The following is a 342,623-nucleotide window of genomic DNA, read 5'->3' as shown; positions in this document are numbered from 1 at the left end:
TTCGGCTGGGCTCGCGCAGAGATCCAGATCGCATTTACCATCTTCGTCCTGGTTCAAACCTGGCTGGCACCGATCGAAGGCTTCTTCATCGATAAATTCGGTCCACGCGTCATGGTTGCCTTCGGTGCAATCGGCATCGGCTTCGCATGGGTTCTGAACTCGCAAGCAACGACCCTGATGGGCTTCTACGTTGGCGCAGCAGTTGGTGGTATCGGCGTTGGTTCGATCTACGCAACCTGTATCAACAACGCGTTGAAATGGTTCCCTGATCGTCGTGGTCTGGCTGTTGGCTTGACCGCTGGTGGTTACGGTATGGGTTCGGCTGCAACGATTCTCCCGATCGCTGCGATGATCAAATCCGACGGCTTCCAGGAAACGTTCTTCTTCTTCGGTCTGCTGCAAGGTGGTCTGGCATTTATCGCTGCATGGTTCCTGCGTTCGCCTAAAGCAAACGAAGTCAAATCGTCGGCCAAGCTGGAACAATCGCGTCGTGATTACACCCTGAAAGAAGCCCTGTCGACCAAGCTGTTCTGGCTCATGTTCACCATGTTCATCATGGTTGTGACCGGCGGTATGATGGCGGTGGCTCAGCTGGGCGTGATCGCACAAGATCTGGGCGTCAAAGAGTTTGAAGTTGATCTGTACTTCTTCACGATGGCTGCGCTGCCATTGGCACTGATGCTTGACCGTATCATGAACGGTATCTCCCGCCCACTGTTTGGCTGGGTATCGGACAACATCGGTCGTGAAAAAACCATGGTCATCGCGTTCACGCTGGAAGGCTTCGGCATTATCGCTCTCGGCTACTGGGGTCACAATCCTTGGGCATTCCTGATCCTGTCGGGCGTTGTGTTCCTGGCATGGGGTGAAGTCTACTCGCTGTTCTCGGCACTGGCAGGCGATGCCTTCGGTACCAAGCACATCGGCAAGATCTACGGCGTGCTGTACTGCGCCAAAGGTATCGGCGCGCTGTTCGTCCCAGTTGGTAACCTGATGATGGAAGCAACCGGCACCTGGTCGACCGTTCTGTACACCGTTGCATGCATGGACTTGACCGCAGCCGTTCTGGCAGTTGTTGCCCTGCGTCCAACGCTGGCCAAGCACGTTGCCTACTCGGCAGACCTGCTGAAGAAAGAACAAGCTGCTGCAGGTACTGCACCAGCGGGCGCAAACGCCTAAGACACATTGATGTAAGTTGTTCGTCGCATTCGGCGGGCTTCCTCGGAAGCCCGCTTTTTTATTTGTGCGATCGAATAGCAGGTAAAATCATTCTGTGTTGCGTCTGGTTGTACATCTCACCCTCATCGACTGAACACAGAAAGGTATGCATGATCAAAGCAATTCGTGAATTTTTCGCCGATCAGGAACGTGTTTCCAAACTACTAATGGGTATGGCGATCGCCCTCGGCTTGGGTAGCGTTGTCGTCTTGATTGGTGCGTTTGTCTTCCTCTGATTCATCCCTCTTCGATTGCCCTCGCTTGTCGCGCTGTTGTCTGTTCTTGGCCACATCCCATACCTGATTGAAGGTAATTCCCTACAAGATAATCAGGCCTTCCCTTCATTACCTCTCGGCAATCCAGCCTTTTAGAAGGCGCTTGCACTTCCTACAATGATCCAGATGGCACAACTAACGGTTGCGCCACCAATGTGCTCGTGTCACGCCACAAAACGGCATACACCGATCACTGACGATAAATCTTGAAGAAAGTGCCCTAACGTGACTCCGCAACGCTCTCCGGCAAAAGGCAAATCCAGGCATGGTTTTGTGCAGGGAGCAGTGTTTTCCCTGTTTCTGTGGCCGATCATTTTTCTAATCCTGGTGGCGACAGTCTGGATCGTTGCATTGGATGAAATATCCGACATCCGCAACAATGCGGAGCAGGATGCGATGGCACGCGCACAGTCGATCTCACGTGCCTATTCGGAACAGCTTACGCGTAGTGTGCAGCAAATCGATGCCGTTACCCTCAACGTCAAATACTTGTGGGAAAAACAGGGCATGGATCTTGATTTGCGCGAAGCGTTACGACGTGGTCTGTTGCCACCGCAGCTTTACATCACGATTGTAGATCGCAACGGCATGGGGGTAACCAGTTCTCTGGGAGGAGCGCCCATTGATGTATCGGATCGCGAGTACTTCCAATTCCATAAAGCCCATCAGACGATGACCTTGCGCGTCGCGCCAAAACTGGAAGTGGGACGGCGCTCCGGCAAGACGATCGTTCGGTTTACCCGAAGACTGGAGACAGCAAATGGCGCGTTCGATGGTGTCATCACGGTAGGCGTTGATCCGACTTTTCTCGCCTCTTTCAATGATGAAGGGGCGTTGAACCCGCATGACTTTATTTCGATTCGCCACGAGGATGGCGCACTGCTGGTCAGCGAAAAGGGAAACAACATTCGAGGCAGTCAGGTTCATATCAACCCGCCTGTGTTTGCAACCGATCATGGCGTGATGCTGATGGATGCAGACAAGTACAAGGATCAAGATGCGCGCATCCTCGCCTGGCACAAACTCATGGGCTATCCGTTGATTTCCTATGCTGGCCTGTCCGAATCGGACGTGCTGGCCAAACAAAAAGAAGTCATCAACAGCTATCGTCAGTTTGCCGAGTTATGCACCGTGCTTTTCCTTCTGATCGCCGCCATTGGTACTTGCCTGTCCATCCGGATGGCAGCGCGGAAACAACAAGCCGATGAGATCAGACAGACCTATCAACTCGCGGTCGATGAAGCGCGCGAAGGCTTCTTCACCATGCGCGCACTATATCGGGAAAATGGCACAGTCCAAGATTTCGTGATCGAAGACTGCAATACGCGCGGTGCCTCCATGGCCCGCTATTCAAAAAGCAGTTTGATCGGCAAACGTCTGTCCGAATTTTCACTACTGCAGGATCTCGAAACCGCTTTATCGGCTTTCCGCCACGCCATGGAAACCGGATTCTTTGAAGATGAATTTGAAGTCAGCGCCGCCTTGCCCGGCGCACCGCAGTGGGTGCATCGGCGCCTGATCCGTTCCGGCAAAGGTCTGGCGGTCACCTTGCGCGACATCAGTGAAACCAAAGAAAGTGAGCGTTTACTGATCAAATCCGCCAATACGGACGCTCTTACAGGTTTGCCAAATCGCTACTGGCTGGTCAATTCCCTGCCGACTTTGCTGCGTGTTGCCGGTCATCGTAACAAAGCCATGGCGGTGCTGTTCATCGACCTGGATGACTTTAAACAAGCCAATGATCGCTTTGGTCATGCCGTCGGTGACAAACTACTCAAGATGGCCGCGGAGCGGCTGAAGTCTGTCATCCGCGCAGGCGATGAGGTCGTACGTCTGGGCGGTGATGAATTTACCGTATTGCTCAGCACGATAGAAAGCACCGCAGAAGCGGAGCGAGTTGCCTCACGCATTACCGAAGCTTTTACGGAACCCTTCCGCATACTGGGCCACAGCATGAATGTCGGCAGCTCTATCGGCATCAGCCTCTTTCCCGAAGATGGCCTTGATGCCGACACCCTGATCCAGAAAGCCGACATCGCGATGTACGCCAGCAAGAGCGACCACAAAGGTATTTTCCGTTTCTATAACGACGAGTTGTATCAAAGTATCCGCAGCAAACTCGACGCCGAAGAGGAGCTGCGCTACGCAATCGCCAAGAAGCAATTCTTCATGGTCTATCAGCCACGCGTGGATACGCGCACTGGAGACATTCGCGGCTTTGAAGCGCTGGTCCGCTGGCAGCATCCCACCAGAGGCATCGTCCCGCCAGCACAATTTATTGAATTGGCAGAATCAACCGGTAGCATTGTGCCATTGGGTTCACTCGTGATGGATTGCGTATTCAGGCAGATCGCCGCCTGGCAAAACATGGGCGAGACACCCGTTCCGATTTCTCTCAATATCTCGCCGCGTCAACTGGATGCAGGTGGGGTAGATCAGCAGATCAAGGATTTGATGAAACGCCATAAGGTTTCCGCGGACCTGATCGAGATCGAACTGACCGAATCCGTCATGATGAGTGAGGTACCCGCCGTGATCGATCAGATCACCGCCATTCGCCAGATGGGTATCAAGCTGCATCTCGATGACTTTGGCACCGGCTACTCGTCCCTGTCACGCTTGCAGGAAATCGAGATGCAGGTCATCAAGATCGATCGTGCCTTCGTGTCACGTCTTGGCACCAGTAGTCAGGCCGACGTGTTGGTCAAAACCATCGTCCTGATGGCGAAAGAGCTGGACATGTCCATCATCGCAGAGGGCGTGGAAACCATCGCGCAACTGGAAACACTGCAGCATCTGGACTGCGACGAAGCACAAGGCTATCTGATTGCCAAGCCGGTAACTGCCCCGGAAGCACGCAAGCTACTGCAGCAGCGGCGCATTTTCATGCATGCGGAGAACGATGCACTGCCTGTCTGATCGTGCGTACAACAGTCTGATGACATCGCGGTAGAGCAGATGCGTTTTTTCAGCGAGAATCTGCGACATCATCCTGATTTCGTTGCTGATCGATGCAAAGTGCCCCTCCTTACCTGACTCGTGCGTGCCTGCTGCCCGGACTGCTATTGAGTGCGCTGCTCCTGCTCGGCGCCTGCAGCAGTCTTGATCCGGCAACGCGACAGGCGCAAGCAGACCATCTGGCCTCGCAACACGGCTGGACACGCACTTCGCTCACAACGCCCACTTTCACGCTTGCCGCTTATACGCCGCGCAGCAGTGCCCAAGTAAACACGCTGACCGTGTACATCGAAGGGGATGGACTGGCCTGGATCAATGTGTCCACGCCCTCCTTGGATCCAACGCCGCGTGATCCGCTGGCACTGAAGCTTGCCTTGCGGGATCAATCTGGGCAGGCTGTCTACCTCGCCCGTCCATGCCAGTTTGTGCAAGCCAATGAGCAGCGTCACTGCGAACCACGCTACTGGACCAGTCACCGCTTTGCACCTGAAGTCGTTGACGCCACCAGTATCGCCATTGATCAGCTCAAGCAAAAAAGCCGGGCGGCACAGATCAGGCTGGTCGGATACTCGGGTGGTGGCGCGATTGCCGCCCTGGTTGCGGCACAGCGCAATGACGTCATTGCACTCATCACTGTGGCAGGCAATCTGGATCACGCGACGTGGACCAGCATGCATCGCATCACACCACTGCATGGTTCGCTGAATGCAATCAATGTCACGGCACGACTACAGCCTATTCCGCAACATCACTACGTAGGTGAAAAAGACGAAATCATCAGCAGCGCGATCGCGCGCGTTTACCTCAACCGGTTTTCAGCGCCGCGACCTCAGCTCACTGTCGTCCCTGGCTTTGATCATCACTGCTGTTGGGAATCGATCTGGCCCTCTCTCGTCGAAAAGAATTTCGATTTGCCTAACGTCACCAAATAACATGCTGCTGCCATAATGCACGATCATTCCATTCAGGTTGATCGGCAAGTAAAGGCGAAGCGCCTATCCACGTCATGTGACGCATTCGCCGCTTTTTCATGTAGAGTTGGATGGCAAGAACTTTGTACCGGTCACATTAGTCTATGCATCATCACTTTCTACAGTCTGTCGACAAAACGATAGAATGGTCAGGCAGCTGTCGACCCGCAGGAAGCTAAACTTATCCACGCCCCTGTTTGATGGGCAGAACCAGTGAAAGCGCATCTGTGAACGTCTCTCTATGGCAAAAGGAAATGGCCCGACGCTTCCTCACCAAGGTGATGATCAAGGGTATCCTTACCACCGCGGCTTTCCCGCTTTTCTTCATTGCCTATTTCTGGGTGATGCACAATCCCGCGCCATTCGCCGAGCTGACAGTCATTCCTTTGCTGTTTGTAGATCACTGGATACCCGTTCAGCAATGGGCACTGGTTCCTTACGCGTCGCTCTGGTTTTACGTCTGCCTGCCTTCCTCGTTGATCTGGCAAAAACAGGAACTGATCGAGTATCTGCTGGGCGCCGTTTTTCTCTGTGTACTAGGTATCGGCATCTTCTGGCTCCTGCCCACATCGGTACCCGACTTTGGCATCGACTGGAGCATATACCCGGGACTCGCATTTCTTAAAATGGCCGATGGCGGCGCCAATGCATTACCGTCATTGCACGCAGCCTTCGCCATCTACACGGCAGCATTTTTGAATAAACAACTACGCTCATTCGACGTGCCTGCCGCATTACGGGTTGCCAATGTGCTATGGGCTGTATTGATCGTGTATTCGACCATCGCCACACGACAGCATGTGTTTCTTGATGCACTGGCTGGAACGGCACTAGGCGTTCTTGCCTACACCCCCGTCAGCAAGATCGCCGGCAGCATGAGCGCGCCTGCCACGCAAACCCTGATAGCCAACCCCTCTCACGCAAAATAAGCGGCATTCCGATGTCTTGCCTGTTCGGCACGTCTGCCTGATTCGGTTTTAAAACACCGCATTTAGGCTTACCATTACACTTATCTCAATACTTGCAAGCAGCCGCCTGAAGGCAAGCAACCATGCTACTTCCCGACCTCTATTCCGATATCAGCTGGATGAAGTTTCTGAATCTGGACGTTGCCATCGTCATGGCCGTATTGGCATCACTGGTGATTCTTTTCGTTTATCTGCAGTGTTCGGACGACGACAAGAAATGAATCAGCTTGTCGAAAACTCACACCACGATCAGTCTGGACGACGCAAAACAAAAAGGGATTACGAATTATCGTAATCCCTTTAATTTTTGGTAGGCCTCCCCAGAGTCGAACTGGGCACCAACGGATTATGAGTCCGCTGCTCTAACCAAGCATGAGCTAGAGGCCCTTAAACCTGTCTACGCTCAGTTACCTTCGAGGAAGCTCTTCAGTTTGTCCGAACGCGAAGGATGACGCAGTTTGCGCAGTGCCTTGGCTTCGATCTGACGAATACGCTCACGCGTCACGTCGAACTGCTTACCCACTTCTTCCAGCGTGTGGTCGGTCGACATTTCGATACCGAAACGCATACGCAACACCTTTGCTTCGCGTGGTGTCAGGGAATCGAGCACGTCCTTGACCACACCGCGCATCGAAGCATGCAATGCTGCATCGGATGGCGCCAGCGTGTTGTTGTCTTCGATGAAATCGCCCAGATGCGAATCGTCGTCGTCGCCGATCGGTGTTTCCATCGAAATCGGTTCTTTCGCGATCTTCATGATCTTGCGGATTTTATCTTCCGGCATTTCCATCTTGATCGCCAGCGTTGCTGGATCCGGCTCGGCACCGGTTTCCTGCAGGATCTGACGCGAGATGCGATTCATCTTGTTGATCGTCTCGATCATGTGCACCGGAATACGAATCGTGCGTGCCTGATCCGCGATCGAACGCGTAATTGCCTGACGAATCCACCACGTTGCATAGGTCGAGAATTTGAAACCGCGACGGTATTCAAACTTGTCGACTGCCTTCATCAGGCCAATGTTGCCTTCCTGGATCAGATCGAGGAATTGCAGACCACGGTTGGTGTATTTTTTGGCGATCGAAATCACGAGACGCAAGTTAGCCTCGGTCATTTCACGCTTGGCCTTGCGTGCCTTCATTTCACCGGCAGCCATCTTCTTGTTGATGGCGCGCAGATCAGGCAGCGGCAAGACAACACGCGCTTGCAGGTCGATCAGCTTTTGCTGAAGTTCCTTGATGGCCGGCACATTACGATTCAGCACGACACTGTATGCGTGGTTGCCCTCGACTTCACCATCAACCCAGGCCAGATTGGTTTCATTGCCCGGGAAGACTTTGATGAAATGATTGCGTGGCATACCACTGCGATTCACGGCGACGTCCAGAATCTGCTTTTCAATCTGGCGCACTTCGTCCACCTGACCGCGCAGCGTGTCGCACAGCTTCTCGACTACCTTCGCGGTAAAGCGGATGGTCAGCAATTCGTTGGAGATGGTTTCCTGCGCCTTGACGTAAGGCTTGGAGTTGTAACCTTCCTTCTCGAAGGCCTTGCGCATCTTGTCGAACTGTTGCGCAATGTTGGCAAATTTTTCCAGCGAATCACGCTTGAGCTGCTCCAGTTGCTCATTGGAGAAACCCGCCGCACCACCGCCCGAATTGGACTCTTCTTCTTCGTCCTCTTCCTCTTCCTCGTCCTCTTCTTCGTCGTCATCGGACGAAGAAGAAGCTGCAGGGGCAGCCGCAACAGGCGCTTCTTCTACCGCATTTGGGTCGACCAGGCCATCAACGATCTCGTCGATCTTGATCTCGTCGTTGGAGATGCGCTCTGCTGCTGCCATGATTTCTGCAATCGTGGTCGGGCAAGCGGAGATCGCCTGAATCATGTCGCGCAAGCCGTCCTCGATGCGTTTAGCGATATCGATTTCACCTTCACGCGTCAGCAGTTCTACCGAACCCATTTCACGCATGTACATGCGGACTGGATCGGTAGTACGGCCAAAGTCGGAATCGACCGTGGACAATGCAGCTTCGGCTGCCGCTTCCGCCTCATCATCGCTGGTTGCCGATGCCACACTGTCGGACAGCAGCAGCGTCTCGGCATCCGGTGCCTGTTCGTAGACAGCGATACCCATATCATTGAAGGTACCGATGATGCCTTCGATCGCCTCCGGATCGATGATGTTTTCAGGCAAGTGATCGTTGATCTCTGCATAGGTCAGGAAGCCGCGCTCCTTGCCCAGCTTGATCAGCGTCTTCAATTTCTGACGACGTGCTTCAAGCTCTTCTTCGCTCGCCTCGGTGTCGGACGAGAAGGCATCCTTGAGCAAGGCTTTTTCTTTTGCCTTGCGATCCTTGGCCTTTGCTTTGTCGACTGCCTTCATCTCAGCGCGTTCGACCGCGTTCAGTGCGGCGATTTCATCGCTCTCGGGCTGGAATTCTTTCGGCTTGCGACCACGACGACCAGGCACCTTGACCGTCGGCAGAATGTAGCCAGACGTATCGATGGCGGCCAGTGCTGCTGCGTCAGTGGTCTGGCTGACAGCTGGCGGGCTCATGTTGGCGCGTGTTTCTACCTTGCTTTCCACTTTGGAAGGCTTAGCGGACTTGACTTCAGATTTCTTGTTTGTCACAGGTACTTTCTTGGCTGCTGGCTTTGCAGCAACGCTGGCGGCAGTCTTGGTTGCGACAGTTTTGGCTGCGGGCGCAGCGCTCTTGCTCGCAACCTTGCCTGCCGGCGTGGCTGATTTTGTACTGGATGCAGCAGTCGCAGCCTTGCCTGTCGGCTTGGCGACCACTGCCTTCTTCTCAACTGGTTTGCTGGACTTTGCTGCGACCGCTTTGGTTTTCGCAGCCGCTGCCGGTGTTTTCGCGGGTTTCTTTATTGCATTTGCCATTGGATCACTGCCAAGGTTGTGCCCGTGAGACGAAACTGCACCGTTCAGCGAGCAGGTTTGCGCTGGTACTTCAGCCGATGGCCGCGCAAGTTCGTTGATTTTCTTTTCAATTCCCGCCTTTTCACAGATGTTGCCATTCTGCTAGGCGTTGAATCGAAAGCCTTTCATTATAACATATGGGGGCAACTTTCCCCTTTACACAAGAGGGGAATCAGCCTCTGCCGACGATTTCCGCCTGCGCCTGACGCTTTAGCTGGTCTTGCAACATCATCAATTCCCGATAGCGGTTTTTCGACACTTCATCGCTTAGTCCGCCCGATGCGACCTGCTCCATTTCCGCCTTGATGGATTGCAACCGAACTTGCCGTATTGCACCGCGCAATTCAAGACGCACGACATCGGCTTCCGACTCGGTGTCTGCCGCGATTTCTGCAATTATCGCGTCGTAATCACTGCTTACCTCACGCAGGGCTTCAGCGAGCACGGCGAAACGCGCGGCCTCACCCATTTCGCGACACATGGTAACAAGTTGCGCCAGCATGTCGGCATGATCGGGTGCCAGCTGCATCACGGCATCCAGCGAAGCAGGATCAAATTCATCAACCAGAAGCGGATGCGCCACCAGCAAACGCATGATCTGACGCTCCAGTCCCATCGGCGCTGCACGCTTTGCACGCGGCGGCGCAACACGTGTGCGCGCTACCGGTTGCGCCAGTTCAAACAACGCTTCAATCTCGGCTGGCGTGCTGTCTGTAATCTGCGCCAGGCCGCGCACAATCTGCAATCGCAGCGCCGATGCCGGCAAAGCCTGCAACAACGGTTTGGCATCGAACTGCGCCCGTGCACGCCCTTCAGGCGTATTCAAATCATTGTCGCCGACCGCTTCCTTGAGCAAGAACTGTGACAGCGGCATCGCATCCTGCACCTGCTTCTCAAAAGCATTCGCGCCTTGTTCACGGATGAAACTATCCGGATCATGCTCACTCGGCAAAAACAGAAACTTGATCGTCTTGTTATCACCTGCAAACGGCAGACTGGCTTCCAGTGCACGACGTGCCGCGCGACGGCCAGCGCCGTCGCCATCAAAACTGAAAATCACATGATCCGTCTGACGCAGCAGTTTTTGCACATGGATCGGTGTACATGCGGTTCCCAGCGTTGCCACTGCCTGCGGGAAGCCCAGCTGTGCGAGCGCCACCACATCCATGTAGCCTTCCGTCACCAGCACATAACCCGCATCACGGATCGCCTGACGTGCCTCGAACAGGCCATACAGTTCGCTTCCCTTTTGAAATAGCGGCGTCTCCGGCGAATTCAAGTATTTGGGCTCGCCCTTGTCGAGGACACGCCCACCAAATCCGATGACTTGCCCCTTGGTATTGCGAATCGGGAACATGATGCGATCACGGAAACGGTCATATCGTTTGCGTCCGCCCCGTGCACCTTCGTCCTCGTCCGAACGATCAATTACCAAACCCGATTCGACCAGGGCCTCGACGTCATAATCAGGAAAAACCGTGCGCAGCCCGTCCCAGCTATCCGGCGCAAAACCCATGCCGTAACGGGCAGCAACTTCACCGGTCAACCCGCGACCTTTCAGATAGTTTTTGGCGCGCTCATCCTGTCGTAACTGCTTGCGGTAGTAATCGCATGCCAGCGTCATTGCCTCGGACAACGCCAGCGTCTTAGCCTGCTGTTCTGCGCGCTGTGCCGGCGGCAAACGATCATCATTGTCGGGCACGGTCATACCAACACCTTGCGCGAGATCCTTGACCGCGTCGACAAACCCAACGCCTGAATACTCGATCAGAAAACTGATTGCCGTCCCGTGCGCACCACAACCGAAGCAGTGATAAAACTGCTTGGTCGGACTGACCGTAAAACTGGGGGATTTTTCGTTATGGAACGGGCACAACCCCATGTAGTTGGCGCCGCCCTTCTTCAACTGCACGTACTTGCCCACCACATCGACGATATCGACGCGGTTGAGCAGATCCTGGATAAACGACTGTGGAATCACGTCGCAACAGAAGAGATCGGCAAGCGCCGATCAAGCCTTGGTCAAAGCGGCTTTTACCAATCCGGAAACAGCGGTCATATCAGCCCGACCAGCCAGCTTGGCCTTCAAAATGCCCATTACCTTGCCCATGTCCTGCGGGCCAGCAGCACCGGTTGCTGCCACAGCAGCAGCCACTTCCGCCTGCACTTCCGCATCCGACAAGGCTGCCGGCATGTAGGCACTCAACACGGCCAGTTCGGCCTGTTCGATTTCAACCAGATCCTGACGACCACCGGCCTCGAATTGCGAGATGGAATCCTTGCGCTGCTTGATCATTTTTTCAATGATGGCTTGCACTTGCGCATCATCGAGTTCAACGCGCTCATCAACTTCCTTCTGCTTGATCGCTGCCGTGATCAGGCGAATTGCACTCAGCTTGCCAGAGTCCTTCGCGCGCATTGCGGCTTTCATGTCTTCGGTGATCTGTTCCTTGAGACCCATCTTCACACTCCGCTCATTTTATTTTTTGATCATTAAAATGCCAAAACCCGCTGCGGACCAACACCGGAGCGGGTTTGCTACCAATTTCCCTGACTGGCGCACCTGAAAGCGCGCACCGCCAGTACGGAAATCAGTACAGTTTTTTAGGCAACTGCTGGCTGCGGATACGCTTGTAGTGGCGTTTCACGGCAGCGGCCAGCTTGCGTTTGCGCTCGGCAGTTGGCTTTTCGTAGAATTCGCGCGCACGCAAATCGGTCAACAGACCGGTTTTTTCAATGGTGCGCTTGAAGCGACGCATAGCAACTTCGAACGGCTCGTTTTCTTTAACGCGAATAGTGGTCATGTGAACTAACTAAAGCAATGTTGGTAGAGAGTCGAAAAGTATAGCACTCTCAATCAACAAATGGAAGCCTCTTTATTTACCAAACGTTTCAGATACGTCACAACATTTCAAAATGACAACAGTGCTCTGCGCGCTCAGGCATCCCAGAATGTCGCTTCAATCTTGTTCCCATCCAAATCCCGCACGAAACAACCATAGTACGGCTCGCCATAATGCGGACGCGGGCCTGGCGCACCGTCACTCATGCCACCCGACGCCAGTGCAGCCTGGTGAAACGCATCGACCTCTGCTTTGCTATGGGCAATAAAGCCCAGATGAAAGCCGTTGCCCACCGATGCAACCTTGCCGTCATGCGGCACCTGCAACCAGAATTCGGGAAACTGCCGTCCATACGCAACTGCGCCCGGATGTTCCATGACGACCCTGATCGACAAGGTTGCCAGTACGACGTCATAAAACGCACGTGCGCGCTCAAACTGATTGGTGCCAATCGAAACATGCGAAATGATGCTGGGAGATAAATCACTCATATCAAGTCCTCGTAAATAGATTGAAGCAGGAATGAATAATGACCATGCGAAAGACGCTCTACGTTACACCGCTTGCCCTGCGGCCACACCGGACGCCCAGGCCCATTGGAAATTGTAGCCGCCCAGCCATCCTGTGACATCGATAGCCTCTCCGACAAAATGCAGGCCCGGCACCTTGTTGACCATCATGGTCTGCTGCGACAGCTCGCGCGTATCGACACCGCCGAGTGTGACTTCCGCCTTGCGGTAGCCTTCCGTTCCATCCGGCACGATCGCCCACTGGTTGAGTGAGGTGCCCAGTCGTCTCAATTCCTTGTCCGGCATATCGGCAATGCGTGCGTCTGCGACAAAGCCATTGATACGCAACCATTCGTCTGCAAGGCGTGACGGCAACCACTGCGCCAGCAAATTGCCGAGATTTTTCTTCAGCGTCGATTTGCCATCGATCAGCGTTTGCGCGATATCCATGTCCGGCACCAGATTGATCGTCAGTGGCGTCCCGGGTTGCCAGTAACTCGATATCTGCAGAATGGCCGGACCGGACAGGCCACGGTGCGTAAACAGCAAATCTTCCTTGAACCAGCCGCGGGTCTTCTTGGCACCCGTTTCCACCTCAACCGGCAAGGCAACACCGGCCAGCGCAACAAAAGGCTGCCATGCCTTGGCGTCGAATGTCAGTGGCACCAGCGCGGGCCGTGGCTCAACGATCTTTAACTCAAACTGCCTTGCCACGCGGTAAGCAAAATCCGTGGCGCCAATTTTGGGGATGGACAAACCGCCGGTGGCTACTACCACGCTACTCGCTTGTACCGTTCCCATATCCGTCTCCATCAGGAACTGATCACCCTGTTTGGCAAGCGATTGCACACCGCAAGGCATGCGCCATTCCACATTGCCAATCCCGCACTCTGCCTTGAGCATGGCGATGATGTCTTCCGCCGAGTTGTCACAAAACAGCTGGCCTTTGTGTTTCTCGTGATAGGCAATCCGATAACGCTTCATCAATGCCAGAAAATCCTGCGGCGTGAAACGCGACAAGGCACTTTTACAGAAGTGAGGATTTTGCGAAAGGAAGTTTTGCGGCGTCGTGTCTACATTGGTGAAGTTACAGCGACCACCGCCGGAGATACGGATTTTTTCTGCCAGTCGGGATGCATGATCAATCAACATGACCTTGCGGCCGCGCTGACCCGCCACCGCCGCACACATCATGCCGGCCGCGCCCGCGCCGATCACGACCACATCAACCTGTTTTGTCATGGCTTGCCAGAAAAATAATCAAGCCGTGATTGTACTGGTGCCCGACCAGTATGGGCAGCTCAATGTCGTCAGGCGCTGTGCCGTGCCTGCAGAGAAGATTGTTCCTGGCATGCATGTGCATCGAACTGATCGGCACAACGCACGACATCACCAATGACAATAATGGCAGGACTACCAATACCAGATGCTGCGAGATCGTGTGACAGATCCGCAAGACTCGTGATCAGTTGCGCCTGCTGCGCACCGGTTGCAGACTGGATCACGGCAACCGGTGTAGCACCATCCTTGCCGCCTGCAAGCAACGCCGATTGAATCTCTGCGCAACGTGCCACGCCCATGTAAATCACCAGCGTCAGATTGAGCTTGGCGAGCGCACTCCAATCCGGATTGGCTTCCGGTGTCTTGCCGTGCCCGGTGATGAAAACCGCACCCTGTGTCCAGTCACGATGCGTCAATGGAATCCCAATGGAAGCCGGCGCCGCCAGCCCGCTGCTGATGCCATTGACTACTTCCACGGTAATGCCGGCTGCCTGCAAGTGTTCACGCTCCTCACCGCCGCGACCAAAGATAAACGGATCGCCACCCTTCAGACGCACCACGCATTGATCAGCCTGTGCCTCGGACAACATCAGTCGTTCGATAAATTCCTGCGGCGTCTGTTTGCAGCCACCGCGTTTGCCAACCGGCACGACACGCGCATTCGGGCGCGCATGTTCGAGCACGGCAGGATTGACCAGATCATCGATCAAAATCACATCGCCAGCGGCAATCGCCTTGACTGCTTTCAAAGTCAACAACTCCGGATCACCCGGCCCCGCACCAACGAGAAAAACCTTACCTTGCTGCTTCATGATGTTCACCCGCACCTTTGCGTTTCAGTTCTTTCGCTACATGCAAACAATGTTCCACCTGCTCAAGGATAGAAACAGGAACAGGTTCTTCGCCGCGCAACGCAGCAGCAATCCATTGCGCAGTCGTTGCAGCATCGCGATCGGCAGGCAACGGCGGCATGTCATCTACCGGCTCCTGCTTCTGGACCAGAACGGTGCATTCGCCATCGTGTATCCAGGTAATCTGCTGCGCGCGCTTGGCGTTCGCCACTGTCTCACCTTCCGTGCCACGCATCAGAAAGACCTCGCCACGTTCCGGCGGCGCCGCCTTCGAGAAATAATCAGTCAGCATGGTCAGATATTCCGGATGCGTGTACGACGTCAAGCGCAAGGCCGGTTGCGCAAATGGCTGCATGATCTTGACCAGCGTATGTGTCGAGTTACGCAAACCCAGAATGCGACGCATGGCGAGCAGGCGATGCAGGCGTGGTGCCAGTGATTCGATCGGCATCAGTACTGGTGCCTGTCGCGCAAACTGTGCGTAAGCCTCATCCGCGGTATGCGATATCGGATAACCCAGTTCCTTGAGAATTTCAGCAGACGTCACACGCCCTGGATCGCTGGTTACACCATGAATGAAAACCGGCGCACCGGCACGAGCCAGCAGAATCGCCATCAACGGCAACAGATTTGGCAGTTGGCGCGCGCCGTTATAACTGGGCACGACAATCGGCGCATAGTCGCCCGCAGGCGCGATCAAGGGTGGAAAAGACGCCTCGGCTGCATCGATAAAGCCGGCGATCTCATCAACCGATTCGCCCTTAATGCGCATGGCAAGCATGATGCCGCCCATTTCCAGATCGGAAACACGGCCATCCAGCATGGCGCTGTAGAGCAGTTGTGCATCATCACGCGACAGACTACGCGCACCTTTGACGCCACGGCCGATTTCCTTGATGAAACGGGCGGTAGCGAGTGGTTCTTTGGTATTGGATTCAGACATGAGGCAAAGTATACCGAAGGCGTATCAGCGAAACATAAGTTCAGGCCGCTCTGGCGGTATCCTGATGCGCCAGAATGATTTTTTTCAGTTCGGGCACGCACGAACCGCAGTTGGTACCGCAGCGGAGCCTGTCTTGCAATTGCGTGAGGACGGCATTTTCATTTGCCGCACAGGCATCCAGAGCCTCACTGATTTCCGTTTCTGCAACATTGAAGCAATTGCACACAATGCGCCCGCGTGGCTTGAACGCTTGCGGCGGCTGCGCTGATGGCATCAAAAGCAAACGCCCCAAGGCAGCAACGGGCTGCTCAGCTTCCAGATAATCTTTCAACCAGCGCTCCGCTGCAGCATCACCGGCAAGCGCAACCGCTTTCAGCTTGCCGTCTTCAATCAGGATATGGCGCGCATTACCGCGCCGATGATCGTCGTATCGCAGCACTTGCTCACCATCGATACCGAATCGGCTTTCGATTTCCGCCATCAACTCCGCACTGGCAGCATAATCGTCCGCAGCCCGAAACAAAACGCCTACCTTGTCGCGGCCAAACAGCGTACAGGAAGCATAGGCAAACTCGCGCATGAACGGGCGCAAGGCAGACTGCAGCTGCAAGGCATGCGATGCATCCACCCAGCCAAAGACGACAAAGCGCCACGGCAGTTCCGCCTTCAGAACCTTGATCGCGGCATGCTTGAGTTCCGGCTGCTTCGAGCTGGGATCGAAAGCGGGTGACATCAATGCATTCACGCCATGTGTTCCCTCGCCCTCGTGACCACGCCCTGAAACGTACTCCTCCCCCCAATGCATGCCGATGAAGGTCTGGCCGGCACGCATGTCGTCACCAATCAGCAGGGGCAGAATCTGCGAGCCATGCTTGCTCGTTACATGTACCAGATCACCCTGCTTCAACATGCGGCGATCGGCATCGATTTGCGACATCACCAGACCGGGTTCGGACGCATGCGAAAACAACTGTGCCACCGTACCCGTACGACTCATGCCATGCCATTGGTCGCGCAAGCGTCCCGTGGTCAGATGAAAGGGGAAACGTGCATCGACCCGATCAGCGACCGGCTTGAACACCGTATTGACGAAACGCGCCTTGCCGCTCGCCGTCGGGAAGATGCCATCTTCATACAAGCGGGCCTTGCCAACGGACGCGCCTTGCGGAAACGGCCATTGCTGCGGCCCCTGCTTTTCGAGAATTGCGTACGACAAGCCCGTGATATCCAGATCGCGGTCTCGCGTGGATTCGCGATGTTCGTTCCAGATCGACTCCGTGCCTGTGTAAGAAAACAGGGTCTTCGTTTTTCCCATCAACACTTCAAGGCGACGTGCAAAGTCGATGGCAATTTCCCAATCGTGACGTGCTTCTGCCGGTTTTGCGACGGCAGGAAGAACACGCGTGATGCGACGCTCGGAGTTGGTTACCGTGCCCTCTTTCTCACTCCAGGTAGTTGCCGGTAGCAACACATCGGCATAGTCACAGGTCGCCGTTGTGCGATAGGCCTCCTGCACGATGACCAGCTCCGCTTTGCTCAAGGCTTCGCGGATCAGTGTCTGTTCCGGCATGGATTGCGCAGGATTGGTACAGACGATCCAGAGCAGCTTGATCTCGCCGGCACGCACGGCTTCGAACATTTCGACTGCACTCTTGCCCGGTTTGGCCGGTATCTCGTCAACACCCCACAATGCAGCGATCTCGGCACGATGCGTTGGATTATCCAGATCGCGATGTGCGGACAACATGGTCGCGAGGCCACCAACTTCGCGTCCGCCCATTGCATTGGGCTGGCCCGTCAATGAGAACGGACCTGCACCGGGTTTGCCAATCTGATGCGTAGCCAGATGCAGATTGATGAGCGCTGCATTTTTTGCTGTGCCAGACGACGACTGATTCAAGCCCTGACAGTACATCGACAATGATGCAGGCGATGAACCAAACCAGCGCGCCGCCTGCACCAGATCGCTCTCATTAATGCTGCAGGTTTGCGCCACGAACTTGGGCGTGTAATCACGCACCGTTGCCTTTAGTTCGGCATACCCTTCCGTATGCGCATCGATAAAGGCAGGATCGATCAAGTCTTCCCACAGGCAGATGTGCAACATGCCATTGAACAAGGCGACGTCAGTGCCTGGCAAGATAGGGAGAAACAGATCCGCCTCGCGTGCCGTATCCGTGCGACGCGGATCGGCGACGATGATTTTCAGATCAGGATTGTTCTTGCGTGCATCTTCAATACGACGATAAATGATCGGGTGGGCATACGCTGTATTGGAACCGACGATGAAAATGACTTGTGCCTGATCGATATCTTCATAACAGGCGGGTGGCGCATCCGCACCCAAGGTCTGCTTGTAGCCGGATACTGCGCTCGACATGCACAGACGTGAATTGGTATCCACATTGTTGGTACCGATCAGCCCCTTCGCCAGCTTGTTGAAGACATAGTAGTCCTCGGTCAGCAACTGGCCGGACAGATAAAACGCCACGCTATCCGGGCCATGCTGGCGTATCGTCGCAGCAAATTTATGCGTGAGATAGTCGAGCGTGGTGTCCCAGCTTTGCCGCTCGCGGGCATCGCCGCGTGCCAGTCGCATCTCGGGATGCAGTGCGCGTGCCTGCGATTGCAAGGTCGGGCTGGCCGTCAGATGCAGCGTACTGCCCTTGGTGCACAGCCTGCCGAAATTGGCAGGATGATCAGGATCACCGCGCACACCGACAACCTGCTCCCCATCGGTCTGGATCAGCACGCCACAACCCACGCCGCAATAGCAGCAGGTCGAGCGTGTTTCGTTGGGCAACAACCCGTTCACAGTAATCTCCGGCAAAACGCGGCTTCTCTGAATTGGAAAATCTTATGCAGCAGCAGCCTCGCCTGCACACGCCGTATTCGTCAGCGGTGCCGCAGGCATCGCCAGTTCATTCAGGTCGAGATGCACCAGACCGTGTTCCACCTTGACACGGAAGGATTGCGTGCAACCTTCGTCCGGTGCCACTGCGCAGCCACTTTGCAGCTCGATGCTCCAGTTGTGCAGGGGGCAGGCGACACGCTCACCGAACACGATACCTTGCGACAACGGACCGCCTTTGTGGGGACAACGGTCGAGCAAGGCAAACACCTTGTCTTCGGTATTGCGGAATACGGCGACATTCGGCTGATCCTTGCGCTGTATCACGCGCGAACCCAGCACAGGGATATCGTCGACACTGCAGATGACTTTCCATTCTTGCGACATGATGTGATTCCTTTGCTTCGATGATCAGATAGTCAATGCTGCAAACTGGCGAGTGTCGACGTGCGCCTTTTCAGACTCGTGCCAAGGATCAACCTGACCTTCGAGCGAGAACAACAGGCGTTCGTAGAGTGCCTTGCGGTTGGCTTCATCTTCAATGACTTTCTTCTTCGCATGCTCAAGGCCGACACGCGCAAGGTAATGCACGGTACGTTCGAGATACCAGCCTTCTTCGCGATACAGTTGCAGGAAGGCGCCGGTGTACTCCAGCACTTCTTCATGTGTTTTGACCTTGACGAAGAAATGCGCCACCTCGGTTTTGATCCCGCCGTTGCCACCGACATACAACTCCCAACCGGAATCAACGCCAATCACGCCCACGTCCTTGATACCGGATTCGGCACAGTTACGCGGGCAACCCGACACAGCCAGTTTGGTCTTATGCGGCGTGTACATCAGCGCAAGCTGACGTTCAAGCTCCTGCCCCATGCGCGTCGAATCCTGCGTGCCGAAACGACACCATTCAGAACCGACGCAGGTTTTCACCGTACGCAATCCCTTGGCATACCCAAGACCTGCCGGCATGCCGAGGTCGTGCCAGACCTCACGCAGGTCTTCTTTCTTCACACCCAGCAAATCGATGCGCTGACCGCCGGTCACCTTGACGGTCGGAATCTTGAACTTGTCGACCACATCCGCGATACGACGCAACTCCGATGCATTGGTCTCACCACCCCACATACGTGGAATGACCGAGAACGTACCGTCCTTCTGGATGTTGGCGTGCGCACGTTCATTGATGAAACGCGATTGCGGATCATCGATCGCTTCATGCGGCCAGGTCGAAATCAGGTAGTAGTTGATGGCAGGACGACAGCTTGAGCAACCGTTTGGCGTCTTCCAGTTCATCTTGGCTTGCGCATCGGCGACGGTCAGGATGTGCTGCTCGCGAATCGCGTCACGCATTTCCTGATGCGTGCAATCCGTGCAACTGCACATTGGTTTGGCCTTGGTCGATACCGAGTAATCGCCACCAGCGGTAGCCATGATGATCTGCTCGACCAGCCCCGTGCACGAACCGCATGATGCCGATGCCTTGGTGTGCTTGCGCACGTCCTCGATCGTGAACAATCCTTTTTCCTTGATCGCGGTGACGATGGTGCCCTTGCACACACCGTTGCAGCCGCAGACTTCGGCACTGTCCGGCATGGCGGCGGCCTTGTTGAAGCCTTCGTGACCGGTATCGCCCGGACGCATCATGTTCGCTTCACCAAACATGAGCGCATCGCGAATCTCGCTGATATCCTTGCCTTCGCGCAGCATGTTGAAGTACCAGCTGCCATCGACCGTATCGCCGTACAGGCAGGCCCCGACCAGCTTGTCGTCTTTCAACACCAGCTTCTTGTACACGCCACCGATCGGATCGGACAGCATGATTTCTTCCGTGCCTTCACCACCGAGGAAATCGCCTGCAGAGAACAGATCAATGCCCGTGACTTTGAGCTTGGTTGACGTCACCGAGCCCTGATAACGACCGATGCCATAGTTGGCCAGATGATTGGCGCAGACCTTTGCCATCTCGAACAATGGCGCAACCAGACCATACGCAACGCCGCGATGGTTGGCGCATTCGCCCACGGCATACACGCGCGGATCGTAGGTTTGCATCGTGTCGTTGACGACGATGCCGCGGTTGCAATAAATGCCGGTTTCTTCCGCCAGTTTGGTGTTCGGGCGAATACCCACAGCCATCACAACCAGTTGCGCAGGAATCTCGCTGCCGTCGCTGAATTTCAATGCCTTGACGCGACCATTGTCATCACCGATCAGCTCTTGCGAATTTTTACCGAGCAGGAACGACAAGCCGCGATCTTCCAGCGACTTCTGCAGCATCTTGCCCGCGGTCTTGTCGAGCTGACGTTCCATCAACGTCTCAGGCAGATGCACAACCGTCACTTCCATGCCGCGTAATTTCAAGCCATTTGCAGCCTCCAATCCGAGCAGACCGCCACCGATCACCACGGCATGCTTGTATTTGGTGGCCGCCTCGATCATGGCATTGGTGTCGTAGATATCGCGATAACCGATCACACCCTCGAGTTCCTTACCCGGAATCGGCAGGATGAACGGATTGGAACCGGTCGCCAACAACAAACGATCGTATTCCGCTACTGTGCCGTCATCGGCAATCACCTGACGACGAACACGATCAACCTTGACGATCTTTTTACCCAGATGCAGCGTGATATCATTTTCGCGATACCAGTCTTCATCGTTCAGCATGATGTCCTTGATCGTCTGCTCGCCGGCCAGCACAGGCGACAGCAGAATGCGGTTGTAATTGGCATAAGGCTCGGCACCAAAAACGGTGATGTCATACAGATCGGGCGCAATCTTGCGCAATTCTTCGAGCGTACGCACACCCGCCATCCCGTTGCCCACCATGACCAGTTTCATCTTTTTCATCGCTGCATCCCACATTGATGTTATTTGCCGATTTAAATAAGCAATTCAAATGCCAGTTTTAAATCGCAACTTTTTAAATACTTGCGTTGGAAATGCACCATTTAAAACGGCACACAACCTTTACCGCACTATCTACGGGCAATATCCGCTTTCTGACTCATCCACTGCAAACGCCGTGATCAGAAAGGCGGACATCACTTCCCTATGCCGCTTCCTTCGCAGGATGCGACTGGCGGTGATAGAGAAATTCCAGTACGGCCGAACGGTATTGCATGTATTGCGGATCTTGCGCCAGCGAGACACGTTCGCGCGGACGCGCGAGCTTGACCTCGCAAATTTCACCAATCGTTGCTGATGGGCCGTTCGTCAGCATGACGATGCGATCCGACAGCAGCACGGCTTCATCGACATCGTGTGTCACCATGATCACCGTGGAATTGGTCGCCGCAACGATCTTCAGCAATTCGTCCTGCAGATGCGCGCGGGTCAGCGCATCAAGCGCACCGAACGGTTCATCCATCAGCAGCACTTTCGGTTCCATCGACAATGCACGGGCAATACCGACACGCTGCTTCATGCCACCCGAGATTTCGTTGGGACGCTTTTGCTCAGCATGAGAAAGACCCACCATCGCCAGTGCATCTTTCGTACGTTTCTGCAGTTGCGCTTTGCTTTCGCTCGCGCCGAACACACGTTCGACCGCCAGATACACGTTCTCAAAGCAGGTCAGCCACGGCAGCAACGAGTGATTCTGGAACACGACAGCGCGCTCAGGCGACGGGCCGGCGATTTCGCGATTACCGCACAACAGGGTGCCGCCGGTTGCGGTCGTCAGACCCGCAATCAGATTCAACAAGGTCGATTTGCCGCAACCGGAGTGACCGATCAGCGTGATGAATTCGCCCTTGGCCACGGTCAGATTGATATCGCGCAGCGCGTTGAACACACCTTTCTTGGTGTGAAACGACATTTCACCGCCGTGAATATCAATATATTTGCTGTTGAAGTTTTCCATGATGATTCCTTTGCGTTTCTGTCCGTTCAGCTCTTGACGTCTTCGTAAGTAAAGGCCCTGGCAAGACCGACGAGGATCTGCTCGAGAATCAGACCCACCACGCCGATGACAACGATGGCAATGATGATGTGCGGCACATTCAGGTTGTTCCACTCGTCCCACACCCAGAAGCCGATACCCACGCCACCCGTCAGCATTTCTGCTGCGACGATCACCAGCCAGGCAGTACCGATCGCCAGACGTACGCCGGTCAGCATGTACGGCAATACCGACGGGAACAGAATCTTGGTGATGATTTTCCATTCCGACAGATTCAGTACGCGCGCCACGTTCATGTAGTCCTGCGGCACGCGCTGCACACCGACGGCGGTGTTGATGATCATTGGCCAGATCGAACAGATGAAAATCGCCCAGATTGCGGCAGGATCAGCCGCCTTGAATACCAAAAGACCAATCGGTAGCCAGGCCAGTGGCGATACCGGTTTCAGCAAGCTGATGATCGGATTGAACATGCCCGAGATGAAGCTGAACCGGCCAATCATGAAACCAAGTGGAATACCGACCAGCGCCGCCATGCCAAAACCAAGCCCGACACGTTTGAGCGATGCCAGCAGATTCCAGCCGATGCCCTGATCGTTCGGACCATTGTTGTAGAACGGATCGGCAAACAGTTCCACCGCCGCTTTCCATGTCATGAATGGCGATGGAATGCCACTGTTTTTGGCCGAGATGATTTCCCACACCACGACCAGAAAAAACAAGCCGAACAACGGTGGCAACACTTTCAGGCAGAATGGTTTAAGCACGGGTGGCCGCGCCGATTTCACGGGTGCCTGTGGTTTAACCGCAGCAGCCGCAACACCGTTTTGCGAGGTGCTGTCGGCAATTGCGGCGGTGACTGCAGGTGAATGAGCGGTGTTGGTTTCTGCGACTGCTGCGATATTCATGTGAACAACTCCTTAAGCCTTGATCTTGAACGACTCTGCGTATGCCTTCGGATTCTTGCCATCCCAGACCACGCCATCGATGAGCTTGGACGTGCGCATTTCGCTCTTCGGCAGCGGTACCTTGGCAGCCGTTGCCGCTTCCTTGTAAAGCGCAATGCGGTTGATCGATTTCGCGGTACCCAGATAATCCGGCTCGCCTTTTGCCAGGCCCCAACGCTTGTGCTGCGTCATGAACCACATGCCATCCGACAGATACGGGAAGTTGACTGCACCATCGTTGTAGAACTTCATGTGATCCGGATCATCCCAGGTCTTGCCCAGACCATTTTGATAGCGGCCGAGAATGCGTTCGTTGATGACATCAACCGAAGTATTCACATACGACTTGGCAGCAATCACCTCGGCCATCTTGGCCTTGTTCGACAGACCGGAATCGATCCAGCGGCCGGCTTCCAGAATGGCAGCCGTTACTGCGCGGGCGGTATTGGGATTCTTGGCAACCCAGTCAGACGTGGTGCCGAGCACTTTTTCGGGATGGTCTTTCCAGATATCTTGCGTGGTTGCTGCAGTGATACCGATACCGTCAACGATGGCACGGTGATTCCATGGCTCGCCAACGCAGAAACCATCCATATTGCCGACGCGCATATTGGCAACCATTTGTGGTGGCGGCACGGTGATGACCTTGGCATCCTTCATCGGATTGATGCCGTAGGTTGCGAGCCAGTAGTACAACCACATTGCGTGCGTGCCGGTCGGGAAGGTTTGCGCAAACGTGTACTCGCGCTTTTCCATCTGCATCAGCTTGGCCAGCGCCGGACCGTTGATGGCACCCGCATCCGCCAGCTTCTTCGACAAGGTGATGGCCTGACCGTTGTTGTTCAGGCTCATCAGGACGGCCATATCCTTCTTGGCACCACCGATACCTTCATGCACGCCATACACCAGACCATAGAGCACGTGCGCTGCGTCGAGCTCGCCATTGACCAGCTTGTCGCGCACACCTGCCCATGACGACTCCTTGGTCGGCACAATCTTGACGCCGTATTTCTTGTCAAAACCCATCACGGACGCCATGACGACGGAAGCGCAGTCAGTCAGCGGAATGAAGCCGATCTTGACTTCCTCCTTCTCTGGCTTGTCCGAACCCGCAGCCCATACACCTTGCGTTGCCAAGCCGCCAAAAGCACCGGCAGCGACCGCCGTTCCTGCCTTGATAATCGTGCGCCGTGTCATGTTGGTCTTCCTGTCATGCGTTGTCATGTTGTCCTCGAAGAGCTGTTTGGAATAAAAAAAGACGCCCGGACTGCAAAAGCAAACCTGCCTTTGCAGCACGGACGTCTTTGTCCTGACTGTACCGACCGCCATTGGTCGGCACATTCTGTTTTGTGGCACCGTCGTTGGCACCGACAACAAACTAGCAATTCATATGCCAGTTTAAGAACACCATGCGGACTATCGTCTTTTACCAGTGAGAATGCAAAAAGATGGCTTCATGATCAGTACTGTCTACCTCCTGCTGATCGCGCTGTTTTTGTGCGCCGCCTTGATTTAGTGCATCCGAAATGCACCATTTAATGATCAAGCGAGCAAGTCAGCGGCATCGATCAGGCGTTGCGCCAGTTCGGAAATTTTGAGATTTTTATCCATCGCCATCCGGCGTAACTTGCTGTACGCCTCGTCTTCCGAGATCTGATGACGGCTCATCAACAAACCCTTGGCGCGTTCGATGGTCTTGCGCTCTGCCAGCTTGGTTTTGGTGTCCGACAATTCATTACGCAATTTTTGATCGGCATTGAATCGCGCCATCGCCACATCCAGCACGGGCTTGACGCGTTCCGCATGCAGACCGGCAACAATATAGGCAGACACGCCGGCAGCCATCGCTGCTTCCATACTGGAAGGTGCCTGATCCTCCGTAAACAACACAATGGGACGACGTGCGTCCCGTGTTGCCATGACGACATGTTCAAGCACATCGCGCGCATCGGACTCCGCATCGATGATGATCATGTCCGGCTGCAATTGCATGACGCGATCCGGCAGGTGCAGATCGGCCGGCAGCACGGCCACGATGTTGTAGCCCGCTTCCAGCAGGCCGATACGCAAAGCGCGTGCACGCTCGTCCTGCTGAAGAGCAAGCTCGTCCAGATCGGCGTCAGGTGACAATAATGTGTTGATCACGACGATGCGCAAGGAGCGCATATCGATCTTGTCTTTTGATGTCATGCAAATCGAAAATGGACAGTCGGCAAGTGCCTGACCGGGAGAATACGCTACAATCCACGCAAGAATCGCACCAATATCGCATCACTACTTTCCCGCCTTCATGCTTGTTCTCGGAATCGAATCCTCCTGCGACGAAACAGGCCTTGCTCTGTACGACACACAACAAGGTTTGCGCGCGCACGCACTCTACTCGCAAGTCAAAATGCATGAAGAGTACGGCGGCGTCGTGCCTGAGCTTGCATCGCGCGATCATATCCGCCGTGCGATTCCCTTGCTGGAACAGGTCTTTGCGGAAAGCGGCGCAAGGCGTGAAGACATCGATGCCATCGCCTATACACAGGGACCCGGTTTGGCAGGTGCCTTATTAGTAGGCTCATCGATTGCATGCGGACTTGGCCTCGCGCTCGACAAACCCGTGCTCGGCGTACATCATCTGGAAGGTCACTTGCTGTCACCGCTGTTGGCCAGCGATCCGCCTGCGTTTCCGTTTATAGCCTTGCTGGTTTCCGGTGGACACACGCAGCTGATGCGTGTGGATGGTGTTGGCCGTTACACCATGCTCGGCGAAACGCTGGACGATGCGGCAGGCGAAGCCTTCGACAAATCCGCCAAGCTGCTTGGTCTGGGTTATCCGGGCGGCCCGGCAATATCACGACTCGCAGAATTTGGCGACCCGGATGCGTACAAGCTGCCGCGCCCGATGCTGCACTCCAAGAATCTGGATTTCAGTTTTTCCGGATTGAAAACTGCCGTCCTGACCGTGGTGAAGAATCATGGCGACGCCAATCTCTGCGAACAGGACAAGGCCAACATCGCACGCGGCTTTGTCGATGCCATCGTCGATGTACTGACCGCCAAGTGCATGAACGCGCTGAAAGAAACCGGCTTGAAACGTCTGGTTATCGCCGGCGGCGTCGGCGCCAATCGCCAGCTGCGCGAATCACTGAATGCCGCAGCCGCAAAGCGACGCTACAAGGTCTATTACCCTGAACTTGAATTCTGCACCGACAACGGCGCGATGATTGCCTTTGCTGGCGCGATGCGTTTGCAGATTGATCCGACAGCAGCCAAGAAAGATTACGCCTTTAACGTGCGCCCACGCTGGCCGCTCGACAGTCTGGCCGCACCATAAACAAAGCCCGCATAAGCGGGCTTTGTCGCAAAGCGGTCAAGACTACTTCTTCTTGCTGCCGATTCTGGTTTCCTTGCCAGCCAGCAGATTGGCGATGTTCTTTTGATGGCGGAACAGCAGCAGTATGCTCATGATTGCGATCGACAACGCAATTGCATCGATCTCAAACATCAGCACATAGAAGAACGGCGCAAATACCGCCGCGACCAGAGCAGACAGTGACGAGTAACGGAAGGCGTACGCCACGATCAACCAGGTTGCCAGCGTTGCCAAACCCAGACGCCAGTCAATCGCCAGCAAAATACCAAGCGCGGTTGCCACGCCTTTACCACCAATAAAACGGAAGAAAACTGGATACAAATGGCCAAGAAATACGGCAATCGCCACCAATGCGATGCCGGTCTCGTTGAGCCCCAGATCCGGGCCAAAAACCTTCGCCAGAAATACCGCCACAAAACCTTTGGCACCGTCCCCCAGCAAAGTCAGGATTGCCGCCTTCTTGTTGCCGGTGCGCAGCACATTGGTCGCACCCGGGTTTTTCGAGCCATAGCTACGAGGATCGTCGAGACGAAACAATTTGCTGACAACAACCGCAAACGAAATCGAACCGATCAGGTAGGCACCAAGGACAAACAACGCTGTATTCATTTCCATCTCTTCTGATTGCGCGGTCTGTCCATACTGGGTCGAACAGACCGCCTTGTTTCTTTATTTAGTCTTCCAGTGCGCATTGCACCGGCTTTGCACCCAGCACATCCGACAATACCAATGGCGCAATGCCGATCAGATAACCACGCCGCCCACCATTGATATAAATGTGCTCGAGCGACAGGATACTGTCTTCCACATAAACCGGCATGGCCTTGCGTGTGCCAAAAGGCGAGGTGCCACCGATCAAAAAGCCGGAATGACGATTTGCCACCTCCGGCTTGCACGGTTCAATCGATTTGCAACCGATCTGGCGCGCCAGATTTTTGGTCGATACCTTGCGGTCGCCATGCATCAGGATAACCAGCGGCTTGGCCGACTCATCCTGCATGATTAACGTCTTGATGACGATATGCTCGTCCACACCCAGTGCACGCGATGAACCATCCGTGCCGCCATGTTCCTCGTATTCGTAGGGATGCTCGGAAAACACGACCTTGTGACGACGCAGCCATTGTGTCGCTGGCGTTTCCGACACATGCTCTTTTCTTGCCATCGTGATACGCTCAAACCAAAAGGAGCACATTATGCAGCAAGAACTCCGCTTTGCGACTTTCAACGTATGCAATCTGGCACTGCCGGGCGTCAAGTACTACGACGACCAGCCCCCCTACTCGCCTGACGAGTACGAGACCAAGATCCGCTGGATTGCACAACAGCTGGATCGGCTGGATGCCGACGTCATCGGCCTGCAGGAAATTTTTTCGCAAGTCGCCATCAAGGATGTTCTTGCCCGCACCCGCCTGTACCGCGATGCGCATCATGTCGGTGTCGATCCCGACCCCGCCGCAGAAAAACTCACGCCCAGTGTCGCCCTCATTTCCCGCCTGCCAATTGCAGAAGGTGCGGGCGTGATCGGCAAACTGCCGCACCAGCTAGCCATTACATTGCCTGGCGTCCCTCACCCGGTCACCGACTTTACGCGCCCCATCCTGCACGCGGAGATCATCGTTTCGCCCAGCCTGTCGATCGATACCTATGTGTGCCATCTCAAATCCAAGCTGCCCGACTATCGCAATGATGGTAGCCGCTCCCTGCCCGATCCGGCAGGACTGGCGATGCTGCGCTCCCTGATTCGTCGCGGTACGGATGCGCTCGGCTTGCGCTACCTGCTGGCAGAACAAACGCACGCCACGCATCGCCCGATTGTCGTCATGGGTGACTTCAACGATGTTGCCGATGCGATTTCGACGCAAATGGTGATGGGGCTGGAAAAGTATCCGCAGGAAGATCAGGAGTTCGTCAACGATCGTCTCTTCGAAAGCTATCGCATTCAGTCACGCCGCGATCCCTTGCGCGATGTGGGCTACACCCATATTCATGAAGGCAACTTTGAAACCATCGATCACATTCTGGTATCCGCCGCGTTCAACCCCGCCCTGCCTGAAGCGATAGGAGAGGTGCTGGATGTGCGCTACCTAAACGATCACATGATCTTTCAAGAACCGCAGGCATCCGATCACGGCATCGTGCTGGTTCGCATCGGCCTGTACGACACCGATATTAGCGATCTGCCGCTGGCATAGGACGATGCAGTTGCACCATCCTGCATCAACCACATTGCACTCTGACAATCGCTGTAGGCTTGCTTCCGCACGCAATTATCTGCACCATGCACGCTCATCTCTCAATCGAGCAAAACCATGAAATACGACGACGCGAGCTGGCATTACGGCGGGGACTTTCCAGTCGACCAGCCAGCCGAACACGGCGGCACCCACATCGCCCTCTTCCTCCGATGGTGCCTCACCAAAGGCTGGGCGGGTGAATGGCTGCAGGAAGAATCACCAGATGACATTACGGACGTCATGAACGGCACGCAGTCCGCCACAGCCTTTTTATTTGCACATGACGGCAAGTTCGTGGACGACATGCTCAACGACGAAGGCAAGGCATTCGCCAATCAGTATTATGGTGAAGACGGCCTGTACCTTGAAGATTACTCAATCAATTTCGGTCACCTGATGTACGTTGCACCAGAGGATGCACACGATTTCGATCAGTTCTCGGCCATGATGGAACAACGCCTGAAGAGCGGCATCCTGACCAAGGCACAATTCAAAGCCACCAAGAAGTGGTGGAAGTTCTGGTAAGCAAACCCACGCAAACAATCACGATACAAACACCATGACACAAACCGTCATTCCCCAATTACGCATGACCAACGCCAAAGTCAGCGTGCCTTTCTATGTTGATGGTCTTGGCTTCAAGGTTGACTGGACACATCAGTTCGAGCCCGGTTTCCCGCTCTTCGTTCAGCTGACACGCGAAGGACAAACTATCTTCCTTACCGAACACAAAGGCGATGCGCAGGTTGGCGGTGCCGTGTATTTTCTGGTACCGGATGTGGATACCTGTCATCGACAATTCGAAGCGAAGAATACGCCAGTCAATCAGCCACCGATTGATACGCCGTGGCGAACGCGCGAAATGGTAGTGGTTGATCCGGATGGCAATCGGCTACGGTTTGCGACGGATCCTGATCGATAAAAGGAATGTTGGCTTTCGGCCGGAAGCCGTCATACTCGCTGTAAATAAAGGCATTGCGCCTGAAACGATCTAGCGTGTGGAAATCAGAATTTATTTGCTCGATTCTGGCTGCCATATGCATTTGATACATGACCGTTGTTGATGTAATAAATGGAATCTGCATTGGGCGACGAGAGCTAACACGAGATAGGCTTGTTTTTATATGAACAATGACACTGACGATAGACCAGAATACCTTGCGGCTTGTCACTGCGGCACCGTGCGATTCACGGTCAGGCTGACTGACGAATTAAAAACTGCACGCAGATGTAACTGCTCGTACTGTCGTATGCGAGGTGCAGTGACAGTGTCAGCCAATTTGGACGATATCGAGGTTGTGCAAGGTGCGGAGGCCCTCACTCTTTATCAGTTCCATACGGGCGAAGCCAAACATTATTTTTGTTCACGCTGTGGTATTTACACATTTCACAAACGCCGCTCTTCGCCAAACCAATACGGCGTCAACGTTGCCTGCATAGAGGGAATGTCTCCGTTCGACTTCCCGGAAGTACCCGTCTCCGAAGGTAGATTGCACCCCAAAGACAGCAATCAACGTGGTCCCGTTATTGCAGGCTGGATTCGTTATCAACCAAACTCAGAAGCCGACAAATGAGGCTTGCCCGATATAGTTGGTAGCGCTCCACGGTCATCAATCGAGGCGGATTGCTTTTCTTGGCAAGACGCATCACCTAAGCGGTGACATCTTTTCTAATGCAAAAAATCCAGATGGGAATTCCGTCGGCCTATCATCACGGCTTTCGCAACACGTCAGTCCAGATGATTGATGTCGAAATAGAAAACGTCTTCCATCGACCGCAAGCGAACATTCACAAGTAAAAAAGCGACCCTCAGGTCGCCTTTTTATCTGGGCTTGGTGGTGGATTAAAATGCCCACTTCGCGCGAACCGAAGCCGTGTGATTAAGATAATCCGAACGACCTTCTGCATCGTAACGGAAGCTGATTTCGGTACCGTTCATGGCCTGCATGCTGTAGCCGATGCCGCCACGTACCAGCCATGGCGAATGATCAATACCGGTTGTGACGAACGATTGTCCCGGCGCACCGGCATAGGCTGCGACGATGTTGCCTTGCTCATTGATGACGTCGTAACCAAGTCCCAGGTTGGCATCGATGCGAGAGACATTCGAGAAGCGATGCTGCAAGTAAGCATCCGCACCAATTACAAACGTATCGGTTTTATTCGAGCCCACATTCAGATTCAGTGCATCCGCCCCCGTCTCGTTATAGCTTTGTGATTTGAGCCACGTGTAGTCGGCACGCAATGCCGGAGTCAGCGTAGTCTTCTCGCTCAGCGCAAATGATTGTGCGATGGCCGCACCAATGTGTGCGCTATAAGTGCGGTAATCGGCACGTGCCGTGCGGTTCATGAAATCGATCTGGCGTGTGGACTTGTTGTCATTCACACCGATATCACCCTGGAACGAGAAGGTGCGATTGTCTCCGAGGTCTTTACTGCCGTAGGCAGCGATGACATGCGAACCGATGTTGGCGCGCTGAGCAGAACCGCTGAGGTCGGTATTGCCGTTGACCGAGGTCTTGGCGTAGCCATACGCTACACCGAAGCGCGCACCCGGAGCGACTTGTGCATCGGCGCCCAGCGCCAGACCCCACGTATCTGCCTTGAATCCGGCCGCACCGCTACGGCTATCCTGCTCCGCACGCGAGCCAAAGACCTTGCCCCACGCATTCTTGTTCAAGAGCGCATCGCCAGAAGCCAGTCCTGTTGTGCCGCTATTACCGCCATTACGGTTCTGCACCAGCTTCTGGAAGGTGGACAAGGTGCCCTCAATGGCAGCATTGCCCGAGATGACGGGAAGTGTTTGGGCAGCCGCACGCGCGATATCACGATTGTTTGATAACAGTCCGAGAGCAGCAATCACCGTGCCCATATCCCCAGTCGCGCCGTTATAGAGATTAATGTCCAGTACATCGGCCGCTCCCAATGCAAACCACTGACCTTGCTCGATCACCGCCTCACGGATGCCGGTGGCGCTGCTTGCCACGATGCGCAAGTCGACCGACTGGTCGTTTTGCACGGCAAGGAAATTGAATAAGGCAGAATTGTCGGTAACGGTAAATCCATTGGCATGCAAGGTACCCGCCGTGATGACGCCAGTGAGCACATCACCGACAGCCAAAGCAGGGGTGAGTGGCGACGCGACATCCACATCGATACTGGCACCTTCGTTGAAGGTGGCAACGCCAGTCACATCCAGTTGCCCGTAGCTGGATGGATTGACGGCACCAATGCCCAGTGTCTGGCCTGCAATCTGGTCGTAGGTGTCGAAGCGCAGCACACCAGCAGAAACGGTTGTGTTGCCGCCATAGGTATTGCCACCTGCAATGCTTAGTGTGGCACTGCCCATCTTGGTCAAGCCACCCATGCCACTCAATACACCTGTTGTTTGAATAGCAGTATTAAAACCTTGGGTATCGAAGAAGGCACCGTTACTGCCAATCGTAACGTCACCTGCTGAAAATCGATGAAAGAAATCACCAAAAGCGCTTACGCTGGTTGCTTGCACGATACCGCCATCCCAATTGAATGTCGCCGTGCCAGAACCTTTTTCAAAGTAGCCCGTTGCAAGAATACCGCGCGCGCCCGCTGTTCCATTGAGATTCAATGTGCCGTTGGCTGAAAGACTTGCCGCCATGTGGACATTCTCGGCTGATACCTTGCCACCGTCCTCTATGTTTAGCGTGCCAATCCCGCTATCGCCGACGTACAAGCGAAGTGAGTTAGTCCAGTTCGATCCTGCACCGGTAACGGTCGCTGAACTGACCCCGCCAATGGTAGCGCCTACATATCCATAAGTATTACTGACGCTGCCTCCTTGGCTAACATTGAGCGTACCGGAACCATAAAGACCAACATAGAGCGGGCCCGCATTTTCCCACGCCGAGTTGATACCGTTCACATTTACCGTGCCCGTAGCGTCTTCCGCATAGCCAACATAACCCGTCGTGTTTTTTACCTTGCCGCCATCTTCGATATTGAGTGTGCCGGTAGCCGTATCGTCAAAGCCGATGTAAAGTTCCAGCCCGTTTTCCCAGAGCGAATTGGCACCCGTTACTGTGGCAACAGCAGTCGCATTGGCCGCATGACCAACATACCCCCACACAGCATTTGTGACGACACCGCCATCTGCGATGGTGAGTGTGCCATCGGCATAATCACCAACATAGATACCCGCTCCATTTTCCAAACGAGAGCCGTGTCCAGTGACCGTTATAGCACCTGTATCCTCGTAACCGATAAAAGCCCAGTTACGATTCAGAACATGTGCGCCATTCTTGATTTCAATCGTGCCCTTGCCACGGTAACCGCTGTATAGAAAACCCGTATCCAGAATGGTGCCACCACCTGTCACCGTGATATGCCCCTCACTACCGACGTCATCACCAGCAGTCGTGTAGGAAACAGCGATGACATGTGCCTGATTCTCGATAATCAGTGAGCCAGTGCCGGCATCACCCGCAACGAGCGCGTGAGTGTCCAGTTTGGCTGCCGGGCCGCTCACGATCAGCGTTGCTGTCTTGTCGGTGTCGCCACCGGTGTAATCAATTTGTGTAAACGTATTACTGATTTCGCCATTGATGACCAGAGTATCTTCCTGCACCACGATGTCTTGCAGCACACCCGCACTGTTGCCGTTAAGCGTGAGGGTGCCTGCACCTTGTTTGGTCAGGATGCCTGTATCAGGCGTGGATGTCGTGAAGGTAGCGACGTTGATACCAACGTCACGACCATTGGTATCAAAGAACAAGCCATCACCGGCAAGTGTGATGGAGCCATTATCAAAATTGTAGAAATAATTTGCTTGATCAGCCGTTGCGCGTAATACGCCGCCATCGATCGTGACGTTGGCGGTACCCAGTGCTTTTATAAGTTGACCGGTTTGAAGTACACCTCGACCATCGGTGCTGTTACCGTTGAGATAAAGCGTGCTCACACTGTCTTCGTAGCGTGCCAGAATGGTGTCGGCTGCACTCACTGTTCCACCATCTTCAATAGTCAATATGCTCGCTCCGTAAATGCCAAGTCTTAGAGTTGAGGCGTTCCATGTAGAACCTGCGCCTGTCACAACGACAGTACCGCTACTGGCAGTGCTTGAATATCCAATAAAACCAGCGCCGCTTTCTACTCTGCCGCCATTTTCAATGGTCAGTGTTCCTGTGCCCGCATCACCGACAGAAATAACACCCGAGCTTTCCCAAACAGCTTGGGGGCCAGTCACGGTTACCGTGCCCTGGCTTCCACTTTGATTACCCAAAAATGCACTGCCGCTCGTTACTTGTCCGCCGTTTTCAATATTGAGCGTACCGGCCCCAGAATAACCGACATAAAGAATATCTCCGCCATGCCACGGCGATGGCTGACCAACTGATGGCACAGAGACCGTTTGCCCGCCATCAATCGTGAATATCTGCGCCATCGCCGATGCACCGACAGACATGCCAAGTACAAGCAAGGCGACAGACTTGCGGACCGAATTGCCGGTCTTTCCGGCATGGCGGGTGTTTTCCGAAGCGACTTGCCAGACCCCAGTCCGGCGATTGAAGATAGATTTGAATGAACGGTTCATCAGGTCCTCCCTGGACACATGTATCGATAACAAAGCTGGCTGGTACTGCCAAACTTCCTTTGCATCGATTTTTGCATCAAAGAAATTCCAACACCATAAGGTGAGGACGAATTGCATCCATGACGGACAAATTGCATGCACACGTTGTATTATTGTTTCGCGCTGCGCTTCATCTACCGTCAGAAGGTCTGTCAAATGGGCGAGCGTCAACTCATCTTTTTTACATGCCTAATACATCGTTGCCGCAAACTTCTTTTCAGATATCGACGCCAGAGCCTGTCGGTACGGCTGCGAATGAATGGCCCCATTTGGTTGCCCGTGAATTGCTCAAAGGCCCATTAAATGAAGCATTGGCATCCGTACTGCAGATGCTTGGAAGAATGGGGGCTGCCGACCGGGTGTACGTCATCGAATACGATGCGTCGTTAGCGCTTTTCCGCAACACACATGAATGGGTGCGCCGCGGTGTGTCTGCGCATGTGCAAGACCTGCAGAACGCGCCAGTCTCCTTATTGGGCAGTTTGCACACCGAAGCATTAGCTGGAAATGCTGTTGCATTCACGGACGTGTACGACATGCCATCTGATTGTGAGGCGCTTCAGGCTGAATTTATTCGGCAAGGGAACAAGAGCGTGTTATGTCTCCCGTTGATGCGCAATGGTCAATTACGTGGATTGTTCGGATTCGATGCGACCAAGCGTCAAACGCAATGGAGTAATGACGTGGTCAGCGCCATGTTTGCATGTGCCGAACTGCTGGCAATTGCGTTGCATAATCCTCGCAACATCATCAGAAACCGACAGGCCGACTATTTCCCTGAATTGATTTATCTGCGCAATGGCGGCGACTTACACGGTGTTCCTTTGACCAGCATCATTGCGATCCGCGCACGCCGTAATGTGAGTGAAGTGCTTCTTGCCGAACATGCATCATTCTTGCCGGATTCGCGCCCCATCAAAGATTGGGAATCTATTCTGTCAGGTAATGCATTCATGCGCATTCATCGGAGTGCCATTGTGCGCGTCAAGGCAGTTCGAGATTTGGTTCGTCGTCCAAGCAGTAACTGGCATATCCGCTTGCTTCACAGCGAAACAAGTTGGAACGTTTCGCGCGAGGCCGTAGAGCAATTAAAGCTTCGGATGATCGAATGAGATACATTGGCGCCCGTTTGGTCAGGAGTAGATGTCGTCTTTCGGCCAAAAGCGGACATGCAGATTATTCCGTTTCGTGACTCATGGCATTGGCTGCCAATGCGGCTCGTTGCTTCTCTTGTTCTGCATTACGTTCGCTGTATCGGTCAGTCAAGTAATCCGAGCGGTCGCGAACAAGCAGCGTGAACTTGTACAGCTCTTCCATCACATCGACCAATCTGTCGTAGTAACTGGAAGGCTTCATTCGTCCAGCCTCATCGAACTCTTCGAATGCCTTGGCAACTGAACTTTGGTTCGGGATAGTAACCATGCGCATCCAGCGGCCAAGCACACGCAACTGATTGACAGCGTTGAAGGATTGGCTGCCACCGCTCACTTGCATCACTGCCAGTGTTCGCCCTTGCGTAGGGCGGATGCTGCCGACCTCAAGGGGCAACCAATCAATCTGCGATTTGAAGACACCTGTCATTGCGCCATGACGTTCGGGACTGCACCAGACCTGACCTTCAGACCATGCAGACAGGTTGCGCAGTTCCTGCACTTTTGGATGGTCTGCTGGGCAGCTATCGACCATCGGCAGACCCGCCGGGTCGAAGACTCTTGTTTCGGCACCAAAGTGTTTGAGGATTCTCTCCGCTTCCAGCGTCAGCAACTTGCTATATGAACGCTCACGAAGCGAGCCATACAGCAGCAGAATGCGCGGCGGATGTGTGGATACGCCCGATGCATTTAACTGCGCATGTGTGGGGGTGTCGAGTTGAGACGATACGTTGGGTAGGTCTGGATTGCTGTTTGTCATGTCATGTCATTTCCCATTACTTGTCACACCTGCTTGGTACCAACTCTGAGACCGATTGACGATGCCGACGACGAGCAGCATGACTGGTACTTCAATCAACACACCGACCACGGTCGCGAGTGCCGCACCTGATTGGAAGCCGAAGAGACTAATTGCGGTCGCAACGGATAGCTCAAAGAAGTTCGATGCACCGATGAGACTAGATGGCCCTGCGACACAATGCGCCACACCCAGCTTGCGGTTTAGTATGTAAGCCAGTCCTGAATTCAGGAAGACCTGAATCAGGATGGGGATGGCAAGGATGCCGATAACCAGCGGTTGTTCGGTTATCGCTTCACCTTGGAAAGCAAACAGCAACACCAGCGTCAGCAACAGGGCCGCTATCGAGAACGGTCCCAACTGCTGGCTCACCTTAGTCAAGGCATCTGGTCCTTGCCTGAGCAGTGCCTTACGAAACAACTGCGCCAGAACAACCGGCAGGATGATGTACAGGCCGACCGACGTAATAAGGGTATCCCACGGCACCGTAATGGATGCCATGCCGAGTAACAACGCGACCAACGGTGCGAAAGCCACAATCATGATGGAGTCATTCAGCGCTACCTGCGACAGCGTGAAGTATGGGTCACCTTTGCATAGCTGACTCCATACAAACACCATCGCGGTACACGGCGCAGCGGCAAGCAAGATGAGTCCTGCAATGTAGCTATCAATCTGGTCTGCGGGCAGCCAACCAGCGAACACGTGCCGGATGAAGAGCCAACCCAACAAGGCCATCGAGAACGGTTTAACTAACCAGTTGACGACCAGCGTTACACCAATGCCACGCCAATGACTTTTCACCTGCGATAGCGCAGAGAAATCGATTTTGACCAGCATCGGAATAATCATTACCCAGATAAGAAGTCCGACAGGCAGATTGACCTGTGCGACTTCCATCTGCGCGACGAGTTGAAACACGGATGGGAAGAGCTTCCCAAGGATGACACCTGCAACGATGCACAAGCCAACCCACACCGTCAGGTATCGTTCGAAGCTTCCCATCATCCCATCCTTAGCCAACTACAGGCGTTGCGCCAATTTTCTGAATTTCCTGATGGATGGCGTGCTTCTCCAGCATGTTATGCGGCAGGCTGACAAACGCGTTCATGCGGGCCATGATTTGCTTGAAGATGCGCTCGAATGCAGCCCGTTTATCTTCATCGCTACCTTCTACGGCTGCCGGGTCTTCGAAGCCCCAATGTGCCGATGCGGGATGACCAGGCCATACTGGACAAACCTCACCAGCAGCGTTGTCGCAAACCGTGATGATGAAGTCCATATGCGGTGCGTCAGGGCCAGCGAACTCATCCCAGCTTTTGCTGCGGAGATTGTCAGATGAATAGCCTGCCTTCTCTAACTGTTCGATGGTGAACGGGTTGACGGTGCCTTTCGGGTCGCTTCCAGCGCTGTAACCTTTGAATTGACCATGACCCATGGTCGTCACAAGGGCTTCGGCCATGATGGAGCGTGCAGAGTTGCCGGTACAGAGAAACAAAACGTTGAACGGGTGATTCGACATGATTTTCCTTATGGGCGTGTAAAACAGCGTGCAAATGCACACTGGCGAATGGATAGTGCAGATTGAATGTGACCGGCGCTGATTACGCGCAACCGCCTTCCGTTGAACAGGCGAGCTTTGAGTCAGGCGAACATGGATTGCCACCGCAGCAGTTTTCGGTCAGGTATCCAAGCAGTCCATTCATTGCGCTGAAGTTCGCTGCATAGATGAGTGAGCGACCTTCACGAACCTGCGTAACCAAGTCAGCGTGCAAAAGCTCTTTGAGATGGAAGGACAGCAGGGACGGGGCAATGCCGACGCCTTCTGCAATCTGAGATGCAGATAGTCCAGTAGGGCCCGCCTGTACCAAGAGACGGAACACGCCAAGACGTGTTTCCTGCGCCAATGCGCCAAGTGCGGCAACAACCGATTTAGGGGTCATTTCAATAATCCTTGAAGTATTAATTCAAGATTAGTTGAAATATTGAATTGATGCAAGGACTATGTCTGCTTTGGGTCGAAAGCGGACATTCCAAACAAGGTGTTGGAATCGCCCATTGGTGTGTATACAGTCCATTTACACCTTCCAACATCGTGAGAACATCTGGACTGTTCCTCGACCTACCATAAAAAATGGCCCAGTTTTTCAACGGGCCATCTAACTGTTTGAATTCCTTCACGTTTTGTCGGTACATCAAGAGCTTAGAAAGCTCTTCATGCACTGTTTCCCTGCACAATTTCCAACTCTTCGTTGCTCGGATACAAAGATTTTCTTCCAAAGCATGGGATTACATGGCAAATTGGATTGCTCTGGTAACATCCTTGTAGTCCCCCCCATTTGCCTATTCACAATGACGCAACAATTTAACGACAATTCAAATTCAGCAGTCGACCTGAAATCGCTTTTGGTCAGAGAGAATGAGCAGGTGGAATGGAAAGAAAACGTGGCTGACACTGATGACGTCGTCGCCACGCTTAGTGCATTTGCTAACGATTGGTCTAACTTGGGTGGTGGTTATGTCATCTGTGGTGCACAAGAAGGCAAAGACAGCCACGGTTTCCCTGTCGTCACCGCCGTAGGTCTTACAGCAGCTCGACTTAAAGAAGTGGAAGGAAAAGTGATGGCTGGCTGTAGAGAGCGTGTTTCTCCAGCAATCACTCCCCTCGTTGAAGAGATAGTACTTCCAGATGAGTCTAAACGTGTACTGGTATTTATTATGCCTGCAACAAGTCACGTTCACACTTTCAGGCGAGCCAACGAAGGTAACAAGCACTATGTCAGAGTTAGTCGCGAAACTCGCGAGGCGCGTGATGGCATCTTGCGAGAACTTTTAGTCAGGAAAGGTGAAGCGGAGCCGTGGGATCGTCGCGTTTGCGCTACCGCTACAACGAATGATTTAGATCTTATCGCGCTACGTGACGCTCTTCAGCGTATGAACGTGTTTGATCCAAACCGTGGCATCGATGCTTATCTTTCTGATACGAATTCCCTAAGTCCATTTGTTCCACCGCTTTGCGGACGTGATCCGCTTACGGGGGTTCTAAGGCCCCGAAATTTTGCTGTTTTGCTTTTTGGTCGGCAGGTTCAGTTGCACATTCCCGGCGCTTATTCACTATTATCAATATATCCAGGGACAGATCGATCTGAACCACACGCCTCAAGGCACGAACTGTCTGGAACCTTGGTTGAACAAGCTAAACGGTCGATTGACCTATTGGGCGTAGAAAGTCATGTCGCCTATGATAAAAATGACAAGAAATCCCCTAATGCTCTGAAATACCCCCAACAAGCGTTGACAGAAGCCATAGTGAACGCGCTTGCACATCGTAACTATGAGTTAAACGAGCCCACTCGTACGACCGTCTTTTCTGATCGAGTCGAGATTGTTTCACCGGGGCCACTCCCATTAGGAATCAACGTTGAAATTTTTCGGTCGGGGAAAGCCACTTCCAAATGGCGAAATCAAAGTCTCGCTTGGTTTCTCAATCGACTGCAGCTCGCGCAAGCTGAAGGACAAGGGATTCCGACGATCATTCGCTCGATGAAAGTCGAGGGATGTCCGGCACCACGCTTCGACGTCGATGAAAGTCAAGTTATATGTTTACTTCCAGCTCATCCGAGACATGCACTTGCTCGAGAATATAAGTCCATTGAAGAAGCTATATCGTTAGGCGATTTTCCAAGAGCGAAGCAAAAAATCTTAGCTCTTTTGTCTGTGGATCCTATCAACCACCGTGCTCTCCATTTACTTGCGGAGGTTGCACCTGTTCTAGATGATATTGATTTAGTCAGGGATCACCTTAACAACCATCCAACGATCGAGTCGGAACTTCCCCCGAACACACTCACTCGTCTTGCTGATGCGTTAACTATGAATGAGCACAGGAATCGTGCCGACATGCAAATCGGTCGACGGCTATACCTTGCTGCGACCCGAGGATATGTCGAAGAGATGGAGGTTCGCAAGGTTGCGATCGGTTTGAGTCGGTCGGGAGATGATCTAGCTGCAGTCGAGTTTCTTGACAAGCAATTTTCTGTTCATGAAGAGTGGCGTAATAATCCATATTTCTTACAGGCTCGAGGCAACGCTTGTATTGGATTAGCCAAACAGTGCACTAATACTGCGCGGAACAGAAGCTTGCCTCCCCCGGCAAAAAAACGAGCTTGGGACGACTGTCGGCGCTATCTTTCGTCAGCAGAGAAAGATTTGCAAAATGCTTTGCTAAATGCCCCTGACCGTCAGCTGAAAGAATTCATCAACAAGAATTTGGAATTTGCAGCGAAGATGCGGCAAACTGCTGGAGATGGTAATCGCCACTCGCAACGACCATCTAAAGACCACACAGATAAAGGCACGAGATTCAAGCGAAACTAATTGATCAATAAAGACTGTAGAGCCCTACGGAATTATGTCGGGCTCTTTGTGCAGCAGCCTTCTATGCTCTTAAGCTGCCACAAGTTCAGTTCCTGATCTGCATCGTTTCCAAGTCCTTCTTCTGCACCAGTCCACGCCCGTTCTCATTGAACACAACAACGAATCCCATCGGATCATCCCCATGTATTTGCACGGGGATCGGTTGTGCTGCGATGTGGCAGTCAGGCGGCATCTGAACGTATGGATTGTTGACCCGCTCCATCACCTGTACCTTCTGCATTGATCGCATCTGCGAACACACAGTGCCGCCCTGCCTGATAACCGTCTGAAGCGTGATCTGCACAACTTTTTCCTTCTTGACCTGCGCTTGCTTCTCAGTCGATTGTGATTCGGAACATCCGGCAATCAGTAGCGTACTGATTACCAAAATCGGAAAGTGCGTTTTCATCATGGCTCCCGCTTGATCAGAATAACTTCTGTTTGTCCGCCCTGATCATGCAAAGCACATTCGACGCCATTCTTCTTCGCTTGAATCATCGTCTGGTTAGCTGATAACGACACCCATTCGGAACCGCACTCTGAAGACAAGCTTCTTTTCAGATTCGCAATGGATGCCATATCACCTCGGATCGGCTTCTTGTCTAACTGAATCTGGGCAATCGCTAGCTTCTCGTTATCGTGAAAGTGAACATTGACCTTCATAGCCTTATATCCCTTCCATGACGATTCGTACGACAAGCCGCCCTTGTCCATGAAATTTGCGAACTGGTCTTTCGTGCTTTTTCCGACATACAGCGCTTTTTCAAGCGTGTTATCGCCGAACGAAATCGAGAAGTTGAAAAAATTGGATAGCGGGTAGTACATGAGCGCGACAGCAAGAATCAAAAAGGCGACGACTTTCTGCCAAGGTTTATTTGTTGGTGCCGGTGCTGCTTCATTTTCAGTTGTCATTACTTTCCCCTGTAATCAAAGTTTATTAAGCACGCGGCAGAGGAATGCCAACCAAGGTGCATTTGGATTGGGCCCGTAGCCGAAGTTGTTATTCGGCCCTGCCAAACTTGCGATGAATATGTACAACCTGCTTGTTGAACGCGGGCTATTCATTAACCACGTCATATGCGGCATCGAGTTTTCTTCGATGGCTTGAATGATGTCTTCGTTGGACATTTCTACTCCCTGAAGGTACTTCGGACAAAAAGAAGGAGAGGCATTCGCCTCTCCCTGAGCAAATCCAGCTTTGTCAGATTTATTGACCGCATCAATGCTGGCAAACAGTCTTGGGCTTTTGTCCGATGACTGTCCGGCCATGATCAAAGAAGGTCAACTTTGTTGCGGTACATGTACCGTGGCTTTATGCGCATCATAACGGAATCATTTCCGGATGCCAAATCTTTCAAAAAATCGTCAGGATCCAGTGCTTGTGGCATTGGGGAATGCCATCAGATGTATTCGCTTGGAAAAGGAAATTTCCCAAGAAAACCTCGCGCTATTAGCGGAGGTGGATCGCAGTTATGTTGGTCGTGTTGAGAGAGGCGATAACAACATTGCCGTGCTGACGTTACATAGAATCGCTGGAGCGCTTGATCTCACACTAACGGAACTGATGGCACAAGCCGAGATTTAGGCTGTTACTTGCATTGAAGCGTGCGATGCGACGTATTCAGGACGTCACATGCTTTGATTGCCATCGGATTCACTTCCAGATTTGCACAAATCATTGTTGTTTCGACGGCTTCGATGTGTTGCCATGTACGCTCATGGTCGGAATGAGCACTGCGCCATTCTTTCCAACGTAATTGGTCTGCTTCAGACGCTCCGACTCGAAAATAGACCGCATGCAAGCAACTAAAAAGCCTGACAAGATGCGATCTCTGTCAGGCTTTTTTCTGGACCGGATAAGAATCCGGCTTCATCTATTTCATTTTTTCAGATCAAATCGATCCAGTTCCGTCACTTTCGTCCAAACCGCGACGAAGTCATCGATGAACTTGTCCTGCGCATCGGCACTTGCATAGACTTCCGCTTGCGCGCGCAAGATACTGTTTGAACCAAAGACCAGATCGACACGCGTGCCGGTCCACTTTGCTTTGCCGGTCTTGCGATCACGACCCTCGAACAGGTTATTATCATCCGATGATGCTTTCCATTCCGTACTCATATCAAGCAGATTGACGAAGAAGTCATTGGTCAATTGGCCCGGACGTTGTGTGAGCACACCATGCGTCGTACCGCCAACGTTGATATTGATCGCTCGCAGACCACCAATCAGCACGGTGAGTTCAGGCTGCGTCAGTGTCAGCAGTTGCGCCTTGTCGATCAGCAGTGCTTCGGCAGGCACGCTGTAACGGCCTTTGAGGTAATTACGGAAACCGTCTGCAACCGGTTCCAATACATCAAAAGATTCGACATCGGTCTGCTCTTGCGAAGCATCGACACGGCCCGCCGTAAATGGCACACTGACATTGCGGCCTGCTGCCTTGGCAGCCTGCTCGATACCGGCATTCCCTGCCAGCACAATCAGATCCGCGAGCGATACCTGCTTGCCACCCGTCGCATTGCGATTGAATTCGCTACGAATGCCTTCAAGCACCTCCAGCACCTTGGCAAGCTGCTCCGGTTGATTGACCGCCCAATCCTTTTGCGGCGCCAAACGAATACGCGCACCGTTGGCGCCGCCACGCTTGTCCGAACCACGGAAAGTCGATGCCGACGCCCATGCCGTCCCAACCAGTTCAGAAACCGTCAAGCTGGACGTAAGCACCTTAGCCTTCAATGCCGTGATATCCGCGGCATCGATCAACGGATGCGTGACTGGCGGCAGCGGGTCTTGCCAGATCAAATCTTCTTTCGGTACCTCCGGACCGAGATAACGCGCTTTCGGACCGAGATCGCGGTGCGTCAGCTTGAACCAGGCACGCGCAAAGGCTTCGGCAAACGCTTGTGGATTATTGAGGAAGCGGCGCGAGATTTTTTCGTAAGCCGGATCAAAGCGTAATGACAGATCGGTCGTGAGCATCGTTGGCTTGCGCTTTTTGGATTTGTCGTGCGCGTCGGGGATGATGGCTTCCGCGTCCTTGGCCACCCATTGGTGTGCGCCGGCTGGCGACTTCTCCAGTTCCCATTCGAACTTGAACAGATTCTCGAAGAAGTTGTTACTCCACTGCGCAGGCGTGGTGGTCCAGGTCACTTCCAGTCCACTGGTGATCGCATCGCCCGCTTTACCGCTGCCAAACTTGCTGGCCCAACCAAGACCTTGTTGTTCAAGATCGCCTGCTTCCGGATCAGCACCGACATTGTCCGCCGGGCCCGCACCGTGCGTCTTGCCAAAGGTGTGACCACCGGCGATCAAGGCAACCGTTTCCTCATCGTTCATTGCCATGCGACCAAAGGTATCGCGAATGTCATGTGCGGCCAGTACCGGATCGGGATTGCCATCCGGGCCTTCTGGATTGACATAGATCAAACCCATCTGCACAGCGGCCAAGGGGTTTTCCAGACGACGTGTATGCACATCGCCATCCGCGTCATCTTCAGAAACAAGAACCGACTCGTCACGCGGCTTCGGCACACCGTCGGAGCCATGTGCATAACGCACATCACCACCAAGCCAGGTTTTTTCCGAGCCCCAGTAGACGTCCTGATCCGGTTCCCACGTGTCTTCGCGTCCGCCAGCAAAACCAAACGTACGGAAACCCATGGTTTCGAGCGCGACATTGCCCGTGAGGATCAGCAGATCGGCCCATGAAATACGCTGACCATATTTTTGCTTGATAGGCCAGAGCAGGCGACGCGACTTGTCGATGTTGACGTTGTCCGGCCAGCTATTCAGTGGTGCAAAGCGCTGCTGACCGCGACCGGCACCGCCGCGACCGTCGCCCGTGCGATACGTACCGGCTGCATGCCAGGACATGCGGATGAATTGCGGACCGTAATGACCAAAGTCGGCTGGCCACCAATCCTGCGAATCCGTCATCAGTTTGCGCAGATCCGCCTTGAGAGCTTCGTAATCGAGTTTTTTGAATTCTTCGGCGTAGTTGAAACCGGTGCCGAGCGGATTGGATTTGGAGGAATGCTGATTCAGCAGATCAACGCGGAGCTGATTAGGCCACCAGTCGCGGCTCGTGGTACCACCGCCAGCGGCGAACTTGGCTTGGGCAGCTTCGGCACCATGGTTAAACGGGCACTTTCCAGTGGATGGCTGCTGCTGGCTGTCTTTGGATGCGCTCATATGTCTGTCCCTTTATTGATGGAAGTGAGTAGACCGATCATAACGATGGAAGATCGATAGACAAAATTGGATATTTTTAAAACATCAATTTACACAAACTATCACTCATGCTTCGCTGCGTCTTGTGCTTCTTCTTTTTATCCCTCGATTACCCCCGCGGATGATGTTGCTGATGCAATGACTTTAATCGTTCGCGCGCCACATGGGTATACACCTGCGTAGTCGAGATATCGGCGTGCCCAAGCAGCAATTGCACGACGCGCAGATCGGCACCATGATTCAGCAGATGTGTGGCAAATGCATGCCGTAGGGTATGCGGCGAGAGTGGCACCTGAATTTCCGCAGCTTTCGCGTGTTTCTTGATCAACGTCCAGAACATCTGCCGTGTCATCGGCCCGCCACGCGCAGTGACAAACAAGGCATCGGCAATCTGCCCTTCGAGAATCGCAGGCCGACTCTCCTTCAGGTAACGCTCGATCCAGACCCGAGCCTCTTCGCCAAACGGCACCAGCCGCGTCTTGCTACCTTTACCGGTGATCCGCAGCACACCTTCATTCATGCCGACCTCCACCGTCTTGAGCAAAACCAGCTCACTCACACGCAAACCACTGGCGTACATGAGTTCGAGCATGGTGCGATCCCGCAAACCCAAAGGTGTTGCCAGATCCGGTGCGGCAAGCAGCGCTTCAACATGCGCCTCGGATAAAACCTTGGGAATCCGCGGTGGCTGCTTGGCCGACCGCATGGTCACACAAGGATTACTCGTCATTTGTCGCTGCCGGATTGCCATCTGATAAAAGCGTTTGAACACGGCAAGCCGCCGGTTGGAAGAGGTCGCTTTAGTATCCGCATGCCGCGCAAAGAAATAGGCATTGAGGTCTTCTGCCTGTGCCTCCAGCAACATCTTGCCGCGCTGCTCGGCCAGCCAGCTTGCCAGCATCTTCAAATCACGCCGATATGCATCCAGCGTGTTTTTCGACAAGCCATCCTCAAGCCACAAGGCGTCGCAGAATTCATCAATCTGCGACAGACTCGCTGACAACGATGCACTCATACCGACAGCCCCATCAATAGCCCTGAACGCGCTCATGCGCCAGCAACCAGCGTTTGACACCGAGATGGAAGCCGGTTTCGTCATCCGAATGCGCAAAACCGCCGAGTCCGCCCGCTGCGGTCACACGATGGCAGGGAATAACGAGAGGAAACCAGTTGGCACCGCACGCCTGCCCCACCGCACGGGGTGCAGAACGAATACCGCGAGCGATATCGCCATATGTCAGCACCTCGCCGCGCGGAATGGCAGCAATCGCAGCCCATACCTTTTGCTGAAATGCCGTGCCGACGGTGGCCAGCGGCAATGTGAATCGAAAGTCGGGATCATCCAGATAGCGCGTGACCTGATGAGCAGCCTGTTCGGCAACAGCATCGGTCGCGGCTTTTTCATGAAAAGACGACGGCAGATAGACGAGTTCGTTGACTGCACCATCTGCAGTACGAATGCCGACTGCACCAAAGGATGTTTCAACGATGGCGGAAAAAAGACGGCCCTGATGAGCAGATTGCATGGAATGACCGTGCAGAAGAATAAAACGACAGCATAAAACAAAAAGGCGCATCGTCTCGATGCGCCTCAATATTGCTTGTCTGTACCGATTGCGTATAGCGAGCTATCGCAACTTATATTGGATACAGGTCTCCTCACTGTTCCGGCATCAATGCCGTGTTGCTCTACGCTCCCCCTTTGGCCTGCAATGCAAGCGGATTCGGTGGATCTGAAATCGATTATAGGAGTGCCGTAAGTTTAGAGCAAGAAATAATTCAAAACATTTCACTTGCCACGATCAGCAAAAAATAACGACAGTTACCATATATATGAGAGCTTTTAGTAAAAACATTTTCCTGAAAAGAAAAAAGCACGTCGAAAGACGTGCTTTTTAAACGATGACAATATCCGCTCAAACAGACATTGCAGGATGCATGCGTTTTGGCCTGATCAACCCTCTTCCTTGAAGGCTTCTTCACGTTTCTTGCGCAACGATGGCAGCAGAACGACCGCCAGTGCCAAGGCCGCCAATGCCAGCATCGTGGCGCTGATCGGGCGATCAATAAAGACCATTGGATCACTGCGCGAGAGCAACAGCGCACGACGCAGATATTCCTCCATCATCGGGCCGATGATGAAACCCAGCAGCATCGGTGCCGGTTCCGCCTGCAGCTTGGCGCAGATGTAGCCAAACAGGCCAAACAACGCCATCAGATAAACGTCAAAGTCGCTGTTATTCAAGCTGAACACGCCGATCGCACAGAACATCAGAATCGCCGGGAACAGATGATGGTAAGGCACCATGATCATGCGTACCCACAAGCCGATCATCGGCAGGTTCAGCACGATCAGGAAGAAGTTGCCGACCCACATCGATGCGATCAGACCCCAGAACAGGGTTGGCTGCTCGGTCATGACTGCAGGTCCTGGCTGAATGCCCTGAATGATCATCGCGCCGATCATCAGCGCCATCACCGGATTCGACGGAATACCGAGCGTCAGCATAGGAATAAAGGACGTTTGCGCCCCTGCATTGTTTGCCGACTCAGGCGCAGCAACACCTTCAATCGCGCCTTTGCCGAATTCCTTGGAATTCTTGGAGACTTTTTTCTCGATCGAGTACGCGGCAAACGATGCCAGCATCGCGCCACCGCCTGGCAGAATACCGAGCGCCGAACCAAGCACGGTGCCGCGGAATACCGGAGCGATGATGCGCTTGAAATCCTCCTTGGTCAGCATCAGGCCCGTCACTTTTTTCATGACCAGCGTGCGTGTTTCTTCGCTTTCCAGATTGCGGACAATCTCGCCGATACCGAACATGCCCATCGCCACGATGACGAAGTTGATACCATCTGCCAGTTCGGGCATATCGAAGGTATAACGTGCCGCACCCGTGTTGACGTCAGAACCTACCAGACCCAGCAACAAGCCCAGAATCACCATCCCGATTGCATTCAGCAACGAGCCGCTGGCCAGGACTACGGAAGCGACCAAACCCAACACCATCAATGAGAAGTATTCGGCCGGACCAAATTTCAGTGCCAGATCAGCCAGTGGCGGCGCAAACAGCGCCAGCAACAGTGTGGCAACCGTACCAGCGAAGAAGGAACCGATCGCCGCTGTTGCCAGCGCCTTGCCCGCGCGACCGTTACGCGCCATCTGATAACCATCGATTGCGGTCACAACAGAAGACGATTCACCCGGCAGATTGACCAGAATCGCCGTTGTCGAGCCGCCGTATTGTGCACCGTAATAAATACCGGCCAGCATGATCAGCGCCGAGATCGGTGGCAGACCGAACGTTGCCGGCAACAGCATCGCGATGGTCGCAATCGGGCCCAAGCCCGGCAGTACGCCAACGGCTGTACCGATAAAGACACCAAACAGGCAGTAGCCCAGATTGGCAAGTGTGAGCGCGGTATCGAAGCCCAGCAAAAGGTTATTGAACAGTTCCATTTATTATTCTCCTGACTGTCCGATCAACCGCCGAACCATGGGCCGACGATTGACAATGGCAATCCCAGCGCCTTGATGAATACGAGTACCGAAAAGGCCGTGACGCCAATCGCCACGGGAATACTGGTGCGCCAGTTGAATTTGGAACTGGCCAGCGCACTCACCAGCATCAGCGCCATGACGGCTGCGACCAGACCGCCGCCACGCACCAGAAAAGCAAACAACACCACACCCAACAAAACAAGAATGCACTCCTTCACCGCAAACCGGCCCATCGGATCGGTTTCTTCACGAAAGAACGAGCGGATGACGGCGATCAGACCAACGACCGCCAGCAATCCGCCGAGCACCGTCGGGAAATAGGCTGGGCCCATACGACCTGCCGTGCCCATGTTGTAGTCACGACCGATAATGATGGCGGCCAGACCGAAGAAGATAAAAATGACTCCGGTCCAGAAGTCCTTGTGATGTTTAATGAATGACGGCATGCCTGCTCCCGTTTAAATCTCAGTTACTGCTGCATTGTGCGACTGGTTATTGCCGCGGGAATGCGCGGCGGGCGGATGATACCTCATCCGCCCGACCCTCCTGCAAGGAATAATCAATCAGTCCGCGTAAACGCCAGCTTTCTTGATGATTGGTGCCCATTTGGCAATTTCTGCCTTCAGGTGCGCACGCAGTGCTTCCGGGGTTGCCTTATCCTGTGCAACAGGTTCGGTACCCAGATCGGCAAAGCGTTGGACGACTGTCGGATCTTTCAGAGCCACTTTCAGCGCCGACGACAACGCGTCAATCACTGGTTTCGGTGTGCCCTTCGGAGCATACAGTCCGTGCCAGACCGCGACTTCAAAGCCAGGCAAGCCGGCTTCGTTCATGGTTGGCAGATTTGGCAACGATGGGACGCGTGTTTTGGTCGTCACAGCGTAAGCCTTGACCTTGCCGCTTTTAATCTGGCTGGTCGTGTTGGTGGTCTGATCACACATAAAGTCGACCTGACCACCCAGAATGTCATTCATTGCCGGGCCGGTACCTTTATATGGCACGGTGGTCAGCTCGGTATCGATTGCCGTCATGAACAGCATGCCGCACAGGTGCGAAGCCGAACCCACGCCGGCGTTGGCATATGTCACGGTGGCTTTGTTGGCTTTCACGTAGGTCAGCAGATCTTTGAAATCCTTGGCCGGAAAGTTGCCACGGGCGATGAACGTCATTGGCACATCGGTGATCAGACCGACTGGCTCGAAATCATCAATCGCGTTGTAGCTCAGCTTGCGATACAGCGATGGCGCCGTCGACATGCCGATGTGATGCAGGAAAACGGTGTAACCGTCATTTGGCGACTTCGCCACGCGTGCAGCACCGATCGTGCCACCCGCGCCGCCGACGTTCTCCACGATGATGGTTTGCTTGAGCGTGTTACCCATCGACTGGGCCACCAGACGCGCCACCGTATCGGTTGGACCACCTGCAGCAAATGGCACGACCATCGTGATCGGCTTGTTCGGATAATTTTGGGCGGATGCGCCAAAGGCGCCGGCGAGCAGCGTCAGACCAGCCAGCGTCTTAAGGATTGTTTTACGCATTTGATGTCTCCTGATTTCATTATTTTTTGAAAGCATCGCGACGAGAGCACGTGGTGCCGATGTCTTGATACACTCCGACAGACATATCAGTTTGATATCCCTGTCACCCTACTCAAATCGCGCCTCATTGTATGAATCAAACCTTTCACGAGGCTTGCGTGATCCAAGACTAACGATTTTATTTGCGGCCTGCAACAAAGATCATGCGCATGCCTGTTGCGTCTGCGTCGAACATTTATTCAAACATTACGAAATGCGAACGTGTCGCGCGGCCGCGAAAAATGACATGCCAAAGGCAACTATTTGATCAGGTAGGAAAATGAAGGAGGCTGCTTGTATTCCCTTCCATCTGCGTCCTTCTATATAGAAGCAGAGTAAAGAGACAGCCTAAGGTACGACTGGACGCACGCGGCTGGTTTCGGTCATCACGGCAGAAACAATCGCTTTGCCGATGCGATTTTCCAGATCAGTGCGCACCGGCAGCAAGGCTTCGCGCCATGCACGCTCCTCGTTCTCACTCAAGGTGTGAAAATGCAGATGATTCTGTTTTTTCAAGGCAGCCAGTGCTTCGGCATTGGCTTGCTCGGCGAGGTCATTGCCGTATACCGTTGCCTCGCGCAAGGCGCGCTCAATGATGGTCCGCGATGTAGAAGGCAGACCTTCCCAGAATTTTTTGTTGACGACGACCGCGCTGCCCATGTAACCATGATTGGAAACCGTCAGGTTGGTCTGCACTTCATCCAGCTTGCGCGTGTAGATACTGAGCGGAATGCCTTCACCACCATCGATCAGCTTGGCTTTCATTGCCAGATGAATCTGTTTGGCATCAATGATTTGCGGCATGGCGCCTAACGCATCCATCTGCTTGTCCAGCACGCGCGATGGATAAATACGCATCTTCAGGCCGGCAAAGTCACGTGGCATCTGCACAGCACGATTAGCGGTCATGACCTTGAATCCGTTATCCCAATAGGCCAACCCGACCATGCCTTTGCTTTCCACTTTCTTCAGCAAGGCCTTGCCAATCGAGCCTTCAGTCACGCGCGCCACAGCCGCACGATCCTTGAACAGAAACGGCAGATCGAAGACTTCAAATTCGTGCAAGCCGAATTGCGACAGGCGTGACAAGGTCGGCGCCAGCATTTGAATCGCACCGAGCTGCAGGGCTTCCAGCTCGTCCGATTCCTTGTACAACAGATTGTTGGGATAAACGTCCACACGCATGCGTCTCTGGCTGGCATGCTCGACCAGTTCCTTGAAACGCAACGCGGCCTTGGCCTTGGGCGTGTCGCTTTCGGCAACCAGGCTGAACTTGATGACGGTAGTGGTTTGCGCAGAGACGATTGCACTGACCAGTGACAATAACAGGCCAAGCAAAAGCAGATGCAAGTTTCTTGCTTTTTTCATGCGCGATTCAGGAGTCTCGAATTATAGTTTTGTTGGTACTATGCGCAGTCGCCTGCACGGTCACAAGTGTGGATAACCGCAAACCTTCATGATGCTCTCAACCGGCGTATCGTGATGCCTGCATGAACCATACCGTGATGCACCTCGTCATGCAATGCCTGCATGCAATACGGCTCGCCACTGTGCACGATTCGCGCCGATGGTTTTCCCATCGTCTGCCCATTGCCTGCAATACATGTTCGATATGATGTCAAAACAGCTACGCTTCTCCAACTTCAGCCTTCCCAGCCGCAAACAGGCGTGGCGCTGGTTGTTGCCGCTTTTTCTGGGCCTGCTGTTCATCACCACCCTGATCTGGCTACCCATCCATGAAAAGGAACAGGAAACAGCAGAGCGTCAGGAGCAACTGGTCGCCGATTCCCTTTGGGTCGAACAAACCATCCGTTTTCAGTTGCAGCGTAACGAGGAAAGCCTGAGCCTGATGGCGGCCGAAGTCGCAGCAGGCTACCTGCGCGGGTCGCGCCTGCAGGACCGGATGGAAAATCTGATCCGCAACAATCACGAAATTCACCGCATCATCTATCTGGACGCCTACGGGAAACTGCTGACCTCCACAGACGAAACCATGATGTCGCTGGACGTACTGTCCACGCCATCCAGGGAAACCGATCAGCGTGCGCGCACAACCCGATCCGCGTTATACAGCCAGCCGGCGGCCGACAAGACGGGCCCCGTCATGCTCGATTATCACGTCCCGATTTTTGTCGAAGACCAGTATGCCGGCAGCATCATTGCCAGTTATCTCGCGTCCAGTATTCTGGATGACATGGTGCCGTGGTGGTTTGCGCAGGACAATGAGATCGCACTGACCGACATCAATGGCACCGTCATCCACAAACGCGCTTCCGGTGGTGCCGGACGCGGCATCTACACCCATCGCCGGGCCCTCAATCTGGCTGGCGTATCGCTGCAACTGGCAACCGACAGCATCAAGGGTGCTCCCAAACTGCTGCCGAGTCTGCTGGTTGACGCGATCATTCTGCTGTCGGTCGGCCTGATGTGGAGCCTGATTGCACTGTGGCGTGATATTGCCCGACGCAACGCGGCCGAATCGGCATTGCGCGAACAGGTCACCTTCCGGGTCGCGATGGAAAACTCCCTGATCACCGGCCTGCGGGCGCGCGATCTCGAAGGCCGGATCACGTATGTCAATCCGGCCTTCTGTGAGATGGTGGGCATGCCGGCAGAAGAAATTGTCGGCCGCAGCCCACCGATGCCCTACTGGGCACCGGAAGCCATGAACGAATATCAGCGTCGTTTTGCGCAGGTCGTCGCCGGCAACCTGCCGCCACAAGGCTTTGAAACCATCCTTCGCCATGCCGATGGCACACGCATTCCGGTACTGTTCTTCGAATCGCCCCTGGTCGATGACACCGGCAAGCAAACCGGATGGATGGGCTCGATTCTGGACATCTCGGACCGCAAACGCGTCGAAGACCTGAACCGTCAACAACAGGAAAAATTGCAAGCCAGTGCCCGTCTGGCGACCATGGGTGAGATTGCTTCCACACTTGCGCATGAACTGAATCAGCCCTTGGCAGCCATCTCAAGCTACACCACCGGCGCACTCAATATGCTGGATACCAAGCATCCGAAAAACCTGGATCTGGGCATGCTGCAGGAAGCTCTGGACAAGACCAACACCCAGGCCCAGCGGGCCGGCCAGATTATTCGAAGCGTGCACACCTTTGTCAAGAAGCGCGAGCCGACACGTGCACCGATCACCGTTGCGGAACTGATCGAAAGCGTGACACCACTGGTGGAATTGCAGGCGCAAAAGTATTTTGTCTCGATCGAAATCGATGTGCCGGAAGATCTGCCACCGGTCCTGGCGGACCGTGTCCTGCTGGAACAGGTGTTGCTGAACCTGACGCGTAACGCGATCGAATCCATGCAGTATGTCGCGCCGGCCAAACAGATCCTTCGCATCACGGCCGAACGCGATCAGGTGCGCACACACAATGTGGTGGTCTCGATCATCGATCATGGTCACGGAATTTCACCGGATGTGGCAGCACGCCTGTATTCGCCATTCTTCTCGACCAAGGCTGACGGCATGGGCATGGGACTATCCATTTGTCGCACCGCCATCGAGTTCCACGGCGGCTCGCTGACACATGAAGACAATCCGGGCGGCGGCACGATTTTCCGTTTTTCCTTGCCGGCATACGTACCAGCCGCACACAATCGCTGGATCGGATCAACGGTCAGAACGTCACAGACCGGCTAAAATAACGCTTCTATAACACGCTCTGCGTTTCCTTCGGGCACGATAACCGCGTTTTCGCTGCACGAAATACCGTGATCAAAGGTCCGGTATGGCTGACTGACAGGATTTTTACATGCTGCACATTATTGACGACGAAGAAGTAATCCGTGATTCGCTCATGTGGCTTGCCAAGTCACGTGGCATCACCGCCATTCCGCATGAAAGCGGCAAGGCTTTCCTCGCCATGCTGGACAACATGACACGTACCGGCATGCAAGGCCATGCACTGTTGCTCGATGTCCGCATGCCCGATCTGAGTGGCATCGCCCTGTTCGATCTGCTGGCGACACGCGGCCTGACACAAACCTTCCCTGTCATTTTCCTGACGGGCCACGGCGACGTGCCGATGGCAGTCGATGCGCTCAAACGCGGAGCCTTCGACTTCTTTGAAAAGCCGTTCAACGACAACAAGTTGATGGATCGTGTACAGGAAGCGTTGATTGCCTCGGAAGAAGCGATTGCCAGCGCCGCCATCCATACGCGTCTGGCTGCATTGTCGAGCCGCGAGCGTGAAGTGCTGGATCTGATCCTCGAAGGCAAGATGAACAAGGTCATCGCCGACAAGCTGGGCATCAGCATGCGCACAGTGGAAGTCCATCGTGCCCATATCTTCGACAAGATGAATGTCAAGACGGCGGTCGAACTGGCGCGTCTGCTCAAGTAAGTCGACACACGCTTCAAGTAAGTTAGCAGCAAGAGTTTACCGGCATCATACGGGCGACAGTATAAGAGGTACAGATTCAGGCCTTGCATCCGCTGCTGTTGTCCTTTTCCTTTTATTGACGACTTTTATTGGCTCGCGCTGATCTTCCATGCATATCGTCAACATCCTGCTGCCGGACTTCCTGCTGATTCTCTTCGGCGCGATACTGATTCGCGTCACCAAATGGGGCGCGCCTTTCTGGGAAGGCATGGAACGGATGATTTACTACATCCTGTTTCCTGCCCTGCTGTTTTATTCCACGGCACGTTCACCGATCGACTTTTCGAAAACCGGCACGTTTTTGCAGATTGCCATGGCGGCCTGCATCAGCGGCATTCTGCTTGGCTGGCTGGCGAAACCGTTATTCAAGGTCGGCCCAATGATTTTCGAATCGGGGGTCCAAACGGCGTTTCGTTTCAATTCTTATATCGCTCTGGCAATCGCCAGTCGTCTTGGTGGCGCTGAGGGTACCTCACTGATGGGTCTGATCATCGGCTTCGCCGTCCCCTTGTGCAATATGGGCGCGGTGCATGCGCTGGTCAAAGACAAGGGTGGCCTGCTGCTGGAATTGCTGAAGAACCCGCTGCTGATGGCCACCATGAGCGGCGTCCTGTTCAATATTGCGGGCTTTCAGTTACCGGAGCTGGCCTCCGCCTTCCTGTCCCGTCTGGGCAACGCATCGATCGCGCTTGGCCTGATCATGGTCGGAGCCGGGTTGCGCATGACCGGCCTGAACGAATCCAAAGGCATTACCGCATGGTTTCTCGCCGTCAAACTGATTGCTGTGCCCGCAATCACGTATGCACTGGGCATCTGGGCCAATCTGCCGCCGGCGCAACTGACGATGGTTGTCATGTTTGCCGCCTTGCCCACCGCTTCAAGCTGCTATGTGCTGGCCGTTCGTATGGGCGGCAACGGCCCCTTCACTGCCTTCCTCATTTCTGCAGGCACGCTGCTATCGATGGGAACCTTGCCTGTGTGGCTGGCGCTGTTACAGTAACGGCTGTTCCCGCATTAAGCTCATCCCATGCCCGACCATATCACCGCGCACCTGCACGAAGAAGCCGCCACGCTGGCGCTGGGTACGGCTCTTGCCCACGCCATCACGCCCGGCATGACGCTGTATCTGCATGGCGATCTGGGCGCCGGCAAAACGGCATTGACGCGCGCGATGCTACACGCACTGGGATATGACGGACGCGTAAAAAGTCCAACCTACACACTGGCAGAACCCTATACGATCGAGACGGCAAGCGGCTCGTTGCAGGTGGTGCATTTCGATTTGTATCGCATGAGCGGTCCCGAAGAATTTCTCGATGCAGGTTTTCGGGAACATTTCAACGCTGAAACCGTCTGCATCATCGAGTGGCCGGAAAAGGCCGATGGCGTTTTGCCCAATCCCGATCTGCGGATTTCCCTCTCTGTAGCCGGGCAGGGGCGTGATGTAGAATTGTTGGCGTTGTCCGATCAAGGTAATGCATGTCTGAACCGACTGAAATTCGCACCCAATCTGTAATTGCCAAAAGACGCCGCACGGTTCTCAAGGCCGGGGGCACGCTTCTCATCTCGCTTCTGACGCCACTGACCGCTCGGGCCGCACAGATTCTCGCTGTGCGCATGTGGCCTGCCGAAGACTACACACGCATCACGCTGGAAAACGACAGCGACCTCAAGACCCAGCATTTCACGCTCAAGAATCCGGAGCGGCTGGTCATCGATATTGAAGGCATCGACCTCAGCCCGACACTCAAGAGTCTGGTGGCCAAGGTTCAGCCCAACGATCCTTACGTCAGCCAGATTCGCGTGGGACAAAACAAGCCGCATGTTGTGCGCCTTGTGTTCGATCTCAAGGAAGAAGTCAATCCGCAGGTGTTTACGTTGGCACCGATCGCCGAGTACCAGCATCGCCTTGTCTTCGACTTGTATCCGGTCAATCCGCCTGATCCGATTGCCGCCCTGATCCGCGAAGGCAAATGGTCACTCGACGATCCGGTAGATAGCGGATTGTCGTCACCGACTCCGCCACTGGCAGAAAACACGCCGCCTTTTGCCGAACCCAAACCCGGTCCAAAGCCGAACACAGCGCCACAGGTCACGCGCATGCTGACGATTGCGCTCGATCCGGGTCATGGTGGCGAAGATCCGGGGGCGATCGGGCGTCGCGGCAGTTATGAAAAGAATATCGTTCTGTCTATTGCCAAGCGACTCAAGGCCAAGCTGGAACGTGAGCCGAATATGCGCGTGATGCTCACGCGTGACGGCGACTACTTTGTCCCGCTCGGCACGCGCGTCCAGAAAGCACGCCGAGTGAATGCCGACCTGTTTGTGTCGATCCACGCCGATGCCTTCGTCAAGCCGACTGCCAATGGCTCTTCCGTTTTTGCACTATCGGAAAAAGGTGCCAGTTCGACCGCGGCGCGCTGGCTGGCCAACAAGGAAAATGCGGCCGATCTGATCGGTGGCGCCAATCTGAAAAACGGCGCCGACAAACAATTGGCGAGCGTCCTGTTTGATCTGTCTACCACGGCACAGATCAACGACAGTCTCAAGCTCGGCAAGGCCGTGTTACAGGAAATTGGCGGCATCAATCGCCTGCACAAGAATGCGGTCGAGCAGGCAGGTTTTGCCGTGCTCAAGGCACCGGACATTCCAAGCATCCTGATCGAGACCGCGTTCATCTCCAATCCGGAAGAAGAAGCCAAACTCAATGACAATGCCTATCAGGACAAGATGGCAGAAGCGATCGCGCAAGGCATCAAGCGCTACTTCGCAAAAAACCCGCCGCTGGCCAAAGGCCGCATGATGTAAGACTGTGCAAACCTTGCGCAGTCTTTTAGGAGGGTTGCGAAGGCTTGCCAGACACGCGCTTGCACAGCTTCCACAACACGCCAAACAGAACCGGCACCGTTGCGGCAGCCACCCCAGTCAGGACGATGGTGCTGAGATGATCGCGAATGATCGGAATATTGCCGAACAAGTAGCCGGCCGTCACCAAACCCACGATCCAGAGAAACGCGCCGGCACAGTTAAATAACTGAAACTTGGCAAACGTCATTTTCGACACGCCCGCAACGAATGGCGCAAAGGTACGCACGATGGGCAGAAAGCGCGCCATCACCAGAAATTTCCCGCCATGATTTTCATAGAACGCATGCGTGCGCTGCAAGGCAGCCCGATCCAGCCAGCGATAGTCATGCGTATAGACCTTATCGCCGATTCGGGCACCGATCAGATAATTGACCGTATTGCCAAGAATTGCCGCCGCGCTCAGCAAAAACAGCAGCAAGCCGATATGCATGGCACCGGATGCACAAAAGGCACCGGCGATGAACAGCAAGGTATCGCCCGGCAGAAAAGGAAAAATAACCAGACCCGTTTCGCTGAAAATGATGGCAAACAACACCAGATAAATCAAAGGGCCGTACTGTGTGATGAACACACCGAGATACTTGTCGACATGCAAGATCATGTCGAAGAACTGCATGAAATCCATAATTCTCCTTGATTGCCCGCTCATGATACCTGAGCAGACCGTTTGCGATGGAATGCCCATGATTTTGCAATCCGCTGCCCTGCGCCAGGCAAGGCAATCCACCGGCATGCAACCGCTATAATGCCGGGATGCACGCAACCCAGCCTTCCTTCCGTCCGATCCAGCCGCTTTCCGATCAGCTCATTTCGCAAATTGCCGCAGGCGAAGTCGTCGAACGACCTTCCGCTGTCGTCAAGGAGTTGCTGGAAAACGCGCTCGATGCCGGGGCAACACAGATCACCGTCCGTCTTGAGCAAGGCGGCGTCAAACGCATTGCGATTACCGACAATGGACGCGGCATCACGCCGGATCAGATGCCACTGGCGCTGGCACGGCACGCGACCTCCAAGATTGCTTCGCTGACCGAACTGGAAAACGTGGCCACTCTCGGCTTTCGCGGCGAGGCACTCGCCTCCATCGCTTCAGTCGCACAACTGACACTGACCTCGCGTACCGCCGATGCCGAACATGCATGGGAAATCGTCGGCAACCATCAGTCGCAAGTCGTACCATCCGCCGGTGCCGTCGGCACCACGATCGATGTGCAGGACCTTTACTTCAACACGCCGGCACGTCGCAAGTTTCTGAAAACAGAACAAACCGAATTCGGTCATTGCGCCGAAGTCGTCCGTCGCATTGCGCTTTCTCGTCCCGACGTTGCATTCTCCCTTACGCATAACGGCAAAACCGTCGACCACTGGACCGTCAACGACATCGCCAAGCGCAGCGCCCAAGTGCTGGGCAATGAATTTTCCGGCGCGCGTCTGCCAATTGACGAGCAGGCAGGCCCGTTGCATCTGCATGGCTTTATCGGTTTGCCGACCGCCTCCAAGGCACGCGCCGATGCACAGTACTTTTATGTCAATGGCCGCTTCGTGCGCGACAAGTTGCTCACGCATGCAGTGCGCTCTGCCTATCAGGATGTGCTGCATGGTGATCGCTATCCGTCTTATGTGATCAGTCTCGATCTTGATCCCTCGCTGGTGGATGTCAATGTGCATCCGTCCAAGATCGAAGTGCGTTTCCGCGACAGTCGCGCCGTCCATCAGTTTGTCTTTCATGCCGTCCAGCGTGCGCTTGCGCAGACTTCTGCGACTGCGCATGGCGCAGCGCCGGCACCAACACCCGCACCATCATCTGTGCTGCCATGGCTGCGCGAGCAACAGCAAACCTCGTTTGGCATGCAGTTCAACTCGGGCAGCAGCAATCAGGGCGTTGCACAGAGCACGGAAAACTACGGCAACTTTTTTGCCGCTGCCACGGCATCCCCTGCAACGCCGTCCTATACGAACAGCGGCCTTGCCTCTGCCGCAGCAGCACCGCCGCAATCCATGCCAGAGGACGAGGAATATCCGCTCGGCTTTGCGATCGCCCAGTTACACGGCATCTTTGTTCTGGCACAGAACCGCAAGGGACTGGCACTGATCGACATGCATGCAGCGCATGAGCGCATCTTGTATGAGCAATTGAAGAACGCGCTGGACAGTGATGCCATGCAGGTGCAACCACTGCTGATTCCCGTCACGTTTTACGCCGATGAAGTCGATGTCGGCACGGCGAGCGAAAATCAGGAGATCCTGCGCTCGCTCGGGTTCGACATCACCGCCCTGTCGCCCACCACACTGGCCGTGCGTGCAGTGCCTGTTTTATTGAAGAACGCCGACGCACAATCGCTGGCACGCGACGTGTTGCGCGATGTACGCGAATTCGGCGGCTCGCGCGTCCTGCTTGAAAGACGCAATGAAATGCTGGGCACATTGGCCTGCCATACAGCAGTCCGCGCCAATCGCATCCTGACCATTCCGGAAATGAACGCCTTGTTGCGCCAGATGGAAGCCACCGAGCGCTCCGATCAGTGCAACCACGGCAGACCGACGTGGGTTCAGCTCAGCCTTTCCGATCTGGATAAATTGTTCCAGCGCGGTCAATGATGGCATCGCATTGCGTATGAACACCGCCGTCCGCAAACCACTGGCTGTCGCGATCATGGGACCAACCGCGTCCGGCAAGACTGCCGCTGCGCTCGACATTGCCGCGCACATTCCATCAGAAATCATCTCGGTGGATTCCGCCCTCGTCTATCGCGGCATGGATATCGGCACCGCCAAACCTACCAAGGAAGAACAGGCACAGGTGCCCCATCATCTGATCGACATTCTCGATCCGCTGGATGCCTATTCGGTCATGCAATTTCGTCAGGATGCGATTCGCCTCGTCGCCGAGATTCAGACGCGCGGCAAGTTGCCCTTGCTGGTCGGCGGCACCATGCTGTACTTCAAGGGTTTGCGGGATGGACTCGATGACTTACCGCAGGCAGATGCCGCTACCCGCGCGGCACTCGATCAAGATGAAGCAGCATTGGGCACGCCGGCGCTGCATGCACGTCTGGCCACGATTGATCCGGAAACCGCAGCACGCCTCAAACCCAATGACTCACAACGAATTCAGCGGGCACTGGAAATTTATCTGCTGACGGGTCAGCCAATGTCGTCCCTGCTGGCACGTGCACCGAAGGTGGCATTGCCTTTTGATTTGCTGCCCATCGCCTTGGAACCTTCCGATCGCGGCGTCTTGCATCGTCGCATCGCCCAGCGTTTTGATGCCATGTTACGTGATGGCGGGCTGATCGACGAGGTTGAGATGCTGCGCCGTCGTGGCGATTTACATCCTGGCTTGCCATCAATCCGCTGCGTCGGCTATCGGCAGACATGGGAATATCTAGATGGTCTGTACGACGTGGCCGAACTTCGCGAAAAAGGCATCGTCGCCACGCGCCAGCTCGCCAAACGGCAGATCACCTGGCTACGCTCCATGCCTGACCGGCAGATCATCGACTGCCTAAGACCTGATGCCCCACAAGCCGTGCGGCAACTGATCCAGACACGCCTGCCTGACGCGACATCGTGACGTCCTCTTGCACGGACGACAACAAAATACACATATTGACAGCCTTACCGAAAGCCGACATAATCTCTGGCTATCTGGTGATATAGCTCAGTTGGTTAGAGCACAGCACTCATAATGCTGGGGTCGGTGGTTCAAGTCCACCTATCACCACCAAGAATGTGTTCTCCGGAACAACCTGAAACCCGCCCTGCTTCTGCAAGGCGGGTTTTTTGTTTTTCAGTCCGGGCGCCTATTGCCGCACGTGATATTCATACATAGGGCATAGGCAAAAAAAGACCCTCACGTTTCGGTGAGGGCCAAACCACGAAAATCAAGGAATGACAGAGGGCAAAGTCACTATAACGCTGCCTTCAGTTCCCGACTACGAAGTAATTCGTGATTGCAAATGCAGTTCCTGCATAAGGTCTGGCCCATGAAAAAAGCCCGCACCGGATAAACGGTGCGGGCTTGATAGAAGCAAAAAATCAGAGCGGGATACGCCCTGCGCTCCTTATTCTTCCAGCAGGCTGCGCAGCATCCATGCGGTTTTTTCATGGATTTCCAGACGACGCGTCAGCAAATCGGCGGTCGGCTGGTCGTTTGCTTTATCAACCAGCGGGAAAATGTTACGACCGGTACGCGCCGTCGCCTCATGGGCAGCAACCAGATGCGCCACCATGTCCAGCGCTTTTGGCACGCCGGCAACTTCCTTTACGGTCGCCAGTTTGGCAAATTGTGCGTAAGTCCCCGGCGCCGGATAACCGAGTGCACGGATACGTTCGGCGATTTCGTCCAGCGCCGCCCATTGTTCGGTGTACTGGGTCATGAACATGGCGTGCAGGCTGGTAAACATCGGACCGGTCACATTCCAGTGGAAGTTATGGGTCATCAGGTACAGCGTGTAGCTGTCAGCCAGAAAGCCGGAGAGTCCTTCCGCAATTTTTGCGCGGTCTTTTTCAGAAATGCCGATATCGATCTTGGTTGGGTTGGTTTTCTTGGTTGCCATTTGTGATCCTTAGCAGGTTGAGAATAGATTATTGCGTTAGCTTGCCACAGTTGTAACAAATGCGCACAACGCTGTCTGTGAACAAGCACGCATAGGCGGCGTGATATCATTTCGCGTGTTCGTGCCTTGATCACTTTGTGCGGTTTTGCCGCTTTTTCAAGTCTTTTTAGCACCGCTCAGCTGCCTGCGCACGCCTTCCTCGTCTTTCCGCCCGAACGGATATCAACATGTCGATGCGTCATATTGTGATCAGTTGTGCACTGGCCGCAGCCATGCTGCCCGCACATGCTTTTGAACGGCCATTTCCGCCGATCACCAAGCGGGGCGAGATCATGATCGGCAAGCATCCACAGGTTGTCCTCGATGGCAAGGATCGTACACTGTCGCCGGGTGCCTGGATTCGCAACAAACAGAATCTGATCGAAATGCCGGTTGCGCTGTACGGCCGCAAGTTCACCGTGAATTACACAGAGAACATGGAAGGTAACATTGATCGCGTCTGGATTTTGAGCGACGAAGAGATCAAGAAACCCTTACCTAAAAGGGATGCGGCCAAATAACGGTTGTAGCGACCTCTCCGTTTCGGCGCATTCGATTTATTGCACTACATTGCACGTTACTCGCGCCTTCATTCGAATTTATTAGTCAGTCATTACATGCAGAAAAAGATATACATCAAGACCTTCGGTTGCCAGATGAACGAGTACGACTCGGACAAGATGGTCGACGTGCTGGGCGCGTCCGATGGTCTGATCAAGACGGATCGTCCGGAAGATGCGGACGTGATTTTGCTGAACACGTGCTCCGTACGCGAAAAGGCACAGGAGAAGGTTTTTTCCGATCTCGGCCGCTTGCGTGAACTCAAGCGTACCAATCCCGATCTGTTGATTGGCGTCGGCGGTTGCGTGGCCTCTCAGGAAGGGGATGCCATCGTCAAACGAGCACCGTATGTCGATCTGGTGTTCGGACCGCAGACTTTGCATCGCCTGCCGGATATGCTCAAGCAACGCCGCTCCACCGGCCGTTCGCAGGTCGATATCAGCTTTCCGGAAATCGAGAAATTCGATCACATGCCGCCCGCCAAGGTGGAAGGCGCGACCGCATTCGTCTCCATCATGGAAGGCTGCAGCAAGTATTGCAGCTACTGTGTCGTACCTTACACACGCGGCGAAGAAGTCTCGCGTCGCTTTGAAGACGTGCTGGCCGAAGTTGCCGGACTCGAAGCACAAGGCGTAAAGGAAATCACGCTGCTGGGTCAGAACGTCAATGCCTATCGCGGCAAGATGGAAGACGGCGAAATTGCCGACTTCGCCTTGCTGATTGAATACATCGCGGAGCTGCCCGGCATCGAACGCATCCGTTTCGTCACCAGCCATCCGAAGGAATTCACGCAACGCCTGATCGATACGTATGCCAAAGTGCCAAAGCTGGTCGATCATCTGTATCTGCCAGCCCAACACGGCTCGGATCGCATTCTTGCGGCGATGAAGCGTGGCTATACCTCGCTCGAATACAAATCCGTACTGCGCAAGTTGCGCGCGATCCGGCCGAACATCTCGATCTCATCCGATTTCATTGTCGGCTTCCCGGGTGAAACCGATGAAGACTTTGAAGCAATGATGAAGCTGATTACCGACATCGGCTACGACAACAGCTTCAGTTTCATCTTCAGCCCGCGTCCCGGCACGCCAGCGGCGAATCTGGAAGACGATACGCCACACGAAGTCAAACTCAAGCGTCTCCAGCGCCTGCAAGCGACCATCGATGCCAACACCCGTCGCTATAGCGATGAAATGGTGGGCACGATTCAGCGCGTGCTGGTTGAAAGCGCCGCCAAGAAAGAAGAAGGCGATCTGCAAGGCCGCACCGAGAACAATCGTGTCGTCAATTTCGCAGGTGGCCCGCATGGCGACCGACTGATCGGGCAAATGGTCGATCTCAACATCACGCAGTCGCATGGTTACACGCTACGCGGTGAGATCGTCGTCAAACAGTAAGTCTTTACCCACAAACACATTGAAAACAAAAACCGCCGTCCTGCCATCCTATTTCATCCCCGAGCCACTCGACAACAAACGGCTCGCGCATCTGTGCGGCCCGATGGACGAGAACCTGCGCCAGATTTCTGCCGCGCTGGATGTTACCGTCTTCCGCCGTGGTGAAAAATTCATCGTCAGTGGCAGCAACGCCGAACGCGCTGTCGCGATTCTCGAACAGTTCTACGCTCAAGCCGACCGCATCATTCCGCTTGAAGAAGTGCAGCTTGCACTGGTAGAACAGCGTGCCGAACTGGCAGAACCGGACCTGATCGTTGCGCCGCAATCCAAAGGCAGCAACAAAAAGAAAGCGGTCGAATCGGTCGTCGACGCACCCATCGTGCTCAAGACACGCAAGCACGATCTGCGTGGCCGTACACCGCATCAGATCCAGTATCTGAAAGCGATCACCGAACACGACATCACGTTTGGCGTCGGCCCGGCTGGTACGGGCAAGACCTATCTGGCTGTTGCCTGCGCCGTCGATGCGCTGGAGCGTGACGCGGTCAAACGCATCATCCTGACTCGTCCAGCGGTGGAAGCTGGCGAACGCCTCGGCTTTCTGCCCGGCGATCTGGCTCAGAAGATTGATCCCTATCTGCGCCCGCTGTACGACGCGTTGTACGATCTGCTGGGTTTCGACCGCACGCAAAAGATGTTCGAGAAGAACGCGATCGAAATCGCACCTCTGGCTTACATGCGCGGACGCACACTCAATCATGCTTTCGTGATTCTGGATGAAGCGCAAAACACCACGCCGGAGCAGATGAAGATGTTCCTGACCCGTATCGGTTTTGGCAGCAAGGCAGTGATCACGGGCGACATCACACAGATCGATCTGCAGCAACATCAAAAGAGCGGACTGGTGGAAGCCATTGACGTCTTGAGCGATGTACGCGGCTTGGCCTTTACACGCTTCTCGAGCGCGGACGTTGTCCGTCATCCGCTGGTTGCACGGATTGTCGATGCCTACGATCAAGCCAAGACACCTGCAACCAAAGTAGCGTCCAAGACTGCGACAAAGGCGACGACAAAACCTGCAGCCAAGGCTGCCGCAAAATCTGCCCCAAAGCGCACTGTGAGCAAACATGCAACAGACAAATAAACTCACACTGTCGGTTCAATACGCCGATGCCAGTTTGCAAGAAACTTTGACACGCCCTTTGCTACGGCGCTGGGCCAAGGCTGCCTTGTTTGCACCAGCACAAATTACCTTGCGATTTGTTGATGCAGAGGAAGGACGTGCGTTGAATCAGGCCTATCGCGGCAAGGATTACGCGACCAATGTCCTGACTTTTGCCTATACGGAAGATGAAGAAGACGATACGCAGGCAGACATTATCTTTTGCTCGGAAGTATTGGTGCGCGAAGCCAGTGAACAGAAAAAAACTTTGCTCGCGCATGCCGCACACCTTGTAATTCATGGCATGCTTCATGCTCAAGGTTATGACCACGAATCGGATGATGAAGCCGATGAGATGGAAGCCTTGGAAGTAGAAATTTTGGCAACACTAGGTTTCCCCAATCCGTATCAAACTCTTTGATGCCGAGGTCACCATGAACGCCTTGCTCTACGCATTGTGTGTTTTTGCACTTCCCCTGTGGGTTTTCTGGGGATTGCATATCGTGCTGGAATTCCGTGCCTATTTTCGCGGCCAGCCGCTCGAAAAAGAAGACGACGCATAAAGCCATCTTGTCAGGCTGCAAACAACGACTCGGCGCTTTTTGAGACCTCGGGTCGTTTTGTTGTATCCTGACTGTCCTTGAACTACCTTCCGCACCGGCATTTCGCCTTATGCAAGACAACTCACCTTCTGACAGACCCAGCGACGCCAAACCGCATCGCTCGTTATTTGAACGTCTGACGGCGCTGATGGCGCCAGAACCCGAAAGTCGTACCGAACTCCTCGCCATCCTGCAGGATGCCCATGAACGCAACCTGATCGACGCCGATGCGATGTCGATGATCGAAGGCGTATTCCAGGTTTCCGAACTGTCTGCGCGCGACATCATGGTCACGCGTGCGCAAATGGATGTGATCGACATCAGCAAACCCATCGAAGAATGGCTGCCGATGGTGCTGGAAACAGCCCATTCGCGCTTCCCTGCCGTCGATGGCGAACGCGATAACGTGGTCGGCATTCTGATGGCCAAGGATCTGCTGCGCTACTACGCAGAAGAATCCTTCGATGTGCGCCAGAAACTGCGCAAGGCGGTCTTTATTCCCGAGTCCAAGCGGCTGAATGTGCTGCTGACCGACTTTCGTTCCAAGCACAATCACATGGCGATCGTGGTCGATGAGTACGGTGGTGTAGCCGGACTGATCACGATTGAAGACGTGCTGGAACAGATCGTCGGCGACATCGAGGATGAATACGATTTCGACGAGGAAGAAGACAATATCCTCGCGATTGCGGCCGGCAAGGAAGGCCCGCGCTGGCGCGTCAAGGCACAGACCGAAATTGCCCAGTTCAACGAGGAGCTGGGAACCACACTGGTCAATCCGAACGTCGAAACCATTGGCGGTTTCATCACCGATCATCTGGCACGCGTGCCGCACAAGGATGAGGAAGTCGAAATCGAGCACCTGCGTTTTCGCATCGTTCGCGCCGATGCGCGTCACATCCACATGCTGCTGGTTGAGAAGCTGCCCGTTCCGGATGAAGAAATTGCTGAAAACTGAAGGTCCGGTTGAAGCCGGCCTTTCGCCGGCGTCAGCACCGTCACATCACCACTTCGCGATTTGATCAAACACCACCTGACCAACATGCCGCCCTTGACCGCGATCTTGCTGGCATTGATCGCTGGCATGAGCAACGTGTTTGCGTTTGCACCATTCGGCTGGTGGCCCTTGCAGATCGCCACGCTGGCGCTTCTGTTTTATCTGCTGACGCAGCACACCACATTCAAACAGTCATGTCTGACCGGATGGGCATTCGGCACCGGATGGCTGGTAAGCGGCGTGTACTGGCTTTATATCAGCATGCACGTGTATGGCGGCATGCCGTCTGCCATGGCGGCACTCGCGGTATTTCTGCTGGCCGCCTTTCTCGGACTGCTGGTTGCCGGTGCCGCAGGCCTAGCCAGCTGGATACGCACACGCTGGCAACTGTCGCTGCCACTGTATCTTTTACTGGTCTTGCCAGCCGTCTGGGTTTTGGCAGAGTGGACGCGCGGCTGGATCTTTACCGGCTTTCCATGGGTCGCTTCCGGGTATGCCCACACCGCCAGCCCGCTGGCCGGCTTTGCGCCGGTGATCGGCGTGTACGGCATCGGCTGGCTGGCGGCGTTGGTTGCTGCCTCCCTAGTGCTGCTTCCCCGCTGCAAAAAAATCATGGCATTGCCTGTGCTGCTCCTGATCGCCGGCTTGGGCCTGCAGTACATCGACTGGACTCAGCCACATGGGACTCCCATCTCGGTGCGCCTGCTGCAAGGTAATGTCCCGCAGGAAATCAAGTTTGATGCACATCAGGCCAACCTGACCTTGCGCCAGTACGAAGACATGATCCGTGCCATGCCGGCCGATCTGATCGCCACACCGGAAACCGCACTACCGTTATTGCTCCATCAATTGCCGGCCGATTATCTGCCACGTCTTGCCAGCTACGCGACTGCATCGAATAGCCATCTCGCCATCGGCGTACCAGTCAGCGATGATCCCGTGTCATATGCAAACAGCGTGATCGGAATCAGCCCGACGTCGACCGATACTACGCCCTCGCTGTACCGCTACGACAAGCATCATCTGGTGCCATTTGGCGAATTCATTCCATTCGGTTTCCGCTGGTTCGTAAACATGATGCACATCCCGCTTGGCGACTTCACGCGCGGCAGCAAGACACCGTTGCCGTTCGCGGTGAAAGACCAATGGGTTTTGCCCAACATTTGCTATGAAGATTTGTTTGGCGAGGAAATAGCCGATCAGTTGCGTGCCAGCCGCTCAAATGGCACACCTGAGGCCAGCATGCTGCTGAATCTCTCCAACATCGCCTGGTTTGGTGATTCCGTCGCCTTGCCGCAGCATCTACAGATTTCACAGATGCGCGCACTGGAAACCGGGCGCCCCATGCTGCGCGCCACCAATACCGGCGCCACCGCCATCATCGGTCCCAAAGGCAGTATCACTGCCGAGCTTGCCCCCTTCACGCTGGGTGTATTGACCGCTTCAGTCCAGGGCTATCGTGGCGCAACGCCCTACATTATTCTTGGTAATAGCCTGATTGTCGGGATTGCAGCGCTGCTCTTGCTGGGCGCGATACTCCTTGGTCGCCGGCGCCGACATTCCTGATCATTTCGTCAAGGGTGGGAAGACGTCAAAACTGCGCCTCCGCTTACTAGAGCTGCCTAAAACCCGTTAAAATCTAGGGTTTCGGCAACCCTGCCCGCTCGCCTTGTCACGGCGACAGCCAAAGTAACCAAGATGCTCACATTTCAACAAATCATTCTCAAGCTGCAGTCCTATTGGGATGCACAAGGCTGCGCCCTGCTGCAGCCCTACGATATGGAAGTCGGTGCTGGCACCTCTCATACCGCGACCTTCCTGCGCGCCATCGGACCTGAGCCGTGGAAAGCCGCCTATGTGCAGCCATCACGCCGCCCCAAAGATGGCCGCTATGGCGAGAACCCGAATCGTCTGCAGCACTATTACCAGTTTCAGGTGGTCCTGAAACCGGCACCAGCCAATATTCTTGAGCTGTACCTTGGGTCGCTGGAGGCACTCGGTTTCGATCTGCGCCAGAACGACATTCGCTTTGTTGAAGATGACTGGGAAAATCCAACGCTCGGCGCGTGGGGACTTGGCTGGGAAGTCTGGCTCAACGGCATGGAAGTCACGCAGTTCACCTACTTCCAGCAAGTCGGCGGTATCAACTGCAAGCCGATCACCGGCGAAATTACCTACGGCCTTGAACGCCTCGCGATGTATCTGCAAGGCGTCGACAATGTCTACGATCTGGTCTGGACTGAAAACAATGGCAAGAAGATCAGCTACGGCGATGTCTACAAACAGAATGAAGTCGAGCAATCGACCTACAACTTCGAACACAGCGATGTCGATTTCCTGTTCACCGCATTCGGCGCACACGAAAAGCAGGCGCTCAATCTGATGGACAACAAACTCGCCTTGCCGGCTTACGAACAAGTGTTGAAAGCGGCTCACACCTTCAACCTGCTGGATGCGCGTGGCGCGATCTCGGTCACGGAGCGCGCTGCCTACATTGGCCGCATTCGCAACCTTGCGCGCAGTGTGGCGCGCAGCTACCTCGACAGCCGTGCACGTCTCGGCTTCCCGATGGCCAACCCTGAACATGCCGCCGAAGTGCTGGCCCAGATCGAGAAGGAAGCGGCATGAGCAACAAGAATCTCCTGATCGAACTGTTCGTCGAAGAACTGCCACCAAAGGCACTGAAGAAAATCGGTGATGCCTTTGCTCAAGGATTGCTGGCATCCCTCAAGGCACAAGCCCTGCTCGGTGCAAACAGTACATTGACCGCATTCGCCTCGCCGCGTCGTCTTGGCATTCATCTCACTGATGTCAGTGAACAGGCTGACGACAAACAGATTGCACAAAAACTGATGCCGGTTACCGTTGGCCTGACTGCAGACGGCAACGCCACACCTGCACTGTTGAAAAAACTGGCTGCCTTGGGCGCGGATGCATCTGCCGTCGCATCGCTCAAACGCGAGTCGGATGGCAAAGCCGAAGTATTGTTTTTCAATAGCGTGGTGACGGGCGCAACCATTGCAGAAGGTGTGCAAAAGGCTCTTGAAGAAACGTTGGCAAAACTGCCAATCCCGAAAGTCATGACCTATCAGTTGGCCAATGGCTGGGAGTCGGTCAACTTCGTCCGTCCTGCACATGGCTTGATCGTCTTGCATGGCGCAGATGTGCTGAATGTTTCTGCACTCGGCCTGAAATCAGGCAGCACGACGCACGGCCACCGCTTTGAAGCGGGAATCGATCCGCTCTACATTCGTAATGCCGACAGCTACGAAAAACAATTGTCGAACGAAGGCGCAGTCATTCCCTCATTCGAAGCACGCCGTGCCGAAATCGCTCGTCAGTTGAAAGAAGCTGCAGCAAAGGCTGGCGACAATCTGCAACCGATTGAAGACGATGCATTGCTGGATGAAGTCACCGGTCTGGTGGAACGTCCAAACGTGTTGATCGGCCAGTTTGAAGAAGCCTTCCTTGACGTACCGCAGGAATGTCTGATTCTGACCATGAAGGCCAATCAGAAGTACTTCCCTTTGCTTGATGCACAAGGCAATCTGAGCAACAAGTTCCTGATCGTTTCCAATATCCGCCCAGCCGATGCCAGCTTGGTCATCGGCGGCAATGAACGGGTCGTGCGTCCTCGTCTTGCCGATGCCAAGTTCTTCTTCGATCAGGATCGCAAGAAGTCGCTGGAATCGCGGCTGTCCGGTCTCGACAAGGTCGTCTATCACAACAAGCTCGGCACGCAAGGCGAACGCGTACAACGCGTACAAAAAATCGCCGCTGCCATCGCCACAAAGCTTGGCGTGGACACACAGCAGGTCGATACTGCTGTCCGTCTTGCCAAGACCGATCTGCTGACCGATATGGTTGGCGAGTTCCCGGAACTGCAAGGCATCATGGGGCGTTACTACGCGCAACATGACGGCCTGCCGGCAGTCGTTGCCGATGCCATCGAGGATCATTACAAGCCACGTTTTGCAGGCGATGTCTTGCCACGCAATCCGGTCGGCACCGTTGCCGCGCTGGCAGACAAGCTGGAAACGCTGGTCGGTCTGTTCAGCATCGGACAGGTACCGTCAGGTGACAAGGATCCGTTTGCGTTGCGTCGTCATGCACTCGGCATCATCCGTATGCTGACCGAAGGCAGACTCGACATCGGCATTGATGAATTGATCGATGCTGCTGCAGCGCCATTCAATGGTTTGAGCCCCGAGCATCGCGCAGCCTTGTTGAGTTTCTTCTTTGATCGTCTGGCGAATGCCTTGCGCGATCAAGGTTACAGTGCGCAGGAAATCGATGCTGTGTTGGCATTGCAACCGCAACGTCTGGCGGATGTCACCAGTCGCCTCGCTGCCGTACGTGCCTTTGCTGCGCTGCCTGAAGCAGCCAGTCTTGCCGCCGCCAACAAACGCGTCAGCAATATCCTGAAGAAAATTGAAGGCGAGGTTGCGGCCAAAGTCGATCCGTCGCTGCTGAAGGAAGATGCAGAAATCGCACTCAACAGCACGCTGACCAGCGTCAAGCCAGCTGCCGATGCTGCTTTTGCGCGTGGCGACTACACAGCGTCGCTGCAAGCGCTGGCTGCATTGAAGACGCCGGTTGATGCTTTCTTTGATGGCGTGATGGTCAATGCAGACGATGTCGCTCTCCGCACAAATCGGCAGGGCTTGCTCGCAACGCTGCATGCCGCAATGAACCAGGTTGCGGACATTTCGCGTCTGGCGTCCTGATCCAGATCATTCAATCCTGCGACGAAAGGTGATGCGATGAAACTGATCATTCTTGACCGTGATGGCGTCATCAATCGGGATCAGGCAACGCCCATCAAGTCGCCGGATGAATGGGTGCCGATTCCCGGTTCGCTGGAAGCAATCGCACGCCTGAATCAGGCTGACTACCGTGTGGTCGTTGCAGCCAATCAGTCGGGTATCGCACGCGGCATGTTCGACATCATGACACTCAACGCCATTCATCAAAAGATGCATCAGGCAGCACAAGCCGTTGGTGCAGAAATTGATGCCGTGTTTTTTTGCCCGCACAGTGCCGACGAACATTGTGACTGCCGCAAGCCACAGCCCGGCATGCTGAAAGCAATTGCACAGCGTTTTGATATCAGTCTGAAAGGCGTGCCGCAGGTAGGCGATTCGCTACGCGATCTGCAGGCAGCCTTTGTTGTCGGATGCAAACCCTATCTGGTTAAAACCGGCAAAGGCGAACAAACCATTGCCAAAGGCGGACTCCCGCCAGGCACAGAAATTTTTGCCGATCTTGCGAGCGTGGTTGACCAGCTTCTTTCATCACCGTCTGCGCAAACCCGATGACGGCCTTATCCGCTTTTCTGGAGACTTGATGTCCCGCTTTGTTCTTTTTTTGCGCTCGCTCGTTTTTGCCATCGGCATGTTTCTGGCCACGGTCATCTGGGCATTCGTCTGCTTCATCAGTCTGCCCTTGCCTTACGAGAAGCGCTATTACATTACTTCGCGCTGGAACGTATTCATTGTCTGGCTGGGAAAAGTTGTCTGCGGCATGGACTATCGCGTCATCGGCAAGGAAAACTTGCCTGACAAACCCGTTATCCTTCTCGCCAAACACCAATCGGCATGGGAGACCATCTTTCTCTTTTACAGCCTGCCACGTCCGCTGGTGTATGTACTGAAGAAGGAGTTGCTCTACATTCCGCTGTTTGGCTGGGCGCTTGCTTTGTTGCGCATGATCCCGATTGATCGCAGCAATGGCAAAGATGCCTTTGCGATGGTCGCGCGCATTGGCAAACAACGTCTGGCAAATGGTCAATGGATCATCATGTTCCCGGAAGGTACACGCACACCCGTCGGCAGCCAGGGTCGCTACAAAGGCGGTGGCGCACGTCTGGCAGTAGAAACCAACACGCCCGTTGTGCCGATTGCATTGAATGCGGGCGAATGCTGGCCACGTAATTCTTTCATTAAAAAGCCGGGACTCATTACCGTATCGATCGGCAAACCGATTGACGTCGATGGGATGAATCCGGTCGATCTGATGACCAAGGTCGAAAATTGGATAGAATCGGAAATGCGCGTGATTTCGCCAGGCGTGTACACGAACGCACAAATCGATCCTTCCACTACGCATCAAACAACCTGAGTCCAGACCTTTGAAGCTGCTTCGCCATAACGCACCCGATCCGCAACAACTTGCGTTGCAGCTCGATTTTTTTGCGGGCGATTTTTCCGCACAGCCCAAAGTGGATCATCCGGCACCCACACCTTCTGCGCCGTTAATGCCGTCCACGGCGACCAGCGAACCATCACGGCCGGTGCCTGCAGGTAAACGTCGCATTCAGATCGGCGAACACGTATTGGATTACTCGCTGGTGCGATCCAAGCGTCGCTCCATCGGATTCATGATCGATGATGATGGTTTGCGAATCACGGCACCGAAGTGGGTCACGCTGACCGAGATCGATAACGCGATCCATGAGAAACAACGCTGGATTTTTAACAAGCTCAATGAACGTCGCGAACGCTCTGCACGCCGCCTGCAACCACAGATGGAATGGCGTGATGGCGGCAAACTGCCTTACTTTGGCGACGACATTACGCTGCGCCTGCGCGCCAACCTTGCGGTTGGTGTGCAATACGATAGCGAAACGCGAGAGCTGACGATCGGGTTACCGCAGGATGCTGCAGAACAGCAATTGAAGGATCGTGTACAGGGGTGGCTGCAACTGGAAGCCAAACGCATCTTTGCCGAACGCTTACCGCTTTACGCAGAAAAGCTCGGCGTCAGCTATCAGTCGTTTGCGCTGTCGTCGGCGACGACGCAATGGGGCTCTTGCACGGCAGACGGACGCATTCGCCTGAACTGGCGACTCATCCACTTCTCGTTGCCGCTGATTGATTATGTGATTGCGCACGAGTTGTCGCATTTGCGCGAAATGAATCACGGCCCGCAATTCTGGGCAACAGTGCAATCGGTGTTTCCCGAATTTGTCGCTGCCAGAAAGGCCCTGCGCGATCACGCGCCGGAAACACTGCCGATCTTCTAGGCCGACGTTTGGCCCTGTGAGCGATGCCGTTCTCATACGGCATCGCGTTACCCAGCCTCAAAACTGCTCGGCCGTTTCCCATTCCTTACGTTCGATGAGCTCAACCTTGTAGCCGTCCGGATCGGTTACAAACGCGATCACCGTCGTCCCACCCTTGACCGGACCAGCTTCGCGTGTGACGTTACCACCAGCCGCCTTGACCTCTGCACAAGCCTTGTATGCATCCGGCACGGCAATCGCGATATGACCGTAAGCCGATCCCATCTCGTATTTTTCTGTGCCCCAGTTATACGTCAGTTCCAGCTCGGCATGAGCCGGATTTTTTCCGTACCCGACAAATGCCAGCGTGTACTTGTATTCCGGATTTTCCGTCTTGCGCAGCAAGGTCATGCCAAGCACATTGGTGTAGAAATCGATTGAGCGTTGCAAATCGCCGACACGCAACATCGTGTGCAGGATGCGCATAATAGTTCTCCAGGAAGCAGGGTTATCTGAAGAAGAGATTGTAAGCTGTACGCGCTTTTTCTGCGCGCGACGAACCTGTGCCCAGGACTTATTCGCCCAGCAAGTTGGTCAAGGCGACATACTGCTCCATCGCGATTGCTTCTGGTCGCAGTTGTGGATCAATGCCTGCCGCAATCAACTGCTGCTCATTTGCCACACCAGCGAGACAATTGCGAATTACCTTGCGTCGTTGTGAGAACGCCTTTTGTACAACCTGTTCCAGCCTTGCGCCATCACAAGGCAGAGGCTGCGACAGAGGAATCATGCGCACGATCGCCGAATCCACGCGTGGCGGCGGATCAAATGCCTCCGGTGGCACGACAAACATCAGTTCCATGTGATAACGCCACTGCAGCATGACGGACAGACGACCGAATGCCTTGCTGCCAGGCGCTGCCACCATGCGTTCAACAACTTCCTTCTGCAGCATAAAGTGCTGATCCTGCACATGGGGCGCAAGCTCGGCCAAATGAAAGAGCAAGGGGCTGGAAATGTTGTAAGGCAGATTACCGACAACACGCAATTTGCGATCAGCCGGCACAGGAATGGCGCTGAAGTCAAACTGCAAGGCGTCTGCCGAATGCACAGTCAATCGGTCGGCACTGAAGTTTTTCTTCAGATACACCACCAGATCCCGATCCAGCTCAACGACATGCATTGCTGTAACGTTATCCACCAGCAAGCGCGTCATGGCTGCCAGGCCCGGACCAATCTCAACCATGGTGTCATGTGATTGTGGATTGATGGCCTGAATGATGTTGTGCAACACCGCATCATCCGTCAGGAAGTTCTGACCGAAACGCTTGCGAGGAGTGTGATTCATAGTGTGAGCAAGACAGCCTGATGCTGTCTTCTGGAAATTAGGAAAGTACCGGACGCGAGGCGCAAGCCATTTGTGCTGCAACACGAATCGCTTCCATCATGCTGCCATAATCTGCCTCCCCCAGCCCCTTGGCGGCAAGATCAAGCGCAGTGCCATGATCGACCGAGGTACGTATGATGGGCAGCCCCAAGGTGATGTTCACGCCCAGACCAAAACTTGCATATTTCAGAACAGGCAAACCCTGATCGTGATACATCGCCAGCACGCAATCGGCATGCGCCAAGTGACGTTGTTGAAACAAGGTATCCGCAGGGTAAGGGCCACGCACATCTTGTCCCTTGGCGAAGGCGGCTTTCAACACGGGCGTAATCACGTCAATTTCTTCACGCCCGAGATAGCCATCCTCACCTGCATGCGGATTGAGTCCCGTGACAAGAATGCGCGGTCTGGCAATGCCGAATTTTGTTTGCAGGTCCGCGTGCACAATATCCAGAATCGATGACAAACGCTCGAAGGTAATGGCACTGGACACGTCTTTGAGCGGCAAATGCGTTGTCGCCAACGCTACACGCAACGGTTGTGGTGTGGCATTCGTCGCCAGCATCATGACGACCTGTGGCGTTGCCGTACGTTCTGCCAGATATTCGGTATGACCGCTGAAGGCAACACCGGCATCGTTGATGGTGGATTTCTGCAACGGTGCGGTCACGATGGCATCGATCTGCTTTTGCGTCGCCGCATCGATCGCAACATCCAGCGTATGCAAAACCGCCAGACCGTTAAGTGGATCAAGTACACCCGCAACAGCCGGAACCGACAAAGGACAATCGACGACGAACAACTGATCTCTTGCGTTGCAATTGCTGTCATGGGACAGTGCATCTATCGATGCCAGAGTCACCAGCTTGATCGCCGGATTGATCGCCCGCGCAACTGTCGTCAGCATCGCCAGATCGCCAAGCAGGACGCTGCGCACATCGGCGCGCAACTCCCACGCGGCCCTGACCGATATTTCCGGTCCTATACCAGCAGGTTCTCCGCAGGTAATGGCGATCGTCGGACGCTGGCTCACACCAAGGCCTTACTGCTCGCCCACACGATACTCGACATACGCCTGATCACGCACCTGACGCAACCAATCCTGCGTCGCTTCCTCTACCTTTTGCTCGCGAATCGCCTGACGTGCCGCCATGCGCTGACGCTCTTTCGAAACGTCATCGACTTTACGCTCCTTGACCAGAATCAGGTGATAACCGAAAGGTGATTCCACCGGCTCACTAACCTGACCGACTGCGAGTTCATTCATCGCACGCTCGAATTCGGGCACGGTATCACCTGGATAAATCCATCCCAGATCACCTCCTTTGGAAGCGGAGAAATCATTCGAATACAAACGCGCCAATTCTTCAAATGTGGCGGCGTGATTATCCAGCCGCTGTTTGAGCTCGGCCAGCTTACGACGCGCATCCGCTGCCGTGACGACCTGATTGACCTTAATCAGGATATGGCTCGCATGCGTTTGTTGCACACTTGGCATTGCAGGCTGTTGTTGTGCCTCGTCCGCCCCACCACGCATCACGCTCTGAACGCGCTTGCCGACGAGTTTCAGGATATGAAAACCATTCCCGCTGCGAATCATCTGTGAAATCTGTCCTTGCTGGAGTCCAGCTGTGGCCTCGACAAACAACTGCGGCAGACGATCCTGAGACCGCCAGCCAAGCTCACCACCGCTTAGCCCGTCCGGCGAGTCGGAATATGCTGCGGCCAGCTTGGCAAAATCCCCACCCGCCTGCAACTGCGCCATGACGTCATCCGCACGACGTTTGCTTTCAATGAGCTGCTGTTGCGTCGGATTTTCCGGTACGCGAATCAGGATTTGCGCAATATTCAATTCCTGGGCCGCGGCGGCAGCCTTGGCACCGGCTTGGTGCTCCTCCAGAAAAACATCAATTTCGGCATCGGAAATCTGGATCTTGTTATCGACTTCCACCTCACGCAAACGCTGCATCGTGATCTCTCTGCGAATATCCTCGCGGAACGCTGCGTATGACATGCCATCCTGCTCAAGGCGGCGACGGAACTCCGCCATGCCCATATTGTTTTGCTCGGCGATACGCGCAACCGCACGATCCAGCATTGCGTCATCCACCTTGATGCCCCGCTCCTTGGCTTGTTGCAATTGGGCTTTTTCGACGATCATGCGCTCCAGCAGTTGACGCTGCAATTGCTGGATCGGCGGCATTTGCCCGCCTTGCGCTTTCAAGCGTTGCTCAACCATTTGCAAACGCTGCAGGAACTCGTAACGCGTGATCACATCACTGTTCACAACGACCAGAATTGCATCAGCCAAACGAGGTTGCACGCGCTCGCTTGCGGAAGTCGTGGCGCTCGTCTCCTGCGCATGTACGCTGACATTCAAACAGCAGGACAATCCAAATGCCGCAATCCATGCCAGCTTTTTGCGACTAGATACATTCTGGACTGCAGACGTTGAAACATTTTTTTTCATGATTACATGCCAGTGACATTGGAAGGTTGATTAATGAGCTGGTAACCCGGCACATTTCGACGAATTGCGGTCATTGGGTCCGAACCGAGCTTTGTCAGACCACTCAACTCAAGTTGGAAAAACAGACTGGTATTGGCTTGCCCGGTCCCAGTTGGCAAACGCTGTCCGACAATACGGAAAATCCAGCAATCTGCCTTGTACTCAAGCCCCAACAATCCTTCGGAAATTCGATTGGTCGAATTAACGACCTGTGTGTTATCCGATAGCGAATAATTAATACGTCCGACGCCGTACCAGCGATCTGCGATCGGCCATTGTCCTGAGACGTCAATCTGACTCAATTCGTTCGCCTTGTCGCGACGATATGTCAAATTCAAGACCTTTTTAGGTTCGGGACGCCAGCTCAAGCCATAGTTGGCACGACTAATTGTCTTTTGCGTTGCACTGTATTGCAAATGACCTTCCGTGCTCAGGGTATCGGACAGTTTCAATGCAGCCGAGGCCAAGAAATCAGATTTCTTATCGTTGCTCGGGGCACGATTCGGCAACGTCACTTGCGGTTCGTCAAAGTAAAAACGCTGGCCAAAAGCGACACGCAGTCGCTCGACACCGTTCTTTTCGATAAAGCGTGATGTCATGGCCAGCGTCAATTGATTCGCATCACTAATACGGTCACTGCCGATGAAGCGATTTTCGGAAAAAATCTGGGCAAAGCTCAAGTCTGCCTCGGCCGTATCGAAAATCGGAATCATGCTTTGATCGCGATATGGCGTTTTTACGTAGAACATCCGAGGCTCAAAAGTCTGCGTCATTGACTCCCCGAGGAAACTCGCTTCACGCTCAAAGATCAACCCTGTATCCAGCGAAACGGTTGGCAAGCTGCGGTTATAGCTGGCACTCAGATCCGTCATGGGATCGCGCACGCTGTACGACGTTGCATGCAAGGACACTTTCGGCGTAATGAAATATCCGGGTCGCACAATCGGGTACGACAAACTCGGGTTAATCACATAACGATCGCCACGCACCATGTCCGGATGATAAAAGCGTGTTGCCTCTGCATTGGCAGTCCAGTCGAAACCACCCACATCTTGTCTGGCACTGGCAAACGTCACTTGCGGCAATCGATCGTAAGGACGTGTAATTGGCGTCAACGCATAGATATCCTGCAAAACCTGATAGCCCGCTGCACGAGCCGTCAGACTCCAGTAATCACTTTGGTACCTGAAATTAATGTCCCGCAACAGGAGGCGATTGGTACTGGTCGCAAGATTACGCGAGAAATCCCGCGGATAATTGTCATCCGATGCCGCGTTGATATTCCAGCCAAAGCTCGCTTCCGGACTCAACCGCTGAGTATGGCGCGTCGAGATCGAATAACGATCTGTTTTCGTTTCCCGATCATTCGACAAATATTCGAAATGTGTCTCGCCGGCATAAGTACTTCCTAAATAACGTGCTTCACCACCTAGCTGAAGACCACGCTTCGAAATAATACGCGGCAAAAATGTGAAATCCCTATTGGGTGCAATATTGAAATAATAGGGCACCAAAATTTCCAAACCACCGCGAGTCGTCGTCCCAATACTCGGCGGCAGCACACCCGATTTGCGCTCTCCCGACAAAGGGAAAGACATATAGGGCGTTCCAATAATCGGCGTTCCTTTGAAGTAAACGACTGTTGCGCCAGCCGTCCCCACATCTCGCCCTTTGTCGAGATGCATGGTATTCGCGCTCAGATACCAATCCGGATCCGGACCTTCGCACGTGCTATATGTGCCTTGCGTGATCAATGCCCGATCATCAGACTCGAAATCAATACGGCTTGCCGCCCCCTGTCCACTATTAGCGCGCATATGGAATGTCGGGTTTTCCACATACCCCGTCCCCGCATCCATTTTGAAACGCAATTTGTCGCCGGTATAGCGATCGCCAAAACGCGTCATTTTCACATTACCGCTCGCCTCAATCTCATCCTCGGCAATCCAGTAAGTCGCCTTATCCGATGTCATGGTCGTTTCGCCGCGGATAATTTCCACGTCACGCTCCAGGACTACCTCCCGGTCCGGACGACCGGTCATTTGTTCGGCGCTGATATTGGTCGGTGCGTTGGCGTCACTGCTTAGTGAAGACGCCGGCCCTGTCGTCTGCGCAGAAGCAGCAAAAGGCAGCGCAGAAATTGCCGCTGCCATTGCTGTCATAACCATCATGGACCGTCGTTTTGGATGGAGAGGGGGAAGCCAGGTCATGAAAATAAGTGTTTGAGTACCATCGCTGGCGTCTTTTGGAATTTAATCCCTTATTATATGGGAACTCAACGCCCACAAACCGTATTCACCAGGTTCGCTTCATGTCATCCCAATCCCAGCCAGACAACTCTCCTGATTTGCGTCTGAACGCCATCAAATCCTGGATCGCCACGCTCAACGCACGAGAACTCCTGCCGGAATCCTTGCGCCCGGCGTCCTCGGACGCCAGTTTCCGCCGTTATTTCCGGATCGATGACGCAAACAGAGCCTCCTTTATCGTGATGGATGCACCGCCACCGCAAGAGGATGTACGCCCTTTCGTGCATGTCGCCAAGGTACTGGGCGATACCGGTGTGTCGGTACCGGCCATCTTGGAGCAGGACGTGGAAAACGGCTTCCTGCTGCTGTCTGACCTTGGCAATACGACTTATCTGCAATTGCTGACGCCAGACACGGCGCACAAACTGTACATGGATGCCATCGAGGCGCTGGTCTTGATGCAGGCACAAAGTCAGCCTGATGTCCTGCCGGAATACGATCGCGCCTTGCTGCTGCGCGAAATGATGCTCTTTCCGGACTGGTACATCAACAAACATCTGGGGCTTACGCTGAACGAGAAACAGCAAGCGACGCTGAACAGCATCTTTGATCTGCTGCTGGCAAACAATCTGGCGCAGCCACAAGTCTATGTGCATCGCGACTATCACTCGCGCAATCTGATGGTGCTGTCGCAAGGCAATCCTGGCATTCTGGATTTTCAAGATGCGGTGTTCGGCCCGATTACCTATGACCTCGCCTCTCTCTTGCGCGACGCTTATATTCAGTGGGATGAAGAGCTGGTGCTGGATTGGGTCATCCGCTACTGGGAACGCGCCCGCCGTGCCGGCCTGCCTGTCAACCCGGATATCGACAGCTTCTATCGTGATTTTGAATTCATGGGGTTGCAGCGTCATCTCAAGGTGCTGGGCATCTTTGCACGCCTCTATCATCGCGACGGCAAAGACGGATACCTCAAGGATCTACCGCTGGTCATGGAATACACGCGCAAAGTCGCCTATCGCTACAAGGAGCTGGCGCCGCTGGTCCGGTTGCTTGATGAACTTGAAAACAAGACGCCGGCAGTCGGTTACACCTTTTGACATCCTTCCTCACCTATAAACAGGGAATGGAACCCAACAAGATTTTACGAACATGAAAGCGATGATTTTCGCTGCCGGACGCGGTGAAAGAATGCGTCCGCTCACCGACACTTGCCCCAAGCCCTTGCTGAAAGTGCGCGGGCGTCCCTTGATCGTCTGGCATATCCTGAATCTGGTACGCGCCGGCATCACCGAGATCGTCATCAATCACGCCCATCTCGGACACATGATCGAAGAAGCGTTAGGAAACGGCGCACAGTTTGGTGCGCACATCACCTATTCCGCAGAGGGTACCGCACTGGAAACAGCCGGCGGTATCGCCAAGGCGCGCCACCTGCTCGGTGATGCACCGTTTCTCGCGATTGCAGGCGATATCTACTGCCCGCATTTTGACTTCAAGCAGACCATCGATGTTCTCGAGGACAATGACGTCTGGGGCAATCCGCACCCAGCAGATGCGCGTGACGTGGCGTGGCTTTATCTGGTCAAGAATCCTGCGCACAATGCCGCCGGTGATTTCGCACTGAATAGCTTTTTGATTGCCAACGAAGGCGAGCCCCGCCATACCTTTTCCGGCATTGGCGTTTATCGCCCCTCCATGTTTGATGCGATCGAATCCGGTCAGCCGGCCAAACTCGCCACCCTGCTGCGCGAATATGCTGCCCGCGGACAAGTCGGCGGCGAACTCTACCGGGGCGACTGGACCGATGTCGGCACAGTGGAACGACTCGAAGCACTCAATGCGCCATTCACAGGAGGGATCAAATGAGCCCATATGCAAATCGCCGCACGGCCCTGATCACACAAATGCATGCCAAGGGAGGCGGCATTGCCATCATCCCGACCGCGCCTGAAGTGATGCGCAATCGTGATGCAGATTATCCCTATCGACACGACAGCTATTTTTACTACCTGTCCGGATTTACCGAGCCTGAAGCAGTGATTGTGTTGATTGCCGGAGAAACCAATCGATCCATTCTTTTCTGCCGCGAGAAGAACATGGAGCGCGAGATATGGGATGGTTTCCGCTACGGCCCCGACGTCGCCCGCACCACATTCGGATTCGATGCTGCCTATCCCATCGATTCACTGGACACTGAATTGCCGCGCCTCATGGCCAACGCGCCTGCGCTCTATTACGCACTCGGCAGCGATCAGAAACTTGATGCACAAGTCCAGTGTTGGTTACAGTCCGTGCGCGCGCAGGCACGCGCCGGCATCACGCCGCCGAATGCTGCCTTCGACGTGCAAATCTTGATCGATGACATGCGTCTGAAAAAAGATGCGGTCGAGATCGACATCATGCAGCGGAGTGCCGATATTGCTGCAGCGGCACATCGGCGCGCCATGCGCATCGCGCGTCCGGGCCTGCGTGAATACCAGCTGGAAGCAGAAATCCTGCATGAATTCCGCAACAGCGGATCGCAGTTTCCTGCCTACGGTTCGATTGTTGCGACAGGCGCCAATGCCTGCGTACTGCACTATCGCGCAAGCGATGCCGAGCTCAAGGATGGTGATCTGGTATTGATCGATGCCGGTTGCGAACTCGACAGCTACGCCTCCGACATCACGCGTACGTTTCCTGCCAGCGGCAAATTTTCAGGCCCTCAAAAAGAGCTTTATGAAATCGTGCTCGCCTCGCAGTATGCCGCCATCGCTGAAACAAAGCCCGGCAAGCGCTTCATGGATGGCCACGATGCCGCCGTACGCGTGCTCGCACAAGGGATGCTCGACACTGGCCTGCTGGACAGCAATAAGGTCGGCACGCTTGACGACGTCATTACCAATCACAACTACAGTCAGTTCTACATGCATCGCACCGGGCACTGGCTTGGCATGGATGTACATGACGTTGGGGACTATCGCGATGCCGCACCGGCCGGTGCGGACCGACCATGGCGCACTTTGGAAGCCGGCATGGTTTTGACTGTGGAACCGGGCATCTATGTGCGGCCTGCGGAAGGCGTGCCGGAAAAATACTGGAATATCGGCATTCGTATCGAAGACAATGCCTTGATTACAGCCGAGGGCGTACACATCCTGAGCGAACAGGCACCGAAAACCGTCGCCGATATCGAAACACTGATGCGGCACTGACATGCAGACAGATTTCGATATTGCCATCTGCGGTGCCGGACCTGTGGGGTTGGGCCTGGCCGCCATGCTCATTCACCGTGGCATGCGCGCGCAAGGCATCGCTCTGATTGATGCCAAGACCGCCGAACAATCCGCCCGCGATCCGCGCTCCATCGCCTTGTCATGGGGCAGCCGTCAGTTGCTGGAGCAGTTGCATGCATGGCCTGCCAGCTTCACATCGATTGAGCAAATCCATGTTTCACGTCGCGGCCGTTTTGGCCGCACGCTGATCGACAAAAACAACTATGGCCTGCCGGCTCTTGGTTACGTCTTGCGTTACGGCGCCATTGTCAGCAAGTTGACCGCGTCCCTCGAGCATAGCGGCATCCATATCCTGCGTCCCGCAAGCATCGTCGACATCGCAGAACACAACGGTGCACACATTACGCTGCAGGATCGTCCTTCCATCACTGCCAACCTCGTGATTCAGGCCGAAGGGGGATTATTCGCCGATCAGCAACCAAAACAATTGCATCGCATGTACGAACAAACGGCCATCGTTGCGCATGTTCATGCCGATATGCCGATTGCCCATCGTGCTTTTGAGCGATTCTGCGACGAAGGCCCGCTCGCGCTGTTGCCGCAGGAAGATGGCTACGCGTTGGTATGGTGCGTTCACCCGGATACCGTCCGACGCTTGCTGGCGCTGGATGACAAGAAATTTCTGGCTGAATTATCCGACGCGTTTGGCGGCCGCTTGGGTAATTTCACCAACGTTTCCGCGCGCAACGCTTTTCCTTTGGGACTGAATGCGCAACCAAGTGACAAAAGCCGGGTCATTGCAATCGGCAATGCGTCACAGACGTTGCATCCGGTTGCCGGTCAGGGGTTGAATCTGGGATTACGCGATGCCAGTGTATTGGCCCGCTTGCTGACGAGCGGTCTTGCGACTGCCGAGGTCGTCGCCCAGTTTGCACAAAGTCGGAAAGATGATCGCAATCTGACAATCCACCTGACGGATATCATGGCCCGCGTTTTCACCAGCCGCCATCGGGATAGTCCGACACAAACCTTGCTTGGATTATCTTTGGGATTGGTCGATGGCTTCGCACCGGGCAAGAAAGTGCTGGCAGACCAGATGATGTTTGGGCATCGCACCTGAATATCGGACACATGCGCGTGCAATCCTCGGAAGCTCCTTCGTTCAGTTTTCCACAGGAATGAGGCCGAGGTTGCTCTTAGGCATGCAATTTGCATCATCGCTGTTATCTAGTCTCGGCGGTCTCGCCGAAAAAGCGAGTAAAATTGCAAAAAGCATCTTCCATTATTGAAACGTTGCAAATGCGCCATGTTTTTTTGCTATTTGTCGTGCTCTGCTTGCCGCTCCAATGGGTGTGGGCCGGCTCGACATCTTGCAAAACAAACGCCAACGTACCGGCAAACGCGATTGCACAAGGCTCAACCGTTTTCATCAGTAATGCATTGATCGATACCGTCATTGATCGGCTTTCCGCGAAAGAAACCGATACGCCTCAAAATCGTCTGCCTTACTCTCTGGTCGTTCAGGATATTCATCCAATTCTGGCAGAGCTGGCGCGCTGGGAAGCCGACGCTGACGACAAGTTCGGCATCCTTGCGCAAATTCAGGATCCCGTCTGGGACGACATGGCGGAAGACAATCTGTCCTGCCACGTCCGTGTTCCGGAAAGCAAACACTCCAAAACACAATTGCCCGACCCGCAGGAAGTCGATATCCCCTTTGCACTCGGCCTGAATGGCCCGATGCTGGCCGACACCCTGTTCATGGCCGCGCAACATCCCCCTCGCCCTGCGCCGGTATTCCGCGCGTATCGCCCGCCGTCGCTGACGGCTTAAGAATTTCTTCACCTTTCGGGGCCAATCGGCTGTCCGTGCGCCGTGCGAGCAATTCGCACGGCGAGAACTCGCTTTAACGAAAAACATGAAACCTATTACTTTACTTATCACGTCAGTATGGCTGGCTGGCATATGGTCGCATGCCTCTGCCGCGCAGCCCTACACGCTGGACCAACTCTTGTCTCTTGCCATGCAAGGGAACAAAAATGTGGAAGCCACCGCTGCCGGCGTCGAAGCAGCACGTGCCGGTGTAACTACCGCCGGCGCCTATCCGAATCCGGAAGTGGAATACACCGCTGGTCGTGTCCGCGCACGAGCCCCTGGCGGGGTACCAGGCGATGGAGAAACGGTGTCGATCACGCAGCGCCTGGATCTACCGAGCCAGCGCTATCTGCGTCAGGAAATGGCACGCAAAACGCTGAGTGCCACGACGGCCGGTCAAAGCCAGTTCATCAACGAGCTGGCCGGACAAGTCAAACGCGGCTTCTATGAAACCCTGCGTCGTGAAGCTGAACTGGAAGCGGCACTGGAAGATCTGTCACTCACGCAGCAGCTTTATGATCGCGCCCAGGTACGTGTCGATGTGGGCGATGCGCCAAAGTACGAAGCCATTCGGGTCTCGGCAGAATTGCTGAACGCACAGAAGAACAGCCAGAGTGCACTGCTACGCGTCAATCAAGCCAAGTCTTTCCTGCGTCAGCAAGTCGGCAATGTATTGCCGGCTACCTTCTCGATCGCCGGTCGCATGAACACCATCCCGACCATGCCTGCTTTGGAGACGCTGCGTCAGACCATGCTGAGCGGCAATCACGAATTGAATCAGTATCGTCTGGAGCTTCAGCGTGCCGACATGGCCGTGGACTATCAACGTTCGCTGCGCATGCCGACCATCGCTCTGAAGGCGACATCGGCTCGGGATCCCGAAGTTCGTGATACCCAGTTCGGCGTGGTCATGAGTCTGCCACTCTGGGATCGCAATCGCGGCCCGATCAATGAAGCAAGCGCCAACGCCATGCGCATTCGCAGCACGCTGGAGGCACGCGAGTTCGAAATGACACAACGCCTCGATTCGTCCTATCAACAATTCCAGATCGCAGCATCGCAAGTGGATGCACTACAGTCCGGCATCGTCCGTCAGGCTGAAAGTGCATTGCGTGTCGCCGAAGCGGCTTACCGCTACGGTGAGCGCGGCATCATCGACTACCTCGACGCTCAGCGCGTTCTGCGCACCGCGCGTAACGAGCTCATCGCTGCCCAATTTGATCTGCAAGTCGCCGCCATCGAAATCGAACGGCTATTGGCTAACTCTTCCACAGGTACCGCACCATGATTTCTCGACTCTCCACCTCCGCAGCGCTCATCGCACTTTGCTTCTCACTCGCTGCTTGCGGCGACAAGGCACCTGCGGAAAGTGCAGCACCCGCCGCACCAACCGACCCTAACATGGTGATCGCCGATGAAGCGGCGCGTACACGCATCAAAATTGCAACTGTCGGACTGGAACCCTTCAGTGATGTGCTGCGCGTTGCCGGCTTGATCGATTTTGATCGCGAACGCATGGCACGTATTGGCGCACCAGTCACTGGCCGAGTTGCCGACATTACCGCCATGCTTGGTCAAGCCGTCAAACCGGGTGATGTGCTGGCACGTCTGCACAGCACGGAACTCGGTAGCGCCCAGCTTGCGTATCTGAAAGCGCGTGCACAAGCTGAGCTGCAAATGGATAACAAGGAACGTGCACGACAGTTGTTCGCTGCCGATGTTATCGGTAAAGCAGAGTTGCAACGTCGTGAAAACGAAGCGGCCGTCGCCGCTGCCGAATCGCGTGCAGCATCCGATCAGCTCAAGGTTTTGGGCATGTCGCCTGCGGCAATTGCCAACATGGGCAAGAGTGGCGAGATCAGTTCCTTCTCGCCGGTCGTCTCCACACTGCGTGGCTCGGTTGTCGAGTTCAAGGTCTCGCCAGGCCAAGTTGTACAACCAGCCGATGCTTTATTTACCGTTGCCGATCTGTCTCAAGTCTGGGCAGTGGCAGAAGTCCCCGAGCAACAGGCTGATCTTGTCGCAACCGGCCAGACGGTGGATATTGAAGTTCCTGCACTCAACCATATGCGATTTTCCGGCAAGCTGATCTATGTCGGCCAAATCGTCAATCCTGAGACACGTACTGTACAAGTTCGTACTGCGATCGACAATAAAGATGGTCGACTAAAACCAGCGATGCTTGCGACCATGCTGATCGCAAGCCGCCCTACTGAACAGTTGGTGATTCCAGCCTCGGCAGTAGTACGTTTCGAGAATGAAGATCTGGTCTTCGTCGAAACCAAAGAAGGTCAGTACCGCGCCACCCAAGTGCAACTGGGCCAATCACATAACGGCACACGTACGGTCATCTCTGGACTCAAGGCAGGCGATCGCATCGTTTCCGAGGGTGCCTTCCATCTGAACAATCAGCGCGTCGGCATCGCTCAGGAGTAAATCATGCTAGAGAAGACTATCCGCACTGCTCTGCAGCAGCGGCTGATTGTTATCGTTCTGGCCGTCATTGCCCTTGTTGTGGGCCTCGACGCCATGCGTAAATTATCTGTCGATGCTTTTCCTGACGTAACCAACGTGCAGGTTCAAATCGCAACGGATGCTACCGGCCGCTCGCCTGAAGAAGTTGAGCGTTTCGTGACCGTTCCGATCGAAATCGCCATGACCGGTTTGCCCGGTCTAGAAGAAATGCGCTCATTGAACAAGCCTGGCCTGTCTCTGATCACCTTGGTTTTCACGGATGCCACCGATGTGTACTTTGCGCGGCAATTGGTAATGGAACGCTTGATCGAGATCGGTTCACGTATGCCCAGCGGCATCACGCCTGTGCTCGGTCCTGTTTCAACCGGTCTGGGCGAGGTCTATCAATACACGCTCGACAAACCAGATGATGGTGACCGCGAACTGACTCAGAAAGAGCTGACCGAACGTCGCATCGTGCAAGACTGGGTCGTTCGTCCACTGTTACGTTCGATCCCGCAAGTTGCCGAAATCAACTCGCAAGGTGGCTACGTCAAGCAATACCAGGTTCTGGTTAATCCGGATCGCATGACCTACTACGGTATATCGCTTGAAACCGTTTATCAGGGACTGGCACGCAACAACGCCAACTCCGGCGGCGGCATCTTGCCGCAATACGCTGAGCAATACCTGATCCGTGGTGTTGGTCTAATTGAAAATCTGGATGACATTGGCAATATCGTCCTCTCGGAATCGAATGGCACGCCAGTGTACGTCCGCGATGTCGCCAAGGTCAGCATGGGACATGAAGTCCGGTACGGCGCGCTCATCAAGAATGGTGTGACCGAATCCGTCGGCGGTATCGTGATGATGATGCGAGGAGGCAACGCCAAGGAAGTCGTCACCCGGATCAAGGACCGTGTTGCAGAAATCAACAGTCAGGGCATGCTGCCCGATGGCCTGCAAATCGTGCCTTACTATGACCGGAGTGAACTGGTCGACTCGGCATTGTGGACCGTTGCCAAGGTGCTTATGGAAGGTGTCGCCCTTGTGGTGATCATTCTGTTTATCTTCCTTGGCGATGTGCGGTCATCCGTGATTGTTGTTGCGACGCTGGTGCTCACACCACTTCTCACGTTCTTCTTCATGAACCAGCTGGGCATCTCGGCCAACCTGATGTCATTAGGCGGCCTTGCGGTAGCGATCGGTCTGATGGTCGATGGCTCGGTCGTGGTGGTGGAAAACGCCTTCGAACATCTTGGGCGACCGAACAAGTATGGCAAGCGCAAGATTCAGATCATTCTGAACGCCGTGATCGAAGTCGCGACACCAGTGGTATTTGGTATCGGCATCATCATTCTGGTGTTCCTCCCACTGATGACCTTGCAGGGTATGGAAGGCAAGATGTTTGCCCCCTTGGCGTACACCATCGCAATTGCCTTGGCCATTTCCTTGTTCCTGTCGATGACGCTGTCGCCCGTCCTGTCTTCGTACATGCTCAAAGGTGGCGCGGAACATGACACGCGTGTAATCGCGTTCATGAAAAAACATTATCTGCGTATGCTGAGTTGGGTATTGGCCAATGCGAAGAAAACGCTGATTCTTGCCGTTGGCGCTTTCGTTGCGTCGGTTGCACTGTTGCCGTTGCTGGGCACTGCCTTCATTCCGGAAATGAAAGAGGGCTCCATCGTGCCTGGTATCAACCGTGTGCCCAACATTTCACTCGAAGAATCGATCGCACTCGAGAAACAAGCCATGGCGATTGTCATGTCGGTTCCTGGTGTGAAGTCAGCCATTTCCGGGGTCGGTCGTGGTGAAAGCCCTGCGGATCCCCAGGCGCAGAATGAATCCACACCCATCGTCAGCCTGAAACCGAAGAGCGAATGGCCGGAGGGCTGGACGCAAAACACGATTGAAGCGGAAATTCAGAAACGCCTGCAAGTCATTCCAAGTGCGCAGGTCGTCATGGCCCAACCAATTTCGGATCGTGTTGACGAAATGGTGACGGGTGTTCGTTCCGACGTTGCGGTCAAAGTCTTCGGTGAAGATCTTGATCGACTGCTGCAGAAGGCACAGGAGATTGCACGTGTTGCCGGTAACGTACAAGGTGCACGTGATATCCGCGTTGATCGCGTCAGCGGTCAGCAATATCTGTCGATCAACATTGATCGTCAGGCCATCGCGCGTTACGGGCTGAACGTGTCTGATGTGCATGACGTGATCGAGGTGGCAATTGCCGGCAAGACGGCAACCGAAATCTACGAAGGTGAACGCCGCTTCTCTGCCGCGGTTCGTCTGCCGGAAGATTTCCGTGGCAACGTGCAGGCGATTCGCCAAATCCTGCTGACCACACCGCACGGTGTACGCGTCCCGCTCGACAGTCTGGCCAAGATCGAAGTACGTGACGGTCCTGCACAGATCAGTCGCGAAGGCGGCAAGCGTCGCGTCGTGGTTGCAATCAACGTCGAAAACCGTGACTTGGGTGGCTTCGTGGCAGAACTGCAGCAAGTCGTGCAATCCAAGGTACAACTGCCTTCCGGTTACTACCTTGAATGGGGCGGTCAGTTCCAGAACATGGAACGCGCTTTGGGCCATATGGCCATCATCGTGCCTGTCACGGTCGGTGCGATCTTCTTCCTGCTGTTCCTGCTGTTCAATTCGGTCCGCTACGCAACGCTGATCATCACCGTGCTGCCGTTCGCTTCGATTGGCGGCATCATCGGCTTGTTCGTAACGGGCGAATATCTGTCCGTGCCAGCGTCTGTGGGCTTCATCGCGCTGTGGGGTATTGCTGTGTTGAATGGCGTGGTGATGGTGTCTTACATTCGCAAGCTGCGTACAGACGGCATGGAACTGGCCGATGCGGTCGTGAAAGGTGCAACCATGCGTTTCCGCCCGGTCATGATGACGGCAACGGTAGCGATGCTTGGCTTGGTGCCCTTCCTGTTTGCGACCGGACCGGGTTCGGAAGTACAAAAGCCTCTGGCTGTCGTTGTGATCGGCGGTCTGATCACATGTACGGCCCTGACGTTACTGGTGCTGCCGGTTCTGTATCGCTGGTTTGACGACAATCCTGGCGAGGCCTGATCCAGGCTTCCTGACTTCCATGCCGTCTTGACGGACGGCATGGATCATCCAACCGTTCAAGCAAGGAGTCACAGATGAAAGAAATCAAGGCCATCATTCGCCCGGCACGTCTAGAAGACGTCAGCGAAGCGCTGCGAGTTATGCCGGGCTTTCCTGGCATGACCATCACTCAGGTGGAAGGCTGCAGCTCACCATTACGTCATCAGCCACAGGGTCATAAAGAAGAACTACTCGACTACTCGCCCAAAGTGCGTATCGAACTGATCGTTGACGACCAATATGCGCTATCGCTTTACGACACCATCAAGCAAATGAGTTCCACCAATCACGTTGGCGATGGGATTGTATGGATGACAGCAGTCGAGCGTTTCGATTACATCTGGCAGCCCGGCAACTGAATGTTTGCGCCCTCGTACCCAAAAAATAAAAAAGCCCGCTGACAGCGGGCATTTTTTTCAGCATCGCACATCAGTCAGTCCAGATGTGCAATTCTTTGATCAGACACCAACCTCAGCCTGCTGAAACGCGGCCCAGTTGACCGAAGCGGCTTTTTTAACGCCACCATCCGTCATGGTTTCAAAACAGCGCGCTTTCGCGGTCTGAATCGCATCAATCAGAAAATCAGGGTCGTATGCCGACAACAAATGCGACTGGTGCGACTTCATGTATGCCTTGATCCATTCACGCTCACAAGGCAAGCTTTGCAGTGCATGAAAGGTTTCATCATCCCAGTGCCAGCTCAATCCGAGTTCATAAAACGCAGCGTTATAAGCTGCCAGATGGCAAGTCACGGCAGGTCCGATTGGGCATTGTTCAGTTACGGTGATAGTCATAGCACTTCTCCTCGCGGGGGCATGTCGGCCAGAGTTGGCCTGCATGTTTGCCGACCTTGTATGCATCGTAATCGTCAAAAATGATTACGTATAGTTAAAGTATTTAATAAATACCATTACTTAATACTTATTGTATTACCCTACTATTCAAGCAAATCGCCGCTCGGCATGTGTGTTTATCCTCGCTAAAGCACTTTCTTGACAGCCGTCATAGGTGCGCAAAGGCAAATCAAGGTAGCCTTCGTTCTCGTTACTTACACAAGCAGCGCAACCTCTTTCCGTCATCTACCCTCCTTGTTCGAAAAAGCATGAAAGTCATTGTTCTGGGCGCCGGCATCATCGGTACTGCCTCTGCCTGGTTTCTTAACAAGGCAGGACACGACGTCACCGTTATTGATCGTCAGCCAGGCCCGGCACAAGAAACCAGCTTTGCCAATGGTTGTCAGATTTCGGTGTCGCATGCCACACCATGGGCGAACAAGACCGCGCCGCTGACGCTGTTGCGCTCACTCGGCAAGGAGGATGCACCGCTCCTTTATCGTTTTCGTCCTGAGTGGCTGCAATGGAAATGGGGGCTGCACTTCTTGCGCGAGTGCACGCCTGCTCGCACGGCTTACAACATCCGCCAGATTGTTGCGATTGCCGAGTACAGCCGTCAGACTTTGCAACAAGTGCGTGCAGAAACAGCTATTGACTATCACTGCCTCACGCGTGGCATTCTGCATTTCTATACGGATCAGAAGGAATTTGACAGCTCGCTCACATCGGCCGCCATCATGCGCGAACTGGGATGCCCGCGCGATCCATTGACAGTCGATGAAGCCATCAGGCTGGAGCCGGCTCTCCAGGCTATCCGCGATCAAATCGTGGGAGCAGACTTTACCGCGAGCGATGAGTCCGGAGACATCTACCAGTTCACCAGAGGTTTGGCACAACATGCGCAAGACCGTGGTGTCACCTTCCATTTTAATCACACGATCACACGGCTGCTCAGGGAAGGTACCGGCAGCTCCGCACGGGTCAGCGGCGTGGAAATCATCGATGCAGAAGGTCGACACCAGACTTTGTACGCCGATGCCTTTGTCGTGGCCATGGGCAGTTTTTCTGTCGATGTACTCAAGCCACTGGGGATTGATCTCCTGATTTATCCTGGCAAGGGATATTCAGCCACCTATCCCGTGATCAATCCATCCGCGGCACCGACGGTTTCACTGATTGACGATGGCTACAAACTGGTTGTGTCCCGTCTGGGCGACCAATTGCGCGTGGCCGGCACCTGCGAATTCAACGGTTATTCGCGCGCGTTGAATCCGGCACGTTGTGATGCGATCACCCGCCGCGCACGCGAGCTATTTCCGGAAGCATGTAACTTTGACGTCCCAGTTTACTGGGCAGGACTGCGGCCGCTCACGCCATCCAATATCCCCTACATTGGCAAAACCAGGTACACCAATCTGTATCTGAATACCGGGCACGGTTCGCTCGGATGGACGATGGGCTGCGGCTCCGGCCGGGCGATTGCCGACATCGTTTCCGGCAACGTGCCTGAAGTTGACTTCAACTTCACCAGTCCGCCCACTCAGCGCAGGCCATCAACGACATCCCTGATCATCGACAACGGCAATCAGCGTACATAACGTCCGTCTTTGCCGATCAGCGTCAGCTCGACATAGTCACTACCCGTGTGGTCACGCGCGTTGTAACTGATCAGTACGCCGCCGATGTCAACACGCTGCATGCTTTCCAGTGTCTTGATCAAGCTTTCGCGCGTCAGATTACGTCCAGCACGACGCAAACCCTCAACCAGTACTTTGGCTGACATATAACCTTCCATTGCCGCATAGGACAGGGGAACATTCGCTACCTTCGCAATGCTCTGAAATTCCTTGCCCAGGGCCGTCGTGGATGACGTAGGTGGTGGCGTAATCTGGGATACGACAATCCCTGCCGCATCCTTGCCCAGTTCAGCCACGAAGTCCTGCGATGCATTATTGGACAGCGTCATGATCTGCATGCGGCCGCCTTGTGCACGAATGGCCTTGATCACCTCGACCGTATTGACGCCGGAACTGACGATGATCAATGCGCTCGGATTTGCGTTGATCAGTTTTTTAGCCACATCGGCAACGTTTGGATTGGTACGAGGAAAAATGGCCACCAGACTCGGCGTCAGGTGATGTTGCGCCATGCCTTTGTTAAAACCAACCAGCCCATCATGTCCGAGCGGATCTTCCTTTTCATAGGTCAGTAAGGCGATGTCCTTCATCCCCAGCATCGTGAAGTGTTCAATCGCCTTGATCACCTCATCCTGATATTTGGCGCGTACATTGAACACGTAGCGATTCAATGGGACATGAACACTTTCCGCACCTGTGGCTGGGGCAATCAGAGGAATCTTGTGCTGCGATAACTCAGGCAGGATGGCAAGTGTCTGTGGTGTGCCACGACTCTGGAAAAGCGCAAACACCTTGTCTTTTTCAATCAATGTTCTTGCGTTACTTACTGCGATATCCGGCAAATAGCGATCATCCAGCGTGCGTAGTTCAATCTTGCGACCGTTCACACCACCGAGTTTGTTGATGTGCCCGAAATAAGCTTGCGCGCCGGCATTCATTTCTTTGACGGTGCCGGCAACCGGACCCGTGATGCCTATCGTTTGCCCAATCAGAATTGCATTGTCGGTGACACCCTCTTCTGCCATGCCGTGCTGACAGATTGTCAGTAGTATGGTCGCAAGCATGCCCTTCCATACGGAATGTCGCATTACTCCTCCTTGTTGATGGTTCTTTTATCGGCCACTGTGCAGCCACGCATCTTGATGTGCGTTGTTCTTCCTGCCACGCAAAACGCTGACGGAAGCAGAAGATTGCCTTATCGCAATCCTGTTAGGCAAGCTTTTTGTTGGCTCGCCAAGATGCCTGTTTAACCAGTCCCACGGACACACCGCATTCGGCCATAAAAAAAGCCCCTCGATCGAGGGGCTTTTTCGAACTGGTTATGTGATTACGAAATCACGCGATCTGCACGCAGATCATCGATTTCCGCTTTCGAATAACCAAGCTGCGCCAGCACTTCTTCATTGTGCTCACCCAGCAATGGCGAGCGAACGATATCGGTCGGGCTGTCCGACAGTTTGATTGGGTTACCAACGGTCAGATACTTGCCGCGAACAGGGTGATCCACTTCCACGATCGTACCGGTATCACGCAGTGCCTGCTCTTCTGCGATTTCCTTCATCGACAGAACCGGGCCGCAAGGAATATCGTACTTGTTGAGAATGTCCATTGCCTCGAATTTGGTCTTGGTTTTGGTCCATTCTTCAACGGTAGCGAAAATGTTCTTCAGGTGTGGCAGACGCGTCGCTGGCGTTGCGTACTCAGGATCAGTCAGCCATTCTTCCTTGCCGATCACCTTGCAGATCTGTTCCCAAACTGGGGCTTGGGTGATGAAGTAGATGTAGGCATTTGGATCGGTTTCCCAACCTTTGCACTTCAGGATCGAACCTGGCTGACCACCACCCGAAGCATTGCCTGCGCGTGGAACGGCATCGCCGAATTCGGTGCCAGGGTATTGTGGATATTCCTTCATGACGCCGGTGCGTTCCAGACGTTGCTGATCGCGCAGTTTGACACGGCACAGGTTCAACACGGCATCCTGCATTGCTGCGAGAACGCGCTGACCGCGACCGGTCGTTTGACGTTGGATCAATGCAGCCATGATGCCCAGTGCCAGATGCATGCCCGTACCGGTATCACCAATCTGCGCACCCGTAACCAATGGAGGACCATCGTCAAAACCCGTGGTCGATGCAGCACCGCCTGCGCATTGCGCGACGTTTTCGTAAACTTTGCAGTTTTCGTAAGGACCAGGACCGAAGCCTTTGACCGAAGCCATGATCATCTTTGGATTCAGTTCCTGAATGCGTTCCCACGAGAAGCCCATGCGATCCAGCGCGCCCGGTGCGAAGTTTTCGACCAGAACGTCGCATTCCTTGATCAACTTTTCCAGAACGGCTTTGCCTTTTGGATTTTTGGTATCGAGCGTGATCGAGCGCTTGTTGCTGTTCAACATCGTGAAGTACAGGCTGTCTGCCTCCGGGATGTCACGCAATTGACTACGCGTTACGTCGCCTTCACCTGCACGCTCTACTTTGATGACATCCGCGCCAAACCATGCAAGCAACTGGGTGCAAGCCGGGCCAGACTGAACGTGCGTGAAATCAAGAATGCGGTAACCGCTTAATGCCTTACTCATCACTACTCCTTTGTTTTTGCAAAAATACGCGAGCGAACATGAATCCGCTTCGCGCTGCGTTCAACTCAAATAAAAATTCGGTACAAAATTGTGCGCACGCGATCTGGAGCGCAGCCTGAAAGGCAAGGGCCAGATGTTACCACTGCAGTTACGGTATGCGCTTTATTTGCTTGCATGGTGGATTCATGCATTTACCGGTACGCGGCTGTCACCGAAACCGTCTGGCGGTCTGGAGCGCACGTCCAGCCATACTAATTGGGTGGCCGTATCATAGCCATCTGCCCCCTCTAGCATCATTGATCGCGGTCAATTTCCAAGGCATAAAACATTGTTGATCGATGTACAACAGCCTTTATTGCCATAGATGACGACATGAATAGAATCCCGTCTTTTCTCGACATCAACATCAAACTGATCCGGAAATAAAAAAAGCGCCCGAAGGCGCTTTTAAAGAAATCAGTTTAGTTTGATTAAACCGATTTGTTTGCGTGCAATTCAGCGATCTGCTCTTTGGTGTAACCCAGTTGAGTCAGAACTTCATCAGTGTGCTCGCCCAGCAGTGGGGAAGCAGTGATTTCCGGTTTCAGATCGGAGAATTTGATTGGGCTACCAACGGTCAGGTATTTTTCGCCACGATCTTTGTGCTCAACTTCAACGACCGAACCGCTTTCACGCAGGGATTTGTCTGCAGCGATTTCTTTCATCGACAGAACTGGTGCGCAAGGGATGTCGAATTTGCGGAAAATGTCGACAGCTTCGAACTTGGTTTTGTCTTTGATGAAGTCTTCGATGAACGCGAAGATGTCAAAAATCTTGTCTTGACGAGCTTGTGGCGTGTTGTACGCTGGATCGTCGATCCACTCTTCTTTACCCAGTGCTTTACAGATTGGCGCCCATGCGTGGCCTTGGATCGTGAAGTAGATGTAGGCGTTAGGATCGGTTTCCCAACCTTTACATTTCAGAACCCAGCCTGGCTGACCGCCACCACCTGCGTTACCACCGCGTGGAACGACATCGGTGAATTTACCGTGTGGGTATTGTGGGTACTCTTCCAGATAGCCGATTTTGTCCAGACGTTGTTGATCGCGCAGTTTGACGCGGCACAGGTTCAGAACAGCATCTTGCATCGAGACAGCAACTTTTTGACCTTTACCGGTTTTTTGACGGCCCATCAGAGCGGTCAAGATACCGATTGCCAGGTGCATACCGGTGTTGGAGTCACCCAGAGCAGCTGCGGAAACGGTTGGTGGACCATCCCAGAAACCGGTGGTCGACGCAGCACCGCCTGCACATTGTGCAACGTTCTCGTAGACTTTCAGGTCTTCGTAGTGGTGACCTTCCGAGAAACCTTTAACCGAAGCCATGATCATGCCTGGGTTCAGCTCTTGGATACGTGCCCACGAGAAACCCATACGATCCAGTGCGCCTGGGCCGAAGTTTTCAACCATGACGTCAGATTCTTTGATCAGCTTTTCCAGAACTTCCTTACCTTGTGGGGTTTTGGTGTCCAGCGTCAGCGAACGCTTGTTGCTGTTGAGCATCGTGAAGTACAGGGCATCTTTACCTGGGATATCGCGCAATTGCGAACGCGTTACGTCACCCGAACCTGGACGTTCAACCTTGATCACGTCAGCGCCGAACCATGCCAGCAGCTGCGTACATGCAGGACCTGCTTGCACGTGGGTGAAGTCAATGATCTTGATCCCTTCTAATGGCTTGCTCATATTGATAGCTTCCTTGTTAATTGTTTAACTTGCTTCCTGAAAAAACATTCAACAGCAATGCATTTTCAGAAAATGGAAATCCCACGAGGGCTTACGCGGAATGTGGACGGCTTTTTGTAGCCGACTTATTCATATTCAGACCAGATGCGGATCCTTGCGGAAATTTCAACACTGGAATGAGTATTTTTTACAGCCCAAGAGCCAAGACGGCTTTTGGGATAATGGCGCGTCCGGTCGCCCGGAACGCGCCAACTTTGTAACGATAAAACAAGTTACTTCGTTTGTACATGGCTTGCGCCATGCACAAAGATTACTTCTTGCCGATCGTCGAAACGATGTTCAGGTTACCAATACGGCCCGACTCAACACCAGCTGCTGGGTCGATGATCGCGTCGATGATGGTGGTTTTGCCCGACTTGATCGAAGCTTCCAGTGCTTTTGCCAGTTCTTCTGGGGTGTTGACGCGAACGCCTTCACCACCCAGAGCGATACTCAGTTGGTCGTAACGGGTGTTCGGGTTGAACAACATGCACGAGAACTGGTGATCTGGGCTGGCTTCGTCACCGCGGTAGATACCGCCGTTGTTCATGACGATAACGGTAACAGGCAGGTTGTAACGGGTCAGGGTTTCATATTCCATTGCGCTGAAGCCGAAAGCCGAGTCACCGCAAATTGCGACAACTGGTTTGCCGGTTTCAACAGCAGCTGCAGCAGCCGAACCCATACCGATACCCATAACACCCCAGGTACCCGTATCAACACGCTTACGTGGCTGGTATTGGTCGATGACCATACGTGCGTTGTCGAGTGCGTTTGCACCTTCGTTAACCAGGCAGATGTCTGGGTAGTTTTTCAGAACATCACGAATCGCGCCGAGCGAGTTGTGATAGTTCATCACTGGGGTAGGCGTTGACAATTTGCCTGCCAGTTTTGCACGGGTGGTGTTGTGCTTCTCAGCAACCGCTTTAGCCCAGGCAGCTTGATCATCCGACTTGTAGCCTTTCAGTTCAGCGCGCAGTGCGTTGATACACGATTGGACATCACCAACCAGCGGCGCAGCGATTTGAACGTTGCTGTCGATTTCATTTGCCTGAATATCAATCTGGATGAATTTCTTAGGAACACCCCAGGTTTTGCCTTTGCCGTGTGCCAGCAGCCAGTTCAGACGTGCACCAACCAGAACGACGACGTCGGACTCTTGCAGAACCATCGAACGTGCTGCAGCAGCACATTGTGGGTGCAGGTCGGAAACCAGGCCTTTAGCCATCGACATTGGGGTGAAAGGAATACCGGTTTCTTCAACGAATGCCAGGATGTCTGCGTCGCATTGAGCGTAAGCAGCGCCTTTACCGAACAAGATCAGTGGCTTTTTAGCGTTTTTGATCAGTTCTGCAGCACGTTGAACTGCGGAAGGCGCAGGGATTTGTGCTGGAGCTGGATCAACTGGTGCCCACAGCGATTTTTTGCCTTCTTCAGCCGACATAACGGTGCTGAACAGACGTGCTGGGATGTCCAGATAAACACCACCTGGGCGGCCCGACAATGCGGTACGCACAGCGCGGACAACTGCAACGCCGATGTCTTCAGGACGGTTGATACGGAACGATGCTTTGCAGTGTGGACGAGCGATGTTCAGCTGATCCATTTCTTCGTAGTCACCTTGTTGCAGATCAACGATTTCACGCTCGGACGAACCCGAGATCAGGATCATTGGGAAGCAGTTGGTGGTGGCGTTAGCCAATGCGGTCAAACCGTTCAGGAAGCCAGGTGCGGAAACAGTCACGCAAACGCCTGGTTTTTTGGTCAGGTAACCAGCAACAGATGCTGCGTAGCCAGCATTTTGTTCATTACGGAAGCTGTAGAACTTGTTACCACGTGCTTGCCACATACGGCCGATTTCGGTCACTGGGATACCGAGCAAACCGTAGATGTTGGTGATACCGTTCAATTCCAATGCGTCCATCAACAGATGGAAGCCGTCGGTCAACTCTACGCCTTCAGGTACTACTGCAGGTGCGTTACTCATAATGAAATCTCTTTCGATAAAGGTTGAGCAAAGTAGCTCAGTGCCATGTCCATACCGTTCTTTGACGGCAATCCTTACTTGCAAGGCGACTCTAAAAATCTGATCGGCAGATTTTTAGAGACACCCTTTCAACATGCGTTATTACGCATGCTGGTTCAAGTCGGCGTATCATATCGATCTGCTTGCGCTTCTATCATTGACCCCGGTCAATTTTCATCGCATGATATCTGCCCTTGCTTCAACTCCTTCTTGGCTCTGTTTCCTGACCGTAAATGCCCACTGTCGATAACCATCCTGACCGTAATGTCATACGGGTTCAACTCAAGCAAAATCATGTCTTAAAAGACATGAATGAGCAGGAATGGGCGGAGCTCGAACAGCATTTGCTGGTCGTGGATTGCCCGAAGGGTGATTTCCTGTTGCATCAGGGTGTGCACGAGATGGAGCAATACTTTATTCTCGATGGCATCCTGAAACGCGTCGTCACCAACCAGCAAGCCAAGGAAATGATCCTACGCTTTGCCGACGAACGCAGCATGGAAACCAGCTATGCAGCATGGCGCCTTAAAACGCCAACGCCTTACAGCATTATTTGCGTGACCAAGGCCCGCATTGTAAAACTGCCATTACAGCAATGGATCGCTTTCCTCGACAAGCATGAACATATCAAACAGGCATTCGAGCTAGATGTCATGCAATTGATGAGCGACATCATGGCGCATACGATTACATTGCACTTGCTTGATGCGCCGGGGCGCGTACAACGTTTTGTGCGTAAGCACCCTGCCTTGTTCGACCGCATCCCCAAAAAGGAATTGGCGTCTTACCTGAACCTTTCTCCTGAAACACTGAGCCGACTCAAGCACCAAGGCAAGATCTGATTGTAAAGGCTTTTGCCCTGCGCTGCAGGGCGGCGCCAGAAGCACAGTCTGTACTCCGCCCGCTCCTCAAAGAATCTCATCCAGCTCTCTACAAGGCAGTCTCTTCTTTTTAGGCACGATTTCACCGTTTTGCAATGAAAAGCGCCTCGCAGAGGATCACCCTGCAAGGCGCTTTGTTTTAAGGTCGTTTGCAAAAACGACCGCTTGCATGATTAATCCACTGGACGTTCGTCAGCGAACTCATCTTTCTTCGGTGGTTTTACCAAAGCAATCAGTTTCGAGATCAGTGGCCAGAACAGCATGAGCAGAGCCAGACCGGTGATGGTGCCAACCAGCGGGTTCGAGAACATGATCGATACGTCACCTTGCGATACCAGCATCGCTTGGCGGAACGAGTCTTCTGCCTTGTCGCCCAGAACCAGCGCCAGCACCATTGGCGCAAGCGGATAGTCGAGCTTCTTGAACAGATAGCCGATCACACCGAACACAATCATCAACCAGATATCAAACATCGCGTTGTGCACGGTGTAAGCACCGATTGCACAGATGACGATGATGACTGGTGCAATGATCGAGAACGGAATACGCAGGATCGAAGCAAACACTGGCACCGTGGTCAAGACGATTGCCAAGCCAACCAGGTTACCCAGATACATACTGGCGATCAGACCCCAGACGAAGTCTTTCTGCTCAACGAAGAGCAGAGGACCAGGCTGCAAGCCCCAGATCAACAGACCACCCAGCAGAACCGCAGCGGTTGGCGAACCTGGAATACCGAGCGCGAGCATCGGCAGCATAGCAGCAGTACCTGCAGCATGCGCTGCGGTTTCTGGTGCGACGATACCTTCGATCTCACCTTTACCGAAGTTCTTGCCGCTCTTAGACATTTTCTTGGCCAGACCATAAGCCATGAACGATGCCGGCGTTGCGCCACCAGGCGTCACACCCATCCACATGCCGACCACTGCACTGCGCAGCGACGTTGCCCAGTAAGCAGGCAGTCTCTTCCAGGTTTGCAGCACGACTTTTGGATCGATTTTTGCCGACTTGCCCTTGAATGCCAGACCTTCTTCCATCGACAACAGGATCTCACCGATACCGAACAGACCGATAACGGCGATCAGGAAGTCGAAGCCACGCATAAACTCTTCGAAGCCGAAGGTCAAGCGCAATTGGCCCGTCACCGTATCCATACCGACCGAAGCCAGCGCAAAGCCCAGCGCCATCGAACCCAGCACCTTGAACGGCGATCCTTTACCCATACCCACAAAGCTGCAGAAGGTCAGGAGGTACACCGCAAAGAACTCTGGCGGACCAAAGCGCAGCGCAAATTTTGCAACCAGCGGTGCCATAAACGTGATCATGATCACAGCCAGGAATGCGCCGACAAACGATGACGTGAATGCACTCGTCAACGATGCACCGGCCTCACCTTTTTGGGCCAGTGGATAACCGTCGAAGGTTGTCGCAACAGACCAAGGCTCACCTGGAATATTGAACAGAATCGACGTAATTGCACCGCCGAACAATGCGCCCCAGTAAATACACGTCAGCATGATGATTGCCGACGTTGGTGACATTGTGAACGTCAACGGCAACAGAATTGCCACGCCGTTCGCGCCCCCGAGACCCGGCAATACGCCGATCAATACGCCCAGAACAATGCCGACCACCATCAGCAGCAAGTTCATTGGCGTCAAAATCACGGCAAAGCCGTGAAATAATGCGCTAACTTCATCCATTTTAGTAACTCCTTTAATTCAAGCTTGTTCGATTTCCGTGATTGACCGAGTCAACGCATCAGTAACCGAGGAAGCTCAAGAGATTGACGGCGCCTTTGTAGAGGGGGACTTTGAACCACACCTCAAACATCATGAAGAACAGCGTATTTACACCCAGCGCTGCGACGATCGCTTTCCATGGCGCGAACTTGCCAAGGAAGATCATGAACAGTGCAATGTAAATAGCCGAAGCGACGTAGATACCAATGAGTTGAATCGCGCCAACGTAGATGGCTGCAGGGATCAAGACCTGCAAAATACGTTTCAGCTGTTCGCCATCGACGAAAATCTCAGTATTTTTTTCCTTGCCAAACAAGGCTTGAAAAAGCGTACCTGCTCCCGATATGCAGATCACGAGACCGATATAGAACGGGAAATAACCCGAGCCCGGGCCGTCACTTGTCCAGCCAGCGCCAAGCTCCCAGCTGCTGATGGCAACAATGATGCCGAGCAAGAGTAAAAGTCCGGCGACCGCTGCCTCCACGACGTAGTGGGCTACGCCTGTGCGAACGCCGCCATTGGATTCTGAATGCTGATCCATGGAGAATGCTCCTGAAAATTATTTATATGATTTGGGCAGACGAACGCTACCGACACTACCGGTTGCCCGGTAGCATCGTAGTCAGTTCAGTGTGAATCCCTGCTGGTTACTTCTTGGCCATGAAGCCGGCTTCCTGCATCAGAGTCGCGTGCTGCTTCTCTGCTGCCTCAAGCCATGTTTTGAAGTCGGCGCCGGTTTTGAAGGTCGTGTTGAACGCACCTTTTTCCATGTACTCTTTCCAGTCTGGCGTAGCACGCAGCTTGGTGAAGAGGTCGACATAGAACGCCAGTTGATCAGGCGTCACACCAGCTGGCATGAAGATACCGCGCAACATGGTGTAGTCGGTTGGGATGCCGGCTTCCTGGCAGGTTGGAATGTCGTTCCAGGACTGGGTCTCGGTCACTTTGGCCTTGTAAGGCATGCGTTCGTGATCAAATACGCATTGAGCACGCAGCTTGCCGGCACGCCATTGCGAAACAGCTTCGATTGGGTTGTTCACGGTCGATTGAACGTGCCCACCAACGAGCTGAACAGCCACTTCACCACCACCCTTGAATGGGATGTAAATGAACTTGGCGCCGGTTGCTTTTTCAAGCCCGACAGTAATGATCTGGTCTTCCTGCTTGGAACCCGTACCACCCATTTTGAATTTGTTCGGACCAGCAGCCTTTACTGCATCGATATACTCTTTTGCAGTTTTATAAGGCTGCTCAGCATTCGTCCACAGAACGAACTGATCCAGTGCCAGCATCGCGACTGGCGTCATGTCACGCCAGCTGAATGGGACACCGGTTGCCATCGGCGTGGTGAACAGATTGGACAGGGTAATGATGATCTTGTGTGGATCACCTTTTTCATTTTTGATGCCGAGGAAGCCCTCTGCACCAGCACCACCGGACTTATTTACGATGATGAGAGGCTCTTTCATCAGCTTGTGCTTGATGATCACGCCTTGAATGAAACGTGCCATTTGATCAGCGCCACCACCGGTACCGGCAGGAACGACAAATTCAACTGGTTTGGTTGGTTCCCAGGCAGCGAATGCTGGAGCGGTAGTCAGGGCGAGAGCGGCAATTGCACCTGCGGTTGCTTTGGCGACACCGCTTTTGAAAATCAATTTCTTGATCATTACTGTCTCCTTAGAATAATAATTTTTTTACTGCTTACTACCTGCCACTTTTATAGATGCCTTTTGGGCTCCTGCATCGTGCGGCGCCGATGCTGATTGAAACAATTCGCTTGTTGCGATCATTTCCAAACGGTGCGTCCTTTCGTTGAATCCTGCATCAATGTCACTAAACATTTTTGCCGAACCAACCACACCATTCGTTGCGGAGGCGACAGAATCACTACGATTTACAGACACGGCCTCCTTTAACCTTATCTGCAAATCCGATCAGGATTTTTGATGGCACGCCGTCATTTGCGGCACGTCCTATCAACATCCTTGATCAATCCTGCCCCCACCCAGATTCCATAGTTGCTTTGCGTCAGTGTGCCAGCTTTGAAAAGAAATTGGGAAACTTTTTACGCTTTTCTCACTCGCATGCTGCTTTGATTGTCCCGGATTCTCCGAGAAGATTTAAACAGCTTCCTTGACCGCGGTTAAGTTTTACGCATGTTTAACAATCTAATCACGAACTCACAATACGTATTAATACTTACTAGGTCGAAATTCGGAAATTTCTCTCCTTATTTTTTCCAATGAATGCGATAAATGCACCAAAAAAGAAAAAGCCTGCGATTTCGCAGGCTTTTTTTATGAAGCTGAATAGATCAGACCTTTTGCATCTTCACCAGACCGGACTCTTCGCCCATCGTCTTCGCCAGCAACTTAACCAGCGCAAACACGGTATCGATATGCGGCGTTGGCGTGTTGGTCAAACGACCCAATTCAGCGACCGAACCGACCAGCGCATCGATTTCCGGATCACGACCGGCCTCAACGTCTTGCAGCATCGATGTTTTGTGCTTGCCGACCTTCTCCGCACCTGCGATACGTTTTTCGAGTGGCACGCGGAATTCGATGCCGAGCTTGTTCGCAACGGTTTGCGCTTCGGTCATCATCGCCGCAGCCAGCTCACGGCTCAATGGGTATTGGCAGATGTCCACCAAGGTCGAGTGCGACAAGGCACTGATCGGGTTGAACGTCAGGTTGCCCCACAGCTTGAGCCACATTTCTGCACGGATGTTGTCCAGCACAGGCGCTTTGAAACCAGCATTCGTAAAGCACTCCGAAACGCGCGTTGCACGTTCGCTGATCGAACCATTGAGTTCACCGATCGGGAAGCGATCGCCTTCGATGTGCTTGATGACGCCTGGCGCGATCAGTTCGGATGCTGGATACACCACGCAACCCAGGACGCGATCAGCAGGGATCTTGGCCGTGATCTTGCCGGTTGGATCCACGCTCTTGACGCAGGTGCCAGCAAGGTCACCACCGTGTTTGTGGAAGTACCAGAATGGGATACCGTTCTGCATCGTGACGATGACGGTTTCAGGGCCGATCAGTTTTGGCAGATCATCAGCGATCGCTTCCAACTGGTGCGCCTTCATTGCCAACACGATGATGTCTTGATGACCGGCTTCGTCGTAGTTGTTGGTTGCCTTGACGTTGGATGCAACGTGCTCGGAACCATCGTGCATGATCAGCTTGGCGCCGTTCTTGCGAATGGCTTCCAGATTGGCACCACGCACGATGAAGGTCACATCTTCACCAGCCAATGCCAGTTTGACGCCGACGTAACCGCCGATTGCGCCTGCTCCGATAACAGCAATTTTCATAGCTTTCCTCAGCTTATTTATTTGAAATCGTTCGTGAGCTTGCCGATACCGGCAATCTCGACCTCGACGACGCTGTTCGGCTTCATGGAGCCGACACCGACGGAGGTACCGCAGAGGATGATGTCACCAGGGAACAATGTCAGTTCCTGCGAAATCATGCTGACCAGCTTTTGGGTCGAGAAGCGCATGTCGCTGATTGGGTAATCCTGACGGACATCACCGTTGAGAATGGTTTTGACGACCAGCGTGGTCGGATCCAGATCGGTTGCAATCGCAGGCCCGAACGGACAGAACGTGTCGAAACCTTTTGCACGCACCCACTGTGCGAACGATTCGTCGCGATTGAGGATGTTGGCGACGGTCACGTCGTTCGCTGCGGTGTAACCAAACACGTAATCGAGCGCATCGGCTTCCGATACGTTCTTGGCTTTTTTGCCGATAACGATACCGAGCTCACCTTCGAAGACGATCTTGTCGTCGGTTGGTGGTTTCTCGATCGTTTCACCTGGATTCAGATACGAATTTGGCGCCTTGATCAGATACAGCGGTTCAGCCGGATCTGCGAGATTCAATTTGGCTGCCAGAGCGTGGAAATTGTTCCACATGGCGATGACTTTGGTTGGCTCACATGGCATCAACAGCTTGACGTCACTGGCTTTGACAACCACATCGGTCTTGACCGGATTGGCAAACATATCGCCGCTATAGACTTGAATATTGTCGCCTTCGAGCGTGCCGAACTGTGTGTTGCCTGCGTGACTAAAACGAACCCAACGTTGTGACATTTTTTGCTTTCTTTAGATTTCGAAACTTGTACTGTCACTCACGGGACTGCGCGAATCTTGTCTCCATCGCAGCAACATCCCGACGTGCGCGTAACGCACCAATTGCATTTGCATGAGTAACTATCTCTGCAGAAAACACCGTGTATTTTCTGTAGGGATAACACTCCTCCATGCAGAGGAGTGTCAAAACTACTTGTTACAGAACCGACTTCAGCAGACGACCCATTTCAGCCGGGTTTTTCGTCACTTTGATGCCGCATGCTTCCATGACAGCCAGCTTCTCTTGCGCCGTACCCTTGCCGCCCGAGATGATGGCGCCAGCGTGGCCCATGCGCTTGCCCGGAGGCGCGGTGACGCCGGCGATGAAGCCGACCACCGGTTTCTTCATGTTGTCCTTGATCCAGCGTGCGCAGGTTTCTTCTGCTTCGCCGCCGATTTCGCCGACCATGATGACTGCATCGGTGTCAGGATCGTCGTTGAACATTTTCAGCACGTCGATGTGCTTCAGACCCGAGACCGGATCACCACCGATACCGACCACGGTCGATTGACCCAGACCGAACTCGGCCAGCTGGCCAGCGGCTTCATAGGTCAGCGTGCCCGAACGCGACACGACGCCAATGCGGCCTTTCTTGTGGATGTGGCCTGGCATGATGCCGATCTTGATTTCGTCAGGCGTAATCAGACCTGGGCAGTTCGGGCCCAGCAGCAGGGTCTTGGAGTTTTCCAGACGTTGCTTGGTGCGGATCATGTCGCGCACTGGGATACCTTCGGTGATACAGATCACCAGATCGACGCCAGCATCAACCGCTTCATCGATTGCTGCAGCAGCAAATGGAGGCGGAACATAGATGACGGAAACGGTTGCACCCGTTTCTGCTTTTGCTTCAGCAACCGACGCGTAGATCGGCACGCCTTCGAACGATTCGCCCGGCTTCTTTGGGTTCACGCCAGCAACGAAACAGTTTTTACCGTTCGCGTACTCGAGGCACATCTTGGTGTGGAACTGACCGGTCTTGCCGGTGATACCTTGGGTGATGACCTTGGTGTCTTTATTGATCAGGATAGACATTGATTATTTCCCCTGTGCTGCGTTGACGACTTTTTCTGCCGCTTCAGCCATGTTGTTAGCCGTGATGATTGGCAGACCGGATTCCGCCAGAATCTTTTTACCCAGTTCTTCGTTGGTACCTGCCATACGAACAACCAGTGGCACTTTCAGATCGACCTGTTTTGCTGCCGCGATCACACCGTTGGCGATCGTGTCGCAACGCATGATGCCGCCGAAAATGTTGACCAGAATCGCCTTGATGTCCGGGTTTTTCAACATGATCTTGAATGCTTCGGTCACTTTCTCGGTCGTGGCACCGCCACCAACGTCGAGGAAGTTGGCTGGTTCGCCGCCATACAGCTTGATGACGTCCATGGTTGCCATGGCCAGACCAGCACCGTTCACCAGGCAGCCGATGTTGCCGTCGAGCGAGATGTAGGTCAGATCGAATTTCGATGCTTCAATTTCTGCTGCATCCTCTTCGTCCAGATCGCGCATTTCCTGGATTTCAGGGTGGCGATACAGTGCGTTGGAGTCGAAGTTGAATTTCGCGTCGAGTGCAACGATACGGTCATCGCCGGTCACGATCAGTGGATTGATCTCTGCCAGCGATGCGTCGGATTCGTCAAACGCTTTGTACAGGCCTTGCATGAAGGCGCGTGCTTGGCCGATCGAACCTTCAGGCACACCGATCTTGCGAGCGATGTCGTCGGCTTCACTATCGAGCAGACCTTTGGTTGGATCGATGAATACCGTATGGATTTTCTCAGGAGTGTGTTCTGCGACGTGTTCGATATCCATGCCGCCTTCGCTCGACGCCATCAGCGCAACGCGTTGGCTACCGCGATCAACGACCATACCGACGTACAGTTCTTTCTTGATGTCTGCGCCTTCTTCGATCAGCAGGCGCTTGACCAGACGACCTTCTGGGCCGGTTTGGTGCGTAACCAGCGTCATGCCGAGGATGTCGTCAGCGTACTTGCGTACTTCGTCGAGCGACTTGGCAACCTTCACGCCACCGCCTTTGCCGCGACCACCAGCGTGAATCTGTGCCTTTACAACCCAGACCTTGCCGCCCAGTGTTTCAGCAGCTTTAACAGCCTCGTCTACGGAAAAACATGGAACGCCTTTTGGTGTCGTGACACCGTACTTGCGCAGTATTTCTTTTCCTTGATACTCGTGGATATTCATGATCGTCCTTATTGAAAACCAATTTTTTCTGGCAGCGATTCGCTACGAATATTTTTTTGCATTGAATCCACGCAAAAACCGTCAGTGCCTCTTCCGTGCCTCTTCAGCAAAAAGACTGCTATCTTAGCAATTCTTGACTCGAATTCAAACGGTGCCGCGATTGTCCGAGAAGCCCTAACCGAACGCCTTGACCTCGGTTAAGTTTTTTTCACGCATACATGCAAAAACTGCATGCGGCGGTGCAACAGGTCTTACAAATGAAGGAAAAGTGTCGGCTTCCTTATTGCGTCTTGGGCAACAAGAACAACTGACTCTCCTGACAGCACGAGGCCGATCGGCACATGCAGCTTGAGACAATTGCCTGACAACATCGCATCAGATCATGATGCGCAGCGATGTCGGACAATAATTAGACGCCGATTTGACCGCGTTGAAATTCAGCCCAGTTGACTGCCGGTTTGCGCAAGTCGGCAGTACTCATGGTCTGAAAGCAACGCGCCTTGGCGCTTTGGATGGCATCAATCAGAAAATCCGCTTCATACACTTTCAGCAAATGGGACTGATCATTTTCCAGATAATGACGCAAGCGTTGTGTGCTGCCCGTGTTATCGGAAAGATCGTGATCCGTATCTGCATCCCAGTGCCAGCGCAAACCCAACTCATAGAACGCAGCATTGAAGGCATTACGATGAAGGTCAGCAACATCGTGAGCAGCCTGCTGGGTATGCGCAAATTTGAACATGGCGACTTCCTAAAAGATTCCGTTCATCCGGATATGTTCCGGAACGAGGTGCATCTTATGAAAAAAAAATGATTACGCATAGTCAAAGTATTTAATAATAATGATTCATTAAAAGTTATAAATGGTGAAAATCCCATGAAGAACGCGACCCTCCGGCAATTGAAGGTCTTTGAAACGGTTGCTCGTCACTTGAGTTTTTCACGCGCAGCAGAAGAATTGCATCTGACGCAACCGGCCGTATCGACCCAGATCAAAAAACTGGAAGATCATGCGGGATTACCATTGTTTGAACAGCTGGGCAAAAAGATTTATCTGACGCCTGGGGGCGCCGAGTTACTGCATCACTGCCGCGGCATCATCCAGCAGTTTCAGGAAGCCGAAGATGCGATGACGCAATTCAAGGGCATCACAGGTGGCAAACTGAACGTCGCCGTGATCAGTGCAGGCGATTACTTTTTCCCGCGACTGCTGGTGGAATTTGCACGGAGCAATCAGGGTGTGACGTTGAACTTGTCCGTGCACAACCGAGACGGCCTGCTCAATCAGCTTGCCAACAATCTCACCGACATTGCCATTATGGTGCGTCCGCCAGTGGATTTCGATACCGATGTCGAGCCGTTTGCGCCTCATCCTTACGTGATCGTGGCCCCTCCCGACCACCATCTGGTATCGAAGAAGAATATTCCCCTCGACACATTGATGCGCGAACCCTTTGTTGTACGCGAGAAAGGGTCAGATACATGGAATTCGATGGAAGAAGGGTTTGGCGGTCGACTGGACGAACTCAATATCGCGATGGAAATCCGCAGTACCGAAACCATCAAGCAAGCCGTCATTGCCGGCATGGGCCTGGCCTTTCTTTCTGCGCACACCATCAGTCTGGAACTGCAAGCCGGCAGTCTTGCCGTACTGGACGTTGAGGGTTTCCCCGTCATGCTGAACTGGTATGTGGTCCATCGCAAGAACAAGCGCCTGCCACCAGTAGCCAAGGCATTCAAGAAGTTCTTGCTGGAGGAAGGCCCGTCGCTGATCGAAAAAATCGTGCGCTACAACCCGAAGCCAGGACGCCAGCTCAGCAACCTGCCCGTCAAGCGTGCCAAGAAGCGACAAGGCTTGTAAGAATGCCGCATGTAAAAAGCCGGGACAAACCCGGCTTTTTTATTTTCGAATCAAGACTCAAACAATCTTCAGTACGATCTTGCCAATGTGCGTGCTGCTTTCCATCAGTTCATGCGCTTTGGCCGCATCTTCCAGCACAAAAGTTTGATAGACAACCGGTTTGATTTTGCCTGACTCGATCAGTGGCCAGACATACTTTTGCAATTGCTGCGCAATCGCCGCCTTAAAACCAATCGGCCGCGGGCGCAACGTCGAACCAGTAATGGTCAGACGACGCAGCAGAATCTGTCCGAGGCTGATGTTTGCCTTGTTGCCACCCAGCAGCGCAATGAATACGAGACGACCATCATCAGCGAGACAGCGGATTTCACGATCGGTATATTCGCCACCGACCATATCCAGAATGACATCGACACCTTTGCCGCCAGTGGCTTCCTTGACGACCTGCGCAAAATCTTCCGTCTTGTAGTTGATGCCGCGCTCTGCCCCCAGCACTTCGCACGCCCGTGCCTTGTCGTCGCTGCCCGCGGTCGCAAACACGCGATGACCCAAGGCCGTTGCCATTTGGATTGCCGTCACACCAATGCCAGAGGTACCGCCTTGCACCAGCAAGGTTTCTTGTCCGCGCAAGTGGCAGCGATCAAAGACATTACTCCAGACCGTAAAGAAGGTTTCTGGCAGCGATGCCGCCTCCACCGCACTCAATCCTTTGGGAATCGGCAAACATTGCGGCGCCGGCACGGTGCAGTACTCGGCATAACCACCACCTTGCGCCAGCCCGCACACCATGTCGCCAAGCTTGAAACCACTGTCAGCGAGATCACCGCCGACCACTTCACCCGCGACTTCCAGTCCTGGCAAATCCGACGCACCTTTTGGGACAGGGTAGTTGCCGGTCCGCTGCAATACATCAGGACGATTGATACCGGCTGCATGCACCTTGATCAACAACTCGCCGGCCTTGGGCTCCGGCATTGGTCGCTCGCAAAGCTTCAACACATCCGGAGGGCCGGGCTGGGTAATTTCGATCGCGCGCATGAGAATCCTTTGTCATAAGAGGCTGAATCCGCAAAGCATATTCGATATTGCCGCGCTCTGCCAAACACGTCCCTTTCACAGGTGGAAAGAAACCATTGCCGTCATGCTTACACCACGCGCCCAGCCATCGGCGACGATGGCGATGCGGCAAACTTGCGTGGGATGCGGCCAGCCAGGAAGGCATTGCGACCTGCTTCAATACCGAGCTTCATCGCATGTGCCATGCGTACCGGATCTTTGGCGCCGGCAATCGCGGTGTTCATCAGCACGCCATCACAGCCAAGTTCCATCGCAATCGCGGCATCAGATGCAGTACCAACACCAGCATCAACAATGACAGGCACTTTCGATTGCTCGATGATCAGCGACAGATTCCATGGATTGAGAATGCCCATGCCGGAGCCGATCAGGGAGGCCAGAGGCATGATGGCGGCACAGCCGATGTCTTCGAGCATGCGGGCCTGAATGGGATCGTCGCTGCAGTAGACCATGACGTCGAAGCCATCCTTGACCAGTGTTTCGGCTGCTTTCAGGGTTTCCGGCATGTTCGGGAATAGGGTCTTTTCATCGCCCAAAACTTCAAGCTTGCAGAGTTTGTGGCCACCAAGCAATTCACGACCGAGTTGCAACGTGTAGACGGCATCGGCGGCAGTGTAGCAACCGGCAGAGTTGGGCAACAAGGTGAATTCGAAAGGTGGCAAGGCATCGAGCAGGCTCGGGGCGTTCGGGTTCTGGCCGATGTTGACACGACGGATGGCGACGGTGACGATTTCGGCACCGCTGGTCAGACTGGCTTCGCGGGTTTCGGTCAGGTCCTTGTATTTGCCACTGCCGACCAAGAGACGCGATTTGTAGGTCTTGCCGGCGACGGTGAGTTTAGTATCTTCAAACGAGGACATGGAATATCTCCAGAGAATGCGGCAGGCAAATTCCGCTGCCATGAATACAAAAGACATCGGTGCAGACGGCATGAACACGCCGCATGCACCGCTCAGCCTTCGATGGAATCAACCGCCACCAATGGCACGCACGATATCGACACGATCGGTAGATTCCAGAACATGTTCGTGCCAGCGATTGCTGCTCACGACTTCCCGATTCACGGCAACCGCCAATGCCTTGCCAGTCAGGGACAGCGCCGCAACCAGATCAGCCACGCTGGAACCGTGACTGATCTGGCGCGAGACACCGTTGAGTTCGATTTCCATCACTGCTTGCGATACAGCTCAGCACCGCTTTTGACGAACTCGACTGCCTTCACTTCCATGCCCTGCTTGAGCGCAGCGATTTCCGATATCCCCTGACTCGCCGCATAGTCACGCACTTCCTGCGTGATCTTCATCGAGCAGAAATGCGGACCACACATCGAGCAGAAATGGGCGACCTTGGCTGAATCCTTGGGCAAGGTTTCATCATGGAATTCGCGCGCCTTGTCCGGATCGAGACCAATGTTGAACTGGTCTTCCCAGCGAAATTCGAAGCGCGCTTTCGACAACGCGTTATCGCGAATCTGCGCACCCGGATGCCCCTTCGCCAAATCGGCCGCATGCGCTGCGATCTTGTAAGTGATGATGCCGTCCTTGACGTCGGTTTTGTTCGGCAGGCCCAGATGCTCTTTCGGCGTGACGTAGCACAGCATGGCCGTACCGTACCAGCCGATCTGGGCCGCACCGATGCCCGAGGTAATGTGGTCGTAGCCAGGCGCAATATCTGTGGTCAACGGACCCAGCGTATAGAACGGCGCCTCGTGGCAATGCTCGAGTTGCAAGTCCATGTTTTCCTTGATCAGATGCATCGGCACATGACCCGGCCCTTCGATCATGACTTGCACATCATGCTTCCATGCGATCTGTGTCAGTTCACCCAGCGTACGCAGTTCGCCGAGTTGTGCCTCGTCATTCGCATCGTAGATCGAACCCGGGCGCAAGCCATCGCCCAGCGAAAACGAGACGTCATAGGCCTTCATGATTTCGCAAATCTCTCCAAAGTGCTCGTAGAGGAAGGACTCACGGTGATGGGCAAGGCACCACTTCGCCATGATGGAGCCACCGCGCGAGACGATGCCTGTCATGCGCTGGGCCGTCAATGGCACGTACTGCAAACGCACGCCGGCATGGATCGTGAAGTAATCGACGCCCTGCTCCGCCTGCTCAATTAACGTGTCACGGAAAATTTCCCACGTCAGGTCTTCGGCCTTGCCATTGACCTTTTCGAGTGCCTGATAGATCGGCACGGTACCGATCGGTACTGGTGAATTGCGGATGATCCATTCGCGCGTTTCATGAATGTGCTTGCCAGTCGACAAATCCATCACGTTATCGCCGCCCCAGCGAATCGCCCACGTCATCTTCTCCACTTCTTCGCCGATCGAAGACGTGACAGCCGAATTACCGATGTTGGCGTTGATCTTCACGAGGAAGTTGCGGCCGATGATCATCGGCTCGACTTCAGGGTGGTTGATGTTTGCCGGGATGATGGCGCGCCCCATCGCGATTTCATTGCGCACGAATTCGGGTGTGATCTCCTTGGGAATCGCGGCACCGAATGATTGCCCCGGATGCTGACGTCCCATCATCTCGGCCAATCTCTCGCCTTTCGGCCCCGAGTTCTTGAGCGATTCCAGATACGCCTTGCGATTCATGTTTTCACGAATCGCGACAAACTGCATTTCAGGTGTGATGATGCCGCGACGCGCATAGTGCATCTGCGTCACGTTCTTGCCCGCAATCGCACGACGCGGCTTGCGGTGCAAGTTGAAACGCAGCTCGGCCAGCCTGGGATCATTGAGCCGTTCGATACCATAGGCCGATGTTGGTCCGGCAAGCTCTTCGGTATCTTCACGTTCGAGAATCCATGGCAGACGCGGTGTCGCCAGACCGGAGCGAATATCAATTTTCACGTCCGGATCAGTGTATGGACCAGACGTGTCATACACATAGATCGGTGGATTCTTTTCCGCACCAAAAGACGCAGGCGTGTCTGATTGCGTGATCTCGCGCATGGGCACGCGGATGTCAGGACGCGAACCTTCGATATAAATTTTGCGGGAATTGGGAAGCGGCTGGATGGCTGCTTCATCTACCGTGGCGGTAGCAGAGAGAAACTTCGGATTGGCATTCATTTTGGCTCCTTGGCTAACTACGGCTTGGAGCCAGCTAAGGAGTTTGGAAGTCATGCACGCGCATGCCGATCAGGCGCGCACAAAGACTTCTCAGCTTCCCTTCGCTGGCATTATCCAGATCAGGTTCAAGGGTTTTTCTCACCCGGCCGAATCAACAGCATTCGACCTAGGACCCCTAGCTATTTATTGCAACTTCGTTTTACTGCATTTACTGCCGTTGCCGTCTTTGCAGCAACAACACCAGTCTATGAACTGATGCCGATACCGACATTGACCGCGGTCAAACTTTGACGTCTGACATGAATGGACTGCCGCAGATTTCGTTGCTTGCGCCGATCGCTTGCATATCGGCAATCCATTGATGTCAGTTCTGGCGAATGCATCAATCACTCACCAGAACTGTCAGGCATTACTTGATCGTTGCGATGTGCAACAGGTTGGTCGTGCCGGATTCACCGAATGGCAGACCAGCGGAGATTGCGATGTAATCGCCTTTCTTGGCGAAACCTTCGCGCTCTGCTGCCGTCACGGCTTCGCTAACCATTTCGTCTACCGAGTGCACGTCTTTACCGACGATCGAGTGAATACCCCAGACCCATGCCAGACGGCGTGCGGTTTTCAGTTCTGGCGTGATGCTCAGGATCGATGTGGTTGGACGCACACGTGCTGCGCTCATGCTGGTGCTACCGGACTTGGTGTAGGTCACGGTACCGGCTGCCTTGATGGCAGCAGTGGTTTCACGCAAGGCATTGCAGATTGCATCTTCCGGCGTTGGACGTGGTGCAACTTGTTGTGCATCCAGCAGCGTGCGGTAAACCGGATCGCTTTCTACTTCCTTGATGATGCTGTCCATCATCTGCACTGCACGAACAGGGTTCTTGCCGCTGGCCGATTCAGCCGACAACATCACTGCATCCGCGCCTTCGTAGATGGCGTTGGCAACGTCCGATGCTTCTGCACGCGTTGGCATTGGCGATTCGGTCATCGATTCCAGCATGTGGGTTGCAACGATGGTTGGGCGACCATATTTGCGCGACACGCGAATGATTTCCTTTTGCGCGCGTGGCACTTGCGAGATCGGCAGTTCAACACCGAGGTCACCACGTGCAACCATGACGGAGTCCGATGCTTTGCAGATTGCATCGATATCCAGCATCGCAGCTGGTTTTTCGATTTTCGACTGGATCAAGGCGCGATCGCCGATGATCTTGCGTGCGTCTTCGATGTCGGAGACTTGTTGCACGAACGACAGTGCCACCCAGTCCACGCCCAACGACAGGGCGAATTCCAGATCGACCAGATCCTTCGGTGTCATTGCCGGAATTGGCAGGATCGCGTCAGGAACGTTGACACCTTTGCGGTTGGAAATCTTGCCGCCGGTGGTTACCCGGGTGACGATGCGGTCGCCCGAGTTGCTTTCGATCGAAACACGAATCTTGCCATCATCGAACAACAGGTTCTGACCAGCTTTAACCGCTTCGAACAGTTCCGGGTGTGGCAGGTAGACGCGGGTAGCGTCACCTGGCGTTTGATCGCGGTCGAGAACAAACTGTTCGCCAGCGGTCAAGACAGCCGAGTCACCAGTGAAGGTGCCCAGACGAATTTTTGGGCCTTGCAGATCGCAGAGGATGGACACTGGACGACCGTAGGTCTTCTCCAGACCACGCACGATTTCGTGACGCGCACGGTGATCTTCGTGCGAACCGTGGCTGAAGTTGAAGCGGAACATGTCCACGCCAGCTTCAAACAGTGCGCTGATGGTTTCAACATCAGTACTTGCTGGACCAAGGGTTGCAACGATTTTTGCTTTGCGATTACGTCTCATGACAGTCTTCTTTTTAAAAAATAAGGATAAAAAACAGCTTGCCCGATCCATCATCGGCACGGGCAATGTGATGCATCTTACAGAATCAGGATGGCGCGGAAGTCATTCACATTGGTGCGCGTCGGACCACTGACGATCAGGTCGTCAAGACCGCTGAAGAAACCATAGCCATCATTGTTTTCCAGCATGGCTTTGGCATTCAGACCTTTCTCCGCTGCGCGCGACCAGGAATCAGGAGTGTAGATAGCGCCGGCGTTATCTTCCGAACCATCGATACCATCCGTGTCACATGCCAGTGCATAAATACCTGCCGTGCCTTGCAACGATACAGCCAGGCTCAACAGGAATTCTGCATTGCGACCACCACGACCTTTGCCACGCACGGTGACCGTTGTTTCACCACCAGACAGAATCACGCATGGTTTGGCAAACGGCTGACCGTATTTGGCAACCTGCTTGGCCAGTGCAGCATGGACCATGCCAACATCGCGCGATTCACCTTCGAGATCATTCGACAGGATATAAGGGGTAATGCCGGCAGCGCGTGCTTTTTCCGCAGCCGCTTCCAGCGCATGCTGCGCAGTTGCCATGACGTGATGTTCATTACGCGCAAAGCGTGCATCGCCCGGCTTTGGTGTCTCACCTGCACCAGACTCGAGATGCTTGCGTACGTTGTCCGGCAGTTCGATGTTGTACTTTTTCAGAATCGCGAGTGACTCTTCGCACGTGGTTGGATCAGGCAAAGTCGGGCCGGATGCAATCACGCCTGGATCATCGCCTGGTACGTCGGAGATCAGCAGCGTGATCACCTTGGCGGGCGCACAGGCCAGTGCCAGGCGACCGCCTTTGATCGCCGACAGGTGCTTGCGCACGCAATTCATTTCAGAAATGGTGGCACCGCTCTTCAGCAGCGCCTTGTTCAATGCTTGCTTCTGTTCAAGCGTGATACCTTCGCCGGGCAGACTCAACAGTGCGGAACCACCTCCCGTGATCAGGCACAAGACCAGATCGTCCTCCGTCAGTCCTTTGACCAACTCAAGCATGCGACCGGCAGCAGCACGGCCTGCTTCATCCGGCACCGGATGGGCTGCTTCAACGATCTCGATTTGCTTGCAGTCGGCACCGTGGCCATAGCGCGTCACGATCAGGCCTTCGACTTTGCCCGGCCACGTATCTTCAACAACCTTTGCCATCGCCGCGGCACCCTTACCGGCGCCGATCACCAGCGTGCGGCCTTTGGCGGATTGCTTGGGCAGATAGGCGGGCATGCACTTGCGTGCGCTCACGGCCTCAACTGCGGTGTCATACAGGTCGTTCAAAAACTGGCGTGGATCAATCGACATGGGAACAAATACTTTTAATGGAATAACAAAACCGGAAAACAGAACCGGCATTGCCGAATTGCACAATGCCGGTTCGATAACGACGACCGAAGTCGCCGTAGAACCGCTCTAACGAAATTACGCCTTCGCGATTTCGTGGTTCGACATGATTTCGATCGCGCGGCACAGTGCCGAGTGATCCATGCCGGACAAGCCGTTTGCTGCGCAAGCGTTCATCAGTTCCTGGGTTGCTGCGGTGTTTGGCAGCGTCACGCCCATCGACTTGGCACCTTGCAATGCCAGGTTCAGATCCTTCTGGTGCAGTTCGATACGGAAGCCTGGGTTGAACGTACGTTTGACCATACGCTCGCCATGCACTTCCAGAATACGCGAGTTGGCAAAACCGCCCATCAGCGCTTGACGCACTTTGGCTGGATCTGCGCCTGCTTTCGATGCGAACAACAGCGCTTCGGAAACGGCCTGGATGTTCAGCGCAACGATGATCTGGTTCGCTACTTTGGTGGTTTGACCGTCACCGTTACCGCCGACCAGCGTGATGTTCTTGCCCATCAGTTCGAACAGTGGCTTGACGGTGTTGAATGCAGCTTCCGAACCACCGATCATGATGGTCAGCGATGCTGCCTTTGCACCGACTTCACCGCCGGATACTGGTGCGTCCAGGTATTCAGCGCCGAGTGCGTTGATTTTCTTCGCGAATTCTTTGGTTGCGATTGGCGAGATCGAGCTCATGTCGACCACGATCTTGCCTTTGCTGAGACCAGCGGCAACACCGTTTTCACCGAACAGAACCGCTTCGACGTGCGGGGTATCCGGCACCATGGTGATGATGATGTCAGCGTTCTTGGCAACTTCGGCACCCGATGCGCAGACTTTTGCGCCACCGTCGATCAGTTCCTGTGCTGGTGCTTTCTGATCGTGAACGTACAGTTCGTGGCCGCCTTTTTGCAGGTTAAGCGCCATTGGTGCGCCCATGATGCCCAAACCGATAAATCCGACTTTTGCCATGTTATTGACTCCTGAGGTGTTTTAATGGAACGCGTACTAAAACGGAATCCGTGATGATACGCGTATGGTGTAGTTCTTTTGTGACGAGAGCGTGAAAGTCCGATAAAAGGCATGGGCAGTCCGCAGACCGCCCATGATTTTCTTGCTTACACGCCGTGCGCAGCGCGCCAGCCCAAACCTTCAACCGTGCCGGCTTTCGGTTTGTATTCACAACCGATCCAGCCTTGGTATCCGATTTCGTCCAGATACTTGAAGAGGTAAGTGTAATTGATCTCACCCGTACCTGGTTCAAAACGGCCTGGATTATCTGCCAACTGCAGGTGTGGAATCACTTTCAGATTGTTCTTGATCGTGTTTGCCAGCTCACCTTCCATGCGTTGCATGTGATAGATGTCGTACTGGAAGAACAGATTGTCAGAACCAACTTTAGCGATGATGTCCAGCGTTTGCTTGGTGCCAGTCAAGAAGAAGCCTGGAATATCAAACGTGTTGATCGCTTCGATCAACAATGGAATACCCGCTTCTTTCAACTTCGCAGCCGCATATTTCAAGTTAGCAACCAAAGTGGCTTCTGCTTGTTCATGCGTCACGCCAGCAGGCACGATACCCGACAGGATGTTGACTTGTTTGGTACCGAGTACTTTGACGTACTCGATTGCCTTATCGACACCAGCCTTGAACTCTTCAACACGATCCGGATGGCAGGCGATACCACGCTCACCACCAGCCCAGTTACCGGCCGGCAGATTGTGCAGAACCATTTCCAGATTGTTTTCTTTCAATTTCGCCGCGACATCAGCCGCCGGGAAATCGTAAGGGAACAAGAATTCAACGCCTTTAAAGCCATTCTTTGCAGCTTGTTCAAAGCGGTCCATGAATGGAACCTCATTGAACAGCATCGTCAGATTAGCAGCCAGTTTCGTCATTGCATTACCCTTTCGCTGTCGCTACTTCGCCTTCAACGATGTCCAGGATTTCTTCGAATTCGTTGATCGCGTTGATTTCGGTACCCATCGAGATGTTGGTAACGCGCTCGAGAATGACCTCGACCACGACCGGCACCTTGAATTCCTTGATCCACTCTTGCGCCTTGCGCAGGGCAGGAGCGATTTCGTTTGGATCAAATACACGGATCGCTTTGCAACCCAGGCCTTCGGTCACCTTGACGTGGTCCACACCATACGATGCGTTCTCGGTCGAGTTGATGTTGTCGAATGCCAGCGAAACGCAGTAATCCATCGTGAACATACGTTGCGCCTGACGGATCAGACCCAGGTACGAGTTGTTCACCAACACGTGGATGTATGGCAGGTTGAACTGTGCACCAGCAGCCAATTCTTCAATCAGGAACTGGAAGTCATAATCACCGGTGATCGCAACGATTTCGCTTGCAGGGTCAGCAGCACGCACACCCAGTGCAGCAGGAACGGTCCAGCCCAATGGGCCTGCTTGGCCGCAGTTGATCCAGTTACGTTCTTTGTGCACTTGCAGGAATTGACCAGCGGCGATTTGCGACAGGCCGATGTTCGACACATAACGAGTGTTCTTGCCGAACACATTGTTCATCTCTTGATAAACACGTTGTGGCTTGATCGGGGTGTTGTCGAAATCAGTTTTACGCAGCATCGTGCGCTTGCGTTTTTGGCACTCTGCCAGCCACGCGTCACGGTTTTTCAGCTTGCCTGCAGCTTTCCATTCTTTCGCAACTTCAACCAGCAGGGTCAATGCAGCTTTTGCATCGGAAACGATACCCAGATCAGGACCGAACACGCGGCCGATCTGCGTTGGCTCGATGTCGATGTGAACGAATTTACGATCTTTGGTGAAAACGTCGATCGAACCGGTGAAACGGTTTGCCCAACGGTTACCGATACCGAATGCGAAATCCGAAGCCAGCATCGTGGCGTTGCCATAGCGATGCGAGGTTTGCAGACCAACCATACCGACCATCAACGGGTGATCGTCAGGAACGGTACCCCAGCCCATCAGGGTTGGCACGACTGGTACGTTGACCAGTTCAGCGAATTCTTGCATCAGTGCCGATGCGTCAGCGTTGATCACGCCACCGCCGGAAACCAACAATGGGCGCTCTGCTTCGTTCAACATCGCCATTGCACGCTCGATCTGCTTGCGGCTTGCTGCTGGCTTGTAGACTGGCAATGGCTCGTACAGATCCGGATCGAATTCGATTTCGGCAACTTGCACGTCGAATGGCAGATCGATCAGCACAGGACCAGGACGGCCCGAACGCATGATGTGGAATGCTTGCTGGAACACTTGTGGAACCAGGGCTGGTTCACGGACCATGACCGACCATTTGGTCACTGGCTTGGAGATCGATTCGATATCGACAGCCTGGAAGTCTTCCTTGTGAACGCGCGCACGTGGTGCCTGACCCGTGATGCACAGAATCGGGATCGAGTCAGCTTGCGCCGAGTACAGACCTGTAACCATGTCGGTACCGCCAGGACCCGAGGTCGCCAGTGCAACACCGATATTGCCTGCTTTGGCACGGGTGTAGCCTTCGGCCATGTGGGTTGCTGCTTCTACGTGACGAGCCAATACGTGAGCAATCGTGCCGTTCTTTTGCAATGCCGAATAAAACGGATTGATCGCTGCGCCCGGAACGCCGAACGCCTGATCAATACCCTCTTTCTGCAAGACCCAGGCTGCTGCCTGAGCTGCGGTCATCTTTGCCATCAAAACCTCCAGTGAATGAAATTTTTACTAATGCGAATTTTTTACAGGTACGTATACTAATTGCTATGCAATAATTTGAGAATAGAACATTTGTTTAACCAATTAAATACTTCAGGTATCGAATGGATAAGCTCAAACAGATCGAGGCTTTTACCACTGCCGTTGACCAAGGAAGCTTTGCGGCCGCCGCTTTGGCATTGCAAGTCACGCCTGTAATGGTCGGTCGGCGCATCGATACGCTGGAGAAACGCCTGGGCGTTCGCCTGCTCCATCGTTCGACCCGGCGCCTGGCCCTGACAGAGGAAGGCTCGGTCTACCTCGAACATTGCAAAAGACTGATCAGCGAGCTCGATCTTGCGGAAAGCGCCATTTCGGAAGGTCGCCATAAGGTGACCGGCCATTTGATCGTATCCGCACCCGCTTCTTTCGGCCGCCAGCATGTGGCGCCTTATGCCCCGGAATTTCTTTTGCAGCATCCGGATTTGAAAATGTCGTTCAACCTGACCGACCGGGTCGTCGATCTGGTACAGGAAGGCTATGACATGGGGATACGTATCGGCGGCAACATCGAGCCCAACTTCGTTGCCGTCAAACTGGCGTCCAACAAACGCGTCGTGTGTGGCACGCCGGAATATTTCCGGCAACACGGCAAGCCAAAGACGCTGGACGACCTCTCCAAGCATAATTGTCTTGCCTTCAACTTGCAAGGCGGTCAGCAACGTGGCTGGTACTTCCATCATCGCGGCAAGACCGTCTCCGTCCGCGTCGATGGCAGTCTGGACTGCAACGACGGTGAATTGCTGCACCGCTGGATGACGGAGGGCCTCGGTATTGCGTGGCGTTCAATGTGGGAAATTCAAAGCCAACTGGAAAATGGCACGCTGGAAACCGTGCTCGACGATTACGCGATTCCCGAGTACGACATCATGGCGGTTTATCCACAGCAACGAAACGTACCAGCCAAAGTCCGGCTTTTTATTGGTCATTTGCAAGCCATGTACGACCAACCGGGTTATTGGAGCCGTTAATACACAAACGAACAACCGATCAACTGCTTCAGCCAATAAAAAAGCCCGCGTAAGCGGGCTTTTTTGATCAGGCCAGAAAAACTTAGCCTTTGAGCGTTGCCAGGACTTCATCCAGCATCTTCTTCGCATCGCCGAACAACATGCGATTGTTTTCTTTGTAGAACAGTGGATTGTCGACACCAGCGTAGCCCGAAGCCATCGAACGCTTCATGACAATCGTGGTTTCTGCTTTCCAGACTTCCAGAACCGGCATGCCGGCAATCGGGCTGTCCGGATCATCCTGTGCATCCGGGTTCACGATATCGTTCGCGCCGATGACCATGACAACGTCGGTATCCGGAAAGTCTTCGTTGATTTCATCCATTTCCAGCACGATGTCGTACGGCACTTTTGCTTCGGCCAACAGCACGTTCATGTGACCAGGCATACGACCGGCAACCGGGTGAATCGCAAAACGCACGTTGACTTTCTTTTCACGCAGGAACTTGGTGATTTCATTCACGGTGTGCTGTGCTTGCGCAACAGCCATACCGTAACCTGGAACGATCACAACGCTTTTCGCTTCGCGCAGCAGTTCAGCCGTTTCTTGTGCCGTCACAGGCGTCGCTTCACCAACCTGTTCTTTCGCAGCGCCACCAGCCTTTGGTGCACCACCGCCGAAACCACCAGCGATCACGCTGAAGAAGTTACGGTTCATTGCCTTGCACATGATGTACGACAGAATCGCACCCGACGAACCAACCAGTGCGCCAGTCACGATCAGCAGATCGTTGCTCAGCATGAAGCCGGTTGCCGAAGCAGCCCAGCCCGAATAGCTGTTGAGCATCGACACCACGACCGGCATATCCGCACCACCGATGGCCATGACCATGTGAATACCGAACAGCAGCGCGATGATGGTCATGATGATCAGCGGGGTCATGCCTTCCGACACGGTTTCTGCCTGGATGAACTGGGCACCGAAGTAGATCACGATCACCAGCAAACCAAGATTGAGCCAGTGACGCGCTGGCAGCATCAGCGGTTTGCCGCCGATCTTGCCGTTCAGTTTGCCGAAAGCGATCAGCGAACCGGAGAAGGTCACCACACCAATCAGGATGCCGATATAGATTTCGACGTCATGAATGGTTTTTTCTGCGCCTTCGAAATGCAGCGACGGATCGACATAGCTGGCGAAACCGACCAGTGCTGCAGCCAGACCGACGAAGCTGTGCATCAATGCAACCAGCTCCGGCATTTCGGTCATTTTGACGACCTTGGCTGCGTACAGACCGATTGCGCCACCGACGACCAGCGCGATGATGATCCATGCGTAGCCGTCAGCGGTAACGCGTGGACCAAACACGGTCGCCAGCACGGCGATTGCCATACCGATCATGCCGTACAGGTTGCCACGGCGCGAGGTTTCCGGGTGCGACAAGCCGCCCAGACTGAGAATGAACAGAATTGTTGCTCCGATGTAGGAGACAGTAGCCAGATTTGCAGACATTGGGAGTCTCCTTCTTAATTCTTACGGAACATGTCGAGCATGCGACGGGTAACGGCAAAACCACCGAACATGTTGATGGCGGTCAGGACGATGCCAAGGGCAGCCATGACTTTGATCAGCATTTCAGGGCGCGTAATACCATCCGCCAGCGGAGGTGCAACCTGTACCAGCGCACCGATCACGATGATCGACGAGATGGCGTTGGTTACGCTCATGAGCGGGGTATGCAGTGCCGGCGTCACATTCCAAACGACCATGTAGCCGATGAAACAACCCAATACGAATACCGTCAGATGGCCGAGGAACGCGCTAGGCGCACCAAAGCCGATCAAACCGAACAACAAGGTTGCAAATGCGAACATGACGACCACACGTGTCGGCGACGATACGGTCGTGCTTGGACCATGGCCATGCGCTGGCGCAGGTGCGGCCGCAGCAGGCTTCGGTTGTGCAGGCGCAGCCGACAACTTCGGTGCTGGCGGCGGCCAGGTCACATTGCCCTGATCGATGACGGTCGTGCCACGCACGACTTCGTCTTCCATGTTCATCTTGATCGCAGCAGCACCTTCGCCGGCAGGATCAACGCTCTTGGTCTTGATCAGATCTTCCGAGAGACGGAACAGGTTGGTTGCATACAGCGTCGATGCCGTCTTGGCCAGACGCGTCGGCAGATCCTTGTAACCAATGATGGTGACGCCATGCACGGTCGTCACTTCGCCCGGAACGGTCAGTTCGCAGTTACCGCCCTGCTCCGCTGCCAGGTCGACGATGACCGAACCCGGCTTCATCGACTGGACCATTTCTGCCGTGATCAGCTTCGGTGCCGGTTTGCCTGGAATCAGCGCCGTCGTGATGATGATGTCAACTTCCTTGGCTTGCTGCGCAAAGGTTTCGCGCTGCGCCTTCTGGAATTCTTCCGACATCACCTTGGCGTAACCACCGGTCCCGGCACCGTCTTCTTCGTAGTCAACCGCGATGAACTCGCCGCCCATCGAAATGATCTGGTCGGCAACTTCCTTGCGCGTATCGTTGGCACGAACAATCGCGCCCAGATTGGCAGCGGTACCGATTGCAGCCAGACCGGCCACGCCCGCACCGATCACGAAGACCTTGGCCGGCGGTACTTTACCTGCAGCCGTGATCTGACCAGTGAAGAAGCGACCGAATGCATTGGCGGCTTCAATAACCGCACGGTAACCGGCGATGTTGGCTTGCGAAGACAAGGCATCCATCTTCTGCGCACGCGAGATACGTGGCACGGAATCCATGGCCAGCACGGTTGCTTTTTTAGCAGCCAGCTTTTCCATCAATTGCGGATTTTGCGCAGGCCAGATGTAGCTGACCAGCGTACCGCCGTCTTTCAGCAGGCCGACTTCTTCTTCGTTCGGACCACGCAGTTTGAAAACGATGTCAGCCTTGGACCAGACTTCAGCAGCACTGCCGAGAATTTCTGCACCGGCTTCGCGGTATTCATCGTCACTGATATTCGAGGCTGCGCCGGCACCGGTTTCCACAGCGATGGCATAACCTTGCTTGATGAGCTTTTGTACAACCTCAGGGACGGTTGCAACACGTGTTTCGCCGGGGAATGTTTCCCGCGGCACTCCTATCACTAAAGACATAACTTCTCTCTTAAGTTGTTTAAATTCTTTTTCTGACGCGACCGGCACATACATAAAAACCCGGTTCTAGCTGCTAGGAAGCGCGACCGGGTTTGTCTGGTGCTGCAACTGACTACTGCTGCTTCAGTCCCGTAATGCGATTATGTTCATCAACAAAAACAATCTTGGGCTCGTAGGTTTCAATTTCCTCGTCGCTCATCGGTCCATATGTACAGATGATGAGCAAATCACCCAGATGTGCGCGCCGCGCAGCCGCGCCATTCAGGGAAATCTCGCCGGTACCCTTTGCGCCCTTGATGGCGTAGGTGGAGAAACGCTCGCCATTGTTGACGTTGTACAGCTCAATTTTCTCGCCGACCTTGATATCGGCCGCGTTCAGCAGGTCTTCGTCAATACCGCACGAACCTTCATAATGCAGATCAGCCTGCGTCACCGTTGCGCGGTGAATCTTGGCTCTGAGCATGATGCGCTGCATAGTTATTCCGTTTTGCTAAAAATTCGCCAGAAGCCATTTGCAGGCATCTGAGCAATCAAATTCATGGTTAGCGGCACACGCTCTTCTATAGAGCGCAGCACTTCATTTCGCGACGTTGCCAAAATCGGTGTGCAAGTGCCCATTAAAACACGCATCACAATGTCGCAAATTGGCGATTTTGTAAGCTTCGTGTCAAGAACCGCCAAGAAATGAACCGGCAAGGATACGACCAAATCTCGGACAAGCAAAGGATTTAAGGCAATTTTTCGTAAAAAAACATGCGATTTCTTTTGAAAAACTTGCCACAAACCGCACAGGAACGGCAATTTTTGCTGGCGCAGGCTAGAATAGCGGGCTATTCCGAAAGCCAATATGTCTGATATCTGGAAACCATCCGTTACCGTCGCCGCCGTCATGGAACGTGAAGGCCGCTTTTTGCTGGTTGAAGAAGAAACCAGTGAAGGCGTGCGATTCAACCAGCCTGCCGGACATCTGGACCCGAGCGAATCGCTGGAGCAAGCCGTCTCGCGCGAAGCAATGGAAGAAACCGCGCACGAGTTCACGCCGACTGGCTTGATCGGCATTTACATGTCGCGTTACGTTTCCGCCCGAACCGGCAAGGACATTACCTATCTGAGCTTTACCTTCTGCGGTGAAGTGGGTGCCCAGCATGATCAACCGCTGGATGTGGGCATCCTGCGCGCGGTCTGGATGACCTACGACGAAATGATGGCTTGCCGGGACAAGCATCGCAGCCCATCCGTCATGCAACGTGTGGATGACTATCTGGCCGGCAAGCGCATGCCCCTGTCCTATCTGATTACGCACTCTTCCGTCTACGATGTTCCGCACGAGGCACTCAATGGCTAAGAAGCGTGTCGTCATCGGCATGTCCGGCGGTGTCGATTCGTCTGTTTCTGCCTGGCTGCTGAAGGAACAAGGTTATGAGGTCATCGGCCTGTTCATGAAGAACTGGGAAGACGATGACGATTCCGAGTATTGCTCGACGCGCCAGGACTGGATTGATGCAGCCAGCGTCGCCGATGTGGTCGGCGTGGACATCGAAGCGGTCAACTTCGCCGCCGAATACAAAGATCGCGTGTTCGCCGAGTTTCTGCGCGAGTACGAGGCCGGCCGTACGCCCAATCCCGATGTGCTGTGCAATGCAGAAATCAAATTCAAGGCGTTTCTGGATCATGCGGTCTCGCTGGGCGCCGATCTCATCGCGACCGGCCATTACGCACGCGTCCGTGAAGTAACCAGCGGTCCGGATGCCGGTCAGGTTCAATTGCTCAAGGCCGTCGATGCCAGCAAGGATCAAAGTTATTTCCTGCATCGCCTGAATCAAGCGCAACTGGCAAAAACACTGTTCCCGCTCGGTGAAATCAAAAAGACCGAGGTTCGCAAGATCGCCGAGCAACTCAAATTGCCGAATGCAACCAAGAAAGATTCGACCGGCATCTGCTTTATTGGCGAACGCCCGTTTCGCGAGTTTCTGAATCGCTACTTGTCCTATCAGCCGGGCCCGATGAAAACGCCGGACGGCACTGTCGTTGGCGAACACGTCGGTCTGAGCTTTTATACCCTGGGGCAGCGCAAGGGTATCGGCATTGGCGGCATGAAGACACACCGCAATGCAGATGGCACCAGTGATGCATGGTATGTCGCACGCAAGGATGTGGTCAACAACACGCTCTATGTTGTGCAGGGACACGATCATCCATGGCTGCTGTCGTCCGAACTGCATGCGGGTCAGATGAGCTGGATTGCCGGCACCCCACCGACGGATGAAGCGCTGTTTGCCAAGACTCGTTATCGCCAGGCAGATGTTGATTGCCGTCAGCACACCAGTGCAGACGGCTTTTCACTCGCATTTTCGACACCGCAGTGGGCTGTGACGCCAGGGCAGTCTGCCGTGCTGTATCAGGGCGATGTCTGCCTCGGCGGCGGGATTATCGACACCAGCAACGCCATTGCCTGATCCACAAAAATAAAGCCGTCTGATGACGGCTTTATTTTTTGATTGCAGCACTCATCGCCCGTCGCTGGCAATGCAGTTGCGTCCTTTTTGCTTGGCTGCATACAAGCGACGATCCACTGCGTCGATGAATGAAGAAATCGAATCCTGATGCGTCGGGATGATTGCACCGACACCCATGCTGATCGTCAGAATCTGGCTCACGGCAGACTGCGCATGCGCAATTTGCTCCTTGAAGATCAGATTGCGACAACGCTCTGCCACCTTGACTGCGGATGCCTCATCGGTCTCCGGCAATACCAGCATGAATTCTTCGCCGCCAAAGCGCGCAAAAAAGTCGCGAGACCGGGTCGCCGCCGATGCCAACGTCTTGGCAACACGTTGCAGACACTGATCGCCCTGAATATGTCCATAGCAATCGTTGTACTGTTTGAAGTAATCGATATCGATGATGATCAGTGCAAGCGGCCGGTTATTGCGACGTGCGTTGCTCCACTCCAGCTCCATCACCGAATCGAACATGCGCCGATTGGCAACACCCGTCAATCCGTCCTTGAACGATAAGGCCTCCAACTCCTTCTGCAGATCAATCAGCTTGGCTTCCGTCTTTTTGCGCTCGCTGATATCAAACATGAAGCCAATCAGCGCTTCGACCTCGCCCGCATCGTTGCGCACGACATGCACCACATCGCGAATCCAGACGTAATCACCATCTTTGGTCAGGGCGCGGTAATCCGCCTCATGATCCGCGCCTTCCTTGGATTGGGAAATACAGAAATTGACTACTTGTTCGCGATCTTCTTCATGAATTCGCTCGGCCCAATCCTGCACGCTGACCCAGCTCTCGACAGACCAGCCCAGCACCCTTTCAATCTGCGGACCGATGTAGGCAAACTGCATGGTTCGCCAGTCGAGCTTCCATGGAATCGCCTTGGTCGATTCCAGCAATGTTTTGTACACCGCACTATCCGCTTCTATCTTCATAGCCTTTTGCTCACCAATGAAATGATCGCGGCACTTGTGGCGTGCCGAACCAGATTGTGAACAAGCATACGCTGATCAGAACGAAGTTGTGGTGCGGCAATTTTTTTTAACGTTGTACACTGTCGCTTTCCAGCGTCACCCAGATGATGCGCAATTCAGGAGATGCGATGCGTTTTTTGCCCATACGCTATGTCGCGATGGCGATTGCTGTTGTACTTTTTGTTGCGTCCCTTGCCAGTGTCCTGCTATTTAACAGCGGCTGGTGGCTGCTTCTGGCTTCCGGCGCACTGACCTTGCTTGGCATCATGGACATGCGTCAGAAGAATCATGCCCTGCTACGCAATTATCCGATCCTCGCGCATTTCCGCTACTTGTTTGAATCGGTCCGTCCCGAAATTCGCCAGTATTTTCTGGAAGAAGATGCCGCCGCGCATCCGTTCTCGCGCAACCAGCGTTCGCTGGTCTATCAACGCGCAAAGCAGGATATCGATAAGCGTCCTTTCGGCACCCAGTACGATGTTTATCAAAGCGATTACGAATGGATCAACCACTCGATTCAACCGAGCAAGGTAGGGTCCCACGATTTCCGGATCACAATTGGTGGTGATCGCGCCCAACCGTATTCCGCAAGCGTATTCAACATCTCGGCCATGAGTTTTGGCTCACTGTCCGCCAACGCCATTCGCGCCTTGAACCAGGGTGCGCAAATTGGTCGCTTTATGCACGATACCGGCGAAGGCAGCATCAGTCGCTATCACCGCCCGGAACAATCAGGAGAGCCGGGCGGCGATCTGGTCTGGGAAATCGGTTCCGGCTACTTTGGTTGCCGCGATGAGAAAGGCAATTTTTCCCCAGAACAATTCACACGCAATGCCACGCTGTCGCAAGTGAAGATGATCGAGATCAAACTCTCGCAAGGCGCCAAGCCTGGCCATGGGGGTATGCTGCCCGGTGCCAAGGTGACCAAAGAGATTGCCGAAGCACGTGGCATTCCTGAAGGTATTGACTGCATTTCGCCCTCGTCCCATTCCGCTTTTGATAGCCCGATCGGTTTGCTGCAGTTTGTCGAACAATTGCGCACGCTGTCTGGCGGCAAGCCCACTGGCTTCAAGCTTGCCATCGGCCATCCGTGGGAATTTTTTGGCATCGTCAAAGCGATGATGGAAACCGGCATCACGCCGGACTTCATTGTGATTGATGGCGGCGAAGGAGGGACCGGCGCGGCGCCAGTTGAGTTTACCGACCACGTCGGCATGCCGCTGCAGGAAGCCTTGCTCCTTGTGCATAACACCCTCGTTGGCGCGAAATTGCGCGACAAGATCAAGCTAGGCGCCTCTGGCAAGATTGTCAGTGCTTTCGATATCGTGCGCACGATTGCGCTCGGTGCCGACTGGTGCAACTCCGCGCGCGGTTTTATGTTTGCACTGGGATGTATTCAGTCCCAAAGCTGCCACACCGACCGCTGCCCGACGGGCATCGCCACACAGGATACGCTGCGACAACGCGCGCTGGTCGTGCCCGACAAGGCACAACGCGTTGCCAATTTCCATCAGAACACGCTGAAAGCGCTGGCTGAGTTGATTGCCGCAGCAGGATTGACCCATCCCTCGGATTTGAAACCGCATCACCTTGTGCGTCGCGTGTCTGCCAATCAGGTCAAACTGGCCTCGGCGCTGTTGCCTTATCTGGAGCCCGGTCAGCTATTAAGTGAAGCCGAAGCAGGCTCCACCAGCACGCTGCCAGAAGTCTTTGCGCGCTACTGGCCGATCGCACAGGCCCATTCCTTTAACCCGCTGAACTGAACCCAACCCGCTCCAAAACGCGCCAGACTGGCGCGTTTTTTCTTTTGGACATCGCTTTGAGAGCCTTGACTGGCAAGGTGTTGCGCCAGATCCATGTTGTTCACACTTTCTTACTAAGTAGTGGCCACAAATCCGTAAAAATCCTTGCATTCCTCATTTAGTTGGACAATAATCTAAACAAGAATTGTTCTCATTTAATAAAGAGGATATAATGACGATCACGGCACAACGCAATATGCAGGAAAACCGGTTATCCGCACCCCGTGCACGCACGGCAGCAGACAAACCTATCGAGCGCATCAACAGTCGCGATTTGTTTCAGCAAATGCGCGAAGTGGAAATTGCCCATGAAGGTCGCATCTATCGCCTTCGCCTGACGCAATTGAACAAACTGATTTTGACGGCTTAAGAAATATCCGCGATTCCTGCAAGCCAGCCTGCACAACAATCATCTTGTTGCGCCAGCCAGCAGACCAACCTACAAGGAGAGTTTGATGGCAATCGAAAAGGCTTACCAGGCATTGCGCGAACCGAATAAGGCTTCGGCACAACCGGAGTTGCTGGTCTCGGCAGTCCTGCACCTGATGTCGCAGTACACAGCCAACAACCAGGAAAGTGCAGCATGTATCAAGCTGGCATCGGTTATTGAGCGCCATTTGAAAGCGCTGGCGGAGTTACCAGATCTGGCACCTGTTCTGCGAGCGACATGCCAGCAGCTTTCGGAACAGTGGGGGACGGTAGTGGAACGTGCAATGCCGCCACCGGAAAGGTTCAGCATTCTGACGCGCCTGGTAGCAGGCAGTCGAATGAACTGAATCGAGCAGAATGAATACAGGAATACCCGGATGCCGGCCTTAAGCCGGCATCGCACATAAAAAGAACTACCCTTTTTGGCTTTGTTAACCTACAACGTAGACGGCAAGAGGCATCGAATGATTGTTTGTGTTTGCAGCAATGTTTCGGACAGGAAAATTCGGCAGGCGGTTGATGGCGGACTGACACGGATGTCAGAATTACGCGATCAGCTGGAAGTCGGCACGTGTTGCGGGAAATGCAACTCCTGCGCAAAAAACATTTTGCGTGAATGTCTGGCCAATGCGCAACCAAACGCTGTGCAGCCGATCATGTTCCACACACAAGCAATGGCCGCATAAGCACTACTCTATGAATGCATTACCAATGTCGTTGTCAGCACCTTCGCAAAACCCACAACTCGCTCTGCAATTAAGAAGGTACCTTCCTCTCATAATTGTTATCGCCTTGCACGTCGGCTTGTTCTACGCGCTACGCGGCGGTCTTGTTCATCAAGTTGCACAAACCCTGCCGCGCGAAATCATTGCAAGCTTCGTCACACTGGAACCACCGCCAGAACCCAAACCGCAGCCTGCTCCGCCAAAGACCGTGCCTGTCGTGAAAAAACCGGTGGCGCAACCAAAGCCACGTCCGGTGATCAGCGAGAAGCCTGCAGAAAAAGCCATTACTGAAGAAGTCCCGCCAGAAGCGCCGCAACAGGAATCGAAAGAACCGCCGGCCGTCTTCACGCCGCCGGCCCCTGCTGCGCCAGCCGCGCCAGCATTGCCAAAGACGATCTCCGGTGTTTCCTACATTAATGCCCCGCGTCCGGTATATCCTCCACTGGACGCACGGATGGGCAATGAAGGTACCGTGACGCTACGCGTGCTGATCAATGAAAAAGGCAAGGCAGAACGTATCGAGATTCAGAAATCTTCCGGCTCGTTGCGGATGGATGACGCGGCTCGTGACGCCGTCATGCGTGCCCTGTTCAAACCTTATATCGAGGATGGCAGACCGACGCCTGCGTTTGCCATCGTACCGATCAATTTCACGTTAAATAGATAAAGAAGGAAAAATCATGGAAGCAGTTAATCCGTATGGTCTCGAGAGTTTGTGGGCTCAAGGCGACATCATCATCAAGACGGTCGCCGTGCTGTTGGTCGTGATGTCGATCGCCTCATGGTACGTCATCATCAGCAAAGCCATTCAGCTGTTCCAGTATCGTCGCGCAGCGCATGCTGCCGGTCACGAATTCTGGGATGCGACCAGCCTGGAAGAAGGCAAGGCAACCCTCGGCCATAACAACCCGTTTGCGGAAATCGCGGAAGCCGGCACCACGGCAATGCGTCACCACGAAGCACACAAAGGCCATCTGCACGATCAATTGTCGACCAGTGACTGGATCACGCTGTCGCTGCGTCAAGGCATCGATGAATCTGCGGCCAAGCTGCAAGCTGGCATGGCGGTGCTCGCATCGGTAGGCTCAACTGCACCGTTTGTCGGCCTGTTCGGTACCGTCTGGGGCATTTACCATGCACTCGTGGCAATCGGCACCTCCGGCCAAGCCAGTATTGATAAAGTTGCCGGTCCGGTTGGTGAAGCACTGATCATGACCGCCATCGGTCTGGCGGTCGCGATTCCTGCAACCTTCGGCTACAACGCGCTGGTTCGCGGCAACAAATCGCTAATCGCAAAAATGAACAAGTTCGGCTTTGATCTGCATGCCCTGTTCGTGACCGGCGCACGTGCCAATGATGCCGGTACGCCAAATGGTGCAGGAAAAAAGCTGGTGGCAGTCGGAGGTAAATAATGGCAATGGGCTCCCTGTCCGAAGAGGACGATTTCAACCCCGAGATCAACACCACGCCGCTGGTCGACGTGATGCTGGTGCTGCTGATCATCTTCATCATCACCATTCCTGTGATGAATCATGCGGTCAAACTGGATCTGCCACGCGCAGCCAGCCAGCCGAATGATGTCAAGCCGGAGACCATCAGCCTGTCGATTGATGCGGAAGGCACCGTATTCTGGAACGGTGACTCCATCAATGAAGCGGATCTGGCAGCACGCATCGCCGATGCCGCAAAAACGGAACCACAACCTGAACTGCACCTGCATGCCGCTCGTACAACACAGTATGAAAAGGTGGCGCAAGTCATGTCTGCAGCACAGGCTGGCGGTCTGACCAAGATGGGTTTTGTGACGGAAACGCCGAAGTAATCCCTTTCAGTCTGCCCGACAAAAACGCGCTCCGGCCATGTGCCTCGGCGCGTTTTTTATCGCACGTCAGTTCGACAAGGAAGGGGCGCCAGCCCGCATCCCTACTTACTTGAAGCAATCGAAACACGAACGATTCCTGCTAACAAAATGCAGTCAAAATGATACAAGATCGCCCTTCTTCAACTATCATGGGCGCCTGAATCCATGCATGGACTTTTCCTGCATCCAACGCTTTCACCAGAATAGAGGCTCCCATGAAAGGCGACACCAACGTCCTGAAGCTGCTCAACGCGCAGCTCACCAACGAACTCACCGCAATCAATCAGTACTTCCTGCATGCACGCATGTACAAGCATTGGGGCTTTGAAAAGATCGCGAAGAAAGAGTACGAAGAATCGATTGGCGAAATGAAACACGCCGACAAGCTGATCGATCGTATTCTGATGCTCGACGGTCTGCCTAATCTGCAAGCACTGCACAAGCTGATGATCGGCGAAACCACGCCGGAAATGCTGAACTGCGATCTGGGTCTGGAAAAAGCCGCGCAGAAAACCGTGAAAGAAGGCATCGCTGCCTGCGAAGCGGTAGGCGACTATGTTTCGCGCGAACTGTTTCAGTACATCCTGGACGACACCGAAGAGCATATCGACTGGCTCGAAACACAGCTCGACCTGATCGAAAAAATCGGCATCCAGAACTATCTGCAAGCGCAGATGATGGAAGGCGAATAATTTTTTTGATTGCCTGGCAGTTTACGCATGAAAATACGCGCCGTTATACACCCCTTGGATGCGTAACTTTCAATAGAGCAATGCTCCTCCGAGGGGCGCTTTGAGTCAGTAGCAGTTCCCTGACTGGCCGCACAAATTTCCAGCGTCCGAAACTTCCCTTTTCGACACAGGCCGTCGTCGAAAACATCCAGGGGATGCGGGTTAGTCACACCTCACCAGTACGATATTCCCTATGGTGATGAAGTTACCCAGCATAGTAGAGTAAGTCGCAAACCCAAATGGCTAGTGCGGTACACGCTAGTTACTCAAGCAACTGCCCACCTCCACTTCCTGTAAGTGTCGTTATAACCATGCCTACTTAGTTTTCTAGACTAACTAGCCGTGATGGATTTTTGCTCAAGGAATGGACCAAATCCACACAAGGTCGCATTTCCAAAAACTTCAAATGAAAATTATTGAAGTTTAATTTTTTGACGAAATCATGCTTCGTCAAAATTGTCATAATTCAGATCTGCAATTTGGCAAGATTTTCAAAAATCGGCCTCACTCGGTCCTGCCAGCGATTTTTGGTTATCCTGTGCCATTCAAAAATTATCGATAGGCAAGTCATATGTCAGCTTCACCAGCAGTCACATCAACACAACACAATCTTCGCCGATCGATTTCCAACACCCTCAAGGGCTCAGCCGGCAATTTGGTGGAGTGGTATGACGTTTACGTCTACTCCGTTTTTGCCACCTATTTTGAAACCCAATTTTTTTCCCCTGACGACAAAAATGCCACCCTGTACGTGTGGGCGATTTTTGCCATGACTTTCTTGATGCGACCATTAGGCGCTTGGTACTTTGGGCGATTTGCCGATCGCTATGGTCGCCGTCTGGCACTGACCGTCTCTGTGACAATGATGGCCGCGTGCTCCTTTATCATTGCGGTCACTCCCTCTGCTGCAACGATTGGTGCCACGGCAGCCGTCATTTTATTGTTGGCTCGTTTGGTTCAAGGTTTTGCGACCGGTGGCGAATACGGTACCAGTGCCACTTATATGTCTGAGGCAGCAATCCCCGGTCGGCGCGGATTTCTTTCATCATTCCATTACGTCACGCTGGTAGGCGGACATGTCTTGGCGCAAGCTGTGTTGCTGTTCATGTTGAGCTTTTTTGATAAAGGCGCAATTTCTGATTGGGGCTGGCGCGTGGCTTTTGGCTTGGGCGGGGTGGGCGCGATTGTGGTGTTCTGGTTGCGCCGAACCATGGATGAATCCCTTTCTCCTGAACAAATTGCCAAAGCACGGGAAGGCAAGGCCCAACAAACAGGTTCGCTGCGTGAGTTGTTCGTGAATCAATGGCGCCCCTTACTGCTGTGTTTCCTAGTAACCGCCGGCGGCACCATCGCTTTTTACACTTACTCTGTGACCGGTCCGAAGATGATTCAAAGTGCCTTCTCTGGCGGCGATGTCATGACCGGCACCATTATCAATTTGGCGGCATTGATTGTGCTGATGGTGATGCAACCAGTAGGGGGGTGGCTCTCTGATATCGTAGGCCGAAAATCGTTGTTGGTCTTCTTTGGTATTGGAGGCGTTCTCTATACCTGGTATTTGGTGCAGTACTTGCCACAACAGACGCATTGGGCATCTGCGTTTTTGGTATTGACGGTGGGCTTTGTGATTTTGACGGGCTATACCTCGATCAATGCAGTGGTGAAAGCCGAACTCTTCCCAACTCATATCCGTGCTTTAGGGGTCGGTTTGGGCTACGCTCTGGCCAATTCCGCTTTTGGCGGTACCGCCCCCTTGTTCTACCAGGCAGCGCTTAAGAGTGATCATGTCTCGACGTTTGTCATCTATGCGACCGTGATGATGTTTATCTCCCTGATTGTTTATGCCTTCTTCTTGCCTAAGCAAGGCGACAACTGGCTCGATAACGAACAAGGCATGACGAATAAAATGCGCTAATTTATCTCACAGCGCCTTATACCGAGAACAAAAAAGGACGCCTCGGCGTCCTTTTCTATTTTCCAGAAACCACTGCTTATTGCGGCAGCGTTTCCTTGAACGACTGACGTTCGCTCAGGCGCTCAAACAGCTTTTCAAGATTCGGGTGATCGGCACGCCATTTGATTTCAGGAAAACGGAAATCCAGCCAGCCCAATGCACAACCAACTGCAACATCAGCGAGGCTGTAGTGCGTGCCGCCACAGAAGGTCTTGTCTTTCAGGCCGTCCGCCATTGCCTGCAAGCCTCCCGTCACCTTGGCCATCTGGCGATCAACCCAGGCCTGGCTACGCTGCTCTTCCTTGCGCAAGGTTTTTTCCAGGCGGATCAGCAAACCCGCATCCTGCACACCGTCCGCCAGCGCTTCCCAGCATTTGATTTCAGCACGTTCACGGCCATTCGGCGGAATCAGTTTGCCGACCGGCGTCAGCGTGTCCAGATATTCGACAATGACACGTGAATCGAACATGGCGCCACCGTCTTCCATCACGAGGCAAGGCACTTTACCCAGCGGATTCGAATGCTGAATCGTGGTGTCCGCGGCCCAGACATTGTCGAGTACCAGCTCGTAGTCAAGGCGTTTCTCCTGCATCACGATGCGAACCTTGCGGACGAAAGGACTACCAAGGGAACCAATCAGTTTCATGATGTACCGCTTCAAAAATCGGAAGGCGATTATACCGCGCCGCCTCTGGAAAATGACCTCTTGCTCCGTACGGGGTCGTGCAGTTTTGCAACGGGAGCACCGTGGTGCGGTGGTAGAATAACGCCTTGCTTTTTACGCCCGCCAAACGCTTACCAGCACGCGCGGACGCCCTGTTCATTCACGCTATCGCGTTCAACGCTCAACATCATGTCGCTTTCCACCCTTTCCGCTCTGTCGCCACTGGATGGCCGCTACGCCAGCAAGACAGACAAGCTGCGCCCTATCCTGTCCGAATCCGGCTTCATGCATCACCGCGTCAAGGTCGAAATCGCCTGGCTGCAAGCCTTGTCGTCAGCCGGCTTTGCCGAAATCAAACCATTCTCGGCAGAAGCCAATGCGCGTCTGATCAAACTGACCACGGATTTCACGGAAGCCGATGCACAGCGCATCAAGGACATCGAGGCGGTCACCAATCACGACGTCAAAGCCGTTGAGTACTGGCTCAAAGAACAAGTCAAGGATGTGCCGGAACTGGTTGCCGCGACCGAATTCATTCACTTTGCCTGCACGTCGGAAGACATCAACAACACGTCGCACGGCATGATGATCAAGGCAGCACGCAATGATGTGTTGTTGCCCGCCTTGCAAACCATCATCGACAAACTCACGCAACTCGCGCATGAAAATGCCGATCTGCCAATGATGTCGCGCACGCACGGCCAACCTGCCAGCCCGACCACGCTCGGCAAGGAAATGGCGAACGTCGTTGCCCGCCTCAAGCGCGCGAGTGATCGCATTGCCAATGTGCAAATTCTCGGCAAGATGAACGGTGCCGTCGGCAACTTCAATGCGCATTTGTCCGCGTATCCAGAAACTGACTGGCAAGCCTTTTCCAAAGACGTGATCGAAAACCGTCTTGGCCTGACATTCAACCCGTACACCATCCAGATCGAGCCGCACGATTACATGGCAGAACTGTTCGATGCGATTGCACGCACCAACACCATCCTGCTGGATCTGAATCGCGACATCTGGGGTTACATCGCGCTTGGCTACTTCAAGCAAAAGACCAAGGCAGGCGAAATCGGTTCATCGACCATGCCACACAAAGTCAATCCAATCGATTTCGAGAACTCGGAAGGCAATCTGGGCATGGCCAATGCCGTGCTCAAGCACATGGCGGAAAAACTGCCTGTATCGCGCTGGCAGCGCGATCTGACCGACTCCACCGTGCTGCGCAATATCGGCGTTGGTTTCGGTTATGCCGTTCTCGCGTATGACAGCTGCCTGCGCGGCCTGAACAAGCTGGAAGTCAATCCGGAACGCATCGCCCAGGATCTGGACGATACCTGGGAAGTACTGGCCGAACCGGTACAAACCGTCATGCGTCGCTACGGCATCGAGAATCCGTACGAGCAGTTGAAAGAACTGACGCGTGGCAAAGGCATCTCGAAAGACGATATGCGCGCCTTCATCACCACCTTGGACATCCCTCAGGATGCCAAGGATCAGTTGCTGGCGATGACGCCGGCCAGCTATATCGGCTACGCCAGCAAGCTGGCACGCGACATCTAAGCCGCCCAGAACATAGAAAGCGTTCAGGCAACTTACTGCACGTTGCCTTGTCAGAAGCTGTGCAATGAACCAATACCAAGGTTTGCTGCACAGCTTCTTTTATTTTGCTATATTAGTTCTAGTTAGAACTTTTTGCGAATTCGACCATGCGCGCATCCACCACTCGCTACAGCCTGCCCGCCATCGCGCTGCACTGGCTGATCGCGCTTGCCATCATCGGCACCTTCTTTCTTGGCTGGACCATGGCCGACATTCCAGGCATCACACCAACCAAACTCAAATATTATTCGTGGCATAAATGGGCTGGCGTCACGATCTTCGGGCTGGCATGCCTGCGTCTGTTGTGGCGTCTGATCCATCAGCCACCTGCCTACGACCGCAACATGCCTCAATGGCAGCAGAACGCCGCACACGGCGCACATGCCCTGCTCTACTTTCTGATCTTTGCCATTCCGCTCACTGGCTATTTCTACAGCCTCGCGGCCGGCATTCCCGTCACTTATCTCGGCATCTGGCCAATGCCGGTCTGGATCGGTCCCGACCCTGAATTGCGCAACATACTCAAGTTGGCGCATTACTGGCTGAACATGCTGCTGCTTGGCGTGTTCGTGCTTCACGTGCTCGCCGTCGCCAAGCACCAGTTCATTGATCGGGATCGCACGCTGCAACGCATGCTTCCCTGATACACACTTTCAACCGTTATCGTTCCTCAATCGAAAGGATCACGCATGTTCACCCAATCACTTTCCGGCAAACCGACTCGCTGGCTTGTTATTGCTGCGGCAGCCATCGCGTTGCCAGCACTCGCTGCAACCGCACTCAAAACTGATGTAGCAAAAAGCAAAGTCACCATCACCTTCAAGCAAATGAATGTGCCGGTCGATGCGCAATTCAAGAAATTCAACGCAGCGATCAGCTATGACGCAGCCACGCCGGAAAACTCCAAAGCCAACGTTGATATCGACGTCACCAGCTTCGATCTGGGCGATCCGATGTACAACCAGGAAGTACAGAAGAAGGAATGGTTCAACACCGCACAATTTCCCAAAGCCACGTTTGCCTCCACCCAGATCAAGGCCGGCGCAGCAGGCAAACTGGATGTGACCGGCAAGCTCACCATCAAGGGCAAGAGCAGCGACGTCAGTTTTCCTCTCACCGTAAAAAAAGAAGGCACAGCACACGTGTTTGAAGGCACCTTGCCGATCAAGCGTCTGACATACGGCATCGGTGATGGCGAATGGAAAGACACCAGCATCGTGGCAGATGATGTGTCGATCAAGTTCCGTGTCGTCGCCGCACCGTAAATCCGAACAAGAATCTTCACCTGCAACACGCACTACACCAACTCAACCTAAAACCACATCAGGAGTGTTTACATGAAAAAGCAACTTGCCCTGTTCTGCCTGTTGGCAGCCTCTGTCACTGCAGCATCGGCACAAACCTATAACATCGAACCGGGCCACACCTACCCCAGCTTTGAAGCCGACCACATGGGCATTTCCTTCTGGCGCGGCAAGTTCAACAAAACCAGCGGTACCGTCACGCTGGATCGTGCCGCCAAGACCGGTACGCTGGATATCGCCATCGATGCGTCGTCCATCGATTTCGGCCATGAGAAAATGAATGAACATGCACGCAACAAAGATATGTTCAATGTCGAGCAGTTTCCAACCATTACCTACAAGAGCAAAACGATTAAATACAAAGGCGACGCACCGGCAGAAGTCGATGGCGAGCTGACCTTGCTGGGTGTAACCAAACCAGTCAAGCTGAACATCGACAAGTTCAAATGCATTCAGCATCCAATGCTCAAGCGTGAAGTCTGCGGTGCCAATGCAACCGCCACGTTCAATCGTAGCGATTTTGGTTTGAACTACGCGCTGAACTACGGCTTCTCGCCTGAAGTGAAACTGGCCATCCAGGTCGAAGCACTCAAGGCAGACTAAGTCGTTTTGCTTGCCTGATCACAAAAGGCCGACATACGATGTCGGCCTTTTCCATTCATCGCCGTGAAAGAATCTCATGGGTGAACGTTATCTTCGCAGTGTGCGTCTGCTCGCCGAATGCTATCAGGCGTTTGAGCGACATGCCGCCGCTAACATCCGCTGCCGTACCGGGCTAACGCCTGCGCAGTTCGACATCATTGCCACTCTCGGCAATACACCCGGCATGAGTTTCAAGGAGCTAGGTGAAAAAACACTGATTACCAAGGGCACGCTGACTGGCGTCGTGGATCGGCTGGAAGCAAGCGGTCTGGTTGTACGCACAATACAACAAGAGGATCGACGCAGCACCATCGTGCGCCTGACAGATGCCGGCGAGAAGGAATTCGAGCGCGTCTTTACGCCGCACATCGCCCATTGCAAACAGCCATTTGCAAATTACAGTGAAGCCGATTTTGATACGCTTGAATACGAACTAGGTAAGTTACATGCTCATCTGACCAACAATAAAACGTAATGCGCTCATCTTTGCTTGGCCGCATTTTCCACTGCATTTTGCCCTCACTTTTGACTTGCTTTTTCATTTAAGAAAATAAACTCAATAAAAACATAGGGTTGCAAGTTAAGAAATTGTTATATATTATCCAGCCTCATGGGTGTTTTTAGCATGGTGCTATAAACAGGTTTTGCGTCGGTCGGGCCGCCACGCGGAGAGTACGCATGCCTATACCCATAGCCATTGGCTTTCACGCCATCTATTTGTCTGATTCCATCTCGCGAGTCAGCAATTTTTCCTCCCAACGTGTAAATCGATTTTCCGCCGCTAACGCTGCTTTCTAGCAGCTTGTAGTCGTTCGCCTAGCCCAATCGTCGGCTGGCAGGCTCGCGCCCGAAAGAATCGAATCCATATGTTTTCTATTGCAATCATCGCAATAGAAGTTATTTGCATATCGCATCGGAAAGGAGGAAATCAACGCATCCCTTTATTTACGCAAAAGAAACAAGGGTAATCGGCATGTTCTTGCCACTTATCCAGCCTCATATGGAGACTAGAATTAATGACTGATACAACGATGAACATCTCAGGCATGTCTGCCGGAGACAAGAAAGAAACCATCCACATGAAAGCACCGGGCACGGGGCTGGTGGACACCTGGAAGGCGATGGGACCTGGTATTGCTGCGGCAATGACAGGCATTGGCGCCAGCCACATCATGCATGCGCCGACAGCGGGTGCCCGTTTTGGCTATGACCTGCTCTGGGTCATTCTTGCGGCCTACATCATCAAGTATTGTGCATTCGAATTTGCACATCGCTACACGATGGTCAAAGGCGAGACCATCATCAACGCCTATCACCGTAACGGTAACTGGCCGCTGTGGTTCATGATTTTCCAAGGATTTGCCAATACCGTTGGCATCGCCGGTCGTGCACTCGGTTGCGCAGCCATGCTGTGGGCAGCATTTCCATTCATGGCACTGGAAACATGGGCGGTGGTGATTCTGCTGGGTACGGTTGCGATTCTTTGGGCCGGTAGTTACAAGGCTGTCGAAGGCATCTGTAAACTGCTGATTCTGATTTTTGCCGGTTCATGCTTTATCGCGTTTGCGTTGCAAGCACCGCCACCGATGGAATATCTGTCGCGTCTGGCACCGACTCTGCCACCAATCGCCGCCATGATGCTGTTCGGCGCCATGTTCGGTTACTTCCCGACGACGCTTGAAGTTGCGCCGATGCAATCGAACTGGGCCGTCGACAAAAAAGCCGGCATGGTGAAGATCAATGAGCTGCGTGCGCAAGGACACAAGGTGGAAATGGATAAGGACTACATGAAAAACAGTCTGATCCTTTTCAAACGTGACATGAACATCTCGTACATCGTGTCGATGCTGTCCGGCATGATCTTCCTGATCGTCGGTGCCGCCATTCTCAATCCGCTCGGTCTGGTACCGAAAGGCAGCGAGATGGGTGCAACGATTGCGCGTATCTATACCGATACCTTCGGCCCTTGGATCTTCCCGGTCATTATTGCTGGCGGCGTAGCAGCACTGTTCTCGACCGTGTTCACGTACTTCGATGGCCAGGCCCGTATCACCGAAGAGTGCGCTGCACGCCTATTCAAGAAGCTCGATACACCGACGGCACGCAAACTCGTCTATCGTGGCATGCAGATCATCTGGATCATCGCAGGTATCGCGATTATCTACGGTCTGCCTGAACCGATCTTCGTCACGCAGTTGGCATCGGTGATGGCACTCGTCTTCTCTCCTGTCTTGTACTGGTTGACCGTCAAGGCACTGAAAGACAATTTCAAGACCGATTTTGAACGTGAGCTGCTGCCATCCAAGCTGATGTTTGCATGGGCATGGTTCGGTGTCATCGCACTGGTCGGCATTACAGGCTGGGTGTTGTACACGCAATTCATGATGTAATCACACCGCCATCTTGATGATGGTGGATTAATCCTTACCGCTTGCCGGGGACTGGTCCTCATGCTGATCCCCGGCTTTTTTATTCCTGGATTACACGGCATGGCGTAATTGCCACCGTTAAAAAAAAAGCCCTCACCATGAATGAAGAAATGAATCTCATCGCAGCCGTGTTATTTGGCATCGCACTTATTCACACATTCGCTGCCAAGTCGTTCGAGAAACTCGCACATCGCAGCAAACATCACTCCGGTCTCCTGCACCTGCTGGGTGAGATCGAGGTCGTCTTCGGCTTCTGGGCCTTTGTCCTGGTCTGCACAATGGCTTTTGTCGTTGGACCACAGAATGCAATCGAGTATGCAGAATCCCGTCATTACACGGAGCCGCTGTTTGTTTTCGTGATCATGATCATCGCGGCGTCGCGCCCTGTACTGGAAACAGTCAAGGGACTGGTTGCCGTACTCGCCCGCGCCATGCCGATGCGCACTGCTGTCGCACGCGTCTGGCTCTGCCTGTGTGTCGTTCCTCTGATTGGCTCTTTGATCACCGAGCCTGCAGCCATGACCCTCGCCGCACTGATGCTGGCGCCACTCGTCTTTCATGACGGTCTACGTGAATGGAAAAAATACGCTGCACTGGGCGTCTTGTTCGTCAACATCTCGATTGGTGGCACCCTTACGTCGTTTGCAGCGCCGCCCGTACTAATGGTCGCTGCCACCTGGAACTGGGACAGCGCTTTCATGGCTGCAACGTTTGGCTGGAAAGCGGCGATTGCCGTGTTCATCAATGCGACTGGCGTCACCATTCTTTTGGCTAAACATCTGGTCGACAAACCCTCCGAGGTGGAAAAAGCAGGCGGTGAACTGCCGATGCCTATTATTGTGGCAGTCGTGCATTTGCTGGCATTGGCCGGCGTTGTGTATTTCGCGCATCATCCGGTCATTTTCCTGGCGATCTTTCTGTTCTTTCTTGGTTTCACTAAAGCTTATGAACCGTATCAAAGCCCTCTCATCCTCAAGGAAGGATTGCTGGTCGGCTTTTTCCTTGCAGGCCTTGTCGTGCTCGGCGGCATGCAGCAATGGTGGTTACAGCCAATCGTTTCCGGACTTGAACCGACGGCTCTCTTCTTTGGCGCCCTGTTCTTGACTGCGATCACAGATAACGCCGCATTGACCTATCTCGGCTCACTGATCGAAGGCATGAGTGACGCTGCGAAGTACATGCTGATGGCTGGTGCTGTTGCGGGTGGTGGTCTGACAGTGATCGCCAATGCGCCAAATCCTGCCGGTGTCGCTTTGCTCCGTGGAGGCTTTAAGGATGGCGCGATCAGTATCCTGGGACTGGTTGTCGGCGCAATCATTCCTACTGCTGTTGCAGCAGCGCTTTTCCTGATGTTCATTCCTTGACGGCTGGTGCGCACTCCATTCCATGGAGTGCGCAAATTCAATCGATCTTGCCGTGTTGGAAATGCAATTGATCGCAAGAGAACGCTAGCCCAATTGCGCATCTCTCTTATCTATCTTTAAAAAGATGAAGGGCGAGTTTGATTGCCTCCTGCCTTTACCAAAGGCTCATCTATGCAGCGGCAATTCCACATGACAGAACTCATACTGAACTACCGACTAGAACTGGTCATAGCGATTTTTGTAGTGATTGCTGCCATCTGGCTTTGGCAGAGTATGCGATTCACATCGAGCCGTCATCGGTCGCAAGAACGGGCTGATACCAATAATCAGCTTTCGTATGATTACCTTGTATGGAAACTGGACGGTAACGTCGAGCTCGCCGACGAACTGATACGGATTGAGCGCGAAAAGAACGGCAGCTCACTCAAACAAGCGATCGATCAGGTCAATAAAGAGATCGCAAAGGACACAGAAAAAAACTAAGCCATACCAAGTTCAAGATTTCAGGATTAAAAATACACGCTCCAATAAAAAAGCCGGCATTGCCGGCTTTTTTCTTAAGTACGATCAGACTACTGCGCCATCGTTCTCTGTTTTTTCCTTGACCGGCACCATCAAGTCTTCACGTTTAACGCCTAGCCACATTGCAATCGCTGCAGCCACAAAGACAGAAGAATAAATACCGAAGCAGATACCAATCGTCAGTGCCAATGCAAAGTAATGCAGCGTCGGGCCGCCAAAGAAGAACATCGACAACACCATCAGCTGGGTCGAACCGTGCGTGATGATGGTACGCGAGATGGTGCGCGTGATCGCGTGGTTCATGACTTCGGCCACAGGCAGTTTGCCGTAGCGGCGATCACGGAAGGTTTCACGCACACGGTCAAACACGATGACCGATTCATTGACCGAGTAGCCAAGAACGGCAAGAACTGCCGCCAGCACTGTCAGCGAGAATTCCCATTCGAAGAACGCAAAGAAACCAAGAATGATCACCACGTCATGCAGGTTGGCAAAGATGGAAGCGACCGCAAATTTCCATTCAAAGCGGAAAGCCAGATAAATCATGATGCCGATGACCAGCATCCCCAGCGCCATCAGGCCATCGTGCGTCAGCTCTTCGCCCACTTGCGGGCCAACGAACTCCACGCGCTTGAGCTCGACGGTGTCGTCCTGCGCTTTCAAGGCGCCAATGACACGTTCACTGACTTGCTGCGTGCTGACACCTTCCTGCACAGGCAGACGAATCAGCACGTCCTGCGCCGTGCCAAAGCTTTGCACCTGCATATCGGTGTAACCCAGCGTGCCAAGCTCCTTACGCACCGCTTCCAGATCGGCCGGCTTCTTGTACTGCACTTCGAGCACGGTGCCGCCCGTGAATTCGATCGACAGATGCAAGCCTTTAGAGAATAGGAAAAATGCCGCCAGACAAAACGTCAAGACTGAAATGACGTTGAAAATCTTGGCATGGCGCAGAAAGGGAATGTCTTTATTGATCCGGAAAAATTCCATCACTAACCTCTTCAGCGATCGCCCCGTCCTTGGAGCGATCTGTTTATTTATTGATCAATACAATCGCAATGCAATCGATTCAGGATGATGCGTAACGCTTATTCGGTCGGCTTCCAGACCTGACCAATCGAAATGCTGGTGAGACGCTTCTTGCGGCCGTACCAGAGATTGACCACACCGCGCGATACAAACACCGACGAGAAAATCGACGTGATGATGCCCAACGCATGCACCACCGCAAAGCCGCGTACCGGACCGGAGCCGAAGATCAGCAGGGCCAGCGCCGCAATCAGCGTCGTGATGTTGGAATCCAGAATGGTTGCCCACGCACGATCAAAGCCGAGCGCAATCGCCTGCTGCGGCGTTTGCCCCGCTCGCAACTCTTCACGCACACGTTCGTTGATCAGAACGTTGGCGTCAATTGCCATGCCGAGTGTCAGCGCAATCGCGGCAATACCCGGCAAGGTCAATGTAGCCTGCAGCAAGGACAGAATCGCCACCAGCAGCATCACGTTGACCGCCAGTGCAAAGACACTGAACATGCCGAACACGCGGTAGTAGATGATCATGAAGATACCCATCGCGACGAAGCCCCACAGCACCGAGTGGAAACCCATCGAGATGTTTTCCGCACCCAGTTGCGGACCAATCGTACGTTCTTCGATGATTTCCATCGGTGCCGCCAGCGAACCGGCGCGCAGCAGCAGTGCCAGATCGGCCGCCGCTTCCGACGAACCCATGCCGGTAATCTGGAAGCGCGAACCCAGTTCGTCACGGATCGTCGCCACGGTCAGAACTTCGCCCTTGTTCTTTTCAAACAGTACGATCGCCATCGACTTGCCAACACGCGTACGTGTTGCGTCGCGCATGCGGCGACCACCGTCACCGTTCAGATCGATGCTGACAGAAGGCTGCTGGTTCTGATCAAAGCTGGCCGATGCGCTGGAAATGTATTCGCCCGTGATGACCGGATCTTTGTACAACACGACCGGTGCATTCTTGCCGACACGGAACAGCTCGGAGCCGAATGGAATGGCGGCGGTTTCTTCCGTGCCGCGCATGACGCTTTCATCGACCATGCGGACTTCCAGCGTGGCGGTCTTACCGATGATGTCCTTGGCCCGCGACACATCCTGCACACCAGGCAACTGAACGATGATGCGATCTGCGCCCTGACGCTGAATCACGGGCTCAGCCACACCCAGTTCGTTCACCCGCTTGGACAAGGTCGTGATGTTTTGCTGAACCGCATCTTCAATGGTCTGACGCAACACGGTCGGCTGCATCGAGCCCACCAGTTTCAGGTCACTGCCGGTGCCGCTGTCAGCCAGCGTCAGTTCGCGCAACTCGTCACCCAGCACTGCTTTTGCGCGCTCACGGGTTTCGTTGTCACGGAAGGAGATTTCAACCGTATCGCCCACACGTGCGATACCGGCGTGGCGCACATTTTTGTCGCGCAGGATGCTGCGCACGCTGGCCTGCAAGCCGGTCACGCGTTTGTTCATGACTGCCTTGGTATCAACCTGCATCAGGAAGTGCACACCACCGCGCAGATCGAGGCCGAGATACATCGGTGCCGCTTTCAGGCTTTGCAGCCATTGCGGCGTGTTCGGCAACAGGTTGAAGGCAACCAGATAAGTGGGATCGGTCGGGTCTGTATTCAGCTCACGCTCAAGCACACCCTTGGCCTTGAACTGAATGTCGGTCGAGGCAAAACGGGCGCGGACACTGCCCTGATTGCCAATCGTCTCGTACATGATGCCGGTATTGGGAATGCCATCCTTGGTCAGAATTTCTTCCACGCGGCCCATCAATGCGGTATCGACCTTGATGGTGGCCTTGGCACTGCTGATCTGGACAGCAGGCGACTCGCCGAAGAAATTGGGCACGGTATACAGCGCACCGACGACCAGCGTAAAAATGATCGTGATGTACTTCCAGAGAGGATAGCGATTCATAGTGATTCGTAATCAGGTAAAACGTCAGGACAAAATCAACCCCACGTCTGCACCTGCAGAGGTGGGGTTGATTTTCTTACAGCGACTTGATGGTGCCTTTTGGCAGCAGCGTCGTTACCGCACTTTTCTGGATGATGATTTCGGTACCATCCTGCACTTCGATCGACAGGTAGACGTCGGACACTTTGTTGACCTTGCCGAGGATACCGCCGGACGTCACGACTTCGTCGCCGCGGGTGACGGCTTCAACCATGGCTTTGTGTTCTTTCTGGCGTTTCATTTGTGGGCGAATCATCAGGAAATACAACACCACAAACATCAGGATGATCGGCACGAACTGCATCAAACCGCCCATCGCGCCACCTGGCGCAGCTGCATATGCGTTGGAAATAAACACGAGAAATGCTCCAGATTGTTGATTAAATGACCGGCTATTCTAGCATCGCAGGGCGTCCGGTCGATCCGCCCTGTTTTTCCCTGCGGAAAACTCAGGTGCTGCGCACCCTATCCGCGTGAAACTGGATGACAAACTGCTGGAAGGTCCCCGCATCAATGGCATCGCGCATCTGCTGCATCAGATCCAGGTAATAGTGCAGATTGTGGATCGTATTGAGACGCGCGCCGAGAATTTCGCCGGTGCGGTGCAAATGATGCAGATAGGCACGCGAGAAATTGCGGCAGGCATAACAACCACAGGTTTCGTCCAGCGGCGCCTTGTCTTCCTTGTAGCGCGCATTCTTGATCTTGATGTCACCAAAGCGCGTGAACAACCAGCCATTGCGCGCATTGCGGGTCGGCATCACGCAATCGAACATATCGATGCCGTTGGACACCCCGGCCACCAGATCTTCCGGCGTACCGACGCCCATCAGATAGTGCGGCTTGTCGGCAGGCAGACGTGGGCCGACGTGTTCCAGCACACGCATCATGTCTTCCTTCGGCTCGCCGACCGACAGACCGCCGATGGCCACGCCATGGAAATTCAATTCTTCCAGCCCGGCCAGTGATTCGTCGCGCAAGATTTCAAACATGCCGCCCTGCACGATGCCGAACAGGGCATTCGGATTTTCTTCGCGGTTGAACTCATCGAGCGAACGCTTGGCCCAGCGTAAGGACATGCGCATGGACTTGGCCGCCTCCTCCACTGTCGCCGGCCGGCCATCGATCTGATACGGCGTGCATTCGTCAAACTGCATCACGATGTCGGAATTGAGGATGCGCTGAATCTGCATCGACACTTCCGGCGACAGAAACAGCTTGTCGCCATTGATCGGCGAATTGAAATGCACGCCCTCTTCCGTGATCTTGCGCATCGCACCCAGCGAAAACACCTGAAAACCGCCGGAGTCGGTCAGAATCGGCTTATCCCAACCCATGAAATCATGCAGACCGCCAAACTTGGCCATGATGTCATTGCCCGGACGCAACCACAGATGGAAGGTATTGCCAAGAATGATCTGCGCATTGATTTCCTTCAGTTCCAGCGGCGACATCGCCTTGACCGACCCATACGTGCCGACCGGCATGAAAATCGGCGTTTCCACTGTGCCGTGATTGAGCGTCAGTTGGCCCCGACGTGCCTTGCCATCGGTTTTGAGTAATTTGTAGTTCAGCATTGCTTGGTCATCATCGTTTCGTCGTCAGGAACATCGCATCGCCGTAACTGAAGAAACGGTAACGCTGGGCAATCGCATGCGCGTACGCAGCACGGATGGTGTCATAGCCGGCCAGTGCCGATACCAGCATCAGCAGGGTCGATTTCGGCAAATGGAAATTGGTGATCAGACGCGACACCGTCTTGAAGGTATAGCCGGGTGTGATGAACAGGCGCGTATCGGCACTGCCAGCCTGCAACACACCGCTTTGCGACGCCGATTCCAGCGCACGCAGACTCGTGGTGCCCACTGCGATCACGTCACGACCGGCGGCTTGGGCTGCCTGCACCGCATCCACGGTTTCCTGCGCAATCGTGTACCACTCGCTGTGCATATTGTGCTCGGCCAGATTCTCACTCCGCACAGGCTGGAAGGTCCCTGCGCCGACATGCAGCGTCACATAAGCAAACCGGACGCCTTTTGCCTTCAGTTTTGCCAGCAACGCGTCATCGAAATGCAGGCCGGCGGTCGGTGCGGCAACCGCACCGGGATTCTTTGCGTAGACGGTTTGATAACGGGTCTCATCAAACGCATCCGCGTCGTGTTCGATATATGGCGGCAACGGCAAACGTCCATGTGCCTCGATCAGCTCAAACACATCATCAGGAAACTGCAATTCGTAAAACTCGCCCGCGCGCTGGCCGACGACGACATCGAAGGCATCAGCCAGCCGAATCTTCATGCCGGCCGTCGGCGATTTGGATGCACGGATTTGGGCATGCACATTACGCGCATCGATCACGCGCTCGACCATGACCTCCACCTTGCCGCCGGTTTCCTTGACGCCGAAGAAGCGTGCTTTGAGAACGCGCGTGTCGTTGAATACCAGCAAATCACCGGCCTGCAGCAGATCGACGATCTCTGCAAAGGCGCGGTCGTGTTGCTGCTCGCCATCGACATGCAGCAGGCGCGATGCACTACGCTCGGCCAGCGGCGTTTGTGCAATCAGTTCCGGCGGCAAATCGAAATCGAAATCGGAAAGGGAATACATGCTCGGGTAAGATGAAGAACGGTTGCGACAGACCTGCTATCGTTGCCATAATGTTCAGTCGCCTGTGTTTTGTTATCGATTCGTCACGATATCCATAACAGCAATACGCCTCGGCGACCGCACTTTGCAAAACCCGCTATTTTACGCTCTGTCGCCCGTTTTCGGCCCGATATGCCTGCTCCCAGAACAAAGTCTGTCTCTTCTTCGCGCCGCACCACTGAAATCGCCGCCCAACCGGCAGGCAAGACTGCGTCCGCAACCAGCAAAACCGCTGGCAACAGCACGGCCGCCAAGCTTGAAGACAAACTGATACGCCTCGGCCTGCGTACCGATATGGACAAGGTGCTGCATCTGCCGGCACGCTACGAAGACGAGACCCAACTTTGCCGCATCAGTGACGCCGGCATGCGTGCGGGTCATCCCGTGCAAGTGGAAGGGGTGGTCACCTCATGCGAAGTCGCATTCCGCCCGCGCCGCCAGCTGATCGTCACGATTGCGGATGACAGCGGCCCGCTGACGATGCGCTTTCTCAATTTTTACGGCAGTCAGGTCAAGCAACTGGCCGAAGGCAATCGGGTGCGTGCACGTGGCGAAGTACGGCATGGATTTTTTGGCGCAGAGATGGTGCATCCGTCGTACAAGATGGTCAATCAGGACGCACCGCTGCCTGATGCGCTCACGCCGGTTTATCCGGCGGGAGAAGGTTTGTCGCAAACCCTGCTGCGTAAAACAATCGCGACTGCCATGAGCCGCATCGTCTGGGACGACACGCTGCCCGAAGCAATGCGTACCTCGCTGGACTTGATGCCTTTCGAACCTGCCGTTCGCCTGCTGCACAATCCCCCACCTGACGTCGATGAAAGCGCCTTGATCGACCGCTCGCACGATGCATGGGTACGTGTGAAATTTGATGAGCTCTTGGCACAGCAGCTTTCGATGAAGCGCGCGCAGGACGCACGCCGTGAAAAAGGGGCACCGGCCCTGAAGAAAATCGGTGCATTGTCCAAAGCCTTTCTCGCACAACTGCCTTTCAAACTCACAGCGGCACAGCAACGCGTCTTGGCAGAAATCCGGGAAGATGTGCAGCAATCCTTCCCCATGCAACGCCTGTTGCAGGGGGATGTCGGCAGTGGCAAGACTGTGGTGTCGGCACTTGCTGCCGCACAAGCCATCGACAGCGGCTACCAGGCCGTGTTGATGGCCCCAACAGAAATTCTGGCCGACCAGCATTTCCGCAAGATTGCCGGATGGATGGAGCCGCTCGGCATTCGTGTCGTCTGGCTGACCGGCAGTCTGAAAAAGAAAGAGAAAGTTGACGCAAAAGCCCTGATCGAATCCGGCGAAGCACAATTGATCATCGGTACGCATGCCTTGATTCAGGAAGATGTGCAATTTTCCAAACTCGGGCTCGTGATCGTCGATGAGCAGCATCGCTTCGGCGTGGGCCAACGCCTGACGTTGCGCAACAAGGGTGCGGCTGCAGGCGCAAGCAAGAAACCGGTCGCCACCGTGCCCCATCAACTGATGATGTCGGCCACACCGATCCCGCGCACGCTGGCAATGACGTACTACGCCGATCTGGAAGTCTCGGTCATCGATGAACTGCCCCCCGGTCGCACACCGATCGTCACGCGTGTAATCGACCAGAATCGCCGTGACGAAGTGATCGAACGTGTGCATGCCGCTGCGCTGGAGGGACGACAAATCTACTGGGTCTGCCCGCTGATTGAAGAATCCGAAGCACTGCAACTGCAAACGGCAACGGACACGCATGCGACCCTGTCCGCCGCCTTGCCTGATCTGCGGGTTGGACTGGTGCACGGTCGCATGAAGCCGGCAGAAAAGCAGGCAGTGATGGATGGATTCTCACGTGGCGAGATTCATCTGCTGGTCGCCACCACCGTGATTGAAGTCGGTGTTGACGTGCCCAATGCCTCATTGATGGTAATCGAGCATGCGGAGCGTTTTGGCCTGTCGCAACTCCACCAGTTACGCGGCCGCGTCGGGCGCGGCTCTGCAGCCAGCGTTTGTCTGTTGCTGTATCAATCGCCACTCGGGCAGATTGCCAAGCAACGTCTCGCCATCATGCGCGAATCGACCGATGGTTTTGAAATAGCTCGTCGCGATCTCGAATTGCGCGGCCCCGGCGAGTTTCTGGGCGCACGGCAGTCCGGGCAGGCGATGCTGCGCTTTGCCGATCTGGAAACGGATCAATGGCTGGTCGAACGTGCACGCGATGCCGCACAACGCCTACTGCGCCACGACCCTGCAGCAGTCGATGCGCATCTGGCACGCTGGCTCGGCGCGCGCGAAGAATATCTGAAGGTATAGAATGGGTGCTTCCTGGCTGTCACTATTTTTATCAGCCTTTGACCGGCTTCTGATTTCTCTCAGTCTGGATTTCTCATGACGCTTACCGAACTCAAGTACATCGTTGCAGTGGCACGCGAAAAGCATTTTGGTCGCGCCGCAGAAGCCTGTTTCGTTGCGCAACCTACGCTGTCGGTCGCCATCAAGAAACTGGAAGATGAACTGGGCATCAGCATCTTTGAACGTGGTGGCAGCGAGATTTCGACCACGCCGCTTGGCGCGCAGATCGTCCTGCAGGCAGAGCGTGTGCTCGAACAAACCGCCGCCATCAAGGAACTCGCCAAGCAGAACAAGGACCCGCTGGTCGGCCCGTTCCGCCTCGGTATCATTTATACAATTGCGCCGTATTTATTGCCGCCCCTCGTCAAAACGCTGATTGATCGGGTGCCGCAAATGCCTCTGGTTCTGCAGGAGAATTTCACCGTGAAGCTGGTGGAGCTGCTGCGTCAGGGTGAGCTCGATGCCATCATCGTTGCCCTGCCCTTCAATGATCAGGGACTGGTCGTGCAGCCTGTGTATGACGAACCGTTCGTGGTCGCCGTACCCGAACATCACGAATGGGCGTCGCGTGACCACATCAACAGCGACGAATTGAAATCCGAAACCATGCTGCTGCTTGGCAACGGACATTGCTTCCGCGATCAGGTGCTCGAAGTCTGCCCGGAAGTATCGCGCTTTTCGACATCCGGTGACGGCATCGCGCGCACCTTTGAAGGCTCTTCGCTGGAAACCATCCGTCACATGGTTGCCTCGGGCATCGGCATTACCGTCCTGCCGCGCGGTTCGGTACCGGACATGCACACAAGCGAAGGCATGCTGCGTTACCTGCCCTTTACCGACCCGGCACCGTCACGCCGTGTCGTGATTGCATGGCGCAAAAGTTTTACGCGTGGTGCAGCGATCGAAGCCGTACGCCAGGCATTGCTGTCTTGCGACCTGAATGGCGTCACAATGCTGCCGGATGAACCGTCGTCCGAATCCTGACATCCGATTTTCCGAGCGACCAACGCACATCTTCATCAAACCGTGGCATGAATCGTCTTCACCTGTATTTCAAACTGATCCGTCTCGACAAACCGATTGGCATCGTTCTGCTGCTCTGGCCAACCTTGTGGGCATTGTGGATGGCCTCCGATGGCGTCCCTGATGCATCGCTATTGTTTATCTTTACGCTCGGCACCATCCTGATGCGCTCGGCCGGCTGCGCGATCAATGATTATGCTGATCGCGATTTCGACAGGCATGTAAAACGGACAGTCGATCGCCCGATCACAAGCGGCAAGATTCGTCCCCGCGAGGCACTGATCGTTGCCGCGGTATTGTCCATTACTGCGTTCCTGCTCATCCTGCCGCTGAATGCGCTGACCAAGCAGTTATCGGTTGCCGCCGTCATCATTGCCGGCACCTATCCTTACTTCAAACGTTTCTTTGCGATTCCGCAAGCGTATCTCGGGATTGCTTTCGGCTTTGGCATCCCGATGGGTTTTGCGGCAGTGCAGAACAGCGTGCCGCCGGAAGCATGGTGGCTGCTGCTTGCCAATATCTTCTGGGCCATCGCCTATGACACGGAATATGCAATGGTGGATCGTGACGATGATCTGAAAATCGGCATGAAGACGTCTGCCATCACCTTCGGTCGCTTTGATGTCGCGGCCGTGATGCTGTGCTATGCCGTCAGCTTTGCCATCATCCTGATCATTGGCTGGCAATTCGGACTACGCACATGGTTTGTGGCGGGGATGTTGATCGCCAGTGCCTGCGCGGTTTATCACTACTTTCTGATTCGTGATCGCGGACGCGAGGGCTGCTTCAAGGCATTCCGGCACAACAACTGGCTCGGTGCCGCCATCTTTGCGGGCGTCTTCCTCGACTATTTGTTGCGCACGTGACTTGCCTGAGGTGAGACAACGCACATTACGCATGTCAAAACCGTTTTCAGCCTGAACCAAGTCGTCGAATCAGAATCACTCAGTCTCCAACCTATGAGAAGGAGACTGTCATGCAACGTTTCTCTAACAAAGTCGTCATCGTGACTGGTGCCGGCTCGGGTATCGGCGAAGCGACCGCTCGCCGTTTTTCAGACGAAGGCGCTTCCGTTGTACTGGCTGGCCGCACCTTGTCCAAGCTGGAGAAAATCGCTGCCAGCCTGCCGGCCGAGCGCACGGCAGTCAAAGCCACCGATGTTTCCATCTACACCGAGGTCGAAGCGCTGATTGATTTTGCGATCGATCGTTTTGGCAAACTCGACATACTGGTCAGCGATGCCGGCACCTTTGCCGAAGGTAAGGCTGCCGATCTGAGCATCGAAGAATGGCAGCGCGTACAGGCGACCAACGTCAATGGCGTATTCTTTGGCGCCAAGGCTGCCATCCCGCATCTGGAGAAAACGCGTGGCTGCATCGTCAATGTCGCCTCGGTCTCCGGGCTTGGCGGTGATTGGGGCATGACCGCCTACAACGCCTCCAAAGGTGCGGTCGTCAATCTGACCCGTGTACTGGCAATGGACTACGCACCGCAAGGCATCCGCGTGAATGCCGTTTGCCCAAGCTTTACGCTGACGGACATGACTGCCGACATGCAGGACGATGAGGCATTACTGAAGAAATTTTACGAACGCATTCCACTGGGGCGTGGCGCACAGCCTTCGGAGATTGCCTCCGTCATCGCCTTTCTGGCCAGTGAGGATGCCGTGTTCGTTACCGGCGTCAATCTACCCGTCGACGGTGGATTGACAGCGTCCAACGGACAACCAAAAATGTGATTGCCAGCCGAATTTTTATGACGGAGTATGCTCTCTTCTTCATGGCGGATCATTGATCCGCCATCTTTCTTTATCACGAGGAATTCGCACGACATGGACAACCAAGCAATCAGACGTTATCTGCCCTGGCTGGTTGCGCTTGCCCTGTTCATGGAAAACCTCAACACCACCATCCTCAACACGGCAGTGCCTGCGATCGCGCACAGTCTCAACGTTACGCCACTGAGTCTGAAGGCGGTTGTCAGTAGCTATGTACTGAGCCTTGCGGTCGGCATTCCAGTCAGTGGCTGGATGGCGGATCGATTTGGCACACGACGCGTGTTTGGCTCCGCGGTAGCCATCTTTACCTTTTCCTGCCTGCTGTGCGCCATGGCGAGCAGCGTGCCGATGCTGGTTGCCGCACGCATCCTGCAAGGTATCGGTGCTGCCATGATGCTGCCGGTCGGGCGACTGGCCATCGTCCGCACTTTTCCGAAGTCCGAACTACTGGCTGCCATGAACTTCGTGATCATTCCGGCACTGATCGGTCCTCTGCTCGGCCCGACCATTGGTGGTCTGATCGTGCACTGGCTGCCCTGGCAATTCATCTTTCTGGTCAACGTACCCATCGGCATCATCGCGTTGTGGATGATCGTGCGCCACATGCCGGATTACCGATCCGAACATGCCTCTCGTCTGGATGTCATCGGACTGGTTTTGTTCGGCAGCGGTATCGCGTTGCTGTCGTGGATACTGGAAATTTTTGGCGAACACTATCTCGATGCCACGTCACTCGGCGTTCTCTTTGTACTGTCACTCAGTCTGCTGGCAGCGTATGCATGGCATGCACGTCATCATCTGACGCCTTTGCTGCAACTGGGCCTGTTCAGAATTCGTACTTTCCGTGTGGCGGTTGCCGGCGGATTCCTGACCCGCTTTGGACTGGGCGGCATGCCTTTCCTGCTACCGTTGCTGTATCAGATCGGCCTGGGCCTTCCCGCATGGCAGGCCGGCTTGCTGATGATGCCTTCTGCCGCTGCGGCCATGTTCATGAAAGTGATTTCGATCCGCGTGCTGCGCACGTTTGGCTATCGCAAGGTCCTGATCGTGAATACCGTCATGATCGGCCTGACCATCAGCCTGTACGCCACCGTCAATGACGGTACGGCGATTGGCTGGATCGTTGCCATCAGTCTGGCGCAGGGCTTCTTCAATTCGCTGCAATTCTCGAGCATGAATTCGATGGCTTATGCCGATGTTGCAGCCGAACAGGCCAGCATGGCCAGTACCATTGCCAGTTCCTTGCAACAGTTATCCGTCAGTTTCGGCTTGGCATTCGCATCGATTCTGGCAGGATGGTATCTGGGCGATTTGCCGCAATCGGATCGGGTAGCCATCACGGGCGCCTTGCATCATGCCTTCCTGACGCTGGGTGGCCTGACGATTCTATCGTCGTTATCGTTCTGGTCGCTGAAAAAACATGATGGCGACAATGTCAGTCGCGGTGCGGTCGACACATGAAAATGCCGCTGCCATTCATCACGAATGAGCAGCGGCACGCATGAGCAATCGGAAGGATCAGCTCAGATCATTTGCCATCTTCAGATGCGCTTCGATGACGGGCGTCAGCTTTTCACCCAAGGCTTTCAATTCCGGATTGCTGGAATTGCGCAGGTTCTCCACCAGCTGTTTTGTGTCCTTGTGTTCCTGCACACCCGCTTGCGACAGATACTGGCGATCAAATTCGTCCGCGCTCAGCTGGTTCATTTTCTTGAGTGCATTGGCATGACTGCGGCCCGCATCCTTCGGCATGCGAACATCATATTTTTCTGCCACCGCGGTGATTTCCTTTAAGGCATGCGAATGATCCTTGATCATTTGTTGCGCGAATTTCAGCACGTTCTCATTGCTGGATTTGGTCTTGGCCAGTTCGGCAGCAGCCACTTCTGCCATATTGGCTTGCGCTGCACGCGTGAGCATTTGGCGTTCGGTTGCATTGAGTGGCGCACCTTGGGCAGCGGCAGCAAGCTTTCCTGCCTGTGCAGCCGACACCTGATCTGCGATGGCACCAGTGCTCATGCCGCCCAAAGCGATTGCAGCAGCCAATCCTAAAACACGAGCGTGACGGAAATTGCGAATGGTTTGCATAGGAATCTCCTTTTTAATGATGACAAGACCGCCTCCAGCGGGCGGCAAGCAAACAATAAACAATCCTTAAAAATCCCTTCTATCGGACGTGTTCGCGAATCTTTGTAAGAAGAGTCCCACGCAACACCTTCCTCTACGTGTCACAAGCGTGAAATGTTGTGACACAGCGCGGTTATGCAGCGGCATGCAGATAGAATGTTTTCATGCTGAATTCGACCACTTTTTTCCCCGCTGATATCAAGACCGGCTGCGCTGGCTGCAGCGAGAGCGTCAAACTGCCGTTCAGCTTCAGTTATGCCTACCAGCCTATCGTCAACATTGCATCGCGCTCGGTCTACGCACACGAAGCATTGGTACGCGGGCCGAATGGCGAATCTGCGTACAGCGTGCTGGAACAGGTGACGGACGCAAACCGGTATCGCTTTGATCAGGCATGCCGTATCAAGGCCATCAAGACGGCTGCTGCATTGCAAATGCCATCGATGTTGTCGATCAATTTTTTACCGAATGCGATCTATCAGCCGGAGCTATGCATACGCTCGACTCTGGAAGCAGCACGCACGCATGACTTCCCTATCAATCGATTGATATTTGAAGCGGTGGAAGGTGAACGTGTTGAAGATGGCCTGCGGCTCACCGAGATTCTGCGTGAATATCAGCGTATCGGCTTTTTGACTGCAATCGATGATTTCGGCGCAGGATTTGCGGGACTGAATCTGCTAGCGAATTTTCAACCGGACATCGTCAAACTCGACATGGATCTGGTGCGACGGATTGATCAAAGTCCGGCGCGCCAAAGCATCGCGCGTGCGGTTATTCGCATGCTCGACGAAATGAAGATTGTCATGATCGCCGAAGGTGTGGAAACACAGGAAGAGGCGAAATGTCTGGCACAAATGGGTGTGCGCCTGATGCAAGGCTATCTATTCAGCAGACCTTTGTTCGAGGCCTGTGGCAATGCCGATGAGATCATGTGGCCGCACACGTGACCTCTCACCAGCAATCAATCTTTGCCAAACTCCTCACCTAACGCTTTTCCTCGGGCAGCTGCAGCTTTCATCGCTCTCACAATTGCTTCCTTGACGCCGCTGTCTTCCATACTGCTCAATGCGGCGTACGTGGTCCCCCCCTTGGACGTGACGCGTTCACGCAAGACGGACACAGGATCATCCGATTTTGCCGCCAGCTCTGCCGCGCCAACAAACGTCGATATGGCGAGTGCATTGCCTTGCTCTGCCGTCAAACCCATTTCCTGCGCGGCTTGCTGCATCGCTTCCAGGAAGTAAAAGACATAGGCAGGACCGCTGCCGGAAACGGCTGTGACCGGATCGATCAACGCTTCGTCATCCAGCCAGACGGTCTCGCCAACCGCACGCAGAATCGCATCTGCAGCGGTGCGCTGCTCGGCACTCACGCCCGTTGTCGCGACCATGCCTGTCACGCCCTTGCCAATCAGCGCGGGCGTATTCGGCATCGTGCGCACAATCGCGCCATGTCCGCCAAGCCAGCGTGACAGATCGCTGGCACGAATGCCGGCAGCAATCGACAACACCAGTTGCGTTCCGATATGCGGCAGGACTTGCGCAACCACGCCTTTCATCTGCTGCGGCTTGACTGCCAGCACGATGACATCGCTGTCGGCAATCGTCGCATCGATATCACCACTGATCGAGACACCGAACTGTTGCTGCAGGCGCTGGATGGAATCGACATGGATATCGATCACATGGATATTGGACGCGGCCGTCAGTTTGTCCGCAAGACCGCCGATCAAAGCCGCAGCCATGTTGCCGCCACCGATAAAGCTGATTTTCAAATTATTGTTTTGCATAGTCCCTTGCTCCAAAAATGGCTGAACCGATGCGTACGATGGTCGCACCTTCGGCGATCGCCGCATCAAGATCGCCCGACATGCCCATCGACAAGGTATCGATCGGCAACCCTTCTGCCTGCAAACGACTGAACAGATCGTGCATCTGTCGGAACGGCACGCGCTGCTGCTGAGGATCATCCGTTGCTTCCGGAATCGCCATCAGTCCACGCAGTCGCAACCGTGGCATGGCGGCGACGCGACGCGCAACCTCGGGCACGTCATCCGGCGACAACCCGCTTTTACTTGCTTCACCACTGATATTGACCTGCAGACACACATTCAACGGCGGCATATCGATCGGACGCTGATCTGACAGGCGTTGCGCGATCTTTTCGCGATCCACGGCATGCACCCAATCGAAGTGCGTTGCGATCGGTCGCGTCTTATTGCTTTGAATCGGACCGATGAAATGCCATTCCAGCTTCAAATCGGGTCGTTCGGTCTGCACGCTTGTCATTTTATCCAGCGCTTCCTGCAGATAGTTTTCACCAAATGCACGTTGCCCTGTCGATGCCGCGTCGATCACGGCATCAGCCCCAAAGGTTTTGGAAACCGCCAGCAGTGCAATACTATTGGCAGGGCGTTGCGCATTGTCTGCAGCCTCGCCGATACGGCGCTGCACGGCTTGCAAGTTCTGGCGTATTACAGACATAATCAAAGTTCTTCAGGGCAATATTTCGCCGGATTGTGCAGTTGGTTGCGGCTAGCGAAAACGACAAGTCGTCGTCATGTGCTTTTTGTATTCATCGCAGGCTCAGGAATTATAAATGGACATTTCCGAATTACTCGCGTTCTCGGTGAAGAACAAAGCCTCCGATCTGCACCTTTCGTCCGGCCTGCCTCCCATGATTCGCGTCAACGGCGACGTACGCCGTATCAATCTGCCGCCGATGGAGCACAAGGATGTGCACGGCATGATTTACGACATCATGAACGATGGCCAGCGCAAGGCATATGAAGAACGTCTGGAAGTGGATTTTTCATTTGCAATTCCCGGTCTTGCCCGTTTTCGTGTCAATGCCTTCAATCAGGATCGCGGTGCTGCCGCGGTGCTGCGTACCATTCCTTCCAAAATCCTGAGTCTGGAAGAGCTGAACGCGCCCAAGATCTTTGCCGAACTGGCACTCAAGCCGCGTGGTCTGGTACTGGTGACCGGTCCGACCGGTTCCGGCAAATCGACCACGCTGGCGGCCATGGTCAATCACGTCAATGAAAACGAATACGCACACATCCTGACGATCGAAGACCCGATCGAGTTTGTGCACGACTCCAAGAAATGCCTGATCAACCAACGGGAAGTCGGCCCGCATACGCACTCGTTCGAGAACGCCCTGCGCTCGGCGCTGCGTGAAGATCCGGACGTGGTGCTGGTTGGCGAATTGCGCGATCTGGAAACGATTCGTCTGGCACTGACTGCGGCAGAAACCGGTCACCTTGTATTCGGCACCCTGCACACCTCCTCGGCCGCCAAGACCATCGATCGTATCATCGACGTTTTCCCCGGTGACGAAAAGGAAATGGTGCGTGCAATGCTGTCCGAATCCTTGCAGGCCGTCATTTCGCAAACCTTGCTCAAGACGAAAGACGGTACCAGCCGCGTGGCGGCACACGAGATCATGTTGGGCACGCCGGCGATTCGCAACCTGATCCGTGAAGCCAAGATTGCGCAGATGTATTCGGCGATCCAGACCGGCTCCAATGTTGGCATGCAGACGCTGGATAGCAACCTGACTGATCTGGTACGTCGCAACATCATTTCCAGTGTGACGGCACGCGCGGCGGCCAAGACACCGGAAAACTTCCCGGGATGAGTGTGGGGTTTCGCAAAGCATCGCTTTGCGCCATACGAATCCGAGTAGCTTGCAAGCTGCGAGGTGGGGTAAAGCTGCATTCAACCTGCAACGTTGAGATGATTCAGAATCCGCTTGATTAGCATTTTCAAATTTAGATACAAAGAAACATCAAACCGCACCACCGTACGAATCGAGTAAAGAAGGAACAGCGCCATGGAACGCGAACAGGCAACCAAATTCATGTACGACCTGCTGCGTCTCATGCTCAGCAAAAACGGCTCCGATCTGTTCGTCACGGCAGACTTTCCGCCGGCGTTCAAGATCGACGGCAAGATGACACAGGTTTCCAACCAGCCACTGACAGCCGCACACACGACCGAACTGGCGCGCGCCATCATGAGCGACAAGCAGGCCGCCGAGTTTGAAGCCACCAAGGAATGCAATTTTGCGATCAGCCCGGGCGGCATTGGTCGCTTCCGGGTTTCCGCCTTTATTCAGCAAGGCAAGGTTGGCATGGTCTTGCGTACCATTACCACGGCGATTCCTGACATCGACAAGTTAGGCGTACCGGAAACGCTGAAGGAAATCGCCATGACCAAACGTGGTCTGGTGATCATGGTCGGTGCTACCGGTTCAGGAAAATCGACCACGCTGGCGGCCATGATCGGTCATCGCAACGAACACAGTTACGGTCACATCATCACGATCGAGGATCCGGTTGAATTCATCCATCCGCACAAGAATTGCGTGATCACGCAGCGCGAGATCGGTGTTGACACGGATGACTGGGGCGTGGCGCTGAAGAATACCTTGCGACAGGCCCCCGATGTGATTTTCATCGGCGAGATTCGCGACCGTGAAACCATGGACTACGCAATCGCCTTTGCCGAAACGGGTCATCTCTGCCTGGCAACCATGCATGCCAACAGTGCCAATCAGGCGCTGGACCGCATCGTCAACTTCTTCCCGGAAGAGCGGCGCCAGCAATTGTTGATGGATCTGTCGCTGAATCTCAAGAGCATGATCTCGCAACGTCTGATCCCGCTGAAAGACACCAAGGGACGCTGCGTCGCAGTGGAAATCATGCTGAACTCGCCACTGATCTCTGATCTGATCTTCAAGGGCGATGTCCACGAAATCAAGGAAATCATGAAGAAGTCGCGTGAGCTCGGCATGCAGACCTTCGATCAGGCCTTGTTCGATCTCTACGAAGGCGGCAAGATTTCGTATGAGGATGCCTTGCGCAATGCTGACTCCGTCAACGATCTGCGTCTGTCCATCAAGCTGCATGGCAAGGAAGCGCAGCAACGCGACATCAATCGCGGTACCGAACATCTGGGCATCGTATGAGCAAGCTCTACGACTTCACCGTCACGGCGCTGACCGGCGCACCGATTCCGCTTGCCCAGTATCGTGGCAAGGTCCTGTTGATCGTCAATACTGCCAGTGAATGTGGCTTTACGCCGCAGTACAGGCAGTTACAGGAATTGCAGGAACAGTTTCAGGATCGCGGCTTTTCGGTGCTGGGCTTTCCATGCAACCAGTTCGGCCGCCAGGAGCCCGGCGACGCCGACGCCATCGGCAGTTTTTGCGAACGCAATTACGGCGTCACTTTCCCGTTGTTTGCCAAGATCGATGTCAACGGCAACGATGCTGATCCGCTATTCAAGTATCTGAAGCACGCCGCACCTGGCCTCTTGGGCAGTGAAGGCATCAAGTGGAATTTCACCAAGTTTCTGGTGGATACGGAGGGCAATGTGGTGAAGCGCTATGCCCCCCAGACCAAACCGGTGGAGCTGACGCAGGATATCGCATCGCTGCTTTCCGCCTGATGGACGCATCCCATCCGGCACGTCACCCTTCTCAGAGCCAGCGTCGCGTCCTGCCTTTATACGCCACGTAGGCCTGACCAAATTTCTCAGTCAGCACGCGCTCTTCCGGCACAATCTGAAAACGCGTGACGTAAGCAACGAACGCACAAGGGCCAATCCAGACCATCGCCGACTCCAGGCGTATTGCATACGCGATCAAGAGCAGCAACAGGCTCAGATAAAGCGGATTGCGCGAAAAACGAAAGATGCCGTTTGTGACCAGACTACTGGCCTTGTCCGGCTGCAAGGGATTGATCGTCGTGCGTGCACGCCACATGCAGACAAAGGCAATCAGCGCGATCAATGCACTGATTTGTGCCAGCGTCACGCCGATCTCCATCCGCAGCAGCGAGGGATCCATGCGCACATCGCCCGCATGAGCGTACCACTTCATCAAAAGACCAATCACGATTGCCGTAACTGGCGCAGGAATTTTCGTATCAAGACGAGGCATGCTCTTGCGTATGGAAAGCAGGGTTGAAGATGCAGACCGATCAGGTCGCTACGGATTAAATCAATCTTTATGCCGAAAAACAGCGGTAGGATACAACGTCAGATGCCTTCCTCACAATCCACAATGTATGGCAGCAGCATTGTCTGGCTTCGCAATATAAAAAAGGGGCCGCTCGAAAAGCAGCCCCTTTTTATACGACACTATCAGGAATGTGCGTTATCAATGCGCTGCAATCAACGCATCATCGATCAGTTCGATCCAGTGTCGCACAGGCTTTGCCGTACCGGATTGCAGGTGCGTCAGACAACCGATATTGGCAGAAACGATGGTGTCGGCGCCGGTCGCTTCCAGATTGGCGATCTTGCGATCGCGTAGCTGATGCGAAAGCTCCGGTTGCAGAACCGAATAGGTGCCAGCCGAGCCGCAGCAGAGATGACTGTCCTTGCACAACTGGACGTCCACACCGGCTGCACGTAACACACCTTCCACCTTGCCGCGAATCTGTTGACCGTGTTGCAGCGTGCAGGGCGGATGCCAGGCAACACGCTTGTTGATTTTTCCTGCCAGTTGCGCAGCGAGCTCTTCCTCAAAATCCGGCAGGATTTCACTCAGGTCCTTGGTCATGCCCGAAATACGCAGGGCTTTTTCCGCGTAGTCCGGATCATGCGCGAGCAAATGCCCGTAGTCCTTGACCATGACACCACAACCGGATGCGGTCATCACGATTGCTTCTGCGCCCGCTTCGATCGCCGGCCACCATGCATCGATATTGCGACGGACATCATTCAGTGCGCCATCATGATCATTCAGATGATGACGAATCGCACCACAGCACCCCGCTTTTTGCGCGACCAGCAATTGCACTTGCAAGGCATCGAACACACGTGCAGTAGCCGCATTGATATTCGGTGCCATGGATGGCTGTACGCAACCATCAAGCAATAACATGGTGCGTGCGTGCTGACGTGTTGGCCAGATACCGGACGACCGGGGTGCTGGGACTTTCTCGCGCAATGCCGACGGCAACAATGGACGCACCAGCTGCCCAACCTTCATCGCGGGCGAAAAGATCGCCTTGCGCGGTAACAGTTCACGCAAAGCGGCGCGCTTGAGACGCTGTACCGGCGTGTAGGAAACACGATCGGATACGACCTTGCGACCGATATCGATCAGGCGACCATACTGCACACCGGAAGGACAGGTGGTTTCGCAATTGCGGCAGGTCAGACAGCGGTCCAGATGTTGCTGCGTCTTTGCGGTCGGCTCCTTACCTTCCAGCACCTGCTTGATCAGGTAGATGCGACCACGCGGTCCATCGAGCTCATCACCGAGCAACTGGTACGTCGGACAGGTTGCCGTACAAAACCCGCAATGGACACAACTGCGCAGGATGGCATCCGCCTCCTTGCCTTCGCGCGTGTCCCGGATAAAGTCAGCCAGATTTGTTTGCATTGCTATTTACCTGAAGATGAATCGGCAATCACAAGCCCGCATACATGCGGCCCGGATTGAAGATGCCGCTTGGGTCGAATGCCTGCTTGAGATTACGGTGAATGCGTTCTACTGCGGGAGCCAGCGGCTGGAAGATCTCGCCCGTACGATCGCCTCCGCGGAACAGAGTGGCATGGCCGCCCGCCGCGGTTGCCGCCGCACGAATCGCGGATGCCATCGATGCATCATGCGTACGGAACCAGCGCTGCGCGCCGCCCCATTCGATCAGTTGCTCACCTGGCAGCACGATCGGTGCAGCCGTTGATGGCACGGACAAACGCCACAGCAGCGGCGCCTGCGCGAAGAAGTCATTGCTTTGCTCACGCATCGCGATCCAGAATGGCTCGGCGTCGGATATCTCATCGCCGCCAATGATCTCGCGCGCTGCGGAAATTGCCGCCTGTGCACCAGACAAACGGACGACCAGTACGCCATCACACCAGGCGCTGGCCGAAATCGGCAGCGGCTGACCGCCCCACTCATTCAAACGACGCAAGGCATCCTGCTCGCTCAATGCCATACGCACAGTGGTTTCGGCATAAGGCTTGGGCAACACTTTGAGCGACACTTCAACCAGCAGGCCGAGCGTTCCCAGCGAACCGGCCATCATGCGCGACACATCGTAACCAGCCACGTTCTTCATGACCTGTCCGCCGAAATGCAGCAGCTCGCCCTTGCCATTGATCATGGCAACGCCCAGCAAGAAGTCACGCACGCTGCCCACTGCCTGACGACGCGGGCCGGCCAGACCGGCAGCAACCATCCCACCAGCAGTCGCGTTGGCACTGCAATGCGGCGGTTCGAAAGCGAGCATCTGATTCTGTTCGGCCAGTACCGCCTCGACTTCGGTCAAGGGCGTGCCGCTGCGAACCGTGATGACCAGCTCGGTCGGGTCATAGCTGACAACACCGCTATAGGCACGCGTATCCAGCACATCACCAACAGGTTCGCGGCCATACCAGTCCTTGCTACCGCCACCGCGTATGCACAATGCCTGCTTCCTGTCGGCGGCATCGAGAATCACGTCGCGGAACTGATCGAGTTGATTGTCCATGTTCGTCATCAAAAACGGGGCAGATCGGCAAACTTGAGCATGCCACGACGCACGTGCATCTTGCCGTACTCGGCGCAGCGCTGCAGGGTCGGAATTGCCTTGGTTGGGTTGAGCAGCATCGGCGGATCAAACGCCGCCTTGACAGCGAGAAAGGCGTCCATCTCGCTGCGCGAAAACTGAACGCACATCTGGTTGATCTTTTCGAGGCCGACACCGTGTTCGCCGGTGATGGAACCTCCAAACTCAACGCACATTTCCAGGATTTCGGCGCCAAACATTTCTGCGCGATGAAATTCACCTTCCTGATTGGCGTCGAACAGAATCAGCGGGTGCAGATTGCCATCTCCTGCGTGGAACACGTTGGCGCAACGCAGACCGTATTTTTCTTCCATGCGCTGAATGCCGAGCAAGACGTCGGCCAATGCACGGCGTGGAATCGTGCCATCAATGCAGTAGTAATCCGGCGAGATGCGACCGGCGGCCGGAAACGCATTCTTGCGACCGGACCAGAAGCGCAAGCGTTCTTCTTCACTATTCGATACGGCAATCGCGGTGGCACCGGATTTCTCAAGCACGGCAATCATGCGAGCGATTTCTTCCTCGACTTCTTCGGGGATGCCATCGGATTCGCACAAGAGAATCGCCTCCGCATCAATGTCGTAGCCCGCCTTGACGAAGGGCTCAACCATGCGCGACGAGGTCTTGTCCATCATCTCCAGCCCCGCGGGAATGATGCCCGCCGCGATCACGCCGGCCACGGCGTTACCACCTTTCACGACGTCATCAAACGATGCCAGAATCACACGTGCCTGACGCGGCTTGGGAATCAGGCGCACGGTCACTTCCGTCACCACACCCAGCATGCCTTCAGAACCGATAAACACCGGCAACAAGTCCAGACCCGGCGCATCGAGTGCAGTGCCGCCCAGCTCGATTACATCACCTTCAATCGTGACCATGCGCACACGCATGACGTTGTGAACGGTCAGACCATACTTGAGGCAATGCACACCACCCGAATTTTCCGCAACGTTGCCGCCAATCGAACAGGCAATCTGCGACGAAGGATCAGGTGCGTAATACAGACCATGCTGCGCAACGGCTTCGGAAATCGCCAGATTACGTACGCCCGGTTGCACCACTGCCGTACGCGCATAAGGATCGACATTGACGATACGACTCATGCGTGCGGTGGACAGCACCACACCATCGGCAATCGGCAAGGCGCCGCCGGACAAGCCGGTGCCGGCACCACGCGGCACGATGCGAACCTTCAGCGCATTGCATATTTTAAGAATCGCGACAACCTGCTCTTCCGAATCCGGCAACACGACCACCATCGGCAGTTGTGTGAACACGGAGAGTCCGTCGCATTCATAGGGGCGCGTGTCTTCGGCCTGAAACAAGACAGCACGCTCGGGCAATACAGCGCGCAACGCATTGACGACCATGCGTTGATGTTCTGCTGTATAGGCGGCCTCTGTCGACACGTGACAATCCTTTAATGACAAGAATGAAAATGAACGGCTCACACGTTTAGCGTGAGCAGAGGCGAAGTGTAACGAAATGACCGATGCATCGCGAGTCAGATGACTCGGTTTTCACTGAAAGCTTTGCCATTGCGGGATGAAAATAATTCAATTGCCCGCTATGGCACGCCACGACTGCGCGTGGAAACAAACACTGACGTATCAGGACAATACGTCAGCAGGACGGATCAAGACAAGCGTTGCGTATTGAAGCGCGCCATCATCCAGTTCAGCATGGCGTCGACTTCAGGCCGCTCGCGTACGCCGCGTTCATAGACAAGATAATACGCATGCTGCGGCGTTGTCAGTGCGACATCAAACAAAGGCACCAGATCGCCATTGCGGATCATGTCGCGCGCAAAATGACTGCGGGTCAAACCGACACCATAGCCATGACGCACGGCCTCAAGCAACAATCCAAGATCATCGATGCGCAAACCCATCGAAGGCTCGGGCCAATCCAGACCTGCTGCATTGAACCAGGGTTGCCATGGCTCCAATGCAGACCGCAGGAGCGTCGCATTTTTCAGATCGCCCGGCTTTTCCAGCCCCATCTGTTTTGCATATTCGGGGCTGGCGACAGGGAATACCGGCTCTTCAAACAATTTTTCCGTCACCAGATCCGGATAATTGCCGACACCAAAGCGCACTTCCACATCGGTTTCCGAAAGGCTCATGTCATACAGCGGCACCGACAGAAAGGTCTCGATCGTGATATCGGGATTGGCATCCGTGAATTCCGTAATGTTGGGCAGAAACAGGTAACGCGCAAACGTAGGCGGCACAGTAATCTTGACGCGCGGATGCGTTGGCGAGCTGCGATGCGGCAGCGGAAAATCGGCCAGCGAACGCAAGGCATCACGCACCACATCCAGATAACGGCGGCCAAACTCGGTCAAACTGACACTACGCCCATCACGCAGAAACAGCCGCTCGCCGACAAATTCCTCCAGCAGGCGAATACGATGCGAGAACGCCGACGGCGTGATGCACAACTCTTCAGCCGCAACGGCAAAGGAACCTAGACGGGCGGCCGCTTCAAAAGCGGAAAGAGCATGAACGGGAGGAAGGCGAATGGCCATGAATTATTTGATTACACAACGGGAAAGGTGAGATTCTACCGCTTCGTCTTGATCTACGTCATTTACAACACGTAATTTTCTCTGATCAATACCGAAGATTGATGTTTTCCCGTATCCTCGCGGCTTCCAACTCAAACAACACTGACAAATGGGCAACAGACTTTCAAAAATCACAACGCGCACGGGTGACGATGGCACAACCGGCCTCGGCGATGGCAGCCGCACCGGCAAGGATGCGCTGCGCGTGCATGCAATGGGCGATGTCGACGAACTCAACTCCCATCTGGGCCTGCTGCTCTGTGAAACACTGCCTGATGCGTTGCGCGAAGAACTCATCACCATCCAGCACGACCTGTTCGATCTGGGTGGCGAACTCTGCATTCCCGGCTATGCCCTGATCACCGAAACCCATGTCTCACGTCTTGATGCACTGCTCGCCAGGTACAACGCCGAATTACCTGCGCTGAAGGAGTTCATTCTGCCAGCAGGATCTCGCGCCGCCTCGCAGTCGCATGTTTGTCGCACGGTGTGCCGCCGAGCCGAACGTGCCGTCGTTGCGCTGGGCCGTGCCGAAACCATCAATGATGCGCCACGGCAGTATCTGAATCGCCTGTCGGATTTGTTGTTTGTACTGGCGCGGGTGTTGAATCGGTTTGCTGGCGGAGGAGATGTGTTGTGGGAAAGAGAGCGTGATCGAAATCACGCATGAATCCCCAGTGCCCTTACAGTTTCCAATTAGCCAAGGCGATTTGCCGGATGTGGCCCGCAAGGCTATCCGAAGAGCCAATATCACCCGCAGTCACCGAATCTCAATAAAAAATGCCGCTCCAAGGAGCGGCATTTTTTAACCAATCGGCAAGGGGTGCTCAGCCTACTCGCTTGTCCTTCTCAATCAGCGCATACGCCGAGTGATTGTGAATCGACTCAAAGTTCTCTGCTTCCAGCGTGTACGCAACGACAGCAGCTTCGTTGTTCAGCATCACCGCCACATCACGCACCAGATCCTCAACAAACTTCGGATTCTCATAGGCGCGCTCGGTCACATATTTTTCATCCGGACGCTTGAGCAAGCCCCACAGTTCGCACGACGCCTGTGCCTCGATCTTGGCGATCAAATCGTCAACCACAAAATCACCATCCATCACCGCCTGCACCGTGATGTGCGAACGTTGATTGTGCGCGCCGTAAGCCGAAATCTTTTTCGAGCACGGGCACAGGCTGGTGACCGGCACCAGCACCTTCAATGTGATTTCGGTCTTGCCATTGCGATGATCCGCAATCAAGCCGACTTCGTAATCCATCAGACTTTGTACGCCGGAAACCGGCGCGGTCTTGTTGATGAAGTACGGCAGCGTCACTTCGATACGACCTGCTTCGGCTTCGAGCAAGGCGAGCATCTTGCGCATCAATTCGCTGAAGACGGCGACATCAAATGGTTGTGCGTTATCTTCCAGCAGCGCGATGAAGCGCGACATGTGGGTGCCCTTCTCCTGCTCTGACAAATGCACATACATGTTCCAGGTGCCAACCGATGGCTGCACGCCGGACGCGGTCTTGACAGAAACCGGATAGCGAACGCCTTTGACGCCCACACGTTGAATCGGGATATGACGCGTATCTGGCGTGCTCTGCACGTCAGGGAGGGCATTGATGCCGGGGTCGCGAGTATTCATCACTAAACCTTAAAAGACGCGGCGTCTGTAGACGATCCGCCTGCTATGCGGCCACATGCGCCGCCGCAAAATAATTATTGTTTGTTATTGACCACCAAACGTGGCTCACCCTTGTCGAAACGCTGGCGAATCGAAGCCGCAATACCCTTGGCATCCAGCCCATTCATCGCCAGCAACTGCCCGGCGTCACCATGATCGATAAATTGGTCCGGCAAACCAAGAATCAATAGTGGCTTGACAATGCCTGCTGCCGCCATCGCTTCGGCTACCGCAGAACCGGCACCGCCCATGATGCAGCCTTCTTCTACGGTCACCAGTGCATCGTGTGTTGCTGCCAGCTGCTTGAGCAAGGCAACGTCCAGCGGCTTGACGAAACGCATGTTCGCCACCGTGGCATCGAGCTCTTCACCAGCCTGCAGGCTTGGCGCCACCATCGTGCCAAATGCCAGAATCGCAATGCTTTTACCTTCACGACGCACTTCGCCGGTACCCAGCGGAATCGTCTCGAGATCCTTACCGACCGCCGCACCGACACCACCGCCACGCGGATAACGAATGGAGGCAGGACCATTGTATTGGAAACCCGTGGACAGCATGCGGCGGCACTCGTTTTCGTCCGATGCTGCCATGATGACCATATTCGGAATGCAGCGCAGAAAGGCAATATCGTAGTTACCTGCATGGGTTGCGCCATCCGCACCAACCAGACCGGAACGATCCAGCGCAAACGTCACGTCCAGATTTTGCAGGGCAACGTCATGAATTAGTTGATCGTAACCGCGCTGCAGAAACGTCGAATAGATCGCGACCACCGGCTTCAAGCCCTCGCATGCCATCCCGCCTGCAAAGGTCACGGCATGCTGTTCGGCAATGCCGACATCGTGATAACGGTCAGGGAAGCGACGCTCGAACTCGACCATCCCCGAGCCTTCGCGCATTGCCGGTGTGATACCAACCAGACGCGAATCAGCCGCGGCCTGATCACAGAGCCAGTCACCAAATACGCTGGTGTACGTTACTTTCTTGGCCGCAGCCGGTTTGATGCCTTCTGCCGGATCGAACTTGCCAGGGCCGTGGTACAGCACCGGATCGGCTTCTGCCAATTTGTAGCCCTGTCCCTTGCGCGTCACCACGTGCAGGAACTGCGGTCCTTTGAGCTGCTTGATATTTTCCAGCGTTGGGATCAGCGAATCCAGATCATGCCCGTCGATCGGGCCGATGTAATTGAAACCGAATTCCTCGAACATCGTGGCAGGCACGATCATGCCTTTAGCGTGCTCCTCCAGCCGTTTCGCCAGCTCGCGCACCGGTGCAGGCAAAACCGTCTTGCCGACATTCTTCGCAGCAGCATAGAACTGGCCCGACATCAGACGCGCAAGATAGCGATTCAAGGCCCCGACCGGCGGAGAGATCGACATATCGTTGTCGTTCAAGACCACCAGCAGATTGCAGTCCTCGTGAATGCCCGCGTTGTTCATGGCCTCGAAAGCCATGCCCGCCGTCATCGCACCGTCGCCGATGACAGCGATCGCGTGACGATCCTCCCCTTTGACCTGCGCAGCCAGCGCCATGCCGAGCGCGGCAGAAATCGAAGTCGAGGAATGCGCGGTACCAAACGTGTCGTACGGACTTTCATCACGACGCGGAAAACCGGAAATACCTTTGAGCTGACGCAGGCTATGCATTTGGTCACGACGCCCGGTCAGAATCTTGTGCGGATAGGTTTGATGACCAACGTCCCAGATAATGCGATCTTCCGGCGTGTTGAACACGGTATGCAGTGCGATCGTCAGTTCGACCGTACCGAGGTTGGACGACAAATGTCCGCCCGTTTGCGCAACCGACTCCAGCACAAACGCGCGCAGCTCGTCCGCCAGCTGCTTGAGCTGCGGTCGCGACAGGGCGCGCATGTCGGCCGGGTCATTGATTGTTTGAAGCAAATCCATACTAAGCCTTCCGCTGCACGATCAGATCTGCGATTTCACGCAAGCGTCGTGCCTTATCCCCAAATTGTTCGAGCGCATTGTGCGCATCGGACCGCAATTGTTCAGCGAGTGTCTTAGACTGTTCGAGCCCCAGAATCGATACGTAGGTCGGCTTGTTGTCCGCCGCATCTTTGCCTGCTGTTTTTCCCAATGTTGCCGAATCGGCAGTGGCGTCGAGGATATCGTCCACCACCTGAAAAGCCAGGCCGATAGCGACAGCATACTTGTGTAGCGCCGCTAGTTCTTCCTGATTCAATACCTTGCCAGCCATGGCACCCAACAAGACAGCCGCACGCAACAGGGCACCGGTCTTCAGTTGATGCATCTGCTCAAGCTCCGGCAGTGTCAGCGACAGTCCCACGCTCGACAGATCAATCGCCTGTCCGCCACACATGCCCAGCGATCCTGATGCCTGCGCCAGCAGACGCACCATCGCCAATTGCTGCGCCGGTGCGCCATTGCCGTTGGCCAGCACATCAAACGCTTGTGATTGCAAGGCATCACCCACCAGCAACGCCGTCGCTTCGTCGTATTTCACATGCACAGTCGGCTTGCCGCGACGCAATGCATCGTCGTCCATGCACGGCATATCGTCATGCACCAGCGAATAGGCATGAATCATTTCGATCGCCGCACCCGCGCGTGCCAACTCTGCAGCATCGGCATCAAACAAGGCACCCGCGGCATGCACCAGCAGCGGCCGTACACGCTTGCCGCCATCCAGTACGGCGTAATGCATGGCTTCGTGCAGTCGGACAGGCTTTACAGTGACAGCCGGAAGATGTTGCAGCAAGGCCGACTCCATCTGCGACTGGACGTCCTTCATCCATGCATCAAAGGCAACGGAGGTCATCACTGCCGTCATTCGTCCGCCTCACCATCCGTCTGAAACGGCTTGAGCATGTCACCTTCCAGTACCTTGACCTGACTTTCGACTTTTTCAAGCTGCCCTGCACAATACTTCACAAGCTCAGAGCCGCGTTTGTATGCGGCAACCGATGCCTCCAGCGGCAGTTCGCCCGCTTCCATGCGCGCGACCAGCTGTTCGAGTTCTGCCATTGCTTCTTCAAACGAAGCCGGCACGGCACCTGCAGATAGTTTCTTGGACATAACGACCGAAAAAAGGTTTAGCCCGCTATTTTAGTGCAATCCATCTGCAGCGGTGCAGATCGGGCGCGGTAACGCCACACTTGATGAAAGATTCCTGGCCGCAACCACTTATCCAGTTTATCCCGCATTTTTCTCTTGAAATTCAAAGACCTGCCCGAACCTGTCTCTTTGCAAGCAAGGAAAATCCGAAATCTTTTCATTCTGGCAAATTTACGGGCACTTTCCGCTTGTTTGACGCACAAATCAATGCGTGGGCATGACTGACAGTGCGCCCCCGATGAAAAAGCTTGGGTTATAATCCTTGGTTCTGTCCAAAATTGCCTCATCATCTCGTTTGATTCAAGGTTTTTGCGGATTCTTTCTCTCTTAGGTTGGTGCAAATTAATTTGGGGGTAGGGGATGTCCGATCTGGCTAATCTCGCCAAACTCGTGCGCTCGAACGCACAGCTTCCGGTCAATGTGTATTTTGACGAAGCACTGCAAAAGCAGGAAATTCAACAATTGTTCCGCCAGGGCCCGCAATATGCAGGCCACAGCCTGATGGTGCCGAATGTCGGCGACTTCGCCACGCTTGCGTGGGAAAACGAAGGTCGCATGCTGGTTCGCAATGCCCAGGGAATCGAACTTCTTTCCAATGTCTGCCGTCATCGTCAGGCCAAGATGTTCAATGGTCGCGGCAATGCCAATACGCTGGTGTGTCCGCTGCATCGCTGGACCTATGACCTCAAGGGCGAATTGATTGGCGCGCCGCACTTTGGCGAAACACCTTGCCTGAATCTGTCCAAGACTCCGCTGCAAAACTGGAATGGCCTGCTGTTCGAACAGAATGGCGTCGATGTCGCCGGCATGCTCAAGAATCTGAGCGTGACCAAGGATCTCGACTTCAGTGGTTACATGCTTGATCACGTTGAAGTGCATGAATGCGACTACAACTGGAAGACCTTCATCGAGGTTTATCTGGAGGATTACCACGTCGAGCCCTTCCATCCGGGCCTCGGCAGTTTCGTCACCTGCGATGATCTCAAGTGGGAATTCGGCGAGCATTACAGCGTGCAGACCGTCGGCGTCAATCACGCGCTGGCCAAACACGGTACACCAAAGTACAAGAAATGGCAGGAGCAGATTCTGCAGTTCCGCAACGGCGAAACACCGCCCTATGGGGCGATCTGGCTGACGCTGTATCCGAACATCATGATCGAGTGGTATCCGCACGTACTGGTCGTTTCGACGCTGTGGCCGAACGGCCCGCAAAAGACCACCAACGTCGTCGAGTTCTACTATCCGGAAGAAATCGTCCTGTTCGAACGTGAATTTATCGATGCCGAACGCGCCGCTTACATGGAAACCTGCGACGAGGATGACGAGATCGCCCTGCGCATGGATGCCGGCCGCAAGATCCTGCTGGATCGTGGGGTCAATGAAGTGGGTCCGTATCAGTCGCCGATGGAAGATGGCATGCAGCACTTTCATGAGTGGTACCGACGCCAGATTGCCGTTTAAGGCATAATCAGGCAACGACTCAACATACCGGCCGGCTCCAATCGGCCGGTTTTGTTTTTGCCGAACAGCACAGGTCCTTGCTGTACAGCATAAAACGGCATCATCCATTTTTACGCGTCTTCCCCCCACTTCTTTCTGTCTGTTTCATCATGCAATCGCTCTGGATGTTGTTCGCCACCTTCATGTTTTCCATCATGGGCGTGTGCGTCAAACTCGCATCCGAAACCTACTCCGTCGCCGAGATCATCATGTATCGCGGCTTCATCGGCGTACTGTTCATCTATCTGCTGATCCTGTATCAGGGCGGTTCACTGAAAACGCCCCTGATCTGGGAGCACCTGTGGCGCTGCGTGGTTGGCGTCACCGCGCTTTGGCTCTGGTTCGTTGCGATTGGCCTGTTGCCGCTTGCCACCGCGATGACACTCAACTACATGGCACCGATCTGGATTTCCGGCATTCTGTTTCTTGCGGCATGGCGTAGCGGCAAGCGTCGTTTTGAATGGGGTCTGGTCACCGCAATCATGGCCAGCTTTGTTGGCGTCACGCTACTGCTGCGCCCTGCAATTCATCAGGATCAGTTGCTGGGTGGCCTGATCGGTGTTGGCTCCGGTTTTCTGTCTGCGCTGGCCTACTTGCAGGTGCGTCATCTTGGGCAACGCGGCGAGCCGGAATCACGTGTCGTATTCTATTTTTCGCTGACCGGCTTTCTTGCCGGCCTGGTGGGCACGCTATTTTTTACCGATGCCAACGGCATGCATGCGAGCTTGTTCCGCTCGCATTCCGTGCATGGCATCTCGCTGTTGCTCGGCATTGGTGTACTCGCGGCAATGGCACAGATTGCCATGACGCGCGCCTATCGACTTGGAAATACGCTGGTCACCGCCAATCTGCAATACACCGGCATCGTGTTTTCCAGTGTATGGGGCGTGTTGCTCTGGAGTGACATCCTTGGCCTGTTTGGCTGGAGCGGGATCGCCATCATCCTCGTCAGCGGCCTGGTGGCGACGTTTTACAATATCCGCAACACACGGCAGGAGAAATCGGCCCCACCGCCCGATCCGATCGCAACAGAACTCTAATTGCATGCAACACATGCACGAAAAGGAAATGCCATGACCTTCAGCACATTGGTTTCTGCACAAACCCTGTCGGACCATTTGTCCGACCCGAACTGGATTGTCATCGACTGTCGTCACGATCTTGCCAATCCGGAGGCCGGTCAGGCCGCCTACGCACAAGGCCACATTCCGGAAGCACGCTTTGCCCATCTGGATCGCGATCTGGCCGGACCTACCGTTGCAGCCGATGGCAGTTTCCGCGGCCGCCACCCACTACCAGACCGTACCGACTTTCTTGCCACGCTGCGTCAATGGGGCATCAACGAGCACACGCAAGTCGTGGTTTACGACGCCCACGGCGGCATGTTTGCAGCACGCTTGTGGTGGATGCTGCGCTGGGTCGGCCATCAGGCGGCAGCCTTACTGGATGGCGGATTGCAAGCATGGCAGTCACTTGATCTGCCGCTTTCCACCGACACGCCTGTCGTTGTCAAAATCGGCAACATTCAGGAACGGTCAGCCCTGACCAAACAACTCAGCGTGGAAGACGTGTTACGCAATCTGAAAGAACAAGGCAAGGCGCTGATCGATGCCCGTTCACCAGATCGTTTCCGCGGCGAGAACGAAACCATCGATCCGGTCGGCGGCCATATTCCTGGCGCCGGCAATCGCTTCTTCAAAGACAACCTGACTGCAGACGGCCGCTTTAAAACCAGCGAGCAATTGCTGCAGGAATGGCAGGCAATTATCGATGAGCCTAGCGAAGCCGTCATGCAATGCGGCTCCGGCGTGACCGCCTGCCACAACCTGCTCGCCCTGGAAATCGCCGGCCTGCATGGCGCAGCGTTGTACCCGGGATCATGGAGTGAATGGTGCTCCGATCCGAAACGTCCGGTCGCCTAATAGTTGCAAACTCACCCACCGGCAATGCCGCAGGCGAGCCGGATCGCATGACCCGCTTTGACGATGCCATTGAAGCGAAGGAAAAAATGGAAAAAGGAGTGAGCGTTGTCTGAGCGTAGCGAGTTTCGCTCACTTCCCATTTTTGTCTTTGCTTCAATGGGAACTCGAAGGGCAGCGTCAGTGCGGTCGCCTTTCTTTGCCTACTTTCTTTGGCGAAGCAAAGAAAGTAGGTAGCTGCCGGGCTACCCCGGCAAGGCCCCATGAAGAAACGACGGAATCAATAAAAAACCGCTTGGCACTATCCTGTGCACAAGCGGCTATTTTCCCAACTTGCATCGCAAACCACTTCAATGCGCGTGCGAATGCCCCGTCAAGAACAACACAATCCCCACACCCAGCGCGATCAGAATGACCTGTGGAATCGTTTCCTTGATCGAAGCACGACGCTGCATCTGCGGCATCAAATCACTGAGCGCAATATAGATAAAACCCGACGAGGCAAACACCAACACGTAAGGAATCCATTCTTTTGCATCGTCGAGCGTAAAGTATCCCAGCAAGCCACCCAGTACTGCCGTCATACCGGAAATGATGTTGTAGGCAAAGGCACGCGTACGCGTAAAACCCGCATTCAGCAACACGATAAAGTCGCCAATCTCCTGCGGAATCTCGTGCGCGATGATCGCCAGACCGGTCATGATGCCCAGATGCGGATCAGCCAGAAATGCTGCCGCGATCAGAATGCCGTCCGTGAAATTGTGCAGGCTGTCACCCACCAAGATCATCCAGCCAGCCGTACCTGCCTCGTGTTTGTCGTGACCGTGATGATGACCGTGACCATCATGCTCGTGATGGTGCGAGTGGCGCAGAATCGCGCATTTTTCCAACAGGAAGAAACCCAGCAAACCGCCGAGCAGGACCGCAAACAGCGTATGTGCATCGGCTTCGGATTCAAACGCTTCCGGCAAGGCATGCAGCAGTGACGTCGCCAGCAGAATCCCGACCGACAGGCTGACCATGCGATCGACGATCTTGGACAGCAGCGAGAACGAAAACAGCGCTGCCGCAGAAATGCTGAGCACGCCGGAAATGGCTGTCGTCAGCAGGATGGAAACGAGGGTGGAGTTAATTTGAATCTCGAGTATTGCAACCGGGTTGCAAATTAGAACACAACGCGCCTTTTCCAGCAATAAAAACCGCGACAGCCTTGCGGTCTGTCGCGGCGATGCGCCAATGGCGCAATGTTCATGCAATTCTGTCAGTACAGATCAGACGCCATTGGCCTTGAACCAAGTCAGGCAATGCTGCCAGCCTTCTTTTGCATCGGCTTCGACATAGCTTGGACGGTAATCGGCATGGAACGCGTGACCGGCATCCTTGAACAGGATGAACTCCGAACCACTCTTTCCACGCTTGAGTGCATCCTGCATTTCCACCACGGTCGTCACCGGAATGCCCGTATCCTTGCCGCCATACAAACCCAGCACCGGCGCTTTCAGTGAAGCCGCGATATCGACCGGATGCGTCGGTTGCAAGGCCGTCTTGCTCCCGACCAGGCGGCCATACCAAGCGACACCGGCCTTGACCTGCGGGTTGTGTGCCGCGTACAGCCACGTAATACGACCACCCCAGCAAAACCCGGTGATGCCCAGTCTTGCCGTGTTACCGCCATTCGCCTTGGCCCACGCCACGATCGCGTCCAGATCACTCATCACCTGCGCATCCGGCACCTTGGAAATCAGCTCCTTCTGCAACTCGGCAATCGACGGGTACTTGGTCGGATCGCCCTGACGCACAAACAGATCCGGCGCCAGTGCCAGATATCCCTGCCTCGCAAAACGACGTGTGACATCGGCAATGTATTCATGTACGCCGAAGATTTCGGAGATCACCAGAATCACTGGCAGATTTTTCTTGCCGGCTGGCTGCGCGCGATAGACCGGCACTTCCTGACCGTTGATCGTGACGTGTATCGTGCCCGCAGTCAGTCCGTCGGCATCAGTCTTAACAACACTTTGCGCACAGACCGGCAGCACGGCAGCGGCGAATCCTGTGCCCAGCGTCGTCTTCAGAAAACCGCGACGATTCACCTCATCCGATAACGCACTCTTGCCAACCAGACTGTCAAAATCTTCCTTCATGTTTTCCATGCGACCTCCGTAAGAATCAAAACAAGGATGAGAGAAAATGTTTCGTGAGCGGTTCTTTGACTAGTGGGCCTCGTCCCAGTTCTTGCCGATACCGACTTCGGCCAGCAAAGGCACTTTAAGTTGCGCCACCCCTGCCATCAGCGCAGGTAACTGTTCGCGCACCAGTACCAGTTCATTCTCTGGCACTTCCAGCACCAGTTCATCGTGCACCTGCATGATCATTTTCGATTGCAGCTTTTCCGTTTCCAGCCAGTTCTGTACAGCGATCATCGACAGCTTGATCAGATCGGCAGCGGTACCCTGCATCGGCGCATTGATCGCCGCACGTTCCGCCCCTTGTCGACGCGGGCCATTCGGTGAATTGATTTCCGGCAGCCATAGACGGCGACCAAAGACGGTCTGCACATAACCACGCGCCTTGGCTTCGAGTCGCGTTTCGTCCATATAACGCTTGACGCCGGCAAAACGTGCAAAGTAACGCTCGATGTAGTTCTGCGCCGCCGCACGCTCGATTCCCAGATTGCCTGCCAGACCAAACGCGCTCATGCCGTAGATCAGGCCGAAATTGATCACCTTGGCGTAGCGACGCTGCTCGCTTTCCACCGCGGCCGTTTCCACGCCAAAAATCTCTGCTGCCGTTGCACGGTGAATGTCTTCGCCTTCGGCAAACGCACGCAACATGTTCTCGTCTTCCGAGATGTGCGCCATGATGCGCAACTCGATTTGCGAATAGTCGGCCGACACGATCACGCTGCCTTCCGGCGCAACAAACGCTTCGCGAATGCGACGACCTTCCGCAGTACGGATCGGGATGTTCTGCAGATTCGGATCGTTGGATGCCAGACGGCCTGTGACTGCCACCGCCTGCGCATAGTTGGTGTGCACCCGGCCAGTACGGGCATTGATCATCTTCGGTAGCTTGTCGGTGTAGGTCGACTTCAGTTTCGACAAACCCCGATAGTCAAGCAACACCTTCGGCAACGGGTAATCTTCCGCCAGCTTTTGCAGCACTTCTTCATCGGTCGATGGCGCGCCGGATGGCGTTTTTTTCACGACCGGCAGTTGCAAACGCTCGAAGAAAATTTCACCAATCTGTTTGGGCGAATTGAGATTGAAAGGCTGGCCTGCCAGTTCGTAGGCATTCTTTTCGATCTCGAGCATGCGTTTGCCAAGCTCGTTCGATTGCGTGTTGAGACGATCCGGATCGATCAGGACGCCATTGCGCTCGATCTTCTGCAACACGACCGCCGTCGGCAATTCGATCTCGCGATAGATATGCGCCATGCCCGTATCTTCTTCCACCTGCGGCAGCATGCGCTGATGCAATTGCAAGGTGATGTCAGCATCTTCTGCTGCGTATTCGGTTGCCTTGTCGATTGCCACTTCATCAAAACCGATTTGCGATGCCCCCTTGCCGCAGACATCGGTATAGCTGATGGTTTTGCGATTAAGGTGACGCAGTGCCAGACTATCCATGTCATGACTGCGGTGCGACTCGAACACGTAAGACTCGAGCAGTGTGTCGTGTTCAATCCCGCGTAACGTAATGCCGTGATTCGCAAACACATGGCTGTCGTACTTGAGGTTTTGGCCGACCTTCGGTTTGCCTGCATCTTCCAGCCAGCCGCGCATTTTTTCGAGCACCAGTTCGCGCGACAACTGGGCTGGTGCATCCTGATAATGATGGGCAACCGGGATGTAGCATGCCACGCCCGGTTCGCAGCACAGCGAGATACCGACGAGCTGCGCCTGCATCGGCTCCAGCGATGTAGTTTCCGTATCGACCGATGTCAACGCAGCCGCATCGATCTTCGCAATCCAGCGCTCGAGGTCAGCCTCCGTCAACACCGTTTCGTATTGACGCGGCACATCGGCAGGCGGCGTATCAAACAAACCGCCCTGCGGCGCACCTGCCGGCGCTGTCTTTGCGCTCTGGTCGGAAGCAGGCAATTCGGCTTCCCCAGTCAGTTCGCGCAACCAGGTCTTGAAGCCCATCTTCTTGAAGAAGGCGATCATTGCCTCGCGGTCTTCCGGCTTTTGCGCCAGCGTATCGCAGATGGATTGCATGTGCGCCGACAAATCGCAATCCGTCTTGACCGTGATCAGCACCTTCGCCTTTGGCAGCCAGTCGAGCGCATTGCGCAGATTCTGGCCGACGACACCCTTGATTTCATCCGCGTGCTCTACGATGCCATCCAGTGTGCCGTACTGCGTGAGCATCTTGACGGCCGTCTTTGGCCCCACCTTGTCCACGCCCGGCACGTTGTCGACGGTATCGCCGATCAGTGTCAGGTAGTCGACGATCAATTCAGGCGGCACGCCAAATTTGGCAACCACGCCTTCAATGTCGAGCTTTTCATTACTCATGGTGTTGACGAGGGTGACCTGACGATTGACCAGTTGCGCCAGGTCCTTGTCGCCCGTCGATACCACCACGCTCATGCCCTGCTTTTCTGCCTCGACCGCAAGCGTACCGATCACATCGTCGGCCTCGATACCTTCGACCATCAGAATCGGCCAGCCCATGGCGCGCACGACTTCGTGAATCGGTTCGATCTGACGCGACAGGTCATCAGGCATGGATGCGCGTTGCGCCTTGTACTCCGGATACAGATCGTCACGGAAGGTTTTGCCCTTGGCGTCGAAGACGCATGCCATGCAGGCACTCGGATAATCCTTTCGCAGACGACGCAGCATGTTGATCATGCCGTAGATGGCACCGGTCGGCGCGCCATCGGCATTGCGCAGATCAGGCATGGCGTGGAAAGCACGGTACAGATAGCTCGAGCCATCAACGAGAAGCAGGGTTTTATCCATAGGGAAAGATTCTGAAGAGTGGAAGGCGACATCCGCGCAGCATTCTTTTGCCACTCGGACAGCAACATCGTTACCACGATGCCTATTTGCCACAAACGATGCACGATTATCGCAGAGTTTGGCGGCGCAATTTGTCCAGATCACGCCCGTCGTTTTGCCATTGAGCCGATTGCAGCGCACGTCCATGCGGCGTGACGACATCTTTCCGACAATGCGATTGCGTTCGCTTTCCCTCTTTGCAAGGAATTTTGGTCGGGCACAAGCCGAAATGCTGGGCTACAATGAAGTCATTGCCGTATTCCCATTACCATCAGGCTCGCTCACAAATCATGCGCACATCCAAACTCTGGTCTTTTCTGGCTCTTTCGGCTGCCGTCCTGACGACACCGGTCGTCGTCCATGCTCAAGCCACTTCGCCATCCGCCAATACGCCAGCGCCACCGCAAACCATGCGTCTGGAAGAAGGTGAAGCACCGGCCGTGACCATCAACCCGCCAAGCACGGAAAAGAGCATTACCGAGAAACGTGAGCTCGGCAAGGTCAAGGAAGTGAAGGTACAGACAGGTCGTACAACCTACTATGCCAAGCCAATCGAACCGGCAGGCGCCATGCGCGGCGATGGTCAGAGTGATAATACGCAACCGGTGCAGTTCAAGGTTGGCGAATTTGGCCCACCCAAGGACAAACCTGCCGCCGAAGAGCCACAAACGCTCTACCCGAAAAAATAATCACCGCCATGCCTAAAAATAACGCACGCAAGTGCGTTATTTTTTGAGAGCATGCCCCCTTACTCTTTTCTATCCGCATCATGGCAGTCTTTACTCCGGTCACGCTGGACGATCTTTCCCAGTGGATCTCGCAATTCGATCTCGGCAAGGCCCATGCCATCAAAGGCATTTCCTCGGGTATCGAAAACACCAATTTCTTCATCACGACAGACAGTGGTGAGTATGTGCTGACCGTCTTTGAAAAACTGACGTTCGAGCAGCTGCCGTTTTATCTGAATCTGATGCGCCATCTGGCCGAACGTGGCGTCAGCGTTCCGGCTCCCATCGCCAATCACGAAGGCAGCATCATCAATGCACTGCATGGCAAGCCGGCCTCCATCGTCACCAAACTGGTTGGCGAATCGCAGCTCGCGCCCGCACCCGTGCATTGCGCGGCTGTCGGCGCCATGCTGGCGCGCATGCATCTGGCGGGCAGCAACTTCCCGATGCGGCAAGGCAATCTGCGCGGCATTCAATGGTGGAACGAAACGGCACCGACCGTACTACCTTATCTCAGCGCAGAACAGCAAGAATTGCTGACGCAGGAAATTGCAACGCAAAACGCCTATGCAGCCTCGCCTGACTACGCCGCCTTGCAACAAGGACCGATCCATGCGGATCTGTTCCGCAACAACGTCATGTTTGATGGTGAACATCTGACAGGCTTCTTCGATTTCTATTTCGCTGGCTGCGATACCTGGCTGTTCGATGTTGCCGTCACCGTCAACGACTGGTGCATCGATCTGCAAACTGGTGAACTGGATGAGGCACGCGTGCGCGCCATGCTGGACGCCTATCACGCCGTTCGTCCGTTTACAGCCGCCGAACAGGCGGCCTGGCAAACCATGTTGCGTGCCGGTGCCTTGCGCTTCTGGCTGTCGCGTCTGTATGATTTCCATCTGCCGCGCGATGCCGAAATGCTGACCCCGCATGATCCGGGCCATTTCGAACGCATTCTGAAACTGCGCATCGCGCACCCTGCACCACCGCTCTTCGGGAATCACTGACATCATGGAAAAACCAAGTGCTGCCACCGGCTGGCTCTGGGTCAAGGAAGGACTGGCCATTTTTCGCAAACAGCCGATGGAATTGCTGACGCTGTTCTTCGCCTACATGTTTGTTGTTCTGCTGGTCAGCATCATTCCGGTCATTGGCCAGATCATTCCAATGATTCTGATCCCGATTTTCTCGATGGCCTTCATGCATGCGTGTGCGTATGTGGAGCGCGGACAAAAGGTGTATCCGAATCTGCTGCTGGCCGGTTTCCGCTCGCCGTTTGTACGCAATCTGGTCAAGCTTGGCACGCTGTATCTTGTCGCCTCCATCATCGCCGTTGTGGCCTCCAGCGTGGTGGACGGCGGCACTTTCCTGCAAGCCATCACGGGTCAGCTCGAACTGGATCAGGAAACCGTGCAAGGCTCCAACATGACGCTGGCAATGATCTTTGCCGCGCTGGTCTATACGCCGGCCGCCATGGCGTTCTGGTATGCCGCGCCGCTGATTGCATGGCAGGAAATGCCGGTCGGCAAAGCCGTGTTCTACAGTTTCTTCGCCGTCAAACGTGCGGGCATGGCTTTTCTGCTCTACGGTCTGGCGTGGGTGACCATCGGCATCATCCTGCCGGTGCTGGTCAGTACGCTGCTCGGTGCCATCGTCGGCTCGCCCGGCCTGTCGCTGCTCCTTCTGATCCCGGCATCGATGATCATCACGGTCGTGATGTACTGTTCGTTCTACCCGACCTACACGCACATGTTCGGTCCGCCACCAGAACGCTTGCCGTCGTAAATAAAAAAAGCCTGCATCGTTGCAGGCTTTTTTTATTGCGTGGCTTTCACCCGGCACGCCGGATCAAGCCGATAATTTGTCGAGCTTGGCAATGCTCAGGTCCAGCAGCTTCATGCCGTGGCGCCCAAAATTGATATGCGCACGTGCACTGCTGCCACTACCTTCGATATTGACGATGACACCCTCACCGAACTTGGCATGGGCCACGGATTCGCCAATCCGCCAACCCATTGCTTGCTTGCCCATATTTTGTGCAATCTTGTTGGTGCTTTCGCCAAACGCGTTGTCCCATTCTGCCTTGGGGCTGGCGAACCAGTGATGTTGCTGCACCTTGGGTGACAGCCACTTCAGCGATGATTCCGGCATCTCGTCAAAGAAGCGCGACTTCATGTTGTAGCGCGTCTGACCATGCAACATGCGCGTCTGCGAGAAGCTGATATACAAACGACGGCGTGCACGCGTGATCGCGACATACATCAGACGGCGTTCTTCCTCGACACCGCCCTCTTCCTTCTGCGAATTTTCGTGCGGGAACAAGCCTTCTTCAAGACCCGTGATGAAGACTGCATCGAACTCCAGCCCTTTGGCGGAATGCACCGTCATCAGTTGCAAGGCATCCTGCCCGGCTTGCGCCTGGTTGTCCCCGGCTTCCAGCGAGGCGTGCGAAAGAAACGCCGACAGCGGCGACATCACCGTCACCAACGGCACATCGGCATCGATGATTTCAATGCCGTCCCCAACTACCAACGGTGTGCCTGCGCTGGCTTCGCTTTGCGGGCCAAGCCCTGCGGGCGCATCGTGACCGAATCCTTCTTCCGACACAAACAGGGACGCCGCACTGACCAGCTGCTCCAGATTTTCGATGCGATCCGCACCTTCCTTCTCATTCTGGTAGTGCGCAATCAATCCGCTCGAGTTGATGACAACGTCCACCATTTCTTTCAAGGGCAACTGCAGTGTTTCAAAACGCATGCCTTCGACCAGTTTGATGAAAGCACCGAGCGACGTGCCAGCCTTGCCGGTCACATACGGCACTGCCGCATAGAGCGAAATGCCATACTGCTTTGCCGCATCCTGCAACTGCTCGAGCGAACGTGCGCCAATACCTCGCGTCGGAAAATTCACCACACGCAAAAAGGCCGAATCGTTATGCGGGTTGTCCATCAACTGCAGATACGCAATCGCATGCTTGATCTCGGCACGCTCAAAGAAACGCTGACCGCCATAGACGCGATAGGGAATGTTGGCAGAGAACAAGGCATGCTCGATCACGCGCGACTGGGCATTGGAACGATACAGAATCGCGATCTCGTTGCGCGCACTACCTTCCGCGATCAGGCTCTTGGCTTCCTCGATGATCCATTGCGCCTCCTGCAGATCACTGGTCGCTTCGTAAATACGCACCGGCTCACCATGGCCTGCATCGGTGTGCAGATTCTTGCCAAGGCGCTTGGTGTTGTTGGCGATCAATGTATTGGCAGTGTCGAGGATATGGCCGTGCGAGCGGTAGTTCTGCTCAAGCTTGATCAGATTCTCAACCTTGAACTCGCGCTCGAAAGCGCTCATGTTGCCAACGTTCGCCCCACGGAAGGCATAGATACTCTGGTCATCGTCGCCAACAGCAAACACCGCGCCCTGCGTGCCGGCCATCAGCTTGAGCCAGTTGTATTGCAGGTTGTTCGTATCCTGAAACTCGTCGACAAGGATGTGACGAAAGCGCGCCTGATAATGCTCGCGCAGCGGCTGATTGCGTAACAACAACTCATACGTGCGCAGCAACAGTTCGGCAAAATCGACCACGCCTTCGCGCTGGCACTGCTGGTCATACAGCGCGTAGAGCTCGACCATCTTGCGGTTGTAATCATCGAACGCTTCAACGTCGTGCGCACGCAAGCCGTTGTCCTTGGCACCGTTGATGAAGTACATCAGATTGCGCGGCGGATACTTCTCGTCATCGATGTTGTTGGCCTTGAGGAGGCGCTTGATCATCGACAACTGATCCTGCGTATCCAGAATCTGAAAAGCCTGTGGCAGTGCCGCGTCACGATAATGTGCGCGCAACAAGCGATTGCACAGGCCATGGAAGGTGCCGATCCACATGCCGCGCGTATTGATCGGCATCATCGCCGACAGACGCGTCATCATCTCCTTGGCTGCCTTGTTGGTAAACGTGACAGCCAGAATCCCGGCAGGCGACACTTGCCCTGTCTGGATCAACCACGCAATACGCGTCGTCAACACACGTGTCTTGCCCGAACCGGCACCGGCAAGAATCAGGGCAGGTTGCGCAGGCAGCGTGACGGCGGCAAGTTGTTCGGGATTGAGATTGTGGAGAAGATTTTGCATCCGTGGATTATAAGCCGCGCCGCTGCCTGCCGCCCGGCTGATGCCCCATACGCGACGTTGCAACAACGATCAGGACAGAAGAAAAGATGCAGCAGAGACGATGTGGCGCGATGAAACTTCATCGCGCCACAAAGGAAGAGAAGAATTATTTGGCGAACAGCGTACCGAACGCACGCGCTGCTGCTTGCGGATCACCAGCCAGATAGATGCTGCTGATCGCGGCAACCATGTCGGCACCATTGGCAACGAGTGGCGCGGAATTTTCGCGCGTCATGCCGCCGATTACCACGCTTGGCACCGTGCCTTGCTGCTTCCAGTCAGTCACGATAGTCGCTGGCGTCGTGACCGGATACTTCTTCACCTTGGAGGGATAGAAACCGCCGAAGGCCACATAGCTGGCACCGGCCGTTTGTGCTGCATGCGCCAGTTCCAGACTGCCGTAGCACGACGAACCCAGAATCTTGTCCGGGCCGATTTGCTTGCGCACTTCTGCAACGGCCGTATCGGTACCACCAACGTGCACGCCATCCGCATCCAGACTCAGGCACAACTCGATGTAGTCATTGATGATGAACGGCACCTTGTAGCTACGTGCTAGCGCCAGCAGGCATTCCGCCTGTTCCTGACGTTGCGCTGCATCGGCAGTCTTGTGACGGTATTGCAGCAGGCTGACGCCGCCTTTCAAAGCCAGTTCGGTAATTTCCAACAGCTTGCGGGTATCGTCCCAGTCAGGGGTGACCAGATACAAACCCTTCAATGAAGATGCGTACTTGTTACTCATGGTCTCTCTTCTCTCGTTTTTATAATGTGTTACACCACGCGACCAGCCATCGGCGACGATGGCGATGCGGCAAACTTGCGTGGGATGCGGCCAGCTAAGAAGGCATTGCGACCTGCTTCAATACCGAGCTTCATCGCGTGTGCCATGCGGACCGGGTCTTTGGCACCAGCAATCGCCGTGTTCATCAGCACGCCATCACAGCCAAGTTCCATTGCGATGGCAGCATCAGATGCAGTGCCAACACCGGCATCAACGATCACGGGCACTTTCGATTGTTCGATGATGAGCGACAGGTTCCATGGGTTGAGAATACCCATGCCTGAACCAATCAGCGATGCCAAGGGCATGATAGCGGCACAGCCGATGTCTTCCAGCATGCGTGCCTGGATGGGATCGTCACTGCAGTAGACCATGACGTCAAAGCCATCCTTGACCAGCGTTTCGGCTGCTTTCAGGGTTTCCGGCATGTTTGGGAACAAGGTCTTTTCATCACCGAGCACTTCGAGCTTGCAGAGTTTGTGTCCACCGAGCAATTCACGACCGAGTTGCAGGGTGTAGACCGCATCTGCTGCGGTGTAGCAACCAGCGGAATTTGGCAGCAAGGTGAATTCAGACGGTGGCAGTGCATCGAGCAGGCTCGGTGCATTGGGGTCTTGGCCGATGTTGACGCGACGGATGGCGACGGTCACGATTTCTGCACCGCTGGCCAGACTGGCTTCGCGGGTTTCGGTCAGGTCTTTGTATTTGCCACTGCCAACCAGCAAACGCGATTTGTAGGTCTTGCCGGCAACGGTGAGTTTAGTATCTTCAAACGAGGACATGTTGATTCCTGTGTTAGCGCAATAGCCACATGCAAGCTGCGCATGCGTCATGCGATGCCGCGCACGGCAAGGCGATTAAATAAATAAAAACCGGAATTGCAGATCGGACTGTGCCGTCAATAAAGACGCCGTGCGCCCTTAACCGCCACCAATCGCGCGTACAACATCGACACGATCGGCAGGCTGCAACTGACGTTGCTGCCACTGCGCACGCGGCACGATTTCACGGTTGATGGCAACGGCCACTGCCTTGCCTGCCAGCGACAGGGAGGCAATCAGACCTTCCACATTGAGATCGGCGGCCACCTGATGTGCTGCGCCGTTCAGTTCAATTTCGATCATTACTTCGTTCCAACGAAAACTGCAAGTCAGTCTCAATGACAAGCTTCAGTGACAGAAAGACATCGCCGCATGCGCCGGATCGGCCGGCAAAGACTCGGATTTTACCCGCTTTTCACTCCATAACGCCAATGCACGCCATGGATAACCCGCATCCGATTGCGGGCTTGGCGCGGTCATGAACGCAATAATCGGCACCACAGCACAGACGGTAGCGATCGATGGTTGATCTATAATGCTCGATTCGATTCAATTCTTTAATAATCATGGAATTAGCCAAGTCTTTCGACCCTGCCGACATTGAAACTTTCTGGCGGTCCGAATGGGAAAAACGCGGATATTTCACCGCGACAACCGACGCCGACAAGCCGGCCTTCAGCATCCAGTTGCCACCGCCAAACGTCACCGGCACGCTGCACATGGGTCACGCTTTCAATCAGACCATCATGGACGGCCTGACGCGTTACTACCGCATGCGCGGCTACAACACGGCGTGGATTCCGGGCACCGACCACGCTGGCATCGCTACGCAGATCGTAGTCGAACGGCAGCTCGACGCGCAGAAAGTCTCGCGCCATGACTTGGGCCGTGAAAAATTCCTCGAAAAAGTCTGGGAGTGGAAAGAAAAGTCCGGCTCCACCATTACCGGCCAGATGCGACGTATTGGTGCCTCCGCCGACTGGAGCCGTGAATACTTCACCATGGACGCACCACGCTCCAAGGTCGTGACCGAAGTCTTCGTGCGCTTGTTTGAGCAAGGCTTGATCTATCGCGGGAAGCGTCTCGTCAACTGGGACCCTGTGCTCGGTACCGCGGTCTCCGATCTGGAAGTCGTGTCGGAAGAAGAAGATGGCCACATGTGGAACATCCGCTATCCGCTGGCCGATGGCACCAAGTACCAATTCCCGATCGCCTTTGATGAAGAAGGCAAGGCTACCGAATGGGAAGAGCGCGACTTCATCGTCGTGGCCACTACGCGCCCGGAAACCATGTTGGGCGACGTGGCCGTTGCCGTCGATCCGACCGATGAACGCTACAAGGCGCTGGTCGGCAAGCAACTCGTGCTGCCATTGTGCGGCCGCACGATTCCACTGATCGCAGACGAATATGTCGACAAGAACTTTGGTACCGGCTGCGTCAAGATCACGCCGGCGCATGACTTCAACGATTATGCGGTTGGCCAGCGTCACAATCTCGACAAGATCAGCATCCTCACGCTCGATGCAAAGATCAACGACAACGCACCTACCGCTTATCAAGGCATGGATCGCTACGTTGCGCGCAAGCAGATCGTCGCAGACCTCGACGACCAAGGCTTGCTGGAATCGGTCAAACCACACAAGCTGATGGTGCCGCGTGGTGATCGTACCAACGTCGTCATCGAACCGATGCTGACCGATCAATGGTTTGTCGCCATGAGCAAGGGCGCACCGGAGGGCACCTTCCATCCGGGCAAATCGATTGCCGAAGTCGCGCTGGACAAAGTCGCCAGCGGCGAAATCAAGTTCATCCCGGAAAACTGGGCTACCACCTACAACCAGTGGCTCAACAACATCCAGGACTGGTGCATCTCGCGTCAACTGTGGTGGGGTCATCAAATTCCGGCGTGGTACGACGATCAGGGCAACTACTACGTCGCACGCAACGAAGAAGAAGCAAAGGCAAAAGCGGCTGCAGCCGGCAACACCGGCGCACTGAAGCGCGATGACGACGTGCTCGACACCTGGTTCTCGTCGGCGCTCGTCCCATTCTCGACACTTGGCTGGCCGGAAGAAACACCAGACTTCAAAACCTTCCTGCCATCGTCAGTTCTGGTCACCGGCTTTGACATCATCTTCTTCTGGGTCGCACGCATGGTCATGATGACCACGCACTTCACCGGCAAGGTCCCGTTCGAAACCGTTTACGTGCACGGCCTCGTGCGCGATTCGAGCGGCCAGAAGATGTCCAAGTCCAAGGGCAATACGCTCGATCCGATCGACCTGATCGACGGCATCAGTGTCGATGATCTGGCTGCCAAGCGTACCGCTGGTCTGATGAATCCAAAACAGGCTGCCAGCATCGAGAAAGCCACGCGCAAGGAATTTGCCGCTGGCATTTCTGCTTATGGCACTGACGCATTGCGCTTCACGATGGCCAGCTACGCATCACTCGGTCGCAACATCAACTTTGATCTGGGTCGCGCCGAAGGCTATCGCAACTTCTGCAACAAGCTGTGGAATGCCACACGCTTCGTGCTGATGAATTGCGAAGGCCACGACTGCGGCTTCAACAATCCAAACAACTGCGCGCCCGGCGATTGCGGTCCTGACGGTTACACGCACTTCTCGCAAGCCGACTACTGGATCGTCTCGCTGCTGCAACGCGTGGAAGCCGACGTTGCCAAGGGCTTTGCCGACTACCGCTTCGACAACATCGCCTCGTCCATCTATCAGTTCGTCTGGGATGAATACTGCGACTGGTATCTGGAAGTCGCCAAGGTGCAAATCCAGACCGGCACCGAAGCACAGCAACGCGCCACACGTCGCACGCTGCTGCGCGTACTGGAAACGATCCTGCGTCTGGCACATCCGATCATTCCGTTCATCACCGAGCAACTGTGGCAGACGGTTGCACCGATGACCGGTATCAAACTCGATGCAGCAGGCAGCACCATCATGCTGCAGAAGTATCCGGAATCGCAGCCAGGCAAGATCGATGAAGCGTCCGAACAATGGATGGCCGAATTGAAGGCGCTGACCGATGCCTGCCGTAACCTGCGCGGCGAGATGCAACTGTCACCGGCACAACGCGTGCCGCTGATCGTGGAAGCAAGCGATACGCAGCGTGCGCAAGACTTTGCGCCTTACCTGCAATCACTGGCTAAACTGTCTGAAGTACAGATCGTCAGCCAGTTACCGGAATCGCCAGCACCAGTCTCCATCGTCGGCACCACCAAACTGATGCTGAAGGTCGAGATCGATATCGCTGCAGAACGCGAACGCCTGACCAAGGAAATCACGCGCCTCGAAGGCGAGATCACCAAGGCCAACGCCAAGCTGTCGAACGAGAGTTTTGTGGCGCGCGCACCGGCGCAAGTGGTGGCGCAGGAGAAGGAACGCGTGGCGAATTTCTCGGCAACACTTGATAAATTACGAGAACAGTTCGCCAAGCTGTAATCGCCGTCGCAAAAAAAACGCAGACTGAAAAGTCTGCGTTTTTTATTTCTTCCTTCGCTTTCTATACGGCCGGCAAAGATCTCGGAAGTACAGAAGCCGGTCCGAAGAACGCCTACCAGGATCTAGCGACTATCCCGCTTAGCCTGAGATCTCTTTGCTTGAGAGCGTTGATGAGCACCAATTGCGAGACCCCGTGACTGCTGGGTCAATTGGGTAGACTCAACGGCTCGAGCGGATTTGCTGACGTTCTTTTTTTGGGCCTTGGCTTCGCCCACCTTGCCTTTGGAGGCCTTGGCAGCGCGCGTTGATGCGGCCGTCCCACTCTGTTTGGCAGCTACCAATTTTTTGGCCACGGCCTTCTTCAGCATTTTGGCAGCGGGGACCTTTGAAGATGCCGCCTTCTGTGCTTTTTCGAATTCACGGTCTTCCTGTTTTTCAATTTTCGCCAAACGAGCCTCGAAGCGGGCCACAGACTCGGCGAAAATTTCCTCTTTCTCTTGCGTGCGGCGGTTGGCATTTCCTCCAGTACCCGCTTTGGAACCGCTAGCGTTGCGAATAGCAAGGCGTTGGCGACGATAGAGATCACGATACTTGTCGCGTAATTTTCGACTACGTTCCAGCTTGGAACGCAACTCAGGTTTGCTTAACTTGCCAATTTCAGACGTGCGACCAGCATCAAAAAGTGCTAACTCAGCGACTGTCAAAAGCTTTTGTGCCTGTGTGCGTTGATATGCCATCCATGACCTCCTGTAATTGCTATGCAAGAGCGATCCAGCCTAGCAGAAAAAACATTTTGAATAAGATAGATACTTAACACTTAGCGCCATTGACACTGTCGCCAATCAGTCAAATACGCGTTCACATGTTCTGATCAATCCTTTACGCTGTACGAAAAAGCAGGCGCGATCATGCTTGTTTTTTCACCCGTCGATATGCGCCACCAACGGCAAATGATCCGAAGCCACTTTCGACAATGGCGTATCGTGCACCTCAATACGAGTCAGTCGATGACGCGGACTGATCCAGATGCGATCCAGTGCAAAGATCGGCCAGCGTGAGGGGAAAGTATTGAAGGCCGGTACCGCTTCAAAATGCGAGACCAGCCAGCGCAATGGACGCCCCCAGACAAACCATTCGTTGACGTCACCCATCAAAATGACCGGCATGCGGTTGGTATCGAACTCCTGCAATAGTCGCTTGATCTGATCGCGGCGTTCTGCCGGACGCAAACCCAGATGCACGGCGATGATGCGCAGCGGATGACCGTGACAGTCGAGATCGGCATCGAGTGCACCACGCGGCTCGCGACGACCGAACGAAAGGTCGATGGTGCGCGTGCACGTGATCGGATAGCGACTCAACACCAGATTGCCGTAACGACGATCGGCACGATCCTCGGTTGGGCCTTCGACCATGTGAAAGCCGGTTGCTTGCTTGAGAACAGCCGCCACACTTTCACGACGGCTGTCACCAAGTGGCACTTCCTGCAATGCAATGACATCGGCATTGATTTCCTTGAGCACGGCAGCGATACGCAAGGGATCGAAGCGTCCGTCGGTACCGACTGCGCTATGGATGTTGTAGGTTGCAACCGTCAATGGCCATGGATTGACGTCAACTGCGGGTGGTACCGGACATGCCTGTGTCTGAACCTCTGCCTGCTTTTCGCTCATCGTCCCCTGCTCCTCTGCTTCGCCATGCTGAAAGCGTGTTTGTTACAGGGATTGATTGCCGGATGGAACGAAGGTTCCGGCGTCTGCGCGTCGACGGTAAGGAACATGACTTATTCATCGCGACGGCAAACAAAAAAGCGACCAGAGGGTCGCCTTTGTTCTGAACTGCAGCAGATCGATAACCTAGATCAGCGACAAGGTCATGCCGGGCAAGGTTACACCGGAAAACGCGGTGGACCAGGTTTGACCAGCCTTGATTGGATGCGCATCGGTCAGGGTACCGGTGGCGATCAGTTCGCCAGCCTGCAGCGGCGCAAACTGCGGTTGCGTCTTCAACGTCTGATGCAACTGCCAGACAGCGTGCACGGGACTATCGAGCACATTGCTGCCGAAGCCGGCACTCTGCAGCGTGAATTCTGCACCTTCGCTATACGACAACGAGACGCTGGCGGCGGTCAGAATGTCGGCCAGATGGCGGCGCGTGGCGGACGACAGCACATGCGGCTCGCCGATAATCAGCGTGCCATGCAGGCCAAAGGCGGCAATCGCATCGGCGGCATCAAATTTCCAGTCCGGAAACGGACAGGCCACCAGTTCAAAGCCGTGCGCCATCCATTCGATGCAGTCGGCAATCTCTTCCAGCGTGGCATCGGGCGATGGCGCGGTGCCGAGCTTGAAGACAATTTCCGGCTCGATACGCGGTTGCACGGCACCGGCCAGGCTTTGCACACCGCTGTTATCTTCGGCAAAGCGCACGGTGTCGTCGTACATGTAGGACCACATCGGCGCGCTGATTGGTTCGCGCTCGCCGTAGTTGGCCCAGATGCGGCGATTGGTAAAGCCGATCTTGCGGCCGATTGGCGTCTCGCCCTGCGCAATGCGAATATCCATGATGCATTTGGCAATGTCGTAGGCGTCGGCAATCGACAGCTCGGTATCGCGGCTGATGCAGGGGATTTCCTGCGATTTGGCGCGGGCTTCGAGTAACTGGTGTGCATAGCGGTTGGCTTGTGTAGACATCAGCATAGGGAGCTCGCGCAAGGAAGTGAGGGGGAATCGCCGTCGTGCTTATTATTGGTTTTGCTGCAATACGCATATTTGCGACGCAACATTTTTACACAGGCTTGGAATCCTGCAAAGCCGCAAACGTTCGCCGAAATGACGTTGCAGTTGAAATATTTTCACCAGGAAAATGATGGCGATCGCCATCACACACCAGATTCAGCGTTTCTTTTTTGCAAGAAAGCGGTCGAGCTGATTGGCAAAGGCACGGGTATCGGCCTGACTGAAAGCGGCCGGACCACCCGTTTCAACGCCGCTGCTGCGTAATTCCTCCATGAAACTACGCATGCGCAGCATTTGTTGGATATTGTCTTTAGTATAAAACTCGCCGCGCGGATTGAGGGCGTGGCCGCCTTTTTCCAGCACATCGGCCGCCAGCGGAATATCACCGGTAATGACCAGATCGCCCGCTTGCGATAAGCGGACAATTTCATTATCGGCAACATCGAAACCGGCCGGCACCTGAATCGCATGGATAAAACGGGATGGCGGTGTGCGCAGCAGCTTGTTCGCGACCAGCGTAACGTGCAGGTGCAACCGATCCGCGACACGAAACAGTACGTCCTTGATGACCGACGGACAGGCATCGGCATCCACCCAGATCTGCATGCCGAATTCGTCTTGTTTTACCGAATCATTCAAGACAGGGAGTACTCACTGACCATTCCACAGATCGCCGTTTGGCTGCGATTGCGGTGCGGTGACGCCAAAGTGCGCATAGGCAACCGGCGTGGCAATCCGGCCACGTGGCGTGCGCTGCAGAAAGCCTTGCTGGATCAGATAGGGTTCGAGCACGTCTTCGATGGTGTCGCGCTCTTCACCGATTGCAGCCGCCAAATTGTCGAGACCGACCGGACCGCCGTTGAATTTGAACAGGATCGCTTCCAGCAGTTTGCGATCCATCAGATCGAAACCGACCGGATCGACATCCAGCATCACCAGCGCCGCATTGGCCATTTCCTTGGTGATGCGGCCGTTACCCTTGACCTCGGCATAGTCACGCACACGACGCAACAGACGGTTGGCAATACGCGGCGTGCCACGACTGCGGCGCGCGATTTCGAACGCACCTTCGTCATCAATGGTGGCATTGAGCAGGGATGAACTGCGGGTGACGATCTTGGCCAGTTCGAGCGGCGTGTAGAACTCCAGTCGCGCCACGATGCCAAAACGATCGCGCAGGGGATTGGTCAGCATGCCGGCGCGCGTAGTGGCGCCGACCAGCGTGAACGGCTGCAGATCCAGCCGCACCGAGCGTGCCGCCGGACCTTCACCGATCATGATGTCGATCTGGTAGTCCTCCAGCGCCGGATAGAGGATCTCTTCAACGACTGGCGACAGGCGATGAATCTCGTCGATGAACAAAACGTCATTGGCTTCGAGATTGGTCAGCAGCGCTGCCAGATCACCGGCACGCTCCAGCACCGGACCGGAGGTCTGGCGCAGGTTGACGCCCATCTCGCGCGCGATGATGTGTGCGAGCGTGGTCTTGCCCAAACCCGGCGGACCGAACAGCAATGTGTGATCGAGTGCTTCGCGACGCTGCCGCGCTGCGGCGATGAAAATCTCGAGCTGGCCACGCGCTTTTTCCTGCCCGACATATTCGTCGAGTTGTTTGGGGCGCAGCGCGCGTTCGATCGCCTCTTCATTGGAAGAAGCCGGTGTCGCGGCAATGATGCGTTGTTCGCTGAAGTCGTCGGTTTGGATGCTCATATTTGCATTGTAGCTTGGCAGCGGAGGATAAATCGAAACGATAACTGCGTTGCTTCACCTTGCCGTGCTTTCGCACCGTCTACGGCTTTGCGCCTTGCTCTCGGTCCGATTTCTCGTCCGCTTATCTTTTCAGATCGCGCCATCAGCCTTTCGACAAGGCTTTCAGGGCCAGCTTGATGCCATCCGACACGCTACTGCCTGCCGGCACCTGCTTCATCGCCAGCACGGCTTCCTTGTCGGAGTAACCGAGTGCGAGCAAGGCATTGAGCACATCCGACGAGGCATCGCTGGCAACCGCTCCGCCGGCACCGATATCGGCACCCAGCTTGCCCTTCAGTTCCAGCAGCAAGCGCTCAGCCGTCTTCTTGCCGATACCCGGCACCTTGGTCAGACGACCGGCCTCCTGCAAGGTGATGGCTTGCGACAGATCACCAACCGACATGCCGGACAAAATCGACAGCGCCGTGCGTGCACCGATGCCGCTGATCTTGATGAGTTCCTTAAACACATGACGCTCTTCGGTCGAACCGAAACCAAACAGAATTTGCGCATCTTCGCGCACGACAAAATGCGTCAACAAGACGACCTTTTCGCCCACGCCTGGCAAGTTGTAGAAAGTACTCATCGGCACATTTACTTCATAGCCAACACCATTGCAATCGACGATCAGTTGCGGGGGATTTTTTTCGAGAAGAATGCCGGAGAGACGACCAATCATCGTGACGACCTTGCGAATGAAAAACCAAACATGAAATCGCTTACCGCGATCACTGACCTTACCCGATCAAGCGACCACCGCGTACGCGCAAACCCTTTTTTGCCAGCTCTGGCGCCAATGTACTCAACGCCTTGAGCGAATCGCCGCTGTGTGCGTGGCAGATGGCCACACCCAATGCATCGGCCGCATCGGTACCGGGCATACCGGATAACTGAAGCAACCGCTGCACCATATCCTGTACCTGTGCTTTTTGCGCCTTGCCATGACCGACGACTGCCTGCTTGACTTGCAGCGCCGTGTATTCCGCCACCAGCAGATCGGCACCCACCAGCGCACAGATGGCGGCACCACGCGCCTGCCCCAGCAAGAGCGTCGATTGCGGATTGACGTTGACGAACACCTTTTCGATCGCCGCACAGTCGGGACGATAGGTCGCAATGATTTCTGACACGCTGCCGAGGATGGTCTTCAGCCGTTGCGGCAGATCGGCATCCGGCGTCTTGATGGTGCCGGATGCGATGTAGGCGAGTTTGTTACCCTGCTTTTCGATCACGCCAAATCCCGTCGTACGCAGACCGGGATCGATGCCGAGAATTTTCATGCGGGCGCGATCGTCAGGAACGAAATCAGTGACGGAAGTGACGCGTGCCGGTCAGCAGCATGACGATGCCATGCTCATCGGCAGCATCGATGACTTCCTGATCGCGCATCGAACCACCCGGATGAATGACCGAGGTTGCGCCGGCTTCGACGACGACATCCAGACCATCACGGAACGGGAAGAACGCATCCGACGCCACTGCGGTACCAACCAGCGAGAGACCCGCATTCTGCGCCTTGATCGACGCGATACGTGCGGAATCGATACGGCTCATCTGTCCCGCACCGACACCCATCGTCATGCCATTGGCGCAGAACACGATCGCGTTCGACTTGACGAACTTGGCGACGCGCCAGGCAAACATCAGATCCTGCAACTGCTGTGGCGAGGGTTGTTTCTTGCTGACGACCTTGAGTTCGGACAACAGCACATTTCTGGCGTCCGGCGATTGCACCAGCAGACCGCCGCCGACACGTTTGAAGTCATAGTTGTTGGTTGCCGTACCGAGCGGGATTTCCAGCAAACGCACATTCTGCTTGTTCGCAAAAACCTTCTTCGCCTGCTCACTGAAGGACGGTGCAATCAAGACCTCAACAAACTGCTTGGCAACCGCTTCCGCCGCGTTGCCGTCGAGTTCGCGGTTGAAGGCAATGATGCCGCCGAATGCCGAGGTCGGATCGGTTTGCAATGCCTTGCTGTATGCCTCGAACGGGCTGATGCCAACGGCCACACCGCACGGATTGGCATGCTTGATGATGACGCAGGCAGCTTCGTCAAACGTCTTGACGCATTCCCACGCGGCGTCGGCATCGGCAATGTTGTTGAACGACAGTTCCTTGCCCTGCAGTTGCGTGTAATTGGCAAGCGCGCCTTCCTGCGGATTGGCTTCGCGATAGAAGGCTGCAGACTGATGCGGGTTTTCACCGTAGCGCATTTCCTGCACTTTGTCGTAATGCAGGTTCAGCGTGGCTGGATATGCACTGCGCGTGGTATGCAGTTTGTCTGCGCCGAGCGAAGTGAAGTAGTTGGTGATGGCACCATCGTATTGCGCCGTGTGCGCAAACACTTTTTTTGCCAGCGTGAACTTGGTTTCGTAGGTGACGGTACCGTTATGCGTCTGCATTTCGGACAGCACTTGCGCATAGTCGCTCGGATCGCAGATCACCGTCACATCGCGATGATTCTTGGCAGATGAACGCAGCATGGCCGGGCCGCCGATGTCGATGTTTTCGATGGCGTCTTCCAGCGAGCATTCTTCACGTGCCACGGTTTGCTGAAACGGATACAGATTGACCACGACCATATCGATGGTTGGAATCGTATGTGTTTCCAGCGCCGATACATGGCTGGCAAAGTCGCGACGCGCCAGAATGCCCCCGTGAATTTTTGGATGCAGGGTTTTTACACGACCATCGAGCATCTCGGGAAAGCCGGTGTAATCGGCCACTTCCGTCACCTTGATGCCATTGTCGGCCAGCAGTTTGGCCGTGCCGCCGGTGGACAGGATGTTCACGCCCATGCCAGCGAGTGCGCGTGCAAAATCGAGAACGCCGGTCTTATCGGAAACGGAAATGAGAGCTTGTTTGATCATGATGATAAAAACTTGAAGAGGATGAATAACGCAAAGGTACGCAACCGTTAAAACGAATCAGCAACGAGCCCTTGCGTTATCCCTTTCTGCTTTCTTGCAGAAAGAGATCAGACTTTGTGCTTACAGCAGATCGTGCTGTTGCAGCTTTTTGCGCAAGGTGTTGCGATTGATGCCCAGCATGTCGGCAGCGTGCGACTGGTTGCCTTCGGCGCGTGCCATGACTGCTTCCAGAATAGGACGCTCTACCGTGAATACAACCATTTCATACACATTGGATGGCGTCTGCTCGCCCAGATCCCGGAAATACTTTTCCAGGCTTTTCTTGACGACGTCTTGGATGTTGTCTTTGCTCATGAGGATGTCATACGTGGGGCGTTGAACCACCGGGTTATTGTTGTCAGCAGCGCAAGTCGGGCGTCAACCCTCGTTCAGGCTGCCAGTTTTTCTTCGGCAGGACGGTATTGTACCCGTTCGCCATGCACCAACTGCGATTCGAAAAAGGCATCGACTGCCGCCAGTTGTGCCGCGCAATCCTCCAGACGATTCATGCTGCGACGGAATTCTTCCCCGCCCATCAGGTTCTGTACATACCAGCCGATATGCTTGCGCGCCGTGCGCACGCCAAGGTAATCGCCATAGAAAGCGTAATGCGCACGCAGATGTTCATCCATCAGCGCGCGCACTTCACTGATCAGTGGCGATGGCAGATGCGTACCGGTGCGCAGGTAGTGATCGATCTCGCGGAAGATCCATGGACGTCCTTGCGCGGCACGACCAACCATGATGGCATCGGCACCGGTTGCGTCGAGCACGAAACGGGCTTTCTCCGGCGTATCGATATCGCCATTCGCAACGACGGGAATCGACACGGCAGCCTTGACTGCCGCAATCGTCTCGTACTCGGCATCACCACTGTAGCCATCGGCACGCGTACGGCCGTGCAAGGTCAGCATTGCGATGCCACTGTCCTCGGCCATGCGTGCGATCTGCATGGCGTTCTTGTGCGCACGATCCCAGCCGGTACGAAACTTGAGCGTAACCGGCACATCGACGGCTGACACGACTGCCTGCAGAATTTCGGCGACCAGGCTTTCATGCTGCAGCAAGGCGGAACCGCACCATGCGTTGCAGACCTTCTTGACCGGGCAACCCATGTTGATGTCGATGATCTGCGCGCCACGTGCCACATTGAACTTCGCACATTCGGCCAGCATGGATGGATCGGCACCGGCGATCTGTACGGCCTTCGGTTCCATCTCGCCATCGTGATTGGTGCGACGCGACGATTTTTCCGTCGCCCACAACTTGGGATTGGATGCCGCCATTTCCGATACCGCATAACCCGCACCCAGTTGCTTGCACAACTGACGGAACGGACGATCGGTCACGCCAGCCATGGGCGCGACAAATACATTGTTCACAAGGGAATAGGGACCGAGATTCACGGTGCGGCAGTACAGTGGGGGAAACCGCTATTTTAGCCGCTTCAGGCTTGCGCGATCAGCAGAAAGACGACAAACCAACAAAGATTCCGCACGAAAAATTGCAGGAATGACACAGGAATCCTGGATATCCGGCAGTTGCCGGATCAAGTCTGGCTGATTCCCAGATTACCGTGAGGGAAAGACGGACCGGACCTTAATGCGCCTGATCGATTTCATCCAGCGCGCCCTGCGCCAGATGAGCGATATCCGCCCATTTCAGGATGACCACCTGATCATCTTCCCAGGTGACGTGATTCAGACTGGCGTTGAGCACTTCAAACGAGCGTGGCAGATTCAGCGCCATGCCGGTTGCACGGCGATACACGCAATCAAGCACACCACCATGCGTGACCAGCAACGCGCGCCGATGGCCACTTGCTGCAATACGTGCAACACACTCGAGCGAACGCGCATTGAATTCGGTCAGCGTTTCGCATTCGAACTCGCCCCGCGGATAACGCGCATCGACATCGCGTCGCTGCAACGCTGCGTAATGGTCCGGATAACGTTGCGCCAGTTCCGGATGCAGGAAACCTTCAAAGATGCCGAAGCAGCGCTCACGCAAACCCGCCTCTTTCTGAATCGGCTTGTCGCATGCAGTCGCAATCGCCTGCGCCGTCAGATACGCACGCTGCAGATCGCTCGAATAAATCGCATCAAACGATTCGCACTTCAAGCGCTGCGCAAGCGCACGCGCCTGTCGTTCGCCTTCGGCGTTGAGGGTGATGTCATGGTGGCCTTGCAAGCGCTTTTCGACATTCCAGTCGGTTTCGCCGTGGCGGATCAAAATCAGTTCAGTCACACTTTTCCTGTGGGTGTTGCGGCGACAGCTGGATTGAGCGAATACCAGCCTGTCAGTGAAGCTTCTGCCAGCACATGACCGGAGATGGCGGCCAGCACATCTGGTCCGGTGAAGTTGCCATCCACTGCGACATGCTCGATATCGAGCGCATACACGGTGAAGACATAGCGATGCGCAATCGCATCGTTCCATGGCGGGCACGGGCCATCGTAGCCGAAGTAGTTACCGGACATATCCTTGTCTTGCGCAAACCAGCCGGTGTAATCGTTGATGCCGTGGCGTGCATTGGCAATCGGCGAATCCGAAATGGCCGGGCCGCTTTTGCCACGCGGCGTGATGCCATTCGCAAAACTGCCGGCAGCGATATTGCGCAAGTCCGTCGGCAGATCGATCAAGGTCCAGTGATAGAAATCGACGCGCGGCAAGTCGACCGGCACGGTTTTGCCTTCCTGATTGACATCATCGCCGCGCGACGGCACGTCCGGATCATGCACGATGATGGCAAGCGATCTGGTGGCTGCCGGTACGTCACTCCATGCAAGATGCGGATTACGGTTGGCCGACATCGCCACATGATTGGTCGGATCAGCGACGCAAAACGCAAACTCGCCCGGAATCGCTTCACCATCTTTAAAGGAATCACTCCACAGCTTCATCTCATCCTCGTCTGGTTGGTCTGCCTACAATACCGATCATTTTAACGGCATCACGTTCGTGATCAAGCGCCCGCGCCTGACTGGGGTTTAACCTGCAGCCAGAAAGTCACCGGCCCATCATTGGTCAATGACACCTGCATGTCCGCACCAAACTGCCCTGTTGCCACATCGGCATGTTGCGTACGTGCCTGATCGGCAAGACTGGCAAACAATCCGCGCGCCACATCTGGTGCAGCGGCCGGCGTAAAAGAAGGCCGCGTGCCGGAGCGCGTATCGGCTGCCAGCGTGAACTGCGGCACCAGCAATACACCACCACCGATATCCGCCACACTCAGATTCATCTTCCCCACCGCATCGGGAAACACACGGTAGCTCAGCAACTTCTTGAGCAATGCATCCGCCTCGCGTTCGGTATCGCCACGCTCGGCACAAACCAGCACCATCAGGCCTCTGTTGATCGCGCCAATCGTTGTGCCATCTACAACGACGCTGGCATGCGTCACGCGCTGTAGCAAGGCGATCATGAGGATGACCGAACGCTGCCAACCATCGTCATCAGGACAATGTCACTCGTGCAAACTTGCGCTTGCCGACCTGCACCACCGATGTGCCCGCCTCAACCTTGAGCGCTTTATCGCTGATGACTGCACCATCGATACGCACACCGCCTTGCTCCACCATGCGCAGTGCTTCGGAGGTCGATGCACACAGATTGGCTTGCTTGAGCAATTGGCCAATCCCCAACGGCGCGCCAGACAAGGCGACTTCAGGAATGTCATCCGGAATACCGCCCTTGGAACGATTGACGAAATCTGCCAGCGCATCTTCTGCCGCCTGACGCGAATGAAAGCGCTCGACAATCTCCTGCCCCAGCAGGACCTTGATGTCACGCGGGTTGCGGCCTTCTTCGACTTCCTTGCGGAACTGCGCAATCTCGCCCAGCGAACGGAATGACAGCAGTTCGTAGTAGCGCCACATCATGACGTCGGAAATGCTCATCAACTTGGCAAACATGGTATTGCCCGGCTCCGTGATGCCGATGTAGTTACCCTTGGACTTGGACATCTTCTCGACGCCGTCCAGACCTTCCAGCAATGGCATCGTCAGAATGCATTGCTGCTCCTGACCATAACTCTTTTGCAATTCGCGACCAACCAGCAGATTGAATTTCTGATCGGTGCCGCCGAGCTCCAGATCGGATTTCAACGCGACCGAATCGTAGCCCTGCATCAGCGGATACAGGAACTCATGCAACGAAATCGGCGTGTTGGACTGGAAGCGCTTGGTGAAGTCTTCACGCTCCAGAATACGTGCAACGGTGTACTTGGCCGACAGTTCGATCATGCCGCGTGCACCCAGCGGATCGCACCATTCGGAGTTGTAGCGAATTTCGGTCTTGGCCGGATCCAGTACCAGGCTGGCCTGCTGGAAGTAGGTCTTGGCGTTTTCTTCAATTTGCTCGCGGGTCAGCGGCGGACGCGTGATGTTGCGGCCAGACGGGTCACCGATCATCGAGGTGAAATCACCGATCAGGAAGATGACCTGATGGCCCAGATCTTGCAGCTGACGCATTTTGTTCAAAACGACCGTGTGACCCAGATGCAGATCAGGTGCCGTCGGGTCCAGCCCAAGCTTGATGCGCAGCGGTTTGCCGGTCTGTTCGGCACGCGCCAGTTTCTGGGCAAATTCGGATTCAATTAGCAGTTCGTCAACACCGCGTTTCGTGACCGTCAGGGCCTCTTGGACAGCATCGGACAGAGGCAACACAGAAGCAGCCTGATTTGTAGGTGAAACGTTCATGTCGAAGAAAATTGTAAGAAAGGGATGTAGGAAAAGAAGAAATCGGTACAATGCCCGTTGAATTTTATTTCAGCGCCTTTTAACCTTGCCGTTCGCAAAACCGACAAAAGCAACAATAAAAGCACTTGAACAAGCGGCTGATTTTAACTTATTGCATGTTCACATTAAATAAATTCCTGAGCGCAAGCTCAGCCAGCAAAAATCTTCTTCTCGGTTCTTCGCGTAAAACACGCATCGTTTCCGCTTCTGCATTGCTTCTGGCCCTGTGCGCTTTTGGCGCCGCTGGTGTTGCCCCAATGGCACCGGATGCCGACGATCTGCCCGTGCGCGCGATCTCGCAAGAACTCGAACTTCCGCAACTGGCAGAGCAAATTGCCGCGCTGGAAGAGCAGCAACAAAAATTCATTACCGAGGAGCGCGTACGCTCGGGCGACACGCTGGGTACGTTGCTGCAGCGCCTTGGTATCGATGATGACGCTGCAGCAGCCTTCATCCGCAATGATCCTGTTGCCCGCAACATGATGCAACTGAAGGCAGGCAAACGCGTACAAGCCGAAGTGACGGCGGATGGCGAGCTGGAGCGCCTGACCACACTGGTTTCGCAAGGTCGTGATGAGCCGATCAGCAATCTGGTCATCAAACGCGAAGGCGATGGCTTCAAGTCGGTACAAACTGCAGGCAATCTGGAAAAGCGCATTGAAATGCGCTCGGGCATCATCCGCTCATCCCTGTTTGCTGCGACCGATCAGGCGCAAATTCCTGACAATGTTGCGCTCCAGATCGTTGACATGTTCTCGACCAATATCGATTTCGGCTCCGACCTGCGTCGCGGCGACCGCTTCAACGTCGTATACGAAACCTACTGGCAGAACGGCGAATACATCTCCTCCGGTCGCGTACTGGCGGGCGAATTCATGAACGGCCCTTCGGTCTACCAGTCGGTATGGTTTGAAGAGTCGTCGAAAAGCGGCGGCTATTACAGCTTTGATGGCAAGTCGCTGAAAAAGGCGTTCCTCAAATCGCCACTCGAATTCAGCCGTATTTCTTCCGGCTTTTCGATGCGAAAACATCCGATTTCCGGTCAGTGGAAAGCACACAAGGGCGTGGACTTCGCTGCGGCAACCGGCACACCGATTCGTGCGTCCGGCGATGGCGTGATCGACTTTGTCGGCACCCAGCGTGGTTACGGCAACGTGGTGACGATCAAGCACTGGAACAACTATTCGACGCTATACGCCCACATGAATGGCTTTGCCAAAGGCCTGCGCAAGGGCATGAAAGTCAGTCAGGGACAGTTGATCGGTTACGTCGGCTCGACCGGCTGGGCAACCGGCCCGCATCTGCATTACGAGTTCCGTGTCAACAACGAAGCACGTGATCCGATGTCGATCAATATTCCAAACGCGCAGCCACTGAACGTCGCGCAGATGAAGGAGTTCCGCAAAGTCGCGACCGCCATGCAGCATCGCTTCACGCTGTTGACACCGGAAAGCAGCAATACCCGTATCGCGTCACGTTAAGCAGCAGCATCGTACATGCTGCAATTGAACTGTAGCGAAAGCCGTTTGTCTGGCAAGGAGTGCTTTACAATCCTTGCATCTAGACAAACGGTTTTTTTATGTCCTCTTTCGATTCTGGCAACTCCCTCTACATCGGCCTGATGTCCGGCACCAGCCTGGATGGCGTCGACGGCACTTTGGCTTCTTTTGCCGACAAGACTGGCGCGCTGCAAGAGACGCTCGCGTCTGCCTATATCCCCTTTCCTGATTCCCTGCGCGCCGAATTACTCGCCTTGCAGACCAGCGGACCGGATGAAATTCACCGTGAATCGCTCGCGGCCAATCAGCTTGTCGAGTACTACGCTGCATGCGTGGCGACCTTGCTGCAACAGGCGGGCGTTGATGCCGATCGCATCGAATCAATTGGCGTACACGGACAAACCGTTCGTCATCGCCCCGATCTCGGCTACACACGACAGATCAACAATCCGGCCCTGCTTGCGGAAAAAACCGGCATTGACGTGATTGCGGATTTCCGTAGCCGCGACATTGCCGCAGGCGGCCAGGGCGCGCCACTGGTTCCGGCATTTCATCATGCGTTGTTTGCCAGCCAGGAAGAAGATCGCGTTGTCGTTAACATTGGTGGTATTGCCAATATCAGCATCCTGCCAAGCAAGCTGACCAAGCCGGTCATTGGCTTTGATACCGGCCCAGGCAATGTTTTGCTGGACGCATGGATCAGCCAGCACAATGGACAACCGTACGATGCAGGCGGGGAATGGGCCAAGACCGGTAAAGTGCATCCGGCGCTGCTGGCCGCGTTGCGTGAAGAGGCATTTCTGTCGGCACCACCGCCAAAAAGTACTGGCCGTGACTTGTTCAATCCTGCATGGCTGGCCGACAAACTAACGCAGTTTCCGGATGTGGCCAGCGCAGATGTCCAGGCGACATTGACCGTGTTTAGTGCAACATCGATCGCAGATGCGATCCGTCAGCATGCGCCGGATACGAAAGCGGTGTATGTGTGTGGTGGCGGGGCGCTGAACGCCTATCTGATGACGCTGATTCACTTTTCGCTGAAACTGCATCGCGCGGATATCGTGGTGAGTTCTACTGCAACGCTCGGCGTTGCGCCGAATCAGATTGAAGCCCTTGCGTTTGCCTGGCTGGCACAGCGCTTTGATACCAAAGAACCCGCCAACCTGCCTGCCGTAACGGGCGCAGAAGGTTTGCGCATACTCGGCGCTCTTTATCCAGCGTAATAGAAACGCCGTATAAAAATAAAAAAGCGCAGCCGAAGCTGCGCTTTTCTATTGCAGAAACAGAATTACGCGGAGAACGAAGAACCGCAACCGCACGTGGTCGTGGCGTTCGGATTTTTAATCACGAACTGCGCACCTTCCAGATCATCCTTGTAATCGATTTCTGCGCCAACCAGATACTGGTAGCTCATGGAGTCGATCAACAACTGGACGCCATTCTTGGTCATGGTAGTGTCGTCTTCGTTGGTGATTTCATCAAAGGTGAACCCATACTGGAAGCCCGAGCAACCACCGCCCTGCACGAACACGCGCAGTTTCAGATCCGGGTTACCTTCTTCTTCGATCAGCTCTGCCACTTTAGCTGCAGCGCTATCGCTGAAGTTGATCGGTGCTGGCATATCGGTAATTGCATTCATTTCAGACTCCTGCTGGAAAACGGTACGTCAATTATAGACCTTACGACGATTTCACGTGTTGTTTGCTGCCACAGCGGTTTTGGCCAAGGTAAGCAATGGCGTTTGGGCAACATCGTGCGTCAGTTTGCCGGAAACCACGGCACCGCCATGCATTTCCAGCGCTTTGTAATACACATCACCCGTTATGCGGGCTTTTGGCTGCAATTCAAGCAGTTCCGACGAATAGACGGGGCCAAAAATCTCGCCGTTGACCAACAAGTGCGCCACACGCACCTCGCCTTCCACGCGCGCATGTTCGGAAATGACCAGCATGCTGATTTCATTCTCTTCAGCAATCACATCACCCTTGACGCAGCCATCGATACGCAAACCACCCTTGAAGCGTACATCGCCGGTAACCGTGGTTGCACTGCCGATCAGGCTGTCGATGGTGCTTTTGGATTTCTTGCTGAACATGATGACTCCTTACAAGTTTTCAGACTGTTGCGCGCGCACTGCACCTCGCTCCAGCACCTTGATCAGTACCGACTTGACCACGGTATTGGCAGGCACATCCAGCACACCTTCCACACGCTGATAATGCCGGAATGACAAGCGATAATCGGCTGCCGCCTCGGCCTTGGGGAAAGTGATCATAGCACTTTTGCCGTTCTGGACGACATTGAGAATCAACTGATAATTCCCATTGAAATCCTGTACGGTCTTGCCGCCCTGCATGAGCAGCAGGCGATAACGCAGATGCGCAGGATCTTCCATTTCCGCCTTCATACGGCGAATAGAAATGCCCTGTGCGCCAGCCTCCGTTGGCAAGACACTTTCAAAAAAAGCCAGATCTTCCTTCAGCTTGATGTTCTGCGCTTCCAGCGATTTGATCTGCGCCACCAGTTGGGCCTGCAGCGATTTCTCGATGTTCAGCTGACTTTCTGCCGCATTGACCGTCGCGCGATACTCATCGCGCTCCTTGTTTACCTGCAACAGCTGCGTTTGCACCGAAGAGAACTGCTCCACGCTGGGCCCGCTCCCGAATCCGGTGAAACTGCGTCCCGCCTCGTATGCCCACATGGCAACAGCCGCCCCCAATCCTAGAACGATTGCCAGAAACACGGCTCGCAAGGGCCACGGCAACTGGCTCTTGATCGTCATCTTGGGCGCGGAAACAGACCAACGACGTAACCACAGCTTGCGCTGCAGTGATTTGAAAACCGGCTTAGGTGTGCTCACTGGCGATAACGATCAAGGCAGCACAGGCACGTGCAGCAAGCCGGTTGTCTCGCTTAATCCAAACATCAAATTCATGCATTGCACAGCCTGGCCTGATGCGCCCTTGACCAGATTGTCCTGTACGACCAGCACAATGACGGTATCACCCGCAGTCCCATTTTCCGTAGGACGATGCAGCGCAATGCGCAACATGTTGGAGGCACGCGTCGAACGTGTCTCCGGATGCGAGCCAAATGGCATGACATCAACAAACGGCTCATTGGCATACGCATCTTCAAACAGTTTTTGCAAAGCGGCGTTATCGATCTCCTTGGTCAGGCGCGCATACAAGGTTGAATGCATACCGCGGATCATCGGCGTCAGATGCGGCGTGAAAATCAGACCGACCTTCTCCTTGGTCAACAAGGACAGGCGTTCCAGTGTTTCCGGCGAGTGGCGATGACCAGACACACCATATGCCTTGAAGTTATCACCTGCCTCCGAAAACAAGGTTGCCACTTCCGCCTTGCGCCCCGCGCCAGACACGCCGGATTTGCAGTCGGCAATCAGATGCCCCGCGTCAATCACGCCTGCTTTCAGCAACGGCGCAAAACCAAGCTGCATGGTGGTGGGATAGCAACCCGGATTACCGACAATCTTGGCACTACGAATCGCGTCACGATTCAACTCGACCAAACCGTATGCAGCCTCCTTGAGCAGATCCGGGCAGCCATGCGGCATCTTGTACCACTTCTCGAACGAAGCAATGTCCTGCAAACGAAAATCTGCTGCAAGATCGATCACCTTGACGCCAGCAGCCAGCAATTCTGCTGCCTGGGCCATCGCGACACCGTGTGGCGTTGCAAAGAAGACGACATCACATTCCGTCAGTCTGGCTTTGTCGGGAGAAGAAAAGGCAATATCAACGCGACCGCGCAGTGACGGAAACATTTCCGATACCGGCATACCGTCTTCTTTACGGGAGGTAATCGCGGTGAGCTCCACATCAGAGTGCGTTGCCAGCAAACGCAGCAACTCTACGCCCGTATAACCCGTACCACCGACGATGCCAACTTTAATCATTTCTATTCCTAAGCCAAAAATGTGCCCATTATTTTAACAGGCGGAAGGAAAGTGCTCCCGAGAGCAAACGTGAGGCTGCAATGAAAAAAGCCGTCGGGCGCGAACCCGACGGCTTTTTCGAAACTGCTGAAAATGCCAGCAGTTTGGTGCGACTTAACGCTTGGAGAACTGCTTGGCGCGGCGGGCTTTGCGCAAACCGACCTTTTTACGTTCAACTTCACGTGCATCACGTGTCACGAAGCCGGCTTTCGACAGTTCCGATTTCAGTGCTGCGTCATAGTCGATCAGAGCGCGGGTGATACCGTGGCGAACGGCACCTGCCTGACCCGACTCACCACCACCGTGGACGTTGACCATGATGTCGAATGTTTCAACATTGTTGGTCAGTTCCAGTGGTTGACGGATAACCATCAGGCCGGTTTCGCGCGAGAAGTATTCAGCGGCTGGTTTGCCGTTGACGACGATCTGGCCGGAACCCGATTTGATGAACACGCGAGCAACTGCGCTCTTGCGACGGCCGGTGCCGTAATTGTAATTACCGATCATGGCCGTTCCTTAGATGTCGAGTGCTTTAGGTTGCTGAGCGGCGTGCGGGTGCGAACCTTCTGCATACACTTTCAGCTTCTTGATCATCGCGTAGCCGAGCGGGCCTTTTGGCAGCATGCCTTTGACCGCTTTCTCAAGCGCGCGACCTGGAAAACGCTGTTGCATTTTCAGGAAATTGGTTTCATAGATACCGCCTGGGTAACCGCTGTGGCGATAGTATGTTTTTTCAGTCGCTTTGGTACCGGTCACGCGCAGTTTGCCTGCATTGATCACGACGATGAAATCGCCGGTGTCGACGTGAGGAGTAAATTCTGGCTTGTGCTTGCCGCGCAGTCGGCGTGCCACTTCGCTGGCAACACGTCCGAGGACTTTGTCCGTCGCGTCAATCACGAACCAATCGCGCTGGACTTCATGTCCTTTAGCGGAAAAAGTTTTCATGATGACTTTCCAAATAAATGATTTGCTCAAATATGGCGGTTACGCAATACAGCACGTACACATCCTTGTTATCTCTTCCTGAGCAAACGGAAGAACCGCAAATTATAGTCTTTTCAAGGACTTGGCGTCAAACCTTGCCATGAAAAATCATTATGAGGCGTCGGATGGCGTCTCATCCTGACGACAAAACCACTTTTCAGACAAATGACTGAGCGATCTGCACGCAGGCAATCGCGCAGTTCCGCAAGTACAATGGGATCACTTTTTTCAAACCTGATGAGAATTTGATAATGGAATGTACCGTACGCTGGACCGGCCTAGCCGCCGGCATGACTTTTCTGGCTGAAACCGGCTCCGGCCATGTTGTAGCGATGGATGGCGCACCCGAAGGCGGCGGCCGCAATATGGCGCCGCGCCCGATGGAAGTCGTCTTGCTCGGCACAGGCGGCTGCACTGCTTATGACGTTGTTGTGATTTTGCGCAAAAGTGGGCAGGACGTGCGCGGCTGTGATGTCGCTTTGAAATCGGAACGCGCCGACACGGATCCTAAAGTCTTTACCAAGGTTCACTTTCACTTTACCGTTACCGGCCGCAACCTGAAACCCAATGTTGTCGAACGCGCCATCAAGCTGTCGCATGACAAATATTGCTCGGCTTCCATCATGATGGAAAAAACCGCGGAGATCACCCATTCCTACGAAATCGTGGACGACCTGACGACACAAGCACCGACGATCTGACTTTGGCAAGCGCACAAACAAAAAAGGGAGCACACGCTCCCTTTTTTGTTGCGGCAGCTTCCTTATATATAGTAGGCCGTCGTCGTCATGACTTTGGCCATTGCCCGCATGACCAACTGTGCCGGCGGCGGTACGTCCCTGGCCCCCAGTTCCTTCGCAGCACTGCCATGCTCGGCCTCATCCACACTCATTTGAGACACGATCGCCAGCGACTTCATATCCTCCGCCGGCAGACGGCCCATATGATCATTCAGATGCGCCTCAACCTGCCGCTCGGTTTCCACCACAAACCCGAGGCTGCGCGCATCACCCAGTGTCGCCGCGACGGCGCCCAGCACATACGCCCCGGAATACCAAAGCGGGTTCAGCAAGCTGGGGCGCGAGCCAAGTTCTTTCAATCGCTGCGCCGTCCATGCCAGATGATCTTCTTCCTCGCGCCCCGCATGTTCCAACTGCTTGCGCACATCTTCATTACGCGCAAACCGGGACTGCGCCTGATACAAAGCCTGCGCACAGACCTCACCGACATGATTGACGCGCATCAGACCCGCGCTATGACGGCGCGCAGTGCTATCCATTGACACTTCCTGAATGCCTGCCGCAGGCGTCGGACGTCCCGCCACAGCGACGCCACTCATGACGCGCAACGCGCCATCGATTTGTTGAATCAGCCGATCGGCAAATACCATAAGAACAACCTCGAAGACAAAAAGAGACAAATAACAAGGGCACACCAAGTCTTTTTCAGAATACTAACCGATATCAACCATTATTTTGACGGAGGCATTTAATCTCCTGCCGCCGCGACGTAACCAGATGCAGGCATATGCCCATTGTTTTTATCAAATCAATCATGAAAAAAGTCTTTGTTCTGACCGGATTGACCAGCCTGCTGATGACGCAGGTGTATGCCGCCACGCCAACCATGACGATTTATGGCACGTTCGATAACGAAGCCCCAAAAGGTCAAGCGCCCACACTGGAAATCAATCCATCCAATTCGTCAATCACGCTGTACGGCACAATTGACGCCGGCATCCGCAATGTGACAAACGCCTCTGCTGCAGGCAGCAAGCTCAGCATGAGTTCCAACGGCCAGTATTACAACAACCGCTTTGGCGTGCGCGGTGAAGAAGATATTGGCGGCGGCATGAACGCACACTATCACTTGGAGATGGGCTTCAACTCCGGCACTGGCGAACTAGACAATGCAGAGAACCGTTTCTTCAACCGCATCTCTGCCGTAGGCATTGCAGGACCACTCGGCTCAATCGACTTGGGCCGCCAACCCTCCGTCGCTTGCAAAGTCGTGCATGCTTACGATCCTTTCTCCTATCGCTATGTACAGTTGATCCCATTGGCTGGCGCAGTCTCGGGCAATGCCGATGCAGACAACCCTTTCGGCAAACTGGGCGGCACGCGCTTCAGCAACGCGGCGCAGCACATTGGTAAATTCGGCAATATCACCACCATGGCCGAATACTCTTTTGGCGAAGTCAGTGGCTCGTCCAGAGCAAACAGCGCCAAAGCCGTTGGTTTTGTTTATCGATCTGGCGCCTACGCATTTGGATCTGCTTTTACAAAACAACAACCCAATATCGCCACAGGCGGCGCAGTGGAATATGCGGATCAGGAGCAACTCACCTTCGGCGCATCATGGAAATCAGGCCCTTGGCGCTTTGCAGGTGGCCATATTGGTACCGATTCAGAGTCCACTCGGCTTGGCACCTTGCGCCAGGCGCACAACAACTGGTTTGGCGGCAGCTATGACTTTAATTCGACCGTCAGCATGACTGCCGCGCTCTACAAAACCAAATTAGGCGCCGTCAGCGGCGCAATAGCACGGCGGGATTTTTTAATCATCGGCGCGACCTATGCTCTATCCACTCGCACCAACCTTTACGCAAGCGCAGATCGCGCGAACATTGCGGGCTTTGCTTCACCCATTCCCGGCAAGCAAGCTAGACAAACCGGCATATCCCTAGGTATTAACCACATGTTTTAAAGGTTGCTCAGGCAAAAGTGAATTTAAGTCTCCAAGAAGACTTGATGGATTTACCAAGAAAATGTCTTAACAAATCAACACAATTCAATACAAATGCCCTCAGAAAACAAAGAGGCACTCCCAATCGCACCAAATTAGTGCAACTTCGCACCGGCCTGTTGCAAATAAACGTCAATCTGTCTCATTTCTTCCATTCACTTTTGATATTTGGTTGTCACCCAAGACTTAATTTGTTTCAATCAATCCGTCGCCTTGTCAAAGTTAGGCAAGGCAGGCAGCTCCGCAATGGACACTGTGCAGACCTGATAACAGGCGGCACTTCCTAAAACAACATTTGAGGAACATTTAAATGAAAAAATCGCTTTTGGCCTTGGCAGTTCTGGGCGCATTCGCAGGTGCTGCATCGGCACAATCGTCGGTTACCGTCTACGGTATCATGGACTTGGGTGTTCGTAGCACCGACAACGGCAACCCACTGGGCCGCACCAACGGCATCGAATCCGGCAATCAAAGCGCAAGCCGTATCGGTTTCAAAGGTGTTGAAGATCTGGGTGGCGGCATGGCCGCAACGTTCCAATTGGAAGCACAAATCGCTGCTGACGTTGGTGGCACTAGCAACACCGCAATTGGCTCCCAAAACCAAACATTCAATCGTCTGGCGACTGTTGGCCTGCAAGGCGCATTCGGTAAAGTCGATCTGGGCCGTCAAACTTCAGTTATTCAAGATGCGTATAACGCAATCGATCCATTCGGCGACGGTGGCATCGCTGGCATTACCGGCTTCTTCTTTAACGGCAACCAACTGAGCGGCGACGCTGGCCGTATCTCGAATTCGGCTAAGTATGTCACGCCTTCGTTCGGCGGCTTTACGGCTCGTGCAGCATACTCGTTCGGCGAATCGGCTGGCGACACCGGCGCAAACAGCAGCTACGGCTTGGGCGCAGCTTTTGTTAACGGCCCTCTGAACGTCCAGTTCGGTTACCATAACCGCGATACTTCCGCACAAACATTGACAACGACTCCGTTCGTTCAAACTGGTGAAGGCAAGTTCACGTTTGTTGGTGCTACCTACAACTTTGGTGCATTCAAACTGCATGGCGCATATGCTGACTCTAAAGTTCAAACCGGCACTATCGCACTCCCACTGTCGGCTTCTACTAAATACCGTAATGCAATGGTTGGCGTGAGTGTTCCTGTTGGTCCAGGCACCATCATGGGTACCTATGCAATCAACGACAATCGCTCGGCTGCTGACTCCGATGCACAACGCATCTCGCTGATGTACTCGTACGATCTGTCGAAGCGTACCAACCTGTACACCGGCTACGTTCGTACCTCGAACGATAATGGTTCGCGTATTAGCTTGGCTCCAGCAGCACCACTCGGCGAGAGCGCAAGCGTCTTCACCGTTGGCGTACGTCACAAGTTCTAATTTCTTGCAGGCCTAGCCTGCTTGAGTTAAACGACGAGAAAGGCACCTTCGGGTGCCTTTTTTATTTCCAGTGCACGCCCTACCGAGCGTCATGCGATACTTGCACATTCCTGTAAAAGCAACCCGATCTAGGCAGCTTCGAGATTGAATATTGGTAGAAATGATCCGTGCCCATGCGGTAGCGGCGATAAGTACAAAAAATGCTGTGGCAAGGTCATTCAGGTTCAGCCTATTAAACCTGCACGCGCCAGCAGCGTTACGCGCTCTTGCGGCGACTGCACGGCATGCTGCGATGGATGGCTTGCCTCGACGATCTATGGGCACAAGATGTATCCCGGCCAACGTTGTCACTTTGTGCGTGATGGTGGATGCAGTATTTATGAAACACGACCAGAATCACCATGCCGTCAATTCGAATGCGGATGGGTTGATGTCGATAGTCCGTTTCCAGAAGCATTCAAACCAACTCTGCTCGGCGTGATCATCGTGAAGACAACTTGGCGTGGTCAGCCTGCCTATCGGTTAGCACATGCAGGCCGCGACTTGAATCAGGCTGAACTGGAGTGGTTCATGCGCTTTGCACAACAAACCGGACGCCCTTTCTTTTATGAACAAAATGGCACAACAACTGGCTATGGTCCGCAAGCGTTTGTGGAAGATATGCAAATGAAGTTACGCAAGGGGCTGCCCTTGTTCGAGTCGCATGCAGCGAGCTCGTAAGCCGCATCCGATTGTCACTTTTATCTTTGACCAGCCATGCCGTCGTCACCACCAAAATCATCGTTGCGCCGTTGCCTGATCATCGAGGATGACACACACAATGCGCATCACATTGCCAAGGGCTTGAGCGATATCGGTTTTGCCACCACGGTATGCGCCGACAGCAATGAAGGCTTAACCCGCGCCATCCATCAGAACTGGGATGTCATTATTCTGGATCGAATGCTGCCAAACGACGTCGATGGCCTTTCGATTCTTTCTACCTTGCGCGCACACGGCAAACGAACACCCGTGCTCATCCTGAGCGCGCTGTCCGCCATTGATGAGCGCGTGCGAGGGCTCGAGGCCGGCTGCAACGATTACCTGACCAAACCCTTCGCTTTCCCCGAGTTGGCTGCTCGCGTCGAAGCGCTGGTACGCTGGACCCAACCGGCGGAAGTCACGCAGGAACTGCAACTCGCCGATCTGAAAATCAATCTGCTGACACGTAGCGTGGAGCGCGGTGGCAAACCGCTGCTCCTGCAGCCGCGCGAGTTCCGGTTGCTTGCTTACATGCTGACCCACGCCAATCAGGTGCTGACGCGCACCATGTTGCTGGAAGCCGTCTGGGACTATCAATTTGATCCCCAGACCAATGTAATCGATGCGCATATCAGTCGCCTGCGTAACAAGGTGGACAAAGGCTTTTCACCACCACTGATTCATACCAAACGCCATCTTGGTTATATTCTGTCGATACAACCAGAAACAGATAGCGATAAAACAGCTACCACCAAAGCCGGCATTCGCTGATCCGGATGAAACTGTCATTCCAGCCACGCAGTTCCGCAGCCTTTCGCATGGCGTTCAATTACAGCGTCCTGCTGGTGCTCTCCCTGCTGATTCTGTTCACAATCTTCTACATGCAGACGGTCAATGTTTTGCAGAACCGCATCGATCGTCAGATTATCTCCAGCACCAACCGCCTTCTGGAAGAATATGCACAGGATGGACAACCCGCACTGGTAAAACAGATCCGCAATCACTTCCGTGACGACATTTATTCGGATACCGAGATCTATTTGCTGGTCAACGCCGAAGGTGAAAAGATCATCGGCAACATTCCGGCAATCCCACCGTTATTGCAAACCAGAAAAGGACTGGCTGAAGCACGTGTTATCCGTAACGGCAGGGAAGCACGCGGCCGCATGGCAGTCGAAACACTCTCCGATGGCAGCCGCCTGCTAGTCGGCAGTGACATCAATCACCAGCTTGAGATTGAAGCGCTGTTCAACCGAGCAGGCTTAATTGCCGGGCTGCTGGGACTGATCATGTCCATCGGCGGCGCCTTTCTCTTTCATCGCGAACTCAAGTTACGTATTGCCGGCATCCAGAAACTGGTGACGCATGTCCGGCAAGGCGACCTGTCGCAGCGCCTGCCTGTCGCCGAGGAGAATGACGAATTCTCGCGTATGAACATGGATATCAACGACATGCTGGATCAGCAGCAGCGCCTGATGGATGGCGTGCGTCACGTCTCCAACACCATCGCTCACAATCTGCGTACACCATTGACACGCATTCTTTTGCGCTTGCGCAAGAGCGGACAAGAAGATCCACAAGCACGGGAAGAAACGCTCCGTTTTGCCACGCGTGAGATTGAAGAGCTCGGCATCATGTTCGACAAGATGCTGAACATTGCCGAAGTCGAATCCGGCACACGACGCCAGGCCTTTGCGCCCATCGCCTTGAATGACGTGGTGGCTGATGTGATGGAGCTTTATGAGCCTGTCGCGGAAGAAAAAGGCATAAGCTTGCACGTCCATTTTTCTGATACGCCGATGATTCTCGGCGACCGTGACTTGCTAGCCAGCGCAGTAGCCAACCTGATCGACAACGCCATCAAATATGCAGGCCAGAACGCCACAGTGGAAGTCAGCACCATGAGCGACCTACATGAATCGATCATCTCGGTACACGACAACGGTCCGGGCATACCTGACGATGATTTACCGCATATCGGCCGTCACTTCTATCGTGTTGATCGCACGCGCCCCGGTTACGGCCTCGGTGTAGCAAGCATCATGGCAATCGTACAACTGCATAGTGGACGAATTGTTTATCAAAATACATCACCGGGTCTGATGGTACAGATGTATTTCAAATCCCACACTTCGTGAAGATTAACGAACCGTAATCACACATACATTCGACCCTGATTATCATCCTTGAACAGACTGCGGATCATCACGATCACTAGGTGCGCTACGCCGTGACACTGCGTCGCCGCACCTGACAAGCAGCAATGATGATTTTCGGAGATGAAACATGCCTCACCCTGTATTTGCGCGCCCACTCGCATTGTTAGGCGCACTCTGCCTTACCGGTACCATTGCCGGTTGTAGTGAAAAGGCAGCAGCACCAGAAGCCAAACCCGCTCCCGTTCATTCTCAAGTTCCCGGTCGACTGAAGATTCAACCCGCCTCCATGAAGATGCTGGAGATCCAGACCGTCAGCGATACGCAGGACACGCAAACCGCGTGGGCTCCCGCGCACATCGCCTTTCGCGATGACCGCGTCACGGCCGTCAGCGCCTCGGTTCCCGCGCGCGTGCTTGAGATTCATGCCAACGTCGGCGACACCATCGAACAAGGTGCGGCACTTGTCACCATTGTCAGTCCGGACGCCTTGCGTATCCGCTACGAACTCGGCAAGGCCGAGGTTGCCTATGACGTCGCCTTTGCCGAAGCAAAGCGGCAACGCATGATGTTTGAAAAAAATGTCGGCACACAGGTAGATCGTCTGGCAGCAGAAGCACAATTGCGCGAAGCCGAACAAGAACTGCAACGCGCCAAACGCACCGCTTCGTTGATGGGCAAAGGCAATAACGATCGCATCGTCATCACTTCGCCACGCACTGGTGTCATCGCGGCGCGGAATGCAACCATCGGCGCCGCCGTGGAACCGGATGGAGAGCCCTTGTTTATCGTTGGCGATCCCAAGGCAGTCTGGATCGTTGCCGACGTCTTTGAAAGCGATCTAGCCGGCATGCGCGTCGGTACACGTGCACAGGTCGAGCTGTCCTCCATGTCCTATCTGGCAACCGGCACCGTGCAACGCATTGGCGCAGTACTCAGCACGGATACGCGTCGCGCACCTGTTTTCATCACACTCGATGGCGACAAACCCTTGCCGGAACTGCGTCCTGGCATGCTGGCACGTGTCGGTCTGGAAGTCCCGGCGCAGGCTGGCATGGTGATTCCTCTGAGCGCCGTACTGATCAAGGATGAACGACGCTCCATCGTTTACGTACAAGTTGGCGAGAACAGTTTCGAAGCACGCGATGTGATCCTCGGCGCACCGTCGCGCGGGTATATCTCGGTAATTTCTGGCCTGAAAACAGGCGATCGCATTGTCGTCAAGGGTGGCCTGCTGCTCGATGGCGCCGCTAACCAGCTTCTGTAGAGAACACCATGCTGCGCGCTCTCATTTCCTTTGTCGTCCACCGACGACTGGTGGCACTCGCCTTCACGGCTGCAGTCGGTGCCTACGGCATCTTTGCCTATCTCAATACCGCAATCGAAGCCTATCCTGACGTCACCAATGTGCAGGTCGGACTCATTTCACAGGCGCCAGGTCTGGCGCCGGAAGAAGTCGAGCGTCAGATCACGTTGCCACTCGAACGTGTTCTGAACGGCACACCGGGCCTGCAATCGTTGCGCTCGGAAAGCTATTTCGGTCTGTCGATGATCAACCTGGTGTTTGATGACAACACCAAGAGTTTCCGTGCACGTTCTGAAGTTACGCAGCGCTTGCCGCAAGCCGATCTGCCCGACGGTGTCGTGCCGGAGATGGCACCCGACTACACGCCCCTCGGAAAAATTTACTACTACCGTCTGAACAGTGATCACCACACACTGGCCGAACTGCGAACGCAGCAAGAGTGGACCGTCACACGTGTACTCAAGCAAGTACAAGGCGTTGCCGATGTGGTCAGCGTTGGCGGCTTCGTCAAGGAATTTCATATCGAGGTGAGTCCCGCCAAACTAGCCGGCCTGGGGCTGACGCTTGGTGATGTGGTCGATGCCTTATCAAAATCAAACAAGAATGTCGGTGGCGGTTTGTTGCGCCGCGGCGAGCAATCGCTAATCATTCGCGGCATCGGCTTACTCAAATCCCCTGCCGATATCTCGGCTGTCGTGATTCGTGAGAATCGCGGCTCACCCATCACGGTTGGTGATGTCGCACGCGTGATGCAGTCACATACGCCGCGTCAGGGCTCGGTCGGCATGGATGACGAAAACGACATCGTGCAAGGCATCGTGTTGCTCAAGCGTGATGAAAACCCATCCAAAGTACTCGCGCAAATTCACAAGAAGGTAGACGACCTGAATAGCGGTTTGCTGCCTGCCGGTATGCGTCTGGAACCAAGTTACGACCGTTCCGTACTGGTCGGTCACACGCTGGGGACAGTGCAACACAATCTGTTGTTCGGCGCCACATTGATTATCGGCATCCTCTGGCTGTTCCTGCGCAGCATGCGTGGCTCGCTCATTGTGGCAACCGTGATTCCGCTCTCGTTGCTGGTGGCGTTTATTGGCCTTTATCTGATCGGCATGCCGGCCAATCTGATCTCCATGGGTGCAATCGACTTCGGCATCATGGTTGACGGCGCGGTGGTACTCACCGAAAACATCATTCGCAATGCACGGCAGAGACAGCCACAGAATCGTTCTGATATGTACAACATCATCATCGATTCTGCCGTCGCAGTCGGTCGTCCCACCTTGTTTGCAATGGCAATCATTATCGCCGCATTGATTCCGGTGTTTTCGCTAGAGAGCGTGGAAGGCCGCATCTTCCGCCCCCTCGCCATGACATACAGCTTCGCGCTGCTTGGCGCACTGGTATTTGCGCTGGTGCTGGTACCGGCGTTGTGTGCGCTGTTGCTCAAGCCCAAGCACGTCAACATTCCAGAACCCAAGGTTTTCACCAAGATGCACCACGTGTATCACGACCGCCTGAGTCGGCTGTTGCAAACTGCGCGTGAACGCTGGATTGTGATTGGTGTATCTATCGGTGTCCTCGTGATTGCCCTTGGTTCCGCCAGGTTTCTCGGCACCGAATTTTTGCCCGAACTGGACGAAGGCGACGCGTATGTACTGGTACAAATGGCGCCTTCCATTTCGCTTGAGAAGGGGCAGGAAGTATTGGCAGATGTGCGCCGCCGCCTGCGTGCGTTTCCGGAAACCAATAGCGTCACCAGCGAGCAAGGTCGGCCTGAATCCGGTACCGATAACGAGACCTTGAATCTGGCCAAGGTTCTGGTTCGCCTCAAACCGCACAAGGAATGGCGTGCCGGCCTTACCAAACGCGACCTGATCGGCGAGATGCGTGCCTCACTGAGCGAAATTCCCGGTGTGGCATTCAACTTTGCCCAACCGATTCGCGACAGTGTGGAAGAAGCGACTTCCGGAGCGCGTGGTCACGTGGTTCTGAAACTCTACGGACCAGACATCCCGACACTACGCTCCATCCTGCAGCAGACCAAACTTGCACTGCAGCCGATCGAAGGCGTCGTTGATCTGGATCTTTATCGTGACGCCCCGGCACCGCAATTGCACATCGAATTTGATCGTCAGCAGCTTGCCCGTTTTGGCGTCTCGATGGAAGAAGCAGAAACCGCGGTCGAAGTTGCAATCGCCGGACGTGTCGTTACCACCTTGTGGGAAGGCGAATATGGTGTCCCCTTACGCGTACGTCTGCCTTATGCCGATCGCATGGATGAAGCACGTATCCGTGAGATCACCATTCCGACACCGAGCGGCAAGGCGGTGCCACTGTACGCCGTTGCCACGATCGGCTTCAAGATCGGCAATTCCTCGATTTTCCGCGAAGGCAATGCGCGTTACATGGCGCTCAAATTCAACGTTGATGGCCGCGATATCGGCTCCGTCGTCAAGGATTCGCTGGCCGCGTTCAAGCAAACCGTGAAGCTGCCTGAAGGCTACGTCGCGCAGTGGGGCGGCGAATGGGAAAATCAGCAACGTGCCGCATCCCGCTTGAAGATCGTGATTCCCCTCTCGCTGGTCATCGTGTTTGCCTTGCTGTTCAGCGCGCTGGGCAGTGCGCGTAGCGCCGGCATCATTTTGCTGACCGCACCGTTTGCCATGGTGGGCGGCATCGTTGCACTGCACCTGACGGGCATTGCGCTATCCATCAGCGCGGCGATCGGCTTCATTGCTCTGCTTGGTCAGGTGGCGCTGGTTGGCCTGCTGGTGCTCAGCGCGGTTGAGGACATGCGTCGCGGCGGCATGCCGATGCTACAGGCACTGATTGAAGGCATGGCAGAACGCATGCATTCGGTGCTGCTTGTGACGTTGCTTGGCCTGCTTGGTCTGTTGCCGATGGCACTGTCTACTGGCGTGGGCAGCGAAACGCAGCGTCCATTTGCCTCCGTCATTGTCGGCGGCATGGCGATCCTGCCGTTGGTTGCGCTCTTCATTCTGCCGATTTTTTATTACTTCTTTGGTCCACGGACCATGATGACGTGGGAGGAGCGTGATGCGCTGGCCACACAAAATTAAGATGCGTCATACCATGCGCGGCGTCACCATTCTGCTTGCTGCATGTGCTGTGGTGCCTGCCTGGTCACAAACCATGTCGGGCGAAATCCTGCCGCAACGCGTTGCGCTTGATGCCTTCCTGCAGATCGTGGAACGCAACAATCCTTCCCTGCAGGCAGACCGTCTGCAGATTGATGCGGCACAAGGCGATCTCCAAGCTGCTTCAGCCTTTCCAAATCCTGTTGTCAGTTACGGCAGAAAGCCAAACGAAAAGGAAGCGGTTGTTGAGCAGCCAATCCCGATCTTCGGCCAGCGCGGCTTGCGCATGGAAGGTGCTCGCCTAGGCGTGGATGCGACCAGTGCGCGTGTCACGTCAGCCAAGGCAATGTCCTTGCGCGATGCCGCACATGACTTTATTACCTTGCTCGTCGCACAGGAAAAGCTGATGCGCCGTGAAAAGGCGGAAAAGCAGATGGAACAGGCGCATCGCATCGTGGTCGGCCAGGTAGAAGCCGGCACACGCAGCCGTTACGATAAGGCGCGCATGGATATTGAGTTCGCCAATATCCGCATGCAGGCCGCGCAGGCACGTTCTGCGTTAAGCGATGCAACCGCCCGTGTCATCGAAGCGGTGGGTGCGCCGGGCTGGAATCCGATTGCGGTCGGCACACTGCAACCGACACTGACGCAAGCGACCTTTGATTCGCTATGGTTGCATGCAAAGGACAATCTGCCTGCCGTACGCGCAGCCATCGCCGAGCAGGCATTGGCGGACAAAATGATCGAAGTGGAAAAGCGCGAAGCATGGCCGACACCTGCCTTCGGTGTCGGTAAATTGCGTGATAGCGAAGGCCGTCATACCGTGATCGGCGTATCGGTCGAAATCCCCTTGTTTGATCGCCGTCAGGGACAGGTTGCCAAAGCACAGGCGCAGGCCAGAGAAGCATCGCTACGACGTGAAGCCGTGATCCGTAACGCGCAGAATGAACTGCGGCGCGCCACCGCGTTACTTTCGCAACGCATTGCACTGACACAACGCTTCCGCCACGACGCACTCGATCTTCTGCCAGACCTGAACCAGATGGCACAGGACTCATACAGTCTTGGCAAAGGCTCCATACTGGAATTGATCGATTCGATTCAATCGATCTCTGAAAAGGAAATCGTTTATCTCGATCTGACGGAAGAACTGCTACAGGCAGAGATCGATGTGCGGTTTGCTTCGGGCGATATGGTGCCAGGCACCATGACGGCCAACAGCACAAGATAATCTCTCGTCACAACAACCTGACCATTCAGCGTCTTTCGCTTCGCTTGGGGCGGAAGACGCTAACGTCCGCGTAGAAATCCTCGTTCTGCTCAGGCCACCAGCCGGGCACCCCCAGAACAGGGAGTGGAGAAAAATCCGCCGTCGATAATCCTCTCGCCAGCTGCGCTGCAACATACGCATCTATCTCGCCAGCGCTGGCCGAAGCCGGCAAGGCGACAAACCAGATATGACCGGTGATTGGCTTGCGTGGCGCCACCAGTTTCTCCATCAGCGCATGACCAAACAGCAAGGGGTGACAGTGCTGCTCAAAGTCGGCACGCGCTTTCACAAACAGTTGTTGCCATGCATGCGCTCGTAGCGCATCGATGAATATCGGCTTGTCTGTCACCAGCAGCACTGCATTTTCATCGAAGATGGTGGCAGCATCGCGGACACTGCCACGCGGCGCGTCCGGCCCGGCACGCGCAATCTCCTGCGCCTGCAAACGATTGAGCTGCACCTTGATCTTCGGATAATGCAACCAGACCAAAGCATTGAAGAAGTCATGCAGGTTATCGCGAGTCGGAATGTTGCCGGTATCGCTGATGAACTGTTCATAAGCCATACCCTGCGGTAACGCCTCTTGCGGCACACATTGCAGCATCAACCCACGATGATTACGCAAGGCCATGGCCTGCATGCGCGCGTTACAGGCGTGACGCCAGTTCGCGGATTGCGCCAACGCTTCGCCCGTGGGGCGCACGGAAGCCAGCCACGGACGTGACCAGTCGATCTGTGCAAGGCAGGATGATGTCATGCAGAGAAAAACGGATAAACCACGTTCACACGCAAACGATCAGACGAACTTCCATCCCATCGTCTCACCGGCCGCCAGCGGCACCAGTGTGTTATTACCCATCGGCAGCTCTGCCGGAATTTCCCACGTCTCGCGACGCAAGGTCACCGTTGCCGTGTTACGCGGCAGATTGTAAAAATCTGGCCCGTGGAAGCTGGCAAATCCTTCCAGCTTGTCCAGTGCATTGACGCGATCAAAGGCTTCTGCATACAGCTCCAGTGCATGCAGTGCGGTATAGCAGCCAGCGCAACCGCACGCGTGCTCCTTCATGCCTTTCGGATGCGGCGCCGAATCCGTGCCAAGGAAAAACTTGCTGCTGCCCGAGGTTGCTGCAGCAACCAGTGCCTGACGATGCACCTCGCGCTTGAGAACAGGCAGGCAGTAGTAATGCGGGCGAATGCCGCCTTTGAAAATCTCGTTGCGGTTGTACAGCAGATGCTGCGGTGTAATCGTGGCAGCCACATACTGATCCGCTGCCGCCACATACTCGGCAGCATCCTTGGTGGTGATGTGTTCGAACACGACTTTGAGTTCCGGCATGTCGCGACGCAACGGCTTCATCACACGCTCGATGAATTCCGCCTCGCGATCAAACAGATCAATGCCCGGATCGGTGACTTCGCCATGCACGAGGAAAGGCATGCCAACCTTCTGCATCATTTCCAGCGTCTTCATGCATTTGGACAGACTGCTGACACCTGCATCCGAATTGGTCGTCGCGCCGGCCGGATACAGCTTTACGGCATGGACAACACCGCTTTCCTTGGCGCGCACGATTTCTTCCGGTGGCGTGTTATCAGTCAGATACAGCGTCATCAACGGCTCGAACTGCATACCAGCCGGCAAGGCGGCAAGAATGCGCGCGCGATAGGCAACGGCTTGCTCGGTCGTCGTAACAGGTGGCTTGAGATTCGGCATCACGATCGCGCGCGCGAACTGGCGCGCTGTGTCCGGCAGTACCGCGGCAAGCGCTGCGCCATCGCGCAGATGCAGATGCCAGTCGTCGGGACGGGTGATCGTGAGTTGAGAAGGTTGCTTGCTTGCGGTATCGGATGCGGAATGTGTGGTCATGGCGAGGTCTTTCTTTGAACCCCGCCATTTTACCTGTTCGGACGACGAATTCCGACTCGATTGGCCGGATGCCAGTGGCGATGATCAATGCAGGATTTTGGCCAGGAAATCTTGCGCACGTTCGGAGCGCGCGCTGCCGAAAAATTCATCCTTGGTGCAATCTTCAATGATGGCCCCCTTGTCCATGAAAATGACACGATTGGCAACTTTTCGCGCAAATCCCATTTCATGGGTAACCACCATCATGGTCATGCCTTCCTGCGCGAGGCCGACCATGACATCCAACACTTCATTGATCATTTCAGGATCAAGTGCAGACGTTGGCTCATCAAACAGCATCGCCATCGGATCCATCGACAACGCGCGTGCAATCGCAACACGTTGTTGCTGACCGCCGGACAATTGCCCGGGAAACTTATCCTTGTGCGCCAGCAAACCCACACGATCCAGATACTTGAGGCCGCGCTCTGCCGCTTCTTCTTCACTCCGGCCAAGTACCTTGACCTGGCCCAGCGTCAGATTCTGGCGAATAGAAAGATGCGGGAACAGCTCAAAATTCTGAAACACCATGCCAATCCGCGAGCGCAGTTTTGACATATTCGTTTCCGGTGCACCGACGACGGTGCCATCCACCGTGATACGTCCTTTTTGAAATGGCTCCAGTCCGTTCACGGTCTTGATCAACGTCGATTTTCCCGAACCGGATGGACCGCACACGACCACCACATCCCCTTTGGCGACCTGCGTTGTGCAATCGGTCAGCACCTGAAAATTGCCGTACCACTTGCTGACGTTTTCCATTTCGATCATGACTTGCTCCTCCGGTTGCAATTAGGTCTGGCTAGCGAATGATGGCCGTGCGTTTCTGAATCTGCTTGACGATCATGGACAAACCCAGACTCATGAAAAAGTAGAAAACAGCGATGAACAGATACATCTCCACCACACGGCTGTCGCGCTGTGCAATCTTGACAGCTGCACCGACAAAATCTGTGACGTTGAGCAGCGACACCAGCGAGACGTCCTGAAACAGAATGATGGTTTGCGTGAGCAACAAGGGCAGCACGTTACGCCACGCCTGCGGCAAGACGATCAGGCGCATCGACTGTCCGTAATTCAAACCCAGCGCATAACCTGCATTCACCTGCCCTCTCGGCACGCTCTGAATACCAGCGCGCATGATTTCGCAGAAGTAAGCGGCTTCGAAAAGAATGAAGGTGATATAGGCAGAACGATCGGCACCAATTGCAATCGGCCACTCCGATCCTGTTATCCACTGCATCCCTAACGGAAACAGAAAATAGAACCAGAAGATCACCAGCAATAGCGGAATCGATCGCATCACATTGACGTAACCACCCGCCAGCATCGACAACGTACGGTTACTGGAAAGCCGCGCCAATGCCAGCAAGGTACCGAACAACACACCGCCAATCGTTGCCACCACCGTCAACTGAATCGTGTATTGCAACCCCAGCAGCAGCAAAGGCCAGCTATCGGCGATGACAGCAAAGTCAAAATCAAACATGGCGACCTCCCGCGGCCTGTCCCGGAATCGCCAATCGTCTTTCCACCAAAGCCATCAGGCGGTTGGCCAGCAAGGCGATAACCAGATACATCAGCGTGGCGGCAGCGAAGGCTTCGAAATAGCGGAATGTCGTTTCGCCCATTTCACGTGTACGGAAGAAGAGCTCAACCAAACCAATGGAATAGGCAACCGCCGTGTTCTTGATCAGATTCATCAGCTCGGAGGTCATCGGCGGAATAATCATGCGATACGCCATCGGCAACAACACATAGCGATACGTTTGCATCTGCGTCAGTCCCAACGCATAACCGGCGTTGCGCTGCCCACGCGGCAATGTCTCTATGCCGGAACGCACCTGCTCGGCAATCCGCGCTGCCGTAAAGAAGCCCAGACAGAGGACGGCAGTAACGAACTGATGCGTAATCGGATCGAGTTCGATGACGATATTCTTGACCGCTGGAATCACTCCGGGAACGACGAAGTACCAGACGAAGAACTGCACGAGCAAGGGAATGTTACGGAACAGTTCAACATAGGCACCGCCCAGCATCACCAGCCAGCGCTTGTCTGTGGTGCGTGCAATACCGATAAGCGAACCCAGCACAAACGCCATGATCCAGGCCAGCGCCGCCACGGCTAGTGTCCACCCCAGTCCTGAAAGCAGCATGACGCCCCAGGTCGGGTCACCCTCACCCATTGGCTGAAAGAAAATGCCTAGCTCCATGATGCGCGACCTCCCTCTCTGACCTGCCATGCAAATGCAATCGGAATACAACGCATATCAAACCCCTTCATCGTTCGGATGCTGAAACTGTTCACGCAATGCATCCGTCAAGGGAAAATGCAAATTGAGTCGACGTGGTGGAATCGGCTGTACAAACCATTTGTCATACAAGGCGTAGATTTCGCCAGAACGCATGACGTCGCCTACCGCCTTGTCGACCAGGGCCTTGAATTGCGGATCATCACGACGCAGCATCATGCTGTAAGGCTCCTGCCGCAAAGATTCCGGCAGAATCCTGTAAAGCTCAGGCTTCTTGGCATTGGCAATCTGCCCTGCCAGAAGAATGTCATCGATGACGAAAGCGGATGCGCGGTCCTCTGCCATCAGCAAGAAAGATTCCGCGTGATCCTTGCCGTAGATCTCCTTCAGGCGCATTTCCTTGCCACGTTGATGTGCACGCAGCAATGCCACCGATGTGGTGCCGGAGGTTGCCGCCACGGCGCGATTATCCAGCTGCGCCAAGGTCTCGATGCCGGATGATTTCTTAACGGCTGCACGGATATTCACAAGAAAATAGGTGGGGCCAAACGCAACCTGCTTTTGACGTACCTTGGAGTTGGTGGTGGAGCCGCACTCCAGATCGATGGTGCCATTCCGCAGCAGGGGAATACGATTGCTGGATGTTACTGGCAACATACGGATTTTCAGATCGGGGCGATTCAGAGTCAGTTTGACCTGATCCACAATCTTCATGCACAGATCAATCGCATAACCGATCGGTTCGGCACGATTGTCGAGATAGGAAAACGGAATGGAGGTTTCGCGATAACCGATGGCTAGCGTGCCGGTTGCGTTGATCTTCTTGAGCGTGCCGGTCAGCTCCGGCACCTGCGCCTGCGCGACTTGCATTGTGCCGGCACAGGCGATGGCGCCTGCCCACACGCCACACCACTTCATCCAGTTCATACACGCTCCTCGAGGAATGATGGCTACTGCTTTATTCTGAATATGTATCCTTGTGCAATTTCCAGGCCATGCAAGAAACAGAAACGTTTCTAGTGCAGGCTTTCTTCATAGAACGTGTTTTCCTGATTCGGTTCCGTGCACGCGCGATGGACGTGCCTCCTCTCGTCTAGCGTAACACAGAATTCCCGGTTTCAGCCACTGTGTCCAGCAAATCAGGCTCCGCCGCCAATGCTTCTTCCGCCACGCGTTGCTGGATCTGATGTCGCCACATACTGGCATATGTGCCATTCGCGGCAAGCAACTGCACATGCGTACCGCGCTCGATGATACGTCCGTGCTCCAGTACCAAAATCTGCGCCGCATCGACAATTGTAGAGAGCCGATGGGCAATCACCAAGGTGGTCCGGTCCCGCGCAATCTCCTTGAGTTGCGACTGGATCGCCTGCTCTGCATGCGTATCCAGCGCCGATGTGGCCTCATCAAAGATCAGGATGGCGGGCTGCTTGAGCAAGGTACGCGCAATCGCCACACGTTGCTTCTCGCCACCGGACAGTTTGAGGCCACGCTCGCCGACCATCGTGTCATAGCCATTGGGAAGCGACTCGATGAAATCGTGAATGTAAGCCGATTTTGCAGCGGCAACAATGTCGCTGCGCTGCGCACCGGGACGTCCGTAGGCAATGTTGTATTCGATCGTATCGTTAAACAGAACCGTATCCTGCGGCACGATACCAATCGCCTGACGCAAGGACTGCTGCGACACCGTGCGGATATCCTGGCCATCGATCATGATGCTGCCGGCATTGACATCGTAGAAACGAAACAACAGGCGCGACAATGTGGATTTACCTGAGCCACTGTGTCCGACCACGGCCGTCGTTGTTCCTGCCGCGATCGTGAAATCGACATCATGCAGAATCTGCCGATTGCTTTCGTAGCCAAAGTCCACGTGTGAGAATGCAATCTCTGCGCCACGCGTTTGCAGCGGCGTCGCATTCTCCGCATCGGCAATTTCCTTGTTCTGCTCGAGCAAGGAAAACAGTCTCTCCATATCCGCCATGCTCTGCTTGATTTCGCGATAAATCACACCCAGAAAATTGAGCGGAATATAAAGCTGGATCATGAAGGCATTCACCAGCACCAGATCGCCCAGCGTCATGCGACCATCAATCACCTGTTGTGTCGCACGCCACAGAATCAGCGTCACGGCAAGCGCGATGATGCTCGACTGGCCCGTATTCAACAGCGATAGCGATGACTGCGATTTGACAGCGGCTCGCTCGTAACGCTGCAAGCCTTCGTCGTAACGCCTGGCTTCGTACTCCTCGTTGCCAAAGTACTTGACCGTCTCGTAATTGATCAGCGAGTCAATCGCACGCGTACTGGCTTTGGAATCCAGATCATTCATGGTGCGACGAAAGTGCGTACGCCATTCCGTCACGACAATGGTAAAAATCACATAACTGATCAATGCGCCCAGCGTGATCAACGTAAACCAGATGTCGTAGTGCAAGGCCAGATACACCAGCACCAAGGTAATTTCCACCAAAGTCGGCAGAATACTGAACAAGGTATACGACACGAGAGACGATATGCCCCGCGTACCACGCTCGATGTCACGCGTCATGCCGCCGGTCTGGCGATTCAGATGGAAACGCATCGACAAGGCGTGCAAGTGCTGGAAAACCTTGAGTGCAATGGTGCGCACGGCCCGTTGCGTGACGCGCGCAAACAGATACTCCCGCAATTCCGTAAGCAGCGTCGTCGATAGCCGCAACACGCCATAGGCAATCAGTATCCCCACCGGCAAAACCAGCATTGCCTGCATGCTGCCAGTTGGCAGCGTCAGACTGTCAATCAGATTCTTGAGAACGAGCGGAACGCCGACATTCGCCATCTTGGCGGCAATCAGACACACCAGCGCCAGACCGATGCGCCATTTGTATGTCCAAAGATAGGGAAGAAGGGTGGCGAGTGCCGCCCAGTCATTGCGCCCCTCATGCGGAGGCAAACTGGGCTCGGTAGAAGAATTTCGGCGCATACGGCGAACTATTGGCGAATGGTTTATTCTGCGGAAGCCGAATTGTAGCGGCTCGTGATTTTTCCCACCGGAGACAGCATGCCAAGCGAACACCACACCAATCTTCCGCAAGGAAAAATTCCCCAGATGCGCGTCGTCGCCATGCCCAGCGATGCCAATATGCATGGCGATGTCTTTGGCGGATGGATCATGTCACAGGTCGATCTGGCTGGCGCCGTCTGTGCGACACGTCGCGCCAACGGCCGCGTTGTTACCGTTGCGGTCAATTCCTTCCTCTTCAAGCAACCGGTGTTTGTCGGCGATCTGCTATCGATCTACGCTGACATCGTAAAGGCAGGGAGAACCTCGATCACTGTCAATGTTGAATGCTATGCGGAACGCAGCCAGCTTGAAACCGATATCGTCAAAGTGACGGAAGCGACCCTCACTTATGTTGCAACAGACGACCAGCGCCGACCACGCCTCCTGCCGCATATCGACTCCGTCACGAACTGAGCACGCACGTCCATAGTCAGACTGGCGCACGCACCTCGTCACGCAATTCGCGACGCAGAATTTTTCCGACGTTGGTCTTGGGCAGTTCGGTACGGAATTCGATGCTCTTCGGTTTTTTGTAACCGGTGAATTGTTCGCGGCAGTATTGCAGCAGGACTTCTTCCGTTAGATCAGGATCACGCTTGACGACAAACAGTTTGACCGCTTCGCCGGTATGCGGATCGGGCACGCCGATGCAGGCACATTCGAGTACGCCTGGATGCGCTGCAATCACACCTTCGATCTCGCTTGGATAGACATTGAAGCCGGATACCAGAATCATGTCCTTCTTGCGATCAACAATCTTGATGTAGCCGCGCTCGTCCATGATGCCGATGTCGCCCGATTTGAAGAAACCATCACTTGTCATCGACATCGATGTTTCAACCGGATTGTTCCAATAACCAGCCATCACTTGCGGACCGCGAATCGCAATTTCACCAGGCAATCCGACCATCACGTCGATATCATTGTTATCGATGATACGCACGTCCGTCGATGGCACTGGCACACCGATCGTGCCGGAAAACTCAGTCAGATCGACGGGATTGGCAGTGACCACCGGCGATGTCTCCGACAAACCGTAACCTTCGATGATGGAGACGCCGGTTGCTTCGCGCCAGCGTTCACTGACGACCTTCTGCATCATCATGCCACCGCCATTGCATAGCAATAGCTCTGAAAAATCGACCGTCTTGAAATCGGGATGATTGAGCAAGCCGTTGTACAAGGTATTCACTGCGGGCAGCAGATGGAATTTGTATTTCTTGAGCTCCTTGATCAGACCCTTGATGTCACGCGGATTGGGAATCAGGATATTCATGCTGCCCAGACGCAAGCCCGTGATGCAACAGACCGTCAGGGCGAAGATGTGATATAGCGGCAAGGCACAAACAAAGTTGAGTGCCTTGTCAGCCGGTTGCTTGCGCAACACGGGCATGATCCACGCCTCATTCTGCAACACATTGGCGATGATGTTGCGATGAGTGAGCACCGCCCCCTTGGCCGTGCCTGTCGTTCCGCCCGTGTACTGAAGAAACGCAATGTCTTCGCGATGCAATTCCGGCTTCTGCAACGACATGCTGCTGCCTTGTTGCAGTATCTGCTTGAAGGAGGTCGCACGTGGCAGCGAAAAGGCTGGCACCATTTTTTTTACATGGCGCACAACCAGATTGACAATACTTCCCTTCAGTCCGCCCAGCATGTCACCCATACTGGTCACGACCACATGCTTGACCTGCGTGCTGTCGATGACCTGTGCCAGCGTCGCCGCAAAATTTTCCAGAATGATGATGGCTTCCGCACCGGAATCAATCAGCTGATGTTGCAGCTCACGCGGTTTGTACAAGGGATTGACGTTCACCACCACATAGCCGGCGCGCAGGACAGCTGCCAGTGCAATCGGATACTGCAGAATGTTGGGCATCATCAATGCCACGCGCGCGCCTTTAGGCAGGCCGCTGCTTTGCAACCATGCCGCGACGTATTCGGAATAGCGGTCGACCTCGCGATAGGTCAAAAACTTGTCCATGCATACGTAGGCGTTACGATCGGCATACTTGCTGAATGTCTCTTCCAGCAACTGCACCAGAGAATCGTATTGTCTATAGTCAATCTCCGCCGGCACACCCTGCGGATACGACTGCAACCATAACTTGTTCATCTCCACCACCTCGCATGCGTCTTATTATTGGCCGTGCAGCCCTGTATCAATCCTGACCTTGTGGGAAGATGCTATCGGTCGAATCTGTCAAACGCAAGTATTTTGCATGCATTCTTCCGCTCACCTCCCATGAATAAACGAAGGCGCTTGTCTGCTGCCCTTCCCGTTTTGACGTACCATAACGAGATACCTGCCATGCCCAATCGCAACCTCATGTACGGATCATTCGCCGCACATGCAGGTGATTGCAAGATAGACGGAAAATTCATGAATCTGATCGATCCCATCCTTGAGTTCCAGACCGAATTGCAAACGATCCGACGCACCATCCACGCGCATCCCGAACTGTGTTTTGAGGAGCACGATACAGCGGAGCTGGTAGCGAACAAACTGACGGAATGGGGCATTCCGATTGTCCGCGGTCTTGGCGTCACAGGCGTGGTCGGCATCCTCAAGAACGGCGGCAGTGGTCGCGCCATTGGACTGCGCGCCGATATGGATGCGTTGCCAATGCAGGAAATCAACACTTTTCCGCATACCTCAAAAAATGACGGGAAAATGCATGCCTGCGGGCACGATGGCCACACAGCCATGTTGCTGGGCGCAGCACACTATCTGGCACAGCATCGCAACTTTGATGGCACGATCTATCTGATCTTCCAGCCAGCGGAAGAAGGCGGCGGCGGAGCCAAGCGCATGATGGACGACGGCCTGTTCAAACAGTTCAACATGGATGCTGTTTTTGGCATGCATAACTGGCCTGGCATACCTGTTGGCCAGTTTGGCGTCACTGCGGGTGCAATGATGGCGTCCAGCAACGAGTTTGAAGTGATCGTGAACGGTAAAGGCTGTCACGCCGCACAGCCACATAAAGGCATTGATCCGGTGATGGTTGCCGTCCAGATCGCGCAAAGCTGGCAAACCATCATTACGCGCAATCGTAATCCGCTGGATGCTGCGGTTTTATCGATTACCCAGATTCATGGTGGGAGCGCGACGAATGTGATTCCCGATGATGCACGCCTTATCGGCACGGTACGGACATTCAATCTGCGTAGTCTTGATCTGATCGAAGAGCGCATGCGTCAGATTGCAGAGCATACGGCACAGGCATTCGATGCGACTGTCGAGTTTCATTTCAAACGCAACTATCCGCCGCTCATTAACCATGAAGCGGAAACCGCATTTGCCGCGCAGATCATGCAGGATGTCGTTGGCACCGAAAACGTCGATATTCACGTCGAACCAACGATGGGTGCGGAAGACTTTGCTTTCATGCTGCAGGAAAAGCCGGGCTGTTACGTTTTCATCGGTAATGGCGAAGGAGATCATCGAATGGCGGGGCATGGTCTTGGCCCATGCAATCTGCACAATCCAAGCTATGACTTCAATGATGATTTGCTGCCGATCGGCGCAACCTATTGGGTACGCCTTGCCGAAGCGTGGCTTGCCCGCAGGTAGTTGAAGCGCGCTGTACGTCAAATTACAGCGCGCTTTCCTCCTATTGCAGTACGGCGACCACTTGCTGGCCGTACTGAATCAGATAACCCCCATGCTCTGCCTGCCAGGCATCCGCGCTCGCACGATTGGCAAACCAGTTCTGCTGATAATCGGCATACATCCCCATATCAAGGCGATATCGATCCAGCATGCTGACCGGCTGCCGATCAATCTCCATCTTGCATCGCTCCCATGCCGGATAACCCAGCTCTCGTGCCAGCATGTGCAAGACGTGTTTGAGCTGGATCGAATCCCGCACGGCATACAGATCCTGCAATAACAGTTCTGGCGTGACTTTCTGGGTGATCAGACGTCGCAGCACGGGTAATGCGCGTGAAGCAGGCGCTTGCCGGATATCGCGCAAAAGCTGCCGCGCATACCGACGCAAGAAGGTGGTGTTCTCAGGAGCCTTGTTCAGTCCGTAGCGACTGCAATCAATGACGGGAGGTGTGGTTGACCACATGACGTTTCCTTTCAGATCATCGTCTCTCGCTACGACATCAAAAGTTTAACGTTGCGGTTCGTCCAGATGGATGAAACGTGAGTTGAAAACAACAGGTGCATCGGCTTTTGCGAGAACAGGCATCCTGTCATGCCTGCGTACATTGTAAGACAATCGTCGATCCACTTCAATCCGTCAGCCTTGTGCAGGTAACTGATCAGGGGCCGTACCCAGACGCAAGCCTTCATTTTCTTTTTCGAGTGCGAGCAGGACGGCACACTGATCAGCACGCGGCGCGACGGGCATCAAAGACTGGTAATGCCGTGTCACCAGCTCCGTTACCGGCAAACGCAATCCTGCATTACCGGCGGCAATCAGAACGTTTTCCAGATCCTTGTGCTGGCTCATGACTTGACCACCCGGCATGAAGTTGCGCTCAAGCATGCGTTGCCCATGCACTTCCAGAATACGGCTTTCTGCAAAACCGCCACGAATCGCCGTGCGGACTGCCGCCGGATCTGCACCACCCGCCTGCGCCAGCAACAAGGCTTCCGCCACGATATTCAATGTCCCGCCGACGATAAGCTGATTGCACAGTTTTGCAATCTGGCCGCAGCCTGCCGGGCCAACCAGTGTCGGTCGCCCCATGACACGCAATACGGCTTCCGCGTCAGCAAAATCGTCCGCACTACCACCTGCCATGATTGCCAATGTACCCGCCTGCGCACCGACTACCCCACCCGACACCGGTGCATCGATGAAACGCACACCTGATGCCGCCAGCAAGGCGTGCATGTCCTGCGCCTCTGACTGTCGCGTGGAGCTCATGTCGATCAACAGCGTACCTGTACGCAAGCCGGTTAGCGCCGCATTCACCACCTGGGCAACGACAGGGCCAGCCTCCAGCATGGTGATCACAATATCCGCCTGACGCACCGCCTCAGCGGGCTGATCGGCAACCTGTGCGCCAGACGCCAGCAGTTCTTCCGACTTGGCACGTGTGCGATTCCACACTGTGACGGCATATCCCGCCTGCAATAATCGGGTTGCCATGGGTTTTCCCATGAGACCGATACCGAGAAAGGCGATCGTTGGTTTGGCTTGAGGCACTGCAGACTGCGTCACTTCCGACTCCTTGAAGAGAATATAGAACGATATTTTGCCTGCATAATGGGCATTCCACTTTGAAAAGGCAAATCTGATGATGGAAAACTGCCAATCTGCGCTGGACGTACGCATGCAACTGGGCGAGTGCCCACTTTGGCATCCCAAAGAATCCGTACTGTACTGGGTTGATATCGATGGTTGTGCTGTGCATCGCTTTTCCCCCGCCGAAAACGCGCATACGCAATGGAAAATGCCGACCGAACCAGGTTGCATTGCACTACGTGCCGGCGGTGGCTTGCTGGTTGCGCTGCGCTCCGGACTTGCCTTTCTGGATACGTCCACCGGTGTCTTGACCATGCAGGCACCACCACCTTATGACCCCGCAACCACACGCTTCAACGATGGCAGAGTTGATGCTGCGGGACGATTCTGGGTCGGCGCGATCTACGAACCACGCGACCAGGCCAACGCGGCGTTATATCGCGTACAAGAAAATGTTCTTCACGACAGTGGCAAGCGTGCAACCGTGTCTAATGGACTTGCGTTCAGTCCCGACAATCGCACCATGTACCACAGCGATACAACCAGTCACCGCATCTTTGCGTACGACTATGATGTGCAAACCGGTACGATTTCCGATGAGCGCGTGTTCCATGCCTTTTCTAAGGAGCGTACCGATCAGTATGGCGGGCGCCCTGACGGCGGCGGCGTCGACAGTGAAGGTGCATACTGGGCTGCCATGTATGAGGGCGGCAGACTGGTCCGTTTCGCACCGGACGGGACGTTCCTGCAAGAGATTGCCTTGCCGGTTCGCTGTCCGACCATGATGGCGTTCGGCGGCGATGATTTGCGCACGCTCTACATCACGACGGTCAGTAAGAATCGTCCAGAATCAGAACTCGCGCAACATCCGCTGTCCGGCCACCTTCTGCAAGTGCGCGTTGACGTTCCCGGTTTGCCTGAGCATTTTTATCAAGACTAACTTTTCGTTATGAGCCAGTACGTTCTTGCGCTCGATCAAGGGACCACCAGCTCCCGCGCCATCCTTTTTGATCGCGCCGGTCGTCCATACGACGTAGCGCAACAGGATTTTCCACAGCTTTTCCCCCATCCGGGTTGGGTAGAACACGATGCGATAGCGATTTGGGAAAGCCAACTGGCCGTGGCGCGACAAGTGATGCGAAATGCCAATGTTTCGGCACAGGATATTGCCGCCATTGGCATTGCCAACCAGCGAGAAACAACTGTTTTATGGGACCGCAAGACCGGGGAGCCGATCGCCAACGCCATTGTTTGGCAAGACAGACGGACTGCATCCATCTGCGAGTCACTGCGTGACGCCGGCCTGGGCACACTGTTTCAGCAGAAAACCGGACTGGTACTCGATGCCTACTTCTCAGGCACCAAATTAAAGTGGCTGCTCGACCATGTACCGAACACCCGCGCTCGCGCAGAGCGCGGTGAGCTGGCCTTTGGCACGATTGATAGCTGGCTGATCTACAAACTGTGCGGTCGCCATCTGACCGATGTGAGCAATGCATCTCGCACATTGCTGTTTAACATTCATACGCTGCAATGGGATGACGAATTACTCTCCGCACTCACGATTCCACGGTCTCTCTTACCTGAAGTAACGCCCAGTAGCGGCATCGTTGCGCATTGCAATGCCGAATGGTTTGGCCGCACGCTTCCGATCGCAGGTTTGGCTGGCGATCAGCAAGCTGCCACCTTTGGCCAAGCCTGTTTTCAACCAGGCATGGCGAAGAACACTTACGGCACCGGCTGTTTCATGTTACTGAACACGGGTAACAGTCCGATTACATCCCATAATCAGCTTTTGACCACCGTCGGCTGGCAATGTACCTCGAACACCGCAGCGGTTGATTACATGCTGGAAGGTAGTGTTTTCATGGCAGGTGCCATTGTGCAGTGGCTGCGTGACGAATTAGGCCTCATTCAGCAATCAGCCGACATTGAAGCACTGGCCAGCAGTACATCCGATTCAAATGGCGTTTGGTTCGTACCTGCCTTCAATGGATTAGGCGCGCCATATTGGGATCCTTATGCAAGGGGTACGCTGCTGGGCATGACACGCGGTACCAGCAAGGCACACATTGCCCGCGCAGCGCTTGAGAGCATCGCTTATCAGTCCGCAGATCTCATGACAGCGATGCAAAAGGATGCCTCCGTTCCGTTGCTTGCGTTACGCGTGGATGGTGGCGCCTCACGCAATAATTTGCTCATGCAATTTCAGGCAGATATTCTTGGCTCGCCTGTTATCCGACCGGTCGTTACAGAAACCACGGCACTTGGTGCTGCGTACCTTGCCGGGCTGGGCGTGGGCTTCTGGCAAGACGCAGACGAAATTGCCGGCTTTTGGCAAGTAGATCGTTGCTTTGAACCCCGAATGTCAGTCGATGAGCGCTCGTCGCGGCTGTCCATTTGGCATCGCGCGGTGGAGCGCTCTCGCGGATGGGACAGCCCCAGCGAGTAACCCAGACAAACAAAAGGCTGCTCAAAGATAGCCTTTAATGGACAGAAAACTTATTCGACTGCGAGCCAAAGAAACGCCAGCCCTACCCCCACAGGAATTCCGAACCGCTCCAGTTTTCCTGCTTCGCCGCGTGCCACGATTTCAACCGGCTTTTCTGTCAGCGCCATCACCCTGTTGACGACGGATCCCTGAAAAAATCTCGTCAATGCATTTTTTCGTGTCGTGCCCATCACAATTTTGTCCGCTTCCATTTGGAGCGCGCCTTGGGCAATTTGCTCAGCCACATTGCCTTTATATACATGCAAGTCATATGGGACACCAGCAGCTGTCAGCATAGACATCGCGTCTTTCATTGCCTCCTCGGCGCGCTCCGCTTGCAATTGCCTGACGGCCTTAGCTGAGGCGAATCTCGTGATGTGCCTCGGCAAGCGCGGCTGAACATTAGTCAACGCCACCTTGATTGGCTCTGCGTGCAATACGCGTTGATGAATGACATGCTTTACCGCCGTCAGAGCACTTTTTGAGCCATCGACAGGAATGAGAATATTCAGCATGACGTCCTCCATTGTTGTGTTGGTGCAGCACACTGCACCAAATGGCGGGCTCCATTTCTTGCCCCCATGACTTCAACATAGGAGAAGGATTGCAGGGCGTCAATCTGTTTATCATCTTCAAGGCCATGAAAAAAGCCAAGCGTGCTTCGTCAACTGTCAAATGAGAAGCAGGTCTCGACAATCATCTGGCAAGGGCAATTCTGCAGAATTTTTCGTTTCGAAAAGCAGGAGTTACAAAAGCAAAACGGCTTGCACAAGGCAAGCCGTTTTTATTTGGTGCTGATGAGACGAATCGAACGTCCGACCTACTGATTACGAATCAGTTGCTCTACCGACTGAGCTACATCAGCAAGTCGAGCATTATAACCGCGAACCTTCTTATTTTTCAATTCGTGCCTAGCAATTATCTCCAAGACTTCTTCAGCAGGTACTTTTGCCGCTCTTGATATAGCTAATGCTGCAGCCGCGCTAGGCATGCTCTGGCTTTTTACGTATCTGTCGAGATTTGATTGCGGTATGCCCCAAACCATTGCCGCTCTATTTACCGTCATCCCATCCAGTGCTTTAGCTATCAGTTCGTCGTAGGTCATAGTAATTTCCAAATAGAAATAGTTACCCATATTGGGTATCTTCCGCATCAAGTTACCCAAATCGGGTAACCGTGATTTGGTTACTCATATTTGGTAGCCGAACAATATCACAACGCCGAAAAAGGTAAACCATGCCGCGTATTCACCCGCACCACTGCTCTGACTACCTCTGGTTCTATGCACGCCGTCTGTGTCACGACATGACACCGGCCCAGTTGGCTGAATCGGATGCGTTCTACGCCTCGGTATTGATGCAAGCCGGTGGACTCGGTGCAGCGTGGTAACCATGACCAACTTCCTTTGGTTCCTCGGCTCTCTGGCCGTCACCATCATCTCTGGCTGGATGACCTACGCATGATCCGCTACGAGATCCACACCGCAAACGGCTGCTACATCACTGGCAGCGATAGCGATTTCCTCGCAGTCATCCTTAAAGCAAAGAAGGCAAAGGCCCGCGCACTGGCAGATCTGCCTTTCTCGCGCTTTCGCGTTCGCATCGTCTATCCGAATGGATCGACGGTGACCAAAGCGGACATCAAGTCGGCGCTACAAGCCCTCGCCAACAAGGCCGTTTATCACGCCGTAGAGAGTCGTTTGCGGGTGAATGCTCGCGGCGCGGACCGCAGGAACGAGGACCGCACCGCGGGCGTTCAGCCCGCGCTGTTGTCCGTCGCAGTAGGTTCCGGTTTTTGTCAGGCGGGCGTGGTAGCACCGCCTGACAGTCCCGATTTTGGGAATCCCGTCGTTTTCAGCAAAGGCAAGTTCGCGGGTCGTTTTGCAGTCAAGTCGAGGTCATCCCATGGCGTATGACACGATCAAACTGAAGTCACCGCCACTGGATCGCCAGCTCGTGCAGAAGATCGAGCAGCAATGCATGTTGCGCTCTGGTCAGGACATGGCCACCGGCGAGATCCTGTACGAACTGTTCAGCGGCCAACTACTAGGGTCATGGGATTCGCGGATCTCGGTGGTGCCGAAGTACGAGGACTTCGTCATCAACAAAAGTGGTCGTCCTGTGCTGCAGCCATGCGAACCGTACTTGTTGATCGAGGCATCCGTGCACAAGGTGTTCTTCGGTCACAACGTGTACGGTGGCCCGACTGACTTCCAGCAGGTGTGTAGCGACTTCGTTGTGCTGCTGGAGGATCTGCTGCAGGTCGAGTTGCCACCGGCCAGAGGTTGGACAGTTCACCGCGTCGACGTGGCCTCCGTCTATCGCTTGTCGAAAGCAGCCTGCAAGGAATTCTTCGACGGCATTCAACTGATCAATTTTCCGCGACGTAAGCGCGGATCTGCGAAGTACGACATGGCGGCGTATTTCGCAGGCAAAACCACCACCGTCAAGTTCTATCACAAAGGCACTGAATTCCAGGTGCACGAGCGGGCAAGGCTCCGCAACTTCTTCGGCAATTTGTTCACGCACTTGTACGGCATCGATGACAAGGGCAACCGTGAACGTGTCGAGAAAAAAATCAACGCGCTCCAACGACTGGCCGATAGCAGGCTGCGCGTCGAGGTCGAGGTACATAGCGACAAATTTCAGTATGACTTTGAGAAAAATCCACGCGTCGATGAAGTGACAGACGCCTATCTGCAGCAGGTGTACGACAAGGAAATAGAGAAGCTGCTACGTGAAGGGAAACAAGGCATGGATACCGTTAGAGACAACAACGCAGTGATGCATCGATTGATCGGCATGTACGGCCATTTAGCAGGCATGCGGCTGCACGGATTCTGGATGCAGCTATCAGGCATGGGCGACGACAAGGCACGCACGTACTGCTCGAAAACCGTCTTTTATCGAAACAGAAAATTACTTGAAGAAGCAGGCGTCTCGTGGCGATGCACGGACGTGGTCATCGTCGCAAATGATGGCGCGCTGCCATATGACTTCTCACCAGTTCGCAGTGACAAGCGGTTGTGTTTTTTACCGGCACGCAATCGCACTGAGTATCAAGTTAGCCGGGAAATGATGCGCTTAGCCGCTTAAGGAGAATCACATGGCAGAACCAGCAGTCGCAACACCACTACAACCACGTCAAACCTTGCAACCAATGCAGGTAGCGATCAAGGGCCGTATCGAAGCATCGCGCATGTTCAACGGCAATCGCTACACACGCATCACGACACCGGCAGCCGATCAGTACTCGCGTCCGCAAACGGTCGAGATCCGCAGCAAGGGCAAGCTCGGTGAAAAAGGCGAAGAGGCCACCGTCATGGCAACGCTCGGCGGCTTCACACGTCGTCCGTATCAGACCAAGGACAACGACAGCGGCGAGATTGTCACGATCACGCCGGTAGATCTGACGTTAGACGCAATTGAATAAAAGGAGACTGCAATGAGTTTGTTTGATTGGATGTCGCGACGCATGGATGAAGCCGACAACGATAACGAACACTGCTGCGATGAATGCGGCATGTGTACGGATGACAAGTCCAGAACGATCTACATCGAGAGTCAGGACAAGACGTTGTGTCTCGAATGTGCATCGGACGCGCTCGGTTAAGTCATGACATCCGCAGACGCACAACTCATTGCCGCCGCAATCAATCGACTCTGTGACATCGCAGAGTTGATTTTCCGTATTCCTCCGGGAGAGCAGTTACTTGCCCTGTTCTCCGTCGGCTTCGTAACGCCTATGACGTTGTATCTCGTGTCGTATGGCGCTGGGTTGCTGGTGAATTTCTGGCGAGATTAATCTTTGAAGGGAGTTTCAAAATGGGTGATTACGCAGACATCGTCGCAGCAGTATCCGTAGCCGGTCTGGTCGCTGGCATCTTCGCAATGGCCGTGGTCAAGGTTGGCCCGAACGTCGCGAAGTGGGGCGCAAACAAGCTGGCTAACTTCTTCCGTTAATCAACGGTTGAATCAGTGCACCGCAAGACCGGCCGGCTTGCGGTTTTTTTTTCGCGTGAAGGGAGATAAAAATGATCTGGGCTATTTTGATGTTCTTCTCCGGTGCCTTCTGTGCACTGGCCGTTAAAGCAGGTTTCAGCAATGCGTAAGTTCCCTATCTGCTGGTGGTGCATCTTATTGGCAATGATCACCGTCACCGCATGCAATACGGCCTCCGCACAGGTAGTTACCTATTACACATGGCGCTATGGCGCTACTCCTAATTACACGCCCTCTGGTACCGTCTATCAATCGCCTGAGGCTGCTTGTGCTGCAGCTGGCGCCGCCACTGGTTTCACTTTTACTGTTGGTGCTGCGGCAGGAACTAATTACAACTGCAATACTTCTTCAGGTTGGTCTGGTTATAGAGCCTTACGACAGACAACGTGCAATGACCTCGGCATGCTTCAAAACGGCGTCTGCGTCGCAAAGCCACTGCCTCCGCAATGTACCGCTGGTGAGTTCACCAGATTCACCATGGTTACAGGTACTGGTCCCATCTCGGCAGCGACCAGCAGTCAAGGATGGGAATGGCCGTCTAGTGATGGCACATGTAACGTCGACTTTGACACTGTTGAAAAGTGCGGATCAACCACAAATGCAGACGGTGTCACAAAGACGTTTAGGTGTACGTTCACTGGCAAGAAAACCGGTACTGCCACTCCTACGTCTGAAAGCCCACCGCAATCTACAACAATGCCTTCCGACTCGAAGCCTGAGAAAGTCACGCCGTTCAATCCGCAGACCGGCCAAGGCTGTCCAGCTGGAACGACCGCAATCGGCGTTGATTCGTCTGGTACATCGATCTGTGCGGGATCTGGCACAAGTCCATCGACACCAACGCAGACCGAAGTCAGAGAGCCAACCGTCAACGTTACCAATCCAGACGGCAGCACCTCCAGCACGGACGTTATACGGCGAACCAATGCAGATGGCAGCGTGACCACCACAACGATCAACGTCAACATTTCGCCGACAGGTGTGAAGACCACGACGACATCAACCGTGACCGGTAATGCACCAGGTGGAGGGGCAGGAAAGAATGACAAAGCTAACGACGATCCAAAAGGGAACTCGCCGGTCGCAACGGGCGAACTCTATGCCAAAAAGGACAAGACATTCCAGACTGTTTTCGGTGCTTGGAAAACGAGTCTTGAGACGGCTCCTGTGGTCGCTGCTGGCAAGGCTTTTTTCACGGTGAACGTATCCGGTGGTGGATGCCCGTCATGGTCGGCTGACGTGCCTTATCTGAATACGACCATTTCCATGGGCGACATTTTCTGTGGCTCGACTGCAAACAGCATCTACGCTGTCATCAAGATCGGCCTGCTGATCGGTGCCGCGTACATGGCATTCAGGATGGCTTTCCTATGATCGAAGCATTTACAGGGTGGCTCCTTGAGCTGGTACTCAAGGTCATTAAATCGATATGGGATCTGCTGACCGATATCGCGATTGCGGTCACAGATCTTGTGTTGTCTGCACTGGCTGCTGTCATCCGTGCGATACCTGCACCGGAATTCCTGACGCAGTACGGCATCGGCAATCTCATCAATCAGTTTTCCAGCGACATTTTGTTTTTCGCATCGGCGTTCGGTCTGAATGACTGCTTTGCGGTGCTGGCCGCTGGCTTCGGCTTTCGCATGGTGCGGAAGATCGTCACACTCGGACAATGGTGATCTGAATGCTCTTATTCCACGGTGGATTGCCGCGTTCTGGCAAGTCGTATGAATCGGTGGTTGAACACCTGATACCGGCCATCAAGAAGGGCCGTAAAGTCTATGCGCGTATCGATGGTCTGAACTTCGAGAAGATCGCGTCACTGGCCGAGGTCACGCTCGATCGCTGTCAGGATCTCTTGCAGCATCTGACGGAAGAACAGACGCAGCACATCGAGCAGCAAAAGTTTGATATCGGCTCGCTCATCATCATCGATGAGGTGCAAAACTACTGGCCGGATAAGCGCCAGCCGCTGAGTGCTGAGATGACCAAGTTCGTATCGGAACACGGTCACCAAGGCCTGGACATTCTGCTCATGGGGCAGGAGTTCAAGGACATGCACAAGCTCTGGAAAAATCGTGTCAGTCAGAAAGTCGAGTTCCGCAAGCTCGATATGGTGGGTAAGGCGAAGGAGTATCGCTGGATCTTGTTTAAGGCCGTCTCGCCGCAAAAGTTCGTCGAGGTCACCAAGGGCACACGTCCATACGATGAAAAGTACTTTGGTACCTACAAGTCGTTTGAGGAAGGCGCAGAGGGCAACCAGCTCTATGACGACAAACGCGCAAACGTCTGGAACAGCAAGGCGTTCAAACTCTGGATTCCACTATTCGGTGCCGTGTTCCTGTTCGCCATTGGTTATCTGTGGTGGGCGTTCTATGGCGGTGGACTGGCCGAGCAAACGACGGCCAACTTGCCGCCACCGCCAGAGCAAAAGCAAGAGATCAAGGTGCCGGTAGTCGCTGGCCCGCCGCCTACAGTCGTGATCACGCAAGAGGTGTTACCGGCGAAGGAACCAGAGCCGCAGAAGCCCATTGACGTCATCGATGGTCTGTCGAAGAAGTACCGTCTGCGTGTCAGCGCGATCCTGCGTTCCAAGAACAGCGAATCCGCCATGTTCGAATGGTATGACGACGGCCTGAAATTGAAAGAGCGTCTATCGCTGTTCACACTGGTCAAGCTCGGTTACACGGTGTTCATCGATGAAGATATGCGCTATGCGACATTGACGAGCGCCGATGGCCGTCAGTACCTGGCTACGCAGTTTTCGACAGAAAACGAAGGCAGAGTACCGGACGCCAAAATTCGTGAGGTCGCAGGCTATCCAGATCGCCAAGGGTTCACACCACCCACGGAAGAGAATCGAAGCAGCAGCGCCGGTAACTTGGCCGATGGCTGGGGCGTTCTTGGCAAAGCACCTGAAGGTGTTAGACAGCCCGGATCTTGAAAGCCCAACCAACTGAGCATCACTATCGCAGCTAGGGCGATTTGAGCCCTAGCCGTGTCTCAAGGCATGCAGGAGCGTCTTGGCGGGCCGTCCCCGCCAGCGACGATGCCGCAGCGCTATGTCAGTATCCGCGCAATCTTCTTAGTTCGGCTTGAGCCGGATCTCGAGGGGCTAGCGCATCGCAAGATTGATTAGTGAATACAGTTTTTCCACCTTGTGTGCATCTGCTTATTTCTTGTGCATTTTGCTGCTGCGTTTTCAATTCAGTTTTGCTAGCTACATTTGCACTTGCGGTCGTGACCGTCACAGTGGTTGTGCTGCTGAATGAGCTAGAACTGGTTGTAGTAGTTGTTGTACTCAATGGCTTGGCTGTACTACCCATGACGAAGCCTGCTTGAGCAGAAGCTTGGACAGTAACCGCAGTCAAGACTGCAAATAGAAGTTGATTGGCAATCTGCATAATCGTTAACTTGGCAACAATGGAATGCGTCGATTATATTGCCGTTTTGAAATGAATTAGATTGATGCAGCAGCTAGATTTCTTCAATGCCGCGTCAACTAGCAGCAATCTCCCATATACATGGGATGACGCTGTAGCGCGGTGGACACAAGAGCAATCTCATAAGGCCAGTTTGAAAACTGACCTTATGCATTTTCGATGGCTTGAACCATTCCTTGCAGGTCGCCCGCTGCATTCAATCGATCGCGCAATGATCGAAAAGATCCGGCAGGCCAAGATTGATTCCGGTGCATCTAACGCAACAGTAAATCGCGTTCTTGCTGTACTCAGATCTGTCTTGCGTCGAGCATGTATCGATTGGGAGTGGCTAACCAAAGTCCCTTACTTCAGGTTGCTGAAAGAGCCCACACGACGCATTAGATTCTTGACCAAAGAAGAAGCGATAAAACTTCTACACGAACTCCCGCCACATCTTTCTGACATGGCGGCATTCACGTTAGCCACAGGATTACGACGTGCAAATGTCACCGGCCTGCGATGGGATCAGGTCAACCTCACATTGCGCCAAGCGTGGATCCATCCCGATCAAGCCAAGGCAAGAAAGCCTATTGCTGTACCGCTGAATAACGATGCATTTATGATCGTCGCTAAACAACACGGCAAGCACCGCACGCATGTTTTCAGTTATGAGGGAAAACCTATAACGCAAGCTAGCACTGCAGCTTGGTACAAAGCATTAAAGAGATGTGGTATTGAGGATTTTAGGTGGCATGATTTACGCCATACATGGGCAAGCTGGCATGCTCAGGCAGGAACGCCACTATTCGTGCTACAAGAATTAGGCGGATGGGAGAGTGCGGAGATGGTTCGCCGCTATGCACATTTATCAACAACGCACTTAGCTAACTATGCCCGCAACTCTACCCTATAGACGTTAATTCAGATAATCGTTTCCTGCTAGCGCACCGATTCTTGCCATCGCTGCACTTTCGTCTCCTCGAAAGCTAGGCGTTGCATCCAAGCGATTGAATGCTCGACGTAATGGGCGACCACTTATCTGAGGAGGCTTTTCCTTCTCAAGAAGAAGAGCTACTTTCACATTAGCTTTGGCTAAACGCGACTCCATCCAAAGCATCACAGACTCATCTACTTTGCTGTCACTCGTAGCAAAGTACAGTGCTACCGGCGGGCCTACTTTAGGTCGAATTACTGCATCTACTATGAAGTCAGGTAAGGTCTTAGATACCATGGAATGAAATTCCAAAGTTGCTTTACCTTCAAACTCTTTTTTCAAAGCTTCTTGTGCGTCTTCACTCCACGCATTTTTTACTGTCTCATGATTCAACATCTCGAGATCTCGCACACGTAACATCAGTGCTATGAAACGCATCGCCTCGTTAGGAATCTCTTCTTCTGTTACGTACTCTGAATTAATTTCGAAGCTATCGTCATCAAAGTGACAGTTATATTCTGAGAGCATGCGTTGAAATGCATCGGCACGAACACCGTTATCCAAGTTGACGCCGCTTGCTTCTAGCATAGGAACTATCAGTCCTGAATCCTCAAGACGATAAAGCGTTTGCTCAATTGGATGTCGGGTTATATAAAAACCTATCGTGTCGCCATCAGATGCACTGAAGCCGGTCCGTACAGCAAATCCTGCCGGCACTTTCCGTACCTCTAGCTCCCCACAAAATGCTTCACACAATTGTTCTTTATTCATGGGCCTTCCCCAAATAGGGATTCAGTACCTGATTCTGATGGCATATTCTGAAATGCTTTTTGCAATCCAAAATGTCTAATTGCCGGTTCCAGTGCATCGTATTCATGAACCCTGAATTCAGTATTTCGATGGTACTCTTTTGCATCTGGCAAGCGCACCATTTCTGTGTATCGCATGCGACCTACGTTTTCTGGCCTTCCAGGTTTACAGCATCCATGTATATGCCAGCCGGGATGAGTACCATGAAATTCCAAAACTCCGATTACCTCAGTGTCGCTGCCCCTTACATACCCTAGTGCAGCTAGATAGTTTTCTTTTGCGGAGTGAAATGCTATTAGCAATCTGCATTCTCGCCCAGCAGCTTCCAACCCCATAATTCTCCAATGCCATCCGCCACCCAGGCGTATTACTCTGGACTTGGAAAGGGGAAAACCGTTTCCTGTTTTTGGCATTTTTTTATCACTCCATTTTCCAACGGCAGTGATAACTTTTGGTAGGGAACGGAATTGTTTTAGACTCATGCCTATTCTCAGTGGTTTAGAGTTCGCTGCTACCGTGCTTTCTCGAAGAGTAGGCATTCTAAAGAAGGCTTGCTCATTAACTATCCCATATTCATGGTAAATATTTCCTTAGAGCACAAAAAAAAGCCGCTAAATCTAGCGGCTTTTCTATGGAATTTTTATTTCTTGTATTTTCAGATTCGCAGATGCTTACGAATCAGTTGCTCTACCGACTGAGCTACATCAGCGAAGCCGCATATTTTAGCAGCAAAATTAATTTTTGTAATGCATAGGAAAGGGACTTGTACGCAAATCGCGTTGATCTGCCGTGATTTCAATATCCTTCTGGTGCCTTGCTTTATCGAATCGCCACTAAACTAACACTCAACATCATCGTCTCTTACTTAGTCGCCAGAAGTGAATAATACAAACGTTCACTGCATCAATTCCTGGACGCTACCTACGACGCTGTGGCCCTTCCAATCCCAACAAGACACCAGACTAGAAGCTTAAAAGTCTAGAAGCCGCAAAGCAAAATCCAAATCCAAAGCAAAAACCCCCGACCAGATCACTGGACGGGGGTTTTCTAGATAAAAGCCTGACGATGACCTACTTTCACACTGGTTGCAGCACTATCATCGGCGCAAAGTCGTTTCACGGTCCTGTTCGGGATGGGAAGGGGTGGTACCAACTCGCTATGGTCATCAGGCATAACTTGTAAAGTTGCCTGCTAAGACACTGATCTGTCTTGAGCAAACAACCCAATCTGGAAGAAGTAAATTTTGGTAGTGACTGCCATCAATTGGCACACACATTCAGAACTATAACTGTCAATGTTATAGGGACAAGCCTTACGGGCAATTAGTATCAGTTAGCTTAATGCATTACTGCACTTCCACACCTGACCTATCAACGTCCTGGTCTCGAACGACCCTTCAAGGAGCTCAAGGCTCCGGGAAATCTCATCTTAAGGCAAGTTTCCCGCTTAGATGCTTTCAGCGGTTATCTCTTCCGAACTTAGCTACCCGGCAATGCCACTGGCGTGACAACCGGTACACCAGAGGTTCGTCCACTCCGGTCCTCTCGTACTAGGAGCAGCCCCCTTCAAATTTCCAACGCCCACGGCAGATAGGGACCAAACTGTCTCACGACGTTTTAAACCCAGCTCACGTACCACTTTAAATGGCGAACAGCCATACCCTTGGGACCGGCTACAGCCCCAGGATGTGATGAGCCGACATCGAGGTGCCAAACTCCCCCGTCGATATGAACTCTTGGGAGGAATCAGCCTGTTATCCCCAGAGTACCTTTTATCCGTTGAGCGATGGCCCTTCCATACAGAACCACCGGATCACTATGTCCTACTTTCGTACCTGCTCGACTTGTCAGTCTCGCAGTTAAGCACGCTTATGCCATTGCACTATTAGCACGATGTCCGACCGTACCTAGCGTACCTTCGAACTCCTCCGTTACACTTTGGGAGGAGACCGCCCCAGTCAAACTGCCTACCATGCACTGTCCCCGATCCGGATAACGGACCAAGGTTAGAACCTCAAACAAACCAGGGTGGTATTTCAAGGATGGCTCCACGAGAACTGGCGTCCCCGCTTCAAAGCCTCCCACCTATCCTACACAGATTGGTTCAAAGTCCAATGCAAAGCTACAGTAAAGGTTCATGGGGTCTTTCCGTCTAGCCGCGGGTAGATTGCATCATCACAAACACTTCAACTTCGCTGAGTCTCGGGAGGAGACAGTGTGGCCATCGTTACTCCATTCGTGCAGGTCGGAACTTACCCGACAAGGAATTTCGCTACCTTAGGACCGTTATAGTTACGGCCGCCGTTTACTGGGACTTCAATCAAGAGCTTGCACCCCATCATTTAATCTTCCAGCACCGGGCAGGAGTCACACCCTATACGTCCACTTTCGTGTTTGCAGAGTGCTGTGTTTTTATTAAACAGTCGCAGCCACCAATTTTTTGCAACCTCTTCGTCCTTCTAGCGCAGGCTAGTCAAACTACAAAGGCGTACCTTATCCCGAAGTTACGGTACCAATTTGCCGAGTTCCTTCTCCCGAGTTCTCTCAAGCGCCTTAGAATACTCATCTCGCCCACCTGTGTCGGTTTGCGGTACGGTCTCGTTAGACTGAAGCTTAGAGGCTTTTCTTGGAACCACTTCCGATTGCTTCGCGGCACAAGGCCACTCGTCGCACACCCTTGAATTACGCTGCCGGATTTGCCTAACAGCCTTCTTCGATGCACAAACCGGGACATCCAACACCCGGACAACCTTCCGCGATCCGTCCCCCCATCGCATCTAACGACGGTGCAGGAATATTAACCTGCTTCCCATCAGCTACGCATCTCTGCCTCGCCTTAGGGGCCGACTCACCCTGCTCCGATGAACGTTGAACAGGAAACCTTGGGCTTACGGCGTGGGGGCTTTTCACCCCCATTATCGCTACTCATGTCAGCATTCGCACTTCTGATACCTCCAGCATCCTTTACAAGACACCTTCGCAGGCTTACAGAACGCTCTCCTACCATATGTACAAAGTACATATCCGCAGCTTCGGTGACTGGCTTAGCCCCGTTACATCTTCCGCGCAGGACGACTCGATCAGTGAGCTATTACGCTTTCTTTAAAGGATGGCTGCTTCTAAGCCAACCTCCTGACTGTTTTAGCCTTCCCACTTCGTTTTCCACTTAGCCAATCTTTGGGACCTTAGCTGGCGGTCTGGGTTGTTTCCCTCTTGACGCCGGACGTTAGCACCCGACGTCTGTCTCCCAAGCTCGCACTCATCGGTATTCGGAGTTTGCAATGGTTTGGTAAGTCGCGATGACCCCCTAGCCATAACAGTGCTCTACCCCCGATGGTGATACTTGAGGCACTACCTAAATAGTTTTCGGAGAGAACCAGCTATTTCCAGATTTGTTTAGCCTTTCACCCCTACCCACAGCTCATCCCCTAATTTTTCAACATTAGTGGGTTCGGTCCTCCAGTGCGTGTTACCGCACCTTCAACCTGGCCATGAGTAGATCATCTGGTTTCGGGTCTACACCCAGCGACTGAACGCCCTATTCGGACTCGATTTCTCTACGGCTTCCCTATGCGGTTAACCTTGCCACTGAATGTAAGTCGCTGACCCATTATACAAAAGGTACGCAGTCACCCCACAAGGAGGCTCCTACTGTTTGTATGCACACGGTTTCAGGTTCTATTTCACTCCCCTCCCGGGGTTCTTTTCGCCTTTCCCTCACGGTACTGGTTCACTATCGGTCGATTACGAGTATTTAACCTTGGAGGATGGTCCCCCCATGTTCAGACAGGATTTCACGTGTCCCGCCCTACTTGTCGCAAGCTTAGTTCCACAATACTGATTTCATGTAAGGGGCTATCACCCTCTATGGCTGCACTTTCCAGAGCATTCCACTATCAATACTGCTAAATCTTGCAGGCTGTTCCCATTTCGCTCGCCACTACTTTGGGAATCTCGGTTGATTTCTTTTCCTGCAGCTACTTAGATGTTTCAGTTCGCCGCGTTCGCTTCACACACCTATGTATTCAGTGAGTGATGACCTAAAAGGCCGGGTTTCCCCATTCGGAAATCTGCGGATCAAAGCTTGTTTGCTAGCTCCCCGCAGCTTATCGCAAGCTACTACGTCCTTCGTCGCCTGTAATCGCCAAGGCATCCACCATGTGCACTTATTCACTTGTCCCTATAACGTTGACCTCTGTTGCCAGAGACGTCATAGAGATATTCTGAGTTAAGCGTTTGCCGTATTGCCAAAGTAAGTCTTCTAATTGCTAAGATCACTTCGATAATACATTTGATTGATACAATCACTACCCATCAGCGTCTCTCAACAATGCTTTCACATCATTGGTCGACACCAATAAATAATCTTTACTTCTTCCAAATTGTTAAAGAACAAAAACAGCCAATGATCGTTAAACGATCAAACCTAAATCCAATCAATGACTTGATCGACTTAGGTTTGACGTCTTGGTGGAGGTTGACGGGATCGAACCGACGACCCCCTGCTTGCAAAGCAGGTGCTCTCCCAGCTGAGCTAAACCCCCAAATCCGGTACAACATAATTCTTGGTGGGTCTGGTTGGGCTCGAACCAACGACCCCCGCGTTATCAACACGGTGCTCTAACCAACTGAGCTACAGACCCGTTCGGATCAGTACCAACCAGCATTGCACAGACTTCACTGCTTTGCCTGCACACTGCCGACATTCACTGTTCTTCTTTTGCTTAACAGCTCGATAAGTGTGGACGCTTAACTTTCATGCTGACTCTAGAAAGGAGGTGATCCAGCCGCACCTTCCGATACGGCTACCTTGTTACGACTTCACCCCAGTCACGAATCCCACCGTGGTGAGCGCCCTCCTTGCGGTTAGGCTACCCACTTCTGGTGAAACCCGCTCCCATGGTGTGACGGGCGGTGTGTACAAGACCCGGGAACGTATTCACCGCGACATGCTGATCCGCGATTACTAGCGATTCCAACTTCATGTAGTCGAGTTGCAGACTACAATCCGGACTACGATACACTTTCTGGGATTAGCTCCCCCTCGCGGGTTGGCGGCCCTCTGTATGTACCATTGTATGACGTGTGAAGCCCTACCCATAAGGGCCATGAGGACTTGACGTCATCCCCACCTTCCTCCGGTTTGTCACCGGCAGTCTCATTAGAGTGCTCAACTAAATGTAGCAACTAATGACAAGGGTTGCGCTCGTTGCGGGACTTAACCCAACATCTCACGACACGAGCTGACGACAGCCATGCAGCACCTGTGCGCAGGTTCTCTTTCGAGCACTCCCAAATCTCTTCAGGATTCCTGCCATGTCAAGGGTAGGTAAGGTTTTTCGCGTTGCATCGAATTAATCCACATCATCCACCGCTTGTGCGGGTCCCCGTCAATTCCTTTGAGTTTTAATCTTGCGACCGTACTCCCCAGGCGGTCTACTTCACGCGTTAGCTGCGTTACCAAGTCAATTAAGACCCGACAACTAGTAGACATCGTTTAGGGCGTGGACTACCAGGGTATCTAATCCTGTTTGCTCCCCACGCTTTCGTGCATGAGCGTCAGTGTTATCCCAGGGGGCTGCCTTCGCCATCGGTATTCCTCCACATCTCTACGCATTTCACTGCTACACGTGGAATTCTACCCCCCTCTGACACACTCTAGCCGTGCAGTCACAAATGCAATTCCCAGGTTAAGCCCGGGGATTTCACATCTGTCTTGCACAACCGCCTGCGCACGCTTTACGCCCAGTAATTCCGATTAACGCTCGCACCCTACGTATTACCGCGGCTGCTGGCACGTAGTTAGCCGGTGCTTATTCTTCAGGTACCGTCATTAGCAAAGGATATTAGCCTCTACCGTTTCTTCCCTGACAAAAGAGCTTTACAACCCGAAGGCCTTCTTCACTCACGCGGCATTGCTGGATCAGGGTTTCCCCCATTGTCCAAAATTCCCCACTGCTGCCTCCCGTAGGAGTCTGGACCGTGTCTCAGTTCCAGTGTGGCTGGTCGTCCTCTCAGACCAGCTACTGATCGTAGCCTTGGTGAGCCTTTACCTCACCAACTAGCTAATCAGATATCGGCCGCTCCAATAGCGCGAGGTCTTGCGATCCCCCGCTTTCATCCGTAGATCGTATGCGGTATTAATCCGGCTTTCGCCGGGCTATCCCCCACTACTGGGCACGTTCCGATATATTACTCACCCGTTCGCCACTCGCCACCAGGAGCAAGCTCCCGTGCTGCCGTTCGACTTGCATGTGTAAGGCATGCCGCCAGCGTTCAATCTGAGCCAGGATCAAACTCTTCAGTTCAATCTCTGTTTTATGTCGTTTCCGACATGGTCCATTTCTGAACCGGTCACTCACTCAAAATACTGACAGATAATTTCTTACCTATATTTTTTGTGAGCATTTAATATTTAAAGTTCTAACAGCTTGCGCTGCCGCACTTCCATTAAACGCCCACACTTATCGGCTGTTAATTTTTAAAGAACCTTGTCTGCTTCGCTTCAGCTTTCGCCGTTTGCGTCGCTGCGAATCGTTTTGTTCGTCAGCAGCAGAGAAACGAGATTATGTAGGAAGTTTCTGTCGTCGTCAACATCTTTTTTAAAAGATTTCGTTTTAAATTCGATTCAAAACGACGCTGACCTTACCACCAAAACCTCAACCACTTCTCCCCACAAAACCAGCCTCTTCCCTCTCAGAAATCACTTCGTTTTGCAGCCCGTCTTGCAACGGGAGGCGAACTATAGCAAACCTTTTCTGAACTTGGCAACACCCTCTCAACAAAATATACAAAATATTTTTAGGCACATCAAAAACAGGAACGTGCACCGCCAACCATGCACACACCATCCACACAGCTGTCCATTCAAATCAACACACCACATAGCTAAAAACAAAGAGCCCACTTACGCGGGCTCTTTGTTTTACTGCTTCTTATTCTATTTCGACTGGTGATACTCCGTGACACGTTCGACTTCATTCTTGGAGCCAAGGAACACCGCGACACGTTGATGCAGCTTAGTAGGCTGAATATCGAGAATACGTTGCTTGCCATCTGTCGCTGCGCCGCCGGCTTGCTCCACCAGGAACGCCATCGGATTGGCTTCGTACATCAAACGCAATTTGCCTGGCTTGTCCGGATCGCGCTGGTCTGCCGGATACATAAAGATGCCGCCACGCGTCAAAATACGATGCACATCAGCGACCATGGATGCAATCCAGCGCATATTGAAGTCTTTGCCACGCGTCCCCGTACTGCCTTCTTGCAGCTCACTAATATAGCGCTTGACCGGCGGAAACCAGTGGCGCGCATTGGATGCGTTGATTGCATATTCCTTGGTATCAGCCGGAATCTGCATATTCTTTTGCGTCATCACCCACGCACCCATTTCACGATCCAGCGTGAAGCTCTGCACACCATTCCCCGTCGTCAGCACCAACACGGTCTGCGGTCCGTAGACGGCATAGCCAGCCATGACCTGCTTGCTGCCGGGCTGCAGGAAATCTGCTTCGGTCGGATGCTTCATCCCCGCTGGCGCCTTCAGTACCGAAAAGATCGTGCCGATTGACACATTGACGTCGATATTGCTGGAGCCATCCAGCGGATCGAACAACAACAGATACTCGCCCATTGGATAACGATTCGGGATCGGATGAATTTCTTCCATTTCTTCCGATGCCATCGCTGCCAAATGGCCGCCCCATTCGTTGGCTTCCAGCAGAATTTCGTTGGAAATGATGTCGAGCTTCTTTTGTACTTCGCCCTGGACGTTTTCACTTTCCGCGCTACCCAGCACTTCGCCCAGCGCACCTTTACCGACGGCATGGCTGATGGTCTTGCAGGCACGACCAACCACTTCTGTCAGCAAGCGCAGTTCTTCCGGGATGTTGTTGTGCTGGCGCTGCTCTTCGATCAAATACTGCGTAAGGCTGATCCGTTTCATGACGTCCTTTATCTTTTTCAATACTGCTTTTACGTTTTACTCGGCCGCCAGCGATTTGCCGACAACCTCTTTGGTATCTTTTGACAGCTTGGCCGTCTGCGCCACGCGCTTCAACGCAGCCTGCATTTTCGACTGCAAGGAAGGCGCGTATTTACGCCAGCGATCCAGACTACGGGCCAGACGCGCCGCAACCTGAGGGTTGATCGCATCCAGCGCAATGACTTGCTCAGCCCAGAATGCATAACCACTGCCGTCCGATGCATGGAACTGTGACGGATTGCCATTACAGAAGCTGAAAATCAGGCTGCGCGCACGATTCGGATTTTTCAGCGAAAACGCCGGATGCTGCATCAATTTGCGCACTGCGGCGACATCCGTCGTCCGTGCCATTGCCTGCAAGCTGAACCATTTATCGACAACCAGCGGCTCGGCCTCAAAATCCTGATAAAACTGTGCCAACGCCGCTTCCTTGCCTGGTGCCGTGCTGTTGGCCAACGCTCCCAGTGCAGCGACACGATCGGTCATATTGTCGGCACCGTCGCATTGGGTCTGTGCCATCACGTGCGCAGCTGCATCATCCAGTTCCGAAATGTACGAAAGAGCCAGATTCTTCAAAGCGCGTTTGCCCGCCGACGCGGCATCCGGACTGTAATCACCCGGTGTCTGATTCGCCTTGTAGGCCTCGATAAAATCAGCACGCAATGCCTGTGCCAGCGATTGGCGCAAGAAACGGCGCGCCTGATGAATCGCTTGTGGATTAATCACATCCATCTGTTCAGCGATGACCGTCTCGGATGGCAAATTCAATGCAATTTCGCGGAAAGCAGGGTCCAATGCGGCATCGTTCAGGGTCAGACGAAGACTTTCGCTCAGGGCCGGGTCTGTAGTCAGTACGGCACCGGACTGTTGCGCAGTAGCAGTCAAGGCAAGCAAGCGGCGCGCGGCAAGACGCTGCCCTGCTTCCCAACGATTGAAAGCGTCGCTGTCATGCGCCATCAGAAAAGCGAGATCGGCATCACTGTAGTCGTACTCGAGATTGACTGGCGCAGAAAAGTCCCGCAGCAATGATGGCACCGGCTCCTCGGAGACGTCTTCGAAGACGAAAGTTTGCTGTTCTTCCATCAACTCCAGCACGACTGTCGATTGCACTTGCGGAAAACCACGCAGATGCAACTGCATATCGTTGCCGTTACTATCGAGCAGGCCGACCGCCACCGGAATATGGAACGGCAGTTTGTTCTTTTGTCCCGGCGTTGCAGGACACGATTGCTTGAGCGTAATCGCATAGGTCTTGTGCACGGCATCGTAAACAGTCGTTGCCACAACCCGCGGCGTGCCTGCCTGACTATACCAACGCTCAAACTGTGTCAGGTCACGGCCATTTGCATCGCTCATGGCGGCGCGGAAATCATCACATTCCACGGCCTGCCCATCATGGCGCTCAAAATACAAATCCATGCCTTTGCGAAAACCATCGCGACCAAGCAGCGTCTGGTACATGCGCACGACTTCCGCGCCTTTTTCGTAAATCGTGACGGTATAGAAATTACTGATCTCAACGAAGGAATCAGGACGCACAGGATGTGCCATCGGCCCCGCGTCCTCCGGGAATTGCGCCTGACGCAGCACACGCACATCGTCAATACGCTTGACGGCACGACCGCTGTCGGTACCAATCATGTCAGCGGAAAATTCCTGATCACGAAATACCGTCAGACCTTCTTTTAATGACAACTGAAACCAATCGCGGCACGTCACGCGATTGCCAGTCCAGTTATGGAAATACTCGTGACCCACCACGGCCTCGATATTGCCGTAGTCCACATCGGTCGCAATGCGCGGGTTGGCCAGCACAAACTTGGTATTGAAGATGTTCAATCCCTTGTTTTCCATTGCGCCCATATTGAAGTCGCCAACAGCAACAATCATGAAGCGATCAAGATCCAGCTCCAGGCCAAAACGCTCTTCATCCCAACGGATGCTGTTGATCAGCGAATCCATGGCATGCTGGGTCTTGTCCAGATTGCCTTCTTCAACCCATACCTGCAACAAAGCCTCACGGCCAGACTTCAACTTGATCGTTTCTTCCTGGCAGACCAGTTGCCCCGCTACCAGGGCAAACAAATACGAAGGCTTTTTGAACGGGTCTTCCCATAAGGCATAGTGGCGACCATCGCCAAGATCGCCCTGCTCGATCAAATTACCGTTGGATAACAGAACCGGATATTTCTTCTTGTCGCCACGCAGCATGACCTTGTAGGTCGCCATCACATCCGGACGATCCGGGAAATAAGTGATCTTGCGGAAGCCTTCTGCCTCGCATTGCGTAAAGAAATTACCGTTGGACACATATAAACCCATCAGGGATGTATTCCGATCGGGTTGCAGCAGCGTTTCTATATCCAGCGTGATTTGTTCGGCGGTGGTTGGAATGCGCAGGACGCCATCCTTCAACTGATATGCCTTGGTGCCCAAAACCTTGCCGTTGAGGCGAATCTGTACCAGTTGCAGCTCTTCACCGTACAGCGTCAGCACTTTGTCATTGCTGGTCTGATTGCGCTCCAAGGTCATGCGGGTCGCTACACGCGTCGCAGATGGTTCGAGGTCGAATCCCATTTCGACAGTGCGGACCCAGTAACTTGGTGGCGTGTAATCTTTGCGGTAAATGGTCGGCGGCGTATCTGTGCGCATAGGAATAGATTGGAAGACTTGCAAAATGCCATTTTACCAATCATGGCAACAGATTTGGTAACAGCCTGAACTCGGCAAAAATGGCGTAACCAGCACCAGACTGGATGACGACGGTATGACCACAAAGCAGGCTTTCGGTTCTAAGCCACATCGACAGAAGGGTCTATTGCTTGCGAGTTACAAAATGTAACGGCTCTTTTTATGAATACGTCTATGCTGTCAGCATGGATCAAGGAGAAAAATAATGCGTCGCACTGTTTTAATCATCGTTGCCTTGTCGAGCGTATTGCTAAGTGGCTGCGCCTCGTTCATCCGCAGTGATGTCATCGCTTTCCATGACTGGCCGGCAGAAATGCAAAACAAGGTCTATGTCTTCGATCGCCAGCCCGGACAGGAAAACAATCTCGAACATCAGAATTATGAGAATCTGGTTCGGGCCGAACTGACCCGCCTGGGCTTTGTCGAGGCGCAGAATCCACGCGCCGCCATTCTGAAGGTCGCACTCAACTACAAGATCGACTCACGCGATGTCCGGGTGGTGGAACCGGTCGCCGATCCTTACTGGCCGTACTACGGTGCTTATTACGGTCCGCGCTGGCGTGGCGGTTATTACGGCCCCTACTACGATCCGTTCTGGTATGGTCCTCCCCGCGTAACCTATCGCGAAGCACAATACGAAGTCTTCAAACGCGAGTTGAATGTGCAAATTACGCAGGTACGCGACGGTAAAAAACTATATGACGTCAGCGTCGACAGCGATGGCGGTAACGGTTCGCTCGCCTTTGCCATGCCCTATATGGTTAAAAGCGCATTTGAAGATTTCCCTGGACGTAGCGGTATTCCGCGACGGGTAAAGCTTGAAATCAAGGAATAGCACGAGTTGTGCAATAAAAAAGCGGCGACTACCAGTCGCCGCTTTTTTATTGCATCCGCTCTTTATTGCCCCTCACGTTATTACCTTGGCGCTCATGCTTCACGTGTAGTAAGCCAGCGATCCAAACGTCAGCGCAACCACGATCAGGACGCTCCCCGCCAGTACCAGCAGCAAACGGCCGAATTTGGGATTGCCGTCTGAACCGGATGGCTGCTCTTCCGGATGCTGCATGGGATTTTTGTCGTCATCATCCGTCATCATCACCTCACGGAATCAGAATCGACGACCCCGTCGTCAGGCGCGCCTCCAGATCACGATGGGCCTGCGCGGCATTCGACAATTCGTAGCGCTGATGAATATTGATCTTGAGCTTGCCTCCTTCAACCATGCCGAACAACTCTGCCGCCATGATCTCCAGTTCGTCCCGCTTGGCCGTGTAATGGAACAGCGAGGGACGCGTGATGAACAAAGACCCGCGCGAAACGAGTTCCTTCAATTCAAATGCAGGCACCGGACCAGAAGCCGCACCATAGCTGACCATCATGCCTAGCGGCGACAGGCAATCGAGCGAATCGAAGAAAGTTTCCTTCCCGACGGAATCGTAGACTACCGGCACACCTTTGCCTTCCGTGATTTCCTTCACACGCTCGACAAAATTCTCCTTGCGATAGTTGATGGCATGCGCGCAACCGTGCGCCTTGGCCAGTTCTGCTTTCTCGTCCGAACTAACCGTACCGATCATGGTGACACCCAATGCCCGTGCCCACTGACAGGCAATCAGACCGACGCCGCCTGCAGCCGCATGAAACAGAATGGTTTCGCCTCCCTGCAAGCGAAAGGTCCGTCGAAACAGATACTGCACCGTCAAACCCTGCAACATCATCGCAGCAGCCGTATCAAACTCAATCGAAGCCGGCAGTTTGACCAGTACATTGGCGGGCAACACACGGGCGGCAGCATAAGCGCCGGGCGGACCACCCGCATAAGCAACACGCTCACCAACATGGATATGCGTAACGTCAGGGCCAACTGCCTCGACCACACCGGCGCCTTCCATGCCCAGACCTGCGGGTAAGGACTGCGCGTACTGCCCGGTACGGTAATAGACATCGATGTAGTTCAAGCCGCAGGCCATCTGACGGATACGCGCCTCGCCGGGGCCGGGTATCGGTAATTCGACGTCCGTGTACTCCATGACATCCGGGCCGCCGTTTTCACTAATCCTGATTGCTTTTGTCATGCTGTCTCACTCCAAAAGTTGAAGGGCATCGTTTTTGTTATCGATAGGTAGAGCAGAAATCGTTGCAACCGTTCCCGTTCAGTAGGTACCGGGATAAGCACCGCCGTCCAGCAGGATATTCTGTCCTGTCATATAGCCGGCATGTGCACTGCACAAGAATGCACAAACGGCACCAAATTCCTGTCGCGTACCGAAGCGTTGTGCCGGAATCATCACACGGCGGCTTTCACGGATTTCTTCCGCCGAACGATTTCCACTTTGCGCGGCACCCGCAAAAATTGCCGCCAGCCGATCCGTATCAAATGCTCCCGGCAACAGATTATTGATCGTCACATTGTGCTTGACGGTTTTACGTGCGAGACCCGCGACAAAACCCGTCAAGCCAGCCCGCGCGCCGTTGGACAAGCCCAGTGCATCAATCGGCGCCTTGACCGAATTGGACGTGATGTTGACAATGCGCCCGAATTTGCGCGCCATCATGGCATCCACCGTGGCCTTGATCAGTTCGATCGGTGTCAGCATGTTGGCATCCAGTGCGGCAATCCAATCGTCTCGCGACCAGTCCCGAAAATCACCCGGTGGCGGCCCACCCGCATTGGTCACAAGAATATCCGGTTGCGGACAAGCTGCCAGCGCTGCCGCTCTCCCTTCGGCGGCCGTGATGTCAGCGGCAACGGTTGCCACCGACGAGCCAACCTTTGCACGCAACGCACTTGCCGCTTGCTCAAGGACGGCAGGATCGCGCGCCACAATCGTGACATGCACACCTTCGGCAAGCAGCGCTTCCGCGCAACCGAGGCCCAATCCCCGACTCGCACCACAAACCAGGGCCGATTTCCCCTGAATGCCAAGATCCATTTATGCCGCCTTTTTTCTGGAAAGAAGATAAACCCCACATAACACCAGCGCCGTGCCCGCCAATTGAATACCGGTTATCGGCTCATCCAGCAGCATTGCACCAAGGAATAAGGTCGACACCGGACCAATCATGCCAGCCTGCGAAGCGGTGGCTGCGCCAATACGCTGCACCGCAATCATGGTCAGAAAAACCGGTAGCACCGTGCAAAACACGGCATTCACCAACGACAACCAATACACATCCACTGGTTGAATCAACATGGAGGATGGCCGCAACACAAAAAACTGTGCGATGCAGGCAACACTGGAAACACACATCGCGTATGCAACCAGACGCAAGGAGCCAACGCGTTTGACCAGCTCTCCGGATGCCAGCAAATAAACAGCGTACGAAATCGCGCTGATCAACACCGCCATGCCGCCTAGCGCGACATTGTCGCCACCCAAACGGACATCGTGGACGAAAACCAGTACGGTTCCAAGATAAGAAATCGTCAGTGCAGACCACTCGATCATGGTGATCTTTCGCTTCATCAAGAACACGGATAACAACAGGACGAAGGACGGCGTGAGAAACAGGATCAGACGCTCCAGCCCTGCAGAGATGTATTGCAAGCCGAGAAAATCGAGAAAGCTCGACAGGTAATAACCGAGCAAACCCAGCACGATGATTTGGATTTTTTCCCTACCAGTCAGCGGTGTGGATTGGCGTGCCTGCCAGATGGCAATCACGGCAAAGAACGGCAGCGAAAACAACATGCGGAAAGCGATCAGGGTAACCGCATCAACCTGATAGCGATAAATCAGCTTGGCGACGATTGCCTTGGCCGAAAAAAGAATCGCACCGACAACGGCAATCGCCAGCCCGGCCAGCAACAACTTGCGCGCGGCAAGTGCGTCATCGTTGGAATATGAGGCATCGGGCATGCCACGATTGTAGCGACTATGTCAGCAGCGCGCCGACCGTCGCTACGTGCTGATCGTATCAAAACAGATGACCGAGCTTGACAGCCTTGGTCGTCAGATAACGATCATTGAAGGGATTACGCGTGATGATCAACGGCACACGCTCGGCGATTTTCATGCCGATCTGCTCCATCGCCGCGATCTTGCGTGGATTATTGGTCATCAAGCGCAGTGTCGATATCTGCAAATGCTGCAGCATCGGCAAACACAACTTGTAATTGCGTTGATCCGCCTTGAAGCCAAGTGCCTCGTTTGCCTCAACGGTGTCCGCACCGGCATCCTGCAACTGGTACGCGCGGATCTTGTTGACCAGGCCAATCCCCCGCCCTTCCTGACGCAGATAGAACAAGGCACCACGCCCTTCTTCCGCGATCATGCGCAAAGCCGCTTCCAGCTGCGGGCCGCAATCGCAACGCAAGCTGAACAAACCGTCGCCAGTCAGACATTCGGAATGAATGCGCGACAACACTGGTTTGCCGTCGGCGATATCGCCCAGCGTCAAGGCAACATGCTCCTTGCCGGTGGATGGTTCAACAAAGGCATGCAGACGGAACGTCGCCCATGGCGTCGGCAGATGGCACGACACCACGTAATCGAGATCGGAATCAGAAGGGGAATCGGATACAGCAACAGCATCCGCTGCGGTCAGGCTTGTATTCATGAACGATGTACTTCAATCAACGGAAAAAGCAGCAGAAACCGACCACCGGTTTCTGCTTGCATTTTTCCCGAAAGACGAAGGATATCAGGCTGGGAGCAATTCGTTGATTGTCTCGCTGGTTTGCGCCAGTGCTTTTTCCACACCAACCTCACCCATTGCCAGTCCTTCACTATGGACAAAGGTGATATCGGTGAGGCCGATAAAGCCCAGAACCGTACGCAGATACGTGCCCAGGAAGTCCATGCTTTGTGCAGGACCAGAGCTGTAAACACCGCCGGTCGCCGTAAAAATATAGACTTTTTTACCCGTCAGCAGGCCCACTGGGCCCGATTCGCCGTATTTAAAAGTCACACCGGCACGCGCCACATGGTCGATCCATGCTTTCAGACCGGAGGTGATCGAGAAGTTGTACATCGGCGCACCGATCACGATAACGTCCGCATCAAACAACTCCTGTACCAGCGATTCCGACAGTTTGGCGATTTCGGCCTGTTCTGCCGTACGTTGATCGGCTGGCGTGAAGAACGCACCCAGTGTTTGCTCAGTCAGATGTGGCAGCGGCTGCGCTGCGACATCGCGTTCCACAACGATGGTGCCGGGATTGCGCGCCTGCCATTTAGCGACAAATTCACCCGTCACTTTGCGGGAAATGGAATCGGTGCGACGTACGCTGCTGTTGATGAGGAGGATCTTGCTCATAATGTTCTCGCTTTCATTCGGTTGTTGCTCGGGCGTTTGTTGAACACGGTTTTGTTGTTGCCGTGTCGTTGAAAGCATCGTAGAACAGGTTTAATATCAATAAAACCCACTTTATTTAGCTAATTAGCATCGATTAAATCGATATGAGAGATCCCGGCTTACCTACACTGGACCAGTTGCGTGTTTTTGTCGCCGTCATCGACTGCGGCAGCTTTTCGCGCGCCGCAACCGAATTGCATCGCACGCAATCCGTTGTCAGTTACACGATTGCCAATCTGGAAGCCCAGTTGAATGTCGAACTGTTTGATCGCAGCAAACGCAAGCCGACGCTGACCGACGCCGGCAAAGCCTTGCTGGTGGATGCGCGCACCGTCGGCCTGAAAGTCGATGCCATGCGGGCGCGCGCCAAGATGATGTCGCTCGGACTGGAGGCGGAAGTCTCGATTGCCGTCGATGTGATGTTTCCCAATTGCTCGCTGGTCACCGCACTCAAGGCGTTCCAGGAACAATTCCCGACCGTGGCATTGCGTCTGCGGATCGAGGCGCTGGGTGCGGTCAAACACCTGGTCAGCGAGCGGATTTGCCAGATCGGCATTACCGGACCGATGCTGGATTTCCCCGACACCTATCACCACCAGCAACTTGGTCACGTCACGATGATTCCGGTGGCGTCACCCACACATCCACTGGCGCAACTGACCGGCAGCATCCCGACCGAGATTGCACGCGACTACACACAGCTCGTACTGACGGATCGCAGCCAATTGACGGCCGGACAGAATTTCGGCGTGGTTGCCTTGCGTGACTGGCGACTTGGCGATCTGGGTGCCAAGCACATGTTGTTATTGAATGGACTGGGATGGGGCTCGATGCCGGATCACATGATTGCGGATGATCTGGAAAACGGACGACTCGTCCGTTTGAAACTCGCCCATCTGGAAAGCGACAAATATGTGCTGCACATGATCAATCGTAGCGACGATGCGCCAGGGCCGGCTGGCAGATGGCTGATGCAATACTTTATCGATCATGCCGACAGCATTGCAGGCCCGCATCACCGACCGGGCAAGGTGCCCGACGCGGCAAAGCACGAATGACAGAAACCGAATCGCCCGATGCGTTGAAAGGAATCGTCAGCCAGCTTTATTTCTTTTTGAGAATCGAGCCGAGAATGCCGCGCACGATCTCGCGACCAACGGTTGACCCCATCGTGCGGACCGTGGATTTGACCATCGCTTCGACGATGGTATCGCTGCGGCGACCTGCGGTTTTCTTGCCGGTGGTATTTTTACCACCACCCAGGATACTGCCCAGCATGTCCCCAAAGCCGCCGCTCTCCTCCTGCTCGGCGGCCGTGATTTCCCCTGCTTCCTTGGCTTGCGCAGCGGTGCGGCCTTTCAGCTTCTCATAGGCCGATTCGCGATCCACAGCCTTTTCGTACACGCCAGCGACGACCGATTGTGCAATCAGGGCAGCACGCTCTGCATCCGTAATCGGACCGATCTGTGAGGCGGGCGGCAGGACAAATGCGCGCTCGACCACCGCCGGACGCCCCTTCTCATCGAGGAAGGAAACCAGCGCCTCGCCCACACCCAGATCGGTGATCGCCTGCGCGGTATCCAGTGCGGGATTAGGACGGAAGGTTTGCGCTGCGGCCTGCACCGCCTTCTGATCACGCGGCGTGTAGGCACGCAAGGCGTGCTGCACGCGATTGCCGAGCTGTCCAAGCACTGTATCGGGAATATCGAGCGGATTTTGCGTGACGAAATAAACACCCACGCCCTTGGACCGAATCAGACGTACGACCTGTTCGATCTTTTGCAGCAAAACCTTGGGTGCTTCGGCAAACAACAAATGCGCTTCATCGAAGAAGAAAACGAGTTTGGGTTTTTCCAGATCGCCGACTTCCGGCAATTTCTCGAACAATTCAGACAACATCCATAACAGGAAGGTCGAATACAAACGCGGCGCGTGCATGAGCTTGTCCGCCGTCAAAATGTTGACCACGCCCTTGCCGTTGCCGTCGGTCTGCAGCAAATCCTCAATATTGAGCATGGGTTCGCCGAAGAAGCGATCGCCGCCCTGCTCCTCAATACCGATCAGGCCGCGCTGGATCGCACCAATGCTCGCGGCCGAGATATTGCCGTATTCGGTCTTGAAATCGGCAGCATTGTCGCCCACGTGCTGCAACATCGCGCGCAGGTCCTTGCTGTCGAGCAGCAGCAAACCCTGATCGTCTGCAATCTTGAACACCAGTTGCAGCACGCCCTGCTGCGTATCGTTGAGATTGAGCATGCGGGCCAGCAACAGCGGCCCCAGATCGGAGACCGTGGCGCGGACCGGATGCCCTTTTTCACCATACACATCCCAGAATGTCACCGGTGCTCCGGCCCATGTCGGCTCGGCCAGTCCGAGCGACGCGAAGCGTTCCTTGACCTTGCCGGCGCTAACGCCCGGTTTGGCAATCCCGGACAAATCCCCTTTGACGTCGGCCATGAAGACCGGCACGCCAATATCGGACAAGGCTTGCGCCAGTGTCTGCAGCGTCACTGTCTTGCCGGTACCGGTGGCACCGGTAATACAGCCGTGACGATTGGCAAGCGCCGGCAGCAACGCAAGCTCCTGTTCATGGTTTTTGGCAATCAGCAGAGGATTCAACATGGTTTGGTCCGCAAAAGGAAGATGCGCAGTGAGGGATGATCCGGTCAAATCGGAGGGCAGGCGATATGTTAAAATCCGCGCCTCATTATAGCCAAGAGTGGCTTGTAAAAATCGTTGATAGTAAGGCATGCCAGCGCAAAACAGTAGGCGTGCAAGACAAGCTTATGCAACACCGTAGCCAGCGATTTTTAACCACCAAACTCATCGGGAAAGAAATTCGTCATGGCAGGACACAGCAAATGGGCCAATATTCAGCATCGCAAGGGTCGTCAGGATGAAAAGCGAGGCAAGATCTGGACCCGTCTGATCAAGGAAATCACCGTTGCAGCGCGTATGGGCGGTGGCGACCCGGAGGCTAATCCGCGCCTGCGTCTGGCGGTGGACAAGGCTGCTGATGCCAACATGCCGAAGGACAACGTTACCCGTGCCATCCAGCGCGGTACCGGAACGCTCGATGGTGTCGATTACGAAGAGATCCGCTATGAAGGTTATGGCATCGGGGGTGCTGCCATCATCGTCGATTGCATGACCGATAACCGTGTGCGCACCGTGGCCGAAGTTCGTCATGCGTTCTCCAAGTTCGGTGGCAACATGGGCACCGAAGGCTCGGTTGCCTTTTTGTTCCAGCATTGCGGCCAGTTTTTCTTTGCGCCTGGTACAGATGAAGACAAGCTGATGGAAGCAGCATTGGAAGCCGGTGCCGACGACGTCACCACGGACGAAGAAGGCGGGATTGAAGTCCTGTGTCCGCCGCACGATTTTTCCACCGTCAAGAGCGCACTCGAAGCCGCAGGCTTCAAAGCCGAACTGGCAGAAGTCGTGATGAAACCGGCAACCGAAACCGTATTTGAAGGCGATGACGCCATCAAGATGCAAAAACTGCTCGACGCGCTGGAAAATCTGGACGACGTGCAGGAAATTTATACCAACGCTGTCATTCAGAACTGATGAAACAAGGTAGCGAGGAAACATGGTTCGCTACCGCAACCCACCGGCCGCGTCGCATGCCGTTCGCAGCCCGCGACAACTTAATTAAGCGAAATATTCAATGAAAATCATGGTAGTCGGCTCAGGCGGCCGCGAACACGCTCTGGCTTGGAAACTGGCGCAATCCGAACGGATTCAGAAAGTCTATGTCGCACCGGGCAACGGTGGCACGGCGCTGGACACACGCCTGGAAAATGTCGCATTGACCGATCCGCAAGCCATCGCCGATTTTGCACAGAAAGAAAATATTGCGCTGACCGTCGTCGGCCCGGAAGTGCCGCTGGCGGCCGGCATCGTCAACATTTTCCGTAGCGCTGGCCTCAAGATCTTTGGCCCGACCAAAGAAGCCGCGCAACTTGAAAGCTCCAAGGATTTCGCCAAGGCCTTCATGAAGCGCCATGAAATCCCGACAGCGGAATATCAAACGTTCGCCGAACTCAAGCCTGCGCACGACTACATCGACCAAAAAGGCGCGCCGATCGTCATCAAGGCGGACGGGCTGGCTGCCGGCAAAGGTGTGGTCGTTGCGATGACACTGGAAGAAGCGCATGCCGCTGTCGACATGATGTTGTCCGACAACAAGCTCGGCGATGCTGGCGCACGTGTCGTCATCGAAGAATTCCTCGCTGGCGAAGAAGCCAGCTTCATCGTCATGGTCGATGGCAAGAACGTATTGCCACTCGCAACCAGTCAGGATCATAAACGCCTGCTCGACAATGACGAAGGACCCAATACCGGCGGCATGGGTGCCTACTCGCCTGCCCCCATCGTCACGCCCGCACTGCATGCGCGCGTGATGCGCGAAATCATTCTGCCAACCGTGCAGGGCATGGCAAAAGATGGCATCGTCTTCACCGGCTTCCTGTACGCAGGTCTGATGATCGATGACAAGGGCAACCCGAAGACACTGGAATTCAATTGCCGCATGGGTGATCCGGAAACACAACCGATCATGGCGCGCCTGAAAACCGATCTGGTCACGGTCATGGAACACGCCGTCAATGGCACGCTCGACACCATCGAGCTCGAATGGGATCGTCGTACCGCGCTCGGCGTCGTCATGGCAGCCGCAGGTTATCCGGATGCGCCACGCAAAGGCGATGTCATCACCGGTATCGCAGCAGAAACACCGGACAGTGTGACGTTCCATGCAGGCACCGTACTCAACGGTACACAACTGGCTGCAAACGGTGGTCGCGTCCTGTGCGTCGTTGGCTTGGGCGACAGCGTCAAGATGGCACAAAAGAAAGCGTACGACGCTGTGGATCAGATTCATTTTGACGGCGCACAATTCCGTCGCGACATCGGCTGGCGCGCGCTGAAACGCACTTGATGCTCTGCTTGTTCAATGCCGATCATTACCAGTCCGACCGGCATTGAACAACAAACCATATTGGATGACTACTCAGGCGCGCCCAGCATGACGCGCCTGTTGTTTTATGAAACACAAGACATTTACCCTGTCTGACTGAACGCAACCTATCGTGACCACACCACAAACCACCGCCGTCAAGCAGTACCTGCAGGATCTGCAGCAGCGCATCGTGACGGCGCTCGAACAGCTCGACGGCAAGGATTTTCTTGTCGATCAGTGGGAACGTGCGGAAGGCGGTGGCGGTACGTCGCGCATTATTGAAAATGGCAATGTGTTCGAGCGCGGCGGTGTCGGTTTCTCGCATGTGATGGGCAGCAATCTGCCGCCGTCGGCCGCTGCCAACCGTCCCGAACTCGCCGGTCGCAATTGGGAAGCCATGGGTGTGTCGCTAGTACTGCATCCGCACAACCCCTACGCGCCCACCGTACACATGAATGTGCGTTTCTTTATCGCGATCGCGGAAGGCAAGGAGCCAATCTGGTGGTTCGGCGGTGGCATGGACTTGACGCCCTATTACGGCTTTGAAGAAGACGCCCGGCATTTTCACCAGACCTGTCGCGATGCGCTGCAACCATTTGGTGATGATCTGCATGCGCGCTACAAGCAATGGTGCGACGACTATTTTTATCTCAAGCATCGCAAGGAACCGCGTGGTATTGGCGGTATCTTCTTTGATGATCTGAACGAACTGGGTTTCGAGCAATGCTTTGCCTTGCAGCGCAGTGTTGGCGATCATTTTCTCGATGCCTATCTGCCGATTGCCATGCGCCGCAAGGACACATCGTATGGTGAACGCGAACGCAATTTTCAGACTTATCGGCGCGGACGCTATGTGGAATTCAATCTAGTATTCGACCGCGGCACACTGTTCGGGCTGCAGTCCGGCGGCCGTACCGAATCGATCCTGATGTCGATGCCGCCGGTCGTCACCTGGCGCTATAACTGGGAGCCGGAAGCAGGCAGTGCCGAGGCACGGCTGTATTCAGACTTTCTCATCCATCGTGACTGGATCTGACGTGACCTCGGGGACAACGTCCGCTACCGAATGCATACTGCTGCTCGGCGGCAGTTTCGACCCTGTACACAACGCGCATGTTGCACTGGCCAATCATTTCATTGACCTGATCCGCCCAAACTCGCTTCGCGTCATTCCTGCGGGCAATCCATGGCAAAAGGGCAGCCTGCACGCATCGCCCGATGATCGGGTGGCCATGGTCGAACGTGCTTTTTCTGATTGCAAGGTACCCGTCCATATCGATCGCCAGGAAATTGTGCGCGACAACGCGACCTATACCATCGATACGCTGAAGGCCTTACGCGCAGAGCTCGGCCCTGCTGTTTCGCTGGCATTTCTGATCGGCGCAGATCAGTTGCAGCATCTCAACACCTGGCAAGGCTGGGACGAACTGTTTTCGTATGCGCATCTGTGCGCAGCATCGCGACCGGGTTTTGCTACCGATGCAACACATGTACCAGCAGAAGTAAGCGCAGCCTTTGCACAACGGGCAGGGACGCCCGACCAGATTCGGCAGACCGCCAGCGGTCTGTCTTTTGTGGCAACGGACTTGTCTGTCGACATTTCCGCCACAGCCATTCGCGCCGCATTGCACCGCGGCGACCACGCGATTCCTCAGCTACCGCCCAGGGTGCTAGACTATATCGAACAACATCATCTCTACAGAAGCTAATGGATATCAAAAAACTGCAAGCCCTCGTCATCGACGCACTGGAAGACGTCAAGGCACAAGACATTCAAGTGTTCAACACCGAGCACCTGACCAGTCTGTTCGACCGACTTGCCATTGCCTCGGGTACCTCGAACCGTCAGACCAAGGCACTTGCAGCCTCGGTACGCGACAAGGTGAAAGCCGCAGGCGGCGATATCGTCAGCATCGAAGGTGAAGACACGGGCGAATGGGTACTGGTCGATCTGGGCGACATGATTGTTCACATCATGCAACCTGCCATCCGTGCCTACTATCGCCTGGAAGAAATCTGGGGCGAGAAGGAAGTCAAATTCGGCGCTGCCAAACGTACGGCAAAGAAAACCGCCGCAAGCGACGAACCTGCACCGAAAAAAGCCAGCCGTCATCTGGCTGCAAGCCAGACCACGGTAGATGACGACGAACCGAAAAAACCTGCCCGCAAGACAGCCACGAAAACGGCCGCAAGCAAGATGGCAGCCAAGAAAGCACCAGCCAAGACCGCTGTCGGCAAAACCGTCAAAGTCGCTGTGAGCAAAACGGTCGAAGCATACAAAAAGGAAAAGGCACCTGCCAAGAAAGCAGTAGCCAAGAAAGTCGCAACCAAGGCACCGGCCAAAAAAGTCGTTGCCAAGCGCGCGCCCAAAAAATCTGCAGATTAATTCCGCATGCAGCTTGTCATCGCGGCGGTCGGGCACAAGATGCCCGCGTGGATCGAAAGCGGCTTTGGCGAATATGCCAAACGCATGCCGCATGATTGCCGCATCGTTCTCAAGGAAATCAAGCCGGTCGAACGTTCCGGCAGCAAGACCGCCGAAACCGCGATGGCGCTGGAACGCAGCAAGATCGAAGCGGCTCTGCCTAAAGGCACACGCATCATTGCACTGGATGAGCGTGGCAAGGATCTGACCAGCGTCCAGCTTTCGCAACTACTCACGCAATGGCAGCAGGATGGTCGTGATGTCGCGTTTGTCATCGGCGGCGCGGATGGTCTGGATCCCGAGTTCAAACGCAACGCCGATATGTTGGTACGCATTTCCAGCATGACCCTGCCGCATGGCATGGTGCGCGTGATGCTCGCAGAACAGTTGTATCGTGCCTGGTCCATCACCCAGAATCATCCTTACCATCGGGTCTGAACGAGCGTGAAGCCGTCCGCACAGAAAATCTATCTGGCATCCAAGAGTCCGCGGAGACGCGAACTGTTGCGACAGATCGGCATTGAATTCGAGCTGCTGATGTTGCGGGACCAGACACCACGCGGACCAGAAGTCAGCGAAGCCGTTCTGCCCAACGAACAGGCAGAGGACTATGTGGCGCGCGTCACGCTGGAAAAAGCGCTATTTGCCAAACAGACCATGGAATGGCGCAAGTTACCCTTGCGTCCGATTCTGGCCGCCGATACCACGGTAGTGCTCGATGGCCGTATTCTCGGCAAACCAGCGGATGAAGCCGAGGCAATTGCGATGATGCAATCCCTCTCAGGCCGCACCCATCAGGTGCTGACGCATGTTGTTGTGCTGCATGGCGACAAGACGTATCGCACCACGCAGCGCTCCGACGTTGCCTTTGCCGCTCTGCCCGACGCCTTGATACGCAACTATTGTGCAACCGCCGAACCTTACGACAAGGCGGGCGGCTATGGCATTCAGGGGCAGGCAGCATTATTCATCATGGACATTGCGGGCAGTTATTCAGGCATCATGGGACTGCCCTTGTACGAAACCGGACAATTATTGAAGCAGGCAGGCCTGCAAATCCTATGAGCGAAGTCATTCTGGTCAACGTTACCCCACAGGAAACCCGTGTTGCCCTCGTACTGCAAGGTGCCGTGCAGGAGCTGCATGTCGAACGTACGCTGTCACGCGGCATGGCAGGCAACATTTATCTCGGTAAAGTCGTGCGTGTGTTACCCGGCATGCAGTCTGCCTTCATCGACATCGGGCTGGAACGTGCGGCCTTCCTGCACGTCGCGGATATCTGGAGCGCACGCCCGCACGATGGCCCGCCGACGACCCAGTTGCCGATTGAACGCATGCTGCATGACGGTCAGTCGATCACTGTCCAAGTGATCAAGGATCCGATCGGGACCAAAGGTGCACGACTCTCGACACAGATTTCCATCGCCGGACGCATGCTGGTTTATCTGCCGCAGGAATCGCATATCGGCATCTCGCAGCGTATCGAAAACGAAGCCGAACGCGAACTGTTACGCGAAAAAGTGCAAAGCTTGCTGCAACCGGGTGAAAAAGGCGGCTTCATCATTCGTACCATGGCAGAAGATGCCTCGGATGAAGACCTGCAATCCGATATTGATTACCTGCGCAAGACGTGGTCCAACATCACGCAAATGGCCAAGACCAATCCCGCACCGAGCCTGCTGTATCAGGATCTGGATCTGGCACAACGTGTCTTGCGCGATTTCGTCAACGAAGACACTCCGCGCATTCAGGTTGACTCGCGCGAGAACTATCAGAAACTGGTTGCATTCGGCGAGTTGTACACACCATCGATCCTGCCCAAGCTCGCGCATTATCCGGGCGAACGCCCACTATTCGATCTGTATGGGGTGGAAGAAGAAATCCAGCGCGCGCTGGGGCGACGTGTCGACCTCAAGTCTGGTGGCTACCTGATCGTTGATCAGACCGAGGCCATGACCACGATTGACGTCAACACCGGCAGCTTCGTCAATGGTCGCAATTTCGACGATACGATTTTCAAAACCAATCTGGAAGCCTCGCATGCTATTGCACGTCAGCTGCGCCTGCGTAATCTGGGCGGCATCGTGATTCTCGATTTCATCGATATGGAAAACGAGGAGCATAAGGCGGCTGTTCTCAGTGAGCTTAAACGCGCACTGGCACGCGATCGCACCAAGGTTTCGGTATCAGGGTTTTCTGCGTTGGGCTTGGTTGAAATGACGCGCAAACGTACACGTGAGTCACTCGCGCATATCCTGTGCGAACCGTGTCCTGCCTGTCAGGGAAAAGGACAAGTCAAGACCGCACGCACGATCTGCTATGAAATCCTGCGTGAATTGACACGCGAAGCGAAACAGTTCAACCCGCGTGAGTTTCGTATTCTGGCTTCGCAAGTTGTCATCGACATGTTCCTGGAAGAGGAGTCGCAGCATCTCGCGATGCTCAGCGCCTTCCTCGGCAAACCGATTTCATTGCAGGTCGAGACGATTTATCATCAGGAACAGTATGACGTGATCCTGATGTAAGGCAAAGAATGGCGATCAGTGCCGAAAAATAAAAAGCGGAACCCATGGTTCCGCTTTTTTACTTGAGGATACGCTTACTCTTTCCAGTAATGCGCAATCCACGGCGCCTTGCGCACATAACGGAAGGCACGATTACGGCGTCCTTCCAGCGCATCCGGCGGATTCACCTCACCGTGGAAAATAACAATCTTGGTACCAGCTGGTACAAACGGCTCGCGCCAGTAATTGGTCGGCCATGGCGGAATGCAGTGGTACTTGTAGCTGCAACACCAGGACGCCGGCCAGTAAGCAAGCTTGCCTTGTTTATGCAGGACATCGGACAAGAACGCTTGCTCATTCCGGAAATTGGCACGCGCTTCGGCCTGCGTCGCACGAAACTGCTCCAGCACATCCGCATGCGCACCCAGCTTGAAACGATAAACAGACGAATTGCCTGTTACGCGCCATGGTCGCTTCCAGTCGTGAATGATCAGAAATTCACCCGGATGCTCGAAGAACGCATCGATCTGATCAGTGATGACGATATCGATATCGAGGAACAATGCCGTGCCTTTCAAGCCGTGCAAATCCGCCTCGAAGGTCGTTAGCTTTTTCCAGCCCCGCTCAGGCAAACCATCGGGTAAACGGAGATCCGGAATCGGTAGACAGACCACCTCCGAGCGTATGCCTGTACTATCGTCGGTCAGGCAGACAAACCGAAAGTCACCGCGCAGATAGCGGCGCACCATACCGTATAAACGGTTGATGTACTCTGGTCCGTACTTGGTGCCCCATTTCATACACAGAATCACGCGATCGTCATCACTTGCGTGCCGTGCTGTTGTTATTGTGTCTGACATTCCCTGCATCTCCACCGGATCATTACTACCCAATTCATCGTATTAAAGCCAAAACTACTCAGCCTGTATCTCGCTGTCATCCTTGGCAAACTGCAGTTGGTACAGATTGGCGTACACCTCGTTTTTCTTCAGCAGCTCGGCATGCGAACCAAGCTCCACGATCCGCCCGTCGTCTACGACGGCAATGCGGTCTGCGCGTTCGATCGTGGAAAGGCGATGCGCGATGACCAGCGTCGTGCGCCCTTCCATCAACTTATCCAGTGCAGCCTGCACGGCGCGTTCAGATTCGGAATCCAGTGCCGACGTGGCTTCATCCAGAATCAAGATCGGCGCATCTTTATAGATCGCACGCGCAATTGCCAGACGTTGACGCTGCCCACCTGACAAACGTGAACCGTTGTCACCGATGACGGTTTGCATGCCTTGCGGCAAACCGGCAACCACCTCCTCCAGATGTGCGGCTTTCAAGGCTGCCTGAATCCTGCTCGGATCGGGTTGCGCATCGCCATACGCGACGTTGGCGGCAACAGTGTCATCAAACAGCACCACATGTTGACTGACCATCGCAATCTGTTGACGCAAACTGGTCAATGCAATGTCATCAATCGAATCGCCATCGAGCCGAATCTCACCTGTTTCAACAGGATAAAATCCGGGCACAAGATTAACCAGTGTGGATTTGCCGCCACCGGACATGCCGACGAATGCTATCGTTTCACCCGGTAGCACTGTCAGGTTGATATCGTGCAGAACCTTGGTGGACTGGCCTGGATAAGCGAATGACAAGCCCACAAAATCAAGACGTCCGTCTGCACGCTTTGGCAACACCTTGCCTGTCGTACGTTCGGTCTTTGCATCAATCACCGCAAAGACGGCTTCGGCGGCTGTTAGGCCACGCTGCAAGGGGCCATTCACTTCCGCGATATTTTTCAGCGGCGTCAGCAACATCAGCATCGCGGTAATGAATGAAACAAAGCCGCCGACCGTCGTTTCATTGTTGCCGGACTGGATCAGCGCAATCACAATGACAACCGCAACGGCAGACGCTGCCATCACCTGGGTGACCGGCGTGGTCGCTGCCAGCGTACTTGCCATGCGCATGGTGTAACTACGCAATTTGTCTGCACGTGCCTCAAAACGATCAATCTCGTACTGGTGCCCACCGAAAATCTTGATGACCTGATTGGCGCGAGTCGTCTCTTCCATGACCTGCGTCATCTCCGCATTGACCGTCTGGTATTCACGCGTCAGTCGACGTACTCGCTTGCCCGTTGCGCGCACAACCACTGCAATCAAAGGCAGCAGTACCAGCGCCACCAGCGTCAGACGCCAATTCAACCAGAACAGAAAACTCAGCAAGACGATGACCGTCAACGAGTCACGAATCATCGACGTGAACACCTTGGTCACCATGTCCACGATCTGCTGTACTTCAAACATCATCGAATTGATGACCTTGCCAACGGAATGGTGTGCATAGAATCCCAGCGGGACATCCAGAATGCGGGCGAACATCTGACGTCGCAAGGTATTAAGAAGACGTGACGACACCCACGTCATCATGTAAGTCGTCGTGTAAGTCGACATGCCGCGCAAAACAAAAATGCCGACAATCGCGACCGGCACCAGCCACAGCGAGAAGGAAGGCTTGCCGCCAAATCCCTTGTCCAGCAAAACGCGCATGACGGCAGGGAACATGGGTTCCGTTAGCGCCGTCATGATCATGCCGCAAAAGGCAATGACAAGCCTGCCCTTGTAGGGACTCAACATGCCAAACAAACGGCGAAGATGCTCTGGAAATTTCATTCAGAAGTCTCGATAAGGATCTGCCAGCCGGCACCAGTTAGTCATAGGCAATCTGTACATTTTGTTCCGAATAAAGTTCGATCAGTTTTTGTTTGACGTTGTCGTCAGGATTGATGCGCCATTGATCAGAGAAGAGGAGATCGCTTTCTCCTTTGGCGTTCTGATATTTGATGATGACCGGTGCACCATCTACGCGCGCTGCAGACTGCAACGTTGCAATCAAAGCGGTGGTGTCGATCGATGCATTCAATGAGAGAGCAATGCCTTTTGCATATTGAATCCGCATCGCGGCAATATCCATGACCTTCTCGGCACTGATACGCAAACCGCCCGAGAATCGGTCCTCTGACACTTTGCCAAACACAGCCAGAAATTCATCTTCCTTGAACAGGTGCCGATTGGCGTCGAAGACTTCGTTGTAAACCGTGACATCGACTGTCGCACTACCATCATCAAGCGCGACGATGACAAGACGGCCACGCTGTGTCATCTGCGTACGCACACCCGCAATGACACCGGCAATCAGCTTTGGCTCGCGTGACGGTTCGAGATTGATCAGCTTGCCGCGTGCAAACCGACGCGCCTCTTCGGCATAGGAATCGTAAGGATGGCCTGAAAGATAAAAACCCAATGCGGCTTTTTCTTCCGCAAGGCGTTGCTTGTCACTCCACGGCGTTGCCTTGACATACTCCGGTGCCATTTCGAGATCACTGTCATCTCCACCAAACAGACTCACCTGATTCGCCGATGCGGCAGCCTGTTCGGCACATTCCAGCGCAAAACCGACAGAAGCAAGGAGAATGCCGCGATCCACCTTGAAGCAATCGAATGCACCTGCACGAATCAGGGATTCAATCGTGCGACGGTTGATCTGCTTCTTGTCCACGCGTTTGCAGAAATCGAACAGGTCTGTATAGGGCTGTCCCTGACGCGCAACAATGATGGCATCGATCGCACCTTTGCCCGAACCTTTGACGGCACCAAGACCATAACGTACCTGCATGGCTTTCTTGCCCGGTTCGCCCACCGGCGTGAATCGATAATCCGACAGGTTGATATCCGGTGGCAGCATGGTCAGGCCACAGATATCCATCGCGTCTTCGACAAGGATTTTGACCTTGTCGGTATCGTCCATTGCGAGCGACATATTGGCTGCCATGAACGCGGCCGGATGATGCGCCTTCAGGTATGCCGTGTGATACGACAACAGAGCATAAGCAGCGGCGTGCGACTTGTTGAAGCCGTAGCCGGCAAACTTTTCCATCAAGTCGAAAATCTCATCGGCCTTTTCAGCCGTCAGATCATTCTTGGCGGCACCTGCACGGAACAGCTCACGATGCTGCGCCATTTCCTCGGCTTTTTTCTTGCCCATCGCACGGCGCAGCAAGTCAGCGCCGCCGAGTGAATAGCCTCCAATGACCTGCGCCATCTGCATGACCTGCTCCTGATAGACCATGATGCCGTAGGTCTCGGACAGAATGCTTTCAGTACGCGGATCGGGATATTCGAATTTTTCACCGTGCTTGCGTCGGCAGAAGTCCGGGATCAGATCCATCGGGCCTGGGCGATACAACGCCACCAGCGCAATGATGTCTTCGAAGCGATCGGGACGTGCATCCTTGAGCATGCCTTGCATGCCACGGCTTTCAAGCTGGAATACGGCGACCGTCTTGGCCTTGGTCAGCAATTCGTAGGAGGCACGATCGTCGAGCGGCAACTTGGCCAAATCGAAATCGGCCATCGCCGGATCAAGATCCTTGATGTAACGCACGGCACGATCGAGAATCGTCAGCGTGGTCAAACCCAAGAAGTCGAACTTGACGAGGCCCACCGCTTCAACGTCGTCCTTGTCGTATTGCGAGACCACGCCCGAATCACCGCCCTGCGTATAGAGCGGACAAAAATCGGTAAGCTTGCCCGGCGCGATCAATACGCCACCGGCGTGCATGCCGATGTTACGTGCAATACCTTCGACCTGCTGCGCCAGATCAAGCAGTTGCTTGACCTCCTCCTCCTTCTCGATGCGTTCGGCGAGCATCGGCTCTTCCTTGATCGCATCTTCGATGGTGACGAGCTTGCCCGGCTTGAACGGAATCAGCTTGGAAATGCCATCGCAGAAGTTGTAGCCGAAATCGAGCACACGACCGACGTCGCGCACCGCGCCCTTGGCGGCCATGGTACCGAAGGTTGCAATCTGCGAAACGGCTTCCTTGCCGTAGGTGTCTTTCACGTATTGAATGACACGGTCCCGGCCCTCCTGACAGAAATCGATATCGAAGTCGGGCATCGAGACACGTTCCGGATTCAGGAAGCGCTCAAACAGCAAGTTGTACTGCAGCGGATCGAGATCGGTAATCAACAGGGAATACGCCACCAGCGATCCGGCCCCCGAGCCACGGCCAGGGCCGACCGGCACGCCGTTATTCTTTGCCCATTTGATGAAGTCGGCGACGATGAGGAAGTAGCCGGGAAACTTCATCTTGATGATGGTATCGGTCTCGAACTTCAGTCGCTCTTCATAGCGCGGTCGCTGCTTCTCGCGCTCGACAGGATCGGGATACAGATGTTCCAAACGACCTTGCAAACCGCGCGAGGCTTCCTGCACAAGGAATTCGTCGATCGACACGCCGTCTGGTGTCGGGAAATTGGGCAGTTGCGGTTTGCCAAGCTCGAGTACCAGATTGCAGCGTTTGGCAATCTCGACCGAATTGCGCAAGGCATTCGGCATATCGGCAAACAGTTCGGCCATTTCCGCCTGCGTGGTGAAGCGCTGACGCTCACTGAATCGTTTGGCGCGACGCGGATTGGCGAGAATTTCCCCTTCCGAAATACAGGTACGCGCTTCGTGCGCAGTAAATTCTTCATCCGTCAAAAACTGAATCGGATGGGTGGCAACCACAGGCAAGCCGAGGCGCGCTGCCAGTTGCGTCGCGTGACGCACATGCGCATCCATGTTCGGTTGACCTGCGCGCTGCACTTCGATATAGAAATGTCCCGGAAACAGCGCTGCCCACCGCTGCGCAGCACGCTCTGCCGCCGTCAGATTGCCATTGTCGATAGCAATGCCGACATCGCCGAAATGCGCGCCGGACAAAACGATCAAATGCCTGTCCGGCGACGACTGCGCAATTTCTTCCAACCATTCAGCACGAATTTCGGCGCGACCCCGGTGCAGGTTGGTCAACCATGCGCGTGACAGCAAATCGCATAGCTGCAAATAACCCGTCTTGTCCTTGACCAGTAAAAGAAGGCGCGAGGGCTTGTCACGATCATTGTCATTACTGATCCAGACATCGCAACCGACAATTGGCTTGACGCCTTTGCCACGTGCTTCCTTGTAGAACTTGACCATTCCGAACAGGTTGGCCAAATCACTGATCGCCAATGCGGGCTGACCATCCTTGGCTGCAGCCTTGATGACGTCGTCAATACGGACAAGACCGTCAACGATCGAATATTCAGAGTGAAGGCGGAGGTGAATAAATTGCGGAGAACTCATGGGCCGTATTCTACCGCGAGCGCCTGGGCATGCCGCACGCAATCCGACATTTCAGGGAAAGAGACGCGAAGTTTATAATGTCGCCTTGTTGATGCGCGATTTCGTGTTTTTTACCACTGCGCATCCCGTTTCCAGACTGACGCCTCATGCAACCGAACTCTGCCATCATCAATATTGCGGCCTACAAGTTCGTCACCTTTGACGATACGGAGGCAAAGCGCCCTGTTTTTCTCGATAAATGCAACGAATTGTCACTAAAAGGAACGATCCTGCTCAGTCCGGAAGGCATCAACCTGTTTCTGGCTGGCGTTCGCGACAATATCCATGCCTTTTTGACATGGTTGCGCAGCGATGCGCGTTTTGCCGATCTGGAAGTGAAGGAAAGCCTGTCCGACGATCAACCGTTCAACAAAATGCTGGTCAAGCTCAAGCGCGAAATCATCACGATGAAGCATCCGCTGATCAAGCCGGAACTTGGCCGCGCGCCGGCAGTGGAGGCGCACACGCTCAAGCGCTGGCTCGATCAGGGCCACGACGATGACGGCAAACCCGTGGTCATGATGGATACGCGCAACGATTTCGAAGTGGATGTCGGCACCTTCGACAACACCCTCGACTACCGCATCACCAAATTCAGTGAATTTCCGGAGGTCGTCGCCAGCCACAAGGACGAACTGGAAGGGAAAACCGTCGTTACGTTCTGTACCGGCGGCATCCGCTGTGAAAAAGCCGCGATTTACATGAAAGACGTCGGCTACGACAGTGTGTATCAGCTCGAAGGCGGCATTCTCAAATATTTCGAGGAAGTTGGCGGCGCGCACTACACGGGTGACTGCTTCGTCTTCGATCACCGTACGGCGCTCAATCCACAACTGGAACCCAGCGCGCAAACCGCTACCTGCCCGAACTGCAAGAATGCCGTCACGCCGCGCGAACAACTCGCGCCCGAATACATTGCAGGCCAAACCTGCCCGCACTGCCCTCAACATTAATCAGGTCCAACATGCCTCAGGCCCAAAACATGATCACCATCCCAGGCAATAATCCGATCCGTGTCGATAACGCACTGCCTTTCGTCCTGTTTGGCGGCATCAACGTGCTGGAATCACGCGATCTGGCAATGAAATCTTGCGAAGAGTATGTGCGTGTCACACAAAAACTGGGCATTCCGTATGTCTTCAAGGCTTCGTTCGACAAAGCCAATCGCTCGTCCATTCACTCCTACCGTGGTCCGGGTCTGGAAGAAGGTTTGCGCATTTTTGAAGACGTGAAGAAAACCTTCGGTGTCCCGGTGATTACGGACGTGCACGAGCCGCATCAGGCAGCACCAGTGGCAGAAGTCGTCGATGTGCTGCAATTGCCGGCCTTTCTCGCACGCCAGACCGATCTGGTCGTCGCGCTGGCCCAGACCGGACGCGTCATCAACATCAAGAAGCCGCAGTTCCTGAGCCCGTCGCAGATGGGCAATATCGTCGAGAAGTTCAAGGAAGCCGGTAACGAACAACTGATCCTGTGCGATCGTGGCAGCAACTTCGGCTACGACAACCTGGTCGTCGACATGCTGGGCTTTGGCGTCATGAAAAAGACGTGCCATAACCTGCCTGTGATCTTTGACGTCACGCATGCCCTGCAACAACGCGATCCGGGTGGCGCCGCATCGGGTGGTCGACGCGAACAGGTACTGGATCTGGCACGCGCCGGCATGGGCGTCGGTCTGGCGGGCCTGTTCCTAGAAGCGCACCCCGATCCGAAAATCGCCAAATGCGACGGCCCAAGCGCGCTGCCACTGGACAAGCTTGAACCATTCCTCACACAGCTCAAACAACTCGACGATCTGGTCAAATCGTTTGCGCCCTTGCAAATCGACTAATCATCTTCACCCATGAAAAAAAGCGCGCCACCTTTTGGATGGCGCGCTTTTTTATTTTCAACACACGCCTGATTAAGGCACCATGTCGAACACGAGAACTTCAGCATTCTCGCCTTTTGCGATGGCAATCGCATCGACTTCACGCAGTTTCAGTGCGTCGCCCGATTTCAGCGCCGTACCATTCACTTCTACGTTGCCACGAGCAACATGCACATACACCAGACGACCTGCAGCAATCGGCAGTGACGCAGTTTCGTCACCATCGAACAGGCCGACATACAGCTTGGCATCCTGATGGATCAGCACCGAACCATCTGCACCGTCCGGACTGGCGATCAGGCGCAGCTTGCCGCGTTTTTCGCCTTCGGAGAAATTTTTCTCTTCGTAGCTTGGCGGGATGCCCGTCACGTTTGGCTGAATCCAGATTTGCAGGAAATGCGTGGTCTGGTCTTTCGAGTGGTTGAACTCGGAATGCCGTACGCCGCTGCCCGCACTCATGCGCTGCACATCGCCCGGCCGGATCACACTGCCGGTTCCCATGCTGTCTTTGTGCGCCAGTTCGCCGTCCAGCACATAGCTGATGATTTCCATGTCGCGGTGGCCGTGCGTACCAAAGCCGGCACCAGCTTTGACGCGGTCTTCATTGATCACGCGCAGCGGACCGAAACCCATGTGTGCCGGATCGTAATAATCGGCAAACGAGAACGAGTGATGGGAGTCGAGCCATCCATGGTTTGCGTGGCCACGGTCTTCGCTTTTACGGAGCTGGATCATGATGAAGTCCTTTCTGTTGATATTTCGTTGAAATTGTTTGCTGCCATAGACTCCACTATAGACAAGCATTGCACGCAAAATAAGGGCATAATCTTGTGCAAATCATTCAAATTATTTGAATAATATTTCTCATCATGAATCTGACGCTGGAAGCGCTGCATATTCTCGACACCATCGACCGCAAGGGCAGCTTCGCGGCGGCGGCGGTTGCGCTGGATCGCGTGCCATCCGCGCTCACGTACACCGTACGCAAACTGGAAGACGATCTGGATGTGTTGCTGTTCGATCGTCGGGGTCACCGCGCCAAACTGACGGCGGCGGGGCTGGAGTTGCTGAATGAAGGCCGGCACCTGTTGCGTGCCGCTGACGAACTCGAACAACGCGTCAAGCGCACCGCCAGCGGCTGGGAAGTCGAATTGCGCATCGTGCTCGATGCCTTGATTCCGTTTGAAAAAATCCTGCCTCTCATCGACGAATGCGATCTGCAAGGCTCAGGTACGCAACTACGTCTTTCCACCGAAGTGCTCTCCGGCACATGGGAAACGCTGGTCAGCGGCAATGCCGATCTCGCCATCGGCCTTGCCTACGATGGTCCGGAGCTGGCACGCACTTCTGGCGGCTTTCGCAGCAAACCACTGGGCGAAGTCGACTGGGTGTTTGCTGTCGCGCCGAATCACCCCATGGCCGGCATGGACGAACCGCTTTCGGCCGCGATCGTTCGCCAACACCGCGCAATCGCCATCGGCGACAGCGGACGCATGCTGCCCCGCATCACCTCCGGCCTGCTCACCGGGCAATCGACACTCACCGTTCCCAGCGTGCGCGACAAGCTGGCTGCGCAACTCGCGGGACTCGGTTGCGGCTATCTGCCGCGTCACTGGGCACAGCCGTATCTTGATAGCGGCGCACTGATCGAAAAAAAGACAGAGGAACGCAAACCCGACGGTGCGCTGCAATACGCATGGCGCGCCGATGCACGCGGCAAATGCCTGAAATGGTTTGTGACCAAGCTGGCCGATCCGGATGTGCAACGCATGCTCTTGAACGAACCATGACGTATTCCGATTACATTGGCCGCTTCGCCCCCTCGCCCAGCGGTCCGCTACATGCCGGCTCACTGGTCGCCGCGCTCGCCAGCTATCTTGACGCGCGTGCCCACCATGGAAAATGGCTGGTGCGGATCGAAGACATCGACGAAACACGCACGGTGCCCGGTGCCGCAGACACCATCCTGCATGCGCTGCAGGTGTTCGGTATGGAGCGCGATGGCGAAATCATCGTGCAGAGCCAACGCAAGCCGCTGTACGAAGCCGCAGCCAGCCAGCTTGGCGCATTGCTCTACCCATGCGGCTGCACGCGCAAGGAAATTGCCGATTCACGTCTTGGGATTGCCGCCGATGGCGCGGCAATCTATCCGGGCACGTGCCGTCATGGTGTCGCCGCAGGAAAGCAGGCTCGCACCTTGCGTCTGCGGGTGCCGGGACAAGGCGAAGCCAACGAAACCATCACTTTTGATGACCGCTGGCTCGGTCCGCTGACGCAACATCTGGCGAGCGAGGTCGGTGACTTCGTCCTTAAACGTGCGGATAGCTTCTGGGCTTATCAACTCGCAGTCGTGGTCGATGATGCCGAACAAGGTGTCACCCACGTCGTACGCGGCACCGATTTGCTCGAATCCACGCAACGGCAGATCTATCTGCAACGCATGCTTGGTCTATCGACGCCGTCCTACATGCACGTGCCTGTCCTGCGCAATGAATTGGGAGAGAAACTTTCCAAGCAAACCGGTGCAAAGGCGCTCGATTTGCATGACCCGCTTGGCGAACTCGTCCGCGCAGCACATTTTTTGGGATTGCCCGTATCGCAATCCACGTGCCTTGCAGACTTCTGGGAACAGGCATTAGCGGCCTGGACGGAGCGATTTGGCATCGCTTTTACCGCCAAATTTTGACGGCAAGCGGCGAGATACCTCTAGATCAGCCCTCAATTTCATAAAAAGACAGGCATTTGAATTTCTGTTCCGCCCTTCAATTTTTGCATTCCTGTCCGATAGTAAGGGTAAGCATCAGAAACCAGATGCATACGGGCTTGACTAGGCATAGTCGCAGCAATTAGGCTTGTGTCATAAAAAAGCGGCACTATTACTAAACGCGATAGACGACATGTTCAACGCGCGCAGAAAGCGTGCCGACACAAGCCGGATTGAACACATGCTGACGATGAAACGACAGCGTGCTCCGATCAGCCCCAACCATCACCTGCCACAATCGGGTAAACAAAGCGTCGCATTACATGCCAACAGAGGGCTTGCCGGGAATGACTACATGAAGCATCCAAGCATCATCCCTCTTTTGGTACCGCAACTACCTGATCGTCGCGCGCTGTCTCCCTATCTGGATCAAATCGATCAGAATCGTCATTACTCCAATTTCGGTCCTTTGAATCAAAGTCTGGAAAACAGGCTCGCCAGTTCGTTTGAGGCGCACTGTTCGCATCCAATCCATGTGACGACCACAAGCAGCGCAACCATGGGGCTGGAGCTGACGCTGCACTGTCTGGGTCTGCCCCCCGGGAGCAAAGTCATCGTGCCGGCCCTGACTTTTGTGGCATCGTTTACCGCAATCATTCGCGCCGGCCATGTCCCGGTAATCGCCGACATCGATCCGGAAAGTTGGCTCCTGACACCGGAAACTGCCTCAGACGTGGCAGCACAAACCGGTGCCGCAGCCGTACTTGCCGTCGCTGCCTTCGGAAAACCACACGATACAAAACGCTGGAGTGCATTCCGCAAAAAGACCGGCATTGAAGTCGTCATTGATGCCGCCGGTGCCTTTGGCAGTCAATGGGTGGAAGCCGCCGATGTCCCGGTGATCTACAGCCTGCACGCAACAAAATCATTGGCCGCAGGCGAAGGCGGCATTGTCGTCAGTGGCAATCCAGCCATCAATGCGCGTGTACGCCAGCTCAGCAATTTCGGCATCAATCTTGATCCCGAAGCAGGTCTGCCAACCGGCCACCTCTCCTTTGTCGGGAGCAATGCCAAACTGTCCGAGTATCACGCGGCAGTCGCGCATGCCAGTCTGGATCAATGGCACCTGCATGCCGGGCAGCGGCAAAAGATTTATCGGACCTACCGAGAGACCCTCGATGCAGCCTGTGGCGACAAACTGCAGTGGCAAAGCGGCTCGGCACCTGCGGCGCCAACCATTTTTTGTGTGCGTATGGCAGAACCCGCGCGCAATCGAATGGAAAAGATCTGCCAGTCCCGGCACATTGCCACACGACGCTGGTATCAACCTTTATTACACAAGCACGCAGAACAGGTCACGCCAACCATCAAGATGCCGGTTCCTATTGCGGAATCCATTGCATCAGGCCTGATCGGTCTGCCGTTCTCACTCTTTCTCTCGTCGGACGAGATCACACGGATTGCCGAAGCTGCCCGCCAGGCAACCGCAACACATCGCAAACAACTCTCCCCTCATCTGGACCATCATGGATAACATCGAAACATTCATCGAAAAGTTTAACGAAGCCGTCGACTTTCAAGAACCAGTTGCCGTTACGGCAGAAACCAAACTGGAAGATCTGCCAGAATGGGATTCCCTGGCGGCGCTGGGCGTGATTGTCATGTTCGATCTGGAATATGGAAAAACCATCACCGGAGAAAACTTGCAAAAGGCATCGACGATTCAGGATCTTTACCAACTGCTGGGTTGATGCAGATATGGCTAATTCCACGCTGAAAAATGTACGCTTTGCCGGCATGGCCAGCTGCGTCCCTAAACAGATTGTTTCAAACCTGACGGACTGCAGACCACAAATTCGTGCAGACCGCGAACGTCTGGTTCGCAACATCGGTATCGAAACACGCCGCATGGCGCCTAAATGGCAGTGTTTCTCCGATTTGGCGTTTGATGCAACTGAAAAGCTACTGGAAAGCCTGCAATGGCAGCGTGAAGAAATTGATGCGTTGATTGTCGTCACGCAATCACCGGACTACCCGATCCCTGCAACCGCCATCATCATGCAAGACCGCCTTGGCCTGCCGCATACAACCATTGCATTCGACGTCAATCTAGGCTGCTCGGCATACCCATTCGGCATTCATTTACTCGGCTCGATGATTTCTGCTGGCGGCATCAAAAAAGGGCTGCTGCTCGTTGGGGATCGCAGCGCAACACTGGACGATCCAATTTTCTCGGATGCAGGTACGGCAACCGCTTTGGAATTCGATGAGAATGCGCCGCCAATGTATTTCGATCTGAACAGCGACGGCAGTGGCTATAAAGCCATCATGCTTCCAGTTGGCGGACAACGAGAGCCAGTTGATGTGCAACATCTGATCAAATATCGCGAAGATGAAAACGATCACTGGCATCGCGCCACGGATCTGGTACTCGACGGCCCTGCGGTGCTGAGTTTTTCTACGCAGCGTGTACCACCAGCAGTAGAAAAATTGTTGGCCTATTCAGGCGCAAGTAAAGATGAAGTCGATTACTTTGTCTTTCATCAGGCCAACCGCATGATCAACGAAACAATCCGTAAAAAACTTGGTATTCCGGTCGAGAAAGTCCCCTCTACGCTGCGCGACTTTGGCAATACCAGCGGCGCGTCACTGCCGATCACGATCACGGCAAGAATTAACAAGCAATTGGAATCCAGCAAGCATCGCGTGCTGCTTTCCGGCTTTGGAATCGGTCTTTCATGGGGCACGGCATTGATTGACATGAAGGATGCCAAATTTCCGGATTTGGTCGAGTCGTAATATGGAAACTCTCAATCCCGGAAATCCTTTCAGCCTGACTGGAAAACGTATTCTTGTCACTGGCGCATCATCGGGTATTGGTCGTCAAATCGCTATCTCATGTTCAGAAATGGGCGCGCAACTCATCATCACTGGAAGGAATGCCGAACGTCTTGCATCCACGTTCAGTGCGTTGGCAGGTAAAGACCACTCGCAAATCCCAGCAGATTTGAATCAGCCAGCAGACGTTGAGCATCTGATATCGAAAGCAGGCGCATTAAATGGATTAGTGCATGCAGCAGGAACATCAAAATTAGTCCCGTTTCACCTGATCAATCAAGCACATGTAGAGAATACATTCCGCGACAATACATTCGCGCCCGTTCTATTAACCCGTAACCTGATATCTCGGAAAAAGATCGCATCAGAGGCGTCAATCATATTTATTGCTGCCGTAGCTTCATATGCCGGTCCTGCAGCTAGCTCGGCCTACTCTGCCAGCAAATCAGCCCTTTTGGGCGCCACACGCTCCATGGCCAAAGATCTCGCCAAGCAAGGCATTCGGGTCAACTGCATTGCCCCAGGTTATGTTCAAACACCTATGCTTGAAAAACTAAACTTGGCCGGCGCAAACCAGAATACGCGCACTGAATGGACGCCTCTCGGCATGGGTGAACCAGAAGATATTGCGAATGCAACGATTTTCTATTTAAGTAATGCCAGCCAAGCCATCAATCAAAGCTACTTTACGATAGATGGCGGTATTTCTATCGGCATGAACTTATGAACATAGCTTCAGGTACATATTCGTCAGGCCCTGCCTTTTCCTTAATAGGAAAAAACATTGCGCTCGCAGGTGCCAGCACGATGAATGGCAAGCAAGCCAAACACGCTCTTAGTAAACAAGGTGCACGCGTCATCGTACTAGATGAGCCTGGCGTGGCAGATACGCTGGAACCGGCATCGTGCGATGGATTGCTGTACTGCGCTGCGCCAATTCTTGCCCCGGTTTACAAACTACAAGACGAAGACATTCAACATCTCGCGATGAAACGTCTGGTTGCGCCTGCAATACTTGCAAACAATCTATTACGCAATCAAATTCTTCGTAGCGGTGCCGCCATCGTTTTTGAGAAACACTGTATCGCTCATTTACGCACTGAACAAGGTGGCTATTACCTCAGCATGGAAAGTGGAATCGACACCTTGGCAGTTACCCTCGCCCTAGAGTACGCTTCGATGAAAATTCGCGTCAACACGGTAACCACGCGCGCATCGGGCTCAAGCAAAGATGCAGATGCCTTTGCCAATGCATCCATTTACCTACTTGCCCCTGCCAGCCGCTGGGTTACCGGAAGCAATATGGTACTCACTGGAGAGCCCACTCGATGAGTATTAAAAAAGTATGGATTATTGGTGCAGGTGGATGCGGACGCGAGACATTGATCTTGGCCCGAGGCATGCGCGAATCAGGCTGGCAATGGGTGATAGAAGGTTTTCTTGATAGCCGCCAGCATATGCTGGATGGTTATGGAGCAGACCTGCGCATAGAAGGTGACCCATCAAGCCACATACCAAAAGAGAATGAACTTTTTATTTGTGCGCAAGGCCACGTAGATGCACGTCGCCATTACGCAGAAATCATTGAGCGAAAAGGTGGTGTCTTTCTCAGTGTCATACCTCGCGATATGTACATCCCTCCAAGTACGCGTATTGGAAACGGCTGCGTTCTGTCGACAGGCGTCATTGTCGGTCCCGACATGAACATCGGCGACCATGTACACATTCAATCGCTAACGGTATTTGGTCACGATGTGCGCATTGGGCGTTATTGCCAAATAGGCGCAATGACTGTGATTGGTGGCGGCGTCTGTATTGGTGAAAACGTGACTGTGCATCCGCATGCAACCATCTTGCCAGGCATCAAAGTCGGTGATGGTGCAATCATCGGCGCAGGTGCTGTTGTGCTAAAGGACGTGCCTGCTGCATCAACCGTTTTTGGCAATCCGGCACGGATCATCTTCAGCAAACAACAAAATGAATTATGAGAGGCTAGAACCGTGCTATCCCGCATGCACCCTCGTTATTACTTAAGCGCAGACACTTTTGAACAAGAGCAGAAAAAAATATTTCGAAAAGTCTGGCTGTTTGCAGGACTGAAGACTTTACTGTCCCAGCACAATAATTTCATTACTCGCAAAATCGCCGGCATTCCGGTAGTAGTGCAAAATTTCAATGGCGAACTACGTGCTTTTGAAAATGTTTGCCTGCATCGCAGCGCGCCATTACAGTCTGCATTCACCGGCTGTCGCCCACTCGTCTGCCCTTACCATGCATGGAAATATGGCTCGGATGGAACGCCTGACAAAATTCCTCATTGCGAGAGTCTTTATCAGTTTGATGCGGATGAAAGAGCATCACTTAAATTGCGTGAATTTCCCCTGCGCATAGTAGGAAACATTTTGCTCATCAACATGGATGCCAATCCATTTCCGCTTGAAGAACAGTTTTCATCCGCATTCCTATCCTTGCTGGAAGACAGTTCAAATGCCTACGACACCGAAGTCATGGTGACGACCTGGCATTGCAAATTCAACTGGAAACTGATCTACGAAAACCTGCGAGATGCAAACCATGTCGCGTTCATTCATCCAAAGAGCTTGGCACCTGCCGCGAGTTTTAAACCGGTTGTCAATCATCAGGCAGCTGCAGAATCCTGCAACGCAATGAGTGATACCTCCCCCGAGGCAATGCGCAAAGAGATGCGTCGTTTCAGCTACGGCGGTCCCGAAGGAAAAATCGACGAACTCAAATCATTTGGCTGGCATGATTTCGTCAAACGCTGGCGTTTTTCTGAGGTACCCGGAAAAACTACGCAGAGTGTTGGTCACAATCAGGCAGTCGCTGAAGAATCACAAGACGATGCGTACTTTAACTGGCTGGCGTTTCCAAATCTGCACATAGCCAGCGGTGATGGCGGCCATTCGTTTGTCATTGAGCACCATATCCCTGTTTCACCAGAGCGTACCGATTTGGAGATATGGCGATTTACGGCCCGTAAGACACGCCGTTATCAATGGTCATCGCAGGTTCTCCTATCTGGCATGCACCACGGAAAACTCATCGTGGGAGAAGACGTTGATATTTTGGAGAAAGTGCAATCCGCGCTGCATTTAGAAGCCCCCATGCCGCACCAAGGTGCTTATGAATCCACCAATCGTCTGATCGAACGGTGGTACTCGACCATCATGGAGACAGAAGATGGAGTGTAAATGGGTCATTGGTGCCAGCGACTATCTGGATATTGTTTACGACGCTTGCTGTCAGGCTCGCCCAGATCTGACCATCGAGAAAGTCTTTATTCCTCAAAACTCAGATTACTCCTTCGATCTGGCTGCAATCCAGCATCTATCGCCTGGTGATGGTTTGGCATTTGTGGCATTTGATGAGCGGTTCGGTAATTTCAAACGTACCGAACTCATGAGAGCCGTTGCTGAACGCGGCATCTCTCTTGCCACTTTTATCAGTCCTCGATCACTTGTCGCCGCGAATGTACGGATAGGGCCCAATGTCTTTGTCGGTGATGGTGCCGTCATCGGGCATGGAACACAGATTGAATACAACACCGTCATTCATCCTGGTGCCCAGATTGGATCAGGCAGCAAAATCAAATCCTCCTGCTGGATTGAACAAGGTGTGCAGGTAGGATCAAATGTCGAAATCGGAACACATTGCACTATCCGCATGGGCGCAGTACTTAGAAATGGCATCACCATCGGTAGAACTTGTGAACTAGGTTGGCCACAACTGTATGCCTCGGATATCTCTAACAAAACGATTTATGACCTGCGTTACGATCAGCCTATCCATACATACGGAAACTGAGACTGATAACGTATGCATGACTACATCGCCATGCAAAAAAGAAGTTACTTGCGTTTACTTTTATTGAGCCAAGAATGAAGTGGAATTGCATCGCCTGCGTCGAAGACCTTATACGCCCAGAAAAACTATTGGGGTCATTCCCGCTCCCGCTATTTACATTAGTCAGTGAGCCGATACGCCAAGCGATTCAAAAAACTGTCTTGTTTGAACACGGCACCGGAATCCCTTCCGCAATCGTGCAACATGGTGCCAGCAAGTTTGACTGGGAAGAATTCAAACGATTGGCCTACGAAGAAGGACAATCCTCCTGGGAACATTTGAACTTCACCATCCCTGAATCTGCTCGGGTCTATTTACGCACATGCATTCCCCAAAATACTCTGCTGTTGGGCGTAGAGATGCCCGCATGGTTCAAGGCATGGAGCATCGAGTCAAATATCGATTACATCGATCTTCGAATTTCACCTGTACGTTTTGCCCGCGACTTTTACATTGCGATCGATACGAATAATCCTGAAATTTACGAACGCATTCAGAAACACGCTGTTCCCGAGGAGGAAATCCGTTTAGAAGCGACCGCAATGACAGCGTCGACGCTTGCGCAACAATGGGCGCTGGATCGTCAAGACAGATATCCTCTCGATTTGGATGACACGTTAATCTACGTCGGGCAAACATCATTCGATGCAGCCATCATTGGTGCACCAGGAAAACATTTGCGCTGCCAGGATTTTGCCAATGATCTGTTGAAGTTAGCATCAAAACCATGGCGCAAGATTCTGTACAAACCTCACCCTTTTGATGATGGCTTTTCAAGCGAAGAACGCAAAGCGCTGGAAGCCATCATGCAACGCCCGCTGTCGATCTGTCTAAACAATAGCTATCAAATCATAAGCAGTTCGGCTTGTACTGAACTGGTATCCATCTCATCTGGCGTATTGCAAGAAGCGGAATTTTTCGGAAAGACGACACACTGGCTGCACCAGCCTCTCGTACCGCTTGCATGGCCGCAAGATGCCTATCAAAACGGGCGATATCTGCAAGTACATTTCCAAACTATTCTGGCCCCATCTTTCTGGCACCAAATCCTGGCCCCGGATCAAACAGCGCCAAGAGTGCCGCAACTCCCTACGCTTACGCCGAGCTACGGACGTGAATTGCTCGATACATGGTGGGATTACTCCAAGTTCAAGCTATGGCAACGCAATTTTTGGATCGAAGCGTTTGAACGGTCTGGTGGCGGATTTCTTCGCCATCGCGTCGAAACACTGGAGCAAGGCTTGCTCCGAAATCGCAGTACCATTTTGGATTGTGATGAAGGAAACCACACCACGTGGCCATCCAGTGCTCAGGTTCAAGGAAAGATCACCATTCGGGGTAAAGGCAACCACATTACTATCGCAGAAGGTGTGAACTTTGACGGACTCGTCGACGTTACTGGCCACAATAATCAAATTCATATCGATCAAGATGTTCGTCTCGTGGGAAAGATTTACATCTGGGGATCCGGCAGCACATTACAAATCGGCCGCAATTCAACTTTCGCGCGCGTCGACATCAAATGCCACGAGGGAAAGAACATTACGATCGGTACCGATTGCATGTTCTCTTACGATATCGAGATGCGCACGACGGATGGGCATTCGCTTGTCGACATCGCAAACCGACAACGCATTAACCCACCAGAAGATATCGTCATCGGTGATCATGTATGGGTAGGAAAAGGGGTCACGATCCTCAAAGGAACGATCGTCGCAAGCAACAACATGATCGGCGCAAGCGCCCTTCTTAATCGCCCCTATAAAGAGGAACAAACCGTACTTGCAGGTAGCCCAGCCAAAGTAATCAAGCAAGCCATCACTTGGCAGCGCGAAGCAAAAGAAAAATTCACCACCGCTGAACTCGATGCGTGGAAGTTGTTACAAACATCGCCACCAGATTCGAGCAAAAAACCTGCATCCAATTGCATATCTCCATCATCTCTTGTGATCAGTGATGAAGACTGGTTCGCCTGTATTGCGACTATTCGGTCCAAGATCGAAGCTAACCCGCAGCAATTCGGACGAGGCGATCTCTATCAAGCACACGAAACCTGGGGGATTAAAGGTCAGCGCCCGACGTTACAACGCTTGTACGAATATGGACTTGAGAAATGGCTGCCTGCACATGCCAACGTCCTCGATATCGGTTGCAACATCGGGATGTTCGGACTCGCTCTTTCAGAAAAAATAAAAAGCTACTACGGCTTTGATCATAACCAACTGCTCATCGACATCGCACGGCAAATGGCAAATGTACGTGGCATAGATAACTGCCAGTTTGAATGCGAAAGCTTTCGCGACTTCACTTTGCGTAACAAAGAAAACAAGTTCAATGTTGTCTTCTCTTTTGCCGTGCATGTCTGGATCGGCATGTCGATCGCTGACTATGCAAAAGCAGTCTACGCGTTGTTAAAACCGGGCGGCATTCTGATTTGGGAAAGCAATCGTCTGGATACCAATGACAAGGATTTTTTTCAAAATGTGCGTCACTTCCTCAATGCAGGCTTCGTCATACAGTCTTGCGGAAAGCTGAAAGATGACAACATTATCGAACGAGGTTTTTATGTGCTCGCCAAGCAGGAACCGTCGCAATGATGCAAGCTCATCCATCAGCTTCTGACACGCAAACGCTTTCAGCATCCCAGCCTGGCGAATCCGCAATGCTGTTGCTGAAGCAAGGCAAAGAGAAAGAGGCAGAGGCCTATCTCCATCAGGCAGTCAGGCTGCAACCATCCAATGCCCAGTGGCATCTCGAACTGGCAAGATTGCAAAGACTGCATGACCGTGAGCGGGCAAAGAAAACATATGGCATTGCCCAATCGTTGGGAAGCATCAATGCAGAGTTTGAGGTGCGCGCCTTGTCAGAGGCACCTGGTGCCATCGAGTACCTTGATCCCAATGAGATATGGCAAACAGATAGACTGGATGTGGCGGTCAAACTGCTCTTTGCAAGAAGCCTGCTCAACCCTGCTGCGACAAAAGCCGACATTGCACATGCACTCTATCGTCGGCATATTCTTCATCGTACAAACGGTGTTGAACCAGAATCATCAAGCAAGACGTCTCAGGAAGACTACGAACTGTGCTTCCAAGGTCTGCTCGCCTCTATTCAAAAAAACGGTTTTCCAGACAAATTTGCGATCCCAATTGACTGCAATAACAGAATACTGAACGGCGCTCACCGCTTGGCAGCAGCGCTGGCACTGCAGTTGGATCGCGTACCAGTCGTGCGCATGCCACCCACTTGGCATGCGTTGGATTGGGGCATGGCTTGGTTTCTGCGGCATGATTTTTCACCGGAAGAAATCAATCTTCTCCTGGGACTATGGGCCGACGCTCATCCTGACCAGATTGGCTTGTTCGTAATCGAGCATTGGGGCTCCGGTGTGCCGGAAGATTGCATGCACGAATTGCACCGAGAATTTCCACTTCTCGCGTGGCGTGACCTGCATCCTACTGTCGCACTGACATCGCTCTCTCATCAAGAGACACCGCCAAGGGGCCCATGGCGATACGTGTTGGTCAACAAACGCGAAGAAGCCACCTTCCGCACCTTTGCCACATCACAGAATGAGAAGTACGCACATCGACTGCATTGCCGAGCACTATCCGGCGATGCCTCACTCACCTGGATCACCCAGTTGCTGGATGAGCCTACCGTCGCTTCTTGGCATCCAGAGAGCCCGTCGCGCGCGAGCAATGCCTCATCGATTGCATCCTGGATGCGCTATGGTGAACAAGCTAAAGCAACGGCACCACTCACCCAGCCGAACTTTTTAAAGTGGCGAAATCTTCAACTTCTTGAAGACATTCATACAGTCATTGATGTTGGCGTCGCCAATGGCACACCGGATCTCTTCAATCACATAAAGCCAAAACATGTGATTTTTATCGAGCCGGTACCATTATTTAAAGAACGTATTCAGGCGTTGCAGATGCAATTCCCCAGCAGTCAGTATTTCCCTGTCGGACTCTCAAGCCAGGATCAGGAATCAACAATCAACTACCGCAAAGACTGGCCCATTCTGACCTCTTTGCTGAAGAGCAGCCCGCTCAGAGACACCGGCAGCGAAGAAATCGAGCAGATGCCTGTGTCCTTGCGCAAACTGGATACGCTCTTTCCTGAATTTCAGAATATCGACGGCCCAATCCTGTTAAAAATCGACACGGAAGGATACGAGCTGGAAGTTTTAAAAGGCGCCGTTGCGTCTTTATCAAAAATAAAATATCTCGTCCTCGAAGTATCAGTCATTGAACGATTTGAAGAGTCTTATACTTGTCGAGAGCTGTTCGCGTTTTTGCAGGAACATAATTTCATTCTGCAAACCTGCCTTTCTGCCAGCGTCGACGCAGAAGGATTCTGCCGTGTCATCGATGCTGTATTTTGCAATACCTCATTGTCCTGATCATCACCGCACGATTCTGGATAATTCGCAACTTCTCAATCTTTTAAGGTATCGATTCAATTGAGCGTAGAGACTATTGTCAGCATCATCATTCCTGCCTATAAGTTTCAGTACATGGAACAGGCGCTTGATAGCGTATTGAATCAAACCTATCCTTCACTCGAACTGGTTATCTGTGATGACAGTGCGGATGGCCGCATTGCCGAACTTGTCGAGAAAAAAAGAGCGAGCACCAGCTTGCCGATTCTTTATATCAAGAACAGACATCAAATTGGTGAACTCACCAATACAGTCAAATGCATTCGACACGCGCAAGGCAAGTACATCAAGTTTTTGCATGACGACGATGTACTTGAACCAGAATGCATTGCCGAACTGGTCACCGCAATGGAGAACGAGCCGGACGTCGTACTCGCATCTTCCCGCAGACAACGCATTAATGAGGAAGGCGAGCCACTTCCCGACATTCTGGCGACTTCCTTCCCTTTTTCAGGCGATGTCCTCATCAACGGCAAGGAACTGATTTCCTTCCTTGGCGATCACACCATCAATTTCATTGGTGAGCCAAGTTGCATCATGGCACGCAGTGCTGATCTTAAAGAGATCGACATGCAGATGATGTCGCTCAACGGCAAGATGATCCATTGGGTTGGTGATCTGGCCTTGTACGCCAAGCTGCTACAACGCGGCAATCTAGCTTTCCTCTCCAAGCCATTAACCAAGTTCCGCGTATCCAACTCACAATTCAGTCAGGCAGGCCGTGACAAGGTTGGCATTGGCGATCAGGGGCACGCCGACTTTCGACAAGCGATACGCGATCTGGGATGGTATCGCACATCGGGAGACAACCGGTTTGTCAGCGTGGCCCCCATCACGCGTCTGAAAGCACGGACATTCAAGCCGATCAACCTGCTGGATGCGTTACGACGCGCCGTCGGCTTAGGCAGTGTGTCTTTATCTTCCTGGCTGGAGGCACGCAGACCGATTCCCGCCGAGCAGGCACTAATCAACCAACGCCTTGCCGAGCAGAATGGCGGCCCGCGTATTGCCGTCATGTTGCTCAATCAAGGTGATGCACCCGATGCATCGGATGCACTCAAGCGGTCGCTCGATCATCTTGAACGGGTCAACCTGTATCGCCACATTGAGATCGTGGTGTTCACCACACAGCCTCACACAGACTGCGATGAGAAGGTCACGGTCATCACGCTAGAAGACCATACGCATCCGGTGACTGCGATCAACGATTATCTGGCGAGATCGCAAGCAGACTGGCTCCTTGTCGCAGAAGCAGGCAGTGAATTTTTGCAAAGCGGGCTGCTGATGGTTGCGCTCGATCTGCCGATCCTGCCGGATAGCTGTCAGGCCGTTTATGCAGATGAACTCGTTCGTCTGAACGATGACGAACTAGGCGTGCTGCTGCGTCCGGATACCAATCTCGATCTGCTGCTCAGTTTTCCGGCAAGCATGTCACCGCATTGGCTTTTCCGTCGTACAGCCTTAGTGGAACAAGGTGGCTTTTCGTCGTCAAACGGTCGTGCATTTGAACTGGCGTATCAATTGCGCTTGATCGAGCAGTTTGGTTTGGGCTGCATTGCGCACGTCAGCGAGCCCCTGTTGATTGCCAATGCATCCAGCATGCAAGAACATGCGGATGAGCAGGTGGCCATTGCGCAGCATCTGAACAATCGTGGCTATCCGCAAGCAAGCATCCGTAGCCATTTTCCGCGCTGCTACGAAATTGATTACGGTCACACGCAACAGCCATTTGTCAGCATTTTGGTGATCGTAAAGGATCGCCTGCCGCAGGCACAGCGCTGTCTGGAGAGCCTGCTGGAAAACACCCAGTACACGAATTACGAAGTACTGCTGCTGGATCACGGCAATCAGGCTGCAGATATGCGTAACTGGCTGGCTGGTATTGAAGCGATTCAGGCGGCACAACTGCGTGTTCTGCGTTTTTCCGAAAGCGTTTCCGATGCGCGGCTACGTAATGAAGCAGCCCAGCAGGCGCGTGGTGATTTTCTGCTCTGGCTCGGCGATGGCGCTGCCGTACTGCATAAGGACTGGCTTCAACAACTGTTGAATCACGCCTTGCGGCCGGAAGTAGGCGCAGTCGGTGCCAAGCTGTTGTCTGCCGACGGCAAAATACGTCATGCCGGCCTGCTGCTCGGACTCAACAGCCCGGCGGGCAGTGCATTCGAGGGACTGGCGCATGATGACAACGGCTATATGCAGCGCTTGCGACTCGATCAGAACTATTCGGCTTTGAGCGCGGAATGTCTGCTTCTGCGCCGCACCTTGTTCATGGAAGCAGGCGGATTCGATGAAGAGCCGCTGCTCTCGCGCTGGACTGATGTCGATCTTTGCCTGAAGTTGCAACAAGCCGGCTTCCTCAATGTCTGGACGCCGCGTACGCGACTACTGATGGACATGCCACCTACCAGGCCGGTCGGCTCTGCCGAGGAAGATGCAATGTATGCGCGCTGGCTCCCCGTACTTGCGCGTGACCCGGCCTACAATCCCGGTTTTTCTCTGCAAGACAACGAAGGCTTCAAGCTGGCTGCACCACAGCTGGCGTGGCGCCCCTTGCAAGCCTGGCGCCCTTTGCCTGTCGTACTGGCCCACCATGCCGATCCGTATGGCTGTGGCCATTACCGCATCATCCAGCCCACACTTGCCATGTGCAATGCGGGCCTGATCGACGGCACACTTTCCAGCCAGATCCTGTCACCGACCACGCTGGAGCGGTTTGCGCCAGATGTCCTTGTAATGCAGCGCCCTACTTCGCCAGAACGCATCGAAGCGTTACGCAGAATGAAACAGTTTTCAAATGCGTTCAAAGTGTACGAACTGGACGACTATCTGCCCAATCTGTCGATGAAGAACATCAACAAGCAAAACATAGACAAAGATGTCTTGAAGCGCATAAGACAAGGCTTGGCCCATGTCGATCGCTTTGTCGTCTCTACCGATGCGTTGAAAGAAGCGTTTGCCGGTCTGCATGCCGACATCCGCGTAATCGAAAATCGTCTGCCTGCGGACTGGTGGGGCAATTTGCAAGGTAAGCGGCACACCTCGACCAAGCCACGTGTCGGCTGGGCGGGTGGCAACAGTCATAGCGGCGATCTGGAACTGATCGCCGATGTTGTCAGGGAACTGGCCAACGAAGTCGAGTGGGTGTTCTTCGGGATGTGTCCGGACAAACTACGTCCTTACATTCATGAACTGCATGCGGGCATACCGATCCAGCAGTATCCGCAAGCCCTAGCCGATCTCAACCTCGATCTGGCATTGGCACCGGTAGAAGATCATCTCTTTAATCAATGCAAAAGCAATTTGCGCTTGCTCGAATATGGCGCTTGCGGCTTCCCTGTCATCTGCAGCGATGTCCGCTGTTACCAATACGACGATCTGCCGGCAACACGTGTGAAGAATCGTTTCAGTGAATGGGTCAATGCGATCCGCATGCACCTTGCCGATCCGCAAGAGAACGCGCGACGCGGCGATGCCTTGCAGGCCATCGTGCGCAGAAACTGGATGCTGGCAGATGACAATCTGCTGGCGTGGCGCAAGGCCTGGCTGCCGGATTAAAAAGGGCGCTCATGGTGAGCGCCCTTTTGATTTCCGGATCATCTGCATCAGCGTTTCGGTGTGCCACCCAGCAACGCTGCCACTTTGTTTTTTTGCGGTTTGATCGACGACGACTTGCTGTCGACTGCTTGTGTCTCGCTCGCTGTCGTGCTCGATGGTTCATAAGGTTGCGTGAAAAATGGATCAACCTTTTCACGACGTGGTGGGGCATAAGCACCACGCGCGCCCGGCGTGTAGCTGTGACCGGCGTGTTCGCCGGCTGCTGCACGTTGCGGAGAAGCTCTTCCCTCATCGCGACGGGTACCGCGCTCCTGACGACGATCACCACCACGCGAGACGACCAGCCCGCTCAGCGCTTCCGGTTTCAACGATTGCTTGGTCAGCTTCTCGATATCGGCCAGCAAACGTGTTTCCTTGTCCGAGCAGAACGAAATGGCATCGCCTTTTGCGCCGGCACGACCCGTACGACCGATGCGGTGCACATAATCTTCGGCGTTGTAGGGCAAATCCACATTGATCACGCAAGGCAGTTCGGCAATATCGAGACCGCGTGCTGCGACATCGGTCGCGACCAAGACTTCAACCTCGCCGGACTTGAACTGATCCAGCGCCTGCATGCGTTCGCCTTGCGACTTGTCGCCGTGAATCGCTGCGGCCTTGACGCCGCCGTTGACCAGATGACGCGCCAGACGCGAGGCTCCGATCTTGGTATTGGAAAATACGATGACCTGCTTGAGACCGCGTTCGCGAATGATGTGCGACACCGCATCCGCCTTGGCCTCTTCCTCAACCTTGTAAATGATCTGCTTGACGTTATCGTTAGTTGCATTGCTGCGTGCCACTTCGATCGTCACCGGATTCTTGAGGAAGCTGCCCGCGAGTTTCTTGATTTCGGGCGAGAAAGTCGCCGAAAACATCAGGTTCTGGCGCTGCTTCGGCAGCAGGTTGATGATGCGCTGCAGATCAGGCAAGAAGCCCATGTCCAGCATACGATCCGCTTCATCCATCACCAGAATCTGTGTCTGCGCCAGATTGACGGTTTTTTGTTGCACGTGATCGAGCAAACGACCCGGTGTCGCGATAACGATTTCCACACCCGATCGCAAGGTGACAGTTTGCGGACCGATATCCACGCCACCAAACACCACGGCCGAACGCAACGGCGTGTGACGCGAATAAGCCTTGACGTTATCCGCCACCTGATCGGCCAGTTCGCGCGTCGGCGTCAGGATCAGCGCGCGCACCGGATGGCGCGCTGGCGACATGCTGGTATTGGCATGTGCCAGCAATAACTGAATGATCGGCAGCGAAAAACCTGCCGTTTTACCGGTACCGGTTTGTGCTGCTCCCATCACATCCTTGCCTTGCAAGACAACCGGAATGGCTTCCGCCTGAATCGGTGTCGGGTGTTCATAACCCTGCTCGTTCAAAGCGCGCAAAATCTCCGGTGCAAGACCAAAATCCTGAAAACGAACGGTGGCGGATGCAGTGACAGGCGAGGCAGCGGGAGTTGCGGTGGGCGATACGGACTGAATGTCAGACATGATATGCAGCAGGCTTGCTTGCAACGATAACCACTGCAAACGCAATGGTTAGGCAAAACCTGACTCTTTCGATAGTGGTGATGACGCGTCAAAGGTCGGGGACTGCGCTCATTCAGTTCTGGCAGGCAGTCCTGCCCTGAACAAATTCCCGCCCCAGACGGAAATTCCACATTATACGCCTGACGACAGAAAGACGTGATTTATCAAAGACTTGACGCCATTTCAACAATGTTCGGACGAGTGCATCGGATTGCCTGCTCGCGTACCATTTCGGCATCGATGATGGATTTCGCAATGCGCAATGTCTTGTTGCGTGCATCAACCGGATTGGGTTCGGCACGACTGACTGTTCCTGCACGCGCCTGTGCGCTATTTTCTCGCCAAAAATCAAAATGGCCACGCCAGTACGAGCCCGCCTGATCAGGCGTTTGACGCTCGACCGTAACCATCAATTTGAACCCGTTGTACTCGATCGGCATCGACATTGCGCTTTCCCGTGTCATCTCTTCCCTCTTGCCTGGTATTCACTTGTTCTTTGCGGAACACGAACCGCAAGCAGTATAAAAGTGACTGGGCCGAGCACCAAGGCAGGCATTGTTATCAGCTGATCAGTCCCAGTTATCAACCATCCGTGCATCGCACGATCGGAAAGCAAAAAGCCCATCCGAGGATGGGCTTTCATCAACAGCGAGTATTACTCGCAGAGGATTACTTCTTGGTGCTGTCCTTGACGCTTTCTTTCACGTCGCCGTAGGCCTTCTCGGTTTTACCTTCGACCTGCTTGGCCATACCTTTGGCTTGCTGTTCCTTGCTGCCGATCAGTTCGCCAGCTTTCTGTTGTGCTTTACCAGCGATATCTTTAGCAGTGCCTTTAACTTGTTCTTTATTCATGTCTATTCTCCTGCAAAAAGTAATGGCGATTCACGCCAGACGAGCGGGATTGCTCAACTTTCATGCGTACTTTGCCCAAAAAAAACAGGGGAATCCGTGCGCTAAATCACATACCTGCTTATATTGCCGTACGGCATTTTGACGCAATCGTTGGAGGATTCTTTTTGATGTGAACAACACCATGCAGGCCGATCTCTACCTCATTCTGTTAATGCGCGTACAGACCTTCCCCGCAGCGACTGGCAATCTGCAAAACGAACCTTATATAAAGATTCGCGATACCTCTGTTAAGCGGGCATTGATCGGAGAAACCATGAGCGACATGGTGGTGGCGAGAAAGGAAGGGCTTTATTGCGTCCCTGGTGATTTCTATATCGACCCATGGCGTCCTGTTGCGCGTGCCATCATCACGCACGGGCATTCTGACCACGCACGCGTCGGTCACACAAAGTATCTGGCAACCGAACAAAGCGCGGGTATTCTGCGCGCCCGTCTTGGCGATATCTCGCTCGACACCCTGCCTTATGGCGAAACGATCGAACATAATGGCGTCCGCATCTCGCTGCACCCGGCTGGTCATGTGCTCGGTTCCGCACAAGTACGCATGGAACACAAGGGCGAAATCTGGGTGGCCTCTGGCGATTACAAGGTCGAACCCGATGCCACCTGCGCCACCTTCGAGCCCGTCCGCTGTCATGCCTTCATCACCGAATCCACCTTCGGGCTGCCCATCTACCGCTGGCAACCGCAACAACGGATATTCGACGACATCAATCAATGGTGGCGGCGCAATGCAGACAACGGCCGTTGCAGCGTGGTGTTTTGCTATGCGTTTGGCAAGGCACAACGCATCCTGCACGGACTCGATACCAGCATCGGCCCAATCGTCTGCCACGGCGCCGTTGAGCCGTTGAATCGCGTATATCGCGAAGCGGGCGTAAAGCTGCCTGACGTCTATCTGGCAAGCGAGATCAAGGACAAGGCCTTTTACCGCAATGCCATCGTCATCGCCCCACCTTCTGCCGGCGGCTCCACCTGGATGCGCCGGTTCGGCGACTACAGCGATTCCTTCGCCAGCGGCTGGATGCAATTGCGCGGGGCGCGCCGAAGACGCGCCGTTGATCGCGGCTTTGTCCTGTCCGACCATGCCGACTGGCCGGGCCTGATGCAGGCGATTCGCGCCACCGAAGCGCAACGTGTGATGGTCACGCACGGTCAGGTCGCCGTGCTTGTACGATGGCTGCGCGAAAACGGTCTCGATGCAGGTTCGTTCGAAACCGAATACGGTGACGAAGACGGAGAGAAGGACCCCAGCGCTGCTGATCAAAGCGAGGCACCGACCCATGCGTGACTTCGCCCGTCTCTATGCCGGACTCGATGAAACGACGGGCACCAATCGCAAGCTCGAGGCGCTCAGGAATTACTTCCGCCACGCCGCAGCCGAGCACGCTGCATGGGCCGTCTATTTTCTTGCCGGCGGAAAGCCGCGGCAGGCCGTACCGACCAAGTTGTTACGCCAGTTCGCCATCGACTATGCGCAGATTGCCGAATGGCTGTTCGACGAGTCCTACCATGCCGTCGGTGATCTGGCGGAGACGATTGCGCACGTCCTGCCACCACCGCAGCAGAGCAGCGATGTGGGACTGGCCGAATGGATGACTGAACGCATTGCCCCCTTGCGCGGCGCCGATCCGGAAACCATACGAACCGCGTTGTACGGCTGGTGGAATGAAACAGACTGGCGCGAACGCTTCCTCCTCATCAAATTGATTGGCGGCGGTTTTCGGGTTGGCGTTTCCAAACTGCTCGTCACGCGCGCGCTGGCCGAAGTCGCCGAGCTTGATAGCAAGCTTGTGGCGCAACGTCTGATCGGCTGGACCGATGGTCGTACGCAACCGACTGCCGAACGCTACGCGCAACTGATCGCTCCGGTCACGCATGACGAACACCTGTTGCGTGGCGGCCAACCGTATCCGTTCTTTCTCGCTCATCAACTGAACGCTGAACCCCAGACACTGGGGGCAACAGATGAGTGGCTGGTCGAATGGAAGTACGACGGCATACGCGCACAACTCGTGCGCCGGCAACACCAAAGCTGGCTGTGGTCACGCGGAGAGGAACTGATCACCGATCGCTTTCCCGAACTGATTTCGATTGCCCTCCTCGAAGGAACGGTGATCGATGGCGAAATTCTGGTGTGGCGCGATGACATGCCTGCACCATTCGCCGACCTGCAAAAGCGTATCGGCCGCAAGACCGTCAGTACCAAGCTCTTGAACGATCTGCCGGCTGTCCTGGTGGCCTACGATCTGCTCGAACACGAAGGGCAGGACATGCGCAGCACGCCCCAGTCGTCACGCCGTGCCCTGCTCGAAAAAGTCGTGGCGCAAGCAGATCATCCCGCCTTACGTCTTTCGCCGCTGATCGTCGCCGCCGATTGGCGAGAGCTGGAGACCATACGTGCAACCTCGCGCTCGCGTCTCGTCGAAGGCATGATGCTCAAGCGCGCCGATGCGCACTACGGCGTCGGCCGCACGCGCGATGTCGGTGTCTGGTGGAAATGGAAAATCGATCCGCGCGCAGTCGATGCCGTACTCATCTATGCACAGGCGGGCCATGGTCGCCGTGCCTCGCTTTATACCGATTACACCTTCGCCGTTTGGGACACGGAAGCCGATGGCACACGCAAGCTGGTTCCGTTTGCCAAAGCCTACTCGGGCCTGACCGATGCCGAGATCGCCAAGGTCGATGCCGCCATTCGGCGCACGACGATCGAGAAGTTCGGCCCCGTGCGCAGCGTGAAGCCCACCATGGTGTTCGAAATCGGCTTCGAAGGCATTGCCGCTTCGACACGACACAAGGCCGGCCTTGCCGTACGTTTTCCGCGCATCCTGCGCATACGCGACGATAAGGAAGTCGAGCAGGCAGATACGCTGGATGTGCTAAAGGACATGCTGGCATGAATGCACGTACTTCGCGTCCGACTGTTACTCAGGCCGATGCTGTCGACATCACGTCACCAACAGCGCGCGACGCCACGCCGCTACAGCAGATCGATGCCTGGTTCGCGGCGCGGGACTGGAAAGTCTTTCCCTTCCAGCGCACGGTCTGGCGCGCGGCGCAAAAGGGAAAATCCGGCCTGCTGCATGCGACAACCGGCTCCGGCAAAACCTATGCAGTCTGGTTTGCGGCGTTGCTGCGTGTCTTGTCTCAAGGAGCCGGTCGTCAGCAAGGGGGCTTGCGCGTACTGTGGCTGACACCCATGCGTGCCTTGGCGGCCGATACGGTTCGGGCGCTGGAGGAGCCGCTCGCGGCCTTGCTCCCCGACTGGCAGGTTGGCATGCGAACCGGCGATACCAGCTCATCGGAACGCGCACGACAAGACAGGAAACTGCCGCCGGCACTCGTTACGACACCGGAAAGTCTGACGCTGCTTTTAAGCCGCACCGATGCGCGCGAGCAGTTCCGCCGGCTTGATGTCGTCATTGTCGACGAATGGCACGAACTCATGGGGAACAAGCGCGGCTCGCAGACCCAGCTGGCATTGGCACGCCTGCGTCGCTGGAACCCCGATCTCGTGATCTGGGGACTGTCTGCCACGCTCGGCAATCTGCAGCAATCGCAGGATGCGCTGCTAGGCGATGCTTCTGCAAATGGCGTCCTGGTCGAAGGCGCGAGCAAGAAACGCATCGTGGTCGATACCCTGATTCCCGATCATCCTTCGCGCTTTCCCTGGGGCGGACACCTGGGCCTGCAAATGCTGCCTGCTGTCATTGCCGAAATCGACAGGCATCAGACCACGCTGGCATTCACCAACACGCGCTCGCAAGCCGAGATCTGGTATCAAAATATGCTGGAAGCCAAACCGGAATGGGCCGGTCTCATCGCCCTGCACCATGGCTCGTTGGACAAGAGTGTGCGGGAATGGGTGGAACGAGGTCTCAAGAACGGCGAACTAAAAGCCGTGATTTGCACGTCCAGCCTTGATCTCGGCGTGGACTTTCTGCCGGTCGAACGTGTATTGCAGATCGGCAGTGCACGCGGTGTCGCTCGCCTGCTGCAACGTGCAGGTCGCAGTGGTCATGCACCGGGGCGCGTCTCACGCGTGACACTGGTGCCGACCAGCAGCCTCGAACTATTGGAGGCAGCGGGCGCACGGGATGCCGTCGCGCGTGGGCAGATCGAAGCCCGTGCCATCCCCAACAAACCGCTCGACGTCCTGGTACAGCATCTGGTGACGATCGCCCTCGGCGGCGGCTTTACCTCACAAGAACTGTATGACGAAGTCCGCACGACCTATGCCTATCGCAACCTGACGCTGGAGGAATGGCAATGGGCACTCGATTTCGTTGCGCGCGGCGGGCAAAGTCTGACCGTTTATCCAGAATACCGACGTGTCTTGCCGGACGAGCACGGTATCTTTCGCGTGCCGGACAACACGATTGCGCGTCGCCATCGCATGGGCATCGGCACCATCGTTTCCGATGCCAGCGTGCAGGTGAAATACTTATCTGGCGGCACGATCGGTTCGATTGAGGAATCGTTCATCTCGCGTCTGAAAGCCGGCGATCACTTCCTGTTCGGCGGACGCATTCTCGAATTCGTTCGCATGCACGAGATGGCTGCGTATGTACGCCGCGCTACCGGATCACGCGGCGCGATTCCACGCTGGCAAGGCGGGCGCATGCCGCTGTCTTCCGAGCTTGCCCACGCCGCACTCACCAGACTCGAACAGGCATCCCAAGGCATGTATGAAGGGGCCGAGATGCAGGCCATTGTGCCGCTGCTGGAACTGCAGCAGCAGTGGTCGGGGTTGCCAACCGCACACTCGCTGCTGGCGGAGATTACCCACAGCCGCGAGGGACAACATCTGTTCATGTATCCATTCGCCGGTCGTTCGGTCCATGTGGGTCTCGCTTCTCTGCTGGCATGGCGCTTCAGTCGCGAACAGGCCGGTACCTTTTCGATCTCGATCAACGACTACGGCTTCGAGTTGCTTTCGCCTGTTCCGGTCAATTGGCAAGCATTGCTAACCACGGCAGGCATCGCCAACCTGCTGAGCACCGATCACCTGCTTGAAGATGTGCTCGCCAGCCTGAATGCAAGCGAACTGGCGCAACGACGCTTTCGGGAAATCGCGCGTATCGCCGGTCTCATCTTTCAGGGATATCCGGGCCAACCAAAAAGCAATCGGCAGTTGCAGGCATCGTCCAGTTTGTTCTTCGAAGTCTTTCGCAAGCACGACGCCGGCAATCTCTTGCTGACACAGGCGCAACGCGAAGTACTGGAGCAGGAGCTCGAACTGACACGCTTGCGTGACACACTGGAAGAATTGCAACAACGCACGCTACAAGTCCACCAAACGAAACGTGCCACACCCTTCGCCTTTCCCTTGATGGTCGAACGCTTTCGCGAAAAACTCAGCACCGAAAAGCTGACCGACCGCGTTGCCCGCATGGTGCGTGAACTGGAGAAAGCAGCATCGACACGCTAACCATCACTGCTGCGGGCCATGCCTTGACGCTGCTACCGCAGCGTGCGCTCTGGTGGCCGAAACACGGCATGCTGATTCTTGCCGACATCCACTTCGGGAAAGCCGCCGCGTTTCGTGCGAAAGGTGTGCCTGTACCGCGTGGCACCACAAGCGAAAATCTGCAAAGTCTGGACAAACTGATTGCCCGCTATGCACCACGTACCGTGCTGTTTCTCGGCGATTTCTTGCATGCCGCGACGTCGCATGCAGCCGCCACCTTGGCTGCCTTACGGCAATGGCGCAGCCGGCACCCGGAATTGAAACTCATCCTCGTCCGCGGCAATCACGATCTGCGTGCAGGCGATCCGCCGGATGATCTGGAAGTTGACATTGTCGACGAGCCGTTGCTGATTGAGGGCTTTGCGTTTTGTCATCACCCGCAGACACTGGCCGGTAACTATGTCATTGCCGGACATCTGCATCCGGTTTTTCGCGTCCGCAGCGGCCGCGATTCTCTCCGCCTGCCCTGTTTCGTGTTTGGCGAACATGGCGCCATCCTGCCTTCCTTCGGTGCATTTACGGGCGGCTTCACCATGGATGCGCAGGCTGGTGAACAGATCTTCATCGTGGTGGAACAGAGTGTGATCCGCATTCCTCGATAAATGCGACGGATCAAAACAATGCATTTATTTCTCTGCTGCACCGTCGGTGTGCAGGCTGTCAGGCATGCGCCTTGCTAACCTTACGACTGTCTGACAAGTATTTTTTGACGGACGTACCGCGCACTTCAGAGCATGCTTCAGGGCAACGAAAACAATCACCAAGCCGGGATGGCGACCTTGCAGGTTTCCACATCACAACACGGCGTTTCACAGGGGAAAGATGCGTACATGACGATACTGAAATGTTACCTCGGTAACGTTTTCTTACAAATAGTCGCGGCAGTGTCTGATTCGACTTCAAGAAAGGCTTCGGTATCGTAGGGTACAGTAGATACAAACTAATCAAACTATACGGGCGCAAGCCATAAGCAGCGCACATAGACCTGGGAGAAGTTGATGTTACAACCGCGTGTTCTTCTCGTAACTTCCGAAGCCGTACCGCTCGTCAAAACCGGTGGTCTGGCTGATGTCATTGGCGCACTGGCTGCCAACCTTTCGACACTCAAGGTCGATGTCACGATCATGATGCCCGGTTATCCGGCGGCACTCGAACTCACCAAGCAACTCCAGATAATTTCCGATCTTCCCGCCTTGCCTGGCGGTGATGCCGAACTGATGCAAGGTGTCATGCCGGATAGTGGCGTCAAGGTATTGCTGATTCGCTCGCCATTGTTTGACAAACGCACGGCCAATCCCTACGTCGATCAGAACGGTCAGGAGCTGGATGACAATGCGGTTGCATTTGCCTCGCTCGCCCATGCCGCCGTGCGCGTCTGCGCCGGCAAGACAGATTATCCGGTACCGCATGTAGTCCATGCCAATGACTGGCACGCCGGTCTGGTGGCTGCCCTGATGAAGCTCGAGGGCGTTACCAATGTCGGAACCGCACTGACGATTCACAATCTGGCCTTCCAAGGCAACTTTGCGTTGGACAAGGCCGAAGAGATCGGCATTCCAGCCGACATGATCACCGAAGACGGCATGGAATTCTGGGGCAAGATGAGCTATCTGAAGGCGGGCATCGCCTGGTCTGACCAGATCACCACCGTCAGCAAGACCTACGCCGAAGAAATTCTGGGAGAACTCGGCTATGGCATGCAAGGCATTCTCAACAAACGCAAGGATGTCCTGAGCGCCATTCCTAATGGCGTGGATCTGGATCTCTGGAGCCCGAGCCACGACAAGCTGATCAAACGCAATTACAGCCTGGAAGACATGAGCGGCAAAGCGGCCTGCAAACGCGAGTTGCAGCGTCTGTTCAATCTGCCAATCCAGCAGTTCACGCCGTTGATGGCGGTGGGTAGCCGCATCACCCATCAAAAGATGGCCGATGTGATTCTGGCCGCCATGCCTGATCTGCTGGAACGTCATCCGCATCTGCAAATCGCAATCCTGGGTTGCGGCGAACCACAATACGAAGCGCAATTCAAGCAGTTCGCAGCAGACTATCCCGACCGCGTCGGCGTCAGCCTTGGCTATGATGAGCAACGCGCGCATGCCTTGCACGCCGGCGCCGACATCCTGCTGCACCCCACCCGTTTTGAGCCGTTCGGCCTGACGCCGATTTACGCCATGCTGTACGGTACGATTCCTGTCGCGTCACGTGTTGGCGGTCTGTGCGATACCGTAATCGATGCCGGCTCTGGCGACGTGTTGGCCGAAGGCGCAACCGGCATTCTGTTCAAAGGCGAGCAGCCAGAAAATCTGTGCGAAGCGGTCGCGCGCGCACTGGCGCTCTATGCCCGCCCAACGCAATGGGAAACCATGCAGCGGACGGCCATGGCGAGTGATTTCTCCTGGTCCAGTCCGGCCATGGCTTATATCCAGCTGTATGCCAAGATCGCACCGACCGCAGCACGCCCGCTTTTTTTGGAATTATTGAAGGAGCTGCTCAAGCCCAAAGCGAGTAAGCCCATGGTGAGTCCCTCCCCCCTCAAAATGACAGCGTGAAAATTACCGGCATGCGATTTGCATCGCATGCCGTGAGGTCGTTTGGACGTACAATCTTTACGTAGTGCGCCAAACGGCCTCGTCCCTTTCATCTTTCAAGTGAAACGGTTTGACCATGCCCAGCCAACCCGCTTCGGGCAACTGCCCGCCGCGCATCTATTGCATCGCTGCCTCGACCATCGCACATGACGACGACTGGCCGCAGCTTCTGACACACATACATCGTCTGGGCTTTGATACCCTGCTCCTGACGGACAGCGCCACACTGGCCTTGCCCTCGACCCAGACCTCCCCTATCGATACCCTGCAACGCCTGACCGAAGCATGTCGCGATCAAGGCCTGCAATTGTTTATCGATCTGGAACTGGACCGTTTTCCGACGGATCATCCACTGGTTGTCGAACAGGCCCATCACTTCTATCAGGAAGATGCCGTCACCGACACATTGCCCGACCCGCGCTTTCAATCCGGCTGGTGCGATACCGGACACGCGCGCCTGCGCCTCGATAGTGAGGGACTGGAACTGGCGCGACAGTACTGGCAAACCCAGCTGACGCAGTGGCTGCAGGCAGACCTTGCCGGCTTCCGTTGTCTATCGCTCGCTCGCATTGCGCCCTGGCTCTGGCGTGATCTGATCCATGCGGCAAAGGCAAGTGCACCGTCCGCATGTTTTATCGCATGGACGCCCGGCACACCCGGCGATCAGCTGCTGGCGTTGCGGGATTGCGGCTTTGATTTCACCGTAGCATCGGATGCCTGGTGGGATTACCGTGCTGACTGGCTGATCGAGGAACAGCATCGCTTGAGCGCTGTGGCGCCGGTACTTGCCGCTCCCGAAGATCCAGCGGGCCCACGCTTGCAACATCGCCTGCATCTGGATGATGCACGTCATGCCGAACACGCCTATCGCCGTGCACTGCTGATTGCAGGTGCGACCGCACACGGCATGCTGCTGAATGCCGGCTTTGAGTACGGCAACGGCACCGCTCTCGGCGAACTCTATCGCGATGAACAATGGCGTCAGCCGGTCGTTTTCGATTTGTCTGCCGATATCAAAGCCATCAATCAACAGTTCGCTACATCCCGCGACCCGATGCGCCACGTGCAGCAGATATCGGCACCGCATGCCGATCTGATTCTGTTGCAACGTACATCACAGGCGGAAAAGGTCGCGACGCTCACTGTCATCAACGCCGATCTGTTTCATCCACACACGCTGTCGAGTTTGCAACTGCATGAAAATCTGGCCGGCTGGACAGTGCCGGATGATGGACAACTGACGCTGTCGCCCGCCGAAGTGCGAACGATACCCTTGCAAACCCTTGCGCCGGTTGCACAGACACCTTCGGGCGGCAAGAATGCAGTCATCCGCGCAACAAGAAATGCGCGTGTTGCGATTGAACAGATTTCTCCCGTTGTCGATCATGGCCGCTTTGCCGCCAAACGCATTGCCGGTAGCGTGATCGAGGTCGAAGCCGATATCTTTGGCGATGGCCATGACAAACTGGCGGCATCCGTACTCTGGCGACCGGCAGACGACAAGCAATGGCAACGTGTCCCGATGCGGCTGATCGATAACGATCGCTGGCGTGCGGTTTTGCCCTTGCAGCGCATCGGTCGCCACTTCTTCATGGTCGAAGCATGGCGCGACAATTTCGCCACCTTCCGGGATGAACTGGAAAAAAAACATAATGCGGGTCTGAACGTCTCTCTGGAATTGCTGGAAGGTCGTCTGCTTGTCGAAAAAACGCTGGCAGAACAAGCAGAAGACAGTGATCAGGTCGCGGCACTCAAGAAACTGCTCAAGCAACTGCCCGCCAAGAGCAAGAAGAAACTCGACGAGCAGGAGCGCGCACAAGCCGTGGAACTGTTCCTGAATACCGATACGGCGACGTTGATGGCCGCTGCCGATCTGCGCGACTTCAGCACCTGCAGCGAGGAATTCCGCATTGATGTCGAACGTCGTGCAGCAGAATTTTCAAGCTGGTACGAACTGTTCCCACGCTCGCAAAGTGGTGATATCCATCGTCACGGCACGTTCGATGACGTGATTGCACGTATTCCGGCTGTGCGCGATATGGGATTCGATACCTTGTACTTTCCACCGATTCATCCGATCGGCAGCAAGAACAAGAAAGGCAAGAACAATACGCTGACGCCGGCACCGGATGATCCGGGCAGCCCTTACGCGATCGGCTCACCGGATGGCGGCCATGACGCCGTGCATCCGGAACTGGGCACGCTCGACGATTTCCGCCGCATGCTGCGTGTCGCACGCGCACACGGTCTGGAAATTGCGCTCGACTTTGCCATCCAGTGTTCGCCCGATCACCCCTGGTTGCAGGACCACCCGGAATGGTTTGCATGGCGCCCGGACGGTTCCATCCGTTATGCGGAAAACCCGCCGAAAAAATACGAAGACATCGTCAATGTCGATTTCTATGCCACCAGCGGCGACCATCCCGCGATTCCCGAACTGTGGATCGCCTTGCGTGATGTGGTGCTGATGTGGGTGCGTGAAGAGGTCCGTGTATTCCGTGTCGATAATCCGCACACCAAGCCACTGCCATTCTGGGAATGGATGATTGGCGATATTCGCAGCCGCTACCCGGATGTGATCTTCCTGTCGGAAGCCTTTACCCGACCAAAGCCGATGTACCGTCTTGCCAAGGTCGGCTTTTCGCAGTCCTATACCTACTTTACGTGGCGGCATACCAAGCAGGAATTCATCGATTACCTGTCCGAACTGACGGCAACCTCGCCGGCTGGCGGGCCGCGTGATTTCTTCCGGCCACATTTCTTCGTCAACACACCGGACATCAATCCTTATTTCCTGCAACGCTCGGGGCGCGCCGGTTTTGTGATCCGTGCAGCGCTCGCAGCGACATTGTCCGGTCTGTGGGGCGTCTACAGCGGATTCGAACTGTGTGAGGCGCAAGCTGTCACAGGGAAGGAAGAATATCTGGATTCGGAAAAATACGAGATTCGCGCATGGGACTGGCAACGCCCCGGCAACATCGTCCGGGAAGTCACGCAACTGAACCGGATACGTACCAGCAATCCGGCACTGCATACGCACCTGAATGTACGTTTCCACACAGCATCGGATGACCATATCCTGTATTTTTCAAAATCGACGCGCGGTACGTCTGCGGACCGGTTTGGCGACAACACCTTGTTGATCGCCATCAATCTGGATCCGTTTGCCGCGCATGAAAGCACGATTGACCTCCCGCTCTGGCAGTTTGGTCTGCACGACGATGCCGAAGTGGAAGTCGAGGAATTGATGAGCGAGAGCCGATTTACCTGGCGTGGCAGACAGCAGCATGTCCGTCTGGATCCGCAACAACTGCCATTTGCCATCTGGCGCCTGCGTCCGTCCGGCTAAGTGCCATCAACAAGCAACCATCTGGAGAAAAGGTAGCCCATGACCAATCCGTTGACCGCACAGATTGCAGAACAGGAACTCGCCCGGCCATCCGCCAGCTTTAGCGAGGACCCGCTGTGGTACAAGGATGCGGTCATCTATCAGGTGCATGTCAAATCCTTCTTCGACTCCAACAATGATGGCGTCGGCGATTTTCCCGGCCTGATCGACAAACTCGATTACATCGCCACCCTTGGCGTCAACACGATCTGGCTGCTGCCGTTCTACCCCTCACCGCGTCGTGACGATGGTTACGATATCGCTGCCTACATTGGCGTGCATGAAGATTACGGCACGATGGAAGATGCACGCCGCTTCATCGAGGAGGCGCATGCGCGCGGTCTGCGCGTGATTACCGAACTGGTCGTCAATCACACCTCGGACCAGCATCCATGGTTTCAGCGTGCGCGCAACGCGCCGAAAGGCTCGCCCGAGCGTGATTTCTACGTGTGGGCTGATTCGGATGAGGGCTATGACGGCACGCGCATCATCTTTCTCGATACTGAAAAATCCAACTGGACCTGGGATCCGGTGGCCAATCAGTATTTCTGGCATCGCTTTTACTCGCATCAGCCCGATCTGAATTTCGACAACCCTGCTGTTCTGGAAGCCGTGCTGGAAGTCATGAGCTACTGGCTCGATCTGGGCGTCGACGGCTTGCGTCTCGACGCGGTGCCTTATCTGATCGAACGCGAAGGCACCAGCAATGAAAATCTGCCGGAAACCCACGCGATTCTGAAGAAAATACGGGCCAAGCTGGATGCCAGCTTTCCCGACCGCATGCTGCTGGCCGAAGCCAATATGTGGCCGGAAGACGTACAGCAGTATTTCGGTGATGAGGATGAATGCCACATGGCCTTCCATTTTCCTTTGATGCCGCGCATGTACATGGCGCTGGCGCAGGAAGACCGTTTTCCGATTACCGATATTCTGCGCCAGACACCGGATATCCCGCCGAGCTGCCAATGGGCGATCTTCCTGCGTAATCACGATGAGCTGACGCTGGAGATGGTGACCGAACGTGAGCGTGATTATTTGTGGAATCACTATGCATCCGACAAACGGGCACGTATCAATCTCGGTATCCGTCGACGTTTGGCACCGCTGCTCGAACGTGATCGCCGCCGCGTGGAACTGCTCAACAGCTTTCTGCTCTCGATGCCCGGCACGCCCGTGCTGTATTACGGCGACGAGATCGGGATGGGTGACAACATTCATCTCGGTGATCGCGATGGCGTACGTACGCCCATGCAATGGACGCCCGATCGTAACGGCGGTTTTTCCCGCGCCAATCCTGCCAGCCTGGTGTTACCGGCGATTCAGGATCCGCTATACGGCTATCAGGCAGTCAATGTCGAAACGCAGCATGAAGACCCGTATTCGCCACTGAACTGGATGCGCCGTCTGTTGCAGGTGCGCAGCAAGCATCACGCGTTCGGTCGCGGCTCGCTCAAACTCATCTATCCGGACAATCGCCGCATCCTCGCCTATCTGCGCGAATACACGGATGCCGATGGCAATAGCGAAACCATTCTGTGCGTGGCCAATGTCTCGCATGCCTCGCAAGCTGTCGAAATCGATCTGTCGCAATTCGCCGGACGCATTCCGGTCGAGATGCTGGGTGGCGTGGCGTTCCCGCCGATTGGTCAGCTCACGTATCTGCTGACACTGCCGCCGTTCGGCTTTTACTGGTTTATGCTGGTCAACGACACCAGCATGCCGGCTTGGTACGTCAAACCATCCGAACCGCTGCCTGATTATCAGACCCTGGTCTTGCCAAACGGCGCGCCGGACCTGTTGCGCGGTGCCGCCCGCGAAACATTGGAAAAAGTCACGCTGCCGCAGTATCTGCAACTGCGTCGCTGGTATGCCGGCAAGCAGCAAAAACTGTCAGCAGTGCAGATCGCTCAGGCAACGTCCTTGCCGCTCAAACCCGGCATGCTGCCGATGATGCTGACCGAACTGATTACGCAAGATGCCAGTGGCGAGGAACGCTACTTCCTGCCACTCGGCGTGTTGGCGGAAGAAGAAGGCGGGTCCAGCCTGCCACAACAGCTGGCATTGGCCCGTGTCCGGCGTGAGCGTCACGTCGGCATGCTGACCGATGCATTCTCGCTCGACAATTTTGCCTTGCGTGTCTTTGACCTGATCAGTGAAGAAGCCAGCATCGCCACCAGCGATGGCACCATTCATTGCAGCAAGACCGCCGCATTGGCCGACATCGCGCTACCGGAAGAAATCAGTATTCGTCGCATGACGGTCGAACAATCGAACAGCTCGCTCTCGATTGCCGACATGGTCGTGCTGAAAGTGATCCGTCATCTGACGGCAGGCATTCATCCCGAACTGGAAATGGGCAAGGTCCTGACCGAGCGTGGATACAAGAATGCACCGCTGATGCTCGGCGACATGACGCGCATTGCTGCCGATGGCACACCACATACGCTGATCGTGCTGCAGCGCTTTATCCACAGTCAGGGCGACGCATGGCGCTGGACGCTGGATACGCTGGCCCGTACTGCACAGCAAACAGACGATACCGGCACCGGCACGCCAGCCATGGCTGACATGGCGGATCCGATCTTTGACCTGCTGCACTTTGCCGACAAGCTCGGTACGCGTCTGGCCGAATTGCACACGGTACTGGCGCAGGAATCGAGCGATCCTGCCTTTGCGCCGGAGCGTGCCAGCGAGGCCGACTGCCAGTACATGGCCAGACAGATTCACGCGCAACTCGACAAAGCATTCGCCGTCTTGCGTGACCATGAAAGCGAGAACAGCGAAATCCGCGACATGACAGCGCGCCTGCAATTGCTCAAGGGTGGACTGGAATCGCTGATCGACAAGCTGTCTGCCAGTGCCGTCGGCACCTTGCGCACCCGTATCCACGGCGATCTGCATCTGGGTCAGATTCTGGTTTCTTCCGGCGATGTCTATCTGGTCGACTTTGAAGGCGAACCCGCCCGCACGCTGGAGGAGCGTCGTGAAAAGAACAGCCCGTGGCGCGATGTCGCCGGTCTGATCCGTTCCTATGATTACGCGGCGTATTTCTCGGCCAATAGCGGTCCGGGCGATCTCAGCGATCAGGCTTTGGCAAATCGTCAGCGGCTGCTGGAACGCTATGTGCCCGAATCGCGTGAAACCTTCCTGCAGGCTTATCGCGCCGGCGCGCCGGACGACCAGGCTGCCGATGCCTTGCTCGACCTGTTTACGCTGGAAAAGGCCTTGTATGAAATCTGCTATGAGGCAACCAACCGTCCGGCATGGCTGATCGTGCCGTTACGAGGGTTGCGCGATCTGGCATCACGTCTGCTCGATCTGCCTCATTCACCCACATAATCCTTCCCATAAAAGGCTGAAGATGTCAGAAGTTTCCGCGTCACCTCCCGCCGCTGCCAATGATGTGCAGCGCGATGCCCTGTTGCAGGGTCGCCTTGGCGATCCGTTTGCCTTTCTCGGACCGCATGCCACGGGCAAGGACATCACGATCCGCACCTTTCAGCCAGGCGCTGCTGCTGTACATGTTCGCATGGGCGGGCAAACCATCACACTGAATCAGCACGCACACGATGGTTTATTCGCAGGTACTGTTACCGCCCCCAACAACCACGAACACCTGAGCCCCAGCGATTACACGCTGGATATCGTCTGGCCCGGCGCCAACGGCGACACTGTACAAAGCACCGAAGATGTCTATGCCTTCGGCCTGCTGCTCGGCGAACTCGACCTGCATCTGATTGCGGAGGGACGACACCGTGAACTCGGCCGCTGTCTTGGCGCCATTCCGATGACGGTTGATGGCGTTGAAGGGACACGCTTTGCCGTGTGGGCGCCTAACGCCCGTCGCGTCTCGGTCGTGGGCGATTTCAATTCTTGGGATGGTCGCCGTCACCCGATGCGGTCGCGCTCCCAGGCCGGCGTATGGGAATTGTTTATCCCGCGCCTTGGTGCCGGCGAGCGTTACAAGTATGAGTTGCTCGACATCAATGGCCAGTTGCTCCCGCTCAAGGCCGATCCGATTGCGCGTGCCACCGAACTACCGCCTGCGACCAGTTCTGTCGTGGCACCGGCAACTGCTTTCCGCTGGACCGACGCAGCATGGATGAAAGCGCGCGCTGATTTACGTCCCTGCTCCATGCCGATGTCGGTGTATGAAGTGCATGCCGCATCATGGCTACGCGTAGTCGAGGAAAACAACCGCAACCTCGACTGGCACGAGCTGGGCGATCGTCTGATTCCCTATGCGCTGGAAATGGGCTTTACCCACCTTGAATTTCTGCCGGTGATGGAGCATCCGTTTTCCGGCTCGTGGGGTTACCAGCCGCTGTCGCAATTTGCGCCCAGCGCACGCTTCAGCACACCGGCGGCCTTTGCCGGTTTTGTTGATCGTTGCCACAACGCCGGTCTGGGCGTGATTCTCGACTGGGTGCCGGCACACTTCCCATCCGATGCCCACGGCCTTGCGCACTTCGACGGAACCGCGCTTTATGAGCATGCCGATCCGCGCGAAGGCTTTCATCAGGACTGGAATACGCTGATCTACAACTTCGGCCGCAATGAAGTGCGTGGTTTTCTGATCGCTTCCGCGCTGGAATGGCTCGAGCATTTCCATATCGACGGCCTGCGTGTCGATGCGGTCGCCTCCATGCTGTACCGTGACTACAGCCGCAAGGCCGGTGAGTGGATTCCGAATATCTACGGCGGTCGTGAAAATCTGGAAGCGGTAGCCTTCCTCAAGGAGCTCAACGAGGCCGTGACCAGCCGCTGCCCGGGCGCGCTGATGATTGCCGAAGAATCGACTGCATGGCCCGGCGTGACGGCACCGGTCAATGAAAACGGACTGGGCTTTTCATTCAAGTGGAACATGGGCTGGATGCACGACACGCTGCGTTACATCGAGCACGATCCGGTCCATCGTCGCCATCACCATAACGACATGACATTCGGCATGGTGTATGCCTATTCCGAGCATTTCGTCCTGCCGATCTCACATGATGAAGTCGTGCACGGCAAGGGTTCGCTGCTCGGCAAGATGCCGGGCGATGACTGGCAAAAACTCGCCAATCTGCGCGCCTATCTCGGTTTCATGTGGACGCATCCGGGCAAGAAGCTGCTGTTCATGGGCAGCGAATTCGGCCAGCTCGGCGAATGGAATCACGATGCCTCCCCTGAATGGCATCTGCTCGACGATCCGCGTCATCGCGGCGTGCAACGTCTGGTACGCGATCTCAACCATTTCTATGTCGCACAACCGGCACTGCATGAAAGCGACTGCCAGCCATCCGGCTTCCGCTGGATCATCGGTGACGATGCAGACAACAGTGTCCTTGCCTATCTCCGCATGAGTCCGAACGCGCCCAGCGTACTGATTGTCTGCAACATGACGCCGGTACCACGCACCGACTATTGCATTGGTGTACCGGAAGCAGGTAACTGGGAAGAAGTCATTAACTCTGATGCGGCTGTTTATGGTGGCAGCAATATCGGTAATGCAGGCGGTGTTTCTACGATCAACCAACCGGCACATGGATACGCGCAGTCTCTAGTGCTGACCCTTCCCCCTCTCTCTACTGTCATTTTCAGAAAGAATCCATAAATAAAATGGCACACGACAAACAATCACGCACACGTATTCAGGCTGGTCGTCCTTATCCTTTAGGCGCAACCGTCGATAGTTTTGGTACCAATTTCGCTGTCTTTTCCGCACACGCCGAGAAGATTGAAATCTGTCTTTTCGACCCCAGCGGCCGTCGCGAAATTGCACGCCATGTTCTTCCCGAATGCACAGATGAAGTCTGGCATGGCTATCTGCCTGAGGTTCGCCCAGGACAGCTCTACGGATATCGTGCATACGGTCCCTACCAACCTGAGCACGGCCATCGGTTTAATCCGCACAAACTGCTGCTTGATCCGTACGCCCGCCTTATTCATGGTCAGGTGAAATGGAGCGATGCGCTGTACGGGTATCGCGTCGGCGCCACGCGCGGCGACTTGTCTTTTGACCGCCGTGATAGCGCGCAGTACATGCCGAAAGGGGTGGTGACGGATAACGGCTTCCATTGGGGCCACGATCAGTCGCCCGATATTTCTTGGGATCAAACCGTTTTCTATGAAGCCCATGTACGTGGCCTGTCGATGAATATCGACTCCATTCCGCAGCATGAACGCGGGACCTTTGCTGCACTCGCCGATCCTTATGTCATCGATCATCTGCTGAAAATCGGCGTGACCTCGCTTGAACTGCTGCCGGTCCATGCGATCCTGCAGGATCGTCGTCTGGTAGAAAAAAATCTGCGCAATTACTGGGGCTACAACACGCTGTCCTATTTCGCCCCTGAGCCATCCTACTTGTCCGATGGATCGCTGAATGAGATGAAACGCGCGATTCGCCAACTACATCTGGCGGGTATTGAAGTGATTCTCGACGTGGTCTACAACCATACCTGCGAAGAAAGCGAAATGGGCCCGACGCTGTCGTTCCGAGGACTCGACAACGCCAGCTATTACCGCCTGTTGCCGGACAATCCACGCCACAGCATCAATGACACCGGTTGCGGCAACACGGTCAACATGTCGCATCCGCGCGTAATCCAGATGGTGATGGATTCCCTGCGTTACTGGGTGCAGGAATATCACGTTGATGGCTTCCGCTTCGATCTTGGCGTCACGCTAGGTCGTGAGCCAAACGGATTTGACCCGGGTTGCGGCTTCTTTGATGCATTGCGCCAGGATCCCGTTCTGTCACGCGTCAAACTGATTTCCGAACCGTGGGACATCGGTCCCGGCGGTTACCAGATCGGTAACCATCCGGCCGGCTTTGCCGAGTGGAATGGTCGTTTTCGTGACGACGCGCGTCGCTTCTGGAAGGGCGACGCCGACATGCGTGGCTCGATTGCGGCACGTCTGCTCGGTTCTGCGGATCTGTTTGCCCATCATCGCCGTCGTCCATGGGCGTCCGTCAACTTCATCACCGCACATGACGGCTTTACGCTCAACGACCTGGTCAGCTACAACGAGAAGCACAATGAGGCCAATGGCGAAGACAATCGCGATGGTGCCAACGATAACGAAAGCTGGAACTGGGGCGCGGAAGGCCCGACCGACGATCAGGGCATCCAGTACACGCGTGAGAAATTGCGTCGTTCCATGCTGATGACGCTGTTCTTTTCCAATGGCACGCCGATGCTGTTGGGCGGCGACGAATTCGGCCGTACCCAGCATGGCAATAACAATGCCTATTGTCAGGACGATCCGCTGTCGTGGATGGACTGGTCGCTGGCCGAGAGCGATCCCGGAAAGTCACTGGTCGACTTTACACAACGCTGCATCGCCGCGCGACGCGCTCGTCCAACCCTGCATGCTTCACGCTTCTACACTGGTGATCTGGAAATTCTGCCCGGCCTGTACGACACCTCATGGTTCGACGAATACGGCCAACCGATGACTGAAGAAAGCTGGCGCTATGCGGAAGGCCGTCTGCTGACACTGCGCCGTGTCGCCCGCATCGAAGCCAAGCGTCACAACGAAAGCGAAGTAACGGCATCGCTGTTCCTGCTCAATGCCTTGTGGGAAGACCGCGAATTCGTGCTGCCTGAGCCCGTTCTGCAATGGAAAGTGCTCATTGATGCCGCCCAAAAAGACGGTGAACCGCCTTTGCATGTCATCGAGAACAATCGCATTGTCGTCAGCGCACACAGCGCCGTACTTCTGGTAGCCGACCATGTCGTCGTTTAACTATGCCTTTGGTGCACAAATCGGCAGTGCCGGTCGTGTGCTCTTTCGTCTGTGGGCGCCCAGTGCCGATCAGGTCAACCTGATACTGGGTGGTGATACGACCCATGCCATGACGGCACTGCCGGATGGCTGGTTTGCCTTGGAGGTCGCCTGCCAGCCCGGCAGCCGCTACCAGTACGAGATCGTGCGCAACGACGGCAGTACAATGCGCGTCGCCGATCCTGCCTCGCGCGCGCAGGATACGGATGTGCATGACGCCAGCGTGGTCGTCGATCTGCAAAGCTATCACTGGCAATACCCGCTATGGCGCGGGCGTCCCTGGCACGAAACCGTTCTCTACGAATTGCATGTTGGTGCGTGCGGCGGCTTTTCCGGTGTCACGCATCAGTTGCCGGCCCTTGCCGCGCTCGGCATTACGGCGATCGAACTGATGCCGATCAACGATTTTCCGGGCACCCGCAACTGGGGCTATGACGGTGTCCTGCCCTACGCGCCGGATACAAGCTACGGCACGCCGGAAGAATTGAAAGCGTTGATCGATACCGCTCACGGTCTGGGCATGATGGTATTTCTCGATGTGGTTTATAACCACTTCGGTCCGGATGGCAATTATCTGGGGGCTTACGCCAAGGATTTCTTCCGTGATGACATTCAGACGCCATGGGGACAGGCGATCGACTTCCGTCGTCCGCAGGTACGGAATTTCTTCACCGAAAATGCGTTGTACTGGCTGCGCGAATATCGCTTCGACGGCCTGCGTTTCGACGCCGTGCACATGATCAGCGAACAGGACTGGCTGGAAGAAATGGGCCAGCGTATCCGCGATGAAATGGGACACGAACGTCATATTCATCTGGTACTGGAGCATGATGACAATGCCGCCCATCTGCTTGGCAAGACAACCGAGGCGCCATTCGACGCACAGTGGAATGACGATGGTCACCATGTACTGCATACGCTGCTGACAGGGGAAAACGATCATTACTATCTTGATTACTGCCAACGGCCTGCAGAAAAACTGGCACGCTGCCTTGCCGAGGGTTTTGTCTATCAGGGTGAACCATCGCCGATCCGTGACAATGCGTTGCGGGGGGAATCGAGTGCGCATCTGCCACCGACTGCCTTCGTTCTGTTCATTCAAAACCACGACCAGATCGGCAATCGCGCCTTCGGCGATCGGCTGACGACGCTGGCGCGACCAGATGCCTTGCGCGCAGCCATGGCATTGCTGTTGTTGTCGCCACAGATTCCCTTGTTGTTCATGGGAGAACAATGGGGGTCGACCACGCCTTTTCTGTTCTTCACCAGTTATCAGGATGAAGGACTGGCGACTGCCGTGCGTGACGGACGCAGGCAGGAATTTGCCGGCTTTGCGGCGTTTGCCGATGAAGCGCAGCGAGAACGAATTCCGGATCCGAATGCGCCCGACACTTTTTCGGACTCCATTCCGCAGCAGGGACCTGACGCAGAACAGTGGCAAACCTGGGTACATACCTTGCTCGCATTACGCAAGCAACACGTGATGCCTCATCTGCATGACTGCCGCTCGCTCGGCGCTCAAGTACTGGGTGAGTCCGCTGTCGTCGCGCGCTGGCAGCTTGCGCACGGCAGAGTGCTGACGGTCGCGCTCAATCTGGCATCGATCCCCATCAAGGTAACGCCTGACAACATCGTGCATACAGGCGGCGCCGACCTGCTGTTTGAAACCACGAACGTCATGACGTCACTGCAAGGTGACATTCTTCCCGCTGATTCCTTCATTGCCCTGCTGGAGCCTGTCGCATGAATGCCCGATTAAACGAAGATCACATCGATCGTGACCGCAATGACGCACTGCTCAAACTGGCACAGGCCGCAGGCCTGTCCGTCGAATGGACCGATGCGTATGGCCAGCCGCAACAGGTGTCTGGTCAAACCCTGCGTACGGTGCTGACCGCGTTGCAGTTTGACTGCAGCAGTGATGCCGCTTGCGCAGCATCCATTCTCACCCTGCAGGAAGACGAGGAGCGTCTGGCCCTGCCACCATTGATTACCGCGCAGCAAGGACATGAGATCGTGTTCTCGCCGCTGGCGCGCATTCATGGCAAAGCATATCGCCTGGTACTCGAAGACGAGAGCGAACAAAGCGGACACATCAGCGGCGAGCATGATGCGCCCGCGCGTATGCCAGCCGTGCATGCAATGGGCTATCACCGCTTGTATATCGATGGTGAACACCCCCTCACACTGGCCGTTGCGCCCGTACGCTGCTTCAGCGTCAGCGATGCGGCACACGATCGCACTCCCCATCTGTGGGCCCTGGCGGCACAACTGTATTCGCTACGTCGCGCCGACAAGGATGCGCAGACCGGCGACGCCGGAATTGGTGATTTCACGGCATTGGAACAGCTCGCGCAATCGGCAGCACGCCACGGTGCATCCGGTATTGCAATCAGCCCTGTACACGCCATGTTCAGCGCCAATCCGTGGCATTACAGTCCGTACGGTCCCTCCAGTCGTCTGCTGTTCAACGTTCTGCACATCGACCCCGCCAGTGTCAGTGGCGAACAGGCCTTGAGCGAGGCCATCGCCGATCTTGAGAATGGTGAGGAACGCAAACACCTGCAAGCACTGGAATACGTCGATTGGCCGACCGCAACAAAGTGGCGACTGACCGTACTGCGTTACCTGTTCGATCACTACGACATCCATACAGATGGCTGGAAAGCGTTTGAACGTTTTCGCAATGAAAGCGGTACAGCACTCGAAGATCATGCACGCTTTGAGGCATTGCATGCCGACATGCGCAGCAAAGGCATCGAGGGAAGCTGGAAAGACTGGCCGGAAGATTTGCGTGATCCGCACAGCGATGCTGTGGCTCGGTTTGCCGAAACGCACGACAACGAAATCACCTTCCACGCCTTTCTGCAATGGCAGGCTGCACTCGGCTTGCAGCGTGCACAGCAACGTGCACGCGACAGCGGCATGGCAATTGGCCTGATTACCGATCTGGCCGTGGGCGCCGAAGGAGGCGGCAGCCAGGCCTGGAGCCGGCAATCGCAGATGCTCAACGGCCTGTCCGTCGGTGCACCACCCGACCTGCTGGGCCCGCAAGGACAAAGCTGGGGGCTGACCGCCTTCTCTCCACGCGCATTGCGCGAATATGGTTATCAGGCCTACATCGAAATGTTGCGCGCCGCCTTTGCCTATGCAGGTGGTGTACGCATCGATCACATTCTCGGTCTGGCCCGTATGTGGCTGGTACCACAAGGCCAGCCAGGTACCGAAGGCGTTTATCTGCGCTATCCGTTCGAAGAACTGATGCGCCTGATCGCACTGGAAAGCCATCGCCATCGTGCCATCGTGATCGGGGAAGATCTTGGCACGGTTCCGGCAGGTTTCGACAAGGCACTGGCGGATGCAGGTTTGATGGGCATTCGCGTTCTGTGGTTTGAACAGGAACACGGCATGTTCCGCTCCCCTGACCACTGGTCGTCGCAAGCCATTGCCACGACCGCCACGCACGATCTGCCGACCGTTGCTGGCTGGTGGCAAGGTCGTGATATCGAATGGCGTGAACAACTGTCACTGCTGGCACCCGGCGTGCAAGGATCGGATGAACACGCAGCACGCGGCTACGATCGCACACGCTTGTGCAATGCGTTGAAGTACCAGTATCCGGAACGCACTTTCGATTGCGACAGCCCGCATCCGCCACTGAACGATCTTCTTGAATTTGTGGCCAGCACCCCGGCACCGCTCGTCATCATTCCACTGGAAGATGTGCTGGGCCTGCTGGAACAGCCCAATGTGCCCAACACGATAGACGAACATCCAAACTGGCGGCGTCGCCTGCCGGAGACGACTGATCACATGCTCGATCGCGGTGACGTTGCACAGCGTCTGTCCATTCTGGAAAAAGCAAGGCAAGCAAAAGGAAACCATTAAATGCCGATCCCACGCGCCACTGCGCGATTGCAGCTACACAAGGATTTCACACTGGATGATGCGGTCAGTGTCGTCGATTATTACGCACGTCTTGGCATCAGCCATCTCTATCTGTCACCGATACTGACAGCACGCCCGGGCTCGACGCACGGTTACGACATTGTCGACCCGACCCGTATCAATCCCGAACTTGGCGGCGAAGCCGCATTACGCCGGCTGGTTGAGAAAGTGCGTGCAGCCGGCATGGGCATCGTGATCGACATCGTGCCCAATCACATGGGTGTCGGTGGTGCCGATAATCCGTGGTGGCTCAATGTGCTGGAATGGGGGCAACACAGCCGGTATGCACGCTGGTTCGATATCGACTGGCATTCACCCGATCCGACGCTGAACGGCAAGATTCTTTTGCCCTTTCTCGGCGACCAGTATGCGCAGGCATTGCGTTCAGGCGATCTGCGTCTGCAGTTTGATCAGGAGACCGGGCTGTTCCACTTTGCCTACTATGCCCACCGCTTTCCATTGTCGCCCGCCAGTACGATCCGCGTGCTGCGACATGGCGGTGCCGCATTGAAATGCGTTGCCAGCGATTTTCCCGAAGTGCATCCGGAAGAAGTCGATGCCTTTGACCTTCACAGCACGCGCGCTGGCATGCTGCGCGAGCTTGCCGCGACGGAAGAAGGTCGAGAAGGCATCGCACAGGCACTGGCCTCCGTCGATCCCGATCTCGCCGGCGGCCTCAAGCGTCTGCATCGTTTGCTGGAAAGACAGAACTACAAGCTCACGTGGTGGCGCAACGCTGCAGAAGAAATCAACTGGCGCCGCTTCTTTGAAGTCAGCGATCTGGCCGGCGTCCGTGTCGAGCTGGACGATGTCTTCGATGCGACACATGCACTGATTTTCAGATTGTATGCAGAAGGCCTGATCGATGGCGTGCGCGTCGATCACGTCGATGGGCTGGCCAATCCGACCGCCTACTGCAATGAACTGCGTCAGCGCCTTCTGGCGTTGGCCGAACAGCGTCCACCCTCGCAACGCGATACCCATCCCTACATCGTCGTCGAGAAAATTCTCACGCGCGGCGAACGACTGCATGAAGACTGGGCCATCGACGGCACCACGGGCTATGAATTCATGGATCAGGTCGGCGCATTGCTGCATAGCGAAAGCGGGCTGAATGCGCTCAACAAATTGTGGATCGAACTGACCGGCGACAACGACGCATTTGCAACGCATGTACTCAACGCACGCAGACAACTGCTGCGTGAAAATTTTGTTGGCGAATTTGCCGCGCTGACGCGTGCCGTTCACGCTGTCGCAAGGACCGAGCTCGATACGCGCGATATTTCGCAGGCGGCAATTCACCGCGTACTGACGGAAGTGCTGGTGGCGTTTCCGGTTTATCGCACCTATGGCACGCAAGATGGCCGCAATGAAGTTGATCGGCTGGTCATCGAGCGTACGCTTGCCGAGGCTCGTCGCAACCTTTCCCCTCCCGATCAGCCGCTGCTGGATACGCTCATTACGCTGTTCGACACCGACAGCATCGATCCCGATGCCAGCCCGGATGCCCTGCCGTTACGCCAGCTTGCCGTGCGCCGCTTTGAACAATTGACGCCACCACTCGCTGCCAAAGCCGTGGAGGACACGGGTTTTTATCGTTACGGTCGACTGCTGTCGCGTAACGAAGTCGGTGCCGATCCCGAATACTTCTCTTCATCCATCGCTGATTTCCACGCTTTCAATGCGGAACGTGCCGTGCACTTTCCCCACGCCATGCTCACCACCGCGACGCACGATCACAAACGCGGCGAAGACGTGCGTGCGCGACTGGCAGTACTCAGCGAAGCGGCTGACGAATGGGCCGAAACCGTGCGTCGCTGGAAACGCCTGCATACCGATTTCCGGATTCGTCTTGTTGCCGAAGCCGACACACCAGAAGTGGTTGCGCCCTCGCTGGATGACGAAATCATGCTCTACCAGATGATTCTCGGCGCGTGGCCGTTTGAACTGCGCGCCGATGATCAACAGGGCCTGCAAGCCTATGCCGAGCGCCTGGCTGCCTGGCAGGAAAAGGCATTGCGTGAAGCCAAGCGTTACTCGAGCTGGGCCATGCCGAATGGCGAGTATGAATCGGCCTGCCGAGAATTTTTAATGGCCTTGATGGATCGTGAGAAAAGTGCCGGTTTTGTCGACGAAATGGTGGCATGGGTGGAGCGTGTATCGACGGCCGGCATTGCCAACAGCCTGACGCAGACACTGCTGCGACTGACATCACCCGGCATGCCTGACTTGTATCAGGGGACAGAATTCTGGGATTTCAGTCTGGTCGATCCGGATAATCGCCGCCCTGTACATTACGACGCACGCGCACTGCTGCTGGCACAGGATGGTCCTGCCGTGGAACGGATTCCTCATCGTCGGGGCTGGCATCAGTGCCAGCTCAAGCAGCCATTGATCTATGCTGCCTTACATCTGCGCAAACGTTATCCCGCCCTGTTCGAAACGGGTGCCTATATACCGCTGACGGTGGAAGGTCCGCTTGCCGATCATGTGATCGCTTTCCTGCGACAGCACGATCAGCATCAGGTCCTGGTGGTTGCGTTGCGCATGAGTCTGCATCTGTTGAACGAGGATCTCTCGCTACGCCATACGGCAGGCGATGTGCCCGGTCATACGATGATCCAGTTGCCGCAGGCTTTTCATGGTGATCACGTCAACCTGCTGACGGGCAAACAGGTGGAGGTCAATCTGGAACAGATCGACATTGCCAATCTGCTTGGTGATTATCCGGTTGCACTGATCGCACCACGCGACGCGTAAAAATAAAAGCCCGCATCTGCGGGCTGTTTTCTACTGCATGGAAAAGCGTCTTGAAGCGGGACTGGTGTTACTGCTTGCCAGCCTTGTCACGCTTGTTGACGGCAGCAGGCAAATGATCCCGCTCCTGTTGCAATTGCCGGTTGCCGCGTCCCATTTCCACTCGTTTATCACTACGTGTGACAACGCTGTCTGGCGGGCCATACTGTCCATGTTGAATGGACTGATGACGCGATGCGGCATTCCCTTTGGCATGGTGCTGATCGGCCATGTCGTTTCTCCTGTATAGAGTGAACAAGATAGACGGCTGATTCACAGTGCGCACTGTTTTTACGCACTCATCATCTGCCGGACAGTCATGATGCATGGCTAGTGCGCCGCGCTATATCAGTCAATTCCCAAATCTGCGTAGGATTTCGACTCTTTTGCCTTCACTTGTCTGCTTGATCACGTCTCGACAAATCATGTCGCTGATTCTGATTGCGCGATTATGTGCGCCCTCTCACAGACCCCATGCGCGCTTACGCTTAAGTTATAGGCTCGATCACTGAAATGAGCATTTCCATCAAGCCCATGCAAGTATCAATTCTGATCGTCGAGCATTTTCCGGTTGTGCGCGCTGGCATACGCGAGTGGCTATCGGCTTTCCCCGATTTTTCGATCGTGGGCGAGACACCCTGCGCCGAAGAGGGTGTGCGCATGACGGCAGACTTGCATCCCGATCTGGTATTGCTCGACCTCGTGGCTTTGCGTCGCTTTGGCTATGAGCGTCTGTCGGCATTTCGCACCGACCAACCATTGTTGCCCATCATTATTCTCAATGGCCGGTCCGACAATATGCACGCACTGGAACTGATGGGTGGAAGCGCCAGCGGTTTCTTTCCTTCCGATGGCGATGCCGAACAACTGGTCACTGCGATCCGCACCGTATGCAGTGGTGAACGCTACGTCGCAGGCACAAGCACGCGTTTCAATGGCAGTTATACCACCCGCCATCAACGCCTGACTTCCCGTGAGCTGCAGGTTTTCCACAGCATGTGCCGGGGCGAACGACCGACAGAGACTGCCGATCGCCTGTCCCTGAGCCTGTCCACCGTCAATCGCTACCGCAAACTGGTCTTCAAAAAAATGGAGATCGACAACATGCCCGCGCTGATCCGCTACGCGGTCAACCAGGGAATTGAAGTCTTCCCGGAATAAGCTTCCAGCCTCCCATCATCGTGTTACCCGTGCCAAAATCGTCGGCATGCTTCATTCCGTCCGAAAAATAACTTATGCTCCCTATAAACTTTGCAGCATATCGGTAGTCAGTCTGTAGGAAGAATGACTTTTCCCGACAGGATCACCAGCATTCAGGGGAGCATCATGCAATACATCGGCGGAATCGATATTGGCGGAACGAAAATGGCGGTCGTCATTGCAGACAGTGACGGACCGCTGCTCCGCCTGACTGAACCGACTGCCAAGGAAGGCAGTTCACGCGCACCGGCAGATCAGGCCATTCGCATGCTGCGACAGGCCTGCGAGCAGGCTGGCGTGCCTTTTTCCGAGCTCAAGACGGTAGGCGTCAGCTCGTGCGGCCCATTCATCAAACAAAACGGGCTGATCGAGCTACGCACGCAGAATATCTGCGGTGGCATTGGTAATCGGGGCGATCTGCCCAACGACTGGCAAACCGTGCCACTGGAAGCCGTGTTGCGTGAGCAATTTACCAACGTACATATCGAAAACGATTGCGTTGCAGCACTGGCTGCCGAGAGGGCCTTTGGCGCGCTGCAAGGCAGCGATCACTGCGCGTATGTCACCTGGAGTACCGGCGTCGGATTTGGTCTGTGTGTGGACGGTGTCATGCTGCGCGGCAAGAACGGGAATGCCGGGCATGCCGGACACATGCTGCTGTCGGAACAGTCGCTCGCACAATGCGGTTGCGGCAATATCGGGGACGTAGAAGCACTGGCTTCAGGGCGCAATCTGGAAATCCAGCATGGTCGCTCGGCGGAGGAATTGTTTAATGCGGTCAAGGATGGCGACGTCAAGGCGCATGCTGCAGTGATCCATGCCGCACAATGGTTTGGGCGCGCCCTCTACAATGTGACTGCCACACTGGATCTGCAGGCCTTCGTTATCGGCGGCAGCATCTGGCACCATCATGGGGACTGGCTTGAACCCATCGTCAAGAATGAAATCTGCAGCCGCCTGCCGCCACTGACCGCAGGCGTGCAATTATTGCGTCCGGCACTGGATGCCTATGTTGCAGATATTGGCGCGCTGTATCTGGCAATGCCGCCTGCCTGGATCGGCAACTGGCGTGTTCATGCGCTCTGGCAGCGTATTGGCGATATCGAAACCGTCTGATTGCATATACCGGCCCAGCGCAAAACGGCAGATCAGAAGATCTGCCGTTTTTCATTGCCAACCGTTTGCCGCTTCTTTAACGGAACGCAATCTGCGCCGCCGGCTGCAGCAAAGCGACGCTGACTTTCTGTTTCTTTGCACGAGTAGGTGTCGCCATCGCCAGCGAATCACCCCGTTCCGTTTTGAACACCGAGATTGAACGCGTCAGATGCACCGTCTGTTCTTCCAGACTGGCAGCAGCGGCAGCGGCCTGCTCCACCAGTGCGGCGTTTTGCTGCGTCACCTCATCCATTTGCGAAATGGCGTGGTTGACCTGTGTAATGCCGTTGCTTTGCTCACGACTGGCCACCGCGATTTCGCTCATGATGTCATTCACCTGACGGACAGATTTGACGATTTCGCTCATGGTGACGGTAGCATCGTTCACCAAACGATTGCCGGCATCGACCTTGGTGACGGATTCATCGATCAGTTGCTTGATTTCCTTGGCAGCCGAGGCCGAACGTTGCGCAAGATTGCGTACCTCCGCCGCTACCACTGCAAAGCCGCGGCCCTGTTCACCGGCACGTGCCGCTTCGACGGCCGCGTTCAAGGCAAGGATGTTGGTCTGGAAGGCAATGCCATCGATCAGACCAATAATGTCCACAATCTTGTGTGCCGACGCACTAATGTCATTCATCGTCGCCCCCACCTGCGCGACGACTTCGCCGCCACGCGCTGCCACCTCGGATGCCGACAAGGCAAGCTGGTTGGCTTGCGTGGCGTTGTCGGCGTTCTGTTTTACGGTCGATGCAAATTCTTCCATGCTGGAAGCCGTTTCTTCCAGACTCGACGCCTGTGATTCCGTGCGTCCCGATAAATCCATGTTGCCGCTCGCAATTTCCTTTGTCGCAATCATGATGGAATCGACGTTGGTACGAACATCGCCCATCACTGAACGCAAATTGACATTCATCTGTTGCAAGGCACGTTGCAGCTGCCCCATGTCGTCCTGCCGACTGGTCTCGAAGACCACACTCAGGTCACCACCGGCCACCGCATTGGCGCTATCCGTTACGCTCTTCAACGGGCGAATCACGGCGACATGCAGGCTGTTCCAAATGAACAAGGCCAACACGACGCCGACTGCAGTCGCACCGCCATACCAGTATGACAACGTGGCCTGTTCGGTTTCACTGATGGCGACCAGACCCAGCGCAACAATCAGCGCAAGCAGGATGCTCATGCCAAGTCCAAGGCGCGCACCCAGGCCCAGGTTGCACAGCGCCGCGATGCGGCCGCCAACACCGGTCGATACAACCTCGCCGCGTCGGATTGTCAAACCGCGCGCCTGCCCGTTCCGAAATTTGTCATAGAGTTGCGTTGCGTCGGCAATCTGTTGCGTCGTTGCCTTGTTACGCACCGACATATAGCCAACCACCTGATCGCCCTCGCGCACCGGTGTGGCATTGGCATAAACCCAGTAGAAATCGCCATTTTTACGACGATTCTTGATCACGCCATTCCAGGGCAAACCCATTTTGAGGGTGTCCCACAGGTCATGGAAGGCTTCTTCCGGCATATCAGGATGACGTACCAGATTATGCGGCGCGCCCATCAGCTCTTCTTCGGAGAAGCCGCTGGCTTCCATGAAAGCCGGGTTGAAATAGGTGATCCGGCCCTTGGTGTCCGTCTTGGATACCAGTGAGGTGCCCTCCTTTAGAACATATTCGATATTGGTAATCGGCAGATTGGTGCGCATGCTTGTCTCTCCTTATCCTGTAATGGCGTCTGCGCGCCGATTGATCAGTCTGATGCAGTCAACCTAATCATGCGCTTACCTGATGCGCCAGGATTTGCGCAAAATCAAAACAGTGAAGATTTCCCCTCGGAGAGCGGCCCAATTCAGCAGCACCGAAAGCCGCCATTTCAAGGAGAAGATGGAAGGATGCGACGGTCGTTTGCGAATGCCTATCTCATAAATTAGGTATTTACGGGAAGCAATCACTGTTACTTCCTGAAGTGAGTACCTACCTATTTGCATAACCAGAGACAAACGCGCGGCGACTCCCGTCCTGGTCGTTGTACACATACCGTTGGACTTTTCCAATGTCGGCGCCGTAGATGTGGATGCTGATCGAAACCTGATCGTTGTAGTAATTGGAAACGCGATGGATATCGCCTGTTGCTGGTGACAGCACCTCGATATCACCTGGATGCAAAATCTCCGTTCCCAGACTGCGCATCGCCTGCCCTTGTTCCGGCACAGCGAAGCGCTCGCCCATCTCTGCGCCACGCAGCATGCCGATCAGCGCCCAGACTGTGTGGTCATGTACAGGCGTTGTTTGCCCTGGCCCCCAGACGAAACTCACAACCGAAAAACGCTCTGCCGGATCGAGATACAGCAAGTATTGCTGGTAGTACTGCGGATGCGGTACTGAGCAGGCATCCGGCAACCAGTCATCGACTGCGATCACGTCCCGCAACAGCACAGCGCCTTCCTCAAGCAGTGTCCGCTCATCCACACCGTCATCCAGCAAGTGACTGAATCCCGCCACCAGCTGCTCAAAACGCATCGAATTCATCACGATCTCCTCCGTTGGGATTGTAACCAGCACGATTTGATCACATTAAACAACAAAACACGATCTTGACATACCAAATATCGCTAACTAATATATTAGTCATACATAACATGCGACTCACGCAAAGGAGACACAATCATGATGAGCGAGCGCCAGCGGAAATTTCGCGAAGAATACAAGGCTGATATCAGCCCTCTTTACAACGGTCTGTTGCACATTGGTGTGATGTACTCGGTCGGCATTGCCGCGATCTGGTATTGCCTCACGCAACTGGACAATGCGCGCTGGGAGTGGCTGCTGGCCATCCCTGTCTTTATTGCCGGCAACTTTGTGGAATGGGCGATGCATCGCTTTGTCATGCATCGCCGCATTGATGTATTTGCCTTGCGCGCCATCTATGACCGCCATACGCGCCAGCATCATCAGTACTTTACGGACAATGAAGCAACAATCGACACCACGCGCGAATTCCGCATCGTCTTTTTCCCTTGGCGTGTGCTGATCACGCTGGGCGTTGGTGGCCTGACACTGGGTTATCTCGCTTCCGTCATCTTCAATCCGAATGCCGGTTACATCCTGTTCATCACGATGGTGGCGCAGTATCTGATTTACGAGACGTTTCACTACTGCTGCCACGTGCATGAAAACTGGTTCGTGCGCAACATGCCGTTCATCAATACGATCCGTCGTCACCATACGGCGCATCACAATCAGGGGATCATGATGAAGTACAACATGAACCTCACCTTCCCGATTGCCGACTGGGCCATGGGCACGACCGACCTGGATCGTGGCTTGCTGGGCCATCTGTTCAACGGCTATAGCGAAAAACATGTGAAGGAAGAGCTCAAGCCGATCATCAAGCGCTTCCGCATCGATGATTCGCGCGTCACGCTGGATGGTCCGCAACTGACCAAGGAAGAGAACGAAACCATCGATCGTGGTCTCGTGATGTAAAGCGGGCGGCTGCCGGACACAATCCGGCGGCCGTTTTTTTACATGTCCGCCATCAATGTGGCCTTGGCAAAGGTCTCGATGTTGTCCAGCAAAAGATCCAGTCCCAATCCTGCTGCCTCGACATCCCCTTTTGCAATGGCACCGGCGACGTTGGCATGCAGGCGGGCCATTTCCGGCAGATCGGCTGCCTGCTTGTAATGGAAGTACCAGAAGCGACGCGACAAGCCATGCATCAAGCGCATCGCCCCTTCTGCAAATTCATTACGTGCAGCAACCAGTGTCAGCTCATTGAACTCACGATCGGATCGCATGAAGACAACATCGTCATTGGTTTTGGAAGCATGCATGAACTCGTCGAACAGACGCGCAAAGATTTTGCGTTCATCAGGTGTGGCGCGCCGTGCCGCGCTCTTGCAGATCAGGCGTTCGACCTCGCGCCGGGTTTCCAGCAGCTTCAACTGTTTCTTGAGATCGATCTCGGGTACCAGCAAACCACGTTGTGGCAACACCAGCAGCAAATGTTCACGCGCCAGTCGCTGGATTGCTTCGCGAATGGGGGTGCGACCGATGTTCAGCATCTCGCTCAGCGTGAGCTCGGAGATCACGGAGCCTGGCGGAATCTTCAACGTGATGATGGCTTCTTCCAGCTGATCGTATGCGAGATCCGTCAGCTTTGGCTTTGGGCCGGCAATGCGATGCAGTTCGGTACTTGCAACTGACTTGGTTCTTTTGACGGCAACTGCCTTGCCGGTCGTTGTCTTGGTCGTTGTCTTGGTCGTGGTTTTTTTGACTGGTTTTTTGGTTGTGGCCATGAGCAGGAGTGAAGCGAAAAGATGTGAGACGGATTGTATAGGACAGGAATACGCAATGACACGTTATCGCATCAACAAAATAAATTCTAAAGATATATATCAAATATAAAACAATTATCAAAGGAAGAGACCACATGAAACATGATGTCATTCGAGCAGGCAATCCCGAACAGGATCTGACTATCGTTGCGCTGCACGGCATTCAAGGAACACGCAGCAGCTGGTTGCCGGTGGAAAGAAATCTGCATGACGACGCACGCTGGATCTTGCCCAACCTTCGCGGTCGCGCTGCGGCCTGGCGTGGTGCCAGCATCGATGATTACAGCCTCGATGCCTATGCAGCCGAAGTCTGCGCCATCATCGCGCAGTATGTCGATACACCCAATTTCGTTCTCGCCGGATGGAGCATGGGCGTGTCCGTCACATTGGCGACATGGGCACAGCTGAAGCAAGGCAATCTGCCCCTGCCCAAGGCATTGATTCTGATGTCAGGCAGCCCTGTGCTCCAGCAGGTCCGATGGTTCCGCCAAACCAATCACACCTCGTTAATCGAAGAGATCGCTGCGCGTGAAGAACGCTTGCGTTTACAGGTAGCCGCCGACCGCGATGCCGTTGCCTGGACCTGGCGAAGTATCAGCCAGACCGATCAACGCCACTTGCTGCCTCACATCCAGTTGCCAACGCTGATTGTTCACGGCAGCGATGACGAAGATTCACCATTCAGCCACGCACAAATGCTGGCTGCCGGTATTCGCGGTGCACGACTCGAATGCATTCCGCATGGCTATCACAGCATCCTCACGCAAGACGCTCCACAGGTTGCCAAAACCATGCGCGCCTTTCTGTCCACTCTTCCACAAACCGGAGCCCTGCATGCGACCCAATGATCTGATCCATTTCTGCCCACCTGCGCGTGTCATCCTTGGTTGCGGCAGCCGTAGCCAGTTACCGGCACTGCTAGCGCGACTTGGCTATCGCACGGGCGTACTGATCACCGATACGTTCTTCAGCCAGAAAACGCCATGGGTAAATGAGTACATCAAGGCAGCCGAAGCAGTCGGCATCCTTACCATCGTGTATGACGGCGGCAAACCCGACCCAACAACCACACTGTGCGATGACGCAACCAGTGAAATCCGCTTACAACTACAAGGCAGGCAACTGGATCATGTGATTGCCCTGGGTGGCGGCAGCAACATCGATCTGGCAAAGGCCTTGTGCGTCACGTTACCGGATGGCCAGCCGGTCAGGCAGTTCGTCGGTGCACTGGCACAGGCCCCCAGGGCACTGCCCTTGATTGCATTGCCAACCACGGCAGGCACAGGATCGGAAGCCACGCCTGGCGCCATCCTGATCGACCCGAGCAATGCCACCAAGGTGGCCGTGATGGACAACACGCTGCGCCCCGTCATTGCGCTGATCGATCCCGAATTCACCTACACCTGTCCGCCACGCGTCACGGCCGATGCCGGTATTGATGCACTGACACACGCGCTGGAGTCTTATCTGACCATGGACTCGTTCGCCTTTGATCGTGGTGGTCAGGTCGATCCCGGCTACAGCGGCCGCTCGTCGTTGACCATGCTGTTTGCACGCGAAGCCATCGATCTGTGCGCACGCTTTCTGCTACGGACCTATCACGACGGCAGCGATCAGGAAGCACGTATCGGCATGGCTTATGCCAGCCATTACGCTGCGCTGTCATACGGCGGTGCCGGACTCAATGCGGTACATGGCATTGCCTACGCAGTCGCCGGCATCACACACCAATCCCACGGCAGCACGAATGCCGTCCTGTTGCCTTATGTACTGGATGCACTGCGCGTCACACGCCGTAACGAATTGCTCACCATCGCGCGTCTGTTCGGCATTGAAGAAAACGATGAAGACAGCGCGACAAGACAAGTCCCCGTGGTGCTGCGCGCATTGGTCAAGTCACTTGGCATTCCAACCGATCTGAAATCGTTCGGTATCCAGCACGAACAACTTGGCACTGTCATTACCGATGCCCTTGCCGTGACACGTCTGGCAAAGGCATTTCCCTCTAACGACACCGCGGCCGACTATGCACACATCGTCGAAGCCGCCTGGCATGGAAGACTGGAGGCCGACTTCACAAAATGAATATCCATTGACGCAAAGTCTTATTGAATATCACTGAGATTTATATAATATATCAGTGCACCTGTAGAAAAATCACGATAAAACCGTCCCAAGGCGGTATCACAGGAGACAAAACATGACGACCAATACCGGAGCCCGGCTCCGTTCCAACGTCGCGGCCAGACTTGAACGTCTGCCGATGACACGCTACCAGCGCTCGCTCTTTGCCATCATTGCGACGGCCTGGTTTTTTGACTCGATGGATCTCGGCATCATGACGTTCGTGCTCGGCTCCATCAAAACCGAGTTTGGCCTTTCTACCGCACAGGCCGGCCTGCTCGCCAGTTCCAGCTTTCTTGGCATGTTCTTTGGTGCCGCCATCGCAGGCATGCTCGCCGACAAATTCGGCCGCAAACCTGTCTTCCAGTGGAGCATGATCTTCTGGGGCGTCGGCAGCCTGCTGTGCGGCTTTGCACAAAACGTCGAGCAACTGATGATGTTTCGCATCCTGCTCGGTTTTGGCATGGGGATGGAATTTCCGATCGGACTTTCCATGGTGTCCGAGATCGTTCCGGCAAAAAGCCGCGGTCGCTACGTCGCGATTCTGGAAGGCTTCTGGCCGCTCGGCTTCATCGCTGCCGGCATTCTGGCCTGGCTCACTCTGCCGCTGATCGGCTGGCGCGGCATCTTCATTGCGCTGTCTGTTCCTGCCGTGTTTGTCTTCATCGTACGTCGCTACGTACCTGAATCGCCACGCTGGCTGGAGGAAGTCGGACGAACACAAGACGCAGACCGCGTCACGACACAGATGGAACAACGCGTCATTGCATTAACTGGCGGCAAGCCGTTGCCAACACCGATGGTTTCCGCTGATACAGGCGAGAAAGTCAACAAACGCGCCCTGTTCGCCGAACTATGGCGCGGTGTCTACGCCAAACGTACCGTCATGTTATGGGCACTCTGGTTTTTTGCCCTGCTTGGCTATTACGGCCTGACGACATGGCTCGGTGCGCTGTTGCAACAAGCCGGTTATGAAGTCACCAAGTCGGTTACCTACACCATCTATATTTCGCTGGCCGGTATTCCGGGCTTCATCTTCTCTGCCTGGCTGCTCGAGGTATGGGGAAGAAAAGGCACATGTGTACTGATGCTGGTCGGCAGCGCCATTGCAGCGTATGTCTACGGACAGGTTGCCACCGCACAAGCGCCTGTTGCGCAACTGATCGGTGCCGGTCTGTGCATGCAGTTCTTCATGTTCGGTATGTGGTCGGTTCTGTATGCGTACACGCCGGAACTGTATCCGACCCGTTCGCGTGCCACTGGCGCCGGCTTTGCATCTTCTGTAGGCCGCTTTGGTTCGCTGCTCGGTCCGTTTGCTGTTGGCCTGATTCTGCCGATGACCGGTCATACCGGCGTGTTTACGCTGGGCGCCTTGTCGTTCGCCGCAGCCGCACTGATCGTGATCGTGATGGGTGTGGAAACCAAGGGCAAATCACTGGAAGAAGTCTCGTCCTGATTTTCTCTTACTCTCTTTGCGCTCAGGTCAATCTCCGGCGCAAGACAACCTAGTCCTGCGGTATTCAGCAAAGCCCGGTTTTCCGGGCTTTGTTCATTGCATCCGCCGCGCACTAACGCCAATCGCAGTATCATCTCGAACCAGGCGGTCACAAAATGACTGTCCAATAAAAACCAAGACACCATTCAAAAGGAATTTTCCTCAATTGCCTTACAGCTTCCCCGAAATGTTTGCAGAACTAAACCTCTTCGCCAAGACGGAGTTGGGGCGTATTCTGGTGACACTCATCACGATCATCGTTACGCTGCTGATCGTCAAATTTCTGCAAAAACGTGCACGCATGCAGGGCGCAACCGATGTTGCACGTCAGCGCCGCAATCTGGTACTTGCCAAGAATCTGGTTTTGCTAACGGCCGTCATCCTGATCTGCGCAACATGGGCTTCCAAAATTGCAGGCGCGGCTTTGTCGCTGGCCGCCGTAGCCGGCGCGATGCTGATCGTCAGCAAGGAATTCTTGCTGAACCTGCTGGGGACGGCCATGCTGGCCATTTCACGCCCGTACCGCATCGGTGATTTTGTAGAGCTCGAGAACATCTCCGGCCGCGTGCTGGATTCGGACCTGATTGCCACGACCTTGGCAGAAACGATGGAAGGCAATCAGTTGACTGGTCATACGGTGACGATTCCGCATTCGGTTCTGCTGAGCAAACCGGTGCGTAATCTGACCGCCACCGGACGCTTTACGATCAATATGCTGCCGGTCGCGGTCCAGCCCAATGAAAATCTGCAATTGCAGGAGCAAGCCTTGCTCAAAGCGGCATTCGACATTTGTGGCAGCTGGATCGAAGAAGCCAATCGCCACTTTGAGCGGCTGGAATCGCGCGAACTGGTCACGCTGCCTTCCGCCGAACCGCGCGTGCTGATCGAACTCAAGACGGTCAAGGAATACACGTTCTCGCTCCGCTACTGCTGTCGCCCCAACGAGCGCGTCAAAGTGGAACAGGCCATCATCCGGCAATATCTGCAAACCAGAAGTACTTTTGTCGCCGCCCCGGAGGAAGAGTAACGGTCTGCCAGCCTCTGCACTACTTAACACTGCGATGCAGCACATTGCATCGCAGTGTGCGGTCGCTAACAATTTGCCTTAGCGATTGTTGATATACTGACCACCCCGTATTCATTTTGGTCTGTATGAGACGATTCATCGTCATCTGTCTGATCCTGCTGTTCCCGTTACAGGTTTTTGCCGATTCAGCCGAAGACTATCCGCCCGCGTACGCATTGTCCGGCATGGATAGCCAGTCTGATGCATCCTGCTCTACAGCACCCCTGCAGCATCTGTTACCGTGCAATGCAGCAACCGGCAAACTCGTGCCTGCACACCTAGACTTTGCCGATATTCTTGTTCCTGCACCTGCCATTCCCCTACCGCTTCACGAGGGCAGCCGACTCTCTGTCGCACCGGACTCTTTCCTGAATGCTACGCCGGTCCGCCTTGGCAAGCCGCCGCCATCGATCTCGTCAGCTTCGCATGCTGCACACATCTTGCTTGATGTGGTGTCAGCGCGCGTCTGACCATAATCATGCATGACTGACTTTGCCCGCCACCTGCTGCGCGGGCGCTCTGATTATTTGACAAGGTATTGACACCATGGAATGGCTTTCCGACCCCGCAATCTGGCTGGGCTTCTTCACACTAGTACTGCTCGAGATCGTTCTCGGCATCGACAATCTGATTTTCATCGCGATCCTGGCAGACAAGCTGCCCCCGCACCAGCGCGACAAGGCGCGCATCATTGGTCTCTCGCTCGCGCTGCTGATGCGACTCGGCCTGCTGACCATTGTCTCCTGGCTGGTCACGCTGACGACGCCGCTGTTTCACATTGGCGCCTTCCCGTTTTCAGGGCGCGACATCATTCTCTTCCTCGGCGGAATCTTCCTGCTGTTCAAATCCACGACCGAACTGCATGAGCGTCTCGAAGGCAAACAACACGTTCACACCGAATCCAAGGTCTATGCAAGCTTTGGTGTTGTCGTCGCGCAGATCGTGGTGCTGGATGCGGTCTTCTCGCTGGACGCGGTGATCACTGCGGTGGGCATGGTCGAGGAGCTATACGTGATGATGGCCGCGGTCATCGTCTCCATCCTGATCATGATGTGGGCATCCAAGCCATTGACACGCTTCGTCAACGCACATCCGACGGTGGTCGTGCTGTGTCTGAGCTTCCTGCTGATGATTGGCCTGAGTCTGGTGTCGGAAAGTCTGGGCTACGAGATTCCGAAAGGCTATCTGTACGGCGCAATTGGCTTCTCGATCATGATCGAGTTTTTCAATCAGCTGGCACGTCGCAACTTCCTGAAAATGGAATCTGCGATTCCGCTGCGCGACCGCACTGCGGATGCTGTCCTGCGTCTGCTGGGCAGTCGCCAGCGTGCGCATGGCCCGGTCGAGGAAACGACGGAAGCGCCACAACAGCAAGTACACGCCTTCGGTATTGAAGAACGCAACATGGTAAGCGGCGTTCTCTCACTGGGCGAACGTTCGATTCGCTCGATCATGACGCCCCGTTCCGATATTTCCTGGGTCAATCTGGATGACGATCCGGACAAAATCATTTTGCAATTGCGTGAAACGCCGCACAGCCTGATGCCCGTCTGCCGTACCGAACTCGACAACATCGTCGGCCTGGCCCGCACCAAGGATCTAATCGGTGATCTGGCCGCAACCGGCATCGTCAATGAGCAAGGCAGCCTGAAGCAACCGATCATCCTGCCCTACTCGGCGGGCGTACTCAATGCCATGGCGATCCTGAAAAAATCGCCAGGTCAATTGGTCTTGGCAGTGGATGAATTTGGCAGCATCCATGGCCTGTTGACGCCGATCGATATTCTGGAAGCGATTGCCGGCGAATTTCCGGATGAAGACGAACGCCCTACCGTACAAGCCGAGGGCGACAATCGCTGGCGCGTCGATGGCTCGGCCGATCTGCATCATCTGGAACAAATACTGGAGACCCGCGCTCTCGTGACCGAAGGTGCGGATTACACATCGATCGCCGGATTGCTGCTTGACCGCTTTGCAAGTTTCCCGGAACCCGGCACCGCGCTGGAACTGGATGGCTGGCGCTATGAGGTGACCGAAGTGGATGGCCGACGCATCACCACAATCCTGATCAGCCGGATTGAGAATCAGCCGGATCTGGACTTTGAATCCTGACGCCTATTCTTGATGCGCAACGGCGGGATAACGTTTCATTATCGAAAGATGTTACCCAATCAGCCAGCTTCGGGAACATTTTGTGCGCAAGCATCCCTAACCAATATAACAACACCGTGTGTCCGTTGCAGACGGTGTTTTTCTGCATGAGGAATCGCCATGTCTAAATTCACACTCCTACTGGCTTCACTGATCTGGTTCGGCATCGCTCCGGCAAAAGCAAGTGATCTGACGATCACCTGCGATGTGCAACAAACCACGGAAGGACAAAAGAAAACCGAGTTCAAACGACGTTTCGAGATCGATTTTGAGCCGCGTTACTTCAAGACCTCCGTGGATAATGGCAAAGGCTGGCGAGGCAGGGAAGAAGGCTTCCCGGAAGACATCAACGCCACGCGTGTCGTTTTCATCGATGATGGCAAGGTCAGCCAATACTACGACCGCGCAACACACGAATATGTCTATCAGGATGTCACCGCAGGCATCGAAGCAAAGGGAAAATGTCGCGAAGAAGGCCAACCAAAGAAGTAAGCCTGGCTGTCAGTGCCTTCGTTTTTGAGTGCTCGGCAGATTTCCCTACTTTATGGGATAGCAATAAAAGCGGAGACAAACCATACTGACCCCGCTTCTTTTCTCTGACTCATTTGAGCACGGCCTTCTACCCGAAGGCCGTTTTTTTAGCGGCTCATCGACCTACATATGAAAATGGCACGACCATTCTTATATGTATGGTCACCTAATCTTTATTTTTCACCCTGCCAAAGCCCGAAATATTACAAAACAATCTAAAAGAATTGCCGCTTCAAAAATAAAACGTTAAAAATCGTGGCGACTTCTTTTAACTAGATTTTCATCTTTTCAAATGCCTTTTCTCACAGTGAAAACGGCATTTTCCCGCACTACAAAACGCAAGCGAAATTTAAAAAAATAAGGGAAAACAACTAAGCGTATAAGTAATAACACTTATACGTGTACGTGATAGTACGCATTGTTAGCATAGGGGGAAGTACTTAATCTCTCACGCAATCTTAACGAGAAAGAAAACGCGTTGTGGTCTGGCGTGAGCAATCGCGGCAATCCCAATTATTCAGGACTTGTTAAGGGTGTCGAGAATTTTTCGGCACGGTTTCTTCCATCGGCAGCCGCGTTTTTGCCTCGGCAGAGCGCGGCGATGTTCGGATTACTCGTCCGGATAGCAGTCTGTCTACCCAGACAGCGCAGAAACCAATGATCTGTTTTCGATCCCGACCGGACCGAAAACAGAGGGCGGAACGGCATTCGACCGGTCCAGTAGTCTTGGCCGCCTTTCAACATCTTGCGGACGTCTTCGCACCTTACTTGCAGATGAACCCAATTGCGTGTGTTTGCACGACACACCAGATTTATAACTTGAGGAAACACCATGAGAAACGCAGCTAAAGGAGGCCGCAATGTCTGAACTCTCCGCATCGGCAATCCGTCCTGATCAACCGATCAAAGAAAGCACCCGTTGGCTCCAACTGTTGGTTGGCGTCATTTGTATGGTTGCAACCGCGAACATCCAGTATGCATGGACCCTGTTCGTTCCTGAAATTCAAGGTACTTTCGGCTGGGCTCGCGCAGAGATCCAGATCGCATTTACCATCTTCGTCCTGGTTCAAACCTGGCTGGCACCGATCGAAGGCTTCTTCATCGATAAATTCGGTCC

302 protein-coding genes, 5 tRNA genes, 3 rRNA genes, 2 pseudogenes and 1 riboswitch are annotated in these 342,623 nt (G+C 54.5%); of the genes and pseudogenes, 158 read left to right on the top strand and 154 right to left on the bottom strand.

The window, feature by feature from the left end:
* The 6 genes from oxlT to IEV29_RS15065 all read left to right on the top strand — a co-directional run.
* A partial coding sequence (gene oxlT, locus IEV29_RS15085; protein WP_188382150.1) for an oxalate/formate MFS antiporter occupies window positions 1–1,179 on the top strand: 1,179 nt, incomplete at its 5' end.
* 149 nt (window positions 1,180–1,328) lie between these two features.
* Complete coding sequence (locus IEV29_RS16310) at window positions 1,329–1,454, top strand: hypothetical protein (RefSeq protein ID WP_268234314.1); 126 nt, start codon at window positions 1,329–1,331, stop codon at window positions 1,452–1,454.
* 366 nt (window positions 1,455–1,820) lie between these two features.
* Window positions 1,821–4,412, top strand: coding sequence for a bifunctional diguanylate cyclase/phosphodiesterase (locus tag IEV29_RS15080; RefSeq protein ID WP_229726435.1), 2,592 nt, complete (start codon window positions 1,821–1,823; stop codon window positions 4,410–4,412).
* Window positions 4,413–4,558: 146 nt separating this feature from the next.
* Entirely contained in the window at window positions 4,559–5,383 is an 825-nt protein-coding gene (locus IEV29_RS15075) for an alpha/beta hydrolase family protein (RefSeq protein ID WP_229726434.1), read from the top strand.
* A 266-nt stretch (window positions 5,384–5,649) separates the two neighbouring features.
* Window positions 5,650–6,351: a phosphatase PAP2 family protein gene (locus IEV29_RS15070; protein WP_229726433.1), complete on the top strand. Its 702-nt coding sequence runs from the start codon at window positions 5,650–5,652 to the stop codon at window positions 6,349–6,351.
* A gap of 122 nt (window positions 6,352–6,473) precedes the next feature.
* Entirely contained in the window at window positions 6,474–6,611 is a 138-nt protein-coding gene (locus IEV29_RS15065; protein ID WP_188382147.1) for a hypothetical protein, read from the top strand.
* Between the two features lie 87 nt (window positions 6,612–6,698).
* On the opposite strand, the gene IEV29_RS15060 is transcribed toward IEV29_RS15065, so the two are convergent.
* From IEV29_RS15060 to IEV29_RS14985, 16 genes are all read right to left on the bottom strand, one after another.
* A tRNA-Ile gene (locus tag IEV29_RS15060) sits at window positions 6,699–6,777 on the bottom strand.
* Between the two features lie 16 nt (window positions 6,778–6,793).
* Window positions 6,794–9,286: an RNA polymerase sigma factor RpoD gene (gene rpoD / locus IEV29_RS15055; protein WP_188382146.1), complete on the bottom strand. Its 2,493-nt coding sequence runs from the start codon at window positions 9,284–9,286 to the stop codon at window positions 6,794–6,796.
* A 211-nt stretch (window positions 9,287–9,497) separates the two neighbouring features.
* Window positions 9,498–11,306: a DNA primase gene (gene dnaG / locus IEV29_RS15050; RefSeq protein ID WP_188382145.1), complete on the bottom strand. Its 1,809-nt coding sequence runs from the start codon at window positions 11,304–11,306 to the stop codon at window positions 9,498–9,500.
* A gap of 30 nt (window positions 11,307–11,336) precedes the next feature.
* Complete coding sequence (locus IEV29_RS15045; protein ID WP_188382144.1) at window positions 11,337–11,786, bottom strand: GatB/YqeY domain-containing protein; 450 nt, start codon at window positions 11,784–11,786, stop codon at window positions 11,337–11,339.
* Between the two features lie 130 nt (window positions 11,787–11,916).
* On the bottom strand, window positions 11,917–12,129 hold the full coding sequence (gene rpsU / locus IEV29_RS15040; RefSeq protein ID WP_188382143.1) for a 30S ribosomal protein S21: 213 nt from the start codon (window positions 12,127–12,129) through the stop codon (window positions 11,917–11,919).
* A gap of 134 nt (window positions 12,130–12,263) precedes the next feature.
* Entirely contained in the window at window positions 12,264–12,659 is a 396-nt protein-coding gene (locus IEV29_RS15035; RefSeq protein WP_188382142.1) for a VOC family protein, read from the bottom strand.
* Between the two features lie 63 nt (window positions 12,660–12,722).
* A complete protein-coding gene (locus tag IEV29_RS15030; protein ID WP_188382141.1) occupies window positions 12,723–13,919 on the bottom strand; it encodes a BaiN/RdsA family NAD(P)/FAD-dependent oxidoreductase in 1,197 nt (398 codons plus the stop codon).
* Window positions 13,920–13,987: 68 nt separating this feature from the next.
* Window positions 13,988–14,770, bottom strand: coding sequence for a uroporphyrinogen-III C-methyltransferase (cobA, locus tag IEV29_RS15025; protein WP_188382140.1), 783 nt, complete (start codon window positions 14,768–14,770; stop codon window positions 13,988–13,990).
* Window positions 14,754–15,752 carry a DNA-binding protein YbiB gene (ybiB, locus tag IEV29_RS15020; protein WP_188382139.1) on the bottom strand — a complete coding sequence of 333 codons (999 nt, stop codon included), beginning with the start codon at window positions 15,750–15,752 and terminating at the stop codon, window positions 14,754–14,756. Before ybiB ends, cobA begins: the two co-directional genes overlap by 17 nt.
* A 40-nt stretch (window positions 15,753–15,792) precedes the next feature.
* The gene (locus IEV29_RS15015; protein ID WP_229726432.1) at window positions 15,793–18,567 is read right to left on the bottom strand and encodes a nitrate reductase; all 2,775 of its coding nucleotides are present in this window, start codon (window positions 18,565–18,567) and stop codon (window positions 15,793–15,795) included.
* 42 nt (window positions 18,568–18,609) lie between these two features.
* A complete protein-coding gene (nirD, locus tag IEV29_RS15010; RefSeq protein WP_188382138.1) occupies window positions 18,610–18,990 on the bottom strand; it encodes a nitrite reductase small subunit NirD in 381 nt (126 codons plus the stop codon).
* A 24-nt stretch (window positions 18,991–19,014) separates the two neighbouring features.
* A complete protein-coding gene (gene nirB, locus IEV29_RS15005) occupies window positions 19,015–21,453 on the bottom strand; it encodes a nitrite reductase large subunit NirB (RefSeq protein WP_188382137.1) in 2,439 nt (812 codons plus the stop codon).
* A 202-nt stretch (window positions 21,454–21,655) separates the two neighbouring features.
* Window positions 21,656–22,468: an ABC transporter ATP-binding protein gene (locus tag IEV29_RS15000; protein WP_188382136.1), complete on the bottom strand. Its 813-nt coding sequence runs from the start codon at window positions 22,466–22,468 to the stop codon at window positions 21,656–21,658.
* A gap of 26 nt (window positions 22,469–22,494) precedes the next feature.
* On the bottom strand, window positions 22,495–23,415 hold the full coding sequence (gene ntrB / locus IEV29_RS14995; protein WP_188382135.1) for a nitrate ABC transporter permease: 921 nt from the start codon (window positions 23,413–23,415) through the stop codon (window positions 22,495–22,497).
* A gap of 12 nt (window positions 23,416–23,427) precedes the next feature.
* Window positions 23,428–24,651 carry a CmpA/NrtA family ABC transporter substrate-binding protein gene (locus IEV29_RS14990; RefSeq protein ID WP_229726431.1) on the bottom strand — a complete coding sequence of 408 codons (1,224 nt, stop codon included), beginning with the start codon at window positions 24,649–24,651 and terminating at the stop codon, window positions 23,428–23,430.
* A gap of 345 nt (window positions 24,652–24,996) precedes the next feature.
* Window positions 24,997–25,620, bottom strand: coding sequence for an ANTAR domain-containing response regulator (locus IEV29_RS14985; protein WP_188382165.1), 624 nt, complete (start codon window positions 25,618–25,620; stop codon window positions 24,997–24,999).
* A 124-nt stretch (window positions 25,621–25,744) separates the two neighbouring features.
* On the opposite strand from IEV29_RS14985, the gene tsaD reads away from it, so the two are divergent.
* Entirely contained in the window at window positions 25,745–26,776 is a 1,032-nt protein-coding gene (gene tsaD, locus IEV29_RS14980; protein ID WP_188382133.1) for a tRNA (adenosine(37)-N6)-threonylcarbamoyltransferase complex transferase subunit TsaD, read from the top strand.
* Window positions 26,777–26,818: 42 nt separating this feature from the next.
* Here tsaD and plsY read toward each other — a convergent pair whose 3' ends face one another.
* Window positions 26,819–27,424, bottom strand: a complete 606-nt coding sequence (plsY, locus tag IEV29_RS14975) for a glycerol-3-phosphate 1-O-acyltransferase PlsY (RefSeq protein ID WP_188382132.1) — start codon at window positions 27,422–27,424, stop codon at window positions 26,819–26,821.
* A gap of 64 nt (window positions 27,425–27,488) precedes the next feature.
* Entirely contained in the window at window positions 27,489–27,980 is a 492-nt protein-coding gene (locus IEV29_RS14970; protein ID WP_188382131.1) for an aminoacyl-tRNA deacylase, read from the bottom strand.
* Window positions 27,981–28,011: 31 nt separating this feature from the next.
* Between IEV29_RS14970 and IEV29_RS14965 the strand changes: the two genes are divergently transcribed.
* The 4 genes from IEV29_RS14965 to IEV29_RS14950 all read left to right on the top strand — a co-directional run bounded on the left by IEV29_RS14965 (window position 28,012) and on the right by IEV29_RS14950 (window position 30,626).
* The gene (locus IEV29_RS14965) at window positions 28,012–29,010 is read left to right on the top strand and encodes an endonuclease/exonuclease/phosphatase family protein (protein ID WP_188382130.1); all 999 of its coding nucleotides are present in this window, start codon (window positions 28,012–28,014) and stop codon (window positions 29,008–29,010) included.
* 117 nt (window positions 29,011–29,127) lie between these two features.
* Window positions 29,128–29,577, top strand: a complete 450-nt coding sequence (locus IEV29_RS14960; protein ID WP_188382129.1) for a DUF7832 domain-containing protein — start codon at window positions 29,128–29,130, stop codon at window positions 29,575–29,577.
* 34 nt (window positions 29,578–29,611) lie between these two features.
* Window positions 29,612–29,974 carry a bleomycin resistance protein gene (locus IEV29_RS14955; RefSeq protein WP_188382128.1) on the top strand — a complete coding sequence of 121 codons (363 nt, stop codon included), beginning with the start codon at window positions 29,612–29,614 and terminating at the stop codon, window positions 29,972–29,974.
* Between the two features lie 202 nt (window positions 29,975–30,176).
* Window positions 30,177–30,626 (top strand): GFA family protein, encoded by a 450-nt coding sequence (locus IEV29_RS14950; RefSeq protein ID WP_188382127.1) that lies wholly within the window; start codon window positions 30,177–30,179, stop codon window positions 30,624–30,626.
* Between the two features lie 269 nt (window positions 30,627–30,895).
* On the opposite strand, the gene IEV29_RS14945 is transcribed toward IEV29_RS14950, so the two are convergent.
* Entirely contained in the window at window positions 30,896–34,621 is a 3,726-nt protein-coding gene (locus IEV29_RS14945; RefSeq protein WP_188382126.1) for an autotransporter domain-containing protein, read from the bottom strand.
* A gap of 119 nt (window positions 34,622–34,740) precedes the next feature.
* On the opposite strand from IEV29_RS14945, the gene IEV29_RS14940 reads away from it, so the two are divergent.
* Window positions 34,741–35,772 (top strand): LytTR family transcriptional regulator DNA-binding domain-containing protein, encoded by a 1,032-nt coding sequence (locus IEV29_RS14940; RefSeq protein WP_188382125.1) that lies wholly within the window; start codon window positions 34,741–34,743, stop codon window positions 35,770–35,772.
* A 64-nt stretch (window positions 35,773–35,836) separates the two neighbouring features.
* Here the strand turns inward: IEV29_RS14940 and arsH are convergent, their stop codons facing one another.
* The 4 genes from arsH to IEV29_RS14920 all read right to left on the bottom strand — a co-directional run bounded on the left by arsH (window position 35,837) and on the right by IEV29_RS14920 (window position 38,553).
* Window positions 35,837–36,571, bottom strand: a complete 735-nt coding sequence (gene arsH, locus IEV29_RS14935; protein ID WP_188382124.1) for an arsenical resistance protein ArsH — start codon at window positions 36,569–36,571, stop codon at window positions 35,837–35,839.
* Between the two features lie 6 nt (window positions 36,572–36,577).
* Window positions 36,578–37,618 carry an ACR3 family arsenite efflux transporter gene (arsB, locus tag IEV29_RS14930; protein ID WP_188382123.1) on the bottom strand — a complete coding sequence of 347 codons (1,041 nt, stop codon included), beginning with the start codon at window positions 37,616–37,618 and terminating at the stop codon, window positions 36,578–36,580.
* Window positions 37,619–37,625: 7 nt separating this feature from the next.
* The gene (locus tag IEV29_RS14925) at window positions 37,626–38,132 is read right to left on the bottom strand and encodes an arsenate reductase ArsC (protein ID WP_188382122.1); all 507 of its coding nucleotides are present in this window, start codon (window positions 38,130–38,132) and stop codon (window positions 37,626–37,628) included.
* An 82-nt stretch (window positions 38,133–38,214) separates the two neighbouring features.
* Window positions 38,215–38,553, bottom strand: a complete 339-nt coding sequence (locus IEV29_RS14920; RefSeq protein ID WP_188382121.1) for an ArsR/SmtB family transcription factor — start codon at window positions 38,551–38,553, stop codon at window positions 38,215–38,217.
* Window positions 38,554–38,962: 409 nt separating this feature from the next.
* Here IEV29_RS14920 and IEV29_RS14915 point away from each other — a divergent pair, with 409 nt between their 5' ends.
* Complete coding sequence (locus tag IEV29_RS14915; RefSeq protein WP_188382120.1) at window positions 38,963–40,987, top strand: ATP-binding protein; 2,025 nt, start codon at window positions 38,963–38,965, stop codon at window positions 40,985–40,987.
* 85 nt (window positions 40,988–41,072) lie between these two features.
* Here the strand turns inward: IEV29_RS14915 and IEV29_RS14910 are convergent, their stop codons facing one another.
* Genes IEV29_RS14910 through IEV29_RS14900 form a run of 3 tightly spaced genes read right to left on the bottom strand, consistent with a single transcriptional unit; the run spans window position 41,073 to window position 42,295 of the window.
* Window positions 41,073–41,435 (bottom strand): hypothetical protein, encoded by a 363-nt coding sequence (locus IEV29_RS14910; RefSeq protein WP_188382119.1) that lies wholly within the window; start codon window positions 41,433–41,435, stop codon window positions 41,073–41,075.
* Entirely contained in the window at window positions 41,435–41,938 is a 504-nt protein-coding gene (locus IEV29_RS14905; protein ID WP_188382118.1) for a hypothetical protein, read from the bottom strand. The genes IEV29_RS14910 and IEV29_RS14905 overlap by 1 nt, the downstream gene beginning before the upstream one ends.
* Before the next feature lie 15 nt (window positions 41,939–41,953).
* Window positions 41,954–42,295 (bottom strand): hypothetical protein, encoded by a 342-nt coding sequence (locus IEV29_RS14900; RefSeq protein WP_188382117.1) that lies wholly within the window; start codon window positions 42,293–42,295, stop codon window positions 41,954–41,956.
* A gap of 73 nt (window positions 42,296–42,368) precedes the next feature.
* On the opposite strand from IEV29_RS14900, the gene IEV29_RS14895 reads away from it, so the two are divergent.
* On the top strand, window positions 42,369–42,611 hold the full coding sequence (locus IEV29_RS14895) for a helix-turn-helix domain-containing protein (protein WP_188382116.1): 243 nt from the start codon (window positions 42,369–42,371) through the stop codon (window positions 42,609–42,611).
* Between the two features lie 4 nt (window positions 42,612–42,615).
* Here the strand turns inward: IEV29_RS14895 and IEV29_RS16365 are convergent, their stop codons facing one another.
* The 8 genes from IEV29_RS16365 to IEV29_RS14855 form a co-directional block, all read right to left on the bottom strand.
* Window positions 42,616–42,828, bottom strand: coding sequence for a DUF4880 domain-containing protein (locus IEV29_RS16365; RefSeq protein ID WP_188382115.1), 213 nt, complete (start codon window positions 42,826–42,828; stop codon window positions 42,616–42,618).
* 77 nt (window positions 42,829–42,905) lie between these two features.
* Window positions 42,906–45,215 carry a catalase/peroxidase HPI gene (katG, locus tag IEV29_RS14885; protein ID WP_188382114.1) on the bottom strand — a complete coding sequence of 770 codons (2,310 nt, stop codon included), beginning with the start codon at window positions 45,213–45,215 and terminating at the stop codon, window positions 42,906–42,908.
* Window positions 45,216–45,363: 148 nt separating this feature from the next.
* Window positions 45,364–46,269 carry a site-specific tyrosine recombinase XerD gene (gene xerD, locus IEV29_RS14880; protein WP_188382113.1) on the bottom strand — a complete coding sequence of 302 codons (906 nt, stop codon included), beginning with the start codon at window positions 46,267–46,269 and terminating at the stop codon, window positions 45,364–45,366.
* Between the two features lie 13 nt (window positions 46,270–46,282).
* Entirely contained in the window at window positions 46,283–46,780 is a 498-nt protein-coding gene (locus IEV29_RS14875) for a methylated-DNA--[protein]-cysteine S-methyltransferase (RefSeq protein WP_188382112.1), read from the bottom strand.
* 428 nt (window positions 46,781–47,208) lie between these two features.
* Complete coding sequence (locus IEV29_RS14870; RefSeq protein WP_188382111.1) at window positions 47,209–48,714, bottom strand: tripartite tricarboxylate transporter permease; 1,506 nt, start codon at window positions 48,712–48,714, stop codon at window positions 47,209–47,211.
* A 23-nt stretch (window positions 48,715–48,737) separates the two neighbouring features.
* Window positions 48,738–49,202: a tripartite tricarboxylate transporter TctB family protein gene (locus tag IEV29_RS14865; RefSeq protein ID WP_188382110.1), complete on the bottom strand. Its 465-nt coding sequence runs from the start codon at window positions 49,200–49,202 to the stop codon at window positions 48,738–48,740.
* 117 nt (window positions 49,203–49,319) lie between these two features.
* A complete protein-coding gene (locus IEV29_RS14860) occupies window positions 49,320–50,297 on the bottom strand; it encodes a tripartite tricarboxylate transporter substrate binding protein BugD (protein WP_188382109.1) in 978 nt (325 codons plus the stop codon).
* Window positions 50,298–50,684: 387 nt separating this feature from the next.
* Window positions 50,685–51,704, bottom strand: coding sequence for a DctP family TRAP transporter solute-binding subunit (locus IEV29_RS14855; protein ID WP_188382108.1), 1,020 nt, complete (start codon window positions 51,702–51,704; stop codon window positions 50,685–50,687).
* 244 nt (window positions 51,705–51,948) lie between these two features.
* Here IEV29_RS14855 and IEV29_RS14850 point away from each other — a divergent pair, with 244 nt between their 5' ends.
* From IEV29_RS14850 to IEV29_RS14830, 5 genes are all read left to right on the top strand, one after another.
* Window positions 51,949–53,994 carry a PAS domain S-box protein gene (locus tag IEV29_RS14850; protein ID WP_373868147.1) on the top strand — a complete coding sequence of 682 codons (2,046 nt, stop codon included), beginning with the start codon at window positions 51,949–51,951 and terminating at the stop codon, window positions 53,992–53,994.
* A 112-nt stretch (window positions 53,995–54,106) separates the two neighbouring features.
* Window positions 54,107–54,697, top strand: a complete 591-nt coding sequence (locus IEV29_RS14845) for a response regulator transcription factor (RefSeq protein WP_188382106.1) — start codon at window positions 54,107–54,109, stop codon at window positions 54,695–54,697.
* A 148-nt stretch (window positions 54,698–54,845) separates the two neighbouring features.
* Window positions 54,846–55,736: an AEC family transporter gene (locus IEV29_RS14840; RefSeq protein ID WP_188382105.1), complete on the top strand. Its 891-nt coding sequence runs from the start codon at window positions 54,846–54,848 to the stop codon at window positions 55,734–55,736.
* Between the two features lie 27 nt (window positions 55,737–55,763).
* Window positions 55,764–56,252, top strand: a complete 489-nt coding sequence (tsaE, locus tag IEV29_RS14835) for a tRNA (adenosine(37)-N6)-threonylcarbamoyltransferase complex ATPase subunit type 1 TsaE (RefSeq protein ID WP_188382104.1) — start codon at window positions 55,764–55,766, stop codon at window positions 56,250–56,252.
* Complete coding sequence (locus tag IEV29_RS14830; RefSeq protein WP_188382103.1) at window positions 56,216–57,544, top strand: N-acetylmuramoyl-L-alanine amidase; 1,329 nt, start codon at window positions 56,216–56,218, stop codon at window positions 57,542–57,544. Before tsaE ends, IEV29_RS14830 begins: the two co-directional genes overlap by 37 nt.
* Before the next feature lie 25 nt (window positions 57,545–57,569).
* On the opposite strand, the gene IEV29_RS14825 is transcribed toward IEV29_RS14830, so the two are convergent.
* Window positions 57,570–58,229, bottom strand: a complete 660-nt coding sequence (locus IEV29_RS14825) for a VTT domain-containing protein (RefSeq protein ID WP_188382102.1) — start codon at window positions 58,227–58,229, stop codon at window positions 57,570–57,572.
* A 128-nt stretch (window positions 58,230–58,357) separates the two neighbouring features.
* On the opposite strand from IEV29_RS14825, the gene mutL reads away from it, so the two are divergent.
* The 3 genes from mutL (at window position 58,358) to IEV29_RS14810 (ending at window position 61,328) form a co-directional block, all read left to right on the top strand.
* Window positions 58,358–60,199, top strand: coding sequence for a DNA mismatch repair endonuclease MutL (gene mutL, locus IEV29_RS14820; protein WP_188382101.1), 1,842 nt, complete (start codon window positions 58,358–58,360; stop codon window positions 60,197–60,199).
* A gap of 16 nt (window positions 60,200–60,215) precedes the next feature.
* Window positions 60,216–61,175: a tRNA (adenosine(37)-N6)-dimethylallyltransferase MiaA gene (miaA, locus tag IEV29_RS14815; RefSeq protein ID WP_188382100.1), complete on the top strand. Its 960-nt coding sequence runs from the start codon at window positions 60,216–60,218 to the stop codon at window positions 61,173–61,175.
* Between the two features lie 76 nt (window positions 61,176–61,251).
* Window positions 61,252–61,328, top strand: a tRNA-Met gene (locus IEV29_RS14810).
* A 337-nt stretch (window positions 61,329–61,665) separates the two neighbouring features.
* Here IEV29_RS14810 and IEV29_RS14805 read toward each other — a convergent pair.
* Entirely contained in the window at window positions 61,666–62,160 is a 495-nt protein-coding gene (locus tag IEV29_RS14805) for a Dps family protein (protein WP_188382099.1), read from the bottom strand.
* A 227-nt stretch (window positions 62,161–62,387) separates the two neighbouring features.
* Between IEV29_RS14805 and IEV29_RS14800 the strand changes: the two genes are divergently transcribed.
* The 12 genes from IEV29_RS14800 to IEV29_RS14750 all read left to right on the top strand — a co-directional run bounded on the left by IEV29_RS14800 (window position 62,388) and on the right by IEV29_RS14750 (window position 73,942).
* A complete protein-coding gene (locus tag IEV29_RS14800) occupies window positions 62,388–62,720 on the top strand; it encodes a hypothetical protein (RefSeq protein ID WP_229726428.1) in 333 nt (110 codons plus the stop codon).
* 96 nt (window positions 62,721–62,816) lie between these two features.
* Window positions 62,817–64,157: a tRNA (N6-isopentenyl adenosine(37)-C2)-methylthiotransferase MiaB gene (miaB, locus tag IEV29_RS14795; protein WP_188382098.1), complete on the top strand. Its 1,341-nt coding sequence runs from the start codon at window positions 62,817–62,819 to the stop codon at window positions 64,155–64,157.
* 19 nt (window positions 64,158–64,176) lie between these two features.
* On the top strand, window positions 64,177–65,301 hold the full coding sequence (locus tag IEV29_RS14790) for a PhoH family protein (RefSeq protein WP_188382097.1): 1,125 nt from the start codon (window positions 64,177–64,179) through the stop codon (window positions 65,299–65,301).
* Window positions 65,285–65,740, top strand: a complete 456-nt coding sequence (gene ybeY, locus IEV29_RS14785) for an rRNA maturation RNase YbeY (protein WP_188382096.1) — start codon at window positions 65,285–65,287, stop codon at window positions 65,738–65,740. Before IEV29_RS14790 ends, ybeY begins: the two co-directional genes overlap by 17 nt.
* A gap of 13 nt (window positions 65,741–65,753) precedes the next feature.
* A complete protein-coding gene (locus tag IEV29_RS16305; protein WP_268234313.1) occupies window positions 65,754–65,882 on the top strand; it encodes a hypothetical protein in 129 nt (42 codons plus the stop codon).
* A gap of 109 nt (window positions 65,883–65,991) precedes the next feature.
* The gene (locus IEV29_RS14780) at window positions 65,992–66,879 is read left to right on the top strand and encodes a CorC family transporter (RefSeq protein ID WP_188382095.1); all 888 of its coding nucleotides are present in this window, start codon (window positions 65,992–65,994) and stop codon (window positions 66,877–66,879) included.
* An 84-nt stretch (window positions 66,880–66,963) separates the two neighbouring features.
* Complete coding sequence (gene lnt, locus IEV29_RS14775) at window positions 66,964–68,484, top strand: apolipoprotein N-acyltransferase (protein WP_188382163.1); 1,521 nt, start codon at window positions 66,964–66,966, stop codon at window positions 68,482–68,484.
* Between the two features lie 132 nt (window positions 68,485–68,616).
* Complete coding sequence (glyQ, locus tag IEV29_RS14770) at window positions 68,617–69,546, top strand: glycine--tRNA ligase subunit alpha (RefSeq protein ID WP_188382094.1); 930 nt, start codon at window positions 68,617–68,619, stop codon at window positions 69,544–69,546.
* The gene (gene glyS, locus IEV29_RS14765; RefSeq protein WP_188382093.1) at window positions 69,543–71,645 is read left to right on the top strand and encodes a glycine--tRNA ligase subunit beta; all 2,103 of its coding nucleotides are present in this window, start codon (window positions 69,543–69,545) and stop codon (window positions 71,643–71,645) included. The genes glyQ and glyS overlap by 4 nt, the downstream gene beginning before the upstream one ends.
* 36 nt (window positions 71,646–71,681) lie before the next feature.
* Window positions 71,682–72,236, top strand: a complete 555-nt coding sequence (gene gmhB / locus IEV29_RS14760; RefSeq protein ID WP_188382092.1) for a D-glycero-beta-D-manno-heptose 1,7-bisphosphate 7-phosphatase — start codon at window positions 71,682–71,684, stop codon at window positions 72,234–72,236.
* Window positions 72,237–72,264: 28 nt separating this feature from the next.
* The gene (locus IEV29_RS14755; protein WP_188382091.1) at window positions 72,265–73,038 is read left to right on the top strand and encodes a lysophospholipid acyltransferase family protein; all 774 of its coding nucleotides are present in this window, start codon (window positions 72,265–72,267) and stop codon (window positions 73,036–73,038) included.
* A 10-nt stretch (window positions 73,039–73,048) separates the two neighbouring features.
* Window positions 73,049–73,942, top strand: coding sequence for a M48 family metallopeptidase (locus tag IEV29_RS14750; RefSeq protein ID WP_188382090.1), 894 nt, complete (start codon window positions 73,049–73,051; stop codon window positions 73,940–73,942).
* Between the two features lie 57 nt (window positions 73,943–73,999).
* Here the strand turns inward: IEV29_RS14750 and gloA are convergent, their stop codons facing one another.
* The 5 genes from gloA to IEV29_RS14725 all read right to left on the bottom strand — a co-directional run bounded on the left by gloA (window position 74,000) and on the right by IEV29_RS14725 (window position 79,988).
* Complete coding sequence (gloA, locus tag IEV29_RS14745; protein ID WP_188382089.1) at window positions 74,000–74,407, bottom strand: lactoylglutathione lyase; 408 nt, start codon at window positions 74,405–74,407, stop codon at window positions 74,000–74,002.
* 88 nt (window positions 74,408–74,495) lie between these two features.
* Window positions 74,496–75,269 (bottom strand): 16S rRNA (adenine(1518)-N(6)/adenine(1519)-N(6))-dimethyltransferase RsmA, encoded by a 774-nt coding sequence (gene rsmA / locus IEV29_RS14740; protein ID WP_188382088.1) that lies wholly within the window; start codon window positions 75,267–75,269, stop codon window positions 74,496–74,498.
* Between the two features lie 37 nt (window positions 75,270–75,306).
* Complete coding sequence (pdxA, locus tag IEV29_RS14735) at window positions 75,307–76,341, bottom strand: 4-hydroxythreonine-4-phosphate dehydrogenase PdxA (RefSeq protein WP_188382087.1); 1,035 nt, start codon at window positions 76,339–76,341, stop codon at window positions 75,307–75,309.
* Window positions 76,342–76,350: 9 nt separating this feature from the next.
* Window positions 76,351–77,778, bottom strand: coding sequence for a peptidylprolyl isomerase (locus tag IEV29_RS14730; protein ID WP_188382086.1), 1,428 nt, complete (start codon window positions 77,776–77,778; stop codon window positions 76,351–76,353).
* Between the two features lie 2 nt (window positions 77,779–77,780).
* Window positions 77,781–79,988, bottom strand: coding sequence for an LPS-assembly protein LptD (locus IEV29_RS14725; RefSeq protein ID WP_188382085.1), 2,208 nt, complete (start codon window positions 79,986–79,988; stop codon window positions 77,781–77,783).
* Between the two features lie 140 nt (window positions 79,989–80,128).
* Between IEV29_RS14725 and IEV29_RS14720 the strand changes: the two genes are divergently transcribed.
* The 9 genes from IEV29_RS14720 to IEV29_RS14680 all read left to right on the top strand — a co-directional run bounded on the left by IEV29_RS14720 (window position 80,129) and on the right by IEV29_RS14680 (window position 91,098).
* Window positions 80,129–81,166 (top strand): aminoglycoside phosphotransferase family protein, encoded by a 1,038-nt coding sequence (locus tag IEV29_RS14720; RefSeq protein ID WP_188382084.1) that lies wholly within the window; start codon window positions 80,129–80,131, stop codon window positions 81,164–81,166.
* A 52-nt stretch (window positions 81,167–81,218) separates the two neighbouring features.
* Complete coding sequence (murU, locus tag IEV29_RS14715; protein ID WP_188382083.1) at window positions 81,219–81,935, top strand: N-acetylmuramate alpha-1-phosphate uridylyltransferase MurU; 717 nt, start codon at window positions 81,219–81,221, stop codon at window positions 81,933–81,935.
* Window positions 81,932–83,263: an aminopeptidase P N-terminal domain-containing protein gene (locus IEV29_RS14710; RefSeq protein ID WP_188382082.1), complete on the top strand. Its 1,332-nt coding sequence runs from the start codon at window positions 81,932–81,934 to the stop codon at window positions 83,261–83,263. Before murU ends, IEV29_RS14710 begins: the two co-directional genes overlap by 4 nt.
* A 1-nt stretch (window position 83,264) precedes the next feature.
* Window positions 83,265–84,404: an FAD-dependent monooxygenase gene (locus IEV29_RS14705; protein ID WP_188382081.1), complete on the top strand. Its 1,140-nt coding sequence runs from the start codon at window positions 83,265–83,267 to the stop codon at window positions 84,402–84,404.
* A 179-nt stretch (window positions 84,405–84,583) separates the two neighbouring features.
* Entirely contained in the window at window positions 84,584–85,117 is a 534-nt protein-coding gene (locus tag IEV29_RS14700) for a hypothetical protein (protein ID WP_188382080.1), read from the top strand.
* A gap of 85 nt (window positions 85,118–85,202) precedes the next feature.
* Window positions 85,203–86,447, top strand: a complete 1,245-nt coding sequence (locus tag IEV29_RS14695) for a TolC family protein (RefSeq protein ID WP_188382079.1) — start codon at window positions 85,203–85,205, stop codon at window positions 86,445–86,447.
* Window positions 86,444–87,595 (top strand): efflux RND transporter periplasmic adaptor subunit, encoded by a 1,152-nt coding sequence (locus IEV29_RS14690; protein WP_188382078.1) that lies wholly within the window; start codon window positions 86,444–86,446, stop codon window positions 87,593–87,595. The genes IEV29_RS14695 and IEV29_RS14690 overlap by 4 nt, the downstream gene beginning before the upstream one ends.
* Window positions 87,596–87,598: 3 nt before the next feature.
* The gene (locus IEV29_RS14685) at window positions 87,599–90,700 is read left to right on the top strand and encodes an efflux RND transporter permease subunit (protein WP_188382077.1); all 3,102 of its coding nucleotides are present in this window, start codon (window positions 87,599–87,601) and stop codon (window positions 90,698–90,700) included.
* Between the two features lie 74 nt (window positions 90,701–90,774).
* Window positions 90,775–91,098: a P-II family nitrogen regulator gene (locus IEV29_RS14680; RefSeq protein WP_188382076.1), complete on the top strand. Its 324-nt coding sequence runs from the start codon at window positions 90,775–90,777 to the stop codon at window positions 91,096–91,098.
* A gap of 99 nt (window positions 91,099–91,197) precedes the next feature.
* Here IEV29_RS14680 and IEV29_RS14675 read toward each other — a convergent pair whose 3' ends face one another.
* On the bottom strand, window positions 91,198–91,533 hold the full coding sequence (locus IEV29_RS14675; RefSeq protein WP_188382075.1) for an HAD family hydrolase: 336 nt from the start codon (window positions 91,531–91,533) through the stop codon (window positions 91,198–91,200).
* Between the two features lie 308 nt (window positions 91,534–91,841).
* On the opposite strand from IEV29_RS14675, the gene IEV29_RS14670 reads away from it, so the two are divergent.
* Window positions 91,842–93,170 (top strand): D-amino acid dehydrogenase, encoded by a 1,329-nt coding sequence (locus tag IEV29_RS14670; protein WP_188382074.1) that lies wholly within the window; start codon window positions 91,842–91,844, stop codon window positions 93,168–93,170.
* On the opposite strand, the gene IEV29_RS14665 is transcribed toward IEV29_RS14670, so the two are convergent.
* From IEV29_RS14665 to oxc, 4 genes are all read right to left on the bottom strand, one after another.
* The gene (locus IEV29_RS14665) at window positions 93,158–94,297 is read right to left on the bottom strand and encodes an ABC transporter substrate-binding protein (protein ID WP_188382073.1); all 1,140 of its coding nucleotides are present in this window, start codon (window positions 94,295–94,297) and stop codon (window positions 93,158–93,160) included. The two genes, IEV29_RS14670 and IEV29_RS14665, sit on opposite strands and share 13 nt — an antisense overlap.
* Before the next feature lie 239 nt (window positions 94,298–94,536).
* The gene (gene frc / locus IEV29_RS14660) at window positions 94,537–95,787 is read right to left on the bottom strand and encodes a formyl-CoA transferase (RefSeq protein ID WP_188382072.1); all 1,251 of its coding nucleotides are present in this window, start codon (window positions 95,785–95,787) and stop codon (window positions 94,537–94,539) included.
* A gap of 470 nt (window positions 95,788–96,257) precedes the next feature.
* Window positions 96,258–97,511 carry a formyl-CoA transferase gene (gene frc / locus IEV29_RS14655; protein WP_188382071.1) on the bottom strand — a complete coding sequence of 418 codons (1,254 nt, stop codon included), beginning with the start codon at window positions 97,509–97,511 and terminating at the stop codon, window positions 96,258–96,260.
* A gap of 310 nt (window positions 97,512–97,821) precedes the next feature.
* Entirely contained in the window at window positions 97,822–99,537 is a 1,716-nt protein-coding gene (gene oxc / locus IEV29_RS14650) for an oxalyl-CoA decarboxylase (RefSeq protein ID WP_188382070.1), read from the bottom strand.
* 272 nt (window positions 99,538–99,809) lie between these two features.
* Here oxc and IEV29_RS14645 point away from each other — a divergent pair, with 272 nt between their 5' ends.
* Window positions 99,810–100,418 carry a Crp/Fnr family transcriptional regulator gene (locus IEV29_RS14645; RefSeq protein WP_188382069.1) on the top strand — a complete coding sequence of 203 codons (609 nt, stop codon included), beginning with the start codon at window positions 99,810–99,812 and terminating at the stop codon, window positions 100,416–100,418.
* Window positions 100,419–100,630: 212 nt separating this feature from the next.
* Here the strand turns inward: IEV29_RS14645 and IEV29_RS14640 are convergent, their stop codons facing one another.
* The 9 genes from IEV29_RS14640 to IEV29_RS14600 all read right to left on the bottom strand — a co-directional run bounded on the left by IEV29_RS14640 (window position 100,631) and on the right by IEV29_RS14600 (window position 109,293).
* Window positions 100,631–102,160: a tripartite tricarboxylate transporter permease gene (locus IEV29_RS14640; RefSeq protein WP_188382068.1), complete on the bottom strand. Its 1,530-nt coding sequence runs from the start codon at window positions 102,158–102,160 to the stop codon at window positions 100,631–100,633.
* Between the two features lie 58 nt (window positions 102,161–102,218).
* Window positions 102,219–102,740 (bottom strand): tripartite tricarboxylate transporter TctB family protein, encoded by a 522-nt coding sequence (locus IEV29_RS14635; protein ID WP_188382067.1) that lies wholly within the window; start codon window positions 102,738–102,740, stop codon window positions 102,219–102,221.
* 106 nt (window positions 102,741–102,846) lie between these two features.
* A complete protein-coding gene (locus tag IEV29_RS14630) occupies window positions 102,847–103,869 on the bottom strand; it encodes a Bug family tripartite tricarboxylate transporter substrate binding protein (RefSeq protein WP_188382066.1) in 1,023 nt (340 codons plus the stop codon).
* Window positions 103,870–103,896: 27 nt separating this feature from the next.
* On the bottom strand, window positions 103,897–104,106 hold the full coding sequence (locus tag IEV29_RS14625) for a hypothetical protein (protein WP_188382065.1): 210 nt from the start codon (window positions 104,104–104,106) through the stop codon (window positions 103,897–103,899).
* Window positions 104,107–104,516: 410 nt separating this feature from the next.
* Complete coding sequence (locus IEV29_RS14620; RefSeq protein WP_188382064.1) at window positions 104,517–105,524, bottom strand: 2-dehydropantoate 2-reductase; 1,008 nt, start codon at window positions 105,522–105,524, stop codon at window positions 104,517–104,519.
* A 17-nt stretch (window positions 105,525–105,541) separates the two neighbouring features.
* Entirely contained in the window at window positions 105,542–106,309 is a 768-nt protein-coding gene (locus tag IEV29_RS14615) for a fumarylacetoacetate hydrolase family protein (RefSeq protein WP_188382063.1), read from the bottom strand.
* 196 nt (window positions 106,310–106,505) lie between these two features.
* Window positions 106,506–107,381 (bottom strand): succinate--CoA ligase subunit alpha, encoded by an 876-nt coding sequence (sucD, locus tag IEV29_RS14610; protein WP_188382062.1) that lies wholly within the window; start codon window positions 107,379–107,381, stop codon window positions 106,506–106,508.
* Window positions 107,382–107,384: 3 nt separating this feature from the next.
* On the bottom strand, window positions 107,385–108,551 hold the full coding sequence (gene sucC, locus IEV29_RS14605) for an ADP-forming succinate--CoA ligase subunit beta (protein WP_188382061.1): 1,167 nt from the start codon (window positions 108,549–108,551) through the stop codon (window positions 107,385–107,387).
* A 409-nt stretch (window positions 108,552–108,960) separates the two neighbouring features.
* Complete coding sequence (locus tag IEV29_RS14600; protein WP_188382060.1) at window positions 108,961–109,293, bottom strand: HAD family hydrolase; 333 nt, start codon at window positions 109,291–109,293, stop codon at window positions 108,961–108,963.
* 135 nt (window positions 109,294–109,428) lie between these two features.
* Between IEV29_RS14600 and IEV29_RS14595 the strand changes: the two genes are divergently transcribed.
* On the top strand, window positions 109,429–110,412 hold the full coding sequence (locus tag IEV29_RS14595; RefSeq protein ID WP_188382059.1) for a LysR family transcriptional regulator: 984 nt from the start codon (window positions 109,429–109,431) through the stop codon (window positions 110,410–110,412).
* A gap of 57 nt (window positions 110,413–110,469) precedes the next feature.
* Here IEV29_RS14595 and IEV29_RS14590 read toward each other — a convergent pair whose 3' ends face one another.
* The 9 genes from IEV29_RS14590 to gcl form a co-directional block, all read right to left on the bottom strand.
* The gene (locus IEV29_RS14590; RefSeq protein ID WP_188382058.1) at window positions 110,470–111,450 is read right to left on the bottom strand and encodes an NAD(P)H-quinone oxidoreductase; all 981 of its coding nucleotides are present in this window, start codon (window positions 111,448–111,450) and stop codon (window positions 110,470–110,472) included.
* Between the two features lie 107 nt (window positions 111,451–111,557).
* The gene (locus tag IEV29_RS14585) at window positions 111,558–112,349 is read right to left on the bottom strand and encodes a thiazole synthase (protein WP_188382057.1); all 792 of its coding nucleotides are present in this window, start codon (window positions 112,347–112,349) and stop codon (window positions 111,558–111,560) included.
* Between the two features lie 108 nt (window positions 112,350–112,457).
* Window positions 112,458–112,658, bottom strand: a complete 201-nt coding sequence (gene thiS / locus IEV29_RS14580) for a sulfur carrier protein ThiS (protein WP_188382056.1) — start codon at window positions 112,656–112,658, stop codon at window positions 112,458–112,460.
* Entirely contained in the window at window positions 112,658–114,571 is a 1,914-nt protein-coding gene (gene thiC, locus IEV29_RS14575) for a phosphomethylpyrimidine synthase ThiC (RefSeq protein WP_188382055.1), read from the bottom strand. The genes thiS (IEV29_RS14580) and thiC overlap by 1 nt, the downstream gene beginning before the upstream one ends.
* Before the next feature lie 79 nt (window positions 114,572–114,650).
* Window positions 114,651–114,758: riboswitch (TPP riboswitch) on the bottom strand.
* 222 nt (window positions 114,759–114,980) lie between these two features.
* A complete protein-coding gene (gene pyk, locus IEV29_RS14570; protein WP_188382054.1) occupies window positions 114,981–116,396 on the bottom strand; it encodes a pyruvate kinase in 1,416 nt (471 codons plus the stop codon).
* A gap of 77 nt (window positions 116,397–116,473) precedes the next feature.
* Window positions 116,474–117,739: a glycerate kinase type-2 family protein gene (locus tag IEV29_RS14565; protein WP_188382053.1), complete on the bottom strand. Its 1,266-nt coding sequence runs from the start codon at window positions 117,737–117,739 to the stop codon at window positions 116,474–116,476.
* 117 nt (window positions 117,740–117,856) lie between these two features.
* Window positions 117,857–118,744 carry a 2-hydroxy-3-oxopropionate reductase gene (gene glxR / locus IEV29_RS14560; protein WP_188382052.1) on the bottom strand — a complete coding sequence of 296 codons (888 nt, stop codon included), beginning with the start codon at window positions 118,742–118,744 and terminating at the stop codon, window positions 117,857–117,859.
* Window positions 118,745–118,890: 146 nt separating this feature from the next.
* Entirely contained in the window at window positions 118,891–119,670 is a 780-nt protein-coding gene (gene hyi, locus IEV29_RS14555) for a hydroxypyruvate isomerase (RefSeq protein WP_188382051.1), read from the bottom strand.
* Between the two features lie 4 nt (window positions 119,671–119,674).
* Entirely contained in the window at window positions 119,675–121,444 is a 1,770-nt protein-coding gene (gene gcl, locus IEV29_RS14550; RefSeq protein WP_188382050.1) for a glyoxylate carboligase, read from the bottom strand.
* A 122-nt stretch (window positions 121,445–121,566) separates the two neighbouring features.
* Between gcl and IEV29_RS14545 the strand changes: the two genes are divergently transcribed.
* Window positions 121,567–122,472: a LysR family transcriptional regulator gene (locus IEV29_RS14545; RefSeq protein ID WP_188382049.1), complete on the top strand. Its 906-nt coding sequence runs from the start codon at window positions 121,567–121,569 to the stop codon at window positions 122,470–122,472.
* Between the two features lie 82 nt (window positions 122,473–122,554).
* On the opposite strand, the gene pntB is transcribed toward IEV29_RS14545, so the two are convergent.
* The 4 genes from pntB to IEV29_RS14525 form a co-directional block, all read right to left on the bottom strand.
* Entirely contained in the window at window positions 122,555–123,961 is a 1,407-nt protein-coding gene (gene pntB / locus IEV29_RS14540; protein WP_188382048.1) for a Re/Si-specific NAD(P)(+) transhydrogenase subunit beta, read from the bottom strand.
* Window positions 123,962–123,975: 14 nt separating this feature from the next.
* Complete coding sequence (locus tag IEV29_RS14535; protein WP_188382047.1) at window positions 123,976–125,583, bottom strand: Re/Si-specific NAD(P)(+) transhydrogenase subunit alpha; 1,608 nt, start codon at window positions 125,581–125,583, stop codon at window positions 123,976–123,978.
* Between the two features lie 112 nt (window positions 125,584–125,695).
* The gene (panD, locus tag IEV29_RS14530; RefSeq protein ID WP_188382046.1) at window positions 125,696–126,058 is read right to left on the bottom strand and encodes an aspartate 1-decarboxylase; all 363 of its coding nucleotides are present in this window, start codon (window positions 126,056–126,058) and stop codon (window positions 125,696–125,698) included.
* Between the two features lie 2 nt (window positions 126,059–126,060).
* Window positions 126,061–126,429: a hypothetical protein gene (locus tag IEV29_RS14525; protein ID WP_188382045.1), complete on the bottom strand. Its 369-nt coding sequence runs from the start codon at window positions 126,427–126,429 to the stop codon at window positions 126,061–126,063.
* 1 nt (window position 126,430) lies between these two features.
* On the opposite strand from IEV29_RS14525, the gene IEV29_RS14520 reads away from it, so the two are divergent.
* Together IEV29_RS14520 and mnmA are read left to right on the top strand one after the other, a co-directional pair.
* Window positions 126,431–126,928, top strand: a complete 498-nt coding sequence (locus IEV29_RS14520) for an NUDIX hydrolase (RefSeq protein WP_188382044.1) — start codon at window positions 126,431–126,433, stop codon at window positions 126,926–126,928.
* Window positions 126,921–128,039 (top strand): tRNA 2-thiouridine(34) synthase MnmA, encoded by a 1,119-nt coding sequence (gene mnmA / locus IEV29_RS14515; protein ID WP_188382043.1) that lies wholly within the window; start codon window positions 126,921–126,923, stop codon window positions 128,037–128,039. The genes IEV29_RS14520 and mnmA overlap by 8 nt, the downstream gene beginning before the upstream one ends.
* Window positions 128,040–128,090: 51 nt before the next feature.
* Here the strand turns inward: mnmA and IEV29_RS14510 are convergent, their stop codons facing one another.
* Window positions 128,091–129,020, bottom strand: coding sequence for a GGDEF domain-containing protein (locus IEV29_RS14510; RefSeq protein ID WP_188382042.1), 930 nt, complete (start codon window positions 129,018–129,020; stop codon window positions 128,091–128,093).
* A gap of 167 nt (window positions 129,021–129,187) precedes the next feature.
* Here IEV29_RS14510 and IEV29_RS14505 point away from each other — a divergent pair, with 167 nt between their 5' ends.
* The 9 genes from IEV29_RS14505 (at window position 129,188) to IEV29_RS14465 (ending at window position 136,522) form a co-directional block, all read left to right on the top strand.
* Window positions 129,188–130,822, top strand: coding sequence for an FMN-binding glutamate synthase family protein (locus tag IEV29_RS14505; RefSeq protein WP_188382041.1), 1,635 nt, complete (start codon window positions 129,188–129,190; stop codon window positions 130,820–130,822).
* A gap of 235 nt (window positions 130,823–131,057) precedes the next feature.
* Window positions 131,058–131,231, top strand: a complete 174-nt coding sequence (gene hemP / locus IEV29_RS14500; protein WP_229726438.1) for a hemin uptake protein HemP — start codon at window positions 131,058–131,060, stop codon at window positions 131,229–131,231.
* 85 nt (window positions 131,232–131,316) lie between these two features.
* Window positions 131,317–131,637: a hypothetical protein gene (locus tag IEV29_RS14495; RefSeq protein ID WP_188382039.1), complete on the top strand. Its 321-nt coding sequence runs from the start codon at window positions 131,317–131,319 to the stop codon at window positions 131,635–131,637.
* A gap of 117 nt (window positions 131,638–131,754) precedes the next feature.
* Window positions 131,755–131,976, top strand: a complete 222-nt coding sequence (locus IEV29_RS14490) for a (2Fe-2S)-binding protein (protein ID WP_188382038.1) — start codon at window positions 131,755–131,757, stop codon at window positions 131,974–131,976.
* A gap of 10 nt (window positions 131,977–131,986) precedes the next feature.
* The gene (locus tag IEV29_RS14485; RefSeq protein ID WP_188382037.1) at window positions 131,987–132,682 is read left to right on the top strand and encodes an energy transducer TonB; all 696 of its coding nucleotides are present in this window, start codon (window positions 131,987–131,989) and stop codon (window positions 132,680–132,682) included.
* Window positions 132,683–132,695: 13 nt separating this feature from the next.
* Window positions 132,696–133,427 carry a MotA/TolQ/ExbB proton channel family protein gene (locus tag IEV29_RS14480; protein WP_188382036.1) on the top strand — a complete coding sequence of 244 codons (732 nt, stop codon included), beginning with the start codon at window positions 132,696–132,698 and terminating at the stop codon, window positions 133,425–133,427.
* Window positions 133,427–133,837: an ExbD/TolR family protein gene (locus IEV29_RS14475; protein ID WP_188382035.1), complete on the top strand. Its 411-nt coding sequence runs from the start codon at window positions 133,427–133,429 to the stop codon at window positions 133,835–133,837. Before IEV29_RS14480 ends, IEV29_RS14475 begins: the two co-directional genes overlap by 1 nt.
* A gap of 254 nt (window positions 133,838–134,091) precedes the next feature.
* Window positions 134,092–134,568, top strand: a complete 477-nt coding sequence (gene bfr / locus IEV29_RS14470) for a bacterioferritin (protein ID WP_188382034.1) — start codon at window positions 134,092–134,094, stop codon at window positions 134,566–134,568.
* 610 nt (window positions 134,569–135,178) lie between these two features.
* Window positions 135,179–136,522, top strand: coding sequence for an MFS transporter (locus IEV29_RS14465; RefSeq protein ID WP_188382033.1), 1,344 nt, complete (start codon window positions 135,179–135,181; stop codon window positions 136,520–136,522).
* A gap of 76 nt (window positions 136,523–136,598) precedes the next feature.
* Here IEV29_RS14465 and IEV29_RS14460 read toward each other — a convergent pair whose 3' ends face one another.
* Window positions 136,599–137,207: a glutathione S-transferase N-terminal domain-containing protein gene (locus IEV29_RS14460; protein WP_188382032.1), complete on the bottom strand. Its 609-nt coding sequence runs from the start codon at window positions 137,205–137,207 to the stop codon at window positions 136,599–136,601.
* Window positions 137,208–137,414: 207 nt separating this feature from the next.
* Between IEV29_RS14460 and purB the strand changes: the two genes are divergently transcribed.
* The 8 genes from purB to IEV29_RS14420 all read left to right on the top strand — a co-directional run bounded on the left by purB (window position 137,415) and on the right by IEV29_RS14420 (window position 145,043).
* Window positions 137,415–138,782 carry an adenylosuccinate lyase gene (purB, locus tag IEV29_RS14455; RefSeq protein ID WP_188382031.1) on the top strand — a complete coding sequence of 456 codons (1,368 nt, stop codon included), beginning with the start codon at window positions 137,415–137,417 and terminating at the stop codon, window positions 138,780–138,782.
* A gap of 146 nt (window positions 138,783–138,928) precedes the next feature.
* The gene (locus tag IEV29_RS14450) at window positions 138,929–139,465 is read left to right on the top strand and encodes a cytochrome b (protein ID WP_188382030.1); all 537 of its coding nucleotides are present in this window, start codon (window positions 138,929–138,931) and stop codon (window positions 139,463–139,465) included.
* A 45-nt stretch (window positions 139,466–139,510) separates the two neighbouring features.
* The gene (locus IEV29_RS14445; protein WP_188382029.1) at window positions 139,511–140,086 is read left to right on the top strand and encodes a YceI family protein; all 576 of its coding nucleotides are present in this window, start codon (window positions 139,511–139,513) and stop codon (window positions 140,084–140,086) included.
* Between the two features lie 72 nt (window positions 140,087–140,158).
* Complete coding sequence (locus IEV29_RS14440) at window positions 140,159–140,728, top strand: YceI family protein (RefSeq protein ID WP_188382028.1); 570 nt, start codon at window positions 140,159–140,161, stop codon at window positions 140,726–140,728.
* A gap of 76 nt (window positions 140,729–140,804) precedes the next feature.
* Window positions 140,805–141,242: a MarR family winged helix-turn-helix transcriptional regulator gene (locus IEV29_RS14435; RefSeq protein ID WP_188382027.1), complete on the top strand. Its 438-nt coding sequence runs from the start codon at window positions 140,805–140,807 to the stop codon at window positions 141,240–141,242.
* Between the two features lie 541 nt (window positions 141,243–141,783).
* Entirely contained in the window at window positions 141,784–143,157 is a 1,374-nt protein-coding gene (locus tag IEV29_RS14430; protein WP_188382026.1) for an Nramp family divalent metal transporter, read from the top strand.
* Between the two features lie 149 nt (window positions 143,158–143,306).
* On the top strand, window positions 143,307–144,560 hold the full coding sequence (locus tag IEV29_RS14425; protein WP_229726427.1) for a putative Na+/H+ antiporter: 1,254 nt from the start codon (window positions 143,307–143,309) through the stop codon (window positions 144,558–144,560).
* 189 nt (window positions 144,561–144,749) lie between these two features.
* Window positions 144,750–145,043 (top strand): hypothetical protein, encoded by a 294-nt coding sequence (locus tag IEV29_RS14420; protein WP_188382024.1) that lies wholly within the window; start codon window positions 144,750–144,752, stop codon window positions 145,041–145,043.
* Between the two features lie 84 nt (window positions 145,044–145,127).
* Here IEV29_RS14420 and secF read toward each other — a convergent pair whose 3' ends face one another.
* The 5 genes from secF to queA form a co-directional block, all read right to left on the bottom strand.
* Window positions 145,128–146,072, bottom strand: a complete 945-nt coding sequence (gene secF, locus IEV29_RS14415) for a protein translocase subunit SecF (protein ID WP_188382023.1) — start codon at window positions 146,070–146,072, stop codon at window positions 145,128–145,130.
* A gap of 98 nt (window positions 146,073–146,170) precedes the next feature.
* The gene (gene secD, locus IEV29_RS14410; RefSeq protein ID WP_188382022.1) at window positions 146,171–148,030 is read right to left on the bottom strand and encodes a protein translocase subunit SecD; all 1,860 of its coding nucleotides are present in this window, start codon (window positions 148,028–148,030) and stop codon (window positions 146,171–146,173) included.
* 76 nt (window positions 148,031–148,106) lie between these two features.
* Complete coding sequence (gene yajC / locus IEV29_RS14405; protein ID WP_229726437.1) at window positions 148,107–148,385, bottom strand: preprotein translocase subunit YajC; 279 nt, start codon at window positions 148,383–148,385, stop codon at window positions 148,107–148,109.
* Between the two features lie 133 nt (window positions 148,386–148,518).
* On the bottom strand, window positions 148,519–149,646 hold the full coding sequence (gene tgt, locus IEV29_RS14400) for a tRNA guanosine(34) transglycosylase Tgt (protein WP_188382020.1): 1,128 nt from the start codon (window positions 149,644–149,646) through the stop codon (window positions 148,519–148,521).
* Window positions 149,647–149,656: 10 nt separating this feature from the next.
* The gene (gene queA / locus IEV29_RS14395) at window positions 149,657–150,676 is read right to left on the bottom strand and encodes a tRNA preQ1(34) S-adenosylmethionine ribosyltransferase-isomerase QueA (RefSeq protein WP_188382019.1); all 1,020 of its coding nucleotides are present in this window, start codon (window positions 150,674–150,676) and stop codon (window positions 149,657–149,659) included.
* Between the two features lie 171 nt (window positions 150,677–150,847).
* Between queA and recG the strand changes: the two genes are divergently transcribed.
* The 5 genes from recG (at window position 150,848) to IEV29_RS14370 (ending at window position 157,307) form a co-directional block, all read left to right on the top strand.
* Complete coding sequence (recG, locus tag IEV29_RS14390) at window positions 150,848–153,007, top strand: ATP-dependent DNA helicase RecG (RefSeq protein ID WP_188382018.1); 2,160 nt, start codon at window positions 150,848–150,850, stop codon at window positions 153,005–153,007.
* A gap of 75 nt (window positions 153,008–153,082) precedes the next feature.
* Entirely contained in the window at window positions 153,083–154,030 is a 948-nt protein-coding gene (locus IEV29_RS14385; RefSeq protein WP_188382017.1) for a hydrogen peroxide-inducible genes activator, read from the top strand.
* A 47-nt stretch (window positions 154,031–154,077) separates the two neighbouring features.
* On the top strand, window positions 154,078–154,935 hold the full coding sequence (gene ubiA / locus IEV29_RS14380) for a 4-hydroxybenzoate octaprenyltransferase (RefSeq protein ID WP_188382016.1): 858 nt from the start codon (window positions 154,078–154,080) through the stop codon (window positions 154,933–154,935).
* Window positions 154,936–155,045: 110 nt separating this feature from the next.
* A complete protein-coding gene (gene budC / locus IEV29_RS14375) occupies window positions 155,046–155,807 on the top strand; it encodes a meso-2,3-butanediol dehydrogenase (RefSeq protein WP_188382015.1) in 762 nt (253 codons plus the stop codon).
* Between the two features lie 93 nt (window positions 155,808–155,900).
* On the top strand, window positions 155,901–157,307 hold the full coding sequence (locus IEV29_RS14370) for a DHA2 family efflux MFS transporter permease subunit (RefSeq protein ID WP_188382014.1): 1,407 nt from the start codon (window positions 155,901–155,903) through the stop codon (window positions 157,305–157,307).
* A gap of 57 nt (window positions 157,308–157,364) precedes the next feature.
* On the opposite strand, the gene IEV29_RS14365 is transcribed toward IEV29_RS14370, so the two are convergent.
* Complete coding sequence (locus tag IEV29_RS14365) at window positions 157,365–157,934, bottom strand: DUF4142 domain-containing protein (RefSeq protein ID WP_188382013.1); 570 nt, start codon at window positions 157,932–157,934, stop codon at window positions 157,365–157,367.
* Window positions 157,935–158,137: 203 nt separating this feature from the next.
* Here IEV29_RS14365 and IEV29_RS14360 point away from each other — a divergent pair, with 203 nt between their 5' ends.
* Entirely contained in the window at window positions 158,138–158,923 is a 786-nt protein-coding gene (locus IEV29_RS14360; RefSeq protein WP_188382012.1) for an EAL domain-containing protein, read from the top strand.
* A gap of 14 nt (window positions 158,924–158,937) precedes the next feature.
* On the opposite strand, the gene proC is transcribed toward IEV29_RS14360, so the two are convergent.
* Together proC and IEV29_RS14350 are read right to left on the bottom strand one after the other, a co-directional pair.
* Complete coding sequence (gene proC, locus IEV29_RS14355; RefSeq protein WP_188382011.1) at window positions 158,938–159,765, bottom strand: pyrroline-5-carboxylate reductase; 828 nt, start codon at window positions 159,763–159,765, stop codon at window positions 158,938–158,940.
* Window positions 159,752–160,459, bottom strand: coding sequence for a YggS family pyridoxal phosphate-dependent enzyme (locus tag IEV29_RS14350; RefSeq protein WP_188382010.1), 708 nt, complete (start codon window positions 160,457–160,459; stop codon window positions 159,752–159,754). Before IEV29_RS14350 ends, proC begins: the two co-directional genes overlap by 14 nt.
* 115 nt (window positions 160,460–160,574) lie before the next feature.
* Between IEV29_RS14350 and IEV29_RS14345 the strand changes: the two genes are divergently transcribed.
* The 3 genes from IEV29_RS14345 to IEV29_RS14335 all read left to right on the top strand — a co-directional run bounded on the left by IEV29_RS14345 (window position 160,575) and on the right by IEV29_RS14335 (window position 163,432).
* On the top strand, window positions 160,575–161,618 hold the full coding sequence (locus IEV29_RS14345; protein WP_188382009.1) for a type IV pilus twitching motility protein PilT: 1,044 nt from the start codon (window positions 160,575–160,577) through the stop codon (window positions 161,616–161,618).
* Between the two features lie 195 nt (window positions 161,619–161,813).
* A complete protein-coding gene (locus IEV29_RS14340) occupies window positions 161,814–162,950 on the top strand; it encodes a PilT/PilU family type 4a pilus ATPase (RefSeq protein WP_188382008.1) in 1,137 nt (378 codons plus the stop codon).
* Complete coding sequence (locus IEV29_RS14335; protein WP_188382007.1) at window positions 162,947–163,432, top strand: glutathione peroxidase; 486 nt, start codon at window positions 162,947–162,949, stop codon at window positions 163,430–163,432. Before IEV29_RS14340 ends, IEV29_RS14335 begins: the two co-directional genes overlap by 4 nt.
* 31 nt (window positions 163,433–163,463) lie before the next feature.
* On the opposite strand, the gene IEV29_RS14330 is transcribed toward IEV29_RS14335, so the two are convergent.
* The 5 genes from IEV29_RS14330 to IEV29_RS14310 all read right to left on the bottom strand — a co-directional run bounded on the left by IEV29_RS14330 (window position 163,464) and on the right by IEV29_RS14310 (window position 169,081).
* Window positions 163,464–163,925: a methyltransferase family protein gene (locus IEV29_RS14330; RefSeq protein ID WP_188382006.1), complete on the bottom strand. Its 462-nt coding sequence runs from the start codon at window positions 163,923–163,925 to the stop codon at window positions 163,464–163,466.
* Between the two features lie 219 nt (window positions 163,926–164,144).
* Window positions 164,145–165,377: a glycolate oxidase subunit GlcF gene (glcF, locus tag IEV29_RS14325; RefSeq protein WP_188382005.1), complete on the bottom strand. Its 1,233-nt coding sequence runs from the start codon at window positions 165,375–165,377 to the stop codon at window positions 164,145–164,147.
* Window positions 165,378–165,405: 28 nt separating this feature from the next.
* A complete protein-coding gene (glcE, locus tag IEV29_RS14320) occupies window positions 165,406–166,470 on the bottom strand; it encodes a glycolate oxidase subunit GlcE (RefSeq protein WP_188382004.1) in 1,065 nt (354 codons plus the stop codon).
* An 8-nt stretch (window positions 166,471–166,478) separates the two neighbouring features.
* Entirely contained in the window at window positions 166,479–167,921 is a 1,443-nt protein-coding gene (locus tag IEV29_RS14315; RefSeq protein WP_188382162.1) for an FAD-linked oxidase C-terminal domain-containing protein, read from the bottom strand.
* A gap of 266 nt (window positions 167,922–168,187) precedes the next feature.
* Window positions 168,188–169,081, bottom strand: a complete 894-nt coding sequence (locus tag IEV29_RS14310) for a LysR substrate-binding domain-containing protein (protein ID WP_188382003.1) — start codon at window positions 169,079–169,081, stop codon at window positions 168,188–168,190.
* Window positions 169,082–169,229: 148 nt separating this feature from the next.
* Here IEV29_RS14310 and IEV29_RS14305 point away from each other — a divergent pair, with 148 nt between their 5' ends.
* Window positions 169,230–169,790, top strand: a complete 561-nt coding sequence (locus tag IEV29_RS14305; protein WP_188382002.1) for a cob(I)yrinic acid a,c-diamide adenosyltransferase — start codon at window positions 169,230–169,232, stop codon at window positions 169,788–169,790.
* Between the two features lie 157 nt (window positions 169,791–169,947).
* Here the strand turns inward: IEV29_RS14305 and folE2 are convergent, their stop codons facing one another.
* The 4 genes from folE2 to IEV29_RS14285 form a co-directional block, all read right to left on the bottom strand.
* Window positions 169,948–170,754, bottom strand: coding sequence for a GTP cyclohydrolase FolE2 (folE2, locus tag IEV29_RS14300; protein ID WP_188382001.1), 807 nt, complete (start codon window positions 170,752–170,754; stop codon window positions 169,948–169,950).
* A 74-nt stretch (window positions 170,755–170,828) separates the two neighbouring features.
* Window positions 170,829–172,700 (bottom strand): 1-deoxy-D-xylulose-5-phosphate synthase, encoded by a 1,872-nt coding sequence (gene dxs, locus IEV29_RS14295; RefSeq protein WP_188382000.1) that lies wholly within the window; start codon window positions 172,698–172,700, stop codon window positions 170,829–170,831.
* Between the two features lies 1 nt (window position 172,701).
* Window positions 172,702–173,604: a polyprenyl synthetase family protein gene (locus IEV29_RS14290; RefSeq protein WP_229726426.1), complete on the bottom strand. Its 903-nt coding sequence runs from the start codon at window positions 173,602–173,604 to the stop codon at window positions 172,702–172,704.
* Entirely contained in the window at window positions 173,601–173,849 is a 249-nt protein-coding gene (locus tag IEV29_RS14285; RefSeq protein WP_188381998.1) for an exodeoxyribonuclease VII small subunit, read from the bottom strand. The genes IEV29_RS14290 and IEV29_RS14285 overlap by 4 nt, the downstream gene beginning before the upstream one ends.
* A gap of 399 nt (window positions 173,850–174,248) precedes the next feature.
* Here IEV29_RS14285 and IEV29_RS14280 point away from each other — a divergent pair, with 399 nt between their 5' ends.
* From IEV29_RS14280 to IEV29_RS14270, 3 genes are all read left to right on the top strand, one after another.
* Entirely contained in the window at window positions 174,249–175,349 is a 1,101-nt protein-coding gene (locus IEV29_RS14280; RefSeq protein ID WP_188381997.1) for an aromatic ring-hydroxylating oxygenase subunit alpha, read from the top strand.
* A 149-nt stretch (window positions 175,350–175,498) separates the two neighbouring features.
* Window positions 175,499–176,428 carry a DMT family transporter gene (locus tag IEV29_RS14275; RefSeq protein WP_188381996.1) on the top strand — a complete coding sequence of 310 codons (930 nt, stop codon included), beginning with the start codon at window positions 175,499–175,501 and terminating at the stop codon, window positions 176,426–176,428.
* Between the two features lie 33 nt (window positions 176,429–176,461).
* Window positions 176,462–177,310 carry a sulfurtransferase gene (locus tag IEV29_RS14270; protein WP_188381995.1) on the top strand — a complete coding sequence of 283 codons (849 nt, stop codon included), beginning with the start codon at window positions 176,462–176,464 and terminating at the stop codon, window positions 177,308–177,310.
* A gap of 347 nt (window positions 177,311–177,657) precedes the next feature.
* Here IEV29_RS14270 and IEV29_RS14265 read toward each other — a convergent pair whose 3' ends face one another.
* The 3 genes from IEV29_RS14265 to polA all read right to left on the bottom strand — a co-directional run bounded on the left by IEV29_RS14265 (window position 177,658) and on the right by polA (window position 182,277).
* The gene (locus tag IEV29_RS14265) at window positions 177,658–178,392 is read right to left on the bottom strand and encodes a ZIP family metal transporter (protein WP_229726425.1); all 735 of its coding nucleotides are present in this window, start codon (window positions 178,390–178,392) and stop codon (window positions 177,658–177,660) included.
* A 186-nt stretch (window positions 178,393–178,578) separates the two neighbouring features.
* A complete protein-coding gene (locus IEV29_RS14260) occupies window positions 178,579–179,460 on the bottom strand; it encodes a dienelactone hydrolase family protein (RefSeq protein ID WP_188381994.1) in 882 nt (293 codons plus the stop codon).
* Between the two features lie 60 nt (window positions 179,461–179,520).
* On the bottom strand, window positions 179,521–182,277 hold the full coding sequence (gene polA, locus IEV29_RS14255) for a DNA polymerase I (RefSeq protein ID WP_188381993.1): 2,757 nt from the start codon (window positions 182,275–182,277) through the stop codon (window positions 179,521–179,523).
* Between the two features lie 329 nt (window positions 182,278–182,606).
* Between polA and IEV29_RS14250 the strand changes: the two genes are divergently transcribed.
* From IEV29_RS14250 to IEV29_RS14240, 3 genes are all read left to right on the top strand, one after another.
* Window positions 182,607–183,005 carry a DUF2782 domain-containing protein gene (locus IEV29_RS14250; protein WP_188381992.1) on the top strand — a complete coding sequence of 133 codons (399 nt, stop codon included), beginning with the start codon at window positions 182,607–182,609 and terminating at the stop codon, window positions 183,003–183,005.
* A gap of 80 nt (window positions 183,006–183,085) precedes the next feature.
* Window positions 183,086–184,051 carry a homoserine kinase gene (locus IEV29_RS14245; RefSeq protein ID WP_188381991.1) on the top strand — a complete coding sequence of 322 codons (966 nt, stop codon included), beginning with the start codon at window positions 183,086–183,088 and terminating at the stop codon, window positions 184,049–184,051.
* Between the two features lie 4 nt (window positions 184,052–184,055).
* Complete coding sequence (locus IEV29_RS14240; RefSeq protein WP_188381990.1) at window positions 184,056–184,829, top strand: BPSS1780 family membrane protein; 774 nt, start codon at window positions 184,056–184,058, stop codon at window positions 184,827–184,829.
* 63 nt (window positions 184,830–184,892) lie between these two features.
* On the opposite strand, the gene IEV29_RS14235 is transcribed toward IEV29_RS14240, so the two are convergent.
* The 4 genes from IEV29_RS14235 to thiS (IEV29_RS14220) form a co-directional block, all read right to left on the bottom strand.
* Window positions 184,893–187,175: a UvrD-helicase domain-containing protein gene (locus tag IEV29_RS14235; RefSeq protein ID WP_188381989.1), complete on the bottom strand. Its 2,283-nt coding sequence runs from the start codon at window positions 187,173–187,175 to the stop codon at window positions 184,893–184,895.
* Window positions 187,176–187,320: 145 nt separating this feature from the next.
* On the bottom strand, window positions 187,321–187,956 hold the full coding sequence (thiE, locus tag IEV29_RS14230) for a thiamine phosphate synthase (RefSeq protein WP_188381988.1): 636 nt from the start codon (window positions 187,954–187,956) through the stop codon (window positions 187,321–187,323).
* Window positions 187,957–187,985: 29 nt separating this feature from the next.
* Window positions 187,986–188,777: a thiazole synthase gene (locus IEV29_RS14225; protein ID WP_188381987.1), complete on the bottom strand. Its 792-nt coding sequence runs from the start codon at window positions 188,775–188,777 to the stop codon at window positions 187,986–187,988.
* A 138-nt stretch (window positions 188,778–188,915) separates the two neighbouring features.
* Window positions 188,916–189,119, bottom strand: a complete 204-nt coding sequence (gene thiS / locus IEV29_RS14220) for a sulfur carrier protein ThiS (protein WP_188381986.1) — start codon at window positions 189,117–189,119, stop codon at window positions 188,916–188,918.
* A gap of 263 nt (window positions 189,120–189,382) precedes the next feature.
* Between thiS (IEV29_RS14220) and IEV29_RS14215 the strand changes: the two genes are divergently transcribed.
* Window positions 189,383–192,274 (top strand): valine--tRNA ligase, encoded by a 2,892-nt coding sequence (locus IEV29_RS14215; RefSeq protein ID WP_188381985.1) that lies wholly within the window; start codon window positions 189,383–189,385, stop codon window positions 192,272–192,274.
* 122 nt (window positions 192,275–192,396) lie between these two features.
* On the opposite strand, the gene IEV29_RS14210 is transcribed toward IEV29_RS14215, so the two are convergent.
* The 14 genes from IEV29_RS14210 to tyrS all read right to left on the bottom strand — a co-directional run bounded on the left by IEV29_RS14210 (window position 192,397) and on the right by tyrS (window position 204,374).
* Window positions 192,397–193,011 (bottom strand): hypothetical protein, encoded by a 615-nt coding sequence (locus IEV29_RS14210; RefSeq protein ID WP_188381984.1) that lies wholly within the window; start codon window positions 193,009–193,011, stop codon window positions 192,397–192,399.
* Window positions 193,012–193,194: 183 nt separating this feature from the next.
* Window positions 193,195–193,947 (bottom strand): endonuclease/exonuclease/phosphatase family protein, encoded by a 753-nt coding sequence (locus IEV29_RS14205; protein WP_188381983.1) that lies wholly within the window; start codon window positions 193,945–193,947, stop codon window positions 193,195–193,197.
* A 183-nt stretch (window positions 193,948–194,130) separates the two neighbouring features.
* Window positions 194,131–194,973: a 2-keto-4-pentenoate hydratase gene (locus IEV29_RS14200; protein ID WP_188381982.1), complete on the bottom strand. Its 843-nt coding sequence runs from the start codon at window positions 194,971–194,973 to the stop codon at window positions 194,131–194,133.
* 195 nt (window positions 194,974–195,168) lie between these two features.
* The gene (locus IEV29_RS14195; protein WP_188382160.1) at window positions 195,169–195,618 is read right to left on the bottom strand and encodes a YaiI/YqxD family protein; all 450 of its coding nucleotides are present in this window, start codon (window positions 195,616–195,618) and stop codon (window positions 195,169–195,171) included.
* Between the two features lie 45 nt (window positions 195,619–195,663).
* On the bottom strand, window positions 195,664–196,722 hold the full coding sequence (ruvB, locus tag IEV29_RS14190) for a Holliday junction branch migration DNA helicase RuvB (protein ID WP_188381981.1): 1,059 nt from the start codon (window positions 196,720–196,722) through the stop codon (window positions 195,664–195,666).
* A gap of 142 nt (window positions 196,723–196,864) precedes the next feature.
* Complete coding sequence (ruvA, locus tag IEV29_RS14185) at window positions 196,865–197,440, bottom strand: Holliday junction branch migration protein RuvA (RefSeq protein WP_188381980.1); 576 nt, start codon at window positions 197,438–197,440, stop codon at window positions 196,865–196,867.
* Window positions 197,441–197,498: 58 nt separating this feature from the next.
* Entirely contained in the window at window positions 197,499–198,041 is a 543-nt protein-coding gene (gene ruvC, locus IEV29_RS14180; RefSeq protein ID WP_188381979.1) for a crossover junction endodeoxyribonuclease RuvC, read from the bottom strand.
* A 25-nt stretch (window positions 198,042–198,066) separates the two neighbouring features.
* On the bottom strand, window positions 198,067–199,632 hold the full coding sequence (gene purH, locus IEV29_RS14175) for a bifunctional phosphoribosylaminoimidazolecarboxamide formyltransferase/IMP cyclohydrolase (RefSeq protein WP_188381978.1): 1,566 nt from the start codon (window positions 199,630–199,632) through the stop codon (window positions 198,067–198,069).
* Window positions 199,633–199,752: 120 nt separating this feature from the next.
* Window positions 199,753–199,986, bottom strand: a complete 234-nt coding sequence (locus IEV29_RS14170; protein WP_188381977.1) for a Fis family transcriptional regulator — start codon at window positions 199,984–199,986, stop codon at window positions 199,753–199,755.
* A gap of 74 nt (window positions 199,987–200,060) precedes the next feature.
* Window positions 200,061–201,077, bottom strand: coding sequence for a tRNA dihydrouridine synthase DusB (gene dusB, locus IEV29_RS14165; RefSeq protein ID WP_188381976.1), 1,017 nt, complete (start codon window positions 201,075–201,077; stop codon window positions 200,061–200,063).
* Window positions 201,078–201,270: 193 nt separating this feature from the next.
* On the bottom strand, window positions 201,271–201,918 hold the full coding sequence (locus tag IEV29_RS14160; protein WP_188381975.1) for a histidine phosphatase family protein: 648 nt from the start codon (window positions 201,916–201,918) through the stop codon (window positions 201,271–201,273).
* Window positions 201,915–202,574 carry a YbhB/YbcL family Raf kinase inhibitor-like protein gene (locus IEV29_RS14155; protein WP_188381974.1) on the bottom strand — a complete coding sequence of 220 codons (660 nt, stop codon included), beginning with the start codon at window positions 202,572–202,574 and terminating at the stop codon, window positions 201,915–201,917. The genes IEV29_RS14160 and IEV29_RS14155 overlap by 4 nt, the downstream gene beginning before the upstream one ends.
* A 62-nt stretch (window positions 202,575–202,636) precedes the next feature.
* The gene (gene dtd / locus IEV29_RS14150; protein WP_188381973.1) at window positions 202,637–203,098 is read right to left on the bottom strand and encodes a D-aminoacyl-tRNA deacylase; all 462 of its coding nucleotides are present in this window, start codon (window positions 203,096–203,098) and stop codon (window positions 202,637–202,639) included.
* Between the two features lie 31 nt (window positions 203,099–203,129).
* Window positions 203,130–204,374 carry a tyrosine--tRNA ligase gene (tyrS, locus tag IEV29_RS14145; RefSeq protein ID WP_188381972.1) on the bottom strand — a complete coding sequence of 415 codons (1,245 nt, stop codon included), beginning with the start codon at window positions 204,372–204,374 and terminating at the stop codon, window positions 203,130–203,132.
* Between the two features lie 155 nt (window positions 204,375–204,529).
* On the opposite strand from tyrS, the gene IEV29_RS14140 reads away from it, so the two are divergent.
* Window positions 204,530–205,894 carry a M23 family metallopeptidase gene (locus IEV29_RS14140; protein WP_188381971.1) on the top strand — a complete coding sequence of 455 codons (1,365 nt, stop codon included), beginning with the start codon at window positions 204,530–204,532 and terminating at the stop codon, window positions 205,892–205,894.
* A gap of 98 nt (window positions 205,895–205,992) precedes the next feature.
* Window positions 205,993–207,135: an anhydro-N-acetylmuramic acid kinase gene (locus tag IEV29_RS14135; protein WP_188381970.1), complete on the top strand. Its 1,143-nt coding sequence runs from the start codon at window positions 205,993–205,995 to the stop codon at window positions 207,133–207,135.
* 65 nt (window positions 207,136–207,200) lie between these two features.
* Here the strand turns inward: IEV29_RS14135 and erpA are convergent, their stop codons facing one another.
* The 6 genes from erpA to rplM form a co-directional block, all read right to left on the bottom strand.
* The gene (gene erpA, locus IEV29_RS14130; RefSeq protein ID WP_188381969.1) at window positions 207,201–207,551 is read right to left on the bottom strand and encodes an iron-sulfur cluster insertion protein ErpA; all 351 of its coding nucleotides are present in this window, start codon (window positions 207,549–207,551) and stop codon (window positions 207,201–207,203) included.
* 51 nt (window positions 207,552–207,602) lie between these two features.
* Window positions 207,603–208,007 (bottom strand): bactofilin family protein, encoded by a 405-nt coding sequence (locus IEV29_RS14125; RefSeq protein WP_188381968.1) that lies wholly within the window; start codon window positions 208,005–208,007, stop codon window positions 207,603–207,605.
* Window positions 208,008–208,016: 9 nt separating this feature from the next.
* Entirely contained in the window at window positions 208,017–208,772 is a 756-nt protein-coding gene (locus IEV29_RS14120; protein ID WP_188381967.1) for a DUF6776 family protein, read from the bottom strand.
* A gap of 12 nt (window positions 208,773–208,784) precedes the next feature.
* The gene (gene argC / locus IEV29_RS14115; protein ID WP_188381966.1) at window positions 208,785–209,834 is read right to left on the bottom strand and encodes an N-acetyl-gamma-glutamyl-phosphate reductase; all 1,050 of its coding nucleotides are present in this window, start codon (window positions 209,832–209,834) and stop codon (window positions 208,785–208,787) included.
* Between the two features lie 153 nt (window positions 209,835–209,987).
* Window positions 209,988–210,380 (bottom strand): 30S ribosomal protein S9, encoded by a 393-nt coding sequence (gene rpsI / locus IEV29_RS14110; protein WP_188381965.1) that lies wholly within the window; start codon window positions 210,378–210,380, stop codon window positions 209,988–209,990.
* Between the two features lie 9 nt (window positions 210,381–210,389).
* The gene (rplM, locus tag IEV29_RS14105) at window positions 210,390–210,818 is read right to left on the bottom strand and encodes a 50S ribosomal protein L13 (RefSeq protein WP_188381964.1); all 429 of its coding nucleotides are present in this window, start codon (window positions 210,816–210,818) and stop codon (window positions 210,390–210,392) included.
* A 290-nt stretch (window positions 210,819–211,108) separates the two neighbouring features.
* Here rplM and IEV29_RS14100 point away from each other — a divergent pair, with 290 nt between their 5' ends.
* Window positions 211,109–211,558, top strand: a complete 450-nt coding sequence (locus IEV29_RS14100) for an OsmC family protein (RefSeq protein ID WP_188381963.1) — start codon at window positions 211,109–211,111, stop codon at window positions 211,556–211,558.
* A gap of 62 nt (window positions 211,559–211,620) precedes the next feature.
* Here IEV29_RS14100 and coq7 read toward each other — a convergent pair whose 3' ends face one another.
* Window positions 211,621–212,247 carry a 2-polyprenyl-3-methyl-6-methoxy-1,4-benzoquinone monooxygenase gene (coq7, locus tag IEV29_RS14095; RefSeq protein ID WP_188381962.1) on the bottom strand — a complete coding sequence of 209 codons (627 nt, stop codon included), beginning with the start codon at window positions 212,245–212,247 and terminating at the stop codon, window positions 211,621–211,623.
* Window positions 212,248–212,438: 191 nt separating this feature from the next.
* Between coq7 and IEV29_RS14090 the strand changes: the two genes are divergently transcribed.
* The 9 genes and pseudogenes from IEV29_RS14090 to IEV29_RS14050 all read left to right on the top strand — a co-directional run bounded on the left by IEV29_RS14090 (window position 212,439) and on the right by IEV29_RS14050 (window position 223,530).
* On the top strand, window positions 212,439–213,563 hold the full coding sequence (locus IEV29_RS14090; protein ID WP_229726424.1) for a porin: 1,125 nt from the start codon (window positions 212,439–212,441) through the stop codon (window positions 213,561–213,563).
* Window positions 213,564–213,912: 349 nt separating this feature from the next.
* The gene (locus IEV29_RS14085) at window positions 213,913–214,995 is read left to right on the top strand and encodes a porin (protein ID WP_188381961.1); all 1,083 of its coding nucleotides are present in this window, start codon (window positions 213,913–213,915) and stop codon (window positions 214,993–214,995) included.
* A gap of 144 nt (window positions 214,996–215,139) precedes the next feature.
* A pseudogene (locus IEV29_RS16360) lies at window positions 215,140–215,208 on the top strand (SEC-C metal-binding domain-containing protein); the annotation flags it as partial.
* Window positions 215,209–215,322: 114 nt separating this feature from the next.
* Complete coding sequence (locus IEV29_RS14075; RefSeq protein ID WP_188382168.1) at window positions 215,323–215,715, top strand: hypothetical protein; 393 nt, start codon at window positions 215,323–215,325, stop codon at window positions 215,713–215,715.
* Window positions 215,716–215,778: 63 nt separating this feature from the next.
* Window positions 215,779–216,507, top strand: a complete 729-nt coding sequence (locus tag IEV29_RS14070) for a response regulator transcription factor (RefSeq protein ID WP_308632734.1) — start codon at window positions 215,779–215,781, stop codon at window positions 216,505–216,507.
* Between the two features lie 5 nt (window positions 216,508–216,512).
* A complete protein-coding gene (locus IEV29_RS14065; RefSeq protein WP_229726423.1) occupies window positions 216,513–217,874 on the top strand; it encodes a HAMP domain-containing sensor histidine kinase in 1,362 nt (453 codons plus the stop codon).
* A 148-nt stretch (window positions 217,875–218,022) separates the two neighbouring features.
* Complete coding sequence (locus IEV29_RS14060; RefSeq protein ID WP_188381959.1) at window positions 218,023–219,159, top strand: efflux RND transporter periplasmic adaptor subunit; 1,137 nt, start codon at window positions 218,023–218,025, stop codon at window positions 219,157–219,159.
* Between the two features lie 8 nt (window positions 219,160–219,167).
* The gene (locus IEV29_RS14055; protein ID WP_188381958.1) at window positions 219,168–222,281 is read left to right on the top strand and encodes an efflux RND transporter permease subunit; all 3,114 of its coding nucleotides are present in this window, start codon (window positions 219,168–219,170) and stop codon (window positions 222,279–222,281) included.
* On the top strand, window positions 222,259–223,530 hold the full coding sequence (locus IEV29_RS14050; protein WP_188381957.1) for a TolC family protein: 1,272 nt from the start codon (window positions 222,259–222,261) through the stop codon (window positions 223,528–223,530). Before IEV29_RS14055 ends, IEV29_RS14050 begins: the two co-directional genes overlap by 23 nt.
* A gap of 25 nt (window positions 223,531–223,555) precedes the next feature.
* On the opposite strand, the gene IEV29_RS14045 is transcribed toward IEV29_RS14050, so the two are convergent.
* From IEV29_RS14045 to IEV29_RS14015, 7 genes are all read right to left on the bottom strand, one after another.
* Complete coding sequence (locus IEV29_RS14045) at window positions 223,556–224,326, bottom strand: DUF3025 domain-containing protein (protein WP_188381956.1); 771 nt, start codon at window positions 224,324–224,326, stop codon at window positions 223,556–223,558.
* 39 nt (window positions 224,327–224,365) lie between these two features.
* Window positions 224,366–225,436, bottom strand: coding sequence for a dihydroorotase (pyrC, locus tag IEV29_RS14040; RefSeq protein ID WP_188381955.1), 1,071 nt, complete (start codon window positions 225,434–225,436; stop codon window positions 224,366–224,368).
* Window positions 225,437–225,520: 84 nt separating this feature from the next.
* Window positions 225,521–226,246 (bottom strand): amino acid ABC transporter ATP-binding protein, encoded by a 726-nt coding sequence (locus tag IEV29_RS14035; protein WP_188381954.1) that lies wholly within the window; start codon window positions 226,244–226,246, stop codon window positions 225,521–225,523.
* 31 nt (window positions 226,247–226,277) lie between these two features.
* A complete protein-coding gene (locus IEV29_RS14030) occupies window positions 226,278–226,964 on the bottom strand; it encodes an amino acid ABC transporter permease (RefSeq protein ID WP_188381953.1) in 687 nt (228 codons plus the stop codon).
* Window positions 226,957–227,688 (bottom strand): amino acid ABC transporter permease, encoded by a 732-nt coding sequence (locus IEV29_RS14025; RefSeq protein ID WP_188381952.1) that lies wholly within the window; start codon window positions 227,686–227,688, stop codon window positions 226,957–226,959. The genes IEV29_RS14030 and IEV29_RS14025 overlap by 8 nt, the downstream gene beginning before the upstream one ends.
* Window positions 227,689–227,745: 57 nt before the next feature.
* Window positions 227,746–228,654, bottom strand: coding sequence for a transporter substrate-binding domain-containing protein (locus IEV29_RS14020; RefSeq protein ID WP_308632733.1), 909 nt, complete (start codon window positions 228,652–228,654; stop codon window positions 227,746–227,748).
* Between the two features lie 166 nt (window positions 228,655–228,820).
* Window positions 228,821–230,695 carry an ABCB family ABC transporter ATP-binding protein/permease gene (locus IEV29_RS14015; RefSeq protein ID WP_188381951.1) on the bottom strand — a complete coding sequence of 625 codons (1,875 nt, stop codon included), beginning with the start codon at window positions 230,693–230,695 and terminating at the stop codon, window positions 228,821–228,823.
* A gap of 78 nt (window positions 230,696–230,773) precedes the next feature.
* On the opposite strand from IEV29_RS14015, the gene IEV29_RS14010 reads away from it, so the two are divergent.
* Complete coding sequence (locus IEV29_RS14010; RefSeq protein WP_188381950.1) at window positions 230,774–231,190, top strand: acyl-CoA thioesterase; 417 nt, start codon at window positions 230,774–230,776, stop codon at window positions 231,188–231,190.
* A gap of 16 nt (window positions 231,191–231,206) precedes the next feature.
* Here the strand turns inward: IEV29_RS14010 and IEV29_RS14005 are convergent, their stop codons facing one another.
* Window positions 231,207–232,892 (bottom strand): long-chain-fatty-acid--CoA ligase, encoded by a 1,686-nt coding sequence (locus tag IEV29_RS14005; protein WP_188381949.1) that lies wholly within the window; start codon window positions 232,890–232,892, stop codon window positions 231,207–231,209.
* 267 nt (window positions 232,893–233,159) lie between these two features.
* Here IEV29_RS14005 and IEV29_RS14000 point away from each other — a divergent pair, with 267 nt between their 5' ends.
* The gene (locus IEV29_RS14000; protein ID WP_188381948.1) at window positions 233,160–234,353 is read left to right on the top strand and encodes a M20 aminoacylase family protein; all 1,194 of its coding nucleotides are present in this window, start codon (window positions 233,160–233,162) and stop codon (window positions 234,351–234,353) included.
* 40 nt (window positions 234,354–234,393) lie between these two features.
* Here the strand turns inward: IEV29_RS14000 and IEV29_RS13995 are convergent, their stop codons facing one another.
* Both IEV29_RS13995 and IEV29_RS13990 read right to left on the bottom strand, forming a co-directional pair.
* Window positions 234,394–234,855 (bottom strand): hypothetical protein, encoded by a 462-nt coding sequence (locus IEV29_RS13995; RefSeq protein WP_188381947.1) that lies wholly within the window; start codon window positions 234,853–234,855, stop codon window positions 234,394–234,396.
* Window positions 234,856–235,029: 174 nt separating this feature from the next.
* Complete coding sequence (locus IEV29_RS13990; protein ID WP_268234312.1) at window positions 235,030–235,959, bottom strand: NAD(P)-dependent oxidoreductase; 930 nt, start codon at window positions 235,957–235,959, stop codon at window positions 235,030–235,032.
* A gap of 76 nt (window positions 235,960–236,035) precedes the next feature.
* Here IEV29_RS13990 and IEV29_RS13985 point away from each other — a divergent pair, with 76 nt between their 5' ends.
* Both IEV29_RS13985 and glpK read left to right on the top strand, forming a co-directional pair.
* Window positions 236,036–236,923 (top strand): SMP-30/gluconolactonase/LRE family protein, encoded by an 888-nt coding sequence (locus tag IEV29_RS13985; protein ID WP_188381945.1) that lies wholly within the window; start codon window positions 236,036–236,038, stop codon window positions 236,921–236,923.
* A gap of 9 nt (window positions 236,924–236,932) precedes the next feature.
* Entirely contained in the window at window positions 236,933–238,435 is a 1,503-nt protein-coding gene (gene glpK / locus IEV29_RS13980) for a glycerol kinase GlpK (protein WP_188381944.1), read from the top strand.
* A 50-nt stretch (window positions 238,436–238,485) separates the two neighbouring features.
* Here the strand turns inward: glpK and IEV29_RS13975 are convergent, their stop codons facing one another.
* Both IEV29_RS13975 and IEV29_RS13970 read right to left on the bottom strand, forming a co-directional pair.
* On the bottom strand, window positions 238,486–238,989 hold the full coding sequence (locus IEV29_RS13975) for a universal stress protein (protein ID WP_188381943.1): 504 nt from the start codon (window positions 238,987–238,989) through the stop codon (window positions 238,486–238,488).
* A 274-nt stretch (window positions 238,990–239,263) separates the two neighbouring features.
* A tRNA-Thr gene (locus IEV29_RS13970) sits at window positions 239,264–239,339 on the bottom strand.
* Window positions 239,340–239,710: 371 nt separating this feature from the next.
* Between IEV29_RS13970 and IEV29_RS13965 the strand changes: the two genes are divergently transcribed.
* From IEV29_RS13965 to IEV29_RS13915, 11 genes are all read left to right on the top strand, one after another.
* Window positions 239,711–239,863, top strand: coding sequence for a hypothetical protein (locus IEV29_RS13965; RefSeq protein ID WP_188381942.1), 153 nt, complete (start codon window positions 239,711–239,713; stop codon window positions 239,861–239,863).
* Window positions 239,864–239,933: 70 nt separating this feature from the next.
* Window positions 239,934–240,389, top strand: coding sequence for a hypothetical protein (locus IEV29_RS13960; protein WP_188381941.1), 456 nt, complete (start codon window positions 239,934–239,936; stop codon window positions 240,387–240,389).
* Window positions 240,379–241,569, top strand: coding sequence for a phage/plasmid replication protein, II/X family (locus IEV29_RS13955; RefSeq protein ID WP_188381940.1), 1,191 nt, complete (start codon window positions 240,379–240,381; stop codon window positions 241,567–241,569). The genes IEV29_RS13960 and IEV29_RS13955 overlap by 11 nt, the downstream gene beginning before the upstream one ends.
* Before the next feature lie 10 nt (window positions 241,570–241,579).
* On the top strand, window positions 241,580–241,906 hold the full coding sequence (locus IEV29_RS13950) for a single-stranded DNA-binding protein (RefSeq protein WP_229726422.1): 327 nt from the start codon (window positions 241,580–241,582) through the stop codon (window positions 241,904–241,906).
* Window positions 241,907–241,918: 12 nt separating this feature from the next.
* A complete protein-coding gene (locus IEV29_RS13945) occupies window positions 241,919–242,086 on the top strand; it encodes a hypothetical protein (protein ID WP_188381939.1) in 168 nt (55 codons plus the stop codon).
* 3 nt (window positions 242,087–242,089) lie between these two features.
* The gene (locus IEV29_RS13940; RefSeq protein WP_188381938.1) at window positions 242,090–242,278 is read left to right on the top strand and encodes a hypothetical protein; all 189 of its coding nucleotides are present in this window, start codon (window positions 242,090–242,092) and stop codon (window positions 242,276–242,278) included.
* Between the two features lie 20 nt (window positions 242,279–242,298).
* Window positions 242,299–242,436, top strand: coding sequence for a hypothetical protein (locus IEV29_RS13935; RefSeq protein ID WP_188381937.1), 138 nt, complete (start codon window positions 242,299–242,301; stop codon window positions 242,434–242,436).
* 735 nt (window positions 242,437–243,171) lie between these two features.
* Window positions 243,172–243,849 carry a hypothetical protein gene (locus IEV29_RS13930; RefSeq protein WP_188381936.1) on the top strand — a complete coding sequence of 226 codons (678 nt, stop codon included), beginning with the start codon at window positions 243,172–243,174 and terminating at the stop codon, window positions 243,847–243,849.
* Window positions 243,846–244,154 (top strand): DUF2523 domain-containing protein, encoded by a 309-nt coding sequence (locus IEV29_RS13925; RefSeq protein WP_188381935.1) that lies wholly within the window; start codon window positions 243,846–243,848, stop codon window positions 244,152–244,154. Before IEV29_RS13930 ends, IEV29_RS13925 begins: the two co-directional genes overlap by 4 nt.
* 5 nt (window positions 244,155–244,159) lie before the next feature.
* Window positions 244,160–245,419 carry a zonular occludens toxin domain-containing protein gene (locus IEV29_RS13920; protein WP_188381934.1) on the top strand — a complete coding sequence of 420 codons (1,260 nt, stop codon included), beginning with the start codon at window positions 244,160–244,162 and terminating at the stop codon, window positions 245,417–245,419.
* A gap of 524 nt (window positions 245,420–245,943) precedes the next feature.
* On the top strand, window positions 245,944–246,810 hold the full coding sequence (locus IEV29_RS13915) for a tyrosine-type recombinase/integrase (RefSeq protein ID WP_188381933.1): 867 nt from the start codon (window positions 245,944–245,946) through the stop codon (window positions 246,808–246,810).
* Between the two features lie 3 nt (window positions 246,811–246,813).
* Here the strand turns inward: IEV29_RS13915 and IEV29_RS13910 are convergent, their stop codons facing one another.
* The 9 genes from IEV29_RS13910 to pepN form a co-directional block, all read right to left on the bottom strand.
* The gene (locus IEV29_RS13910; protein WP_188381932.1) at window positions 246,814–247,602 is read right to left on the bottom strand and encodes a DUF1828 domain-containing protein; all 789 of its coding nucleotides are present in this window, start codon (window positions 247,600–247,602) and stop codon (window positions 246,814–246,816) included.
* Window positions 247,599–248,123 (bottom strand): hypothetical protein, encoded by a 525-nt coding sequence (locus IEV29_RS13905; RefSeq protein ID WP_188381931.1) that lies wholly within the window; start codon window positions 248,121–248,123, stop codon window positions 247,599–247,601. The genes IEV29_RS13910 and IEV29_RS13905 overlap by 4 nt, the downstream gene beginning before the upstream one ends.
* A 575-nt stretch (window positions 248,124–248,698) precedes the next feature.
* A 5S ribosomal RNA gene (gene rrf, locus IEV29_RS13900) occupies window positions 248,699–248,811 on the bottom strand.
* Between the two features lie 131 nt (window positions 248,812–248,942).
* Window positions 248,943–251,820, bottom strand: a 23S ribosomal RNA gene (locus IEV29_RS13895).
* Between the two features lie 288 nt (window positions 251,821–252,108).
* A tRNA-Ala gene (locus IEV29_RS13890) sits at window positions 252,109–252,184 on the bottom strand.
* A 22-nt stretch (window positions 252,185–252,206) separates the two neighbouring features.
* Window positions 252,207–252,283, bottom strand: a tRNA-Ile gene (locus IEV29_RS13885).
* Between the two features lie 128 nt (window positions 252,284–252,411).
* Window positions 252,412–253,948: ribosomal RNA gene (locus IEV29_RS13880) — 16S ribosomal RNA — on the bottom strand.
* Together the 16S, 23S and 5S rRNA genes with 2 tRNA genes alongside form the textbook arrangement of a ribosomal RNA operon.
* 632 nt (window positions 253,949–254,580) lie before the next feature.
* Window positions 254,581–255,585, bottom strand: coding sequence for a class 1 fructose-bisphosphatase (locus IEV29_RS13875; protein ID WP_188381930.1), 1,005 nt, complete (start codon window positions 255,583–255,585; stop codon window positions 254,581–254,583).
* Window positions 255,586–255,621: 36 nt separating this feature from the next.
* A complete protein-coding gene (gene pepN, locus IEV29_RS13870) occupies window positions 255,622–258,276 on the bottom strand; it encodes an aminopeptidase N (RefSeq protein ID WP_188381929.1) in 2,655 nt (884 codons plus the stop codon).
* Window positions 258,277–258,520: 244 nt separating this feature from the next.
* Here pepN and IEV29_RS13865 point away from each other — a divergent pair, with 244 nt between their 5' ends.
* Window positions 258,521–259,150: a DUF4136 domain-containing protein gene (locus IEV29_RS13865; RefSeq protein WP_188381928.1), complete on the top strand. Its 630-nt coding sequence runs from the start codon at window positions 258,521–258,523 to the stop codon at window positions 259,148–259,150.
* A gap of 99 nt (window positions 259,151–259,249) precedes the next feature.
* On the opposite strand, the gene IEV29_RS13860 is transcribed toward IEV29_RS13865, so the two are convergent.
* The 6 genes from IEV29_RS13860 to IEV29_RS13835 form a co-directional block, all read right to left on the bottom strand.
* A complete protein-coding gene (locus IEV29_RS13860; RefSeq protein WP_188381927.1) occupies window positions 259,250–259,408 on the bottom strand; it encodes a hypothetical protein in 159 nt (52 codons plus the stop codon).
* 7 nt (window positions 259,409–259,415) lie between these two features.
* Complete coding sequence (locus IEV29_RS13855; protein ID WP_188381926.1) at window positions 259,416–260,390, bottom strand: quinone oxidoreductase family protein; 975 nt, start codon at window positions 260,388–260,390, stop codon at window positions 259,416–259,418.
* 78 nt (window positions 260,391–260,468) lie between these two features.
* Window positions 260,469–261,248, bottom strand: a complete 780-nt coding sequence (locus IEV29_RS13850; protein ID WP_188381925.1) for an SDR family oxidoreductase — start codon at window positions 261,246–261,248, stop codon at window positions 260,469–260,471.
* A complete protein-coding gene (locus IEV29_RS13845) occupies window positions 261,249–262,175 on the bottom strand; it encodes a DMT family transporter (RefSeq protein ID WP_188381924.1) in 927 nt (308 codons plus the stop codon).
* Window positions 262,176–262,233: 58 nt separating this feature from the next.
* Window positions 262,234–262,875, bottom strand: a complete 642-nt coding sequence (ribA, locus tag IEV29_RS13840; protein ID WP_188381923.1) for a GTP cyclohydrolase II — start codon at window positions 262,873–262,875, stop codon at window positions 262,234–262,236.
* A gap of 84 nt (window positions 262,876–262,959) precedes the next feature.
* Window positions 262,960–263,574 carry an FMN-dependent NADH-azoreductase gene (locus IEV29_RS13835; RefSeq protein WP_188381922.1) on the bottom strand — a complete coding sequence of 205 codons (615 nt, stop codon included), beginning with the start codon at window positions 263,572–263,574 and terminating at the stop codon, window positions 262,960–262,962.
* 143 nt (window positions 263,575–263,717) lie between these two features.
* Between IEV29_RS13835 and IEV29_RS13830 the strand changes: the two genes are divergently transcribed.
* Entirely contained in the window at window positions 263,718–264,671 is a 954-nt protein-coding gene (locus IEV29_RS13830) for a LysR family transcriptional regulator (protein WP_188381921.1), read from the top strand.
* 46 nt (window positions 264,672–264,717) lie between these two features.
* Here IEV29_RS13830 and IEV29_RS13825 read toward each other — a convergent pair whose 3' ends face one another.
* Window positions 264,718–266,235 (bottom strand): helicase HerA-like C-terminal domain-containing protein, encoded by a 1,518-nt coding sequence (locus IEV29_RS13825; RefSeq protein ID WP_188381920.1) that lies wholly within the window; start codon window positions 266,233–266,235, stop codon window positions 264,718–264,720.
* A gap of 222 nt (window positions 266,236–266,457) precedes the next feature.
* Between IEV29_RS13825 and IEV29_RS13820 the strand changes: the two genes are divergently transcribed.
* The 8 genes from IEV29_RS13820 to rng all read left to right on the top strand — a co-directional run bounded on the left by IEV29_RS13820 (window position 266,458) and on the right by rng (window position 273,526).
* On the top strand, window positions 266,458–267,183 hold the full coding sequence (locus IEV29_RS13820; RefSeq protein ID WP_188381919.1) for a YebC/PmpR family DNA-binding transcriptional regulator: 726 nt from the start codon (window positions 266,458–266,460) through the stop codon (window positions 267,181–267,183).
* A gap of 100 nt (window positions 267,184–267,283) precedes the next feature.
* Complete coding sequence (purD, locus tag IEV29_RS13815; RefSeq protein ID WP_188381918.1) at window positions 267,284–268,555, top strand: phosphoribosylamine--glycine ligase; 1,272 nt, start codon at window positions 267,284–267,286, stop codon at window positions 268,553–268,555.
* 151 nt (window positions 268,556–268,706) lie between these two features.
* Window positions 268,707–269,612, top strand: coding sequence for an oxygen-dependent coproporphyrinogen oxidase (gene hemF, locus IEV29_RS13810; RefSeq protein WP_188381917.1), 906 nt, complete (start codon window positions 268,707–268,709; stop codon window positions 269,610–269,612).
* The gene (locus tag IEV29_RS13805) at window positions 269,599–270,285 is read left to right on the top strand and encodes a nicotinate-nucleotide adenylyltransferase (RefSeq protein ID WP_229726421.1); all 687 of its coding nucleotides are present in this window, start codon (window positions 269,599–269,601) and stop codon (window positions 270,283–270,285) included. Before hemF ends, IEV29_RS13805 begins: the two co-directional genes overlap by 14 nt.
* A complete protein-coding gene (rsfS, locus tag IEV29_RS13800) occupies window positions 270,285–270,962 on the top strand; it encodes a ribosome silencing factor (protein WP_188381916.1) in 678 nt (225 codons plus the stop codon). Before IEV29_RS13805 ends, rsfS begins: the two co-directional genes overlap by 1 nt.
* A 6-nt stretch (window positions 270,963–270,968) precedes the next feature.
* Window positions 270,969–271,439: a 23S rRNA (pseudouridine(1915)-N(3))-methyltransferase RlmH gene (rlmH, locus tag IEV29_RS13795; RefSeq protein ID WP_188381915.1), complete on the top strand. Its 471-nt coding sequence runs from the start codon at window positions 270,969–270,971 to the stop codon at window positions 271,437–271,439.
* Between the two features lie 6 nt (window positions 271,440–271,445).
* Window positions 271,446–272,066 (top strand): Maf family protein, encoded by a 621-nt coding sequence (locus IEV29_RS13790; RefSeq protein WP_188381914.1) that lies wholly within the window; start codon window positions 271,446–271,448, stop codon window positions 272,064–272,066.
* Window positions 272,063–273,526 (top strand): ribonuclease G, encoded by a 1,464-nt coding sequence (rng, locus tag IEV29_RS13785; protein WP_188381913.1) that lies wholly within the window; start codon window positions 272,063–272,065, stop codon window positions 273,524–273,526. The genes IEV29_RS13790 and rng overlap by 4 nt, the downstream gene beginning before the upstream one ends.
* Before the next feature lie 74 nt (window positions 273,527–273,600).
* Here rng and IEV29_RS13780 read toward each other — a convergent pair whose 3' ends face one another.
* Genes IEV29_RS13780 through dnaE form a run of 3 tightly spaced genes read right to left on the bottom strand, consistent with a single transcriptional unit; the run spans window position 273,601 to window position 279,670 of the window.
* The gene (locus IEV29_RS13780; RefSeq protein ID WP_188381912.1) at window positions 273,601–274,365 is read right to left on the bottom strand and encodes a glycosyltransferase; all 765 of its coding nucleotides are present in this window, start codon (window positions 274,363–274,365) and stop codon (window positions 273,601–273,603) included.
* 54 nt (window positions 274,366–274,419) lie between these two features.
* On the bottom strand, window positions 274,420–276,171 hold the full coding sequence (gene msbA / locus IEV29_RS13775; protein ID WP_188381911.1) for a lipid A export permease/ATP-binding protein MsbA: 1,752 nt from the start codon (window positions 276,169–276,171) through the stop codon (window positions 274,420–274,422).
* A gap of 37 nt (window positions 276,172–276,208) precedes the next feature.
* A complete protein-coding gene (gene dnaE / locus IEV29_RS13770; RefSeq protein WP_188381910.1) occupies window positions 276,209–279,670 on the bottom strand; it encodes a DNA polymerase III subunit alpha in 3,462 nt (1,153 codons plus the stop codon).
* Between the two features lie 146 nt (window positions 279,671–279,816).
* Here dnaE and IEV29_RS13765 point away from each other — a divergent pair, with 146 nt between their 5' ends.
* Window positions 279,817–280,662 carry a sulfurtransferase gene (locus IEV29_RS13765; RefSeq protein ID WP_188381909.1) on the top strand — a complete coding sequence of 282 codons (846 nt, stop codon included), beginning with the start codon at window positions 279,817–279,819 and terminating at the stop codon, window positions 280,660–280,662.
* 29 nt (window positions 280,663–280,691) lie between these two features.
* On the top strand, window positions 280,692–281,540 hold the full coding sequence (gene kdsA / locus IEV29_RS13760) for a 3-deoxy-8-phosphooctulonate synthase (protein ID WP_188381908.1): 849 nt from the start codon (window positions 280,692–280,694) through the stop codon (window positions 281,538–281,540).
* Window positions 281,541–281,612: 72 nt separating this feature from the next.
* Here kdsA and IEV29_RS13755 read toward each other — a convergent pair whose 3' ends face one another.
* The gene (locus IEV29_RS13755; protein WP_188381907.1) at window positions 281,613–282,314 is read right to left on the bottom strand and encodes a pirin family protein; all 702 of its coding nucleotides are present in this window, start codon (window positions 282,312–282,314) and stop codon (window positions 281,613–281,615) included.
* Window positions 282,315–282,448: 134 nt separating this feature from the next.
* On the opposite strand from IEV29_RS13755, the gene IEV29_RS13750 reads away from it, so the two are divergent.
* From IEV29_RS13750 to IEV29_RS13690, 13 genes are all read left to right on the top strand, one after another.
* Window positions 282,449–283,369 carry a LysR family transcriptional regulator gene (locus IEV29_RS13750; protein ID WP_188381906.1) on the top strand — a complete coding sequence of 307 codons (921 nt, stop codon included), beginning with the start codon at window positions 282,449–282,451 and terminating at the stop codon, window positions 283,367–283,369.
* On the top strand, window positions 283,366–284,265 hold the full coding sequence (gluQRS, locus tag IEV29_RS13745; protein ID WP_188381905.1) for a tRNA glutamyl-Q(34) synthetase GluQRS: 900 nt from the start codon (window positions 283,366–283,368) through the stop codon (window positions 284,263–284,265). Before IEV29_RS13750 ends, gluQRS begins: the two co-directional genes overlap by 4 nt.
* Window positions 284,266–284,638: 373 nt before the next feature.
* Window positions 284,639–285,817, top strand: a complete 1,179-nt coding sequence (locus tag IEV29_RS13740) for a DegT/DnrJ/EryC1/StrS family aminotransferase (RefSeq protein WP_188381904.1) — start codon at window positions 284,639–284,641, stop codon at window positions 285,815–285,817.
* On the top strand, window positions 285,810–286,034 hold the full coding sequence (locus IEV29_RS13735; RefSeq protein ID WP_188381903.1) for an acyl carrier protein: 225 nt from the start codon (window positions 285,810–285,812) through the stop codon (window positions 286,032–286,034). The genes IEV29_RS13740 and IEV29_RS13735 overlap by 8 nt, the downstream gene beginning before the upstream one ends.
* A gap of 7 nt (window positions 286,035–286,041) precedes the next feature.
* Entirely contained in the window at window positions 286,042–287,082 is a 1,041-nt protein-coding gene (locus IEV29_RS13730) for a ketoacyl-ACP synthase III (protein ID WP_188381902.1), read from the top strand.
* A gap of 1 nt (window position 287,083) precedes the next feature.
* Window positions 287,084–287,848: an SDR family NAD(P)-dependent oxidoreductase gene (locus tag IEV29_RS13725; RefSeq protein WP_188381901.1), complete on the top strand. Its 765-nt coding sequence runs from the start codon at window positions 287,084–287,086 to the stop codon at window positions 287,846–287,848.
* Between the two features lie 80 nt (window positions 287,849–287,928).
* Window positions 287,929–288,453 carry an SDR family NAD(P)-dependent oxidoreductase gene (locus tag IEV29_RS13720; RefSeq protein WP_229726420.1) on the top strand — a complete coding sequence of 175 codons (525 nt, stop codon included), beginning with the start codon at window positions 287,929–287,931 and terminating at the stop codon, window positions 288,451–288,453.
* The gene (locus tag IEV29_RS13715) at window positions 288,450–289,109 is read left to right on the top strand and encodes a NeuD/PglB/VioB family sugar acetyltransferase (RefSeq protein ID WP_188381899.1); all 660 of its coding nucleotides are present in this window, start codon (window positions 288,450–288,452) and stop codon (window positions 289,107–289,109) included. Before IEV29_RS13720 ends, IEV29_RS13715 begins: the two co-directional genes overlap by 4 nt.
* Window positions 289,110–289,121: 12 nt before the next feature.
* Window positions 289,122–290,333, top strand: coding sequence for an aromatic ring-hydroxylating oxygenase subunit alpha (locus tag IEV29_RS13710; RefSeq protein WP_229726419.1), 1,212 nt, complete (start codon window positions 289,122–289,124; stop codon window positions 290,331–290,333).
* A complete protein-coding gene (locus IEV29_RS13705) occupies window positions 290,323–290,946 on the top strand; it encodes an LbetaH domain-containing protein (RefSeq protein WP_188381898.1) in 624 nt (207 codons plus the stop codon). Before IEV29_RS13710 ends, IEV29_RS13705 begins: the two co-directional genes overlap by 11 nt.
* A gap of 74 nt (window positions 290,947–291,020) precedes the next feature.
* The gene (locus IEV29_RS13700; RefSeq protein WP_188381897.1) at window positions 291,021–293,582 is read left to right on the top strand and encodes a methyltransferase domain-containing protein; all 2,562 of its coding nucleotides are present in this window, start codon (window positions 291,021–291,023) and stop codon (window positions 293,580–293,582) included.
* Window positions 293,579–295,393 carry an FkbM family methyltransferase gene (locus IEV29_RS13695; protein ID WP_188381896.1) on the top strand — a complete coding sequence of 605 codons (1,815 nt, stop codon included), beginning with the start codon at window positions 293,579–293,581 and terminating at the stop codon, window positions 295,391–295,393. Before IEV29_RS13700 ends, IEV29_RS13695 begins: the two co-directional genes overlap by 4 nt.
* Before the next feature lie 60 nt (window positions 295,394–295,453).
* Window positions 295,454–298,987 carry a glycosyltransferase gene (locus IEV29_RS13690; protein WP_229726418.1) on the top strand — a complete coding sequence of 1,178 codons (3,534 nt, stop codon included), beginning with the start codon at window positions 295,454–295,456 and terminating at the stop codon, window positions 298,985–298,987.
* Between the two features lie 47 nt (window positions 298,988–299,034).
* Here IEV29_RS13690 and IEV29_RS13685 read toward each other — a convergent pair whose 3' ends face one another.
* The 3 genes from IEV29_RS13685 to IEV29_RS13675 form a co-directional block, all read right to left on the bottom strand.
* Window positions 299,035–300,531: a DEAD/DEAH box helicase gene (locus tag IEV29_RS13685; protein ID WP_188381895.1), complete on the bottom strand. Its 1,497-nt coding sequence runs from the start codon at window positions 300,529–300,531 to the stop codon at window positions 299,035–299,037.
* 203 nt (window positions 300,532–300,734) lie between these two features.
* Window positions 300,735–301,034 carry a hypothetical protein gene (locus tag IEV29_RS13680; protein ID WP_188381894.1) on the bottom strand — a complete coding sequence of 100 codons (300 nt, stop codon included), beginning with the start codon at window positions 301,032–301,034 and terminating at the stop codon, window positions 300,735–300,737.
* A gap of 205 nt (window positions 301,035–301,239) precedes the next feature.
* The gene (locus tag IEV29_RS13675; RefSeq protein WP_188381893.1) at window positions 301,240–301,422 is read right to left on the bottom strand and encodes a CsbD family protein; all 183 of its coding nucleotides are present in this window, start codon (window positions 301,420–301,422) and stop codon (window positions 301,240–301,242) included.
* 313 nt (window positions 301,423–301,735) lie between these two features.
* Between IEV29_RS13675 and IEV29_RS13670 the strand changes: the two genes are divergently transcribed.
* The 12 genes from IEV29_RS13670 (at window position 301,736) to treY (ending at window position 327,415) form a co-directional block, all read left to right on the top strand.
* Window positions 301,736–302,773, top strand: coding sequence for a ligase-associated DNA damage response exonuclease (locus tag IEV29_RS13670; protein WP_188382152.1), 1,038 nt, complete (start codon window positions 301,736–301,738; stop codon window positions 302,771–302,773).
* Entirely contained in the window at window positions 302,766–304,385 is a 1,620-nt protein-coding gene (locus IEV29_RS13665; protein ID WP_188381892.1) for an ATP-dependent DNA ligase, read from the top strand. The genes IEV29_RS13670 and IEV29_RS13665 overlap by 8 nt, the downstream gene beginning before the upstream one ends.
* Window positions 304,382–306,916 carry a ligase-associated DNA damage response DEXH box helicase gene (locus IEV29_RS13660; RefSeq protein ID WP_188381891.1) on the top strand — a complete coding sequence of 845 codons (2,535 nt, stop codon included), beginning with the start codon at window positions 304,382–304,384 and terminating at the stop codon, window positions 306,914–306,916. Before IEV29_RS13665 ends, IEV29_RS13660 begins: the two co-directional genes overlap by 4 nt.
* On the top strand, window positions 306,904–307,557 hold the full coding sequence (gene pdeM, locus IEV29_RS13655) for a ligase-associated DNA damage response endonuclease PdeM (protein ID WP_188382151.1): 654 nt from the start codon (window positions 306,904–306,906) through the stop codon (window positions 307,555–307,557). Before IEV29_RS13660 ends, pdeM begins: the two co-directional genes overlap by 13 nt.
* A 396-nt stretch (window positions 307,558–307,953) precedes the next feature.
* A complete protein-coding gene (gene glgA, locus IEV29_RS13650) occupies window positions 307,954–309,507 on the top strand; it encodes a glycogen synthase GlgA (RefSeq protein WP_188381890.1) in 1,554 nt (517 codons plus the stop codon).
* Between the two features lie 115 nt (window positions 309,508–309,622).
* On the top strand, window positions 309,623–312,895 hold the full coding sequence (locus tag IEV29_RS13645; protein WP_188381889.1) for an alpha-1,4-glucan--maltose-1-phosphate maltosyltransferase: 3,273 nt from the start codon (window positions 309,623–309,625) through the stop codon (window positions 312,893–312,895).
* Between the two features lie 39 nt (window positions 312,896–312,934).
* Window positions 312,935–316,273 carry a maltose alpha-D-glucosyltransferase gene (gene treS / locus IEV29_RS13640; RefSeq protein WP_188381888.1) on the top strand — a complete coding sequence of 1,113 codons (3,339 nt, stop codon included), beginning with the start codon at window positions 312,935–312,937 and terminating at the stop codon, window positions 316,271–316,273.
* A gap of 22 nt (window positions 316,274–316,295) precedes the next feature.
* Entirely contained in the window at window positions 316,296–318,530 is a 2,235-nt protein-coding gene (gene glgB, locus IEV29_RS13635; RefSeq protein ID WP_188381887.1) for a 1,4-alpha-glucan branching protein GlgB, read from the top strand.
* 5 nt (window positions 318,531–318,535) lie between these two features.
* The gene (gene glgX, locus IEV29_RS13630; RefSeq protein WP_188381886.1) at window positions 318,536–320,668 is read left to right on the top strand and encodes a glycogen debranching protein GlgX; all 2,133 of its coding nucleotides are present in this window, start codon (window positions 318,536–318,538) and stop codon (window positions 320,666–320,668) included.
* Window positions 320,655–322,454, top strand: a complete 1,800-nt coding sequence (gene treZ, locus IEV29_RS13625) for a malto-oligosyltrehalose trehalohydrolase (protein ID WP_188381885.1) — start codon at window positions 320,655–320,657, stop codon at window positions 322,452–322,454. The genes glgX and treZ overlap by 14 nt, the downstream gene beginning before the upstream one ends.
* Window positions 322,451–324,595 (top strand): 4-alpha-glucanotransferase, encoded by a 2,145-nt coding sequence (malQ, locus tag IEV29_RS13620; protein ID WP_188381884.1) that lies wholly within the window; start codon window positions 322,451–322,453, stop codon window positions 324,593–324,595. Before treZ ends, malQ begins: the two co-directional genes overlap by 4 nt.
* Window positions 324,596–327,415: a malto-oligosyltrehalose synthase gene (gene treY, locus IEV29_RS13615; RefSeq protein WP_188381883.1), complete on the top strand. Its 2,820-nt coding sequence runs from the start codon at window positions 324,596–324,598 to the stop codon at window positions 327,413–327,415.
* 67 nt (window positions 327,416–327,482) lie between these two features.
* Here the strand turns inward: treY and IEV29_RS13610 are convergent, their stop codons facing one another.
* Entirely contained in the window at window positions 327,483–327,683 is a 201-nt protein-coding gene (locus IEV29_RS13610) for a hypothetical protein (RefSeq protein WP_188381882.1), read from the bottom strand.
* A 302-nt stretch (window positions 327,684–327,985) separates the two neighbouring features.
* Here IEV29_RS13610 and IEV29_RS13605 point away from each other — a divergent pair, with 302 nt between their 5' ends.
* Together IEV29_RS13605 and IEV29_RS13600 are read left to right on the top strand one after the other, a co-directional pair.
* Entirely contained in the window at window positions 327,986–328,612 is a 627-nt protein-coding gene (locus IEV29_RS13605; RefSeq protein ID WP_188381881.1) for a response regulator, read from the top strand.
* Between the two features lie 165 nt (window positions 328,613–328,777).
* Window positions 328,778–329,767 (top strand): ROK family protein, encoded by a 990-nt coding sequence (locus tag IEV29_RS13600; protein ID WP_188381880.1) that lies wholly within the window; start codon window positions 328,778–328,780, stop codon window positions 329,765–329,767.
* A gap of 76 nt (window positions 329,768–329,843) precedes the next feature.
* Here IEV29_RS13600 and IEV29_RS13595 read toward each other — a convergent pair whose 3' ends face one another.
* Window positions 329,844–331,508 carry a methyl-accepting chemotaxis protein gene (locus IEV29_RS13595; protein WP_188381879.1) on the bottom strand — a complete coding sequence of 555 codons (1,665 nt, stop codon included), beginning with the start codon at window positions 331,506–331,508 and terminating at the stop codon, window positions 329,844–329,846.
* 268 nt (window positions 331,509–331,776) lie between these two features.
* Window positions 331,777–332,331 (bottom strand): cysteine dioxygenase family protein, encoded by a 555-nt coding sequence (locus IEV29_RS13590; protein WP_188381878.1) that lies wholly within the window; start codon window positions 332,329–332,331, stop codon window positions 331,777–331,779.
* Between the two features lie 138 nt (window positions 332,332–332,469).
* Here IEV29_RS13590 and IEV29_RS13585 point away from each other — a divergent pair, with 138 nt between their 5' ends.
* The gene (locus tag IEV29_RS13585; RefSeq protein ID WP_188381877.1) at window positions 332,470–333,288 is read left to right on the top strand and encodes a sterol desaturase family protein; all 819 of its coding nucleotides are present in this window, start codon (window positions 332,470–332,472) and stop codon (window positions 333,286–333,288) included.
* Between the two features lie 38 nt (window positions 333,289–333,326).
* Here the strand turns inward: IEV29_RS13585 and IEV29_RS13580 are convergent, their stop codons facing one another.
* Window positions 333,327–334,100 (bottom strand): GntR family transcriptional regulator, encoded by a 774-nt coding sequence (locus tag IEV29_RS13580; protein ID WP_188381876.1) that lies wholly within the window; start codon window positions 334,098–334,100, stop codon window positions 333,327–333,329.
* A gap of 134 nt (window positions 334,101–334,234) precedes the next feature.
* On the opposite strand from IEV29_RS13580, the gene IEV29_RS13575 reads away from it, so the two are divergent.
* The 8 genes and pseudogenes from IEV29_RS13575 to IEV29_RS13540 all read left to right on the top strand — a co-directional run.
* Window positions 334,235–334,987, top strand: coding sequence for an alpha/beta fold hydrolase (locus IEV29_RS13575; RefSeq protein ID WP_188381875.1), 753 nt, complete (start codon window positions 334,235–334,237; stop codon window positions 334,985–334,987).
* The gene (locus tag IEV29_RS13570; protein WP_188381874.1) at window positions 334,974–336,224 is read left to right on the top strand and encodes an iron-containing alcohol dehydrogenase; all 1,251 of its coding nucleotides are present in this window, start codon (window positions 334,974–334,976) and stop codon (window positions 336,222–336,224) included. Before IEV29_RS13575 ends, IEV29_RS13570 begins: the two co-directional genes overlap by 14 nt.
* Before the next feature lie 115 nt (window positions 336,225–336,339).
* Entirely contained in the window at window positions 336,340–337,719 is a 1,380-nt protein-coding gene (locus IEV29_RS13565) for an MFS transporter (RefSeq protein WP_188381873.1), read from the top strand.
* A gap of 226 nt (window positions 337,720–337,945) precedes the next feature.
* Entirely contained in the window at window positions 337,946–338,785 is an 840-nt protein-coding gene (locus tag IEV29_RS13560; RefSeq protein ID WP_188381872.1) for a mechanosensitive ion channel domain-containing protein, read from the top strand.
* Window positions 338,786–338,910: 125 nt separating this feature from the next.
* On the top strand, window positions 338,911–339,294 hold the full coding sequence (locus IEV29_RS13555; protein WP_188381871.1) for a hypothetical protein: 384 nt from the start codon (window positions 338,911–338,913) through the stop codon (window positions 339,292–339,294).
* Between the two features lie 76 nt (window positions 339,295–339,370).
* Window positions 339,371–340,936, top strand: a complete 1,566-nt coding sequence (locus IEV29_RS13550) for a TerC family protein (RefSeq protein WP_188381870.1) — start codon at window positions 339,371–339,373, stop codon at window positions 340,934–340,936.
* A 159-nt stretch (window positions 340,937–341,095) separates the two neighbouring features.
* A complete protein-coding gene (locus tag IEV29_RS13545) occupies window positions 341,096–341,467 on the top strand; it encodes a hypothetical protein (RefSeq protein ID WP_188381869.1) in 372 nt (123 codons plus the stop codon).
* Between the two features lie 899 nt (window positions 341,468–342,366).
* Window positions 342,367–342,623, top strand: a pseudogene (locus tag IEV29_RS13540) (oxalate/formate MFS antiporter); the annotation flags it as partial.

This window comes from Oxalicibacterium faecigallinarum (genome assembly GCF_014635705.1).
GTDB classification, from domain to species: Bacteria; Pseudomonadota; Gammaproteobacteria; order Burkholderiales; family Burkholderiaceae_D; genus Oxalicibacterium; species Oxalicibacterium faecigallinarum.
The sequence above is the reverse complement of the archived record's forward strand: the minus strand, read 5'-3'. Positions and strand labels throughout refer to the sequence as shown.

Coding starts and splice junctions, on each gene's coding strand:
- IEV29_RS16310 (WP_268234314.1), top strand. CDS start 1,329: ATGATCAAAGCAATTCGTGAATTTTTCGCCGATCAGGAACGTGTTTCC.
- IEV29_RS15065 (WP_188382147.1), top strand. CDS start 6,474: ATGCTACTTCCCGACCTCTATTCCGATATCAGCTGGATGAAGTTTCTG.
- rpoD (WP_188382146.1), bottom strand. CDS start 9,286: ATGGCAAATGCAATAAAGAAACCCGCGAAAACACCGGCAGCGGCTGCG.
- IEV29_RS15045 (WP_188382144.1), bottom strand. CDS start 11,786: ATGGGTCTCAAGGAACAGATCACCGAAGACATGAAAGCCGCAATGCGC.
- rpsU (WP_188382143.1), bottom strand. CDS start 12,129: ATGACCACTATTCGCGTTAAAGAAAACGAGCCGTTCGAAGTTGCTATG.
- IEV29_RS15035 (WP_188382142.1), bottom strand. CDS start 12,659: ATGAGTGATTTATCTCCCAGCATCATTTCGCATGTTTCGATTGGCACC.
- IEV29_RS15030 (WP_188382141.1), bottom strand. CDS start 13,919: ATGACAAAACAGGTTGATGTGGTCGTGATCGGCGCGGGCGCGGCCGGC.
- cobA (WP_188382140.1), bottom strand. CDS start 14,770: ATGAAGCAGCAAGGTAAGGTTTTTCTCGTTGGTGCGGGGCCGGGTGAT.
- ybiB (WP_188382139.1), bottom strand. CDS start 15,752: ATGTCTGAATCCAATACCAAAGAACCACTCGCTACCGCCCGTTTCATC.
- nirD (WP_188382138.1), bottom strand. CDS start 18,990: ATGTCGCAAGAATGGAAAGTCATCTGCAGTGTCGACGATATCCCTGTG.
- nirB (WP_188382137.1), bottom strand. CDS start 21,453: ATGAAAAAGATGAAACTGGTCATGGTGGGCAACGGGATGGCGGGTGTG.
- IEV29_RS15000 (WP_188382136.1), bottom strand. CDS start 22,468: ATGGAAAACTTCAACAGCAAATATATTGATATTCACGGCGGTGAAATG.
- ntrB (WP_188382135.1), bottom strand. CDS start 23,415: ATGAATATCGCAGCAGTCGCAGAAACCAACACCGCTCATTCACCTGCA.
- IEV29_RS14990 (WP_229726431.1), bottom strand. CDS start 24,651: ATGACACGGCGCACGATTATCAAGGCAGGAACGGCGGTCGCTGCCGGT.
- IEV29_RS14985 (WP_188382165.1), bottom strand. CDS start 25,620: ATGCGCTCCTTGCGCATCGTCGTGATCAACACATTATTGTCACCTGAC.
- tsaD (WP_188382133.1), top strand. CDS start 25,745: ATGCTTGTTCTCGGAATCGAATCCTCCTGCGACGAAACAGGCCTTGCT.
- plsY (WP_188382132.1), bottom strand. CDS start 27,424: ATGAATACAGCGTTGTTTGTCCTTGGTGCCTACCTGATCGGTTCGATT.
- IEV29_RS14970 (WP_188382131.1), bottom strand. CDS start 27,980: ATGGCAAGAAAAGAGCATGTGTCGGAAACGCCAGCGACACAATGGCTG.
- IEV29_RS14965 (WP_188382130.1), top strand. CDS start 28,012: ATGCAGCAAGAACTCCGCTTTGCGACTTTCAACGTATGCAATCTGGCA.
- IEV29_RS14960 (WP_188382129.1), top strand. CDS start 29,128: ATGAAATACGACGACGCGAGCTGGCATTACGGCGGGGACTTTCCAGTC.
- IEV29_RS14955 (WP_188382128.1), top strand. CDS start 29,612: ATGACACAAACCGTCATTCCCCAATTACGCATGACCAACGCCAAAGTC.
- IEV29_RS14950 (WP_188382127.1), top strand. CDS start 30,177: ATGAACAATGACACTGACGATAGACCAGAATACCTTGCGGCTTGTCAC.
- IEV29_RS14945 (WP_188382126.1), bottom strand. CDS start 34,621: ATGAACCGTTCATTCAAATCTATCTTCAATCGCCGGACTGGGGTCTGG.
- IEV29_RS14940 (WP_188382125.1), top strand. CDS start 34,741: ATGACGGACAAATTGCATGCACACGTTGTATTATTGTTTCGCGCTGCG.
- arsH (WP_188382124.1), bottom strand. CDS start 36,571: ATGACAAACAGCAATCCAGACCTACCCAACGTATCGTCTCAACTCGAC.
- arsB (WP_188382123.1), bottom strand. CDS start 37,618: ATGATGGGAAGCTTCGAACGATACCTGACGGTGTGGGTTGGCTTGTGC.
- IEV29_RS14925 (WP_188382122.1), bottom strand. CDS start 38,132: ATGTCGAATCACCCGTTCAACGTTTTGTTTCTCTGTACCGGCAACTCT.
- IEV29_RS14920 (WP_188382121.1), bottom strand. CDS start 38,553: ATGACCCCTAAATCGGTTGTTGCCGCACTTGGCGCATTGGCGCAGGAA.
- IEV29_RS14915 (WP_188382120.1), top strand. CDS start 38,963: ATGACGCAACAATTTAACGACAATTCAAATTCAGCAGTCGACCTGAAA.
- IEV29_RS14910 (WP_188382119.1), bottom strand. CDS start 41,435: ATGAAAACGCACTTTCCGATTTTGGTAATCAGTACGCTACTGATTGCC.
- IEV29_RS14905 (WP_188382118.1), bottom strand. CDS start 41,938: ATGACAACTGAAAATGAAGCAGCACCGGCACCAACAAATAAACCTTGG.
- IEV29_RS14900 (WP_188382117.1), bottom strand. CDS start 42,295: ATGGCCGGACAGTCATCGGACAAAAGCCCAAGACTGTTTGCCAGCATT.
- IEV29_RS14895 (WP_188382116.1), top strand. CDS start 42,369: ATGCCAAATCTTTCAAAAAATCGTCAGGATCCAGTGCTTGTGGCATTG.
- katG (WP_188382114.1), bottom strand. CDS start 45,215: ATGAGCGCATCCAAAGACAGCCAGCAGCAGCCATCCACTGGAAAGTGC.
- xerD (WP_188382113.1), bottom strand. CDS start 46,269: ATGAGTGCATCGTTGTCAGCGAGTCTGTCGCAGATTGATGAATTCTGC.
- IEV29_RS14875 (WP_188382112.1), bottom strand. CDS start 46,780: ATGCAATCTGCTCATCAGGGCCGTCTTTTTTCCGCCATCGTTGAAACA.
- IEV29_RS14870 (WP_188382111.1), bottom strand. CDS start 48,714: ATGGAACTGTTCAATAACCTTTTGCTGGGCTTCGATACCGCGCTCACA.
- IEV29_RS14865 (WP_188382110.1), bottom strand. CDS start 49,202: ATGCCGTCATTCATTAAACATCACAAGGACTTCTGGACCGGAGTCATT.
- IEV29_RS14860 (WP_188382109.1), bottom strand. CDS start 50,297: ATGCGTAAAACAATCCTTAAGACGCTGGCTGGTCTGACGCTGCTCGCC.
- IEV29_RS14855 (WP_188382108.1), bottom strand. CDS start 51,704: ATGAAAAAAGCAAGAAACTTGCATCTGCTTTTGCTTGGCCTGTTATTG.
- IEV29_RS14850 (WP_373868147.1), top strand. CDS start 51,949: ATGATGTCAAAACAGCTACGCTTCTCCAACTTCAGCCTTCCCAGCCGC.
- IEV29_RS14845 (WP_188382106.1), top strand. CDS start 54,107: ATGCTGCACATTATTGACGACGAAGAAGTAATCCGTGATTCGCTCATG.
- IEV29_RS14840 (WP_188382105.1), top strand. CDS start 54,846: ATGCATATCGTCAACATCCTGCTGCCGGACTTCCTGCTGATTCTCTTC.
- tsaE (WP_188382104.1), top strand. CDS start 55,764: ATGCCCGACCATATCACCGCGCACCTGCACGAAGAAGCCGCCACGCTG.
- IEV29_RS14830 (WP_188382103.1), top strand. CDS start 56,216: ATGTCTGAACCGACTGAAATTCGCACCCAATCTGTAATTGCCAAAAGA.
- IEV29_RS14825 (WP_188382102.1), bottom strand. CDS start 58,229: ATGGATTTCATGCAGTTCTTCGACATGATCTTGCATGTCGACAAGTAT.
- mutL (WP_188382101.1), top strand. CDS start 58,358: ATGCACGCAACCCAGCCTTCCTTCCGTCCGATCCAGCCGCTTTCCGAT.
- miaA (WP_188382100.1), top strand. CDS start 60,216: ATGAACACCGCCGTCCGCAAACCACTGGCTGTCGCGATCATGGGACCA.
- IEV29_RS14805 (WP_188382099.1), bottom strand. CDS start 62,160: ATGGCAACCAAGAAAACCAACCCAACCAAGATCGATATCGGCATTTCT.
- IEV29_RS14800 (WP_229726428.1), top strand. CDS start 62,388: ATGTCGATGCGTCATATTGTGATCAGTTGTGCACTGGCCGCAGCCATG.
- miaB (WP_188382098.1), top strand. CDS start 62,817: ATGCAGAAAAAGATATACATCAAGACCTTCGGTTGCCAGATGAACGAG.
- ybeY (WP_188382096.1), top strand. CDS start 65,285: ATGCAACAGACAAATAAACTCACACTGTCGGTTCAATACGCCGATGCC.
- IEV29_RS16305 (WP_268234313.1), top strand. CDS start 65,754: ATGAACGCCTTGCTCTACGCATTGTGTGTTTTTGCACTTCCCCTGTGG.
- IEV29_RS14780 (WP_188382095.1), top strand. CDS start 65,992: ATGCAAGACAACTCACCTTCTGACAGACCCAGCGACGCCAAACCGCAT.
- lnt (WP_188382163.1), top strand. CDS start 66,964: ATGCCGCCCTTGACCGCGATCTTGCTGGCATTGATCGCTGGCATGAGC.
- glyQ (WP_188382094.1), top strand. CDS start 68,617: ATGCTCACATTTCAACAAATCATTCTCAAGCTGCAGTCCTATTGGGAT.
- glyS (WP_188382093.1), top strand. CDS start 69,543: ATGAGCAACAAGAATCTCCTGATCGAACTGTTCGTCGAAGAACTGCCA.
- gmhB (WP_188382092.1), top strand. CDS start 71,682: ATGAAACTGATCATTCTTGACCGTGATGGCGTCATCAATCGGGATCAG.
- IEV29_RS14755 (WP_188382091.1), top strand. CDS start 72,265: ATGTCCCGCTTTGTTCTTTTTTTGCGCTCGCTCGTTTTTGCCATCGGC.
- gloA (WP_188382089.1), bottom strand. CDS start 74,407: ATGCGCATCCTGCACACGATGTTGCGTGTCGGCGATTTGCAACGCTCA.
- rsmA (WP_188382088.1), bottom strand. CDS start 75,269: ATGAATCACACTCCTCGCAAGCGTTTCGGTCAGAACTTCCTGACGGAT.
- IEV29_RS14730 (WP_188382086.1), bottom strand. CDS start 77,778: ATGAAAAAAAATGTTTCAACGTCTGCAGTCCAGAATGTATCTAGTCGC.
- IEV29_RS14725 (WP_188382085.1), bottom strand. CDS start 79,988: ATGATGGTTATGACAGCAATGGCAGCGGCAATTTCTGCGCTGCCTTTT.
- IEV29_RS14720 (WP_188382084.1), top strand. CDS start 80,129: ATGTCATCCCAATCCCAGCCAGACAACTCTCCTGATTTGCGTCTGAAC.
- murU (WP_188382083.1), top strand. CDS start 81,219: ATGAAAGCGATGATTTTCGCTGCCGGACGCGGTGAAAGAATGCGTCCG.
- IEV29_RS14710 (WP_188382082.1), top strand. CDS start 81,932: ATGAGCCCATATGCAAATCGCCGCACGGCCCTGATCACACAAATGCAT.
- IEV29_RS14705 (WP_188382081.1), top strand. CDS start 83,265: ATGCAGACAGATTTCGATATTGCCATCTGCGGTGCCGGACCTGTGGGG.
- IEV29_RS14700 (WP_188382080.1), top strand. CDS start 84,584: ATGCGCCATGTTTTTTTGCTATTTGTCGTGCTCTGCTTGCCGCTCCAA.
- IEV29_RS14695 (WP_188382079.1), top strand. CDS start 85,203: ATGAAACCTATTACTTTACTTATCACGTCAGTATGGCTGGCTGGCATA.
- IEV29_RS14690 (WP_188382078.1), top strand. CDS start 86,444: ATGATTTCTCGACTCTCCACCTCCGCAGCGCTCATCGCACTTTGCTTC.
- IEV29_RS14685 (WP_188382077.1), top strand. CDS start 87,599: ATGCTAGAGAAGACTATCCGCACTGCTCTGCAGCAGCGGCTGATTGTT.
- IEV29_RS14680 (WP_188382076.1), top strand. CDS start 90,775: ATGAAAGAAATCAAGGCCATCATTCGCCCGGCACGTCTAGAAGACGTC.
- IEV29_RS14675 (WP_188382075.1), bottom strand. CDS start 91,533: ATGACTATCACCGTAACTGAACAATGCCCAATCGGACCTGCCGTGACT.
- IEV29_RS14670 (WP_188382074.1), top strand. CDS start 91,842: ATGAAAGTCATTGTTCTGGGCGCCGGCATCATCGGTACTGCCTCTGCC.
- IEV29_RS14665 (WP_188382073.1), bottom strand. CDS start 94,297: ATGCGACATTCCGTATGGAAGGGCATGCTTGCGACCATACTACTGACA.
- frc (WP_188382072.1), bottom strand. CDS start 95,787: ATGAGTAAGGCATTAAGCGGTTACCGCATTCTTGATTTCACGCACGTT.
- frc (WP_188382071.1), bottom strand. CDS start 97,511: ATGAGCAAGCCATTAGAAGGGATCAAGATCATTGACTTCACCCACGTG.
- oxc (WP_188382070.1), bottom strand. CDS start 99,537: ATGAGTAACGCACCTGCAGTAGTACCTGAAGGCGTAGAGTTGACCGAC.
- IEV29_RS14645 (WP_188382069.1), top strand. CDS start 99,810: ATGCCCACTGTCGATAACCATCCTGACCGTAATGTCATACGGGTTCAA.
- IEV29_RS14640 (WP_188382068.1), bottom strand. CDS start 102,160: ATGGATGAAGTTAGCGCATTATTTCACGGCTTTGCCGTGATTTTGACG.
- IEV29_RS14635 (WP_188382067.1), bottom strand. CDS start 102,740: ATGGATCAGCATTCAGAATCCAATGGCGGCGTTCGCACAGGCGTAGCC.
- IEV29_RS14630 (WP_188382066.1), bottom strand. CDS start 103,869: ATGATCAAGAAATTGATTTTCAAAAGCGGTGTCGCCAAAGCAACCGCA.
- IEV29_RS14620 (WP_188382064.1), bottom strand. CDS start 105,524: ATGAAAATTGCTGTTATCGGAGCAGGCGCAATCGGCGGTTACGTCGGC.
- IEV29_RS14615 (WP_188382063.1), bottom strand. CDS start 106,309: ATGTCACAACGTTGGGTTCGTTTTAGTCACGCAGGCAACACACAGTTC.
- sucD (WP_188382062.1), bottom strand. CDS start 107,381: ATGTCTATCCTGATCAATAAAGACACCAAGGTCATCACCCAAGGTATC.
- sucC (WP_188382061.1), bottom strand. CDS start 108,551: ATGAATATCCACGAGTATCAAGGAAAAGAAATACTGCGCAAGTACGGT.
- IEV29_RS14600 (WP_188382060.1), bottom strand. CDS start 109,293: ATGTTCAAATTTGCGCATACCCAGCAGGCTGCTCACGATGTTGCTGAC.
- IEV29_RS14595 (WP_188382059.1), top strand. CDS start 109,429: ATGAAGAACGCGACCCTCCGGCAATTGAAGGTCTTTGAAACGGTTGCT.
- IEV29_RS14590 (WP_188382058.1), bottom strand. CDS start 111,450: ATGCGCGCGATCGAAATTACCCAGCCCGGCCCTCCGGATGTGTTGAAG.
- IEV29_RS14585 (WP_188382057.1), bottom strand. CDS start 112,349: ATGTCCTCGTTTGAAGATACTAAACTCACCGTCGCCGGCAAGACCTAC.
- thiS (WP_188382056.1), bottom strand. CDS start 112,658: ATGGAAATCGAACTCAACGGTGTCTCGCGCCAGATCAGTCACGGTTCC.
- thiC (WP_188382055.1), bottom strand. CDS start 114,571: ATGAATGCCAATCCGAAGTTTCTCTCTGCTACCGCCACGGTAGATGAA.
- pyk (WP_188382054.1), bottom strand. CDS start 116,396: ATGAGACGTAATCGCAAAGCAAAAATCGTTGCAACCCTTGGTCCAGCA.
- IEV29_RS14565 (WP_188382053.1), bottom strand. CDS start 117,739: ATGTCGATTGATCCACGCCAGTTTTTGAACGACCTGTATGACACCGCA.
- glxR (WP_188382052.1), bottom strand. CDS start 118,744: ATGGCAAAAGTCGGATTTATCGGTTTGGGCATCATGGGCGCACCAATG.
- hyi (WP_188382051.1), bottom strand. CDS start 119,670: ATGACGAAACTGGCTGCTAATCTGACGATGCTGTTCAATGAGGTTCCA.
- gcl (WP_188382050.1), bottom strand. CDS start 121,444: ATGGCAAAGATGACCGCAGCTCAGGCAGCAGCCTGGGTCTTGCAGAAA.
- IEV29_RS14545 (WP_188382049.1), top strand. CDS start 121,567: ATGGATAAGCTCAAACAGATCGAGGCTTTTACCACTGCCGTTGACCAA.
- pntB (WP_188382048.1), bottom strand. CDS start 123,961: ATGTCTGCAAATCTGGCTACTGTCTCCTACATCGGAGCAACAATTCTG.
- IEV29_RS14535 (WP_188382047.1), bottom strand. CDS start 125,583: ATGTCTTTAGTGATAGGAGTGCCGCGGGAAACATTCCCCGGCGAAACA.
- panD (WP_188382046.1), bottom strand. CDS start 126,058: ATGCAGCGCATCATGCTCAGAGCCAAGATTCACCGCGCAACGGTGACG.
- IEV29_RS14520 (WP_188382044.1), top strand. CDS start 126,431: ATGTCTGATATCTGGAAACCATCCGTTACCGTCGCCGCCGTCATGGAA.
- mnmA (WP_188382043.1), top strand. CDS start 126,921: ATGGCTAAGAAGCGTGTCGTCATCGGCATGTCCGGCGGTGTCGATTCG.
- IEV29_RS14510 (WP_188382042.1), bottom strand. CDS start 129,020: ATGAAGATAGAAGCGGATAGTGCGGTGTACAAAACATTGCTGGAATCG.
- IEV29_RS14505 (WP_188382041.1), top strand. CDS start 129,188: ATGCGTTTTTTGCCCATACGCTATGTCGCGATGGCGATTGCTGTTGTA.
- hemP (WP_229726438.1), top strand. CDS start 131,058: ATGCAGGAAAACCGGTTATCCGCACCCCGTGCACGCACGGCAGCAGAC.
- IEV29_RS14495 (WP_188382039.1), top strand. CDS start 131,317: ATGGCAATCGAAAAGGCTTACCAGGCATTGCGCGAACCGAATAAGGCT.
- IEV29_RS14490 (WP_188382038.1), top strand. CDS start 131,755: ATGATTGTTTGTGTTTGCAGCAATGTTTCGGACAGGAAAATTCGGCAG.
- IEV29_RS14485 (WP_188382037.1), top strand. CDS start 131,987: ATGAATGCATTACCAATGTCGTTGTCAGCACCTTCGCAAAACCCACAA.
- IEV29_RS14480 (WP_188382036.1), top strand. CDS start 132,696: ATGGAAGCAGTTAATCCGTATGGTCTCGAGAGTTTGTGGGCTCAAGGC.
- IEV29_RS14475 (WP_188382035.1), top strand. CDS start 133,427: ATGGCAATGGGCTCCCTGTCCGAAGAGGACGATTTCAACCCCGAGATC.
- bfr (WP_188382034.1), top strand. CDS start 134,092: ATGAAAGGCGACACCAACGTCCTGAAGCTGCTCAACGCGCAGCTCACC.
- IEV29_RS14465 (WP_188382033.1), top strand. CDS start 135,179: ATGTCAGCTTCACCAGCAGTCACATCAACACAACACAATCTTCGCCGA.
- IEV29_RS14460 (WP_188382032.1), bottom strand. CDS start 137,207: ATGAAACTGATTGGTTCCCTTGGTAGTCCTTTCGTCCGCAAGGTTCGC.
- purB (WP_188382031.1), top strand. CDS start 137,415: ATGTCGCTTTCCACCCTTTCCGCTCTGTCGCCACTGGATGGCCGCTAC.
- IEV29_RS14450 (WP_188382030.1), top strand. CDS start 138,929: ATGCGCGCATCCACCACTCGCTACAGCCTGCCCGCCATCGCGCTGCAC.
- IEV29_RS14445 (WP_188382029.1), top strand. CDS start 139,511: ATGTTCACCCAATCACTTTCCGGCAAACCGACTCGCTGGCTTGTTATT.
- IEV29_RS14440 (WP_188382028.1), top strand. CDS start 140,159: ATGAAAAAGCAACTTGCCCTGTTCTGCCTGTTGGCAGCCTCTGTCACT.
- IEV29_RS14435 (WP_188382027.1), top strand. CDS start 140,805: ATGGGTGAACGTTATCTTCGCAGTGTGCGTCTGCTCGCCGAATGCTAT.
- IEV29_RS14430 (WP_188382026.1), top strand. CDS start 141,784: ATGACTGATACAACGATGAACATCTCAGGCATGTCTGCCGGAGACAAG.
- IEV29_RS14425 (WP_229726427.1), top strand. CDS start 143,307: ATGAATCTCATCGCAGCCGTGTTATTTGGCATCGCACTTATTCACACA.
- IEV29_RS14420 (WP_188382024.1), top strand. CDS start 144,750: ATGACAGAACTCATACTGAACTACCGACTAGAACTGGTCATAGCGATT.
- secF (WP_188382023.1), bottom strand. CDS start 146,072: ATGGAATTTTTCCGGATCAATAAAGACATTCCCTTTCTGCGCCATGCC.
- secD (WP_188382022.1), bottom strand. CDS start 148,030: ATGAATCGCTATCCTCTCTGGAAGTACATCACGATCATTTTTACGCTG.
- yajC (WP_229726437.1), bottom strand. CDS start 148,385: ATGGGCGGTTTGATGCAGTTCGTGCCGATCATCCTGATGTTTGTGGTG.
- tgt (WP_188382020.1), bottom strand. CDS start 149,646: ATGCTGAACTACAAATTACTCAAAACCGATGGCAAGGCACGTCGGGGC.
- queA (WP_188382019.1), bottom strand. CDS start 150,676: ATGTATTCCCTTTCCGATTTCGATTTCGATTTGCCGCCGGAACTGATT.
- recG (WP_188382018.1), top strand. CDS start 150,848: ATGCCTGCTCCCAGAACAAAGTCTGTCTCTTCTTCGCGCCGCACCACT.
- IEV29_RS14385 (WP_188382017.1), top strand. CDS start 153,083: ATGACGCTTACCGAACTCAAGTACATCGTTGCAGTGGCACGCGAAAAG.
- ubiA (WP_188382016.1), top strand. CDS start 154,078: ATGAATCGTCTTCACCTGTATTTCAAACTGATCCGTCTCGACAAACCG.
- budC (WP_188382015.1), top strand. CDS start 155,046: ATGCAACGTTTCTCTAACAAAGTCGTCATCGTGACTGGTGCCGGCTCG.
- IEV29_RS14370 (WP_188382014.1), top strand. CDS start 155,901: ATGGACAACCAAGCAATCAGACGTTATCTGCCCTGGCTGGTTGCGCTT.
- IEV29_RS14365 (WP_188382013.1), bottom strand. CDS start 157,934: ATGCAAACCATTCGCAATTTCCGTCACGCTCGTGTTTTAGGATTGGCT.
- IEV29_RS14360 (WP_188382012.1), top strand. CDS start 158,138: ATGCTGAATTCGACCACTTTTTTCCCCGCTGATATCAAGACCGGCTGC.
- proC (WP_188382011.1), bottom strand. CDS start 159,765: ATGCAAAACAATAATTTGAAAATCAGCTTTATCGGTGGCGGCAACATG.
- IEV29_RS14350 (WP_188382010.1), bottom strand. CDS start 160,459: ATGTCTGTAATACGCCAGAACTTGCAAGCCGTGCAGCGCCGTATCGGC.
- IEV29_RS14345 (WP_188382009.1), top strand. CDS start 160,575: ATGGACATTTCCGAATTACTCGCGTTCTCGGTGAAGAACAAAGCCTCC.
- IEV29_RS14340 (WP_188382008.1), top strand. CDS start 161,814: ATGGAACGCGAACAGGCAACCAAATTCATGTACGACCTGCTGCGTCTC.
- IEV29_RS14335 (WP_188382007.1), top strand. CDS start 162,947: ATGAGCAAGCTCTACGACTTCACCGTCACGGCGCTGACCGGCGCACCG.
- IEV29_RS14330 (WP_188382006.1), bottom strand. CDS start 163,925: ATGCCTCGTCTTGATACGAAAATTCCTGCGCCAGTTACGGCAATCGTG.
- glcF (WP_188382005.1), bottom strand. CDS start 165,377: ATGCAAACAAATCTGGCTGACTTTATCCGGGACACGCGCGAAGGCAAG.
- glcE (WP_188382004.1), bottom strand. CDS start 166,470: ATGGACAATCAACTCGATCAGTTCCGCGACGTGATTCTCGATGCCGCC.
- IEV29_RS14315 (WP_188382162.1), bottom strand. CDS start 167,921: ATGGTCGTCAATGCGTTGCGCGCTGTATTGCCCGAGCGTGCTGTCTTG.
- IEV29_RS14310 (WP_188382003.1), bottom strand. CDS start 169,081: ATGGCCATTCGCCTTCCTCCCGTTCATGCTCTTTCCGCTTTTGAAGCG.
- IEV29_RS14305 (WP_188382002.1), top strand. CDS start 169,230: ATGGGCAACAGACTTTCAAAAATCACAACGCGCACGGGTGACGATGGC.
- folE2 (WP_188382001.1), bottom strand. CDS start 170,754: ATGAATACTCGCGACCCCGGCATCAATGCCCTCCCTGACGTGCAGAGC.
- dxs (WP_188382000.1), bottom strand. CDS start 172,700: ATGGATTTGCTTCAAACAATCAATGACCCGGCCGACATGCGCGCCCTG.
- IEV29_RS14290 (WP_229726426.1), bottom strand. CDS start 173,604: ATGACGGCAGTGATGACCTCCGTTGCCTTTGATGCATGGATGAAGGAC.
- IEV29_RS14285 (WP_188381998.1), bottom strand. CDS start 173,849: ATGTCCAAGAAACTATCTGCAGGTGCCGTGCCGGCTTCGTTTGAAGAA.
- IEV29_RS14280 (WP_188381997.1), top strand. CDS start 174,249: ATGTCCGATCTGGCTAATCTCGCCAAACTCGTGCGCTCGAACGCACAG.
- IEV29_RS14275 (WP_188381996.1), top strand. CDS start 175,499: ATGCAATCGCTCTGGATGTTGTTCGCCACCTTCATGTTTTCCATCATG.
- IEV29_RS14270 (WP_188381995.1), top strand. CDS start 176,462: ATGACCTTCAGCACATTGGTTTCTGCACAAACCCTGTCGGACCATTTG.
- IEV29_RS14260 (WP_188381994.1), bottom strand. CDS start 179,460: ATGGAAAACATGAAGGAAGATTTTGACAGTCTGGTTGGCAAGAGTGCG.
- polA (WP_188381993.1), bottom strand. CDS start 182,277: ATGGATAAAACCCTGCTTCTCGTTGATGGCTCGAGCTATCTGTACCGT.
- IEV29_RS14250 (WP_188381992.1), top strand. CDS start 182,607: ATGCGCACATCCAAACTCTGGTCTTTTCTGGCTCTTTCGGCTGCCGTC.
- IEV29_RS14245 (WP_188381991.1), top strand. CDS start 183,086: ATGGCAGTCTTTACTCCGGTCACGCTGGACGATCTTTCCCAGTGGATC.
- IEV29_RS14240 (WP_188381990.1), top strand. CDS start 184,056: ATGGAAAAACCAAGTGCTGCCACCGGCTGGCTCTGGGTCAAGGAAGGA.
- IEV29_RS14235 (WP_188381989.1), bottom strand. CDS start 187,175: ATGCAAAATCTTCTCCACAATCTCAATCCCGAACAACTTGCCGCCGTC.
- thiE (WP_188381988.1), bottom strand. CDS start 187,956: ATGAGTAACAAGTACGCATCTTCATTGAAGGGTTTGTATCTGGTCACC.
- IEV29_RS14225 (WP_188381987.1), bottom strand. CDS start 188,777: ATGTCCTCGTTTGAAGATACTAAACTCACCGTTGCCGGCAAGACCTAC.
- thiS (WP_188381986.1), bottom strand. CDS start 189,119: ATGATCGAAATTGAACTGAACGGCGCAGCACATCAGGTGGCCGCCGAT.
- IEV29_RS14215 (WP_188381985.1), top strand. CDS start 189,383: ATGGAATTAGCCAAGTCTTTCGACCCTGCCGACATTGAAACTTTCTGG.
- IEV29_RS14210 (WP_188381984.1), bottom strand. CDS start 193,011: ATGGCATATCAACGCACACAGGCACAAAAGCTTTTGACAGTCGCTGAG.
- IEV29_RS14205 (WP_188381983.1), bottom strand. CDS start 193,947: ATGAGCGAAAAGCAGGCAGAGGTTCAGACACAGGCATGTCCGGTACCA.
- IEV29_RS14200 (WP_188381982.1), bottom strand. CDS start 194,973: ATGCTGATGTCTACACAAGCCAACCGCTATGCACACCAGTTACTCGAA.
- IEV29_RS14195 (WP_188382160.1), bottom strand. CDS start 195,618: ATGCAGATCTGGGTGGATGCCGATGCCTGTCCGTCGGTCATCAAGGAC.
- ruvB (WP_188381981.1), bottom strand. CDS start 196,722: ATGAGCATCCAAACCGACGACTTCAGCGAACAACGCATCATTGCCGCG.
- ruvA (WP_188381980.1), bottom strand. CDS start 197,440: ATGATTGGTCGTCTCTCCGGCATTCTTCTCGAAAAAAATCCCCCGCAA.
- ruvC (WP_188381979.1), bottom strand. CDS start 198,041: ATGAAAATTCTCGGCATCGATCCCGGTCTGCGTACGACGGGATTTGGC.
- purH (WP_188381978.1), bottom strand. CDS start 199,632: ATGATCAAACAAGCTCTCATTTCCGTTTCCGATAAGACCGGCGTTCTC.
- IEV29_RS14170 (WP_188381977.1), bottom strand. CDS start 199,986: ATGAGCAAAGACAACATCCAAGACGTCGTCAAGAAAAGCCTGGAAAAG.
- IEV29_RS14155 (WP_188381974.1), bottom strand. CDS start 202,574: ATGAAGCTGTGGAGTGATTCCTTTAAAGATGGTGAAGCGATTCCGGGC.
- dtd (WP_188381973.1), bottom strand. CDS start 203,098: ATGATCGCCTTGCTACAGCGCGTGACGCATGCCAGCGTCGTTGTAGAT.
- tyrS (WP_188381972.1), bottom strand. CDS start 204,374: ATGAACGTTTCACCTACAAATCAGGCTGCTTCTGTGTTGCCTCTGTCC.
- IEV29_RS14140 (WP_188381971.1), top strand. CDS start 204,530: ATGTTCACATTAAATAAATTCCTGAGCGCAAGCTCAGCCAGCAAAAAT.
- IEV29_RS14135 (WP_188381970.1), top strand. CDS start 205,993: ATGTCCTCTTTCGATTCTGGCAACTCCCTCTACATCGGCCTGATGTCC.
- erpA (WP_188381969.1), bottom strand. CDS start 207,551: ATGAATGCAATTACCGATATGCCAGCACCGATCAACTTCAGCGATAGC.
- IEV29_RS14125 (WP_188381968.1), bottom strand. CDS start 208,007: ATGTTCAGCAAGAAATCCAAAAGCACCATCGACAGCCTGATCGGCAGT.
- argC (WP_188381966.1), bottom strand. CDS start 209,834: ATGATTAAAGTTGGCATCGTCGGTGGTACGGGTTATACGGGCGTAGAG.
- rpsI (WP_188381965.1), bottom strand. CDS start 210,380: ATGATCGGTAATTACAATTACGGCACCGGCCGTCGCAAGAGCGCAGTT.
- rplM (WP_188381964.1), bottom strand. CDS start 210,818: ATGAAAACTTTTTCCGCTAAAGGACATGAAGTCCAGCGCGATTGGTTC.
- IEV29_RS14100 (WP_188381963.1), top strand. CDS start 211,109: ATGGAATGTACCGTACGCTGGACCGGCCTAGCCGCCGGCATGACTTTT.
- coq7 (WP_188381962.1), bottom strand. CDS start 212,247: ATGGTATTTGCCGATCGGCTGATTCAACAAATCGATGGCGCGTTGCGC.
- IEV29_RS14085 (WP_188381961.1), top strand. CDS start 213,913: ATGAAAAAATCGCTTTTGGCCTTGGCAGTTCTGGGCGCATTCGCAGGT.
- IEV29_RS14075 (WP_188382168.1), top strand. CDS start 215,323: ATGTATCCCGGCCAACGTTGTCACTTTGTGCGTGATGGTGGATGCAGT.
- IEV29_RS14065 (WP_229726423.1), top strand. CDS start 216,513: ATGAAACTGTCATTCCAGCCACGCAGTTCCGCAGCCTTTCGCATGGCG.
- IEV29_RS14060 (WP_188381959.1), top strand. CDS start 218,023: ATGCCTCACCCTGTATTTGCGCGCCCACTCGCATTGTTAGGCGCACTC.
- IEV29_RS14055 (WP_188381958.1), top strand. CDS start 219,168: ATGCTGCGCGCTCTCATTTCCTTTGTCGTCCACCGACGACTGGTGGCA.
- IEV29_RS14050 (WP_188381957.1), top strand. CDS start 222,259: ATGCGCTGGCCACACAAAATTAAGATGCGTCATACCATGCGCGGCGTC.
- IEV29_RS14045 (WP_188381956.1), bottom strand. CDS start 224,326: ATGACATCATCCTGCCTTGCACAGATCGACTGGTCACGTCCGTGGCTG.
- pyrC (WP_188381955.1), bottom strand. CDS start 225,436: ATGACCACACATTCCGCATCCGATACCGCAAGCAAGCAACCTTCTCAA.
- IEV29_RS14035 (WP_188381954.1), bottom strand. CDS start 226,246: ATGATCGAAATGGAAAACGTCAGCAAGTGGTACGGCAATTTTCAGGTG.
- IEV29_RS14030 (WP_188381953.1), bottom strand. CDS start 226,964: ATGTTTGATTTTGACTTTGCTGTCATCGCCGATAGCTGGCCTTTGCTG.
- IEV29_RS14025 (WP_188381952.1), bottom strand. CDS start 227,688: ATGGAGCTAGGCATTTTCTTTCAGCCAATGGGTGAGGGTGACCCGACC.
- IEV29_RS14020 (WP_308632733.1), bottom strand. CDS start 228,654: ATGAACTGGATGAAGTGGTGTGGCGTGTGGGCAGGCGCCATCGCCTGT.
- IEV29_RS14015 (WP_188381951.1), bottom strand. CDS start 230,695: ATGCGCCGAAATTCTTCTACCGAGCCCAGTTTGCCTCCGCATGAGGGG.
- IEV29_RS14010 (WP_188381950.1), top strand. CDS start 230,774: ATGCCAAGCGAACACCACACCAATCTTCCGCAAGGAAAAATTCCCCAG.
- IEV29_RS14005 (WP_188381949.1), bottom strand. CDS start 232,892: ATGAACAAGTTATGGTTGCAGTCGTATCCGCAGGGTGTGCCGGCGGAG.
- IEV29_RS14000 (WP_188381948.1), top strand. CDS start 233,160: ATGAATCTGATCGATCCCATCCTTGAGTTCCAGACCGAATTGCAAACG.
- IEV29_RS13995 (WP_188381947.1), bottom strand. CDS start 234,855: ATGTGGTCAACCACACCTCCCGTCATTGATTGCAGTCGCTACGGACTG.
- IEV29_RS13985 (WP_188381945.1), top strand. CDS start 236,036: ATGATGGAAAACTGCCAATCTGCGCTGGACGTACGCATGCAACTGGGC.
- glpK (WP_188381944.1), top strand. CDS start 236,933: ATGAGCCAGTACGTTCTTGCGCTCGATCAAGGGACCACCAGCTCCCGC.
- IEV29_RS13975 (WP_188381943.1), bottom strand. CDS start 238,989: ATGCTGAATATTCTCATTCCTGTCGATGGCTCAAAAAGTGCTCTGACG.
- IEV29_RS13965 (WP_188381942.1), top strand. CDS start 239,711: ATGCCGCGTATTCACCCGCACCACTGCTCTGACTACCTCTGGTTCTAT.
- IEV29_RS13960 (WP_188381941.1), top strand. CDS start 239,934: ATGATCCGCTACGAGATCCACACCGCAAACGGCTGCTACATCACTGGC.
- IEV29_RS13955 (WP_188381940.1), top strand. CDS start 240,379: ATGGCGTATGACACGATCAAACTGAAGTCACCGCCACTGGATCGCCAG.
- IEV29_RS13950 (WP_229726422.1), top strand. CDS start 241,580: ATGGCAGAACCAGCAGTCGCAACACCACTACAACCACGTCAAACCTTG.
- IEV29_RS13945 (WP_188381939.1), top strand. CDS start 241,919: ATGAGTTTGTTTGATTGGATGTCGCGACGCATGGATGAAGCCGACAAC.
- IEV29_RS13940 (WP_188381938.1), top strand. CDS start 242,090: ATGACATCCGCAGACGCACAACTCATTGCCGCCGCAATCAATCGACTC.
- IEV29_RS13935 (WP_188381937.1), top strand. CDS start 242,299: ATGGGTGATTACGCAGACATCGTCGCAGCAGTATCCGTAGCCGGTCTG.
- IEV29_RS13930 (WP_188381936.1), top strand. CDS start 243,172: ATGCCTTCCGACTCGAAGCCTGAGAAAGTCACGCCGTTCAATCCGCAG.
- IEV29_RS13925 (WP_188381935.1), top strand. CDS start 243,846: ATGATCGAAGCATTTACAGGGTGGCTCCTTGAGCTGGTACTCAAGGTC.
- IEV29_RS13920 (WP_188381934.1), top strand. CDS start 244,160: ATGCTCTTATTCCACGGTGGATTGCCGCGTTCTGGCAAGTCGTATGAA.
- IEV29_RS13915 (WP_188381933.1), top strand. CDS start 245,944: ATGCAGCAGCTAGATTTCTTCAATGCCGCGTCAACTAGCAGCAATCTC.
- IEV29_RS13910 (WP_188381932.1), bottom strand. CDS start 247,602: ATGAATAAAGAACAATTGTGTGAAGCATTTTGTGGGGAGCTAGAGGTA.
- IEV29_RS13905 (WP_188381931.1), bottom strand. CDS start 248,123: ATGAGTCTAAAACAATTCCGTTCCCTACCAAAAGTTATCACTGCCGTT.
- IEV29_RS13875 (WP_188381930.1), bottom strand. CDS start 255,585: ATGAAACGGATCAGCCTTACGCAGTATTTGATCGAAGAGCAGCGCCAG.
- pepN (WP_188381929.1), bottom strand. CDS start 258,276: ATGCGCACAGATACGCCGCCGACCATTTACCGCAAAGATTACACGCCA.
- IEV29_RS13865 (WP_188381928.1), top strand. CDS start 258,521: ATGCGTCGCACTGTTTTAATCATCGTTGCCTTGTCGAGCGTATTGCTA.
- IEV29_RS13860 (WP_188381927.1), bottom strand. CDS start 259,408: ATGACGGATGATGACGACAAAAATCCCATGCAGCATCCGGAAGAGCAG.
- IEV29_RS13855 (WP_188381926.1), bottom strand. CDS start 260,390: ATGACAAAAGCAATCAGGATTAGTGAAAACGGCGGCCCGGATGTCATG.
- IEV29_RS13850 (WP_188381925.1), bottom strand. CDS start 261,248: ATGGATCTTGGCATTCAGGGGAAATCGGCCCTGGTTTGTGGTGCGAGT.
- IEV29_RS13845 (WP_188381924.1), bottom strand. CDS start 262,175: ATGCCCGATGCCTCATATTCCAACGATGACGCACTTGCCGCGCGCAAG.
- ribA (WP_188381923.1), bottom strand. CDS start 262,875: ATGAATACAAGCCTGACCGCAGCGGATGCTGTTGCTGTATCCGATTCC.
- IEV29_RS13835 (WP_188381922.1), bottom strand. CDS start 263,574: ATGAGCAAGATCCTCCTCATCAACAGCAGCGTACGTCGCACCGATTCC.
- IEV29_RS13830 (WP_188381921.1), top strand. CDS start 263,718: ATGAGAGATCCCGGCTTACCTACACTGGACCAGTTGCGTGTTTTTGTC.
- IEV29_RS13825 (WP_188381920.1), bottom strand. CDS start 266,235: ATGTTGAATCCTCTGCTGATTGCCAAAAACCATGAACAGGAGCTTGCG.
- IEV29_RS13820 (WP_188381919.1), top strand. CDS start 266,458: ATGGCAGGACACAGCAAATGGGCCAATATTCAGCATCGCAAGGGTCGT.
- purD (WP_188381918.1), top strand. CDS start 267,284: ATGAAAATCATGGTAGTCGGCTCAGGCGGCCGCGAACACGCTCTGGCT.
- rsfS (WP_188381916.1), top strand. CDS start 270,285: ATGGATATCAAAAAACTGCAAGCCCTCGTCATCGACGCACTGGAAGAC.
- rlmH (WP_188381915.1), top strand. CDS start 270,969: ATGCAGCTTGTCATCGCGGCGGTCGGGCACAAGATGCCCGCGTGGATC.
- rng (WP_188381913.1), top strand. CDS start 272,063: ATGAGCGAAGTCATTCTGGTCAACGTTACCCCACAGGAAACCCGTGTT.
- IEV29_RS13780 (WP_188381912.1), bottom strand. CDS start 274,365: ATGTCAGACACAATAACAACAGCACGGCACGCAAGTGATGACGATCGC.
- msbA (WP_188381911.1), bottom strand. CDS start 276,171: ATGAAATTTCCAGAGCATCTTCGCCGTTTGTTTGGCATGTTGAGTCCC.
- dnaE (WP_188381910.1), bottom strand. CDS start 279,670: ATGAGTTCTCCGCAATTTATTCACCTCCGCCTTCACTCTGAATATTCG.
- IEV29_RS13765 (WP_188381909.1), top strand. CDS start 279,817: ATGCAACCGAACTCTGCCATCATCAATATTGCGGCCTACAAGTTCGTC.
- kdsA (WP_188381908.1), top strand. CDS start 280,692: ATGATCACCATCCCAGGCAATAATCCGATCCGTGTCGATAACGCACTG.
- IEV29_RS13755 (WP_188381907.1), bottom strand. CDS start 282,314: ATGATCCAGCTCCGTAAAAGCGAAGACCGTGGCCACGCAAACCATGGA.
- IEV29_RS13750 (WP_188381906.1), top strand. CDS start 282,449: ATGAATCTGACGCTGGAAGCGCTGCATATTCTCGACACCATCGACCGC.
- gluQRS (WP_188381905.1), top strand. CDS start 283,366: ATGACGTATTCCGATTACATTGGCCGCTTCGCCCCCTCGCCCAGCGGT.
- IEV29_RS13740 (WP_188381904.1), top strand. CDS start 284,639: ATGAAGCATCCAAGCATCATCCCTCTTTTGGTACCGCAACTACCTGAT.
- IEV29_RS13735 (WP_188381903.1), top strand. CDS start 285,810: ATGGATAACATCGAAACATTCATCGAAAAGTTTAACGAAGCCGTCGAC.
- IEV29_RS13730 (WP_188381902.1), top strand. CDS start 286,042: ATGGCTAATTCCACGCTGAAAAATGTACGCTTTGCCGGCATGGCCAGC.
- IEV29_RS13725 (WP_188381901.1), top strand. CDS start 287,084: ATGGAAACTCTCAATCCCGGAAATCCTTTCAGCCTGACTGGAAAACGT.
- IEV29_RS13720 (WP_229726420.1), top strand. CDS start 287,929: ATGAATGGCAAGCAAGCCAAACACGCTCTTAGTAAACAAGGTGCACGC.
- IEV29_RS13715 (WP_188381899.1), top strand. CDS start 288,450: ATGAGTATTAAAAAAGTATGGATTATTGGTGCAGGTGGATGCGGACGC.
- IEV29_RS13705 (WP_188381898.1), top strand. CDS start 290,323: ATGGAGTGTAAATGGGTCATTGGTGCCAGCGACTATCTGGATATTGTT.
- IEV29_RS13700 (WP_188381897.1), top strand. CDS start 291,021: ATGAAGTGGAATTGCATCGCCTGCGTCGAAGACCTTATACGCCCAGAA.
- IEV29_RS13695 (WP_188381896.1), top strand. CDS start 293,579: ATGATGCAAGCTCATCCATCAGCTTCTGACACGCAAACGCTTTCAGCA.
- IEV29_RS13685 (WP_188381895.1), bottom strand. CDS start 300,531: ATGTCTGACATTCAGTCCGTATCGCCCACCGCAACTCCCGCTGCCTCG.
- IEV29_RS13680 (WP_188381894.1), bottom strand. CDS start 301,034: ATGACACGGGAAAGCGCAATGTCGATGCCGATCGAGTACAACGGGTTC.
- IEV29_RS13675 (WP_188381893.1), bottom strand. CDS start 301,422: ATGAATAAAGAACAAGTTAAAGGCACTGCTAAAGATATCGCTGGTAAA.
- IEV29_RS13670 (WP_188382152.1), top strand. CDS start 301,736: ATGAGCGACATGGTGGTGGCGAGAAAGGAAGGGCTTTATTGCGTCCCT.
- IEV29_RS13665 (WP_188381892.1), top strand. CDS start 302,766: ATGCGTGACTTCGCCCGTCTCTATGCCGGACTCGATGAAACGACGGGC.
- IEV29_RS13660 (WP_188381891.1), top strand. CDS start 304,382: ATGAATGCACGTACTTCGCGTCCGACTGTTACTCAGGCCGATGCTGTC.
- glgA (WP_188381890.1), top strand. CDS start 307,954: ATGTTACAACCGCGTGTTCTTCTCGTAACTTCCGAAGCCGTACCGCTC.
- IEV29_RS13645 (WP_188381889.1), top strand. CDS start 309,623: ATGCCCAGCCAACCCGCTTCGGGCAACTGCCCGCCGCGCATCTATTGC.
- treS (WP_188381888.1), top strand. CDS start 312,935: ATGACCAATCCGTTGACCGCACAGATTGCAGAACAGGAACTCGCCCGG.
- glgB (WP_188381887.1), top strand. CDS start 316,296: ATGTCAGAAGTTTCCGCGTCACCTCCCGCCGCTGCCAATGATGTGCAG.
- glgX (WP_188381886.1), top strand. CDS start 318,536: ATGGCACACGACAAACAATCACGCACACGTATTCAGGCTGGTCGTCCT.
- treZ (WP_188381885.1), top strand. CDS start 320,655: ATGTCGTCGTTTAACTATGCCTTTGGTGCACAAATCGGCAGTGCCGGT.
- malQ (WP_188381884.1), top strand. CDS start 322,451: ATGAATGCCCGATTAAACGAAGATCACATCGATCGTGACCGCAATGAC.
- treY (WP_188381883.1), top strand. CDS start 324,596: ATGCCGATCCCACGCGCCACTGCGCGATTGCAGCTACACAAGGATTTC.
- IEV29_RS13610 (WP_188381882.1), bottom strand. CDS start 327,683: ATGGCCGATCAGCACCATGCCAAAGGGAATGCCGCATCGCGTCATCAG.
- IEV29_RS13605 (WP_188381881.1), top strand. CDS start 327,986: ATGCAAGTATCAATTCTGATCGTCGAGCATTTTCCGGTTGTGCGCGCT.
- IEV29_RS13600 (WP_188381880.1), top strand. CDS start 328,778: ATGCAATACATCGGCGGAATCGATATTGGCGGAACGAAAATGGCGGTC.
- IEV29_RS13595 (WP_188381879.1), bottom strand. CDS start 331,508: ATGCGCACCAATCTGCCGATTACCAATATCGAATATGTTCTAAAGGAG.
- IEV29_RS13590 (WP_188381878.1), bottom strand. CDS start 332,331: ATGAATTCGATGCGTTTTGAGCAGCTGGTGGCGGGATTCAGTCACTTG.
- IEV29_RS13585 (WP_188381877.1), top strand. CDS start 332,470: ATGATGAGCGAGCGCCAGCGGAAATTTCGCGAAGAATACAAGGCTGAT.
- IEV29_RS13580 (WP_188381876.1), bottom strand. CDS start 334,100: ATGGCCACAACCAAAAAACCAGTCAAAAAAACCACGACCAAGACAACG.
- IEV29_RS13575 (WP_188381875.1), top strand. CDS start 334,235: ATGAAACATGATGTCATTCGAGCAGGCAATCCCGAACAGGATCTGACT.
- IEV29_RS13570 (WP_188381874.1), top strand. CDS start 334,974: ATGCGACCCAATGATCTGATCCATTTCTGCCCACCTGCGCGTGTCATC.
- IEV29_RS13565 (WP_188381873.1), top strand. CDS start 336,340: ATGACGACCAATACCGGAGCCCGGCTCCGTTCCAACGTCGCGGCCAGA.
- IEV29_RS13560 (WP_188381872.1), top strand. CDS start 337,946: ATGTTTGCAGAACTAAACCTCTTCGCCAAGACGGAGTTGGGGCGTATT.
- IEV29_RS13555 (WP_188381871.1), top strand. CDS start 338,911: ATGAGACGATTCATCGTCATCTGTCTGATCCTGCTGTTCCCGTTACAG.
- IEV29_RS13550 (WP_188381870.1), top strand. CDS start 339,371: ATGGAATGGCTTTCCGACCCCGCAATCTGGCTGGGCTTCTTCACACTA.
- IEV29_RS13545 (WP_188381869.1), top strand. CDS start 341,096: ATGTCTAAATTCACACTCCTACTGGCTTCACTGATCTGGTTCGGCATC.